The sequence below is a fragment of the Microbacterium galbinum genome, assembly GCF_023091225.1.
Lineage (GTDB): Bacteria > Actinomycetota > Actinomycetes > Actinomycetales > Microbacteriaceae > Microbacterium > Microbacterium galbinum.
The window spans coordinates 679,246-1,132,882 of the sequence record NZ_JAHWXM010000001.1; the positions used below are offsets into that span (position 1 = coordinate 679,246).

The following is a 453,637-nucleotide window of genomic DNA, read 5'->3' on the forward strand; positions in this document are numbered from 1 at the left end:
GAGGAGCGGGATGAGCACCGGGACGGCGATGAGGAACACCGAGCCCCAGCTGAAGTGCTCGAGCAGGAACCCGCCGACGATCGGTCCGAGCGCGGAGCCCGCGGAGAACGCGGAGGCCCACACGGCGATCGCGAGCCGACGCTGATCGCGGTTCACGAAGATCGACCGCAGCAGCGAGAGGGTCGAGGGCATCAGCATCGCGCCGAAGAATCCCAGCAGCGCACGGGCGGCGATGAGCAGACCGGCGGTCGGGGCGAAGGCTGCGAGCACCGACACGGCGGCGAATCCGCTCGCGCCGATCAACAGCATCCTGCGGCGGCCGAACCGGTCGCCCAGCATTCCCATCGTCACGAGGAGTCCCGCGAGCACGAGCGGGTAGACGTCGATGATCCACAACTGCTCGGCACCGGAGGGCGCGAGCGCGATGGAGATCTCGGGCAGCGCGAAACTGAGCACCGTATTGTCGACCGAAACCAGCAGCACCGGCAGCATCAGCACGATGAGCGCGGCCCATCCGCGGGCTCCGACGCGGGGGGCATCCGTTCCTGCCGTCGGGATCGACGCGGTCCGGGTCATGTCACACCTCTCACTTTCTGCGGCGGCATTACTAAACCGTCCGGCTGGTATAGTAACAGAATCCGCCCTGATCGACGACTGAGCAGAGGACCCGATGCCCCGACCACCCCTCGCCCGCGAGCGCGTGCTCGACGCCTTCGAAGAGCTCGTCCTCACCGAGGGCGAGCGGGCCGCCACCATCGAGGCGACAGCCAAGGCCGCCGGTGTCTCGAAGGGCGGTCTGCTCTACCATTTCGGATCGAAGGACGAGCTCGTCGCCGGGCTCCTGCAGCGCCTGGAGGAGTTGACGACCGCCGACCTCGCACGCATGAACGCCGCCGACGAAGGCCCCGTGTCGTACTACGTGCGGACCTCCGTCATGGAGGACGACGCACTCGACCGTGCGCTGGTCACCGCCTCACGGCTCGCCCAGGGCGGCTCGGTCGCCGCTGCGGACGCCCTTCGGGACTCGCGCAGGCGCTGGGAGGACACCATCCGTCCGCACGTGCGCGACCAGGCGGGGCTCGACCTCGTCATGCTGCTCAGCGACGGCCTCTACTTCAACAACTCCCTCGACGTGAACGGCTCCGAGCATCTCGTCCCCCGGCCCGACGAACTCTCCGCACTGATCGCGCTCGTCCTCCGCACGACGGCTCCGTGATCGGCATCCCGTCGACGACGAAGGGCGAGGCGCTCGCGCGCCCCGCCCTCGAATCCCCCGTCGTGATCAGATGTCGGTGATCTCGATCTGACGGAACAGGTCGGCGTCGATCGCATCGCGCACGTCGTCGAGCAGTTCGTCGGAGACCGGCGAGTCCAGCGTGAGAACACTCAGCGCCTGGGCACCGGCGGCCTCGCGTGCGATCTGCATGCCGGCGATGTTGATGCCGGCCTCGCCGAACTTCTGCCCGTAGACCGCGACGATTCCGGGACGGTCGGTGTAGAGCATGACGACGTGGTGCTTCTCGATCGGGAGCTCGAGTGCGTGGTCGTTGATGCCGACCAGCTTCTCGGCCTGCTTCGGGCCGGTGAGCGTGCCCGACACCGAGAGCTGCGAACCATCGGAGAGGGCACCGGTGAGGGTGATGACGTTGCGGTACTCGGCGCTGACATCGTCCTTGAGCAGACGCACCGCGATGCCGCGCTGCTCGGCGAGCAGCGGAGCGTTGACGTACGACACCGTCTCGCTCACGATGTTCGTGAAGACGCCCTTGAGAGCCGCGAGCTTGAGGACGCTCACGTCGTAGTCGTTCAGCTCGCCGTGCACCTCGACGTCGAGGCTCGTGAGCGGCGACGTCGCGAGAGCGGCGAAGATCTGGCCGAGCTTCTCGACGAGCGAGATGCCGGGGCGCACGTACGGGTCGATGACACCACCGGCGACGTTCACCGCGTCGGGCACCAGGTCGCCACCGAGGGCGAGGCGCACCGAGCGGGCGACCGAGACACCGGCCTTCTCCTGCGCCTCCTCGGTGCTGGCACCGAGGTGCGGGGTGACGACGACGTTCGGGAGGTCGAGGAGCGCGTGGGCGCTCCCGCCCTCGACCGGAGGCTCGGACGTGAAGACGTCGAGGCCGGCGCCGGCGATCTCGCCCGCGACGAGCGCCTCGCGCAGAGCCTCCTCGTCGATGAGCCCCCCACGCGCGACGTTCACGACGAAGGCGGTCGGCTTCATGGCCTTGAACTGCTCCGCACCGATCATCCCCGTGGTCTCGGGCGTCTTCGGCATGTGGATCGTGAGAAAGTCCGACTCGGCGACGAGCTCGTCGAGCGAGAGGAGCTGCACACCGAGCTGCTGCGCACGCGCCGAGGTGACGTAGGGGTCGTAGGCGACGACGCGCATGTCGAACGCGGCCAGACGCGCGGCGACCAGCGCGCCGATGCGGCCGAGGCCGACGATGCCGACGGTCTTCTCAAAGAGCTCCGCTCCGGTGAAGGAGCTGCGCTTCCAGGCCCCGGCCGACAGCGAGGCGTGCGCGGCGGGGATGCGGCGCGCGAGGCTGAGGATGTGACCGACGGTGAGTTCGGCGGCCGAGACGATGTTGGAGGTCGGGGCATTGACGACCATGACGCCGGCCGCGGTGGCCGCCTTGATGTCGACGTTGTCGAGTCCGACGCCGGCGCGGGCGACGACCTTCAGCTTCGGCGCGTGCGTCAGCGCCTCTTCATCGATCTGCGTCGCCGAGCGCACGAGCACGGCATCGGCCTCCGACAACGCCGAGAACAGCGCCTCGCGATCGGTGCCGTCGACATTGCGGACATCGAAGTCCGGGCCCAGGGCCTCGATCGTGGCAGGAGAGAGAACTTCGGCGATGAGCACTACGGGCTTCGGCACAGTGGATCCTTCGGGGCAACACAATAGGGGCCGATGCGCCGCACGCCTTCGGGGGCGCGATCTCCTCCACTGTACCCGAGGGGATCGCTCGGCTTTACCGTGTGACGCCCGTCAGGCGGCGATGAGCCCGAGGCTCAACGACAGCACGCAGAGCCAGAAGACCGCCACGATCCCGAGGCCGGCGAGCAGCGCCAGAGCGAGTTCACCCGCGCGACGGCGACGTCCGATCGCGGAGGCGAACACGAAGACGATCGCGGGGAACACGACGCCGAACAGCAGCGTGATCCACCCCCCAGCGGTCAGCCCTCCCTGCGCCATCTGGATCAGGTGCGCGACGGCGTTCCACACCGCATAGGCGTAGAACAGCCCGGCCAGCCCCAGGACGAGGCCGGTGATCCAGCGGGGCGAGGTGCGCGTGCTGTCGATGCTCTGCTCGGCGCTCATGCTCCGATCACCCCCACGGTCACGAACGGCCACGGCACGAGGAGCACGACACCGAGCAGGAGAAGGGATGCCCGCACCCACGACGCCCGCCCGCGGGTGAGCACCCACGTGGCCAGGAACCACAGCGCGGGTGCGGCGACCGCCAGCACGAACCACGGGACGAACATCTCGTCGGCGACGAAGAAGTTGGCGAGCGGCTTGAGCCTCAGACCACCGACCACCCAGCCGATCGAGTACAGGAGGTACACACCACCGACGACACCCGTGATGAGCAGCATCGCCGTGCTCAGGGGTGCACGCTCGTCTTCCTCTTCCGCTCGGTCGTCCCCGAGGGGCGCGGCGTGCTGCGACGGACCCTCGACGCGATCGGCGACGACGGGGGCAGGCGTTTCGGCGGCGATCTTCTCGCGCCTCACCGGAGCCGGACGCGCGAGCGACGCGTCGTCATCCCCGTCCCAGTTCAGGGCGTCATCGGAATCGGAGGTCATGTCTCCAGCGTAGGACACCTCGTCCACTAGGCTCGGCGTCACGACCGAGGAGGGGGCCATCGTGGCTGAGCAGCGCACAACGAATGCAGAGGGTGTCGAACCGCCCGCGAACTGGAAGCCGACCCCCGAAGCGAAGGCGAAGGCCACACGCTTCCGCTGGATCGCCGGAGCGCTGTGGCTCCTCGCGATCGTCGGTGAGGCCGTCGGCATCTTCTGGTTGCTCCGTCAGCGCGTGTTCGTCGGCGAGGACGGCACGTTCGTCCGCGACCCCGACACCGGTCTGCTCGAGGAGCAGGGCGTCACGGCGCAGTTCCCGCAGTGGGCGTTCATCGCGCTGCTCGTGCTGCTCGTCGTCATCGCCGCACTCTCGATCACCGGGTCGGTGCTCTGGAAGAAGGCCAATCGCCTGGACCCCGCGCGGAGATCCGACACCGTGCGCTTCTTCGTGCAGAATCAGCTCGGCGCGATCATCGCCGTCGTGGCGTTCCTCCCCCTGATCATCCTGGTCTTCCTCAACAAGGACATGGACAAGGGCCAGAAGACGACGGCGGGCATCGTCGGCATCGTGCTCGCGGCGATCGCGGTGTTCATCGGCGTCGACTTCGACCCGCCCTCCGTCGAGCAGTACACGGCCGATCAGTCCGCGGTGATCCAGCTGCTGGGCAAGGACGAGGTCGTGTGGGTCGACGGCGGCGCCGTCTATCACGTGTGCGACGAGGTGTCGGCGATCCAGACCGGCAGCGAGATCCGCACCGGCACCACCGCCGAAGCGGTCGAGGCCGGCAAGATCCGCCTGACCCTCCAGTTCGGCTCCGAGCTGCGCGCCTGCGGCCTCCCGGTCCCCGAGAACGACGAGGAGATCACCGAGGCTCTCCGCGCGATCCAGGCCGGACAGGTCGACACCGTGCTGCCCGCACCGGTGTGGGCGGACCCGGCGGAGGCCCCGCTCGTCGTCGAAGAGGCCCCGGCGAGCTGATCGCCGGATTCGTCGCTCAGTCCGCGCCGAGAGCGTCGACGAGACGCTCCTGCGCCGACGAGAGGTGGATGCCGAGAACGGCGGTGGCCCGCTCTGCTTCACCGGCCGCCAAAGCGTCGAGGATCTCGGCATGCTGGGCGGCGATGACGCCGGCCTCGAGCAGACGACGGCCCTGCACCTGCGCCATGCACATCCGCGCCTCGTCGAGCACACTGCGGTACATCCGGCCCGTTCGAGCGCTGCCGAGGGCATCGATCAGCGCCGTGTGGAAGCGCAGATCGGGATCGACGGTGGCGGGATCGGGCCCCGCGGGCATCGCCTGGATCTCGGCGTTCGCCGCGATCGCCGCGGCCGGTACCGTGCGCGTGCTGGCGAGCTCTCGCAACGCCGCGCTCTCGAGTCGCGTCCGGGTGCGATAGACGTCGCGCACGGTCTCCGGGTCGATCGCCACGACACGGGCACTGCGGTGCGCGGTGCGCTCGAGGAGGCCCGCGGCGACGAGCTGCTCGATCGCGGCCTTCGCGCTCGGCCGAGCGACCGCGTACTCCTCCGACACGAATGCTTCGGTGAGCGCCGAGCCTGAGCGGAGGTCCCCGCTCAGGATGCGATCCCGCAGCCGTGACGTGACGGCATCGACGACGCCGACGACCGCGAGCGGGGCATCCGTGGGACTGTTCACCCACTCAGGTTAGCGAGATCCTCGTCATCGGTACACTTGTCTGACAATCTTCCATCAGCGCCGAGGAGCCTCCCGTGTCGATCACTCTCGCCGAACCACTCGACCCGACGATCCTCGGACCGTCGACCGAGGTGCACGCCCGCTCGATCGACCGGTTCGCCCGGGCGCACGACGCCTCGCACTACCTGCTCGTGCCGGATGCCGTGCTCTCCCCCACCGACGCCGCGGGAGTGGCCCGGGTGTTCGAGGCCGTGCGCGCAGCGGGGCGCACGCTCACGTTCCGCTCCGGGGGCACGAGCCTCTCGGGACAGGGCGTCAGCGGCGACATCCTCGTCGACACGCGCAGCGGGTTCCGCGACATCCGCGTCGAGGACGACGGCGCCTCGGTGCGGGTCGGCCCCGGCGCCACCGTGCGCCAGGTGAACACGCGTCTGGTGCGCCACGGTCGCAAGCTCGGCCCCGACCCCGCCAGCGAGATCGCCTGCACGATCGGGGGTGTCGTCGCCAACAACTCCAGCGGCATGGCCTGCGGCATCGTCGAGAACTCCTACCGGACCGTGGAGTCTCTGCTCCTCGTCCTGCCGAGCGGCACCGTCCTCGACACCGCACTTCCCGACGCCGATGAGCGCCTGCGCGACTCCGACCCCGACCTCGCCGCGGGGCTCCTCGCCCTCCGCGCACAGCTGCTGTCCTCCCCCGAGAACGTCGCCTTCGTGCGCCGCCAGTTCTCGATGAAGAACACGATGGGCTACGGCATCAACGCCCTCCTCGACTTCGACACCCCGGTGCGCATCCTCGAGCACCTCGTGATCGGCTCGGAGGGCACACTCGCCTTCGTCGCCGAGGCGCGCTTCCGCACCATCCCGATCCGTCCCGCGATCGCCACCGGCCTGCTCGTGTTCACCACGCTCTCCGATGCGATGGCCGCCCTCCCCGGGCTCGGCGACCTCGGGCTCGCCACGATCGAGCTCCTCGATGCCGCCTCACTCCGCGTCGCGCAGGGGCTCGGCGATGTGCCCGCCGCGATCGCCGACATCGATGTCGATCAGCACGCGGCACTCCTCGTCGAGGTCCATGCCGGCAGCACCGAGGAGTTGGCGATCGACAGTGCGACCGCGCTCGCACACTTCGCCGACCTCCCCCTCGCGATCGAGGCGGCGCTGACCACCGACGCCTCGGAGCGCGCGGCGCTGTGGCACGTGCGCAAGGGCCTCTACACCGCTGTCGCCGGAGCACGTCCGTCCGGCACCACCGCGCTGCTCGAAGACATCGTCGTGCCGGTCGACCGTCTGCTGGTGACCTGCGAGCGCCTGATCGAGCTGTTCGCCGCGCACGACTACGAGGGGTCGGTGATCTTCGGTCACGCCAAGGACGGCAACGTGCACTTCCTGCTCAACGAACGCTTCGACGATCCCGACAGCGTCGCGCGCTACCGGCGCTTCACCGACGACCTCGTCGAGCTCGTGCTCGGCCAGGGCGGCTCGCTGAAGGCGGAGCACGGGACGGGGCGCATCATGGCGCCGTTCGTCCGCCGTCAGTACGGCGATGAGCTGACCGACATGATGTGGTCGATCAAGCGTCTCTTCGATCCCGCCGGCATCCTCAATCCGGGCGTCGTGCTCTCCGACGACCCGGACTCGTACCTCCGCGACCTCAAGCGCGTGCCGACGGTCGAGAAGGAGGTCGACCGGTGCGTCGAATGCGGCTACTGCGAGCCGACGTGCCCGAGCAAGAGCATCACCCTCACCCCGCGCCAGCGCATCGTACTGCGGCGCGACATGGCCTGGGCCGAGGAGCAGGGAGACACCGCGCTTCTCGAGGACCTGCGCGCCGACTACGACTACGACGGAGTGCAGACCTGTGCGGTCGACGGCATGTGCGCAGTCGCGTGCCCCGTCGACATCAACACCGGCGATCTCGTCCGTCGCCTGCGCGCCGAGGAAGCGTCGAAGATCGAGGACGGCCTCTGGGATGCCGCGGCGAAGGGCTGGGGCGCCGTGACGCGCGTCGGCGGTACGGCGCTGACCTTCGCCTCCGCCCTGCCCGCCCCGATCGTGACCGGTGCGACCCGGGTCGGACGAGCGATCCTGGGATCCGATACCGTCCCTCTCTACGACGGCGGACTCCCGCGCGGCGGTACGAAGGCGCCGTCCGCCCAGAACCCGTCCGACGCCCGTGCCGTGTTCTTCGGGGCGTGCATCGGCACGATGTTCGGCGCGGAGGGGCACGGAGAGGGGTCGAGGGACGCGGTCCGCGCGCTTCTCGATCGGGCCGGGATCGCCGTGGTGATCCCGGAGGATGCCGGCGGAATGTGCTGCGGCACGCCCTGGAAGTCGAAGGGGCACCTCGCCGGCTACGACCGCATGACGAAGCGCGTGCTGTCGAGCCTCTGGGAGGCGAGCCGATTCGGCGAGCTCCCGGTCGTGTGCGATGCCGCCTCCTGCACCGAGGGGCTCCACACGATGCTCGCGAAGTCCGTCTCCGAGTATCCGGAGTACGCAGGCCTCGTCATCGAGGACGCGACGACCTACATCGCTCGGGAGGTGCTGCCCCGCGTGACCGTTCAGGCGAAGCTCGACAGTGTGGCGGTGCATCCGACCTGCTCGACGACCGCGCTCGGAGCGACCGGCGCGCTGACCGAGATCGCCGCGGCCGTCGCCACGGAAGTGTTCGTTCCCGACGGCTGGGGATGCTGCGCCTTCGCCGGAGATCGGGGCATGCTGCACCCCGAGCTCACTGCCAGCGCGACCGCGGTCGAATCGGAGGAGGTACGTGCGGCCGATGCCGATCGGGGCGGCTTCGACGCCTTCGTCTCCGCGAACCGCACGTGCGAGATCGGGATGACCCGCGCCACGGGACAGCCGTACCGTCACGTCGTCGAGGTGCTCGAGGAGCTCACCCGCCCCTGACCACCACCGGACGCGAAAGAGCGGGCGCCCCTTCCGGGACGCCCGCTCTCGTTTATCGGTCGATCAGCGCGCAGCGCTGCCGTCGATGTAGTCCTCGTCCTGCTGCTTCCATGCGAAGAGCGAACGCAGCTCCTTACCGGTGACCTCGATCGGGTGCTGCTCCTCCTTGGCGCGCAGCGCCAGGAACTCCTCGGCTCCGTTGTCCTGGTCGTCGATGAAGCGCTTCGCGAACGCACCCGACTGGATGTCGGCGAGCACGCCCTTCATGCTCTCCTTGACGCGCTCGTCGATGACGCGCGGGCCCGAGACGTAGTCGCCGAACTCGGCGGTGTCGGAGATCGACCAGCGCTGCTTGGCGATGCCGCCCTCCCACATGAGGTCGACGATGAGCTTGAGCTCGTGGAGCACCTCGAAGTACGCGATCTGCGGCTGGTAGCCCGCCTCGGTCAGCGTCTCGAAACCGGCCTGCACGAGGTGGCTGACGCCACCGCAGAGCACGGCCTGCTCGCCGAACAGGTCGGTCTCGGTCTCCTCGGTGAAGGTCGTCTTGATGACGCCGGCGCGGGTACCGCCGATCGCCTTCGCGTACGAGAGTGCGAGGTCCCAGGCCTTGCCCGAGGCGTCGCGCTCGACGGCGATGATGTCGGGGATGCCGCGACCGGCGACGAACTCGCGACGGACGGTGTGGCCCGGCGCCTTCGGGGCGACGAGGATCACGTCGACGCCCTCGGGAGCATCGATGTAGCCGAAGCGGATGTTGAAGCCGTGCGCGAAGGCGAGGGTCTTGCCCGCGGTCAGGTTGGGGGCGATCGACTCGCTGTAGATCGTGCGCTGGTGCTGGTCCGGCGCGAGGATCATGATGACGTCGGCCCAGGCGGTGGCGTCGGCGACGGTCTTGACCGCGAAGCCGGCCTCTTCGGCCTTCGGAGCCGACTTGGAGCCCTCCTTGAGGGCGATCGCGACCTCGACGCCCGAGTCGCGCAGGTTCTGCGCGTGGGCGTGGCCCTGCGAGCCGTAACCGACGATGGCGACCTTCTTGCCCTGGATCAGGGACAGGTCGGCGTCGGCGTCGTAGAAGATCTCGGTGCTCACTGTGTGTTTCTCCTTGTTCGTGGCGGTTCTTCTCGCTCCGTGCCGGACGGCGGTGGAGCGGATGGATGGGGTGGTCTGGGTCAGCCGCGCAGGACGCGTTCGGTGATGCTCTTGCCGCCGCGGCCGATGGCGAGGAGGCCCGACTGCGCGATCTCCTTGATGCCGAAGGGCTCGAGCGCGCGGAGCATCGCGTCGACCTTGCCCTTGTCGCCCGTGACCTCGATCACGAGCGCGTCGGCGGCGTAGTCGACCACCGAGGCGCGGAAGAGGTTCACGACCTCGATCACGTTCGAGCGGGTGGCGTTGTCGGTGCGCACCTTCACGAGCATGTGCTCGCGCTGCACCGAGGTGGCGAAGTCGAGCTCGACGATCTTGATCACGTTGATCAGCTTGTTGAGCTGCTTGGTGACCTGCTCGAGCGGCAACTCGTCGACATCGACGACGACGGTGATGCGCGAGATGCCGGGCACCTCGGTCACGCCGACGGCGAGCGAGTGGATGTTGAATCCGCGCCGGGCGAAGAGCCCTGCGACGCGGGTGAGGAGGCCGGGAGTGTCCTCGACCAGGAGGCTCAGCACGTGGGTCGACATGGTCAGTCCTCCTCGTCGAATGCGGGCGCGTGCTCGCGGGCGTACTGGACGTAGCTGTTGCTGACGCCCTGGGGCACCATCGGCCACACCATGGAATCGGCGCTGACGACGAAGTCGATCACGACGGGGCGATCGTTCGTCTCGAGGGCGAGCTGGATCGCCGCATCGACCTCGTCCTCCTTCTCGACGCGGATCGCGAGGCATCCGTAGGCCTCGGCGAGCTTCACGAAGTCGGGGATGCGGACCGTGCCGTGCCCGGTGTTCAGGTCGGTGTTGGAGTGGCGCCCGTCGTAGAACAGGGTCTGCCACTGGCGCACCATGCCCAGCGAGGAGTTGTTGATGATCGCGACCTTGATCGGGATGTTGTTGATCGCGCAGGTCGCGAGCTCCTGATTGGTCATCTGGAAGCATCCGTCGCCGTCGATCGCCCACACCACGCGGTCGGGTTCGGCGACCTTGGCACCCATGGCCGCGGGCACGGAGTACCCCATGGTCCCGGCGCCGCCGGAGTTGAGCCAGGCGTTCGGGCGCTCGTACTTGATGAACTGAGCCGCCCACATCTGGTGCTGTCCGACGCCGGCCGCATAGATGCCCTCGGGGCCCGTCAGCTCGCCGATGCGCTGGATCACGTGCTGAGGCGCGAGCAGGCCGTCGGTCGGAGGCGTGTAGCCGAGCGGGAACTCGTTGCGGAGTCCGTCGAGGTACGACCACCACTCCTCGGTGTCGGGCTTCGCGCTGCCGATCGCGCCGCGGTAGGCGGCTTCGAGGTCGACGAGCACGTCGCGCACGTCGCCGACGATCGGCACGTCCGCGATGCGGATCTTCGAGATCTCGGCGGGATCGATGTCGACGTGCACGACCTTGGCGTTCGGCGCGAAGAGCGCAGCCTTACCGGTCACACGGTCGTCGAAGCGGGCGCCGAGCGAGATCAGCAGATCGGCCTCCTGCAGCGCGAGCACGGCCGGGACCGTGCCGTGCATGCCCGGCATGCCCAGGTGCTGCGGGTGTGAGTCGGGGAATGCACCGCGGGCCATGAGCGTGGTCACGACGGGCGCACCGGTCGACTCGGCGAGTTCGAGCAGTTCGGCGGACGCGCGTCCGCGGATCACGCCGCCGCCGACGTAGAGCACGGGCTTCTTGGCCTCGGCGAGCAGGGCGGCTGCGGCCTGGATCTGCTTGCCGTGCGCCTTGGTGACGGGGCGGTAACCGGGCAGATCGACCTTGGGCGGCCAGACGAACGGTGCGATCGCCTGCTGCGCGTCCTTCGTGATGTCGACCAGCACGGGACCGGGACGGCCGGTCGATGCCACCTCGTATGCGGCGGCGATCGCGCCGGGGATGTCGGCGGCGTCCTTCACCAGGAAGGAGTGCTTCGTGATCGGCATCGTGATTCCCACGATGTCGGCCTCCTGGAAGGCATCCGTTCCCATCAGCGTCGAGAACACCTGTCCGGTGATCGCCAGCAGGGGCACCGAGTCCATGTAGGCGTCGGCGATCGCGGTGACGAGGTTCGTGGCTCCGGGTCCGGACGTCGCGATGCAGACGCCCACCTTGCCGGAGGCGGATGCATAGCCCTCGGCAGCGTGGCCGGCACCCTGCTCGTGCCGCACGAGGATGTGACGCAGGTCGGAGGCGTCCATGAGCGGGTCGTACACGGGCAGGATCGCGCCGCCGGGAAGCCCGAAGACGTCGGTGATCCCGAGCAGCTCGAGCGAACGGACGACGGCCTCGGCGCCGGTGATCTCGGGGGCGTTGGATTGACGGGCGGGCGGCCTCGGCACAGCCGAGACGGAGTCAGCAGTCATGACTTTCCTTCTGGTGATCTGTAGGGCATCGGATGCCGGAGACGACGATGCTGCGTGCCGAACGAGTCGGGATCAGCCCGTCGTCGCGCCTTCGGCGGCGGACCGCACGAGGCGTGAGTACTTGGCAAGAACGCCACGGGTATAGCGCGGGGGAAGCGGCTCCCAGCCAGAGCGGCGGGAGGCGAGCTCCGCCTCGTCGACGAGTAGGTCGAGAGAGCGAGCTGCGATATCGACCCGTATCAGATCACCATCGCGCACGAAGGCGATAGGACCTGCGTCCACCGCTTCGGGTGCTATGTGGCCGATGCACAGGCCGGTTGTGCCGCCTGAGAATCGTCCGTCCGTCAAGAGTAGTACATCTTTTCCGAGTCCCGCGCCCTTGATGGCCGCGGTGATCGCGAGCATCTCGCGCATGCCCGGCCCGCCCTTCGGGCCCTCGTAGCGGATCACCACGACGTCGCCGGCGTTGATCTCGCCGTTCGCCAGAGCATCCATCGCTCCGCGCTCGCGCTCGAACACGCGCGCCGGGCCCTCGAACACGTCGGCGTCGAAGCCTGCGGACTTCACGACCGCTCCCTCCGGGGCGAACGAGCCGTGCAGGATCGTGATGCCGCCGGACGCGTGGATGGGGTTGTCGAACGTGTGGATGACGTCGCCGTCGACGGGATCGGGGTTGAGGTCACGCAGGTTCTCGGCGACCGTCTTGCCGGTGACCGTGAGCGCGTCGCCGTGGATCAGGCCCTCGTCGAGCATCGCCTTCATGATCACGGGGATGCCGCCGTGGCGGTCGACGTCGTTCATCACGTACTTGCCGAAGGGCTTCATGTCGGCGACGTGCGGCGTCTTGCTGCCGATGCGGTTGAAGTCGTGCAGGCTCAGGTCGATCTCGGCCTCGCGAGCGATCGCCAGCAGGTGCAGCACGACGTTGGTCGAACCACCGAGCGCCATAGCGAGGGCGATCGCGTTCTCGAACGACTCCTTCGTCAGGATGTCCTTCGTGGTGATCCCCTGGCGCAGCAGGTTGACGACGGCCTCGCCGGAGCGGTGGGCGAAGTAGTCACGGCGGCGGTCGGCCGAGGGCGGCGCCGCGGAGCCGGGAAGGCTGAGCCCCAGGGCCTCGGCCACCGAGGCCATCGTGTTGGCGGTGTACATGCCGCCGCAGGCACCCTCTCCGGGAGCGAAGGCGCACTCGATGCGCTTCAGGTCCTCCTCCGTCATGCGACCCGCACGACAGGCGCCGACGCCCTCGAAGGAGTCGATGATCGTGATGTCCTTCTCGGTGCCGTCGGAGAGCTTCACCCATCCCGGCGCGATCGAGCCGGCGTAGAGGAACACGCTCGACAGCCCCAGGCGCGCACTCGCCATGAGCATGCCGGGGATGGACTTGTCGCAGCCCGCGAGCAGCACGGTTCCGTCGAGGCGCTCGGCCATGATGACCGTCTCGACCGAGTCGGCGATGACCTCGCGCGAGACGAGCGAGAAGTGCATGCCCTCGTGGCCCATCGAGATGCCGTCGGAGACGGAGATCGTGCCGAACTGCAGCGGGTAGCCACCGCCCGAGTGCACGCCCTCCTTCGCACCCTGCGCGAGCCGGTCGAGACTCAGGTTGCAGGGCGTGATCTCGTTCCAGCTCGAGGCGATGCCGATCTGGGGCTTCTCCCAGTCCTCGTCGCCCATGCCGACGGCACGCAGCATGCCTCGTGAGGTCGTGGCTTCGATGCCGTCGGTGACGACACGACTGCGGGGCTTGATGTCGATGGACGCGCTGGCAGGATCGTGCGGAGACATGCAGGCAGTCTATTCCCGCCCGGCGGCCCGCTCGTCCGCCAGCGCGCCGAGAAGGCGAGCGACATCGACGGGTCCGTCGACGCGCAGCGCCGCGGCGCTCTCCCCCGGGCCGACACGCACGCCGAGATCGCCCGGCTGCAGCACGCGCATGGCGTCTTCATCGGTGACGTCGTCGCCGGCGAAGAGGATGCCGGTGGCGTGGAAGCGCTCGCGGAGCACTCCGATCGCGGCGTCCTTGCCCTCCGTCCGCGACGAGAACTCGAGCACGCGATGGCCCGCGCGGCGGCGCCAGTGCGGGAACCGCTCGGCGGCGAGCGCGTCGATCTCGGCGAAGAGCTTCTCCTCGGTCTCCCGATCCGCCCGACGCGTGTGCACGCCCATGCCGAAGGTCTTCGGCTCGAACTCGGCGCCTTCGTAGCGGTCGATGATCGGACGAGCGGCCGCCCAGAGTTCCTCTCGGGCACCCTCCTCGGTGGCGTCGCCGGTCGGTGCGGCCTCGCCCTCGCCGGGGAACCAGTACTGCGCGCCGTGCGATCCCGCGAGGGCGACCGGCGAGTCGTCCTCGTGCTCGGTGATGATGCGGAGGTCGTGCAGGCTGCGCCCGGAGACGAACGAGACGATCGTGTCGGGCAGGGTCGTCAGACGACGGATCTGTTCCACGGTCTCCGGCAGCGCGCGGGCCGCCATGGGATCGGGCACGAGCGGCGAGGCGACGCCGTCGAAGTCGAGGGCGACGACGAGGCGCTCGGTACGCGCGAGCGCGCTCAGTTCGGGCGAGGGGGTTCCGGGGTTCCAGGGGCTGGTCATGGGTGTCTCCAGTCGTGGGGGTGGGAAGATGCGGGGCGGCTCAACGGCGTGCGTCGTCGAGCGCGGAGAGGAACGACGACGACCAGGCGTCCACGTCGTTCTCGAGCACACGGCGACGGAGCGAGCGCATGCGCTTGCCCTGTTCGGCCGGTGTCATCTCGACCGCGGTCATGATCGCTGCCTTGACGCCCTCGATGTCGTGCGGGTTGACGCGCACCGCCTGGCGGAGTTCGTCGGCGGCTCCCGTGAACTCGCTGAGGACGAGCACTCCCCGGTTGTCGACGCGCGTGGCGACGTACTCCTTCGCGACCAGGTTCATGCCGTCGCGCAGAGCGGTGACGAGCATGACATCGGCCGCGAGGTACAGCGCGACCATCTCCTCGCGGGGATATCCCTGGTGCAGGTAGCGGATCGCGGTGTGCCCCATCGTGTCGTTGTCTCCGTTGATGCGCCCGACGGCCAGCTCGATCTCGTCGCGCAGGTGCACGTAGGCGTCGACGCGCTCGCGGCTGGGGCTCGCGACCTGCACGAGCGTCACGTCGTCGACGCTCAGACGCCCCTCGGCGAGGAGCTCGCCGTAGGCCTTGATCCGGTGACGGATGCCCTTGGTGTAGTCGAGGCGATCGACGCCCAGCAGGATGCGCTTCGGGTTGCCGAGGCTCGCACGGATCTCCGCGGCTCTGGCCTGGACGGCGGGGTTCGCAGCGAGATCCAGGTAGGGAGCGGTGTCGATCGAGATCGGGAAGGCGCGGGCGACGGCCGTCCGGATCGAGCCGTCGTCCTGCGGGACGGCGATGTTCGCGCCCTTGACCTCGTAACGCAGGCGGCGCCGCACGGCGGTGAGGAAGTAGGTGGCGTCCTGCGCGCGCTGGAACCCGATCACGTCGGCTCCGAGAAGGCCCTGCAGCACCTGGTCGCGCCAGGGCAGCTGCGCGTAGAGGCCGTGCGCGGGGAAGGGGATGTGGTGGAAGTACCCGATCGTGACGTCCGGGCGGAGCTCACGCACCATCTGCGGAACGAGCTGCAGCTGGTAGTCGTGCACCCACACCGTGCCGTCTTCCGCGACCGCGGCGGCCGCCGCCTCGGCGAAGCGCCGGTTGACGGTGACATAGGCGTCCCACCACTCGCGGTGGAACTGCGGGGGCGCGATGACGTCGTGGTACAGCGGCCAGATGGTGTCGTTGGCGAAGCCCTCGTAGTACTCCGCGACCTCCTGCGCGCTCAAGGACACCGGGATGAGGTGGATGCCGTCGGCCTCGAAGGGGTCGCGCTCGACGTCGGGCTGGCCGACCCAGCCGACCCACGCGCCGTGCGTGCTGCGCATCATCGGCTCGAGAGCCGCGACGAGTCCGCCGGGCGACGTGCGCCAGGTCTCCTCCCCGTCGGGGCCCTCGACCCGATCGACGGGAAGACGGTTGGCGACGACGACGAACTCTGCAGCGGCCAAGATGGCTCCTCACACCAGGGGGTACCCCCAGGCTATCGAGGTTCGCGGCCCCGGTTCACCGCGTCACGCCGCGACGGCCACGTTCCGCGCACGCGTGCGGCTGAGCACCCAGTTGACGAGACCCGCTGCGAACGCGACCCCGGCCGCGACGATCGGCAGCACGAGCGCCGCCGAGGTGCCGACGTTCTCGGCGAGCTCACCGGCGACGGCCGCACCGATCGACTGGCCGACGACGATCCCCGAGCCGAGCATCGTCATGACCGTCGCCGAGCGTCCGAGCGGGCTGCGCGCGGCGCCGAAGCTGTACTGCGTCACGAGCGTCGGGCCGATGCCGACCCCCATGATGCCGAGAGCGAGCATCATCATCGCGGGAGAATCCACGACGCCCAGCAGGAGCGAGCCCGCGAAGAGGATGCCCGAGAAGACCAGCCACCGGGCGCGGAGCGAGAAGCGGACCGGAAGCCACGCGACGCCGAGCGCCAGAACGGCCGAGCCGACGCCCATCACACCGTAGAGCAGACCCGCCTGTTCGGAGGCGCCCCGGTCCGCCATGAACGACGTCAGCGAGGTGAGCATGGTGCCGAAGAACATGCCGACGCCGAGGATGCCGATCACGACGATGACGAGCTGCGGGCGGAAGAGTTCCGACACCGCCGAGGGCGCTGCCCCGTCTGCCCCGCGCACGGCGGCGACGTGTCGACCGCTCGGGTGGAGGGCGAACGCACCGACGAAGACGATCGTCAGGACCGCCGCGCCCACGAGAGGAGCCCACGGCGCGATCAGCGACGCGAGGATGCCGACGATGAACGGTCCGAAGACGAACACCGTCTCGTCGGCGGCGGACTCGTAGGCCATGGTGCCCGAGACCGTGCGGGCCCGGCGGGCCTCCGGCATCCGCTCGCTGATCATCGTGACCAGCCGCGCACGCGACAGCGGCGAGACCTGCGGGGCCGTCGCTCCGATGCCGGCTGCGGCCAGGAGAACGAGGCCGTCGACCGCGTCGCCGTAGACGACGAGGGTGAACACGACCATCATCGTGCCGTTCGCGATGGCGAGCAGCAGCAGCACGGTCCGCTGGCCGTAGCGATCCGCGGCGGCACCGAGAAGCGGGCCGAAGCACGCGGTGCCGAGGCCGACCGCGGCGGACGTGAGCCCGCCGAGCGACAGCGATCCGCGCGCCGAGACGACGACGGTCAGCACGCCGACGACCATCATCGCGAAGGGCAGTCTCGCGATGAAGGCGATGAGGAAGTAGGGGAAGCCGGCGAGACGGAAGAGGCTCGACTCGGTGGAGGTGTGTGTCTGGGTCATGGCTCTCGCGCGCCCGCGGACGCGGTGGTCGGGTGCCGCCGCTGTCCGTCGGAGTGCCGACGGCCGGTAGATACACGGTTCTACGATCGCGGACGAGCCGCGACTGACTCCCATGATAGCGAGTGCCGATCCGAAGGGGCTATATGCCCGGCATCCGGCGTTCGTGTCAATCCCCCGCCCCGACCGGGAGTCGGGCGGTAGCGTAGGGGCATGCGCTATCTGTTCAGCACGGGCCTGTTCGGAGCGATCACCACCGGTGTCTCGCTCCTCCGCGGCACCCGCGAGTCCCCGGTCACCTGGCGCGCCGCGCTCGCCTGGATCAGCTGGGCCATCACCTTCGCCCTCGCGATCGGCGCCGTGCGCGACACCCGCCGCTTCGACCGCGGTCTCGAGGTCGCCCTGGATTCGCCCCTCGCCCCCGCGCAGGCGAAGCGCGCGAACCGCGACGAGAAGCAGGCGCAGAAGGCGGCGGCGCAGAAGCGCACGCGCCGCCGCTCCTCCTGAGTCCGCGTGTCACCGGGTGAGGATCAGCGCCTCTCCTTGACCGCCACCGCCGCAGAGGCCGACGGCCGCCGTGCCGGAGCCGCGACGCGCCAGCTCGTGCGCCAGGTGCACGACGAGGCGATTACCCGATGCGCCGATCGGATGCCCGATCGCGATCCCTCCCCCGTGGATGTTGACGAGCGCGGGATCCAGGCCGAGTTCCACCTGCGAACGCGCGACCACGGCGCCGAACGCCTCGTTGATCTCGACCAGATCGAGATCGGACGGCGAGATCCCCTGCTTCTCGCACGCGCGTTCGATCGCGCGCGCCGGCTGCGCCTGCAGGGAGTTGTCCGGCCCGGCGGTCTGGCCGCTCGCGCCGACCGTCACCAGGACGGGCCATCCCTTCTCCGCGGCGAGCGCGCGCGTCGTGACGACGACGGCGGAGGCTCCGTCGGAGATCTGCGAGGAGTTTCCCGCCGTGATCGTGCCCCCTTCCGCGAAGGCGGCACGGAGTCCTGCGAGCGACTCCACCGTCGTGTCGGGGCGGATTCCCTCATCGGCGGTGACGAGCAGGGGTTCCCCGCGGCGCTGAGGCACCGAGACCGTGACGATCTCGTCGTCGAACACGCCCGCAGCCTGGGCGGCCGCCGCACGCTGATGCGAGAACGCGGCGACGGTGTCCTGAGCCTCGCGCGTGAGTTCGTATCGGGCGTTGTGGCGTTCGGTGGACGCGCCCATGCTCTCCCGGTCATAGGCGTCGGTGAGCCCGTCGTAGGCCATGTGGTCGAGCACCTCGACACTGCCGTAGGTCCATCCGTCGCGTGACCCCATGAGCAGGTGCGGGGCGCGGGTCATCGACTCCATGCCGGCCGCGACGACCACCTCGGCATCTCCCGTGCGGATCATGCGGGCGGCGTCGATGATCGCGGTGAGGCCCGAGAGGCACACCTTGTTGACGGTGTGCGCGGGCACGTCCCAGCCGATGCCCGCCCCGATGGCCGCCTGACGTGCGGCGTTCTGCCCGGATCCCGCCGAGAGGACCTGCCCGACGATGACGGCGTCGATGTCCTCCGGGGGGATGGATGCCTGCTCGAGCGCACCGCGGATCGCGAAGGCGCCCAGCTGCGGGGCCGTGAAGGCGGCGAGCTGACCCTTGAGACGACCCTGCGGGGTGCGGGCGGCGGAGACGATGACGATATCGGTGTCGTGCATGTCCTTCAGCCTCTCAGACCGGCGAGCGCGGGCGACAGGGTCAACGGGGGCTCGGTGGCGGCGATGACCTCATCGGCGGTGACTCCGGGGGCCGTCTCGACGAGCACGAGGCCGGCCTCGGTCACATCGATCACGGCGAGGTCGGTGATGATGCGGTCGACCACCCCCCGACCGGTGAGCGGCAGGGAGCAGCGATCGACGATCTTGGCGGATCCGTCCTTCGCGACGTGCTCCATGAGCACGATGACGCGCGCGGCGCCGTGCACGAGGTCCATCGCCCCACCAGGACCCTTGACCATCTTCCCGGGGATCATCCAGTTCGCCAGGTCTCCGGTAGCCGACACCTGCATGGCGCCGAGGATCGCGGCGTCGATCTTCCCTCCGCGGATCATGCCGAAACTCGTCGCCGAGTCGAAGAACGCCGATCCCGCGAGCACGGTGACCGTCTCCTTGCCCGCGTTGATGAGATCGGGGTCGACGGCATCCTCCGTCGGGTACGGGCCGACGCCGAGAATGCCGTTCTCGGACTGCAGCACCACGGTGACGCCCGTCGGTACGAAGTTCGGGACGAGGGTGGGAAGCCCGATGCCGAGGTTCACGTACGAGCCGTCCTCGAGCTCGACGGCGGCGCGGGCGGCCATCTGGTCTCGGGTGAGCGCCATGTCAGACTCCTTCCGTGGCGACGGTGCGTCGCTCGATGCGCTTGGGGATGTCGGCTCCGACCTCGACGACGCGGTGCACGTACACGCCGGGCAGGTGCACCCTGTCCGGGTCGAGTTCGCCCGGTTCGACGAGGTGTTCGACCTGCGCGATGCAGATCCGGCCCGCCATCGCGGCGAGCGGGTTGAAGTTGCGTGCGGCCTTGGTGAAGACGAGATTGCCGTGGCGGTCTCCGACGGCAGCGTGCACGAGGGCGAAGTCGGTGGTGATCGCCTCCTCCAGCACGTATTCGCGGGCGTCGTCCCCCTCGCCGAAGGTGCGCACGTCCTTGGCGGGCGAGGCGACGGCGATCGTGCCGTCGGGAGCGTACTTTCGCGGCAGACCCCCTTCGGCGACCTGCGTGCCGACGCCCGTCTGCGTGAAGAAGGCGGCGATCCCCGACCCGCCGGCGCGCAGCTTCTCTGCGAGGGTTCCCTGCGGGGTGAGCTCGAGCTCAAGTTCGCCAGTGAGGAACTGACGCTCGAATTCCTTGTTCTCGCCCACGTACGACGACGTCATCTTGCGGATGCGGTGCGCTGCGAGCAGGATGCCGAGACCCCAGTCGTCCACGCCGCAGTTGTTGCTGACGACGCTCAGGTCCGTCGTCCCCTGGGCGAGCAGAGCTTCGATGAGGGCGATGGGGTTCCCGGAGAGGCCGAACCCGCCGACGGCGAGGGACGCTCCGTCGGGGATGTCGGCGACCGCCTCCGCGGCAGAGGGCCACTGCTTGTCGATCACGCGTACTCCTTCGAACGGGCGTTCGTTCCAGCTTGACGGTCGCACGGTGGGAGCGACAGCGGATGCTTGCGATGTGGACGTTTCGCCGAGTAGCGTCCACATTATGGAACGAGCGTCGACGAGCGTGCCGGGAGCCCAGGCCATCGCACGGGCGGCCGGACTCCTCCGGCTCGTCTCGGGCGGGCACCCCGAAGGGATGGCGCTCCAGGAGCTCGCCCACGCCGCCGACCTGTCGAGGTCGACGACGCATCGCCTGCTCAGCGCGCTCCGCGCCGAGGGACTCGTCGATCGGGACGACACGACCGCCCGCTGGATGCCCGGACCCGAGCTGTACCTCATGGGCAACGCCGCAGCCGCGCGCTACGACGTCACCGCTCTCGCGCGCGACATCGTGCGGTCGCTCGCCGTCAAGACCGAGGAGAGCGCCTTTTTCTCGGTACGACGAGCCGATGAGACCGTATGCCTCCTCCGTGAGGAAGGCGCCTTCCCGATCCGCTCATTCGTGCTCAGCGAGGGCGTGCGCTTCCCCCTCGGCGTGGCGAGCGCGGGCCTCGCGATCCTGGCGTTCCTTCCCGACCACGATGTGGATGCGTATCTCGGTCGGCATCCGGAGCTCGCGTCGACGTGGGGCCGCCCGCATGCGCAGAAGCCGCTGCGTGCACGCCTCGCCGAGACGAAGGAACGCGGCTTCGCGGTCAATCCCGGCCTCATCGTGGAAGGCAGCTGGGGCATCGGCGCGGCCGTGTTCGATCGCCACGGCCGTCCGGAGTGGGCTCTGAGCCTGACGGGCGTGGAGTTCCGCTTCGGCCCCGATCGCCTCGCGCACCTCGGCCGCACGCTGCTCGCTCACGCCCACGAACTCTCGGCGAGGATCGCGGGCGCTCGCCACTGACACTCATTACATACCATCAGGTATATACTCGTTGGTATGCAACGTGCGGAAGTGATCCCCTCCATCGTGCTCTCGGCGTATGCGCTCGGCCGCATCGCCGCGCAGGATGCCGGCAACGAGGCACCCGCCGCCCAGTGGCGGGTGCTCAGCCTGCTCGGCCGACAGGGCGCCTCGAGAGTCGGCGAACTCGCCGCAGCCGCTCGCACCACGCAACCGGGAATGACCCGCCTGATCGGCGCGCTCGAGCGCGACGGACTGGTGCGCCGCTCCCCCGACCCCGCCGACTCCCGCGCGGTGGTCGTCGAGGCGACGGACGCCGGAGCCCGTGCTCTCGCCGCCTGGCGCGATGAGTTCCGCGACACGCTCGCGCCGCGGTTCCACGCGCTCGACGACGCCGACTGGGCGACCCTGACCCGTGCGGCCGAGATCCTCGCCGCGCACACCGACCCCACCGACCGAAAGGACTCCTCGCAGTGAACACGACCGCCACCCCCTCCGTCTGGAAGCAACCCGCGCAGGTGTGGGCCGTCGCCTTCGCCTGCGTCGTCGCGTTCATGGGCATCGGACTGGTCGACCCCATCCTCCCGGCGATCGCGGAGTCCCTGCAGGCCTCGCCCGTCGAGACCGAACTCCTCTTCACGAGCTATCTGCTCGTCACGGGCCTCGCGATGCTCGTCACGAGCTGGATCTCGAGCCGGATCGGCGCGAAGGCGACTCTCCTCATCGGACTCGCGCTCATCGTCGCGTTCGCCCTGCTCTGCGCCCTCAGCGGCAGTGTCGACGCCGTCATCGGCTTCCGCGCCGGGTGGGGCCTCGGTAACGCGCTCTTCATCTCCACCGCTCTCGCCACGATCGTCGGCGCGGCGTCCGGCGGCAGCAGTGCAGCGATCATCCTCTACGAGGCGGCACTGGGTCTCGGCATCGCGATCGGTCCGCTCCTGGGCGGGCTCCTCGGCGAGATGAGCTGGCGCGGACCCTTCTTCGGCGTCGTCGCCCTCATGGCGATCGCGTTCGTCGCGGTCCTCGTGCTGCTGCGCGGCCCCGCCGAGAAGCGCACTCCGGTGCCGTTCTCCGCCCCCTTCACCGCGCTCCGCCGCCCGGCGCTCGCGATCCTCGCCGTCGCCGCGCTGTTCTACAACATCGGCTTCTTCGTGCTCCTCGCCTTCTCGCCCTTCCCCCTCGGCTTCGGCGCACTCGGCATCGGCTTCACGTTCTTCGGCTGGGGCGTCGCGCTCGCGATCACGAGCGTCTGGGTCGCTCCGCTCCTCATGCGCCGGATGCCGCGGACCCGCATCATCGTGACCGTGCTGCCCCTGCTGGCGGTCGATCTCGTCGCGGCCGGCTTCCTCGCCGGCGACCCTGCGGCCCTCGTCGTGTGCATCATCATCGGCGGCCTCCTGCTCGGCATCATGAACACCGTGCTCACCGAGGCGGTCATGGAGGCCACCGACCTCCCCCGTTCGGTCGCCTCGTCGTCGTACTCGGCGGTGCGCTTCCTCGGCGGGGCGATGGCCCCTCCCCTCGCCGCACTGCTGTGGCACTCGTTCAACGTGACGGTCCCGTACCTGTTCGCCGCGGCATCCGTCCTGATCGCCGCTCTCACGGTCTTCCTGGGACGGCGTGCTCTCGCCCACATCGACTCGCACGGTGCGGTTCCCGCCGCCGAAGACGCCCAGGCGATCCTCGTCGGAGACGCCGCCTGATCATCCGCCCGGGAGCGTCGCGCCACCTCGATCGCTGCGACACTCCCGGGGGTGCGGGCTCGATTTCGCACCGCGTCGATCCCCTGGTAATGTAATTCCTCGGTCGGGGTCATCCCGGGCCACGCACCTCTAGCTCAATCGGCAGAGCAACTGACTCTTAATCAGTGGGTTCTGGGTTCAAGTCCCAGGGGGTGCACGGAATAAGCCTCAGAGATCTCGCCATCTCCGGGGCTTTTTCTTTGTCTGGGTGACCTACCCGAACATACGAACAGCGCGAAAACAGCGCGCGCTTCACGCCTCGGGTGACGCCTCGTCGATGCTCAGCGCCACTTGGAGGGCCAACCGGCCGACGATGTCGCTGAACACGTCGGCGTCTGCGCTGATCTCTTCGGCGAAGTAGACGTAGGCCTCGACTAGCGAGATGTCTAGATGAGCGTCAGCCTCCAGATACTCCAAGAGCTTGCCGAACGCCTCTTTGCGGAACTGCTTGTTCGCCTCAAAGTCGGCGGCAACGCCTTGCGCCGAGGCGAGAGAGTTTGAGAGATCGAGAGTGGGCTCGTCGCTGTTGTTAGTCGTACGGCGAGCGTAGCGGGACTGTGACGGACTCTTCCGGCAGGATGGTGCAATGACGTGGCGCCCTCGCTCTGTTGCCCTTGACGCATGGGATGCGTTGCACCCCGGCGTCCCGACTTGGCTCGAAGCACCGTTGTTCGACTGGGCGAACTTTGCGCTGTTGTCACTCGCCATAACCGCCCCGACAGCCGTTTACAGGCCCATGCTCTTGGAGCGCCCCAACAAAGTTGCACGGGTGCTGCAGGAGTTTGATCTGGCAACACGTCGTGCCTTGCCGCTACAAGTGAGCGTGGACCGCGACGGGCTACGTGGAATCCGAGGCGACCTGACCGACGACGAGTGGCTGGACTTCATCGACTTCCTCGTCTACCACATCGACGCTGAGTGGCTTGGAGATCAGCGGATCGACGAACTATCTGTACTGCTGGCACGCGCTGGGTCTGAATGGTCGGTTGGCGAGCACGACGGGCATCGCGGGTTGGTCCAGCGCGTTCCTGAGGGAGTCGCGGTCGCAGCGAAAGCAATCATCGCAAACGGGTCTTCAGCTGGGGCGTTACTCGGCGAAGCCTGGCACGCGGTCTACGGTCGAAACCCCGATCCCGAGGAGGCCTACGAAAAGGCCATCAAGGCCGTTGAGGAAGCGGGCTGGGACAAGGTCTCACCGAAGAACGAACGAACCTCGCTTGGCACGATGGTTCGAGACATGAAAGCCCAGCCGGGCTGGGCAATTGATCTGCCGACGCCTGATGCCGATGTTCCAATCAAAATGGCCGACGCGCTTTGGGTGGGCCAAGAGAGTCGCCACGGAGGCAACGGCTACCGCAAGCCCACAGCGGCGGAGGCTGAGGTGGCCGTCCTGCTCGCCATCCCGCTCGTGCAGTGGTTCAGTTCAGGTGCTCTTGCGCGGCGACCATAACCCGCGTGGCCCGTCCGTCGGGAGGCGCGGCTTGAGTGAGACTGTAGACATGGCTGAGCAGAACAATGATCCATGGGCTGACTGGACTCCGTTAGGCGAGGACGCCGAGAGTTACCACGCTCGCCGCGAAGGCATTCCGCAGTACATGAAGGGTGCGCTGCGCGACTGGTTCAGGACGGAGTTCGACAGCTTCGGCCATCAAGGCCCCAAGGCAATAGCTCGAATGCGGAAGTACGATCTTCGTTCGAGACGGCAAGCACATGCCGACAACCTGTCCCACGGACCAGATTCAGTGTTTCAGCTCCTTGACGAGGATGAAATCCTCCGAATCATGGACTGGGTCATTCTCGACAACCTTCTCTCAGAGGAGTACGACAGCTCCGATTTGGAAGAGGTACTGGACGCTGGCGGCTCCGTGTGGAAGGTCGGTGTACGAAGCGGTTTCGCCGGGCTTGAACGACGCGTACCACAAGGCGTCCAAGACGCTGCAGACAGTGCGATGGCGACGCCCGGCGACGCGGGGCGGTTGCTGTCGGAGGCGTGGCATGCGGTCTACGGCATCAATCAGCAACCTGATCTAGGCTACCGTAAGTCCATCGAAGCTGTCGAAGCGGTTGTCCTTCCGGCCGTCGCGCCCGGAGACGATACAGCGACGCTCGGCAAGGCGATGGGACAGATGCGGGCACACGGCGACTGGAAGCTGCCGTTCGTGAAAGAGCACAAACAGAATCCGAGCCAAGCGGTGATCCTCGGGATGATGCAGGCTCTGTGGTCAGGGCACAGCGACCGCCATCCGGGTACGCCGAACTACGTCCTGTCGACACAGGCGGCTGCGGAAGCCGCTGTATCAATTGCCGTCACGCTCGTGAATTTGTTCTCCACCGGGGCTGTGACCCGTCGCCCCTAGATAGTCCCGGCGAAACGCGGCGCGACCGCCTCTTGGCTCTGCTCAGCTAAGCGGACCTTGGTGCGCTACGGCAGTATGAGCATATGCACATGGATGTAAACGACGCGGTCGTCGCGGTTTCGATCGCAGATGTCTGGATTCAAGCCACCATTGCGCTCGTGACCCTCGGCGGTATCATCGCGTCCATCTGGATCGCACGCAGCGGGCAGAAGAATGACCTCAAGCTAGCTAAGAGTGAAGCAGACAGGGCCGAGCGAGCCGACACTGCTAGCCAAGCCGCATCCGAGCGCTCTGAGGCGGCCAGCCGACTCAGTATCGACACGATGACGCGGATTGCGGATGCTCTGGACAAGCTCGCGACTGACGGGATCAACCTGGGCGATCTTCATCTACTACCCGGCGCGCCTGCGCCGACGAAAGTCAGCTGGTCCCTGACTCACTTCCAGGGCGATACGTATCTGCTCGAAAACGTTGGCGAGGCGAGCGCCCTCGATGTCCAGCTATCCGCCGATGAGACGCTACTCCAGCGCGGCGAATGGCAGCGTTCCGGGGAGTTGAAGCCCGGCGAGGCGATCCAGTTCATGGCTGTGCGGACGATGGGCACTCGTGATTCGACGATCACTGTGCAGTGGCGCAATGCTGGTGACGGCGAAGAGCAAACATGGCGCTATCCGTTGCCGCCTCGACCACCCCGGCGCTAGACAACTCGTCTAAGCGGAAGGATGGCGCCCGAATCCCCTGCAGCCACGGCCATAATGACGTCCAGTACGTCTACGTTCGGCTTGGCTTCTAGAAGACGGCCATAGACGTCGACCTGGTCTGATAGCTCGCGTGTGCCCATCCAGCGGCTGACCTCGTAGAGCGTGCACTGGGCACCGTTACCGATCATGGAGATCATGACCGTGGCGTAGTAGTGGCGGAGATCGTGCCAGCGGGCGCCGACGAGCCAAAGCTCCGCGAGCGAGGGCTTGAAGCGATGAGGTCGCGCGCGACCAAACGCTAGATGTTGCTCCGCGCAGATAGGGGCTTCCTGTGGAACGCAAGTATCAGGTGTTCGTGAGCTCGACCTATGTTGACCTCGTCGCCGAGCGCCAAGAGGTTATGCAGGCGCTGCTAGAAATGGACTGCCTGCCCGCGGGCATGGAAATGTTTCCGGCGGCTGATGAAGACCAGTGGACACTCATTAAAGAGGTCATCGATGAATGCGACTACTACGTCGTCATCGTCGGAGGGCGCTACGGTTCGGTGTCTGCCGATGGGATCAGCTACACCGAGATGGAGTACGACTACGCTGTCTCCGCTGGACTACCAGTGCTCGGATTCGTTCATGCTAATCCCGACGATATTCCGCGTGGTAAGTCGGAGTTGGGAGAAGAGGCACGGGCGCGGCTCGAGGCGTTCCGAACCAAAGTCATGTCCCGCATGGTCAAGAAGTACGCGTCCCCCGCCGAACTCGGCTCCGTTGTTTCTCGTGGGCTGAACCGGGCAATCAGGCGAAATCCGCAACCAGGCTGGGTCCGCGGCGACCAGGCAATGACGCCTGAAGTGCGCACACAGATCGCAGAGCTAAAAGCCGCGCTTGCTGAAGCGAAACGGGAGAAAGCGGAAGAGCAAGCGGCTTCACGGACGAAGCCGACCAAGTTGAACGCGAGCTATGAGCACGGAGAGGATGAGATAACCTTCGAGTTCCGATTGAAGGGGTTCGACTACACCGGTCGCTATGACTCGACGGCGGAGTTGACCTACACATGGGACGAAGTGATCGAGACCCTTGGCCCGTTCATGATTGACGAGGCACCAGAGCCGGAACTGCGGTCCCGGTGGGACTCGCACATGTTCAATGACACTCAACGGCTCGATGAGTGGCCAGAACTGAGTCGGGGATCAGCAGAAATCACCGACAGCACATGGGGCGCGATCATCGTTCAGCTTCGAGCGCTGGGCGCGATCATGATCGGTGAGAAGAAACGTCCTCCCTCCGACAAGTCGATCTACTGGAAGCTGACTCCGGCAGGCGACGAGTATCTAGTCGGACTCCGCGCCAAGCGTCGCACCGAAGCCGCGGGAAGAACTGGCGCACCGCCTCTTGAAGCCGACGAAACTTCGGACACGGCCCCATCCGTCACCTGAGTTCGTCGGCGATGCACCTGAGCCGCAAGGCCCGAACCCCCGGATTCCCTGGGGGCGGGGAGGGTCCGGGCATTCTCGCGTGGCAGATGGGCGCTCGCAGGCGGACGGCTCCGGGAGGGCGGATCAGCGCGAAAATAGCGCCGCCGCTACTTCCGAACGTTCCCGGACATCCCCGGTCGGTGTCCGGCGATCCGCGTGTTTCGGGGCTTTCCGGGGACGCCGGGCGATGACGGGGACTCAGCCCCAAGCACTCATAATCAGTGGGTTCTCGGTTCAAGTCCCAGGGGGTGCACGGATCAGCCTCGTCGACTCTCGCCAGTCTTCGGGGCTTTTCTGCTTCTCGGGCACATCTTCTCGGCCGCGTCACCGCACGGTCATGCCCGATCGAGACCCTCGGAACGGGCGACTACGCTGGTGGCGTGACCGCCATTCCCCGCGCATCCGACTTCCGCAGCGATCTCGAACTCGCCCTGCGTCTGGCCGACGCGGCCGATGCGCAGTCGCTCCCCCGGTTCGACGCCGCCGATCTGCAGATCTCGACCAAGGCCGACAACTCCCACGTCACCGATGCCGACCTCGCGACCGAACGCGCGATCCGTGACATCCTCGCGACCGAGCGCCCGGAGGACGGCATCTTCGGCGAGGAGTTCGGCGCCGAAGGCGACACTCACCGCCAGTGGATCATCGATCCGATCGACGGCACCGCCAACTTCCTGCGCGGTGTGCCGCTCTGGGGCACGATGATCGCCCTCGCGGTCGACGGCGTTCCGCAGGTCGGCGTCGTCAGCATGCCCGCGCTCGGCCGACGCTGGTGGGCCTCCCCCGAGGAGGGTGCCTGGACGGCGACGGAGAACGAGCCGCGCCGACTGCACGTCTCCTCCGTCTCGTCGCTCGACGACGCCAGTGTCAGCTTCCAGAGCATCGCGCAGTGGGCGGATGCCGGACGCATCGACACTCTCATCGCGCTCGCGGACCGGGTGTGGCGCGACCGCGCCTACGGTGACGTCTTCTCGTACATGCTCCTGGCCGAGGGACGCCTCGACATGGTCGCCGAGTTCGACGTCAAGGAGTACGACATCGCGGCCGCAGTGCCGATCGTCCGCGAGGCGGGCGGCACGATGACCGACTACGCGGGGGCCGAGACGATCTCGACGCGCTCGACACTCGCCACCAACGGCATCCTCCACGACGCCTTCCTCACCTTCCTGCATCCCTGATCTCCCGAGGCCCGCGATGATCCCTCCCCGCATCGTTTCCATCACAGCTGGAGCAGCATTCCTCGTCGCCGCTCTGACGGCGTGCTCCGCCCCTGGCGAGACCGACCCGACCCCGACGACCGATCCCGCGACGCCGGCGCCGCAGGCGAGCGTCGAGCCGGCCGCGACGCCGAACCCTGAACCCACCTCCGCAGCGCTCACGTGCGAGTCGATGATCTCGTCCGGCACGGTCGCGGCCCTGACCGAGGCGGGGTGGACGGCCGAGACCAAGGACTTCGTCATCGGCGACACCACCATCCCGGAGGACGAGGGGCTGCTGTGCTTCTGGGGCGACTACGCCGTCGCCTCCGATCACGGCCAGCTGTACGGTTGGGCCGAGCTGAGCGCGGGCGCGGCGAGCGATGCGCAGACATCGCTCCTGGCCGCGGGGTGGCATCGCGAAGACGGTCCCGAGGGCGTGTACATCACCGAGGATCCGCAGTACGCGATGGGCACCGATGACGACGGGTACGGCATGACCTACCTGTTCGGCGATGGGTGGGTGAAGCTCGCCGACACCAAGCAGGGCCTCCTCCTCATCGAAGGCGCCGGTTGAGGGGACTCCATTGCGGATGCCGGGCAGCCGGGAGACAATCGGCCCATGAGCGAACGCAACGACGAAGCGAACACCGCCGCGATGCTCGACCGGATCGCCACCCGATTCCCCGACGTTCCGCGGGAGAGCATCGAGCACATCGCCCACGAGGAGCACGAACGCCTCAGCGGCGGGCGCATCCAGGATTACGTGCCGGTTCTCGTCGAGAAGGAGACCGTCGAGCGTCTGCGGACCGGAGCCATCCCCGTGCAGACGCCGATCCCCGAGGACTCCTGAGCGCGTCGACGCTCACGCCATCGGAACACGGACGTCGCCGCCCGCCTCCTCGGTGAGACGCGCTCCCATCTGCACGAACGTCGGCTCGGCGATGAAACCGCCGGCGAACAGCGCCTGACCCTGCGCGAAGGTCTGCGCACGACGGATGGCGTGCTCCGAGGCGAACCCGAACACTTCGGCGAGTTCGGCGAGATCGCGTGGAGCGTTGACGCGCATCAGCCCGAGGTTGTCGCACTGCGACAGCACGTTCGGGTGGATCTTCGTGGGGCGCTGTGTCGACAGGAAGAGCCACAGCCCGAACTTCCGCCCCTCAGCGGCGATCTGCACGAGGCGTGCCGTCAACTCCCGTTCCACAGCCGTCGTCGGCTCCGGAACGCAGAGGTTATGAGCTTCGTCGATCACGATCAGCAGCGGTCGGCGCTCTTCCCGACGCGCCCAGAGATCCTCCAGAACGGCCAGGGCGGCGACGCCGGGTTCGGCCGGATGATCGAAGCCTCCGAGGTCGAGGACCGTCACCCTCGGGCGCTCGCTGATCACGTCGACGACGGATGCCGCACCACGCGACCACAGCTCCCACTCGAGCACTTGGAGGTTCTCCATGCGATTCGCGAGTCGCACCTTCACCGCCTCCCCGCTCTCGCGGAGGCCGCGGATCATCTCCGCCGAATCGAACTGCCCGGACGACACCTGCGTGTGCAGCAGCGCGTTGTACTCCTCGGCATCCGCGATCGGATCGATGCGCAGCACAGCGGCCTTGGCCGCCGGCGAGAGGTCCACGTAGCGCACCCGTAGGCGCTCGCCCTCCGCACGGCCGGAGCGGAACACACGGACATCGAGATCGCCCAGTCGGCGCGCCGCTGCGTCATCGGTGCCGGGGCGGATCTCACGCAACCGCACGAAATCCGCGTTGGGATCGAAGACGAGCACGGGGAGCTCCGTGTGCAGGAGCAACTGCTCGAGCACCACGCCCAGCGCGTACGTCTTGCCGCTGCCGCTCTGGCCGCACCAGAAGGTGTGCCGATTGAATCGTCGCGGGTCGAGTTGCACCGGCTCGGCGCCCTCGATCGTCGCTCCGATGACGAACTCTCCCATGACTGCCCCTCTCGGTCGCTCCCAGAGTGCACCATGGACCCCTCGTGCGGAAGGCCTGCACGGCATCACATCCGCGTGAAAAGGGCAAGGGAGCAGACATAGATGGCTGTGCGTGGTTCGCTCAGGACCAGCGACGCAGACCGCGCCGCGGAAGGAGCGCACATGTCCGACCCGTTCTCCACTCCGCTCGCACCGGGCGAGCAGCCCACCAGGCCCGAGCCGCTCGATCCCACACCGGGCGAGCCTCTCGCCCCCGTTCCGGACGAACCGCTCGCGCCGAACCCGGAGGAGCCGTTGGCGCCGAACCCGCAGGAACCGACGATCCCGCTCTAGAGCGCCGCATCACTCCCCCATCCGACCGAGAAAGAAGGTGACGCCATGAACGCAGACAGCGATCGCAACGACATCAGCACGGAACAGTCCCCGGGACCCGAGGAGAACGACAACCTCGGCGCAGAAGATGCCAAGGGCGAGCCGCCCACGGTACCGCCGACGCACGGTGACGACGTGTCGGCGGAGAAGTAACCGCCGTCGCCCCCACGAAGAAGGCCCTCGGGTTCCCACACATGGTGGGAACCCGAGGGCCTTCTCCTTCGCGACAGCGACCTGGTGGAGCTGGGGGGAATCGAACCCCCGTCCAACGCTGAGTCTCCACGCCTTCTCCGGGCGCAGTCTGTGAAGACGTTCTGCTCGGCTCCGACCTTTGTCACAGACACCTAAGTCGACGAGCCCAGCCTGGGAAGAGTCCCACGTGGCGTCCAGACGCCACCACGCAGCAAGATTCCTAGATGACGCCAGGATCCGTATCGGAATCACATACGGCCTGACGGACTATCGGGCTCGCTTATGCAGCGAGGGCGAAGTCGTTGCGCTTGGTTTCGGCAACTATTGTTTTGCAGAGAGCGTTTACGAGATAACTCTGCATCCTCGGCCCGCTTCTCGTGGATTCACAGGCGCTGTCGAAACCGATCAGCCCCGTGGTCCTTCTCTCGAAGGAGCCGCTGTCGCACTGTGGAGTTTTCATCCGGATGCCGTGGCACCCAGCTTCACAGGATACAACGGATCCTGGGCACCTGCCATTCCCGGCGCTAAGCAGTCGCCGTCATCCGCGCGTCGGGTGCCTGGCGTAGAGTCGGCCACATGAGCGATGTCACCGTCACCGTCCGCGGCGAGCACGAGGCGCGTGTCGCGCCGGAGCGCGCCACCATCCGCGTCACCGTCCGCTCCGAGGGCCCCGAGCGGGCGGCGGTCGTCGACACAGTCATGCGTCTCGCCGAGCCGCTGCGGGTGAGCATCACCGAGCGCAGCGACGCTCAGACAGTCGTCGACTGGTCGAGCAAGCGCCTCTCGGTGCGCGCCGAGAGGCCGTGGAACAACGAGGGCAAGCGACTCGCTCCGGTGTACTACGCGAGCATCGACTTCACAGCGACGTTCACCGAAGCATCCGAGTTGTCGATCTGGGTGTCCGACATCTCCGCCTGGGACGGCGTCGAGGTCGGCTGGGTGAACTGGCACCTCACGCCGGAGACGCGGGCTCGCATCGAGCGCGAGGTCGCCGCCGCGGCCGTCGGTGTCGCCGTCACCCGCGCCGAGGCCTACGCCGGCGCCCTCGGACGCGATTCGGTCACGCCCGTCGAGATCGCCGATGTCGGACTCATCTCGAATCGCGAGGCGCAGCCCGCGGCACCCATGCTGAAGGCGCGCGGGGCGGCTTTCGCGATGGCAGACGCCTCACCCGGAATGGAGTACGAACCGGAGGAGATCGTCGTCTCCGCCACGGTCGAGGGGCGGTTCATCGCCTCCTGACCGCTGCGGTCGGCCTCAGCTCGCGTAGGGCGCGAGATCGGCGGCGAGCCGCTCCGACACCCGAGCGTGCACCGCGGTGCCCTCTTCGCGATGGTCGACGGCCAACAGCATCCCGGTCTCGTGGATCGCGGCGACCAGGTCGCCCCGATCGTACGGGACCACGGCGTGCACCTCGACGGCCGGCTTCGGGAGAGCCTCCTCGATCGCGGCACGAAGCTCGGCGATGCCCTCCCCCGAGCGCGACGACACGAAATGCGCCTTCGGCTCGAGACCGCGCAGCACGAGTCGCTCGTCGTCATCGATCAGGTCGGCCTTGTTGAACACGACGAGCTCGGGCATGTCGCGCACCCCGACGTCGCCCATCACATCGCGAACGGTCTGCAACTGTCCGGCCGGATCGGGGTGGGAGCCGTCGACGACGTGGAGCACGACGTCGGCGTCACCGACCTCCTCGAGCGTCGAGCGGAAAGCCTCGACGAGCTGATGCGGCAGGTTGCGGACGAACCCGACCGTGTCGGTCAGCGTGAACACGCGTCCGTCAGCGGTCTCGGAGCGGCGGACGGTCGCATCCAGCGTCGCGAACAGCGCGTTCTCGACGAGCACGCCAGCGCTCGTCAGAGCGTTGAGCAAGCTCGACTTGCCGGCGTTCGTGTACCCGGCGATCGCCACGGAGGGGATCGTGTTGCGCTTGCGCTCCGCGCGCTTCGCCTCGCGAGCCGGACCGAAGTCGCGGATCTGACGACGCAGAAGCGCCATCTTCGTGCGAATGCGTCGGCGATCGAGCTCGATCTTCGTCTCACCCGGGCCGCGCGAGCCCATTCCGGCGCCACCGGCACCGACCTGTCCACCCGCCTGGCGGCTCATCGAGTCACCCCAGCCGCGCAGACGCGGCAGGAGGTACTCGAGCTGGGCGAGTTCGACCTGCGCCTTGCCCTCACGACTCTTGGCGTGCTGGCTGAAGATGTCGAGGATCACGGTCGTGCGATCGATGACCTTGACCTTCACGACGTCCTCGAGCGCACGGCGCTGGCTCGGCGCCAGCTCCGTGTCGGCGATGACCGTGTCCGCGCCGACAGCGGCCACGATGTCCTTGAGTTCCTGGGCCTTTCCGCGACCGAGGTAGGTGGCGGCGTCAGGGTGGGGCCGACGCTGCAGAACACCATCGAGCACGACGGCGCCCGCGGTCTCGGCAAGGGCCGCGAGTTCGCGGAGGGAGTTCTCGGCGTCGGTCTGCGCACCCTGCGGGTAGACCCCGACGAGCACGACGTTCTCGAGTCGGAGCTGCCGGTACTCGACCTCGGTGACGTCTTCGAGTTCGGTCGAGAGGCCGCCGACGCGACGAAGCGCATGACGATCCTCCAGGTCCCACTGGTCACCGTCCGATGCGGCGTGCGCCGCCGTCGACCGGTCCTGCAGCGCCTGTGCTGCTCCGAACACGCGGACTTCCGAGCGACTCTCGGCGTGAGCGAGCACACGATCGAGTGCATCGCCGTCTTCGTGCTGTGTGGTGGTTTCCGTCATCCGTCCCTGATCTCTTGCTTTCGTTTCGAGCCTTAACCTTAGCCCGCGCTCTCCGGTACGCTCACCGTATGGGGTCCGATCACTACTTCACTGCGGCCCCGGCCAGTCCTGAGAACCTGCGAACGATCCGCGTGACGCTCGCAGGCCGCGAGCTCGAACTCACCACCGCCGGCGGTGTCTTCAGCCCGGATCGCCTGGACGCCGGTACGTCAGTGCTTCTCGCCAACATGCCTCCCGTTCCTCCGGGGGGCAATCTTCTCGACCTCGGCAGCGGCTGGGGTCCCATCACGCTGTCGATGGCACTCGCCGCGCCCCACGCGAAGGTCTGGGCCGTGGATGTGAATGAGCGTGCCCTCGATCTCGTCCGCCGCAATGCGGCGTCTCTCGGGCTCACCAATGTCAACGCGTCGTTGCCCGAGGATGTTCCCGCCGATGTGACCTTCCGGACGATCCGCTCGAACCCGCCGATCCGCGTGGGCAAGAACGTTCTGCACGATCTGCTCGAGAAGTGGATTCCGCGCCTCGACGAGCGCAGTGACGCCTGGCTGGTCGTGCAGCGAAACCTCGGCGCCGACTCCCTCCAGCGCTGGATCGGTTCGACGTTCCACCCCGGCTTCACGGTCTATCGCACCGCGACCAGCAAGGGCTACCGGGTGCTCAAGGTGCGCAAGCACGGGACTCCCCCGACCGAGCCCATCACGATCGCCTGAGGCGTCAGCGACCGCTCGCCGGCCCGCGGGCGGGGCGCTGTGCTCAGGCGAGCTCGATCTCGCCGTGGAAGGCGAGTTGGGCGGGACCGGCGAGAGCGACGTGCTCTCCGTCCTCGGCGGCGAACATCCGCACTCCGAGCGTCCCGCCGGGAACCTCGACGCGCCAGTTGTCGGGCGCCTGCTCCCCCGCCCAGTGACGAACGGCGAGAGCCGTGGCGGCCACGCCCGTTCCACAGCTGAGAGTCTCGCCCACCCCGCGCTCGAACACCCGCATGCGCACATGGCCGATGCCGTCGCGCACCAGGGGTTCGCCCGGCACGACGAACTCCACGTTGGCACCGGCGGGCGGGAGCGGATCGAGGAGCGGAGGTCGGTGGAGGTCGAGAGAAGCCAGTTCCGCCTCGCTCGCGACGGCCACGACGACGTGCGGATTTCCCACGTCGATTCCCAGACCGGGTCGGGTGACCGCGAGCCCGCTGGCGGTCACCAGCGGATCGTCGCCGTCGAGACGCCAGCGGCCGAGGTCGACCTGGTACCCGTTCTCGCTGCGGGTGACGTCGCGCACCCCGGCGCGGGTTCCGATCGGGAGCGTCGACCCCGACTCGATGACGGCGAGGCCCGCCCACAGGAGGTAGTGCGCGAAGACACGGATGCCGTTGCCGCACATCTCGGCGATCGAACCGTCGGCGTTGCGGTAGTCCATGAACCACTCGGCATCCGGCTCCTCGGCCAGCGCTGCAGCACCGTCGGCGATCGCGGCGGAGCGGACGACTCGCAGCACACCGTCGGCGCCGATACCGAAGTTACGGTCGCAGAGTGCCGCGACCTGATCGGCGGTGAGGTCGAGAGCACCGTCGGGGTCGGCGATGATGACGAAATCGTTGCCCGTGCCGTGACCCTTGGTGAATGCGACCATGCTCCCAGTCTAGGGATCTCGGCTATGCGTCGGCGATGAGCCGCTTGCCGGTGTTCGCCACCGCGAACCGCTCGTATCCGAGCGCATCGTAGAAGCCCAGCACCGCTTCGTTGCCCTCGCGGACCATGAGCTGCACCTTCGGGCATCCGAGAGCCAGCAGCAGCCGTTCCGCCTCGGCGACCAGTTCACGCGCGATGCCGTGGCCGCGATGGGAAGCCGCTGTGGCGAGGTAGTAGAGCCATCCGCGATGGCCGTCGTACCCGGCCATGACCGAACCGAGGACCGTCACGCCTTCCGGGTCCGTCGCGACGAGGAACAGCTCGGGTTGCACTCGCAGCTTGCGCTCGATGTCGAGGCGGGGATCGTTCCAGGGCCGGGTGAGTCCGGCCTCGGTCCACAGCTCGATGACCGCATCGGTGTCGGCCTGTTCGAATGCCCGCACGTTCCACGCCATGGTGCTCCTGTTCATCGACGCCTCCCGGATCGCGCCGAAGAATGAGCCTATCCGGGGCGGGCGCTACCCGACGACGCGGTAGTGACCGCAGAGGAAACCGCGGTTACGAGCCACGTCGAGCAGCTCGAACTCCAGGGCGCGGGGAAACAGGGGCGCCCCAGCCCCGAGCGTCACCGGGGCGAACTGGATCCACACCTCGTCGAGCAGACCGGCGTCGGCGAACTGGCCGGCGAGGTCGCCACCACCGACGACCCAGATGTCATCGCCGCCGGCTGCGAGCCGCATCGCCGCGTGCGCGTCGCTGACCTCTCCCTGGACGAAACGCACGTCGGCACCGGAGGGAACAGCGAGCTCTCGATGCGTGAACACCCAGGTGGGCTGCGTATAGGGCCAGGGTTCCTCGCCCTGCGCGCGCAACAGCCACTCGTAGGTCGATGCGCCCATCGCGAGAGCACCGATCCCCTCGACGAACGCCGGGTAGGCCATGGGACCGTCCTGGTCGAAGTCCTGGCTCAGCAGCCACTCGAGGGAGTGATCCGCCGTCGCGATGAAACCGTCGAGGCTCGAGGCCGTGTAGAAATGGGTCGCCATGTGGTCATGATCCCAGCGGCCACCGACATCGGTCAGTCGGCGATCAGCGCCGCGACATCGATCGGATGCTCGACCCATTCGATCGCGGGGTACCTCTTGAACCACGACACCTGTCGCCGCGCGTAACGGCGGGTGAGCGCCTGGGTTTCGGCGATGGCTTCGGCTTGATCGAGACGACCGTCCAGTTGACCCAGCGCCTGCGCATAACCGATCGCGCGGCTGGCAGTGACGCCTCGTTCGAGTCCCTGAGAGCGGAGCCGCTCCACCTCTCCGAGAAGCCCCTCGGCCCACATCCGCTCCACGCGGGCATCGAGCCGTTCGACGAGTGCGGAGCGTTCGACGTGCACACCGATCACGCGCGTGCTCCGCTGCCAGAGCGTCGGCGTGGTCGGCAGAGCGGCGCCGTGTGTGGTGGCTCCCTGTTCGAGCACTTCCAGCGCACGCACGATGCGGCGAGAGTTCTTCGGATCGATACGCGCCGCCGTCGCAGGGTCTGCTACCTTCAGCCGAGAGAGCAGGGCGTCCGCTCCGTGTTCGGCGAGTTCCGCTTCGAGGCGCACGCGGACGGACTCGTCACGAGGCGGGAACCGGAAGTCGAAGACGACGCTCGAGACGTAGAGTCCCGAGCCGCCGACGAGGATCGCGTCACCACCGCGGCTCTGCACGTCGAGGACCGCGGCCCTCGCCTCGGGCTGGTACCAGGCGACCGCCGCCTCCTCGTCGACCTCGCGGACGTCGAAGAGATGGTGCGGGATTCCGCGTCGTTCATCGAGAGGAAGTTTGGCGGTGCCGATGTCCATACCGCGATACAGCTGCATCGCGTCGACGTTGATGATCTCAGCCGGATTCCCGCGTGATCTCAGCCCCTCGGCGATGTTCAGTGCGAGTTCGCTCTTGCCCGTACCGGTGGCGCCGACCACCGCCCAGAGACGCGGCGCCGCCTCGGGCGCAGTATCGGCGGAGTCGTTCACACTCCGACACGCAGGGTGGGGAGCCCGAGGGACACGGCCCGCGGACCGCCGTCGCCCACCGGAGCGGGGACGGCGCACGACTCGGACTGCGCGCGATCCCAGGCGTCGCCTCCACGCGTGCGGCGGATCTGCAACGGCGCACCGGTCGGGTCATCAGCGAGGAGATGGAACGGCGCCGCGTGGGTGATCGTCACGGTGACGAAATCGCCCGGACGGGGGAGGTCGGAGCCCGGTGTGACCTCGAAGTGCACGAGACGGTTGTCCTGAGCGCGTCCGGTGAGCCGATGCGTCTCGGCGTCCTTCTTCCCCTCGCCCGTCGAGACGAGAACCTCGACGGACCGACCGACCTGCTTCTGGTTCTCCTCGAGCGAGATCCGCTCCTGCAGCGCGAGCAGGCGATCGTAGCGCTCCTGCACGACGGCCTTGGGAACCTGATCCTCCATCGTCGCGGCAGGGGTGCCCTCCCGGATCGAGTACTGGAACGTGAAAGCGCTGGAGAACCGGGAGAGCTCGACGACGCGCATCGTGTCTTCGAAGTCCTCGTCGGTCTCGCCGGGGAAACCGACGATGATGTCGGTCGTGATGGCCGCGTCGGGCATCCGATCGCGCACCCGATCGAGGATGCCGAGGAACTTCTCACTGCGGTAGGAGCGGCGCATGGCTTTGAGGATGCGGTCGCTGCCGGACTGCAACGGCATGTGCAGCTGCGGCATTACGTTGGGCGTCTCGGCCATCGCATCGATCACATCGTCGGTGAACGCGGCGGGATGCGGGCTGGTGAAGCGGATGCGCTCGAGCCCTTCGATCTCGCCGGCGGCACGCAGCAGCTTGCTGAACGCCTGACGATCACCGAACTCGACCCCGTAGGAGTTGACGTTCTGTCCGAGGAGGGTGACCTCGATCGCTCCGTCCTCGACGAGCAGTCGGATCTCGTTGAGGATGTCGCCGGGACGCCGGTCCTTCTCCTTGCCGCGCAGGCTCGGCACGATGCAGAAGGTGCAGGTGTTGTTGCAGCCCACCGAGATCGACACCCAGCCGCTGTGCGCGGCGTCGCGCTTGGTGGGGAGCGTGGAGGGGAACACTTCGAGCGACTCGAGGATCTCGAGTTCGGCATCGCCGTTGTGGCGTGCGCGCTCGAGGAGACGCGGCAGCGAACCCATGTTGTGCGTGCCGAAGACGACATCGACCCACGGAGCCTTGTCGAGCACGGTCTGCTTGTCCATCTGCGCGAGACATCCGCCGACCGCGATCTGCATTCCGTCCTTGCGGCGCTTGACGCCTGCGAGCTGGCCGAGTGTTCCGTAGAGCTTCCCCGCCGCGTTGTCGCGCACCGCGCAGGTGTTGATGATGACGACATCGGCTTCGTCACCGGCCGCGGCGCGAACGTAGCCTGCACTCTCCAGTGAGCCGGAGAGACGCTCGGAATCGTGCACGTTCATCTGGCAGCCGAACGTGCGTACTTCGTAGGATCTCTGACGACCGTCGGCGTCGACGGCTGCCGACGACGAGGTGATGATCGTCGGTTCACTGCGCGGAGTAGTCATGATCTCTCCATTGTACGAGCGGGAGACGGCTCCTCCGGGCTGACGCGTCAGTCCGACTCGACGAAGCGCACGCCAGAGCTCTTCGTCCCGAACGATGCCTCGTTCAACGCCGTCTTCGCCGCGTTCGTCGCGACGGATCCGCCGTACCCACGACGAGCGAGCTGTCCGAGCAGACGCCGGAGAGCGGTGTCGTGGTCGAGGCGGCTGAGCGAGCGGGCCTTGGTGCGAGCGAACTCCAGCGCGCGCTCCGCGTCGTCGTCCGGCAGTTCGTCGAGCGCTGCGGCGATCACGTCGCGCGGGATCCCGCGCTGCGAGAGCGAGCGGGAGATGGCGACGCGACCCTGGCCCTTGCGATCGACCCCCGCGGCCACGAGCATCTGCGCGAGCTCGTGATCGTCGAGGTACCGGCGCCGGAGGAAGTCGTCGATGACGTCGTCGATCTGTGTGCCATCGAGCCCGTGAGTCCTCAAGACCTGCCGGGCCTCGGAGACCGACAGCGATCGAGTACGGAGCTTGCGCACCAGACTCTCTGCGGCCGCTTTTCGAACCTCGACCGGGTCCAGCGCATCGTCGCCGGGAATTCGGTCGTCGACGAACGACACGAGTGAGACGGAAGCGGATACTGGAGCGGGTGGCTCCACCGCTGTATCGGGAGTCTTCGCGGTCGCGGTCGGCGGGGTGACGCCCCGCGCTCCGAAAAGAGGGATGACGGGGGCGACCCGCCCGATGTCCTGATGCGGACCGCCCCCGTTCTCACCGTTCATGATCAGGCCGGGCGACGCTCGGCGAGCTCATCTGCCGGAGCCGCGGGAGCAGCCGCGCCACCAATGCCGAGCTTCTGCAGGATCTGCGTCTCAATGGCGAGTGCCACGTCGGTGTTGTTCAGCAGGAACGTACGGGCGTTCTCCTTGCCCTGGCCGAGCTGGTCACCGTCGTAGGTGTACCACGACCCCGACTTCTTGACGATTCCGTGCTCGACGCCGAAGTCGATCAGGCTACCCTCGCGCGAGATGCCCACTCCGTAGAGGATGTCGAACTCCGCCTGCTTGAAGGGCGGGGCCATCTTGTTCTTGACGACCTTCACGCGGGTACGGTTACCCACCGCGTCGGTGCCGTCCTTCAGGGTCTCGATACGACGGATATCGAGGCGAACCGATGCATAGAACTTGAGCGCCTTACCACCGGCGGTCGTTTCGGGAGAGCCGAAGAACACACCGATCTTCTCGCGCAGCTGGTTGATGAAGATCATCGTGGTGTTGGTCTGGTTAAGACCACCGGTGAGCTTGCGAAGCGCCTGCGACATCAGTCGCGCCTGCAGACCCACGTGCGAGTCGCCCATCTCACCTTCGATCTCGGCGCGGGGCACGAGCGCTGCCACGGAGTCGATGACGATCAGATCGATGGCACCGGAGCGCACGAGCATGTCGGCGATCTCGAGCGCCTGCTCACCCGTGTCGGGCTGCGAGACGAGCAGTGCGTCGATGTCGACGCCGAGCTTGGCGGCGTAATCGGGGTCGAGCGCGTGCTCGGCATCGATGAACGCCGCGATACCACCGGCGCGCTGGGCGTTGGCGATCGCGTGCAGCGTGAGCGTGGTCTTACCCGAGGACTCCGGGCCGTAGATCTCGACGATGCGGCCACGCGGGAGGCCTCCGACGCCGAGAGCGACGTCGAGGGCGATGGAGCCGGTGGGGATGACTGCGACGGGTGCGCGCTCGTCGCTGCCCAGCCGCATGACCGAGCCCTTTCCGAACTGGCGGTCGATCTGGGCGAGTGCGGTCTCGAGGGACTTCTCGCGGTCGGCGGGAGATGGCATGTCGTGCTCCTTCTGCTTCGCGTGGTGCCGCCTGTAGGCTGTCGCGGCGCTTCCGGCTGGAAGCAACTCTCCGACAAGGCGTATGGCTCGGTGGCCATGTCTTCACCGTACGAGGAGCCTCCGACATTGCGTCGTCGAGTCACACGAACAGTGGAAAACACGAACGTCTGAACCACTGTGCAGAAGACTACGCCCGCTTCGAACGAATATTCGACGACACGCCGCATCCCGGCATCCGATCTCGACATTGATCGAACGCATGCGCGAATTCAGCGCCGACGCGGCTCCAGCCGGCCGGCACCGTGCCGTCGGTTCTCGGGCACTTCCATCTCGTCGCAGAGCGCGAACCAGATCTCTCGCGGGGGCATCCCCGCAGCCAGAGCCTCTTTCGCCGTGCGACCGGCGAGCGGGGTCAGCACCAGATCGTTCAACACCGACGACGTGCGGCCGGGGAACTCGTCCTCGACGGCACGCAGGAACTCACTTCGACGCATCGCGCAACGACGGGGTGCGTGGGATCAGTGGAGCGAGAGCTCGGGCTCGATCGAGGCGACCAGATCGTCGGGAACGACGTCGGGGAACACCTGGATGCCCTCGAGCACGGAGATGCGATCTCCGACCTCGCGCATGATGGTGGAGATGGGGACGTCGAGCGCATCGGCGACGGAGGCGAGGATCTCGCTCGACGCTTCCTTCTGACCGCGCTCCACTTCGCTCAGATAGCCGAGCGCTACGGAAGCCTTGCTCGCGACCTGCCGAAGGGTGCGCCCCTTCTGCAGACGGAAGTCCCTCAGCACATCGCCGATTTCCTGTCGTACAAGAATCATCGGAACCTCCTCCCCAATCGGTTTCTCGGAGTCTCCCCCGAAGTGATGGCCAGTATAACCTCGCCGACCTTCATAAAATCTACAACTGCACTCTGTGGTTTGAGTGTGAGCACGAAATCAGTAACCTCGTCGCGACGGCGACTATTCCCGGGATAGCTCTCGGAGCATCTCGAGGGCGGCTCGAACGGACGCCGACCGGATCCGATTCCGGTCACCGGGGAAGAGGAACGATCGCGCCTCGATGCGCTCCGGCGTGGCGACGGCGATGTGCACGGTTCCGACCGATTGCCCGTCGGGCGAGACGGGGCCGGCGATTCCCGTCGTCGCGACGCCGACCGCCGCGTCGATGCCGTCCACACTCACGGCGTGCCGGACGCCCCGCGCCATCTGGCGTGCGACCTCCGGATGCACGGGGCCCTCTCGGTCGAGGAGCGACTCGTCCACCCCGAGCAGCGTGTGCTTGACCGGCGTCGCATACGCCACCACTCCTCCGAGGACCACGGAGGACGCACCCGGCACGCCGACGAGTTCGGCGATCACCGCCCCGCCCGTGAGCGATTCCGCCACGCCGAGTGTCCAGCCGCGACGCCCGAGCGTCTCGATCACGGATGCCGCGAGGTCGGTCATCGACTCCGACGCGCCCCGCGCACCTGGGCGACGACGTAGTCGATCCCGCTCCAGATGGTCAGCACCAGCACCACGAGCATGAGCACGAAGGTGATGAGGGTCCAGGCGGGAAGGCCGATCACCACGTGCAGAGGCATCAGCGCCCAGGCCAGAGCGACACCCTGCACAGCGGTCTTCACCTTGCCCATCCACGCCGCCGCGACGACGTGCTCGTTGACGATCATCAGGCGATGGATCGTGATGCCCCACTCGCGAACGAGGATGATCGCGACGATCCACCAGGACACCTCGCCGAGGATCGCGAGTCCGATGAAACCCGCGCCCGTCAACAGCTTGTCGGCGATCGGATCCCAGAGCTTGCCGAAATCGCTGACGATCTCGTAGCGGCGGGCGAGGTAGCCGTCGACCCAGTCGGTCGAGATGGCGAAGATGAACAGGATGGCGGCAGTCCAGCGCAGCGCGAGATCGGGAACCCCGTAGGTACCTCCGAGCAGGAGCAGTACGAAGAACACCACCGCGAGCGGGATGCGCGCGATGGTGATCGCGTTGGGCAGCTGCCGAGGAATCGCCATCAGTCGCGTCCCGTCAGGCCCCAGGCGTCTTCATCGCCCTCGGCCTCGACGACGGGAAGACCCTCGAACTGCGCGTCGAGAGGATCGGAGGCCATCGCCGCCGCCGGTGCCGGGGCGGGAGCCGCCGGCCCCGCGTTGGGCGTCGCGGGAACATCCTCACCGCGCAGCTTCGCCATCACTCCCCCGAGCTGCTCCGCCGTGACGAGCACGTCACGAGCCTTGGAACCCTCGGACGGGCCGACGATCTCGCGCGACTCGAGCAGATCCATCAGGCGTCCGGCCTTGGCGAAGCCGACGCGGAGCTTGCGCTGCAGCATCGAGGTCGAACCGAACTGCGAGGAGACGACCAGCTCGGCGGCGGCCAACAGCAGCTCGAGGTCGTCGCCGATGTCTTCGTCGACCTCCTTCTTGCGCGGCTCCAGCGCCTCCTGGACGTCGTTGCGGTACTCGGGCCGGGCCTGTCGCGTCACGTGCTTGACGACCGCGTCGATCTCCTTCTCGTCGACCCACGCACCCTGCAGACGGAACGGCTTCGAGGAACCCATCGGCGAGAACAGTGCGTCACCCTGTCCGATGAGCTTGTCGGCGCCGGGGCTGTCGAGGATCACGCGGCTGTCGGTGACGCTCGTCACCGCGAACGCGAGACGGGATGGCACGTTGGCCTTGATCAGGCCGGTCACCACGTCGACGCTCGGGCGCTGGGTCGCGAGCACCAGGTGGATGCCGGACGCACGGGCGAGCTGGGTGATGCGCACGATCGAGTCCTCGACGTCGCGCGGGGCGACCATCATGAGGTCGGCGAGCTCATCGACCACGACGAGGAGGTACGGATACGGCTTGAGCACGCGCTCGCTGCCGACGGGTACCTCGACCTCGCCGGCGCGCACCGCGCGGTTGAAGTCGTCGATGTGACGGAATCCGAACGACGCGAGGTCGTCGTACCGCATGTCCATCTCCTTGACGACCCACTGCAGCGCCTCGGCCGCCTTCTTCGGGTTGGTGATGATCGGAGTGATCAGGTGCGGCACACCCGCGTAGCTGGTGAGCTCGACGCGCTTCGGGTCGATCAGCACCATGCGTACGTCCGCCGGGCGCGCACGCATCAGCAGGCTCGTGATCATCGAGTTCACGAAGCTGGACTTTCCGGAACCGGTGGAACCGGCGACCAGGAGGTGGGGCATCTTCGCCAGGTTCGCGATGACGATGTTGCCGCCGACGTCCTTGCCCACGCCGATCGTCATCGGGTGCGTGCTCTTCTGCGCGGCCGGTGAGCGGAGCACGTCGCCGAGCGCGACCATCTCCTTGTCGGCGTTCGGGATCTCGATACCGATCGCGCTCTTACCGGGGATCGGCGAGAGGATGCGCACGTCGTTCGAGGCGACGGCGTAGGCGAAGTTGTTGCTCAGCTGCAGGATCTTCTCGACCTTGACGCCGTGGCCCACCTCGACCTCGTACTGCGTCACCGTCGGTCCGCGCGAGAAGCCGGTGACCTTCGCGTCGACCTTGAACTGCGTGAGCACGCTGGTGATCTGTTCGATCACCTTGTCGGTTGCCTCGGAGCGCATGACCGGGGGCGGTCCCTCGACCAGGAGGCCGGGCGACGGGAGGATGTACGGCGCGACCGGCGCCTGGGGGCCGCGGTCTCCCGGGCCCTCGGTCCCGAAGCCGTCGAGGCCCGGGAGCTCGGGCACCTCGCCGGTGTCGGAATCGTCGTCGAGAAGGGCCGTCGTCTGCTGCTCGGCGAGGGAATCGGCGACGGAGCGCACGTCGGACAGAACCTCGGTGGCGGAGTCGTACGGGTTCTCGACGACGACGGCCTGGTCGTATGCCGGGGTCGGCTCCGCCGTCGAGAGGAGCGCAGTGATGTCGTCGGAGCCGAGGGTGCCCTCGTCGGGGTCCTCCTCGCGGCCGCTCTTGTTGCGGCGCCACCAGGGCAGGACGTTCTCGTCGTCGGTCTTGTCGGCATCGTCGATCTCGGGCGTCTCCGCCTTCGGCTCCGGGCGCTCGGCGTCGAACATCCAGGCGTAGAGGTCGCCGAGGCGTCGCCCGATGCGGTTGGGCGGCGTCTTGGTGAGGATGAGGATGCTCAGCACGATGATGAGCCCGAGCACGACGTACGCCACGGCGGGATGCACCAGCGCGAGCGGCTCACCGACGAGCCAGCCACCGAGGCCTCCGCCTTCACTGACAGCCGTCGGTCCCTGACTCGGCTGCGGTCGTGTGACCCCGCCCGCGCCGCTCGGAGCACCGGCGGCGACATGGCTGATGCCCGCGAGGGCGAGCACGAAGAGACCGAAACCGATTCCGATGCGTCCGTTGTCGTGCACCGAGGAAGGATGGCGGAAGAGCCAACCGGCGAGCAGGAGCAGGAGCACCGGCATGAAGAAGGCGATCCGCCCGACGAGCATCCCCACCGAGTACGCACTGATGTTGGCGGCGACCTCGTTGCCGATGAAGAACCACTCGTTCACCGCACCGAGGATCGCCAGCAGCACCAGCAGGAACGGGAAGCCGTCACGACGGTCGTCCTTCTCCAGCGTCTCCGGGCCGAAGGCGCGGAAGAGCCCACCCACACCGTGTGCGAGCCCCGTCCACGCCCGGACCGCCACCGGCGGCTTGTCGAGCTCGTCGATGTACTTCTTCGGGACGGGCTTCTTCGCTGCCGGCTTCTTTGGCGCAGGCGAGGCTTGGGGAGCCGCCCGCCGCGAGGGGCGGGACGGCGCGCTCCCGGACGCGCGCTCGGACTTGGTCGTACTCCTGGCCATGCCCTCACGTTACGGCCCACGGCCGACATTCCCGCGTATCGACGCGGCTTTCAGCCGATCCCGCTGATCACGCCTCGATCACGAGGGGGACGATCATCGGACGGCGACGCAGACGCTGGTTGACCCACCGGCCGATCGTGCGACGCACGACCTGAGAGAGCGCATGGGTGTCGCGCACACCGTTGCCGGAGGCCTCCTTGAGCGCGGCGACGATCTTCGGCGTCACGTCGTCGAAGACCGAGTCGTCCTCGGCGACACCGCGCGCGTGGATCTCCGGCCCGGAGATGATGCGTCCGGTCGCGGCATCCACCACCACGATGACCGAGATGAAGCCCTCCTCGCCCAGGATCCGACGGTCCTTGAGATCGGCATCCGTGATCTCGCCGACCGTCGAGCCGTCGACGTACACGAAGCCGAGGTCGAGCTGTCCGACGACCGACGCCACGCCGTCGCGCAGGTCGATGACGGTGCCGTTGGAGGCGATGATCGTGCGCTCCTCGGCGATCCCCGTGTCCTGCGCCAGCTTGGCGTTCGCGATGAGGTGACGGTACTCGCCGTGCACCGGCAGCACGTTCTTGGGCTTGAGGATGTTGTAGCAGTAGAGCAGCTCCCCCGCCGCGGCGTGTCCCGAGACGTGCACGCGGGCGTTCGCCTTGTGCACGACGTTCGCACCGAGCTTGGTGAGGCCGTCGATCACGCGGTAGACGGCGTTCTCGTTGCCCGGGATGAGGCTCGAGGCGAGGATGACGGTGTCGCCCTCGCTGACCTCGATCGCGTGATCCATGTTCGCCATGCGGCTGAGCACCGCCATCGGCTCGCCCTGCGAACCGGTCGACATGTAGACGATCTGCTCGTCGGGGAGGTCGCGCGCCTTCTTGAAGTCGATGAGCACGCCGGCCGGCACCTTCAGGTACCCGAGCTGCTCGGCGATGGTCATGTTGCGCACCATGCTGCGGCCGAGGAACGCCACGCGCCGCCCGTGGGCGTGGGCCGCGTCGATGACCTGCTGCACGCGATGCACGTGGCTCGAGAAGCTCGCGACGATCACACGGCGCGGCGCTTTGCCGATCACCTGGTCGAGCACCGGGCCGATCGACCGCTCGGTCGGGGTGAAGCCCGGCACATCCGCATTGGTCGAGTCCACCAGGAAGAGGTCGACTCCCTCCTCTCCCAGGCGCGAGAACGCGCGGAGATCTGTGATGCGTCCGTCGAGCGGCAGCTGGTCCATCTTGAAGTCACCGGTGGCGAGCACCATGCCCGCCGGCGTGCGGATGGCGACGGCCAGAGCGTCGGGGATGGAGTGGTTCACGGCCACGAACTCGAGATCGAAGGGGCCGACCTTCTCCTGCTGGCCTTCCTTGACCGTCAGCGTGAACGCCTTGATGCGGTGTTCCTTCAGCTTCGCCTCGACGAGCGCCAGGGTCAGACCCGACCCGATCAGGGGGATGTCGCCCTTGAGACGCAGGAGGTACGGAACGGCGCCGATGTGATCTTCGTGCCCGTGCGTGAGCACGACGCCGACGATGTCGTCGAGGCGGTCGCGGATCGGTTCGAAGTCCGGAAGGATCAGATCGACGCCGGGCTGGTGCTCCTCGGGGAAGAGCACACCGCAGTCGACGATCAGGATCTTGCCGTCGTACTCGAACATCGTCATGTTCCGACCGATCTCGCCGAGACCGCCGATCGGGATGACCCGCAGCGTTCCTTCGTCGAGAGCGGACGGTTCGGCCAGGGGAATGGACATGCTGTCTCCTCAGTCGGACACTCGGCGCGTCCGTTCGTTCATGGCGACGCGACTCAGCGCGTCGTGCCGTGCACCTTGGGCAGGGCACCACCGGCGGCCGCGTTGCGGTCGGGGCGGAAGTTCGAGAAATCGGCGCCCGGGACGCCGGCGACGAGATCGAGCTCGTCTTCGATGAGTGCGGCCTCCCACTCCTCCGGCCCGACGAGCGGAAGACGCACGCGCGGGCTGGAGATCCGGCCGAGGCCGTGGAGGATGTACTTGGCGGCGACCGTTCCGGGAACGTGGGTCATCACGGCGCGCACGAGGGGCTCAAGACGCTTGTGCTCGGCGGTCGCGGTGGCGAGATCGCCCCGATTCACGGCGTCGACGATCGTGCGGTACGGAGTCGCGGTGATGTTCGCGGTCACACCGATCAGGCCCGTCGCGCCGATGGCGAGGTGCGGGAGCACGTTCGCGTCATCACCCGAGAAGTACATGAGATCGGTCTGGTTGAGCACTCGGCTCACCTCGGAGAAGTCGCCCTTGGCGTCCTTCACCGCGAGGATGTTCGGGTGCTTCGCCAGGCGCAGGATGGTCTCGTACTTGATCGGCACACCGGTGCGCCCGGGGATGTCGTACAGGATCACCGGCAGGTCGGTGGCATCGGCCACCAGACGGAAGTGCGTGAGGATGCCGGCCTGAGTCGGCTTGTTGTAGTACGGCGTGACGATCATGATGCCGTCGGCGCCGGCCTTCTCGCTCGCCTTGTACAGCTCGATCGCGTGGGCGGTCTCGTTCGACCCGCCCCCCGTGATGATCTTGGCGCGACCGGCGGAGACGGACTTGCCGATCTCGACGAGCTTCAGCTTCTCGGGGTCCGTGAGGGTCGAGGTCTCGCCGGTCGTTCCCGTCACGACGACACCGTCAGCACCGGCGGTGATGACGTCATCGATGTGCTTCTCGACGGCGGGCCAGTCGACTTCGCCGTCGGCCGTCATCGGAGTGACGAGCGCGACGAGAACCTGTCCGAAAGGGTTGCCCGAGTGCGTCATGCAACCAGAGTATCGTCTCGGCCCGACCTCACGAGGACGCGGCCGCGAACTAGGCTCGTGGCATGGCATGGGTCACTCACGAGTCCGACACCGTCTACGCCAACCGCTGGATCGAGGTACGCGAGGACAAGGTCACCGGCCCCGGCGGGGACGACGGCATCTACGGGGTCGTGCGGATGCAGCATCCCGCCGTCTTCGTGGTCGCGCTCGACGACGAGGAGCGCGTCTGTCTCGTCACCCTCGAGCGCTACACGACGGGGATCTCCGTCGAGGTGCCCGCCGGCGGCAGCGACGGCGAGGATCCGCTCGTCGCCGCGCGACGCGAACTCCTCGAGGAGACCGGGTTCACGGCATCCGAATGGCACGAGCTCGGCATCATGAACGCGCTCAACGGCGTCGCGGATGCTCCGGAGCACGTCTTCCTGGCCCGTGGACTGACCGCGTCCGACCCCGCGACGGCCGCGGAGAGTCAGCGCGAGGAGGGCATCGACCAGGTCTCCTGGGTGCCGTTCGCCGATGCGCTCGCGATGATCGCCGAGGGACGCATCAGGGACGGCGAGACGATCGGTGCCCTCGCCCTCGCCGGTATCCGCCTGGGACGATTCCGCTGAGCCGGATCGTCAGACCCGTCCGCGCCGAGCTATCCCTGCCGTGACCGACCGCGGAAGCAGACCCGCCACGGCCACGATCACCTTGTACCGCAGCGACGGCACCGACACGGACTTCCCGCGCGCGGCGTCTCGCAGTCCCTCGCGCACCACGTCGCGCGCGTCGAGCCACATGATCGCCGGAACGCCCTCGCGCCCCGGAGCCAGGCCCATCCGCTCGTGGAAGCTCGTGTGGGTGAACCCGGGGCACAGCGCGGTCACGCTGACCCCGTCCCGTGCGTATTCGGCGTTGGCCCACCGGCTGAACTGGATCAGCCACGCCTTGCAGGCGGAATAGGTCGAACGCGAGATGAATCCGGCCACCGAGGCCACGTTGATGATGCGCCCTCCCCGACCGCGCATGGTCTGCAGCGCGGCGTGCATGAGGCGCATCGAGGCTTCGACGTGCACCCGCAGGTGACGCACCTCGTCGGCGATGTCGTTGTCGGCGAACTGCAGGGGCAAACCGAACCCGGCGTTGTTGACGAGCAGGTCGATCGGGTCATCCGCGCGCTCGAGTCGCTGCTCGACCCGCTCGACGCCCTCCTCGATCGCGAGATCGGCCGGAAGCACCTCGACGGCGACACCGAACTCGCTGCGCAGCTCGGCCGCGAACGACGACAGGGCCTCCTCCGACCGCGCGACCAGCACGAGGTCGGCGCGGCGCCGCGCGAGCTGACGTGCGAACTCGGCCCCGAGTCCGGCGCTCGCTCCGGTGATCAGCGCGGTGGGCATCAGCGCTCGTATCCGAGGAAGCGGTAGCGCACGCCGGTGCGGGAGGTGAGCCACTCCCCTTCGTCGACCAGGCGCCATCCGGTCTTCGCGGGAGCGTACGCGTCGCCGTCGACCTCGAGGTCCAGCTCGGTGACCTCGAGCCGATCGGCGTCACCGATCACCTGCCGGAAGATCTCGGCTCCCCCGATGATCCAGACCCGATCCTGGCCGCGCACCGCCTCGGCGACGGTCGCCGCTCGGCGTGCACCCTCGGCGCTCCAGTCCTGCTGGCGGGTGATGACGATGTTCTCTCGGCCGGCCAACGGGCGGAACCGCTCGGGCAGCGAGTCCCACGTCTTGCGCCCCATCACGACGGGGGCACCCAGCGTGACCTCCTTGAAGTGCGCCAGGTCCTCGGGAACGTGCCACGGCATGCCGCCTTCGGCGCCGATGACGTCACCGGCCGCCTCCGCCCAGATCAGGCCGACCCAGGTCATACCGCGACCGCCGCGCGGATCGGAGCGTGGTGCTGGTAGTCCTCGACGACGAAGTCCTCGAAGGTGTAGTCGAAGATCGATTCGGGCGTACGCGCGAAGCGCAGCGTCGGGTACGGGTAGGGGTCGCGGGTGAGCTGCTCGGTGACCTGCTCGATGTGATTGTCGTAGATGTGGCAGTCGCCGCCCGTCCACACGAAGTCGCCGGGCTCGAGACCGACCTGCTGGGCGATCATCAGGGTGAGGAGCGCGTAGGACGCGATGTTGAACGGGACGCCGAGGAACATGTCGGCACTGCGCTGGTAGAGCTGGCACGACAACTTGCCGTCGGCGACGTAGAACTGGAAGAGCGCGTGGCAGGGCGCGAGGGCCATGTCGGGGATGTCGGCGGGGTTCCAGGCCGACACGATCAGGCGACGGGAATCCGGCGAGCGGCGGATCTGCTCGATGACCTCCGCCAGCTGATCGATGCTCTCCCCCGCCGGTGTCGGCCACGAACGCCACTGCACGCCGTAGACGGGTCCGAGTTCCCCGGCGTCGTCCGCCCACTCGTCCCAGATCGTCACGCCGTTCTCCTGCAGCCATCGCACGTTCGACTCGCCGCGCAGGAACCACAGCAGCTCGTAGGCGATCGACTTGAAGTGCACACGCTTGGTGGTGATCAGCGGGAAACCCTGCGACAGGTCGAAGCGGATCTGCCGTCCGAACACGCTCGTCGTCCCGGTACCGGTGCGATCGGACTTGTGCGTTCCGTTCTCGAGGACGTCGCGGAGGAGGTCTTCGTACGGCGTCGGGACGGCTGCGCTCATGAGAGCCAGAATACCTTCCCGCATCACGACACGGGCGGAGGTGCATCCGCTCGCTGCCGTCATCGTCGGACACATCGACCCCTCCACCCGCACCCGCGCCGTACCCTCGATGCATGTCTCCCGTCGTCGCCCTCGCGATCCTCGCCGCGCTCGTGGCGTTCGCGGTCGTGATCGGCGCAGTCGCGAAGCGTCGGGACGGACGCCGCAGGGCGGGCGGAGCGCTGCGATTCGATGCACAGGATGCCGTTCCCGCCGAGCTCGGATCGAAAGCCACGCTCGTGCAGTTCAGCACCGAGATGTGCGCCCGCTGCCCGCAGGTCCGCCGGATGCTGCGCTCCTATGCCGAGGAGGGCGACGGCCTCCGTCACGTCGAGGTCGACCTCACCCACCGCCCCGACCTCTCCTCGCGCTATCACGTGCTCCAGACGCCGACCACGTTCCTCGTGGACGAATCCGGCGCCGTGCGTTCCCGATTCCACGGCGTGCCGCAGCGACGCGCCCTCACCGAAGCCCTCGCCTCCCTCTGAGACGACGTCAGGAGCATCCATGTCCTCTCCCGCCGGCATCGATCCCCGCGGTCCGCGTTTCGCCGCGACCATCACGGCCGTCCTGCTGCTGATCGCGACGTTTCTCGGACTCACCGGACTCGCGACGGCTCGGGGCGTGGCGACCTTCGGGTGGTTCGCCTACCACCCTCGCTCCGACTCGACGTTCACGTCCGGCAGCCAATGGGTGATCGCGGATGCACCGGTCTCGGATCGCGCACTCGATCCCGCCTTCCTTCTCACCGTGGTGATCGCGCTGCTCTTCCTCTGGAGCATCCTCTCCCCCGCGACCGCCCCGTGGGGAGTGCTCTTCCGCCGCGCGATCCGTCCGCGTCTCGCGCCCCCGACCGAGCTCGAAGACCCCCGTCCGCCGCGTTTCGCGCAGGGAGTCGGTCTGTTCGTCGTGACCATCGGCCTCGTCCTCCAGCTGGCAGGCGTGCCCTGGGCTCTCCCGATCGCCACCGCCACCGCGTTCATCGCCGCGTTCCTGAACGCCGCGATCGGCCTGTGCCTCGGCTGCCAGCTGTACCTGCTGCTCCAGCGCGCGGGACTCCTCGGACGCACGCGCACGGCCTGACACGTTCCCCCGGAGAGCGCCGCTCGCTAGGCTGGCGACGACGCGACGCTGCGCATCCGCAGTGCGAGAACCGGAGGAATCATGCCCGTAACCAGCGAAGCGACCACCACCTGGACCGGATCACTGGCGAAGGGCTCCGGCACCGTCGCGTTCTCGTCGTCGAAGCTCGGCACCTTCCCCATCGATTGGAAGGCACGCAGTGAGGGCAGCGACACCACCACGACGCCGGAGGAGCTCATCGCCGCCGCGCACGCGTCGTGCTTCAGCATGGCTCTGGCTCACGCGCTGAGCGAGAACGGCACCCCGCCGGAGCGCGTGAACGCGAGCGCATCCGTCACCTTCAAGCCGGGCGTCGGCATCACCGGCAGCCACCTCAACGTCAACGCGGTGGTGCCCGGGCTCTCCCCCGAGGCATTCCAGGAGATCGCCGAAGAGGCGAAGTCCGGATGCCCGGTCTCTCAGGCGCTCGCGGGCATCGACATCACCCTCGAAGCCACTCTGGCCTGAGTCGCCGGCGATCAGCCGCGCGAGAGCCTGATCGCCTCGCGGATGCTCGCGCGGGCGTCCTTGCGCCGCCCCGCGGCATCCTGCACCACACCCAGCCGGAATCGCGCGCGCCACTCCTCCGGTGCGGCCTCCGCCGCGGCGGTGTATCGCTCGATCATCGGGTCGGCATCCGCCCGGGCGATGCGTCCGCTCGGGGTCAGCTCCGTCTCCGCCTCCGGCATCCCGCCTTCGGCATCGAGCGTGCGCCCGAGCCGGTCCGCGGCGAAGCCGAACTGCATCTCGCGGATCAGCGCCCAGGCGCCGATCAACGGCATGACGAGCAGCGCGACGCCGATCGCGATCGCGATCGGCTCGCCGGTGCCGAGCATCAGCACGGCGCGATAGCCCACCACGACGATGTAGAGCGCGAGGCACAGGGCCATCACTCCGACGCCGATGCGGGAGATCATGAGCGGATGCCGATGTCGATCATGTTCTCGAGACCGACGACGACTCCCGTCGCGTCCCGAGCGAACGGAACCGCGAGGCGGATGCCGGGGGCATAGGCGAGGGCGGGCTCGACGGTGTCGTGCGTGAACGTCAGCGACTCGCCGGGGCCCGCGAGCACCACCTCCTGCTTCGCGATGACGCCGGGACGACGGAGCGAGTGGATCGGGACGCTGCCGACCTGCTGACCTCGGGCCCGCTGATCGGCGTGCGGGGCGCTCACCGGCCCCTGCTCGGAACGCGCGGCCGCGATGAGTTCGGCGGTGCGCACGGCAGTGCCGCTGGGCGAATCGATCTTCGTCTCGCGATGCGCCTCGACGATCTCGGCGGAGTCGAAGAACGGTGCCGCCGCAGCGGCGAGAGCGGAACCGAGCACCGAACCGAGCGAGAAGTTGGGGATGAACACCGCGGCGGTTCCTGCGGCTTCGACCAGAGGTCGCACGAGCGCGATGCGCTCGGCCGACCAGCCCGATGTCGCGACGAGTACGTTCTGCCCGTGCTCGACCGCCGAGCGCACGACGTCGATGCTCACCTGGGGCGTCGACGCGTCGATCACCAGGTCGGCACCCACGAGCTCCGACAGGTCGCTCGACGAGGACAGGATGCGGCTCACCTCGAACCCGTCCAGGTCGTCGATGACGGCGTGGATGATCGCCCCGAGCTTGCCGGTCCCGCCGACGATTGCTACCTGCGTGGTCATGGGTACCAGTCTATTTCGGGCACTGCGCGCCACGGCCGGGGGCGCGCGGTAACCGCCGCCGACTCAGACCGGGATCGCGTCCGGAATACCCGTGCGGAGCTCCATGGGCAGATGGCCGGTGTCGTTGTGGTTCAGCAGCGTCCACGGACGGCCCTGCTTCTGCGCGATGACGGTGAGACCGCAATGGGCCTGATTCAACGTCATCCACCGCCACTCCGGTGCCCCGAGCACCTCGCGCACGAACCACGAGATCACGAAGTTGTGGGTGATGAGCACCTCGTGCACCTCGCCGGTCTTGCGCACGAGGAATTCATTGACGGCGTCGTACATCTGCGCGCCGCCGGCCTCGATCTCGGCGTCGGTGATCGATCCGAAGAACGGCTCGAACGCGGCCGGAGTCTCCTCGGTCATTCCGGTCGGGACGCAGTCGAACAGCAACGAGGTCGGCTTGGGATCGACGGAGGGCAGGCGGGCCGCGATCGCCCGTGCCGTCTCGTTCGCCCGCAGCAGTGGAGAGTGCCAGACGGCATCGAGCGGGAGTCCGCCCAGGCGGTCGGCGATCAATTCGGCTTGGCGCTGTCCACGCGGGGAAAGGGGTCCGTCGGCCAGGCCGTGCTCGGCATCCTGATGTTCACCGTGTCTGACCAGATAGATATAGTGCGTCACTACTCGCTCGCTTCATCGCCAGCATCTGCCGGGCTCTCACTCCACCCTATGCCACGCATATGACAGTCGTGTGAAGCCGCTCAGGTGCCTGCTCGCGCGAGGTCGGCGAGCTGCGCGCGCGACAGGGCGACGCCCGCCCCCTGCATGAGCTCGTCGACGTGCTCGGCGGCGAAGGTGTTGACGATCGGTGCCACGATCGACCTCTGGGCGAGCAACCAGGCGATCGAGACGGCGGCGACCGGCACGCTCAGCTCCTCCGCGATCTGATCGAGCGCGCGGAGGATGCGGATGCCGCGACGGTTGAGGTTGCCTCGCAGTTGCTCGCCCCGCACTCCGCGGGAGGCGACGGACTTGTTCCGGTGGCGGCCCGAGAGGAATCCGTGCTCGAGCGCGTGCGACGGGGTCACCGCGAGGTTCTGCGCACCGGCGACGAGGCGGAGATCACCTTCGAACGACTGGCGGCGGATCAGGTTGTACGGGGCGTCGACGACCTCGATGCGCGGATAGCCCGCCGACGCGAGGATGCGCGCCTCGACCAGACGCTCCGGTGCGAATCCGAACGCGCCGACGGCCGCCACCTTGCCGGCGTCGACCAGCCACTCCACGGTCGCGAGGGTGTCTTCGAGATTCGTCGTGGCGTCGAGAGTGGCATCGAGGTAGAGCACGTCGATGCGTTCGGTACCCAACCGTGTCAGCGACCCCTCGACCGCGCGCACGAGGTTGACCGACCCGAGCCCCGGGTTGTCCGCGTGCGCGCCGATGCGCGCGCTCAGCACGACCTCGTCGCGCAGCCCGCGGGACCGCAACCATTGACCGATGATGTGCTCGCTGCGACCGCCCGAGAACCCGTCGGCGGTGTGCACGGCGTTGCCGCCGAACTCGATGTAGCGATCGAGGATGCCGTGGCTCGTCTCGAGATCGACGTTCCACCCGAACTCGGCGGCGCCGAGCATGAGCGGGAATGTCTCGAGCCCGGTCTCACCGAGCGGGACGCGGATGGTCTCGCCGACCCCCGGACCCACGATCGGGATCGGGGCGGAAGGATGCTCCGCACCCTGCGCGAGCGCGCGATCATCCGGGGCCCCTGCGCCTACGCCGAACAATCGCATACTCTCACCCCCACGTCGATCGGTGCGATCCGATCTTCGTACCTGCATTCATGCACCCCCCGGTGCGTACTTCGAGGGTATGCGAAACCGGCGAACTCGCCGACCAATCCGCGGAACGGCGGGCAAACTTCCCATAACAGTTCGATCACGAGAACGACGAGGCCCGATGCCCTCCCCTGCGGGAAGGCACCGGGCCTCGTCGTACGGAGCCGATTACTTGGCCGCGGCCTCCTCGGCCGGAGCGGCGTCGGCCGCGGGGGCCTCGTCGATCACGGGCTCGAGCGAGAGCTTGCCGCGGTCGTCGATCTTCGTGATCTTCACGAGGATCTTCTGACCGACCGAGAGCACGTCGTCGACGTTCTCGACGCGCTTGCCACCGGCGAGCTTGCGCACCTCGGTGACGTGCAGCAGGCCGTCCTTGCCGGGCAGCAGCGAGACGAACGCACCGAAAGTGGCGATCTTCACGACGGTGCCGAGGAACTGCTCACCGACCTCCGGGTTGGTCGGGTTGGCGATCGCGTTGACCTGAGCGCGGGCGGCCTCGGCCGAGGGGCCGTCGGTCGCGCCGATGTAGACGGTGCCGTCCTCCTCGATGGAGATCTGCGCGCCGGTCTCGTCCTGGATCGCGTTGATCGTCTTGCCCTTCGGGCCGATCAGCTCGCCGATCTTGTCGACCGGGATCTGGACGCTGATGACGCGCGGCGCGGTCGGCGCCATCTCGTCGGGCGCGTCGATCGCGGCGTTGAGGACGTTGAGGATCGTCAGACGCGCGTCGCGCGCCTGGGTCAGCGCGCCCGCGAGCACCGACGACGGGATGCCGTCGAGCTTCGTGTCGAGCTGGATCGCCGTGACGAACTCGCTGGTACCGGCGACCTTGAAGTCCATGTCGCCGAGCGCGTCCTCCGCACCGAGGATGTCGGTGAGGGCGGCGTAGCGGGTCTCACCGTCGACCTCGTCGGAGACGAGACCCATCGCGATACCGGCGACGGGGGCGCGCAGCGGCACACCCGCGTTCAGCAGCGAGAGGGTCGACGCGCAGACGGAGCCCATCGACGTCGAACCGTTGGAGCTGAGCGCCTCCGAGACCTGACGGATCGCGTAGGGGAACTCCTCGCGGCTCGGCAGCACCGGCACGAGTGCGCGCTCGGCGAGGAAGCCGTGCCCGATCTCGCGACGCTTCGGCGAACCCACGCGGCCGGTCTCACCGGTCGAGTAGGGCGGGAAGTTGTAGTGGTGCATGTAGCGCTTGCTCGTCGTGGGCGACAGCGAGTCGATCTGCTGCTCCATCTTGAGCATGTTCAGCGTGGTGACGCCCATGATCTGGGTCTCGCCGCGCTGGAAGATCGCGGAGCCGTGCACGCGCGGGATGACCTGCACCTCGGCGTCGAGCGGACGGATGTCGGCCAGGCCGCGACCGTCGATGCGGACGCTCTCGGTGAGGATGCGACCGCGGACGATCTTCTTCGTGACCGACTTGTACGCACCCGAGAACTCGAGGGGTGCGCCAGCGGGCAGCTCACCAGCCTCAGTCGCCGCGATGAGCTCCGCCTTGACGCGGTCCTTGATTGCGTCGTCGGCGTTCTGGCGCTCGGTCTTGTCGGCGATCTGGTAGACGTTCACCAGCTCGTCGTACGCACGACCCGCGACGAAGTCGTAGACCTCGCTCGAGTACGGCGGGAAGACCGGGTACACGCCCGGCTCCTTGGACGCGGTGGCGGCGAGCTCGGCCTGAGCCTTGACGAGCTGCGCGATGAACGGCTTCGAGGCCTCGAGGCCCTGGGCGACGACGGCCTCGTCGGGCTTGGTGGCGCCCGCCTTGATGAGGTTCCAGCTGCCCTCGGTAGCCTCGGCCTCGACCATCATGATCGCGACGTCTTCGGTGCCGTCGGCCTTGGTGACCACGCGACCGGCGACGATGAGGTCGAACACGGCCTCACTGACCTGCTCGGCCGTCGGGAACGCGACCCACTGGTCGGCGTGCTCGCCCTGGCCGGGGATGAACGCCAGGCGCACACCGGCGACGGGGCCGGAGAACGGGAGACCCGAGATCTGCGTCGACGCGGATGCCGCGTTGATCGCGAGAGCGTCGTAGAACTCTCCCGGAGCGATCGAGAGGACGGTGATGACGATCTGGACCTCGTTGCGCAGGCCGTCGACGAACGACGGACGCAGCGGACGGTCGATCAGACGGCAGACCAGGATCGCCTCGGTGGAGGGACGACCCTCGCGACGGAAGAACGAGCCGGGGATCTTGCCGGCGGCGTAGGAGCGCTCCTCGACGTCGACCGTCAGCGGGAAGAAGTCGAAGCCCTCACGCGGGTGCTTGCCGGCGCTGGTGGCCGAGAGGAGCATGGTCTCGCCGTCGAGGTACGCGGCGACTGCGCCCTGAGCCTGCTGCGCGAGGCGGCCGGTCTCGAAGCGGATCGTACGGGTGCCGAAGCGGCCGTTGTCGAGAACGGCCTCGGTGGCGGTGATTTCAGGACCTTCCAAGAGGTCTCTCCTTCTTTGTTTAGACTCGCGAATCCGTGTGACGCGCGAGCGTGTTCATGAAGGAGCGGAACGGCAGGATAAGGGCGCGCGAGCACTCTCGCGAATGTCGCCTGCGCTGGCCACCAGTAGAAAGCCACCCGACATGACGTCTGCCGAGGAACCCACCACAGGGGACCAGCTCCTCCGCCGATCGCTCCATGAGTCGATGTGAAGTTGTCCGGCCGACACAGGTCAGCCTCCCCAACCCTACCAGGGACGCCCAATTTCACCCCCGCCCCGCCGGTACGCCGCGCTGCGCCGTCGAGCGCCCCAGGTAGACGTAGTCGTCGTGCTTCGCGACACGGCCGTCGCCGGCTGCACGCCCGTGCAGCCGCCGCCACACCCAGGGCAGGGCATGGCGGGACCACCACAGTCCGGTACCGATGTCGATCTGCTCGTGCAGTGAGGCGTCGAGGGCGCCGAGGGCCTCGGCGTGCGGAACCCCGAGGATCTCGCCCGCGCGATACGCCAGGAAGCGGTGACCACTGCTGCTGAGGTGGACGAGGTCCTCCCCCCAGTGCTCGCGCTCGCGCAGCGCCGGGTGCAGGTCGGTGTCGATCAGCACCGAGCCCGTACGCGCGGCGATGCCGCCGAGCGCCGTGGCGAACGCCGCGAACCGGGCCGTGTAGATCGCCGCCGCACGCCGACCCGGCAGGAACGGCGTCACGAGGACGACCGTGGCTCCCGTCGCCCGCAGACGCACGATCGCACGCTCGAGCTCCGCGGCGAGCGCGGGGATGTCGACGCGGTGCTTCACCAGGTCGTTGGCACCGATGAGCACGGAGACCAGGTCGGGACGGAGTTGCAGGGCGCGGTCCAGCTGAGGGCCGCACACATCGGCGACCCGCTTGGAGCGGATGGCGAGATTGGCGTAGTGGAGCCCTCCCCGCGAGGCCAGCAGGAGGGCGAGGCGGTCGGCCCATCCGCGCAGCGCGCCGTCGGGGGCGGGATCGCACAGCCCCTCGGTGAGGGAGTCGCCGAGGGCGATGTACCTCTGCCACCGTGCGGGGACGACGGGCAGGGGCGTCTCGGGTCGGATGCTGCGGCGAGCGCGGAGCGAGGTGTCGACCCGCTTCAACGTGCGGGCCTCGTCGAAGTGCTCGAGGAGGCGTCCGCACACGCTGTCCCAGGAACGCTCCTGCACCGCGTCGTGGCCGGATTCACCGAACGCCCGGCGTTTGCGGGCGTCGCCCGCCAGGTCGGCCACCCGCATCCGCAGGTCGTCGAGGTCTCCCGGGCGGTAGAGCCATCCGTCGATCCCCATCCGGACGAGGTCGAGGGGCCCGCCGCGACCGGTGGCCACCACGGGCACACCGCTCGCGTGCGCTTCCTGCAACGTCTGTCCGAAGGTCTCGCTCTCCCCTGGATGCACGAAGACATCGAACGAGGCGACGGCGGTGGCGAGCGCATCGCCGTCGAGGTGACCGAGGAAGACGGCATCCGGCAGCATCGCCTGCAGGCGCGCTCTGCTCGGTCCGTCTCCGACGATGACGAGGCGCGCGCCGGGGAGGGAACGCAGCGCGACGAGGTCCTCGACCTGCTTCTCCGGGGCGAGGCGGCCCACGTACCCGATGACGACCTCCCCACCCCACCGGGCGCGCAGATTCTCATCACGGCGCGCCGGCTGGAAGCGTTCCGCGTCGACGCCTCTCCCCCACCGGCGGATCCGGTCGACGCCGAGGTGCTCGAGTTGCCGGGCGGAATCCGACGAGGGGGCGAGGGTCAGCGTCGCGCGCCGATGGAGCCGGGCGATGTGCGTCTGTGCGATCCCCGTCGTCGCGGCGACGCGATAGCGCTCGGTGTAGGCCGCGACGTCGGTCTGGTAGGCCGCGACCGACGCCACCTCGAGCCGTTCTGCGGCGAGCACGCCCCGCCATCCCAGCGCGAACGGTGACGCCAGGTGCACGACGTCCGGGCGGAAGCGCCGGAGGGAGACCGCCAGGCGCGAGGCCGGCGAGGTGCCGACGCGGACGTTGCGGTACCCCGGGAGTGCGAGGCTCGGGATCGCCTCGATCGGGGCACCGTGCAGGTCCTGCGGCATGCCGTTCGCGGCGGGGGCGATGACGTGGGCATCGTGCCCGTGTCGTTCGAGGTGGCGCAGGATCTGCAGGACGGATCCGGTCACACCGTTCATGTGCGGAAGGAAGGACTCTGTCACGATCGCGACTCTCACACCCCCAGGATGGAGGCAGCGATCGGCGGTCGAGGCCGATTCGCGGGGCGCGCACCAGATGTTCACCGGATGCACGAAAGCCCGTCACCGGCTATCCGGATTTCAGTTGCCGTTCACCGCCGGAGGGCACCGTTGAGGACGTGCCCACCGATCTCCTCGCCGATGTCCTCGCCGGCCCCTGGGCGCTCGCGGTCATGTGCCTCCTCGTGTTCGGTGACGCCTTCCTGGTGGTGATCCCCGGAGAGGTCGCGGTGACGGCTCTGGGCGCGGCTTCCGTCTCGACGGGCGCTCCCCCGCTCTGGGCCGTCATCGCCTGCGCCGCAGCCGCGGCGGCTCTCGGCGACATCGCGTGCTACCTGATCGGGCGCTTCGTCGGAACCGAACGCTGGGGGTGGATGCGCGCGCCGCGCGTCCGACGGGCGCTCGACTGGGCCCGCCGCAGACTGGACGGCGGGATGGCCACGGTTCTCTTTACCGCACGGTTCGTTCCGTTCGCCCGTCTCGCGATCAACCTCGTCGCCGGAGCGTCCCGCGTGCATCCTCCGCGCTATCTCGCCCTGGTCACCGTGGCAGCACTCGGATGGGCCGTGTACCAGGCATCGGTCGGCGCAGCCGTCGCCGCAGTCCTCCCCGGCGGACCGATCGTGGCGGTCCCCGTGTCTGTCGCGGTGGCGATCGGTCTCGGTCTGCTCATCGATCTGATCACGCGCCGCAGCAGGCGAGACCTCCCGGACGAGACGCCGGTGGCCTAGGCTGGCGGACATGAGCACCGAAGAAGGCGCCACCTCCTCCTCCGAGGAGATGAAGCGCAAGTTCAAGGAAGCGCTCGAGAAGAAGAACGCGCAGCACCGCCAGGGCGAGTCCCACCTGGATGGCGATTCCGCCGTCCACGGCGGTGCGGCCCCGCAGACGCGGCGCGAGTTCCGACGCAAGAGCGGTTGACCACCGATGCGGGAGCCGACATGTCCGTCGGCTCCCGCGTCCTTCATCCGGTGTTCGAGTCAGCTCTGCAGCGCACGCCGACGCGCGCGCTCCTCCTTCGCCGACATCTCGTCGAGCGCGGACTCCTTGAGCTCGTGCACGTCAGCAGCCTCGCTGCCGTCGGACATCCCGTGGTCGTCGACCCCGTCCAGCAGTGATTCGTCGAACGGCAGGTCGCCCCTGAGCACCCGACCGACCCGATCGCGATCGATCTGCTTCGTCCACGTGCCGATCAGGAGCGTCGCGACCGCGTTGCCGGTGAAGTTGGTGAGAGCGCGTCCCTCGGACATGAACCGGTCGATGCCGACGATCACGCCCACGCCGTCGACGAGATCGGGACGGTAGGCCTGCAGTCCCCCGGCTAGCGTCGCGAGTCCCGCGCCGGTGACCCCGGCCGCTCCCTTGCTCGCGATGATCATGAAGACCAGCAGACCGATCTGCTCGCCGATCGACATCGGCTGCCCCATGCCGGTCGCGATGAACAGCGAGGCCATGGTGAGGTAGATGGCCGTTCCGTCGAGGTTGAACGAGTAACCGGTGGGAACGGTGATGCCGACGACGGGCTTCGACACCCCGACGTGCTCCATCTTCGCGATCAGCCGCGGAAGGGCCGACTCCGACGACGACGTGCCGACGATCAGCAGGTACTCCCGGCCCAGGTACTTCATCAACCGGAAGATGTTGACCCGCGTCACGGCGTAGAGCAGAACGCCCAGGATCACGACGATGAACAGGATGCACGTGATGTAGAACGCCACCATCAGGATGCCGAGGCTCCAGATCGCCGAGATGCCCGTCTTGCCGACGACCGCGGCGATCGCTCCGAACGCGCCGAGCGGTGCGAGCCAGAGGATCATCCCGAGAATGCGGAAAACGACCTTCTGGAGGTTCTTGACCGCGTCCATGATCGGTGCGCCGCGGTCGCCCAACCCCTGCAGCGCGAAGCCCGTGAGCAGCGCGATGAAGAGCACCTGCAGCACGCTCTCTCCGGTGAACGCCGAGAAGAACGTCGCCGGGATGATCCCGAGGATGAAGTCCTGGGTGCTCTTCGCCTCCGCCGTGTCGGCATCGTACGTCGCTCCGGCCATATCGAGGCCCGATCCCGGGTGGATGAGGTTGCCGACGACCAGCCCGATGGCCAGGGCGAAGGTCGACATCACCATGAAGTACAGCAGCGCGAGTCCGCCGATCTTCCCGACCGTCGCGGCCTTGGCGATCGACCCGACCCCGACGACGATCGTGCAGAAGATGATCGGGGCGATCATCATCTTGATCAGCGCCACGAATCCCTTGCCGAGCGGCTCGAAGCTCTGCCCGACCTCGGGCCAGATCAGCCCGACGAGTGCGCCCAGCACGACCGCGATGATCACCGACACGTAGAGCCAGGTGTGACGGTCCCAGGACTGCTTGCCGCGCCTCCAGTGGAAGCCGGGCAACGTGAATCCGGTGGTGATGGCCATTGTTCCTCCTCGGAGATGAACGTCGTCGTTCGGGACCGGCGTCGTCGCCGGCGGTGTGCCCACGTTCGCCGACTTCCCGCGACGGCACCATTTGTGGTCGTATTGGTCACATTCGCCACCGCAGACGAAGGGAGACGCGATGTCGCACGCCCGCACCGACCGGAGCGCGGCCTCGCGCGTGTTCCTCGTCCTGCTGGTGTCCGCCGGCGTCATCGGCGCCCTGGTGGCGCTGTTCCTGGTCGTCGAGGCGCAGCGCGCCACGCGTGCGGAGGCCGAGCGGGTGACCGCGTCCACCGCCGTCGCGCTCGCCGCGTCACCGCTCGTCTCGTCGTCGCTCGCGGACGCGGACCGGGAACGCGCGACGCGCACGCTCGAACCGTACGCCCTGGAGGTCATCGACGCCGCGGGGCTCGACTTCATCACGATCATGACGACCACCGGCATCCGGGTGACCCATCCCGATCTCGACGAGATCGGGAAGCCCTATCTCGGCACCATCCCCGATCGTCCGGCGCCTCTCACCGAGGAGTTCACCGGCACACTGGGCCCCTCGGTCCGCACCATCGTCCCGGTGACGGGTGCGGACGGGAGTCTCCTCGGCTGGGTGGCCGCGGGCGTCACCACAGAAACCATCAGCGAAACGCTGCTGCGACGCCTTCCCCTCTCCCTCGGCATCACCGCCGCCCTCGTGGCGGCCGGGGCACTCGGCGCCTGGGCGGCACGGCGGATCACTCGACGGATCGCCGGGGATCTGCCTCCGGGTCAGGTGAGAGACGCCGTATCGTCCTACGAGTCGATCCGTACGCTCGGCGACGCGCTGCGCGCTCAGACACATGAGCACGGCAACCGCATGCATACCGCTGTCGCGCTTCTCGAACTGGGGCGCATCGACGAGGCCATCGAGATCCTCACCGAGACCTCGCGGCAGAGCCAGTCGCTGGTGGACCAGGTCACCGCCCGCCGGCACGGCGACCCCACCGTCGGAGCACTGCTGCTCGGCAAGGCCTCCCAGGCGAAGGAGCGCGGAATCGACTGGCGCATGACCATCGCGCCCGACACTCCGCCGACGCCGCTGTCGCCCGTCGACAGCGTGTCGGTCCTGGGCAATCTGATCGACAACGCGATGGATGCCGTGACGGATTCCGACGACAGGTGGGTGTCGGTCACACTGCGTCGCTCGCCGAGCGACGGGATCGAGCTCGACGTGGCCGACAGCGGCCCCGGTGTCCCCCCATCGCTGCGCGACGAGATCTTCGCCTCCGGATTCTCGACGAAGGAGGCGGGCGTCGCAGGGCGAGGGGTCGGGTTGACGCTCGTGCGCGCTCTCGTGCTCGATGCCGGTGGCCGGATCGAGGTCCGCGACGATCCGACCACCTTCCACGTGACCCTTCCGGCTGCGCGCGGGCGGGGCAGGCGATGATCCGCGTGCTGCTCGTCGATGACGACGCCCTCACGCTCGAGCTGCATCGGAACTACATCGAGCGGCTCGACGGGTTCGTCGTCGCCGGGGAGTGCACCGGAGCACGCGCCGCGGTGCAGGCGATCCTGGACCGCGCGAACGGCGACGGATTCGACCTCGTGCTCCTCGACGTGACGATGCCCGACGGCTCCGGACTCGATGTGCTGCGCACACTCCGCGCCCGCTCCGCCGCCGTCGACGTGATCGCGATCACCGCGGTGCGAGACGCCGAGACGGTCCGTCAGATGGCGGCGCTCGGTGTCTTCCAGTACCTCGTCAAACCGTTCTCGTTCTCCGTCTTCCAGGAGCGACTGGCGCAGTACCGCGCGCATCGCACGCAGGCGCGGGCGACGGACGGAGAAGCGACCCAGGCCGAGATCGATGCGCTGCTGGGGAGGTCGACCGGGAGCATTCCCCTGCCGAAGGGCCTCTCACCCTCCTCTCTGGATCGGGTGACGGCCGCGCTGCGGCGCAGCGGACCGCTCTCGGCGAGCGAGGCTGCGGCCGAGCTGGGGATGTCGCGCGTCGCCGCTCGGAGGTACCTCGAACACCTCGCCGCTGAGGGCCTCGCCGACCGCGGGGCACGCTATGGCGCCCGCGGTCGCCCGGAGACCGAGTACACGTGGCGACGAGGCGACGGAACCTGAGCCCACGCCTGCACCGGCTGCCGTGCATGCGGGGCGCTCAGCGCGGAAGACGTCCGTGGTGGAGGAGGCCATCCGGGTCGACCCGCTCCCGCACCGCACGCAGGCGTGCGAGCGCCTCGCCGGTCGCCGCCCCGGCGAGCGTCTGCCCGGGCGTGAGGAAGGTGGGAACCGTGCGCTCGGCGGATGCCGGTGCGACGATCTCGCGGAAACGCGCAAGGCTCGCATCACCGGGCTGAACCGGAGCGCCCGGGAACAGCGGAGCGAGCGCGTACACGAGCCATCCGGCCGATTCGAGACCGGCGAATCCCGCGCGCCGCGGTGTTGCCAGCGCCCCTCCGAGCATGCGGAACTCGATTCCGATCACCGGCCACTGGTCGTCGTGCCGATGGAACGAGAGGAGCGCATCGATCGTGTCGTCGTCGAGACTGGCCAGCGCCGCCGAGGCACCACGGCTCGGCGTGGGCTCGGTCGGTTCCCCCGATTGTGCAGCGATGGTGACGGGAGAGGTCTCCCCCACCGCCTCTCGCTGCACGGGCGCGACGCTCCGTAGGCGCTCGAGCAGATCATCGGCCGGGCCCGCGGTCGAGATGAGCTGCACCGTCACGAAGCTCTTGCCGCGAATCGCTTCGGGCAGCTGCGGCGCGTCGGGCATGCGGGTCGACGTGACCGACGCGTTCAGCGTCGGCGGTGCGACCGGGGCCAGGTCGCGCACACCGCGGAGGACCGCCTCGGCATCCGCGACGTCGAAGACCAGCGTCGCGCCCCAGACGGCGGGGGCGGGCACCAGATCGATCTCGAGCGCCGTGACGACGCCGACGACCCCGCCCGCGCCGCGCAGTGCCCACATGAGATCGGGGTCGCTCCCGTCGTCGACGCGCTCGTGGCGCCCGTCGGTGCGCAGCACCCACGCCGCACGCAGGTTGTCGGACCCGAGACCCGCCGTGCGGCTGAACAGGGAGTGACCGCCGCCGAGCGTGTAACCGGCCACGGTGACGACCGGGCTGCTCCCCGCCGGAGCGACCCATCCCGAGCCCTCGAGCGCCTCGATAACGCGCCCCCACCGCACCCCGGCACCGACGACGGCGGTCCCCGCAGCCGTGTCGATGTCGAGCATGTCGAAGTCAGCCATGCGCACCAGGATCGCCCCGGTCACATCGCTCCCCGCCCCGTGACCGCCGGGCTGCACCGCGAGGGGCATCCCGGTCTCGCGTGCCGCGACGAGCAGCGCCCGGAGATCGCCGACGTCTCGAGGATTCGCCACCAGCGCGGGGTGCTGATCGATCGAGAGGTTCCACGGCGCCCGTGCGGCGTCGAAACCGGCATCGTCGGGCAGCAGCATCCGCCCCGCGAACGAACGACGGAGGGCGGCGATTGCTTCGGAGGCTGACATGACGCCACCGTACGATGCCCCACGGACATTGTCGATGGCGTCATGCCCCGCGCTCACTCGCCGGCGAGGCCTCCGAGCATGTGCCCGAACGAGCGTCCCTCGCCGAGGTAGGTCGCGGGGTCGAACGGATCAGTCGCGACCGCCGCCTCCCGGCGAGCGATGACGTCGGCCAGCTCGCGCGCACCCTTCTCGACGCGCTTGGCGAGCGGGGCGACGTCGTCACCCGCGCCGCCCCAGTCGCTCGAGGCCGCGAAGACGCCGGTCGAGACCGCGTCGGCGTGGAGGTAGGCGAAGAGCGGCCGGATGGCGTAGTCGATCGCGAGCGAGTGACGGGCCGTGCCCGCATTCGCACCGATGAGCACCGGCTTTCCCGTGAGCGCGTCGGGGTCGAGCACGTCGATGAACGACTTGAAGAGTCCCGAGTAGCTCGTCGAGAAGATCGGCGTCACCGCGATGAGGGCGTCCGCCGAGACGACCGTGTTGATCGCGGTCTCGAGGGCGGGAGGAGCGAACCCCGTGAGCAGGTTGTTCGTGATGTCGTGCGCGTAGTCGCGCAGTTCGATCACGTCGACCGTCGCATCGATCTCGCGAGCGGCGAGTTCTCTCACGGTCTCGGCGGCGAGACGATCCGCGAGCATCCGTGTGGACGACGGGTTCGAGAGTCCGGCCGAGACGACGGCGATCCGACGCGTGGTCATCTCACGCCTCCTTGCGGCCGAGGCCGAACGACGCACCGGCGGGGGCCGGCGTGTCCTGGTAGGGGCTGTCGCCGGTGAGGTTGTCTCCGCGGTTCGCACCCGGGCGGGCCTGGCGGGTGGGTCCGTCGCCGAACTCCGCCTTCACTCGCGCGGCGTGCGTCGGAGCATCCGGCACCGATTCCGGGCGGTTCTCCGCCAGCTCCTTGCGCAGGACGGGCACGACCTCGCCACCCAGGATGTCGAGCTGCTCGAGGACGGTCTTGAGCGGGAGACCCGCGTGGTCCATCAGGAACAGCTGACGCTGGTAGTCGCCGTAGTGGTCGCGCATGCCCGCGTAGCGGTCGATGACCTGCTGCGGCGATCCGACCGTGAGCGGCGTCATCTCGGTGAAGTCCTCCATGCTCGGACCGTGACCGTAGACCGGTGCATTGTCGAAGTAGGGGCGGAACTGGTTCACCGCGTCCTGCGACTTGGCCGCCATGAAGACCTGTCCGCCGAGACCGACGATCGCCTGCTCGGGCGTGCCGTGGCCGTAGTGGGCGTAGCGCTGGCGGTACAGCTCGATCAGGCGCTGGTAGTGCTCCTTGGGCCAGAAGATGTTGTTCGCGAAGAAGCCGTCGCCGTAGTACGCGGCCTGCTCGGCGATCTCCGGCGTGCGGATCGATCCGTGCCACACGAACGGCGCGATGCCGTCGAGCGGGCGCGGGGTGGAGGTGAAGCCCTGCAGCGGCGTGCGGAACTTGCCCTCCCAGTCGACGACGTCCTCGCGCCACAGCTTGTGCAGCAGCGCGTAGTTCTCGATCGCGAGGGGCAGACCCTGGCGGATGTCCTGGCCGAACCAGGGGTAGACGGGGCCGGTGTTACCGCGCCCGAGCATGAGGTCCATCCGACCGTCGGACACGTGCTGGAGCATCGCGTACTCCTCGGCGATGCGCACGGGGTCATTGGTCGTGATGAGCGTCGTCGAGGTGGAGACGATGAGACGCTCGGTCTGCGCCGCGAGGGCGGCGAGGAAGGTGGTGGGGCTGGACGACCAGAACGGAGGGTTGTGGTGCTCGCCGACGGCGAAGACGTCGAGGCCGACCTCTTCGGCGTGCTTCGCGATCGCCAGCGTCGCCTTGATGCGCTCCTGCTCGCTCGGCGTCACTCCGGTGGTGGGGTCGCGCGTGATGTCGCTCACCGACATGATGCCGAACTGCATCGCGGGTGCCCCTGACTGCTCGCTCATGATTTCTCTCCAACTTCTCCGAACCCGATGATTGCACCCGGTTCTATTCACTTGAATGTATATGAGTCAACGCGATCGCACCAACTTTATTCCCGGCGGTAGCCTCGGAGCATGAGCACCACCGGAGCGGACTCCACACCGCCGGCGACAGGAACCACTCCGCGCCCCCGACGCCGCGTCCCGTTCTGGGACAACGCACGCTACGCCTGCATCGTGCTGGTGGTGCTGGGCCACGCGATCCAGCGTCTCATCTACGACTCCGACATCGCGTTCGCCTTCTACCTCGCCCTCTACGCCTTCCACATGCCGGCGTTCGCGATCATCTCGGGATACTTCTCGAAGTCGGGCTCGCCGACCAAGACGCAGATGGCTCGAGTGATCACCGACATCCTCCTGCCGTACATCATCTTCGAGACGCTCTGGACGCTCACGAAGTGGCTCGTCGAGGGCCAGGCGAACCCCAACCCGACGCAGCCGTCCTGGACGCTCTGGTTCCTCCTCGCTCTCGGGATCTTCCGCCTCGTCCTCCCCTACCTCGCGCTGCTGCGCTGGCCGCTGCTCTGGACCGTCGCGATCTCGATCGGCGTGGGCTACCTCCCCAACATCGACAGCACCTTCTCGCTCTCGCGCACGCTCGGCCTTCTGCCCTTCTTCACCCTCGGCTGGTGGCTGCGCGAACGGGACGTCGTGGCCCGACTGCGCCTGCTCGACTTCCGCCCGTGGTGGATCCGGGTCGTCGCGGTCGCCGTGCTCGCGGGCACCGGGTGGGCGGCCTGGAACTGGCTCCCGTTCTGGCAGGAGTTCGATCTGCGCCACTGGCTCTTCTACGAGGACTCCTACGCCGACCTCGGGCTCGGCGGCGAGCAGTGGTGGGCCGGCGGTGTGCGCATCGCGCTGATGCTGCTCGCGGTGCTGCTGTGCGCGGCGTTCTTCGCGCTGATCCCCCGCGGCACGTACTGGTGGACCACGTTCGGCCAGTACACGATGTACGTCTTCCTCCTGCACTCCTTCGTCCTCTACCCGTTCCGCGAGTCCGGCATCCTGCGCGACCTCGAACCCACCTGGATCTGGCTGCCGCTCGTCACACTGCTCTCGGTCGTCGTCGCGCTCGCGCTGGCCACGAAGCCCGTCCGGCGGGTGTTCCGCCCCCTCGTCGAACCGCGACCGAAGTGGCTCTTCCGCGACCCCGAGCTGACCTCCCGCGAGGGACGGCGCAACGACCCGACCGGCTCGCGACGGCCGCGATAGCCTGGACGACGTGACCCGAGCCTCGACCCTCCGCGACCGCATCGTCGATGAGATCGAGACCGACGGGTTCGGCGCCCTCGGTCTGCACGTCCTCATCGGCGACGAGACCGCCGAGCATCGTTGGGCGCCCGACGAGCGGATCGACATCCAGTCGGTCGCCAAGGGCGTGTGCGTGCTCGCCGCAGGCATCGCCGCCGACGAAGGGTTGATCTCCGTCGACGAACCCGTGGCGGCCTCCCTTCCCGGATGGGAGCTCGGCGCCGGGGTCGAGGAGGTCACGCTGCGCGACCTGCTCACCATGTCGAGCGGAATCGATCTCCCGTGGTCGGAGACGATGATGACGGACTGGCCCGACCTCGCGGCGGAGTTCCTCCGCCGACCGACGCCCGGACGCACCTTCCAGTACTCGAACGCGAGCACGTACACGGCGATGCGCGTGCTCGCCGAGCACGTGGGCGACGTGCACGCCTACCTCGAACCGCGCCTGTTCGCGCCGCTCGGCATCATCGACACGGAGTGGGAGCGCTGCCCGAACGGCCGAATCGTCGCGGGTGGCGGACTCTTCCTGCGCACCGAGGAGATGGCCCGGATCGGACGCCTCATCCGAGATCGTGGAGAGTGGCAGGGGCACCGCCTGATCGACGCGCACTGGATCGACCGGATGCATTCCGAGTGGCTCGCGTGCGGCCAGAACCCCGGCTACGAGAGGTACGCGCTGGCCGGGTGGGACGGGCCGGGCGCGGGATGGCGCCTGCACGGCGCCTACGGGCAGCTGGTGATCTTCGCCGGCGACGCCGTCGTCACGATCACCGCCCAGGACCATTTCGGGGCGGATGCCGCCACCGCCGCGATCATGCGCATGATCGCGGAGTGACCCGCTCCGCCGCCCGCGCCCGGCGGCGGATCAGGCGAAGAGTTCCGCCCCGATGTACGACCCCGCGGTCGCCCCGCGTGGGATCGCCCAGACCCCCGAGCCGACGTGGCGCAGGTACTCGTTCATGAGGTCGGTCGACAGCCGGCGCTGCAGCGTGATGAACTGCGCGGGGTCGCGCTGGTACGACAGGAAGAAGAGCCCGGCGTCCAGCCGCCCGAGGTCGTTGTTCCCGTCGACGTAGTTGTACCCGCGCCGCAGGATACGGATGCCGTCGTTCTGGTCGGGGTGGGCGAGCCGCACGTGCGCGCTGGCGTCGATCGCGGATCCGGAGAAGTCGGGCTCGGTGAGTTCGGTGCCCCCGGAGAGCGGCGCACCCTCCCCCTTGTCCCGTCCGATGATCGTGTCCTGCTCCGACAGCCGCACGCGATCCCAGGTCTCGATGAGCATCGCGATCTTGCGGGCGACGAGGTAGGACCCGCCCGCCATCCAGGCCGGTTCGTCGGAGTCCGCGACCCAGACGTGGGCGTCGAGCGCGGCGGTGTCGTCGGCGAGGATGTTCGCGGTGCCGTCCTTGAACCCGAAGAGATTGCGCGGAGTGGCTTGCGCCGCGGTGGTGCGCGAGGTCTTGCCGAAGCCCAGTTGCGACCAGCGCAGACGCGCGCGGCCGAAGGCGATGCGGCTGAGGTTGCGGATGGCGTGCACGGCCACCTGGGGATCGTCGGCGCAGGCCTGGATGCAGAGGTCTCCGTGCGAGGCCTGCGGGTCGAGGTCGTCGCCGAGGAAGGCGGGAAGCCGCACGAGAGCGGCGGGACGGGACGCGGCGATCCCGTACCGGTCGCCGTCTTCGTTCTCGAACAGACCGGGACCGAAGCCGATCGTGATCGTGAGCCCGGAAGCAGGGAGGCCCTGCGCCTCGCCGGTATCGTCCGGCGGCTCTTCCGCCGACCCGCCGACCGCTCCCGTCGCGCTGACGTCGAGGCCCTGGGTCATGCGCGATGCCGCGTACGTCCAGTCCTGCAGGAGTGAGACGAGATCGTCGCGATCCGTGCGCGGCATCATGTCGAACGACGCGAAATGCAGGTGATCCTGCACAGGCGTCGTGATCCCCGCCTGATGCTCCCCGAAGAAGTCATAGGCGGCGAGGGCGTCCTCGGCGGCCCGTGCGCGCCCGAGGGCGACGCCGCCGGACAGCCCGGCGCCCGCACCGACGGCCAGGCCCGCGACTCCCCCGCCGATCGCCAGGCCGAGCAGGCCCCGGCGGCTGAGGCCGGTCGGAGCGGATGCCGCGGCCACCGCCTCGCCGGAGGACGAGTCGGCCGCGGCATCCGCTCCTGTGTCGTTCACGTGCGTGATCGTACCCTTCCGTCGATCCCGGTGCTCAGTCGAGAACCGTGCCGGTGAGCTGCGAGAGCGGCTCGGCGAGCGCGTTGATGAGGTCGGTGAATTCGCGCTTGTCGGCATCCGTGAGTTCGGAGTACCCGACGAAGCCGTCGGTCAGCGAGCCGTGCGCCGCGAGCGATTCCTCGAGCGCCGCGTAGCCGGACTCGATCTCCGCGACGAGCGCGGCCCCGTCGTCGCCCTGCGCCTCGGCGAAGTCCTGCACCAGCGAGAACGCCATCTTCGATCCCTCGACGTTCGCGGCGAAGTCGTAGAGGTCGGTGCCCGACCACCAGTCCTCCTCGCCGGAGATCTTGCCCGTCGCGACCTCGTCGAGCAGCGCGATGGCGCCGTTGGAGATTCCGCCGATCCCCTGATCGTCGAGCGTCTCGGTGAAGTCGTCGGAGTGCACGTAGTCGTACAGCTCCTGCACGTCGGCGAGCAGCAGGTCGCCGAAGTCGGCGCGCTCCTCGGTCGTCGACGGCGCCCAATCCTGCCAGGCCGGCGTCTCGCCGTCCGCGTTCAACGCGTCCTGCGCGGGAACCCAGAGGTCCTTCTCGATGCGGTGGAAGCCCGTCCAGTCGAGCCCCTCGGCCACGGCGTCGACTTCGCGGTAGTCGATGCGCGGGTCGAGGTCGCCCAGCGCCTCGGCGACCGGCTCGATGCGCTCGTAGAAGGCGCGCGTGAGGGGGAAAAGGCTCCGAGCGGTGTCGTCATCGCCCGCCTCGTATGCTGCGACGAGGTCCTCGACCGCAGGAACGAGCTGGCCGACCTGGTCCTTCACGAAGGCGGCGTAGAGGTCGACGGCCTGCTGCTTCTGCTCGGCGTCGGGACCGTCGACCGTGACGCGCTCACCGGTGACGGTGAACGGCGACTTGCCGACGCCCTCGCCGATCATCCCCGGCTTGCAGAGCGTGAAGTAGTCGCCCGGCTGAGCCACGACGGTCAGGGTGCGCGAGGCGGAGGGCGCGATGTTCTCGACCTCGCCGACGATTCGCAGCCCGTCGTCGGCGAGCAGATAGAACTCCGAGACCTGACCGCTGTCGTTGGTGACCTCGAACGTCAGGGTGCCGCTCTCGGCCGAGGTGCCCGATACCGAGCATGCGCTGTCGGTCGATGAGACGTCGAAGGCCGCGCCGGCGGTGACATCGCTCTTCGCGACGCAGCCGCTGAGCACGAGCGCGGCCGCGCCCGTCGCGGCGACGGCGCCGAGGATCCGGTGGGAGGTGGTCATGCTGCTCCTTGCTGTGTGGGTGAGGAAACCGATGCGTCCGCGGCGTTCGACGAGACGAGCGGAGCGGATGCCGAGGGACGACGCGAGCGGAGACCGCGCACGAAGAGGAAGCCGACGACCGCGATGTAGACGGCCCAGGCGGTCACCTGCAGCCAGGTCATCCGCGGCATGAAGCCGACGGTGGCCTGCAGGATGGCGGCCCACGCGCTGTCGGGAGCGATCGCCGACGTCACGTCGAACGCCCACCCGAACGGGAACGCCTGCCAGCCGACGGCCACGGCACCGGTCACCGCGTCGATGGGGGCGGCGGCCGTGAACGGTCCGGGGAGTGCCCCGGCCTCCTGCAGATCCATGAACGCGTAGGCGAGCACGCCTCCGGCGACGATCACCAGGAAGCCGCCGGTCCAGGCGAAGAAGCGCCGCAGGTCGAGGCGCACGGCACCGCGCGCGATCAGGGCACCGATCACCACCGCGGCGGCGAGTCCGAGGAGTGCTCCGAGCAGAGCGGAGGGCGCGTCGCCGAACGACTGCACCATCGACCACAGCAGCAGGGTGGTCTCGATCCCCTCGCGGGCGACCGAGACGAAGCCGATCGCGACGAGGGCCCACAGCCCGCCCTGCGTGAGCGCACGGTCGATGCCGCCCTCGAGCGTGGCCTTCATCGTGCGCCCGGCCTTCTGCATCCAGAAGATCATCCACGTCACCATGGCGACCGCGAGCAGCGAGAGCAGCCCGCCGATCAGCTCCTGCGCCACGAAGGTGAGCTCGTACGCCCCGAAGGTCAGGACGGCGCCGATGCCGAGCGCGAGGGCGACCGCGAGGCCGACGCCGGCCCACAGCCGCGGCAGCACGTCACGCCGGCCGAGTCGTCCGAGGTAGGCGACGAGGATGCCGACGACGAGGGCGGCTTCCAGGCCTTCACGGAGGCCGATGAGGAAAGTGGCGAGCACGGAGGGATCTCTCTGCAGAATATTACTGAGGTAAGGCATCCCTTACCTACGAGACTTTAGCACCGCGGTAATCCTCCGCAACACACGCCCGTCCCGGCGCGGCGGCGACGTACTCTCGTGCCATGGCTGAACTCTCGCTCCCGATCCTCGACCTCTCCCAGCTCGACGAGGGACCCGCGGCCGCCGCGCGCTTCCGCGAGGACCTGCGCGCCGCCACGCACGATGTCGGGTTCTTCTACCTCACCGGCACGGGCATCTCCCCCGCTCTCGAGGCACGCCTGCACCGGGCCGCGCTGGACTTCTTCGCACTGCCCGAGGCCGACAAGTTGGCGATCGAGAACGTCAACAGCCCGCACTTCCGCGGGTACACGCGCATCGGTGGCGAGCGGACGCAGGGCAAGGTCGACTGGCGCGAGCAGATCGACATCGGCCCCGAGCGCGACGCGATCGACGGCGGCCCGGCGTTCAACCGCCTCATCGGACCGAACCTCTGGCCCGCCGCGCAGCCCGAGTTGCAGGAGATCGTCGCCGAGTGGCACGCGACCCTCTCGGAGGTCGCGCGCAAGCTCCTGCGCGCGTGGGCCGAGACCCTCGGTGCGGACTCGTCGTACTTCGACGAGCACTTCGGCGAACCCTCCACCCTGATCAAGATCGTCCGCTACCCGGGCACGCATGAGCCGGAACCCCAGCAGGGCGTCGGTGCGCACAAGGACTCCGGTGTGCTCACGCTGCTGTGGGTCGAGCCCGGCAAGGGCGGATTGCAGGTCGAGCGCGACGGCGAGTGGCTCGACGCTCCCCCGGTGCCCGGAGCCTTCGTCGTGAACATCGGCGAGCTCCTCGAGTACGCGACCGGCGGCTATCTCAAGGCCACCAACCACCGCGTCGTCTCTCCGCAGGCGCCGAACGAGCGCATCTCGATCCCGTTCTTCTTCAACCCCGCGCTCGACAAGCGGTTGCCGCTGATCGAGCTCCCCGCCGATCTCGCCGCCGAGGCCACGGGGGTGACCGAGGATCCGAGCAACCCGATCCACGCTCTCTACGGCGAGAACGCGCTCAAGTCGCGTCTGCGCGCACACCCCGACGTCGCGGCGATCCATCATGCCGACCTCGTGGGCGCCGACGCCTGACCCTCACAGCGACGCGCCGCCACCGAGTGCGACGATCTCCCGCAACGCCTGGAGATGACCGGCGAAGGCTTCCCGCCCTTCGCCGGTCGAGCGCACCCACGTTCGCTGCCTGCTCCCCAGACTCGCCTTGCGCACCGTGACGTAACCTGCGGCGTGCAGGTGGCTGATCGACTTGCTCAGCGGCGAATCGGCGCACTGCAGGATCTCGCGCAGCGTCGCGAAGTCGAGTTCGATTCCCTTACTCAGCGTCGCCAACAGCGAGAACCGGAGCGGCGACGCGAAGTTGTCATCGAGTCGCGTGCGCGGATGGGCGGACCGGTCAGCCACGCACACCACGCCCCGGCACGAACGTCAATCCGACGAAGAGCAGCACGACGCCGCATCCGGCGATCACACCCGCCGTCGCTCCACCCTCCGCGCGCCCGACGTCGAAGACCGTCAGCCCGACCAGAAGGGCGAAGCCGATCGCGAGACCCACCTCGTGCGGCCACCGCCAGAGCGCTCCGATGGCGGGAAGACCGAGATCGGTCGCACCGGCGCAGAACCAGGCGAGCACGCACAGGGCGAGCAGCAGCAGCAGGAGCACGCTCGCGAGGACGCCCGCCGGGGCGACGGAGAGCATCAGGAGCGCTCCGAGAACGACACCGACGCCGAGCGTGCCGACACGGGTGAAACGCCACTGCAGTCCGCTGCGCTGAGCGGACCCGCTGAAGATCTGACCGTAGACGAGGAAGGCGAACAGAAGGGCCTGCGCTCCGCCGTCCGCCGACCGGCGAAGTGCGATCACGCTGGCCACGAGGAAGGCGGCCGTGACCACCGCACTGACGATCTGCAACCACGCGAGCGCCCGCCGATCGACGGCGCGCTGCCGACGACCGGTCACCGCTTCTTACTTTCCTCCGGGAAAGCGGGAGCGAGATCAACCCCTCCGGGAAATGACGAAGGCCGCCCCACACCTGGGGCGGCCTTCTCAAGAATGTTCTGCGCGATTGTACGCTGGCGTGCTCTGCCTTATCGGCGAAGACCCAGGCGAGCGATCAGCGAGCGGTAACGCTCGATGTCGACGCTCTGGAGGTAGCCGAGGAGACGACGGCGCTGACCGACGAGCAGGAACAGGCCACGACGCGAGTGGTGGTCGTGCTTGTGCTCCTTCAGGTGCTCGGTGAGGTCCTTGATGCGCTGCGTCAGCATTGCGGCCTGCACCTCGGGGGATCCGGTGTCACCGGGGTGCGTCGCGTACTCTTCGATGATCGCCTTCTTGACGTCTGCTTCGAGTGCCATAGATTCGATCCCCTTTCAGCTTGTTGCGCGGCGCCCGACGCCTGATGCGAGGGCTCTCTTTATCCGCGGCCGATCAAACGGCAACCTGAAGAGTCTACCAGCCCCAGCCCCCTGCCGACGACCGCGATCCGCGCCCACCCGTTCCCCCTCGGATACGCTCGAGAGGTGCAGCACGGCCAGGCATCGCGATGAGCGGATCACGCGGACATCTCATCGACCTCTCCCCTCTGAAGGCGAGCCCCGCGTTCGCTCGGATGTGGATCGGATCGGCCCTCGCCGGCATCGGCGGGCAGCTGACACTCGTCACCGTGATGCTGCACGTGTTCAGCCTCACCGGCAGCACCTTCGCGGTCTCGATGATCGCGGTCGCAGGGCTCGTCCCGATGATCCTCGCCGGACTCTACGGCGGCATGCTCGCCGACGCGTTCGACCGACGACGCGTCGCACTCATCGCCGCGACGGTCACCTTCGCGTCCACAGCGCTGCTCGCCGCGCTGACCTGGACCGGCTCGGAGACGATCTGGTGGCTCTACGCCCTGAGCATGATCACCGCGGCCGCGAACTCGGTCGGCATGGCGACCCGCACCGCCATCGTTCCGCGCCTGATCCCGCGCGACCTGCTCGCGCCGGCATCCGCTCTGAACGGGATCTCGATGGGTCTCACCGTCATGGCGGGCCCGGCCCTCGCCGGGATCCTGGTCGCCCTGACCGGGTACGGATGGACCTACACGATCGACGTCGTCCTCATGCTGTCGATGTTCCTCGGACTCTGGACCCTGCCCGCACTCCGCCCCGAAGGCGACATCGTGCGCCCCGGACTGGCCTCCCTCGTCGATGGCTGGCGATTCCTCCGACGGGCCGGCAACATCCGCATGCAGTACATCGTCGACATCATCGCGATGACCTTCGGCCAGCCGCTCGTGCTCTTTCCCGCCCTCGGCACGATCCTGCTGGGCGGTGGCGCGGTGACGACGGGCCTCCTCACCGCCGCCGTCGCACTGGGCACCTTCGCCTCGAGCCTGTTCTCCGGCCGCGTGGTGCAGTACCGCTGGCACGGACGCGGCATCGCCCGTGCCGTCCAGGCGTACGGCGCGTCAATCCTGGCGTTCGGGATCGTCCTACTCACGGGCGTCTTCCTCCCGCCGGCTTCCGAGGCCGCACCGAACATCGCCCTCATCGTCGTGGCGTGCATCGCACTCGCGTTCTCCGGAGCGGCCGACAACGTGAGCTCGATCTACCGCAACACCATGATGCAGGCGGCGGTGCCCGATGCCATGCGCGGCCGCCTCCAGGGCGTCTTCATCGTCGTCGTGGCGGGTGGGCCCCGGGTCGGCGCGCTGTACGCAGGCACCCTCTCGACGTTCACAGCGCTCTGGTTCCCGCCCGTGCTGGGCGGGGTGATCGTGATCGCGCTGGTCGCCGTCCTCATGCGGCGCAGCGCGCGCTTCCGCGACTACGATGCAGAAAACCCCGAGCCGTGAACGGCCCGGGGTCCTCATCGCACGCGGATCAGTCCTGCTGCAGTGCAGCCTGCAGGTCGAGGTTGATCGTGACGTCCTTGCCGACGAGCACGCCGCCGGTCTCGAGGGCGGCGTTCCACGTCAAGCCGAAGTCCTCGCGGTTGATGACGGCCTTGGCCGATGCGCCGGCCTTGTAGTTGCCCCACGGGTCGGAACCGAAGCCTCCGAAGTCGACCTCGAAGCTGACGGGCTTGGTGATGCCGCGGATGGTGAGGTCACCGTCGACGTACAGCTCGCCGTTCTCGGCACGGGCACCGGTGGAGACGAAGTCCATGGTCGGGAAGTTCTCGGTGTCGAAGAAGTCGCCCGAACGCAGGTGCTGGTCGCGACCCTCGTCCTTCGTGTCGACGGACGAGACGTCGACGCTCGCCTCGACCTTGGTCTCGAGCGGGTTCTCGGGAGCGATCAGCGTCGCGCTCTTCACGCCGAAGGTGCCGCGCACCTTCGAGATCATCATGTGACGGACGCTGAAGGTGACCTCGCTGTGGGAGGGGTCGAGGACGTAGGTGCCGGGGCGGTAGCCGGGGATGTCGATGCTGGTCATGGGATCTCCTTGGGACGTGGGGGCCGCTCGAATGGCGACAGGAAAGGGAACCGTGCTCTCGAAAGATATATTCCCATGAATAAGAATCTCCTGAGTGCAACGGAAGACGCCCCGCCCGCGAACGGGACGAGGCGTCTTCGTGAACGCCGTGGGATCAGCCGACGGCGACGAGGTCGATGATGAAGATCAGCGACTTGCCGGAGAGGAAGTGTCCTCCCCCGGCCGGTCCGTAGGCGAGGTGCGGCGGGATGGTGAGCTCGCGACGGCCGCCGACCTTCATGCCGGGGATGCCGTCCTGCCAGCCCTGGATCAGGCCGCGCAGGGGGAACTGGATGGTCTCACCGCGGCCCCACGAGGAGTCGAACTCCTCGCCGGACTCGAACTCGACACCGGCGTAGTGCACGGTGACGGTGTCGCCGGGCTTGGCCTCGGTGCCGTCACCCTCGATGATGTCGCGGATGACCAGCTCTGCGGGGGCAGGACCGGTGGGGGCGTCGAACTCGGGCTTCGTACGATCAGTCATGACTCCATCCAACCCGAGTGGACGCCGACCGGTCAACGCGACCGCACCTGCTCACAGCGAACACCCGACGAAGTCGCCCTTGACACTCCCGGGAGGCGGGTGCACCCTGGTTTCAAGCCAACTCAGCGCCCGGGAGACATGCAGGCATCGCCGCAGCACCGGGCGCTGAGTCTGTTCGGGGCGGGGTCCCACCCCGGGTCGCTCAGTACGCGAGCAGCGCGGCGCGCGTCGCACGGGTGCGGATGAGGAGCGCGCGCTCGTCGTCCGACGCGAGCGGATCCCGTCCGGTGATCGCCCGCTGGCGGACGGATGCCAGCGTCGTCGCGTCCTTGATGAACTCGCGCATCAGGGGTCGACGATCTCCGCGCAACCGCGCCGCCCAGGCCATTCCGACCTTGCGCCCCGCCGGTGTCGCGAGCATCGTGACCTCCTCGGGAGTGAACCACCCCGCTGCCGCGTAGTCGCTCAGACGCGCCTTCGTCAGTCGCGCCTCCTCCCGGCGCAGCGCGACGATGCCGATGATGAAGCCGGCGAACAGCGGGACCTGCAGCGTGAAATACAGCAGGAAGAAGTCGGCGTAGGTCGCGGATCCGTTCCACAGCGCGTGCAGCAGGATCGCGCCCAGCAGGCCGAGGAGCCCCGCGCCGAGGGCCGCCCATGCCGAGGAGTGGCGGCGTGCTGCGAGTCCGATCGCGAGTCCCGTCAGTGACGTGAACATCGCATGGGCGAACGGAGAGAGGAGCGCGCGTACGACGAAGGTCACCGAGAGCTGCTCTCCCCCGCCCTCGATCAGGCTGATCGCGAAGTACTGGATGTTCTCGGTGAACGCGAACCCCGCGCCGACGAGCGCGCCGTAGACGACGCCGTCGATCGGACCGTCGAACGCGCGACGTGCCACGAGGAAGATGAGGAAGACGCCGAATCCCTTCCAGAACTCCTCGACGATGGGCGCCTGCACGACCGCGGCCAGCTCCTCCGAGCGGAAACCGAAGGCGAAGGTGAGCGCGAGATCGACCAGCAGTGTGAGGCCGACCGCAGCGACGGCACCCCACGCGATCGCGAAGATCACGAGACTCTTAGGCTCGGGCTCCCATCGATCGATCAGTCTCACGCCGAGGAACACGATCGCGAGCGGGATGAGCGCGAGCACCAGCCCGATGACGGATGCCGAGGGCCCGAGTGCCACGACGAAGTACCCGATCAGCGCCAGGAGGAGGAGCCCGAGGAATCCGAAGAGCCAGATCGATACGCTGCGCCCCTTGCGCGTCGGCACGGGGAGCGCCGGCAGCCCCTCGGCGGGAGAGGGCGCGGCCGGAGCGGGCGGCGTGTACGGCGTCGGCTGCGCGAGAGCGGAGGCATAGGCCGGCTGCTGCGAGAACTGCCGAGGCATGTACGCCGACTGCGCGTACTGCTGCTGCGAGAACTGGGGGGCGGGCGCCTGCTGCGGGGCGGGAGGCTGCTGCACGGCTGGAGGCTGCTGCGGAGCGGGAGGCTGCTGCGGAGCGGGAGGCTGCTGCGGAGCGGGAGGCTGCTGCGGGGCCGGCGGCGGGGTGTACGGCGAGGGCTGCTGCGGCTGGGACGGTCCTCCGAAACTCATAGCCACGAGCATAGGGGCCACAGCGGTGCCGGTAGCGGTATACCGGACGCCTCCGCGGACAGGGCGCAGCCACCGGGTAGCGTAGAGGCATGCGGTTCGCTCATCTGCGCCGTCCGGATTCCCTCTCTGCGGTTCTCGCCGTGGTGGAAGACGCCGACGCCATCCTCGTCTCCGACCTCCTCACCGACGCTCCGGCGACGCTGCAGCAGCTCATCGAACGCGGGGACACCGCACTCGACCTGCTCCGCTCCGCCCTCGCCGACGGCGCCGCGCCCCGGCATCCGCTCGCCGATTGGTCGTTCGCCTCGGCGGTTCTGGCGCCCCCGGCCGTGCTGGCCGTGGGACTGAACTACGCGGCCCACTCGAGCGAGCTGGGTCTCAAGACCGACGCCGCACCGACCGTCTTCACCCTGTGGCCGAACTCGCTGACGGGTCACCAGCAGACGACCTCCTGGCCCCGCGCCCTCAGCGAAGCGGTCGACTACGAGGCGGAGCTCGGTGTTCTGATCGGCACCCCGGCGAAGAACGTCGCGGCGAGCGATGCACTCTCCCACGTCTGGGGCTATACGGTCGTCAACGACATCACCGCGCGGAACATCCAGTTCGCGGAGGCGCAGTGGTCGCGTTGCAAGTCCTTCGACGGCTTCACTCCGACGGGTCCCTTCGCGGTGACCGCCGACGAGATCGCCGACCCGCAGGATCTGCACATCTGGACCGTCGTCGACGGTCACACCGTGCAGGACGCGACGACCGGCCAGATGGTGCGCTCGGTCGCGACGCTCATCGCGCACCTCTCGCAGTCGCTCACGCTGCTGCCCGGCACGCTCATCTCCACCGGCAGCCCGGGCGGTGCCGGCTACTCCCGCGATCCGCAGATCTTCCTCCGCGACCGTTCGACCGTCACCGTCGGCATCGACGGCATCGGCGAACTCACGACGCACTGCCGCATCCTCGACTGATCGTCGTCGGTGCGCGGAATCGCAGAAGGGCGGATGCCGAAGCATCCGCCCTTCTGCCGTCTCCGCTCAGATCTCGATGAGATCGTCGGTCGGGATGATCGGGATCGCGGCCGTGACGGCCTCGAGTCCGGACAGACGCGCGGGCGACAGCTGCTTGGTGACCTCTTCCCGCGACATGAGGCCGGCCTCGACGACCAGGTCGGCGACGCTCCGGTTGGTGAGCAGAGCGGTCTTCGCGAGCGCTGCCGCGGCCGCGTACCCGATGAAGGGGGTGAGCGCCGTGATCACGCCGACCGAGGCACCCACCATGGTCCCGAGGCGGTCGCGGTTGGCCGTGATGCCGTCGACGCAGTTCACCCGGAGGGTCCACATCGCCTGGCGCATCCAGGTGATCGACTGGAAGATCGAGTGCGCGATCACCGGCTCGAAGGCATTGAGCTGGAGCTGCCCGCCCTCGACCGCCATCGTCACCGTCATGTCCGCGCCCACGACGGCGAAGGCGACCTGGTTGACGACCTCGGGGATCACGGGGTTGACCTTGCCCGGCATGATGCTCGAGCCCGCCTGGCGGGCGGGGAGGTTGATCTCGCCGAAACCGGCCTGCGGTCCCGACGAGAGCAGGCGCAGGTCGTTGCAGATCTTCGAGAGCTTGATGGCGTTGCGCTTGAGCGACGACGAGAACGACATGAACGCACCGGTGTCGCTCGTCGACTCGACGAGGTCGGTGGCGGTCTCGAGGTCGAGGCCGGTGATCTCACGCAGGTGCTTGAGGACGGCGGGCGCGTAGTCGGAGTGGGTCGTGATGCCGGTGCCGATCGCCGTCGCGCCCATGTTGATCTCGAACATGAGCGAGGCGTTCTCGGTGAGCCGGCTGTGATCCTCGCCGAGGGTCGTCGCGAAACCGTGGAACTCCTGGCCGAGCGTCATCGGCACGGCGTCCTGCAACTGCGTGCGTCCGACCTTCAGTACGTCGTGGAACTCCCCTGACTTCGCCAGGAACGATCGGCGCAGCAGGTCGAGCTCCTCGAGCAGCGCCCGCAGGGTCAGCGACAGGCCGATCTTCACGGCGGTCGGGTACACGTCGTTGGTGGACTGGCTGCGGTTGGTGTGGTCGATCGGCGAGAGGAACGCGTAGTCGCCCTTCTCGTGTCCCGCCATCTCGAGCGCGATGTTGGTGATGACCTCGTTCGCGTTCATGTTCGTCGAGGTGCCGGCACCGCCCTGGATCACCCCGACCGTGAACTGGTCGTGGAACTCGCCGTCGATGACGCGCTGGGCCGCGCGGTCGATCAGATCCGCCCGCTCCGGGTCGAGCACTCCGATCTCGCGATTCGCGCGGGCACTGGCCTGCTTGACCATCGCGAGGGCGCGAACGAGATCCGGGTAGACCGAGATCGGGCGCTTCGTGATCGGGAAGTTCTCGTCGGCGCGGGCGGTGTGGATGCCCCAGTACGCGTCGGCGGGAATCTCCATGCTCCCGAGGGAGTCGGTCTCAGTACGGGTCAGGGTCGGCGCGGCAGATGCCATGTCACATCCTTGTGGGTCGTGGCGAATGAGTGGAGTGGGGGATGACTCCAGTCTACGCCCGCGCCTTCGCCGCGCTCGGGGCACCGCATCAGCGCGTCGGCTTCCGCGAGAACGCCTCCAGACGCGCCTCGGGATCCAGCGCCGCCATCTTCTCGAGCCACGCCTCCGAGAAGTACTCGCCGGTGGGCGCCGTCGTCACCGGCACGACGGTATGCGTGATGGTGTCGGGGTACACGTGCACGAGGTTGAACGCTTGCGCGGCATCCATCCCGTTGACCTCGGCCGCCGGACGCGCGACGTTCATGGTGTAGCAGGTGGCGGAGGCGACGCTCACGGGCACCCCGGCGAACACCCCGGTCGACGAGTAGTGGAGGTGGCCGGCGAGGATACCGCGTACATCACTCCCCCGGATCACGGCCTCGAGCTTCTCCTGATGGCGCAGTTCGAGGATGTCGAACAGCGGGAGGTGGCTCGGCAGGGGCGGGTGGTGCATGGCCAGCAGCGTGCCCTGCGGAGCCGGGGTCCGCAGAACGTCGGCGAGCCAGGCGAGCTGGCCGTCGTCGAGGTCGCCGTGGTGCCAGCCGGGCACCGAGGTGTCGAGCGCGATGATGCGCAGGCCGTCGATCTCCCAGACACCCGTGACGGGCTCCTCCGTCGCGGGCGCGTCCAGCAGTCCCTCCCGCAGCGCGGGTCGCTCGTCGTGGTTGCCCGCGACCCAGATCACCCGCGTCCCGAGTTCCCGGGCGACCGGCTCGACCGCGGCACGCAGGCGACGATAGGCGTCGGGCTCCCCCAGATCGGTCAGGTCACCGGTGAGGACGATCGCTGCCGGAGAGGGGTGAACCGCTCGGATGGCGACCAGCGTGCGCGCGAACGTGTCGTCGACGTTGTAGCGCCCGCCCAAGCGCGCGCCTCCGGCGAGGAAGTGCGGGTCGCTGACATGGATGATCGTGTGCGACGCCGGCTGATGCCGACCGAAGACGTAGGGCCCTGGCATGGCACCAGCCTACGACGGGGGTGGGACGCCGGAGCGCCCTGGGCCGTCAGTGGCCGACGACGATGATGATGATGCCGGCGACGACCGCGAGCGCGCAGAGGGCGAAGCATCCGTACGCACCGACGAGCGACAGGCGCTTCTGCCCGTCGGTGAGCGGACTCTTGCGCGCCGCCTTGGCGGCCTGCTTCTCGGCTCGCCGGAGGTCCTTCTCGGTGATGACCGTGATCGCGTCCGTGAACTCCGCGGGGCTCACGACGGGAGCGTGCCCGCTGCGCACCAGCAGGCGCAGACCCAAGGCGTAGAAGGTGACGATCGCGACGGCGCCGATCAGCGCCGCGACGAACACCTGGAAGAAGGCGAGCCAATCGATGGAGACGCTCATTCGCCCGTTCCCTTCTCGGTGCCGGCCTCGTCGCGGACCGCGGTCGTGCTCGTCGTGCGCGTGCCGTTCTTGCCCTGCGCACGCGCATCCGCCTTCGCCTGCTTGCGGGCCTTGGCTTCGGCCTTGGCCTGCTCGATCCGCTGCTGGCGGCGCGTGGGCGGCGGGGCATCCGGCAGATCGATCGCGAGGCCGGACTCGGCCACATCGCTCATCGCGTTCGCGGGCGTGACCGCGTCACGCCGCGAGCGCAGGAAGAGCCCGATGATGACGGCGAGGGCGAGGACCGCGTCGATCGCGATTCCCCAGCCTCCGAGCCAGAGGGCGATGAGCGCGGCCAGCGCGCCGACCGCGCCGGCGGCCGGAAGCGTGAGGAGCCATCCGATCGCGATGCGACCGGCCGTCCGCCAGCGCACCGTCGACCCGCGGCGGCCCAGACCGGAACCGATCACCGAGCCGGAGGCGACCTGCGTCGTCGAGAGCGCGAAGCCGAATGCGCTCGAGGCGAGGATCGTCGCCGCCGTCGCGCTCTCGGCCGAGAAGCCCTGCGCCGGCTTCACGTCGGTGAGGCCCTTGCCGAGGGTGCGGATGATCCGCCATCCGCCGAGGTACGTGCCGAGAGCGATCGTCACCGCACAGGCGATGATCACCCAGAGGTACGGGTCGGCCTGATCGGCGTTCTGCCATCCCACGGTGATGAGGGCCAGGGTGATGACACCCATCGTCTTCTGCGCGTCATTGGTTCCGTGCGCGAGTGCGACGAGCGAGGACGTGAAGATCTGCCCCCAGCGGAAACCGTCACGGCCGTCGGGCTTGCCGTCGTAGCGACGGGTGATCGAGTACGCCGCCTTGGTGGCGACGAAGGCGATGATCCCGGCGGTGACCGGCGCGATCAGAGCGGGAAGGATAATCTTCGACAGCACCATCCCGAAGTCGATGCCCTGCACGCCCACGCCCACCAGCGTGGCGCCGATGAGACCGCCGAACAGCGCGTGCGACGAGCTCGAGGGCAGCCCGAGCAGCCACGTGAGCATGTTCCAGGTGATCGCGCCGATGAGCCCGGCGAAGATCATCGGCAGGAAGACGGCGGCTTGGATGCCGTCCTCGTGGATGATCCCGTGCGAGACGGTCTTGGAGACCTCGGTCGACAGGAAGGCGCCGACGAGGTTCAGCACCGCGGCGAGGAGCACGGCGGTCTTGGGCTTGAGGGCACCGGTGGCGATGGGCGTGGCCATCGCGTTCGCGGTGTCGTGGAAGCCGTTGGTGAAGTCGAAGAAGAGTGCCAGCAGGATCACCAGCACGACGAGGAGGGCTGCGGTTTCCACCGTTCGCTTTCGGTCGTTGAGGAAGAGGGAGATGTCGACGAGATCGACGTGACGAACGAAGAGTTCACCGTGGGTTTGACTTCCGTTAACCGGCCCCGTTGAATCCTCCCACCGTCCCCGGTGCCGGTCAACTCGACCTGGGATAGCGTGGAGCGGTGACCAACGCCCCGATCGCAGACCGACGCTCGACCCTCCGCACCCACCACGGCGACACGTTCGACGACCCGTACGAATGGTTGCGCGAGAAGGAGTCCCCCGAGGTCGTCGCGCACCTCGAGGCCGAGAACGCGCACACGGATGCCGAGACCGCGCACCTCGCCGGACTCCGCGAGACGCTGTTCGAGGAGATCAAGGGCCGCGTGCAGGAGACCGATCTCTCGGTGCCGACCCGCCGCGGCGACTGGTGGTACTACAGCCGCACGGTCGAGGGGGCGCAGTACCCGATCCACTGCCGTGCGGCGGCCGACGCCGACGACTGGACTCCCCCGCAGCTGACGCCGAACGTCGCCGTTCCCGGCGAGGTCGTGCTCCTCGACGGGAACGTCGAGGCCGAGGGTCACGAGTTCTTCTCCCTCGGAGCGTTCGACACCTCCGACGACGCGACGAAGCTGCTCTGGTCGACCGACTTCGAGGGCGACGAGGTCTACACGATCCGTGTGCGCGACCTCACCACCGGCGAGACCCTGGCCGACGAGATCCCGAACACCGCCGGCGCGTTCTTCACGCCCGACGGCTCGGCCATCCTCTACACGACGCGCGACGACGCCTGGCGTCCCGACACTCTCTGGCTGCACGCGCTCGGAACCCCGGTGTCCGAGGACGTCCAGCTGTTCCACGAACCCGACGAGAAGTTCTGGCTCGGCGCGGGCATCACCCGCAGCCGGAAGTACCTGGTCATCGGCGTCGGCTCGAGCATCACGAGCGAGGAGTACCTGGTCGATCTCGCCGGGCCTCTCACGGCGGCGCCGCGGATCGTCTGGCCGCGCGCCGAAGGCGTCGAGTACTCGGTCGAGCACGCGGTCGTCGATGGTGAGGACCGGCTGCTCATCCTCCACAACGACGATGCCCTCGACTTCGAACTGGTCTCGGTCGCGGCCGAGGCACCCCAGGGTGCGCGACGCATCATCCTGCCGCACGAGCCCGGTCGGCGGCTGCTCGGCGTCGATGCGTTCCGCGACTTCGCGACGGTCGAGTACCGGGCGGAAGGCCTGGAGCGGGTGGGTCTGCTCGACTACACGACGGATGCCGTCGCGGACATCCCCTTCGACGAACCGCTGTACTCGGCCGGAGTGAGCGGCAACCCGGAGTGGCACTCCCCCTTCCTCCGCATCGGGTACACGTCGTTCGTCACTCCGGGCACCGTGTACGACCTCGACCTCGCGACGAAGGAGCTGCTGCTCCGCAAGCGCGTCACCGTACTCGGCGGCTACGACCCGACCGAGTACGGGCAGCGGCGGGACTGGGCGACGGCCGACGACGGCACCCGAGTGCCGATCTCGCTGGTGTGGAAGAAGGAGTTCGGAGCCCCGGGCGAAACTCCGCGCCCTCTGCACCTCTACGGCTACGGCTCCTACGAGCACTCGATCGATCCCGGGTTCTCGGTGGCCCGCCTGTCGGAGCTCGATCGCGGCGTCGTCTTCGCCGTGGCGCACGTCCGCGGCGGCGGCGAGATGGGCCGCCAGTGGTACGAGGACGGCAAGCTGCTGCACAAGCGCAACACCTTCACGGACTTCGTCGCGAGCGCGCGTCACCTCGTCGACACCGGGGTGACCGCTCCCGACCGCCTCGTCGCCGAGGGCGGCAGCGCCGGCGGACTCCTGATGGGCGCCGTCACCAACCTCGCTCCCGAACTGTTCACCGGCGTGCTCGCCGCCGTCCCGTTCGTGGACGCCCTCACGACCATCCTCGATCCGTCGCTCCCCCTCACCGTCATCGAGTGGGACGAGTGGGGCGATCCACTCCACGACGCCGACGTCTACGCGTACATGAAGTCCTACTCGCCGTACGAGAACGTCCGCGACGGCGTGCAGTACCCGCGCATCCTCGCGGTGACGTCGCTCAACGACACGCGCGTCCTCTACGTCGAGCCGGCGAAGTGGGTCGCCCGTCTGCGGGAGGCCGGAGCATCCGACGTCCTGCTCAAATGCGAGATGGTCGCCGGGCACGGCGGGGTCAGCGGGCGCTACAACTCCTGGCGAGAGCGTGCGTTCGAGCTCGCCTGGCTGCTCGACACGCTCGGTCTCGCCGACTGACCGCGCGAAGAGAAGGCGATCGCGCCGCATGAGTCCGTTCCGTCGAGGAGCGGCCCGATGCGGCGCGATCGCCTGATTCGAGCTGACGCGCTCAGCCGAAGAGGGCTGCGGCCTCGTCGTACCGGCTGCGGGGAACCGTGTTCAGCTCGCCCAGCGCCTCGGCGAACGGCACCTCGACGATGTCGGTGCCGCGCAGCGAGACCATGCGGCCCCAGGACTCGGCGACGAGCGAATCCGCCGCGTGCAGGCCGAGGCGTGTCGCGAGGACCCGGTCGAATCCGGAGGGCGACCCTCCGCGCTGGATGTGTCCGAGCACCGTCGAACGCGTCTCGATACCGGTGATGCGCTCGATCTCGGGGGCGAGCACCTCGCTGATACCACCGAGCCGGGGACGGTTGAACGCGTCGAGCCCCTTGTCGCTGTACGCGGTGTCCATCCCGGTGAGCGTGAATCCCTCGGAGACGACGACGAGCGGCGCACGACCGCGGTCGTGCGCGCTCGAGACGAGAGCGGTGATCTCGTCGATCGACATCGGCACCTCGGGGATGCAGATGACGTGCGCGCCGGCGGCCATACCCGCGTGCAGTGCGATCCACCCGACGTGGCGGCCCATGACCTCGGCCACCATGCAGCGCTGATGCGAATCGCCGGTGGTGCGCAGGCGGTCCATGGCATCGGTGGCGATGTTCACCGCGGTGTCGAAGCCGAACGAGTAGTCGGTCGCTCGCAGATCGTTGTCGATCGTCTTCGGCACACCGATCACGTTGATGCCGTCGTTCGCGAGACGGTTGGCGGCCGCGAGCGTGCCCTCTCCGCCGATCGCCAGGATGCCGTCGATGTTGTGCGCCGCGAGCGTCTTCGCGATGTTCTCGGCGCCGCCCCGCGGCCCCTCGTACGGGTTCGTCCGGCTGGTGCCGAGGATCGTTCCGCCGACCTTCGAGAGGCCCTTGACCTCGTGACGCGTGAGCGGGAAGAAGTCGCCGTCGACGACCCCTCGCCAGCCGTCGCGGATGCCGACGAACTCGATGTCGTAAGTGGTCGTGCCCTTGAGCACGACGCCGCGGATCACCGCGTTGAGTCCGGGGCAGTCGCCACCGCTCGTCAGGATTCCGATCTTCATGCTGTTGCCTCAGACGCTCGGGAGAAGGAAAGGGGAAAGGCGACGCTGCCTGCGATCGACACTAGTGCCATGCGCCCGTCGAGCGCCATTCGAGCACGTCGAAAACCGGAGATCTTGCCGACGAAAAAGGACCATCCGGCACAACTTCTCCGAATGGCCCTTCTCGGCCCTCGAATCGCGATCAAGAATCGTGATTCTTAACGACTTTTCACGCGCTGCGCAGCGTCTCCCGCAGCAGATGCATGAGCGCCCCGAGCTGCACGGGCTCGGCTGCCGCATCGTCGACGGCCTCGCCGTCGAGCGCACGAGCGGCCAGGCCCTGCTTCTGATCGATGAGCTCGGCGATCTTCGTGTCGATCGTGTGCGCGGCGATGATGCGCCACGCGGTGACCGGCTCGTCCTGACCGATGCGGTGCACGCGGTCGATGGCCTGCGTCTGCTCGGCCGCCGTCCACGACAGCTCGGCGAGCACGACGTTCGACGCCGCCTGCAGGTTGAGACCGACGCCCGCTGCGGTGAGGGAGCAGACCGCGATGCCGACCTCGGGGTCGCCGTTGAAGTCGTCGATCGCCTGCTGACGGACCGTCGTCGTCTGGTCGCCACGGATCGAGACCGAGCGGATGCCCGCGGCGGCGAAGTGCGCCTCCGCCTGATCCATCACGTCGATGTGCTTCGCGAAGAACACGACCTTGCCCACCGAGCGCTGCAGCTGCGCGGCGTAGTCGGCGGCGAGCGACGCCTTGGCCTGGCCGATACGCCGGACCATGGTGAAGACGTTGTCGCCCCCGGTTCCGGCGGCCTTCGACTCCTCGAGCTCGTTCTGGGCGACGAGACGCACGATGTCGTCGTCGATCTCGCCCGGCGCGAGGCCGCGATCGCCACGGGCCTCGATGATCCGACGGTAGCGGGCGGCGAGACGCTCCCCCAGCTCGCGCTCGGCCTGGCGGATGCTCCGCCCGAACTCGTCGTCGAGCTGCACGGGGAGATCGGCGATCAGCTTGTCGGGCAGGTCGGCTGCGACGTCCTTCTTCTTGCGGCGGACGATCCCCATCGAGATGACGGCGTCGCGCGCCTCGGGGTAGAACGCCTTGTCCGCCGGAGTGAATCCGGTCGCGTCGAGCTTCTCCATGAGCTCCGGACCGGGCTTCTCCCCCGTGGTCCAGCCGAGGAACCGCCAGATCGCGTCGAAGTCCTCGACGTCGTTGATCAGCGGCGTACCGGTCAGGGCCAGCATGAGCGGCTTCCCGCCGGGCGTGCGCTCGCGCACACGAGAGGCCAACGACAGCACGTTCTGCGAGCGCTGCGACGACAGGTTCTTGATGAAGTGCGCCTCGTCGACGACCATGCCGCGCAGTCCGATCGACGACAGCCACGAGAGATGCCGATCGAGGATCTCGTAGTTGACGATGAAGATGTCGGCGAAGGCGTCGATGTCGTCGCCGTCGCCCTGGATCACGGTCGCACGCCGCTGCGGCGTCCACCGCTCGACCTCGCGCGCCCAGTTCATCTTGACGACGTTCGGGACCACGACCAGGAGCGGGTAGGCGCCCGCGACCGAGGCGGCGAGAACCGACTGGGCGGTCTTGCCGAGGCCGGGCTCATCGGCCAGGAGGAAGCTGCGATGCCCGTCGCGAACCGCCTCGAGGAAGCGGGACTGATGCACCATCACCTCGAGACCCTTCGGCGAGATGTGGTCGTACTCGGGGGCCGGAGGCAGCTCCATGCTGGCGGCCGAGCCGCCCGCACCGGTCTCGAACGCCTTGTACAGCGGGCCCATCAGCTCCCAGCCGTCGAGGCGACGGCGCGGGGTGGTGGTCACGCGCGGCGTGAGATCGGGGGCGAGGAACGGGTTCGCGAGCTGGCGGGCCTCGACCGACGGCGGGGTCACCTGACGCTCGGCGATCGCCGCAGGAACGACGGAGATCTGAACCGGCGCGGCATCGGCGATGATCAACTCTTCCGGAGCGAGCTCCGCACCGGACTCGAGCAGCCAGTCGCGGCGCATGCGCTTGGCGACCGGCGAGGTCGCCTGGTCCGCTTCGAGCAGCTGGATGAGCGACGTGTCGCGCGCCGCCGTCTTGGCGAGGATGGTCGCGACGCCGTCGAGCCGCTTGAGCAGCTCGGCGCGTGCGGCATCACCGATGTCGGCATCCGCTTTGACCCTGGCGCGCTCTTCGCGTACCAGGAACGCGATCACCTGGAACTTGACGCGGTTGGTCGGTCCCAGCTTTCCGCGCTGGGACTTGGCCTCGATCTCGCGCACCTTGCGCGCGAGGATCGGGATGAGGGGCGCCTCGTCATCGCGACGAGACGACTTCTTGCGCCGTGTGGCGGCGGTTGCCGTGGTCGGCATGCTCCTCCTGAGCGTGAAGGCCGGAACGCCCCAGGGGCTCCGGCGCTCTGTTGTCCGCGTGTGGCGTGAGCCAGGACCGTGCGGATGTAGATCGATCATCTCGCCGATGCGCGCAGGACGCGGAAGATTCGACGATGACTGCGACCACTCTACGCCATCCCGGGCGGGGAACCCCCGTGGCGACGCGCGCGGCGGACCGATCAGGCGGTGTGCTCGCGCAGCACGCGCTCCGCATCGCTCACGTCGGCGGCGATCTGCGCCGTGAGCTTCTCGATGCCCTCGAAGGCGACCATGCCGCGCAGGCGCTCGGTGAACTCGACGGTGACGTCGTGCCCGTAGAGGTCGAGACCGGTCTCGCCGAGCACGTGCGCCTCGACCTGACGCTCGAGCACGTCGTCGAAGGTCGGGTTCGTCCCGACGGAGATCGCGGCGGGGTGACGGATGCTCGTGTCGTGGTCGATCAACCATCCGGCGTACACGCCGTCGGCCGGGACGAACGCATCGACGACGGCCGACAGGTTCGCGGTCGGGTACCCCAACTCCCGTCCCCGCTTGAGGCCGTGGACGACGACGCCGCGCACATCGGGCGAGCGTCCGAGCACCCGTGCGGCGCCGGTCACATCGCCGGCGATGAGGAGCTCGCGGATCCACGTCGACGACACCCGTCGTGCGGAGCCGGGAAGGTAGACGTCATCGACCACCTCGACGGTGAACCCGTGGCTGGGCCCCATCTCGCGCAGCAGCTCGGGGGTGCCCGCACCGCGGTTCCCGAAGCGGAAGTCCTCGCCCACGAGGACGGTCGAGACCCCGAGAGCCGCGACCAGGATCTCGGTCACGAAGTCCTCGGCGCTGAGCGAGGCCATCTCCTCGTCGAAGGTGAGCAGCAGCGTGGCGTCCAGACCGAGCTCGCCGAGGAGCTCGAGTTTGCGCTCCACCGTCACGACGTTCTCGGGGCAGCGGTCGGGCCGCAGGATCGCCAGCGGGTTGCGGTCGAAGGTGACGGCGACGGAACGCGCGCCCGTCTCGGCCGCTCGTTCCTCGAGCCGTCGGATCACGGCACGATGGCCGGCGTGCACCCCGTCGAACTTGCCGATCGCCACGATGCTGGGGCCGAAGCCCTCCGGGACCTCGGCGAGATCGCGGAAGACGATCACGCGTCGACCTCGACGGTCGTCCGTGCGACGTCCGGCCGGTTGGTCCGCAGCCACCAGATGCCGAACACCGGGAGCACCAGCGGGATGAAGAGGTACCCGCGTCCGAACAGCGACCACACGGTCTCGTGCTGGAACTGCTCGGGGATCAGGATGCTGAGCAGACCCACGACCAGGACACCCGTGAGCTCGAAGACGATCGCCACCCAGGCCACCGTGTACCAGCCGCGCCGCCTCGCGAGCACGAGCGCCAGGGTCGCGAGGATGTAGACGACGGCGGCGACGGCCGAGAGCGAGTACGCGAGAGGAGCCTCGTCGAACCGTCGGAAGATCTGCACGAAGCTCCGGCCGGTGGCCGCGAGCGCCATGACGGCGTAGACGATCACGAGGACGCGACCGATTCCGGTCATCCTGGTGGTGGGGGCGGTGGTGCTCATAGCGCATTCCATCCTAGATGCGCCAGAGGGGACCGACGTCCGTGTGCGGCTCCGGGTTACGCGATCTGCACGGTCCAGATGACGTGCATGCGCCACACCATGATCGCAATGGCCAGGGCGGCGACTCCGAGGATGACGGTGCTCCAGCGGCTGCGCTCCATCAACGCCCAGAGCACGGCCCCGACCGGCAGGAGCACGGCGGAGACGAGATAGACCCAGAACTCGAGGAGATCCCCCGTGGGCGGGTTCCCCACGAGCGGAGCGATGATCGCGGTGACCACCTGGGCGACCAGCAGGGCCTCGACGAGGGCGACGGCGCCGACGGACCAGTCGCTCGGGCGACGGCCGGCGAGTCCCGCCACGACGCAGAACGCTCCGGCGACGACCGCCACCACGATCTGGGCGAGGGTGAACCACAGGATCATCGGGCACTCTCCGGCATGTTCATGGCGCTCTTGAGGTCGCCTCCGCGTTTCTCGACGACACCGACGAGAACGCCCTCGTCGTCGATGGCCGCGACCAGCGGTGCATCGATCCGGCCGGCTTGGCCGGCGAGTCTCTTCCCGTGGCGCAGATCCCGCGCTTCCTCGGCGGAGACGGACAGCACGGGCAGGATGAGCTCCGCGGCCTGCGCAGGGGTGAGGACCGGAGCCCCCTCGAGGGAATCGATGTCGACGGCATCCGCGACGTCGAACGACCCCACCCGGGTGCGCCGCAGCGCGGTGAGGTGCCCGCCGACGCCCAGCGCGGCACCGAGGTCGCGGGCCAGCGACCGGATGTACGTACCGGACGAGCAGTCCACGATCACGTCGAGATCGCGGATGCCGTCACCCGCTCTGTCGCCGACGACATCGAAGCGCGAGACGACGACGTTCCGCGCGGCGAGGACGACCTCCTCCCCCGCACGGACGCGATCGTATGCGCGGCGACCGTCGACCTTGATCGCGGACACCGCGCTGGGAACCTGCGAGATCTCACCGGTCAGGGCCGAGATCTCCGCGGCGATGCGCGCATCGGAGACGTCCGCCCAGGCGGCGGGATCCGCGTACGCGGTGATCTCTCCGTCGGCGTCGTCGGTGCCCGTGGCCTGTCCGAGACGGATGGTCGCCTCGTAGGTCTTGCCGGCGCCCACGATGTAGGTGAGGAGCCGGGTGGCACCCTCGATGCCGATCACGAGCAGTCCGGTCGCCATCGGGTCGAGCGTTCCGGCGTGCCCGACCTTGCGGGTGCCGAACGCACGACGCGTGCGCGCGACGACGTCGTGGCTGGTCAGCCCTGCGGGCTTGTCGACGAGGAGGATGCCCGGCAGAACCATCCCTCCAGCCTACGGTGCCCGGCCGCACGGGCGAACACGCGGTCGCGGCTCGAATAGGCTTGTCGGATGCCGGAGACGCCCGAGAACCGCGACCGGGAGATCGCCGCCCCGGTCATCGACTGGTACCGTTCCGCGGCTCGCGATCTGCCCTGGCGTCGGCCGGAGTTCCACGAGCGTTTCGGCGCCTGGGGCGTGCTCGTGAGCGAGTTCATGCTGCAGCAGACGCCCGTCGCCCGCGTGATCCCCCGTCTCGATGCGTGGCTGGAGCGCTGGCCGTCACCGGCGGACATGGCCACGGCCTCCCCCGCCGAGGTCGTGCAGCAATGGGCGAACCTCGGCTATCCTCGCCGCGCGCTCTGGCTCCACCGTGCGGCGACGGAGGTCGTCCGCGAGCACGACGGAACGGTGCCCCGAGACGTCCCCGCGCTGCTCGCGCTCACCGGGATCGGCGACTACACCGCCCGCGCGGTGGCCGTCTTCTCCTACGGCGACCGGCATCCGGTGGTCGACACCAACACGCGCCGGGTGCTCGCGCGCGCCGTCGACGGCATCGCGCACCCGGGCCCTCCCTCACGGCGCGACCTCGCCCTGATGGAGGCGCAGATGCCGGTGGACGACTCCGCCGCCGCGGTGTTCAACGCCGCCGTCATGGAGCTCGGTGCCACCGTGTGCACCGCACGCGCGCCGATCTGCGAAGAGTGCCCGATCGCCGACCGGTGCGCGTGGATCGCCGCGGGGAGTCCCGCGACGGTGGACACGCGCCGAAAGCAGGCGGCCTACGAAGGCTCGGATCGGCAGGCGCGCGGCGCGGTGCTGCGCGTGCTCAGGGAGATCGCCCCCGCAGGGATCGCCCTGGAGGATCTGCTGCCGGACTGGCCGGATCCGTTGCAACGGGATCGCGCGATCGACTCGCTCGTCGCGGACGGGCTCGCCGAGGCCGGGAACGGCGAGATCGCGCTACCGCGCTGACTCCTCACAGCAGCTGATTGGTCCGGTGAGCCAGCACGGTGAGCTCGACCCGCGAGCGCACGCCGAGCTTCGCGAACGCCCGTCCGATGTGCACCTCGACCGTGCGCACGGAGACCACCAGCGCTTCCGAGATCTCCCGGTTGCTCGCGCCGGCCGCCGCCCGCATCGCGACCTCGAGCTCGCGCGCGGTGAGCTGTTGCGACCATGCTGCCCGGCACGCCGCCAGTGGATCGATCGCCGAAGATGCGTCATCGGCGTCGAGGGTCGCGATCCGGCGTACGACCGATCGCGCCCAGGCGTGAGCCCCCGAGAGCTCGAACAGGCTGAGCGCCGTGCGCAGGTGCTCGCGAGCGACGACCGCCTCCCCGCGGATCGCCGCACGGGTACCGAGCATCGCCTCGATGCGAGCGCGCGCGAACGGCGACCGCAGAGTGCGCGCCGCGCGCAGGACCTCGTCGCGCTCGGAGTGCCAGCGCACATCGGGAGCGGTGGCGACGCGTGTACGCAGCGACCGGGCGAGTCTGACCTCCGGGGGCTCGATGAGACGCACGACCGGTTCCTCGTCACCGCCCGGGCGGATCTCCTCGAGCCCGGGAACGGCGAACGACGTCTGCGGTGCCCCGAGCTCGCGCCACAGCCGGACGAATCCGGCGGCTCCGTCGAAGTCTCCGTCGAGGAACGCCTCGATGCCCTGATCGACCAGCAGATCGATCCGCTGAGCCGACGGCAGCGCACAGGTCAGCGCACGAGCGAACGGTCCCAGTTCTCCGAGCACGGCGAGGTCGAGCCTGCGGGCGAGAACGACACCGAGTCCGGCGAACGGCATGCTCACCGGGAGCGTCATGGATGCCGTGAGCAGATGCTCGCGTGCCTCAGCCATGTCACCGCGCCAGACCAGGAGCAGGGCGTGCGCGACCGCGCGGTACGCATCGACGAGCGGACTCCGCTCGAATCCCTCCACGAGCGGATCCACACCCGACGCGAGCGCGTCCTCATGCGCGAGCAGACGCAGCCCGACGTCGATCCGTCCGTCGAGAGCGGAGGTCAGCGCGCGCATCAGGCCTCCCGTCACCGGGCCCGTGCCCTCGGCATCGTCTTCTTCGGACTCGCCCACGAGCAGCCACGCGAGGGCGACTGCGGGGTCTCGGAGCTTCGACTCGACACCGACCCGGGCAGAGGCGTGCCGCAGCGACTCCCGCCAGGCGCGCATGCCCCGTCGGTCACCGCGCTCCGCGCACAGGGGCACGGCCAGCGCCGCTCCCCGAGCGATCGAGTACCAGTCCTCCGGTGCATCCGAGGCCGGGCGCAGCGCCTCCAGGTCGATCTCGGGAACCGACCCCTGCAGGTGAGCCTGTGCGATGAGCAGGCCGGCGAGGCCCTGCAACCGATAGCGCTCCGTTCCGTGCGGGAACAGGGTGCCCAGCCAGGCGGCAGCCTCAAGCGCGTATCCGCCCCCGATCGCGGCCGCGCCGGCGACCATCCGGGCTTCGTCGAGATCCCGCCCCGCGGCGTGCGCGGCCGCCTCGCGCGCGATCATCAGGGCGCGATCGGCGTGCCCCGCTTCCGACAGCCCTCTCGCGATCCGCGTGAGTTCGCGGGCGGATCCGGGGTCCATCTCCAGCGACGCGCGCGCTCGATGCCAGTCCGCCTCGATCGTGCGCCGCTGCCGCGCGAAAACCTCGTGCAGACGCGCGTGCACCCGGGCGGCCTCGCCCGACCCCATGCCGTCGGATATCCAGATCGCGAGTCGCCGGTCCTGGAGACGGATGCGGCCGGCGTGCAGGTCGAGATGCCCGCCGATCGCGGACGCCGCGAGATCCTCGGCCGTGCGTCCGTCGAAGGCGAGCAGCGGCTCCAGCTCGTCGGTCAGCGTCACGGCCAGCGCGAAAAGAAGAGCACGATCACGCGCCGAGAGATCGAGCCCTCGGAAGGCCTCGACGACGGCGGGCACCATCGGGAGAGGAGACGGCAGTGGAAGCAGCCCCTGGCGCTGCCCGCGCGTCAACGCGGCCGCCACCTGACGGATCGTGGGCGCACTCGCGTGCAGATCGACCATGAGGCGCGACAGCACGTGCGGCGCGCACCCGATCTGTTCGTCGATCAGCTCGCCGAGCAACGGACCGACCGTCGCCCACGCGTGACTCGTTCCTCCGGACACCACTGCGCCGTCGATGATGCACCCCCTCGCACCGGATGAGACGCTTCTCATCCGGTGCGACGGTAGCAAGCAGAACCGCGACCGCGGCGGTCATCGACCGATATACCCAACGCGTCTCCGCGCAGGCGGGATCAGCGGTCGGAGTCCTCGTCCTCCGCGCGCACGTACGGGTCGGCGTCGCCGGCGTGCGAGGCGGAGGAGGCGAGCTTCGCCACCTCGGCGTCGCGCTCCTGAGCCTGACGCAGCAGCGCGGTGATGTGGTCGGCGTTCTCCGGGAGCGCATCGGGGATGAACTCCAGCGTGGGCACCAGACGGGTGCTGAGCTGTCGCCCCACCTCGCTGCGCAGCATCCCCGTGGCCGAGGTCAGCGCCGCGCCGCTGGCGATGCGCTCCTCCTCGGTGCCGAGGACGGTGTAGAACACCGACGCGTGCTGGAGGTCACCGCTCACGCGTACGTCGGTGATCGTCACGAAGCCGAGCCGCGGGTCGCGCAGCCCCTTCTCGAGGCGCTCGGCGAGGATCACGCGGATCCGGTCGGCGAGGCGAGCCTGTCGTTCTCCAGCCATGCTTGATTCTCTCTCTTCAACCGCCGAAGCGGCGTGAAACTGTTGCGGAGGCGATGGATGCCATCGGGATAGTCGGGGTCTTGGGGGTTCCCGTTATCCCGATGGCATCCATCGCCGGAGCGACTCAACGAGGATCAGCCGCGCGGCTTCTCCACGAGCTCGGTCGTCTCGATCTCGTCACCGATCTGGATGTCGTTGTACTTGCCGAGGCCGATACCGGCTTCGTAGTCCGTACGCACCTCGGTGACGTCGTCCTTGAAGCGACGCAGCGATTCGATCGCCAGGCCATCCGCGAGGACGACTCCGTCGCGGATGACGCGGGCCTTGGCGTTTCGCGTGATCGTTCCCGATCGCACGATGACACCGGCGATGTTGCCGAACTTCGAGGAGCGGAACACCTCGCGGATCTCGGCGACACCCGACTGGACCTCTTCGTACTCCGGCTTGAGCATTCCCTTGAGGGAGTTCTCGATCTCGTCGATCGCGTTGTAGATGACCGAGTAGAACCGGATGTCCACGCCTTCGCGGGAGGCGCGCTCGCGCGCCTTCGTGTCGGGGCGGACGTTGAAGCCCACGATGATCGCGTTGTCGATCGTCGCGAGGTTGACGTCGGACTCGGTGATCGCACCCACACCGCGGTGGATGATGCGCAGCTGGACGGAGTCGTCGACCTCGATCTTGAGCAGCGATTCCTCGAGCGCCTCGACGGCACCCGAGACGTCACCCTTGATGATGAGGTTGAGCGACTCGACCTTGCCCTCTTCGAGCGCACGGGTGAAGTCCTCGAGCGAGATGCGCTTGCGGGCCTTGGCCAGCTGCGCATTGCGCTCGACCGCTTCACGCTTCTCGGCGATCTGGCGAGCCATGCGGTCCTCGTCGGTGACGATGAACACGTCACCGGCGCGGGGCACCGAGTTCAGACCCTGAACCTGGACCGGACGCGACGGGTAGGCCTCGAGGACCTGCTCGCCGTTCTCGTCGGCCATCGCACGCACACGTCCGTAGGCGGTGCCGGCGACGATCGCGTCTCCGACGCGGAGCGTTCCGGACTGGATGAGCACCGTCGCGACCGAACCGCGGCCCTTGTCGAGCTTCGCCTCGATGGCGACACCGCGAGCGGCCTTGTTCGGGTTGGCGGTGAGGTCGAGACCCGCGTCGGCCGTGAGCAGCACGGCGTCGAGGAGCTCCTGGATACCGGTGTTGGCGCGCGCCGAGACGTCGACGAACATGACGTCGCCACCGAACTCCTCGGCGACCAGCCCGTACTCGGTGAGCTGCTGGCGCACCTTCGACGGGTTGGCGTCGGGCTTGTCGACCTTGTTCACCGCGACCACGATCGGCACGTTCGCCGCCTGGGCGTGGTTGAGCGCCTCGACCGTCTGCGGCATGATGCCGTCGTCGGCCGCGACCACGAGGATCGCGAGGTCGGTGACCTGGGCACCACGGGCACGCATGGCCGTGAAGGCCTCGTGACCCGGCGTGTCGATGAAGGTGATGGCACGCTCGATGCCCTCGTGCTCCGTCCACACCTGGTAGGCACCGATGTGCTGGGTGATGCCGCCGGCTTCGCCCTCGATGACGTTGGTCTGACGGATCGCGTCGAGCAGTCGGGTCTTACCGTGATCGACGTGACCCATGACGGTGACGACCGGCGGACGGATCTCGAGGTCGTCGTCGCTCTCCTCCTCCAGCTCCTTCTCGAGGTCGAGACCGAAGCCCTCGAGGAGCTCCTTGTCCTCGTCCTCGGGCGAGACCATCTGGATCTTGTAGCCGAGCTCCTCGCCGAGGACCTCGAACGTGGCCTCGTCCAGGGATTCGGTGGCCGTGGCCATCTCACCCAGGTTGAAGAGGATCGTGACGAGGGTTCCGGGCTGGACCGTGTAACCGGTCAGCGTCTCGATCTTGTCGGCGAAGTCCGCGATCGACGCACCACGGCGCATGCGGATGATCTCCCCGTTTCCACGGGTGACGTTGACGCCGCCGACGACCGGGGCGCTCCGCATCTCGAACTCTTGCCGCTTCGCCCGCCGCGACTTGCGCTGCTTGCTCTTGCCGCCGCCCTTACCGAACGCACCGGCGGTACCACCGCCGGGACCACGGCCACGACCGCCGCCGCCACCGGGACGACCGGCGAAGCCACCACCGGGACGTGCGCCGGGACCGGCACCGGGTCCACCGGCGCCACCGGGACGACCGGGGCCGCCGGGACGCTGCTGGAACGGAGCACCGGGACGACCGCCCTGTCCACCGCGAGGGGCACCGGGACGGGGCGAGCCGGGACGCGGAGCACCCGGACGGGGTGCCCCGGGGCGAGGCGCCTGCGGGCGCGGGATGTTGCCCGGAGTCGGGCGCTGTCCCATGCCCTGCGCCGAAGCGAAGGGGTTGTTCCCCGGGCGAGGACCGGTGGGACGCTGTCCCATGCCCTGGGCCGAGGAGAACGGGTTGTTCCCCGGGCGCGGAGCGCCGGGCTTGGGCGCGCCGCTGTCACCGGCGGGCGCGGCGGGTGCCGGTACCTCCGGTGCAGAGGCCGCCGGGGCGGGCGCGGACGACTCCGCAACGGGAGCCTCCGCAGCGGGCGTCTCGACGACCGGTGCGGGTGCGGGCTTGGGACCGGGCTTGGGGCCCGGGGTCGGCGCCGACTTGCCGGCCGGCTTGGCCGCTGCCGGCTTGGCGGCTGCCTGCTTGGCGGCGGGGCTCGCAGCCGGAGCAGTCTCAGCGGATGCCTTGAGCGAGGGGTCGGCATCGATCGCCGCGCGCAGCTTGCGCGCCACCGGCGGTTCGATGGTCGATGAGGGACTCTTGACGAATTCGCCGAGTTCCTTCAGCTTTGCAAGTGCGACCTTGCTGTCGACGCCGAGTTCGGCGGCGATCTCGTGTACGCGTGGTTTACCAGCCACAATTCTCCTGTCTGGGGCAGTCTGCCCAGACAGGGCAGACCATTAGTCGCGGACGGGTCTCATTTCGAGCCGTTCACTTTGTTTCCATAGCCGTTCAGCCGTTTCTCGATGGTCTGCGTGTCCACAGGGGTGGACACACGGAGTGCTCGTCCGAAAGCGCGGCGCCGCAGTGCGGACGCCATGCATTCCTGCGTCGGATGCATCCACGCGCCTCGCCCCGGCAGGACGGCGCGCTCATCGATGATGAGGATTCCGTTCTGGGACACCACCCTGAGGAGGGCGGAGCGGGGAGCACGCATGCGACAGCCGACGCACGTTCGTACGGGTTCCATCTTACACCTGCGTTTCCTCTCGCTCGGCACGCGGGCGGCGCGTGCCGAGCGGACGGTGGGCGCTCAGTCCAGGACGCTGTCCGGCTGGATGTCGATCTTGGCGCCCGTGAGCTTCGCGGCGAGACGGGCGTTCTGCCCCTCCTTGCCGATCGCCAGCGAGAGCTGGTAATCGGGAACGAGGGCTCGAACGGCCTTGGTGGTGGCGTCGAGGATGAACGAGCTCGTCACCTTCGCCGGGGAGAGCGCGTTCGCGACGAAGGCCGCGAGCTCCGGGTCGTGGTCGACGATGTCGATCTTCTCCCCCGACAGCTCTTCGGTGACGGCGCGCACGCGGCGGCCGAGCTCGCCGATGCAGGCGCCCTTGGCGTTGATGGACGGGTCGTTGGCCTTGACCGCGATCTTCGAGCGGTGCCCCGCCTCGCGGGCCAGGGAGACGATCTCGACGAGGCCGGCCGCGATCTCGGGGACCTCGAGCGCGAACAGCTTGCGGACGAGACCGGGGTGCGTGCGCGAGACGGTGATCTGCGGGCCCTTCAGCCCCTTCGCCACACTCGTCACGTAGACGCGGATGCGCGATCCGTGCGTGTACTCCTCGCCGGGAACCTGCTCCTCGGGGGGCAGGATGGCCTCGACGGAACCGAGATCCACATGGATCATCCGCGGGTTCGGACCCTGCTGGATGACGCCCGCGACGATGTCGCCCTCCTTGCCGCGGAACTCGCCGAGTACGGCCTCGTCGGCGATGTCGCGGAGGCGCTGGCTGATGACCTGCTTGGCGGCGAAAGCGGCGATGCGGCCGAAGTCGCTCGGCGTGGCGTCCTCCTCGCCGATGATGGCGCCCTCGTCGTCGGAGACCGCCTGCAGAACGGCGACGTGACCGGTCTTGCGATCGAGGTCGACGCGCACGCCCTCGGGAAGGTCGCCCTCGGCCGAGACGTGCTTGGAGTAGGCGGTCAGGATCGCCTGCTCGATGATCGCGACGAGTTCGTCGAAGGGAATCCCCTTCTCCTTCTCGATTCCACGCAGCAGGCTCAGTTCGATATCCATGACGGCTCCCTATTCAGCTCTCGTCGCGCGGAATCACACACGCGACATCCGTACAACGATACCCCGCCCCCGCCACGGGTCGCCACGTCAGGCCGACGGCGACCTCTCCGGCAGCGCATCCGCGGAGGGCAGGGCGTTGATCGCGCCGATCAATCGGAACAGGTCGCCCACGCGTCGCTGATCGAGGCGGAGCGCCAGGCGAGGAAGGTCGACGGCATCGCCATCGGCGATCTCCACGGATCGCGGGGTGGCGCGCTCGATGCGGTCGGACGCCAACATCGACGCGAAGCGCTCGTTCAGGTCGGCGAGCTCGGCATCCGTCGGTTCCGCCCGGAGCCGCAGCACCAGCGTGTCCCCGAACCAGCGCAGCGAATCGTAGTTGCGCCAGAAACCCGTGATCTCCGCCCGCGCGGCGTCGACGGAGTCCGTGATCACCACTCGATCGAAATCGCCCTCCGAGATCACCCCCGCCGGCGCGAGGTGCTCGTCGACGAAACTGCGCAGCCCCTCCCAGAATCGCCCACCGGTCTCGTCGAGGAGCACGATCGGCATCGGCTCCGCCTTGCCCGTCTGCTGCAGGGTGAGGAGCTCGAACATCTCGTCGAGCGTGCCGAACCCGCCGGGCAGGCAGATGAACCCCTCCGACTCCTTGATGAGCATCAGTTTGCGGGTGAAGAAGTACTTCATCGCCACGACGTGGTCCTGACCGGACGACACGATCCCGTTGGGCTTCTCTTCGAAGGGTAGGCGGATCGAGACACCGAGCGAGAGTGCGGGCCCGGCTCCCTCCGCCGCGGCCTGCATGATCCCCGGCCCTGCACCCGTGACGACCATCCATCCATCGGTCGCCAGCGCCGCCGCGACGTCGCGGGCCTGCCGGTACAGCGGATCGTCGGTGCGCGTGCGAGCGGATCCGAAGACCGTGACCTTGGGCACACCGCGGTACGGCGCGAACAGTCGGAACGCGTCGCGCATCTCCGCGAGCGCCGCTGAAGCGATCTTGAGGTCGAGACGGTCGGTGCCGTCCTCCCCCAGCAGGATCGCGGTGCGCAGCATCCTCATCACGAGCCGACGGTCGGCATGCACTCCGGCATCGTCGAGCACGGCGTTGATCTCGGCACTCAGGGCATCGGGGAGCGGTTCGTCGATCATGCGTCCAGCGTGTCACGACCCGCTGAACGGGCGCGAGGTGCCACACCGAGAACGCGAACGCCGCGCCCCGACGGGACGCGGCGTTCGTTCGATCGTCAGCGGGAGAGTCGTTCGACGGCTTCGGCGATCGACACGGCCTCGCGGTCACCCGTGGCGCGATCCCACAGCTCGACCTGGCCCTCGGCCGCGCCGCGCCCGACGATCACGATCTTCGGCACGCCCACGAGCTCGGCATCGCCGAACTTCACACCGGGTGAGACCTTGGGGCGATCGTCGTAGAGCACGTCGAGCCCGATGCCCTCCAGAGCGGACGAGAGCTCCGCCGCGACGTCGAACGCGATCTGGTCGCGGCCGGCGGCGACGACCTGCACGTCGAAGGGCGCGACCGACGCGGGCCAGATGAGCCCCTTGTCGTCGTTGTTGAGCTCGGCGATGATCGCCAGGATGCGCGTGACGCCGATGCCGTACGAGCCCATCGTGACCGTGACGAGCTTGCCGTTGACGTCGAGCACCTTGAGACCGAGTGCCTCGGCGTACTTGCGCCCGAGCTGGAAGACGTGCCCGATCTCCATGCCGCGCGCGAGCTCCACGGGTCCGGAGCCGTCGGGGGCGGGGTCGCCGGCGCGCACGTTGGCGATCTCGACGATGCCATCGGCTGTGAAGTCGCGCCCGGCGACCACCGAGTGCGCGTGCTTCTGGTCGATGTTCGCCCCGGTGATCCAGCTGGTGCCCTCGCTGACCCGCGGGTCGACGAGATAGCGGATCCCCGTGGCGGACTCCTCGCCCAGCACCGCGCCCGTGCTCGACCACGGGCCGATGTAGCCCTTCACGAGCAGCGGATGCTTCGCGAAGTCCTCCGGGGTGGCGGTCTCGACCTCGGCCGGCGCGAAGGCCACCTCGGCGCGCTTCTCGTCGACCTCGCGGTCACCCGGGATGCCGACGACGACCAGCTCGCGCGTGCCGTCGAGGTGCGTGAGGGCGAGGACGACGTTCTTGAGCGTGTCCGCCGCCGAGTACTCCCCGTCGAGAACGGCGTTGGAATGCGCGACGAGCGTGTCGATCGTCGGGGTGTCCGGCGAGTCGAAGACGATCGGCGCGGCATCGGAGTCGAAGGCGACGGCGTCGGGCACGGCGGTGGTGAACGCCTCGACGTTCGCGGCGTATCCGCCGGCGCTGCGCACGAAGGTGTCCTCGCCGACCGGGGTCGGGTGCAGGAACTCCTCGCTGCGCGAGCCGCCCATCGCCCCGGCATCCGCCTGGACGATCACGTACTCGAGCCCCAGCCGCTGGAAGATGCGCTCGTACGCATCGCGCTGCGCCTGGTAGCTGGCCTCCAGCCCCTCGTCGGATGCATCGAAGGAGTAGGCGTCCTTCATCGTGAACTCGCGTCCGCGCAGCAGACCGGCACGCGGGCGGGCCTCATCGCGGTACTTGTCCTGGATCTGGTAGATCGTCAGCGGCAGGTCCTTGTACGACGAATAGAGATCCTTCACGAGCTGCGTGAAGGCCTCCTCATGGGTGGGCGCGAGCAGATAGTCGCCCCCCTTGCGGTCCTTCAGGCGGAAGAGCAGGTCGCCGTACTCGTCCCAGCGCCCCGTCGCCTCATAGGCCTCGCGCGGCATGAGCGCCGGGAAGTGAACCTCCTGCGCGCCGGCCGCGGCCATCTCCTCGCGCACGACGGTCTCGATCTTCGACTTGACCCGCAGTCCCAGTGGCAGCCACGCGAAGATGCCCGCCGCCTGCGGCCGGATGTAGCCGGCGCGGATCAGCAGCTTGTGACTCGCGACCTCTGCACCTGCAGGGTCTTCACGGAGAGTACGGAGGAAGAAGTTCGAAAGACGAGTGACCACGGGCCAAGTCTACTGACCCGTGGCCGTCGTCTTTCGGCCGATGACTCAGTTGAGCGCCGGGAGCCCCTCGGGCACGACGCCACCCTTGTAGAGGCTGGCGGCGAGCTCCTGCAGCGCCGTCAACGCGGCTCGCTGCGGGAGCGGGCCGTAGGAGATACGGGCGACGCCGAGCTTCTCGTACTGGGCGGCGCTGAGCGCGCCCGGCAAGCCGATCACGCTCACCTTCCGCTCGCCGATACCCTCGACCAGCTGGCGAGTGACGTGGGCGTCGAGGATGCCGGGTACGAACACCGACGTGGCGCCGGCATCGATGAACGCGCGACCGCGCTGGATCGCGTCGGCGACGCTCTGTTCGACCGGGCGCCCGCCGGCGCGGACGAACGCGTCGGTGCGTGCGTTGAGGGCGAACGGCACGCCCTCCGCCTCGGCCGCCCTGACGATGGCTTCCACCACGGCGACCGACTCGTCGAGGGGCTTGAGGCGATCCTCGACGTTCGCGCCGACGACACCGGCGGCGATGGCGAGACGCGTGGTCTCCCCCGCGTCGTCGTAACCGTCGTCGAGGTCGGCGGTGACCGGCACGTGGACGGATGCCGCGATCCGGCCGACCATGTCGAGCATGATGTCGCGCGGGATCGTGCCGTCGTCGTAGCCGAACGATGCGGCGATGCCGTGACCGGCCGTCGCGATCGCCCGGGTCTCGGGGAGCTTGGCGACCGCTCGCGCGGACACCACATCCCATACGTTCACGACGCGGAGGATCTCGGGGGCGTCATAGAGGTCGACGAGGGTCTGAGCCTTGGCTGAAGTGGTCATGTCCTCCACGCTAACGCGAACCCCCGACGATCGGGCCGCAGGGAATCGCCCCGTGACAATCCTCCGCGTGAGGATCCGCCTAGTGTGGACGCATGCCGCAGCGTCGTTCGCACGTCGACCCCTCCGCCGCGCAGACCGAGCTCGCCGTCGCGCTCTCGGCACTGCGTGCAGACCTCGATGCCCCGGTCGACTTTCCCGCCGAAGCGCTCGACGAAGCACTCTCCTCCCCGTCGCCGCCGCCCGAGCTCGACCTGCGCGATGTGCCGTTCGCGACGCTCGACCCGCCCGGCTCCCGCGATCTCGACCAGGCGTTCCATCTCGAGCGCGCCGGCCGCGGGTACACCGTGCGCTACGCGATCGCGGATGTCCCCGGCTTCGTCTCCCCCGGGGGCGCCGTCGATGTCGAGGCGCGGCGCCGCGGCCAGACGCTCTACGCCGCCGATGGATCGATCCCGCTGCATCCGCCCGTGCTGAGCGAGGACCGCGCCTCCTTGCTCCCCGACGTCGATCGCCCCGCTCTCGTATGGACCTTCGGTCTCGACGGTGACGGAACCGTCGTCGGCACCTCACTCGAACGAGCGCTGATCCGGTCGCGGGTGCAACTCGAGTACGCCAGCGCCCAGGATGCGGTCGACCGTGGCGAGGACGGACCCGTCTCCCTCCTGCCCGAGATCGGCCGGCTGCGCATCGCGCAGGAGCGAGCCCGGGGCGGCGCCAGCCTGAACCTGCCCGACGAAGAGGTCGTCCGGACCGACGCCGGCGGATACGCGATCCGACGGCGCAGCCCCCTCCCCGTCGAGGAGTGGAACGCGCAGTTGTCGCTCATGACGGGCATGGCGGCCGCCTCGCTCATGCTCGAGGCGGAGGTGGGGATCCTGCGCACGATGCCCCGCCCCGACGACGCGGCGTTCGACACGTTCCGTCGACAGGCGGCGGCGCTGGGACGGCCCTGGACCACCGGCGACTACGGCGACTTCCTCCGGAACCTGGACCGCAACGACCCGCTCACTCTCCCCGTGCTGCAGGCGGCCGCGACCCTGTTCCGAGGTGCCGGCTACGCGACCTTCGACGGCTCGACACCGACCGACACCGTGCAGGCCGCGATCGCCGCGCCCTACGCCCACGCGACGGCGCCGCTGCGCCGACTCGTCGACCGATGGACGCTGACGATCTGCCTCGCCGTGTCCCGCGGTGAAGCCGTGCCCTCGTGGGTGCGGGACTCGCTCGCCGACCTGCCCGGTCTGATGCAGGACTCGTCGCAGCGCGCCTCCCGGCTCGACGCCGCCACCGTGAACGCCGTCGAGGCCGCGCTCATCACCCCGCTGGTGGGTTCCCGGGTCGATGCGACGATCATCGAGCTCCACGGGGAGCGCGCGCGGATCCAACTGGCGGACCCCGCCGTCACGGCATCCGCACCCGTTCCGATCGATGCGCGCCCGGGAGACGTCGTCCGCCTGCGCGTCGCGCGTGCGGACATCGGTGCGGGCGAGATCGAGTTCTCCCTGGACTGACCGTGCGTCAGGCCGCGGGGACGACGGTCGTCGTCATCACGAGCAGCTGCGGATCACTCAGATCGAGCGACACCCGGATCGCTTCGAACGCCGCCAGCGAATCCACGTGCGTACCGCCGCAGAGGATCACCGCCTCCCCCTCGGGGAGCTCGCAGTGCCACCGGCGCCGGTCGACGATCGCCGGTCCCTCGGTGACGATCCGGCTGCCCGCGGCGGAGGACACCCACGCGGTCAACTGCGCGTTGATCGATGCCTCCCGCTCGGCGAGCGTCGCCGCGAACGTCTCGGTGTCGAAGCCGGCGCGCCGCAGGCTCTTGCCCAGGCGATACTCGTCGACGCTGCCGTCCTCGTGGATACGACTGGACTGATTCGCCCGCCCCTCGAAGTCGGGCGTACCGAGGGCATCGGTTCCCGGATCCTTGCGCCACAGGTCGGCGACGGCCAGATCGAGCGCCAGCGACGCGAGATGGCAGGCCGTATGACCACGGCTGAGTCCCGCTCGGTGCGGCTCGTCGACCACGAGCCGGGCCGCCGCGCCCTCCGTGAATCCCGCAGGCGCCGAGCCGTCGAGGCGATGGGCGACCAACCACGTCCACCCGTCGGCCCCGCGTCGCACCGGGATCGCCGCGCCGATCGCGAAGTCGCCCTCATCGCTGACGGCGGCCATGACCGCCTCCGCAACCGTGACGCTCTCCTCGCCCACGACGATCGTTCCCGTATCGCCCGGCTGATCGGGCCACGTGTGATCGACCGGGTGGAAGGGCGTCGCCTCGACGACGACGACGGCGCCGTCGTCGACCGGCTCGATACGGGTGATGACGCTCTCGCCCCGGATGGAACCGTCGGCGAACGACACGACTGTCGACGACATTGCTTCTCCCTGCCGGGTCAGACGGTGACGACCTGCGCGGTGCCGAGCGGGGCTTCGGGACCCATCTCGGCGGCGATCCGGTTCGCCTCCTCGATCAGCGTCGCGACGATGTCGGCTTCGGGCACGGTCTTGATGACCTCGCCCTTGACGAAGATCTGGCCCTTGCCGTTGCCCGACGCGACTCCGAGGTCTGCTTCGCGCGCCTCGCCCGGCCCGTTGACCACACAGCCCATGACGGCCACGCGCAGCGGCACCGTCATGTCCTTGAGGCCCTCGGTGACGTTCTCCGCGAGCGTGTAGACGTCGACCTGCGCACGGCCGCACGAGGGGCAGGAGACGATCTCGAGCTTGCGCTCGCGCAGGTTCAGCGACTGCAGGATCTGATGCCCGACCTTGACCTCTTCGGCCGGCGGGGCGGAGAGCGAGACGCGGATGGTGTCGCCGATCCCCTCGCCGAGGAGGATGCCGAACGCGGTGGCGCTCTTGATCGTGCCCTGGAACGCCGGTCCCGCCTCGGTGACGCCGAGGTGGAGGGGCCAGTCGCCGCGCTCGGCGAGCTGACGGTATGCCTTCACCATCACGATCGGGTCGTTGTGCTTGACGGAGATCTTGAAGTCGTGGAAGTCGTGCTCCTCGAACAGCGAGGCCTCCCAGACCGCGCTCTCGACGAGTGCTTCGGCGGTGGCCTTGCCGTATTTGGCGAGGATGCGCCGGTCGAGCGAACCGGCGTTCACGCCGATGCGCAGGGAGACGCCCGCGGCCTTCGCCGCCTCGGCGATCTTGCCGACGTTGCCGTCGAACTCGCGGATGTTGCCGGGGTTCACCCGCACGGCACCGCATCCGGCGTCGATCGCCGTGTAGATGTAGCGCGGCTGGAAGTGGATGTCGGCGATCACGGGGATCTGGCTCTTCATCGCGATGATCTTGAGCGCATCCGCGTCGTCCTGGTGGGGAACAGCCACGCGCACGATCTCGCAGCCGGACGCCGTGAGCTCGGCGATCTGCTGAAGCGTCCCGTTGATGTCGGTCGTCTTCGTCGTCGTCATCGACTGAACGGTGACGGGAGCATCCCCACCCACGAGCACCTTGCCCACCTTGATCTGGCGAGACTTGCGGCGCGGGGCGAGGACTTCGGGGATCTTCGGCATTCCGAGGTTCACTGCTGGCACTGCTCCAGACTACGCCGCCAGGATGGGCGCAGGCTGGAAGCGGAGCCGGGGGAACGGGCCGTCATCCGCCCGGCCGGCGCACCCCCGGTGTGGTAGTTTCGCCCCATGCTCGCGAACTTCACCTGGTGGCCCGCCTCCTAGGCGGTGTGTTCGCGTTCCCACGAATCCAGACCGCCTCCGGGGCGGTCTTTTCGTTGCGCCGAGCCGGAGCCCTGCACAGGAGACATCGATGACCCTCTCACGACTCGCCGCGCTCACGGCCGACCCGCGTTCGTCCTTCGTGCTGATCGCGCGCGATGGCGCCGACACCGTCGAGCTGCTCACCGGCGAGGTGGTCGACGTCGATCTGCTCGCCGACATCCCGCTGACCGTCGACGGAGCCGCCCGCGAGGTGTTCGCCCTCGTTCCGTATCGCCAGGTGCGCGAGCGCGGTTTCGTCTCGCAGGACGACGGTGCGCCGCTGCGCTGCATCGTCGTCGACGAGCATCTGCACCTCCCGACGCCCGACCTCCTCACCGCGCTGCCCGAAGCGCGGATCCCCCTGCACGACGACGGCTTCGACATCGCCGACGACGAGTACGCCGCGATCGTCGAACGCGTCATCGCCGACGAGATCGGCCGCGGCGAGGGCGCGAACTTCGTCATCCGGCGCGACTTCACCGCACGCATCGACGTCGACGAGCGCACCGCGGCCCTCACCTGGTTCCGCGCACTGCTCACGCACGAGCGCGGCGCCTACTGGACTTTCGCCGTCTTCACACCCGGTCACATCGCCGTCGGCGCCAGCCCCGAGGCGCACGTCGTCGCACGCGACGGAATCGTCACGATGAATCCGATCTCCGGCACGTTCCGCCACCCCGCGGGAGGAGCGACCAAGGAGACACTGGTCGACTTCCTGTCATCGACGAAGGAGACCGAGGAGCTCTTCATGGTCGTCGACGAAGAGCTCAAGATGATGAGCGCGGTCTGCTCCGACGGCGGTCGCATCACGGGACCGCACCTCAAGGAGATGTCCCGGCTCACGCACACCGAGTACATGCTGCGGGGCCGGAGCCGACTCGACCCGCGCGACATCCTCCGCGAGACGATGTTCGCCCCCACCGTCACCGGGTCTCCCATGCAGAACGCCTGCGCGGTGATCCACCGGCACGAACGCGAACCGCGTGGCTACTACTCCGGCGTCGCCGCGCTCTTCACCCCGAACGTCGACGGCGGTCATGACCTCGACGCCCCCATCCTCATCCGCACCGTGTACCTGAAGGACGGGGAGGTGCGGGTGCCCGTCGGGGCGACGCTCGTGCGCCACTCCGATCCGCACGGTGAGGTCAGCGAGACCCATGGGAAGGCTGCCGGTGTGCTCGGCGCCATCGGGGCGATCGATCGGGACCGTGTCGCCGAGGAGCGCAGCGATGCGGATGCCCCGGGCGCCCCGCTGACGCTCGCCGACGACCCCACGGTCGCGGCGCTGCTCTCCTCGCGGAACGCACGCCTGGCGGATTTCTGGCTGAACCCGCAGGGCGATGACGATTCGGGTCCGTTCGCCGGGCGCACCGCACTCGTCGTCGATGCGGAGGACCGCTTCACCACGATGCTGGCGCATCAGCTGCGGCACCTCGGTCTCGACGTGCGAATCGCCACGTGGAGCGATGTGCACGACGCCGATATCGACGCGGTCGACCTGGTCGTCGCGGGTCCCGGTCCGGGAGACCCGCGCGACACCGAGAGCCCGCGCATCTCGCGGATGCGCGACGTCGTCGCGCGCCGCCGCTCGGCGGGGGCACCGCTCCTCGCGGTCTGCCTCAGCCACCAGATCCTCGCCGATTCCCTCGGCATCGCGCTGACCCCGCTGGATGCTCCCCACCAGGGTCTGCAGAAGTCGGTCCCGGTCTTCGGCGAGGATGCGTCGATCGGCTTCTACAACACGTTCACCGCGCGGGTCTCCCCCGGTGCGACCGTCATCGGCGACGCCGAGGTCTCGGCCGATTCCACCAGCGGTGACGTCTACGCTCTGCGCGGGCCGCGCTTCTCATCGGTGCAGGGGCACCTCGAGTCGATCCTGTCGCGCGACGGCATCCGCACGCTGGAACGGCTCGTCGCTCACGCACTCCGCTGAGCGGGGACCCTACTGCAGGAAGTTCACCGGGTTGAACAGATCGGCGAGGAGCAGAAGTGCGCCCATCCCGATCAGCAGGACCGCGACCACGACGGTGAGCGGCACCAGCTTCGTGGCGTCGACCGGTGCGGGCGGCGGGCGGCGGAACAGGCGCGCCCATCCGCGCTTGATCCCCTCCCACAGCGCGACGACGATGTGACCGCCGTCGAGCGGCAGCAGCGGGATCAGGTTGAAGACGAAGAGAGCGATGTTCAACGAGCCGAGCAGGTTCAGCAGCACGGCGAAACGGTTGAGCACCGGCGCATCGGTCGCGGCGACCTCACCAGCGAGCCGCCCGACGCCGACGACGCTGAGCGGTCCGTTCGGATCACGCTCGCTCCCGGTGAACAGGGAGACGCCGACGTCCCAGAGGCGCACGGGCAGCGTCGCGATCAGATTCGCGACACGGCCCACGTTCTCGACGGCCATCTGGGGTCCGACCGAGAGCGGCTGCGGGACGTAGCCCATCTGCGCGAACATCCCGACGTAGCCGACCTCCTTCACCACCGGATCCCCGGCGTCGTCGAGGATCGGGCGGCCACTGGCGTCCGTCAGCGTGCGCTCGGCGACGATCGGTGTGATCTCGAGGTTCTGCTCGGTGCCGCCGCGCCGCACGACCACGTCGAGCGTCTCGCCCGGCGCCGCCTGCACGATCGCGGTGGCCTCCGCGAAGGTCGACACCGGGGTGCCGTCGATCGAGACGAGGATGTCGTTGGGCAGGATCCCGGCTTCGGCCGCCGGTGAGGCCGGGTCGTCGGCCGTGCACTCGGTCTGCGACGAACCGGCCGGCAGCACGCACTCCGTCACCGACGAGATCGTCGTGGTGCCCTGCTGCAGTCCGATCCCGGAAGCGAGAACCGTGAAGATGAGAAGCGCCAGAACGAGGTTCATGAACGGCCCGCCGAGCATGACGATCACGCGCTTCCAGACCGGGAGCTTGTAGAAGACGCGGTCCTCCTCGCCCGCCGCGATCGTCTCGTCGTTCGCGGCGCGCGCGTCCTGGACGAGCGAACGGAAGATCCCTGTTGCTGCGCGGGAGTTCTTCGAGGCCGGGTACATGCCCGACATCGAGATGAACCCGCCGATCGGCAGCAGCTTGAACCCGTACTCCGTCTCGCCGATCCGGCGCGACCAGATGCGCGGCCCGAAGCCGATCATGTACTGGCCGACGCGCACGCCGAAGAGCTTCGCGGGCAGGAGGTGACCGATCTCGTGCAGTCCGATCGAGAGCGCGAGCCCGACCAGCATGAACAGGATGCCACCCACATAGAGCAGGGTTTCCACGCGCCAACGCTACTGCCTGGAGCCTAGGAATACGCCCGGCACGTGAGATCATGGAAGAGACATGTCGATTGAACAACAACCGAGCCTGCCTCCCGTGCTCCGCCCCGCGAACCCGCCCCGGCGTCAGCTGTCCGAACTCGCCTCCCGATTCGCTCGCGACACGCGCGGCGAGCTGCAGGGGGTGGCCGTCAGCGGCATCACCCTCGCGACCGCCGACCTCCGCGCGGGAGAGGCTTTCGTCGCGATCCGGGGCGTGAACCGCCACGGCGCCGAGTTCTCGGCCGCGGCCGCCGAGAAGGGCGCGGTCGCGATCATCACCGACGACGACGGCGCCGCGATCGCCGAGTCGGTCGGCCTCCCGATCCTGATCGTCGACGATCCGCGCGCGATCCTGGGCGACCTGAGCGCCTGGGTCTACGGCACCGGGGCCGACGATCCGCTCCCCCTGCTCTTCGCGACCACCGGGACCAACGGCAAGACGAGCGTCTCCCATCTGCTCGCCGGCATCCTCGACCAGATCGACGTCGTCACCGGGCTCTCCTCGACCGCCGAACGGCACATCGCGGGCGAGGTCATCGTCTCGCGACTGACGACGCCCGAAGCATCCGAGTTCCACGCCCTCCTCGCCCTCATGCGCGAGCGCGAGGTCGAGGCCGTGGCCGTGGAGGTGAGCGCCCAGGCGCTCTCGCGCCACCGCGTCGACGGCATCCACTTCGACGTGGCCGGCTTCACCAACCTCAGCCACGACCACCTCGACGACTACGCCGACATGGAGGAGTACTTCGAGGCCAAGCTGCCGCTCTTCCGCCCCGACCGGTCGAAGCGCGGCGTCATCTGCCTCGACTCCCCCTCCGGCGCGATCGTCGTCGAACGCGCCGAGATCCCGGTCGTGACGGTGGGCACCCCGCTGATCGCCGCCGACCCGAAGATCGCAGCGAAAGCGGACTGGGTCGTCACGATCGACGACGAGCGCGCCGCCGGCACCACCTTCACCCTCGCGGGCCCCGCGGGAACCCTCACGACGACGGTCCCGGTGATCGGCCCACACATGGCCGCGAATGCCGCACTGGCGATCGTGATGCTCCTCGAAGGCGGCTACGCCTGGGAGCGGATCGTCACGGCCCTCGAGCGCGACGGCGGCATCCGCGCGTATCTGCCCGGGCGCACGCAGCTCGTGTCGGGCGAGCGCGGCCCGGCCGTTTTCGTCGACTTCGGCCACTCCCCCGACGCGTTCGAGAAGACACTCGCCGCCGTGCGTCGCGTGACGCCGGGACGCGTCGTCATGCTGTTCGGCGCCGATGGCGACCGCGACGCGAGCAAGCGATTCGACATGGCCCGCACGGCCGTGCAGGGCAGCGACATCCTCGTCGTGACCGATCACCACCCCCGCTTCGAGGATCCCGAGTCGATCCGTGCGACGCTGGTGGCGGGCGCACGGAAAGCACGCCCGGATGCCGAGATCCACGAGTACTCGCCGCCGGAGACGGCCATCGTCGCCGCTGTCGAGCTCGTCGGGGACGGCGATGCGATCCTCTGGGCAGGACCCGGGCACCAGGACTACCGCGATATCCGTGGTGTGCGCACGCCGTACTCGGCCAGGGAACTCGCCCGCCGCGCTCTGCGCGCGGCCGGGTGGCCGGTGCCGGACTCGCGTTGGCCCGTGCCCTACCCCGACGAGGACTGAGGCTCAGGCGGCGGCGATCAGCCGGTCCGCCTTCTGCCGCGCCCAGAGCTCGGCCGCGGCGAGCGACTCCACCGTGAGCTGCTCGGGCGGTTCGTGCGCATCCACGACGCGGGCGATCGTGTCGACGATTCCCAGGAACGGAAGTCGTCCGTCGTGGAAGGCGTCGACCGCCTGCTCGTTCGCGGCGTTGTAGACGGCGGGGAACGTCGCTCCCGCACGTCCGACGGTCTTCGCGAGCGCGACGGAGGGGAAGGCCTCCTCGTCGAGAGGTTCGAACGTCCAGGAGGACGCCGTCCTCCAATCGAGGGGGCGCCCCACCCCACCGACGCGGTTCGGCCAGTCGAGTCCCAGCGAGATCGGCAGGCGCATGTCGGGCGGCGATGCCTGGGCGATGGTCGAGCCGTCGATGAATTCGACCATCGAGTGCACGATCGACTGCGGGTGCACCACGACGTCGATGTCGTCGTAGGCGATGTCGAAGAGCAGGTGCGCCTCGATGACCTCGAGGCCCTTGTTGACGAGGGTGGCGGAGTTGGTGGTGACCATGCGCCCCATATCCCAGGTCGGGTGGGCCAGGGCTTCGGCCGGCGTGACCTCGGCGAGCTCCTGCCGGGTGCGCCCGCGGAAGGGACCGCCGGAGGCCGTGACGACGAGCCGACGCACCTCGGCGTGCGTTCCGCTGCGGAGCGCCTGCGCGATCGCGGAGTGCTCGGAGTCGACGGGCACGATCTGCCCGGGCCGTGCCGCGGCGAGCACCAGCTCGCCGCCCACGATGAGGGACTCCTTGTTCGCCAGGGCGAGCGTGCGTCCGGCTTTCAGAGCGGCGAGTGTCGAGCCGAGGCCGATCGATCCCGTGATCGCGTTCAGCACCACGTCGGCGTCGACGTCGCGCACGAGCTGCTCGGCCTCGACCGCCCCCAGAGCGGTGCTCTCGACACGGAAGCTCTCGGCCTGCTCGCCCAGCATCTCTGCGTTCGAGCCTGCAGCGAGACCGACCAGTTCGAAACGGCGGGGGTTGGCACGGATGACGTCGAGCGCCTGCGTTCCGATGGAGCCGGTGGAGCCGAGGACGATGATGCGCTGCATGTCGTCAGCCTATGACACGCCCTCGGCTCCGTCGCTTACTGCTGGACCTGCTCCGGCGGGGTGGTCGCGAGGATGTCCACGACGAACACGAGGCTCTCGTTCTGGAGCTCGTTGCCCTCGCTCGCACCGTACGCCTCGGACGGCGGCATCGTCACGATGACCTGCGATCCGACCTTCTGGCCTTCGAGCGCCTTCTTGAAGCCGGTCACGACACCCGTCGTGGGGAACTGCGCCGGGGCCGCTCCGCGGCTCCAGCTGGAGTCGAACTCTTCCCCGTCCGACCACTTGATGCCGCGGTACTGAACAGTGACGAGATCACCCTCGGCGACCGTCGCGCCGTCGCCCTGCTTCAGGACCGCGACCTTCGTCTCGGCCGGAGCGTCGCCGTCCGGGAGAGTGATGGTGGGGGCGCCGTCCGCGTCGAGCTCGACGGTGGGCATCCCCGCTTCGGGCTCGACGTCGGTACCCGATGCGATGGTCGGGAGCTTCTCGATCGTCTGGACGTAGAGCACGCTCGGGTTCAGGCCCTCCTGCGAGGCGGGGAGGGTGAGCACGACGCTCGACCCGACGGGGAGGCACTCCGCCGCGACCGTGAACACGGTCGACTGCGTGGGGTCGGAGATCTGCTGCTGCTGCGAGGCGAGCAACGCCGAGAGGATGCCGTCCGGGCCGCGCTCGGAGCTGCTCAGCACCTCGTTGGTCGTCGCGTCGACGAGCTGGTAACGCAGCGAGACGAGGTCGCCGGGAAGCACCTCATCGCCGTCGCCCTCGGTGATCACCGAACGCTCGGGCTCGGTGATCTCGGTGCCTGCGGGGACCGTCACCTTCGCGTCGCCGTCCGTTCCCTCGACCGTGACGGCGTCGGACCCGGCACCGGATGCGAGGTCGGCGAGGCACGACGTCGCTCCCGCGGTCTCCTCCGGCGTGGCCGAGCTCTCCGGCTCAGCGCTGCCGGAGCAGCCGGCCAGCAGAAGGGTCGCCGCGGCGACGGTGGACAGGAGGAGGAGCGGACGCTTGCGCACAGTTGAGCCTTCGAGATCGCGGGCGGGACGCTTCATCCTCTCGCATTTCGCTTGGCCCGCGCTGGGAGACGCGACACAACCGCTTCATTCCAGTGCCGGCATGGATCTCGGAGTAGCCTTCTCTGATGACCTCTGAGCCGTCCGTGGACCCGGAATCGTCCCCCGCAGAGACCGCAGAGACCTCGAAGTCAGCGGAGCCTCGTCACGCCGGATTCGCCTACGCGCTGGGGCGCAGCATCATCAGCCCGCTCGCCCGGCTGATCTATCGTCCGCGCGTCGAGGGCAAGGAGAACGTCCCGCGCACCGGGGCCGTGATCTTCGCCAGCAACCACCTGTCCTTCATCGATTCCATCGCGATCCCGGTTGCAGCCCCCCGTCCGGTGCATTTCCTCGCGAAATCCAGTTACTTCGAGGGCACGGGCGCCAAGGGCTGGCTCAGCAAGACCTTCTTCGAATCCATCGGAGCCATACCGGTACGCCGCGGTGCCGGACAGGCTGCTCTGGACGCACTCGACCTGCAGCGCCAGCTGCTCGATGAGGGACTCGCCGTAGCGCTCTACCCGGAGGGCACCCGTTCCACCGACGGTCGGCTCTACAAGGGCCGCACGGGCGTCGCTTTCCTGGCTCTGCAGACCGGAGCGCCCGTCGTCCCCGTCGGGCTCATCGGGACCGACAAGGTGATGCCGGTCGGCGCGAAGATCCCCACGACGAAGGAGCGCATCACGGTGCGTTTCGGCAAACCCCTCGATCTCGCCCCACACGGCCCCGCGACGAGCGGTCGAGCGCGTCGTCTCGCGACCGACGAGATCATGGCCGCGATCCACGCGCTCTCGGGCCAGGAGCTCGCCGGGGCATACAACGAAGCTCCCGCGCAGGGAGCGATCGAGAAGATCAAGCAGGCACTGCCGCACGAGCGCCGCTGACGGTCGTCGAGCGCTCAGCCGAGCGCTGTCACCGTGGCCTCGTGCCGCACGGGGAAGTTCATCGAGTTCGCGATGAAGCACCACTCGTTGGCCTGCACGTGCGCGCGCTCCGCGGCCTCGATCATGGATGCGTCGGCGACGACGACCTGCGGGTGCAGCGTGACCTCGGAGAACGCTCCGCCGCCCGCGCCGTCTTCGCGCATCGTGCCGGTCGCGTCGTCGCGGTAGGAGAGGACGACCACGCCCGCGGTGACGCACGCGTGCAGGTACGAGAGCAGGTGGCATTCCGACAGCGATGCGACGAGGAGGTCCTCGGGGTTCCATCGCGCGGGGTCGCCGCGGAAAGGCTTGTCGGCGGATGCGAGGAGCATCGGCTTTCCCTCGACGGAGATCTCGACGTCGCGCCGATAGTCGCGGTAGCCGCTCGTGCCGGTCCCGGTGTTGCCGGTCCAGATGCTCGTGAGCGCATAACGGTGCTCTCCGAGGATGCGCGTTGCGTGTTCTGCCATGCTCCCCAGTGTGCCACCGGTCGCCGACACTCCCGGCGCCGCACTCGCTTCGGCGACTCGTCGGGCGGCGGGGATAGTCTGGACGGGTGCTGGAGACTCTCACCGTTCAGGATTCCGTCGAACTCGCCGTCGTAGAGCGGAGCGGCTTCGTCGAGTCGCGACACGCGGGAGCGGCGGTGGTGCTCTCCTCCGAGGGAGAGGTGGTCGCCCGTCTCGGCAACGCCGATGCGCTCATCCTGCCGCGCTCCAGCATGAAGCCCCTGCAGGCGGTCGCCTGCATCACGGCGGGAGCCGCGCTCGAGGGCGAGCACCTCGCTCTGTCGACGGCGAGTCACATCGGGACCGATCGGCATGCCGCCGCGGTGCGGGAGATGCTGACGGCCGGCGGTCTGAACGAAGACGCGCTCGCCTGCCCGCCGGCCTGGCCGAGCGATCAGGCGACCCGCGACGAGATGGTGCGGGAGCACGGCCAGCAGGCGAGCGTGCGGATGAACTGCTCGGGCAAGCACGCCGCGATGCTGCGGGCCTGCATCGCCACCGGCTGGCCCACGGAGGGGTATCTGGAGGAGGGCCACCCTCTGCAGGCGCACATCCGCGAGGTGATCGAGCGTCTCACCGGCGAGAAGATCTCCCACACGTCGATCGACGGCTGCGGCGCACCGGTCTACGCGATGACGCTGACGGGCCTCGCCCGCGCGATCCACCGGATCGGCACGGCATCGGATCGCTCGCCGTTCGCCCTTCACCGCGTCGCCGGTTCCCTGGTGCGCGCGGTGCGCGAGCACCCCTGGACCATCGAGGGTCCCGGGCGGCCCGACACCGTCGCCATCGAGAAGCTCGGAGTCTTCGCCAAGGGAGGCGCCGAGGGCGTCATGGTCATGGTGGCCCCCAACGGCACGACCGTCGCCCTGAAGATGCTCGACGGCGGAGCACGCGCATCGACCATCGTGGCTGCGACGCTGCTCGCGCGAGCCGGGGCACTCACGGATCGTGATGTCGCCGACCTGGCCGACGCGCTCTCGCTCGACGTGCTCGGCGGCGGAAAGCCGGTCGGTCGGGTTCTCGTCTCCCCCGGTATCTGACGCCTCATCCCCGACGTTCTCGCAGGCTCCGCCGTGTGCGGGGCTGGTCCGCTGGCGGCTGCGCACCGACGCTCGCTGCCGTCACGGGCGCGGGCTCACGTCTCCAGGTTTCCCGCTCACCGAGGAGCGCGGGAACCACGAGTCGCCGCGGTGCCTCGGCTCCGCGCACCGCCCACACCCGTCCGGCGTGAAGCCGCGCGAACGGCGGCAGTTCCCGGTGCCCGACCAACTGCCGGAGATCCGAAGGCCGCTCCGCGCGGATGAGCACCTCGCCTTCCGTGCGGACGCGCTGCCAGAGCGACCACTCGCGCTGCCAGGCATCGGTGTCGCCGAGAAGGACGACCGGCTCGTGTTCTCCGCCCGGGGTCTGCGTGAAGCCCTCACCCGCACCGATGACGGCCCCCGACCCGATCACGCTCACCCGCGCGGAGGGGTACGCCTGCTGAACCGCGGAGACGAGCGACGCGGCCCCGGCCGTGACGATGGCATGGAGCCCCGCTCCCGGCTCCCAGCGCTCCGGCCCCTCGCCGCCGATCGCGCGCCCGTCACTCGCCGCTCCGTCGGGCTTCCAGAAGAACTGCGTCTCGTGGCCGTCGAGGCGAGCACGGCCGGGTGGACGACGCTCGTCGAACGTCGCGCTCTCGCCGCCGGCCGCGACGTGATCGACCCTGCTCGCGGCGCGCAGCAGGGCTCGGCGCGGCAGCGCGTCGAGCACGCGCCCGATGGCTCCGCTCGATCGCGTCGCCGTGATCACGACGCTGCTCCCGGTCGCACCGCGCAGGATCTGCTCCCACCGCTGCACCAGAGTCTGCGCATACTCGGGCGGCAGCTCCGCGGCACGGGCATCGAGGTCGTCGCAAAGGACGAGCGCGGGCATCCGTGTCCGTCCCTCGACCAGCGACTGCACGACGTCCCACATCCGCTCCGTGTCGGCGGGGATCCACAGCGCCTCCGGGACCTGTGCGGCGAGCACGCGGAGAGCGGTGGTGCGCCCCGACCCGGGAGCGCCGATCACGGCGATCCCGCGATCCTGGCCCGCCCGGATGACGAGCCACGGCTGCTCCTGCGACTCCGGGACGTCGGCGACTCCCCAGAGGATCTCCGAGCTCCCCGGCCTCGTCGCATCCTCCGGCAGCGGGATCATCTCGGCGAGCGGAAGCAGCCAGGGACTCACAGGCCTGGGCAGGTGCGCCCAGCGCTTCGCCACCCCGCTCAGGTCGTCTTCACGGGTCAACGCGACGCGAAGAGGTTCGGGATCATCGTCCTGCGGGCGGCGCACGAGGCAGAGGCCTCGAGCACTCACTCCCCCGGGGATCTCCGCCGCGGCCGCCGTCCCGATCATCGCGCGGCTGTCGGACGGATCGCTGACCCGAAGGCTGAGCCGCAACGGGCAGTTCGCGGCGAGGGAGTCCCTCACCACCCCGGAGGCGCGTTGGGTGCCGAGGATCAGATGCATCCCCAGCGCGCGGCCTCGCGCGGCGATGTCGGTGAACACGGCGCCGAGATCCGGATGGTCCTGCAGGAGGGCCGCGAACTCGTCCACGACGATCAGGAGTCGCGGAATCTCCACGTCGGCGATATCGCGCACACCGGCTGCGGCGAGAGCGCCCTCCCGACGGCGCAGTTCGGCGCGCAGGCTCTCCACGCCGCGTCGCGCTCCCGCCTCGTCGAGATCCGTCATGACCGCGGTCACCTGGGCCAGCGCCCGGAGCGGTTCGAACGCCGTTCCGCCCTTGAAGTCGGCCAGGACGAAGTTCACTCTCTCAGGGCCGTACGACGCGGCTATCGCGGTGACCCAGGTCACCAGGAGCTCGCTCTTGCCGGTACCCGTGGTGCCGGTGACGATGGCGTGCGGACCGTCTTCGACGATGTCGACCTCTCCGTCCGCACCGGCTCCTCGACCGATGACCGCCCGCAGCCCTGATTCGGCCGGTGTCTGCACGAGCTGAGCGAACTCCACCGCCTCCGGCACGGCATCCGCCTCGTCGTCGGAGGCGAGTCGGCGGGCGGCGATCGTCTCGAATTGCTGGCGGGAGACCCCTTCGGCGGCGATCGTGACGACGCCCTCCGGGGTTCGGAGCGTGGCCTCCCGCGGTTCCTGCAGATCCAGGACGGTGAGGATGCCGTCGGGTACTTCTTCGCCGGACCGCGCCAGCCAGATCGTCGCGTCCGCTTCGACCTCCCGGATCGACGCGGGTCCGACACCGAGGCGGAATCCTCGCCGGAGGGACGACGAGTGCGGAAGCCCGGCGTAGTCCCCGTCGGGGAACCCCTCGCCGACGAGCTTCAGCTGTCCCGGCGCGAACCGCAGAGAGAGCTGCAGCACCAGCGCACGCGCCACGGCGACGGTGAGAGGCTGCGGGCCCCGCACGCAGATTCCCGCGCCCAGGGGAACGATGATCGGTGCGGACTCGAGCACACGCGCACGTTCCTGGAGTTCACGTGCCCGCTCACCGTCACCACCGGTCGTACGGATGATGCTGGCGACAGCACCGGAACCGACCACGACGGGCGTCCTCGCCTCGGGCGGCTCCGTGCCGCGCAGCGGCGGTTCCTGCGTGCAGGTGGCCGCGTCGGGGTGCTGGCCCCAGCGGCGGTGTCTCTCCTCCCCGTGCAGCGAGGAGAGCTGTTCCTCCGCCACCGCCCATGACCGCTCATCCTCCTCGAGGATGCGTCGCTGCTCCCGACGACGACCGCGTCCCGAATCGACGAGCGAGGCCACCATCATCACGGGGCCGAGCGCGGCGAAGCAGAGGGAGAAGAGCGAGCCGGTGACCAGCCAGAGAACGACGCCGGCGACGACGGGCATACCGGCGGCGAGGAACGGCAAAGGGGCGCGTCGAGGCGGGACCTGCGCGGCCGGCAGCACGATCGGGAGGGGATCCATGCCCTCCATTCGACGGCATGGGGATCGGCGGAGGGTCTCCGCTCACAGGCGATCGGGGCTATTCGCCGTTCTCGTCCGGTGTGGAGGAGGAGTCCGCAGGATCGGTCACCTGCACGATGATGACGGTGACATTGTCTCGACCGCCGTTCTCGAGGGCCGCGGCGAGCATCGCGTCGACGGCCGGCCCCGGTTCGGGGTTCTCCCGCAGGAAGTGCTGGATGCCGTAGTCGGTGAGCTCCTTGGTGAGACCGTCCGAACAGATCACGAACCGATCGCCGGCGCGGACCTCGATCGTCAGGTAGTCCGGCGGCGTCAGCTCGCTCGCCCCGACCGCCCGTGTGATCACGTTGCTGTAGGGATGCCCTTCCGCTTCCTCCGGGCTCAGCTTCCCCGCCGTGATGAGTTCCTGGACGACCGAGTGATCGGTGGTCACCTGCACGAGGCGATCGTCGCGCAGGAGGTACACGCGTGAGTCGCCGATGTTCAGCGACACCCAGTGCGGCTCCCCGTCCTGAAGCTCCAGGAACACGCCGGTCAGCGTGGTCCCGGTTCCCTCGTCGGTGGTCTCGGGGTGATCCGCGATGTCCGCCACCGCGAGTTCGAGCGCCTTCTCGATCGCCGCCCGCTCCACGGATCCGTCATCGACCAGTGCCTGCAGCCGCTGAACCGTGCTGCGGCTGGCGATCTCGCCTCCTGCGTGTCCACCCATTCCATCGGCGACGATGAACAGCGGATACTCCGCGAGGAATGCATCCTGATTCGTGTCGCGACGGCGCCCCTGATCAGTCGTGCCCGCCCAGGAGAGCAGCAGCGGGCGCTGCGCGACCGTGACGCTACGCGTCGTCGTTGTCGTCTCAGCCACGTGCTGCCTCCGATGGTCCCACGGCGGATCGGACGGCCGCGAGGTACTCACACATCGTAGTCGAATCGCTGATTGCGCTCACACCTGCGCCCCCGGGTCCTGAGGCAGGGGGAAGAGCGCATCGATGACGGCGAGCTCCTCGGCGTCGGGTCGCCATGCATCGCCGGCGCGCGCATTCGACTCCACCTGCGCCGCCGACGTCGCGCCCGCGATGACACTGGAGACCGCGGGACGGGACAGCAACCAGCCGAACGTCGCCTCGACCATCGTGATCCCGCGTTCCTCGCAGAACACGCGATACGCCTCCAACGCCTCCCACGGCGCGTTCTCCCATACGTGACGCCGAGACGACATGATCCGGCTGCTCGCGGGTCCACCCTCGCGGGTGAACTTGCCCGTGAGGAGCCCGTTGTGGAGGGGGAAGAACGGGAAGAAGCCCAGCCCGTACCGTTCGACCGCGGGGAGGACCTCCCTCTCGGCGGCACGGGCGAGCAGCGAGTAGTGGTTCTGCGCCGAGACGAAGCGACCGCTCGAGCGAGCGGTCGAGGTGAACTCGGCCTCGGCGATCTGCCAACCGGTGAAGTTCGAGTGACCGTAATAGCGGACCTTGCCCTCACGGACCAGCTCGTCGAGAGCATCGGTGGTCTCGGCGATCGGCGTCTCGGGATCGGGCAGGTGCAACTGATACAGATCGATCCAGTCCGTCTGCAGACGACGCAGGGACTCCTCGACCGCGCGACGGACGTAGCGCCGAGATCCTCGGGCTGCGGGGAAGGCGTAGCCCATGTCGCGTTCGTGACCGAACTTCGTCGCGAGCACGACGCTGTCGCGTCGCCCCTGGAGGGCCTCCCCCATGAGCGTCTCACTCGTTCCGGCCACGGCGCCGTACATGTCCGCCGTGTCGAACAGGGTGATGCCGTTGGCGATCGCCGCGGAGATCACCTCGCGCGTGCCCTCGATCGTCTCGGTGTCGGTGCCGGCCCGCCCGAAGTTGTTGCATCCGAGGCCGGTGGCGGAGACGAGGAGTCCGGACGCACCGACGCGGCGCTGTGACATGACCATGCCCTCACGCTATCCCAGCGGCGCGCCGGTTTTCGGCGACGGGCCGAAGCGCCGTGAAGACGGGAAGAGCCCCCGACCGTGAGGTCGAGGGCTCTTCGCACGGGACGATCAGGCCGGAGGCTGCGTGGGGTCCGTCGGCGGTGCCGGCGGAGCAGCGGGCGGTGCCGGCGGAGCGGCGGGCGGTGCCGGCGGAGTCGCGGGCGGCGCGGCCGGAGCAGGCGGCGCGGGCGGGGTCGCGGGTGCACTCGCCGGGGGCGCCGCGGGGGTGCCGTATCCGGGCTGTGCGGGAGGTGCGTATCCGGGCTGAGCCGGCGGGGCGTAGCCCTTCGGAGCGGGAGGTGCGTACCCCTGCGGGGCCGCGCCGTAACCGGGAGCGCCGTATCCGGCCTGCGGGGCGGCGGCAGAAGGCTGGACGGGGATGCCCGCCCAAACGGTGCGGTCAGCGAAGAATCCGTTTCCGGCCCACGGAGCGGGCTGGATGTTCGGGTTCCATCGCGACTTGTCGAACGCGTTGATGCCGAGCCAGACGATGGAGAGGAAGATCCACAGGACCACCCACACCGCATCCTTCTGGAGCTTGAGTCCGACGCGCCACGCGATGACGGCGAAGAGCGCTGCCGCCGCGAGTCCGGTGAGGAAGTTCAGGTACGGGATGAACGAAAGACCGATCACGATCAGCACCGGCCAGGGCGACATGTCGCCCAGCTTCGCGAAGACCATGTAGTTGTACACGGGCACCCACGCGCGCCACTTGCCCTCGACACCGGCCTTCTCGAAGATCTTCATGAAGAAGAGGGAGACGAGCACGTAGGCGGCGAGGCCGATGATGACGCTGAAGATGATGACGCCACCGAGGAATGCCCAGTAGCTCGAGTCGTAGTAAGGATTCATGATCCCCTCCGGATCCGAATTGGTGGCGCAATCCACGCCGCGAGACCCACCATAGCGGTGCAGATAACGACGCGGCAACGACACGCACGGGGACATCTCCCCATGCGCGGACGGGCGTCACTCCGTGACGACCAGCTCGAGCACCCGGTCGTCTTCGGTGCGCCGAAGGACGATGTCGTGTTTCGATGCCCAGGTGAGGAGCGATCGCAACGAGCCGATCCGCGGCCGGCTCTCCGCAAGAGCGCGGACGAGCTGACCCTTCGACTTCTTGTTGAAATGGTTGAGAGCCCGCGCTCCCCCGTCGCCGTCGTCGGTGACGACTCGGACGTAGGCCGACGGCACGGAAGTGGGAATCGGTCCCAGTGCGACGTAGGCTTCGCTCCGCAGATCCAGGACGAACGCGGGTTCCGTTTCGGCGAGGGCGGCGCTGGTGGCATCGGCCCAGTGCCGGCGCATCGCCACCAGTCCCGGGAGGGCGGTGCCCGCCGCGAGGCGGTAGGGAGGAATGCCGTCGAGCGCTCCGACCGGCCCGAACGGTGCCGAGTGGATCCACACGTGCTCCCCCAGCCAGCGGCGTGACGCCGCAGAGAGTGTGCGCGCGTCGAGCGCATCGAAGAGCACTCCGGTGTAGCGGTCGATCGCGGGCATCGTCGGTGCGCTCCGCAGCATCCGATTGTGGGCGATGTCGCCCACCTGGCGTTCGCTCAGCTTCAGCACCCGTCGAGCCTGCTCCTCATCGGCCGCGAGATCGACGAGAGCGTCGATCACCGCCGTGCGATGCTCGTGCAGAACCGGCAGCGCCAGTGCGGCGGGATCGAGTGGATCACCGGTACCGCCGGGATGCTTGGTCTCGGACGGAGGGAGAAGGATCTTCATGAGTCCTCGGGGAATGCAGATGCGTCCGCCTCGGAACCCGGAGATCGGGTCCGAGGCGGACGCATGTAGTCGACTGCTAGGCGATGAGCGCCGCGTTGCCGGCGACGATCGTCAGGACGTTGCCCTCCATCGAGAGGAACCCGTCCTGCGCGTTCGCGAGCACCTTGGTGCCATCGGTCTGGGTGATCCGGACCTGGCCCTCGGCGAGGATGGCCAGCACCGGCTCGTGACCGGACATGAAGCCGATCTCACCCTCGACGGTCTTGGCGATCACGAGGCTCGCTTCCCCCGTCCAGACCTCCGCGTCGGCGGAGACGAGGCTGACGTTGAGCGCCATGGTCAGGCGTTCTCCTTCTGGATCTGCGCCCAGCGCTCTTCGACGTCGCCGATACCACCGACGTTGAAGAAGGCCTGCTCGGCCACGTGGTCGAAGTCACCGCGGGTGATCGCATCGAAGGACTCGATGGTCTCCTTGAGCGGGACGGTCGAACCCTCGACACCCGTGAACTTCTTGGCCATGTAGGTGTTCTGCGAGAGGAACTGCTGGATGCGACGCGCACGCGACACGACGATCTTGTCCTCCTCGGAGAGCTCATCGACACCGAGGATGGCGATGATCTCCTGCAGCTCCTTGTTCTTCTGGAGGATCTGCTTGACCGTCGTGGCGACGCGGTAGTGGTCCTCGCCCAGGTAGCGGGGGTCCATGATGCGCGACGTCGAGGTCAGCGGGTCGATGGCCGGGTACAGACCCTTCGAAGCGATCTCACGAGAGAGCTCGGTCGTCGCGTCGAGGTGGGCGAAGGTGGTCGCCGGAGCCGGGTCGGTGTAGTCATCGGCCGGCACGTAGATCGCCTGCAGCGAGGTGATCGAGTGACCACGCGTAGAGGTGATGCGCTCCTGGAGCACACCCATCTCGTCGGCGAGGTTCGGCTGGTAACCCACCGCGGACGGCATACGGCCGAGAAGCGTGGAGACCTCGGAACCGGCCTGCGTGAAGCGGAAGATGTTGTCGATGAAGAGCAGCACGTCCTGCTTCTGCACGTCGCGGAAGTACTCCGCCATCGTCAGGGCCGACAGTGCGACGCGAAGACGCGTCCCCGGCGGCTCGTCCATCTGGCCGAACACGAGCGCGGTCTTGTCGAAGACGCCCGCCTCTTCCATCTCGTGGATCAGGTCGTTGCCCTCACGGGTGCGCTCACCGACACCGGCGAACACCGAGACGCCACCGTGGTCCTGCGCGACACGCTGGATCATCTCCTGGATGAGGACGGTCTTACCGACACCGGCTCCACCGAACAGACCGATCTTTCCACCCTGGACGTACGGGGTGAGGAGGTCGATGGACTTGATGCCCGTCTCGAACATCGTGGTCTTCGACTCGAGCTGGTCGAAGTTGGGCGCCTTGCGGTGGATCGGCCAGCGCTCCGTGACCTCGAGGGTCTCACCGGGCTCGCCGTTGAGGACCTCGCCGATCACGTTGAAGACCTTGCCCTTGGTGATGTCGCCGACCGGGACCGAGATGGCCTCTCCGGTGTCGCGAACCTCCTGGCCGCGGACGATGCCGTCGGTCGGCTTCAGGGCGATGGCGCGGACGAGCTCGTCACCGAGGTGCTGAGCGACCTCGAGGGTGATCTCGGTCGACTCCTCGCCGATGGTGATCGTCGTCTTCAGCGCGTTGTAGATGCCGGGGATCGAGTCGTGCGGGAACTCGATATCGACAACCGGACCGTTGACGCGTGCGACGCGCCCGACGACCGCGGTCGCGGGCTGGTCAGCCGTAGCGGTGGTGGTCATTTCTTCGTCTCTTTCCTGATGGTCTATTTGCCAGACGAGAGGGCGTCGGCGCCGCCGACGATCTCCGCGATCTGCTGCGTGATCTCCGCCTGGCGCGCGTTGTTGCGCAGACGGGTGTAGTCGGTGATGAGCTTGTCGGCGTTGTCGCTGGCGGACTTCATCGCCTTCTGCGTCGCAGCCTGCTTGGCGGCAGACGACTGCAGAAGGGCGTTGAAGACGCGGCTCTGGATGTACACCGGCAGGATCGCGTCGAGCACGGTCTCGGCGTCGGGCTCGAATTCGTAGAGCGGGTAGACAGCGCTGCCCGCCTCCGACTCGTCGGCCTCCGCGATCTCCAGCGGAAGCAGGCGCACGGACTCCGGCGACTGCGTCATCATGCTGACGAAGCGGTTGTACACGAGGTGGATCTCGTCGACACCGCCGCCCGCACCGCCGCGCGAGAACGCGTCGAGCAGAGTCGACGAGATCTCTTCGGCCGTGTGGAACGACGGGGTGTCGGTGTCTCCGGTCCACTCCGCTGCCGCCGCGATGCGACGGAACTGGAAGTAGCCGACGGCCTTGCGACCGACGAGGTAGAACACCGGCTCCTTGCCCTGACCGCGCAGCAGCTCCGCCACCTCGAGACCCTCACGGAGGATCTGCGAGTTGAAGGCACCGGCGAGACCGCGGTCCGACGAGAAGATCACGACCGCGGAGCGGCTGATGTTCTCGGGCTCACGGGTGAGCGGGTGGTCGACGTTCGAGTGCGTCGCGACGGCGGACACGGCCCTCGTCACGGCTCGCGCGAAGGGGGTGGACGCCTTGACGCGTGCCATCGCCTTCTGGATGCGCGAAGCCGCGATGAGTTCCATCGCCTTCGTGATCTTCTTGGTCGTCTGAGCAGAACTGATCTTCTGCTTGTAGACCCTGAGTTGAGCGCCCATGAAATCAGTACCTCACGCGATTACGCGCGACGACCCTTGACGATCTTCTCCTGGTTGACGTCGTCTGCCTCCGCAGCGGCGTGCTCCTCGTGGCCCGGGGCGCCGATGGCGTGTCCCTTGCCACCCTGGAACTCCAGGACGAAGGCATCCGTGTGCTTCTCGAGCTCCGCGACCGTGTCGTCGCTGAGGACGTTGGTCTCACGCAGGGTGTCGAGCACCGAGGTGTTGCGACGCAGGTAGTCGAGCAGTTCGCGCTCGAAGCGCAGGACGTCCTCGACCTCGATCGTGTCGAGCTTGCCGTTGGTTCCGGCCCAGATCGAGACGACCTGCTCCTCGACCGGGTACGGCGAGTACTGCGGCTGCTTGAGCAGCTCGGTCAGACGTGCACCGCGCGACAGCTGACGACGCGAGGCGGCGTCGAGGTCGGAGGCGAACATCGCGAACGCCTCGAGCGAGCGGTACTGCGCGAGCTCGAGCTTCAGCGTTCCGGAAACCTTCTTGATCGACTTGACCTGAGCGTCACCACCGACTCGCGACACCGAGATACCCACGTCGACCGCCGGACGCTGGTTGGCGTTGAAGAGGTCGGACTGCAGGAAGATCTGGCCGTCGGTGATCGAGATCACGTTGGTCGGGATGTACGCCGAGACGTCGTTCGCCTTGGTCTCGATGATCGGGAGGCCCGTCATGGAACCGGCGCCGAGCTCGTCGGACAGCTTCGCGCAACGCTCGAGCAGACGCGAGTGCAGGTAGAAGACGTCACCCGGGTAAGCCTCGCGGCCCGGCGGGCGGCGCAGCAGAAGGGAGACGGCGCGGTAGGCCTCGGCCTGCTTCGACAGGTCGTCGAAGATGATGAGGACGTGCTTGCCGCCGTACATCCAGTGCTGACCGATGGCCGAACCGGTGTAGGGGGCGAGGTACTTGAAGCCCGCGGGGTCGGATGCCGGAGCGGCCACGATCGTGGTGTACTCCAGAGCACCGGCCTCTTCGAGCGCGCCCTTCACCGAAGCGATGGTCGAGCCCTTCTGGCCGATGGCGACGTAGATGCAGCGAACCTGCTTGTTGACGTCGCCCGACTCCCAGTTGGCCTTCTGGTTGATGATCGTGTCGATCGCGATGGCCGTCTTACCGGTCTGGCGGTCACCGATGATCAGCTGACGCTGGCCGCGGCCGACGGGGATCATCGCGTCGATGGCCTTGATGCCGGTCTGCATCGGCTCGTGCACCGACTTGCGCTGCATGACGCCGGGCGCCTGCAGCTCGAGCTCGCGGACGGCCTCGGTGGCGATCGCGCCGAGGCCGTCGATCGGGTTTCCGAGCGGGTCTACGACGCGGCCGAGGTAGCCGTCGCCGACGGGGACGGAGAGGACCTCACCCGTGCGGGTGACTTCCTGACCGGCCTCGATGCCGGCGAAGTCGCCGAGGACCACGACGCCGATCTCGTGCTCGTCGAGGCTCTGGGCGAGGCCCTTGGTGCCGTCGGCGAAGATCACGAGCTCGTTCGCCATGACACCGGGCAGTCCTTCGACGTGCGCGATGCCATCAGCGGCGTCGATGACCGTGCCGACCTCGGTCGCCGCGGCCCCGGTGGGCTCGTAAGCGGCGGCGAAGTCCTTCAGCGCGTCACGGATGACGTCGGGGCTGATCGATAGTTCTGCCATTGTCTTCCCTTTGTATCTGGGTGCGCGGTTCCCCGCGCGAAGTCGTGTTAGCCCGCGAGCTTCTGGCGAAGGTCGGCGAGTCGTGCGGAGATGCTGCCGTCGATCACGTCGTCGGCGATCTGCACGCGCAGACCACCGATGATCGTCGGGTCGATGACGACGTTGAGCGCCACCTGACCGTCGTAGCGTCGCGAGAGCGCTTCGCCGAGGCGGGCGCGCTGCGCGTCGTTCAGCTCGCTCGCGCTGTAGACCGTCGCGACGACGCGGTCACGCTGGTCGGAGACGATCCGCATGGCGCGGTTGAGGAGCTGACGGATCCGCCGCCCGCGCGGCTGACGCACGAGGGAGGAGACGATCAGGGCCGCGGGGGCGCTGGTCGCTCCGGAGAGCAGACGCTCGACGAGAGCCGACTTCGCGTCCTGACCGCCGAGACGGCTTCCCAGTGCGAGCTCGAGCTCGGGGTTCGCGGCGACGACGCGGGAGAAGCCGAACAGCTCCCCCTCGATGTCGGCGCCTGCCTCGGCGATCGCCGAGGCACGGATCGCGAGCTCGTCGATGCCGTCGACGAGCTCGTCGGCGTTGGACCAGCGTTCCGAGACGACCGTTTTGAGCACGGCCTGCGTGTTCGCCGACAGCCCGCCGAACACCGCGGTCACGACGTTCTGCCGTGCCGCTGCGGGGGCCGCCGGGTCAGCCAGCGCGCCGCTCAGCTGAGACGAATCGCCCACGGCGTGCGCGGCGGCGAAGAGCTCCCGCGCGGTGTCGAGGGTGACGTCCTTCGCTGCGGCAAGCGTCTGGATGGATGCCGCGAGTGCCTGAGTGGTCGCGCTGCCCATTACTGAGCCGCCTTCTCGGATGCTTCGAGGTCGGCGAGGAAGCGGTCGACGACCGCCGTCGCGCGGGCATCGTCGGAGAGCGTCTCACCGACGACGCCACCGGCGAGGTCGATGGCCAGCGTGCCTACCTCGCTGCGCAGCGAGACGAGAGCGGTCTGACGCTCGGCCTCGATCTGCGTGTGCGCGGTCGCCGTGATGCGAGCTGCTTCGGACGAAGCGGCATCCTTGGCCTCGGCGACGATCTTCTTGCCGTCCTCGCGGGCGGCCTCTCGGATCTCACCGGCCTCGGTGCGCGCCTCGGCGAGCTGACGGGTGTACTCCTCGAGAGCCGCCTCGGCCTGCTTCTGGGCCTCGTCGGCCTTGGCGATGTTGCCCTCGATCGCGTTGGAGCGAGCGTCGAGGAGGGTGTAGAGCTTGGGCAGCGCCACCTTCCAGACGACGACCAGGATCACGACGAAGCAGACCGCCGACCAGATGATGTCGTACCAGGCGGGGATGAGCGGATTGTGGTCCGCCTCCTCCGCCGCGTACGTGACAAGAGCGTTCAGCATCCTGTCTCCTTATCGCAGAGGGTGTCTGTCAGGACTGGAAGATGAAGTAGGTCGCGATGCCGATGAAGGCGAGCGCCTCGGTGAAGGCGATACCGATCCACATGAGGACCTGGAGGCGACCGGCCAGCTCGGGCTGACGGGCGACGCCCTCGATCGTCTTGCCGACGACGATACCCACGCCGATGGCCGGTCCGATAGCCGCGAGGCCGTAGCCGACGGTGCCGATGTTGCCGGAGATTTCAGCGAGAACCGTAGTTGCGTCCACGGGTTTTTCCTTTCGTTGGGTGGGAAGGCGGTTGTTGCCGACCCGCTCAGTGCTCTTCTGCGACCGCGAGCTGGATGTAGACCGCGGTGAGGATGGTGAAGACGTAGGCCTGCAGGAACGCCACCAGGATCTCGAACAGGGTGAACGCGAAGCCGAACGCGAGCGTGCCCGCGCCGAGTGCTGTCCACCACCCTCCGAGAGTGATGACGAAGAACTGCGTTGCGGAGAAGAACAGGACGAGCATCAGGTGCCCGACGATCATGTTCATCAGCAGTCGGAGGGTCAGCGTGACGGGCCGGATGATGAACGTCGAGAGGAACTCGAGCGGCGTCACGATGATGTAGAGGAACGGGGGGACGCCCGACGGGAACAGCGAATTCTTGAAGAAGCCCTTGGGGCTCTTCTTGATGCCGGCGTAGATGAAGGTGACGTAGCTGACGACGGCCAGCAGCAGCGGGACCGCGATGATGCTCGTACCCGCGATGTTCAGGAACGGGATGATTCCCGTGATGTTCATGAACAGCACCATGAAGAAGATGGTGGCGAGGATCGGCAGGAAGCGACGGCCGTCCTTGCGCCCGAGCAGGTCCTCGGCGACGTTCACTCGCACGAAGTCGAGGCCCATCTCGACGAGGCTCTGGAAGCGCCCGGGGACGACGCGCATGTTGCGCGTTCCGAGCCAGAGGATCAGCACGACCGCGATCGTGGCCAGGAACTGGATCAGGTGGATGCGGTGGATGACCAGGTCGCCGATCTGGAACACCGCATCGGGGAAGAACTCCGCGATGGACGGAGCGTGGAACTCGTCATCGGTGGCAAGTCGTGGCGTCAGGGTCGCAGCAAGATTAAACAGCGCGGGCTCCAGCTTCGGGGCACCGGTCAGAACCGGGGCGACGATGGTCGGTGTGCTTCACAGCGCAAGCGCTCGCGGGCGAGCGGCGGGCACGTTTCAACACTATCAGAGTATGAGGCGGCCCTAAGACCTCTGAGGGTCCTCGTCGGCGGTCGGGGCCCCCGGAGCGACGTCCTCCGGGGCGACCGAGGGAAGCGATGCATCGCTGACATTCGGCAGGCGCATCGTCATGAGGACGACGGCGTCGACGATCAGCGACATCAGCACGCCGGCGACGATCGCGACGAAGAAGATCACGGGGTCGAGCCAGGGCTGGTCCTTGAGGACGATGACGCCGAGGAAGAACACGATCAGCTTGAGCAACCACCCGCCGAGCACGATCGCGAAGAAGAACTGGACGTAGAGCGGCTCGCCGAACCACCGGTTCGCGATCAGGATGCTCGCACCGGTGATCCCGAGGAACACGGCGGCGATGAGCACACCGAGCAGGCCGCTGATCAGTCCGTTCTCCTGCCCGACGAGGTAGCCCACGACCGCCGCGGCGATCGCGAGGACCACGGTGGCGACTCCCGACCAGATGAGAGTGCGTCGCAGGATCGGCGTGCTGGAAACGGGGTTCGGACTCATGAGGGCTCCACGGGGGTCGGGTCGGAGTCGGGGGTTGCGGCGATCGCACGTCGCGAGGGCTTCAGGGTGAGAACCAGGCAGGCCGCGATCCCGACCACGCCGAATCCCACACCGGGAAGGTACTGGCCCGGCCAGTCCTCGCGGGCTCCGACGTACATGAGGAGGACGGCGAGTGAGATCACCGCCGTCCAGGCGTAGAAGATGAGGACGGCATCACGGTCGCGGTGACCGAGGTCGAGCATGCGGTGGTGCAGGTGCTTGCGGTCCGGCGAGAACGGCGACTTGCCGGCGTGCATGCGGCGCAGCACCGCCAGGCCGAAATCGAGCAACGGCAGCAGCACCACCATCAGCGGCAGCAGGATCGGGATGAACGCACCGAGCAGCTGGGACCGCCCGAGACGCTCGGGGTCGAGCGCGGACGGATCCATCTGCCCGGTGAGGGAGATCGCGGAGACGGCCATCAGCAGGCCGAGCACGAGTGCACCCGAGTCGCCCATGAACAGCTTCGCCGGACTCCAGTTCCAGGGCAGGAAACCGATGCAGGCGCCGATGAGGACGGCGGCGATGAAGGTCGAGAGGTTGAAGTAGCTCGAGGCGCCGGAGTCGCGCGTGAAGATGTAGGAGTAGGCGAAGAAGACGCCGTTGGCGATGAGGCAGACCCCGGCGACGAGGCCGTCGAGGCCGTCGATGAAGTTGACGGCGTTCATGACCACGACGATCGCGAACATCGTGATCGTGATGCTCAGCCAGCTCGAGAAGACGATGAGATCGCCGAACGGGAGGGAGAGGATCTGCAGCCCTCCCCCGATCGTGAGGATCCCGGCCGCGAGGAACTGCGCGCCGAGCTTGATCATCCAGTCGAGGTCCCACAGGTCGTCGACGACTCCGATCACGGCGATCAGCAGTGCGGCTCCGAGGATGGACCACATCGTCTGCGGCGGCATCCAGATGCTCTGGAAGAAGGGGTTCGCTGCCGAGATCCCCATCGCGGCGGCGATGCCGAGGAAGATCGCGACCCCGCCGAGCCGCGGAGTGGGACGCGTGTGCACATCGCGATCGCGGATCTCGGGGTACAGCTTGAACCGCAGGCTCACCCGCAGGACCGCCCAGGTCAGCACGAAGGTGATCGCGGCGGTCAGGATGATCGTGAAGAGGTACTGCTTCACGAATCCCCGTCCTGTCGAGGCGCGGGCGCCGCGGAATCCGGCTCCGGGGCGGGCTCGAGCAGATCGCCGAGCACCTCCTCCAGCTGCTCCCGGCTGATCGCCCCGTCACGCAGGATGCGCACGCGTCCGGCATCCGAATCCGCCGGCGGACGCACGAGCGAGGTGGCATCGACGATCGTCGAGGCCACACCGTCGCGGCTCATTCCGTCTGCGAGGTAGACGGCGACGCTGTCGCCGAGCATCTTCTCGGCGTCGAAGGCCGAGATCGCTGCGGCCTGACCCGTGAGGTTCGCGCTCGAGACCGCGAGCGGTCCGGTCTCGGCCAGCAGCTCCAGCGCCACGCGCCCCTCGGGCATCCGCACGGCGACGGTTCCCCGGGTCTCGCCGAGATCCCAGACGAGCGAGGGCTGAGCAGGGAGCACGATGGTCAACCCGCCGGGCCAGAAGGCGTCGACGAGGCGTTGAACCGGCTCGGGGACCGACTCCGCCAGAGCCGTCAGCGTCTCCTTGGTGCCGATGAGGACGGGCGGCGGCTGATCGCGCCCCCGTCCCTTCGCATCGAGCAGCCGCTGCACGGCAGCGGGCGAGAAGGCGTCGGCGGCCACGCCGTAGACGGTATCGGTGGGCATGACGATGAGTTCACCGCGGCCGATCGCCTGGCGTGCATGGCGCATACCGGCGAGCAGCTGCGCCTCGTCGCCGCAGTCGAAGATGGAGGACATGTCGTTCCGATTCTACGGGAGGCCGCCGAGAGAGCGGATCAGGGACGGATGGCCGTGGTGGCGCGGTCACGCAGGGTGAGGTCGCGGTGCGTCGCCGCGGCACGCCAGTCGTCGCGCTCGAGGATGCCGCGGATCTCGGCCCCTTGGAGTTCACCGTGCTCGATCACCAGCAGCCCGCCGGGACGGAGGAGCCGCAGAGCATTGGTGCTGAGCGCGCGCACGAGATCGAGACCGTCCTCGCCGCCGTACAGCGCCATCGCCGGGTCGAAGAGGCGCACCTCGGGGTCGCGCGGGATCGCCGAGTCCGGCACGTACGGCGGGTTCGAGATGACGACGCTGGCGGCACCGGCGAGGTCGGGGAAGGCATCCGCCATGTCGGCGAGCACCAGCGTGAGGTTCTCGGCATCGGCGGTGTTGCGGCTCGCCCACGCGTGCGCCTCGGGCGAGAGCTCCGCGGCGTAGATCCGCGCGTGCGGCACCTCGGTCGCCATCGCGAGTGCGATCGCCCCGCTCCCCGTGCCGAGATCGATGCCGATCGGCTGCGGATCGGGTGCGTGCAGGAGCGCGTCGATCGCGTGCTGCACCACCATCTCCGTCTCGGGTCGGGGGACGAACACCCCGGGGCCCACGGCCAGTTCGAGATGCCGGAACGGCGCGGTGCCGGTGATGTGCTGCAGGGGTTCCCGCGACTCCCGGCGCGTCACGAGAGCATCGAGCCGCTCGGCATCCGCGTCGCTCATCACGTCGCCTCGGACGATGGCCGCCTGCACCTCGCCGCGACGCAGACCCCGCACGTGACCGACCAGGAGCTCCGCGTCGACGAGCGGATCGGTCACACCGGCATCGGCGAGGCGCTGAGCGGCCGCACGGACGAGTGCGGCGAAAGACGTGTCGGGCATGATCTCCAGCGTAGAGCGCCCCCCGGGTGTCACATTGCCCTCTCCCCCGCACCCCTCCCATAGGCTGAGAGCGAAGCGACCCGCACAGGAAGGCTCCTCCATGCCCGGTATCCACTCCGACATCACGACCGCGTTCGGCAACACGCCGCTGGTCCGTCTGAACCGCGTGACCGAAGGCCTCGGCGCCACCGTCCTCGCGAAGCTCGAGTACTACAACCCCGCCTCCAGCGTGAAGGACCGCATCGGCATCGCGATGATCAACGCCGCCGAAGCATCCGGTGAGCTGCAGCCGGGCGGCACGATCGTGGAGTCGACCAGCGGCAACACCGGCATCGCCCTGGCGATGGTCGGGGCAGCGCGCGGCTATAAGGTGATCCTCACCATGCCCGCGTCCATGTCGAAGGAGCGCCGTGTGCTGCTCAAGGCTTTCGGCGCAGAGATCGTCCTCACCGACCCGACCAAGGGCATGAGCGGTGCGATCGAGATCACGAAGCAGATCGTCGCCGACACCCCGGGCGCGGTTTGGGTGCGGCAGTTCGAGAACGCCGCGAACCCGCAGATCCACCGTGAGACCACCGCACAGGAGATCCTCCGCGACACGGACGGCGAGGTCGACATCTTCGTCGCCGGCGTTGGCACCGGTGGCACCGTCACCGGCACCGGACAGGCGCTCAAGGCCGCCAAGCCCGGTGTACAGGTCATCGCCGTCGAGCCCAAGGACTCCCCCATGCTCAGCGAGGGCCACCCCGGCCCGCACAAGATCCAGGGCATCGGGCCGAATTTCGTCCCCGCGATCCTCGACCGTGAGGTGATCGACGAGGTGATCCCCGTCGAGTTCGACGACGCCATCCGGGTGGCTCGGGAGCTGGCCGCCCGCGAGGGTCTCCTCGTCGGCATGTCGTGCGGCGCAGCGACGTGGGCAGCCCTGCAGGTCGCTTCCCGCCCCGAGAACGCGGGGAAGAACATCGTCGTCGTCCTTCCCGACACCGGGGAGCGCTACCTGTCGACCGCGCTGTTCGCGGACCTGCGCGAGGACTGACGACCACCGCATGATCGGTCGAATGCGCGAGGACATCGCCGCTGCCCGGCTCCGCGATCCTGCTGCCCGCAGCGCCGCGGAGGTCGCACTGCTGTACCCGGGACTCCATGCCATCTGGGCGCACCGCGTCTCGCATGCGCTGTGGCGCCGGCGGCTGCGCTTCCTCGCACGCGCCAACTCGCAGCTCGCCCGCTGGTTCACGGGCATCGAGATCCATCCAGGGGCCCGGATCGGCCGCCGCTTCTTCATCGACCACGGCATGGGCGTCGTGATCGGCGAGACCTCGCAGATCGGCGACGACGTGATGCTGTACCACGGGGTCACGCTCGGCGGGCGCTCGCGCTCCACCGGCAAACGCCACCCCACACTCGGCGACGGTGTCGCCGTGGGAGCCGGAGCGAAGATCCTCGGACCCGTGACGATCGGGGCGCACTCCTTCGTCGGAGCGAACGCCGTCGTCACCCGGGATGCGCCCGCGGACAGCGTGCTCGTCGGCGTTCCGGCCAAGCCGCGTCAGCGCGCGGGCGGCGAAGACACGCGCGCGCTGCTCACCGTGCCGGACTACTCGATCTGAGTCCGGTCAGCGTGCGTGACGATCGCGCTTCTCGCGCGCGTCACCGACTCGGCGCTTGAGGAAGATCAGCGGCAGCAGCACCGTGCCCAGCGCCGTGATGAGCCAGACGATCACCGCGCCGAGCAACCAGCCGGTGACATCGACGATGCGCAGACCGCCGATGGGCAGCAGCACGACGATGATCAACGCCACCAGGGTCGAGAAGATGCCGATTCCACCGAGCAGCACCGGCGCGTAGCGGTCGGCGATCTTGCTGATCCACGGCGAGAGGATGCTCTGCAGCAGCGCGAAGATCAGAATGCAGAGCACGAAGCCCCACCACTTCGACCACTCGATCTGGAATCCGTCGAGCAGGAGATCGGCGACGATCAGCCCGAGCCCCGCGGACACGATGTAGATGAGGGTGCGGAAGAGGAATGTGATCACGCGCCGAGCCTAGCGCTCCGGGGGCGTGCGGATCAGGACTCGGTGCCGACGGCGGCGAGCCGGGCCTCTTCGTCGGTCGTGATCGCCGATTCGATGATCGGTCCGAGCGCGCCGTCCATCACCTGATCGAGGTTGTAGGCCTTGAATCCCGTGCGGTGATCCGCGATGCGGTTCTCGGGGAAGTTGTAGGTGCGGATCCGCTCGGACCGGTCCATGCCGCGGATCTGCGACCGGCGAGCATCGGATGCCGCCGCATCGAGCTCCTCCTGCTGCTTCGCGAGCAGCCGCGCACGGAGCACGCGCATTCCCGCCTCGCGGTTCTGCAGCTGCGACTTCTCGTTCTGCATGGAGACGACGATGCCCGTCGGAACGTGCGTGATGCGCACCGCGGAGTCGGTCGTGTTGACCGACTGCCCGCCCGGCCCCGAAGAGCGGAAGACATCGATCTTGAGATCGTTCTGGTTGATCTCGATCTCGTCGGGCTCGTCGACCTCCGGGAAGACGAGCACACCGGTGGTCGAGGTGTGGATACGTCCCTGCGACTCGGTCGCCGGCACGCGCTGCACGCGGTGCACACCACCCTCGTACTTGAGGTGCGCCCAGACGCCCTGCGCCGGGTCGGTCGAGGATCCCTTGATCGCGACCTGGACGTCCTTGTAGCCACCGAGATCGGACTCGTTGCGCTCGAGCAGCTCGGTCTTCCATCCCATCGACGCCGCGTACTGCACGTACATGCGCAGCAGATCGGCCGCGAAGAGCGCGCTCTCGGCGCCGCCCTCCCCCGCCTTGATCTCCATGATCACATCACGGGCGTCATCCGGGTCACGCGGGATGAGGAGTCGCCGGAGCTTCTCCTGCGCGGCCTGCAGCCCGGCCTCGAGTCCGGGGACCTCCGCCGCGAAGGCCTCGTCCTCACGAGCGAGCTCGCGCGCGGCATCCAGGTCGTCGGATGCCGCGACCCATGCCTCGTACGCGGCGACGATGCGCGACAGCTCGGCATAGCGGCGGTTCACACGCTTGGCACGCGCGGCGTCGGCGTGCACCGCCGGGTCGGAGAGTTCCTCCTGGACCCGGCGGTGCTCGTCGATCAGAGCCTGGACGGACTCGAACACGGACTCTCCGCTCAGCGGATGTTGTTGTCGTGCGAACCTGCGGGCAGGGTCGGGATCGACTTCTGCATCTGCACGAGGAACTCGACGTTCGACTGCGTCTCCTTGAGCTTTCCGAGCACGACCTCGAGGGCCTGCTGGGTGTCGAGGCCGGCGAGGGCGCGACGGAGCTTCCAGGTGATCTTGACCTCGTCGGAGGAGAGCAGCATCTCTTCACGGCGGGTGCTCGACGCGTTCACGTCGACGGCCGGGAAGATGCGCTTGTCGGCGAGCGAACGCGACAGGCGCAGTTCGCTGTTGCCGGTGCCCTTGAACTCCTCGAAGATGACCTCGTCCATCTTGGAGCCGGTCTCGACGAGAGCCGTGGCGAGGATCGTGAGGGATCCGCCGTTCTCGATGTTGCGCGCGGCGCCGAAGAAGCGCTTGGGCGGGTAGAGCGCCGACGCGTCGACGCCACCGGTGAGCACGCGGCCGGAAGCCGGAGCCGCCAGGTTGTACGCGCGGCCGAGACGGGTGATCGAGTCGAGCAGCACGACCACGTCGCGACCGAGCTCGACCAGGCGCTTCGCACGCTCGATGGCGAGCTCGGCGACCGTGGTGTGGTCCTCGGCCGGACGGTCGAACGTCGAGGCGATGACCTCGCCCTTGACCGTGCGCTCCATGTCGGTGACCTCTTCGGGGCGCTCGTCGACGAGCACGACCATGAGGTGGACCTCGGGGTTGTTCTGCGCGATCGCATTGGCGATCTGCTGCAGGACGATCGTCTTACCGGCCTTCGGCGGCGCGACGATGAGGCCGCGCTGGCCCTTGCCGATCGGCGCGACCAGGTCGATGATGCGCTGCGTGAGCTTCTCGGGCGCGGTCTCGAGGCGCAGGCGCTCCTGCGGGTAGAGCGGCGTGAGCTTGCCGAACTCGACGCGCGTGGCGGCATCGTCGATCGACAGCCCGTTGATCGAGTCGACCTTGACCAGGGCGTTGTACTTCTGGCGCCCCTGCTGCTCGCCCTCGCGGGGCTGCTTGATCGAGCCGACGACCGCGTCGCCCTTGCGCAGGTTGTACTTCTTGACCTGCCCGAGCGAGACGTAGACGTCGCTGGGGCCGGCGAGGTAACCGGTCGTGCGGACGAAGGCGTAGTTGTCGAGCACGTCGAGGATGCCGGCGACCGGGATCAGGACGTCGTCCTCACCGATCTCGGTGTCGAACTCGTCGGTCTGCGCGTTGCCGCGGCGCTTGTTGCGCTGACGGTTGCGGCCGTTGCCGCCCTGCTCGTCGTCGCCGGCGGGCTGCGCCTGCTGCTCCTGCGCGGCACCGGTGCCGTTCTGGCCGCGTCCGCGGTTGCGGCTGCGGTTGCGGCTGCGGCCGCGACCGCTCTGCTCGTCTCCGCCGTCGCCACCCTCACCGGCGTTGTCCGCGGCGGGAGCGTTGTCGGAGGCAGCGGAATCGGCGGCAGGGGCGTCGGCGGCCGAAGCGTCGGACTCCGCCGTCTTCTTCGGGGCGCGGCGACCGCGTCCCGTGGTCTTGGGGGCCTGCTCGGCGGAAGCATCCGCAGCACCGGCGTCAGCGGGCTTCTCCGTCGACTTCTCGTCGGAGGCCTGGGCGGGAGCCGCCTTCTCGGCAGCCTTCTCCGCAGCGGGCGTCTCGCCCGCGGACTCCGCGGCGGGGGCCTCGGCATCCGCCTTCTTGGCGCGGCTGCGGCGCGGCGCCTTGGCCTTCGGAGCGGCCTCGGCGCTGTCGCCTGCGGCATCTGCCTTGGCCGGTGCCGCGTCGGCGGCCGGCGCGGCCTCTGCCGCCTTCTCGGCCTTCGCGGCGGCGGTCGCCGTCGTCGCACGTCGCGGTGCGCGCTTGCGGGCGGGTGCCGCCTCAGCGGATGCGTCGGTGCCGGCTGCTGCCGGGGCATCGACGACCGGGGCGGCCTGGTCGTTCTGGGTCTCGGAGAAGTTCTCCACGAGTACTCCCTCTATTTCTCGGGGGTAGTGAGCGGTCCACACGCGCAACGGGTGCTGCGCGCGTTCGCACGGGCTGACGCTCGGCGCCAGCCGGCCTGGGCACTTGTGCCATGAGGTTGGACGTGCGGGTCTTGCAAGAGTTGCAATGGGGCCAGATTCACGAAGACGTTACGTGGAGCCCTCCGCTCGATCCCCCACTGTACCACCACGCACATCGACGGCGAGCAGGAGGGATTCCCACGGAGTGTCGGTCACTCGCCCGGCCAGTTCGACCGCGTCCTGGCGGCTTCCCGGCCCGTCGGCGAGCACCAGCACACTGGGGCCGGCACCGGAGACCACGGCGGCGAAACCGGCGGCACGCAGGGCTTGCACCAGCCGCTGCGTCTCGGGCATCGCCTCGGCGCGGTAATCCTGGTGCAGCCGATCGGCGGTCGCGTCGAGGAGGAGCTCGGGGCTCTGCGTCAGCGCCGCGATCAACAGCGCCGAACGCGACACGTTGAACACGGCATCCGCAGTGGACACCTGCGGCGGCTGCAGAGAGCGCGCCTGCGACGTCGACATCGTGTACGCCGGCACGAGCACGAGGGGCGAGACGCCCCGGTGCACGAGGAGCTTCTTGTGCTGCGCGCCGCGCTCGCTCATCCAGGCGATCGTCAGGCCGCCGAAGAGGGCGGGCGCGACGTTGTCGGGGTGCCCCTCGAGCTCGGTCGCGAGTCGCAGCAGATCGGAGTCGCCGATCTCGACGTCTCCGGCGAGGAGGCCCTTCGCGATCAGGACCCCGGCGACCACGGCCGCGCCGGAGGATCCCAGGCCGCGGCCGTGCGGCACGCCGTTCTCGGCCACGATCCGCAGACCCGGCATCGGCCGGCCGGCATCGGCGTAGACGTGCTCGACCGTGCGGACGATCAGGTTCGACGCGTCGCGCGGGATCTCCTCGGCGCCCGAACCCGACACCTCGATGTCGAGTTCACCCGCCGGGAGCTCGGTGACGACGAGGGAGTCGTAGACGCTGAGTGCGAGGCCGAGGGTGTCGAATCCCGGCCCGAGGTTCGCGCTCGTGGCGGGAACGCGGACCTCGATCGTGCGCCCTTCCGCCACCGTCACTCGCCTTCCACGCGCAGCACCGACACGACGCGCTCGACGACCGAGCTGTCGGCGAGTCCCGCGACCGCGGCGCTGAGCGACTGCTCGGCTGCCCGGTGCGTGCCGATGATGAGTCGCGCGGTGGGCTCCTCCTCGCCCTCGACCGTCTGGACGATCGTGGCGACCGAGACGCCCCCGTCGCTCAGGATGCCGGCGACCGTGGCGAGCACACCCGGAGCGTCCGCGACCTCGAGGGTGACCTGGTATCGGGTCGTGACGTGCCCGATGGGCACGACCGGCAGGTTCGCCCGCGTCGACTCGCCGACGCCCACGCCGCCGGCGATGTGGCGGCGAGCGGCGGAGACGACGTCACCGAGCACGGCCGACGCGGTCTGCACTCCACCGGCGCCCGCGCCGTAGAACATCAGGGAACCGGCGGCCTCGGCCTCGACGAACACCGCGTTGTTGGCGCCGTGCACCGACGCCAGCGGGTGCGAGTGCGGTACCAGTGCCGGGTACACGCGTACCGAGATCGATTCGGTTCCGTCGACGTCGAGGCGCTCGCACACGGCGAGGAGCTTGATCACGAAGCCCGCGGCACGGGCCTCCTCGATCATCGAGGCGGTGACGGTGGTGATGCCCTCGCGGTAGACCGCGTCGAGCGGCACGGCGGTGTGGAAAGCCAGGCTCGCGAGGATCGCGGCCTTCTGCGCCGCGTCGTAGCCTTCGACGTCGGCCGTGGGGTCGGCCTCCGCGTATCCGAGACGCTGCGCGTCGGCGAGCACGTCGGCGAAGTCGGCGCCCTCGGTGTCCATGCGGTCGAGGATGTAGTTCGTCGTGCCGTTCACGATGCCCATGATGCGAACGATGCGGTCGCCGGCGAGTGAATCGCGCAGCGGGCGGATGATCGGGATGGCGCCGGCCGCAGCGGCCTCGTAGTGCACCGAGGCACCGACCCGGTCGGCGGCTACGAAGAGCTCCGGACCGTGCGTGGCGAGGAGCGCCTTGTTGGCCGTGACCACATCGGCGCCGGAGCCGATCGCCTGCAGGATGCTCGTGCGTGCGGGCTCGATACCGCCCATGAGCTCGATCACGATGTCGGATCCGAGGATCAGCGACTCGGCATCCGTGGTGAAGAGCTCGCGCGGAAGGTCGACGTCGCGCGGAGCATCGACGTCGCGCACGGCGATGCCGGCGAGCTCCAGCGAGGCGCCCGCACGGTCGGCGAGCTCGTCGCCGTGGCGCAGCAGGAGGTCGGCGACCTGGGATCCGACCGCTCCGGCGCCGAGAAGCGCCACTCGAAGTCGTCGGTACTCAGCCATTGTTGCTCCTTCGGAGGTGGGTCATTTCTCTCCCTCGGGGGCGTTCGCCCCGTCGATGCCCGCGTCACGGGAGAGGAGATCGTCGATGGTCTCACCGCGGACGATGACCCTCGAGCGACCGTCGCGCACGGCGACGACCGGCGGACGCGGAACATGGTTGTAGTTGCTCGACAGCGAGACGCAGTACGCGCCCGTCGTCGGCACGGCGAGCAGGTCGCCCGGTACCAGATCGGAGGGCAGGTACTCGTGATCGACGACGATGTCGCCGGATTCGCAGTGCTTGCCGACCACGCGACTCAGCTGCGGGGCGCCGATCCCCACGCGCGAGGCGATGCGCGCGGAGTACTGCGCCCCGTAGAGCGCCGGACGAGCGTTGTCGCTCATCCCGCCGTCCACGCTGATGTAGCGCCGGACGGCACCGGAGTCGATGGTGACGTCCTTGGTCGTGCCGACCTCGTAGAGCGTGACGCCCGCCGTTCCGACGATCGCGCGACCGGGCTCGAACGAGAGCGCGGGCACGGCGATGCCGCGCGCGGCGCAGCCCTCGGCGACGGCGGACACGATCTCACCGGCGAGGACGTCGATCGGAGTGGGGTCGTCGCTGCGGACGTAGGCGATGCCGAAGCCGCCTCCCAGGTTCATCTGCGGGACCGCACCGCCCTCGAGCAGCGCCGCGTGCAGCTCGAGCACGCGCGAGGCGGACTCGCGGAACCCGGCGACGCCGAAGATCTGCGACCCGATGTGGCAGTGCAGACCCACGAAGTCGAGCCCGGGGATCTCTCGGATGCGAGCAACGGCGACCTCGGCATCCTCGAGCGGGAATCCGAACTTCTGGTCTTCGTGCGCGGTGGCGAGGAAGTCGTGGGTCTCGGCGTGCACGCCGCTGATCACGCGCACGAGCACACGCTGCACCGCGTCCACGCGGGCGGTGATCGCCGCGAGTCGTTCGATCTCGATCGCGCTGTCGACGATGATGCTGCCCACGCCGACCTCGACCGCTCGTTCGAGCTCGCGCGTCGACTTGTTGTTGCCGTGGAAGCCGATGGATGCCGGGGCGACTCCCGCGGCCAGCGCCACCTCGAGCTCTCCCCCGGTGCACACGTCGACGCGGAGTCCCTCGTCGACCACCCAGCGTGCGACGGTGGCGCTGAGGAACGCCTTGCCGGCGTAGTACACCTGCGCGATCGTGCCGTGCTCCGACGCCGCCTGGTCGAAGGCCCGGCGGAACTCCCGTGCGCGCTGACGCACCTCGTCCTCGTCGAGCACCAGAAGGGGGGTGCCGTAGGTGCGGGCGAGGGTCGCGGCATCCACCCCGGCGAGGGTCAGGACGCCGTCGGCGTCTCGGGCGGCGCGCGCGGGCCAGACACCGGCCGCGAGATCATTCGCGTCATCGGGAACGGCGAGCCACTCGGGCGCGAGCGAATCGGCAGCGGGAAGCAAGGAACACCAATCGTGGAGCGGGACTCGGGCGGGAAGCGCACGACGAGACTGACCCCGATTCTAGGGCACGGCGCATGCCGCCCTAGCCATGGTGACGCCCGTCCCGCAACCCCTGTGACGGCGGCCGGCGCTCACTCGTAGGGTGAGAACGTGGAAGCCCCGTCGACGACCGAAGCCCCTGCCCGCCCCGGGCCGATTCCGCGTGCCATCGCAGCCGTGACGCGCTGGGCGCTCCAGCGCAAGCCCGTGCGGGCCTTCCTCCTCTACAGCGAGCGCCGCGGCCCGATGCTCGCCGACAGCGTCACCTACCGCGCCCTGTTCAGCGTGTTCGCCGGTGTGCTCCTGGGATTCTCCATCGCCGCACTGTGGCTCGCCGGGAACCCGCAGGCCTGGAACGCGATCATCGACGCCGTGCAATCCGTCGTGCCCGGCCTGATCGGCGAGGACGGAGTCATCGATCCGGCCGATCTCCGCGAACCGATCTCGTTCTCGCTGGCGGGCGCGGTGTCGGCGATCGCCCTGATCGGCGCCGCCCTGGGTGCCGTGGGGTCGCTCCGCACCGCCGTTCGTGTGATCTCGGGCACCGCGCAGAGCGACGTCCTGTTCATCTGGGTGATCCTGCGCAACCTCGCCCTGGCGATCGGCATCGGGGCGGCGTTCATCGCGGCGGCATTCCTCTCCATCGTCGGACGGATCGGCGTCGGTTGGGTGAGCGATCTGCTCGGGATCCCCACCGACTCCGCGCTGGCGACCTGGGGCGTGCGGATCCTCTCGCTGATGATCGTCTTCGCACTGAACACCGCTCTGCTCATCGCCGTGTTCCTCGTGCTCTCCGGGGTCCGCCCGTCGGCGCGGTCCCTCTGGAGCGGTGCCCTTCTCGGCGCCGTCGGCCTCCTGGTGCTCCAGGAGCTCTCCTCGCTCTTCGTCGGCGGCGCGACCAGCAATCCTCTGCTCGCCTCGTTCGCGTCGTTGCTCGCCCTCCTGATCTGGCTCAACCTGTCGGCGCAGGTCATGCTCATCTCGTGCGCCTACATCGTCACGGGCGAGGAGGAGCGGCAGAACCGGGTGCGCGCTCGTTTCGGCGCGACCACTTTCCCGCAGCGTCGCGTGCAGCGGGCGGAGATCGATCTGAAGATCGCGACCGACGAACTGCGCGCCGCTCAGGAAGCCGCCCGCGACGCCTGACTCATCCGGCCGGGCAGGTGCCCTTCTCGAGCAGGCTCTCGTCGGTGACGATGGCTCCGTCGACGTCGATGTCGATCACGGCCACGGATCCGTCGATCTCCAGCCCGGTGAGCGTGAGGCCCGCCGGGAGCTGATCGGCGATGCAGATCCGCTGCGGCTGGGTGAGATCCGCGCCGATGGACCCCAGGTTCGACCCGACCTGCGAGGCGTCGATCTCGATTCCGCCGACGCTCAACGACACCGGCGTGAGTTCGAGGTCGCCCTCGAACGCTCCGGGCGTGAGGGTGAGCGAGATCGGGACGGCGAGGCCCAGAACGGTGATCGACCCGCTGACGGTGGCGTTCGGTTCGTCGAGAGCGACCGTGTCGACCGGCAGGTCGGTGGTCGCCAGCAGCGAGGTGAACTGATCCTCGTCGATGCGGATCGTGCCCGATGCGCCCGCGAGATCGCCGCCGCGCAGCGGCACCCCCGTCGCGGTCACGTCGACCGCACCGGTGATCCCCTCGAGGGTGACCGCGTCGGTCGACAAGTGCAGGCTGCCGAGACGTCCGCCGATCAGCTGCGGCAGCAGGAGGCCGTCGGCGTCGACGTCGAGCTGCTGATCGGCGGGGAGGTCGAGCTGGTCGATGACGAGCGAGCGCACGACTCCCGGAAGGATCGCCCGCGCGACGAACTCCGCCGCGACCACGAGCCCCGCGAGCACGACGACGACGATGAGCACCACCCACGGCCAGCGTCGGCGACGACGCTGCGGAGCGCTCGCGACACCGTCGTCGGTCCCGGTCCCGGCGCCCGGGAGGACGAGCGTCGGATGCTCGGCATCCGGCTCCGGGTACGGCAGCGTGCGGTTGTCTTCGCTCATGGGGTCATCCTGCCCTACCTCGGTCGTGCGGACGGGGGTTACATGCGCTCCGGTGCGGAGACGCCCAGGAGGTCGAGCCCGTTGCGGAAGACCTGTCCGGCGGCGTCGTTGAGCCACAGACGCGTGCGGTGCACGCTCTCGATCGGGTCGTCGCCCTGCGGGATCACGCGGCAGTTGTCGTACCAGCGGTGATAGAGGCCCGCGAGCTCCTCGAGGTAGCGGGCGACGCGGTGCGGCTCGCGCACCTCGGCGGCGAACGCCACGATGCGCGGGAACTCCTGGAGTGCGCCGAGCAGCGCCGCCTCGGACTCGTGCGTCAGCGTCTCGGGGGCGAACTCGGAGCGGTCGACGCCCGAATCGTTCGCGTTGCGGCTGACATTGTGCGTGCGGGCGTGCGCGTACTGCACGTAGAAGACGGGGTTGTCGTTCGTGCGCTTCTGCAGCAGCTCGGGGTCGAGATCGAGCGGCGAGTCCGCGGGCGAGCGCTCGAGCGAATACCGCAGGGCGTCGGCGCCGAGCCACTCGAGCAGGTCGTCCATCTCGATGATGTTGCCGGCGCGCTTGCTGAGGCGGGCGCCGTTGATCGACACCATCTGCCCGATGAGCACCTGTACGTTGCGCTCCGGATCCTCGCCCGCCGCACCGGCGACCGCCTTGAGGCGGTGCACGTACCCGTGGTGGTCGGCGCCGAGGAGGTAGATCTTGTTCTCGAATCCGCGGTCGCCCTTGTTGAGGTAGTACGCGGCATCCGCGGCGAAGTAGGTGTATTCGCCGTTCGAGCGGCGGATCACCCGATCCTTGTCGTCGCCGAAGTCGGTGGTGCGCACCCAGACGGCGCCGTCCTCGTCGAAGACGTGGCCCTGCTCGCGCAGGCGCTCGACCGCCTGGTCGATCAGGCTCGTGCCCGACGCGTCCTTGGCGTGCAGGGTGCGCTCCGAGAACCACACGTCGAACGGCACGTTGAAGCGGTCGAGCGAGCTCTTGATCTCGGCGAGCTGGTACTCGTATCCGAGGTCGCCGGCGACCGCGAGCTGCTCCTCGTCGGAGAGGTCGAGCAGATCCGGGCGCGCCTCGAGGATGCGACCGGCGAGCGCCGTGATGTACTCCCCCGGGTATCCGCCCTCGGGGGTCGGCTCGCCCTTCGCGGCGGCGACCAGCGACGATGCGAAGCGGTCCATCTGCGCGCCGGCGTCATTGATGTAGTACTCCCGCACGGCGTGCGCGCCGCTGGCGAGGAGCAGCCGGACGATCGCATCACCGAGCGCCGCCCAGCGCGTGTGGGCGATGTGCAACGGTCCGGTCGGGTTCGCCGAGACGAACTCGACGTTCACGCTCACGCCCTGCTGCGAGGTGTTCGTGCCGTAGGCGACGCCCGCGTCGACGATCGTCTTCGCCAGCGCGCCCGCTGCAGCGGCCTCGAGACGGATGTTGATGAATCCGGGGCCCGCGACCTCGGCGGTGGCGATACCGTCGACCGCGACCAGACCGTCGGCGATCTGCTGCGCGAGTTCGCGCGGGTTCGTGCCGAACGGCTTGGCGAGGCGCATCGCGATGTTCGAGGCCCAGTCGCCGTGGTCGCGGTTGCGCGGACGCTCCAGGACGATGTCGGATGCCGAGAGCCCGAGGGGCTCGCCGGGGCGTCGCTCGTCCGCGATCGGAGCGAGGACTGCGAGGAGGGCTTCGGCGAGCGTTTCAGGATTCATAGACCACCAAGTTTACGGCTCGGGACGGTGTCGAATTTGCGCAGACCGATCTGTGACTTACCCTCATGCCATGACCGTCGCTCCCGCACGCCGCCGACTGCGTTTCGCCGGCGTCGCCGCCGTGCTCGCCGTCGCCGTCGTCGCGGGCGTCCTCGGCGTCTGGCGCCCCTGGGCACCGCTCGCCTCGACCGCCCCCGTCGGCGCCGCGGAAGGCGAGCCCGCCGCCGCGATCGCACCGGCTCCGCTCGTCCTGCCGGAGCACCCGACCGTGCTCGTCTTCGGCGACTCCTGGACGTACGGCTCGGCCGCCACCGTCCCGACCGAGGGATACGCGTATCTCCTCGCCGATCTGCTCGACGGCGAGACGATCGTGAAGGGTGTGCGCGGCAGCGGCTATCTCAAGCCCGGACTCGACGGCCCCGCCTTCGGCGAGCGCATCGCGGCGCTCGATCCCGCGCTGTCTCCCGACCTCGTGATCCTGCAGGGCTCGATCAACGACCGCGAGCAGGGCGCGGCCGGATACCGCGAGGCAGTGAACGCGGCCTGGGATGCGATGGCGGCGAAGTACCCCGAGGCGACGATCGTGATCCTCGGGCCCGCCCCGCACGAGCTCCCCGTCGGTGCCGGCACCGCGCGCATCGACGCCGATCTCGCGGATCTCGCCGCCGCCCGCGGCTGGTGGTACGTCTCCCCCGTCGCCGAGGACTGGATCACCGATCAGAACTACCTCGAGGTCATCGACGTCGAGGTGGGGCGCAAGCATCCGTCCTCCGCCGGGCACCGCTACCTCGCCGAACGTGTCGCCGCCGCGCTCGATGCGCTCAGCGGCGCGCCGGTCACGATCGCCGGCGAGTCGGAGACCACCCCCGAGCAGTGATATCGTCGTTCGGTACGCCTCCGTAGCTCAGTGGATAGAGCGCCGGTTTCCGGTACCGTAGGTCGCAGGTTCGACTCCTGTCGGGGGCACGTATACGCGAAGAAGGACCGTCCGTGAGGGCGGTCCTTCTTCCGTTTCCGGGCGATGCGGTCAGCGGGGCACGGATGCCGTCCGCCGGGCGGCCCGCACCCCGTTGAGGATGACGACGACTTCGGCGATCTCGTGCACGAGCACGACGCCGGCCAGGCCGAGCACTCCGAACAAGGCCAACGGGAACAGCACCACGATGATCGCCAGGGCGAGGCCGATGTTGACGGTCATGATTCGGCGCCCGCGGCGCGCGTGGGCGAGGGCTGCGGGCAGGAGGCGGAGGTCGTGGCCGGTGAACGCGATGTCGGCGGATTCGACGGCCGCCGCCGAACCGCCCGCTCCCATGGCGATGCCGACGGTCGCAGTCGCGAGTGCCGGAGCGTCGTTGATGCCATCACCGACCATCGCCGTCGGCCCCTCGGCGAGGAGGGCGGTGACGGCGGCCGCCTTGTCTGCGGGGAGCTGCTCCGCACGGACGTCGCTCACTCCCGCGCGGGCGGCGAGCGCGCGGGCGGTGCGCTCGTTGTCGCCCGTGAGCATGATGACGCGAACACCCTGCTCCTCGAGCAAAGAGATGGTCTCCGCCGCCTCGGGGCGCAGCTCATCGCGTACACCGACGGCCCCCGCGATCCGTGCATCGACTTCGACCGCGACCACGGTCATCCCGTCGTCCGCCATCCCTTCGGCGGCGCCCTCGAGGTCGCCCAGTTCGGGGAGCCACCGCACACTTCCGACGCGGACGCGAGTGGCCCCGACCCGACCCGTCACACCGTGGCCCGCATCCTCGACGACCTCGGTCGCCGCGGGAGCGTCCGCCGCCGCGCGTGCGATCGCGGCGGCGAGCGGGTGCGTGCTCGTCCTCTCGAGCGCGGCGGCGAGGGCGAGGACCTCCTCGCGCGTGCGGCCGGGGGCCGCGGCGACGGCGACCACCTCGGGCTCGTTGCGGGTGAGCGTGCCGGTCTTGTCGAATGCGATCGTGCGGATGATTCCGAACCGCTCGAACGCCTCGCCCGAGGTGATGACGACGCCGAACTTCGATGCCGAGCCGATGGCGCTGATGACGGTCACGGGAACGGCGATGGCGAGAGCACAGGGGGATGCGGCCACGAGAACGACGAGGGCGCGCTCGACCCACAGACCGGGATCCCCGACAACGAACCCGAACACGACGATCAGGGCGGCGACGATGAGCACCACCGGCACGAGCGGGCGGGCGATCCGGTCGGCCAGGCGCGCACGTTCGCCTTTGCGGGCGTGCGCCTGCTCGACGAGCTCGACGATCCGGGTGAGGGAGTTGTCCCGCCCGTCGGCCGTCGCCTCGATGCGGAGCGTCGCCGATCCGTTCACCGAACCCGCCGGCACGGCCTCCCCCGGACCGACCGCGACCGGGATCGACTCGCCCGTCACGGCGGACGTGTCGATGCTCGAGCGTCCGTCCACGACCACGCCATCTGTCGCGATCCGCTCTCCCGCCCCGACGACGAGGACGTCGAGCTCTCGCACCTCCGTGGCAGGGATGCTCGCGTCGCCGCTCAGCCTCGACACGCGCACCGTCTCGGGGATGAGCGAGAGAAGAGCGCGGAGGCCCTCCTTCGCTCGGTCCATCGCGCGATCCTCCAGCGCCTCGGCGAGGGAGAACAGGAAAGCCAATGCCGCTGCCTCTCCCACGTGACCGAGAGCCACCGCTCCGATCGCCGCGATGGTCATCAGCAGCCCGACGCCGAGGCGCCCCCGCGCCAGGCGGCGAAGCGCTCCGGGCACGAAGGTGTAGGCGCCGGCGAGGAGGGCGACCCCCTGCAGCACGAGGGCCGGGATGGGGAACCCGCTCCACTCGAGCACGTAGCCGGCGAGCAGCACCACGCCGGCGATGACGGACGGGAGCAGCGCGGTATCACGCCAGAGCGGCGGACGAACCTCATGCTCGGCATCCGTGTGCCCGACCGCCCCTGCCGCTGCGATCACCGGACCGCAGCACGCATCACAGGTCGACATCGGCGGGTGAACAGCACAGCGGCACGTCGCAGTTCTCGTCGGTGCACGGTTCGCCGTCGTCTACCGCGAGCACGGTGTTCACCAGAAGGGTGATCGCCTTCGTCACGTGGGGGTCGGCGATCTCGTAGCGGGTCTGCCGCCCCTCCGGCGTCGCGACCACGATCCCGCATCCCCGCAGGCACGACAGATGATTCGAGACGTTCGTGCGCGAGAGGGCGAGCGTCTCCGAGAGGCGCGCAGGGTACGCGGGGCCGTCGAGAAGTTGCAGGAGGATCCGCGAACGCGTGGGATCGGCCATGGCGCGGCCGAGACGGTTCATCACATCGATCCGGGAGGCAATGGTCAGCATACGCTGACCATACAGTGAAGGATGAACTATTGCATCCCGAATCGATGCCTTCGCTTCTCCGCGGACAAACCCTGTTCAGGACGCGGGGAGCGCCTTCTCGAGCAGCGGCGTCAGGTTCTCCACCGTGTACAGCGCGGCCTGGGGCGAGCCCAACGAGTAGGCAGCGGAGATGTCGCCGTCGATGACGATCGAACGACCGTCCGCCACTGCGGGGAGGCCCTTCCACTGCGCGTCGTCGGTGATCTCGGCGGTGTCGATGTAGATCGGGAAGGCGACGATGAGGTCCGCGTCGATCAGATCGAGCTCCTCGCTCGAGATCGAGACCGAGAACCCGCCGGAGTTCGTGGGGATCTCGGCGATCGTGGGGTTCTGCACGAAACCGAAGCGCTCGAGCGTCTGAACGCGGTTACTGCCCTCGATGTACGCTCCCCAGCCCTCGCTCGTGCGGGTGGCGGCGGTCACGGTCTTCCCGGCCCACTCGGGGTGCGCATCGGCGGCCGCCCGGTAGGCGTCATCGATCTCGGCGAGCAGCTCCTCACCCTTCTCCGGCATGCCGAGCGCAGTCGAGATCATCTCGACCTGCTGCTGTTGCGTGGTGAGGTAGCTCTCGCCACCCTCGGGAACGCCGATGGTCGGGGCGATCTCGGAGAGCCGATCGTATCGATCCTGATCGCCGCTTCCCCGGACGTCGAGGATGAGGTCGGGATCGAGCGCGGCGATCGCCTCGTAGGACGGCTCCAGTGTGGCGATGATCTCGGGCGACTCGTCGTAGAGCCCCTCGGCCCAGGGGCCCACGCCGTCGCCACCGAACTCGAGCCAGTCGGAGGCGCCGACGGGCTGGTATCCGAGCGCGAGCGCGGTCTCGGCATCCGCCCACCCCAGCGCGACGATCCGCTGTGGGGCGCTGTCGACCGTCACCTCGCCGAACGCGGTCTCGACCGTCTGCGGGAAAGTGCCGGTCGTGGGTGCCGATCCCCCGCTCGACGGCCCCGAATCCGCCGGGGTGCTCGAGCATCCGGCGAGAGTCAGGGCGAGCAGCGCGACGGCCGCCGAGATCTTGAGGGTCGTTTTCATGGCGATGGCCTTTCGATTCGTTCCGGGGCGCACCCGAACGGGCGCGCGCGACACCTCTGGAGGGTGCGCGGGATCGACCTTAGGTTACCCTAAGCTTGATTGGTGACCTCTCCGATCTCCTGCTCGACAGCCGTTCCCGGCGCGTCAGCGGAGCGGGGGACTTTCAGAGTTCGCCGCGCCATCGGCTTCCTCGTCATCGCCCTTGTCCTGGGAGCGACCGTGATGCTCAGCTTGTCGATCGGCGCGCGCGACGTCGCGATCCCGGTCGTATGGGACGCCATCCGTGGAGCGGGGTCGGACGCCGATGCCGCATCGGTGCTCGCGCTCCGCATCCCCCGCACCGCCCTCGGTCTCCTCGTCGGTGCCGCGCTCGGCGTCGCCGGAGCACTGATCCAGGCCGTCACCCGCAATCCGCTCGCCGACCCGGGCATCCTGGGCGTGAACTCTGGTGCCGCCTTCGCGGTGGCGATCGCCGTCGGCGTCTTCGGCCTCACCTCACCGCCCGCGTTCCTGTGGTTCGCGTTCGGTGGCGCGCTGGTCACGACGATCATCGTCTACCTCATCGGTTCCGCAGGACGAGGGTCCGTGAGCCCCGCCCGCATCACGCTGGCCGGAGTCGCCATCGGCGCTGTGCTGTCGGGTATCACCGCAGGGATGCTGCTGGCGAACCCGAAGGGATTCAACGCCATGCGCGCCTGGGAAGCCGGCGCCATCGCGGACCGCGGTTGGGAGGTCATCGTGGTCGCCGGGCCCTATCTCGCCGCAGGACTCGTGCTCGCCCTGATGCTCGGACGCCCGCTCAACGCCGTGGCCCTCGGCGACGACCTCGCGCGGTCACTGGGCTCGAGCGTCCTGCGCACACGTGTCCTCTCGATCATCGCGATCACCCTGCTGTGCGGCACCGCGACGGCCATGGCGGGTCCCATCGCCTTCGTCGGCCTGATGATCCCGCACGTCGCACGATGGATCGTCGGTCCGGATCAGCGGTGGATCATCGCCTACTCCGTTCTCCTCGCACCGATCCTGCTCCTGGCATCCGACGTGGTGGGCCGTGTCGTCCTGCGCCCCGGCGAACTGCCCGTCGGTATCGTCACCGCCTTCATCGGCGCCCCGGTTCTCATCCTGCTGGTCCGACGGCAGAGGGCGAGCGCGCTGTGACCTTGCTCGACCGCTCCGCGACCGAACGTCGCGTGCCCGACGGCCATCTCGCCCTCCCCGTGCCCGGCGGGTTCGTTCCGGTGCATCGGCGGGGTCTCCTCGTCGGGGGCGTGACCGCGCTCGGGATCCTCGTGCTCGCGCTGCTCGCGCTGTGCCTCGGCGACTACCCGCTCTCCCTCCCGGAAGTGACTGCCGCGCTCTTCTCCGACCAGGGCTTCGCGAGCAGGATCGTGGTGGAGTGGCGCCTCCCGCGCATCGTCGCCGCCATCGTCTTCGGGGCCGCGCTCGGAGCATCCGGCGCACTGTTCCAGACTCTCACCCGCAACCCGCTGGGCTCCCCCGACGTCATCGGATTCTCGACCGGCGCCTACACCGGCGCGATCCTCGTGATCACGCTCGCCGGGGGCAGCGTCATCACCGTCTCGATCGGCGCACTCGCCGGCGGTCTCATGACAGCCCTCGTGGTCTACATGCTCGCCTGGCGGAACGGCGTGCAGGGCTTCCGGCTGATCATCGTCGGCATCGCCGTGACCGCCATCCTCAGCAGCCTAAACACCTACCTGCTGCTGCGGGCGCAGACCGAGGTCGCGATGACCGCGTCGATCTGGGGCGCCGGGTCGCTCTCCCTCGTGGGCTGGGACGACGTCGGTGTCGCAATCGGCCCGCTCGCGGTGCTCCTCGTCCTCACCCTTCTCGTCAGCGGCCCTCTCCGTCAGCTCGAACTCGGAGACGATGCCGCCCGGGCGCACGGGGTGCGCACCGAACGTACGCGCCTTCTGGTGATGGTCGTCGGTGTGGCGCTCATCGCGATCGTGACCGCCGTCTCCGGGCCGATCGCCTTCATCGCCCTCGCCGCTCCGCAGATCGCCCGCCGCCTCACCTCCGGCGCCGGCATCCCGATCGGCACCTCCGCGATGGTCGCTGCGTTCCTTCTCCTCGCCGCCGATGCGATCGCGCAGCACGTCGTTCCCGGGTCCGTTCCGGTCGGCATCGTCACCGTCGTGATCGGCGGCGTCTATCTGGTCACCCTCCTCGTCCACGAAGCCCGAAAGCAGCTCTAGCCATGCCCGCATCCGATGCCCGCCTGGTCGCCGAATCCGCGACGCTCGCCTACGATCGGCGCGTGATCTCGGAGAGTCTCTCCCTGAGCATTCCCGACGGCTCGTTCACCGTGATCGTCGGTCCCAACGCGTGCGGCAAATCGACCCTCCTGCGCGCACTCGCACGCCTGCTGATCCCGGCCGAGGGGGCGATCACGCTCGACGGCAAGTCCATCAGCCGGTACCGGGCGAAAGAGGCGGCCCGCATCATCGGTCTGCTCCCGCAGAGTTCGATCGCTCCCGACGGCATCACCGTGATCGACCTCGTCGCCCGTGGCCGCTACCCGCATCAAGGACTCATCCGCCAGTGGAGCAGCGAGGACCAGGAGGCGGTGGAGAAGGCGATGCGCGCGACGAACGTCGACGAGCTCCGCGGACGACAGGTCGACGAACTCTCGGGCGGTCAGCGTCAGCGCGTGTGGGCGGCGATGGCACTCGCGCAGCAGACGCCGATCCTGCTCCTGGACGAGCCGACCACCTTCCTCGACATCGCCCACCAGATCGAACTCCTCGATCTGTTCGCCGATCTCCACGCCGACGGGAACACGCTCGTCGCCGTGCTGCACGATCTGAACCACGCCGCGCGATACGCGACCCACCTCATCGCGATGCGCGACGGACGAGTCGTCGCCGAGGGTGAGCCGCGCGACGTGGTGACCTCCGCGCTCGTTCGCGAGGTCTTCGGACTCGAAGCCCGCGTGATCGAAGACCCCGCAACGGGCACGCCGCTGGTCGTGCCCGAGGCTCGGGCGACACGCGACGCACGAGCACACTGAGCGCACGGAGAGCCCGGAGCGGCAGAGAACCCGAACCCCGACCTCTGGACACGCCCCCGCGGCGAGCGCATGCTGATTCCATGACCGCTTTCCAGATCACGCATCCGTTCAGCGGGTTCAGCGTCGACTCGATCGACGCCGCCCGCGCCTTCTACGGCGACACCCTCGGCCTGGACGTCACGACCAACGCGATGGGGTTCCTCGACATCCGGTTGCCCGACGGAGGGTCGATCCTCGTGTACGCCAAACCCGATCACACACCGGCCAGCTTCACGATCCTCAATTTCCCCGTCGACGACGTCGAGGCCGCGGTCGACGATCTGAACGCCCGGGGCGTGGTCACGAAGATCTACGACGACGAGATCGGCACCGACGCCAAGGGGATCATGCGCGGCGGGCCCGATCGCGGGCCGGACATCGCCTGGTTCAGAGATCCGGCTGGCAACGTGCTCTCGGTACTCTCGGCATCCTGATCCACCGGAGCAGACCCACCGAACCGCGTCGTCAGACCACGTCGGCGAGCGCGGCGAGCGGGATCGCGATCCACGCGGGGCGGTTGCGCTTCTCGTACACGGCCTCGTACACGGCCTTGTCGGCGACGTATGCGTCGAGCAGCGCGCGGTTGTCGGCGAGGATCTGCTCCTCCTCCCCCGGCGCCGCAGCATCCGCCCCGACCGACTCGGTACGGCAGAGCGCGCCGACGTAGGCGTCGAGGAAATGCCCCCGCGCCCGACGCGCCCACTCACGAGCGAGATCGGCGCGCAGATCGTCTTCGGCATCCGGATCGGCCCCCTCCTCCGTCGCCTGCGTGAGGGCCACCGTGCCGGGCACGTAGTCGAAGGAGCGCAGCATCCCGGCGACATCGCGCCAGGGTGAATCGGGGAGCGAGCGCTCCGCGAACCGGCGCCCCGGCTCACCCTCGAAGTCGACGATGCGCCACCCGTGCGCGGTGCGCAGGGTCTGCCCCAGGTGAAGGTCGCCGTGCACGCGCTGCACGTCGAGCCGGCCGAGCGCGGCCACCGTCGCGTACATCGCCCGAAGGCGCTCGGCGTACGGTGCGAGTTCCGGCACGACACCGAGTGCGTGGTCGAGGCGATCCTCCAGCGCACGCGCCAGGGCCTGCGCGGCGGCCGCATCACGCGTCTCCGACGGGAACCGTCCGCGCAACGCCGCGTGCACCTCGGCGACCGCAGTTCCGAGGCGCGCGGCCTCGCCGGCGAAGTCCGCTCCCGACTCCTCGACGCTCTGCGACGGGTTGGCGAGCAGGGATCGCACGCTCCCGGTCGCCAGTTCGAACCCGTCGGAAGCGGTGCGCAGGAACTCCTGCATCATCGCCAGCTGCACGGTCTCGCCGTCGACATCGGCCTCGACCCAGCCGTAGAGCGCGGCGACGTGCTCCGAGTGCTGCCGGGTGAGTTCCCGATGGATCTCGATGTCGGGATTCGCGCCGGGGGTCACCTTGCGGAACACCTTCATGATCGCGACGTCGTCGAACCGGATCGACGAGTTGGACTGCTCGCCGCTCAGCGGGGATGCCCGCAGCCCCGGGTCGAGCGGATCGGTTCCCGGCACGCGATGGAAACGGAGTCCTCCCCGGTCGAACGTCGCGCTGTGCTCCGCCGCCACGAGCCCGTCGAGCCAGAGCGCCATGGCGTAACGATCGTGCACGGCGTCGTAGACGTGCCGGATGCGCCCCTCATCCTCCGCCGCCCCGATGAACGCGTGGGCGATCGCCTCCTGCGGCTCGTCGTAGATCGACAGGGGTACCTGATAGGTCTCGTGACCCGCCTCGCCGTCGGAGTAGTCGACGGTCACGAGGAAGACCGCCACCCGCACGCCCTGGTCCGGGCCCTCGAGGTCAGCGATCCGCCGCACCCGCGAGACGTGGAACGGTCGGCTCTTGCCGGCGAACCAGCGGGTGCGCACGAGGTAGTCCTCCAGGACTCCCGGAGCGACGACGTTCACAGCATCCCCCGTTCATCGGCATCGTCGGCGGGTTCCTGCAGCTGGAACCAGAAGAACCCGTGTCCGCCGAGCGTCAGCAGATACGGCAGCTCGCCGACGCGGGGGAAGGGCACGCCGCCGACCAGCTCGACCGGCACCATCCCCTCGAAGCGACGGAGGTCGAGTTCGACCGGCTGCGGGAACTGCGACAGGTTGTTGACGCAGAGGATGACGTCGACGGTGCCGTCGTCATTGGTGTGCTCGCGCGTGTACGACAGCACGGCGGGGTTCGATCCCCCGAGGTCGTTGAAGCTGCCGAGCCCGAAGGCCGGGTGCTTCTTGCGGGCGTGGATCATCAGCCGCGTCCAGTGCAGCAGCGATGACCGGTCCTCCTGCTGCGCTTCGACGTTCACCGCGAGGTACCCGTACACGGGGTCCTGCACGATCGGACGGGAGAGCCGTCCGGGGTTGGCGGTCGAGAAACCCGCGTTGCGATCCGAGGTCCACTGCATCGGAGTGCGCACGCCGTCGCGATCGCCGAGCCAGATGTTGTCCCCCATCCCGATCTCGTCGCCGTAGTACAGCACCGGCGATCCGGGCAGCGACAGCAGGAGTCCCGTGAACAGCTCGATGCGATCGATGTCGTTGTCGAGGAGCGGCGCGAGGCGACGGCGGATGCCGATGTTGGCCTTCATCCGGGGATCCTGCGCGTATTCGCTCCACATGTAGTCCCGGTCCTCGTCGGTGACCATCTCGAGCGTGAGCTCGTCGTGGTTGCGGAGGAAGATCCCCCACTGGCATCCGGAGGGGATCGAGGGCGTCTCGGCGAGGATCTCGCTGATCGGGTACCGGGACTCCCGTCGGACCGCCATGAAGATCCGCGGCATCACCGGGAAGTGGAAGCACATGTGGCACTCGTCGCCGCCGACCTCGGGGTCGCCGAAGTAGTCGACGACGTCGGCCGGCCACTGGTTCGCCTCGGCGAGCAGCACCCGACCGGGGTACTCGTCGTCGACGATCCGCCGCACTTTCTTGAGGAAATCATGGGTCTCGGGCAGGTTCTCGCCGTTGGTGCCCGGGCGCTCGTAGAGGTACGGGACGGCGTCGAGGCGGAATCCGTCGAGCCCCATGTCGAGCCAGAACCGCATGGCGTCGATCATCGCCTCGTGCACCTTCGGGTTGTCGAAGTTGAGGTCGGGCTGGTGGGAGAAGAAGCGGTGCCAGAAGTACTGCTGGCGCACCGGGTCCCAGGTCCAGTTGCTGGGTTCGGTGTCGACGAAGATGATCCGCGCGTCCTCGTAGAGATCGTCCGTGTCGCTCCACACGTAGAAGTCTCCGAAGGGCCCGTCGGGATCGTTCCGGCTCGCCTGGAACCACGGATGCTCGTCACTGGTGTGGTTCATGACGAAGTCGATGATCACCCGCATGTCGCGCGCATGGGCCGCGTCGAGGAACTCCTGGAAGTCGGCCGTGGTGCCGAGGTCGGATTGGATGCCCGTGTAGTCGGCGACGTCGTACCCGCCGTCTCTCAGCGGGGAGGGGAAGAACGGCGGGATCCAGAGGCAGTCCACCCCGAGCCACTGCAGGTAGTCGAGCTTGTCGATCAGCCCGCGGAAGTCACCCGACCCGTCGCCGTCGCCGTCCTTGAACGAGCGGACGAGGACCTCGTAGAACACCGCGGTCTTGAACCACTCGGGCGCGGGACTGCCCGGGGTGTCGGGGAACGGCTCCTGGGTCAGGATGGGGATGGATGCCGTGGGCGGTGCCGGATCGGCCGCAGTGCTCATGCGTTTCTCCCGTCTCGCAACATGCGCCCAACCTGTCACATCCGACCCCGGGAACGTCACCCCTTGCGGGTCCGGACGACGAAGGTGTACCGACGCGATGTCGGAGGGTGCGCCTAGCCTTTCGACATGACCCGACCCACGTCCCTCCCCGGGCCCTGCCACCTGTGCGGCGGGGTCGACGGCGAGCGTCGTGATGACCGATGGATCTGCGCGATCTGCGGCTGGCGGTACGGGGATGTGCCCGATGACGACCTGCCGCGTCATCGGGTCGACGTCGTCTACTACCTCCGATACGACAGACGGGTGAAGATCGGCACGAGCGCGCACCCCCGGCAGAGGGTCGCTCGCATCCACCACGACGAGCTGCTCGCGTTCGAGCGCGGCGACCGCGCACTCGAGCAGCAGCGACATCGGGAGTTCGCCGAGTGGCGCGAGGGCGGCGAGTGGTTCGAGTTCAGCTCGGCGCTCGAAGCGCACACCCGGCTCCTGCGACGCGCAGGGCCGCCGTGGAACCAGTACGCACGGTGGGTGAGCGAGGCGCTGCGGGGGTGAGCGCCACGGTGGATGCGTCGCATCCGCGGTGCCATACTGGCGGCGTGTCCAGCCACGACGAGAACGTTGGTGACGGTCGGCGCAAGCCGAGTGAGGGCGTCATCGGCTATTGCGGTGTGCTCGTGCTCCTCGTGGTGTCGTACGCACTTTCGACCGCCCAGAAGTCGACGAACCCGAGCCCACTCGCTTTCCTGCTGATCCTCGCGACCGTCGCGGTCGTCTTCCGTGTCACCGGCGCGAACGCTGCACTGCAGCGCACCAGCTGGGTGATCCTCTCGGTCGCCGGAGCAGCGGCGGTCGTGGCCGTGTTCTTGGGCACGGAGCAGAAACTGCTCGACATCGGGCTCTCGTCGGCGACACTCGTGGCGCTGCTCATCGCGCCGGTCGCGATCATCGCCCACCAGATCCGTCGTCGAGGGCTCAACCTCGAAGCGCTCCTCGCGGCGATCACGGCATACGTGCTCGTGGGGATCGCCTTCGCCTTCGCGTACAACCTGCTCGGCCTGCTCTCCCCGCAACCGGTGTTCGCGGATGCGCACGAGGACTCGCTGGCCCATCAGCTCTTCTTCTCGTTCACGACGCTGACGACCACCGGCTACGGCAATCTCGTCCCGGAAGGAACCATCGGGCAGACGATCGCGGTCGTCGAGGCCATCACCGGCCAGCTCTTCCTCCTCACCGCGTTCGCTCGCATCCTGCGCGGCGCCACCTCTCCGCGTGAGGACGTACAGCCCGACAGTTGAATTGTGCACAACTGAATTGCGTGCAATACTCGTGTCATGGCCGTGACCGATGAGATGGTGTGCTTCTCGCTGTACTCCGCCGCGCGCGCGACGACGCAGGCGTATCGCGCTCTCCTCGCGCCGTGGGGCCTCACCTACCCGCAGTACCTCGTGCTCGCGATCCTCTGGCACGAGGGCGAGCAGACCATCGGATCGCTCGGCGAGGCAATGCAGCTCGACTCCGGCACGCTCTCCCCGCTCGTGCGGCGGCTCGAGCAGTCGGGGCTCGTGCGCAAGCAGCGCAGCTCCGCCGACGAGCGGGTCGTGACCGTGCAGCTCACGGCGGAGGGTCAGGAGCTCCGCGGCGACCTGGCGAAGATCCCGGCCGAGGTCGCCGGGTTCTCCGGCATCCACGACGACGCGCACCGACTGCGTCTGATCGGCGAGCTCCACGAGTTGACGCGCCTCCTCCAGGCATCCACCCCGACTCCCGCCGGCGCCGCACGCGCCCGCGGCTCCGAATGACCACCCTCCCGGAAGGAAACACACCCATGGAAGCTCTGTACACCGCCGAAGCACTCGCCACCGGCGCCGGCCGCAACGGACACGTCGCCACCGACGACCGTCGCGTCGAGTTCGATCTCGCCATTCCGAAGGCGATGGGCGGCAGCGGCGACGGGGCGAACCCCGAGCAGTTGTTCGCCGCCGGCTACGCGGCCTGCTTCCACTCCGCGCTGCAGTCCGTCGCCCGGGCGCAGAAAGTCCAGATCGAGGACTCCTCGGTCGGCGCGCGCGTGCACATCGGTTCGAACGGCCAGGGCGGCTTCGGCCTCGCCGTCGAACTCGAGGTCGTGATCCCCACGCTCCCCCACGAGCAGGCGCAGGCCCTCGCGGATGCCGCGCACCAGGTGTGCCCGTATTCGAATGCGACCCGCGGCAACATCGACGTCACGATCACCGTCTCCGACGACTGAGACCGAAGGAGCAACTCCATGCACGCACTCATCCACCACACCTTCGGAGAAGCCGAAGACGTCCTCGCCCTCGAGGAGCGACCCGTTCCCCAGCCGGGGCCCGGCCAGGTCCGTCTGCGCGTCGCCCTCTCCCCCATCCACAACCATGATCTGTGGACGGTGCGCGGCACCTACGGGTTCAAGCCCGAGCTGCCCGCCGCCTCCGGCACCGAGGCGCTCGGCGTCGTCGATGCCCTCGGCGACGGCGTCGAGCATCTCGTCGTCGGCCAGCGTGTCGCGACGGGTGGCACCTTCGGTGCCTGGGCCGAGTACATCGTCGCGAACGCCGCAGGGCTCATCCCCGTGCCCGACGGCCTCTCCGATGAGAGCGCCGCGCAGCTGGTCTCGATGCCCTTCAGCACGATCAGCCTGCTGCAGTTCCTCGATGTGAACGAGGGCGACTGGATCGTCCAGAACGCGGCGAACGGCGCCGTCGGGCGAATGCTCGCCCAGCTCGGCGCCGCACGCGGCGTGAACGTGCTCGGCCTCGTGCGGCGCTCGGCCGGCGTCGACGAGCTGCGCGCGCAGGGCATCGAGAACGTCATCGCGACCGACCAGACGGATTGGCGCGAGCAGGCCGCCGCGCTGACCGGCGGTGCCGCGATCGTCGCCGGGGTCGACTCGGTCGGCGGATCGTCGGCGGGCGACGTGCTGTCGCTGATCGGCGAGGGCGGCACGCTCGTGGCCTTCGGCGCGATGAACTCCCCCGTCATGGAGATCGCCTCGTCCGATGTGATCTTCAAGCAGGCGACGGTGAAGGGCTTCTGGGGCAGCAAGGTCATCCAGACGATGGATGCGTCCACCCGCGGAGCACTGTTCACCGAGCTGATCCAGCGCGTCACCGACGGCACGCTCACCCTCCCGGTCGCCGGCACCTTCGACGCCGCCGACATCGCGGATGCCGTGCGCCTGAGCAAGACCCCCGGTCGTGTCGGCAAGGTGCTGCTGCGCTTCTGACGCCCTCCGTCCGGTATGGGCCGGGTCGCCGATGTCGGCGACCCGGCCCATACTGCGTTCATGGACATCTCACTGATCAGACCGGCAGGGCTCGTCGTGAGTCCCGCGTTCAGCCACGTCGCCGTCGTCCCGCCGGGAGCGACGACGATCCACGTCGGCGGCCAGAACGGCGTCGACGAGTCCGGGAAGATCGTCTCCGACGACGCCGCAGAGCAGTCGATCCGCGCGGTCGAGAATGCGGCGATCGCTCTTGCGGCGGTCGAGGCGACGCTCGACGACGTGATCAGCTGGACGGTGCTGATCCATCAGGATGCGGATCTTCGCGCCGCCTACGGCGCGGTAGCCTCACGGCTCGCGCGAGACGGCGAGCCTCCGCTGGTGACCGCCGCGATCGTCTCCGCGCTCGGCGTTCCCGGCGCGCTGATCGAGATCAGCGCCGTCGCCGCCGTCGTGCGCGCCTGACGGGCGTCCGGCGATCCGGTGCCGCGATCAGACGAGCGATGCACCGATCGCGGTGACGACGACCGCGAGGAGCGGCAGGGTGCCCTGCATCGCCGCAGCACGCGCCTTCGTCCGGTCCGCGAGCACGAGCACGAGAGCGGCGGCCAGCATCATCCCGGTGCCGGCGAAGACCAGGGTCAGCCCGATCGTGGCGAACCCGAACATCGTGAACCCGATGCCGAAGAGGGTCGTGAGCGCCAGGAACAGATTGTAGAAGCCCTGGTTGAAGGCGAGCTGCTTCATCGTGACGGCATCCGCCTCGCTGGCGACGCCGAAGATCTTGCGGGTCTCGGGCTCGGTCCACTTCAGCGACTCGAGCGCGAAGATGAAGACGTGGAACGCGGCAGCAGCCGCGGCGAGGACGAGTCCGGCGATGAGCATCCTCCGATTGTCGCAGACTCGCGCCTTCGCGCGCGGCCTCAGACGAGGAAGATCGGCAGCAGTCCGGGATTGTGCGCGTGCACCAGGACGGCGAAGACGACGGCGTCGAACAGCAGGTGCACCGTGACCACGTAGGCGAGCGAATGGGTGCGCAAGAAGATGAACCCCTGCAGCAGTGCGAACGGGATCGTCAGGAGAGGGCCCCACTCCCGGTAGCCGAGTTCCCAGAGGAACGAGACGAAAACGATCGACTGCAGCACGTTCGCCACCGCGTCCGGGAAGTGCCGGCGCAGCAGGGCGAACACGGTGCAGATGAAGAACAGCTCGTCCCAGATGCCGACCGCGCCGACACCGACGAAGAGGCGCGCGATCAGATCGGGGGTGTCGACGACGGGCCAGTTGGCGTAGACGCCGCTCGTGATGAAGTAGAACGGCAGGATCAGCCAGCCGAGCACGAGGACGGCGACGAGCCAGCCCCACTGCAACCGGCCCCACCGGCGGTGCGCCCGCCACGGGAAAGAGATCGCCCGGTCGCGATAGACGAAGCGCGACACGAGATAGGGCAGAGCGACCGCGCCGCCGAGCGCGAGGGTGAAGCGCAGCATCGCGAGGTTGTCGAGTTCGGCGGCCAGCGGGATCACACTCACGACGAGCAGGCCGAGGGCGATGAGCGAGAGGTCGCGCGTGAGCGAGGGGGCGGATGCCGTGACCCGTCCGCGTTCGATCGCCCAGGAGACGCCGATCCCGATCGCCAGCAGCACCCATCCGAGCCAGGCGATCTCCGCCACGAAGAACGCGGGCGCAGCGGCGCAGACGAGCACCGCCGGGACGATGCCCCGGGTGCGCACGTCGCTCCGCACGTCGGTCACGGGCGCGGGCGACGTCGGTAGACGAGGTCGCGGATATCGCGCCCCTTCGCGATGCCCTTGCGCTCGAAGGCCGTCATGACGCGTCCGTCGAAGCGGTCGGCCCACTCCCCCTCGAAGGCGCGCTCGAAGAGCGGCTCGGCATCCAGCACCTCGCGCATCTGCAGCGCGTAGTCCTCCCAGTCCGTCGCGAGACGGAGCAGGCCGCCGTCGACGAGCGCCCTGGCCGCGTTGTCGGCGAATCCCGGACGCACGAGGCGACGCTTCGTGTGCTTCTTCTTGTGCCACGGATCGGGGAAGAAGATCCAGGTCTCCGCGGCGGCGGCCTCCGGCAGGTACGACGAGAGCACCTCGGGCGCGTTCGCCTCGATGACCCGCAGGTTCTTCGCGCCCTCCCGGTCGGCATCGAGCATGGTGCGGGCGAGTCCCGCGCGGAACACCTCGACGGCGAGGAAGTCGTCATCGGGCCGCGACGCCGCAGCGGCGACGATCGCGTGCCCCTGCCCCGAGCCGATCTCGACGATCAGCGCGGCGTCGCGACCGTATTCGGCGGCCACGTCGAGGCGGGCCTCCGGGTGCACCGAGGTCCACGCGACGGCCCGCGGCACGTCGAGCAGGTAGTGCGGGGCGAGGTCGGTGAAGGCGCGGTCCTGCGCCTCGGACATCCGCCCGCTCCGGCGCACGAAGGACACCGGCTCGTCACGGAAGGTTCGGGGTTCGGGCATGCTTCCAGGGTAGCCGGGTGCGTCCCCTCGACCGGTGCGCGGGTCAGCTCGCGGGTTCCGTCACGAAGTCGATGAGTTCTTCCACCCGGCCGAGCAGCGCCGGCTCGAGTTCCCGGTAGCTGTGCACCTTGCTCAGGATGTGCTGCCACGCACGCGCGGTGTCGGCCTGGGTCTCGTGCGGCCATCCGAAGGCGCGGCAGATCCCGGTCTTCCAATCCGTGCCCCGCGGGATCTCGGGCCAGCGCGTGATACCGAGTGCCCGCGGGGTGACGCACTGCCACACGTCGACGAACGGATGCCCGACGATGCGCACGTGGCGCCCGTGCGGCCCCCGGGCGACGGCATCCGCGATCCTCGACTCCTTCGAGCCCGGCACGAGGTGATCGACGAGCACGCCGTAACGCCGCTTCGCGGACGGAGGCTCGTCGGCGAGCAACTCGTCGAGGAGGTCCACGCCCTGCAGGTACTCGACCACGACGCCCTCGACGCGGAGATCGGCACCCCACACCTTCTCGACGAGCTCCGCGTCGTGCTTGCCCTCGACGAGGATGCGGCTCGGCAACGCGATGCGCGCGCGCTGGTCTCCGACGGCGAAGGATCCGGATGCCGTGCGCTGCGGTGCCTGCGTCTTCGGCACCGGGGGTGCCAGCCGCACAGGCCTGCCCTCGATGAGGAAGCCGCCGCCGAGCGGGAACAGACGCTTGCGGCCCTTCCAGTCCTCGAGTTCGACGTTTCCGCCCTGCACGCGGGTGACCGCTCCGCAGTACCCGTCGTCGGCGACCTCGACGACGAGATCGAGCTCGGCGGGGACCGTCGGCACCTGCTTCGCGCCGCGCTCGCGCCAACCCGATGCGAGCACATCCGCTCCGTACCTGTCGTCCATGCCTTCCAGCGTATGCGTCTCCGCTGAGGGCGAACGGCGATCCGCTCTCGGATGCTGTCGCGTGTCGGGCTGTGTGAATAGACTCGGGACATGGGGCTCGCCTGCCGGTCGGAGGGAAAACGATGAAGACACGGTGGCTGGCGCTGAGCGCCGTGGTCGTCGCCGTCGCGGCGGGTCTTGTCACTTCCGGGGCAGCCTCCGCGACCGACCCCCTCACGCTCGACTCGGGGTACGTGACCGATGCCGCGGGTGTCCTCAGCACGAGTGAGAAGGACGCCGTCGAAACGCGGCTCCAGGAGCTCACCGAGAACTCGTCCGCCGATCTCTTCGTCGTCTTCGTCGACGAGTTCACCTCGCCGAGCGACCGCGTCGAATGGGCGGACACGACGGCGACGCGCAGCAACCTCGGTCCCGATCAGTATCTGCTCGCGATCGCGACCGATCAGCGCAGCTACTACATCTCCGCGGCCGAGGGCGGGCCGTTGAGCAACTCCCGCCTCGACGACATCGAACAGGAGATCCAGCCCCTGCTCGCACAGGACGACTGGGACGGAGCGATACTCCTCGCCGCCGACGAGATCCAGGGCGATGGCGGCGCGGGCGCCCTGCAGGCGTTCCTCGTCGTGGCCGGGCTCATCGCTCTCGCTCTCGTGGCGTGGCTGGTCATCGCTCTCGTCCGGCGGAGCCGCCGGGCGGCCGCGATCCGCAAGCGCGGGGCGATGCCGGAGCATCCGGATCCCGCCGACCCCTTCTCGACGCTGACCGATGAGCAGGTGCAGACGCAGGCGGGTTCCGCTCTCGTGCAGGCCGACGACGCCATCACCTCGAGCCGCGAGGAGCTGGGGTTCGCGATCGCGCAGTTCGGTGAGAGCGCGACGGCCGAGTTCACGACCGCCGTCGATCAGGCGAAGGCAAAGCTGTCGGAGGCCTTCGACCTCAAGCAGAAGCTCGATGACGAGATCGAGGACACGGTGCACGAGCAGCGCGCCTGGAACATCCGGATCATCCGGATCGCCGACGAGATCGACGACCTCCTCGACGCGAACACCGAAGCCTTCGACTCCCTCCGCAAGCTCGAGCAGAACGCCCCGCAGGAACTCGAACGCGTGCGTCGCGAGCGCGCCGCACTCGCGCCCGTACTCGGCGGAGCGGCGCCGGCCCTGGCGACGCTCTCGGCGACCTACGCGGCCGAAGCGCTGAGCACCGTCGCCGACAACCCCGCCCAGGCTCAGGAGCGTGTGGGCCTCGCCGACCACGCGATCGAGGCGGCGGGCCAGGCGATCGCGGCCGGCCGCACGGGCGAAGCAGCGTTCGCCATCCGCACGGCCGAGCAATCCGTCGCCCAGGCGACACAACTCGTGCAGGCGATCACGGCGCTCGGCTCGGATCTCGCCGCCGTCGAGACACAGGCGCAGGCGCTCGTGGCCGAGCTGCAGGCCGATGTCGCCGCCGCGCAGCAGCTCCCCGACACCGGCGGAGCACTCTCCGCAGCCGCGTCCACGACCCTGCAGTACCTGCAGGCCGCGCAGGCCGATCTCAGCGGCACCGCGCGCAATCCGCAGCGCGCTTTCGATGCCCTGTCTGCCGCGAACGCCCAGATCGATGCCGCGATCGCGCAGGGGCGCGAGGCGCTCGAGCGCACTCGGCGCGCGGAGCAGATGCTCGAGCAGACCCTGACCCAGGCGGGCTCCGAGATCCGCACCGCCCGGGAGTTCATCGAGACCCGACGCGGAACGGTCGGGTCCACCGCCCGCACCCGCCTCTCGCAGGCCGATGCGAGCCTCACGCAGGCGGTCGCCCTCCGCACCACCTCGCCCGACGCCGCGCTCACCGAGGCCACCCGCGCCCTCGATCTCGCACGACAGGCGATCTCCTCCGCGTCCGCCGACGTGTCCGCCTACGACTCCCGTGGATACGACGGCTGGGGCAGCGGACCGTTCGGAAACTCCGGGGGCTCCGGCTCGTCCGGTGGTTCCGGCCTCGGTGGCGACATCCTCGGCGGCATCATCGGCGGCCTCCTCGCGGGCGGAGGTGGTGGCAGTCGATCCTCCTCCCGGAGCAGCGGCTGGCGCTCGAGCGGAGGCGGTGGATTCCGCAGCTCGGGCTTCGGCGGCGGCCGCTCCAGCGGCGGGCGCAGCGGCCGCTCGGGAGGTGGGCGCTTCTGAACCTCATAGGCCACTCGACAAGACTTCGATTCCGACCCTCTGAAAGGAACCTCGCATGACCAAGCAGTCCATCTTCGGACGAATCTCGACCCTCGTCCGCGCGAACATCAACTCGCTCCTCGACTCTGCCGAAGACCCGCAGAAGATGATCGATCAGCTCGTGCGCGACTACACGAACAGCATCGCCGATGCCGAGTCCGCGATCGCCGAGACGATCGGCAACCTGCGCCTGCTCGAGCGCGACCACGAAGAAGACGTGCAGTCGGCCACCGAGTGGGGCAACAAGGCCCTCGCCGCCAGCCGCAAGGCCGATGAGATGCGCGGCTCCGGCGACACCGCCGACGCCGACAAGTTCGACAACCTCGCGAAGATCGCGCTGCAGCGTCAGATCAGCGCCGAGCGCGAGGCCCGCGGTGCAGAGCCGCAGATCGCCGCTCAGACCGAGATCGTCGACAAGCTCAAGAGCGGCCTGAACGGCATGAAGGACAAGCTCGGCGAGCTCAAGAACAAGCGCAGCGAGCTTCTCGCACGCGCCAAGGTCGCCGAGGCGCAGACCAAGGTGCAGGACGCCGTCGGATCGATCAACGTGCTCGATCCCACGAGCGAGCTGGGCCGCTTCGAAGACAAGGTCCGCCGTCAGGAGGCCATCGCGCAGGGCAAGATCGAGCTCGCGGCATCGAGCCTCGACGCCCAGTTCGAGAGCCTCGAGGACCTCGGCGAGCTCACCGAGGTCGAGGCGCGCCTCGCCGAGCTGAAGGCCGGCGGCACCGCTCCCCGTCAGGCCCTCGAAGGCAACTGATCCACCCCGCGGATGCCCCGGACTCACCGTCCGGGGCATCCGCACTTCCTCTTTCCCGGGAGGCACCCATGGTGCGATTCCTCGTCGTCCCGCAATGGCAGGGATCACCGGCCGCACGCGCGATGCTCCTCGTCGACGGCGCATCGGCCATCGCAGGCGACCTGCCGCGCGCCCGCACGACCACCCTCGACGTGCCGGTCGAAGCCGGCGAGTCGCTGGGGACCGGTGTGCGGCGGCTCAGCGCTCTGCTGCGCACCCGCGAACTGATCCGCGAGCACCTCACCGACGAGTACAGCGTGCTGATCGGTGGAGACTGCAGCATCACCGTCGCCGCCCTCGACGCTCTGCCCGGCGGCACCGACGACCTGGCCGTGGTGTGGTGCGACGCTCACGCCGACCTGAATACGCCGGAGACCTCTCCGTCCGGGGCGTTCTCCGGCATGGCGCTCCGCGCGATCCTGGGCGAGGGAGAGCCGCAACTCGCGCTCACCGCTGCCCTCCCCCGTGAGCGCATCGTCACGGTCGGAATGCGTGCCCTCGATGATGCCGAGGTCGACGAGATCTCTTCGTTCGCCCACCTGCAGGTCGCCGACCTCGACGACACGGACGCGCTGCTCGATGCCGTCCGCGCGACCGGCGCCTCACGGGTCTGGGTTCACATCGACGTCGATGTGCTCGATCCCGCCGAGATCACCGGAGTCTCCGATCCCGCGCCGTTCGGCACGACCCCGGCGGCGCTCGCCTCGGCCATCCGCCGACTCCGCGAAGACATCCCGCTCGCGGGTGCCACGATCTCGGGCTTCGCCCCGCGCACGCCCGCCGACGCGGTGGACGACCTCGGTGCGATCCTGCGTCTGATCGGTGCCGTCGCATGACGACGGACTGGAGACCCGCGGCCGAGGAGGCACTGGCCCGCGGCCGACGCTTCGACCGTCGCATCCCCTCCTTCCTCCTCCGCTCCCCCGTGAGCCGGATCGGCTACGCCTGGGGTACGGCCGTGGGATGGCTCTGGGGGTCGCTGTGGAGCACCGGTCCCGTCGAACGCCGCGGCGGGCTCTGGATCTTCCGGGGAATGCCCCCGTGGACCTTCAACCGCGGCGGCGTGTGCGTCGGAGGATGCTTCCTCACCGGTGACGTGCGTCCGACCGACGCCGTCCTGCGTCACGAGGCGGTCCACAAGGCTCAGTGGCTGCGGTACGGCTTCCTCATGCCGGTGCTGTACTTCGTCGCCGGGCGCGACCCGCTGCGCAACCGCTTCGAGATCGAAGCCGGGCTGGAGGACGGCAACTACGTGCGCCGCTCCCGCTGACGGTCAGCGATCGACCGGAACGTTCAGCGATCGATCGGGAGCAGACCGAAGCTCTCGGGAGCGTGGATCGACGTCGCCTCGACCGCGAGGCTCGTCGTGAGGTGATCGACGATGTCGGCGGTGCCGAGGTAACCGCCGAGAAGCGTGACCTGGGTGGAGACCTCGTCATCGCAGAGCATCTCGTCGGCCCACGCGCACGTGGCGCGCGCGAGTGCCTGACCCGGGGCGCAGGAACGACCGGAACCCGGAGCACCCGAGCGGTCTGCGCGTGCCAGCCAGGTCACGGTCATGCGTGCCGGCGCGTCGATGACCTGGATATTGGCAGCGGTCGGAACTTCGATGAAGATCCGACCCGATGCGCACAGCGGGAGCGTGGAGAGGAACATCTCGAGGTCGACGAGCGACTTCTCATCGGCCGTCACGAGGTGGTGCGAGCGCTGACGAGCGGCACGGCGCGCTGCGCGTGTGCTGCGGATGTCGAACGAGGTGTCCATGGTTCCTCCATCGTAACACCGATGAAGGCATGCCTAACCTTGCTCCGCGATTCGCCTCACCCGACGGGCTCGACGAGTGCCGCGGTCAGCGCCGCGAGCTCGGCATCCGTCATCCCCTGCGCCCGCAGATAGTCGGCCGCCGACCCCCAGCGCTCGTCGACCATCTCGAGAAGACGGCGCATCACCGGAGCCGGGGACTGCGTCGCGAGAGCGACGGCGTTGACGGCTTCAGGGTGGAGCTCGGTCAGGTATGCGGCGATCCGACGGTTCCGCTCGGGTGGGAGTTGCGACTCGGTCAGCGCATAGTCCTCGATCACCGCCTCGCGATCGGCACCCACGGCCGACAGTGCCAGTGCGACCGTCACCCCTGTGCGGTCCTTGCCGACCGTGCAGTGGACGAGCGTCGGCTCCCCCGCCGCGATGATGCGGATGGCCTCGACGAGCCTCCCACCGCTCTCCTCGAGGAGATGCAGGTAGAGGTCTTCGAGACTCGTGTCGGTCTCGAAGAACGAGCGCACGGACCCCAGGAACAGCGGGAGGTGGGTGGTATCCGGACCGACGATCTCGCTGGGCTCCGCCGCCACCTCCTCGCCGTCGCGCAGATCGACGATGTGCGCGACACGGCCGCGGAGCTCCTCGGCCCCCTTCGCCGTCGCTCCGGAGAGCTGACCGGAGCGCAACAGGATGCCCTGACGGATGCGACCGCCGGCCGCCGGCATCCCGCCGACGTCGCGGACGTTGTTGACGCCGCCGACGTCGAGCACGCTCATGGTCGGGCCTGCGGCGAACGGGCCGGTACGGGGTATCGCCCGGCGACCACGACGCGGTTGAAAGCGTTGATCGACACGCACGCCCAGCTCAGGGCTGCGTACTCCTTCTCGGTGAACACGCTGCCGACGCGGTTGTACACCTCGTCGGACACGCCCTCCTCCGAGATGAACGTGAACGCCTCGGCGAGTTCGAGCGCCGCGCGTTCGCGCTCGCTGAACACGCCGCTCTCGCGCCAGGTCGCGATCTGCATCATGGTGTCGGCGTCGATACCGGCAGCCTCGGCACGGTCGACGTGGATGCGTGTGCAGTAGGCGCAGCCGTTCAGCTGCGAGCAGTGGATCATGACGAGCTCCTTGAGACGATCGTCGATGCCATTGGCGGCGCAGATCTCTCCGACGGTGCGGGAGAACGCATCGAGGGCCTGGTAGGCGGTCGGCTCGGTCTTGGAGAGGTGCACTCGCGTCTCGCTCATGACTCCATGATATTCGGCTGTCGGTGTCGGACGGCCGACGCATTCCGTCATCAAGAAATGCACGAAGCCAACCCCGCAGGCTGTTTTCTGAACTTTTAGACAAGCGATTGAGCGTCCTAGATGCTCACTTTGATCCGCCATTTCGCGATGCTTGCTCGAGGGGCGCAGAATATGGGCGTGGCGATCGACATCAGCGAGTTCAGCTATCTTCCCGCGCAGGCCGAGGCGCTCGGCCTCCCCGTTCCTCCGGTCGAACGGCTCACCCTCCCCCTGCCGGATGGCCGCACGGTCAGCGCGCTGCGCTTCGGGACGGAACCCGCCCGTATGACGCTGCTGCACGGTGCCGGTCTGAACGCGCACACCTGGGACACCACAGCGCTCGCCCTCGGCACCCCGCTCCTCGCGATCGACCTCGCCGGGCACGGAGACTCGTCCTGGCGCGACGACCTCGACTACACGCCGCGCACCCTCGCCGTCGACGTGGCCGCGGCGCTCGATGCATGGACCGACGTACCGCAGATCGTCGTCGGACAGTCCCTGGGCGGCCTGACCGGCGCGGCGCTGGCGGCGAGCCGCCCCGATCTCGTCGCCGAGCTCATCGTCGTCGACATCACCCCCGGCATCGACACCTCCGCCGGTCCCGCGGCCCTCCGCGAGTTCTATGCCGGGCCCGTGGACTTCGCGACCCGCGATGAACTCGTCGACAAGGCGATCGCGCTCGGGTTCGGCGGTACACGCCCCGAGACCGAGCGAGGTGTGTTCCTGAACACCCGCGTGCGACCGGACGGACGCATCGAGTGGAAGCACCATTTCGCGCACCTCGCCGCGCAGGCTCTCGCATCCCACGCCCCGGGCACCCCGGCGGCACCGTCCGTCCTGCACGAGACGGGATGGGACGACCTCGCCGCCGTCCGCGCTCCCCTGACCGTGATCCGGGCGACGCGGGGATTCGTCAGCGAAGCGGATGCCGCTGACCTGCAGCGCCGCATCCCGACCGCACGCGTCGTGGTGTTCGATGCCACCCACAACGTTCAGGAGACCGCTCCCGTCGAACTCGCCGAGTTCGTCGCCGCAGCCTCCGCGTCGGTGTGAAACGGAATGTGACGTCGCGTTCCACACCGCACCCTTCGATTTCTCGCTCATCCCTAGGCTCGTTCAACCGGCACACAGCACCTGCCGCACCGAGAGGAAACCATCATGTTCCGACGCTCCCGACGCGTAGCGCTCATCTCCGCGCTCGCCGCCACCGCTGTCATCCTCAGCGCGTGCTCCGGCAGTCCGCAGCCCGCCGCCACCTCGACCGGTGAGGTCGACCCCGACGCGACCCTCCACGTGGGTCTCGTGCTCGAGCCGACCAACCTCGACATCCGGCACACCAGTGGCGCGGCACTCGAGCAGATCCTCATCGACAACATCTACGAGGGCCTGGTCACCCGCACCCAGGACAACGAGATCGAGGCGCGCATCGCCTCGGACTACTCGGTCTCCGACGACGGCCTGACCTACTCGTTCACGCTCAACGACGGAGTGGTCTTCCACGACGGCTCGCCCCTGACGTCGGCCGATGTCGTCGCCTCGTACGAGCAGGTGCGCACCGACGAGACCATCCAGGGCAACGCGGAGTTCGCCTCGGTCTCCTCGATCACCGCGCCCGACGAGAAGACCGTCGAGATCGTGCTCTCCGAGCCGAACCAGAACTTCCTCTTCGCCCTGACCGGTCCCGCCGGCCTGGTGTTCAAGAGCGGCGACACCACCGACCTGCAGACGGCGGAGAACGGCACCGGACCCTTCACCCTCACCCGCTGGAACAAGGGCAGCACGATCACGTTCGCGCGCAGCGACGCCTACTGGGGCGAGCCCGCCGGCGTCGCGTCGGTCGAGTTCCAGTACATCCCCGACTTCACCGCGGGTGTGAACGCCGCGATCGCGGGCGACGTCGACGTGCTGACCGCCGTCGACCCGAACCTCGCGTCGCAGCTCGAGGACTCGGGCGACTTCACCCTCACCACGGGTCGTACGACCGACAAGGCCACGCTCGCGTTCAACAACGCGAAGGCGCCGCTCGACGACGTTCGCGTGCGCGAGGCGCTGCGCCTGGCGATCGACCACGACGCGCTCATCGAGGCGGCCGGCGCGGGCACCCCGCTCTACGGACCGATCCCCGAGCTCGACCCGGGCTACGAAGACCTCTCCGATGTCGTCTCCTACGACCCCGAGCGCGCGAAGGAACTCCTGGCGGAGGCCGGGCAGGAGGATCTCGAGCTGACCCTCACGATCCCCTCGTTCTACGGCACCACCGTGCCGAAGGTGCTCATCTCGGACTTCGCGAAGGTGGGCGTCACCCTCGACGTCGACTCGGTCGAGTTCGCCACCTGGCTCGAAGACGTCTACACGAACCACGACTACGACCTCAGCTACGTGCTGCACGTCGAGCCGCGTGACTTCGGCAACTTCGCGAACCCGGACTACTACTTCGGGTACGACAACGCCGAGGTGCAGAGCCTCTACGCCGAGGCCCTCGCCGAGGTCGACCCCGACAAGTCCGCCGATCTCCTCGCCCAGGCGGCGCGGATCGTCTCGGAGGACCACGCGGCCGACTGGCTGTACAACGGCCAGACGATCACGGCGGTCGCGCCGATCGTCACCGGCTTCCCCGAGGACTCGATCAACTCGCGCATCAACCTGGCCGGCGTGACGGTCTCGTCCGCCGAGTAGGCGGCGGTCTCGTCCTCCGTGATCCGTTACGCGCTCGTTCGAGGAGCCCTGCTCATCGCAGGGCTCCTCGTCGCGAGCGCCCTCATCTTCCTCACCCTGCGCGTCTTCCCGGGTGATGTCGCCCAGCTCATCGCCGGCACCCAGGCATCGCCGGCCGAGGTCGAAGCGCTGCGCGAATCGCTCGGCCTGAACCGGCCGCTCCTGTCGCAGTACATCGACTGGATCGGAGGCATCTTCCGCGGAGACCTCGGCACGTCACTGCTCTCCGGCGCCTCGGTCGGCGATGAGCTCCTGCTCAAGGCGCAGGTCACGGTGCCGCTCGGGCTGATGTCGCTCCTCATCGCCGTCGTGATCGCGATCCCCTTCGGCATCCTCGCCGCGCTGGCTCGCGGACGGCGCGCAGGCACCGCGCTGAGTGTCGGCGCGCAGACCCTCGCCGCCGTCCCCGTCGTCTGGGCCGGCATGATGCTCATCGTCGTCTTCTCGGTCTGGCTCGGGTGGTTGCCCCCGCAGGGCTTCCCCCGCACCGGGTGGAGCACGCCCGGCGAGGCCATCGAGGCGCTCCTCCTGCCGGCTCTCACGATCGGGATCGTGGAGGGTGCCATGCTCATGCGCTTCGTGCGCAGTGCGACCCTGCAGGCGGCCGGCCAGGACTTCGTCCGCACGGCGGCGGCCAAGGGACTCACGCGTACGCAGGCGCTGATCCGACACGGCATCCCCGCCGTCGGGCTGTCGATCATCACGGTGCTCGGCCTGCAAGTCGCCGGCATCATCGTGGGCTCCGTCGTGATCGAGCAGCTGTTCACCCTCCCGGGCATCGGACGGATGCTGGTGGCGGACGTCGGCACCCGCGACCTCATCAAGGTGCAGAGCGAACTCCTCGTGCTCACCGGCTTCGTGCTCGTGATCGGATTCCTGGTCGACCTGCTCCACCGCACGATCGACCCGCGCCAGAGGGAGGCATGATGGCTCCGCTGTGGCTCCGCCGCCTGTGGGCGACCCCGACGGGCGCCTTCGGCCTGATCGTCGTCGCCCTCATCGGCCTGACAGCCCTCGTCGCGCTGTTCTGGACGCCGTTCGACCCGCAATCCTCGACCATCAGCGACCGGTGGCTCGGTCCGAGCTGGCCGCACCTCCTGGGCACCGACGACACCGGGCGCGACATCCTGAGCCTGATCATGGCGGGGGCGCGCACGACGGTGTTCGTCAGCATCGGTGCCGGAGTCGTCGCCACCGTCGTCGGCATCGCCCTCGCCGCGCTCGGCGCCCTCACCGCCCGGTGGCTGCGCGAGACGATCGCGGTTCTGGTCGACATCCTGATCGCCTTCCCGGTGCTCCTGATCGCGATGATGATCTCCTCGGTCTGGGGCGGCTCCCTCTGGGTCGTGATCTGGGCCGTGGGCATCGGCTTCGGCGTGAACATCGCGCGCGTCACCCGCCCCGAGCTGCGGAGGGTGCAGCAGAGCGACTTCATCCTCGCGGCGAAGGCATCCGGCCTCACTCCCGCGCAGAGCCTGCTGCGCCACCTCCTCCCCAACGTCGCTCCGGTGTTCATCGTGCAGCTGTCGTGGTCGATGGCCGTCGCCGTGCTGGCCGAAGCCGGACTGTCGTACCTCGGCTTCGGCGCGTCGGTCGTCGAGCCCAGCTGGGGCCTGCTGCTCGCCGACCTGCAGCGCTACATCGGCGTGCACCCGCTCTCGGTGATCTGGCCGGGTCTCACGATCACCCTCACCGTCCTCGCCCTGAATCTCCTCGGCGACGCCCTGCGCGAAGCGACCGACCCCACGCTGCGCCACCGCCGCGCCGAGACGCACACCCCCGGAGTGGTCGCATGAGCCTCGTCGTCGAAGACCTGACCGTCGAGATCGACGGGCGTCGCGTCGTCGACGGCGTCTCGTTCGAGGTCGCGGACGGCGCCCGTCTGGGCCTGATCGGCGAGTCCGGGTCGGGCAAATCGCTCACCGCTCTCGCGATCCTCGGGCTCCTGCCCGACGGCGCGACGGCGGCGGGCAGCATCCGCTGGAACGGCACGGAACTGGTCGGGATGCCGGACCGCGAGCTCGCCCGACTGCGCGGTGACGAGATCGGCATCGTGTTCCAGGAGCCGCGCACCGCCCTCAATCCGATCCGCACGGTCGGTCGGCAGATCGCCGAGGCGATCCGCATCCACGAGGGCATCGGGCGACGCGAAGCGCGCGCACGCGCGGTTCAGGAAGCCGCCCGCGTGCGGCTCCCCGATCCGGAGTCGATCGTCGATCGCTACCCGCACCAGCTCTCCGGCGGCCAGCGCCAGCGCGTCGCGATCGCGATGGCACTCGCCTGCCGCCCGCGGGTGCTCATCGCCGACGAGCCGACCACGGCGCTCGACGTCACGATCCAGTCCGAGATCCTGGCGCTCCTGCTGCACCTCGTCGAGGACGAGGGCATGTCGCTCGTCTTCATCACCCACGACCTCGCCGTCCTCGCACAGGTCGCCACCGAAGGCGTGGTTCTCGAACACGGGCGCGTCGTCGAGTCCGCTCCGGTCTCGACGCTGCTCACCGCACCGAGCTCGCCGATCACGCAGGGGCTGCTCCGCGATGCGACGGCGACGCTGTGGCGCCCGGACGGAGGCATCGCATGAGTCTCGCCGAAGCGCGTGGGCTGACCCGCGAGTTCATCGTCCCGAAGCGCTCGCCCCTCGAGCGCACACGTCGGCAGACGGCCCTCGAGCCGACCGACCTCGATATCATCGAGGGCTCGTCCGTCGGGATCATCGGCGAGTCCGGTTCGGGGAAATCGACACTGGTGCGCCTGCTGCTGGGCCTCGACAGACCGACATCGGGGACGGTGACCGTCGGCGGACGGCGCGTGGACGCGTCGGCATCCGCGACGTCCCTCCGGTGGCTGCGCCGACAGACGGGACTCGTCTTCCAGGACCCCTACGCCTCCCTCGACCCGCGCATGACCGCCGGGCAGATCGTTCGTGAGCCGCTGTGGGCCCTCGGCATCGACGGCGATCATCGGGCGCGTGTGCGCGAGGTGCTCGCCCGAGTCGGGCTGGAGCCCGATGCCGGCGACAGATATCCGCACGAGTTCTCCGGCGGGCAGCGACAGCGCATCGCGTTGGCTCGTGCGATCGTGCACGGCCCCCGCATCCTCATCGGCGACGAGCCGCTCTCGGCCCTCGATGTGACGGTACGGGCGCAGATCCTCGAGCTCCTCGTCGATCTGCGACGGACGACCGACCTCACCCTCGTACTCGTGTCGCACGACATCGGTGTGGTGCAGAACCTCAGCGACACCGTGGTGGTGATGAAGGACGGCCGGATCGTCGAGCGCGGCACGACCGGCGACGTGCTCCTGCGCCCGCAGCACGACTACACGAAGGCTCTGCTGGCCGCGATCCCGGTCATCCCGAGCGATCAGTGACCGCGACCGGAGGCCAGGAACCGACGGCGGCGCGCGACCGGTCTCAGCGCGCGCTTCATGTACACGGTGCCGAGCTCGCGACCGAACTTGTGGCCGACCCGGGCCATGCGCCCCGCCTCCACGAAACCGAGGCGAGCGTGCAGACGGATCGACGCCTCGGCACCGCTGTCGCTGATGACCGCGACCATCTCGCGGATGCCGAACTGCTCGCAGGCGTCGATCAGCGCCTGGAGCAGCGCGCCACCGAGGCCCTTTCCGCCGGCACCAGGGCCGAGGTAGATCGAGTCCTCGACCGTGTAGCGATAGGCGTTCTTGCCCGCCCAGGGCTGCGCGAGCGCATAGCCGATGACCACCCCGGAAGGTGACACCGCGACGAGGAACGGGAGCCCGAGCCGATCCAGCAGGGCGAACTTGTCGCGCCAGTACGGGATGCTGCTGCTCTTCTCGTCGAGCGTGACGGCGGAGTTGCTCACGAAGTGGTTGTAGATCTCGCGCACGGAGGGCAGATCACCGGGCCGGGCGGGACGGATCGTGTACGAGAAGATCTCGGGGGCCGCCGCAGGACGCAGGTGGCGCGGCAGGATGCGACGTCGGTCCCCCGGTTCGAACTGCATGCGCTCAGCTTAGGGATCCGGGGCGTTCGCCCTCTACCCGCCAGTCGATCGGCGCCGCTCCCAGGCCCTCGAGCAGCTCGTTCGCGCGGGAGAACGGGCGAGACCCGAAGAAACCGCGACGCGCCGACAGCGGCGAGGGGTGGGCCGACGCGATGACCGGCGTCGCCCCCAGGAGCGGACGCAGGTTCTCGGCGTCCTTGCCCCACAGGATCGCGACGAGCGGGCGGTCGCGCGCGACGAGCGCCCGGATCGCGGCTTCGGTGACCTTCTCCCACCCCCACCGCCGGTGCGAGCCCGCCACGCCCGGCTGCACGGTCAGCACCCGGTTGAGCAGCAGCACCCCCTGATCGCTCCACGCCGAGAGGTCGCCGTGCGGCGCGGGCGGGATGCCGAGATCGCTCTCCCGCTCGCGGTAGATGTTGGCGAGGCTGCGCGGCAGCGGCCGCACGTCGCGGTCGACCGCGAACGAGAGTCCGATCGGATGACCGGGGGTCGGATAGGGATCCTGACCGGTGATGAGAACCCGCACATCGGCGAGCGGTCGCCGGAACGCCCGGAGCACGTTCGCGCCGTCCGGAAGGTATCCACGCCCCGCCTGCACCTCGCCGCGCAGACGCTCGCCCAGGGCGGTGATGTCGTGCTGCACGGGCGCGAGCGCCTCCGCCCATCCCGGGTCGATCTCGCCATCCGCGGCGAGCTCGGCGAGGGTGCGGGGCATCGTCATTCGGCGGAGCGCACGCGCAGCGGTCCGCGCGCCAGCAGGTGCTGAGCCGACTGCGCGACCGGACGCATCGTGACGAGGTCGAGGTTCACATGCCCCGGCGCATCGAGCGCGTAGGCGATGACGTCGGCGACGTCTCCGGCCACGAGCGGAGCCTCGACTCCCGCGTAGACGGCTTCGGCTGCGACGGAGTCCCCGCCGAGACGGTTGAGGGTGAACTCCTCGGTGTGCACCATTCCCGGTGCGACCTCGACCACGCGGATCGGCTCGCCGTTCAGCTCCTGACGGAGCACCCGGACGAGCATCGCCTCGGCGGCCTTCGCCGCGTTGTACCCCGCTCCGCCCGCATACGCGGTCTGGGCCGCCGTCGACGTCACGAACACCGTGTCGGCGTGGCCGTCGGCTGCTGCGGCGCGGCGCAACAGCGGAAGCAGGCCCTTCACGAGCCGCTGCGTCGAGAGCACGTTCGCGTCGAACATCCACTGCCAGTCCTCGACCGAGGCATCCTCGATGCGGTCGGTCCCGCGCGCTCCCCCGGCCACCTGCACGAGCGCGTGCACGGGGCCGCTGGCCTCCAGCTCGGCGATGAGGGCATCGACGGCGGCGGAGTCGGTCAGGTCGCAGGCGATGGCGGATGCCCCGGTCTCGGCCACGAGGGTGGTGAGACGATCCTCCCGCCGGGCGACGCCCACGACGTCCCATCCGCGCGAGCGGAGCTCCCGCACCGTCGCCGCCCCGATCCCCGAGCTCGCTCCCGTCACAACTGCACGTCTGTTCACCATGCCTCCACCGTACGATGTTCCGCGGTTTTTCGCCGATCGGGACTGTTACGTCACATTTCCCACTCATTGTTGACAGGAGGGAATATTCCGTACTCTCGCTGAAACGGCATCCGCCATCCGCTCATCGATCGTTCCAGGGGGAACAACATGTCCGCACCCGAGACCTGGCGTTTCGAGACCAAGCAGATCCACTCCGGTGCTGCGCCCGACCCGGTGACGAAGGCACGTGCCACGCCGATCTACCAGACCACGTCGTACGTGTTCGACAGCGCCGACCACGCGGCGAACCTCTTCGCCCTGGCCGAGTTCGGCAACATCTACACCCGCATCCAGAACCCGACGCAGGACGTCCTCGAGCAGCGCCTCGCGGCCCTCGAGGGAGGCACGGGAGCACTGGTGCTCTCGAGCGGTCAGGCGGCATCGACCTTCGCGATCCTGAACATCGCCGAGGCCGGCGACCACTTCGTCGCCTCGAGCTCGATCTACGGCGGCACCTACAACCTCTTCAAGTACACGCTCGCCAAGCTCGGCATCGAGGTCACGTTCGTCGAGAACCAGGACGACCCCGAGGAGTGGCGCCGGGCGGTCCGCCCGAACACCAAGCTGTTCTTCGCCGAGACGATCGGCAACCCGCAGATCAACGTCCTCGACATCCGCGCCGTCGCCGACGTCGCCCACGCCAGCGGTGTGCCGCTCATCGTCGACAACACGATCGCCACCCCGTACCTGATCCGTCCGTTCGAGCACGGCGCCGACATCGTGATCCACTCGGTCACCAAGTTCCTCGGCGGCCACGGGACGACGATCGGCGGCGTGATCATCGACGGCGGTTCGTTCGAGTGGTCGAAGAACGTCGAGAAGTTCCCGGGGCTCACCGTTCCGGACCCCTCGTACCACGGGGCCAGCTACACGACCGCGGTCGGCGACCCGCTCGCGTACATCATCAAGGCCCGCGTGCAGCTGCTCCGCGACCTCGGATCCGCGATCGCCCCGCAGAGCGCGTGGAACCTGATCCAGGGCGTCGAGACGCTGTCGCTGCGCATCGAGCGCCACGTGCAGAACGCGCAGGAGATCGCCGAGTGGCTCGACGGACGCGATGACGTCGCGACCGTCAACTACTCGGGGCTGCCGTCCTCCCCCTGGTACGCCAAGGCCAACGAGTACGCGCCCAAGGGCGTCGGAGCGGTGCTGTCGTTCGAGCTGAAGGGCGGTGTCGAGGCGGGTCGCGAGTTCGTGAACAGCCTCTCGCTGTTCAGCCACCTGGCGAACATCGGCGACGTGCGCTCGCTCGTCATCCACCCGGCATCGACCACTCACGCGCAGCTCAGCCCCGAGCAGCAGCTCACGGCGGGCGTCACGCCCGGCCTCGTGCGCCTCTCGGTCGGCATCGAGAACGTCGACGACCTCAAGGCCGACCTCGACCAGGCCCTGGCCGCTGCCCGTCGCGTCTCGGAGGCCGCTCGCGCCTGACGATTCGCCCACCACGGATGCCTCGGACTCCCGGAGTCCGGGGCATCCGTGTCTTCCGGCGGCGTAACGTTCGCCGCTCGACCCGCAGGTCACGCGAGAATGGAAGCATGGACTGGCAGACGACCTCTGAAGACACAGTGCCCTCGGCGCTCGTGACGGAGGCCGACGTCCGGCTCCTCCGCGCGCGACCTCCGGCGACCGGCGCCTGGCGCGACGGCGACCCCGTGGGCGGACGCCGCTTCGCGCGGTCCGGCGCATTCCGGACCGAGAGCGGGGCCGAGCTCCCCAGCATCCGCATCGCCTACGAGTCGTGGGGCGAGCTGAACGCCGCGGGCGACAACGCGGTGCTCGTGCTGCACGCCCTCACCGGCGACAGCCACGTGCGCGGCGAGGCCGGTGCAGGGCATCCGACCGCCGGATGGTGGGAAGAGCTCACCGGTCCCGGCGCACCCCTCGACACCGACCGCTGGTTCGTCGTCGCCCCCAACATGCTCGGCGGCTGCCAGGGCTCGACCGGACCCGCGAGCGTCGCCCCCGACGGCTACGAATGGGCCTCGCGCTTCCCGTACCTGACGATCCGCGATCAGGTCGCCGCTCAGGTGCGCCTCGCCGATGCCCTGGGAATCGACACGTGGGCCGCGGTCATCGGCGGCTCGATGGGCGGTATGCACGCGCTCGAGTGGGCGGTGACGCATCCGGAACGGGTCGAACGGCTCGCCGTGCTCTCGTCGCCTCCCGTGACCACCGCCGACCAGATCGCGCTCAACACCGTGCAGCTCGAGACGATCCGCATGGATCCACGGTTCCAGGGCGGCGAGTACTACGACCTCGGCGACGGCGACGGCCCGCACCGGGGTCTGGCCCTCGCCCGACGGATGGCTCTGCTGAACTACCGCAGCCCGATCGAGCTCAATCAGCGGTTCCAGCGCTCCTGGCAGTCGGGGGTCTCACCGCTCGGGCACGGCGGGCGCTTCGCCGTCGAGTCGTACCTCGACTTCCACGGCAACAAGTTCACGCGCCGCTTCGACGCGAACAGCTACATCACGCTCGTCGAGGCCATGAACTCGCACGACGTCGGGCGCGACCGCGGCGGCGTGGAGGAGGCTCTGCGCACCGTGACCGCGACGACGCTCGTGCTGGGGATCGACAGCGACCGCCTCTTCCCGGTCGATGGCCAGCACCGCATCGCCCGGAGCATCCCGAACACCCTCGACGGCCACGACGCGGTCGTGCTGAACAGCGACTTCGGGCACGACGGGTTCCTCATCGAGAACGAGGCCGTGGGCGCTCACCTGCGGCGACTGCTCGACAGCTGACACCCCGACGGCTCACTCGCCGGCTCACTCCTCGACGAACCGCCACGGGAGTCCACCGGTCAGCAGACGACCCTGCTCCCAGGCGAAGTCGTGCCCGGTATCCGTCGGGATCACGCGCGTTCGGAACAGGGCCGGTGTCGACGGCGCGGCGAGCGCGGAAGCGGCGTCGGTGACCGCGATCAAACCGTGGAGTGTCATCCACGTCGGCGGGAACAGAGACCACTCCCCCGTCGCGTGCCGTTCGAGCGCCTGTGCCGGGGTCGTCCAGGCGTACTCGACGACCTCGTCGGGCGACGGGACGGGCGTGGCAGCCGGTGCCGCAGCGAGGAAGAACCACGTCCGGATCCGCGTGGGCGCCTCGGCGGGCGGATGCCACTGCGACAACGCCGACAGACCGGCGATCTCGAGGCCGACCTCCTCCTGCGTCTCTCGGATGGCGGCGCGTCGCGCGTCGTCGATCTCCCCGGAGCCGTGTCGCCGATCGTGTTCCTCCACTTTGCCGCCCGGGAAGACCCACGCGTCCGCGAAGGAACCCCGCTCGGGCCGACGGATCATCAGCACCTCGACGCCGCCGGTCGAGTCACGCACCAGCACGGCCGTTCCGGCCACCGGAAGAGCATCGGGGGTGAGCATCCCCTCACCCTACGACGATGCGCCCACCAGGGCAGCGGAGCGACGAGCCTCGACGCGGTACGAGAGCAGAGCGATCAGCAGACCGGCGATCGCGAGCACGGCACCGGTCCACGCGGGAGCCGTGAAGCCCCAGCCGACGGCGATCACGACGCCACCCAGGAACGCCCCGAGGCTGTTGCCGATGTTCAGCGCGGAGTGGTTCATGGCCGCGGCGATCGACTGATTGTCTTCGGCGACGTCCATGAGACGGGTCTGGATCGTCGGGCTCAGCACCGACGACACGAAGCCGACGATGAGCACCAAGAGGCTCAGCGAGATGATCCAGAACGAGAACACGGCGAGCAGGGCGAAGACGACCGCCATCGCCGCGAGTCCGAACAGCAGCGTGCGCCGCAGATCGATGTCGGCGAGATGACCGCCCACGAGGTTTCCGACCGTCATGCCGATGCCCATGAGCACCAGAACGATCGGCACCACCCACTCCGGTGACCCGGCCACCTCGGTCACCAACGGGGCGATGTAGCTGTACACGGCGAAGAACCCGCCGAAGCCGATCGCGCCGATGCCCAGAGTGAACCAGACCTGCCGGATGCGGAAGACGCCCAGTTCCTGACGCATCGTCCGGCCGGGGGAACCCGGGTGCTCGGGCACGAAGAACACGATGCAGATCGTCGCGAGGGCGAAGACGAGGGCGACGACGCCGAACGCGGCGCGCCATCCCCAGGCCTGGCCGAGGAAGGTGCCGAGCGGAACCCCGACGACGTTCGCGACCGTGAGGCCGGTGAGGATGAAGGCGACGCCCTTGGCGCGGTTGCCCGGCCCCATGACGTCGGCCGCGACGAGAGCGCCGATGCCGAAGTAGGCCCCGTGCGGGAGGCCGGCGAGGAAGCGCGACGCCCCGACCAGCTCGAACGTCGGCAGCACCACGGTGAGGGCGTTGAAGACCGTGAGCGCGATCGCCAGGACGATCATGACGCGGTGCCGCGGGAAGCGCGCGACGAAACCGGCGATGGTCGGCGCGCCCACCACGACGCCGAGCGCATACAGCGAGATGAGCCATCCGGCCTGGCTCAGCGCATCCTCCTGGCTCGAGGCCCAGAGGGAGGGAAGCAGGTCGGAGGCGATGTTCGGGAGCAGGCCCATGACGACGAACTCGGTCATGCCGATGCCGAAACTGCCGATGGCGAGAGAGAGGAGCGCCCTCTTCGCCGCACCCCTCGATTCAGTCGAGGGATTCACCGGTCCAGCCTACCGGCCCGCCGACGGCCCGAAGGCACCGGGGGTCGTCCCGAGCACGCGCCGGAAGTGTCGCGTGAGATGGGCCTGATCGTGGAACCCGGCCTGCGCCGCGGCGTCGGACGGTCGGATGCCGTCGACCAGGAGCCTTCGCGCGAGATCGATGCGTCGGCTCAGCACGTACTGATGCGGCGCGATGCCGTACGTGCGCGTGAAGGAACGCGTCAGATGGCTCGGATGCGCTCCCCATGCGGTGGCGATCTCGGAGAGGGTGAAGGACTCCGTGAAACGATCCTCGATGAGCGCCCGGAGGCGGCGAGCGAGCGGCGTGTCGCGAGAGGCAACGGTCGATGACCCGAGATGGGCGAGGATGCGCCCTCTCAGCGCGAGCGTCCACTGCTCGGCGGCGAGCAGGTCACCGGGCAGGGCGAGTGCGGCGTGGATGCGTCGCGCCGCCGCCGTCGCTCGCGGGTCGCGCACCGTCGGGTGGACGACCGACCTGCCCACCGCCTCGGCGGGGAGCCACGCCGGATCGAAGTACACGACACGTTTGCGATAGATGCGACCGTCCACGGTCGAACGCCCGTCGTGCGGGACGCCCGGGGGCAGCAGCGTCACCGCACCCGGCGCGGCGATGTGCGACGAACGATCGAGACCGTAGGCGACCGCTCCCTCGTCCACGAGCATCGCCGTCCAGACGTCGTGGGCGTGAAGCGGGTACGCGTGCTCGAAGGAGGCGTGATACACCTCCCGCACCGCGGGCACCGCGGGATGCCAGGCGTGCACGCGATCGACCATGCAAGAAACGTACAAGACGCCGCGGGCTTCCGGCGCGATCGTGGATACATGACCACCGCACTGCCGACGAGCACCCCCGCTGAACAGACCGCCCGCTTCGACACGAAGGTCGTCGTCCTCCTCGGCGACGACCTCGCCGCCTGGCAGGAGCTCAACGTGACCGCTTTCCTGATCTCCGGCATCACCGTGAGTGCACCCGATCTCACCGGCGGACCCTACCGCGACCGCGACGGCACGACTTATCTGCCGATGCTGCGTCAGCCCGTGCTCGTCATGACCGGGAACTCCGATCTCCTGCGCTCGGTTCGCGATCGTGCCTCCTCCCGAGACGATGTCGCGCTCGCGGTCTACACCCGCGAGCTCTTCGCGACAGGGCACGACGATGCCAATCGCGCCGCCGTCGCGGCCGTCGCAACGGCCGACCTCGATCTCGTGGGGCTCGCGCTCCGGGGTCCGCGCAACGCCGTCGACCGCATGCTCAAGGGCGCCCGCATGCACGCCTGAACGACGTGTGCGTTCTACTCGGCCTCGTCGATCGCACGCTCGAGACGCTCGATCTTGCCGTCGAGCTCGCCGGTGAAGCCGGGGCGGATATCGGCCTTGAGCACCAAGGACACGCGCGAGCCGAAGGGCATGACCGCCTCGGTGGCGCGTTTGACGACGTCCATCACGGTGTCCCAGTCGGGGCCCTCGATCTCAGTGAACATACTCGTCGTCCGGTGCGGCAGCCCGGACTCGCGGACGACGCGCACGGCGGCGGCCACGGCGACGTGGACGGAGCCGTCTTCGCGGCCGGTGCCGGAGGGAGCGACGGAGAAGGCGATCAGCATGGGGAACCTCGTGTCTCTTCGATGGCGGTGTGCGGGTCTCAGCGGGTCGCCGTCGCCCAGGGATCGATGACCCGACGGAAGGCCGCCGGCTGCTCGACCCACGGGTAGTGCCCGGCATCGGAGATCATCGCGAGTCGTGCGCCGAGCTGCTCGGCGTAGGCGCGGACGGGCGCGACGCCGGTGAGGATGTCGAGCGCACCGCCGGCGATGAGGGTCGGCGGCAGCGGCGCGCGGAGGATCCTCTCCCGGGCATCGGCGGGGATGCCGTCGAACCACGCCGTGGAGGCGGCGAGCGACATCCCGCCCACCGGCGCGTGGGACCTCTCGCGCTCGGTCCAGTGCCCATAGCCCGCCGGTTGCTCGCGCTCCCACGCTCGCTGGAACGCCTCTTCATCGGTGGGGTCCGGGCCGAGCATCGAGGCGAAGGCCTGCGCGACCTCGGGCTCTTCGCGATCCGCGACGAGCCCGGCGCCGTCGTATTCGACGCCGCTCAGCCACGTGGACGGCGGGGTGATCAGCGCGAGCGAACGAACGCGTTCGGGGTGCTGAGTCGCGAGCGACAGCGCCAGCCGCGTACCCGCGGAGTGCGCCAGCACGTCGGCGCTGTCGAGTCCGAGTCGGTCGAGTGCGGCGACGGCATCCGCTGCGTCGTTCCACCAGCCCCACGACGTCCCCCCGGTTTTCGACGTGCCGCGGACGTGCAGGATCGCCAACGGCCGGATATCCGCGAGCCCGGCGAGATCCCCGAGGTACTCGGGGTCCCGGCACGGGCCTCCGGGGAGGACGACGAGGGGAAGCCCGTCCGAGTCACCGAGAAGGGTGATCCGGATCTCTCGTCCGTCCGCCGCCTGCGCGACCACTGCTTCTGCCACACGATGCATCATAGGCTCCGGCGTCGGTCCCTACCGTCGGCGGGCGTGCGCGCGACGGCGCGGATGCCGATCACGAGGAGGACGACGAGCAGGAGGTTGCGCACCGACAGCACCACGATCGGCAGTACCTGTCCCTGCAGCAGCGCGTCGTAGCCGAGCGGATAGACGAGGCAGGTGAGGACGCAGAGCGCGAGCACCACGACCGCGGGCAGGACCGCCCTCGCCCGGTCGAACACGAGCCAGAGGATCACGGGCGCGATCAGCCAGACCTGGAACTGCGGGGAGCCGACCTTGTTGGTCACGATGAGCGCCGCCACGAGCGAGAGCGCGAGCGGTGGGAGCAGCCGGGCGAACGCGGCCCCGCGCATCGCCTTCCAACCCGCGAGCGCGAGGATGCCGGCGACCACCGCGACCATGACTCCGGAGAGCGCCGCGGCGACGACGTCGGCACCCGGGGCGGCGACCTGGAACGTGAGGATGTCGAAGCTGTACTCGATGCCCGCGGATCCGCCGGGGACCGCCCACAGGAAAGGCGTCGCCGCGACCGCCTCGATCTGCAGACCGCGTCCGCCCTGCTCGGTGAGGAAGCCGAAGAGATGCTCGTGCGCTCCGAGCAGCAGCAGACCGGCGATGACGGCCGTCGTCACCACCAGAGCCGCGACGATCATGCGCAGCCGACGGCGCCCGGCGATCAGTGCCGCGAGCAGCACCGCTCCGGGCCAGATCTTGATCCATGCGCCGATCGTCAGGAGGGCTGCGGCGAGCGCGGGGCGCGAGACGAGCCAGAGACCGGCGATCACGACGATCGGCAGGGTGACGGCATCCAGCCGGTATAGCGCGATCGGCCCCAGCAGCAGCAGGGCGGCGCTCCAGAACCATGCGGCGGTGCGACGCGGTGCCGACGGCGAGCGCCCGAGCAGCACGGCGAAGGCGAGCGCGTCGAGAGCGGTCACGAGGATCGCCCAGGCGACGAGGTATGCCCCGGAGACACCGAGGAGTCCGACGAACGGCACCGCCATCGCCTTCACCAGGAGGATCGGCGCGAGGGCGAGCTGCGGGTACACCCAGGTCTCGGTGATCCCGACGATCGGTCCGCCGCTCACCGCCGCCGTCGCCCAGGGTTCGTAGACGAGCACCACATCGCCCATCGGCTGGCTCGGGTAGACCCACCCCAGCCACGCGGTCAGGGCATGGATCGCGACGAAGACGACCCAGAGCGCGATGAGTCGTTCCGCGCCCTGCTTCACGCCAGCACGTCCGCGATCGCGCGCGGCAGGGCCTGCGCGACGTCCGACGCGACGATCGGATGCCCCGCCTCACCGTTCGCGCTCCCGGAGGCGATCCGTGCGGCGTAGCCGTGCAGCCACGCTCCCGCGGCGGCCGCCTCTTCCAGCGGAGCACCGGGGTTCGCGGCGAGCACCGCACCGAGCACTCCGCCCAGCACATCGCCCGTGCCCGCCGTGGCGAGCCAGCCGGTCCCCGCCGCGACGGCGATCGCTCCGCCGTCGGGCGTCGCGATCAGTGTGCGTGCGCCCTTCAGCAGCACGGTGACGCCGAGCGCACGAGCGACCTCGGCGGCGCCGCCGGCGCGATCTTCCTCGGCAGAGGCCAGACGCAGGCGCGCACGCAGTTTCGAGAACTCCCCCGCGTGGGGCGTCAGCAGCACAGGAGCGGTCGGGCGGTCGACGAGGTCGAGTGCTCCGGCGTCGACCACGACTCGGGTGCTCCCGGTCAGCAGGTCGCGCAGCGCCGCTTCTTCGTCGGCGCTGCGATGCGCGGCATCCGTCCCCGACCCGATCACCCAGGCGTCCACCCGCGTGCGCCCGACATCGCTCCCCGTCACCGTTTCGGGACGACGAGCGAGCACGGCGTCCGACACCCGGCCGTCGCCGACGAAGCGCACGAACCCTGCGCCGGCGCGCCACGCGGCCTCGACGCCCAGCACCGCCGCGCCGGGGTACGCCGCAGAGCCGGTGCGCAGTGCCACGACACCGCGCGAGTACTTGTCGTCGTCGGCTGACGGCACCCGGAACAACCGCGCCGTATCGCTGCGGGACCACTCGCGAACCTCGACCATGACTCCACGTTAGTGCGACGGCCCTCGGGCCGTGCGAGCGGCGGTAGCGTCGAACGGTGAGCATTCTCTTCTCTCCCCTGAGCATCCGTTCCGTCGAGTTCCCCAACCGTCTCTGGGTGTCACCGATGTGCATGTACAGCGCGATCGACGGTGTGGTGCAGGAGTGGCATCACACGCATCTGGCGCAGTTCGCCTCCGGCGGCGCCGGTCTGATCGTCGCGGAGGCGACCGCCGTGGTTCCCGAGGGCCGCATCTCACCGCGCGACGTCGGACTCTGGAACGACGAGCAGCGCGATGCGTGGGTGCCGATCGTCCGGGCGATCCACGAGCGCGGCTCGCTCGCGGGCATCCAGCTCGCCCACGCCGGCCGCAAGGCTTCGACCTGGTGGCCCTGGGCGGAGCTGCGCGGATCTGTTCCGGTCGCCGACGGCGGCTGGACGACGACCGCGCCGTCCGCCCTCGCGTTCGAGGGATTCGCCGAGCCCGAGGCCCTCGATGCCGAGGGAATCGAACGCGTCGTCTCCGGCTTCGCCGATGCGGCCCGTCGCGCGCTCGACGCCGGGTTCGACGTGCTCGAGATCCACGGTGCCCACGGCTATCTCGTGCACCAGTTCCTCTCGCCGCTGTCGAACCGGCGTGATGACGACTACGGCGGCTCGCTCGAGAACCGCGCCCGCCTCCTGCTGCGCATCCTCGATGCGGTGCGCGACGTCGCGGGTCCCGGAGTTCCCGTGTTCGTGCGCATCTCGGCCACCGATCACGCCGAGGGCGGATTCACCGCCGACGAGGCGACGCAGGTCGGGGAATGGGCGACCACGCACGGCGCGGACCTCATCGACGTCTCCAGCGGGGGTCTCGTCGCCCACCAGCAGATCAGCGTGTTCCCGGGTTACCAGGTGCCGCTGGCCGAGACCGTCCGCCAGGGCGGTCGCATCCCGGTCTCGGCGGTCGGTCTGATCACCGCCGCCGAGCAGGCGGAGCGGGTGCTCTCCGACGGCGCCGCCGATGCGATCTTCGCGGGACGCGAGTGGCTGCGCGACCCGCACTTCGGCCTGCGCGCCGCGCACGATCTCGGTGTCGACGTCGCCTGGCCCCCGCAGTACGACCGCGCGCGCTGGCGCTGAAGCCCCGCGGCCGATCCGCGCACGACGAAGGCCGCCGACCCGTGATCGGGTCGGCGGCCTTCGTGTGCATGATCAGTGCCCGCGGACGCGACGCGTCGCGTCCTGCACCTCTCCGACCAGCTCCTCGAGGATGTCCTCCAGGAAGAGCACGGCCGTGGTCTCGCCCCGGGCATCGCGCACCTTGGCCAGGTGACGGCCGGCGCGGCGCATGACCGCGAGGGCGTCCTCGAGGTCGGTGTCCTCCTGCACCGGCACCATGTGGTGGATGCGCTTGGCGGGAAGCGGCTCGACCATCTTCACCTCGGCATCCGGGCCATCCGAGGCTCGGAGGATGTCCTTGAGGTGCACGTAGCCGATCGGCGCGCCCTCGGTGTCGACGATCACGTAGCGGGAGAACCCGTACCGTGCGACCGCCTTCTCGATGTCGTCGGGGGTCGTCGTGGCCGGCAGCGTGACGAGGTCGCCCAGCGGGACCGCGACATCGCGCGCCTTCTTGTCGGTGAACTCGACCGCGGCGGCGACGGTCCCCGCGGTGTCGGTGAGCACCCCTTCGCGGCGCGACTGGTCGACGATCGTCGCGACCTCCTCGAGCGTGAACGTCGAAGCCGCCTCGTTCTTGGGCTCGACGCGGAAGAGGCGCAGCACACCGTTGGCGGCCGCGTTGAGCAGCCAGATCACCGGCATGAACACCTTCGACACCCACACGAGCGGGGTCGCGAGGATCAGCACGGCGCGGTCCGGCACCGAGAAAGCGAGGTTCTTGGGAACCATCTCGCCGAACACCACGTGCAGGAACGACACGATCAGCAGGGCGATGGTGAACGAGACCGCATCGACGGCGCCGTCGGGCCACCCGAGCGCGTGCAGCGGCACGGCCAGCAGATGGTGGATCGCGGGTTCCGAGACGTTCAGGATCAGGAGCGAGCAGATGGTGATGCCCAGCTGCGAGGTCGCGAGCATGAGCGTCGCGTGCTCCATGGCGTACAACGCCGTCTTCGCGGCGCGCGATCCCTGTTCGGCACGCGGCTCGATCTGCGAGCGGCGTGCCGAGATCACCGCGAACTCCGCGCCGACGAAGAAAGCGTTCGCGACCAGCAGCACGACGAGCCAGGCGAGTCCTCCCCAATCGCTCATCGGGTCACCTCCTCATCCGCATCGACGGGTCTCGGAACGAAGCGGATGCGGTCCACCCGGCGGCCGTCCATGCGGACCACCTGCAGCATGCCGCTGTCGAGCGACACCTCGTCGCCGACCGCGGGGACGCGCTCGAGGACGCTCATCACGTAGCCGCCGACCGTGTCGTACACATCGCCCTCCGGGACGTCGATCCCGGCGCGGCTGCGCAGCTCGTCCGGGCGCAGTTCGCCCGGGAAGGTGAGGCCGTCGCGCCCGCGGATCACGCCGGCGCGCGTGCGATCGTGCTCATCCGACACCTCGCCGACGATCTCCTCGACGAGATCCTCGAGGGTGACGAGACCGGCGGTCCCGCCGTACTCGTCGACGACGACCGCGAGTTGGTAGCCCCGGGCACGGAGCTCGGAGATGAGACCGTCGATGTGCACGGTCTCGGGAACGCGCAGGGGGTCGGTCGCGAGCGCGCCGACCGGCACTTCGGTGCGACGGTCGCGCGGCACCGAGATCGCCGCCTTCAGGTGCACGACCCCCATGATGTCGTCGAGATCGTCGTCGTACACGGGGAACCGGCTGTGCCCCGTGCGACGGGCGAGCTGGATGACGTCGTCCGCCGAATCCCCGGCCGCGATCGCGTGCATGCTCGGGCGTGCGGTCATGACGTCCGCCGCCGTGAGGCGCGAGAACGTCAGGGTGCGGTCGAGCAGGGTCGCGGTGTCGGCTTCGAGCACACCGGCGCTCGCCGATCGGCGCACGAGCGAGGAGAGCTCCTCGGCGCTGCGCGCCCCGGAGAGTTCTTCCTTCGGCTCGATGCCCATGCTGCGCAGGACGCCGTTGGCGCTGCCGTTGAGCACGACGACCGCGGGCTTGAAAACGGTGGTGAAAGCGACCTGGAACGGAACCACGAGCTTGGCGGTGGCGCGCGGCAGCGCGAGCGCGAAGTTCTTGGGCACGAGTTCGCCCAGGATCATCGACAGCACCGTGGCGACGAACATCGCGACGACGGTGGCGATGGGCGCGACGGCAGGCTCCGGAATGTGCCAGGCGACGAGCGTCGGCCGCAGCAGGTTCGACAGCGCCGGCTCCATCGTGTAACCGGTCAGCAGCGTCGTGAGCGTGATGCCGAGCTGGGCTGACGAGAGATGCGTCGAGGTGTGCTTGAGAGCACCGATCGTGAGGGCGAGTCGGGATTCACCACGCGCCTGTCGCGCTTCGAGATCCGCGCGGTCGAGATTGACCAGTGCGAACTCGCTCGCGACGAACAGACCGGTGCCGATCGTGAGCAGGAGCCCCACGCCCAACATGACGTAGTCCATCAGAGGTTCCTCTCCGGTGGGAGAGGGGGACGGTGGGGCGATCTACTGCAACTGGGAGGGTCGTCCATAGTGTGGACGATTCTACCGAATGCGCTCGCGCGCGGTCGCGTCACCCGCGCGCGATTCCGCTACCAGCTCACCGGCAGCGCCTTGCCCTCTTCGTAACCCGCGGCCGACTGCAGACCCACGAGCGCGCGATCGTGGAACTCCGGGACGGAGGATGCTCCGGCGTAGGTGAACGACGAGCGCACGCCCGAGGTGATCATGTCGAGCAGGTCCTCGACGCCCGGCCGCAGCGGATCGAGGTAGATCTTCGACGAAGAGATGCCCTCGGCGAAGAGTTCCTTGCGCGCCCGCTCGTAGGCGTCGAGCCTGCCGAAGCGGGCCTGCACCGCTTTGGTCGACGCCATCCCCCAGGACTCCTTGAAGATGCGCCCCTCGGCGTCGCGCTGCAACTCGCCCGGAGCCTCGATCGTCCCGGCGAACCAGGAGCCGATCATCACGGATGCCGCGCCCGCGGCGAGCGCCAGGGCGACGTCGCGCGGGTACCGGACCCCTCCGTCCGCCCAGACGTGCGCACCGAGTTCGCGGGCCGCCTGAGCCGTCTCGAGCACCGCCGAGAACTGGGGGCGGCCGACCGCGGTCATCATGCGGGTCGTGCACATCGCGCCCGGGCCGACGCCGACCTTGAGGATCGAGGCACCGGCATCCACGAGATCGTGCACGCCGTCGGAGGTCACGATGTTCCCGGCGACGAGGGGAAGCCCGAGGTTCAGATCAGACACGGTGCGCAGGGCGCGCAGCATCCCGTCCTGATGGCCGTGCGCCGTGTCGAGCACGAGCACGTCGACCCCGGCACCCGCGAGCGCGGTCGCCTTCGCGGCGACGTCGCCGTTGATCCCCACCGCCGCGGCGACGGTGAGCCGCCCGTCGGCATCGAGCGCGGGGCGGTAGAGGATGGAGCGCAGGGCGCTGCGCGCGCTCAGAGTCCCGACGAGATGCCCGTGATGCACGACCGTGACCATCTCGGCACCGGCCTCGGTGATCACGTCGAAGGCGTGCCGTTCGGATCCGATGTCGTCGGCGTCGATCGACGGCGTCCCCCGATGCACGAGGTCGCCCAGTTGCGCGTCCGGCAGAGCGGTCGCGAGCCGATTCGCGGGAAGGATGCCGAGGATGTCCTCGACGCCGATCGGCGCGGCACCGTGCGCGACCACGATCCCGTGCCCCGGCGCGGCGGGAAGGAGCCGGAGGGCGTCGGCGACCGATGCGTGGGGCGGCAGGACGAGAGCCGTGTCCCACAGCACCGGCTGCGCCTTCACATCGCGGATCGCCGCGTCGAGATCCTGGAGGGGCATGTCCTGCGGCAGTACCCCGAGACCTCCGCGTCGCGCCATCACCGCGGCCAGGCGCGGCCCGGTCACGGAGTTCATGTTCGACGCCACGAGAGGCAGGGTCGCGGGCGTGCCGTCCTGCGGCGCCAGGTCGACCTGGAGCCGGCTGGTGACCGACGATCGTCGCGGCACGAGGAACACGTCGGAATAGGTCAGATCGACGGTCGGCTGCGCACCTGAGAACTCCATGACTCCACGGTATCGAGATCGAGCACTCCCTGGGCATGGCGTCGAAGATTCGCACCGGGAAACACGTTAGGCTTGTCGATCGAGAGTGTGCGGACCTGGGCGCATCCTGCGTCCCGCGAGCACTGTGAATCTTCAGCGATGAAAGAGGGCGATCGAGCGTGTCGAACCAGGTGACCGGCGTCGGGGGCGACGGGGGGTTCGGAGCCAATTCCTGGCTCGTCGAAGAGCTCTACGAGCAGTTCAAGGTGAACCGCGATTCCGTCGACAAGGAATGGTGGCCGATCCTCGAGAAGTACCACTCCGAGAACGCCGGTGCGACGGCCCCCGCCAGCAGCCCGGCGGCCGAGCAGCCCGCCCACCCGGTGACGGCTCCGATCCCCGTGATCGGATCGCAGCCCGTGGCGCGCACGACGGCGAAGCCGGCAGCGGCGGCTCCGATCCCGGCGCAGGCGCCCAAGCCCGCCGCCAAGGACCCGTCCCCGGCCCCCGCGGACGAGGCCGAGGAAGACAAGGTCACCGTCCTCCGAGGCATGCCCAAGACCCTCGCGGCCAACATGGACGAGTCGCTCACCGTCCCCACCGCGACGAGCGTCCGCACCATCCCCGCCAAGCTGATGATCGACAACCGCATCGTCATCAACAACCACATGGCGCGCACCCGAGGCGGAAAGATCAGCTTCACCCACCTCATCGGCTGGGCGCTCATCCGCACGCTCGACGAGTTCCGCAGCCAGAACGTGTTCTACGCCGAGGTCGACGGCAAGCCCTCCGTCGTCGCCCCCGCGCACGTCAACCTCGGCATCGCGATCGATCTGCCGAAGCCCGACGGCACGCGCGCCCTCATGGTGCCGAGCATCAAGCGCGCCGACACCATGACCTTCACCGAGTACCTCTCGGCCTACGAAGACCTGGTCACCCGCGCGCGCAACAACAAGCTCACTGCCGGCGACTTCCAGGGCACGACGGTCTCGCTCACGAACCCGGGCGGCATCGGCACGGTGCACTCCGTCCCGCGTCTGATGAAGGGCCAGGGCTGCATCATCGGCGCCGGGGCCCTCGAGTACCCGGCCGAGTTCCAGGGCGCGAGCGAGAAGACGCTCAACGAGCTGGCGATCGGCAAGACGATCACGCTCACCAGCACCTACGACCACCGCGTCATCCAGGGCGCGGGATCGGGCGAGTTCCTCAAGAAGGTGCACGAGCTCCTCATCGGGCAGCGCGGCTTCTACGACGACATCTTCGCGGCGCTGCGCATCCCGTACGCGCCGATCCACTGGAACCCCGACATCGCCGTCGACCTCGCCGAGCGCGTCGACAAGCAGTCCCGCGTGCAGGAGCTCATCAACTCCTTCCGCGTCCGCGGCCACCTCATGGCCGACATCGATCCCCTCGAGTACCGCCAGCGCTCGCACCCCGACCTCGAGATCGAGAGCCACGGGCTCACCTTCTGGGACCTCGACCGCGAGTTCGTCACCGGCGGCTTCGGCGGACGTCGCGTCGCGAAGCTGCGTGACATCCTCGGAGTCCTGCGCGACTCGTACTGCCGCACGCTCGGCATCGAGTACATGCACATCCAGGACCCGGAGCAGCGCCGCTGGTTCCAGGAGAAGGTCGAGGTCAAGTACCAGAAGCCCGGCCACGACGAGCAGCTGCGGGTCCTCCGCAAGCTCAACGAGGCCGAGGCGTTCGAGACCTTCCTGCAGACGAAGTTCGTCGGCCAGAAGCGCTTCTCGCTCGAGGGCGGCGAGTCGCTCGTCCCGCTGCTCGACGAGATCCTCCAGGGTGCCGCGACCGCCGGCCTCGAGGGCGCCGCCATCGGTATGGCGCACCGCGGCCGCCTCAACGTGCTCACGAACATCGCCGGCAAGACCTACGGCCAGGTGTTCCAGGAGTTCGAGGGCACCCAGACCCCGGGCAACCAGCGCGGCTCCGGTGACGTGAAGTACCACCTCGGCACCGAGGGCACCTTCGTGGCCGACGACGGATCGGAGCTCCCGGTCTACCTCGCCGCCAACCCCTCGCACCTCGAGACCGTCGACGGCGTGCTCGAGGGCATCGTCCGCGCGAAGCAGGACCGCAAGCCGATCGGCACGTTCGCCTGGCTGCCGATCCTCGTGCACGGCGACGCGGCCTTCGCCGGTCAGGGCGTCGTCGTCGAGACCCTGCAGATGTCGCAGCTGCGCGGTTACCGCACCGGTGGCACGATCCACGTCGTGGTGAACAACCAGGTGGGCTTCACCACGACCCCGAACGACGGCCGCACCTCGGTGTACGCCACGGATGTCGCGAAGACCATCCAGGCGCCGGTCTTCCACGTGAACGGCGACGACCCCGAAGCCGTGATCCACGTCGCGCAGCTCGCCTTCGAGTACCGCGAGCGCTTCCACCGCGATGTCGTGATCGACCTCGTCTGCTACCGCCGTCGCGGTCACAACGAGGGCGACGACCCCTCGATGACGCAGCCTCTGATGACCGACCTGATCCAGGCCAAGCGTTCCGTGCGCCGTCTGTACACCGAGTCGCTCGTCGGTCGCGGTGACATCACCGAGCAGGAGTACGACGAGGCCAAGGCCGACTTCCAGAACCGGCTCGAGATCGCGTTCGCCGAGACGCATGCCGCCGAGACCGGGGCCACCCCGATCGCGCCCGAGCTGCCGCCGGTCGACGGCCAGGTCGGCGCACCGGATGTCACCGGTGTCGCGGGTGAGGTCATCCAGCTCATCGGCGATGCGTTCGTGAACAAGCCCGAGGGCTTCACCGTGCACCCGAAGATCCAGCAGCTGCTCGAGAAGCGCCTCGACATGAGCCGCAACGGCGGCATCGACTGGGGCTTCGGCGAGCTGCTCGCGTTCGGATCGCTCCTCGTCGAAGGCACCCCGGTGCGTCTCGCGGGTCAGGATGCGCGCCGCGGAACGTTCGTCCAGCGCCACGCCACCCTCCACGACCGTGCGAACGGCCAGGAGTGGCTGCCGCTCTCCAACCTCTCCGACGCCCAGGGCCGCTTCTTCGTCTACGACTCCCTGCTCAGCGAGTACGCGGCGCTCGGATTCGAGTACGGCTACTCGGTCGAGGCCCCCGAGGCCCTCGTCCTCTGGGAGGCGCAGTTCGGCGACTTCGTCAACGGCGCCCAGTCCGTGATCGACGAGTACATCTCGGCCGCCGAGCAGAAGTGGGGCCAGCAGTCCAGCGTCACGCTGCTGCTCCCCCACGGCTACGAGGGCCAGGGGCCCGACCACTCGTCGGCACGCATCGAACGGTTCCTGCAGCTCTGCGCCCAGGAGAACATGATCGTCGCACGTCCGTCGACGCCGGCCTCGTACTTCCACCTGCTGCGCCGTCAGGCCTACGCCCGTCCGCGCAAGCCACTGATCGTCTTCACACCGAAGGCCATGCTGCGTCTGCGCGGCGCGACCAGCCCCGTCGAGGCGTTCACGCAGGGGCGCTTCGAGCCGGTGATCGACGACGACCGCGCTCTCGACCGCAACGCCGTCAAGCGCGTGCTCGTGCACTCGGGCAAGGTCCACTGGGATCTGCGCGCCGAGCTCGAGAAGAACCCGAACCCCGAGGTGGCGCTCGTGCGTCTCGAGCAGCTCTACCCGACGCCGATCGACGAGCTCAAGGCCATCACCGACTCGTACCCGAACGCCGAGCTCGTGTGGGTGCAGGAGGAGCCGGAGAACCAGGGCGCCTGGCCGTTCCTGGCACTCGCGTTCGCGGACGTTCCCGGGGACCGCGCATTCCGACCCGTCGCTCGCGCCGCGTCGGCATCGCCCGCGACCGGGTCGTCGAAGGTGCACGCCGCCGAGCAGGCCACGCTCCTGCGCGAGGCGCTGACCACGGCCTGACGTTCACTCGTACGCAGAAGGGCCCCCGACTCCGGTCGGGGGCCCTTCTGCGTACGCTCCGCGCGATCAGTACCAGATGTCGAGCGAGGGCGCGGGAGACGTGAAGAAGGCACGGTCGAGGAGGTCGACGACGGATGCCTCGGCATCGATGAGGCCCGCTCCGGCGAGCGCGGTCGCGCGCACCGCCCCCGCGTACAGCGACGACAGAGCGGCGACGCCGAGGACGGCATCCGGTGCGGCGGATTCCGCCGCTTCGACGGTCGCCACGCCCGAGACGTCGACGTGGAGTCGCCAGTCCCCCGCAGCGAAGCCGAGGGGGTCGTGGATGCGGAGCACCAGATCGACCGGAACCGAATACTTCCGCGCGCTCAGTGCTCGAGCGACATCCAGCACTCGCAGCCAGCCGTGGTCGTGCACCTCCTGCGTGACGCCACGCTGATCGGCCACCAGCCACGGCAGCGGGTCATCCGCCGTCTGCAGGTCGGCCGTGACCTCGTCGACGAGGTCGTGCTGCAGGGCGAACCGCCACAGCGCTGCACGGGCATCCGCGGTCTCGGCCACCAGCATCCGCACGTTCAGGCCGAATCGGAAGCTGCCGCTGCGATCGGTCACCGTGTATACGAGCACACCGCGGGTCTCGCCGTCGGCATCGACGTGGCGCACACCGCGCACCTTGTCGCGATCGGTCTCGCCCGGGGCGGTACCGGCGAACTGCTCCCATCGCCCCGCCCACCCGGCGATGCGGCCGGCGCGCGTGCGACGGGCCCGTTCGTGGACCGTCGCGAGATCGTCGACGAGCTGCGCGCGCTCGCGGTACTCCAGGCGTCCGGACGGTTCGTGCCCGCCCCATCCCGCCCGCCGGGTGTCGACGGTGAAGCGCACGGCCGGCAACGCCGACCCGAAGCCGTAGCGGCCGTAGATGGTGGCCTCCGACACCGTGAGCCCGGCGATCGCGATCCCCGCGCCGTGGGCGGCGCGCAGCTCGCCCTCGAGGAGGGAACGCGCGATGCCCCGACGCCGATGCGTGGCGGCGACGGTCACTCCACTGATCGCCCACATCCCGATCTCCGCTCCCCCGGGCACCGTCAAGGGCGTCACCCACGAGTCGATGGTCGCGACCGGGAGGTCGCCGGAGGCCGCGTCGGTCTCGAAGACCCCGGTCGTCCGACGCTGCGAAACGGTCTGCCGGCTGTGGGCGAGCGCCTCGGGGGTCGACTCCTCACCGAGGAATCCGCGGCCGACCGCGCGGAGGAAGGGCGTCGCGGCCGCGTCGTCACTCAGATCGACCACGCGATAATCGAGACCCGAACCGTTCAGTCGGTCGCGGGAAGTCGCGTCGGCGGGAATGTCGCGGGCGTCGATGAGCGTCATGCCTCCACCCTACGGGTGGCTGACGACATCGGAGCCCGAGATGTCAGTGCTGCGCGGCCTGCGCCTCACGCAGGCGGGCGAACACCTGATCACGCAGCTCCTCGGGAGCGGTCTCCTTGCAGGCGCGCGCGATGACCTCGGTGAGCGTCTTCGCCACGAGGACCTCATCGCGGCACGACGGGCAGTTCTCGAGGTGCTCTCGGATCTCGGTGTGCTCGGTCTTGCACACCTCGTTGCGGAGGTACTCCTCCAGATCCTGACGCGCTTTGTCGCAACCGCAGTCGCTCATTTCCCGCTCCTCTTCTCAGCCGCGGCGATGCCCCGCTCCGCGGCGTAATCTGCCAGCAGCTCCCGCAGCATCCGTCTGCCACGGTGCAGACGGCTCATCACGGTGCCGATGGGGGTCTTCATGATGTCGGCGATCTCCTGGTAGGCGAAGCCCTCGACATCCGCGAGGTACACCGCCAACCGGAAGTCCTCGGGGACCGCCTGCAGGGCGTCCTTCACGACGGACGCCGGCATGTGATCGATCGCCTCGGCCTCCGCAGACCTGCTGTGCGACGCGGTCGTCGATTCCGCGCCGCCCAGCTGCCAGTCCTCGAGCTCGTCGATCGTGCCCTGGAACGGCTCGCGCTGCTTCTTGCGGTAGATGTTGATGTACGTGTTCGTGAGGATCCGGTACAACCACGCTTTGAGGTTCGTCCCCTGCGAGAAGGTCGCCCACGAGCCGTACGCTTTCACGAACGTCTCCTGCACGAGGTCGGCGGCGTCAGCGGGATTGCGCGTCATGCGCATGGCGGCGGCGTACAGCTGATCCATGAACGGGATCGCCTGTTCCTCGAACTCACGCTGAGAGTCGCTCGAGGTCGCTGCGGTTGCGGTGTCATCCATCACGGGCCAGTCTAGGCCGCTGATGTCCACCGACCCACGCTCCAAGGTCGCCAGCATCCTGCTCTCCTCCTCGGCGGGTACGCCGCCGTTCACTAAGGTGGAAACCGATGAGCGCCAACAGGTATTCCCCTCCCCCCGTCACGGGCGCCTACACCGCGCCGGTTTTCGACGATCCGATCCACGCGACGCTGACGATCCCCGGCTCGAAGTCCCTCACGAACCGTGAGCTCATCATCGCCGCGATCGCCGACGGCCCCGGTCGTCTGATCAGTCCACTGCACTCCGACGACTCCCGCCGGATGGTCGACGCGCTGCGTGCGCTCGGCGTCGGCATCGAGGAGGTGGATGCCGGGGGCGAGTTCGGACCCGACCTCGTCGTCACCCCTGCGAAGCTCTCCGGGGGCACCACGGTCGACTGCGGCCAGGCCGGCACGGTCATGCGGTTCATCGCGCCCCTCGCGGGCCTCGCGGCCCACGACGTGCACCTCACCGCGCACGAGACTGCCCTGCACCGCCCCATGGGCGGCCTGATCAGCGCCCTGCGCGACCTCGGGGTCGACATCGACGACGAGGGCACCTGGGCGCTGCCGTTCACCATCCGCGGGCACGGACGCATCCGCGGTGGACGCGTCGAGATCGACGCCTCCGCCTCGAGCCAGTTCGTCTCGGGTCTGCTGCTCGCCGCTCCGCGCTTCGACGTCGGCCTGCACCTCGTGCACACCGGAGAGCACCTGCCGAGCCTCCCGCACATCGACATGACGATCGAGGCCCTCAGCCGTCGCGGCATCCGCATCGAACGTCCGGCGACCGGGGAATGGCTCGTCGAAGCCGGCGTTCCGCGCGCCAAGGAGATCGCCATCGAACCGGATCTCTCCAACGCCGCCCCGTTCCTCGCGGCGGCGATGGTGACCGGAGGGGCGGTGTCGATCACCGGCTGGCCGGCGCACTCCACCCAGCCCGGAGCGCTGCTGCCCGAGATCCTCCAGGCGATGGGCGCCCACGCCAGCCGGCACGGCGGAGCTCTGACCGTCCGTTCCGGCGGCGTCATCCGCGGCCTCGACCTCGACCTGTCGGCGGCGAGCGAACTCACCCCGACCCTCGTCGGCCTCGCGGCCTTCGCCGACGGCCCCACGACGATCCGCGGGATCGGTCACATCCGCCTGCATGAGACCGATCGGATCGCCGCTCTCATCAACAACCTCCGCTCGCTCGGCGGCGAGGCGGAGGAACTCCCCGACGGTCTGCGGATCATCCCCCGCCCGCTGCACGGCGGCACCTGGGCCGCTCACCACGACCACCGGATGGCGACCACCGGCGCGCTGATCGGGCTCCGGGTGCCCGGAGTGGAGATCGACGACATCGGCACCACCGCGAAGACGCTGCCCGAGTTCACGCTGCTGTGGGAGCGGATGCTGCGAGGCGCGGCCGCGTGAGCTGGCTCGACGGCGACGACGACCTCGAGGACGACTTCGAGGACTACGACGAGAGCGCGATCCGCTCTCGCCCCAATCCGAAGGCGAACAGGCCCCGGACCAAGCGTCGGCCTGCGCACGAGGATGCCGAGATCGGTCGTGTGCTCGGCGTGGATCGCGGCCGATACTCCGTGCTGCTCGACGAGGACTCCCCGACCGAGCGCACGATCACCGCTGCCCGCGCCCGGGAACTGCGCCGGAACCCCATCGTCACGGGTGACCGGGCACGCGTCGTCGGCGACCTCTCCGGGGAGGACGGCACGCTCGGCCGCATCGTCGGGATCGTCGATCGCACGTCGCTCCTGCGCCGCAGCGCCGACGACACCGATCAGGTCGAACGGGTGATCGTCGCGAACGCCGATCAGATGCTCATCGTCGTCGCGGCCGCCGATCCGGAACCCCGCGAACGCCTCGTCGACCGCTATCTCGTCGCCGCCCTCGATGCCGGCATCCGCCCGCTCCTCGTCGTGACCAAGACCGATCTGGCCGACCCCGCGCACTTCCTGTCGCACTTCGATGGACTCGATCTGACCGTCTTCACCAGCGCCCAGGACGTCATGCCGATCGACGAGATCGGGTCCGCGCTGGTCGGGCACTCCACGGTGTTCGTCGGTCACTCGGGTGTCGGCAAGTCGACGCTCGTGAACGCGCTCGTCCCCACCGCCGGTCGGGCGACCGGGCATGTGAACCAGGTGACGGGACGCGGTCGGCACACGTCGTCGTCGACGGTCTCTCTGCGCTACCAGGGGCCGACCGGCAACGGATGGGTCATCGACACCCCGGGTGTGCGATCGTTCGGCCTCGGGCATGTGAAGCCCGAGAACATCCTCGCGGCCTTCACCGAACTCGCCGAGATCGCGGAGAACTGCCCGCGCGGATGCACGCACCTCGCGGATGCCCCGGACTGCGCCCTCATCGAGGCGGCCGAGCGCGGTGAACTCAGCGAGACGGGCCTCGCCCGCCTGGACTCTCTGCAACGCCTGCTGCAGACGTTCGCCGACAAGGCGGAGCAGGCGACCGGCCGATAGGCTGGACGGGTGACTCAGCGCCTCGAAGCCGGAACGCCCGCCCCCGATTTCACCCTTCTCGACCAGGACGGTACGAGCGTCTCGCTCTCCGATCTGCGCGGCGAGAAGACGGTGCTCTACTTCTATCCGGCCGCGATGACCCCCGGCTGCACCACGCAGGCGTGCGACTTCCGCGACAGCATCTCCTCGCTCCAGGGCGCCGGCTACCGCGTGATCGGCATCTCGCGCGACGAGCCGAAGAAGCTCGCGACCTTCCGCGAGCGCGACGGCCTGACCTTCACGCTTCTGAGCGACCCCGACCACGCCGTGCACAGCGCCTACGGCGCCTGGGGCGAGAAGGTCAACTACGGCAAGGTCATCGAGGGCGTCATCCGTTCCACGTTCGTCATCGACGAGGACGGCGCGATCGCGCACGCCCTCTACAACGTGAAGGCGACCGGACACGTGGCCCGGCTGCGGAAGCTGCTCGGCATCGACGCCTGAGGCGCGTCAGTCGCCCGCGGGCCCGTCGTTCTCGTGCAGCTCGGCCTCGCGCCGCGTGCTCGCGATGAGGAGCACGAACCCGAGCAGTCCCGGCAGACCCGCCCCGAGCACGAACGCCCACGGGATCGGCTGCAGGGTCAGTGACGCGAGAGCGATCACGACCGCGAGGATCTGGAACACCACGCCCCCGGATCGCGCCCACGAGCGCCCCGCGCGTGCGCCCCAGGAGAAGGCGAAGAGCGCCGCCGCACCGATCAGGGTGAGCACCATCAGCGCGACAGCCGTGGGCACGGATGCCGCGTCGCCGGCACCGATCCCCATCAGCTCGATCAGGGCGAAGACCACGAGAGCGGCCCCCTCGGCGGCGAGCACCGCCGCGGCGGCGAGGGCGAGTCCGGGTGCGCGCACGGAGTCTCCTGGGAATCGAGAGTGAATGGCAAAAAGCCTTGATTTCGAAGGTTTCCTGTAACACAATAGAAACAGTCATGTGCTCCCACAGCGGCGTGGGGCGGGCTCTCTGCCCGCATCACACTTCGCGGGCAACCGTCCGCATCTCACACAGGGTAACGGATCCCGAGCCGTCACCCGAATCGAGACATCGCATCGCGATTCTGAAATCCACACCGAGGAGCCCCCATGGACTGGCGCGACAAAGCCGCCTGCCTGACCGTCGATCCCGAGCTGTTCTTCCCGGTCGGCAACACCGGCCCGGCCGTCGACCAGATCGAGAAGGCGAAGACCGTCTGCGCCACCTGCACGGTCACCGAGATCTGCCTGCAGTACGCGCTCGAGTCCAGCCAGGACTCGGGTGTCTGGGGCGGCCTCTCCGAAGACGAGCGTCGCGCCCTCAAGCGCCGCGCCGCACGCGCCCGCCGCGCCTCCTGACGCATCACGAAAGCCCCGCCGTCGAGAACTCCTCGTCCGGCGGGGCTTTCGCGTGCCCTCAGCTCCCCCGAGGGCTCACTTCTGCAGCCACCGCAGCGGGATGTCGATGACCACGGACGTCCCCTCGCCCTCGCTGCCGCGCCACTCGATCGTGCCGCCGAGTTCGCCCTGGATGAGCGTGCGGATGATCTGCGTGCCGAGGCCCTGACCGATCCGCCCCTCCGGCAGCCCGTGTCCGGTGTCGTGCACCGTGACCCGGAGGTTCTCCTCGGTGCGTGCCGCGTCGATCGTGACGAGGCCTTCCTGGCCCGCGAGCCCGTGCTCGACGGCGTTGGTGACGACCTCGGTCAGCGCCAGTGCTAGCGGGGTCGCGTACTCGCTCGGCAGCACGCCGAACCGACCGGTCGACTGCGTCTGCGCCCGTGTGTTCGGAGCGGAGGCGACCTCGGCGACCAGCTTGAGGACGCGATGGAAGACCTCGTCGAAATCGACCTTCTGGGTCAGTCCCTGGGCGAGCGTGTCATGGACGACCGCGATCGCGTCGACGCGTCGCATCGCCTGGGTGAGCGCGTCCCTGGCCTCGTCGGAGTGCGTCCTGCGCGCCTGGATGCGCAGCAGGGAGGCCACCGTCTGCAGGTTGTTCTTGACGCGGTGATGGATCTCGCGGATCGTCGCGTCCTTGGTGATGAGTTCCTGCTCCTGATGACGCAGTTCCGAGACGTCGCGGCAGAGCAGGATCGCGCCGATCCGCGTGCCGTGATCCTTCAACGGAATCGCTCGGAGGGAGACCGTCACCCCACGCGCCTCGATGTCGGTGCGCCATGGCGCCCGTCCGGTCACGACGACGGGGAGCGACTCGTCGACCTGCCGGGAGGGCGGGACGAGACGTGTGGTCACCTCGGCGAGGGACTCGCCCTCGAGCTCGTCGTCGAATCCCATGCGGTTGAACGCGGACAAGGCGTTCGGGCTCGCGAACGTGGTGATGCCGTCGACGTCGATGCGGATCAGACCGTCCGAGGCACGGGGAGCGCCGCGGCGCGGCGAGGTCGGAGCCGCGAGATCCGGGAAGCTGCCGTCGGCGATCATCCGGAACAGATCGTTGGCGCAGTCGTCGAACGTGATCTGCTGACGGGAGGGCGTGCGCGCCTCACCGAGGTTCGTGTGCCGGGTGACGACACCGATGACGGACGGTGGCACGTCGCCCGAGCGCCGCGCGTTCACGATCGGCACGGCGCGCACCCGCGTGGGCGTCTCCTCGAACCAATCCGGTGAGGACGAGTCCACGATCTCCGCGGTGTCGAACGCCCCCTGCACCTGGGTACGCCACTGCGGACGCACGCGCTCCCCGACGATGTCCCGATAGAAGAGAGTCGCCGCGCCGCTCGGGCGGGCATGGGCCACCGCGATGAAGGAGCCGTCGTCGGTCTGCACCCAGACGACGATGTCGGCCGATGAGAGATCGGCGAGCAGCTGACCGTCCCCGGCCAGGCGATGCAGCCACTCGACATCGCCGTCGTTCAGACGGCCCTGGGCATGGGCGAGATCAGTGAGGGTCGACACCCCACCAGCCTACGGTCCTTCGCTCTAGAGGATCGCCAGCGACGTCGCGCGCCAGCGCCGATCCAGCCCCTCCAGGCGCACGGCGACGGCGCGCGTGCGTCCGGGCCCTGCCACGATGACGACCGCTTCGATCACGCTGTCGACGGGAGCGGAGATGCGCAGGGAACGGATCTCGAAGCTGGGGCGGGCCGGCACCACTCCCCGTGCGCTGCGCGCCCGTGCCGAGAGGTTCGATCGCGTGACCAGGCTGCGGTAGGCGTCTTCACTGAACCATCGAGCGAGCTGATCGACCTCCCGCACACCGGCGAGCACCTCGAGCACACCCTGGGTGAGGCTGCGCAGCAGCGGGGCCGGATCGGGCAGCTCGACGGTCGGGGTCGGCTGCCGCGCGAAGTACTCATGAAGCGTCATCGTCACACTCTCAGTCGGGGAACGCGAGCCAGTAGAGCACGCGGAAGCCCGCGCGCAGGGCCCTTCGACAGAGGTATGTGGATAACTCGTATGTCGCCCTTCGCCCTCCCCTACGCTCGATCCGATGAACTGGGACAGGCTGTTTGAGGACCTCGAGGGTCAGCTCGCGTCGGAGTGGGAGGCGGAGCGCGTCGCTCTCGATGCGGAGTCGGAGCGTGTGCGCATCTCACAGCTCGCGCTGCGAACGCGCCTGCGTGCGATGAGCGCACGGCGTGCGTCGATCGTGATCGAGCTCGCGAACGGGCGACGGATGCCGGTGATCCTGCGCACCGTGGGCGCCGACTGGCTCGCGGCCGAGATCTCCACCGCGCTCGGTGCTCTCGCCTCCCGGTCGATGCTCGTCGTCCCCCTGCGCGCGATCCAGAGCCTCGGCAGCGATCACGGAATGCTGTTGAGCAGTCTCGAGGAGGACACCGATCCCCCCAGCATCCTGCGCGAGAGGATGACCCTCGGGTTCGTGCTCCGCGACCTGGCGCGCCGACGCGTCGCGCTCCACCTCAGCACCACGAGGGGCGACGACGTGCACGGGACCATCGATCGTGCGGGCGCCGATCACCTCGATCTCGCTGTGCACGATGCGGGCACCGCGAGACTGGCGAGTGCGGTGCAGAGCTTCCGGATCGTGCCCTTCGAGGCCCTGGTCGCCATCCGGCTCGCCGGCGATCAGCGTCTGTGAGCGGTGGAGGCTCCCCAGATCTCGGGGAAGCTCGCCTCCTGTGACTGACGCCAGAGCGCCATCCGACGGGAATCCTCCGACTGCGCGGCCAGATACCCCTCGATACTCGATTCCTCGATGCGCCATCGTGCGGGGACACCGAGCTGAGCGCCACGCAGACGCCCGGCCAGGACGAGCTCGATCACCTCGTCGACCTCGACGCTCAACAACTCCGCCACCTGCGCGGGGGCGAGGTAGCGCGGAGCGACGCGAGACGGATCGGGCATGCACCCATTCTGCCCCGCACGGCATCCGCACCGCGTCCGGGCGTCGCCGTTGTGGATAACTCTCGGACCGTTTCGCGGATATCTGTGAGCATGGGTCGCCATGAGCACTTTCTCTCGGCCGCGTCGCGCCTTCTGGGGCGACCTCCGCTTCCTCATCGGCATCGCCCTCGTCGGGGTCTCCATCACCGGGGTCTGGCTGATCATGTCCTCCGCGGACTCCGCGACGCCGATCCTGCAGGCCGACCGCACGATCATCCAGGGCGAGGCGATCACCGCCGCGGACTTCCGCGTCGTCGACGTCTCCCTGGGAGCGCTGACCGACGACTACCTGCAGCCCCAGGATCTCGAATCCGGCCAGGTCGCCGCTCGGACCATCGCGGAGGGCGAGCTCGTCCCGCACACGGCATCCGGGAAGGCTGACGACAGTCGGAGCACGACGCTCGTGATCGAGAGCAGCATCAGCATCCCCGAGGGCGTCGACGCAGGCACGGTCGTCGAGCTCTGGCAAGCGCCGCTGCTCGAGGACGGCCGCACGTACGACGCGCCGCGCATCCTCGTCGCCGATGCGATCGTGGCGGAGGTGCTCGATTCCGAGGGGATGCTCTCCGCTTCGCGCAGCGCCGTCGAGATCGTGGTCGACCGCGCCGCTGTCGCCGACGTGCTCGCAGCGATCTCGGGCGGCGCAGCCCTCTCGGTCGTGCCGGTCGGTGCGGGGTCATGATGGGATTGATCCTCGCCGTCGAGGAGCCGCGCGCGAGCGCTCTCGCCCGCGAGCTCGAACTCGAGGGCGAGCACATCATCGCGATCGTCTCGGCGACCTCGGCGACGACGCTCCTCTCCGGCGCCCAGGCGCTCGTGATGCCCGCGAGCCGAGAAACCCTCACGCCCGAGCTGGTGTCGGCCTGCGACCGGGCGGGCGTACGGATCCTCGCCCTGGGCGTTGCGGAGAGTCGCCTGCTCCAGAAGTTCGGCATCGGGCCCGGGTTGCCCGTCGATGCCACCGGCTGGCAGATCTCACGCGCGCTCCGGACACCCGCAACGATCCAGGACCGCGCGCGCGGCGACCTCCCGCATCGTCTGATCGCCGTGTGGGGGCCGCACGGCTCCCCCGGACGCTCGACCGTTGCGATGCTGCTGGCCGTCGAACTCGCGCGTCTCGGTCGACGCACCGCCCTCGTCGACGCCGACACCGTCGCGCCCTCCCTCGCGCTGCTCCTGGGTCTCGGCGATGACGCTCCCGGGATCGCCGCCGCCTGCCGCCGTGCCGAGCTCGGCGGGCTCGACAGCGCGGAACTCACCCGCCTCGCCACCGTGGTGCCGACGAGCGCCGGAGACCTCGATGTGCTCCCCGGCATCAATCGCCCCAGCCGATGGCCGGAACTCTCGGCCTCCCGCCTCACCCGTGCCCTGCAGACCTGCCGGGAATGGACCGAGGAGACCGTCATCGATGTGGCGGGTTCGTTCGATGCGGACGAAGAAGCCACGTACGACGTTCTCGGCCCCCGCCGGCACGCCGCGACGACGGCCGCCCTGAACGAGGCGGATGCGATCATCGCCGTCGCGTCGGCGGACCCCCTCGGCGTCAGCCGATTCCTCCGCGACTACGCCGAGCTGCGCAACCTGACGACGCCGACGCCGGTCACCGTCGTCGTCAATCAGGTTCGCCCGGGGCCCCTGGGCCTGGATGCCCGCGGGCAGATCCGGAACACGCTCGATCGGTTCGCCGGCATCACCGATCCGCTGTTCCTTCCGCACGACCAGCGCGCTGCGGACGCCGCTCTCCTGCACGCCCGACCGATGTCGGATCTGACCCCGCGATCAGCACTCGTCGCCGGCGCGCGGCGCCTGGCGGCCGTGCTGGCCCCGGGCGCCGCGCCGACGATTAGTTCTGCCGATAGCTCGCGAGGAAGTTCCCGAGCCGCTCGACTGCTTCGCTCAGCACGCGCGGCTCGGGGAGCGTGACGATGCGGAGGTGATCGGGAGTCGGCCAGTTGAACCCGGTGCCCTGCACGAGGAGGATCTGCTCGGAGACCAGCAGGTCGTACACCAGTCGCGCGTCGTCACGGATCTCGTGCACGTTCGGATCGAGTCGCGGGAACGCGTAGAGCGCACCCTCGGGCTTGACGCACGATACGCCGGGGATCGACTCGAGACCCTGCCAGGCCACATCGCGCTGCTCGTGCAGCCGCCCGCTCGGCGCGATCAGCGCGTCGATGGACTGCACTCCCGCCAACGCCGCCTGCACCGCATGCTGCGAGGGCACATTCGGGCACAGACGGGTGGAGGCGAGGAGGGTGATGCCCTCGAGGAAGCCCTTCGCGTGCTGCTGCGGCCCGGTGATGACGAGCCAACCCGAGCGATACCCGGCCACACGGTAGGTCTTGGACAGACCGTTGAAGGTCAGGCAGAGCAGGTCGGGCGCAAGCGTCGCGGTCGGGATGTGCACCGCGCCGTCGAAAAGGATGCGGTCGTAGATCTCGTCCGAGAGCAGCAGCAGCTGGTTCTCCCGCGCGATCTGCACGAGCCCCTCGAGGACCTCGCGGGAGTAGACGACACCCGTGGGGTTGTTCGGGTTGATGATCACGAGCGCCTTGGTGCGCGGCGTGATCTTCGAGCGGATGTCCTCGAGGTCCGGCTGCCAGCCGTTGTCCTCGTCGCAGAGGTAGTGGGTCGGCGTCCCTCCGGCCAGGCTCGTCATCGCGGTCCAGAGCGGATAGTCCGGCGCCGGGATCAGCACCTCATCGCCCTCGTCGAGAAGCGCCTGCATGGTCATCGTGATGAGCTCGGAGACGCCGTTCCCGAGGAAGACGTCCTCCGGACCGAAGCGCGGAAAGTCCTCGATCTCCTCGTAGCGGCTGACGACCGCGCGGCGTGCCGAGACGATGCCCTTGCTGTCGCTGTACCCGTGTGCGGTCGGCAGTGCGGCGAGCATGTCCTGGACGATCTGCTGCGGCGCATCGAAGCCGAAGATCGCAGGATTTCCGGTGTTCAGCTTGAGGATCTTGTGACCCTCTGCTTCCAATCGCGCCGCCTCGACGAGGGCGTTTCCGCGAATCTCGTACAGGACGTTCTTGAGCTTCGACGACTGGTCGAAGTGGCGCGTTGGTGTCATCGCCCAAGCCTACAGGGACGAAAAGAGGGCCAATCCACATGGACTGGCCCTCTTCTCCGGGTGAGATCTACTTCTTCTTCTTGCCCTGCGCCCGACGCTGCTCGCGGTTGCCGGCAGCCGGAGCCGGAGCATCCGTGCGCTGGCCGAATGCTCCGCGCGGGGCCTCCTCGGGCTCGGCCTGCGGTGCCTGCGTGCGCGCGGCGGCCTGTCGCAGGCGGTCGGTCGCCGCCTGCTGGACCTGACCGCGATCGTTGCGGACCTCGACCTCGCCGGCGTCGTTGGCGGCCGAGTACTCCAGACGCTGTTCGGTGGCTCCCTCGGCGAGACCCTTCGCCTCGACCTCGGTCACCTGCGAGTCGCCCGCACGGCGCACCTCGACCTCGAGGTTGTAGAGGTAGCCGACGGACTCCTCCTTGATCTGTCCCATCATCGACTGGAACATCGCGTACCCCTCGCGCTGGTACTCGATGAGCGGGTCGCGCTGAGCCATCGCCCGCAGTCCGATGCCGTCCTTGAGGTAGTCCATCTCGTAGAGGTGGTCGCGCCAGCGACGGTCGAGAACCTGCAGCACCACGCGTCGCTCGAGCTCGCGCGTCGCCGCCTCGCCGAGCGTCTCCTCGCGGGCCTCGTACGCGATCTTCGCGTCGGAGAGCAGTTCACGGGTCAGTCCGTCCGCGGTGATGCCGCCCTTGCGACCGGCCGCTTCGGAGACGACCTCGTCGATCGTGACGCTCACGGGGTACAGGGTCTTGAGCTCGGTCCACAGAGCGTCGAAGTCCCAGCTCTCGTTGTGGCCCTCGCCCGTGTGATCGCGGACGACGCCGCTGATGGCATCCTCGATGAAGTGCTGCACCCGACCGGCGATGTCATCGCCCTGGAGGATGTGCCGGCGATCGGCGTAGATGGCCTCGCGCTGACGGTTGAGGACGTCGTCGTACTTCAGGACGTTCTTGCGCATCTCGGCGTTGCGCGCTTCGACCTGCGACTGCGCGCTGCGGATGGCACGCGAGACGAGACCCGATTCGATCGGCACGTCGTCGGGGAAGTTCGTGCGCGAGAGGATCGCTTCGGCGGCGCCCGACTGGAAGAGGCGCATGAGGTCGTCGGTGAGGCTGAGGTAGAACCGGCTCTCGCCCGGGTCGCCCTGACGGCCGGAACGACCGCGCAGCTGGTTGTCGATTCGACGCGACTCGTGCCGTTCGGTTCCGAGGACGTAGAGACCGCCGGCTTCGGTGACCTTCTCGCCCTCCTCTGCGACGATGCCCTTCATCGACTCATAGGTCTCGTCCCAGGCCGCTTCGTACTCCTCGGGCGTCTCGACAGGGTCGAGGCCCTTCGACTTGAGTTCCTGGACCGCGAGGAACTCGGCGTTTCCACCGAGCATGATGTCGGTACCGCGACCGGCCATGTTCGTCGCGACCGTGACCGCTCCCAGACGTCCGGCGCGGGCGACGATCTCGGCCTCGCGCGCGTGGTTCTTCGCGTTGAGCACCTCGTGCTTCACGCCCTTCTTCGCGAGCAGACGCGAGAGGTACTCGCTCTTCTCGACGCTCGTCGTACCGACCAGGACCGGCTGACCCGCGGCGTGGCGCTCGGCGATGTCCTCGACGACCTGAGCGAACTTCGCGGTCTCGTTCTTGTAGACCAGATCGGGCTGATCCTTGCGGATCATCGGCCGGTTCGTCGGGATCGGGATCACGCCGAGCTTGTAGGTCGACATGAACTCCGCGGCCTCGGTCTCAGCCGTACCGGTCATACCGGCGAGCTTCTCGTAGAGACGGAAGTAGTTCTGCAGGGTCACGGTCGCGAGCGTCTGGTTCTCGGCTTTGACCGGCACCGCTTCCTTCGCCTCGATCGCCTGGTGGATGCCCTCGTTGTAGCGGCGTCCGACGAGGATTCGGCCGGTGTGCTCGTCGACGATCATGACCTCGTCGTTCATCACGACGTAGTCGGTGTCTTTCTTGAACAGCGCGAGCGCCTTGATCGAGTTGTTCAGGAAGGAGATGAGCGGGGTGTTCGCCGACTCGTAGAGGTTGTCGATGCCGAGGTAGTCCTCGACCTTCTCGATGCCGGGTTCGAGCACTCCCACGGTGCGCTTCTTCTCGTCGACCTCGTAGTCGACGCCCACCTCGAGGGTACGGGCGATCTTCGCGAACTCGGCGAACCAGCGGTTGGCCTCGCCGGAGGACGGACCGGAGATGATGAGCGGGGTGCGGGACTCGTCGATGAGGATCGAGTCGACCTCGTCGACGACGGCGAAGAAGTGCTCGCGCTGGACGAGGTCCTCCTTGCGCCATGCCATGTTGTCGCGCAGGTAGTCGAAGCCGAACTCGTTGTTCGTACCGTAGGTGATGTCTGCGGCGTACTGCTCGCGGCGCACGGCCGGGGTCTGGCCCGAGACGATGATGCCCGTGGTCATGCCGAGGGCGCGGTACACGCGTCCCATCAGCTCGGCCTGGTAGCTCGCGAGGAAGTCGTTGACCGTGATGACGTGGACGCCCTTGCCGGCGATCGCGTTGAGATAGGCGGGGAACGTCGCGACGAGCGTCTTTCCCTCACCCGTCTTCATCTCGGCGATGTTGCCGAGGTGGAGCGCGGCGCCACCCATGATCTGCACGTCGTAGGCGCGCATGCCGAGCGTGCGCTTGGCCGCCTCGCGGACGGCGGCGAACGCCTCGGGCATCAGCTGGTCGAGCGTCTCGCCCTTCTCGAAACGTGCACGCAGTTCGGCGGTCTCGTTGCGCAGCTCGTCGTCGGTGAGCTTGGAGATGTCCTCTTCCAGCGCTCCCACGGCTTTGACCACCTGGTTCAGGCGGCGGATGACCCGCCCCTCGCCGGCGCGCAGCAGCTTCTCAAGAGGATTGGCCACGGATGTCATCTCCCTGTTGGTGGGTAAAGTGCCGGCGCACGACGGAGCGTGCCCCAGGCATATGTTGTCATGTTACCGGGCCGTGACCTCCACGTCGCCTGCATGGCCGCGCTCCCACGGTTTTCCAGGTATGCATATGCTGGGAAAACACTTCAGGAGGTGACGATGTCCGTTCGGCAGAGTCTGCTCGCGATCCTCGACCAGGGGCCGTGCTACGGCTACCAGCTGCGGCACGAGTTCGATCGACGCACGGGGGCGCGCTGGCCGCTCAACGTCGGTCAGATCTACAACACGCTCGAACGGCTCGAGCGGGACGGGCTCGTCACGAGACTCGATGCGGATGCCCAGGGGCACATCTACTGGCAGATCACCGCCGACGGATCGGCCGAGGTCGCCCGATGGCTCTCCTCCCCCGTCGTCCGCACGACCGCCGTCCGCGACGAGGTCGCGATCAAGCTGGCCGTGGCGGCCACGCTGCCCGGCGTCGACGCGCGTGCGGCCATCCGGGCGCAGCGCGCCGAGACGCGGGGGCACCTGGTCCGCCTGCGCGCGGAGGCGACGACCATCGGGGATGCGGACGACGCCGAGCAGCTCGCCCGTTCTCTCGTCACGGACTCCCTGATCTTCGCGGCGGAGGCGGAGGATCGCTGGCTCACCCATCTCGAGGAGCGGCTCGCGGCACACCCCCGGCACGCCCTCTCCCTCGGCCTCACGCAGGAGCGCCCCAAGCGCGGTCGCCCGTCGAAGAGCACCGGCGACGCGGTGCCGATCTGAGGCATTGCCGCGAAACCCGCGTTCGCCTGGAGCGGATGCACAGGCATCCGCTCGTCCGTGGAAAGTAGGATCGGGTCATGGCAGGTATCTGGGGCAGACGCAAACGCGAACAGGAAGCCCTCGCGGTCCAGGACGCAGATCTCGCACGCCGGGCGGAGCAGGCACTCGTCTCCGCCGATGAACGGATCCGATCGACATCCGACGAGCTGGCATTCGCCGAAGCCGAGCTCGGGGAGTCGCTGACCGGAGATCTGAAGAAGGCGCTCACCGCCGTCCGCACCCACCTGCGCGAAGCGTTCCAGTTGCACCAGCTCAACCACGACGAGATCCCCGACACCCCGGAGGAGTTGCGCACGCGCAACGCGCGCATCATCCAACTGTGCGACTGGGCGCAGGATCTCCTCGACGAGAAGACCACCGTCCTCGCCGAGTCGGTCGCGAAGGTGCGGCGGGCGCCCGAGGTGATCGCCAAGGTGCGGGCGGATGCCGAGACTCTCAGCGCGCGCATCCCGGCGACGACCGCCACGATCGAGCGTCTTTCCTCCCGCTACGCCCCCTCGGCGATGACGCAGATCACCGCGAGCGCGCGCGAGGCCGAGCAGCTCATCGCCTTCGCTGTGCACGGGGCATCGGTCTCGGAGCGTCGCCGCGCCGCCAAGCAGAACGAGGAGGCGAATCTCGCGCTCGAGACCGCCACCGAGGCGACCCGACGCGCCGCCACCCTGCTCGACGCCGTCGAGGATTTCGAGATCGAAGCGCTGCGCGCGGAGTCCACTCTGGCCGAGGTCATCGCCGACTCACGCGGTGACCTGATCGCCGCGCGCAACGCACCGCAGGTTCCCGCGGTCGCCGCCGCCGTCTCCGCCCTCCAGGAAGCGCTGAGCGCTCTCACCCCCTCGGGAACTCCGAACGATCCGTTCGCCGAACTCTCTCGCCTGCGCGACGCGAACACCGGCCTCGACGAGGCGATCGCGACCGCCGAGCACCGTGCCGCCAACCCGCTCCCCTCTGTCGCCCAGGTGCAGCACGCCATCGATGACGCCGACCGCCAGCTCGGAGTCGCCCGCGGCCTCATCTCCGGCCACCGCGGGTGGATCGGCGCCGACGCCCGCACGCGCCTTGCCGAATCCGAGCGGCTGCGGGTGGATCTGAACGACCTCCTGCCCGCCGAAGAAACGCGCGAGCAGGCGCTCCTCGTCGCGCGACGCGTGGCGCACCTCGCGTCCGAGGCGCTCCAGCTCGCTCAGCGCGATATCGACTCCTCCCGCCCGCAGGATCAGGGCTGGGGCGGCGACGGCGGATGGGGCGGCGGCGGTTGGGGCGGCGGCGGCCGACGCGGAGGGGGCGGCGACATCGCCTCCGGCATCCTCGGCGGCCTCGTCATCGGCAGTCTCCTCGACGGCATCTTCGACTGACGCTCGGCATACGAGAAAAGCGGCCCGGTCCCCTCTCGGGGCCGGGCCGCTTCCGTGCTATCAGGAGGCGAGAGCCTCAGCGGGCGGGGCCTGCGCGCTCAACGCGATGACACCGTAGTCCCAGCCCTTGCGGCGGTAGACCACGCTCGGGTGATCGGTACGAGCGTCGACGAACAGGAAGAAGTCGTGTCCGACCAGTTCCATCCGGTCGACGGCCTCTTCGACCGTCATCCACTCGGCATCGAAGTTCTTCGTGCGGATGACGACGGGCGAGTAGGTCTCCTCCTCGTCGTTCTGCACCGGGATGTTGCCGGTGGCCACGGCCCGCAGGACGTCGACGGATGCCGGCTCGACATCGATCCCCTCGAGGGCGCCGCTGCCCTTCTCGAAGTGCGCGCCGCGAGGGTGCTGCCGCCCGTCGACTCGCTTCTCCTTGGCACGGCGCAACTGCTCGGCCATCTTGTCGACCGCGAGGTCGAGTGCGACGAACTTGTCGCCGTCGGTCGCCTCGGCACGGACGACCGGGCCCTTGCTCACCAGCGTGAGCTCAACGGTCTCCTCCGGCACCTGACCGTTGCGGTAGACCCGGTGGGTGACCTTCACATCCAGTCGTTGCGCGCGAGCCGCGAATGTCTGGATCCTGGCGATCTTCTCTTCGACAACGGTTCGGAAGCGATCGGTGATACCCACTCCGACGCCAACGATGCTCGTTTCCATTGCTGCCTCCTTGTCCCGGTCCTCCCGGCCAAGGGCGGACCGTGGTCGCCTTGTGACCCCCCACGCTAGTCCGCTTGGGAGCGGATGTCACGGGTCACTTCCTCCGTGTCGTGGAAGAGTCTCCGATGAGTCTCCCGTGACGCGGCGTGGCGGCGAGCGCGACGGCACCGACGACCTTATAGCCGGCCTCGGTGAGCGCTCGCGCGGCCTCGTCGAGCGTCGCCCCGGTGGTCACGACATCGTCCACCACCAGCACGGGAGCACCGCCGCCACGCCGACGGGCGGTCATGCTGCGCCGGACGTTCGCGGCTCGCGCCCGGGCATCGAGGCCGCGCTGATCCGCCCGACGTGCGACTGCCCGCAGCAACGAGGCCGGAGCAGCACCGGCTCTGCGCAGCAGCAGCTCCGGCACCCGATAGCCCCGTCTCCGGAAGGCCGACCCCGACGTGGGCACCGGCACGACATGACGCACGTCCGCCACCAGCGGCGCCAGCACCCCGGCGAGCGCGGCGCCGAGCGGGGCCGCGAGCAGAGTCTCGCCCTCGCCTTTCAGCCGCCGGATGCACCGTGCGGCGACACCCGTGAAATCCAGAGCCGCCCGCACCTCGAGTCCGCCCGGGGTGCGCACCGTCCGGGGCGCGGGGCGCAGCTCGGCACGGCACCCTGCGCAGAGCACCGTCCTCCCTGCACTGCAGCCCGCACACGATGCGGCGAGGAGGAAGGCGAGCAGTTCATCCCCGAGGGATGCGAGGTTCGAGATCGCAGGCATCCGTCGATCTTCACGCGCCTACGGCGGATCGTCCTCCCGGACGCCCACGTTTCGGAACAGGACAGGGCTGTCCCACGCCGGTGCAGGAAGAGAGGGGCGTCACTGCCCCGCGCGCGTGGCCAGCACGCGTACGCCGGTCGCGACCTCTCGCCACGCCGATCCTGCGTGCGCGAGGAGGGCGCCGTCTGTCGACAGCACCCGCACGCCCGATACGGTCCTGGCGCCGGAGAGCGCGGTCGCGCCTGTCGGGGCGGATTCGACCGTCGCGGTCCCGCCGACCACCTGGGTGAGCAGGTCGGGACTCGGCGAGTCCGCCAGCACCGCCAGGCGGTAGTCGCCGACCCAGACCAGTCCCTGCACGTCGCCGTCGACACGGGTCTGCTGCTTCATCGGTCCCAGCTCGGTCGGAAGACCGCTCTCATCACGCACGACCGCGGCGACGACGACCCAGCGCTGACTGCCCACCTCGATCACCGCGGCGATCCTCGAGCCGTCCGCCGATACCCGCATCTGCAGCACGGCCGAGGCGTCGGGCCACGCGTTCGCCACGGGATGCGACATCCGGTCGCTGCCCCAGACGAGCACGTCGGTGGGACTCGCCGTCGGCACCGTCCAGGTGTAGCCGTACGGATCGAGCGACGGAGCGATGAGACCGCCCCGCACATCGGGTTCATCGAGTCGGCCGTCGCCGACCAGATACGCGCGTCCATCGACGAGCTGGACCGCCGCCATCCCGTCGTCCGCCGCGACGTCGATCGCGGCGATCGGCTCCGGGATGCTCAGGATCTCGTCGCTGAGTCCGTCGATCGGGGAGACCTCGTCTCCCACGATGGTGCCGAATGCGCTGTCGGTGAGCACGAGCGGCCCGGATTCCTGCGGGGGCACGACGACGTTCACGACCCCCGCGTCGAGCGTGCGACCGTCGACCGTGAACCGCACCTGCGACACGTGCACCCCCGATGCGCGCAGGGTCTCCTGCAGTTGCGTGCGCATCCGGGCGAGCGTCTGCGTCTCGAGAGCCGCGGCCGGGCGGGTCAGGGCGACCTCCGCCACCTGATTGGCGTTGATCGGCACGGCATCCTGCGCGAGCTGCACATCGGCGGGGAAGGCCGTCTGCACGGCGGGCTCGAGCCACGAACTCGGCGACCCGCTGATCAGAGCCTGCACCACGGTCGTCGCGATGCTCGTGCGACGCGGGAACCAGCGCACATCCGGCACGAGTCGCGACCAGGTGCGGTCGAAGTACTGGAGGGGATACCCCTCGAACACCGTCGAGAAGCGCTCTTCATCGATGACGATGCCATCGGGCGCCTGCGAGATGCGCCACTCCCCCGCATCGGTGCGCTCCAGGGCGAACGCGAGGTTCGCCGGCCCCGCCGCCGAGGAGTACTCCCCGGAGGAGTCGACGCTCGCCACCTGGTCGAGCTGCACCTGCACGTCTGCGGCATCCGCGTCGTCGACGTCCTCGTCGAGCACCGAGGAGGATACGGCCCGGTCCGTGGCGGAGGCGTCGACGGCCACACCCGTGCTGGGGCGCCAGGACCGCTGCATGTCGGGAGTGAGGAACCGGCGGGCGATCTCCCAGTTCTCGGCCGGTGTGATCGCCGCCTCCATGAAGCCCTCGACGATCTCCCGGGGGCCCGCGCCCGGCGCGGGGCCCGAGGCGAGAGGGAGGAAGTCCGCGTCGTCGGGCGACTCGCCCAGCTCCAGGCCCACGTTCACGTCACCGGAAGTCGGCAGACCGGTGCACGCGGTGAGCAGCACCAGGCTCGCTGCGGCGAGCGCGATGCCCCGCAGGAGGTTCCTCATCCGTGCAGTACTCACGGGGCCTCACCCCCGTCGAGCATCTCGCGTCGCACGTCCGTGAGCGAGAGAGGCTGCGTGGCATCGCCGAGTTCGGCGAGGGAGTCCTGGGGTTCGACGGAAACAGGGCTCGGCCCGTCGAGCGTCGTGCCGTGGCGAGGAAGGGTGAGCACGAAGTTGGTGCCGGCGCCGAGCTCCGACCACACCGACAGGGTGCCCCCGTGGAGCGTGGCATCGCCGAGCGCGATCGACAGCCCGAGTCCGGTGCCCCCGATGGTGCGCTGACGCGACGGATCGGCGCGCCAGAACCGGTCGAACACGCGTTCGGCATCGGTCGGGTCCATCCCCAACCCGAAGTCGCGCACCCCGGCGGCGACCGCGTGCTGGTTGCTGTCGACGGTGACGACGATAGGACGCCCCTCGCCGTGTTCGATCGCGTTGCCGATGAGGTTGCGGAGCACGCGGCGCACCCGACGCGGATCCATGTCGACCGGGGAATATCCCCCCGGAGCGACGAGCCGCAGCTCCGTGCCGTGACCGTCGGCGAGAGGACGCATCTGCTCGATGACGTCCTCGGCGACGTGCGCGAGACTCGTCGCCTCCAGCTCGAGCTGCACCGACCCTGCGTCGTATCGGCTGATCTCGAGGAGGTCCGACAGCAATGTCTCGAAGCGCTGCACCTGGGCGTGCATGAGCTCGGCCGCCCGCGCCGTGACCGGGTCGAAGTCCGCACGCTGGTCGTTGAGCATGTCGGCGGCGAGACGGATCGTCGTTAGCGGCGTGCGAAGCTCGTGCGAGACGTCGGACACGAACCGCTGCTGCACCATCGACAGCTCCCCGAGCTCCTTGATCTGCGCCTCGATGCTGTCGGCCATGGCATTGAACGAGCGGCCCAGCGTCGCGAGTTCGTCCTCACCGTGCACTTCCAGGCGCACGGCCAGATCGCCCGAGGCGAGTCGCGCACTCGTCTCCGCCGCCTGGATGATCGGCGTCGAGACCGTGCGCAGGACGATCCACGAGATGGCCGCGACGATCGCGACCAGACCGATCCCCGCGATCCAGAGCGTCCGCTGCACGAACACGAGGGTCTGATCGGCATCCGAGAGGTCGTATGCGAAATAGATCTCGAAGGGGCCCGCCTCGGGTACGACGACCTGCTGCCCGACGATGATGCCCGGCACCTCTCCCCCGCCTTCGACGGGGAGGGCGACCGACTGCCAGGCCTGGCGGTCGTCGAATTCCACGACGCGTGCGCGGAGGCCGTCGCTGAGCAGGCTCGCGCTGAGTCCGGCCGTGAAGCCGTTGAGGCGGACGCCGTTCGCATCGGCGTCGATCCGGATGCCGGTGAGCTGATCGGCGTTCGAGTTCTGCGCGAATCCGGCCTGGATCGTGTTCCACAGGTCGGCGAGGGCTGCCGGGTCGTCTCCGACCTCGGCGACGTCGAGCGTGCTCTGGGCGACGTCGACCGCGCGTCGGGCGTCTTCGAGCGCTTGGTTCTTGCGCGAGACGAAGAGGTCGTTCTGGATCACGAGCGCCATGGTGACGCAGGTGATGAGGATCGCGAGGGAGGTCGCGAGCAGGGTCACCGCAAGGGTGCGGAACCGCAGCGATCTGCGCCACAGGGATCCCAGAACCGTCGGCCAGCCGCGCCAATCGCGCAGGACGGCGACCGCCGTGGTGGTGGCTGTCGTCACGGCCATGGGCGTGTCAGACAGCGCTCCCGGCGCGATAGCCGACTCCGCGGACCGTCATCACGATCCGCGGGTTGTCGGGATCGAGTTCGACCTTCGCGCGCAGTCGCTGCACGTGCACGTTCACGAGACGCGTGTCGGCCTTGTAGTGGTAGCCCCAGACCTGCTCGAGCAGCATCTCGCGGGAGAACACCTGCTGCGGCTTGGAGGCGAGAGCGACGAGCAGCTGGAACTCGAGAGGGGTGAGGGCGATCGGGTCCGTGCCGCGGCGCACCTCGTGCGCATCGACGTCGACGGTCAGATCGCCGACGCGGAGCTGCTCGCTGGTCGTCTGCGGCACGGGACGGAGCCGCGTGCGGATGCGGGCGACCAATTCCTTCGGGTTGAACGGCTTGACCATGTAGTCGTCTGCGCCCACCTCGAGACCCCGAACGACGTCAGCGGTGTCCGTGCGAGCCGTGAGCATGATGACGGGCACACCGGACTCGGCGCGGATGCGCGTGCAGATCTCGATCCCATCCATGCCGGGGAGCATCAGATCGAGGAGGACGAGGTCCGGGCGCTGTGCGCGCCACTCCTCGACGGCACGTGCTCCGTCGGCGCAGAACACGGGCTCGAATCCTTCGGTGCGCAGCACGATGCCGATCATCTCGGCGAGCGCGGTGTCGTCATCGACCACAAGGATGCGTGAGGTCATAACTGTTACCTTATGGCACTCGGTCTCACGTTCCCCAGGTCTGCGCGCCAACACCGGGGATATGGCACGATGGAGGCGCACGACGGAGGGAAGTGCTGTGAGCGCCCAGACCTGGACCCCTGCCCGGAAGAAGGGCATCATCCCCCTGCATCCGATGACGTTCGGAATGCTGCTCGGGAAGGCGTTCGCCGCGCTGCGGCACAACCCCAAGGTTCTGTTCGGCTTCGCCGTCATCCTCCAGCTCGCCGTCCTCATCCTCGCGGCGCTCGCGATTGGGCTCGTCCTCTTCACGACCTTCTCCCGACTCGAGACCGTGTCGACCGCGAGCCCTGACTTCGAGGCGATCGCTGCCGGAACCATCGCGATCAACATCATCGCCGGCATCCTGGTCGGTCTCGCTTCGGTCGCCGTCACCGCGATCATGCAGGGCGTGATCGCCGCCGACGTCAGCTACGCCACGATCGGCAAGAAGGCCACGCTGCGAATGCTGTGGCGCCGGATGACTCCGGCCTTCTGGCGTCTCGTCGCATACTCCGCGCTCGTCGTCGTCGCCGTATTCGGCCTCATCATCGTGGTCGCGCTCATCCTGTTCGGGATCATCGCCGGTGGCATCGCGGGCGGGATGGGAGCCTCCCCCGAGACGGTCGGCCTCATCGTGCTGGTCGTGGTCGTCTTCTTCCTCGCCTGCATCCCCCTCTACGTCTGGCTCAGCACCAAGCTGATGCTCGTGCCCTCGATCCTGGTGTTCGAGCGCGCGCGGCTCAAGGACGCGATCGTGCGCTCGTGGCGGCTGATCCGCGGCCGTTTCTGGGTCGCCTTCGGTGTGAGCTTCCTCATCAGTTTCATCATGGGCATCGCGATGAACGTGGTGGCCGTGCCCGCGCAGCTGTTCGCCCAGATGTTCGGCACGGTGCTCGTGCCCACCGGCGACCCCGAGCCCAGCGCGATCATCGGCATGATCCTCCTGCTCCTCGCACCGCAGATCCTCACCCTCGTGCTCCAGGCGATCACTCTGGTCGTGCAGAGCACGAGCGCGGCTCTCATCTACCTCGACTCCCGTATGCGGTACGAGGGGCTCGACCAGACTCTCGTCTCCTACGTGGAGCGCAGCGACATGGGGTGGACGGAGGAGCAGCTCGGGGACCCCTACGCGGTCGACCCGGCGCGGGCCGTCTCGAGCGCACCCCCGCCCAAGGCCGTCCCCGACTACGTCCTCCTCTCGCAGTCGTACGCCTACCCGGCACCCACGGGTGCGCCGCAACAGCCCGGGTATCCCGGACCGTACGGATACGCGCAGCAGCCGCCGGGCCAGCCCTCCTCCCCGCCGCAGCCCCCGCAGTACGGGTACGCGCCCGCACCGCAGGCCTACGGCGCCCCGCCCACTCCCCCCGTGTACACCGCACCGCCCGCACCCCCGGCGTACAGCGCACCGCCCGCTCCCGCGACACCACCCGCGGCGGCACCGCCCGCACCGGCACCGCCCGCAGCGGCACCGTGGACCGCTCCGGGCGACGGTGACCCCCGGGCATGATCCGACCGTTCGACGACCTGTTCGTCCCGGACGGCGACGACGCACGCCGCTGGGCCGAAGAAGAGTTGAGCAATCCGCGCTACGCCGATGCCGAGCCCTCGTGGTTCGACTACCTCGCGCGGGACATCGGCCGATTCATCGACAACCTCTTCAGCTCCGACAACGGCGCAGCCGTCGGTCCCTCCGCCCTCGTCATCGTCTGCATCCTGATCGGTGCCGCGCTGATCGTCGCTCTGATCGTCTGGGGGCGCCCGCGACGCTCCCGCTCCGTCGCCCGGGCCCGCACCGACCTCCTCGGTGTCGATGACGACCGCTCGGCGGCCCAGTTGCGCGCCGAGGCGGAACGCAGCGCCCGTGCCGAGGACTGGGATGCCGCCACCGTCCTGAGGTTCCGCGCGATCGCCCGTGACCTCCTCGAGCGCGACATCATCGACCCTGCCCCGGGCGCCACCGCCCAGGCCATCGCCCGAGAGGTCAGCGCGGTCTTCCCCGACGAGTCGGCACCGATGCGCAGCGCCGCGACAGCGTTCGACGACGTCCGCTATCTGCGCCACCCCGCGACGCCCGAGTCCTACGCCGCCCTGGCCGCCACCGACGAGCGCCTGCGGTCCCGCAGGCCGGCAGTGGTGACCGCATGACCGTCACCGAGGAGCGGATCACCCCTCCCACCACCGCGGAACCGACGAGACGCCTGCGCTCGATCATCGGTTGGGTGATCGTCGCCGCGCTCGTCGTCGGCGTGGCGTGGGTGGGGCTCCAGATCGCCGCGACCGCCCCGAGCGAGCGCCGTTCACTCGACCCCGAGGGCCGTGGAGATGCGGGCGCGCTGGCGCTCGCCGAGATCCTGCGGGACCAGGGGGTCGAGGTCGACGTGTATCGCTCGCACGTCGAGGCGCGTGACGCTCTGGACGAGAGCACGACGCTCGTCATGACCAATCCGTACACACTCAGCGATGATGGCCTCGCCGAGCTGATGGGGCCGGCCGACCGTGTCGTCTTCCTCTCGGTGGGAGCTCACCTGCTCGACGAACTCGATCTCGGTGCCTACTCCTCGGCGCCGCTCGCCGAGGTCGACGCGCAGTGCACCGCCGGGGAGTTCGCCGAGGTCGGCATGATCGAACCCGATCGACTGATGACTCCTCACTCCGGCGTGGAGTGGTGCTTCGGCGACGAAGAGGGCGCGGCCGTGCTCATCGACGACAGTGATGGTCGACGCACCTCGATCGTCGACGGCTCCCGCTTGTTCAGCAACGCCTATCTAGCCGAGAACGGCAACGCCGCGCTCGCGCTCGCCCTGCTCGGCCAGACCGATCGCGTGGTCTGGTACGTCCCCTCGCTCGGCGATTCCGACCTCGAGGCGACGTCTCCCGACACTCTGGGCACTCTGACGCCACCGTGGGTCACCCCGGCGATCATCCTGCTGATGCTGTCCGGGGCTGCGGCCGCCCTGTGGCGCGGCAGACGGTTCGGTCCGCTGGTCGCCGAGACGCTGCCGGTCACGGTCCGCGCTTCCGAGACGATGCACGGTCGCGCACGTCTGACGGCGAAGGCGGCGGATGCCCCGCACGCAGCGCTCGCGATCCGCGACGGCGCGCAGCGGCGCCTGGCCCGGCGACTCGGGCTGACGGCACGCGCGACATCCGACGAGGTCGCCGATGCGGCATCCGATCGTCTGCGCATTCCCCGGGGCACGCTCCAGGCGCTCCTCGCCGGCCCGCTGCCCACCGACGACGCCGCACTCGTCGAGCTCGCTCGGCGCCTCGCCGACCTCGAAGAGGCCGTCGAGAAGACGCATCGAACCGCCCGCGCGACGGACGCACCATCCGCACACACTCCATCCACGACGGAAGCCGAGGACACCCGTGACCGCTGAGTACAATCCCGCCGATGACACGGCCCTGCGCGGGGCGATGCACCGCGTGCGCAGCGAGGTCGACAAGGCCGTGGTCGGACAGGCCGGCACGGTGACCGGCCTGCTGGTCTCTCTGCTCGCCCGGGGACACGTGCTGCTCGAGGGCGTCCCGGGCGTCGCGAAGACCCTGGTCGTGCGCTCGTTCGCCCGGGCCCTCGGCCTCGACACCAAGCGCGTGCAGTTCACTCCCGACCTCATGCCCGGCGACGTGACCGGATCGCTCGTGTACGACGCGCGGACGGGAGAGTTCGACTTCCGCGCCGGCCCGGTGTTCACGAACATCCTGCTGGCCGACGAGATCAACCGCACGCCCCCGAAGACGCAGGCGGCGCTCCTCGAGGCGATGGAGGAGCGCCAGGTGTCGGCCGACGGCACGAGCCGCGCCCTCCCCGACCCGTTCCTCGTCGCGGCGACCCAGAACCCCATCGAGCACGAGGGCACGTACTCGCTTCCCGAGGCTCAACTCGACCGCTTCCTCATGAAGCTCGTGGTCGGGATGCCCGAGCGCGACGCCGAGGTGGCCGTGCTGCGCAAGCACGCCTCCGGCTTCTCGCCACGCGAGCTCACCGGCGTCGAAGCCGTCGTCACCGCCGACGAGATCCGCGCAGCGCAGGCCGCCGCGGGACGCGTCGAGGTGACGGACGACGTCCTCGCCTACGTCGTCGACCTCGCCCGCGCCACGCGGCAGTCCCCATCGGTCGAGCTCGGGGCCAGCCCGCGCGCCTCGACGGGCCTCCTCGCGGCGGCGAAGGCCTGGGCCTGGCTCAACGGCTCGACGGCGGTCACGCCCGATCACGTGCAGACGATGCTCGTACCGGTCTGGCGCCACCGTCTGCAGTTGCGCCCGGACGCGCAGATGGAGGGCGTCTCGGCGGATGCCGTGCTGACCTCCGTGGTGCAGCAGACCCGGGTACCGATCTAAGTGTTCGTCACGGGTCGCCTCGCGCTCGCCGTGGCTGCGGGCGTCGTGCCGCTGGTCATCGCCGGGCTCGCGGGTTTTCCGCCGTACGCGGTGCTCGGCGCGTGGCTGGGCCTCTGCGTGGTGCTGGTCGTCATCGACGTCGTCTTCAGCGCGAGTCCGCGGTCGGTGACCGTGACCCGGCGCGTGCCCGCTCGTGCACGGCTGGGCGAGGCGGTGCCGGTCAGCGTCGCCGTGCACAATCACGGGTCCCGCGAACTGCACGCGCTTCTCCGCGACGCCTGGCAACCGACGGCGGGCGCGGGAACCGCACGGCAGACCCTCGACATCCCGAGCGGTGAGCGCCGTCGGGTCGACATCCCGCTCCTCCCCCGTCGCCGCGGCGAACTGGTGAGCGAGTTCGTCGTGATCCGCTCGCGCGGCCCCCTCGGTCTCGCCGGACGGCAAGCCGTCCACCGCGTGCGGGGAGCGATCCGAGTGCTCCCCGCCTTCTCGTCCCGCAAGCACCTCCCCTCGCGTCTCGCCCGGCTGCGCGAGCTCGACGGCAACACGAGCATCCAGGTGCGCGGTCAGGGCACCGAGTTCGACTCGCTGCGCGAGTACGTGCGCGGCGACGACGTGCGATCGATCGACTGGCGGGCGACTGCCCGCGCCGGGACCACCATGCTGCGCACCTGGCGGCCGGAGCGCGATCGGCACGTCGTCATCATCATCGACACCGGACGCACCGCGGCCGCCCGCGTGGGCGACGGAACACGAGCGGATGCCGCGCTCGAGGCCGCCCTCCTGCTCGCGGCTCTCGCGGCGCGCGCGGGCGACCACGTGCACCTGCTGATGTACGACCGTGTCGTCCGGGCACGGGTGACCGGTGTCGAGGGCAATGCTCTCCTGCCCGCGCTGACCGACGCCATGGCCCCGGTGCACGCGCGCCTCGTCGACACCGACTGGCACGGCGCGTTCGCAGCCGTGCGCACGCTGACGACTCGCCCCTCGCTGATCGTCGTACTCACCGCGCAGGACGCCGCGGAATCGGCGCGAGGCTTCCTCGGCGCTTTTCCGGATGCCTCGCGGGCGACGTCGATCCTCGTGGGCTCCGTCACCGACGAGTCGATCGTCGAGCTGGCGCAGCAGCGCGGTTCGCGCGAGGAGGTCTACCTCGCCGCGGCCGCCGAGCGCACTCTGCGCGACGCCGAGAACGTGGCGGACGCGATCCGCCGAGCGGGCGGCGAAGCGATCTCCGCTGACCCCGAGGATCTCCCGCCGCGGATCGCCGACCGCTATCTCGAGCTCAAGGCTGCAGGCCGGCTCTGAGCGCTCCGGTCACCCCGCGAGAAGTCGTGGGGTGCCCGCCTCGTACTCGACGAGATCACCCGTCTCGCCGCGGCGATAGGCGCGTCCGCCGACGACGAGCATGTAGATCAGGAACACGGCCAGCGCCGCCGCGCCGATGCCGATCTTGAGCGGCCAGGGCAGAGCCCACCCGGTCACGAAGCCCTCGACGAGGCCGGCGAGGAACATCGCGAAAACGAGGCCGAGCGAAACCGTTGCGAGAGCTCTGCCCTCCTGCGCGAGCGATTCCGAGCGTGATCGGTGCCCCGGTGCCACCCACGACCAAAACAGTCGTAGCCCGCCGGCAGCCGCGACGAACAGGCACGTCATCTCCAGCATCCCGTGCGGCAGGACGTACAGCACCATGATGTCGGCCTTGTCGTAGGCGGCCATGATCGCGCCGGCTTTTCCGATCGCCATAGCGTTCGTGACGATCATGTACACGGGGTAGATGCCGGTCACCCCGAAGATGACGCAGAGCATTGCCAGCCACGCGTTGTTCGACCACACCATGCCCATGAACACCGCGGCGGGATTCTCTGTGTAGTAGCCGGTGAAGCTCTCGTCTGCGTACTGCTCGAGAGCAGCGGGTGGGCCGAGCGTCGCCACGAGCGCCGGGTCACTCGCGATCCAGGCGGCGGTTCCGATCGCGATCGCGAGGAACACGACGGCGATCGCCAATGTGAGCCACCGCAGACGGTAGAGCGCCGCGGGGAACTGCCGAGCGAAGAATCGCGCAGCCTGCGTCAGGACGCTGTCCGAAGCACCCGTGAGTCGCATGCGAGCGCGAACGAGGATCGTCGAAAGGTAGTTACCCTGCGGCGAGTCGCCGACCGACGTCTTGAGCTCGGCGAGATCCGCTGACGCGGCGCGATAGCGCACGATGAGTTCGTCGACTGCCGCCCCGTCCAGCGAGGCGCGGCTGAGCTCATCCAGCCGCGCCCACTCGGCGCGGCGTGCATCGGTCAACGCATCGGCATCCACCTGATTTACTGTACTCATGTCCGTGCCGATCGATACGACCGACGAGATGCTGTCCGGGGAAGCCGTCGCCATCGACGTCCAGCCGGTCGGGTTCCTCATGCGTTCTCTCGGTGCGCTCATCGACATGCTGCTCGGCTACGGGGTCTTCATCCTGTGGCTGTTCCTCCGCGTCTGGCTGCTCGATGCCGGTGTTCTCACCGAGGCGACCGATCGGATCGCGACCATCGCTTCTCTCGCGGTGAGCTTCCTCATGCTCCCCCTGAGCATGGAGATGCTGACGAAGGGCCGCAGCCTCGGCAAGCTGGCCGTCGGCGGGCGCATCGTCCGGATCGACGGCGGCGCGACGGGATTCCGTCACGCCTTCATCCGCGCGCTTCTCGGCGTGCTCGAGATCTACATGACCTTCGGCGGCCTCGCCGTCCTCTCAGGCGCCCTCACCGCACGGTCCCAGCGCCTGGGAGATCTCGTGGCGGGCACCTACAGCCAGCGCGTGCGCACGCCAAAGCTTGCCCAGAGCGTTCCGGTGATGCCCGGTGAGCTCCTCGGCTGGTCGCAGATCGCCGACGTCGCGCGTCTGCCCGACCGTCTCGCGCGGCGCATCTCGCACTTCCTCGCCTCGGCGCACCAGCTCGTTCCCGGGGCACGCGCGCGCGTCGCGAACGAGCTGCTCGCCGAGGCATCCGCCTTCGTCTCCCCCCTGCCGCAGGCTTCGCCGGAGCGTGCCCTGGTCGCGATCACGGTGATCCGTCGCGAGCGGGAGCGACGCGCACTCATCGCCTCGGATGCCCGCGCCGAGCGGCTCTCGGGGCGCCGCGTCGGGGTCTGACGCTCAGGCGCGCAGCGCCTCGTGGCGCACGACGATCCACCCTGCGGGCACCGACAACCGGTCGGCGTGCTGGGCGCACAGGTCGTGAGCGTGCGGGTGACGCTCGAGTCCGAGCGGACCGAGCGCGGCCATCTGGTCGCCGTAGTCGTACGTGAGTGTGGCCACCGCTTCGCGCGCGCAGCCCACCTTCGAGCAGAGTCGTCCGTCCATCCGTGCCAGGCTACGGTCCGGTGCGCGTCCAGGACGGATGCCGCGCCGTCCGATGCCGCACACGGCCTAGACTTTCGTCATGCCCCGTCGACGCGCCACCCGCACCCCCGAGACGCCCCGGCGAGGCGCGCGGCACGGACGCCACGGCCGTCTCGGCCGCAGCGAGGTCGTGCGGCCTCCCCTGGCTCCGCTGGACGGACGCCTCGACCGGTTCGACCTCTCGGTGGGAACCGCCGTCGAGTTCCTCCGCGGCACGTGGCCGGAGCTGCAGGACGTGCGATTCGAGATCGGTGCGATGCCCGGATTCGAGGCGGGTGACGAGGTGCCGCGCTGGTACCTCGATCGCGAGCACGCACGCATCGTGCTCTTCCGCCTGCCCATCGAGCGTCTTCTCCCTCCCGGCCACGACGACAACGCGCACCGACGGATGGCGATCGAGAGCGCCGTCTTCCGGGCAGCGGCGGAGTACGTCGGCCGCGAGCCGTGGGATCTCGGCCACGACCACTGACCGGAGCGCATCGTCCCCGTGTCTAGGGGTAGACCGTGATGCTCTTCTCCGCGCCCGCGCTCGGCTGCAGAGGCCACGTCGCGAGCGCTCCGGCACCGGACATGCTCATCGCCGCGCGCACGGCGTCAGAGGTGCTGAGCCGATAGACCGTATCGCCGTTGAGTGTCGCCGCCACCGAACTGCCGGCGGGCACGACGACCTCGCGGGAGTTCCCGCTGCTGAGGTTCTCGAGGGTGACGGTCGCATCGGCACCGTCTTCGTTGATGAGGTAAAGCGCCGGCTGGGGTCCGTTCGGCACCGCGAAGAGGGCGTCCGTGCCGATCTCCGGCGCCGGTGTCATCCACGAGAAGTCCGCGCCCTTGCCGAATCCGTTCTGCTGACGGACACCCGCGACCACCGGGGCGTCGGCGTCGATCGACACCGAGTACGACCCAGGCGCGAGGGCGCTGAGCGACGCCTCCGCCGGGGTGTCGGCCGCGAGATCCACCGTGAACTCCTCGACGACCTCGGGTGAACCGACCGCGCGCACCGTGACGACGGCTCGCCCGTCCGCACCGGCCGAAAGCAGCCGGAGCACCGTCATGTCGGCGTTGTCCCCGTCGCCGTCGAACGACTGCACGCCGACGATCACCGGATGCCGCTGCGGCCCGGCAACCGCTTCCTGCAGGTCGATGCCGGCCGGGTCGAGCGTGCGCACGAAGGAGGACTGCAGAACCGCCCTCACAGGAGCCCCCTCGGCCGTGACCTCGACCACGGGTGTCGTGTTGCCCGCCGCGATCGAGCTGAGCGGAAGGGCGACCTGCGTCATCGCCGGGACGATCACGGTGCGGTTGCTCCGCGAATCCCCGTACGTCGAGAGGGTCACGGTGGACGTCACCGCCGCCGCGTTGGTGAGGGTCACGATGTCCTTGGTCCCGGTGGCGACGCTTCCGCCGACCAGCCAGGATTCCAACCTGCTCTCCCCGCAGGGCAGGGCGGCGAAGCCCGCCAGATCCGTCGCCGAGACCGAGATCGACTCGGTCGCGGCGATGAGGGGCGCGCTCCGGTCGACGACCTCTCCGGTGAATCGGTCGACCTCGCCGCCACCGATGAGATCGGGCGCGGCGATCGGGGCCGAGGCCGGAGCTCCACCGGTGCCGTCCACGGTCACCGATGGGGACCCCGCCGAGCGCATGCTCAACGGATCGGAGGAGTCTCGACCGATCGCGCGGAAGTCGCCGTTGCACACGAGCATCGGCGCTCCGGGAAGCGGCGTGACCTCCACCTGCGCGGGGTCATGTGCGACCTCGGGCCACGGCGCGTGGATCGCGGTGACGACGCCGGCGACGCAGGCGATCGCGACGGCGGCTCCGACGGTGACGCGCGCACCGGTGGCGACCACTCGGAAGACTCGCGTACGGCTCATCGCTGCTTCTCCTCGGTCTCGGGGTCTCCGGAGGAATCGGCGGCGTCATCGTCGACGGCAGCATCTCCTGTCGGCGCGTCAACGGCCTCTCCGCGTGATTCCACGTCGTTCCTCGAGGTCTCGCCGTCCGGTGCGACGGCCTCCTCGAGTGCATCCGCGGGCGTCTCGCCGACGATCGCGGCCTCGGCGAGTTCGTCCACTCCGCCCGGTTCGACGATCGAGGCTTCCGCGAGCTCCTCGCGATGCCGTGGGAGGACGAGTGGCTCCTCGGGCGCACGCCCGACGATGCGGGATTGCGCACGCGCCGCGCGTCGCGACGTACGGGTGGGCAGAGCGAGGAGCAGAGCGGCGAACAGGAAGATCAACTGCAGAGTGACGACGAGTCGCGCCTGATGCTCCTGCTCGTTCGTGAGAGTCGCCGGTGCGGCGATATCGGTGTCGACCCTCCAGAGAACGCCGCGATCCGTGGTGCCGGCGTGCACGAACCCGGCGCGCTGATCGATCGCGGTGATCGCCGACGTCCGCATCGAACGAGCCTGGTCGGCCTCATCGCCCGGCACCTGCGCGACGAGCACGTAGCTGATCCCGTGGGCGGCGAGCTCCCCCGGCGCATCGAAATCGCGCGCCGAGAGCAGGTCGACCGAGAGGGCGGCGATGTCGGTCCCTCGCGGCTGCTCCGCTGTCGAGAGGATCGTGGTCTGCGCACCCAGGGTCTCACTCGCGCCCCAGACCACCTCGGCGGCGAGTCCGCCGTCGTTCTGCGGCGTGAGGACGAGCGTGCTGATCGGCTGATCCCCGGAGGCCTGCGCAGCGACGTACGCGGGAAGCGTCGAATCGGGCCCGTTGCGCAGAGCGGATGCGTCGAGATGGAGAGCCGTGAGGGCCGGCACCGCTCCGACCACCAGAGCAATCGCGGCTATGCCGGTGACGGCCGTGCGCAGTTGCGGCAACGTGACAGCGGTGTCGAGGGTGACGACCGCGCCACCGACGATGCCGATCCACGCGAGCGAGAGCCCGGCACCCGGCCAGATGGCGACCGGCGTGCCCTGCGCGAAACTGACCGTGACGCCCACGGCCAGGAACGCCGTCGCGAAGCCGGCGAGCGAGACGACGAGCAGGGTGATACCCGTACGCCAGCGCGGCGCGACGGCCGCACCGAGCGCGAGCAGGGCGAGAGGCGCGCTGAACACGGCCGCCCAGGCGCCGAGCGGCGCGATCTGGAAAGCCGCCCACCCTGCGGCATCCGCGGTGGGATATCCCGTCGCGAGGGCGAGGCGCCCTGCGGCATCCGCCGCCGCCTGCGGGCCGGCCCAGATCGCCCCGGGATCGGCCAGGAGTGCGACGAGCGATCCGTCGACGAGGTGCGCGTACGCGAGCGGCGCGAAGAGCACGAGAGCCGGGATCGGGGTCCAGAGCAGGCGAACGGCGCCACGGAACTGGGCCGTACCCAGAGTGATCCCGAGCCCGACGACCCAGAGCACGAGAAGTGCGGGGACGAGTGACGGCGAGCATGCGGCCACGGCGGCGAACACCAGCGATGCCGCCCCCGCCGCTCCCCACGATCGATGGGCGACGACCGCCGCATGGAACAGCCAGGGCAGGAGGAGATGCACGAGAACGCCGGTTGGGCGGCCGTCGACGAGCGCGGTGAGGAACGTCGGCGCCAGAGCCCATCCGACTCCCGCGAAGATGCGGAGCCCCGCGCGATCCGTCACCCGCGTCGCGGCGAACCAACCGCCGAGGACGGCGAGCGGCAGCGCGAGCACCCACAGGAGCACGAGGGCGAAGGACGGCGATCCCGGCCAGAGCGAGCCGAGGACGGCGACCACACCGGCGAAGGGATCGGCCGGACCGACGACGTCGAGGCCGAGCCCCCGGACTCCCCACGCCGCGTCCTGCCAGAGTCCCGCGACGGTCTGCCGGAGCGGCAGGAGAGCTCCGCCGCCGAGCGAGGGCCAGGCGAGAAGAGAGGTGAACGACGCGACGCTCACGGCGAGGGCGGCCAGCACGGCCCACGCGCCACCGCCGCCGAAGAAGTGCAGTTCGCTGACGGCGCCGCCTTCGCTGCCGTGGCCGTCGTCGAGACGACGGCGGAGCTGCGAGCCCGTGACGCGCAGGGGCGAGATGCTGGCCCACGACGAGGTGCGGAAGGATCGGATGGCGGCACGCGAACGGGCGAGCGCTCCGAATCGGAGCATCGCCACCACGGCGGCACCGAACTCGGGGAAGACTTCCTCGGGGCGCTTGCCGACGAGGTGCGCGATCGAGCGCCACAGCGCGAGGGGCAGGAGCGCGATCCAGTGCAGCGGCACGGCGATCGCCGGCGCATAGGCGAGGCGGCGATGCAGCTGGGCGAGGCGGGTCACATAGGCACGCCGGGAGCGGCCGCGAGGGAGCGATGCCGGGCCGTCGGGCGAGACCGAGATCCGCGCGGTCGGGGCGAGGACGACGCGTCCGCCGCCGAGACGAGCGCGCACGCCCAGATCGAGGCCCTCATCGGCTCCGGCGAGCGCCGGGTCCGGGCGGAGCGCATCGCGCACCTCGCTGCGGATCAGCATGCCGCGGATGTCGGCCGCGAGCGCCTCATCGAGACCGTCGTGCTGCCCCTGGTCGAGCTCACCCGCCGAGAGCTCGACCGAACGGCCGAGGCTCGTCATGCTGACGCCGAGGGAGACGATCTCACGATCGTTGTCGGTGGCGACCAGCTTCGGTGCCGCGATCGCGGCCGACGGCGAACGCTCGAGCATCCCGACGAGGCGCTCCAGGGCCCGAGGGTGCGGCGCGGTGTCGTGTGCGAGGAGCCATACGGCGCTGTTCTCGGCGACCCGGGGACGCGCGAGTTCGACGGCCTCGGCGAACGAGGTGGAGTGCCGGGCCTCGACGATCCCCTCGACCGTCTGCGCGACGGCCTCGCTGGTACGAGCCGATGCGGCGTTGCCGCAGACCACGAGGGTGACCGCTTCCACCGGTGCGGTCTGCGATCTCAGCGCCTCGAGGGTGCGGAGCAGTTGCGCGCGGGCTGAGGAACCGGGGCGCGCGACGATGATGGCGTGAACTCGGGCTGGCATGACATCGTCAGCCTAAGCGCGGTGCGACGCGGGAGAAGGCAGCCGGTGCGGCGCGCCCGCGAAGGTCCCGGTCGGATTCCATCCGGGAGACCGGCGGGTGCGTCGCCGTTCAGCTGGCGCGGCGCTTGAGCTTGCGACGCTCGCGCTCGGAGAGACCGCCCCAGATACCGAACCGCTCGTCGTTGTTGAGCGCGTACTCGAGGCACTCCCCGCGCACGTCGCACGAGGTGCAGATGCGCTTGGCGTCTCGCGTCGAGCCGCCCTTCTCCGGGAAGAACGCCTCGGGATCGGTCTGAGAGCACAGGGCGTCGGTCTGCCAGGCGAGAGCGTTGTCGTCGTCTGCCTCGACCTTTCGAACCCCGGGTACACCGAGGTTGACCGGGTCGACGAACCAGTTCTCCGGAACGTCGGATCGGTATCCCGTCATCTCGACCTCCAACCCCTCATATCTCGCCCCCCGCCGGGCCGTGCACCACTAATTACACCCGTGTCATTCGCTCGGGTCAAGTCGCGGATCGTAAACCCTCAATCATGTATTGAAGGTTCTTGACGGCATATCGGCGTGTCGCGCGACCGAAGGTGGACTCGGGCGCAGACGTCGCGCGTCAGTGTCCCGGAGACGCGATGAAGACCTCGCCGAGGCCGGACAGACGCAGCTCGGTCTCGTCGTCGGACGCATAGGCGACGGCCCCGACGGGCAGATCGATCGCGGCATCCGCGCCTTCGATGCGAACCGTGCCGTCCGTGGCGAGCACCATGGTCCTGCCGTCGACGGGCACGCTCGTCGGCGAGCCGTCGAGCACGATGCGGCGCAACGCGAAGTCCGGAACCGGCACGTCGTACGTCGTGATCGCGCCCTCCTCGGCAGGGCGCAGCACCGGGACGAGCCCGGGGGCGGTGTCGACGAGCGACAGGAGTTCCGGCACGTCGATCCGCTTGGGCGTGAGTCCCCCGCGGAGCACGTTGTCGCTGGCGGCCATGATCTCCACGCCGAGGCCCGAGAGGTAGGCGTGCAGGAGACCGGCGCGCAGGAAGACGCCCTCGCCCCGGCGGAGCACGAGGTGGTTCATCAGCAGCGCGACCACGACCCCCGGGTCACCGGGGTAGGTGTCGGCGATCCGCGCGATCGCGCGCAGAGTGTCGCTCCACTCCCCCGCGTCCCTGCGGGAGGCGGTGAGGACCGCGTCGATAACGCCGTCGACGGCCTCGCCCGCCGACCCGTCGAGCAGCCACTCGAGGGTGTCGCGCAGGACGTCACCTTCGGCGGAGAGACGCTCGCGGAGCGCGACGACCGCGGCGGTGGGTGCGAGGGCATCGATGAGCTGCAACGTCTGTGCCACCGGGCGCAGGCCGCTGAGCGACTCGAAGCGCTCGCTCAGCGCGACCAGCAGCTCGGGCTTGTGGTTCGCGTCGCGATAGTTGCGCTGCGGATCGTCGAGCGCGAGGCCGCTCTCGCGCTCCCAGCCCTCCTTCGCCTGCGCCAGGGTCGGGTGCACCTGGATCGACAGCGGCTGAGCGGCCGCGAGCAGCTTCAGCAGGTACGGAAGCGTTCCGCCGGTGACCGCATCGAGCGTGCCGCCGCCCACCACATCCGCGGGGTCCCCCGGGTGATCCCCGAACCAGACCTCCGCCTCGGGGGCGCCGCTCGGCGCACGCCCTTCGAGCTCGGCGAGAAGGGTCTCCGATCCCCAGGCGTAGTCGCGGGGTGCATTGGTGAGGTGCAGCAGCATGTTCCCAGCGTAGAGCGCGCCACGCCGCTCACAGACGCACGTGACCGCCTCGCGGTACCCTGATCGCGATGGCCCAGTACACCCAGCATCCGGTGAGCGCCCCGCCGACCGCCCCCGAGCGGGAATCGACGGGGCATCTGCTGTTGCGCGGCTACGTGATCCTCACGCTCTTCGTCACGTTCGCGCACACCGCCGTCTACAACCTCCTCGGTATGCTCGGCGCCGCCGTCGTGCTCGTCGTGTTCACGCTGGCCACCGTCGCGATCGGCGTCCCGATGCTGGCGCGCAACCGCCCGCAGGCGTTCCGCTGGCGGCGCCTGCCGTGGACGGCTCTCGCCTACACGACCCTCGCGCTCGTCTCGGTCGCGTGGTCTCAGTGGCGGGGGCCGACGTTGCTCACCTGGCTGCTCCTCGCCGCGGTGACCGTCAACGGACTGTTCGTGGCGCACGTGCTGACGTGGCACGAGATCGTGCGTGCTCTCTCATCGACGTTCAAGTGGATCCTCGGCCTCTCGATCGCGCTCGAGCTATGGGTGTCGCTGGTGATCCACGGCCCGCTGCTTCCGAACTTCGCCGTCATCCCCGAGGACGGGATCGACCCGCAGCTGTACTGGGTGCGCGACAACCTGTTCGACGGCGGTCGACTCCAGGGCATCGTGGCGAACGCGAACATCCTCGCGATCATCTCCCTGTTCGCGATCCTCACCTTCGGAGTGCTCTTCGCCGCCCGCGCGCGCTGGCGGACCACGCTCGCGCTGTGGATGCTGCTCGCCGCGTTCTTCCTCGTGCGCACCGCCTCGACCACCGCCCTCATCTGCGCCGCCGCCGTGGGCGTCGCGCTGGCCGTCGCCCTCGTCATGCGTCGCGCGCGCACGCCCGGGGACCGCACGCGCATCTACGTGATCGCGATCGGCGGCTCCGCCGTGCTCGCCGCCGCCGTGTGGCTGTTCCGGGAGCCGCTGCTCGGCCTGGCGGGGCGCAGCGCCGACCTGACGGGGCGCTCCGACAAGATCTGGACCGCGGTGCTCGAGCGCGCTGCCCAGCATCCGTTGTTCGGCAACGGCTTCTCGAGTCCGTGGATTCCCGACGATCCCGCCTTCGACGGCTGGATCGTCGACCACGGCCTCACCGTCTTCCACGCGCACAACATGTGGCTCGACGTGCTCATGCAGCTCGGCATCCTCGGCGTGATCCTGATGGGCATCTCGTATCTGAGCCTGCTCTGGCGGTCGTGGTTCTTCGCCGTCGACCGCCCCCGATGGGATCTCAATTCCTCGCGCAACTTCTCGCCGATCACGCTCCTGCCGAGCATGTTCACGATCGTGCTGCTGGTGCAGGGACTCTCCGAGTCCACCCCGATCATGCTCTGGGGATGGATGCTGCTGGTGATGTTCACGTTCAAGCTCAAGTCGGTGCCCCTGATCGGCGTCGGCGAGCGGGAGCAGTTGTTCGACCGCGGCGCGCGCGCCCGGCGGATCCCGTGACGTCGACCACCCGTGCGGTCCGACTCCTCGGGTCGGTCGAGATGGCCAGGGCATTCACGCTCGCGGTGATCACCGCCGTGTTCGGATCGTTCGCGATCGAGCGACTGACCTCGCGTGTGACGCTCGCGACGATCATCGCCGTGCTCTGCCTGCTCGGAGCGGCGATCCTGTGGGCCCGGCGCGAGGAGCTCTCCGCACTGCGCCTGGCACCGTTCTCGCTCTATGCCTTCCTCGGATGGGCGCTGGTGAGCCTGGTGTGGACGACCGACCGCGGCGAGACGCTGCTGGGGTGGTCGTCGCTGTTCGGCTACGCGTTCCTCGCCCTCACCGTCGGGCATATCCGCGACACCCTGCAGACCGTCCGCGCTCTCGGCGACGCGCTGCGCGGACTCCTCGTCGTCTCCCTCGCGCTCGAGACCCTCTCCGGCATCCTGCTCGACGTGCCGTTCGTCGCGCTCGGGATCCAGGGGAACCTCGCGGCCGGCGGCCCCGTCCAGGGCATCTTCGGCAGCCGGAACATGCTCGGCTTCGTCGCCGTGATCGCCCTCATCACCTTCGTGATCGAGTGGCGTACCCAGTCCGTGAGCCGAGCGATCGCCATCCCGTCCATCGCTCTCGCGGTACTCCTCGCCGCCTTCTCGTCCTCCCCGACCGTGCTCGTCCTCGCCGCCGCGGTGGGGATCGTGACCGCGGCGCTGACCCTGGTGCGGCACTCGCCCCCGGCCCGACGCAGCATCGTGCAATGGTCGCTCAGCGTGCTCGTCACCGCTGCCCTGGCGGTGGCCTTCGCCTTCCGGCACCAGATCATCGCGCTGCTCGACGCGGGTTCGGACTTCTCGATCCGCGCCACCCTGTGGAACACCATCCTCGACTTCGTCGCCCTCAAGCCGATCGAGGGCTGGGGCTGGTTCGGGGCATGGACGCGGGGCGAATACCCCTTCACGTACATCAACTTCCTGCTCGACGATCGTCATCAAAGCGCACTGAACGCCTTCTTCGACGTCGTGCTCCAGCTCGGCACCGCCGGACTCGTGCTGTTCCTCCTGCTCGGAGGCGTCGCGCTCGTTCGTTCCTGGTTGGTGGCGAGCGTGCGCCGTTCCGTCGTCTACGCGTGGACGCCCATCACTCTGATCACGCTCGCCGTCGACTCGGTCTTCGAGAGCTTCACCCTGGTGGGAGCCGGGTGGTTCCTGCTCGTGCTCTGCGCGCTGCGCGCCGGCCAGTCGCGCTCGTGGCGCGAAAACATCGACGCCGCGCACACGGGTGTGATCCCGACGCTGCGCGCGCAGGGCTGAGCGAACGCTCGATCAGAGCGCGTCGGAGGCGGCGCGCACGGCGGGCAGCTTCTCCGCCCAGTCGAGGGCATCGCGCACGCCGTCGTCGGTCGATCGCTCCGCGCGCCAACCGAGCAGATCGTGCGCTCGATCGACGATCGCGAAGGCTCCGGCCTGGTCCCCTGCGCGACGCGGCGCATCGACGACGGGGAGGGGCTCCCCCGTCACCCGTTCGAAGGCGGCGACGAGTTCGCGCACGGTGACGCCGTCGCCGGTGCCCAGATTGATCACCCGGTAGGGATCCGGCGTCGTCACGATGTCGTCGAAGCGCTGCACGGCGGCGACATGGGCGAGGGCGAGGTCCCACACATGGATGTAATCGCGCAGGCCGGAACCGTCGCGCGTGGGCCAGTCGGTGCCGGTGATCGTGAACGGCACACCCTCGGCCTTCGCCTGCATGATCTTGCCGAGCGCATGGGTCGGTCGCGGGTTCTGGAGCCCGGTGCGCAGGCGGGGGTCGGCACCGATCGGATTGAAGTAGCGCAGAGCGATCGCGCGGAAGTCGCCGGCCACCGCCGCATCGCGGAGGATCTGCTCGACCATGGCCTTCGTCGAGGCGTACGGACTCGACGGCGCGAGCGCCCCGGACTCGTCGACCCCGCCGCCGGTCTCGGCCGCGTAGACCGCGGCGGAGGAGCTGAACACGATCCGATCGATTCCGGCCGCGCGCAGGCGTGCGAGGAGCAGCACCGTCTTGCCCACGTTCGTGTCGTAGTAGCCCAGGGGATCGTCGACGGACTCGGGCACCACGATCCGCGCGGCGCAGTGCACCACGGCGTCGATGTCGGGGTGGTCGGCCAGCACCCGGTCGAGGACCTCGGCATCCGCGATGTCGCCGACGTAGAGGCCCCGCCCCTCGCCGAACGCGCGCAGCCCGGTCGACAGATCGTCGATCAGCACCGTCTCGATCCCGGCCTCCAGGCACGCCGTCGCGACAGTCGATCCGATGTATCCCGCACCGCCGGTGATCAATACCTTCATCGCCCGCCATCCTATCCCGCGCCCTCGACACCGCCGGGGACCCGCCGACTCTCCGCGGATCCCGAGGTGGCGGAGGGTAGGCTACTCACTGCTCGCAGAGTCCACTGCTCCGCCCGTCCGGCGGCAGTCGGCGCAAACCCCTCCGGAGAACTCCCCCGTGGCCCACGTCCTGCAGAACGTCGTCTTCCCGCTCGATCGCGACCCCGACCTCCTCCCGCTGTACGCCGACCCCGAGACGTGGTCGGTCATCGAGAACGAGCCGGTGCGCGTCTCGAACCGTGCGCATCTCGGCAACATCCTCGGCCGCCACCGCGCCCGCATCGTCGCTGGCCGACGAGTGTCGCTCGGCACGTACTTCAACGCGTTCCCCGCCTCGTACTGGCAGCACTGGACGAGCATCCGCCAGGTGCAGCTGACCGTCCGCACCAGCGGATCCGCCACCATCCTCGTGTACCGCTCGAACGGCTCCGGTGTGCGTCAGCGCGTCGCCACGAGCGAGGTCACCGGCGAATCGTCGACGACGTTCGACCTCGAACTCACCCAGTACAGCGACGGCGGATGGCTCTGGTTCGACGTCGTCGCCGACGAGAGCAACGTCATTCTCGAGGGCGCCGAGTGGACCACCGAGCAGGAGCCGGCCCGCACGGGCAAGGCCTCGCTGGGAATCACGACCTACAACAAGCCCGACTACTGCGTCGAGACCCTGCAGGCCCTCGCCGCATCGCCCGATGCTCTCGAGTTCGTCGACCGCATCTTCCTCGTCGACCAGGGCACCCAGCTCGTCGCCGATCAGGACGGACTCACGGAGGTCGCGGCAGAGCTCGGCGAGACCCTCCAGGTGATTCGGCAGGCGAACCTCGGCGGCTCCGGCGGCTTCGCCCGGGCGATGCACGAAACCCTGCAGCGCCCGGAGAGCGACTTCGTACAGCTCCTCGACGACGACGTGCGCATCGAGCCGGAGTCGCTGCGCCGTTCCGTCGTCTTCGGGCGGTACGCCACGAACCCGGTGCTCGTGGGTGGCCACATGTTCGATCTCCTCGACCGGCCCAAGCTGCACGGCTGGGCCGAGGTCGTCGACGAAGCGCCGTTCATGTGGCGCAACCTCTATCAGGAGGAGATGCCGCACGACTTCGGCGCCTCGAACCTGCGCCAGTCGCCGCTTCTGCACATGCGCATGGATTCCGCCTACAACGGCTGGTGGATGTGCCTCATCCCCCTCGACGCGATCCGCAAGGTCGGCCTCTCGCTCCCCGCCTTCATCAAGTGGGACGATGCCGAGTTCTGTCTGCGCGCTGGCGAGGCCGGATTCCCGACGGTGTCGATGCCGGGCGTCGCCCTGTGGCACGTCTCGTGGCTCAATAAGGACGACTCGATCGACTGGCAGGCGTACTTCCATGCCCGCAACCGCATCGTGGCGGGGCTCCTCCACTCGAACGCCCCGAAGGGCGGGCACCTGATCCGACACAGCCGCCGCGTCGACCTCAAGCACCTCATGATGATGCAGTACTACCCGGTGGCCCTCCGTGCGCGCGCCCTGCGTGACGTGCTCTCCGGCCCGGACCACATGCGACGCACGCTCGCGACCGCGATGCCGGCCGCCCGAGCGCTGTCGTCGGAGTACCCCGAGACCGTGATCCATAAAGACCCGACGGCCGTGCTCCACTCGCGTCGTGGACGCCAGGTCTTCCAGCGACAGCGCTCACGGCACGAGTACGACAGCCCGAGCGGCCTGGCGCTGCGCAAGTTCACCCTGACGACGCTGATCGCGCACTGGCTTCACAAGCCGAATCCCGCCAACGTGGCCCAGCCCGAGGTGGAGTTCGGTAAGGACGATGCGCACTGGTGGCGCCTTCCGGTCTTCGACAGCGCACTCGTCAGCACGGCCGACGGGTCGGGAAAGAACATCTACACGCGCGACCGCGCGAAGTACCGCCGGATGCTGCGCGAGAGCGTGCGCCTCCACGCAGAACTGCAGCGCAGGTGGCCGGAGCTGCAGAAGCAGTACCGCGATGCGCTGCCCGGACTCGTCTCACCAGAATCCTGGGAGCAGATCTTCGAGGAGCAGGCATGACCGCGGCATCCGTCGCCTTCGACCCGGCCACGGCGACGATCGTCATCGTCACCTACAACCGCTCGCACCTGCTCACCGGGTTGCTGGAGAGCATCACGACGATGGACCCGAAGCCGGGCCACGTCGTGATCATCGACAACGCGTCCGCCGATGACACGACCGAGGTCGTGGAGTCGTTCCGGGCGGGCATCGGCACCGAGATCGTCTACCGCCGCCTCGAGACGAACACCGGCGGATCCGGTGGGTTCAGCGAAGGCATGCGCACGGCGTACGAGCTGGGTTCCGAATGGATCTGGATGATGGATGACGACGTCGAGGTCATCCCCGACGGTCTCGCAAAGATGGGCAAGTGGTCCTCGCGGTTCAAGAGCATCCAGGGACGCCGCTACGACTACGACGGCAGCGAGTTCTACTGGCAGTACCGGATCGCCGAGCGCATGGGGATCCCGATCCCCTTCGCGCCGTCCGGCTTCGACGCCTCCGGGTTCAAGGAGATGAACAGCGGATGCTTCGAGGGGATGTTCATCCACCGCTCGATCGTGAAGCGGATCGGCCTCCCCGATCATCGATTCTTCATCTACTGGGACGACCAGATGTACGGCTGGCTGGCATCGCGCCTCACGACCGCCGTGATCGTCGATGAGTTCGTGCTGCGCCGTACCCGCGAGATCAAGCAGTGGGACATGGGCATCCGCCACATGAACGCGTCGAGCAACGCCTATCGCTTCTACATCATGCGCAACCGTGCCCACATCAAGCACTACTACCGCATCCACGACAACTACAACCCGGTGCTCTTCGGCCTGGGCACGGCGATGACCTTCGCCAAGGAGCTGATCCGCCTGGTCTTCGTCGAGCGCACCGTGCGCGGAACCAGCAATCTGTTCCGCGGTCTCAAGGAGGGGCGGAAGATCTCCCGGGATCGCTCCTGGCAGCCGATGTCGCCCCTGGAGGCGTGATGTCCAACGCCCCTCAGCCGGAACTGCGCTGGGCCCCCATCCCGCCCAAACCGAAGAATCGTGCGCGCATCTGGATCATCATCGGCTCGGTGATCCTTGCCCTCGCGATCGTGGCCGCGCTCCTGTGGTTCTTCCTGCTCCGCGGCGAGACCCCGGGCGGCGCCCCGACGCCGTCTCCCTCGTCATCCGAGTCCGCGAGCCCAACGCCGTCGGACGAACCCGATCCGGGAGCATCCGAGAACCCCTCCGAGGAGCCGGGCACTCCCCCGGTCGCGCCCGCGCCGGACCTCTCCGCTTTCGTGGCACAGGTCCAGCCGCGCCTCGATGACGGTCTGCGCGGCCTCGACATGCTGGCTCAGCTCAGCGGGCAGGACGCCGTCGGAGTCGTCGATCAACTGCAGCAGGACGCCCAGCGGCTGGCGGAGACGACACCGCCCACGTCGATCTCGGACTCCTGGTTCACAGCCGTCTCGGAGTACTCCGCGGCGCTGACCGAGGTCCGCTCCGCCGCCGAGAGCGGCGGGAGCACGACGGACTCCGTGACGACGGCCCGTGAGCGACTCCAGACGCTCCGAGGACTCCTCGGGATCTGATGCGGCTTCGGCCCGAGAAGCGACCAGTAAACTGCACTTTTGCGCATGAAGCGCCCCACGCGCTTCGATCGGACGAAGGATACGGACATGTCTGAGCGGAAGACCACCGGAGAGGACGCATGACGAAACGGCTCGCGCTCGTCGCACACTACGACCCCCGTGGCGAGGCGGCCCCGCACGTCCTCCGCCAGCTCGACGAACTCGGATCCCAGTTCGACGAGGTCGTGCTCGCGACGACCGTCGATCTCTCCCCAGCGGCCGCATCGGCGATCTCGTCGCGAGCGACGCTGATCCGCCGAGCCAACTACGGCCACGACTTCGGTTCGTGGCGGGACTGCCTCGAACGCTACGACTGGGCGCAGTCCTACGACGAGGTCCTCCTGACGAACGACTCCTATGTCGGATTCTTCCGCCCGCTGGGCGAGATCATGCAGACGATGAGCGCGAGACCGGTCGAGTTGTGGGGAATGACACGGACGAATCGCGTCGCTCCCCATGTGCAGAGCTACTTCCTGCACTTCACCCAGCCGGCGCTCCGCTCGCAGGCGTTCCGTCGCTTCTGGGTGGATGCGAAGCCTGCACCCGATCGTATGAGTGCCATTCTCCAGCAGGAGGTCGGTATCAGTCGCGCCATGACAGATGCCGGATTCGCGATCGGCTCCTACTTCGAACCGACGACCGCAGAGCGTCTCCGCGCCAATCGGCGCGGGGCCCACTGGCTGCATCGTCGCCAGCAGGTGTTCCACGCACGATTCGACCGCGCGCGCGACGGGTACTTCGACAGCAGGCGGCGACGAGATCCTCGGCAGGCGGACAACCTCAATTGGTCGAGCGCCTTCGCCGACTCCACACTGGACCGTGGTCGCCTTCCGATCATCAAGATCGACGTTCTGCGCAACGACCCCTACTGGCTCGACTCGCGATCCCTGCTCGCCGATCTCGAGAAGAAGTACCCCGTCCAGATGGAGGGGGTCTCCGAGTTCTTGCGCGGGACACGCAGCTCCTACGGAAACCGCCCGTTCGAGAACCACGCTCCTGCCCGGCTGACACCGCTCCAGAAAGTCACGGTCGGCTACCGCCCGCCTCACATCAAGGAATCGAAGGGGACGCAACATGTCTTCGATGCGTGATCTCTCACGCCTGGCACGGCGCGTGCCCGTCGTCCGAACGGCTCTGGAAGCGAGCGACCCGCGCCGTCGAACAGAGCGTCTGATCCGGCTGGGCATCATCGACACCGCGCTGTATGCCGCCCAGCTCGGGGTCTCCGAGATCGACGAGAACGCGGCCGCGGCGCACTACGTCGCGCTGGGTCACGATCTCGGGTACACGCTCAATGTCCTGATCGACCCGTTCGTCGCGGAGCGAGATCTGCCCCGGACCGGTCGCCCATCGATCTACGACTACTTCAACGGCACGTCCTGGCAGACGAAGACGAGTGACGTGTGGAGCTCGGTCGACTACGCGACGCAGCACCCCGACTCCCTGTCGCATCCCGCCGGCCCCATCGGCCATCTCTGGGACCGGGTGCGGGAAGACCCGGCGACGACTCTGACGGTGAACGTGGATGGTGGGCGCACGACGACGTGGGCTGAGATCTATCCCGTGCTCTTCGCCGCGACGACGGAGTGGGCGACGATCCAGCGCAGACGGGAGGCGCGCGGGATGCGCCCACGTCTGCCGCATCCCGAATCGCTCGCCGCTGCGGCCGGCGTCACGCGCGGTGCGCGGGTCAGCATCATCATGCCCGTCTGGAATCGAGGAGGCGGTCTGCGGCGCGCCGTCGAGTCCGTGCTCGCGCAGGCCTGGGAAGACTGGGAGCTCCTGATCGTCGATGACGGTTCGTGGGACGACACTCTCGCCGTCGCTGAGCTTCTCGTCGAACGGGACGACCGCATTCATCTGATCAGACGGGATCACAGCGGCGTCTGCGCAGCTCGCAACGCGGGGATCGCCGAAGCGACCGGTGAGTACATCGCGTTCCTGGACAGCGATAACACCTGGCTCCCCACGTTCCTCCGAGACATGGTGACGAGCATGACCGGCGACGGCCTCAAGGCGGCGTACGCCAGTATCGAGGTCGATGACGGTGAGAGCATCCGTTACCGCTACGGCGACCAGGACCGCGAGAGCCTGCTGCTCGGCAACTCGATCGATCTGAACACGCTCATCGTGCGGCGTGACCTCGTGGAGAGCGTGGGAGCCTTCGATCTGAGCCTCCGCCGCGCTGTCGATTACGACCTGATCCTGAAGATCGCCGAGGTCTCCACCATCGTGCATGTGCCGACCTTGGGTGCGCGTTACGACAACTCGGACGAGTCCACCGATCGGATCTCGACCAGCGAGGCGCGCGGATGGAACACCGCTGTGCGGATGCGCCATGCCGTTTCGGAGCCTTCGAATCTCTCAACCGAAGCCACGGTCGTCGCGCTCATCCAGGCCCAGGACCCGACACTCGGCGCGAAACTCGAAGCGCTCTCCGAGCTCTGCGCCGTCGAGAGGGAGATCGTGATCGTCGGCGTCGGGATGAAGCCCGACGAATGGCGACGTGTGCGCGCATTCACTCATTTCCATCCGGAGGTCGCCGCACGGATCCATCAGGATGGAGAGGCGTTCGCGTACGTCGTGAACCTCGAGCTCCGAAGGAGTCGAAGCTCGGTTCTCGCCGTCATCGACCCGAGGTCCGTGTTCGATGTCTCCTCCGTGACGGCACTCATCGAGGAGGTGCACTCCGCTCGATCCGATGCCGCGATACCGGTCACGCTCTCCACCGATGGCACCGTGGAGAGCGCGGGGACCGCATTCATCGGTCGGCAGAGGCGACCGGCCCCCCTCCTCGTGAATCACCCGGCCGAGGACATCCACCGTCTGGAGGGACGAGTCGCGATCGACGGTCTCTCGGGCCGCACGTTCGCGATGGATCGAGCGACGTTGCAAGACATCGGTGGGCTCGACCCGCTGCTGTTCAACGAGCACGAGCTCGCCGGACTCAGCGGCTCCCTCGCTGAGAAGAAGCTCGCCGTGCGCACTGACATCATCTTCACCCAGGTGACCAGCGCTCGGGCATTCACCGCGACAGACCCCGGCGGCACCGCGGCGACGCTGAGGGCGAAACAGCCACCGCTAGCCGACGCCGGTGCGGACTCCGTCTATGGACCGTTGGGAATGCGCGTCATGCACTGGCGTCAGACCGACGAGAACCTGAGCGAGGACTTCCCTCGCACGGATCCAGCGGAGTCGATGAAGCTCCAGCCCATCGTCACGCGCGATCGCAGGGATGTCTCGATCGGCGGACGCGCTCTGCCGCGCCTGCGTTGGGCGATCAAGACCGCTTCTCCGGCAGGTCCTGCCGGAGAGACCTGGGGCGATACCCATTTCGGCAGATCGCTCGCCGCAGCGCTCGAGTCGCTCGGCCAAGAGGCATCCGTCGATGCCCGCGAGGCACAACGCCGCGAGACCGACTATCTCGACGACGTCGTGATCCATCTTCGCGGCCTCGACGAGTTCGTTCCGTCCGCTTCAGCGCTGTCATATCTTTGGGTCATCAGCCATCCCGATATGGTCACCAGGGCCGAGGCACAGCGCTTCGATCGGATCTTCGCCGCCTCCCTCAGCTGGTCGGCCCAACAGTCCGAGCGTTGGGGGCTTCCCGTCGAGGCTCTCCTGCAATGCACGGATCCCGAGCGCTTCCACCCCGGTGATGCGGAGACCCCCTCCCCGAAGCGCGGCCCGCTCTTCGTCGGCAACAGTCGGGGAATCCCGCGTCCGACCGTCATGGAGTCGGTACGCGCAGGACTCCCTCTCGAGCTATATGGTGGCGATTGGGAACGCTTCGTGCCTGCGGCCGCCATCAGCGGCGAGCGCGTGGACAACACCGAGCTCGGCCATCTCTACTCGTCGGCCTCGGTCGTGCTCAACGATCATTGGGCCGACATGCAGCGCGAAGGATTCATCTCGAATCGTCTGTTCGACGTCGTCGCGGCTGGCGGTCGCGCATTCAGCGACAACGTGCCCGGCATCGACCAGATCTTCGACGGCGCCGTGCAGACCTACGACACCGTCTCCGAGATCGTCCCCTTCCTCGAGAGCGACCTCGACGAGCGCTTCCCCGACGCCGATGCTCTCGCCGGTGTCAGCCGGCGTATCCGTGAGGAGCACTCCTTCGCGGCGCGCGCACGCATCCTCCTCGATCACGCGATCGCCGATCTCGCCGCACAGGGTCGACGGTGAGCGCAGTCGACGCGCCACTGACGCGCCGTCGCCTGCGCCGCCCGGACCTCGTCGGGTGGGCGTTGCTCTCCATCGTGGTCGTCGGGGCGATCGTCCGCTTCGGCGGCATCGGGTGGGGACTCCCCCTCCAGCTCCACGCGGACGAATGGGTGGTCGTCGAGGGTGCCATCGATATGGCCCAGCGGAACTCCTTCGCCCCTCCGTTCTTCTTCCGTCCCGATCACCTCGAGACGCAGCTGAGCTACATCATCTACCAGGCGTGGTCGTACCTCTTCGGTGGCGGATCACCCGAAGCGCTCTTCGCGGTCGACCAGGCCCCCTTCTACGCCCTCGCCCGGGCGACGACGGCGACGCTCGGCACGGCATCCATCGTCGTCGCCTACTTCATCGGCAGCTCGTACGCCCGCACGGCAGGACTGTGGTCGGCCTTCGCCATCGCGTTCTTCCCCCCGCTCGTCGAGCACTCCCGGTATGCGACGCCCGATGTCCCCCTCGTCTTCGCCGTACTCCTGACGATCCTCGGCGCCGTGCGGTACATCCAGCGCGAGAGTTGGCCGTGGCTCGTCCTGGCATCCGCCGGGGTGGCGATCGGCATCACCGCGAAGTATCCGGCCGTCGCCGCCACCTCGACGATCGCGGTCGCGGTGATCGTCGCCTCGATCCGGTCGCGACAGTACTGGCGTATCCCGGTCCGCGGGGCTGCGGCGATCGTCATGGTCCTCGGGTTCACCTTTGCGCTCTCGCCGACGCTCTTCATCAACTTCTCCGAGGTCCGCGCCCAGCTGTTCCAGCAGAACTCTACGGGGCATCTCGGGGCCGATGGTCTGGACTGGTCGGGGAACGCGCTCTTCTACGCGTCCTCATTCCTGAGCAGCGGCGGCATCATCGTCGTGCTCTTCGCGGCGGCAGGGCTCATCGCCGCCGTCGTCGGGCGGCGATGGGACATGACTCCCCTCCTCACCGGAGTGGTGTTCTGGGTGGCCATCTCCGTGCTCACCCTGCACTGGGACCGCTGGGGCCTGCCGATGTTCATCACGCCGCTCCTCCTCGCGGCGGTGGGTCTCGATGCCGCGTGGCGCTGGTCGTCCCTGCGTGGCCGCACACCGAGGGTCGTCGTCGGCGTTCTCGCGGCGGTATCCGGGCTCTCGCTCCTCCTGGCATCCTTCGCTCAGCTCGCGGTCGCGCTGGCGCCCGACACGCGAGAGACGGCGGCCGCCGGCCTCGCTGCTCGGGGAATCGAAGCCGACGACACCTTCTACGACGGCTACACCCCCTTCAACACCGACGGTCCCCGCAACCTCGCTGCAGAGCTCGCGATCGTCGACGGAGTCGTCGGTCCGCGCGAGGGGATCGACCCTCTGCCTTATATCCTCACGTCCTCCTCGATGGTCGACCGTTACCTCCTGGCCGAGAACAAGCCCGAGGAACAGGCCGTGTACGCGGCGATCCAGCAGCTCCCGATCGACACGGAGTGGGACAGCGTCGGCATCGTCCCCGCGTCGCCGTGGGAGCCCGTGCGCATCTGGAAGAGCATCGACTTCCTCGCGCAGATCGCCGGCGGGGCGAACGGCGGGCCTCAGCTCATCCTGCACCGCACGCCGGGGACGCCGTCGGAGTGAGTCCGCACTCGGATCGGGTGCCCGATCAGGCCGGGGCGCTGTCGGAGTTGTACCGGTCGAGCACGTCGCCGATCGGCCCGTCGAGCACGAGCGCTCCCTTGTCGAGATAGAGACCGCGCTCGCAGAACCGACGCAGATCTCGCTCGTTGTGGCTCACGAAGAAGAGCGTGCGACCCTCGGCGAGCAGCTCGTCGATGCGGCGATAGCACTTCTCGCGGAAGGCCTTGTCCCCCACCGCGAGCACCTCGTCGACGAGAAGGATCGGCTCTTCGAGCTGCGAGACGACGGAGAAGGCGAGACGCACCTTCATGCCGTTCGACAGATGCTTGTAGGGGGTGTCGAGGAAGTCCTGCAGCTCGGCGAACGCGATGATGCCGTCGAACCGACGGGAGATCTCCGCGCGGCTCATCCCGTGCAATCCCGCGGTGAGACGCACGTTCTCGCGCACCGTGAGATCGCCGACGAACCCGCCGGTGAGCTCGATCAATGGGGCGACGCCCTGGTGCACGTCAACGCGCCCCTCGTCGGGCAGAAGCACCCCGGCGACGAGCTTCAGCAGGGTCGACTTGCCCTGACCGTTACGGCCGACGACGCCGATGGATTCACCGGGCTGCACCATGAACGAGACGTTCCGGAGGGCCCAGAACTCGCCGGGACGCTTGCCGCGGCCCTTGCCTCCGAAGAGATCCTTGAAACTCCGGCGCCCCCGCCGATTGCGACGGAAGCGGACACCCAGATCGACGACCTCGATCGCGCTCATCACAGCTCCTTCAGGACAGCGGGCTCGAGGCGCCGGAAGACGAGGATGCCGAGAACCAGAATGAGGGCGCTCACCAGCACCGCGCCCAGGATCTCGGTGGGGTTCCACTGATCGGGGAAGAACGCGACCCGGTAGAGGCTGAAGATGCCGAACAGCGGGTTGGCCGCCGCGAACTCGCCGAAAGCCCCCGGGAGGTCGGAGCCGGCGTAGATGATCGGTGAGGCGTAGAACAGCACGCGCAGGATCAGGCGGGTGGTGCGCTCGAGGTCGGCGTACAGCGCGCACAGCGGAGCCACCAGGAGTCCGAGGCCCACCAGCAGAACCGCCTGCAGGAGCACCGCGACAGGGAACCACAGCAGCTGCCACGACACCGTCGCACCCGCGAAGATCGCGAAGGCCGCGAGCACGGGCAGCGAGCAGAGGAACTCGATGCCCTTGCTCAGCACGATCCGGTTGACCCAGATCGATCGCGGGATCGCGGTGGAGCGCACGAGCTTGGAGTCACGGCTGAAGGCGCGGGTGAAGTCGGTCACCGCCGAGTTGAACCACACCCACGGCAGGAGCGCCGAGATGAGGAAGACGATGTACGGCTGCTCGCCGACCGTGCGCGAGAAGACCTGGGTGAAGACGAACCAGTAGATCAGGCTCATCAGAAGCGGGTCGAGCACCGACCACAGATATCCCAGCCAGCTCGTGGCGTAGCGCACGCGGAGATCGCGGGCCGACAGGAGCCAGAGGGAGTGCAGGTAGCGCCGCGCCGAACCCGGCGCGCCGATCGAGGTCTCGCTCATCCCGGTGTGAGGAACATCGTCCGGTCGCCGATCAGGCGAGCGTGTTGTTCCACATCGACAGCGCCGAGCCGATGGCCATGTGCATGTCGAGGTACTGGTAGGTGCCGAGGCGTCCGCCGAAGTGCACGTCCTTCTCCCCCGCCATCAGCTCGCGGTAGGCGAGGAGGCGCTCACGGTCGGTCGCGGTGTTCACCGGGTAGTAGGGCTCGTCGTCGCGACCCGCGAACCGCGAGAACTCGCGCATGATGACCGTGCGGTCCTTCGGGTACCGATCCGCGCGCTCGGGGTGGAAATGGCGGAACTCGTGGATACGGGTGAAGGGCACGTCGGCGTCCGGGTAGTTCATGACGCTGGTGCCCTGGAAGTCGCCGATGTCGAGGACCTCTTCCTCGAGGTCGATGGTCCGCCAGCTCAGCTCGCCCTCGGTGTAGTCGAAGTAGCGATCGACGGGACCGGTGTAGACGATGGGTACCTGCCCGACGACCGCCGCCTTGTTGAGGGGCTGCGCCTCGTCGAAGAAATCGGTCGAGAGACGCACGTCGATGTTGGGGTGATCGGCCATGCGCTCGAGCCAGGCGGTGTACCCGTCGGTCGGCAGCCCTTCCCAGGTGTCGTTGAAGTATCGGTTGTCGTACGTGTACCGCACCGGGAGGCGGCTGATGATCGAGGCCGGGAGGTCCTTGGCCTCGGTCTGCCACTGCTTGGCGGTGTAGTCGCGGATGAATGCCTCGAACAACGGGCGTCCGATGAGGCCGATGCCCCGCTCCTCGAGGTTGGTCGCCGACGCCGGGTCGAACTCGCCCGCCTGCTCCTGGATGAGCGCCCGCGCCTCGGCGGGGCTGTACGCAGCCTGGAAGAACTGGTTGATCGTGCCGAGGTTGATCGGCAGCGGGTAGACCACGCCCTTGTGAGCGGAGTACACCCGGTGGACGTAGTTCGTGAAGGTGGTGAAGCGATTGACGTACTCCCACACCGTCGCGTTCGACGTGTGGAAGAGGTGCGCCCCGTAGCGGTGGACCTCGATCCCTGTGGTGGCCTCGGCCTCGCTGTACGCGTTGCCACCGATGTGGTGGCGTCGTTCGAGGATGGTCACCTTGCGTCCGGCCGCGGCTGCCCGCTCGGCGATGGTGAGCCCGAAGAGACCGGAGCCGACGATGAGGAGGTCCATGGATACTTCTTTCCTGTCTGGATCCCCGTCGAGGGACCCGTCGCGACCGGACCCGTCGGTGGGCGGCCGTTAGCGTACCCATGCTACCTGCGACGACGCCGCTGCCCGCTCAGGGTCGACGGGGCGCCATGCGGTAGTCTCGATGGGCACCGGCAGGGCGGTGGTGAGCGAAAGCGCAGGTCAGGTGGGCGAGCCGATGAGCACTGGTCGAAACGACAGCGAATCGAGCGTCACAGCCTCCGGCACCACTGAGGGAGAGCCGACCACCGACGAGGATCGCTCGGTCGCCGGGATGCGCGGGCCGGACGGCCCCCTCCTTCGTCTGTTCCGGGATCGTCGCATCGCCTTCCTCTTCGTCGGCGGTATCAACACCGTCGTGGGATTCGGGTGGTTCGCTCTCTTCGACATCACCGTCGGCCAGCTCTGGGGCTACATGGTGACGCTGCTGTTCGCCCACGTCGCCAGCGTCCTGTGCGCCTTCGTCCTCTACCGCCGCCTCGTCTTCCGGGTCCGCGGTCACGTCTGGACCGATCTGATGCGGTTCGAGCTGGTGTACCTGACCTCGCTCGGCATCAATGCCGTGCTCCTGCCGCTCCTCGTGGAGTTCGCACATCTCGAACCGATCGTCGCCCAGGCGCTCATCGTCTTCGTCACGACGATGGTGAGCTATTTCGGGCACAGCCTCTTCTCGTTCCGACGCAAGGAGCCCACCGCGTGACGACGCCCACCCTCAGCGTGGTGATCCCCGCCTACAACAACGCCGGCACCCTCGCGGAGACCATCGACTCGGTGCTCGATCAAGAGGGCATCGACTTCGAGCTGATCGTCGCAGACCACTCGTCCACCGACGGCTCCGACGCGGTGCTCGACCGCTACCGCGACGACCCGCGCGTCACGATCCTCACCACCGCGAGCGGCGGCGGGGCCGAGCGCAACTGGAATCGGGTGACGGCGGAAGCCCAGGGGGACTACATCAAGCTCGTCTGCGGCGACGACGTGCTGCGGCCGGGCGTCCTCGCCCGGCAGGTGGAGTTGCTCCGGACGAGCGGAGCCGTGCTCACCGCTTGCCGGCGCGACGTGACGGATGCCGAGGGCACGGTGTTGATGCCCGATTGGGGCCTCCGCGGCCTCGACGGACCGATGGATGGTGCACGCGCCGCAGCGAAGGCGGTGCGGGCGGGGTCGAATCTGTTCGGCGAGCCGGCATCCGTGACGATGCGGCGCGATGCGCTCGAGCGGGCTGGTGGATGGGACGCCACTTTCCCGTACCTGATCGATCAGGCGACCTACTCGCGCGTCCTCCTCGACGGAACGTTCGTCCCCGACACCGAGACCGGAGCGACATTCCGTCTCTCCGACTCCCAGTGGAGCGCCGTGCTGATCGCATCGCAGGCCGACCAGGCCCGCCGGTTCCACCGCTGGTTCCGCGCGGAGCATCCGTCCGTCGTCTCGGCCTGGGACCTGCGGATCGGCAACATCCGCGCGAGCGTGATGGCCCGGCTGCGACGACTCTCCTACACCGTTCTCAGATGGAGGAACCGATGAGCGATCCCTACATCCATCGCATCAGCATCGTCACTCCCGTCTACCAGGGCGAGCGCACGCTCGACGCTCTGGTCGAGAGCATCGAGCCCTGGACGCACGAGTTCACGACGCCGGCGGGCCATCGCGCGGTCGTCACCGAGGTCATCCTCAGCTACGACCGCGGCCCCGACGACTCCGGGGCGGTCATCCGTCGGCTCGCGGCATCGAAGCCCTGGATCCGACCGGTCTGGCTCAGCCGCAACTACGGTCAGCACGCGGCGACCCTCGCCGGCATCGCGAGCTCGGGCGGCGACTGGATCGTGACACTCGACGAAGACGGCCAGCACGATCCCGTCTTCATCGGCAGCATGATCGACACGGCGCTGCGCGAGCAGGCGGATCTGGTGTACGCCGCGCCGAGCAATCGTCCACCCCACGGATTCGTGCGGAACACGGCCTCGAAGAGCTCGAAGAAGCTGCTCGAGTCGTTCCTGGGCGGCGGTCGCGCCTCGCAGTTCAACAGCTACCGGCTGATCCTCGGCGAGATCGCGCGCAGTGTCGCCGCCTATGCCGGCACGGGTGTCTACCTCGATGTGGCGCTCAGCTGGGTATCGGCGCGCACGGTGACATCGCCCGTGCTGCTCCGCGAGGAGGGCGACCGGGATTCCGGCTACTCGTACCGCCGTCTCTTCGCGCACTTCTGGCGAATGGTGCTGACGTCCGGCACGCGAGGCCTCCGTTTCGTCACCGGAGTCGGTGCGCTGTTCTTCATCGGTGGGATCCTCTTCGCGCTCTATCTGGTGATCATGCGGGCGTTCGCGGTCGACATCCCGGCGGGCTGGACATCGCAGATGGTCCTCACCGCGGTCGGGATCGGGGCCATCCTGATGGCTCTCGGAATCGTGGCCGAATATCTGGGCGTCGCCGTCAGCTCCGCCCTCGGCCGCCCGACGTATCTCATCGTGCGTGATCCGCTCTCCGGTCCGTTGGGGCACCGCGAGCCTGTGTCGAAGGACCCGGGTGGCGAGCGCGGCGCGTAGGTGGATCATCGGGCGCGGGCTCCTCGGCGAGGCGGTCGCGCGCGCCCGGTCGGACGCCCCGTTCTCCGTACCCATCGATTGGAGGGACGCAGAGCGCGCGAAACAGACGCTGTCCTCCGCCGTGAGCGACTTCCTCGCCCCCACGGGCGTCCACGAGATCTACTGGTGCGCCGGGAAGGGAGTGACGTCGACACCCCGCGAACGCCTGCAGGAGGAGGTCGAGGTCTTCGAATCCTTCCTCACCGCACTCGGGCGAGCCTGCGCGGCGTCGGATGCCGTGGTGGTGCTGTTCCTCAGCTCGTCGGTGGGCGGCGCCTATGGCGGCGCGACCGGAGGCCCCTTCACCGAGAGCAGCCCGACAGCGCCGGCATCCGCTTACGGTGAAGCCAAGCTCGACATGGAGCGGCTCGCGAGCGCATACGGCGAGGCCCACGGCTGGCGCACGGTGATCGGACGCCTCACCAACCTCTACGGTCCGGGGCAGGACCTCTCGAAGGGCCAGGGGCTGATCTCGACCCTGGTCAACAGCGCGATCACCCTGCAGCCGGCGACGATCTACGTCTCGCTCGACACGCTGCGCGACTACATCTACGAGGACGACGCCGCAGATGTGATCAGCGCTTCCGCAGCCCGAGCGCGCGTGCTGGGCGCCGGTGACACCGTGACCAAGATCATCGGCACCGGCCGTGCGGTGTCGGTCGGGGCGATCATCGGCGAGCTGCGGAGGCTCAGACGTCGCTCCGGTTTCTCGCTCGTCGGGCAGGGCGCCGCGGTCGGACAGGCCCTGGATCTGCGCGTGAGGTCGGAGGTCTGGCCCGACCTCGACGGCCTCATCGGCACGAACCTCCCGGAAGGTCTCGACCGCGTGATGCGCGCGCGTCTGGACCTCCTCACGCGCGGCTGAGCCGGCGACGGCGGGGCACTTCGTATGCTGGAAGCACGATGACCATCGATATCATGCTGCCCTTCTGGGGCGACCCCCTGCTCCTGCGGCAGACGGTCGAATCCGTGCTCGGGCAGACCGATCCCGAGTGGCGGCTGACGGTGATCGACGACGCGTATCCCGATCCCTCCGTGTCCGAGTACTTCGCGCAGATGGACGACCCGCGCGTCCGGTACGTGCGCAACGACGTGAACGTCGGGATCATCGAGAACTTCCGCGCCAGCGTGAGGCTCGCGACGGCTGATCACCTCGTGGTGCTGGGCAGCGACGATCTGCTCCTGCCGGGCTACGTCGCCGCCCTGCGCGACGCCGTGCGACGGCATCCGGACGCCGCCGTCTTCCAACCTGGCGTGCGGGTCATCGACGAGAACGGCGCACCATCGCTGCCTCTCGTCGATCGCGTGAAGCAGCGGATGCTCCGCCCCGACACGCGAACGGGCGACGCCGTGCTGTCGAACGAGCGGCTCGCGACCAGCCTCACGCGCGGGAACTGGCTGTACTGGCCCTCGCTGCTCTTCCGCACCGAGGCGATCCGGGCCCACGAGTTCCGCGACGACCTGCCCATCGTGCTCGACCTCGCGATCCTGCTCGACATCGCGTTCGCGGGCGGATCGCTCGTCGTGATCGACGACGAGGTGTTCGCCTACCGCCGTCATACCGAGAGCGCCTCGCAGAAGGCGATCCTCGACGGATCCCGCTTCACCGACGACCGTCGATTCTTCCTCGAGACCGCGCGACGAGCGGATGCGCGCGGATGGCGATCGACGGCCCGAGCGGCCCGAGCCCGTCTGTTCGCGCGGCTCCACGCTCTCACGACGGTGCCGACGGTGCTCCGTCGTGGCGATGCCGCCGGACGCCGCGCCCTCTGGCGGCACATCCTCCGCTGATCAGCGGCGGCGGGCGCTCCCCCACGCGCGCAGCAGCATCACGCGTGCGCGGAGCACCGCTCCGATGCCGCGCGGACGGGACGGAGAGGCGTTCGCGTCGTGGATGCGTCGCCGGATCGTCGCCGTCTCGATGTGCGCCATGGTGCGGTGGGCGTTGCCGAAGAGCGCGATCCAGAGGTCGTGGCTCTCGTCGAGGTAGTCCGGAAACGGAAGGATCCGATCTACGACGTCGCGGCGGATCGCCATCGCGCATCCGTAGTACGGCGCCATGCCCGCGAAGATCCGCAGCGCGTTACGGGTGCTCTGCCGGGACCACGCGGCGTGCAGCCGCCACGGGCGACGGGTGAGTGGGTTCGGCAGCGGTTCGTCCGAACCGAGCAGCACCAGGTTGGATGCCGCGACGGCGGAGTCCTCGAGCGCCGCCACGAACAGCGCGCGACGCCCCGGCACCCAGACGTCGTCCTGATCGGAGAGCATCAGGATGTCTCCGGTCGCCCGTCCCAGAGCCTCTTCGAACGTCTTGACGTACCCGCGGTTCTCCTGGCGTGCGTGCACGCGGATGCGCGGATCGCCGAAAGCCTCCAGCGCGGCGACGGTTCCGTCCTTCGAGGCGTCGTCGACGACGACGAGCTCGTCCTGGGGTTCGAGCTCCCGCAGGATCGACTCGATCTGCGGGCCGAGGAACCGCTCGCCGTTGTACGTCGCCATGCACACGCTCACCCGCATCGCGCTCATGACGCCACCTCCGTGACCGGCTTGCGCAGCTCCCGCCGCAGAACGAGAACCTGGTAGCCGCCGACGCAGAGCTCGGACGCCGCCACGGCCCAGGCCACGAGCGGAACGGATCCGGCTGCGGCGAAGGCGAGGATCAGGGGTGCTCCGACGATCGCGCCGATGAGCGTCGACACGGCGAGCGCGCGCACGCGCCCGACGACGACCAGGCACGCATAGCCGACGATGGCGGCCGTGGCGATCCCCACGAAGGCGACGCCGAGGGGCAGCGACACCTGCCACGGCACGCTGATCTTACCCGCGGAGAGGATCGTCGAAGCCCAGGGGCTCAGCAGAGCGATGCACGCACCGCCGACGACACCGACGAGCACGCCGGCGAGAGTCGCGATGCGCGCACGATGACGGAAATCCGCCTCGGGGTCGGGCACCCAGCTCTGGAAGTACTGCTGGATGGGGAGCAGCGCGATCGACGCGTACTTGAAGAGGCGGTCAGCGACGGCGTACATCGGCTGCAGCGCGGGGAGGAACGCCTGCACGGCCACCATCGGCAGAGTGACGTACAGACCGCTGACGAGTGTCGCCGACACGGCGTGGCGCTGCCCGCTCAGTGCGGTGCGCAGAGGAACCGGAGTGTGCGCGGCGCCGAATGAGCCTCGCAGCACGACGACGGCATCGAGCACGACAGCACCGATGAAGCCGAGTCCCTGCGCGACGAGGTAGACCCAGAGCTCCCCCGTGACGACGGCGCCGATCACGCCGGCGATGCCTCCCGCGACCGTCGGGAGGGTGTCGCAGAGCAGGAGCCGCATCGGCTTCCCCTCACCCGTGAAGTACCAGATCGCACCGAGGTGCGGCAGCAGGTACACCGCGGCTCCGAGCACTGAGATCAGCACATCGCCGCGTGTGAGGAGAGTCAGGATCACGGCGATGACCGGCAGCACGAGCACGTAGAGCAACGCGCGGGCGCGCAGCGACGTGCGATAGAAGGCCTGGCGTTGCCCGATGGGGATGCCGGCGACGGTCGCCGCACCCGTCGCTCCCCAGCCGAAGGCCACGAGGATGCCGCCGAATTGCGAGACGGTCTGCACGAGTGCGAGGGTGCCCCAGGTGGCTTCACCGAGGGCGAGGTTCAGGAGCGGCATCGACACGATCCCGATCAGCGTCACGATGCCGACGGAGATCGTGAATCCGCTGAGACGGCCGACCGCAGTCCGGATGGGCCCGCTCACTTGTCCCCCTCCGCGACCACGGGGGCGTCCCACCGGATCTCGGCCGCGATCGGCATCAGCGCGTCCGGCATCCGCCCCATCCGACCGCGCACGGCGGCGACGAGAGCGGCCCGGTACACACGCGCCAGCGCGCGGCGCGGCTTCGCGACCCACCAGGCGTTCGCGAAGTGGATGCCGTCGAGCAGCGTTTCCCGGATTATCTGCCCCGGTGCGGAGAGGAAGTACTCGCGGTTGAGGATCAGGCGGTTCCGCACACGGTAGAAGTAACGGAATGGCGTGCTCAGGCTGAATTCCGCGGGGATCCCCGGGAGCGCGACCGTGCGGCCGAGCAACTCGCGCCGGTACCGGGTGCCGAGCGTGTGCTCCATCCGCACCCCTCCCGCGGCGAGTACCCGCCAACCGCGGGCGCGGACCCGCAGCCCGAACTCCATGTCGACGAGGTCGATGAAGAAGTCCTCCCGCAGGGGTCCCACCTCGGCGATCACGGCCGCGGGGATGAGCATCCCCGACTGGATGACGTTCGCGGCGTCACCGAAGGTCGCCTCAGGCCCCGTCTGCTGACGCACGCCGGCGAAGTACTCCGGCACGACGAGGCCGACGTGGATACCGGCACGGGTCGCGACGTCATGGGCGGAGACGAGGTTCCGGACGAACCCCTCCGCCACCCGGGAATCCTGGTCGAAGGTGATCACGAAGGCGGCACCGGCGTCGAGCGCGCGTGCGATCCCGTCATTGAGCGCCGCCGCGATCCCGTCGTTGTCGGGCCTGCGGACGACGATCGCCCCCGCGCTCTCGAGCCTGTCGAGTGCCGCCTCGGCGATGGGCCCCGAGCCGTCGTCGACGACGATCACTCCCTCGACCTGTTCGGCGACGGAGGAGACGGCGTCCAGAGCGGCGTCACCGGGACGGAACGTCGAGAACACCGCCCACACGGGGGAAGCACTCATCCGAGACGCACCGGACGACGGACGGAGAAGGGAATCACGAGCATGGCGCATTTAGACTAGCTTCATTCGCTGTTCAATCCCCGCAGACTCGGAAGGCCGCCTGTGTCGACACATCCCTTCGGCACGATCGTGCTCGCCGCCTACTCCCCCGACCCGGAGCTCTTCCGCCGGCAGCTGACCTCCCTGCAGGAGCAGACGGTCCGCGAGTGGGAGTGCGTGATCTCGGTCGACGGCGATCCCGAGCCGATCGCCGCGCTGGTAGCGGAGATCACCGAGGGAGACGCCCGATTCCGCATCGTCGGCGACGGCACACGGCTCGGTTTCTACCTGAACTTCGAACGCGGCCTCCTCGCCGTCGACGAGCGGAGCGAGTGGATCGCCCTCTGCGACCAGGACGACCGCTGGGACGCGGACAAGATCGAGAAGCTCCTCCCGCACCTCGACGAGGTCTCTCTCGTCTCGGCCCAGGCGCGGCTCGTCTCGTACCCCTCCGAAGTGGAGACGGGCCGTACGACGCGTCACGATCACGGCGCGATCTTCACGATCCTCTCCAACGAGTTCACCGGCTCGCTCTGCGTGTTCCACCCCGAAGTGTTGCCGACCGCACTGCCGTTCCCCCGAGCTTCGACTCGGGCGGCCGCGCACGATCACTGGCTCGCCGTCGTCGCGTCGGCGCACCGGGGCACCCGCATCATCGACGACGTCGTCCAGGACTACGTCCAGCACGATGCGAACGTGTTCGGCGACCCGAGCAGGCTGGGCAGCGGAAGCATCCGCAGTTCCATCACCAACGTGCTCGCGCAGTCCCAGCGCTTCGAGGGTTCACGCAGCCCGCGGTCGATCTTCCGGATGACGTTCTGGGCCTACGTGGGCTGGCGCCAACTGATGGTCGACACCCTCGCCGCGCGTCGCACCGACGACGCGACCGATTCCCGTCAGGAGCTGGCCTTCGGTCGCTCCCGCAGGCTGCGCACCGCGCTGTCACTGCTCCGTGCGGGACGCGCACGGGAGATCGTCCCCGAGCGCTTCACCTGGGAGTACCGGGCGAGCTGGATCGGCGGAGCACTCAGCGGTGGCCGGCGCGCCGTCGCCCGAGCGGTCACCGCGCCTCGGCGCTGACGCCCCGTCAGGAGGGTTCGCCGTCCGACCCCGTCCGGGGAGCCTCGAGCTTCGCGAGCCGGCCCTCGACGCTCTCCAGCTGCGTGCGGAGGATGGCGGCTTCCTCCGCGAGTCGCCGCGTCTCCTCCTCGACCTGGCTGAGCTCCCACGAGAGGTGCAGGGCGACGCCGAGGAGCAGGAGGATCGCGGTCGCGAAGAGCAGGTTCGAGGGGACCTGCACACCGAGCAACGCCGTGAGCCCGCCCAGCAGGCCGGGGAACAGCCCGACGATGAGCACCGAGACAGCGATCACCAGCCAGAGGACCGCGTACTTCTCGCGCAGTTTGCGCGTGAGGAGCATCCACAGCACGATCACGAGGATCAGGACGGCGAGAACGATCCCGACGAAGACGATCATGCGCGTTCCTCCTGCCGCCGTGAGCCCGTACGTCGCATCGCGGCGAGCAGCAGCGCGAACACCGACCTCAGCAGGTAGACGGTGGAACCGAGCGGCCCCTGGCTGGGATTGCCATGCGCACGCGGGCGCATCGCGACGCCGACCTGCGTGACCGTCAGCCCGGCATGCAGCGCGGCGACGAGTGAGTCGAGGGTGTCACCGAGATACTCGGCCGGGTAATAGTGCACGTATTGGGCGATCGCGCGGGTGTTCGCCGCGCGGAAACCGCTCGTCACATCGGTCAACCGCGTCTTGGCGATGCGCGAGACCACCGAGGCGAGGAAGATCATGGCCCAGCGCCGGGGGCCGCGCACCGAGTAGTCGCCGACGTCGGAGAAGCGCGCGCCGATCGAGATGTCGGCGTGCTCCAGGCCGGCGAGCACCCGATCGATGTCGACGGGGTCGTGCTGCCCATCGGCATCCACCTGGATCGCGGCTCCGTAGCCCTCGCGCGCCGCATAGGTGAACCCGGTGCGCATCGCACCGCCCACCCCCAGGTTGAAGGGCAGGGAGAGCACGGCCGCGCCGGCGGCTCGGGCCACCTCGGCCGTGTCATCGGTCGACCCGTCGTCGATCACGACGACGTCGTACCGCGACGAGGCCGCACGGATCTCGCGCACGGTGTCGCCGACACTGCGCTCCTCGTTCCACGCGGGGACGAGGACCAGGACGCGATCGATGCGCGTGGTGTCGCTCATGAGGGAAGTCTCTCCGTGTTCAGCCGAGACCGCAGGCGGTCACTTCGTACAGTCTGGCATCGCCCTGGCTGTCGACCAGGCGCACCGCTCCCGATTCCTCGAGATCCTCGAGGCCTGCGAGCGGATGCGATCCGCCGTGCACCTCCCGATCCCCGAAATCGAGGACGAACCGGACGTCGAGCGCCTTGGCCGCATCGCACACGGCGGGCATCGACTCGGCGTCGGCGAGGTGGTCGTTGATGGTCGCCGCATCGTCGGAGACGTCCACCAGGATGTGCGGCATGAGCACTTGGCGCCCCCCGATCGCGTATGCGAGCGCGGTGCCCGTGTACGGGTTGCCGGCGACCACGGAGCCTGCGGGGACGTGCTCGGGGAGGCGTTCGAGCAGGGCCATCTCGTCCGAGCTGACGAGGGAAGAACCCTCGTCCAGCACGAAGCGGATCTGCGCCTGCGCGACAGCGGCCGGGATGGCGGGAAGCGGCAGGACCACGAAGCCGATCGCGGCGGCGACGACGCCGGCGATCACGCGCAGGAGACGTCCGTCGGGCTGGGCCCGCGACCAGAGCCGCCCGATCGCCTCGACCGTGCGCGCGATCCCCAGGGTCGCGAGCGGGACCAGCGCGATCCCGAACACCGCGGCCAGACGCGGCCAGTTGTTGTACCAGCTCCCCGTCAGCGCATCCCGGATGGGACCGATGGGCAGCGAGATGACGACGATGAAGAGGAGTGCACCGATCGCCCAGAGAGCCGCACCGACCACGAGCGCCTCACTGCGCTCCTTCAGAACCCAGAAGAGGCCGAGGAGCACGGCGATCGCGACACCGATCGCGATCGTGCCGTAGAACATCGACACCTGGGCGACTTCGAGCGCCGCCTGTCCGGGAGTGAGGGCCGTCGGCCACCCGCGGGTCGGGAGCGGCGGGCGCAGCACCATGAGCAGGAGAACACCGACGCCGAAGTAAGCGAGGACGCCGGCGGCGAGTGCCGCGCGAACCCGACCGGATCGATGCGCGCGCCACAGGCGCACCACGAAGACGAGAACGATCGGCACCGAGAACGCGAGCCAGGCGACGAATCCGCCCGGGTGCGCGAGGGCGACGCCGGGGATCGCGCCGAGCGCGACGAAACCCCACCAGCCCGGCGCGAGGTCCTTCGCCGATGTTCCGATTCCGAAGGCGGATGCCGTCGCCGCCACCGTGACGGGGACCACGGCGAGAGCGAGCTGGAACGGGTAAAGGACGCCGTAGTCCATCGGCAGGATCGGGAACATCGGGATGGCGCAGCTCACGATCGCAGCGGTGACGGTGACGGTCGCCGACTTCCCCATGAGCGTCCGCGCCAGGAGCATGGCGCTCACCGGCCAGATGACCGCGGCGATCACGAGCGTCTGCGCGTTCACGACGGCGGGGATGCCGACCCCGCTCAGCTGCGCCACGATGGCCGCGGTCGCGTGCCAGGCCGACGGATAGAACGGAACTCCGCCGTTCGGGCTCGTCATCTGCCCGAGTTCGAGGGGCGAGGCGGCACCGGTGTCCATGATGTAGCGAATGGCGTTGAGGTGGAACACGTTGTCGAAGGTCTGCGAGATCGCCGACGGCTGACCGATCACGGCGAAGATCTGCAGTCCGATGACCACCGCTGCGGCGACAGCGGCGCCGATGGTCCACCACCTCGACGTCGACGGCGAGGAGGTCACACCACGCCGTCCGCGGCGGCGCACGAGGTGGATCCCCACGCCGATCACCGCAGCCAGGACGAGGCACGGCACGATCGACCAGCCGATCCCGGCGAAGCCGGCGAGCAGACTCGCACCCCCCACCACGGTCATGGCGAACGCCGGTGCGGCGGCCACGGCCCAGAGCCCGCGCAGTCCGATCAGCCAGGCCAACGTTCCGCCCAAAACGGCGTACAGCGCGAGAAGCACGGCGGCAGGCCAGAGCAGTTCGAGCATTTCCATGTGTTCCAGACCCTCTCACCGACAACCGACCCAGGATATCCCGGCGGGGCTGCGATCTCGGTGAGCGCACCCCGGGGCGTCCCTGACACGGGCGATCCAGGCTCGGTATGACAACATAGAGGCGTGAAAGGCATTATTCTCGCCGGCGGGTCCGGCACGCGTCTGCACCCGATCACGCTGGGCGTCTCCAAGCAGCTGATCCCGGTCTACGACAAGCCGATGGTCTACTACCCGCTCTCGACGCTGATGCTGGCGGGGATCAAGGACATCCTCGTAATCACGACGCCGCACGACGCTGCGCACTTCGAGCGCCTCCTCGGCGACGGATCGCAGTTCGGTGTGAACCTGACGTTCGCTCAGCAGCCCTCTCCGGACGGACTCGCGCAGGCGTTCACGATCGGCGCAGACTTCATCGGCGACGACTCGGTCGCCCTGGTCCTGGGCGACAATCTGCTCTACGGCCCGGGCCTCGGCAGCCGCCTGCAGCGATTCGAGAACATCGACGGCGGAGCGGTCTTCGCCTACTGGGTCGCGGAGCCCGAGGCCTACGGTGTCGTCGAGTTCGACGCCGAAGGACGCGCGGTCTCGCTCGAGGAGAAGCCCGCCTCCCCCAAGAGCAACTACGCCGTTCCCGGCCTCTACTTCTACGACAACGACGTGATCGAGATCGCTCGCAACCTGGCGCCCAGCGCCCGCGGCGAGTACGAGATCACCGACATCAACCGCGAGTACCTCGAGCGCGGCAAGCTCCAGGTCGAGGTCCTCCCGCGCGGCACCGCCTGGCTCGACACGGGAACGTTCGACCAGATGACCGACGCCGCCGAGTACGTGCGCACGATGGAGCGCCGTACGGGCATGAAGATCGGGATGCCGGAGGAGGTCGCCTGGCGCCAGGGCTTCCTCACCGACGACGAACTGCGCGAACGCGCCGAGAAGCTCGTCAAGTCCGGCTACGGCGCCTATCTGCTCGACATCCTCAAGAGAGGCCACGCATGACCCGTCTGCTCGTCACCGGAGGAGCCGGTTTCATCGGCTCCAACTTCGTCCACCACGTGATCGAGAACACCGAGCATCACGTGACGGTTCTCGACGCCCTCACCTACGCCGGGAACCGACGCTCGCTCGAGGGACTCCCCGAGGATCGGCTCACGTTCGTCCACGGCGACATCACGGATGCCGGCCTGGTCGACGGGCTCTTCGCCGAGACGGATGCCGTGGTGCACTACGCCGCGGAGTCGCACAACGACAATTCGCTGAACGACCCCCGGCCGTTCCTCGACACCAACATCATCGGCACGTACACGCTGCTCGAGGCGGCACGACGCCACGACGTGCGCCTGCACCACATCTCGACCGACGAGGTCTACGGGGACCTCGAGCTCGATGATCCCGAGCGGTTCACCGAGTCGACTCCCTACAACCCCTCGTCGCCGTACTCCTCCACCAAGGCGGGCAGCGATCTGCTCGTGCGCGCGTGGGTGCGGTCGTTCGGCGTCCAGGCGACGATCTCGAACTGCTCGAACAACTACGGCCCGTACCAGCACGTCGAGAAGTTCATCCCGCGTCAGATCACGAACGTGATCCGCGGCATCCGCCCGAAGCTCTACGGGGCCGGGCAGAACGTCCGCGACTGGATCCACGCCGACGACCACTCCTCGGCCGTGCTGACGATCCTCGAGAAGGGCGCGATCGGCGAGACGTACCTCATCGGCGCCGACGGCGAGAAGGACAACAAGTCCGTCGTCGAGCTGATCCTCACCGAGATGGGCCAGCCCGCGGACGCGTACGACCACGTCACCGACCGCGCGGGCCACGACCTCCGCTACGCGATCGACTCGAGCAAGCTGCGCGACGAGCTCGGCTGGGCTCCGCAGTTCTCGGACTTCGAGACCGGACTCGCCTCGACGATCCAGTGGTACCGCGACAATGAAGCCTGGTGGGCGCCGTCCAAGGACGCCGTCGAGGCGTTCTACGCGGGCAAGGGCCAGTGAGCACCGCGTTCGGGAAGCAGCTCGAACGGATCGAGACGCCCATCCCGGGCCTCGTCGTGTTCGAACTGCCCGTCCACGGGGACTCGCGCGGATGGTTCAAGGAGAACTGGCAGCGCGAGAAGATGCTGGCGCTCGGGCTCGAGGACTTCGGCCCGGTGCAGAACAACATCTCGTTCAACGACGCCGTCGGCACGACGCGTGGCATCCACGCGGAGCCGTGGGACAAGTGGGTCTCGGTGGCGACCGGGCGCATCTTCGGCGCGTGGGTCGACCTGCGCGAAGGACCGACCTTCGGCACCGTGTTCACCACGGAGATCGACCCGTCTCGGGCGATCTACGTGCCCCGAGGCGTGGGCAACTCGTACCAGACGCTCGAGGCTGACACGGCGTACACCTATCTCGTCAACGACCACTGGTCCCCCGATGCGTCGTACTCCTTCCTGAACCTCGCGGACGAGACGGCCGCGGTGGCGTGGCCCATCCCGCTCGCCGACGTCGAGATCTCGGAGAAGGACAAGGCGCACCCTCGGCTCGCCGACGTCACCCCGATCCCGCCGAAGCGCATCCTCGTCCTCGGGGCGTCCGGCCAGTTGGGACTCGCGTTGCGCGCTCGTTTCGGAGATGCCGCCCACATCGAGTACGCCACACGCGACGACATCGATGTGACCGCTTCGGACCTTTCGTCCGCTCGGCGCTGGCGCGACTACGGTCTGATCGTCAACGCCGCCGCGTACACCGCGGTCGACCTTGCCGAGACTCCGGAGGGCCGAGAGCAGGCGTGGGCGGCGAACGCGACCGCAGTCGCCGCGCTCGCCCGTGTCGCCGACGATCACGGCATCACCCTGGTGCACGTGTCGAGCGACTACGTCTTCGACGGAACGTTCGACGGCGCCTACGACGAGAACGCCCCGTTGCGCCCGCTCGGTGTCTACGGCCAGACCAAGGCGGCCGGCGACCTCGCCGCATCCACGGCCTCGCGGCACTACGTCGTGCGCACCTCCTGGGTGATCGGCGACGGAGGCAACTTCGTCCGCACGATGCACTCGCTCGCGGAGCGCGGAATCGACCCGCGGGTCGTGGGCGACCAGTTCGGGCGCCTCACCTTCACCGCGGACATCGCGGACGCGATCGCGCACCTCTACGCATCGGATGCCGCCTACGGCGTCTACAACGTGACCGGATCGGGCGATGCCCGGTCCTGGGCCGAGATCGCTCGCGAGGTCTTCCGTCTCGGCGGCCACGACCCCGAGCGCGTCACGGCCGTCAGCACGGAGGACTACTTCGCCTCGGCCACCGCGCCGGTGGCACCGCGTCCGCGGAACAGCCGTCTGGACCTGACCAAGATCATCGCATCGGGCTTCACGCCCGCTCCGGCAGAAGAATCCCTGCGCGCGTACGTCGCAGGCCTGAAGGGTTGAGGGAATGAAGCTCAGCGTCATCGGTTGCGGATACCTCGGGGCCGTTCACGCGACCGCGATGGCCTCCCTCGGCCACGAGGTGGTCGGGATCGACGTCGACGAGAACCGGATCGCGATGCTCGCATCGGGGAAGGCTCCGTTCTTCGAGCCCGGTCTCGACGATCTCCTCACGAAAGCGCGTGACCGGGGAACGCTGACGTTCTCGACGGACTTCGCCGCCGCGTCCGACGCGACGGTGCATTTCGTCGCCGTCGGGACCCCGCAGCGCGCCGACGGTGACGGGGCGGATCTGCGCTACGTCGACAGCGCGATCGCGTCGCTGACGGCGGTGCTCTCCCCCGGCGACCTCGTGGTCGGTAAGTCCACCGTCCCAGTGGGTACCGCCCGGCGGCTCGCGGACGCGATCCGACCGACCGGCGCACGGTTGGTCTGGAATCCGGAGTTCCTCCGCGAGGGCTTCGCCATCCAGGACACCCTCGAGCCCGACCGCCTCGTCTACGGCGTCGAGAGCGACGACCTCTCGTCCGCTGACGTCGCCGTACTCGACGAGATCTATCGGCCGGCGATCGACGCAGGCACCCCCCGCGTCGTCACCGACTACGCCACAGCAGAGCTCGTCAAGGTCTCGGCGAACGCCTTCCTGGCCACCAAGATCTCCTTCATCAACGCGATGGCCGAGATCGCCGAGGTCACGGGTGCGGATGTCACCCAGCTCGCCGATGCGATCGGCTTCGATGCCCGCATCGGCCGTCGATTCCTGAACGCCGGTATCGGATTCGGCGGCGGATGCCTGCCCAAGGACATCCGCGCCTTCGCCGCGCGCGCCGAGGAGCTCGGCGTCGGTGAGTCGGTCCGTTTCCTCCACGAGGTCGACGCCATCAACCTGCGCCGTCGTCAGCACGTGGCGGATCTCGTTCTCGGCGCGCTCGATGGCCCCGCGGACGGTCGGCGAGTCGCGGTTCTCGGGCTTGCGTTCAAGCCCGACTCCGACGACACGCGCGATTCGCCGGCGCTCGACGTCGCCCGTCGTCTGCATGCGGCAGGCATCGAGGTGCGGGCGTTCGACCCCGCCGCCAATGAGACCGCGCGTCGAGTGGCCCCCGACCTCGCCTATGCCGATTCCGCGCTCGCTGCGATCGCCGATGCGGAGGTCGTCGTCGTGGCGACGGAGTGGCGCGAGTTCCGCGATCTCGACCCCGAGGCGGTGTCGTCCGCGACGTCCGCCAGGATCATCGTCGATGCGCGCAATTGCCTCGACCCCGAGGCCTGGCGTGCGGCCGGATGGACCTATCACGGCATGGGCCGGCCGTGAGCGCCCCGCGCGTCAGCATCGTCGTCCGGACGAAGGATCGACCCGACTTCCTCGCGCGCGCCCTCTCGAGCATCACGGGGCAGTCCTTCGAGGGTTGGGAGGCGATCGTCGTCAACGACGGCGGGAACCCCGAGAAGGTCGCCGCTCTCGTCGCCGGGCTGCCGCGTGCGGCCGATCGCGACCGCATCCGCGTCATCGACCACGACGAGTCCCGTGGACGTTGGGTCTCGGCGAACGCCGGAGTCCTCGCGGCCGCAGGCGAGTTCCTCGTCCTGCACGACGACGACGACTCCTGGCACCGAGACTTCCTGACACGGGCGGTGGAGTACCTGGATGCCCGTCCCGATCGCCAGGGTGTCGTCTCCCGCATCGAGATCGTCTGGGAGCGCGAGGAGAACGGGCACTTCGTCGTGGACGAGCGTGAAGAGTTCCAGGCGCAGCTCACCGCGCCCCTGCTCACGGACACCCTCCTCTTCAACCGCTTCGTTCCGATCGGTTTTCTCTACCGACGCTCCCTGCACGCGGAGCTCGGCCTGTACGACGAAAAGCTTCCCGTCGTCGGGGACTGGGACTTCAATCTCAAGGTGCTCTCCCGCGGTCCTCTGGAGTACCTCGGCGACCAGCCGCTGGCATACTGGCATCAGCGTCGGGGGGCGACGGGCAACGCGGCGAACAGTGTCGCCGGTGCCCGCAGCGATCACGCGAAGTACGACGCGAGCATCCGCGACGACGCCCTCCGGAGCTGGGTCGAGAGCAACGGCACGGGGCTCGTGCTGTATCTGACCAAGTTCATCGACCAGCGCTTCGTGGACGTCGAGAACGGGATCCGCGCAGAGATCGTCGCCTCGTCGTTCTGGCGCCGCGCCCTGCGTCGCGTGCGTCGCCGCTGACGGCGACTCAGGCCTTCAGGAAGTCCACGGCCTCGTCGATCGGTCCGTCGAAGACCTTCTTGCCCTTCGCGATCACGATCCCGCGAGAACACAGCTGCTTCACCATGTTGCTGTCGTGACTCACGACGAGCATCGTCACGCCCCGGCCGGTGAGCTCCTGGATCTTCTTCGCGCACTTGGCGCGGAACGGCGCATCACCGACGCTCAGCACCTCGTCGACGAGGAGCGTGTCGAGCTTCACGTGGATGGCCACGGAGAACGCCAGGCGCATGAACATGCCGGAGGAGTAGTGCTTGACCTCCTGATCGATGAAGTCGCCGATCTCCGAGAACGCGACGATGTCGTCGAACTTCTCGTCGGTCTCCTTGCGCGACATCCCGAGGATCGCCGCGTTCAGGTACACGTTCTCGCGTCCGGAGAGATCCGGATGGAATCCTGCGCCGACCTCGATGAGTCCGGCGACGCGACCACGGGTGAGGACCCGCCCCGAGTCCGGCTCGAGAACGCCGGACACCAGCTTGAGCGTGGTGGATTTGCCCGAACCGTTCATACCCAGGATCGCGACGGACTCGCCCTCGCCCACCTGGAAGCTGATGTCGTCGAGCGCGACGAAGTGGTCGGTGCCGACCTTCTTGCGCTGGATCCAGCCGATGAACGCCTCTTTGAAGGAGTGCGAATTGCGACGGAGGAAGAACTTCGATGCGCTCTCGACGATGATCGTGGGCGGCGTCGAGGTCTCGACAGTGATCAGATCTTGCATGTGCTCACAGGTCCTGGGCGAAGCTGCGCTCGAAGCGCCGGAAGACGGTCTGACCGACGACGAGCATGATCAGGCTGATCAGGCACGCCGCCAGCGCGTAAATCATGAAGTGCGGCGGGAGTCCGGGCGTCGACGACGCGGTCGGCGCCCAGAATCCCAGATGGAAGAACTCGACAGCCACGGTGAGCGGGTTCGACATGTAGATGTGGAACAGCCAGGGCGGCATCTTGTCGATCACGAGCGTCCACATGTAGAGAACCGGTGACGTCCACGTCGAGAACATGCGGATGATCTCCACCAGGTTCTGAGCGTCTCGGAAACGCACATTGATACCGCTGAAGAACAGTCCCAGGCCCGTCGCGAACACCAGGACCAGCAAGACCCCTCCGAGTACCGCTGCGATCCCGATCAGGGATGGCGTCCACCCCAGGAAGAGGCAGATCACCAGAAGCACGGCCACCTGAGGGAGGAAATGCACGAACGACACGATGATCGCCGCCACGGGGAAGAGTTCGCGCGGCAGATAGATCTTGCGCACCAGCGCCCCGTTGTCGACGATCGAGTTCGTCGCGTTGCCGAAGCCCTCGTTGAAGAGGTTGATGATGACGATCCCCGAGAACAGGTAGATCGCGAAGTTGTCCACATCCCGATGCGCGTTGAGGATGATCCCCATCACGAAGTAATAGACGGCGAACTGCGACAGCGGCTTGACGTACGACCAGGTCCATCCGAGTACCGAATTGCGGTAACGCGTAGCCGTCGCCTTGCGCACCAGCAGCCGGAGAAGATAGCTACGCCGGAAGACGTCGATGACTCCGCGGCCACGTCCGGGGGACTGATACAAGTTCGCGTCGACCGTGCTCACCTGACTACCACCACGCCTCCTCGTCGCACGACCGGGCAGGCGTGCATAGCGCCTTCTATCGTAGACGGTCCGGCTGTGAGGAACCGGCACAACGGCGCTCCTCCACGCTGTGCCGCGCGCGAGAGACCTCAGCGAAGAGGAAGCGTCGCGCAGTTGTCCGCGGAGAGAACCATGGGGGTGAGTCCCGTGGGATCGCCGACTCTGGTGAACACCCCCGCCTTCGCGGAGTAGACCACGCTGTTGCAGCTGACCACGTTGCTGACCGTGCCCGCACGCGGTATCGACGCCGCGACAGCATCGGAGATCGTCACCGCGGCGCGCGGGAGTCCGAGATCATCCGCCGTCGTCCAGGAGCTCAGATAGATCAGTCGCCCGGCATCTGCCAGGTAGACCCGCCCGTCACCGGCAGTGGTCACGAGTCCGATATCGGTCCGGATGGGAGCACCCTTCGGGAGCGTCGCGAGGTCGGCGGGGGCCAGGGACACGAGGCGCGTCGGACCGGTGCCCCTCAAAGCCGCCAGAGTGCTCTGGTTCGCGACGTGGCGGAAAGTTCCCCCGTCCGCGACGTACACCGCCGTGTCATTCGTCGCGCGGACGAAGAGCGGGCCTGCGGCATCGTCGCCGACCTTCAGCAGGGCGCACGTGCGACTGTCCGGAGTCACCGAGACGAAGCCACCGGACGAGGGTGTGCGGTACAGCATCCCCCCTGCGGTGAAGTAGGTCGCCGAATTGCACTCGACATAACGACCGAGGTTGGCGCGACCGGGGTACTGGGCGATCCACGGAGTCGGAACCGACTTGAGCACATTCGTCGACAGCCCCAGGCTCGTCACATTGCCGAAGACCGGGACGTAGATCAACTGGCCGTCCGAAGACGGCAGGAAAACACGGTCTGAGCCCGCCACGGTGATGAGCTGTCCGGGCACGAAGCGCGTCGGCCGTACCGAGAACTTCGCAAGATGAGTCGCCGGCATGGTCGCAGCGTAGAGCGAGGCGTTCTGTCCCCACGACGACATCGCAGCGGCGTTCTGATACGGCACGAGGTCATTGCCTTCGATCGCGAAGATGCGGGTATCGCCCCTCACGTTCGCCCGCGTCGTCATCTCGGGGCCGCTTCCAGGCCGCGTGAAGTCGTCGGAATCGAAGGTCGTGAGCGAGGCGCAGCTCCCCTTCCATTTCGCGACCAGATCACAGCTCGCGAAGCGATGGGTCTTTCCCCCGTTGAGATAGGCGACAGTGCCCGACGATCGGTCGCGGAGGAACAGTGAGGCGGCCCCCCCCTGACCGAGTGACGCGATATGGGCGTTCACCGTGGCCTCGGGATTGCCGTAGGCGGCCTTGTACTCCGGCCAGACATCGGCGGTGATGTGATACGCCGTGCCGTTGGAGATCGCGTAGATGTCCTTACCGACGTTGACGATGGGGCCGTCCGGGTACTTGATGCCCTGCGTCGACCCGAACCAGTCGGTGAAGTAGTTGTAGAAGTTGCGATTGCCGTAGGCGGAGCATCCGTCGCCGGTGCCGTATCCGGCACGGAGCGCAGCCGCGTTCGGCTGGTAGGGCGTGTAGTAGTAGAGCGCCGACGTCGCCTTGTTCGCGACGTACACCGGAGAGGATCCGCAGTTGGCGTTGGGGTTGTAGAGGATGTTCCAGGTCTTGCCCGGGGCGTACCACTGGAACCAGCGCCCCTCCATGTAGATCTGCATCTGACGCGCGGCGCCGTAGATCTGGTGGAAGAAGCCGATGTAGTTGGGGTCGCACGGAGCGGTGTCGGGGCAGCCCTGGCCCAGCGCGATGTTGTATCGCCATGCGCTCGGCCACGTGTGGGTGATGAGGCCCTGCTCCTTCTGGAGCATGACGATCAGAACCTGCGGGTTGATGTTGCACGCCTGCGAGACGCGATAGATGATCCGCGCCGCCGACTCGTTCGCAGCTCCCGAGTACCCGCTGCAGTACTGATCAGCCGGGCGCGTGACCGACGTGATCTTGAAGTCCTTGAGGCACACGATCGGCTTGCCGTTCTCGTCGGTGCCGCCCAGGCATCTCGACACCTTGCTGTTGAAGAACGCCTGGATCTGCGCCTCGGTCATCGTGCTCTTATTGGTGAACACGGCGTCGCTGATGATGTTTCCCGGATTGAAGCCCACGAGCGTGGACTTGACGATGCCGGATGCCGCAGGGTCTCCCACGATCTGTGAGACGGCGTTCGACACCGTCGTCGCCGCGGGGGCCGCGACAGGGGCAGCCGCGGATGCCGCACCGGCCGGGAGCACGGTTCCGGCGACAACAACGGTGACAGCGAGGAAACAAGTGAGGAGACGGGTGATCTTCCGGTTGTTTCGCGAGCGTGGGGCACGTCGAGACATGTGACCAGTGTGACGGAAGTCACGTGATGATGCCACTGTTACGGAATATCGGCTACCGCGTGTCGGCGTGTCCCTCCGATCCGAAGGCACCTCCCAGGCGCGGCCCCACCGTCACAGATCCGCGTGCAGACCCCACACGCGCTCGGCCGATCCGGCCCACGAGAACGCCCGCGAGCGGTCCGCCGCGAGCACCGAGAGTCGCGCTCCTTCGCCCCCGGTCGCGGTCTCGACCGCTTCGGCCAGGTCACCCGGGTCGACGAGCAGCCCGCCGTCGGCGAGCACGTCCCGGTGCGTTCCCGAGTCGACGCCCACCACCGGTACACCGAGACGCATCGCCTCCACCGCACGCCAGGGCCAGGCGGCGGTCGGACTGCTCGCGACGTAGGCAGCGGCTCCGGCGAGCACGGCGGCGCGGTCGGACGTGTCGAGGGCACCCCGGACGTGCACGCGCGACTCGGCCAGTCCCGCGGAGGACGCGATGTCGGAGTAGCGGGGCTCCGTCCCCTCCGCCGCATCCAGCACCACGGCGTGCGCCCCGGCCGCCAGCGCGCCGCGGAATCCGTCGGAGACCGAGTCCCAGGTGCCGTGCACGACGACGTAACGTTCGGGCAGGGAGAGCCCGCCGCGCCGCTCGGCGGCGTCGAACGGCGGAACGAAGCCTTCGGGCGCCGCCCCCGCGATCACGCGCACACGATCTCCGACACGGGCGATCTCCTGGATCCGTTGCGCGATCGTGTGCGTCGGCACGACGACCGCATCCGCATGTTTCGCGGCTCGGCGCAGCATCGCCTTCTGCCACGCGACCGCGGCGCGGGACAGGCTGTCCGGCGCGTCCCACGCCTCGAGACCCCAGACCGTCACGGTCGTCTGATCGTTGTCGTGGGTGCGGTCGTGCCGCACCAGCGGTGCCATCAGCGTCGGCGAATGGATCAGTCCTCCACCGGCGCCGGCGGCGATCCCGAGCTGCCACGACGCCGCCAGTTCCCGGCGGGCCAGTCCGAGGGTCCGCACCTCGGTGATGCCGGGGAGCGTCACCTCGCTGCCCGCGGCGACGATCGCTTCGACGTCGCACCCCGAGGGGGCTGTCGCGACGAGTCCGCGTGTGAGTTCGATCGCGGCGGCAGCGTGATCCGGGTCGACCACCTGCACGAGCTGATCCAGAACCACACGCAGTCGAGCACCCATGCGCTCAGAGTATCTCCGTCGACCGCTTCCGGCCCGGAGGACGCCGACGCGTCGCACGGACTGACAGCGTTCGCTCAGCATCCTCGCCCGCACCCCGCGTTCATGCTTGAATGCTCACGTGAGCGACGGGCGACTTCCACGACGGCGCCGATGGGTGGGGTGGACCGTCGGCATCGTCCTGACGCTCCTCGTCCTCGCCCTCGGCTGGGTGACGATTCGAGGGATCGGGGCGGTCGACAACCTGACGCACGTCGCCGAGCAGTCCTCGGATCTGAAAGCGGCGATCGCGGAGGGTGACCTCGACAGGGCCGCGGACGTGTCCGGCAGCATCGCCCGGCACGCGGCATCCGCGAACGACCTCACCTCCGACTTCGTGTGGCAGGGTTTCGCGGCCGTGCCGTTCGTCGGCCCCAACTTCCGCGCGGTGAGCGACATCGCCGCCATCGCCGACAGCGTAGGGACGGACGCGCTCACACCGCTGCTCGACGTCGCCGCCGAAGTCGATCTGGCGAGCCTCGGTCTCTCCGGAGGCGCGATCGACCTGGCCCCGTTCGCCACGATCCGAGAGCCGCTCGCGGAGGCCTCGAGCGTGCTCGAGGAGGCGCTCGCACGAGCGGAGGGCATCGATGCCGATGCCACGCTCCCTCCACTGGCGGATGCCGTGCGAGAAGTGCGTACCAACGTCACCGAGGCCGCGACCGTGGTCGGCACACTGAACGGCGCCGCGATCCTGCTCCCCACGATGCTCGGCGGCGAAGGCCCCCGCACCTACGTCCTCGCGATGCAGAACAACGCCGAACTCCGCTCGTCCGGCGGCATCATCGGGTCGATCGCCCTGTTGCGGGCCGAGAACGGCAGGATCTCCCTGGAGCGGCAAGCGTCCACTCTGGACTTCCCGCCGCTGACGGATCCGCTCCCCCTGAGCGACAGTACGATCGCCCTCTTCGAGGACGGCCCCGGCCGCTATCTGCAGAATCTGACGAGCATCCCGGACTTCGCCGAGGCCGGCCCCGCCATCGCCGCCCGCTGGGAGGGCGTGTTCGGTGGCCCGGTCGACGGGGTGATCGCGGTCGACACGGTCGTCGCGAAGCACCTGGTCGACGCGATCGGCGAGCTGAGCTTCGGTCCGTTCACCGCGACCTCGGAGAACGTGGTGAGCATTCTGCTCTCGGAGATCTACGCCGCGATCCCCGACCCGGTCGTCCAGGACCAGGTGTTCGCCCAGGCCGCGACCGGTCTCTTCGGCGCGGCACTCGCGGGCGGCGATCCCCGAGCGCTTCTGGGAGCGCTCGCGACATCGGCGGACGAGGGACGGGTCCGCATCTGGAGCGCGCACGAAGACGAGCAGAGCGTCCTCGCCGCCTCGACGGTCGGAGGCACGCTCCCGGTCGACACGGATGCCGGGACGCACGTCGGCGTCCTGATCAACGACACCACCGGCGGAAAGATGGACTTCTACGCGCACGCCACGGTCTCCACGGCGATCGGCAGCTGCGCGGGCACGCCGACGACGCAGGTGAGCGTGACGTGGACGAACGAGGCGCCGGCGGATGCCGCGACCGCTCTTCCCCCGTACGTCACGGGCGGTGGGAACTTCGGCGTCGACCCGGGCAGCACCCGCACTCTGCTCGCGATCTACGGCCCGGAGGGGGCGACGCTGTCGCGCGCCGATCGCGACGGCGAGGAGGAGCCCGTGCAGACCGCGCTCCTCGGGACGCGCTCGGTCGTGCAGCACGACGTCCTCCTGGCGCCGGGCGAGTCCACCACCGTCACCGTGCAATTCCAGGGAGACGGTGCAGGAGAGCGCATCGACTCGGTCGTGCAGACGCCCACGATCGATGCGCCGACGGCGACACGCGAAGAACTGCGCTGCACCTCGTGACTTTCTCCCCGGGATGGGGTACCGTCATCTCACTGGGGAATATCTGGGCTCTAAGAACCTGCCGTGGGGGCAGGGAGGGTCCACACAGTCGGATGCAGGGGTGTATCCGGGTGTGATTCCGCGTGAAATTCTGGGGAAACATCATGCTGAAGAAACTGGCTGCTATCAGCCTTGCCGCTGGCGTCATCATTCTCGCCGCGCCGACCGCCGCCTCCGCGGCGCCGTCCGACTCCTATGCCGACAAGCCGAGTGTGACGGTCAACGACCCGATCATCGACATCTGCGACGTCTCGACGATCGTCTTCGGGGCCGGATCGTTCCAGCCCTCCGAGGTCGTCGGCGTCTCCGTCTCCGGCCTCCGCGCCGAAGAGTCCGAGATCTCGGGCAACACCGCCGCTGCCGACGGTAGCCTCACGGTCTCGTTCCGCCCGCCGTCCGGCGGCTCCGGCGCGTATGCGATCACGTTCACGGGCGCGGGTGCCAATGCCGCGGCTCGAGCGGCATCGGTCGCCGGCATCGGCCAGTACACCGCCGTCATCACGGTCAGCGGCACGTCGAGCTGTGCCCACGACCCGAGCATCGCGGCTGCAGGCACCGAACTGCCGCTCTCGGGTGACGGTTCCATCGAACTCGCGCTCACCGGTGGAAGCATCTCGCCCTGGGTGATCGGCGGCGGTGCTGCGGCACTCGCGGTCGGCGGTGGCCTCGTGGTCATCGGAGCCGCCCGCCGCAAGCGCGCCTAGATCTGATCGCCGCCTCGTGCGGCGGTCGACTGGACGACGGTGATCCCTCCCCCTCCGATCACCGTCGTCTGGCGAATCCGGTGATACACCGGAAGCCCACGGCCTCCTCCACACTCTCCCGAGGAGGCCGTGGGCACATTCATGCCCGGGGCCGAACTTCCGCCGTCACCCTCCGCGTCAGGGAGCGGGAGTCGGCGTCGGCGTCGGCGGGTGAAGCGCCTGCTGGATCATCTCGTGGATGTAGGCGTAGTCCGGCTGGAACTCGTCGACACCCTGCTCCGGGGTGAGCTCGATCGTGTTCACCGGAAGCTCCTTGGCCTTCATCATCAGGTCGAAGAACTCCGGCAGCTTGTCCTGCGGAAGGTCCGTGCTGATCAGCGCCGTACCGGCCGCCGCCACCTCATTGAACCGGGTCAAGACGGTCTGTGGGGTGAACTGCGCGAGGATCGCCGCCTGCAGCTCACGCTGTCGCTTCATACGATCCCAGTCGCTGGTCGTGTACCGGGACCGCGCGTACCACTGCGCCGTGTCGCCGTCCATGTGCTGCGCGCCGGGCTCGATCCAGCCGATCGCCCACTCGTTCACGTCCGTCCCGTGCCACCCCTCGGGCGGTCCGCCCTTCGGCAGACGCTCCGTCACGGTGATGTCGACACCGCCGAGTGCGTCGACCAGATCGGCGAAGCCGTGCATGTCGACGAAGACGTAATAGGGGATCTTGATCCCCAGCACACCCTCCGCGGCATCCTTCGTCGCTTCGATGCCGGGCTCGGATCCCTGAGCCTGCGCATTCGGGTACAGACCCGTGCCGTTGTCATCGCGGCACACCTCGGCGGCGTTGCGGACGTGGTTCATCCATCCGTTCCACCCGCAGCTGGACGAACCGTGACCCTCGAATCCGTTCGGGTAGAGCTCCTGCATCGGGCTGCCCTCGCTGAACGGTGCATTCGGCAGCTCGCGCGGGATTCCGGTGATCGTCACCGCTCCGGTGTCGGCATTGACCGAGACCACCGAGATGCTGTCGAAGCGCATGGAGTCGCGGCCGTCACCGCTGTCGGCGCCGAGCAGCAGGATGTTGTAGTAGCCGTCGTCGGGCGGGAGGCTCGGTCCGCTCTGCCCGAAGATCGAGCTGATCGTGTTGCGGGTCGATCCCACGACCGTTGCCGCATAGGCCGCTCCCCCGCCGACGAGCCCCAGCAGGATCAGTGCGACGACCGGGATCGCGAACCGGGATGCCGTCGGCACCTTCACCAATCGCACCATGCGGAGCACGTCGAAGGTGAGCACGGCCCAGAGCACCACGTACACGACGAGGAGGATCTGCACGAGCGTGAGAATGAGAGCGGAGAACCATCCCGCGCCCACGGTCAGCCACAGCAGCACGGGGCGCGCGAAGAGCGCCAAACCCGCCGCGACGATCACGAGGAGCCAGGCGAGCAGGGTCGCCCGCAGACCGATGCGTCCCAGTCGACGGTTGCCCGCGACGATCTGAGCGGAACCGGGGATCAGCACGTTCAGCGCGACCAGCCACCAGCCGCGCTTCGCCATCGCCCCCTCGTCGGTGGAGTCCGGGTGCCGCATGGGCCGGGTCTCGATCAGCGGCCGCCCACCCGCCCGCGGTGGCGCGAGGGTCACAGGGAGTCCTTCAGCCGTTCGTTCTTGGCCTCGACCTGGGCCTCGAGCTCGCGGGCGTAGTCCTCGACGCGGTCGGCGAGAGCCTCATAAGCGGTCCCGAGGATCCGAGCGGCGAGCAGACCGGCGTTGCGCGCTCCCCCGATCGATACCGTGGCGACGGGGATGCCTGCGGGCATCTGCACGATCGACAGCAGCGAATCCATTCCGTCGAGGTAGGCGAGCGGCACGGGCACACCGACCACGGGCAACGGCGTCATCGAGGCGAGCATGCCCGGCAGATGGGCCGCGCCGCCGGCGCCGGCGATGATGACACGGATGCCACGGGCACGAGCCTCGCGGGCGTAGCTCATCAGCTTGTCCGGCGTGCGGTGCGCCGACACCACCTCGACCTCGTGCGCGATGCCGAAGTCGGTGAGCGCCTGGGACGCGTCGCTCATGACGCGCCAATCGGAGTCGGATCCCATGACGACGCCGACCAGGGGCGCGGCGGAGGAGTGCAGTGGCTCGGTCACCAGAACAGGCTACGGTCTGGTGCTGGAGATTGCCCCCACGGCACGCGGCCGAGCGGCACCCTCGTCCGGCGAATCAGGCGAAATGCGCGGCCGCGGCGCGCGCGACGTAGACCGCGTCGTCGAGATCGCTCGACGACACGTTCACGTGGCCGACCTTGCGCCCGGGCCGCGGATCCTTGCCATAGGTGTGGATCTTCGCCTCGGGGTGGGCGACCATCGCGCTCGCGAAGCGCTCCCCGAGCCCTCCCTCGGCGGGACCGCCGAGGATGTTCACCATGACCGACCACGGTGCGCGCGGGGCGGTGCTGCCGAGGGGGAGGTCGGCCACGGCGCGCAGATGCTGCTCGAACTGTCCGGTGACGGCGCCGTCCTGGCTCCAATGACCGCTGTTGTGGGGGCGCATGGCCAGCTCGTTCACGAGGATGCGCTCGTCGTCGGTCTCGAACAGCTCGACCGCGAGCATCCCCGTCACACCGAGGCCCTCGGCGATGCGGACGCCGATGCTCTCGGCCACCTCGACGAGGCGCTCGGCGGCCGCCGGTGCCGGCGCGATCACCTCGGCGCAGACGCCATCGCGCTGCACGGTCTCGACGACCGGATAGGCCGCGATCTCACCGCTCGGGCGGCGCGCCACCTGCTGCGCGAGTTCGCGCACGAAGGGCACCAGCTCCTCGACCAGCAGAGCTTCGCCCGCGGGCACGGCGGCGAACCAGTCGCGGGCGTCGCTCGCGGCACGGACGACGCGCACACCCTTGCCGTCGTACCCGCCGCGCGGCGTCTTGACGACGCCCTGGCCGTCGTGGGCGTCGAGGAAGGACTGCAGCTCCTGCTCGGAGGCGACCGCGGCCCAGTCGGGCTGGGGCACTCCGAGGTCCGCCAGGCGCGCGCGCATGACCAGCTTGTCCTGGGCGAACTGGAGGGCGTCGGGGCCCGGGTGCACGGCCACTCCATCGGCGACGAGGGCGCGCAGGATGTCCTGCGGCACGTGCTCGTGGTCGAAGGTGACGACGTCGACGTCGGCGACGAAGGCGCGCACGGTCTCGAGATCGTGATAATCGCCGACGGCGGTCGCGGCGAGCTGGGCCGACATCCCCTCGCCCTCGGCGAGCACTCGGAGATCGAGCCCCAGTTCGACCGCTGGAGCGATCATCATCCGAGCCAGCTGTCCGCCGCCGATCACGCCCACACGCAAAGCCATGTGCCGTCTCCCTTTCGTCTCGACCATTCTCGCGCATCGTCATCGATGCGGATGACATCTCGAGACCTCGGGCGCACGGTAGTGCGGGCGCGCGTCACGCGGATGCGAAGCCCTCGGTGCCGGTCTGGGCGTCGCGGTGGGCGAGGATCTGACTGACCTCGATCTGATCGGCCAGGGTCTCGTGCACGAGAGTGACGTTCGGCACGTTGACCAATCGCAGCGGAGCGTCGACACCGTTGGAGAGCGTGATCGTCCCCGTGCCCCACATCCGCTGCAGCGGTCCGCGGCGCACTCCGATCGTGTACCCGCGGGCGTGCGACATCTCGCGGCGGTTGCGCGCGCCCACACCGCCGTGGACGATCACCCGCCGGGTCGTCACCGTCGTCGAACGTGCGAGCCACACCGTGAACGGAATCACGACGAGCAGCAGCACCACGCCGCCGGCGGCGGACAGCAGCATCCAGTTCTCGAACGGCGCCGGAAGGTTGTCGTAGAAGTAGGCGGTCGCCCCGAAGGTGGCCACCAGCACGAGCGCGGACCAGAAGAGGCGACGGGCGTGACCGCGGAAGCGTGCGATCAGACGCTCCTCAGACGGCGCACCGGGCGGCGGCATCATCGGCCGACCGCTGAGCGTCACAGGCTGCGTCACCCCACCATTGTGCCCGTGATCTCCGACATCGACGCGCGGGCGGGCGGCGTGTCAGTCCGCGAGAGGGCGCACGTGCACGACGTCACCGGCGGAGATCGGATGATCCACCCCGCCGTGACGCACCACGAGACGCCCCTCGTCGTCGAGCTCGCGCGCGATGCCGTCGAGCGTCCGCTCCCCCGGCAACGACACCCGCACGGTGCGACCGAGGGTCGTGATGCGCTCCGTCGCCACATCGTGCAGGCCGCTGGAGACCGCGTCGTCGGCCTCGGCGAGAGCCGCGAGGTGCGCGTCGAATCCCCGGAGGTAGTCGGCGAGCAGCCGATCCTCATCGGCGGCGGCCCCCTCCACGGCGAACGATGTCGCGGTGGGCACGGGCAGCTGTTCCGCCGTCATGGCCGTGTTGACGCCGGCGCCGACGATGATCGCATCCGACGTCGCCTCGGCGAGGATGCCGCAGATCTTCCGCTCGTCGACGAGCACGTCGTTCGGCCATTTCACGCCCACCGCACGCGCGGGCAGCTGTGCGGCGACGGCATCCGCCATCGCGATCCCCGCGATCAGAGGGATCCAACCGCGGAGCGCCGGTTCCACCGAGACGCGCACGACGACCGAGATCGCCAGCGCCGCCCCGTCGGGAGCCGTCCAGACGCGATCCAGCCGTCCGCGACCGGCGGTCTGGTTCCGTGTGATCAGGGTCGACAGGTGCGGCCAGCCGAGCGGATCCTCGGCGAGCAACCGCAGATCGGCGTTCGTGGATGCCGACGCCGGCACGTACTCGATCCGGGGGGCGACGTCTCGCGCGAGCGGGAGATCCATGGTCAGATCTCCTCCTCGTCGCCCTCTTCGTCATCGTCGTCGAGATCCGGCCGCACGGCACCCATCTCGTGCGCCTCCCAGTCGTCCCACTTGGCCATGAGCTGTTCGATGCCCGCGTGGAACTTGGCCGTCGCGGCGCCCGGAGTCGTGTCACCGAAGTAGTGCTGCACCCACATGCGCAGACGCGCGATCGCCGCATCGTCGGCGCGGACCCGCTCGACCTCCGACACGATGTCGGCGGCGGCATCCGCGGTCAGCCACTCGCAGTCCGAGAGGTAGCCCGTGGTGTCGATCGAGGCGCGCTCGTCGACCGGACGCGTGATCATCAGGGGCTTGCCCGAGGCCAGACGGTCGTAGACCATCGCAGAGATGTCGACGACCGCGACATCGGCGGCCGACAGCTGCCACCCGAGCTCGGGGCCGTCGTCGTACACGTGCTGAGCGCGCGGGTCGGTGGCGTTCGCCGCGGCGATCGCGGCGATGATCCGACGGTGCGCCGCCCCGTACTCGTGGTCGACGACACCGCTGCGCGGGTGCGGCCGGTAGATGACGCGGTGCGATCCGGTCGCCAGGAGTGCCGACACCAGCCGCTCTCCGTGCGTGGCGATCGACCCGTAGTGCGCGCTCGGTCGGTCGCCCTCCCAGGTCGGCGCATAGAGCACCACGGTGCGGTCGTCCGGCGTGAAGGGGAGCTCACCCGAATAGTGATCGGCCTGCGGACGGCCGATCTCGATGGTGCGCCGATCGACGTCGTAGGCCCAGAGAGTGCGCGAGAGACGGTCACGCGCCGCCTGACCCGCCACCATCGCGTAGTCGTACGCCTTGTACTGGTTGGTGGTCATGTACATCTTGTCGGACTCGCCGTGGTTGATGAACACGTGCCACCGGCGTCCGTACCGGAACATCTGGAAGTTGCGGGTGTTCTGGTTGACGTACAGCACGATGCGGATGTCGTGCTGCGCGACGAACTTCTCGAGATTGCGCACGGTCGGCACGAACGCGACCGGAGGGGCGTCCTCGGCGAGCAGCTTCTCGGCGCCCGTCGCCTGCCGCGCGAGCACGACGACCGGCCAGCGCTTCGACAGCTCGGCGAGCGGCCGGTACCACTGCCGCATCTGGTACATGTTCACCGCACCGTCGGCGAAGTAGACGGCGATCTTGAAGTGCCCTTCGGGGAACTGCTCACTGACCGCGAGGCTGCGGCGCACGCGCTGCACGGCCGTCCTCGACGCGACCGCCCGCTTCAGCAGACGGTACGCCTTCTTCGCGTCGGAGATCGCACCCATCCCTCCAGGATACCGAGCCGGGAGCGGGGCCGAGATCTCGATCAGCGAACGTCCGACGCCCCATGACATGATCGACGGATGCAGCATGACGATTCGCACGCGCCGCCCGTCGGGGTCTCCTTCGTCATGCCCGTGCTGAACGAACGCGGGTATCTGGAGCACGCTGTGCAGTCCGTCCTCGCCCAGGATCTCGACGTTCCCGTCGAGCTGATCCTCGCCCTCGGGCCCTCGACCGACGGAACGACCGAGATCGCGAACCGACTGGCCGCCGACGACGAGCGCATCCGCCTCGTCGACAACCCCGCCGCGCACATCCCGGTGGGCCTGAACGCGGCGATCCGCGCGGGCCGGTACTCGACCGTGATCCGCGTCGACGCGCACTCGGAGCTCTCCCCCGGCTACGCCGCTCGTGCCATGCAGACCCTCGAGCGCACGGGCGCGTCCAACGTCGGCGGCGTGATGCACGCCGAGGGCCGCGCACCGTTCCAGAAGGCCGTCGCACGCCTCTACAACTCCCCCGTCGGCCTCGGAGGCGGCGCCTACCACGGCGGCGCGCACGAGGGGGAAGCAGAATCCGCGTACCTCGGCGTGATGCGCCGCGAGGTCCTCGACGAGGTCGGTCTCTTCGACGAGACGATCCGACGCGGCGAGGACTGGGAGCTCAACCTCCGCATCCGCCAGGCCGGTCATCGAGTGTGGTTCGACCCCACCCTCGCCGTCACGTACTGGCCCCGCGAGAGCTGGGTGCGCCTGGCGCGCCAGTTCCGCGCGACCGGCGCCTGGCGCGGAGAGCTCGTGCGGCGATTCGGGCGGCGCAACGGCATCCGCTTCTTCGCCCCGCCGGTTCTGGTGCTGCTCACGATCGTCGCGGTGATCGTCGGCATCCTGCAGCTCACCGGGGTGCTCAGCGGCCTCGCCTCACTCATCGCCTCGATCGTCTACGCCCCGCTCGCGGCCTACGCGCTGCTCGTCGTCGCCGTCGCCGCCGCACCGGGCGGTGGCGGCATCCGACAGCGGTTGTGGACGTTGCTCGTGCTGCCGACCATGCACCTGGCCTGGGGCTGGGGTTTCCTGGGCGGCGTTCTGCGTGGAGCCGGCGACACCGTCGATGCCTCCCGCCTGGGCACCCGCAACACTCCGCTGCCCTGACCTGCCCCGGCCATGGCGGGCCGAGGACCTGCGGCCGCGGGTCAGGCCGTCAGGAAGCCCTGGTCGAGGATGCGGTCGACGACGCGCTCGGCCGCTCGCCCGTCATCGCGAGCGTTGAACTGACGCCGCCATGCGTCGTAGCGCTCGGCGTACACCTGCTCGTGGTCGGGCGCGGCGAGCGCGCGCACGAGCTCGTCCTGACTCCCCACGAGCGGCCCGGGAGCCCGGGCGCCGAGATCGAAGTAGAACCCGCGCAGGGTTCCGCGGTAGTGCTCGATGTCGGGCACGAGGAAGTACATCGGCTTGCCGGTGACACTGAAATCGAACATCACCGAGGAGTAGTCGGTGATGAGGGCGTCAGCCGCCAGCAGCAGCTGGGCCGTCTCGGGATAGCCGGTCACATCGATCACGCGCGCGCCGGCGTGGTCGCGTCCGGAATCCAGCGTGCGGGAGTGCCCGCGCACGAGCACGACCGCATCGGTCTGCTCGGCCAACCGCTCGGCGTCGACGAAGTCGACCATCTCGGTGCGGTCGTCGCGCCACGTCGGCGCGTACAGCAGCACGCGCTCCTCGGCTCCGATGCCGAGCGCTGCGCGGATCACGGCCGGATCGGTGGTCGTGAGCGCGTCGTTGCGAGGGTATCCCTCGACCCAGATCGGACGCCCGAAGAACGCATACGCCTTCTTGAGGATGCGCTCGGCGTAGGTGTTCTGCGCGAGCAGCACGTCCCAGCGCCGTGATTCCTTGACGACGGCCGCCATCCGTCGCGGGTCGAATCCCGGACGATGCAGCGCGAGCCGCTTGAGCGGAGTCCCGTGCCAGGTCTGCAGCACCTTCTGGCCGGGCTTGCGGGCGAATCTCCGGCGCAGCCAGTCGTTCACGACGAGCAGGCGCGCCGCTCCCCGAGCGTGCCACCACTCGGGGCTTCCCTCGACCACGGCGATCGCCCCCTCCGGCACGGGGACCGAGAAGTCCACCACGCTCCAGTAGCGACGGACGTCGGGGGCGCGCTTCGCGATCTCGCGGTCGATCGCCTGCGGATTGCACCCGACGCTCCGGCCGTAGAAGCTCTCGAAGAACACCGCATTCTCCGTGCCGCCCGCCTGGGCGACGTAGCGCTCCTCGAGCGTCGCCTGCCCCTCGGCGGTCTCGTAGATGGGATCGATCGGCGCCGCGATGCGCACGGTGTCGCCGGTGACCTCGACGCGGAGCCCGGGCAGCAGCACCGGAGCGACGTCGATGTCGTCGAACGCGGTGTCGGCAACCGTCAAGCGATACTCGCCGGCGGGAAGCGGGAGTGCGGGGCCACCCCACCGGGCGGCCTGCAGCGCGAACACCGCCTTCCAGCTCTTCCCCCCACCCGACAGCCGGGCGTCGACCCGCGCACGCGGGCCGACCAGCTCGGCGTGCGCCGGGCGCGGTCCGGTTCCTGCGATGACCAGCGTCTGCGCCGACTCATCGATCCGGGCCGTTGTCATACTGCTCCCTTCGGTGCGCGGATTCCCCGCGCGCGGATCGCACCATAGACCCGCTCGGTGTTTCGGCCGTCGCGGAAGGCGTGCATCTCCGCGCTGAGCGTAGCGGAACGGGCGGCCCGCTCGGTGAACGCCGCCTCGTCGGACAGCAGCCCCTCGAGCTGCTCCAGCACATCCGGCCAGGAGGACGCGGCATCCGCACCCGCGACGTCGCGGAAGCGACCGTAGAAGCCGCGTGAGTGCGCGTACTCCTCCGCGTCGGGCGCGAGGAAGAGGACGGGCATCGCCAGGAGTCCGACGTCGTAGGCGAGAGACGAATAGTCGGTGATCAGCACGTCGACGGCAGGCAGCACCGGGGTCACGTCCGCGAGCACGGAGGAGCCGAGCATCCGCACCCGACGGCTCGGCAGAGGCGGGACGTACCCTCCTTCGCCGAGCGGATGCGATCGGATGATCAGGGTCGCATCGCGCTCTTCGAGCACTCGGACGATCCGCACCCAGTCGTCGGCCGAGGGGACGGCGGGGTCGGCCGCACCGTCGCGCCAGGTGGGCGCGTACAGCACCACGCGAGACGCTTCGGCCAGGCCTTCGAGCGCCGTGCGCAGTCGGGCGGATGCTCGTGCGCGACGCTCCTCCGGCGATCCCTCCGAGAGCACATCCACACGCGGCTCCCCGGTGACGACGACGCGGTCGCTCGGCAGCCCGAACGCCGACTCCAGGCGCCCGCGCGAGCGATCGGAGGCGGCCGGGAGCACGCGGATCCTCTGCGCGGCGGCCCGGTACAGGATCGCGATGGCCCGCCGCAGGATCGCGGACCCCGGGACGTTCGGAACCTGGGTCGTCGCCGGCGAGTCGAGTCCGATGCGCTTGAGGGGGATGCCGTGCCAGAGCTGGACGATGAACCCGCCCCCGTCGGCGTACCGGTTGATGTCGCCGAGACCGTGCGTGACGACGAGGACCCCGGCGCGTGCGGTCGCCCACCAGCCACGGATGCTCGATCGTCGGAGCGTGCGGATGCCGAGCGTCGCCGCCTCGTCGTCCTCCCGCTGCGATCGGGTCAGCCAGACCGCCTCGTGGCCCTGCGCGGTCGCGTAACGGTGGAGGGCGAGCGCGCCGTCACCGATCCCGGCACCGCATCCGAACACCCAACGATCGCCGCGCGGTACGACGAGCGTGCCGAGGCGCCCTGCGAGGGAGAGCGGGATCCTCAGCAGCTTGGCCGCATTGCCGGACCCGAAAGAGAAGGACGCCACCCCGCGAGCCTATCGCGGAGGTGGCGTCCTTCTCGGGGCGGTGGGATCAGCCGGCGAGTTCGCCGAGCGTCACCTCGATCTGGTACTCCTTGCCGCCGCGGATGTAGGTCACTTTCGCGTCGCTGCCCCCGGCAGCGGCGCGCACCTGGGCCGTGAGGTCGCTGGCGCTGGTGATCGGCACGCCGTTGAAGGCGGTGACGATGTCGTCGGCCTTGAGGCCGCCGGCCGCCGCCGCTCCTCCACTGGTCACGTCGGCGATGTACGCCCCTGCGACATCCGCGCCCTGCACGGAGGCCGCATCCTGCACCGACGCCCCGAGCAGGCCGTGCGTGGCCGCACCGTCGGCGATGATCTCTTCGGAGACGCGCTGGGCGATGTTCGACGGGATCGAGAAGCCGAGGCCGATCGACCCGGATTCCTCCGACGATCCGGAGCTGGCGATCGCGACGTTGATGCCGATCAGTTCGCCCTTGCTGTTGACGAGGGCACCGCCGGAGTTTCCGTGGTTGATCGCGGCGTCGGTCTGGATCACGGCGATCGAGATCGACTCCGACGTCTGCTGCTGGCCGTTGCCGGGCAGATCGAACTGGAACGGACCCTGCTGGCCGTCCTGCTGACCGTCCTCGGGCGCCTGTTCCTGCGGGGCGTCCTCGCTCGACGAATCCGGCAGAGCGGAGGACGCGATCTGGATGCTGCGGTTCAGCGCGCTGACGATGCCGGTGGTGACCGAGTTCGACAGTCCGAGCGGCGCGCCGAGTGCCACGGCCGTGTCGCCGACGTTCAGCTCGGACGAGTCCGCGAACTCGATGGGCGTGAGATCGGTGGCATCGGTGAGCTTGATGACCGCGAGGTCGTAGATGGGGTCGGTGCCCACGACGGTCGCCGAGTAGATGCGACCGTCGGAGGTCGTCACACGGATCGTGGGGTCGGCGACGGCACCGCCGAGCGTCACCACATGCGTGTTAGTGAGCACGTAGCCGTCGTCGCTGATGATGACTCCGGAGCCGCTGCCGGCCTCGCTGGTGCCGGCGACCTCGATCGTGACCACCGACGGCAGCGCCTTCGTGGCGACGGCCGTGGTCTCGTTCACGGAGCCGGGGTTGTTGACGGTGACCGTCTGCGGCCCCTCCGCGACACCGCTCGAGGGCGTGGTGCCGACGGCGTTCCAGATCGCGCCGCCGCCGAAGCCCGCGACGCCTCCGACGAGTGCGGCGGCGACCACGATGGCCGCGAGGCGCACGCCGCCGCGCGGCTTGGCCTCCTTGGTCTTCACGTGCGGATCGGCCGGTGCGTCACCGAGGCCGAGCGGCGCGGTTCCGCCCAGGGGAACCGTGGGCTGGGTGTGGGCGGCGCCGGAGTGGAGACCGAACGCGGCTCCCGGCGACGTGGCCGTCGAGCCAGCGAACTGCTGCGCGGTGGCCGGAGCGATCACGGGCGCGGGGGCGGCGGGAGCGGGCGACGCGAACGTCGAGGGCACCTGGTGTCCCGCGGCCGGCTGCGGCGCGGGAGCGGACTCTGCGGCCACGGGGGCGGCGGGCTCCGCGGCCGGCGCGGCGGGGATGTCAGCGGCGGCCTGCGGCGCCGAACGGTCGGCGACCTCTGCTGCCTCGGTGGACGGCACGTCGGGTGCCGAGTGGTCGGGGGTGTTGTCTTCGTTCATGGTGTGTACTCCTTCAACAACGCCCCTTCAGAGTGCTCTCCGAGTCTGTGCGTTTCATATGGCGAAGGTGAGTTTCCCTTATGGCCATAGCCTGTTCTTCATGAGTGTCATCACCGGTGCATGGCGGCGCACAGCGGCGGGCGCGGGCCTGCTCTCGCCCGACGGGGCCGTCGCGCCCACCATCTTCGCAGAGATGTCGGCCCTCGCGGCCTCGACGGGAGCGATCAATCTCGGGCAGGGATTCCCCGACGAGGACGGCCCGGCGGAGGTTCTCGAAGCCGCCAGGCGGGCGATCGCCGATGGGGTGAACCAGTACCCGCCCGGTCGGGGCACCGCCGATCTCCGACTCGCCATCGCCGAGCACCAGAAGCGGTTCTACGGCCTCGACGTCGATCCGGACACCGAGGTGCTCGTCACGGTCGGAGCGACCGAGGCTCTCACGGCGACGCTCCTCGCCCTGATCGACGGTCCGGAGGACGAGGTCGTCGTCTTCGAGCCGTACTACGACTCCTACGCGGCCGCGGTCTCTCTCGCCGGAGGCACGCTGCGCACCGTGCCGCTGCGCGTGCCGGACTTCCAGCCGGACCTCGACCGGTTGGCGGATGCCGTCACCGACCGTACGCGGATCATCCTCGTGAACGATCCGCACAACCCGACCGGCACGGTGTTCGGCGCCGACGTGCTCACCGAGATCGTTCGCCTCGCCGAGCGGCATGACGCGCTCATCGTGACGGACGAGGTCTACGAGCACCTGGCGTTCCGCGCCCGGCACATCCCGGTCGCAACACTGCCCGGCGCTGCGGAGCGCACGCTGACGATCTCCTCGGCGGGCAAGACCTTCTCGGCCACCGGGTGGAAGGTCGGCTGGATCCACGGTCCCGCCGCACTGATCACCGCCGTGCTCACCGTGAAGCAGTTCCTCACCTACGTCGGGGCCGCCCCCTTCCAGCCCGCCGTCGCGGTCGGGCTCCGCCTGGGAGACGCCTTCTTCGCGGATGCCGCGGCGACGCTCGCCCACAAGCACGACGTGCTCGGTGCCGGACTGCAGGCCGCGGGTTTCACCGTCTTCGCCCCGCAGGGCGGGTACTTCACCCTCGCCGACGCCACGGCGGTCGGCGGCGCCGATGGTGCGGAGTTCTGCCGCACCCTGCCCGAGCGCTTCGGCGTCGGGGCGATTCCGCTGGCTGCTTTCCTGCCGCCGGCGCACCGCGCCGACCCGGAGTACGCGGGCATCGTGCGCTTCGCCGCCTGCAAGAAGGTGTCGGTCATCGACGAGGCCGTCTCGCGCCTGGCCCGTCTCAGGGGCTGACTCGCTCCCCAGCCTCCCGCGGGAACTGCGCTTTCAGCGCGGAACGACGGCGTACCGGCGCACCCGCAGCGACGGGTTCGTCTCGCGGACGCGGTCGACGACCGCCCGTTCGACGGGCGCCACCGCGATGCCCTCGGCGCTGCCGACACCGGCGAGCACCACTCCCTGCGGATCGACGATCTGCGAGTGGCCGACGCCGATCGGCGCGGGGTGGTCGGCGGAGACGACGTAGACCGTGTTCTCGATCGCCCGGGCGGCGAGCAGGGTGGTCCAGTGATGCTCCTTGAGCGGACCTCGCACCCACTCGGCGGGCACCACCAGCACGTCCGCCTCCGCGTCGACGAGGGTGCGGGCCACCTCGGGGAAGCGGAGGTCGTAGCAGGTCATCAGGCCGAAGCGCAGGCCTGCCAGGTCGAACGTCGCCGCCTCGCCCACCTCTCCCGGCTCGACCCAGTCCGACTCGGTCTGCCCGAACGCGTCGTAGAGGTGCTGCTTGCGGTAGACGGCCAGGATGCCGTCGCCCCGAACGGCGACCACCGTGTTCCGGACGCGACGGGTGTCGTCCGACTTCTCGACGAGTCCGGCGACGATCACGACGGCGTACTCCCCCGCCAGAGCGATCAGCGTCTGCACGAAGTCGCCCTCCAGCGTCTCCGCGTGTGCGGCGAGGGTCTCGTCCATCGGATTCACGAAGTAGCTCGAGTACTCGGGCAGAACGATCAGACGTGCGCCCCGCGCCGCGGCATCCGCCACGAATTCTGCGATGCGCTCGCGATTGCCCTCGCGGGAATCGGTGGGCGCGAACTGGCAGACGGCGACGGGGACGGCGGGGCTCACGGACATGCCCTCATCCTCCCGCATCGCCGCGGACTGCGCCTCGATTCGCGCACTCCCGATTCCCGTGTTAGGCTATTCCTTGTGCCGCGGGGTGGAGCAGTTCGGTAGCTCGCCGGGCTCATAACCCGGAGGTCGCAGGTTCAAATCCTGTCCCCGCAACGAGAATGCGACACAAGAAAGGCCCCTGATCAGGAGAAATCCCGGTCAGGGGCCTTTCGCTGTGCCCGGTGGATGCGTGGACCGACACGATCGCCGACAGCCGGGAACGACGAATGCCGCACCCCGAGGGATGCGGCATTCGTCAGTGCGGTCCGAGGATCACTCCCCCGAGGTGGACTCCATGTCGAGGAGCTTCTGCACGGCCTCGGTGAGACGCTTGTCGGCCTCGCCGAACTTCTCGAGGTCACCGGCCTTCAGAGCGGTGTCGCGGTCGAGAAGCGCCTGACGCGCGTCGGCCAGGGCTGCAGCCTGTTCGTCGGTCGGCGTCGTGGGCTCGGTCGGCTCGGTGGTCGGCACCTCACCCGTGTCGGGGTCGACCTCGGAAGGATCGACCGGTTCGACCTCGTCATCTCCTCCGGTGGCACCGGAATCACCGCCGAAGAGGGAATCGAGCGCCTCGGTCAGGGTGTTCTCGAACGCGACCCTGTCGCCGAAGGCGACGAGCACCTTCTGCAGACGCGGGAGCTGCGTGCCCTCGGACGACTGCACGTACACGGGCTGCACGTAGAGAAGACCGCCACCCACGGGGAGCGTCAGCAGGTTGCCGTAGATGACCTCCGACTCTCCCTGCTGCAGCAGGTTGAGCTGCGGGACGACCGCCGTGTCGGAGTTGTAGGTGTTCTGCACCTGACCGGGACCCGGCACCGTCGTGTCGTCGTTGATCTCGAGCATGCGCAGTTGGCCGTAGCCCTCCGCCTTCACACCCGCCTCGGCACCGGCATCCGAATCGACGGCCAGATAACCCATCAGCACGTCTCGGCTGCTGCCGGCACCCTGCGACGCCGGGATGAACGTCGAGAACATCGAGAACCGCGCGCTGTCCTGCCCCGGCATCTGCATGGTCAGGTAGTACGGCGGCTGCAGCATCGCGTCGCTGCGCGGGTCGTTCGGCGTCTGCCAGCGGTTGTCCTGCTGGGCGAAGGACCCGGCGGTGTCGATGTGGTAGATCCCGAGGATGTCGCGCTGCACCTTGAACAGATCGGTCGGGTAGCGGACGTGGCTCATGAGCTCGCCCGACATGTCGCTGATCGGCTTCACGGTCGACGGGTAGACCTTCTGCCAGGTCTTGAGGATCGGGTCCTCGGCGTCCCACGCGTAGAGCGTGACGGTGCCGTCGTAGGCATCGACGGTCGCCTTGACCGAGTTGCGGATGTAGTTGATCTCGTCGATCGCGAGGCTCGGTGCCCGCGTGTTCGAGTCGGTGATCGCGTCGGAGAGGCTCACGCTCGTCGCGTAGGGGTACGTCGAGCTCGTCGTGTAACCGTCGACGATCCAGACGATGCGGCCGTCGACCACGCTGGGGTACGGGTCGCTGTCGAGCTCGAGGTACGGAGCGACCTTGCCCACACGGGTCTTCGGGTCGCGGTCGTAGAGAATCTGCGAGTCCTCGTTCACCAGATTCGAGAAGAGGATCTGCTCGGACTGGAACTTGAGCGCGTAGAGGAGCTTCGTGAACGTGTCGCCGATGGCGGGGCCGCCCTCGCCGTTGAACGTCGTCTTCGTCTCGCTCGCGCCGTCCTTGCCGCGCGGGTAGTCGATCTCGACCGGGTCGGAGCCCTCCGGGGCTCCCACGATCGAGTACTCGGGCGAGTTCTCACCGAAGTAGACGCGGGGCTCGAAGTTCTCGCGGTCGGTCAGGAAGCCCGACGACGGGATGCCGCGCTCGAGGAAGACGGGCTCGCCGTCGCTCGTGCGCTGGTTGCCCGCGGCCGCAACGAGGCCGTAACCGTGCGTGTAGACGGCGACACGGTTGTTCCAGTTGTCGCCCTCGCCGAGCTTGGTGATGTCGAGGTCGCGGACGGCCACGACCGTGTCCTGCATCTCGCCGTCGATCTCGTAGCGGTCGACGTCGAGCGTCTCCTCGAACTGGTAGTACGCGCGGTACTGCTCGAGCTGCCGCACGGTGGGGCTGATGACCTTCGGGTCCATGATGCGGATCGAGGCCGTGGTGTCGGCATCCGCACGCAGCTGACCGGCTTCAGCATCCGTCTCGGCCTCGAAGGTGGTCGTCTCGAGGTTCGCGACCCCGTACGCCTCCTTCGTGCCGTCGATGTTCCGCTGGTAGTACTCGGCCTGGTAGGCATTCTGGTTCGGCTTCACCTGGAAGGTCGTGACGACCCACGGGTATCCGACACCCACGACCAGCGAGGCGACGATCAGCAGCGCCGTGGCGGCGAGCGGGAAGCGCCAGCGGCCGATCACGGCCGTGACGAAGAAGAGGATCGCGACGAGTGCGGCGATGATCGCCAGGATCGCGAGACCGGGGATCGTGGCATTGACGCCCGTGTACGCGGCACCGGTGATGCGGTCGTCGGGGGTGACCAGCGTCTTGTAGCGGTCGAGCCACAGGCTGACCGCCTGCACGAGGATGTAGAGACCGGCGATGACGGCGAGCTGGATGCGCGCCGCCTTCGAGATGCGCAGCTCTCCCTGACCGATGCGCACCGAGCCGTAGAGGTACGACACGAGCGCCGTGACCAGGAGCGAGAGCAGCAGCACGGCAGAGACGAACGCGAGCGCGATCGAGTAGAACGGCATCGCGAACATGTAGAAGCCGGTGTCGATGCCGAACTGCGGGTCGACGTCGCTCGTCGCGACGCCGTTGGCCCAGAGCCACACCGTCTTCCACTGCCCGGCGGCCGAGAAGCCGGCGAACAGACCGAAGAAGATCGGCATACCCCACATGGCGAGACGACGCAGGGGCTCGATGACCTCCTGGTAGCGGTCGAGCTGGGAGCTCAGGCGCACGTAGACCGGGCGCAGGCGGTAGGCCAGCTGGATCACGACGAACAGCGGCACCGCCATCCCGAGGAAGCCGATGACGAACATCACCACGGTGGCGACCCACTGGGTCGTGAGCACACCGGTGAAGCCCACCTGATCGAACCAGAGGAATTCGGTGTAGAGCGACGCGAAGACGAAGAACACCGCGATCAATGCGGCGATGATCACCAGCGAGATGCCGAATATGCGTCGGGAGGTTCGAGGAGTGGCCGGGTTCGGAGCTGAGGTCGAGGTCACACCCCCATCCTAGGCACGCGTTACTGGGCTGCGGCTGTCATCCCGGTCACGGCGAGGTCACGACGCGGTGCAGGCGGGCAGCGCCGAGACGTCTCCGCCGTCGGCGATGACCTCGAGAGCATCGAGCGATTCCTCGAGCGTCGCGGTGCGGACGACCTGCAACCCGTCGGGCACGTGGCCCACGACCTCGTCGCAGTTCGATGCCGGAGCGAGGAAGAACTCGGCCCCCGCATCACGCGCGCCGTAGAGCTTCTGACGGATGCCGCCGATCGGGCCGACCGTGCCGTCGGCCTCGATCGTGCCGGTGCCGGCGACGTTCTCGCCACCGTTGAGCTCGCCCGGGGTGAGCTGGTCGATGATCCCGAGGGCGAACATCATCCCCGCGCTGGGGCCGCCGACGTTGTCGAGCTGGATCGTCACGTCGATCGGGAAGTCGTAGTCGGTGCGAAGGGTGATGCCGATCAGCCACATGGTCGTGTCGCCCTCGGTGTACTCCTGCGGAGTGATCGTGACGTCCTGCTCCTGGCCGTCTCGCAGGACCGTGAGGTCGATCTCCGCTCCCCCGATGTCCTGGATGCGCGAGCGCAGCTGCTTCGCCGACACCACGGGGTCGCCGTCGATCGCGGTGATCACGTCGTCGGGTTCGAGGATGCCCTCGGCCGGGGAATCCTCGACAGCCTCGACGACGACGACCTCGGCCCCTGTGTCGTAGCCGAGCTCTCCCAGCGCCGCGGCGGTCGCCTCGTGCTGCGAGTCGACCATCAGGGTCGCGTTGCGCTCATCGCGCTGCTCGGTGGTCACGCCCTCCGGGAACACGGAGTCGAGCGGTACGACGGCGCGGGAGGAGTCGGTCCACGCCAGCGCGAGTTCGAACCAGCTGGGGGTGCGCTCGCGGTTGCCGACGACCTGGACGGTGGTCAGATCGAGCGTGCCGCCGGTGTCGAACGTCTCGGCGCCCTCGATGCTGATGAGCGGCACCTTCTCCCCGTCCGCACCCGCGGCCGTGCCGAGGGTGTCGTAGACGGGGCCCGGCCGCTGGATGACGTAGGGGGTGGGGAGGAAGGTGAGGACGACCAGTGCCACGAGTGCGACGATCAACGCCCAGACGCCGAGTCCGAGCTTCACAGGCCGCGTTCGTTCCACAGCATCCTCCGTCGTTCGCGAGCGGCGTACAGGGATCTGCCCGCATCGGGTTCGCTCGCATGAACCTGTGACTAGCGTAGATGGCACGGCTATAGGCGTGCTGAGAGGGCGATCGACATGGCAGACAACGACCCGACACCCGAGGACTTCCAGGAGTTCCTGCGGCGGATGCTCGCAGGCCAGGGAGGCGACATCGACCCCGAGGCGCTGCGTGGTGCTTTCGAGGGCATGGACGGGCTGGCGCTCGACCCCGCGATGATGCAGACGATCATGTCGCAGTTGCAGGGCGCGTTCGGCGGCGACGCCTGGGAGAACGCGCTGCGCCAGGCGCTGCACATCGCGAACCGCGACGGACAGGGCATCACCGACGGCTCGCGCACCTCGCTCGTGGATGCGTTCGCCCTGGCGGGGCTCTGGCTCGGCGAGGCGACCACGATCTCCGACCTCGCCCAGGCGCCGGTCGCGATGACCCGCGGCGAATGGGTCGAGAAGACCCTCCCCGTGTGGAAGGAGATCGCCGGCCCCGTCTCGACCAGCATCGCCGATGCGCTCACCAGCGCACTCGACACGCAGGTCCCCGAGGAGATGCGCGACGTCGTGCAGGGCGCGGGCAGGCTCATGCGCGGGCTCGGCGGTTCGGTGTTCGCCGCGCAGTTCGGCCAGGTGCTCGGCAACCTCTCGCTCGAGGTGGTCTCGGGCGGAGACGTCGGCATCCCGGTGCTCCCCGCCGGCACCGCCGCGATCATCCCGCAGAACCTCTCCGCCTTCGGCGAGGGACTCGAGATCCCCGACGACCAGATCGCCCTCTACCTCGCGGCGCGCGAGCTCGCGTACGCCCGCCTGTACCGGCACGCCAAGTGGCTGCACCTGCACGTGATGGCCCAGATCACCGACTTCGCGCGCGGGGTGACGGTCGATGTGGATGCACTCGAAGACGTGGCGAGCCGACTCGATCCGTCCAATCCCGAGGAGCTGCGGGCCGCGATCGAGGGCGGTGCCCTGCTGCCGACGCAGACCGAGGCGCAGCGCGAGGCACTGACGCGGCTCGAGAACCTCATCGCGACGATCGACGGCTGGGTCGACGTCGTCACCACCCAGGCGACCTCGCGCCTCCCCGACGGTGCACGGCTCGCGGAGGCGGCACGTCGTCGGCGCGCGGTCGGCGGTCCCGCCGAGGACGCGCTCGGGGCTCTCGTCGGTCTGAAGCTGCGCCCGCGCCGCATGCGCGAGGCCGCCGCGATGTGGCAGCAGGTCACGGATGCCGTCGGTATCGCCGCCCGCGACGCGCTCTGGGACTACCCCGATCTGATGCCGACCGCCGACGACATCGACGACCCGACGGCCCTCGTCGCCCGCCTCCAGGCGACGGCGCGGGGCGAGCAGCCGGTCGCCGACGAGTTCGACGAGGCGCTGGCCCGCCTGCTCGACGGTGACGACTTCTCGGGCGACGCCGACGGAAAGCCGGACGGAGATTCGTCGGGCGGAGACGAGTCGGAAGACCGCCCCGAGGGCGACCGACCGGTCTGAGCCGCGACTGCTCCTCCCCATCGGAGAGGAGCAGTCGCGTTGTCCACGGATGTCTCTGCGGCATCCCATGGACGCCGTGGAATGTCCAGAATCGGTGGATGCCTCCGCTCACGCCGACGACACTCACCCGCCTCTCCCCCGCCCTTCCGCTGCTCTGGCGCGACGAGCGCACGCTGCAGCTCGGACTCGACGGCGATCTGCACATCGACGCCGAAGCGGCATGGGTGGAGCTGCTGCTGTCACGGATGGGTTCCGGCTTCCGCCGAGCCTCCTTCGACGTGATCGCGCACGGACTCGGGGCGCCGCGCGAGGAGGCGCGAGCGCTGCTCGCGCGGCTGGAACACCTCCTCATCGACGACCCGCCCGTGCCGCGCGCCGCCTGGGTCGAGCGACTCGGCGTGACCGATGCCCGCACCGAGCATCGCTTGCGGGAGAGCCTCGCCGACGAGGGCGTTCCGATCGGAGAGCACGGTTCTCGGTCCGGCGCGGCCGTGGTGCTCGTCGCCGGCAGCGCTGCGGCGATGCAACTGGCGACGTACCTCCGCGACGATGTGACGCACCTGCCCGTCGCCGTCGGTCGCGATCAGGTGACGATCGGCCCGATGGTCGTCCCCGGCATCACGCCGTGCCTCACGTGCCGCGATCTCCATGCTCGCGATCTCGACCCCGCCTGGCCCCGACTGCACACGCAGCTCGTCGCTCGCGACCCCGGGCGCGTTCGCGCCGTGCTCATCGCGGGCGCCGGAGCGATCGCCGCGCGCCTTCTCGCCGCCGCGCCCTCGGCGGAGAGCGAGATCATCCGGCTCAGCGCGGACGGGTCCCGCGACTCGCGAGCGGTGAGGTTTCACGGAGAATGCCTGTGCCGCGTCCCGTCGTCCCGATCTCTGCCAGGAACCGCGAGGGAGCCCGTTCGCCTCGTCCCGCCGAGCGCGACCACGACAGAGACAGAGTTCGCGCGGCTCGCGTGACGCCGACGTACGCGAGACGGCGCTCCTCGTCGATCGATTCGAAGCTCGTCGCATAGGAGATCGGCAATGCCCCCTCCGCCCATCCGGCGAGGTGGACGTGCAACCACTCCAGGCCTTTCGCGGCGTGCAGGGTCGAGAGCGTGACGGTGCGCATGGTCGGCTCGTGCTGATCCTTCGCCCGGGCCATGAGCGCATCGCCGAAGGAGCGCAAGGTGGCTTCGGGCCCGGCCTCCTCGGCGAGGCGGAGGATCGCGCGTCGCGCCTCCCAGCCGTCACGCTGGGCTCCGCCCGCCGCCGGCGGTTCATCGGTGAGTCCGAGCTCGCGCAGCACGCGCTGCACCGCAGGGACGAACCCCTGCTCCACCGGGGCGACGGCCGCAGCACGGATCGCGAGGATCGCCTGACGCACCTCGGGCATCGAGAAGAAACGGGTGCCGCCCAGCACCGTGGTCGGGATGCCCTCCGCGGCGAGCGCCTGCTGCAGCGCGGCCGATTGGGCATGGGCCCGGTAGAGCACCGCGATGTCTGCGGGAGAGATGCCCTCGGCGATCTGCGCCGAGATGGACGCGGCGATTCCCTCCGCCTCGTCGCGCTCGCTGTCGTACGCGGTGACGGTGGGCGGCTCGGTCGCGAACTGCTCGCGCGCGGGGGTGAGCTCCAGGGCGCCGGGGCGCCCCTTCATGAGCGCGTTCGCGGCGGAGAGGATGGGAGCCTGCGAGCGGTAGTTCGTCTCGAGCCGCACGACGGTCGCATCGGGATGGCGGCGCTCGAACTCGAGGAGGAAACGCTGCTCGGCGCCGGCGAAGGAGTAGATCGTCTGGCTGGCGTCGCCGACCACGCAGATGTCGTGCCTGTCACCGATCCAGAGCTCGAGCAGTCGGTTCTGCAGAGGCGAGACGTCCTGGAACTCGTCGACCGTGAAGTGGCGGTACTGCTCGTGCACCGATGCGGCGACTCGCGGTTCGGCCTCGAGCATCCCGGCGCACGCCAGGAGAACGTCTTCGAAATCGAGCTGGTTCCGCTCGTCCTTGAGCGCCTCGTATCCGCGCTGCAGTTCGGCGAGTTGCGTCGCATCGACGCCGGATACCGACCGTCCCAGGGTCGCGTGCTGCTCGATCGAGAGCATGGAGACCTTGCGCCATTCGATCTCCGACGCGATGTCCCGCAGGGTCGCGGTGCTGGGACGCAGGCGGATGGCGTCGGCGACCTGTCCCAGCATCCGCACCTTGTTGTCGATGATCGACGGGGCGGGCTGTCCGGCGAGCGTCGGCCAGAAGAAGTTGAGCTGCGCGAGAGCGGCGGCGTGGAACGTGCGGGCGGCGACGCCCTCGACCCCGAGCGCACGCAGGCGCCCACGCAGCTCCCCCGCGGCCTTCGCCGTGAACGTCACGGCCATCACCCGCGCGGGCGAGTACGCGCCGGTGTCGACTCCGTGCGCGATCCGGTGGGTGATCACGCGCGTCTTGCCGGTACCGGCCCCCGCCAGCACCGCGACGGGTCCGCGGAGGACCGATGCCGCCTGCCGCTGGCGCTCGTCGAGTGCGTCGAGAGCGCTCACGCGCCCGCCTCGAGCCAGTCCACGATGAGTGCGCGCGCGATCGATGCGTGTCCGGGCAGCCCGACGGGCCCCTCTCCCGCCAGGGACGACGTGATCTCCGCGCGGGTGAACCAGCGCACGTCGACGATCTCCTCGCCGTCGGCGCGGGCATCCGCCTCGTCGTCGACGACCGCGCGGAAGCCGACCATCAGAGAGCGCGGGAACGGCCAAGCCTGCGAAGACACGTAGCGCAGCGCGGAGAGACGCACCCCCGATTCCTCGGCGAGCTCACGATGAACGGTCGATTCGAGCGACTCGCCCGCCTCGACGAACCCCGCGAAGCACGAGTACATCCGACCGCCCCAGTTCGCGTTCGCGCCGAGGAGCAGTCGCTCGCCGTCGCGGCTCTCGACCGCCACGATCACGGCAGGGTCGGTTCGCGGGAAGTGATCGCGCCCGCAGACCAGACAGCGACGCGACCATCCCGCCTGACGGATCTCGGTGCCTCCGCCGCAGGTCGGGCAGAACGGCGCATCGCGCAGCCAGGCGGCGAGCGCCAGCGCCTCGATGAGGATCTCGCTCTCCTGCGCCGGGAGCCGCGCTCCGAGATCACGCAGCCCGAGCCACGTCTCGTCGGGAGCCGCGTCGATCGATGCGCTCTTGGCCGGAAGCGCGGCCAACAACAGCGGAGTTCCGGACTCGTCGCGCCCGAGGAGCGCCCATGTGGCATCGACGGGTTCGGTCGGCGCGACGCGGACCAGCAGATCATCGGTCACGCGCACTCGACCGTCGCGGACGGCGATCACGCGTGTCGACGTCTCTCCGCGCAGACGATCGATGACGCCGGATTCCTCGCGGAGCTCGGCCGCGCGGTCGAGGGTTGGGCGGTGCATGGGTGATCGACTCCCTCTCTCACGGGCGTGGCGGAGGCGGGACCGCCCCTGAGCCGACCTACCCTTAGGGCATGGGACGCTCACCTTTCACTCTAGCCGCGGCCGTGACGGCGGCACTGCCCGGCGCGGAGGTCACGGGTACTCGCACGCTGAGCGCAGACGGTGACGCACGTTTCGACTCCGCCGTCGCCTCGCTGGCCGACGGGCGCGAGCTCGCGATCCGCGTCGCGGACGACGACGAGACGGCCCGGGAGCTCGCCGCCGAGTCCCTCGCGCTGCGCGCCCTGACGGCCGGCGCGCGGGCGATCCTCCCGTTCCGCGCACCCGAGTACGTGGGCGAGACCCGCGTCGGCGATGGTCGCGCCCTCGTCACCGAACTCCTCCCCGGCTTCCAGGTCGAGGCCGCCCACGTACCGGCCGGACGCGGCACGGCGGAGTCGATGGGGGCAGCGATCGCCGCCGTGCACGGCCTGCCCGTCTCGATCGTCCGGAGCGCGGGTCTCGTCTCACGCTCGGCCGAGGAGAGCCGAGAGGACATCCGGCGGCTGGTCGACGACGCGGCCTCCACCGGCCGCGTTCCCGCCCGGCTGACGGCGCGCTGGCGGGATGCCGTCGCCGACGACGAGTTGTGGCGCTTCGAGTCGACCGTGACCCTGAACGGCGTGCAGTCGACCTCCTTCCTGCTCGAGGACGACGATGAGCGCGGTCCCCAGGTCACCGGACTGCTGAACTGGCACGGCCTCTCGGTCGGCGACCCGGCCGTCGACCTCGCCTGGCTCTCGGCCGCGCCCGACGCGGCACCCGACGTGCAGGCCGCCTACGCCCGGTCGTCGGAGCGTTCACCGGACGGTGCGATCGAGGTGCGCGCACGGATGCTCGCCGAACTCGAGTTCGCGCGCTGGCTGGTGCACGGGGACTCGCTGCACCGCCCCGACATCGTCGACGATGCGGCTGCCCTTCTCGAGGCGCTCGCCGAGGGTCTCCGCGCGGACGACCTCGCCGTCGTCGCCGCGCGGAACGAGGGGGTCGACTCGGCCCTCGACGCGCTCGACCGCGTTCCCGCGGAAGCCGCAGCACTGATCGACACCTCGATGCAGACCGACGCCTACAATCCCGACGAACTCTGGGCGCAGGAATCGGAGGAGGGATCGTCGTCGACCGACACCTCCGAAGCGGCGCGTCGCGCCGCGATGGTCGACGTCGAAACCGAGGACCTCACCGGCGTCGGCGATATCTTCACGGCCCCGGCGGACGCCGGCGACGACGCGGATGACGACGAACGCGATGACGACGAGGCTCAGCGCGCGGCGCGCGCGGCGCTCCAGCGCTGGAAGAGCTCGGACTCGGAGTAGACCCGGTCTCCGCGGATGACGAGGTCGTCGGCGACGTAGTAGAGCGCGACGTCGATCTCGTCGAGCGGCACCCCGAATCGGCGGTGGTAGGCGAGACCGTACAGTGCGAGCTGCAGCATCCGCTCGTCCCGCTCGGCCTCGCCCTTCGGCGGCTTTCCCGTCTTCCAGTCGACGATCTCGATCCGGCCTCCACGATCGTCGCGGCGGTACACGGCATCGAGCTTGCAGATCACGATGTGCGCGTCGGACTCGCCGGCCCGGTCAGCGGGGGCATCCGCGAGCCCGGCGCCGAGCGCGAAGTCGATCTCGATCTCGACGGCGATCGGCTGGAGGGAACCCCACTCGCTGCGCTCGAACGTCGCCTGGAGGATGGCGAGGTCGGCCGCATCCGCCGCTTCGCCGGTTCCCTCTCCCGGCGCCGGACCGATCTCGCCGCCCACCTCGTCCTCGTCGATCTCCCAGAGCGCCTCGTCGACGCGGGCACCGACGCCCACGAGCGATGACCGGTGCTCGACCCAGGCGTGGAAGAGCGTGCCGAGTCGGGTCTGCCGGTACGGACGCTCCGGCATCGGGCGGATGATCGCCGAGACCGTGCCGCCGTAGTCCGTGACGTAGTCCTTGAAACGGGAGGCGGGCACGCGGGTCGGCGCCGCTGCGTCGATGCCACGCAGACGCGCGGCGCGCTCGGCGAGGAGCCGCTCGAGCTCTTCCGAGGGAATCAGCGTCTCGGGTCGCGCGAGGGCCCCGGCTACCATCTCCGCCGCCGACTCGACGAGCGGACGGCGGGCACCGAGCGGATCCAGTGGCCACGAGACCGTCGCTCCCGGCCCGTCGTAGGGGTTCTCGTCGGGATTGACCGGTTCGATGGGCTCGTGCTCGCGCACGTCGATCGCCTCGAGCAGGAAAGGACTCGGCGTGCGGGGAGCCTTCTGCCCCGCCCAGTGCGCACCGCTGAGAAGCAGGTCGGTGCGCGCGCGTGTGACCGCCACGTAGGCGAGCCGGCGTTCCTCCTGCTGCTGATAGGCGCGGTACGCGTCCTTGAAGCGCTTGATCGCGCCGCCCTGGGGATTGGCCTTGGTCGCCCCGCCCGACAGTGACGCCTGCGCCAGCGCCTGGCGTTTCTTCGGGTCGAGCTCACCGTCGACCGCACCCTCGGGGTCCCATTCGAATCGCGGCAGCGCGTCGCGGTCGCCGCGGAGCGCGAACGGCACGACCCCGAAGCCGAACCAGCCCGAGGTGTCGGAGACCCGGCTGGGGAGTTCGTCGGCGACGAGACGGACGACTGCGACGGCATCCCACTCCAGCCCCTTCGATCCGTGGATCGTCAGCAGCTGCACCACGCCCGGCTCGGGGGGCTCCGGGCGCGGCATGAGCTCGTCGGTGCTCTCCGCCTTGTCGAGCCAGGCGAGGAGGCTGCCGATCGTGCCGCGGTCGTCGGCCGAGAGAAAGGCACGCACCTCATCGGAGAACGCGCGGAGCTGCGTCGAGGCGACCCGTGCCGGCCCCCGGGTCTCGTTCGCCGCGAGTTCGATGTCGAGGCGCAGCTCGAGTTCGATCAGACGCAGCAGCTCGGTCAGCGGCTGCGACGAGGCACGCCGAAGCCGCTCGAGCATCTCCCCCGCTGCGCGGATGCGCGATCGCCCGTCAGGGGTGAATCCCTCCAGCAGGCGATAGTCGTCGCGCACCGCTCGCACCACGTCGACGGCATCGACGATCGACACCGCCTCATCGGCGCCGCGCGACGAGCGCAGTCGCACGCGCACCTCTTCGGGAAGCGGCATCATCGAGGTGTCGCGTTCGGCGAGGGTTCGGCCGAGATCGTAGAGAGCGGCCATATCGGCCACCCCGACGCCGAACCGCGGACCCGTGAGCAGACGGATGAGTGCCGAACCCGCGGTCGGGTCGTGGACCACGCGCAGGGTGGAGACGACGTCGACCACTTCGGGGGTCGCCAACAGTCCGCCGAGCCCGAGGATGCGGTGCGGTACGCCCTCCGCGGCGAGCGCGGCCGCGAAGGTCTGCATGTGACGTTTCGAACGGAACAGCAGCGCGCCGGTGTGCGGGCGCCCGGCGGCGGATGCGTCGTGCGCGGCTCGTCGCTCGACGAACCAGCGAGCGACATCGGCGGCCTCGTCGTCGACCGTGAAAGCGAATCGCAGATCGACGCTTCCGGAGCCCGCACCGGGACGGGGTTCGAGTGGGGGCACGTCGAGCCCCGGCCGCTGCAGCGGCTCGAGCACGCGATTGGCGATGTCGAGGATGCCGCGGTCGTTGCGCCAGCTGGTCATGAGGCTGTACGTCTGCGCCTCCTGCTCGCGCGCGAAGGCGCTCGAGAACGCGTACAGATTGTCGGCGCTCGCGCCGCGCCAGCCGTAGATCGACTGGTGCGGGTCTCCCACGGCCATCACCGCGCTGTCGTGGAACAGCTCGGCGAGGAAACGGGTCTGGATGACCGAGGTGTCCTGATACTCGTCGAGCAGGACGACGCGGTGCTGCTCGCGCAGCTCGGCGCGCACGTCGGGAGCGGCCTCGACGATGTCGTAGGCGCCACCGACCTGATCGGCGAAGTCGAGCACGCCGCGTCGCCCCTTCTCGGCGATGTACTCGCGCACGAGCGCGGCGAGCGTCGGCAGGCTGAGAAGGTTCGCCGCCGCCTTCTCGACGTCGCCGTTGCCGCGGTACGGCTCGAACGACAGCGCCGTCTCGCGCGCGAGACGCTCGGCCTCGTCGAGATCGACCCGATGGTCGAGAGCCTCCCCCGCGAGGCGCTGCACCGCGTCGATGACCGTGCCGAGCGCGTAGTCGATCCCCTCGAGTTCCGGGAGGTCGGCGCGCAGCACGACCTCTCGCGCGAGCATCCACGACGCGGCCTGGCTCAGCATCGCCACGTCGGCGTCCCGTCCGATCCGAGCGGCGTGCTCGCGCACGATGCCGTCGGCGAAGGCGTTGTAGGTCGACACCCGTGGGCGGATCATCAGCTCCTCGGCCGCACGCGGAGCGGTCGGGTCCCAGCCCGTGCCGTAACGGCCGGCGAGCTCGTCGAGCACGTGCGTCCGCACGACGTCGCGCTGACGACCCGCGGCCGCCTCTTCCACCCGGCGCAGGGCGTGCGTCGCCACGATCTCCGGCACGTGCGGCAGCAGACCGCGGCGACCGAACTCGTCGATCACGGCGAGGCGGTGCCCGATGCGCTCGGCGAGCTCGCCCGCAGCCTTTCGGGTGAAGGTGAGTCCGAGGATCTCGTCGCGTCGTACATGACCGTTGGCGACGAGCCACACCACGCGACCCGACATCGTCTCGGTCTTCCCGCTGCCCGCTCCGGCGACGACGAGGGCGGGCGACGGCGGCGCCTCGATCACCTGCTGCTGCGCGGGGGTGGGTGAGGGCTGGCCGAGAGCCGCCGCGACATCGGTCGCCGACAACCCGAGTCCGCCGCCCCAGCCGGTCACGCGCTCACCGCCGGGACAGTGTGGATCCGACAGGGGTGGATGCGGCGCTGCGTGTCGGCGCAGTGCGACTCGACCTGCGCGGTGAAACTCGAGGCCGACATCCCGCGGGCGGCATCGGCCACACGGCGCAGGAACGCCTCGCGCGCGGTGTCGTCGAGCGTGTGCTGGTGGGCGATGCGGTAGTCGCTCTTGGCGAGGGTCTTCGAGACGATCACGAGACGCGCCCCGGCGAGGGCATCGGCGGGGGCACCCTCGATCAGGCCCTGCTGGACCGCCACCTGGTACGCCGCCAGTTGGGCGTGCTCACGGACTCCCGCGTCCGCCTCCGGATCGGTGCGTCCGGTCTTGAGGTCGACGACCACCGCGCGCTCGCCCTCGCGGTCCGCGGTCATCTCGGTCCACCCGCGCCCCCGCGCCGGGGGATGCTCCCCCGCCCCCGGAGGATAGGCCTCGATACGGTCGATGTAGCCGCTCACGATCGCGCGCGCTCCTCTGTCGTCACCGACGTCGTGCACGACCGGGAGGCCGTCGTCATCGGGCAGGGAGACGGCGAAGTCGAACCGCGTCTCGCTGCCGACGACCCGCCCTCCGTCGCGTCGGACGTCGCCGAGGTACGTGTGCAGCCGGTCGACGTAGAGGTCGGCTCGACGCCGCTCCTTGCGTCCGATCCACTCGGTCTCGAAGTCCAGCTCGGGCCAGTGCTCCGCGACGATCGCCCGCATCTGCTCGAGGTCGCCGTCCGGTACCTTCTCCATGGCCTCGTGGATGATCGTGCCGATCCCCGCCGTCGGCGGCATCACGGTGTCGCCCCCCCAGGGCGGAGACGACCCAGTTCAGGCCGCACTCCTCGTAGGACTCCATCTTCGAAGGCGACACCCGCGCACCGTCGGCGGCGAGGTCCCGCAGGGGACGATCGGTGCTCGGTGGCGTGACGCCGTACCAGTCCCGCGGATCCGCGCCGGCGACACCCTCGGCCGCGAGGATCGCGAGCTGCTCCGCGGCGAGACGACGTGCCGGGTCGGAGGTCGCCGTCGTGAGGGTGCGTCGGTGGCGCGCGACGAGTCCGCGGAGGGTGAGCGGATGCTCGGCCGATGCGTGTGCCTCCGGGGCGTCGGGCGTCGGCAGGAACGCGAAGAACGGGCTCGGGCTTTGGTCGTCGTCGTCGACCGCCGTCACGAGGATCCGGTCCCGCGCGCGCGAAATGGCCCGGACGAAGAGGCGGAGCTCGTCGTGCAGCGCTCCTCTTCGCCGATCCAGGATGCCCGGCGTCTCGAGGGGGACGCCGGTACGCATCGACGTCACGGCGTCGGGAAGACGCCAGGTCTGCAGCATCCCGCCCCGGAGCCGGAGGTTCGGCCAGACGCCGTCTTGAAGACCGGCCACGACGACCGCGTCGAACTCGGTGCCGAGCGCGGTCGCCGGGGTGAGCAGAGTGACCCGCCCCGGCCGATCGGGTGTCGAGAGCGAGTCCTCGGGCACCTCGCTGTCGAGGATGTCGCGAACGAACGTCTCCGGGCGCTCGTTCGGCGTGCGCTCGACGAAGCGCTTGGCCGCGTCGAACAGCGAGACGAGGGCATCCAGCGATCGCGCGGTCTCGGCGCCGCCGGGCTGCGCCGACACCTCTCGCCACGCGATGTGCAGGCGGCGGCCGTCGATCGCCCGCGACTGCTCCCAGATCCGCCAGAGCAGGTCGTGGATCGTCTCGCCGGCTCGCGCGGCGGCCGAGACCGCCTCGATCGTCTCGGCGAACCGCCGGGCCGTGCGGGACTCCGGGGCATCGATGAGCGTGAAGTGCTCGGGGTCGGCCATCGCCTGGCGCAGCAGCTCGCGAGCGGGTGTGGCTCCCCCGTGTTCCAGCTCGAGGTGTCGCAGCCGCGCGCGCAGACGACGCAGGGCGATCGCGTCCATCCCCCCGAACGGCGTGCGCAGGGCTTCTTCGAGTTCCGCGGACGTGCGCTCCGCTGCCGGAGTGAGTGCGAGGCGCACGATGCCGACGATGTCGCGCACGACGCCCTCGCTGCCGAGCGGACGCTGCACGCCGGCGGCCCGTGTCGGGATCTCCCGCGCGGCGAGCTCGGTCTCGAGCAGTGTCACCTGACGCGTGTCGTGGGCGATGACGGCCATGCGATCCCAGGCGACGCCCTGCATGAGGTGCCATTCGCGCATGACACCGGCGATGCGGTCGAACTCCTCGTGCGGCGACGGGGCGAGGAACGACGTGACGGCGGCATCCGCTCCCTCGATCGGGCCGGCCTGCGGTGCGCGCCGGTGCTCGACCCTTCCCGAGACCCCGATCGCCTGCGTCACGGTGCGGGTGAGCGCGGTGAGCGCCGGGTGCTGGCGGTGCGCGCCGTCGAGCACGTGCACCGCTCCGAGCGCCGACACGAGGTCGGCGAACAGCTCGGGGCTCGCTCCCCGGAACGCACCGGAGGAGATATCGGGATCGCCGAACGCGAGCACCGAGACCCCTCGGGCACGCAGCGCCTGGACGACGGCGACGCCCCCGCGGGTCAGCTCCTGCGCGTCATCGATGAGCACCACGCGCAGGGGCGCCAGGGGGCCGAGCGTGCCCGGGGACGCGTCACGGAGGATCGTGCTCGCCTCGCCGAGCAGGTCTGCGGCGTCGCGATGCGCCGAGCGCAACGCGTCGAGCACCGAGCGGTACTCGAGAATGAAATCGGCGGCGGCCGCCCAGATCGGGTCGCCCGATGCCTTCAGCTCGTCCGGGAGCACACCCAGCTCGGTGCACTCGGCGATGAGCGCACGCAGCTCGGAACGGAACCCCTTCGACCCGCGCACCGATGCGCTGAGCGCGTCGGGCCAGCGGATGCCGCCGTCTTCGGCGTCGCCCGCGAGGAGCTCGGCGATGATCCGGTCCTGATCGGCGCCCGTGAGCAACGCCGGCGGCTCGGAACCCGCGTGCACCATCGCTCCGCGAACGATCTGGAAGGCGAAGGATCCGAGCGACCGCGCGAGCGGACCCGGCGTCGCCTGGCGGACGCGCACGCCGATGCGGTCGCGGAGCGCCGTCGCCGCCTGCCTGCTCGGAGTGAGGGCCAGCACCTCCTCGGGGCGCAGCCCCTCGTGATCGAGCAGCCTGCCGATGCGCTCGATCAACGTGCGCGTCTTGCCCGTTCCCGGTGCGCCGATGATGACTCCGGATGCGGTCGCCGCGGCGTCGATCACGGCTCGCTGCGCGGCATCCCCTGTCATGCACTCCACGCTAGCGGCGTGCGCCGACATCGCCTCCCGCGGTGGGTCGGGCGCGTGTGCGCTCACGGCGAAACCGCTCCCCTGCGCCGATCCGGCGACGCACCTGCGGGGTAGAGTTGGCGCAGACCTCGGACGACGACATCGTCCTGACACTCCAAGGAGTACGCGTGGAAATCCGCATCGGAATCATCAACACCGGCCGCGAGCTGAGCTTCGAGACCGCCACCGCAGCAGAAGAGATCCGCACCCAGGTCGCGGCAGCGCTCGACCAGAGCACCGCGCACCTGAGCTTCACCGACATCAAGGGCAACTCCTACATCGTCCCCACCGCGAACCTCGCCTACATCGAGCTGGGCACCGAGGAATCGCGCCGGGTCGGGTTCGTCGCCTGATCGCGATGTACATCCTTCTCGCCCTCGTCGCCGCCTGCGCTCTGGGCATCGCCGCGCATTTCCTCATCGACGGCCGCGAACTCCGCGGCGCCGCACTGACCCCGGGCATCGCGACGGTCGTCACCGCCGCGCTCTACACGGGCCTGCAGTGGGCCGGTCTCGGCGAGGACAACGTGTGGCTCTGGCTCGCGAGCATCCTCGGCGGTGTCCTGGTCGCCGTCGTCGCGACTCTCGCTCTGGTCGCCGCGCGTCGTCGCTCGGATGCGGCGAAGACCGCGGCCCTCGGCATCTAGGTCCGCACGTCCAGATAGGTCCGCAGGTCTGGATAGGTTCGCACGTCTAGGACGCGAGCCCCATCGCATCCATGCGACGCGCGTGCGCGCCCATCAGCTCGGTGTACACAGGTTCGATGCGCTCGTCGTCCGGTGCCACGAAGACCTCGGGCTTCAGCGCCGAGCGGCAGACGAGGATCGTGTCACCCACCAGGCGTCGCGCCCACATCGACAGCAGTGAGCGCCACTCCTCGTCGCTCTCGATCGTCTCCTGGATGATCGAGACGATCTCGTGGCGGGCGTCGTCCTCGCGCAGGATCTCGGCGATCCGCCGCCCGGTCTCGCCGTAGCTGGAGGCGAGGGCGAGATAGAAGTCGTCGAGCATCCCGGCCGTGATGTACACGGCGAGGAGCGTCTCGCGCGGTCGCGCACCGATCGTCTTGCGGCGGAACGCATCGAGGTTCTCGCGGAACGGGAGCATCAGCTGCGTGGGGTCGTCGCCGCGCTCGGCGATCACCTCGACGATGCCGCGATGCTTCGTGAGAGCGGCCCCGGCCGCACGGGAGAGCGCTTCCTTCTCGGCGAGCTCCGGCGTCGCGCGGATGAGACGCGTGAGGGTCTCGAAGTACCCCAGCTGCAGATAGGCGGCCTGGCCCAGGAAGCGGGGCAGCTCGGGTGCGAGGTCGGCGAAGTCCACGCGGGTCGCGTCGCCCTGGTCGCCCCGGCTGCGCAGGGCGAGAGTGCGTCGCGGCGCATCGTCGCGCTGCCAGAACCACTTAACCACGAGGTCTCCCTACCGAGTTCGCCACGACGATCACAATACCCGGGGCGGAGGTCCTCCTCGGGCGTTCGGCCGCCCTCCGGTAGGCTGGGCGTGTCCCCGCCGTCGGAGCGGGGCCCGCGCCTGTGGCACAAGAGACGGCGTGGATCGTTAACGTGGCGGTCTCAGCACGACCGCCGGACAGGCAATCTGAATACAGTGACTACTTTCTCCGATCTCGGGATCGATCAGGACATCGTCGATGCGCTCGCTGCGAAGGGCATCGTCGACGCGTTCCCCATCCAGGAGCAGACCATCCCCCTCGGCCTTCCGGGCCAGGACATCATCGGCCAGGCGAAGACCGGAACCGGAAAGACCTTCGGCTTCGGCATCCCCGTCGTCCAGCGTCTCGGCCTCGACCCCGAGCACGGGGTGAAGGCGCTCATCGTCGTGCCGACCCGCGAGCTCGCGGTGCAGGTCTACGAGGACATCGACCTGCTCACCAGCAACCGCTCGACCAGCGTCGTCGCCATCTACGGCGGCAAGGCGTACGAAGGCCAGATCGACCAGCTCAAGGCCGGCGCGCAGATCGTCGTCGGCACGCCCGGTCGCCTGATCGACCTCGCCGGCCAGCGTCTGCTCGACCTGTCGAACGCGACCGAGGTCGTGCTCGACGAGGCCGACAAGATGCTCGACCTCGGCTTCCTCGCCGACATCGAGAAGATCTTCCAGAAGGTGCCGGCCGTGCGCCACACCCAGCTGTTCTCGGCGACGATGCCCGGCCCGATCGTGGCGCTGGCCCGTCGCTTCATGACGAACCCGATCCACATCCGCGCCAACGACCCCGACGAGGGCCTCACGCAGGCGAACATCAAGCACCTCGTCTACCGCGCGCACTCGCTCGACAAGGACGAGGTCATCGCCCGCATCCTGCAGGCCGAGGGCCGCGGCAAGACCGTGATCTTCACCCGCACCAAGCGTGCGGCCCAGCGACTGGTCGACGAGCTCGGCGACCGCGGTTTCAACGTCGGCGGAGTGCACGGCGACATGGGCCAAGACCAGCGCGAGCGCTCGATGGCGGCGTTCAAGGCCGGCAAGAAGGACGTCCTGGTCGCGACCGACGTCGCCGCCCGCGGCATCGACGTCGACGACGTCACGCACGTGATCAACCACACGATCCCGGACGAGGATAAGACGTACCTGCACCGCGCGGGCCGCACGGGCCGCGCGGGCAAGACCGGTATCGCGGTCACGTTCGTCGACTGGGAGGACCTGCACAAGTGGGCCCTGATCAACCGCGCCCTCGAGTTCGGTCAGCCCGAGCCCGTCGAGACCTACTCCTCGAGCCCGCACCTGTACGAGGACCTCGACATCCCCGCCGGCACGAAGGGCCGTCTCGTCTCGGCGCCCAAGGCGGAGTCGACCCGTCCCCCGCGCACCCCGCGCCCCGAGCGCGCAGCGGATGCCGCTGCCGAGGGCACCGACGAGGGCGGCACGCGCCGCCGTCGTCGCCGTCGCGGCGGGGCGAACCCGGTCGGTTCGACGTTCGCCGAGGGCGCCGCACCTGCGGCCTCGGGTGACGGCGACGGTGCCCCCGCCGCCGATCGCAGCGCCGAGGGCGCCGGCACGCACGACGGTGCGGGCAAGGAGCACCACGACGGAAAGCCCGCCCCGGCTCGCCGTCGCCGCCGTCGTCGCGGAGGTTCCGGCGGAGCGAGCGCGGCACCGGTCGCGGGCGCCTGAGACGGTTTCGACAGAGGGGCGGATGCTGCGGCATCCGCCCCTCTTTCATGTCCCGGCTCGGGCCTGCGCCGGGGCCTTCGGCGGGTACACCCACGTCACGAGCACGACCGAGATGATCATGAGCAGGAACCACGACACGAGCTTGCTCGGAGAGACGGGTTGCCACCCGTCGGCCTGATCCGGGTACGCCCAGGCACCGGCCAGCGTGCCGATGTTCTCGGCGAAGTAGATGAACACCGCGACGCCGGCGAACGCCAGCAGGAGCGGGATGCGCAGCGTCCGCCGCCAGACCCGCGCGTGCATGACCGTCGGCAGCCAGAGCACGAGCACGACGATCAGCAGAACCCAGCGCGCATCCCACCAGTAGTGGTGCGCGAAGAAGTTCGCGTAGATCGCCAGGGCGACGAGTGCGGTGAGCCATCGGCGCGGGTACCGCGTGAACCCGAGGTCGAACAGGCGGTAGACGCGCACCATGTAGGAGCCGACCGCGGCGTACATGAAACCGCTGAACAGCGGCACTCCGCCGATGCGGAGGATGCCGTCGGCGGCATACGCCCACGACCCCACGTCGGTCTTGAACAACTCCATGACCGTGCCGGTGACGTGGAAGAGCAGGATCACCCACAGCTCGCGTCCGCTCTCGAGCCGGAACACCAGCATCGCGACCTGGATGAGCACGGCGGCGATCGTGAGGGCATCGTTCCGGGCGAGGGCCACGTCATCGGGATACCAGAGCCGCGTGGCGACGATCACGACGAGGAGCGCCGCGCCGAAGATGCAGGCCCAGGCCTGCTTGAGCACGAAGACGGCGAACTCGACGAGGAACGCGCGGATGCCGTTCGCCGGGGCATCGCGGAGCAGACGGTGAGCGGCCGCGTCGATCCGGCGCTCGAGCGAGGTGGCGCGTTGCATCGGGCGAGCGTATCGACGACGACGGCGAGAGCGCCGGGAGTCGACCGCCAGTATGCCGGGAAGCCCCGTCAGGGGTAGCGCGGTGTGGTACCGGAGGCGCGCGCGATCAGGCGCTCGACCATCTCGTCGCTCGTGGTGTTCTCCCCGGGCCGGTTGGGCTTGCCGCTGCCGTGGTAGTCGCTGGAGCCGGTGACGATGAGATCGCGTCGAGCGGCGAGTTCGCGCAGCAGGGCCTTCCCTGCCTCGGTGTTCTCCCGATGGTCGATCTCGAAGCCGCCGAGCCCCGCGTCGATCAGCTGCTCCAGGAACGACATCGGCATCATACGGTCGCGACCGGAGGTCACCGGGTGGGCGATGATCGCCACTCCCCCGGCGTCCGTGATGAGCCGGACGGCGGTGAGCGGATCCGGCGCGTAGTGCGGCTCGTAATACCCCTCGCGCGGATGCAGGATGCCGTCGAACGCCTCGGTGCGATCGCGGACGATTCCTCGTGCGACGAGCGCATCCGCGATGTGCGGGCGACCGACCGTCGCGTCCGGCGTGGTCTGGGCGAGCACGTCGTCCCAGTGCAGGTCGTAATCGCGGCCGATGCTGCGGACGATCCGCTCGGCCCGGCCGATGCGGTCGCCGCGGATGCGATCCGTCTCCGCCCGCAGGGCCGCGTCGTCGGGGTCGAACAGGTAGCCCAGCACGTGGACGCTGCGCCAGTCGTGCTTCGCCGACAGTTCCATCCCCGGCAGGAAGGTCATTCCCAGCGCCGCCGTCGCCTCCGCCGCCTCGCCCCAACCGGTCGTGCGGTCGTGGTCGGTGAGCGCGATCGTGCGCAGTCCGTGCGCGTGCGCCTGGCGCACGACCTCGGCCGGCGCCTCGGTTCCGTCGGAGTGATTCGAGTGCAGATGCAGGTCGGCGGGACCGACGAATCGACGGGGGTGCTCAGGGGCCATCCTCCGAGCGTACCGAGCGGTGCGGAGGGCGGGCGCACGGGAGCGCAGTCCCGCCTGTCGCGGCAGGGACTTCACAGGCGGCGCTCCTAGGCTGGAGGGGATGTTTCGCCTCCTCGGAATCCTGATCACCGTGCTGTTCGCCGCCGCCACGGCCGTCGTGGTGTGGCCGCAGTTCTTCCGGCTGGAGCAGACCTATCCCTTCGCGCAGGTCGTCGCGGCGCGCGGTGTGGTGCTGGGCATCTTCGTGGTGATCGCGCTCCTGGCGCTGCTGCTGCTACTCGCCCGCCCGCTGCGCGGCTTCGCCGCCTCGATCCTCATCGTCGCGCTGCTCGGAGCCGGAGCGACCGGAATCATCGGAGCGACCCGCGGATTCGGCACGTCGGCCCTCCCCGACAAGACGGAGACGAGCGTCCGTGTTCTGACCTGGAACACCGCCGGCGAGGCGGTGTCGGCCGACCAGATCGCCCAGGAGATCCTCGACCAGGGAGCCGATATCGTCGCGCTCCCCGAGACGACCGAGGCCGTGGGCGAGCGCATCGCGCTCATGCTGCGCGAGCAGGGGCATCCGATGTGGGTGCACCACGTGCAGTTCCGCCCCGACGTGCCCGACGGCCCGCAGTCCTGGCAGACGACCGTCCTGGTCTCCCCCGACCTCGGGGAGTACTCGGTCATCGAATCGTCGCAGGACGGCACGAGCAACACCGGCTCGGTGCCCAGCGTCGTGCTGATGCCGGTCGACGGGAGCGGGCCCACGGTCGTGGCGGTGCACGCCGTGGCCCCCCGCGTGGAGGAGATGCAGCAGTGGCAGTCCGATCTCCAGTGGATCGCCGACCAGTGCCCCGCGGGCGATTTCATCCTCGCGGGCGACTTCAACGCGACGATCGACCACATGGCCGGTCTCGGCGTCGAGGGCGGTGACATCGGGTACTGCCGCGATGTCGCTTCGCGCACCGGGAACGGAGTCGTCGGAACCTGGCCCAGCTCGCTGCCCCCGTTGGCGGGCGCGCCGATCGATCATGTGATGGCCTCGCAGAACTGGACGCCCACCGGTTCGGTCGTGCTCGACGACGCCGGCGGCAGCGATCACCGTGCCCTCGTGGTGCAGCTCGAGCCCGCCGGCTGAGAGGCGGCGTGCATCCCCGAGTGAGAGACTTGAGGGATGAGCACCGCAGCAGAACGCGACACGATCGCCGAACCCGACGTCGAGAACAGCAACACGAATCGCAAGCAGCCGTTCCCGCAGGGCTTCCTCGACACCATCTCGACCGGGTGGGCCGAGCGTCCCGAGACGCTTCCCGGCGCGCGCGAGCAGGCACCCTACGCCGCCGTGCGCCGCGCCGCGCTCTCGGCCGCGTTCCCCGGTAAGCGCCTCGTCATCCCGGCGGGCTCCCTCAAGCAGCGCAGCAACGACACCGACTACGTGTTCCGTGCGCACTCCGCCTTCGCGCACCTCACCGGCTGGGCATCCGACACCGAGCCCGACTCGGTGCTCGTCTTCGACCCGACCGACGACGGTCACGACGTGACCCTGTACTTCCGCGAGCGTGCCGACCGCACCACGACCGAGTTCTACGCCGACGCCACCGTCGGAGAGTTCTGGATCGGACCACGCCCCTCGCTGGCCGGTGTCGCCGCCGACCTCGCCCTCACCACCGCGCACCTGGCCGAGTTCGCGCCGGCCGAGGGAGAGCTGGTGCTCGATGAGGACGAGACGCTGACCCGTACGGTCTCCGAGCTGCGCCTCATCAAGGACGACTTCGAGATCGCCGAGATGCGACGTGCGGTCGAGATCACCGCCGCGGGCTTCGACGACATCATCCGCGAGCTCCCCTCCGCCGTGGCGCACGCGCGCGGCGAGCGCGTCGTCGAGGGCGTGTTCCACCGCCGGGCACGCGAGGACGGCAACGGAGAGGGATACGACACCATCGCCGCCTCCGGGCCCCACGCCTGCTACCTGCACTGGACCCGCAACGACGGCGCCGTGGTGCCCGGCGATCTGATCCTCGTCGACGCCGGTGTCGAGGCCGACAGCCTCTACACCGCCGACATCACCCGCACGCTGCCCGTCTCCGGCACGTTCACCGATGTGCAGCGCCGTGTCTACGAAGCCGTGCGCGAAGCGGCCGACGTCGCCTTCGCCGCCGCGAAGGTCGGGGTGCGCTTCCGCGACATCCACGCTGCGGCCATGACCGTGATCGCCGCTCGCGTCGCGGAGTGGGGTCTGCTCCCCGTCACGGCCGAGGAGGCCCTCGACGCCGACGCCGGCGGCCAGCACCGCCGCTACATGGTGCACGGCACCTCGCACCACCTCGGCATCGACGTGCACGACTGCGCCCAGGCTCGCCGCGAGATGTACTACGACGGCATCGTCGCCCCGGGCATGGTGTTCACGATCGAGCCCGGCCTGTACTTCCAGATCGACGATCTCACCGTCCCCGCCGAACTCCGCGGGATCGGCGTGCGCATCGAGGACGACATCCTCATGACCGAGGACGGTCCCGTCAACCTCTCGGCCGGCATCCCCCGCACGGCCGACGAGATCGAGGCCTGGATCGCCCGCGTCCAGAGCTGATCCCTCGGGAGTCAGATCCGGGCGGCGAAGTCCACGAGGAGGGGCGCGAGCCCGGCACCGATATCGGATGCCGGACGCTTGCGCCCCTTCACCTCGAAGCTGTGACCTCCGCCGTCGATCCAGGCGACGCGCGCATCCCGGCAGGTCTCGAAGACCTCCTCGAACTGCGTGAGCGGCTGGATGAACGGGTCGTTCGAGCCCTCGATGAACAGCTGGGGCACGGCGATCGCCGGCAGATGCTCGGCGCGCAGCTTCTCGGGGGCGCCCGGCGAGTGCAACGGATAGCCGAGATAGACGAGAGCGTCGACGTCGAGTCCCTCGGCCACGGCCATCGAGGCCATCCGGCCGCCGTACGACTTGCCGGCCGCGATGATCCGCGCCGTCGGGTCGAGCTCCCGCTCCGCGGCGACGGCGGCGCGCCACGTCGCGATCGCGTGCGCGGCGGGGCCCGGCATCCGTCGCCCCTGCTCCACGTAGGGGAAGTTGAACCGAGCGGTCGAGAACCCGGCCTCCGTCAACGCCGCGGCGAGCCCGGTGAGGAACGGGTGGTCCATTCCGGCGCCCGCACCGTGCGCGATCAGGATCGTCGTACGCCCCTCGCCCGGGGTGCGCTCGACCGAGACCTGCGTTCCACCTGCGGGCAGGGCGACCTCGAACGACGAGCGTCCGGATGCGAGCATCAGGCGGGCTCGGGCGTACCTGCAGCGGGAGCGTCGCCCTCGCCCGGCTTCGCGGGCTTACCCTTGTCGTCGGCCTCGGGCGCGGTCGGCGCGTCCGCTCCGGGAGCGACCGGTGCGGCGGGCCGCGGCGGGATCACCGGTTCGCCGGAGGGCACGGGCGCCTGGCCCTGGCTCCCCGGCGTGATCCGCTCGCCGTAGCGCGGGGGCTCGTCGAGATCGACGGGCGGGCGCACGGGCGCCTGGCGGGCGGTCCCCAGCGCCTGACGAGCCTTCGCCAGCGACGCCGGCAGCACCGTGACCTCGTAGTGGTCGGCCGCCAGCTGCGTCACACTCGCGAAGTCGCGACGTCGGCGGACGATCGCGAAGGTCACGAGGCTGAGGATCATGCCGATCGCCACGCCGATGAGCACGAAGCCCAGGAACAGCTGGATCGGGACCTCGGGGTTGCCGATCACGAGGATCGCCGAGAGGAAGAGACCGATGAGCACGCCGTTCACCGCGCCGGAACGCGCGGCCGTCGCGTAGCCGAGGCGACCGGTGATGCGCTCGACCGTGCGGACGCCCTGGCCCACGATCGCGATGTCACGGGCGGGGATCTCGGCGGCGATCAGCGTCGACACGGTCTTCTGCGCGGTGGCGTAGTCACGGGTGGACGCCACCATCTCGCCGGTGTCGGCGCTGTTCACGGGACGGTTGAGCATGCTCATCCGCCCATTGTCCCACGCCTCGATGCGCGCGTCCTCGGAGCGTCGATCCGGGGGACGCCCCGGGGCCGCGCGGACTACGCTGGGTGGGTGAGCACACAACGGGTATTCGCCGCGCGCCTGGCCGGTTGCGCCGTCTTCGACCCCGTGGGCGACCGGCTCGGCAAGGTCCGAGACGTCGTCATCGTGTACCGAAGTACCGCGGCCCCCCGCGTGATCGGCCTCGTCGTCGAGATCCCGGGCCGTCGCCACGTCTTCCTGTCGATCGGTCGGGTCACCTCGATCCGCTCCGGTCAGGTCATCAGCACCGGGCTCATCAACGTGCGCCGCTTCTCGCCGCGCGCCGGCGAGGTGCGCGTCCTCGCCGAGATGCTGGGGCGCCGCGTCAGCTTCGCCGACGGCAGCGGCACGGCCGTGATCGAAGACGTCGCCATCGAGCCGAATCGACTCGGCGAGTGGGCCGTCAGCCAGCTGTTCCTCCGGAAGCCGAAGACCAGTGCCTCGCCGTTCGCGAAGGGCTCGACGACCTTCGCCGCCTGGAGCGAGGTCACCGAGGAGCGCGCGCCCGGTGAGTCGCAGTCCGCCGAACAGCTCGTGGCGTCGTACTCCGAGCTGCACGCGGCCGACCTCGCCAACACGCTCCTCGATCTGCCGCAGCAGCGCATGATCGAGGTCGCCGAGGAGCTGTCCGACGACCGCCTCGCCGACGCCATGGAGGAGATGCCCGAGGACGAGCAGGTGCACATCCTCGACCGCCTCGGCGACGAGCGCGCCGCCGACATCCTCGACCAGATGGAACCGGACGACGCGGCCGACCTGCTCGCCCAGCTCCCGCCGAACCGCCTGGAGCACCTCCTCGAGCTCATGGAGCCGGAGGAGGCCGAAGACGTGCGCATGCTGCTGCGCTACGGCCCCGACACCGCCGGCGGGCTCATGACGCCCGAGCCGATCGTGCTCTCGGCCGACGCGACGGTCGCCGAGGCGCTCGCGCTGATCCGCCGCCACGAGCTGCACCCCGCCCTCGCGGCCGCGGTCTTCGTCACCCTTCCCCCGTTCGAGACCCCGACGGGCCGCCTCCTCGGCGTCGTGCACTTCCAACGGATGCTGCGCTACCCGCCGCACGAGCGCCTCGGCGCGATCGTCGACGACAGTCTCGAACCGGTGTCCGCCACGGCCTCCGCGGCCGAGGTCGCCCGTCTGCTGGCCAGCTACGACCTCGTCTCGCTCCCCGTCGTCGATGCCGCGCACCGGCTCGTCGGTGCGATCAGCGTCGACGATGTGCTCGACTACCTGCTGCCCGACGACTGGCGCACGCACGATGTCGATGAGGTGTCGGACGACACGACCACGGAGGTGCGCTGATGGCCCGCTCCCCCCGCCTCGACGCCCCGCTCGGGCGCGGCACGACCCGTCAGCGTCCGACCTCGCGCGACCGCTTCGGACGGTTCACCGAGTGGGTCGCCCGCGCGATGGGCACACCGGCGTTCCTGCTGATCCTCAGCCTGTTCTGCATCCTGTGGATCGTGTGGAACACGATGTCGCCCACGAGCCTGCGGTTCGACGACGCCGCCCTCGGATTCACCGCTCTGACCCTCGTGCTCTCGTTGCAGGCCTCCTACGCCGCGCCGCTGATCCTGCTCGCGCAGAACCGGCAGGACGACCGTGACCGGGTGCAGATCGAGCAGGACCGTCAGCGCGCCGAGCGGAACCTCGCCGACACCGAGTACCTCGCCCGCGAGATCGTCGCGCTGCGCATGGCGCTCGAGGAGCGCAACTCGCACGTCGTCACGCGCGACGTGCTGCGACAGGAGCTCAAGGCGCTGCTCGCCGACCTCGGTGACCACGACGCGGACCCCGAGGCCCCCGCGGCCTCCCCCGCGCCGACCACGGGGCCGGTGGCGACGCGGCCTCCGCGTCGTCCGCGCGCATGACGTCCGCCGATGACGTCCGACGCGCGGTCGCCGCGGTATCCGATCCGGAACTCCGACGTCCGATCGGCGACCTCGACATGGTGCGCGACATCGTCGTGGAGGGCGGCAGCGCCACCGTCGGGATCGTCCTGACGATCGTCGGATGCCCGGCCGCGACGAAGATCGAGTCCGATGTGCGCCGTGCCGCGGCATCCGTTCCCGGCATAGACGCCGTCGAGGTCGAGGTCGGGGTGATGACGCCCGAGGAGCGCAAGCGCCTGACCGAGAAGCTGCGCGACGGCAGGGCACCCCGCCAGATGCCCTTCGGCCCGGACTCGCTGACCCGCGTGATCCTCGTCTCCAGCGGCAAGGGCGGCGTCGGCAAGTCGACCGTCACCGCGAATCTCGCCGTCGCCCTCGCCGACCTCGGCCTCGCGGTCGGCCTCGTCGACGCGGATGTGCACGGCTTCTCCATCCCCGGGTTGCTGGGCATCCCCGCCGGCACGCAGCCGACGCGCATCGACGACCTCATGCTGCCGCCGGTCGCGCACGGGGTGAAGACCATATCGATCGGGATGTTCCTGCGCGAAGGCGAGGGCGTGGTCGCCTGGCGCGGCCCCATGCTGCACCGCACCGTGTCGCAGTTCCTCACGGACGTGCACTTCGGCGACCTCGACATCCTGCTGATCGACATGCCGCCGGGCACCGGCGACATCGCCATCTCGATCGGACAGCTGCTGCCGCACGCCGAGGTGCTCGTGGTGACGACCCCGCAGGCGGCCGCCGCCGAGGTCGCCATCCGCAGCGGACTCGTCGCCCGCCAGACCGGCCAGCGCGTGATCGGGGTGGTCGAGAACATGGCGGGGCTCACCCTTCCCGACGGGACCGTGGTCGATCTGTTCGGTGCGGGCGGTGGAGCCGCGGTCGCGGAGGCGCTGTCGTCCGACGGAGCCGACGTCCCCCTGCTGGCCTCGATCCCCCTGAGCCCCGCGCTGCGCGCCGGCGGGGATGCGGGTGCTCCGGTCGTGCTGGATGCCGAGACGGATGCCGCGGCCACGACCATCCGCGCCCTCGCACGTTCCCTGGCCGGGCGCGGGCGCGGACTCGCCGGTCGCCCGTTGCCGATGTCGCTCGGCTGAGGTCGCGACCGCCGTAGATCGCCGATGCGATCAGGTGGCTTCGAGATCGAAGGGCGGAAGCTCGCCGGGAGTGAACCTCTGCGGCGGGGTGCGCGGCTCGGGCTCCGCGATGGCGGCGGCCGCCGCCATCGGATGCGTCGGAGGGGTCGGCTCCTCGAGGAGGGCGTCCCGGATGATGCGACGGGGGTCGTACTGGCGGGGATCGAGCTTGCGCCAGTCGACGTCGTCGAGCTCGGGGCCCATCTCGTCGCGCACGCGGGTGCGCGTGTCGCGGAGGTACTCCCCGGCGCGGCGCACGACCTTGGCGAAGCCCTCGGCCATGCGCGGAAGGCGTTCGGGGCCCACGATGAGCACCGCGATGAGACCGATCAGCAGAAGCTTCTCGAAGGTCAACCCGAACTGCATCTGTCCAGGCTACCGCCGCGCCTGCGCTCCGCGTGCGCACCGAGCCAATACGCTGGGAGGAGTCACAGCGTGGACGGGAGGATCAGGTCATGAGCGAACACGACGCGAACGCACGTTTCATCCGAGAGTCCCTCACGGAACCGGATGCGATCGCGCGCGCTCGGGCGCACGGCGTCGAGCTCGGAGCGGCGCCGATCAGCATCGCCGTCGGCTCGCAGATCGCCGTGCTCGCCGCCGCGACCGCCGCCCGTTCGATCGTCGAGATCGGCACCGGCGCCGGAGTATCCGGACTCTGGCTGCTGCGCGGCGCGCCGCAGGCCGTGCTCACCTCGATCGACAACGAGCCCGAGCACCTCGCCGCGGCCCGCCAGTCGTTCTCCGACGCGAAGGTCCCGGCCACCCGCGCCCGCTTCATCACGGGCCGCGCCGCCGATGTGCTCCCCCGCATGAACGAGGACGCCTACGACATCGTGCTCGTCGACGCCGATCCCGAGAACGTCATCGACTACGTGGAGCACGGACTGCGCCTCGTCCGCCGCGGCGGTATCGTGCTCGTCCCCCGCGTTCTCGCGGGAGGCCGCGTGGCCGACCCCGTGCAGCGCGATGAGATCACGGCGGGCTACCGCTCCCTGATCCAGGAGACCCAGGAGTCGTCGGCCGTGCTCGCGACCGTGTCTCCCGCGGGCGAGGGCCTGCTGCAGTTGATCAGCGTCGCCGAGCGCGACTGACGCTCCCCACGACAGACGAAGGAGGCGACGGATCCGATGATCCGCCGCCTCCTTCGGTTGATCCGTGAGACGGATCGGGGTGACTCAGGCCGGCGCCACGACGGCTGCCAGCACGTCGTGAAGCTCCTTGGCCTCGGCGTCGTTCACGGAGACGACCAAACGGCCTCCTCCTTCGAGCGGAACGCGCACGATGATGAGTCGTCCTTCTTTCACGGCCTCCATGGGGCCGTCCCCGGTCCTCGGCTTCATCGCTGCCATCGCGGCTTCCTTTCCTCGGTGGTATGGGAAGAGTTTATCGGTGTCGTCGCGACCTGAGCGTCACCTGTGAAGAAATGCATCGATTCTTCATGTTCACGGCACCTGCCAGAAGGTGTTCCCGAGCGCGTAGACGAAGTAGATCCACACGCCCTGACCCACGAGGCACAGCGCCAGAACGCTCAGCCGCCAGAGCCGCGAGCGCGGCACCGCCACCGCTCCCCAGAGCGGACTGATCGGCAGGAGCAGCCGGAAGGTGCTCGACTGCGGGAAGAACACCGCCAGCAGGTACAGCAGGTAGCTCGCGCTCCAGAGCCGGAGGTCGAGACCGAGCGCTCGAACCTGCGGCGAGCGCAGGAGCGCGAGTCCGGTGGCGACGACTATGACCACGAGTCCGATCGGGCCGCACCACGCGGGGATACCCCACTGCGCGAACCAGAACTGCGACGCCTGGATCCAGCCCTCGAAGGGTACGAACCCGGCCACTCCCCCGCTGATCCAGTGCTGACGCCACGCCAGCTCGGTGGCGAGGTACGCGCCCATGTCGCCCGTGACGAGACCGGCGATTACCTGCCACGAGAAACCGGCGACGGTCGCGAGCGCCGCCGTCGCGACGATGTGAACGATCTCGACGGCGGTCAGCGGTTCGCGGCGACGATTCACCCAGCGGGCGATGCCGTGGAGGCCGAGCAGCAGCGCGAACGCCAGGATGCCCGGGCGGGTGAACGCCAGGATCGGGAGCAGGAGGTACAGCCAGGCGTACCGGCGGCGGATCACCGCGTCCAGTGCCAGGAAGAGCAGGAGCAGGAACAGCGTTTCGGCGTATCCCACCTGGAACATCGCCGCGAGCGGCCCCGCGGCGAAGAACACCACCGCCCACAGCGCCGCGGACGATCCGATCCGGTCACGCAGCAGCCGATGCAGAGCGAGGCAGGCGAGATAGCCGGCCACGAACGAGAGCAGGAACGCCCCCACTCCCCAGGAACCGAAGAGGAACCCGATCGCCTTCGCCGCGTAGGCGAAGACGGGCATGAACGCCCACTGGTTCTCGACGACGGTGCCCGCGTCGGTCAGCTCGAGCGTCGAGGGATATCCGCTCTCCGCGACCAGCCAGTACCACTGCGCATCCCAGCCGAGCACGAAGTCGGCCAGTCCGGCATCCGCTCCGAAGCGCGACAGCGACGTCGAGGCGGATGCCGCGAAGAGGAGGAAGCCCGTCGTGACGAGCCGGGCGATCAGGTAGATGACGGCGATGCGCAGCGGCAGCGGCATCTGCGCCCACCGACGCGCGGCGCTCAGTGCGAGCTGAGCCACGCCCGCAGTCCCCGCTCGACGGCATCGATCTGCGCGACGGGGACGCGCTCCTCGTCGTGGTGGGCGAGGTGGGGATCGCCGGGCCCGTAGTTCACCGCCGGGATGCCGAGCGCAGAGAAACGGGCGACATCGGTCCAGCCGTACTTGGGGCGCGGTTCCGCGCCGACGGCGGCCACGAACTGCTGGGCGATCGGTGCGTCGAGGCCGGGACGTGCACCCTCCGCCGAGTCCGTGACCTCGAGGTCGAAGCCCGCGAGCACACTGCGCAGGTGAGCCTCGGCATCCGCCGCCGACTTGCTCGGAGCGAACCGGTAGTTGATCTCGACCTCGCAGGCATCGGGGATGACGTTGCCCGCGACACCGCCGCTGATGCGCACGGCGCTGAGGCTCTCGCGGTACAGAAGACCCTCGACCAGCACCTCGCGCGCCCGGTACTCGCCCAGGCGGGCGAGGATGGGGGCCGCGCGGTGGATGGCGTTCTCGCCGATCCAGGCGCGTGCGCTGTGCGCGCGGACACCGCTCGTGCGCACGATCGCGCGCATGGTGCCGTTGCATCCGCCCTCGACCTCGCCGTCGGACGGCTCTCCGAGGATCGCGAAGTCGGCGACGAAGAGATCGGGACGCACGGCGGCGAGCAGACCGAGTCCGTTCTTCGACGCCTCGACCTCCTCGTTGTCGTACCACATCCACGTGATGTCGACGACGGGATCGGTCAGCTCGGCGGCGAGCTTCAGCTGCACCGCCGTGCCCGCTTTCATGTCGACCGTGCCGCGGCCCCAGAGGTACGCCTCGCCGTCGACGTCGATCAGGCGCGTGGGCAGGTTGTCGTTGATGGGGACGGTGTCGATGTGACCGGCGATGGCCACCCGCTGGGCGCGACCGAGGTCGGTACGGGCGACGATCGTGTTGCCGTGCCGGATGACCTCGAGGTGGTCGAGCGGCACGAGCGCCTGCTCGATCGCGTCGGCCAGGGTCTTCTCGTCTCCGGAGACGCTCGCGATGTCGCAGATCGCGCGCGTGAGGTCGAGAGAGGATGCGGTCAGATCGAGCACCATGACCCCAGCCTATGACCTCGGCGCGCGGTCATCGGACGCCGGTCACATGGGCCGGGCGTGATCGCGGGAGCCGGTACCGTGGAGGCATGACTGATGCGCGCACCGTGTGGGGAATCGGACTCTCGACCATCGCCGGCGACGGCACGGTTCTCGACGCCTGGTACGCCGCCCTCGGCACCGGCGCCCTGCCCTCGGATGCCGCGGCAGATCTCGACGGACTCACGGGTCCCGACGCACGGCGCAACGTCACCGTCGAGCCCGTGCGGCTCGAGATCGACCTCGATGCCGCCCCGGCCTCGACCGCCGACGCCTATCTGCGTCTGCACGCGCTCTCGCACCTGCTCGTGCGCCCGAACGAGCTGAACCTCGACGGGATCTTCGGTCACCTCCCGAACGTCGCCTGGACGAACGCCGGCCCCGTGCTCCCCGCCGATGCCGCCCGCCTGCGTCCGCAGCTCCAGCGTGCGGGAATCCAGGTGCAGGGGCTCGACAAGTTCCCCCGCCTGACCGACTACCTGCAGCCGCAGGGCGTGCGCATCGCCGACGCCTCGCGCGTGCGCCTCGGCGCCCACCTCGCGCCGGGGACCACCGTGATGCACGAGGGATTCGTCAACTTCAACGCGGGCACCCTCGGGGCCTCGATGGTCGAGGGCCGCATCTCGCAGGGCGTCGTCGTGGGCGACGGCAGCGACATCGGTGGCGGCGCATCGATCATGGGAACCCTCTCGGGCGGGGGCTCGCACCGCGTCTCGATCGGGTCGCGCACGCTCCTGGGCGCGAACGCCGGTATCGGCATCTCGCTGGGCGACGACTGCGTGGTCGAGGCGGGCCTCTACGTCACCGCCGGCACCAAGATCGTGCTCGTCGACGGCCCCGTGACGGCCGAGGGCACCCGCACCAGCGTGAAGGGCGCAGAGCTGTCGGGGCAGAACGGACTGCTGTTCCGCCGCAACTCGATCAGCGGCGCGGTCGAGGCCGTGCGTCGCGCGGGCGTCGGTGTCACGCTCAACGAGGCGCTGCACGCCTGACGCGCGGTCATCCGCACCTGCGGCCGCCTCGGAGCGGGCGCTGATAGACTGTGGCTGTTGCCCGAGCACGAGCTCGCCAACGTCGTCGTCGTCACGGGGTCTCTGAGGACCGAAGCGAGTCACCCGGCTCCCATCACCAGCGCTCTGCTGGCCTTTCGCACGGCGAACCGATGCGCACGCCCCCTGCGAGCGCCGTCGCCCACCTCAGCCCACTATCGTGCGTGTCTTCTCGCGTACGGACGGAGTCATCCATGCCTACTTTCCTCGAACTCGGCGTTCCCGCCGAACTCGCCGCCGTTCTCGCCGATTCCGGCAAGACCGAAGCCTTCGCGATCCAGCGCGACACCCTCCCCGACTCGCTCGCCGGCCGCGACCTGCTCGGTCGCGGTCGCACCGGCAGTGGCAAGACCATCGCCTTCGCTCTCCCCCTCGTCGCGCGCCTCGCCGCGTCCGGCAAGCAGCGCCGTGCGGGCCTCCCCCGCGGTCTGGTACTCGCCCCGACCCGTGAGCTCGCGACGCAGATCGCCGCAACGATCTCGCCCCTCGCCGAGGCCGCCGGCCTGCGCGTGACCACCGTCTTCGGCGGTGTCAGCCAGCGCCCGCAGGAGCAGGCGCTCCGTGGCGGCGTCGACATCGTCGTCGCGTGCCCCGGCCGCCTCGAAGACCTCATGAAGCAGCAGATCGTGCGGCTCAGCGCGGTCGAGGTCGCCGTACTCGACGAGGCCGACCACATGGCCGACCTCGGCTTCCTGCCCGGCGTCACGCGCATCCTCACCGCGACGCCGGCCGGCGGACAGCGCCTGCTCTTCAGCGCGACGCTCGACCGCGGCATCGATTCGCTCGCCCGCCGCTTCCTCTCGAACCCCGTCAGCCACGAGGTCGACGAGGAGAGCGTCCCCGTGGGCGAGATGACGCACCGCGTGCTCGTCGTCGATTCCACCGAGAACAAGACGACCCTCGTGCGCGACCTCGCGTCGGGCACCGGTCGCCGCATCCTGTTCACCCGCACCAAGCACCAGGCGAAGAAGCTCGCCAAGCAGCTCACCGCTGCGGGCATCCCCGCCGTCGACCTGCACGGCAACCTCTCGCAGAACGCCCGCGAGCGCAACCTCGGCGCGTTCTCGTCGGACCCCGCCGACGGCGGCGTGCGCGTGCTGGTCGCGACCGACGTCGCGGCCCGCGGCGTGCACGTCGACAACGTCGACCTGGTCGTTCACGTCGACCCGCCCATGGAGCACAAGGCGTACCTGCACCGCTCGGGCCGCACCGCCCGCGCCGGTGCCGCCGGTACCGTCGTCACGGTCGTGCTCCCCGAGCAGCGCCGCGACGTCAAGGACCTGCTGCGCAAGGCCGCGATCGTCGCCCCGCTCGAAGACGTCACCGCCGGCGCCGTGACCGAGCTCGTCCCGGAGCGCGCACCGCACGTGCGTCCCGCCCCGGTGCAGGCTCCGCAGCGTCAGGCTCCGAAGCAGCGCCCGGCCGGTGGCGAGCGCAGCGGCGCGGCGAACCCGCCCGCACGCCGTCGTCGCCCCCGCTCCGGTGGCGGTCAGGGCCAGAGCCAGGGCGGCGGTTTCGCGCGCCAGGGCGGCCAGGGTCGTCAGGGCGGCCAGGGTGGACAGTCCCGCCAGGGCGGCCGCGGTTCGCAGGGACGCTGACCCGCAGCATCCGCTCATCCACGAAGCTGAATGACGAAAGGCCCGGCACCCCCTCTGGGGATGCCGGGCCTTGTCGTTTCCGCGTGTCAGCGGTTCGGGTACGAACGCTCCGGAGACCCGGTGTACAGCTGCTGCGGGCGACCGATCTTGGTCTGCGGGTCGAGCTGCAGCTCGCGCCACTGCGCAAGCCAGCCGGGCAGACGGCCGATGGCGAACAGCACCGTGAACATGCGCGTGGGGAACCCCATCGCCTTGTAGATCACGCCGGTGTAGAAATCGACGTTCGGATACAGACGACGCTCGCGGAAGTAGTCGTCGGCGAGAGCGATCTCCTCGAGCTCCTTCGCGAGGTCGAGGAGCGGGTCGGTGACGCCGAGGGAGGCGAGGACCTCGTCGGCGGCGTCCTTGACGAGCTTGGCGCGCGGGTCGTAGTTCTTGTAGACCCGGTGCCCGAAGCCCATCAGCTTCACGCCCTCTTCCTTGTTCTTCACCCGCTCGACGAAGCGCGAGACGCTCTGACCCGAGTCGCGGATCTGGCCGAGCATCGTGAGAACGGCCTCGTTGGCCCCGCCGTGCAGCGGCCCCGAGAGGGCCTGGATGCCGGCGGACACCGACGCGAACTGGTTCGCCCCGGTCGATCCGACCAGTCGCACGGTCGAGGTCGACGCGTTCTGCTCGTGGTCCTCGTGCAGGATCAGCAGGAGCTCGAGCGCCTTCGACATGACCGGGTTGATCTCGTAGGGCTCGGAGTTGACGCCGAAGTTGAGCTTGAGGAAGTTCTCGACGAAGCCGAGCGAGTTGTCGGGGTAGAGGAAGGCCTGACCGACGCTCTTCTTGTGCGCGTAGGCCGCGATCACCGGGAGCTTCGCGAGCATGCGGATCGTGTTGATCTCGACGTGCTCGGGGTTGTGCGGGTCGGTCTGGCCCTCGTAGTAGGTCGAGAGCGCGGCGACGGCCGAGGACAGCACCGACATCGGGTGCGCCGTGTGCGGCAGTGCCGAGAAGAAGTGCTTGAGGTCTTCGTGCAGCAGCGTGTGGCGACGGATCTTCTCGTCGAACTCGGCCAGCTCGGACTCCGAGGGGAGCTCGCCGTAGATGAGCAGCCAGGCGACCTCGAGGTAGCTGGTGCGACCGGCGAGCTGCTCGATCGGGTACCCGCGGTAGCGCAGGATGCCCTTGTCGCCGTCGATGAAGGTGATGTCGGACTTCGTCGACGCCGTATTGACGAACCCGTAGTCGAGCCCGGTGTAGCCGGTCTGGCGGGTCAGCGTCGAGAAGTCGATGCTGTTGTGGCCCGCCGTGCCCTGCAGCACGGGGAACTCGGCGGTCGTGTCACCGATCGTCAGCTTCGCCGTGGCCTGCTGGTCTGCCGCTGCACTCACGCGGACCTCCTTGGGGTTTCTGCCCGTAGTCTGTCTCGTCTCGCCCCGAGCAGATCGGTCATCCTTGGAACCTGATCTCATCGGAGCGGGCGATCGCACGGCGCACAGCGCCAGGTCGGTCACGACCGAATCGCCTTTACAGCCTAGTAGGCCCGCACGCCTACTGTCGCATCCGCCAAACGGATCGGTGCTGGGAGGGGGAAACCTACAGATTCTCTACGAAGCGGCGGCGTGCAGGCGTCGAGCGGCCTCCGCGACGCGCTCCGTCGGCGCCGTCAGCGCGAGACGCACGTGCGAGGCGGCGGCTGCTCCGTAGAACGGACCCGGACCCGCCAGGATGCCGAGATCGGCGAGGCGAGCCATCGACTCCCATGCGTCACGCCCCTCGGTCACCCAGAGGTAGAGACCGGCTTCGGAGCCGTCGAGACGGAACCCGGCGGCCTCCACGGCGGGACGCAGCAGCTCCCGCCGTTCGCGGTAGAGCTCCTTCTGGGCGGCGACGTGCTCGTCGTCGCCGAGCGCCACCGCCATGGCGTGCTGCACGGGTTCGGGCGGCATGAGGCCGAGGTGCTTGCGGGCGGTGAGCAGGTCGGCGACGATGCGCGCGCAGCCGGCGACGAAGGCGGCGCGGTAGCCCGCGAGGTTCGACTGCTTGCTCAGCGAGTAGACGCTGAGCAGGTTGGCCCGCGACCCCCCGGTCACCCGCGGATCGAGGATCGACGGGATCGCCTCGGTCGCCCAGGCGCCGTCCCAGCCGAGCTCCGCGTAGCACTCGTCGCTCGCGATGACGGCATCCAGCTCGCGCGCACGGCGCACCGCGGCGGCGAGCTCCGAGACCGTCCAGGTGCGACCGTCGGGATTGCCCGGAGTGTTGATCCAGATCAGCTTGGTGCCCTCGGGCCAGTCCGCCGGGTCATCGGCGGGAAGCGGCGTCGCTCCGACCACGCGTGCTCCGACGTCATAGGTGGGGTAGGCGATCTCGGGGTGCACGACGATGTCGCCCTCTCCCAGCCCGAGGAGGGTCGGGAGGAGCGCCACGAACTCCTTCGAGCCGATCGTGGGCAGCACGTTCGCGACGGTGAGGTCATCGACCCCGCGGCGACGCGCGTACCAGGAGACGATCGCCTCGCGCAGTGCCGGTGTACCGACGGTCTGCGGGTAGGCGTGCGCGTCCGTCGCCTCGGCGAGAGCGCGCCGGATGATCTCGGGCGTGGGATCGACGGGCGACCCGACGGAGAGGTCGACGAGTCCGCCGGCGTGCGCGGACGCCCGCTCGCGGAAGGGGACGACGGCGTCCCAGGGGTAGTCGGCGAGGTCGCGGACGCTCACGGGCGCCGGCCTACTCGCCCTGGGGCGGCAGGGCCGCGATGATCGGGTGGTCGTGCGCGATGACGCCGACCTTGGCCGCGCCTCCGGGCGAGCCGACCTCGTCGAAGAACTCGACGTTCGCCTTGTAGTAGTCCTGCCACTCATCGGGCAGGTCGTCCTCGTAGTAGATCGCCTCGACGGGGCACACCGGCTCGCAGGCGCCGCAGTCGACGCACTCGTCCGGATGGATGTAGAGGGAGCGCTCGCCTTCGTAGATGCAGTCGACGGGGCATTCGTCGATGCAGGCTCGGTCCTTCACATCGACACACGGGAGGGCGATCACATACGTCACCGCTCCAGTCTACTTCTCCGCCTCCGTGGCGACGGGCACCGACCGGAACGACGGCCACGCGATGACGACGAGAACGATCGCGGCGATCAGGTACGTCCAGATCTGTCCCGCGAGCGTGTTCTCGACGACGACGGATCCGCCGGGGCCCCGGCCGGAGATCAAGAGCAGCATGCCCACCATCCCGAGGCCGGCCGCGACGGCGGCGCCGCGGTCGTGGGTGAGCACGCGGATGGCGACGAGGATCGCCGCGCACGCGATCGCTCCGACGATCATGCCGGTCGGGATCGGACCCCAGGTCTGGCTGTGCGCGATCGTTCCGGCGACACCGTAGACGCCACCGACCAGGGCCGAGGCCACCCACGACAGAACTCTCGACAACCGACTCACGCCCACCCTCCGATCCTACGCGCGGTCAGGCCGCGAGTCCGAACAGACGCAGGAGGGCAGCGGTGAGCGCCGCCGCGAACACCACGACGAGGAAGGACTGCCGCAGCCACAGCAGACCCGCCGCGACGAGCAGAGCGGGCACGCGCGCATCGACGACGATCGCCTGACCGTCGCCCAGCGTCTGCACCGCGACGAGCGCCGCGAGCAGGGCGACGGTCAGCAGGTCGGAGATACGCGCGGGTCGGGGCGCCTCGAGCACCTTCGGCGGCACGAGGTATCCGACGGCCTTCAGCGACAGGCAGACGAGAGCCGCCAGCAGGATCGCACTCCACAGTGTCATGACTCCCCCTTCTCATCGGCATCCGCTGCGCGGCCGTCGGATGCCGGGCGCCCCAGCCAGTTGAACCACCCGACGATCACGGCTACGAGGGCCGCGACGAGCACCGGCAGACCGGGGAGGAGGAAGGGCGTGAGCGCCGCGGCGACGACGGCGGCGGCGATCCCGACCGCGATCGCCTGGCGTTGCTGCAGGCGCGGCCACAGCAGCGCCAGGAAGGCGGCCGCCGCGGCGGCATCCAGCCCCCAGTCCTTCGGATCGCCGAGCACGTTGCCGACGAGGGCGCCGATGAGGGTGGTGATGTTCCAGCCGACGAAGATCCCGATGCCGGTGACCCAGAATCCGACCCGGCGCAGGCGCGGATCGCTCTGGGCGATCGCCACCGCCGTCGATTCGTCGATCGTGAAGTGGGCGGCCAGCGCACGGGTCGCGGGCCCTCCCCCGATGACCGGCGACATGCGCATGCCGTAGGCGACGTTGCGCACGCCGAGGAGGACGGCCGAGGCGATCGCCGAGGGGAGCGCCGTGACACCGCCGGCCGCGAAGACCCCGACGAAGGCGAACTGCGATCCTCCCGTGAACATGAGCAGGCTCAGCACGCAGGTCTGCCAGACGTCGAGCCCGGCGGCGACGGCGAGGGCACCGAACGAGATGCCGTACGCGCTCGTCGCCAGTACGACGCCGAGGGCCTCGCGCCAGACCTCGCGCTCGGCGGTCACGGGGCGATCCCCTCGCGCACCGTTCGCTGCAATGAACACATGACCATCATTCTGAACATTCAGGGACGACTAGTCAAGCGAACGATCGTTTGACATGATGAACACATGGAGGATCTCCGCGCCCGCATCGCCCGCACGCTGCGCCGGGAGCGTGAAGCCGCAGCCCTCTCGGTCTCGGAACTCGCTCGGCGCGCCGGCGTCTCGAAGGCCACCGTGTCGCAGCTCGAGAGCGGAGCCGGAAACCCGAGCGTCGAGACCCTCTGGGCGCTCGGCGTCGCACTCGACGTGCCGTTCGCCGTCTTCGTCGACCCGCCCCAGAGCGGGCCCACGCTCATCCGCCGGGAGGATCTCAGCGGCGTCCCGTCCTCGGCCGCCGCGTACAGCGCCACCCTGCTGGCCGCTTCCCCGCCCGGCGCACGGCGCGACCTGTACCTGATCTCCGCCGAACCGGGCCAGGCCCGACGCTCCGATCCGCACCACCCCGGGACCATCGAGCACGTGGTGCTGATCTCGGGGCAGGCGAAGGTCGGCCCCGCCGAGGCCGCCGCACTGCTGAACCCGGGCGACTACCTCACCTACCCGGGCGACGCCCCGCACGTGTTCGAGGCCACGGCCCCGAGCACGAGCGCCGTGCTGATCTCCGAGCTGCGCTGAGGATCAGTCCGACGCGGCCACGGGCGACGGATCCGGGATCTCCTCCGGCTTGTAGCGCGGCAGTCGGGAGGCCGGGAGGATCGCCAGGGCGCTGATCCCGGCGAGCACGAGCAGCCCGAGCCGCAGCGTCGACAGACGGGACTCCTCGTTGACGGCCACGGCGGCGTCGACCTGGGCGGGCGTCGCGTCGGTGCGCTCGAGCACCACGCGCAGGTCGTCGTTGCTCACGAAGTTCACGCTGTCGAGATCGACCTGCGCGACGAGCGCCGGCGGCAGCTCCGGATGCTCCACGACCGCGCGCCCGACGCTCAGCCCCAGCAGAGAGACGAGCAGCGCACCCGCGACCGCCGTGCCCACCGCCGACGCGAGGTTCTGGGTCGTGCCCCGCAGCGATCCCACGTCACCCGCGAGCGACGACGGCGCCGCGGTGACGAGCACGTTGAAGACGAGGGTCACGAGCGCCCCCTGCCCGATCCCGAACACCACCAGACCGAGGATCGTCGGCAGCGTCTCCCAGTTGTTGTTCACGACGAACGAGAGCCACACAAGGGCGCCGGTCGTGAGAAGGAATCCGAAGACGCCGATCACACGCGGCGGGTAGCGCTTGTAGAACCGCACGACGAGGGTCGCGGTGATGAACACGGTGAGGTTGAACGGCATCATCGCGATCGAGGTGTCGAAGGGAGTCCTCCCCTGCACGATCTGGATGTAGAGCGGGATCGTGAAGTTCACGCACGCCTCGAGTGCGACCACGATGAACATGGCGTATACCGCCGCGCGCTCCTTCGAGGAACGCAGGATGCTGAGGTCGATCAGCGGCACACGTCCCTCGGCGATCCGCCGACGCGTCCACAGGAAGAACCCCTGCCCCAGCACGACGCCGGCCACGATGAAGAGCGGTGCCGGGGAGAGCCCCAGGATGTCGAACGGGGCCGCCTCCGTCGCCTCGATCGCTCCCCAGCCGTTGAGATTGTTGAAGCCGAGGGTGAGGAGCACGATCGCCGCGCCGATGAGGAGCGAGGCGACGAGATCGATGCGGATGCCGGGGTCGCCGCGGTCTCCGCGCAGCGTGAAGCTGAAGGCGAAGACGAGCACGGCGATGCCGAGGACGATGAAGAACATCGGACGCCACCCGACGAGAGTGCCGAGAGTGCCGCCGATGAGGAACGCGGTGACGCCGGAGATCGCCCGCGCCGAACCGATCGCGCCGATCGCCGTCGCCTGCTGGGCGCCGCGGTAGTTCTCGGCGATGAGCGCGACGATCGAGGGCACGATGATCGCCGCCGCGGCACCGGCCACCGCCTGACCCGCGATCGCCCATCCGATGCTCGGGGCGATCAGCATGAGCACCGACGATGCCGCGAACAGCGCGATCACGACGCGGAAGATCAGCACCCATCCGACGCGCTGACCGAGCTTCGCACCGGTCATCACGAGCGCCGCGACGGCCAACCCGTACATGACGATCGTGGTGCTCGCGACCGTCGGCGGCACGCCGAACTCGCTCACCATCCCACCCAGCGAGATGGGGAGCGCGGCGACGTTGAACGACATCAGCACCTGCGCCATGAACAGGCTGATCATGGGAAGCCAGGACGACTTCACGGCGACGGATGCGGTCTGCGGCGCGGACTCGGTCATCGGGACTCCTCGGGGGCGGGTGGAGCGGCGGGTGCGGACGCGAACAGGTTGAGCCCGAGAGCCCGGGAGAGGTAGCCGATCGCGCGCTGCGAGCGCACGGAGTTGCCGGCATCGTCGAGACGCGGCGAGAAGCCCGCGACGGCGCCCTTGCCGGGGGCGACCGCGACGATGCCCCCGGAGACACCGGACTTGGCCGGGAGTCCGATCTCGAACAGCCATTCACCCGAGCGCTCGTACAGGCCGCTGGCGGCGACGACGGCGAGCGTGTCACGGCATACCTCGGCCGACACCACGCGCTGTCCGGTGAGGGGATTGACGCCGCCGTCGGCCAGGGTGGCCCCCATGACCGCCAGATCGTGCGCGCTCACCGTGAGAGCGCACTGGCGGGTGTAGACGTCGACGACCTCGTCGGAGTCTCCCTCGAGGCGTCCATAGCTGGTGAGCAGGCGCCCGAGCGCTCGGTTGCGGTCGTTCGTACGCGCCTCGGAGGCGTAGACGACGCCGTCGAGTCCGAGAGCGCGGCCTGCGAACGCCGACAGACCCTCACGGACGCGCTCCCACTGCTCGGCGGACGTCTCCCCCGGCATGAGCGCGGTGGTGGCGATCGCGCCGGCGTTGACCATGGGGTTCATGGGATGCCCGGCGTTCAGCTCGAGCGCCATCACCGAGTTGAAGGGAAGCCCTGTGTTGTTGACCCCGACGATCTCGCGGACGCGCTCGTGCCCGTGTTCCTGGATGGCGAGGGCGTAGACGAACATCTTCGAGATCGATTGGATCGAGAACGGATGCTGCGCGTCGCCCGCGTCGTGCACTCCCCCGCCGACCTCGATGACGGCGAGCCCGAAGAGCTCGGGGTCGACCTCGGCGAGCACGGGGATGTAGTCGGCGACGATGCCGTCGGAATCCCGGGCGAAGCGCGCGTGCGCGTCACCGACCAGCCGCTCGACGTCTCGCCACCCGGGCAATGCCCCGGTCGAGACCTGCTGCGGGACGTGGTCCCATCCGGCGGTGTCCACGGGCTCTCCTCGCGTTCGACGACGCCCCAGCCGTCATTCGCCACGATAGCGCTCGAACGCCCCCGGTAGAAGGTGTCTACCGGGGGCGTTCGCGGGTGCCTGCGGGCTCAGTACCAGTTCATCGCCTGCGAGTGCCCCCACGCGCTGCACGGGGTGCCGTACACGGACGAGATGTATCCCAGACCCCAGGCGATCTGGGTCGCGGCATTGGTCTGCCAGTCGCTGCCCGCCGAGGCCATCTTGCTGCCGGGGAGCGCCTGCGGGATGCCGGTCGCGCCGCTCGGGTTGTAGGCCTGGTAGTTCCAGCTCGACTCCTTCTGCCACAGCGAACTCAGGCAGGAGAACTGGTCCTCTCCCCAGCCGTACTGGTCGGCCGCCATGACACGTGCGGTCGCCTTGGCCCCCTCGGGGGTGTTCGACGAGGCGAGCGCTGCAGCTGCCGCCTCGGCCTCTGCCTGCGCCTGCGCGGCGGCCGCGGCGGCCGCGTCGTCCGCCGCCTTCTTCTCCTGCGCCGTGGTGAACGCCGACTGGAGCGCTGCGGTCTGCTCGATCACCTTCTCGGTGTGCTGCTGGGCGATGACCGTGGTGAGAGTGAGCTCGATGGCCGGAACGGCCTTCCGACCGTCGAGGGTGTCGACATTGCTCTGCAACTGCGCGGTCTCGACGGCGGGGACGACTCCGCTCAGGTCGAAGCCTGCGGCGTCGATCTGGGCGGACAGCTGATCGGCGGCATCGATGGCATCAGTCGCGGCGGTCGCGGTCGCCGCGACGTCGTCCGACGCCTCGACGGTCGTGGTGGTGCCGGTGGTCGCCGAGGGCGATGCGTCATCGGTCACGGTGGCGCCGGAGGCCGGGCCCGCGACGAGTCCGGCGGTCAGCGTGATGCCGAGCATCGCACCGACGGCGGTGCCGAGGAGCAGCAACGGCCGACGTGAGCGGACGGCGGAGTGGGCGGTGGCGGCCTCGAGGGCGCGCCGGGAAGCACGGGTGTTCTGAAGGTGAAGCAAAGAATCGACTTTCGGGTCGTCGAGCGCCCGGACCTGCGGACAGGGCGGCTCATCGGGAGCCGACTCATCGGACGCAAGTCATCGATTCTGTGTCATGTTTCTGAACGAACCCTCCGCAGAGCCTGGACGGAATATAGGTCCCACCTGGGCTTTTCATGAGAAAAGGGCCTCGCTGCCGCATTTCTGCGGAGCGAGGCCCTCTTATAGATCCTGTTCGGACTCAGGCGTTGGCATCCTGACGCTTGAGGCGAGCGGTCTCGCGCGCACGCGTGTTGGCGTCGAGGTTCACCTTGCGGATGCGCACGGCCTCCGGCGTGACCTCGACGCATTCGTCGTCACGCGCGAACTCGAGGCTCTCCTCGAGCGTCAACTGACGCGGGGGCGTCATCGACTCGAACGAGTCGGAGCTCGCCGCACGCATGTTGGTGAGCTTCTTCTCCTTGGTGATGTTCACGTCCATGTCGTCGGCGCGCGAGTTCTCGCCGATGACCATGCCCTCGTAGACCTCGGCGGTCGGCTGCACGAAGAACGACATGCGCTCCTGCAGGGCGATCATGGCGAACGGGGTGACGACACCCTGACGGTCGGCGACGATCGAGCCGTTCTGGCGGGTCGTGATGGATCCGGCCCAGGGCTCGTAGCCGTGCGAGATCGCGTTCGCGATGCCGGTGCCGCGAGTCGTGGTGAGGAACTCGCTGCGGAAGCCGATGAGGCCGCGCGACGGGACGATGAACTCCATGCGCACCCAACCGGTGCCGTGGTTGGTCATGTTCTCCATGCGACCCTTGCGGTTCGCGAGGAGCTGGGTGATCGCGCCGAGGTGCTCCTCCGGCGTGTCGATCGTGAGGTGCTCGAAGGGCTCGTAGGTCTTGCCGTCGATCTTCTTCGTGACCACCTGCGGCTTTCCGACCGTGAGCTCGAAGCCTTCGCGACGCATGTTCTCGACGAGGATCGCGAGGGCGAGCTCACCGCGGCCCTGGACCTCCCAGGCATCCGGGCGTCCGATGTCGACGACCTTGAGCGAGACGTTACCGATGAGCTCCTTGTCGAGACGGTCCTTGACCATGCGCGCCGTGAGCTTGTGGCCCTTGACCTTGCCCATCAGCGGCGAGGTGTTGGTGCCGATCGTCATCGAGATGGCGGGGTCGTCGACCGTGATCGCCGGGAGCGGGCGCACGTCCTCGGGGTCGGCGATCGTCTCGCCGATGGTGATGTTCTCGAAGCCCGCGATCGCGACGATGTCGCCCGGGCCCGCGGACTCGGCCGGGTAGCGCTCGAGCGCTCGGGTCATCAGCAGCTCGGTGATGCGGGCGTTGCTGGTGGTGCCGTCGGAGCGTACCCAGGCGACGGTCTGGCCCTTCTTCAGCGTGCCGTTGAAGACGCGCAGCAGCGCGAGGCGACCGAGGAAGGGGCTGGAGTCGAGGTTCGTGACCCACGCCTGCAGGGGCGCCTCGTCGTCGTAGGACGGAGCCGGGACGTGCTCGAGGATCGCCTCGAAGAGCGGCTCGAGGTCGTCGTTGTCGGGCAGCGAGCCGTCGGCGGGACGGTTCTGCGACGCCGCACCGGCACGACCGGATGCGTAGACGACCGGCACGTCGAGCAGTGCGTCGACGTCGAGGTCGGGCACGTCGTCGACGAGGTCGGACGCCAGACCCAGCAGCAGGTCGTGGGCCTCCTCCTCGACCTCCGCGATGCGGGCGTCGGGGCGGTCGGTCTTGTTGACCAGCAGGATGACGGGGAGCTTGGCCTCGAGCGCCTTGCGCAGCACGAAGCGGGTCTGCGGGAGCGGGCCCTCGCTCGCGTCGACGAGCAGCACGACGCCGTCGACCATCGACAGGCCGCGCTCGACCTCACCACCGAAGTCGGCGTGACCCGGGGTGTCGATCACGTTGATCGTGATCTCCTTGCCGCCGGCGTGCTTGCCCTTGTAGGTGATCGCCGTGTTCTTGGCGAGGATCGTGATGCCCTTCTCGCGCTCGAGGTCGTTCGAGTCCATCGCGCGCTCTTCGACGTGCGAGTGCTCACCGAACGAGCCGGTCTGGCGGAGCATCGCGTCGACAAGAGTGGTCTTGCCGTGGTCGACGTGAGCGACGATGGCGACGTTGCGGAGGTCAGAGCGGAGGGCGTGAGCCATGCAGGAATCCTAAGAAGAGGAGTGGGAGGAGTCGGGAAACCGACGTTCCAGGATAACGCACGCGCAGGACCCCCGGCTGAACGGAGGCCGTACCATCGGAAAAGTGAGGCACGAAGACGCAGACCGACCGCTCCCTGACCCGGCCTCCGAGCCCTCGGCGCGGCGGCTGTGGTGGGAGATCGCGATCGTGCTCGCGCTCGGTCTCGGCCAGTCGGCGATCTACGCGATCGTCCAGCTCGCCTACCGGCTCACGGACGACACCCCGCTCGCCGATCAGACCGCGACGCTGAATCCCTCACGCAGCGACCGCGAGGTCTTCGACCTGATCTACCAGGTGCTGTCGATCGGCTTCTCGCTCGTACCGGTGCTGCTCGTCTGCTTCCTGCTCTGGCAGCACCGTCGACCGCACCTCGCCCGCCTCGGCCTCGACGGCACACGCGTCGGCGTCGACATCGGCCGGGGCGCGCTCCTCGTGCTGGCCATCGGCATCCCGGGCCTCGGCCTGTACGTCGTCGGCCGGGCACTGGGTCTGTTCGTCGCGGTGAACCCGGGCGGACTCGACACCCACTGGTGGACGATCCCGATCCTGCTGCTGGCCGCCGCGCGAGCGTCGTTGCAGGAGGAGTTCGTCGTGCTCGGGTATCTCTTCGCCCGGCTCAAGCAGCTCGGATGGTCGCCCTGGACCATCATCATCGCGACCTCGGTGCTCCGGGCGACGTACCACCTCTATCAGGGACCCGGGGCCTTCATCGGCAACCTCGCGATGGGGCTGCTGTTCGGCTGGCTGTTCCTGCGCACCGGACGCCTGCTGCCGTTCCTCGTCGCGCACTTCCTGATCGACGCGACGGTGTTCGTCGGCTACCCGTGGGCGGCGGCGACGTGGCCGGCGCTCTTCGGCCTCCCGGGCTGATCGCCCGAGAAGCCCCGGCGATCCGCGCCCGCGTTCAGCCGGCGTTCGTGATCAGCACGGCGCCGATCGCCCACAGCACGATGATGCCGAGGGCGAGAAGCGCGCGGGAGTCCCACTCGCGGCGGATCGGGGCGTCCGCCCCGGTCGCCGCATCCCACCGGTCGCGGATCTCGGTGAGATCGCGGATGCCGGCCGGGGCCTTGGATGCTTCGCCCTCTGCCGCATCACGACGCGAGGGACGCGCGCGGGCGGGTCCGCCGTAGGCGCTGACGCGCGAGTCGTCGTCGAGGGAGAACTCCAGCTGCCAGCGGAAGTCCACGTCGCGGACGCGGGCCCAGCCGAACGAGGTGCGCCGGAGCATGTTCTGCACGACCACACCGGCGTCGTCGACCCGCACCATGGATACGAAGCTCAGCTCGTACACGACCCACATGCCCAGCAGCACCCACGGCGCCACCAGGAACATCTGCGTCCAGCTGCCCCGCACGACCGTGTCGCCGAGCAGGAAGAGCGCGAGCGCGCCGGAGATCACGAGCACGGCCGTGCCCGAGGACGCGCGGAAGATCCGCACGTCCTCGGACTTGTCGGCAGCGGTCACGCGCCGCTTCCGCCGAGCGGAATGGACGCGCCGGGGATCGCCTGGAGCAGGCGATCCGTGTACTCCTGCTGCGGGTTGGCGAAGATCTCGTCGACGGTACCCTGCTCGACGATCCGACCCTTCTCCATGACGCACACCAGGTCGCTCGACACGCGCACGACCGCGAGGTCGTGGGTGATGAACAGGTAGGTCAGGCCGAGCTCCGACTGCAGTTCGGCCAGGAGCTGCAGCACCTGGTCCTGCACGAGCACGTCGAGAGCCGAGACGGCCTCGTCGAGCACGATGATGTCGGGCTTGAGCGCGAGGGCACGGGCGATCGCCACGCGCTGCCGCTGACCGCCGGAGAGCTCGTTCGGGTAGCGCGTCGCCAGCGCCCGCGGAAGGGCGACCTGGTCGAGCAGCTCCTCCACACGCTCACGGTGCGAGGCACGATCGCCGACGCCGTGGATCTGCAGCGGCTCGGCGATGGTGTTGCCGATGTTGCGCAGCGGGTCGAGCGAGCCGTACGGGTCCTGGAACACGGGCTGCATGCGGCGGCGCAGACCGAACGCCTGCGCGTTCGACAGCTTCGACACGTCCTGCCCGTCGATCTCGATGGTTCCCGCGGTGGGCTCCTCGAGCTTGAGCACCATCTTCGCGACGGTGGACTTGCCCGAGCCGGACTCCCCGACCAGAGCCAGCGTCTTGCCCTTGGGGATCTCGAACGACACGTCGTCGACCGCGCGGAAGGCCTCGCTGCGGAAGCCGCCCTGACGGATCTTGTAGTCCTTCGTGAGCCCGGCCACGCGCACCGTCGGCGGGATGTCGGCGAGGTCGTCGAGGGTCTCGATGCCCCGATCCTCCACGACCGCCTGGATGCGCTGCGAGGCGACGCTGGGCGCCGCCGCGACGAGCCGCTTGGTGTACGGGTGCTGCGGATCCTCGAGGATCTGCCGGCTGGGGCCCGCCTCGACGATGTTGCCGCCGTTCATCACGATGATCTTGTCGGCGCGCTCGGCCGCGAGGCCGAGGTCGTGCGTGATGAGGAGCACCGAGGTGCCCTTGTCACGCGTCAGCGAGGCCATGTGATCGAGGATCACGCGCTGCACCGTCACGTCGAGGGCAGAGGTCGGCTCGTCGGCGATCAGGAGCTTCGGATCGGCCGCGAGGCCGATGCCGATCAGCGCGCGCTGGCGCATGCCACCCGAGAACTGGTGCGGGAACTGGTGCAGACGGCGTTCAGCGTCGGCGAGACCCGCCTGCTGCAGCACCTCGATCGCGCGGGCCTTTACGGCCTGGCGACCCTGGGCGATGCCGTTGGCGCGGATCGCCTCCTTCACCTGGAAGCCGATGCTCCACACCGGGTTGAGGTTCGACATCGGGTCCTGCGGCACGAATCCGATGTCGCGGCCGCGCACGCCCTCGATGGCCGTGCGGCTCAGAGTGGTGAGCTCGCGACCCTCGAGGGTGATCGATCCGCCGGTGACCGTGCCGGTGCCGGGCAGCAGGTTGACGATCGCGGTGGCGGTCGTGGACTTGCCGGAACCCGACTCCCCCACGATCGCGACGGTCTCGCCCGGGAACACGTCGAAGCTGATGCCGTGGAGCACTTCGCGCAGACCCTCCTGGGTGCGGAAGGCGACCTTGAGGTCGCGGATGCTCAGCAGGGGCGCCTGATCGGTGATGCGCTCGCTCATCGGCGTGCCCTCGCCTTCGGGTCGAGGGCGTCTCGGATGAGCTCACCCAGGGTCACGAACGCGAGCACCGCGAGGGTCAGCGCGATCGACGGATAGATGAGCGCCATCGGGGCGACACGGAGCGATGCCTGGGCATCACTGATGTCGTTACCCCACGACATCACGTCGCTGCCCAGACCGACACCGAGGAACGACAGCGTGGCCTCGGCCACGATCGCCGCCGCGAGGCCGAGCGTCGAGACGACGAGCAGCGGCGCGATCGCGTTCGGGATGACGTGGTTGAGCAGAATCTTGAACTTCGACTGGCCGAGAGCCTGCGACGCCACGACGAAGTCCGCCTGACGCACGCGCAGCACTTCTGCTCGTACGACACGGGCCGTGGAGGCCCAGGCGAACCCGCCGATCGCGAGCGCCAGCGTCCACACCGAACGCGAGTCGCGGAACACCGTCATGACGACGACGGCCGCGAGGATGTACGGGATCGCGAAGAAGATGTCACCGATGCGCGACAGCAGACCGTCGAGCCACCCGCCGTAGAAACCGGCGAGTGCGCCCATGATCAGGCCGAGGAACGACGAGATCACGGTGGCGATGAGGCCGACCGCGAGAGACGTCTGCGCACCCCAGGCGATGCGGGCGTAGATGTCGCAGCCCTGGAACGTGTAGCCGAGCGGGTGCCCGGCAGCCGGGCCGCCGTTGCTGTTCGCCAGATCGCAGGAGTCCGGTGCGGTGGCGGTGAACAGCGTCGGCCACACCGCCATCAGCAGGAACACGAGTCCGAGGACGACGGAGAACCAGAACAGCGGACGACGGCGCAGGTCGCTCCAGGCGTCGCGCCACAGGTTGCTGGGCTTCTCGGAGATGCGGACGGCATCTACCGCGATCGACTCGGTTTCGACCGGGGCGACGTAGTGCTTCTGGGTCGTGGGGTCAGGCATAGCGGATCCTCGGGTCGAGCAGACCGTAGAGCAGGTCGATGAGCAGGTTCACCAGGACGTACAGGATGACGAACACGGTGACGAACGAGACCACGGTCGGTCCCTCACCGCGCTGGATGGCCTGGAACAGGGTGTTTCCGACGCCGGGCACGTTGAAGATGCCCTCGGTGACGGTCGCGCCGACGAGCAGCACGCCGAAGTTGGTGGCGGAGTTCGTGATCACGGGGATCAGCGAGTTGCGCAGCACGTGCACGGGGATCACGCGACCGCGCGAGAGGCCCTTGCTGTAGGCGGTGCGCACCCAGTCCTGATTGAGGGTGTCGATGACGGAGCTTCTCATCAGGCGCATGCTCACGGCGTACAGGCTGAAGCCGAGCACGATGGCGGGGAGCCAGAGACCGCCCCAGTCGTTGTCGGCGCCGACCGTCGGTTTGAACCACCCGAGCTTGATCGCGAGGAAGTACTGCGCGAGGAAAGCGACGACGAAGATCGGGATCGCGATCGCGACGAGCGCGACCATGAGTGACACGTTGTCGAAGATCTTGCCCTTGCGCAGCGCCGAGACCGTTCCGATGATGATCGCGAGCGTGAACTCGATTCCGATCGCCATGACCGCGAGGCGACCGGTGACCGGGAGCGTCGCGGCGAGCACGGCGGAGACCGGACGGCCCGAGAACGTGTTGCCGAGGTCACCCTGGAACACACCGGTGATGTAGTACCAGTACTGCACGATGAACGGGTCGTTCAGGTGGTACTGCTCGCGCAGCTGCTCGACGACCGCCGGGTTGGGGGTCTTGTCGCCGAACAGGGCGAGGATCGGGTCGCCGGGCATGGCGAACACGAGGAAGTAGATGAGCAGGGTGGCACCGAAGAAGACCGGGATCACCTGCAGGAGACGTCTCAGGATGTAACCGAGCATCCGCTGTCCCTTCTGAAGGGGGGGGGAGTAAGAAGACCGTGCGAACACAAGCCTGTGAGGCGGTGACGAAAATCGTCACCGCCTCACAGGTGAAGTGCCGTTAGATCTTACTCGCCGGCCTTCGTGATCTCGTAGTACAGCGGGACGGAGTTCCAGCCGAACGTGACGTTGTCGACGTTCTCGCTGAATCCACCGGTCACGTTGGAGTACCACAGCGGGATGGCGGGCAGGTCCTGGAAGAGGACCTCCTGAGCCTTGGTGAAGTCCTCGATCTGCGCGTCGGAGTCGGGGTTGCTGATGCCGGCCGAGATGAGCTCGTCGAACGCGGGGTTCGAGTAGTCACCGTCGTTGGAACCGGCGCCCGTGGCGTAGAGCGGTCCGAGGAAGTTGTACAGACCCGGGTAGTCCGCCTGCCAGCCCGAACGCGCAGCCGTGGTGATGGTGCGGTCGTTGATCTTCGTGCGAAGGTCCTGGAAGGTGGGGTACGGGTCGCCCGAGGCGCTGATGCCGAGGTTGTTCTTGATCTGGTTGCTCACCGCGTCGACCCAGGCGTCGTGCCCGCCGTCGGCGTTGTACGCGATCTTGAAGTCACCCTCCCACGGCGAGATGGCGTCGGCCTCGGCCCACAGCTCCTTCGCCTTCTCCGGGTTGAAGTCGAGAACCTCGCTACCGGGGACCGAGTCCGACCAGCCGGCGATGACCGGCGAGGTGAAGTCGGCGGCCGGGGTGCGCGAGCCCGAGAAGATGGTCTCGGTGATCTCTTCGCGGTTGATCGCCATCGAGAGCGCCTGACGACGCAGCTTGCCCTCTTCGCCCGAGAAGTGCGGGAGGAACTGGCCGATGGTGAACGACTGGAACACGGCCGAGGGCTGGTTCACGGCGCGGTCGCCGAGCTCGTCGGTGAAGACGGCCAGCGAGTTCGTCGGGATCGCGTCGATGACGTCGACCTCGTTCGAGAGCAGGTCGGCGTAGGCCGCTTCCTGCGTCGCGTAGAACTTGATCGTCAGACCGCCGTTGGCTGCCTTGCGGCCGCCTTCGTAGTCGTCGTTGCGGACGAGGTCGATCTGCACGTCGTGCTGCCACGCGTCGTCGCCGTCGATCTTGTACGGGCCGTTGCCGATCGGGTTCTGACCGAACGCGTCCATGTCCTCGAAGGCCACGTCCGGGAGCGGGTAGAACGCCGAGTAGCCGAGACGCAGAGCGAAGTCGGAGGCCGGCTTGTTCAGCGCGATCGTGAAGGTGTAGTCGTCGACCTGCTCCAGGCCCGTGAGCTCGGAGTCCTCGTCGTAGCTGAAGCCCTCGATGTCCTCGAAGAAGTAGCTCGACAGGTGGCCGTTGGAGAGCTTCGCGCCCTCGTTCCACGCCTTGATGAAGTTGTCGGCGGTGACCTCTTCACCGTCGGTGAAGGTGAGGCCTTCCTTGATCTTGACCGTGAGGTGCTGCGGGTCCTCGGTCGTGATCTCCTCGGCGACGTCGTTGACGGGCTCGCCGTCGGCGTCGTAGTAGATGAGCCCTGCGAAGATCTCGTCGAGGATCTTTCCGCCGCCGACCTCGTTGGTGTTGGTCGGGATCAGCGGGTTCTCCGGCTCCGAGCCGTTCGTGGTGATGATGGCGTCCGGGTTCGCCTCGCCCGCGGCGCTGCCGCCGTCGGAGTCGTTTCCACCACCGCTCGCGCAGCCCGCGAGCGCCAGGGCGCCGATCGCGAACAGCGCGGTGCCCGCAAGGGCGATCTTGTTGCGCTTCACTATGTGTCCTCCTAGGACGTGTACTTCTGACTGCGCGCTCATCGTCGAGCACGTAGGGATATTTCAGAGTATCCCGGCATCTGGCGCCCGACGCGCCCGGCTAATCAACCGTTACTGAGTGGTGACCATCTGAAACATCGCCGAAACACACGGCAACACGCCGTAAAACTTCCGACGGCACCGCCTCCGGGAGGAAACGGTGCCGTCGGCGTGTTATCGGATCAGGCGAACGCCTCGATCGGCGGGCAGGCGCACACGAGGTTGCGGTCGCCGTACGCCTGGTCGATGCGCCGCACCGGAGGCCAGTACTTGCCGGCGATCAACGCGTGCACCGGATAGGCGGCCTCCTCGCGGGTGTACGCGTGCGTCCACTCCCCCGCGATCAGCGACACGGCCGTGTGCGGTGCGTGCACGAGCGGGTTGTCGTCGGCCGGCCAGCGACCCGCCGCCACGGCATCCGCCTCGGCCTTGATCTGGATCATCGCCTCGATGAACCGCTCGATCTCGCCCAGGTCCTCCGACTCGGTCGGCTCGACCATCAGGGTTCCCGCGACCGGGAACGACATGGTCGGCGCGTGGAAGCCGTAGTCGATCAGGCGCTTCGCGACGTCGTCGACGGTGATGCCCGTCGCCTCCTTCAGCGGGCGCAGGTCGAGGATGCACTCGTGCGCGACCCGACCGTTCTCGCCCGTGTAGAGCACCGGGTAGTGCTCGCCCAGGCGAGCGGCGATGTAGTTCGCCGACAGCACGGCCGCAGCGGTCGCGCGCCGCAGGCCCGCACCGCCCATCATCCGCACGTACGCCCACGAGATCGGGAGCACGCCCGCCGAGCCGTAGGGGGCGCCCGAGACGGCCCCACCGGCGAAGACGTGGCCTCCCGCGTGCTCCGCGCGCTGCGCGAGCGGGTGCGAGGGCAGGTAGGGCGCGAGATGCGCCTTGGCCGCGACCGGTCCGACACCCGGTCCGCCGCCGCCGTGCGGGATCGCGAAGGTCTTGTGCAGGTTGAGGTGCGAGACGTCGCCGCCGAGGTCGCCGAAGCGGGCGTAGCCGAGCAGCGCGTTCAGGTTCGCACCGTCGACGTACACCTGACCTCCCGCATCGTGCACGGCGGAGGTGATCTCGACCACGTCGTGCTCGTACACGCCGTGGGTCGACGGGTAGGTGATCATCAGCGCCGAGAGCTCCTCGGCGTGCACCTGGATCTTCGCCCGCAGATCGTCGAGGTCGACGTTGCCGAGCTCGTCGCACGCGACGACGACGACCTTCATCCCGGCGAGCACGGCCGACGCGGCGTTCGTTCCGTGCGCCGACGACGGGATCAGGCACACCGTGCGCTGCTCGTCGCCGTTCGCGAGGTGGTAGCCGCGGATCGCCAGGAGCCCTGCGAGTTCGCCCTGCGAGCCGGCGTTGGGCTGCAGCGACACCGCGTCGTATCCGGTGACCTCGGCCAGCCAGGCCTCGAGCTGATCGATCAGCTCGAGGTAGCCGGCGACGTCGGATGCCGGGGCGAACGGGTGGATGCCCGCGAACTCGGGCCACGTGATCGCCGCCATCTCTGTGGCCGCGTTGAGCTTCATCGTGCACGAGCCCAGCGGGATCATGCCGCGGTCGAGCGCGTAGTCGCGGTCGGCGAGGCTCTTGAGATAGCGCATCATCGCCGTCTCGCTGCGGTGTGCGTGGAAGACGGGGTGCGTGAGGAACTCCTCCCGGCGGAGCAGCCCCTCGGGCAGGGCGTTCGCGTCATCGACGAAGGCGAACGCTCGCTCGGCGCGGCCCCCGAAGACGCGGGCGACCTGCAGCAGTTCGTCGACGGTCGTGGTCTCGTCGACCGAGATGCCCACGGTGTCGGCATCCGCCGCATGCAGCAGGATGCCGTAGCCGTGGTGCGCCTGCTCGACGTACTCGGCCGCGCGCCCGGGGACGCGCACCTGCAGCGTGTCGAAGAACGCGTCGTGCACGACGTCGGCGCCGTCCTCGACGAGCCAGGAGCGCAGCAGCCCCGCCTTGCCGGCGACGCTCCGGGCGATCGCCGTCAGGCCGTCGGGTCCGTGATAGACCGCGTACATCGACGCCATGACCGCGAGCAGCACCTGCGCGGTGCAGATGTTCGAGGTCGCCTTCTCGCGCCGGATGTGCTGCTCGCGCGTCTGCAGCGAGAGGCGGTACGCGGGCTTGCCGTCGGCATCGACCGACACACCGACGAGGCGGCCGGGGAGCTGACGCTCGAGACCGGCGCGCACCGCCATGTACCCGGCGTGCGGGCCGCCGAAGCCCATCGGCACGCCGAAGCGCTGGGTCGTGCCAACGGCGACGTCGGCACCGAGGGCTCCCGGCGAGGTGAGAAGGGTCAGCGCGAGCAGGTCGGCCGCGACGACCGCCAGGCCACCGGCGAGATGCGCCGCATCGATCACGGCGGACGGATCCCACACGCGACCGGAGGCACCGGGGTACTGCACGAAGACGCCGAACAGGTCGGCCGGCAGCTGCTCGCCCGCGGCGAAGTCCACCGTGACGAGACGGATGCCGACGGCATCCGCCCGGTTCTCGAGGAGCGCGCGCGTCTGCGGGAGCGCGTCGGCGTCGACCGCGAACACGTCGGTCTTGGCCTTCGACGCACGGCGTGCGAGGAGCATGCCCTCGGCGACGGCCGTGGACTCGTCGAGCATCGACGCGTTGGCGGTGGAGAGCCCGGTGAGGTCGGCGACCATCGTCTGGAAGTTGATGAGCGCCTCGAGTCGGCCCTGCGAGATCTCGGGCTGGTACGGCGTGTAGGCCGTGTACCACGACGGGTTCTCGAGCACGTTGCGCTGGATCACCTGCGGGGTGATCGTTCCGTAGTAACCGAGACCGATCATCGGCCGGTTCACCGTGTTGCGCGCGGCGAGGGAGCGCAGTTCCGCGAGCGCCTCGGTCTCGCTGGCGGCGGCGGGGATGCTGCTGTCCGCGAGCGCGGACTCCGACGGCGCGGCCGTGAAGATCGACGACGGCACCGCCTCGGTCATCAGCGCTTCGAGCGGCCCCTCGGGGTCGACGTCGGGCCCGATGCCGAGCGCATCGAGCATCCGACGCTGGGCGTCGGCCGTGGGTCCGATATGACGATCGGCGAAAGAGACCACGTGCGGATCAGCCCTCCGTGAGTGCGACGTAGGCGTCGCGGTCGAGCAGTCCGTCGGGCGCTCCGCCCGCGACGGAGACCTTGATGAGCCATCCGCCCGCGAAGGGCTCGGCGTTAACGAGCGAGGGATCGTCGACGACCGCGTCGTTGACCTCGACGACGGTGCCGGTCACGGGCGCGTACAGCTCGCCCACCGACTTGGTCGACTCGATCTCGCCGACGACGGTGCCCGCGGCGACCTCGGTGCCCACGGCGGGCAGTTCGACGAAGACCACGTCACCGAGCTTGTCGGCGGCGTAGTCGGTGATGCCGACGGTGAGGGTGTCGCCCTCCACGGCGATCCACTCGTGCTCCTCGGTGTAGTGCAGGGTGCTGAGATCGGTCATTTCGTCCTCCGGTAGAAAGGCAGAGCGGTCACGGTCGCGGGGATCCTCGTCCCCCGCACATCCAGGAATACTGCGGTTCCCTCTTCCGCGGAAGAAGGGGTCACGTAGGCCATCGCGATCGGATGGCCGAGAGTGGGGCTGAGCGCACCGCTGGTGATCTCACCGAGCGGGGTGCCGTCGGCGTCGACGACGCCGTAGCCGGCCCGGCCGGCGCGCTTGCCCTCGGCGACGAGCCCCACGAGCACGGGGGCGTCGGCCGCGGCATCCACCGCGTCCTTGCCGATGAAGCTCGACTTGTCGGCGGCGACGACCCGGCCGAGCCCCGCCTGCGCGGGCTTGGTCTCGGTCGTCAGCTCGTGCCCGTAGAGCGGCATCCCCGCTTCGAGGCGGAGGGTGTCTCGGGCGGCGAGCCCGGCCGGCACGAGACCGTGCGGCTCACCGGCGACGAGGAGCGCGTCCCACAGCACCGCGGCATCGTCGGCACGCACGAGGAGTTCGAAGCCGTCCTCGCCCGTGTACCCGGTGCGGGCGATGAGCAGGGGCTCGTCGCTGAACGTGGCCTGGGCCCAGGCGTAGTACTTCTGCTCGCCCCACGGCACGCTGAGCGCGTCGATCCCCTCCGTGTCGGCCAGGATCGCCTGCGCCGCCGGGCCCTGCACCGCGATCAGGGCGAAGGAATCGGAGACGTCCTCGACGTCGACGCCCCGGTCGCCCAGGAAACCGGCGAAGCTGCGCTCCTCGCCCTCCGCGCGCTCCTGCTGCCGCTCGATGATCGACGGGAACGAACGCACGCGCGAGGCGAAGGCGGAGTCGACGAATCCGCGGTTGCCGGCGTTCGCGATCACCAGGAACCGGTCGTCGGCGAGGCGGTAGGCGATGACGTCGTCGATGATCCCCCCGTCGGCGGCCAGCACGAGCGAGTACTTCGCCTTGCCGACGGGCATCGCCGAGATGCGACCGGCGAGCGCGTAGTCGAGGAACTCGCCCGCATACGGTCCGGTGACGAGGAACTCCGCCATGTGCGAGATGTCGAAGAGACCGGCCGACTGCCGCACCGCGTGGTGCTCGGCGAGGTCGGACGTGTAGCGCACCGGCATCTGCCAGCCGCCGAAGTCGGTGAACGATGCGCCGAGTGCCTCATGGCGCTCGCGGAGCGGGGTGTAACGGGGATCGGACATGGAGTTCTCCCGGATGCAGACGGGCGGAACGACGGCAGCGACGTTCCTCGGAACTCCCCCTCTGTCATGGGCCTGAGAGTTTCGCCCGCGCTGACGCAGGGCTTTCACCGTCGGCGGATCCCCCGACGGGCGGGATCGCTTTTCAGAGTGGCCGGAACCGCGCGGTACGCGTACCTGAGAGATTGGCGGGGAGGCTTGCTCCTTCGGTGCCCGGCTGCGTTCGCCGGGGCTCTCCCGCGGGGGTCATTCGGCCCGTGTTCGATTGTGCGCCCAGTCTAGCGGGTCTCCGCCGCGAGCTCCCGCCTGACCTCGTCGCGCAGGCGACCGAGGTTCTCGGGCTCCGGCGCGGCACCCAGCAACGTCTTCGTGTAGGCGTGCTGCGGGTTCAGGATGACCTCGTCGGCCGGGCCGCGCTCGACCACATCGCCCTTGTAGAGCACCATGATCTCGTCGGAGAAATGCCGGGCGGTGGCGAGATCGTGGGTGATGTAGAGCACGCCGAGGTCGTCTTCGCGTTGCAGATCCGCGAGCAGGTTGAGCACCCCGAGTCGGATCGACACGTCGAGCATCGAGACCGGCTCATCGGCGACGATGAACCGCGCGCCCGGGGCGAGCGCACGCGCGATCGCGACACGCTGACGTTGCCCGCCCGAGAGCTCGTGGGGCTTGCGCTCGGCGAAGCTCTTCGCCGGCGACAACCGCACGCGGTCCAGCAGCTCCAGGGCACGCTCGTGCACCTGCGCGCCGCTCCACTCGGGGTGGTGGATGCGCAGCGGCCGCTCGAGGTGGTGGACGATCGAGTGGAACGGGTTCAGTGAGGCGAACGGGTCCTGGAACACCATCTGCACGTCGGAGCGATAGCGGGCGAGCGACTGCCCCCGCGTGCCGGTCTCGGTTTCGTCGAGCAGGATCTGCCCGCTCGTCGGCGTCTCGAGCTTCATGAGCATGCGCGCGATCGTGGACTTGCCCGACCCGGACTCCCCGACCAGCGCGATCGTCCTGCCCGCCTCGAGCGTGAAGGAGACGTCCTTCACCGCGTGCAGGATGCTGGTCTTGAAGCCCGACCGCAGGTGGAAGTCCTTCGTGAGGTGCCGCGCCTCGAGCGTGCGCGCGGCGGCACCGCCATCCGTGTGAGCGCTCATCGCACCTGCTCCTGACTCTCGTGCATTCCGGTGCGGACGAAGTCCCCGCGCTCTCCGCGCAGACTGGGGAAGCTCGACAGCAGCCGCTTCGTGTACTCGTGCCGAGGAGATCGGTAGATCTCCTCGGCGGTTCCCTGCTCGACGATCTCGCCCTGCAGCATCACGGCGATGCGGTCGGAGATCTCGATCAGCATCGGCAGGTCGTGGGTGATGAAGATCACCGCGAAGCCGAGCTTCTCGCGCAGCCGCATGATCTCGCGGATGATCCCGCGCTGCACGACCACGTCGAGCGCCGTCGTGGGCTCGTCCATGATCATGACCTGCGGGTCGAGGGCCAGAGCCATCGCGATCATCATGCGCTGACGCATGCCGCCCGAGAGCTCGTGCGGGAAACTCGTCAGTCGCGCGGGGTCGACGCCCACCAGTGTCAGCAGCTCCTCGGCGCGCTCCTTCTTCGCCGCGCGCGTCATACCCGGGCGATGCGTGTCGAAGATGTCGTAGATCTGGGCCCGGACGTCGATCACGGGATTGAGCGAGTTCATCGCGCCCTGGAACACCATCGAGATCTTGTCCCAGCGGAAGGCCCGCAGACCGTCGTCGCGCAGGCCGACGATGTCGATGTCGTCGCCGTCGCGGTCGTGGAAGACGATCTCCCCGCTCGTCATGAGGGCCGGAGCCTTGAGCAGCCGATTCATGCCGTAGGCGAGCGTGGTCTTGCCGCACCCCGACTCCCCCGCGAGACCGAGGATCTCGCCGCGGTGGAGGGTCAGCGAGACGTTGCGGACGGCCTTGACCGGCGGATCGACCTCGTACTCGATCGAGACGCCGCGGGCGGTGAGGACGGCGTCGCTCATGCCGCGACCCCCTTCGTCTTGGCTGCCCGGCGCACGCGTCGTGCGGCATCCGGCGCGTTGCGCAGCTTCGGGTTGATGATCTCGTCGATGGCGAAGTTGATCAGCGCGAGCCCCGCGCCGAGGAGCGCGATCATGACGCCCGGCGGCACGAACCACCACCACGCTCCGCGTCCGAGTGCCTGCCCGGACTGCGCGTCGTTGAGGATCGTGCCCCACGTGATCGAGGAGTTCGGGCCGAGCCCCAGGTACGACAGGCCCGCCTCGCCGAGGATCGCGAAGATGATCGCGAAGAGGAACTGCGCGGTCAGCAAGGGCAGGAGGTTCGGCATGATCTCGACGAGGATCACCCGGAACGATCGCTCACCGGCCACCTTCGCGGCCGACACGTAGTCGCGGGTACGGAGCGAGCGCGTCTGCAGCCGCAGCACGTACGCGGCACCCGCCCACGACGTGATGCCGAGCACGAACGCCACCAGCTGCCAACTGCGCTGCGGCACGAACGACGCGATCACCATCACGAGCGGCAGGCCGGGGATGACGATCATCACGTTGGTGATGAGGGCGAGTCCGTCTTCGCGCCACCCGCCGAGGTATCCGGCGAGCACGCCGAAGAGCAGCGACAGCACGATCGCGATGCCGCCGGCGGTGACGCCGACGAGCAGTGAACCCTGCGCGCCGATCGCGAGCTGGGCGAGCATGTCGTTGCCGAGCTTGGTCGTGCCCAGCCAGTGCTCGGCGGAGGGCGGCTGCAGGGCTGCGTTGTCGGTGCTCCGCGGGTTCTGCGTGAAGAACGGCGCGATGATCGCGAACAGCGTGATCGCGAGCACGAGCACGAGGCCGGTCACGAACTTCACCGAGCGGGTGGGCATCAGTCCGCGTCCCCGCCTCGATCGGCCGGTCGCGGTGGCGAGCGTCATGGTCGTGGCAGGCGTGTCGGTCGGCTGCTCCTTGACGATCTGCATCGGGGTGAGCTTGGTGTCAGACATTCTGGCGAGCCCTCGGGTCGATGAATCCGTAGATGAGATCCATGAAGAAGTTGGCGGCGAGCACGGTGATCGTGATGACGAGGAAGAGTCCCTGCATCAGCGCGTAATCGTTGTTGGTGACGGCCTGGAACATCAGCTTGCCGATGCCCGGGTAGGTGAAGACCTGCTCCATGACGATGGACCCGGCGACCACGAACCCGAGGGTGATCGAGAAGCCCGCGATCGATGGGATGGCCGCGTTGCGCGCGGCGTAGGTGGTGAGGATGCGCCGGGGACGCAGCCCCTTGGCCTCGGCGGTGAGAACGTAGTCCTCGGCGAGGGTCGAGACCATCATGTTGCGCATGCCGAACAGCCATCCGCCCACCGAGCTGATCACGATCGTGACCGCGGGGAGGATCGCGTGCGAGACGGCGTTCGTGAAGAACGCCCAGGTCGGCTCCGGGCCGTCCGGGAAGTCGAAGACGTCGTAGCCCCCGAAGATCGGGAACCAGCCGAGGCCGACCGCGAACACGGCGACGAGGATGAGCGCCATCCAGAAGTACGGGATCGACTGCAGCACGGTCGTGGCGGGGATCAGGTGATCGACCCACGTGCCGCGCTTCCACCCCGCCCAGGCGCCGAGCACGACGCCGAGGATGAACGAGATCACGGTCGCGGTGCCGACGAGGATCAGCGTCCACGGCAGCGCCTGCCCGATGAGCTCGGTGACCGGGGTCGGGAACTTCGTCACCGAGACGCCCAGGTCGCCCTGGAACATCCGCCCCCAGTAGGAGAGGTACTGCTCCCACAGCGAGGAGTCGTCGCCCCCGAGGAGGAGCTTGATGTTGCGGATGGTCGTCTCCGAGACGTCACCGCCCGCGCGTTGCATCTTGGCGATCATGATGTCGGCGGGATTGCCCGGCATCATGCGGGGAAGCAGGAAGTTGATGGAGATCGCGGCCCACAGCGTGAAGGCGTAGAACCCGATCCGTCGTGCATAGAACTTCATGTGCGTCTTCCTTGACTTCCTGCTTCCCCGTTGGCGGTGCTTACTCGACCGGCTGCAGATGCGTCAGGACGTAGCCCGCCGCGATCGCGCCCCAGGACGGCGGGAACGCGTACAGGTCGTCCTCCGTCGGCCAGCCCGTGTAGTCCTTCGTGTTGTAGAAGGTCTGGGTGGCGTTGATCACCAGCGGGATGTAGGGGAGGTCGCGCACGATCTCGGTCTGGATCGTCGCGTACAGCTCCTTCTTCGTCGCCTCGTCGTTCGTGCTGATCGCGGACTGGATCGCGGCGTCGACGGTCGGGTTGTCGTAGCGGCTGAAGTTCCAGCGCCCGGTGGGGATCTCCTCGCCGACGGGGCCGGTCGAGGCGACGGCGGTGCCGCCGAACCAGTCGCGGTAGATCTGGAACGGATCGGCGACCGAGGTGCCGATCATGCCGCCGACGATGAGCTGGTACTCCCCGCTCTGACGGGTGTCGGAGAACTCCTGCCACTGCACGGTCGAGGCGTTGATCTTGATCCCCGCGGCCTCGGCCTGCTCGGCGATGAGCTTCGCGGCGTCGTTGTAGTCGGTCCATCCGTCGACCGAGGTCAGGCTGAGCTCGACGGGCACGCCGTCCTTCTCGTAGATGCCGTCGGAGCCCTTCGTGTAGCCGGCGGCCTCGAGGATCGATCCGGCCTCGGCCGCGTCGGCCTCCTGCGGGCTGAGCTCATTCGCGGGGTCGGCGACCCACTTCTCGTCGCGCGGCAGCAGGGCGTAGGTGGGCGAGATCTCGGCGGTCAGGTCGACGAACGCCTTCTCCTTGATGGTGCCGCGATCGATCGCGGCGTTGAGCGCCTGGCGCACGGCGACGTCGGTCTGCGGACCGGTGCAGCCGAGGTCGGCGTTGGAGCAGGTGTAGAGCACCGTCGGGTCCTGCGGCGTGTTGATCCAGTCGATCGCGCCGTTCGCGGTGACGTCATCCGGGTTCGGGATGAACATGCCGGTCCAGTCGAGCTTTCCGGCCGCGAGCAGGTCCTGCGCGGTCTGGTTGTTGTCGACCGCGATGTACTGCACCTTCTTGACGCCGAGGTCGGCGGCGTCGCGGAAGTTCTCGTTCGCGACCAGGGTGTACGACTCGCTCGTGGTCTTGTCGACGACGTAGGCGCCGGATCCGACCGGGTCCTCGTTGGCGAAGTTGGCGTAGTCGTCGACGTCCTTCCAGATGTGCTCGGGGAGGATGTACGTCGAGCCGAGCCGCTGGAACTCGGTGGTGTACTGCGCGCTGTCGTAGGTGAGCACGACGGTGGTGTCGTCGGTGGCCTCGGCCGACACCAGCCCGTTGGCGTCGGGACTGTTGGCCTCGTATCCGAACGAGAACGCGACGTCGGCCGCGGTGAGGGGCTCGCCGTCGCTCCACTTGAGGTCGGGCTTGATGGTGACGGTGATCACCGTGCCGTCCTCGTTGTACTCGTAGGTGTCGCCGATGAGGCCGACGGGCTCGGTGTCCGCGGTCTTGTTGAAGAAGAACAGCGGCTCGTAGATGGGGCCGAGCGCACCGTGGAGCACGGTGGGCGCGAAGGGGTTGTAGTTGGCCGTGATCGGGGTCTGGCTGCCCGCCCAGACGCGGAGGGCGCGGTCGCCGTTCGCGTCGGAGTCGCCGCTGCCGCCCGAACCGCAGGCGGTCAGGCCCAGAGCGAGGACGGATGCCCCCGCTACCGCGGTGAGCGCGATCTTGCGCTTGCCATTACGGATCATTCTTGATTCCTCTCGGTGCTGCACTGCAGGAGGGGTGCTCCGGGTGTGGAGCCGATCCTCGGGGGTGGGGATCGTGGCCGTCGTCGGCTGCTCTGCCGAGCGACGGGGTTTGTTAGGACAGTAACCTAACAAACCCCGTCCGGGGGGACAAGAGTTCTCTCCGCCGTCACATAACGTTTCGGACTCGACGCCGCGGAGCGTCATCCACTCGCACTAAGTGTCTCGATGACACTAAGATCGAGACGGAGGTTAAGGTAACTATGACTCGAACTGACGGCATCCGCGTCGCGGGATCCACCGTGATCCTGACGCTGCGCCCGTCGGCGCTGGGCACTCCCGCGCTCGCGCTGCCCCTCGTGCGACGCACGCGCGAACCCTTCGCCGACCGCTGGGCACTGCCCGGCGGGTGGATCGCCCCCGACGAATCCCCGATCGACACCGCCGCGCGCACGCTCGCCGAGACCACGGGCCTCACCCCGTCGTATCTCGAGCAGCTGTACGCCTTCGGCGCCGTCGACCGCTCCCCCACGCGCGTGATCTCGATCGTGTACTGGGCGCTCCTGCGTCAGGACGAGGTTCTCGCGCAGAGCGCCGCGCACCGGGCATCCGGGCGCGCGCCCGAGAACGTCGAATGGTTCGACGTCGATGCGCTCCCCGAACTCGCCTTCGATCACGCCGACATCATCGAGTACGCCCTGTGGCGCCTGCGCAGCAAGGTCGGCTACAGCCGCGTGGCGCACGGCTTCCTCCCCTCCGAGTTCACGCTCGCCGACCTGCGCGAGGCCTACGAGGCGATCCTCGGCCGGCAACTCGATCCCGCCAACTTCCGGCGCCAGGTCGAGGCGACCGGCAACCTCATCCCCACCGACCGCTTCCGCACCGGCAGCCACCGTCCCGCCCGCCTGTACCGCGACAACACCGACGTCGAACTGGCCGCCCGCGGCCCCCTCGGTCCCGAAGAAACGAGCATCCGATGAGCATCACCTTCGTCCCCGCACCCGCCGTCCCGCCGCGAGACGGCTCGGTCGATCACGCGATCCAGGCGATCGTCACCGGCGCGTCCGTCGACGAGACCTGTACCACCGACCTCGCCGTCGGCCCCTGGGACTTCGACACCCGCCCCGGGTACGGACCCGGGTCGTCGATGGGCGACGTGATCCCCACCGGAGCTCCGCGTCAGGGAGAGCTCCCCGTCGCCTACCGCGAGGCGGACGAGGCCGAGCTCGATGAACGCATCCGCGCCGCCAAGCAGACGCTCGGCGACCGCGTGGTCGTGCTGGGACACTTCTACCAGCGCGAGGAGGTCGTGCGCCACGCCGACTACGTGGGTGACTCCTTCCAGCTCGCCACGGCGGCCAAGGGCCGACCGGATGCCGAGGCGATCGTGTTCTGCGGCGTGCACTTCATGGCCGAGACCGCCGACCTGCTCTCGGGCCCCGACCAGGCCGTGATCCTTCCGAACCTCGCGGCCGGCTGCTCGATGGCCGATATGGCCGACATCGATCAGGTCGAGGAGTGCTGGGAGCAGCTCGAAGACGTGCTCGGCGATCTCGACGCGATCGACGAGGACGGACGCGTGCCGGTCATCCCGGTCACCTACATGAACTCCTCCGCTGCGATCAAGGGATTCGTGGGTCGCCACGGCGGCATCGTCTGCACGTCGTCCAATGCGCAGACCGTGCTCGAGTGGGCGTTCGAGCGCGGACGCCGTGTGCTGTTCTTCCCCGACCAGCACCTCGGCCGCAACACCGCCAAGGCGATGGGAGTGCCGCTCGAGCAGATGCCGATGTGGAACCCGCGCAAGCCCCTCGGCGGGTCGAGCGCCGAGGTCCTCGAGGACTCCCGGGTGATCCTGTGGCACGGCTTCTGCTCGGTGCACCGCCGGTTCACGGTCGGGCAGATCGAGCAGGCGCGCGCCGAGCACCCGGGCGTGCGGGTGATCGTGCATCCGGAGTGCCCGATGGAGGTCGTGGATGCGGCCGACGAGGCGGGATCGACCGACTACATCCGACGCGCGATCGATGCGGCGACCGAACCCACGACGTTCGCTATCGGCACCGAGATCAACCTCGTCAAGCGACTGGCCGCGCAGTACCCGCAGCACGAGATCTTCTGCCTCGACCCGGTCGTGTGCCCGTGCTCGACGATGTACCGCATCCACCCCGGCTACCTCGCCTGGGTGCTCGAGGAGCTCGTCGCGGGCCGCACTCCGAACCGGATCACCGTCACGTCCGACGTCGCCGACCCCGCGCGCGTCTCCTTGGAGCGGATGCTCGCCGCGAAGCCGCCGGTGGTTGCGAGCGCGCGATGAACGTCATCGTGGTGGGCTCGGGCGTCGCGGGCCTCACCGCGGCCCTGCACGCGCACGAGGCGGGTCACACCGTCACGGTGGTGACGAAGGGCACGCTCGGCGACGGATGCACGGGGTACGCGCAGGGCGGAGTCGCGGGTGTCTACGGGGCGGACGACTCGGCTGCCCTGCACGCCGCCGACACGATGACCGCGGGAGCCGGTCTGTCGGACGAGGCGGCGGTCGGGGTGCTCGTCGCGGACGGCGCCGCTCGGATCGCCGAACTGATCGCCCGCGGAGCAGCCTTCGACCGCTCCCCCGACGGCGCGCTCCTGCTCGCTCGCGAAGCCGCGCACAGCCACGCGCGCATCGTGCACGCGGGCGGCGACGCCACCGGCGCCGAGATCGCCCGTGCCCTCACCGCCGCCGTGCGCGGAACCGGGATGGCGGTCGTCGAGCACGCGTTCCTCGTCGACCTGATCGTCGACGGGGCTGCCGTGCGCGGCATCCGTCTGCTGCGCGACGGGCAGTCGGACGAGTTCGACGCGGATGCCGTCGTGCTCGCGACCGGAGGCGCCGGGCACCTCTACGCGCACACCACGAATCCCGACGGCACGACCGGTGACGGCATCGCCGCCGCCCTGCGCGCGGGCGTGGCGGTCGCCGACCTCGAGTTCGTGCAGTTCCACCCGACGATCCTCGACGCGCAGCCCGCCTTCCTGATCTCCGAGGCCGTCCGGGGCGAGGGTGCGACACTGATCGACGACACGGGTCGCCGCTTCACGTTCGACAGCCACCCCGACGGTGAACTCGCACCGCGCGATGTCGTGTCGCGGGCCATCGCGCGTCAGGCCGCCCGGCAGGGTTCGCCCGTTCGTCTCGACGCCACGATGCTCGGCGCCCCGACCCTGGCTCGGCGCTTCCCGACGATCGACCGCGTCACCCGCGAGCGCGGCTTCGATTGGTCGCGCGAGCCGATCCCCGTGACGCCGGCGGCGCACTACCTGATGGGCGGGATCGCGACCGATCTCGACGGCCGTACGACCGTGCCCGGTCTCTTCGCCGTGGGCGAGGCCGCGCGCACCGGCGTGCACGGCGCGAACCGCCTCGCCTCGAACTCGCTGCTCGAGGGCGCAGTCTTCGGGGCCCGTGCCGCTGCGGCGATCGGAGCGCCCTGGCCTCTGCCGCAGGCGCCGGAGCCGCACGCGATCGCCGAAAACGCGGCGACGCCGATCTCCTCGCCGTTCTCGCGCGACGCCCTCCAGCGACTGATGTGGGACGAGGTGGGGCTGCTGCGCACCGACGACGGACTGCGACTCGCGCTGGCGACCATCCGCGCCTGGCGCGCCGCACTCCCCACCCCGGTCGACGTCGCCGCGCACGAGAACGCGAATCTGCTGGTGCTCGCCGAGGCGACGGCATCCGCTGCTCTCCTGCGCACCGCGTCGGTCGGCGCCCACTTCCGCGAACCCGCCCTGATCGGAGTCTGATGCTCACCGCCGCCACCCTCACCCGTGTCGTCGCCGCCGCCCTCGAGGAGGACGCTCCGTGGGGCGACCTGACGAGTGAAGCGCTGATCCCCGCCGATGCGACCGCCACCGCGGATCTCGTCGCGCGCGAGCCCGGCGCCTTCAGCGGCGGCACCGTCTTCACCGCCGCCTTCGCCCTCACCGACCCCGACGTGACCGTCGACCTGCACGTCGGTGACGGCGATGCGTTCGAGAACGGCGACGTGCTCGCCTCCGTATCGGGCTCGGCGCGCAGCATCCTCACCGCCGAGCGCGTCGCACTGAACTTCACCCAGCGCATGAGCGGCATCGCGACGGTCACCGCAGAGTACGTCCGAGCGGTCGCGCAGACGCCCGTTCGGATCGCCGACACCCGCAAGACGACACCCGGCCTGCGCGCCTTCGAGCGCCACGCCGTCGCCTGCGGCGGCGGCAGCAACCACCGGTACTCCCTGTCGGATGCCGTGATGGCGAAGGACAACCATCTCGCCGTCCTCACCCGCTCCGGCGTCGATACCGCCACGGCGCTGCGCGCCGCGATCGCGCGCCTTCCGCACACCGCGCACGTCGTGGTCGAGGTGGATCGCCTCGACCAGATCCCCGCCGTGCTCGAGGGAGGGGCGCACACCGTGCTGCTCGACAACTTCACCCTCGACGACCTCCGCGCGGGCGTCGCCATGATCGACAGGCGCGCCACGGTCGAGGCATCCGGAGGCGTGAATCTCGACACGGTCGCCGCGATCGCCGCGACCGGAGTCGACGTCATCTCGGTCGGTGCGCTCACGCACTCCGCTCGCGCACTCGACCTCGGCCTGGATCTGCGGATCGGCTGACGCGGGTGCTCTACCTCGATCACGCCGCGACCTCGCCGGTGCGCCCGGAGGTCCTCGAGGCGATGCGGCCGTATCTCACGGACGTCTTCGGCAACCCCTCGAGCCACCACACCGTGGGCGAAGCCGCGGCGAGCGCACTCGACGACGCGCGACGTCGTGTCGCCCGGGCGCTCGGCATGCGTACCGGTGACGTGGTGTTCACCTCGGGCGGCACCGAGGCGAACAACCTGGCGGTCAAGGGCATCACGCTCGGCGCCCTCGCGAAAGGCAAGCGCCATCTGATCGTCTCGCCGATCGAACACGAGTCGATCCTCGAGTCCGCGGACTTCCTGCGCCGTTTCCACGGCATCGAGGTGTCGCTCCTGCCCGTCGACGGATGCGGAAGGATCGCGGCATCCGACCTGCAGGCACTCCTGCGCGACGACACGGCGCTCGTGAGCGTCGGCCATGCGAACAACGAGATCGGCACGGTGCAGGATGCCGCGTCACTCGCCGATCTCGCCCGGGATGCCGGGGTGCCCCTGCATCTCGACGCCGTGCAGTCCGCCGGGTGGCTGCCCCTCGACGGACTGGGTGCGGATGCCGTCTCGATCGCCGGGCACAAGCTCGGTGCCCCGAAGGGAACCGGCGCTCTCGCCGTGCGCGGGCGCGTTCCGCTCGAACCCCTGCTGCACGGCGGCGGGCAGGAGCGCGGGCGTCGGTCGGGAACCGAGAACGTCGCGGGAGCGGTGGCGCTGGCCACGGCTCTCGACCTGGCCGAGGCCGAACGGGTGGATGTCGCCACGCGGGTCGGGCGGGCGACGGCTCGTTTCATCTCCGCGGTCCTGACGGCGGTGCCACAGGCGGCGCTCACGGGAGACCCTGCGCAGCGGCTCCCCGGAACCGCGAGCTTCACGTTCGCCGGCACGAGCGGGGAATCGGTGCTGCTCGAACTCGAGCGACGCGGGATGGTCTCGTCGAGCGGCTCGGCGTGCGCGGCGGGCAGCGACGAGCCCTCCCCCGTCTTGCTGGCGTGCGGAATCGACCCCGCGATCGCGCAGACCTCGGTGCGCTTCACCTTCGGTCGCGGAGCGCTCCCCGACGACGCCCCCGAGCACCTCGCCCGGCTCGTCGCGGAGTCGGTGCGCGCCGTCCTCGCCTGACCCCGCGGCCATAGAATCGGGGGGTGAGCGCACCCGACCCGATCGTGACGATGATCGTCCCCGGGCGGGACATCGCCGCCTTCGCCCCCGCCGCGATCGACTCGCTGCGCGCGCAGACCGAGCCGCGCTGGCGGGCGATCCTCGTCGACGACGGTTCGACCGACGCCACCGATGATGTGTTCCGGGCGGCCGCGGCCGACGATCCGCGCTTCCGCCTGCTCCGCCGCGACGAGACTCACGGTCTCGGTGCCGCGCGGAACGCCGGACTCGAGCTCGTCGACACGCCCCTCCTCGGATTCCTCGATGCCGATGACGAACTCACCCCGACCGCGCTCGCCCGCCTCACCGGCACCCTCGCCGAGAGCGGCAGCGACTTCGTGGCGGGAGCGTACGTGCGCACGCGCGCGCAGGGTGACTCCTACGTGGCCGGCCGCGTGCAGCCCTGGGTAGCCACGGCCACGGACCCGCAGCGCCTCGGCACGACGATCCTCGACCACCCGGCCGCGTCGGCGAACATCGTGGCCTGGTCGAAGATCAGCCGCACCGACTTCTGGGGAGACCTGCGCTTCCCCGAAGGAGTCGCCTACGAGGATCAGGTCGTGGCGCAGCTGATGTACACCCGGGCGACCGCCTTCGACGTGATCCCCGATGTGGTCGCGCACTGGCGGGTCCGCGCCGACGGCACCTCGATCACGCAGGGCAAGGCTCGGCTCCCCGTGCTGCTGGACTACCTCGCGGCGTTGCGCGGCGGCATCCGCGTGCTGCAGGATGCCGGAGCGCACGACGCCGTCGCCGCCCGTCTCTCGCTCATCGTCGCGATGGATCTGCCCCCGCTCCACGAGATCGCCCGCACGCACCTCGACCCCGCCTACGCAGCGGCGGTCTCGGAGTTCGTCACCGAGATCGAGGCGCTTCCCGAGTTCGCCCACGCCTCCCCCGACCACTCGCTCACCGCCGCCCTCAGCTGGTGACGCACCCGGAGACCCCATGACCTACCTCGACAGCCTCTTCTCGCTCACCGGACGCACGGCGATCGTCACGGGCGGCAGTTCCGGGATCGGGCGCGGGATAGCGACCGCCCTCGCCGGAGCGGGTGCGTCCACCGTGATCGTCGCCCGCGGCTCCGAGCGCATCGCCGAGACCGTTCACGCGCTGCGCGATGCCGGCGGGACCGCGGAGGGAGTGGTCGGGGACCTCAGCTCCCGCGACGGCATCCGCGCCGCCGCCGAAGACGCGGCACGACCGTTCGGTGAGCCCGACATCGTCGTGCACTCCGCCGGGATCAACATCCGCCCGCCCTTCGCCGAGATCACGGAGGACGACTGGGACGCGACCATGACCGTCAACGCGCTCGCGCCCTTCCTGCTCGGACAGCGCTTCGCGCCCGGAATGGCGGAGCGCGGCTATGGGCGCCTCATCCACATCAGCTCACAGCAGGCGCACCGCGCCTTCGCCACGAGCGGCATCTACGGAGCATCCAAGGGTGCCGTGGAGTCCCTCATGCGCTCCGAGGCCGAGGCCTGGGGCGGCACCGGGGTGACGAGCAACACGCTCGTTCCCGGCTTCGTCCTGACACCGCTCAACGCCCGGCTGCAGCAGGATCCGCAGGCTGTCGCGAGTCTCGCCGCGCGCACGATGATCGGGCGGAACGGACTGCCCGAGGACTTCGCGGGTGCTGCGGTCTTCCTCGCCGGCGCAGGCTCGGCCTACGTGACCGGGCACTCGCTCTTCGTCGACGGCGGTCTCTCGGCGCACTGATCACGATCCGGTCGCGGCCGTTCACTCCTGCGGCGGATAGACCCGATCGTCCGTCGCGGCATCCAGGAGCGGCACGGCGGCCGTCAGCGGGACGGATGCCGTCAGCGTCTCGACCGCGTCGGCCGACACGGGGTCTTCCGGAGCGCGATCGGCCCGGCGATCGCGCAGTGCGCCGGCCACTCCGCCCGAAACGGTCATCTCGACGGCCGCCTCGGTCGCGAGCACACGGGACGCGGCCACCTGCTGGGCGGCGAGCTCGGCGTAGAGCCCGTCGTGCGCGAGCAGCTCGGCGTGGGTACCGGACTCGACGATGCGCCCCGCCTCGAGCACGTGGATCACGTCGGCGCCCATCACGGTCGAGAGTCGATGTGCGATCGAGATCGTCGTCCGGCCCTTCGCGGCCTCGTCGAGCGCCTCCTGCACGACGCGCTCCGACACCGTGTCGAGGGCCGACGTCGCCTCGTCGAGCAGCAGGACGGGAGGGTCTTTCAGCAGCACGCGCGCAATGGCGATGCGTTGCTTCTCGCCGCCGGACAGACGGTATCCGCGCTCGCCCACCACGGTGTCGTAGCCGTTCTCGAACCCCGAGATGATGTGATGGATGTTCGCCGCCGTGGCCGCCTCGACCAGCTCCTCCTCGCTCGCGTCGGGCTTGGCGTACAGCAGGTTCTCGCGGATGGTCGCGTGGAAGAGGTAGGTCTCCTGCGACACGATGCCCACGTCGTCGATGATCGATTCCTGCGTGAGCGTGCGCACGTCGGCGCCGGCGAAGAGTACGGCTCCGCCGCGGGCCTCGTACAGGCGCGGAGCGAGGTAGAGCACCGTGGTCTTTCCCGCTCCGGACGGACCGACGAACGCCACGTGCTGGCCGGGCTCGGCGACGAACGAGACCCCGTCGAGGGTGGGCCGGGCGTCATCGGTCGCGTCGGGATAACGGAACACGACCTCGCGGAACTCGACGCGCCCTCGCGGCCCCGGAGCATCCGCCACCGGGAGCGCATCGGGGGCGTCCTCGATCTCGGGCACCAGGTCGAGATACTCGAAGATGCGCGCGAACAGGGCTGAAGAGGTCTGCAGATCGAGCGAGACGCGCATCAGGCCCATGAGCGGCTGCAGGAGTCGCGCCTGCACCGTGGTGAAGGCGACGACGGTGCCGGCGGTGATCGCGCCGGTCCCTCCCGCGATGAGGTAGCCCGAGACCAGGTAGATGATCGCCGGCACGCTCGCCATGATGACCTGCACCACCGCGAAGAAGCCCTGGCCGCTCATCGCCCGACGCACCTGCAGGTGCACCTGGTTGCGGTTCTCGGCCTGGTAGCGCTGCGATTCCGCGCGCTGCCGGTTGAACGCCTTCGACAGCAGCATGCCCGAGACGCTCAGGGTCTCCTGCGTGATCGAGGTGAGCTCCGACAGGGACTCCTGGGTCTCGCCCGCGATCCGCGCACGCACCTGCCCGACCCGGCGTTGCACGATGATCAGGAACGGCATGAGGATGATCGCGATGAGGGTCAGACGCCAGTCGATCAGGATCATCGCCACGAGCGAGGCGATCACGGTGACCGCATTGCCGAGGATGCTCGTGACGGTGTTCGTCAGCACACCGGAGACACCGCCGACATCGTTCTGCAGGCGCGACTGGATCACGCCGGTCTTGGTGCGGGTGAAGAACCCCAGCTCCATCGCCTGGAGGTGCTCGAACAGGCGCACCCGCAGATCTCCTGTGACGCTGTTGCCGACGGTCGAGGTGAGCCACGTCTGCGCCACGCCGAGCGCCGCGGACCCGAGGAAGAGCCCCATCATGGCGACCACGAGCCAGACCAGGAGCTCGAGGTGCGGACCGCCGCCGTCGACGGGGAAGAGCGCATCGTCGAACACGCGCTGCACGATCAGCGGCGGGATCACGGCGATGCCCGCGCCCAGCACGACGAGGATGCCGGTCACGACGATCCGCCACTTGTAGGGGCGGAAGAGCGTCACCACTCGGGCTCCGAGGCCGCTGATGCGCGGAGCCTCGGCGTTCAGCCGGCGCTGCGCATCTTCGTCGACACCGCGGAAGCCCCCGGGATGCCTCCCACCCATTCCGCCGCCCATGCTCATGAGGTCAGCGTAGCCAGCGGTGGGGACATCGGGGTCGCGGCGTCCGCCCTCAGCAGATATATCGCCCGCTCGGAATGAAATGTCCGATCCTGTGGTTACGCTGAATGATCCTGGCGCACTCGCGCACCGTTCTCTCTCTTTCCTGTGCCCTGGAGGCCGTATGTCTGCCGTCGACACCGGGTCGATCCCGACCACCGCTCCCGCCGACGGGACGATCGCGCGTTCCGACATGCGGGTGATCTGGCTGCTCCTGGTCGCCGCGTTCGTGGCGATCCTCAACGAGACCACTATGGGGATCGCGATCCCCCACCTCAACACCGACCTCGGCATCCCGCCCGAGCTCGGTCAGTGGCTCACCAGCGCCTTCATGCTCACCATGGCCGTCGTGATCCCGACGACCGGGTTCATCCTTCAGCGCTTCACGACGCGTCAGGTGTTCATCGCCGCGATGATCTCGTTCTCGCTCGGCACCCTGGTGTCGCTGATCGCCCCCGGTTTCGCCGTGCTGCTCGTCGGCCGCGTGATCCAGGCCGTCGGCACGGGAATCATGATGCCGCTGCTCATGACGACGATCATGAACGTCGTGCCCCCGCAGTCGCGCGGGCGCATGATGGGTCGCGTCGGCATGGTGATCTCCCTCGCTCCCGCGACGGGCCCCGTGCTCGCGGGCGCCGTGCTCGAGGTGTTCAACTGGCGCGCGCTGTTCGCGATCATCCTTCCGATCGCCCTGATCGCCCTCGCCATGGGCATCCGCTGGATGACGAACCTCGGCGAGACGCGCCGTATGCCCCTCGACGTTGTCTCCATCCCGCTCGCCGCTCTCGGCTTCGGTGGAATCGTGTTCGGCATCAGCCAGCTCGGCGGCGAGGGCGCCGGAGCCGGTGCGACAACGGGCGTCATCGCGCTCGTCGTGGGCGTCGTCTCGCTCGGGCTGTTCGTCTGGCGTCAGCTCGTGCTCCAGCGCGTCGACGACGCGCTGCTCGACCTGCGCGTCTTCCGTTCGACGAACTTCACCTTCTCGGTGATCATCATGTCGATCCTCGCGCTGTCGATGTTCGGAACGCTCACGCTGCTCCCGCAGTACCTGCAGAACGTCGTCGGACTCGAGTCCTTCTCCGCGGGCCTCATCCTGCTCCCCGGTTCGGTGCTGATGGGTCTGCTCGGCCCGATCATGGGTCGCGTGTACGACGCGCGCGGCACGCGCCCGCTGCTGATCCCCGGCACGATCCTGGTCTCTGCCGCGCTGTTCTTCTACTCGACCGTCAGCGAGCACACCGAGTGGTGGGTGCTGGTGATCGTGCAGGCCGTGATGTCGGTCGGCCTCGCGATGTCGTTCACGCCTCTGTTCTCGGCATCGCTCGGTTCACTGCAGCGTTCGCTCTACTCGCATGGCTCGGCCGTGCTCAACACCATGCAGCAGGTGGCGGGGGCGGCCGGTGTCGCGGTGTTGCTCGTCACCTACTCGGCGATCCTGCACTCGGGCGAGGAGCAGGGTCTCTCGACCGCACTGGCCGGTGCACCGGGCGCGCGCATGGCGTTCCTGATCGCGGCCATCATCTCGCTCGCGGCCGTGGCGTTGAGCCCGTTCGTCCGGAAGCCGGCCGACGACGCCGGCGGAGAGTTCCACGGCGGACACTGACGCCGCATGGCGGCGTCTGGCGCTTATCCCGTCTTCTTCGGAGCGGGGAAGTGGCAGACGCCGCCGCTGCAGAGGCCCGCGGCTTCCCCGTCGAGAAGGTTGAGGGTTCCGGGCAGAGGTGCCAGCCCGAGGGCGGCGTCCTGCTCGGTGGTGTCTCCCTGCTGATCGGTCATCCCTCGATCGTACGCCTGTCCTGAGGCAGCGGCGTCGATCCGGGTGTTGCGTCGCGCCCGCGCGGCGTAACGTTCGCTGTGGACACGAGAGTCGAGGCGAAGGAGCAGCGATGATCATCACTCCCCCGGATGCGGCATCCGTCGCGGGGCACGCCGCCGAGATGTACGCCGACGACATAGCCGAAGACGGATTCGTCTACGTCCACACCCAGGCGATGGCGATCAATCCCGAGGCGCACGCCGCCTTCGAAGAGCTGATACGGGCCGTCGTGCCGTCGATCGGCGTGCGGGTCTACGAGGCTGCGACCCTCGGCGCCGCACGCGCGATCGGTTCGACGCACTGTCTGCTGGCGCACGGTCGACGCGCTCTCGCCGTCGGGGTGCTCGACGAGGCCGGCCTGGCGGCGTTCACGGCTCACGACGATCGCGGATTCGGCCCGGCCGAGCAGGCGGTCGTGCGCTACTCGGCCCGCCTGTCGACCACACCCCGGGCGATGACGGATGCCGATTCCCAGGAGCTGCGCGATCTCGGGTTCACCGATCGGCAGATCGTCGACATCACGCTCGCGGCGTCACTCCGCAACTATTTCAGCCGCGCACTGCAGGCCCTCGCGGTGCCCGTCGACGCCGTGCCGGGGCTTCCCCCGGGTACGGCGGCCGCTCTCATCCGCCTCGCCGGCGACTCCGAGGCATCCTCGTCGCCAGCGGACGGATAGCCGCTCCCCCTACGGTGGAGAGATGATCACGCGTTCGATAGCCCGTCTCTTCTGGGCCCTCAGCCGTTGGACGCTCGTCGGGCGCGACGCCGTCCCCACGCGGCCCACGATCCTCATCGGAGCACCGCACACCTCGAACTGGGACTTCGTCCTCATGCTCGCGATCGCCTGGCGGCTCGGGATCGATGTGCACTGGCTCGGCAAGAAGAGCCTCTTCCGCGGCTGGAAAGGCCCGATCATGCGACGACTCGGCGGTGTCCCCGTCGATCGCGAGAACCCGGGGCGGGTCGTGTCCGACGTCGTCGGCCAGGTGCATGCGGGCGAGGTCTTCGGTCTCGTCATCACGCCGGACGGCACGCGCGGGGGCAACGACTTCTGGAAGTCGGGTTTCTACCGCATCGCGACCGAGACCGGGATGCCGCTGACGCTCGGTTTCGTCGACCGAACGACCATGACGACGGGGCTCGGCCCGACGATCGAAGTCACCGGCGACGTGCGCTCCGACATGGACCGAATCCGCGCCTTCTACGCCGACAAGGCGGGCGTGCGCCCGGAACGCCGCACCGAACCGCGCCTGCGCGAGGAGCAGCCGACCGATACGCCCATCGGCTGAGGAATCACTCCTCGGATGCCTCGACCTCGGCGCGCGCATAGTCGAGGTCGTCGTCCGACAGCGTCTCCTGCATGCCGACCACCGCACCGGTGATCTCGCGGATCTCCTCGCGCACGGCGTCGGTGAGGTGAGGGAGGTCACCGTCGAGCAGGGTGCGTCGCGCGTCGATGGAGAGCTGCGGCCACCAGTCGCGGATCGGTGGAAGAGTCATGCGGTCATTCTCCCCTTCGGGTCGCGCGTCTGGACAGGCATCCGACCCAATCGACAGACTGAGTCCATGAGTGCTGCGTCCGAGTTCGACGACCGTGCGGATGGTCGCGACGAGACCCCCAACGAGCGGGCTGATCGCAACTGGGACGAGTTGCTGCAGGAACTGCGGGTGATGCAGACCGGCACGCAGATCCTCACGGGATTCCTGCTCGCCGTCGCCTTCCAGCCGCGCTTCACCGACATGGACGAGCTGCAGCGCGATCTGTACGTCGTGCTGGTGGCGCTGGCCGCGATCGCCACGATCCTCGCCCTCGCGCCTGTGGGGATGCACCGCGCTTTCTTCGGCCGACGGCGCAAACCCGAACTCGTGCACATCGCCGCGCGCATCGTGAAGATCGATCTCCTCGTCATTGGAGCGCTGACGATCGGGGTGACCACTCTCATCGTCGACTTCACCGTGAATCGCACCGCGGGTCTCATCGCCCTCGTCGCCGCGGTCGTCGCGGTCGGTGCCCTGTGGGTCGTTCTCCCGCGCATCATCCGCAACTCGGTGCGGCCGGGCGACAGCCCGAAGGACTGACCCGACCGCACCCCGACGCGCCGCTCCCCTGACGCGCGGCCGTGCGGATCGCTCCCTTCAGCGCCCCGCAGGCTCTCGGTTCTCCGCACTCACCATCCAGGCGAACTGCTCGAGGCGTTCGATGATGGCGTGGAGAAGATCTGCGGAGGTCGGGTCCTCGTCGTCGACGGCATCGTGCACATCGCGCAGTGTGCCGACCGTGGCCTCGAGGCGCTCGGTGATGAGGTCGACCGTCTCGGTGGTCGACACCTCTCCCGCCGGGAACTCCGGGAGAGAGGTCGCTGCGGCGATCGTGGCGCTCCGGCCGTCCGGCACGGCGTGCAGTGCACGCATGCGCTCGGCGATCGTGTCGCTGAATGCTCGCGCGTCGTCGATGATCTCGTCGAGCTGGCGGTGCATGTCGCGGAAGTTCCGACCGACGACGTTCCAGTGCGCCTGCTTCCCCTGCAGGGAGAGTTCGAGCAGATCGACGAGCACGGCCTGCAGATTCGCCGCCAGCGTCGACGAGGCGGTGAAGCCCTTCTCCGCGTTCTGGGTGCGCGTCGTCTTCGCGCCGCGCTTACTCGTGCCGGTCTTCTTCGCGGCCGACGTGGACGTGGTCTTGCTTGCCATTTTCTGACCTCCTGAAGGCGAACGTATCGTTCACCATCCGCCTTTCCGAGGGGGTTGACACCCCGGCACGGCAACACCGAACGTAGGCAGGTGACCGCACGAGAAAAGACATCGCAGAATCATCCGCACGAGGGCGCGACCCTCGAGATCTCCCCTCTTCGGGAGGAGGACGCCGGTGAAGTGCTCACGATTCAGCGCGCCGCGTTCGTCTCGGAGGCGCAGATCTACGGCAGCGCCGACATGCCGCCGCTGACGCAGACCCTCGACGAAATGCGCGCGGAACTCGCCGCGGGCGAGGGTTTCGCCGCCCGTCTCGACGGTCGGGTGGTCGGTGCGATCCGCTTCCGAGACGGCACCGACCTCCTCCTGATCGGACGGATCGCGATCGCCCCCGATATGCAGGGGGAAGGAATCGGACGGGCGCTCCTGGAAGCAGCCGAGCAGGCATCGGCGGCCCCGGAGGCCGAACTGTTCACCGGCAGCCTGAGCGAGGCGAACATCCGCCTGTACGAGGCGTGCGGCTACGTGGAGAGCGAGAGGATCCCCGACGGGGACGGGACCGAGCAGGTGTTCCTGCGAAAGCTGTTGCCCAGGTGAGAGGTTCCTCCGAACCGGCGCGTCGAGGTTGAAAGCGCGTCCCCGTTTCGGCATCGTGGCCCGGACACGTCGCGACCGCGGCGTGCCCCAACCGGAAGGAGAGTCTCGTGCTCACCCTCACCGATAACGCCTCCGCCATCGTCACCACCCTCGTGAGCCGCCAGAGCGAAGCTCCGGATGCCGGCCTCCGCATCCACTCCACCGAGGCCCAGGGCCCCAGCGGCGAGTCCCGCCTGGCCGTGCTGGTGACGACCGATCCCGAGCCGCAGGACCAGGTGGTCGAGATCTCGGGAACGCGTCTGTTCCTCGATGAGACCGCCGCCGTCGCCCTCGACGACAAGATCCTCGACGCGGGCGTCGACGACGAGGGGGCCGTGTCGTTCGCGGTCCTGCCCCAGGTCGCCTGACCCACAGACTTCGGATGCCGCGGCTCACCAGAGCCGCGGCATCCGCTGTGTCCGGCCGATCCCGTAGGTTGGGAGCAGAGCCGCGATCGCCGCGGACCCGAAGGCACCACCATGAAGATCGCCCTCCTGCGCCGCTACGTCGTCCTCGCCGAGACGCTCCACTTCCCGCGTGCCGCGGAGTCGCTCGGCATCCCCCTCGCCTCGCTCTACACGTCGCTCGACAAACTCGAGGAAGAGGTCGGGCACGCGCTGATCAATCGTGAGGGCACGCCGCGACTCACGCACGTCGGCGAGCTCTTCCTCGTCGAGGCGCAGGCCGCCGTCGCTGCTGCGCCCCCGCCCGCCCCAAAGAACGTCGCCCCGGCGGGCGGCAAGGCCAAGGCATCGAAGGGCAAAGGCAGGGCCCCGATCGTGAAGGGCCAGCCCAAGCCGTACAAGAAGCGTCAGGGGCGCTGACGCTCAGAGTTCGGCGACGTTCCCGTCGGTGACGTTCCAGCGCCGGTTCGTCTCGACGGCGTCGAGCATCCGCCGATCGTGCGTGACGAGCAGCAGCGTGCCCGTGTACGACTCGAGGGCCTGTTCCAGCTGCTCGATCGCCGGCAGATCCAGGTGGTTCGTCGGCTCGTCGAGCACGAGCAGGTTCACACCGCGTGCCTGCAGCAACGCGAGCGCCGCGCGGGTGCGCTCCCCCGGAGACAGGCCATCGACCGGCCGCGTGACGTGGTCGGCCTTGAGTCCGAACTTGGCCAGCAGCGTGCGCACGTCGGCCGACGCCATCTCGGGCACGAGCAGTTCGAAGGCATCCGCGAGCGCCGCGTCGCCGACGAGGAGGGAGCGCGCCTGGTCGATCTCGCCGATCTGCACGCTGCTGCCGAGGCTCGCGCTCCCCTCGTCGGGGCTGCGCGTGCCGAGAAGGGTTCGCAGAAGCGTCGACTTTCCTGCACCGTTCGGACCCGTGATCCCGATGCGGTCGCCCGCATCGACCTGGAGCGTCACCGGTCCGAGCGTGAAGGTCCCCTGTCGGACGACCACCCCGTTCAGCGTCGACACGACGGTGCTGGAGCGCGGTGCGGACCCGATCGTGAACTCGAGCTTCCACTCCTTACGGGGCTCCTCGACCTCGTCGAGGCGCGCGATGCGGCTCTCCATCTGGCGCACCTTCTGAGCCTGCTTCTCGCTCGACTCCATCGACGCCTTGCGCTTGATCTTGTCGTTGTCGGGAGACTTCTTCATGGCGTTGCGCACGCCCTGGCTCGACCACTCGCGCTGCGTCCGCGCCCGGGCGACCAGATCGGCCTTCTTCTCGGCGAACTCGTCGTACTGCTCGCGCAGATGTCGCTTGACCGTCGCGCGCTCCTGGATGAACGCGTCGTACCCGCCGCCGTAGAGGCGGTTGGTCCCCTGCGCGAGGTCGAGCTCGAGCACCTTCGTCACGCTGCGCGCCAAGAACTCGCGGTCGTGGCTGACCAGCACCACGCCGCCGCGAAGACCTCGCACGAACGCCTCCAACCGATCCAGGCCGTCGAGATCGAGGTCGTTCGTGGGCTCGTCGAGCAGCACGACGTCGAACCTCGAGAGCAGCAGCGCCGCCAGACCGACCCGCGCCGCCTGGCCGCCCGAGAGCGCCGTCATCATCGATTCGGGGGTCAGCGCGCCGCCGCTCGACGACCCGAGATCGGCCAGCACCGCCGGCAGACGTTCGTCGAGGTCGGCCGCCCCGCTCGCGAGCCAGCGGTCGAGAGCGGTCGAATAGGCATCGGCCGGGTCGACACCGGGTGCCGCGAGCGAGGGATCGCCGAGAGCCTCGGCCGCGGCATCCATCTGTCTCGTCGCTTCGGCACAGCCCGTGCGACGCGCGATGTAGTCCGCGACGCTCTCGCCCGCGACGCGCTCGTGCTCCTGCGGCAGCCACCCGACGAAGGCGTCGGCCGGTGCGAGCGCGACGCTCCCCTCGATCGGAGCATCCGCCCCCGCGAGCAGGCGCAGGAGGGTGGACTTGCCGGCGCCGTTCGCGCCCACCACGCCGATGACGTCGCCGGGAGCGACCGTCAGGTCGACACCCTCGAAGAGGACGCGGTGGCCGTACCCACCGGAAAGGTTCTGGGCGACGAGGGTGGCGGTCATCAGACCATCCTCTCAGCCCGAGAGGTCAGTCCCAGTCGAGGTAGTCCTCGATCGCCCAGGAGGTCGCCCCCATGTGGGTGAACGGGAAGAGGTATCCGCCGCCGTCGACGCCCACGACGCTCACGCGGTCGGGGGCTGCGGCCTGCAGCTTCTCGCCGTTGACGACCGGGGCGATCGGGTCGTCGGTGCCCTGCACCACGAGCACCGGGAGCCCCTCGGCGAGCGGAGCGGGGGTCTCCCACGCGGCGGCCTGCAGTGCGTCGACCTCGGCGTCGCGGGCCGGGGCGGGGATCGCGGCGAGCGCCTCGGCCGAAGGGCCGGTCTCGTCCACGCCGAGCAGGAGCACGCCGTTGACACGATCGTGGTGGTCGAGAGCGACGACGCGTGCCACCGCACCGCCGAAGGCGTGACCTCCGACCCAGGCATCCGAGATCGAGAGGTGCGACATGACGTCGACGACGTCCTGCGCGAGGTCGTGCATCGTGACCGCGGCATCCGAGGGGCGACGCGAGCCGATGCTCACGACCCGGAAGTCCTCCTCCGACACGGAGTGCGACAGCAGCTCGAGGTAAGTGACGTTCAGACCGTGCCCGGCGATCAGGATCAGTGCGGGGCCCTCACCCTCTGCGGTGAAGGGGATCGCGCGTCCTGCGGGTTCGAAGATCTGAATGTCAGCCATAGTGCGGCAGTCTCCTTTTGTGAGGTGGGCCTTACCCAGCGTACCGGGCGGTCGCGGAAGTCACGAAGCCGGGTGCCGCACATGCGGCCCCGCCGCACAGGCCAGGGGCGTACTGTCGGAGAAGGAACTGACCCTGGTTCTCCGATGATGGGAATCACGTTGTCCGACGCCGCACCCCGCTCCACTGCCGCTCTGCTCTCACTCGGTCTCCTCGCCGGCTCCTCGATGGAGAACGAGCGACGACTGCCGATCCACCCCCACCATTTCGACCGCATCGACCCGGACCTCCGGGCGCGCATGGTCGTCGAGCGCGGATACGGCGCCGACTTCCGGCTCTCCCCCGGCTACATCGAGTCGCGCGTCGGACGAGTCGCCGACCGCGCCGAGGTGCTCGCCTCCGCCGATGTGCTGCTGCTGCCCAAGCCGCAGGCGGCCGATGTGGCCGCCATCCCCGCGGGGCGCACGCTGTGGGGCTGGCCGCACTGCGTGCAGGATGCCGCGATCACCCAGACCGCGATCGACAACCGCCTCACGCTGATCGCGTTCGAGGCGATGAACCACTGGACGCCGCAGGGAGACATGAGCCTGCACGTGTTCCATAAGAACAACGAGCTCGCGGGCTACTGCTCGGTGCAGCACGCGTTGAGCCTGGTCGGCTCGACCGGCGACTACGGTCCACGCCTCAGCGCGGTCGTGATCGGCTTCGGAGCGACGGCGCGCGGCGCGGTCACCGCGCTCAACGCGCACGGCATCCACGACATCCAGGTGCTCACGCAACGCGGAGTGGCGGCCGTCGGCTCTCCCATCCACAATGCGCACATGACGCAGCTGAACACCGATGGCAGCGGGGCCACCCACCTCAGCACGGTCGTCACGGATGCCGGTGACGTGCTGTTGCCGGACTTCCTGGCGTCGCACGACATCGTCGTCAACTGCACACTGCAGGACGTCGCGGCGCCGATGACCTATCTGCGCACGGAGGACCTGCAGGGATTCACGTCGGGAAGTCTCATCATCGATGTCTCCTGCGACGAGGGCATGGGATTCGAGTGGGCGACACCCACGACCTTCGACGAACCGATGTTCACCGTCGGCGAAGGCGTCGATTACTACGCCGTCGACCACAGCCCCTCGTACCTCTGGAACTCGGCGACCTGGGAGATCAGCGAGGCGACGCTGCCCTTCCTCCGCTCGGTGATGGAGGGAGAGGCCTCCTGGGACGCGAGCAGCACGCTCGCCCGCGCGATCGAGATCCGCGACGGCGTGGTCCAGAATCCGAGCATTCTCAGCTTCCAGGACCGCGACCCGGCATACCCGCATCCGCAGATCGAGCGACGTCCGTCGGCGGCGTGATGACCGTGCGCCCGCGCCCGTCGATCTAGGCTGGGGAGATGCTCGCCGCTCTCATCCGCCCCGTCGAATCGCACACCGTCGAGGTCGCCGGCGCGTCCCTCGACGACGTGTACGCGCAGATCTCGAGCCATGCACCGGACGGGTTCGACCTCGTCTCGGCCCCGGTACGGATGCTCAAGGGCACGGCGGGCATCCAGGCGACGGCCCGGTTCGATCGCCGAGACGGCGTCCGCGAGATCTCGGCCGACGACATGGGCGCGCTCGAGGCGCAGGTTCCCGAGGGCTGGCAGATGCTCTCGGTGTGGACGCTCTAGCGGCTGACTCGGCTAGATCTCCCGCTTCAGTCCGACATGGGCGGTCTGGTACCCGTGTCGGGTGTAGAAGGCGCGAGTCCGCTCCCGCGCATCGTCGGTGGTGACCTGCGACAGCCGGGCCCCGCGCACTCGCCCGAATTCGTGCGCCCACTCGAGCATCGCCGCGCCCAGCCCTTGTGACCGCGTCCCTGCAGCGACGCGCAGTCCCTCGATCTGGAGCCGCGTCGACCCACCGCGGGAGAGGCCCGGGATGACGGTCAGCTGCATCGTGGCGACCGCGTGATCGTCGCTGTCGCGGACGACCCCCAGGTAGTTGGATCCGTCGCGCGCGACCGCGCTGAAGGCCGCCTCGTAGCGCTCGAGCTCGACGCTCTCCCGATCCCGGCCGAACTGATCGTCGAGAAGCAGCGCGGCGATGGCCCCGATGTCGTCTCGATTCGCCCGTTCGAGCCGAAACTCTCGGCCCGCCACCTGCAGGCGTCCCCGCACGGACGACCGCGCATCCGCCTGCAGCCGGGCGACGAGGAGGTCGAGCCATCCGCCGACGTTCGCGCGAGCCTCCGCCGTGTCGGGGTAGCGGCATCTCAGGTGCAGGCCCGACTCATCCAGGATGAACCACAGCATGACCCCGTCCGTGTCGGTCGCCGCGCTGACGTATTGGGCGTCGAGGCCGACGGAGTCGATGCGCACGGGAAGCCTGCGCAGGTCGAGCCACGAGATCGCGAACATCCCGGGGGCGACGGGCATGCCGCCCCACGGCGCGAGGACGTCCGCGAGCGGCCAGGCGCCGAGTTGCACCGCCTCTTTGACTGCGGCCGCCGCCGCGAGCGGTTCTGCGACGTCCGACTCGAGGACGGAGTTGGTGATGAACCATCCGACCGAGTCGTGCCAGGTGTCCTCGAATCGGCTGTGCACGGGGAACACGGCGCGAAGCGGGGCATCCGCCAGTTCTCGGGTCACCGCGGTCATCGCGACGACGGCGCGCGCGAGGGTCGAGACGCCGTCGTCGCGCGCCTGTGCGGCGAAGGCCGCGGCATCGTCGACATCGAACACATCGCGCACCTCCACGCGCTCACGATGCGGCTCGGGAGTACCCAGCGACAACGGGAACTGCGGCATCACGCCACCGCTGCCGTCGATGATGTCCTCCCACCGCCGACGCACGTGGTCGGGTGCCGCATCCCGATCCAACAGAGTCTGCGTGTGTTCGACGAATGCCGGTGCCGGCCGCGACGTCGGCTGCGCACCGACGCGCCCGGCGTCGAGCGCGGACAGCAGGTCGCGCGCGATCACCAGCATCGACCACATGTCGACGTGCGCATGGTCCGCAGCGATCACGACCGTGAGACCGGCAGCGGTCTCCAACACGCAGAGGCGGTGCGACGGATGCCGGTACGGCGAGCACGCCTCATCGAGGACATCCCGCAATGCGTCGTTGACGGCCTGCCCCGAGCCGACCTGATGTTCGACCCAACTACCGGGACCGATCTCGATCTCGTGGAGCTCCGGCTCGCCGTCTGCACCGGCGACGAACGCCGTCCGCAGGGTGCCATGTCGAGCGATCACCTCCAGCCAGGCGTCGGCGATCGACGCGCGAGGAATCGGTGCAGGCAGCCGGAAGGAGAGCGCCATCCACGAGCCGGGTCGATCGCCCGCCCCGACATGGAGGCGCTGGTCGAACGACACGGGGAGGCGCCGTCCGGGCGCGGACGCGGTGACGTCGTATCCCCAGAGGCGTCCGAACGGGAGACGGAGGTGCGTCACATTGGTCAGGCGCATGGGTAGCACCATATATCCCCCAGATAACCTGGAGATCACACCGACCACCGAACCAATACGGTCATCACCGAGCGAGGAGCCTGATGCCCACATTCGAGGTGCCCGGAGCCGAGCTGGCCGTCGCCATGAGCGATGAAGGCGGACACCCGGTCGTCCAGCTGCACGGCCTCACCGCGAGCCGGGCGCGCGATCGAGGACTCGAGCTCGACCTCGGCCGAGGACTCAGCGGAACGCGACTGCTGCGCTACGACGCGCGCGGCCACGGCCGGTCAACCGGACGGAAGGTCCCCGAGGACTATCGCTGGCAGACCCTCGCCGACGACCTCCTGCGACTGCTCGACCACTGGTTCCCGGGCGAGCGCGTTCACGGCGTCGGCCCCTCCATGGGCACCGCGACACTGCTGCACGCTGCGACGATCGCGCCGGAACGCTTCACCGGACTCACGCTCATGGCGCCGCCCACGGCGTGGGATACCCGACCCGCTCAGGCCGCGAACTACCGAGCCGCGGCCGATCTCATCGACGCCGAGGGTATGGAGGCGTACCTCGCGAGCACGCGCGGCCCCGCACCCTCGCCAGAGGCCGAGGCCGTGCCCGATCCGGGGCCCGACGTCACCGAGACGCTTCTGCCGTCGGTCCTGCGAGGGGCGGCACTCAGCGATCTGCCCACGCCAGAGGCCGTCGCCCGCATCGAGGTGCCGACATCGATCCTGGCGTGGACCGACGACCCGGGGCATCCGCTGTCGACGGCGGAGGCACTCGTCGAGATCCTCCCGCACGCGACCCTGACGGTTGCGCGCGCGCCCGAGGACATCGAAGTCTGGCCCGAGGTGCTGAGGCAGGATCTCGGCCGTCACGGAGCGGTCAGCTGATCGCGCCGACCCCGCTCAGTTGTTGAAGCGGAACTCCACGACGTCGCCGTCCTTCATGACGTAGTCCTTGCCCTCGAGGCGGGCCTTGCCCTTGGCGCGGGCTTCGACGACCGATCCGGTCTCGACGAGGTCCTCGAACGAGACGATCTCCGCCTTGATGAAGCCCTTCTCGAAGTCGGTGTGGATGACACCGGCCGCCTGCGGAGCCTTGGCACCCTGCGGGATCGTCCAGGCGCGCGCTTCCTTCGGACCGGCGGTGAGGTACGTCTGCAGTCCGAGCGTGGCGAAGCCGATGCGGGCGAGCTGGTCGAGGCCGGACTCGTCCTGGCCGGTCGCCGCGAGCAGCTCGGCGGCGTCCTCGGGATCGAGGTCGATGAGTTCCGACTCGATCTTGGCGTCGAGGAAGATCGCCTGAGCCGGAGCGACGAGCGCGGCGAGCTCTGCCTTGCGTGCGTCGTCGGTGAGGACTGCCTCGTCGACGTTGAAGACGAAGATGACGGGCTTCACGGTGAGGAGCCCGAGTTCGCGGATGGGCTCGAGGTCGAGGCCGCTGACCGAGAGCAGCTGACCGCGCTCGAGAGCGTCCTTCGCCGCGATCGCCGCATCGAGGACCGACGGGTCGATCTTCTTGCCGCGGACTTCCTTCTCGTACCGGGTGATCGCCTTCTCGACGGTCTGGAGGTCGGCGAGCATCAGCTCGGCGTTGATCGTCTCCATGTCGGATGCCGGGTTCACCGCACCGTCGACGTGCACCACGTCGTCGTCGGCGAAACCACGCACGACCTGAGCGATCGCGTCGGCCTCGCGGATGTTCGCGAGGAACTGGTTGCCCAGCCCCTCCCCCTCGCTGGCGCCGCGCACGATGCCGGCGATGTCGACGAACGACACCGCAGCGGGCAGGATGCGCTCGCTGCCGAAGATCTCCGCGAGCTTGTCGAGCCGCGGGTCCGGCAGGTTCACCACGCCGACGTTGGGCTCGATCGTCGCGAACGGATAGTTCGCTGCGAGCACGTCGTTCTTGGTGAGTGCGTTGAAGAGGGTGGACTTGCCGACGTTGGGCAGGCCGACGATTCCGATAGTGAGAGCCACGGGGAACGAGTCTACCTGTCGCGGGATGGCCCGCCGGTTGACCGTTGCGCCCACGGGTGGCGTTGCCGCGCGAACGCCGTAACGATCGCACAACGCACGTACCCGCGGATCGCCCGCGTCACTAACCTCACACACATGCGAAAGCTCAGAGCCGTGGCATCCGCTTTCACCGCTGCGACCGCACTCGCGGCGCTCGTCGGCTGCACCGCCGTGCACCCGTCAGCCGTTCGCGTGAACTTCGATGGCTCGATCGACTACGTGACCTGCGTCGCCGATTCCTCGGACTGGTACGCGAGGTCGTTCGCGTCGGAGCGTGCGACCGGCGACGGCATCGACATCGTGCCCCTCTCCGACCTGAGGCCGTCCGCCGAGGGAGAGGTCGTGCATTTCTCCCGCCCGTCCGGTGCGTGGAAGACGTTATCGATCGGAGCATCCATTCATTCGACGATGACAGTTCACTCCGACGCGGTACCCCTGGGCGAGTGGCAGTGGCAGAACGACGACACCTGCGCGATAGCCGAGTAAGCGGAGCACTCGCCGCCCGCGATCACCCGGGGCAGGTGCTCGTCGGAGTTCCCTATTCGAGTCCGAAGGAGCGGCGGATGCCGTCGGCGACGATCAGCGCGATCACCACGCCCACGACGATGAGGGCTGTGACGGTGCGGCTGTGTCTGCGCGCCCATCCGATACGGGCTCTCGCGCCTGCAGGGTCGACCGCGCGCTCGACCATGCCTACCCGCGACGGGCGCGGAACGCCTTCGTCACGTATGGCAGATCGATGACTCCGTCGGTGAACTCGAGGTCGTCGAAGAGGGCGTCCATCTCCCGATGGATGCGCTCCCTTTCCTCGGGTGTCGCGGTGATCACCGCGCTGCGCGACGAGGCCATGCGGTGGAGCTGTTCGCGTGTCATCGGCCGCGACCATTCCCAGCTCTCGCTCTCGAGCGTGTCGAAGGGGGCGGCGATCACAGGATCACCCGCGGCCAGAGCCTCCTCCGCCGCGCTTCGGTGCATGATGCGACTGAGGTCGCGCACCCACTCGACACGCTCGTCGCGAATGTTCCAGATCAGCCCGAGCGCTCCGTCCGCGCGCACCGCACGTCCGATCTCGGCGGAGGCTCGGACCGGGTCGACCCAGTGCCAGGCCTGGCCGAGCACGACGGCGTCGAGGCTGTCGTCCGGCAGCGGAAGGGATTCGGCGGTGCCGAGGAACGTGGGCACGCCCGGCACGTTCTCGCGCAGGGCGGCGAGCATGGCCGGGTCAGGATCGATCGCGACGATCTGAGCCCCCGGAGCGTGCGCGATGGCTCGGGTGAGCTTGCCCGTTCCGGCCCCGACGTCCGCGACGCGCTGCGCACCGGCGGGCAAAATCTCGAGCATCCATGCCACCGCGTCGAAGGGGTACTCGGGTCGCCCCGCCTCGTAGTCCTGCGCCTGCGCGCCGAACGACGTCGCTCTGCTGTCCGCCATGTCGTCAGCATACGGCGCGCCGCCCGCCGCGAACTGGACGCTAGGGCGAGAGTGGATTCGTGCCCCTGGACTTCACAGCGATCGACTTCGAGACGGCGAACTCCAGCCCCGCCTCCGCCTGTTCCGTCGGCCTCGTGCGCGTGCGCGGCGGCGAGGTCGTGGCGCAGGCCGGGTGGCTGATCCAGCCCCCGCCCGGGCACGACGAGTTCCAGGAGTGGAACGTCCGCATCCACGGCATCCAGCCCGAAGACGTTCTCACGGCCGCCACGTGGACCGAGCAGTTCGACCGCCTGTGCGATTTCGCCGGGTCCGATGTGCTCGTCGCGCACAACGCCGGCTTCGACCTCAACGTGCTCCGCCGCGCATCCGAGGCAACCGGCGGCGTATGCCCTCCGTATCGCTCGCTCTGCAGCCTGCAGGTCGCGCGCAAGACCTACCAGCTCGACTCCTATCGCCTCCCGAAGGCGGCGGCAGCGGCCGGGTTCGCCGAGTTCTCGCATCACGATGCGCTGGCGGATGCTCGGGCCTGCGCGCAGATCGTGATCGATGCCGCGCGCCGCGCCGCGGCCTCGGACGTCGAGATGCTCGCCGAGATCTTGGGAGTGCGACTCGGTGGCGCGCCGGTCGTCCGCGAGGAGCGCGCCGTCGCCTGACCGGGACGCCTCCCGGCAATGTCGGTGGCCAGGGGCATCATGAGCACATGGATGCTCCCCTGATCGTTCTCCTCGTCATCGCCGCTCTGTGCGCCGGGGCGGCGCTCGGCTGGTTCCTGCGCGCCGGCCGAGGTGCCGCCGAGTTCGCTCGCGTACAGGCCGAGCTCGCCGCGGCCCGCGACGATCGCGATCGCCAGTACGACCTCTACCGCGATGCCGTCGAGCACGCGCGCGTCGAGCAACGAGCGGAGGCGCAGCGGGTGCAGCAGCAGAACGCCGTGCTCACCGCGCTCGCCCCGGTGCGTGAGAGCCTGCAGCAGATGCAGCAGAAGGTCGCGACGATCGAGCAGGAGCGCCACGCCCAGTTCGGCTCACTCGCCGAGCAGTTGCGGCGAGCGCAGGAGTCCGATGAGGCGCTGCGCGCGACGACGGAGTCGCTCGCCGGAGCGCTGCGCTCGACCGCCACGCGCGGCGTCTGGGGCGAGACCCAGCTGCGGCGCGTGGTCGAGGCGGCGGGATTGACGCGGCACGTCGACTTCGACCTGCAGACCACGATCTCGTCGGACCGCGGGCAGGGCCGACCCGACATGGTGATCCGTCTCGCCGGCGGCGCCTCGATCGCCGTCGATGCCAAGGTGCCGCTCGACGCGTACCTCGAGGCGTCGGCGCTGCCCTCGGGCGATGCTCACGAGGCCCAGCGCCGCGTACACATGCAGAAGCACGTCAAGGCGGTGCGCGCACACGTCGATGCACTCGCGAAGAAGGCGTACTGGGCCGGGCTCGATTCCAGTCCCGAGTTCGTGATCTGCTTCCTCCCCAGCGAATCCCTGCTCGCCGCCGCGATCGACGAGGACCCGACCCTCCTCGACTACGCGTTCGGTCGACGCGTGGCTCTCGCCTCCCCGGTCAATCTCTGGGCCGTCCTGAAGACCGTTGCGTACACGTGGACGCAGCAGGAGGTGTCGACCGAGGCCCGCACGCTCCTGAACCTCGGCACGCAGCTGTACGACCGTCTCGGGACCCTCGCAGGTCATGCCGACGACCTCCGCCGCGCGCTGGAGCGCACGGTCGACAGCTACAACCGCTTCGCCGGGTCGCTCGAGACCCGCGTCCTCGTGACCGCACGCCAGTTCCCCGGCATCGACGCGACCACGCTCGATGCCCAGCCAGCGCGCATCACCGCGAGCGCGCGCCGATTCACGGCATCAGAACTGGTCGAGGAACCGGTCCGCGAAGAGACCGTTCAGGCAGAGATCGGTGCGGTGCGTGACAGGATCGACGCTCCGATCACACCGGAACGCCACTGAGCAGGATGATGACGAGTCCGCTGGTCGCGAGGAAGGCCCCGATCATCCACCAGGCGCTCATCTCCTGCCCCTCGGCACGGCGCTTGCGGAAGAGCACATCGGCGCGACGAGCCGGATCGACGACCGGCTGAGCGGCAGGCACAGCAGGCGTGGCCGCCGCGATGCTGCCCTCGGCATCCGCCGCGCTCACGCGGAGAATGCGTCCGGTGTTGGTGGTGACGATCTTCGTCGGCGCGGCCTTCGAGCTGCGTGTCTGCGGCGTGGTCATGTGTTCGCCCTCCTGTGCCTGCGGTGCCAGATGGCTCCGTCCTCGGCGACAAACCCAGGCTCAAGTCTGACACGACCCACGAAGAATCGCAGGATCGGGCGCGCAGGAGGGATACCGGGTCGGTAACGATGCCGAGGCCCCCGACACGCGCCGGAAGCCTCGATGCCTCATCCCGCGAGGATCACAACCACTTCGAGACGAGGTGCTCCGAGGCGATCCGTCGCAGCGTTCCCGACGCCCCGCGCAGTACGACGCTCTCGGTGTACACGTACCCGCGCTCGCGGCGCACGCCGGCGACGAGCTGGCCGTCCGTGACACCGGTCGCGACGAAGATCGTGTTGTTGCCCTGCACCAGATCATCCGCCTCGTACACGCGATCCATCTCGAGTCCCGCGTCGATCCCGCGCTGGCGCTCGTCATCGTCGCGCGGCCAGAGGCGTCCCTGGATGTGTCCACCAAGTGCCTTGATCGCGCAGGCGGTGACGATGCCCTCCGGGCTGCCGCCGACGCCGACGCACATGTCGGTGCGCGCGTCATGGCGTGCCGCGTTGATCCCACCGGCGACGTCACCGTCGCTCATCAGACGCGTACCCGCGCCCGCATCACGGATCTCCTGGATGAGCTGCTCGTGACGGGGCCGGTTGAGCACCGACACGACGATCTCGTCGACGGGCTTCTCGAGTGCGCCGGCGAGGCGGCGGATGTTCTCGCCGATCGGGAGGCGGATGTCGACGACACCGACGCCTGCGGGCCCCGTGACGAGCTTGTCCATGTAGAAGACGGTCGACGCATCGAGCATCGATCCGCGGTCCGAGACCGCGATGACCGAGAGCGCGTTCTGCCGTCCCGCAGCCGTGAGCGAGGTGCCGTCGATCGGGTCGACGGCGATGTCGCACTCGGGACCGCGTCCCGTTCCGACGACCTCGCCGTTGAACAGCATCGGAGCGTTGTCCTTCTCGCCCTCGCCGATCACCACACGCCCCTGGAAGTCGACCGTGCCGAGGAAGGCGCGCATCGCGTCGACGGCCGCACCGTCGGCGGCCTCCTTCGCTCCCCGCCCGATGAACGGCACGGCGCGGATCGCGGCCGCCTCCGTCGCCCTCACCAGCTCCATCGCGAGGTTGCGGTCGGGTCGAAGCGGGCTCAGATCAGCAGTAAGACTCACCATGGGGTCAGCCTAGCCAGCGGGCAGGGGCGAAATGCCCTGTTTTCCCCGTCGAGACCGTGAAGGATTTGCGTTTCTTAACAGAACAGCAGGAGACACGCACCGGCATCGCGCACCGGCCCCCGGCATCCGTCCACGCTCCCGGCTAGAGTGACTGCTGTCCCAGGCTTCATCTACCGCAGGAGTTCTCATGCCCGTCGCCACCCCGGATCAGTACGCCGAAATGCTCGACCGCGCGAAGGCCGGCGGCTTCGCGTACCCCGCGTTCAACGTCTCGAGCTCGCAGACGATCAACTCCGTCCTCCAGGGGCTGACCGAGGCCGGCTCCGACGGCATCATCCAGGTCACGACCGGTGGCGCGGACTACTTCGCCGGCCACACCGTCAAGGGCCGCGCGACCGGCGCCCTCGCCTTCGCCCGCTTCGCGACCGAGGTCGCCAAGAACTACCCGATCACGGTCGCCCTCCACACCGATCACTGCCCGAAGGACGCCCTCGCCGGCTTCGTCGAGCCGCTGATCTCCGCCTCCGAAGAAGAGGTGAAGGCCGGCCGCAACCCGATCTTCCAGTCGCACATGTGGGACGGCTCGGCCGTGCCGCTCGCCGAGAACATCGAGATCGCGAAGGACCTCCTCCCCCGCATGAAGGCGATCAACGCGATCCTCGAGGTCGAGATCGGCGTCGTCGGCGGCGAAGAGGACGGCGTCCAGCACGAGGGCTCGAACGATGCCCTGTACACGACCTTCTCCGACGTCGACCAGGCCGTCCAGGCACTCGGTCTCGGCGAGCAGGGCCGCTACATCGCCGCCCTCACCTTCGGCAACGTGCACGGCGTCTACAAGCCGGGTGGCGTGAAGCTGCGCCCCGAGCTGCTCGGCGACATCCAGGCCGAGGTCGCCGCCAAGTACGGCACGGGCCCCAAGCCCCTCGACCTCGTCTTCCACGGCGGCTCGGGCTCGACCGACGAGGAGATCGCCACCGCGGTCGCGAACGGTGTCATCAAGATGAACATCGACACCGACACGCAGTACGCCTACACGCGTGCGATCGCCGACTACATGTTCAAGAACTACGACGGCGTGCTGAAGGTCGACGGCGAGGTCGGCAACAAGAAGCAGTACGACCCGCGCGCCTGGGGCAAGATCGCCGAGACCGCGATGGCCGCCCGCGTCATCGAGTCCACTCGCCAGCTGGGCTCGTACGGTCAGTCGAAGAGCTGACCCACCGCACGAGAAGAACGGGTGCCCTGCCGCGAGGCGGGGCACCCGTTCTTCTTCTTCTGCGTAGCGGCAGGGCGCGATCGATCAGGAGCCGGTGCCGCCCTGCATGTAGGCGACGAACGCGGGGTCTCCCATCATCGGGATCGCGATGCAGATCGCCGCGATGCCCAGCGTCACCACGGCACCGACCAGGGGCAGCCACCAGGTGAGCTTCCCGCGGCGCAGGCGACGGATCGAGAGAGTCGCCGTCAGCGCCCACCCGGTGATGAGCACCACGGAGGCGATCGTCCCCCAGAGTCTGCCCTGTGCGAAATTGGTGAACTCGCCGGAGGCGCCCAGCACCGACAACACCTGGTTCATCACGTTGGGAAGGTCGAGGTACTGCAGACCGGTGACCACGACGTTCACCAGCCCGTAGGCGAGAAGTCCGATCGTCACGAAGCGGTCCACCGGGTGCGCGCGCCGGGGTGCATCCGTAGCGGCGTCCGCGGCCGGCAGCGCGACAGCCGGCTCGACCGGCGGCAGTTCGGAGAGAGGCGGGAGACCGGCGGCACGCCGCTGCTCCTCGGGAGTGGCGATCTCGCCGTACTGGGGCCGCTGTTCGCTCATCCCGCCATGCTAACGGCCGCGCCTGTCCCGGGCTCCCAGCGGAAGGTCCTCCGATAATGGTGGCGGCCCCGGAGAAGTGGGGACTTCTCGGGGCCGCGGACGAGGAGCGCTGGGGACGCATCCTCATCCCAGTCAGTTGCGAGGGACTGGGGATCCTGCTCGCAACCCGTAGTGCCGTGATGCACAGACGCCTACGCCTACAAGGATAGGCAACGGCGGAATCCTCTGCCACTGAGGTTTTTCAGATAGTGAACTCCGGCCCGGGATCGCCCCCGCCGAGCGCATCCGCCCCGAGCTGGATCGACAGCCGCCGGGCCGCCCTCTGCAGCTTCGCCACCAGCTCGCGGTCGACGATCGCCTGATCCGACGGCAGCGAGATCGCGAGTGAGGCGGTGACGTTGGGCGCGATGACGGGCACCGCCACGCAGGTCGCGCCGATGACGTACTCCTCCTGGTCGAGGGTCCACCCCGGGGAATGCTCGAGCTGCGTCAGCAGCGTGCGCCGATCGCTGATGGTCCGAGGAGTGAGTTCCTCGAGACGATGACGCGAGAGGTAGTCGAGACGGTCGTCATCGGGAAGCTCCGCCAGGATCTGCTTGCCCAGCGCCGTCGCGTGCCCGCTCGACTGCAGTCCGACCCACAGCTCGACACGCGGGTTCTGCTCGGCGTCGACGATGTCGATGAGGTGCATCTCCCCGTCGTCGTAACGTGAGAGGTACGCCGTGGCCCCGACCTCGTCGGTGACCGACCGCAGCGCCGCCCGTACGCGGGCGAGGAAGACTCCGCGGGTGTCGATCTCGCGCTGGAAGGTCGGAAATCGCGCCCCGAGCACGAGCCCGTCGGGTTCGGCCGACAGGTACCCCTCGTGGATGAGCGTGCGCACGAGGTTGTAGGTGGTGCCGGGCGTGAGCCCGGTGATCGCCGCCAGCATCTTGGTCGGCAACGGACGGGGAGAGTTGGCGACGATGTCGACCAGGCGAAGAGCCCGCTGCACCGATCCGATGAGCGTGGGTTCCGCCTCGGCGGCGCTCAACGCTATGCGCCTCCTCCGGTCGCGCGTCCGCCCAGGGCCCGATCGTCGCGCTTGCCCGAAGCATCCTGACGCAGTTCTTTCGGCAGCGAGAACATGAGGTCCTCCTCGGCCGTCTTCACCTCTTCGACGTCGCGGTAGCCGGCGTCGCCGATCGCGTCGAGCACCTCGCGCACGAGGACCTCGGGAACGGATGCCCCGCTCGTCACGCCGACCGTCTCGACGCCGTCGAGCCACTCCTGCTGGATCTCCTCGGCGTAGTCGATGCGGTACGCGGCCTTGGCCCCGTACTCGAGCGCGACCTCGACCAGGCGCACGCTGTTCGAGGAGTTCGCGGAGCCGACCACGATGACGAGATCCGCACCGACAGCGACCTTCTTGATCGCGACCTGACGGTTCTGCGTCGCGTAGCAGATGTCGTCGGACGGCGGGTTGTGCAGTTCGGGGAAGCGCGTGCGCAGGCGGTTGACGGTCTCCATCGTCTCGTCGACGGAGAGCGTGGTCTGCGACAGCCACACGACCTTGTTCGGGTCCTTCACGACGACCGTGTCGGCCTCGTCCGGCGAGTTGACGATCGTCACGTGATCCGGAGCCTCACCCGCGGTGCCCTCGACCTCTTCGTGCCCGTCGTGACCGATGAGCAGGATCTCGAAGTCGTCACGGGCGAAGCGCACGGCCTCGCGATGCACCTTGGTGACCAGGGGGCAGGTCGCGTCGATCGCGTGCAGGCCGCGGTCGGATGCCGCGTTCACGACGGCCGGCGAGACGCCGTGCGCACTGAAGACCACGTGCGCCCCGGCCGGAACCTCGTCGACCTCCTCGACGAAGATCGCCCCCTTGGCCTCGAGCTCGCTCACCACGTGGATATTGTGGACGATCTGCTTGCGCACGTAGACCGGAGCGCCGTAGCGTTCGAGAGCCTTCTCGACGGCGACGACGGCGCGATCGACACCCGCGCAGTATCCGCGCGGCGCGGCGAGCAGCACGCGCTTGCGTCCGGCCACCGCGTTATCCTGAAGCCTCCCGGCCGCCGCACGCACGCGTGGGAGGCGAGGGATGGGGAGATGAACGGCAGTCGAGGTCACCCCTCGATTCTACCGGCGTCCACCCTGAGAAAGCCGGGAATCCTCCCCCGCACGACAACCCCCAGGGACGAGAGCAGATGACGGTCTTCGAAGCAGCCACCGGCCCCGGCGAGAACCCGCCGGCGGATGCCGTCTCGCCCCGCGATTCGACGGCGGATGCCCCGACCTCCGTCGCCCGGCTGAACGCCACCATCCGGGACTTCGTCGCGCGCTGGAACACGGTGTGGGTCGAGGGCGAGATCACCTCCTGGAACGTGCGCGGCGGCAACGTCTTCGCGCGCCTGAAGGACGTGCAGTCCGATGCGCAGATCTCGATCCGCGTGTGGTCGAGCGTTCGAGGGCGCATTCCCGCCGACCTCGGGATCGGGGATCACGTCGTCGCCGCCGTCAAGGCCGACTACTTCGTGAAGGCCGGCGACTTCAGCTTCACCGTCTCCTCGATGAAGCACGTGGGGCTGGGTGACCAGCTCGAGCGGCTCGAGAAGCTGCGCGCGCAGCTGCGTCAGGAAGGCCTCTTCGACCCCTCGCGCAAGAAGCGGCTGCCGTTCCTCCCGCACGTGATCGGACTCATCACGGGCGAGAGGTCCGACGCCGAGAAGGACGTGCACCGCAACGCCGAGCTGCGCTGGCCGCAGGTGCGCTTCCGCACCGAGTACGCGGCGGTGCAGGGCGAGCGCTGCGTTCCCGACACGCTGGCGGCCCTCGCCCGTCTCGACGCGGATCCCGACGTCGACGTCATCATCATCGCCCGGGGCGGCGGCGATCCGCAGACCCTCCTCGGCTTCAGCGACGAGCGCCTGGTGCGCGCCGTCGCCGCCGCCTCGACGCCGGTCGTGAGTGCGATCGGGCACGAGAACGACCACCCGCTGCTCGACGACGTCGCCGATCTGCGCGCGTCGACCCCGACGGATGCCGCGAAGCGGGTCGTGCCGGATGTCGGCGAGCAGCGCGCCCTGATCGGACAGCTGCGCTCCCGGGCGACCTCGCGGCTCACCCAGCGCCTGTCGCACGACATCGCGCAGCTCGAACAGCTGCGCTCGCGCCCCGTGCTCCGCTCCCCCGCCCCGATCATCGACTCCCGCGCGCAGGAGGTGTGGCTGCTGCTCTCGCGGGGTCGCGACACCCTCACCCGCGACCTCGATGCCGCCGGTCGCCGCACGAGCGAACTGCGGGCATCCCTGCGTGCGCTGTCACCGGCGGCGACGCTCGCGCGCGGCTACGCGATCGCGCATCTCGAGGGCGGTGTGATCCTGCGCGATGCGGCGGATGCCCCGGCCGGAAGCGCCCTGACCATCACGGTCGATCGGGGTTCGGTGGCCGCGCGGTCGGAGGGCGAGATCGCCGAGGCATCCTGATCGAGCGCGGCCCACGCCCGCTCACCGATCGCAACGGCACGCCGTAGGATGGAGGAGTGAGCGCGCTGAACGATACCCCTGTCGAGACGCTGACGTTCGAGGCCGCTCGTGACGAGCTGGTCACCGTGGTCGCCGAACTCGAACAGGGCGCGCCGACCCTCGAGCAGTCGCTGGCGCTCTGGGAGCGCGGTGAGGCCCTGGCGGCCCGCTGCGAGGAATGGCTCCTCGGCGCCAAGCGCCGACTCGACGCCGCCCGCGCCGCTGCCGACGACGGGGACGAGCGATGAACAAGCCCGCTCCCATCGTCGCGGAACTCGGACGCCCCGAGACCCCGGAGGAGACGGCCGCCCGCAAGGCCGCGTCGAGCAAGGCCTACCGGTCGAGCCAGACCGTGCGCAGTCTCATCGCCGCACTGCTGGCGACGCTCGCCGTGCTGGCCGTGATCATCTTCGCCGTCCCGCGCGGTGAGCCGGCATCCGCGCCGTCCGTCGATCTCACCGGCATCGCCGCCGACGTCGAGAACACGATGGACAGCGCGGTGATCGTGCCCGAACTCGGCGACTTCTGGCGGGTGAACGCGGCCGAGCTGCAGAGCGGTGCCACCGTCGTGTGGGACATCACGCTCGCCCCTGCCGCCCAGGACGAGCGCGGGTTCATCAAGGTCGCCCAGGCCTTCGACGCCGATTCCCGCTGGGCACCGCAGCGCCTCGAGGGGACGGCGCCCACCGACACCGTCACGATCGACGGCATCGAGTGGGACGTCTTCACCCCCGGCGACTCGGCCTCGAACATCTCCTACGCCCTCGGCACGCAGGCCGGTGACGACTACGTGCTGCTCTACGGCTCGCGGTCGGCCGATTCCACCGCCGAGCTGGCCGCCTCGCTCACCCCCCAGATCCGCACCCTCTCGGAGGCCTCATGACGCACGACCTGACCCCGGCCGCAGCCTGGAAGCAGATGCGCGACGGCAATCGCCGTTTCGTGAACGAGGAGCCGCGGCATCCGAATCAGGACGTCGCCCGCCGCAAGGGACTCGCCGAGGCCCAGAACCCGGTCGCCACCCTGTTCGGATGCTCGGACTCGCGTCTCGCCGCCGAGATCATCTTCGACCTCGGACTCGGCGACCTGTTCGTCGTGCGCAACGCCGGCCAGGTGATCGGCGAATCGATCGTCGCGAGCCTCGAGTACGCGGTGGCGGTGCTGAACGTGCCGCTCATCGTGGTTCTCGCCCACGACTCCTGCGGTGCCGTGCGCGCCGCGATCGACGGCACCGCGATCGACGCGGCACCCGTGCCCCCGCACATCTGGAAGCTGATCGCCCCGATCGTCCCGGCCGCGCGCAAGGTGCTCGCCGAGAGCGGCGGCACGACGGTCGCCGAGATCGATGCCGAACTCGTCGGCCAGGAGCACCTGCGCAACACCGTCGCCGACCTGCTGCAGTCGTCCGAGATCATCAGCAGCGCCGTCACCGAGGGCCGCCTGGGCATCGTCGGCGCCAACTACCGTCTGGCCGAGGGCACGGCCGTGCCCGTCATCACCGTGGGGATCGACCCCGAAACGCAGGAGGGTTCGGAATGACCGATACCGAGTACCGCATCGAGCACGACACCATGGGTGAAGTGCGGGTGCCCGTGAACGCGCTCTACGGGGCGCAGACGCAGCGCGCCGTCGAGAACTTCCCGATCTCGGGCAAGGGGCTGGAGTCGACGCAGATCGCAGCCCTCGCCCGCATCAAGAAGGCCGCCGCGCTCGCCAACAAGGAGCTCGGCACGCTCGACGGCGCCATCGCCGACGCCATCGCGCAGGCCGCCGACCAGGTCGCCGCCGGCTCCCACGACGGCGAGTTCCCGGTCGACACCTACCAGACCGGCTCGGGCACGTCGTCGAACATGAACATGAACGAGGTGCTCGCGACGCTGGCGACGCGCATCCTCGGCGCGGACGTTCACCCCAACGACCACGTCAACGCCTCGCAGTCGTCGAACGACGTCTTCCCGACCTCGGTGCACATCGCGGTGACCCAGGCGCTCATCGACACGCTCATCCCGTCGCTCGACCACCTCGCCGTGGCACTCGAGGCCAAGGCCGAGCTGTGGAAGGACGCGGTGAAGTCTGGTCGTACCCACCTCATGGATGCGACCCCGGTCACCCTCGGCCAGGAGTTCGGCGGCTACGCCCGTCAGGTGCGTCTCGGCATCGAGCGCGTGCAGTCGGCGCTCCCCCGCGTCGCGGAGGTCCCGCTCGGCGGCACCGCCACCGGCACCGGGATCAACACCCCGCTCGGCTTCCCGCAGAAGGTCATCGCACTGCTCGCGGCCGAGACCGAACTGCCGATCACCGAGGCGAAGGACCACTTCGAGGCCCAGGCCAACCGCGACGGTCTCGTCGAGGCATCCGGTGCCCTGCGCACGATCGCCGTCTCGCTGACCAAGATCAACAACGATCTGCGCTGGATGGGCTCCGGCCCGAACACGGGTCTCGGCGAGCTGCACATCCCCGATCTGCAGCCCGGTTCGTCGATCATGCCCGGCAAGGTCAACCCGGTCGTCCCGGAGGCCGTGCTGATGGTGTGCGCGCGCGTGATCGGCAACGACGCGACCGTCGCCTGGGCCGGAGCATCCGGTTCGTTCGAACTGAACGTCGCCATCCCCGTCATGGGTACGGCGCTCCTCGAGTCGATCCGTCTGCTCTCCAACGCCTCGCGCGTGCTGGCCGACAAGACGATCGACGGCCTGCAGGCGAACCTCGACCGCGCGGCCGCGTTCGCCGGTATGAGCCCGTCGATCGTGACGCCCTTGAACAAGCTGATCGGCTACGAGGCCGCCGCCAAGATCGCCAAGCACGCGGTCGCCCAGGGCATCACGGTGCGCGACGCCGTGATCGATCTCGGCTACGTCGAGCGCGGCGACCTGACCCTCGCGCAGCTCGACGAGAAGCTCGATCTGCTGTCGATGACGCACCCGGGCTGATCCGTCCGACCACGCAAGAACGCCGGTCCCTTTCGGGGCCGGCGTTCTTTGCCTTCTCGGATGAGACGGACCGTTAGCTCAGCTCACCGCCCTCGAGGAGTTCGGTGACCAGGGCCGCGATCGCGGAGCGCTCGGAGCGCATGAGCGTGACGTGCGCGAACAGGTCGTGTCCCTTCAGCGTTTCGATCACGCTGGCGATGCCGTCGTGGCGTCCGACGCGGAGGTTGTCGCGCTGACCGACGTCGTGCGTGAGGATGACCCGCGAGTTCTGACCCATGCGGCTGAGCACGGTGAGGAGCACATTGCGCTCGAGGGACTGGGCCTCGTCGACGATCACGAAGGCGTCGTGCAGCGAACGGCCACGGATGTGCGTGAGCGGCAGGACCTCGAGGATGCCGCGTTCGACGACTTCCTCCATCACATTGCCCGAGACCACCGAGCCGAGCGTGTCGAAGACCGCCTGACCCCAGGGCCCCATCTTCTCGCCCTGGTCGCCCGGGAGGTATCCGAGCTCCTGCCCGCCGACCGCGAACAGCGGACGGAAGACGATGATCTTCTTCTGCTGCTGCCGTTCCAGCACGGCCTCCAGCCCGGCGCAGAGCGCCAAGGCCGACTTGCCGGTACCCGCACGACCACCCAGCGAGACGATGCCGACGTCGGGGTCGGTGAGCAGGTCGATGGCGATCCGCTGCTCGGCCGAGCGCCCGTGCATCCCGAAGATGTCACGGTCGCCACGAACCAGCTTGTACTCGCCCTCCCCGGTCACCCGTCCGAGGGCGGAACCCCGCTCCGAGTGGATGATGAGGCCGGTGTTCACCGGAAGACCGCGGGCCTCCTCGCTGATGCCGACCTCGCTCTCGTACAGGTCGCTGATGTCGTCGCCCGAGAGGTTCAGGGTCGAGATGCCGGTCCAGCCGGAGTCGATCGCCTGCTCGGCGAGGTATTCCTCGGCTCGGAGCCCGAGCGACGCCGCCTTCACCCGCATCGGCAGGTCCTTCGAGACGATCGTGACGTCCTGGCCGTCCTGGGCGAGATGCATCGCGACCGACAGGATGCGGGTGTCGTTGTCGCTCAGGCGGATGCCCGCGGGGAGCACCGAGGAGTCGGTGTTGGCGAGCTCCACCCGGAGCGTGCCGCCCTCGCCGACCTCGACCGGGAAGTCGAGACGCCCGTGCTCGATGCGAAGGTCGTCGAGGTGCCGGAGCGCCTGTCGGGCGAAGTATCCGATCTCGGGGTCGTGGCGCTTGCCCTCGAGCTCGGTGATCACGACCACCGGGAGGACGACGGAGTGCTCGGCGAATCGGAAGAACGCCTGCGGATCGCTCAGCAGAACCGAGGTGTCGAGGACGTAGGTGCGGAGATCCTGATCCGGATCCGATGACGACGCCCGTCGATTCGACTGACGGGTGGACTGCTGCGCGGTGCTGGTGGACTGCTGCGCTGAACGTGTGGTCACGACCCACTCCCGACCCGGGGAATCCCGGCTATTCGAACGAGTCGACCAGGGGGTCACGAGTCGCTTGCCTGTGGCCGACCCGATCGGGCACCATGCCCGATGCCTTGAAGGTACGACCAGCCGCCGACTTTTCCTCGGCTCGACACGCCAGCGAAGTGTTACGCGATGGTGAACGTCTCGTTGCCGAATCCGGCGAGCGCGTCGTCGAGCATCCGGATGGTCTCGTCGTCGGTGCCGGCATGCGGGGCCACCCGTACCGCCGAACCACGAGCGGTCACCACGACACCGGCGTTGGCGAGTGCGGCCGCGAGGCGGGCAGGCTCCTCCGGCGCGAGGGCGACGATCCCCGCGCGCCGCTCACGCTCGCGCGGAGAGACGACCGTGATGCCGTGCCGGTCGGCGATCTCGATGACCGCGTCGACGCGGCCAGCGAGATGCTCCTCGATCGCCGCGATCCCGGCATCGCGCACGGTGCGCGCGCCGACGGCCAGGCGACCCGCCGCGAGCGTGTCGGGACCGCTGGTCGTGAAGGCGCGAGCGGATGCCGCGGGCGCAGGGCGCTCGTCGACCGCGAGCCCCTCCCCCTCGGTGCCGGTGATCCCGCTGAGCACCGGGGCGAGGCGCTCGCGCGCCAGATCCGAGAACCAGGCGAAGCCGGTCCCGCGCGCGGCGCGCAGCCACTTGTAACCGTGCCCCACGACGACGTCGGCGACGCGGAAGTCGGTGTCGACGATGCCGAAGGACTGCACGGCGTCGACGATGAGCAATCGGTCCGGGCCGATCACCTCCCGCAGCGCCGCGAGGTCGGCACGGTAGCCCGTGCGGAAGTCGACGTGGCTCACGGCGAGGGCGGTGACATCGTCGTCGAGCGCCTCCGCGACGGCATCCGGGGTCACACGGCCGTCGGCCGGGTCGATCCATCGCGGCACGACCGTGCCCTGCGAGAAGGCGGCCGCGCGATCGAGCGTCAGGCTGACGCTGGGGAACTCGGCGGTCGAGGCGATCACCGTGCCCCGTGCGCCGTAGAGCGCCTGGGCGAGTCCCTGGGTCGACGACGGCTGCACCGTCACGTCCTCGGCATCCGCCTGCAGGATGTCGGCGACGACCTCGCGCGCCTGGGTGACGCGCTCCGCGACGAGCGCGAGCGAGGCGGGGCGTCCGCTGCCGAGGAGGTCGGCGTCGGCGAAGACCTCCTCGCGCACCGATGGCGACAACGGTCCGAATGCGGCCCAGTTGAGATAACCGGGTTCGACGTCGAACGTGGCCAAGTAGTCGTGGATGGTGCTCACCGAGTAAGTCTGGCACGATGCCGGCACGGTGACGACTCCCTCTCGGGCGTCCCGTCACCGCCCGAAACGACGGTCCCGATCCGCGAAGTCGCGCATCGCCCGGAGGAAGTCGACCTCGCGCAGGTCCGGTCCGAGAGCCTCGACGAAGTAGAACTCGCTATGGGCGCTCTGCCACAGGAGGAAGTCGCTGAGGCGCTGCTCGCCGCTCGTGCGGATCACGAGGTCGGGATCCGGCTGTCCTCCGGTGTAGAGGTGCTCCCCGATCATCTCCGGCGTGAGTTGCGCCGCGAGGTCCTCCATCGTGCCGCCGGACGCCTCGTGCGTCACCAGGATGCTGCGCACGGCGTCGACGATCTCGTTCCGGCCGCCGTAGCCGACGGCCAGGTTGACGTGGAGTCCCGTGTGGTCCTTCGTGCGCTCCTCGGCATCGGCGAGGACCCGGGCGAGATCCGTCGGAAGGATGTCGGAGCGCCCGACGTGCTTGACGCGCCAGTTGCCCTCCCACGACAGGCCCTCGGCGAGATCGGCGATGATCTCGATCAGATCCGCCAGCTCGGCCGAGTCGCGCTTGAGGAGGTTGTCGCTCGAGAGCAGGTACAGCGAGACCACGCGGACGCCGAGTTCATCGCACCAACCGAGGAACTCGCGCATCTTGATCGCACCGGCACGGTGTCCGTGAGCGGCCGTGGCGTAGCCGAGCTGTCGTGCCCACCGACGGTTGCCGTCGATCATCATCGCGATGTGGTGCGGAACGGACGCCGGATCGAGGCGGCGGCGCAGCCGGTTGCTGTAGAGCCGGTACAGCGGCCCACGCCCCTGGTTATCCCCTGACATCACCTTCCTACGCTACAGCGTCCTCCCCCTCGCCGCCGGTGCGGATGCTGTGGACATGTACGGCCGGCGGAATGCCACCGCGCATAGAGTGTGCACGTGAGCACTCCCGAAGACTCCGGCCCCGACCTCCCTCAGCTGCCCCTCATGGAGGCTGCCGCAGCCGATGCCGTGATCGAGGTCAAGCCCTCGTGGCGCGGATGGGTCCACGCCGGTACCTTCCCCGTGGCGATCGCCGCGGGCGTCGTGCTCATCGTGCTCTCGGAGGGAGCGCCCGCCAAGTGGGCCGCCGCGGTGTTCATGGCGTCATCGTTGCTGCTCTTCGGCAACTCCGCCCTGTACCACCGCTTCAACTGGGGCCCGCGCACGAAGATCGTGCTCAAGCGCATCGATCACGCGAACATCCTGCTGCTGATCGCCGGCACCTACACGCCGCTCGCGACGCTCGCCCTCCCGCCGGAGAAGGGCACGCTGCTGCTCTTCCTGGTCTGGGGCGGCGCCCTGCTGGGGATCCTGTTCCGGGTGTTCTGGATCCACGCCCCACGATGGCTGTACGTCGCGCTCTACCTGCTGCTGGGCTGGGCCGCCGTGATGTACATCGTCGACCTGCTCAACGCGAACGTCGCCATGATGGTGCTCGTCATCGTGGGCGGACTGCTCTACACGGGCGGGGCGATCGTCTACGCGCTCAAGAAGCCGAACCCGTGGCCCGGGCACTTCGGCTTCCACGAGATCTTCCACGTGTGCACGGTGCTCGCATTCCTCTGCCACTGGACGGCGTGCCTGCTGATCGCCCTCGCACCGCTGTCGCCCTCGCTCGGCGTACCCGCCTGATCGGTCAGGCCGGGCGCGGACCGTCGTCTGCAGGATCGTCGTCGCCCTCGCGCACGATCGGCAGGTCGGCATCCGTCTCGGTCGCCTCGTCGGCGGCGCGGGCGGCCTCCTCGGCGTCGAGCTCGTCGCGCACCTCCTCGCGGTAGCGCACGCGGCGGATACGGCGGTTCATGTCCCAGATCAGCAGGATGACGGCGATCAGGACCACGACGATCGCCGCGAACCCGACGAAGCCGGGGGTGACGGACTCCGGGTCGACGGTCATCGTGGGCGTCGGCATCGGGGTCTCGGACAGAGCGAGCATGAATCGGCCTTTCGTACGCAGGTCGCATAACCTGTAATCACCAGCCTAACGATCGGGAGACCTGCAGCGTGACGACCCCAGAGCAGCTCGACGAACGGTACGGACGCACCCGCAGGCGCCGCGCCCCCTGGATCATCGCCGGAATCGTCGCGATCCTGCTCGTCGGCGGCTACGGGTGGGGCATCGTGGCGCAGTCGATGAACCAGGTCGATGCCGACGACCTGGGATACACGCTGGTCGACGAGCACAGCGTCGACGTGCGGTTCCAGATCACCGGCGTGCAGGGCAAGGACGTGGTCTGCATCGTCGAGGCCCTCGACGAGGAGTTCGGCGTGGTCGGGTGGAAGGTCGTCGAGATCCCCGCCGGCGACAGCCACGCGCAGGCCCTCGCCGCCACCATCCCGACCGTGGCCGAGGCCACGACAGGTTTGGTGAACACCTGCTGGGTCGCTTAGACTCGACGCAGAACGACGACGCCCTGGCAAGTGCCGGGGCGTCTTGGCATATCCCCCGCCGCGAGCGGGAGCGATACCGAAAGAAGGAGCTTCGTCATGTCCACGGACGCTCAGGTTCCCTTCCTCACGCAGGAAGCCTACGACCGGCTCGTCGCCGAGCTCGAGAACCTCTCCACCACGGGCCGCGACGAGATCGCGAAGCGCATCGAGGCCGCCCGCGAAGAGGGCGATCTCAAGGAGAACGGCGGCTACCACGCCGCGAAGGACGAGCAGGGCAAGCAGGAGGCGCGCATCCGCACGCTCGAGAACCTGCTCAAGACCGCCAAGGTCGGCGAGGCACCGGCCAGCCGCGGCGTCGTCGAGCCCGGCACGGTCGTCACGGCGCTCGTCGCCGGCGGCGAAGAGGTCTTCCTCCTCGGCAGCCGCGAGATCGCGGTCGGTAGCGACCTCGACGTGTACAGCGAGGCCAGCCCGCTCGGACAGGCCATCCTCGGCCTGAAGGTCGGCGAGAAGTCGTCGTACGAGGCTCCCAATGGGCGCTCGATCTCGGTCGAGATCGTCAACGTCGAGACGTACACCGGCTGACACCCCCTCACGCAGAACGCCCCTCGGCCCGCAGGCACGAGGGGCGTTCTGCGTTCGGCGTCAGTCCGGAACGACGATGGGCTCGAAACCCTCGCGGCGGAGCGTGTCGAGCGTGTGCTCGGAGTGCTCGGGTCCGCGGGTCTCGACGCTGAGTTCGAGGATCACGTCGCTGATCTGCAGACCGTGCCCGTGACGGGTGTGCATCGCCTCGATGACGTTCGCTCCCGCTTCCGCGATCAGCTCCGAGACGCGCGCGAGCTGGCCGGGACGATCCGGAAGGGGGATGCGGATGGTCAGGTAGCGGCCGGAGGCGGCGAGACCGTGCGAGACGACGCGCTGCAGCAGGAGCGGATCGATGTTCCCTCCCGACAGCACCGCCATCGTCGTGCCCGTCGCCTCGATCTTCCCCGACAGGATCGCGGCGACACCCGCCGCGCCCGCGGGCTCGACGACGACCTTCGCCTGCTCGAGGAGGATGAGGATCGCCCGGGCCAGATCGTCGTCGGAGACGGTCACGACCTCGTCGACGAGGTCCTTGATGATGTCGAACGGGATCGCCCCGGGACGGGCGACGAGGATGCCGTCGGCGATGGTCGGACGCGTCTCGATGTCGACCGGGTGGCCGGCTGCGAGCGACGGCGGCACGGCCGCGGCGTTCTCGGCCTGCACACCGATGATGCGCACCTCGCGGCCCAGTTCGGCGGCGCGCGCCTTGACCGCCGCGGCCACGCCGGCGATGAGCCCTCCCCCGCCGATGCCGAGCACGATCGTGTCGACCTCGGGGGCGTCGGCGAGCAGCTCGAGGCCGAGCGTGCCCTGGCCGATCACCACGTCGCGGTGGTCGAACGGCGGGATGAGCACGGCTCCGGTCCGCTCGGCGAACTCCGCTGCCAGTCGCAACGAGGTGGCGACGGTCTCGCCCTCGAGCACGACCTCGGCGCCGTAGCCGCGCGTGGCGAGCAGCTTGGGCACCGGCACGCCCAGCGGCATGAAGATCGTCGCCGGGATGCCCAGCGCTTGGGCGGCGAGCGCGACGCCCTGCGCGTGGTTGCCCGCGGACGCCGCGACCACGCCGCGAGAGCGCTCTTCGGCGCTCAGCCGCGACAGCCGGTAGGCCGCGCCGCGGATCTTGAAGGAGCCGGTGCGCTGCAGGTTCTCCATCTTCAGCAGCACCGGTGCGCCGAGGATGTCGGAAAGTGCGCGGGAGGGCAGCGTGGGCGTGTGCGAGATCACCTCAGCCAGACTCTGAGCTGCGTGCTCGAACTCGGTCAGGCTGGGGACTGCGCTCATCGATTTCTCCGTCTCCGCTGTCGCGGTACTGTGCTCCAGATCAGATCTGCATCTGGTTGGTCTCCGGTGCGCCACGACCCGGTGCTGACGGTCACGGCTGCCACGTTCACGAATGCGGCCAGCGGCACGGCGAACAGCGCGCCGGGGATGCCGCCGATCATGGATCCTCCGGCCACCACCAGCACGACCGCCAGGGGGTGCACCTTCACGGCGGACCCCATCAGGATCGGCTGCAGGACATGGCCCTCGAGCTGCTGGACCCCGAGCACGACGATGAGCATCGCGAGGGCGATCCACGGGCCGTTGTAGACGAGGGCGAGCAGCACCGCGATCGCGCCGGTCACGACGGCACCGACGATCGGGATGAAAGATCCGAGGAAGACGAGCACCGCGACGGGGAGGGCGAGGGGAACACCGAGAAGGGCCGCTCCGGTGCCGATGCCGACCGCGTCGATCGCGGCGACGAGCAGCTGCGTGCGTGCGTAGTTGACGATCGTCGACCAGCCGTTGTGGGCCGCGCTGTCGGCGGCGGGACGCGCCTTGCGCGGGAAGAGCCGGAGCGTCCACCGCCAGATCCCCGCTCCGTCGGCCAGCAGGCAGATGAGGATGAACAGCGACAGGACGGCGCCGGTCACGACGTGGGCGGCCGTGGTTCCGACGGCGAGAGCCCCGTTGAGGAGGAGCTGGGCCTGCTCGTTGACGAGTTCGAACGCCTGATCGATGTAGCCCTGGATCTGCTTCTCGGTCAGGTGCAGCGGACCGTCGAGGAGGAACTGCCGGAACTGCTCGACCGCGGCCCCCGTGCGCGCCTGCACGTCCGGGAGCTGGGCGCGGATCTGCCAGATCACGAGCCAGAGCAGGGTCGAGACGATCGCGATCGTGCCGAGGATCGAGATCGCGACGGCGAGCCACCGGGGGAACCGGTGCCGCAGCATCCACTCGAACGCGGGCCACAGCAGAGCGGTGATGAGGATGCCGACCATCAGCGGGATCACGAGCAGCTTGAGCTGGATGACGATCCAGATGAACCCCGCGACGACTGCGGCGATCAGGAGCAGACGCCACGCGTAGCCCGCCGTGATGCGCAACGGGAGGGGCACGGCCTCCTCCGCCTCGGTCGTCACCGTCCGGTCGGTCGAGACCGGGCGCGGACGCAGGAGATCCCTCAACCGCGGTCGCTGCTCGTCGCTCATCGCCCAAGTCTACGGCGATGCCGTATGCCGTCAGACGCATCCTTCGGCGGCCGGTCACGAGCCCGCGATGTCGGCGGCCGGGGCTACGCTTTCCGACGTGACCGAAACCCTCAGCCCCGCTCATGCGCGACGCATCGCCCTCGCCGCTCAGGGGTTCACACGTGCGCGCCCGAAAGGCGTCTCCTCGCGACACGTGCACCGGGCGATGGAGCGACTCGGTGTGCTGCAGATCGACTCCGTCAACGTCTTCGCCCGGTCGCACTACATGCCCCTGTTCTCCCGTTTGGGCGCCTACGAGCCGGCCCTCCTCGACCGCGTGTTCCTCTCACGCACCACTCACTACGTCGAGTACCTCGCCCACGAGGCGACGTTCATCCCGATCGAGGACTGGCCGCTCTGGCAGTTCCGGATGAACGACTTCCGCCGACGCTGGGCGGGCGACGAGTCCTGGATGAGCCAGAACGCGCGCACCCTGACCTGGGTGCAGGATGAATTGCGCGCCCGCGGCCCGCTGCGGCCGGTGGACCTGCGCGAAGATGCACCGCGCGAGCGAGGGACGTGGTGGGACTGGGACGACGTCAAACTCGCCCTCGAGCACCTCTGGCGCACGGGCGACGTGGCGATCAGCGGTCGCAAGGGATTCGAGCGCACCTACGCGCTTGCCGAGCACGTGATCCCCGCCGATGTGCGCGCCCGGACGATTCCCCGCTCCGATGCGATCCGCGAGCTCGTGCGCCGCGCCGCACGTTCGTCCGGCGTCGCGACGCAGTCCGATCTCGCCGACTACTACCGCATCCGCGACCGCGCTGCGGTCTCCCAGGCGATCGCCGATCTCTCGGATGCCGGGGAGCTCCTCCCCGTACGGGTTCGCGGATGGGAGCGCGGCGGGCGCCCCCTCCCCGCCTGGCGGCATCGGGACAGCGTCCTGCCCCGCGCCCTCGGGAGCGCCGCTCTGCTCACCCCGTTCGATCCCGTCGTGTGGTTCCGCGATCGAGCGCTGCGCACCTTCGACCTCGACTACCGCATCGAGATCTACGTCCCGGCCGAGAAACGTCGCTACGGCTACTACTCGTTGCCCGTGCTCGTCGGCGACCGCATCGTGGCCCGCGTCGATCTCAAGGCCGACCGTTCCACGTCCACGCTGCAGGTGCAGTCGGCCTGGTGGGAGCCGCAGGCTCGACCCGAAGACGCCGAACCGATCGCCCGCGAACTCGCTCTCGCCGCCGCCTGGCAGCGGCTCGAGCACGTATCGGTGTCGGGCTGGGGCGACGCGTCCGACGCGATCCACGGAGCGCTGCACGCCCTCGGCGGCGACGTTCGCCGGCACGTTCACGCTCGGGAGGCTGACGGATGACCGAGCGCAGTACGACGGATCCGCACCCGAGCCCACGACGCAGGAGCACTCGGCCCTGGGTATGGCTCGTCGCCGCGATCGTCGCCGTGCTCCTCGTCGGTGCGGGCATCGTGATCTGGCAGGCGCAGTCGCGGGCGGGCTCGGCCGACGAGGCCGCGCACGCGTATCTCCGGGCGCTCGAGTCCGGCGACGCCGCGGCGGTGCAGGCCACCGGGATCGACGTCTCGGACGAGGCGCTCCAGGCGTTCGACGGCGCGCATTCGCTCGTCTCCGAGGCCACCGTGGTCTCGGTGGAGGAGATGGGATCAAGCGCGGTGGCGCACGTGTCGTTCGTGCTGGGTGATGCCGAGCACGACGCCGACCTCGCTCTCACCCGTTCCGACGGTCGGTGGGTCCCGGACGGATCGGGTCTCGCCGAGGTGACGGTCTCGACCTCGGCGGGTACGGCCGTTGCGATCGAAGGCACGGTGCTCGATGCCTCCGAGGCGCTCTTCCTCGTCCCCGCCGTCTACACGATCGCGGCCGCGCCGACCGCGTACCTGTCGGGGTCGACCGACGTCGTGGCGCTTCCGGGCGCGGCCGACGACGTCGAGGTCGAGACGTCGCTGCGGCCCGAGGCGACGGAAGCGGCGCAGCAGCGACTCGACGAGCTCCTCGAGGCATGCGCGGCGGAAACGGCCCTCCCAGCCGACGGCTGCGGCATCCGCATCCCCTGGGGCACCGAGTTCCGCACGGTCGACGACGTCGCATTCCGCATCGACACGATGCCGACCGTGATGCTCGCCGACGACGGCGCGAGCTTCACCGCGAGCGGGGGGGAGCTCGTGGCGACCCTCACCGGCACCGCCCGCGACGGCGGTTCGCGCACGACCACCTATCGCAGCGAGGACTGGGCGGTGCGGGGAGACGTGACGTTCGCCGGAAACGAGATGACCCTCACCGTGTGGTGAGGGTCATTCACGAAAGCGGGATGCGGAACGCGATCAGAACTGGACGCGCGGCGGCTCGGAGATCGCTCCGCTGTCAGCGACCTCGAAGAACTCGCGCTCGGTGAATCCCAGGCCCTTGGCGAAGAGGTTGTTCGGGAAAACCTTGATCTTGGTGTTGAGCTCGCGCACACCGCCGTTGTAGAACCGGCGCGCAGCCTGGATCTTGTCTTCGGTGTCGACGAGAGCCTGCTGCACCTGGAGGAAGTTCGTGCTGGCCTGCAGCTGCGGGTACGCCTCGGCGACGGCGAACAGGCTGCGCAATGCCTGCTGCAGGTGGCCCTCGGCGATGCCGGCCGCACCGGGCCCGCTCGCGGAGAGCGTCTCGGCGCGCGCACGGGTCACGTTCTCGAAGACGGCCTTCTCGTGCGAGGCATAGCCCTTGACGGTCTCGATGAGGTTGGGGATGAGGTCGGCTCGACGCTTGAGCTGGACGGTGATGCCGCTCCATGCCTCATCGACGCGGACGTTCAACTGAACCAGCGAGTTGTACGTGGCCCACAGATAGATGCCGACCAGCAGAATCACGCCGACGATGATCAGTACCGGCACGAGCCATTCCATCAGAGGCCCACCCTTCCTCGTGTTTCTCTCATCCTATCCACCGCGCCTGCACGTGGACTGGGCATGACGCGTCTCGGACCTGTGAATGCGTTCAGGCTCCGAGAACGCGATCGAGATACCGATTGCGGAAGAGCCGATCGGGGTCGAGCCGGTCGCGCAGCGCGACGAAATCGTCGAATCGGGGATACCGCTCACGCAGCTGATCGGCGTTCAGTGTGTGCAGCTTCCCCCAGTGCGGCCGCCCGCCGTGCTCGTGCATGATCTGCTCGACCGCCTCGAAGTACTCCGTGGGGTCGGCCCGCCAGTAGCGGTGCACGGCGATGTAGGCGCTGGCTCTCCCGTAGGCCGTCGACAACCAGCGGTCGTCCTCCGCCGCGAACCGCACCTCGAGCGGAAACTCGATGCGCCATCCGCGCTGGGCGATCAGCGCCTGCACGGCGCGGAACACCGGAACGATCCGCTCCGCCGGCACGGCGTACTCCATCTCGCGGAAGCGCACGTTGCGCGACTGCGTGAGCACCCGGTGCGAGCGGTCGGTGTACTCCCGATCGCCCGTGAGCTTGACGGCGAGGCGGCTGAACGGGGGCGTGACCGCGGGCACCACCTGGCCCGCGGCGCACACCGCGCGGTAGACGCCGTTCGAGAGCAGCGACTCGTCGACCCACTTGCCGAAGAGAGGGAGCGGCTTGCGCACTGCCGACTCGTCGAGACGGGTCTGCCGCTTCGTGAGCGCGACGTCGGTGTGCGGGAACCAGTAGAACTCGAAGTGATCCGATGCCGCCGCGCGATCGTGGAGCGTCGCGAGCACATCTGCGAGCGGGGCGGGCGCATCGACGGCGTGCAGTACGAAGGCGGGAACGCACTGCAGCGTCACCTCGACGAGGATCCCGAGGGCTCCGAGTCCGAGAGCGACGGCCGGAAGCAGACCGCTGTTCTGCTCGTCGTCGACCCGGAGGAACTCGCCCGCGGCGGTCACCAGTGTGACGCCGACGACCTGCGTTGCGAGTCCCCCGAAACCGGTACCCGTGCCGTGCGTTCCCGTGGAGATAGCCCCGGAGATCGACTGCCGGTCGATGTCGCCCAGGTTCTCCATCGCGAGGCCGAACGGGGCGAGCAGACCGGGGATGCGGTGCAGACGAGTGCCGGCGAGCAGGGTCACGCGGCCGGTCGTGGCGTCCGCCGACACCAGGCCCTGCAGATCGTCGAGCTCGAGCAGCACGCCCGGGGCGACCGCGATCCCGGTGAAACTGTGCCCGGCGCCGACGGCCTTGATCGTCAGCCCCTGCGAGGCGGCGGCCACGACGGCGCGCTGCACCCCTTCGGGCGTGCGCGGGCGCTCGACACGGACGGGCTTGACGGATGCCGACCGCCCCCAGTTCTGCCAGGTGCCGCCGATTCTCGTCACAGGAACGCCCTTCCTTCGCCGCGATAGGTGGGCAGCTCGTCGACGATCTCGTCGCCCGAGACGAGCTGATAGCGATCGATGCGCTCCGCCGGTTCGCCGCTCTTCGCGTGCCGGAACCAGACGCGGTCGCCGACACCGAGCAAGGCGGCAGCCGGGCCCTGCAACGGCGTCTGCACCTCGCCCGCGGCTTCGCGCGGCAGGGTGCGCAGACCCTCCGGCCACACCGGTCGGGGCTGACGGGAGGCGACGGGCGGACCCGACGCGATCCATCCCCCGCCGAGAACGGTGGCGATGTCGGCGGCGGGGCGTCGCACGACGTCGAACGCGAACGCGGATGCCGGAGCGGGTCGGAACGAGCGGTACCCGTCGAAGAGGTGGCCTCCGAGAAGACCGCTCCCGGCGCTCGCCTCGGTGAGCGATTCGTCACTCGCCGTGAACTCGAGCGAACCCGTGCCGCCGCCGTTGAGGAAGTCGAGATGGGCGACCTCGGCGACCGCCGAGACGATGGCGGCCCGCCGCTCCCGCAGCTCGGCCCGGGAACGCGCCTGGACGAGACGGATGAGCGGAGCATCCGACCCTGCGTCGTCGCCCTGCCCAGCGATCTGGGCGTCGTACATCTGCAAACCGACCAGCCGGAACCCGGGGCGTGCCGCCACTTCGCGGGCGAACGCCGCGACCTCACCCGCACTGAAGAGGGCCGAGCGGCGAACCCCGATGTGACCGAGCAGGGCCGAGCGCCACGACGCATCGACGTCGATCGCGACGCGGACCTCCGGCCGACGACCGGGACCGGCGACGCTGTCGATGAAATCGAGGTGCGCAGGGTCATCGACCATCAGGGTGACGCGCCGGGCCGCCTGCTCGTCGGCGAAGAGTCGCGCGAGTGCGACCCGGTCGACCGTGGGATAGCCGATGACGATGTCGTCGTGCGTCTCGGCCAGCCACAGCGCCTCGGCGAGCGTGAAGGCGAGGATGCCCCGGTAGCCCGGAAGAGCCAGCACCGCGTCGAGCACGGCGCGCACGCGCACCGACTTCGACGCGACCCGGATCGGCAGACCCCCCGCGCGGACGAGCATGTCCATCGCGTTGTAGCGGAGCGCGTCGCGATCGATCACGGCCACGGGGGCCGGCAGATGCGCGGTCGCGGCCGACAGGCGCGGCCAGTACCTCGCGGGGTCCTCCCACTCGGGAGACACCCCGGTGCGGTGCGGATCGGGGCTCAGTTCGGCTGTGAGGTCGAGCACTCCCCCACCCTACGGCTTCTCGGACTCAGGGTCACGGATCGCGGGACCGGATCGCACGCGAAGGCTTCGATAGGCTGGCCACGACGAGGCCCCCGTAGCCCAATGGCAGAGGCAGGCGACTTAAAATCGCTTCAGTCTGGGTTCGAGTCCCAGCGGGGGCACTCCTCGTGGTCGCGGATCACCGCCCGAAGAGATCGCGGATGTCGGGAAGCCCGAGCTCCCCGAGCTCGTCGCCCCAGCCGCTCGCCGTCTCGCCCAGCCCGCTGACCGCCTCGCCGGCCGAACCGACGACGCCCTCGGCCGCGCCCGCGAAGCCTTCGACGTCGATGCCCGCTGCGATCGCCTCGAGGTCGACGCCCTCGGCGAGAGCCGTGAAGTCGACGCCCAGGCTCGCCGCCTGGTCGAGCAGCGGGCCGGCGACGGTGCTGAGCACCGCCCCGCCCGCGACCGCCCCGAGCACACCGACCGCTGCGCCACCGACGGCACCCGCCGCGCCGAGCCCGCGTCCGCCGCCGCGCACGCGCGAGAGCAGCCCCCGCATCCGTCCGGGCTTCGCCGCCTCGGCGCGGCCGGCCGCCCGGGCGAGGTTGTCGGCCGACGCGGACGCCGGGCGCTCGTGCGGAGGGAGCTCCGCGCGCATGCGGTCCTCGATCTGCGCACGCTGCGCCGGCGTGAGGCGCTCGAACGCCTCACGGTGCATCTGCTCGATGCGCTGCGGGTCGGCGGTCTGCATCAGGTAGTCGTAGCGCGCGATCGCCGCACGGTCGGCATCGGAGGCCGCGGCGCCGGCGCGCGGAGCGGCGGCATACGCTCCCGGCGCGGGCGGCGGCGAGTAGGGGTCGTGGCCGCGCGCCGGCTGTCGCGGAGCCGCGGTCTGCGGCGCGGCCTGATCCCGGCGGCGATCACCGGAGTCGAGGTCGAGCGCCTGCGTGGCCATTCCGATGAGGCGGGAGAGCTTTCCCATGATGCGATTCCTTCGGGTCGTGTGCGGACGACCACGGGAACCACGACGGGAGGAGACGAGGGATCCACGGCTGTCCGCGACGGCGGACGCCAGGTCTCCTCCACCCCGGACGGGGCCGGTGGGCCGGGACACATCGACATGTCCGTAATGACGACACCACCGCAGACGGGAGTACTCCCCTTGCATGCCCGAGAGTAGCGATCGCACCTATGAGCCCCGTGCGAATACTGGCTGACGCACGAACGCCCCGACTCCGGGCGGGAGTCGGGGCGTTCGATGACGCGGATTACTTCGCTGCGGCGGGCTCGGCGGCCTTCTCGGCAGCCGGCTTCTTCGCGGCGGGCTTCTTGGCCGGAGCCTTCTTCGCCGGAGCCTTGTCGGCCGGAGCCTTGTCAGCCGGAGCCTTCTCGCCCTTCTCGGCTGCGGCATCCGTCTTGGCCGGAGCCGTCTCGGCGGCGGGCGCTGCGGCCGGAGCGGCCGGACGCGGACGAGCGGCGAACTCTTCGAAGACATAGCGCGGGTTCTGCACGGTCTGCAGGTTCACGATGTCGCGGCCGAGCCACAGGTTGTTCCACCAGCCCCACAGCACGCGCCACTTGCGCTCCCACGTCGGCATCGCGAGCCCGTGGTAGCCACGGTGCGCGACCCAGGCGACGAAGCCCTTGAGCGCGATCTTCCCGGACTGGAACACACCGTTGTAGAGGCCGAGACCGGCGACGGCACCCAGGTTCTTGTGGAAGTACTCCTTGGGGTCCTCACCACGGAGGACGGCCACGAGGTTCTTCGCGAGCAGCTTGGCCTGACGCACGGCGTGCTGCGCGTTCGGCACGCAGAAGCCGCCGACGCCACCGCCCGAGAGGTCGGGGACGGCCGAGACGTCACCGGCGGCCCAGGCGCCCTCGACGAAGGCCTCCGGGGTTCCGACGCGCAGGTCAGCGCGGGTCTGGATGCGGCCGCGCTCCTCGACGGGCAGGTCGCCGCCGCGCACGACGGTCGGGTTCGCCATGACACCGGCGGTCCAGACGATCACGTCGGTCGGAATGACCTCACCGGTCGACAGCTCGACGTTGCCGTCGACCGCGCTCGTGAGCTGCGTGTCGAGGTGCACGTTGGCGCCGCGCTTGGCGAGGTCCTTGAGCACCCACTCGCTGGTCGGCAGCGAGACCTCGGGCATGATGCGGCCCATCGCCTCGATGAGGTGGAAGTGGGTGTCCTCGAAGCTCAGCTGCGGGTACTTGCCGACGAGGGACGAGGCGAGCGAGCGCAGCTCGGCGAACACCTCGATGCCGGCGAACCCGCCACCGACGACGACGACGGTCAGCAGGCGGTCGCGCTCGGGGCCGGCGGGCAGCGACGCGGCCTTGTCGAAGTTCGACATGACGCGGTCGCGGATCGCGACGGCCTCTTCGATCGTCTTGAGGCCGATCGCGTTGTCGGCGATGCCCGGGATCGGGAACGTGCGCGACACGGCCCCGGCGGTGACGACGATCTGGTCGTAGGCGAACTCGTACGGCTCACCCGACGGCGGCGTGATCGTGGCGACCTTCTCGGCGTGGTTGATGTTCGTCACCTTGGCGGTGATCACGTTCGTGCGCTTGAGGTGGCGACGGTGCGCGACGACCGAGTGACGCGCCTCGATCGAACCTGCAGCGACCTCGGGCAGGAACGGCTGGTACGTCATGTACGGCAGCGGGTCGACCATGGTGACGTCGGCTTCGCCCTTGCGCAGGTGCTTCTCGAGCTTCCATGCGCTGTAGAAGCCTGCGTAGCCTCCACCGACGATCAGAATCTTGGGCACAGTGCTGTTCTGAGGCACAGGGGGACAACTCCTCGGAGTCAGGAATGTGGCGTACGTCGAACGCGCGCCGATCGGATGCGCCGGGCAGCTGCGGTGACGCCAAGCCCCACCAGGATACCAGGGACTGTGAGTGCGACGAGCGGCAGGGTACCGTAGCGCAGTGAATCCGCGCTGGGAAGGAGCGGGGAACCCGGTTCGGTCGGTGCGTCGGCGGCGGGGAGCGGGGGAACCTCCACCGGCGTCGCCTCGGGTTCCGGCTCGGGGTCGGCCGCCGCGGCCCGGCGATAGAGCCGCACCCACTCGGCGAGATCTCCCATCGGGTTCTTGTCGACCGAGGGGAGATCGGCCGAGATCGCCGCCGCGGCATCCACGAGTCCGTATCCGTAGAGCGGATCGGGGACCTCGGTGACACCGGGCACCGGGATCGCGGTCTTGATGATGCGGTTGATCACGTCGATGGCCTGGATGTCGGGGTGGGCCGACCGGATCAGCGCGGCGATGCCCGCCACGATCGGTGCCGCGCCGCTGGTGCCGTTCCAGGAGGCGAGCTTGCCGTCGGCCGAGATGCCCAGCAGCCCCTCGCTCGGCGCCGAGATGCCGATCGTGATGCCCTGCGTCGACGCCTCGACGCTGGCCGTGCCGGTCTGGTCGACGCCGCCGACCGTGAGCACGCCCGGGATGGTCGCGGGAGCGCCGATGATGCTCGTGCCGCTCCCCCGGTTGCCGGCGGCGACCACCACCACGACATCGTGGTCGAAGGCGTAGAGGAACGCGTCGTCCCAGCTCTCGTCCCAGTCGAGCGTGTTCGTGGTGAAGGAGAGGTTGATCACGTCGGCGCCGTGATCGACCGCCCAGCGCATCGCCTCGGCGACCTGCTCGCTGAAGGGCACGGCGGCCGCGGCCCCGAAGCCGACCGATATCGACAGGAGATTCGCTTCGGGGGCGACCCCGATCATGCCCGTGCCGTCGGCGGCACCTCGGGCGGCCGCGAGCGACGCGACCCAGGAGCCGTGGTTGCCGTCGACCGCGCCCAACGCGGTGCGGCCGTCGGGCGATCCGGTTCCCGACACGTCGGTGCCGCCGATGACCGCGTCGCCGAAGGCCTCGGGCACCTTGCCGATGCCGGTGTCGATCACCGCGATCGTGACGCCTTCTCCACGCGTCGTCTGCCAGGCTTCGCGAATCCGTGCGCCGTCGAGCCAGTACTCCTGCGCCCGCACCGGATCGGAGGGATCGTCGGGCACGGGACCGGTGCCCGGCCCCGGAGTCGGAGTGGGGGTCGCCGTCGCGCCCAGGAGCAAGACGGACACCGCCACCAGCGCCGCCGCGGCGGTGGTGCGCAGCGTCCGCCGGACCGTCACGCCGACGGATCCGTCTCGTCGCGGAGCGCCGCTCCGGGCGCATCGCAGCGGCACACCTCGGGCGACCAGCTCGAGCGGGCGAGGGCGAGATCGCCGATCGGGTTGACTCCCGGGCCTGCCGCGAGCGCGTGCCCGGCCAGTGCGTGCAGGCACTTCACGCGCGTCGGCATTCCCCCGGCGGAGATCCCGTCGATCTCGGCGACCTCGCCGAACTGCGCACGGTCGGCGAGATACGCCCGGTGCGCGGCGAGGTAGCCGGCGGCCACGTCGTCATCGGTCTCGAGGAGCGCGGCGAGCTCGGGCATCACCTGCGTGGCCTCGAGCGTCGACATCGCGGCCGTCGCCGCCGGATGCGTCAGGTAGTAGAAAGTCGGGAACGGGGTTCCGTCGGGCAGGCGGGGCGTCGTGGAGACGACCGTCGGGTTGCCGCAGGCGCAGCGCGCGGCGATGCCGACGACTCCGCGGACGGGGCGCCCGAGCTGGGCCGTCACGACGGCGAGCTCGGCGGCGGTGGGCGCGGGGAAAGGCGGCGTGGTCACCCCACCAGCGTAGGGGAGGCTGCCGAGAGGATGCTCGGAGCGCCGGTCACTGCGCGACGGCGGCGGTGTCGCTCAGACCGCTCGACACCAGGGTGCGCAGGAGTTGCGGCATCCAGTCGGCCGGCTTCTCCTCGAGCGTGTCGCTCACCGGCTCCTGCTCGCGCGGGAGGTCGGTGGCGTCGAGGTCGTTGTCGATGAGGAAGACGACCTCGCCGGGCTTGACGTAGTAGAGGCGCTCACGCGCCTGCGTCGTGATGTACGCCGGGTCGTCCCAGCGTTCGCGCTCCTGCTCGAGTTCGGCGATCTGCTCCTCGCTGACCTGCACCGAAGCCTCGAGGGCAGCGATCTTCTGCCGCTGGTCGATGAACGTGCCGAGCGTCGGCACGAGCACCCAGGCACCCAGCACCACGAGCGACAGCATGATGACCGAGAACGCCGAGAGACGGATGCCGGCGGCCCACTCCCGCACGTCGACCTTCGCCTCGGCCCCGCGACGACGGCGCGACGCGGGCGTGGTCACGGAAGCCTTTCCGGATGCCGTCGCGGACTGCCCCGGAGACGCCGAAGGAGGAGCCGGTCGTCGTACCACGGCTCCTCCTTCGTCAATGTCTCAGCTGCGATCAGCCCTGGTAGCGCGGGAACGCCGAGCGGCCGGCGAAGACCGCCGCATCGCCCAGTTCCTCTTCGATGCGCAGAAGCTGATTGTACTTCGCGACGCGCTCGCTGCGAGCAGGCGCACCCGCCTTGATCTGACCCGCGTTCGTCGCGACGACCAGGTCGGCGATCGTGGTGTCCTCGGTCTCGCCCGAACGGTGCGAGAGCATCGCCGTGTAGCCCGAGCGCTGCGCGAGGCTGACCGCGTCGAACGTCTCGGTGAGCGTTCCGATCTGGTTGACCTTGACCAGCAGCGAGTTGGCGACACCGCGCTTGATGCCGTCGGCGAGACGGGCAGGGTTCGTCACGAACAGGTCATCGCCGACGAGCTGCACCTTCGAGCCGAGCGCCTCGGTGAGGTGCTTCCAGTTGTCCCAGTCGTCCTCGGCGAGGGCGTCCTCGATCGTGACGATCGGGAAGTCGTTGACGAGGCCGACGTAGTACTCGGTGAGCGCCTCGGCGTCCCAGTCCTTGTTGTCGAGGCGGTAGACGCCGTCGGTGAAGAACTCGGTCGCGGCGACGTCGAGGCCGAGCGCGATGTCGCGGCCCGGCGTGAAGCCGGCCTTCTCGATCGCCTTGACGAGGAAGTCGAGGCCCTCGCGGTTGCTGGGCAGGTCGGGGGCGAAGCCGCCCTCGTCGCCGAGGCCCGTCGCGTAGCCGGCGGCCTTCAGCTCGCTGCGCAGCACGTGGTAGGTCTCGACGCCCCAGCGCAGGGACTCCGAGTAAGTCTCGGCACCGATCGGCGCGAGGAAGAACTCCTGCATGTCGATGCCGTTGTCGGCGTGCTCGCCACCGTTGATGACGTTGAACAGCGGGACGGGCAGGACATGAGCGTTCGGTCCGCCGAGGTAGCGGAACAGCGGCAGGTCGGCCGAGTCGGCGGCGGCCTTCGCCACGGCGAGACTGACGCCGAGGATGGCGTTCGCGCCGACGCGCTTCTTGTTCTCGGTGCCGTCGACCTCGATGAGGATCTCGTCGACGATGCGCTGCTCGCTCGCCTCGACACCCTCGAGGGCCGGGCCGAGCTCGTCGATGATGGCCTCGACGGCCTTCAGCACGCCCTTGCCGCCGTAGCGGCTCTTGTCTCCGTCGCGCAGCTCGTACGCCTCGAACGCACCCGTGGAGGCACCGGAGGGAACGGCGGCACGCTGGACGATGCCGTCGTCGAGGAGCACCTCCACCTCGACGGTCGGGTTTCCGCGCGAGTCGAGAATCTCACGTGCGCCTACAGCCTCGATCAGTGCCACTGATGTGCTCCTTGTTCAGGGGGAAGAGTGATGTGGAGCGTCTTCGATCCGTCGCCCAGTCTAGCCCGCCCCCTCCGACGCCTCGAAGCCCTCCCGGGGCGAACAGCAGCCGAACGTCAGACGACCAGGGCGACCGCCACGCCGTCCCAACCCTTGATGCCGACGGTCTGCAGCGCGGTCGCGTCGAATCGCGGATCGGTTCCGAGCATCCGCAGTCCGTCGCGCGTGCCGATCACCTTCGGATCGGTCGAGTCCGCGCGCACGATCTCGCCCTCGCGGCCGATGTTGTCGAGCACGATCACGGTGCCGGGATGACCGAGCTTCGCCGCCCAGTCGAGGTAGATCGTGTTCGACTCCTTGTCGGCGTCGATGAAGACGAGGTCGAACCCGCCGACGAGGGTCGGCAGGACGTCCGCGCCGCGGCCGATCCGGATGTCGACCTGCTCCCCCACCCCGGCGGCGTCGATGCTCGCCCGCGCGACGGCCGCATTCGCCGCCTCGGCCTCGACGGTCACGACGCGCCCCTCGGGACCGACCGCTCGTGCCAACCAGATCGTCGAATACCCGCCGAGCGTGCCGATCTCGAGCACCCGGCGCGCACCGCTGATGCGGGCGAGGAGATGCAGGAGCTTGCCGCCGACCGGCGCGACCTCGATCTCGGGGAGGCCCGCCGCGCGCTGCGCGGCGAGCGCGGCCTCCAGGGCATCGTCGTGCCCGACGAGGGTGTCGGCGAGGTAGACGTCGGCGTCCGACCAGGTCTGCGGTGTGGATTCCATGGCCTCAGCCAACCCGCCGAGCCCGACACCGTCAAGAGGGTGGGTTCACCGCCCCCTCGCGCGGTACCGAGAGCAGCCGGCCGTGCCCGTCGGCGAGCTCGGGCTGATGGCGGAACTGGCCGGTCACGACGAGCACCAGCACCACGACGGCGATCACGATCCAGGCCGCGACCCCCAGGGGGCCGGCCAGCGCCATGTCGGGTGCGGAAGCGGCGACGACCAGCACGAGCCCGGCGGCGGCGTTGAGCGCTCCGTGCGCCAGGACCGCGGGCCAGAGCGATGCCGACCGCAGGCGCAGCCACCCGAGCAGGATGCCCCACGCGATGCATCCGGCGACCATGAGCAGCACACCCGAGAAGTCGATCCGGCCGAAGTTGTACCCGAGCAGGATGACCGGGCTGTGCCACAGCCCCCAGATCGCTCCGCTGAGGAGGAGCGCCGGCCACGTGCCCAGCGGTCGCAGGGCCGGGAGGAGCCATCCGCGCCACCCGAGCTCCTCGCCGAACGCGAGGACGCTGTTGAGAAGCGCGCCGGCGGGGATCATCGCGAACTGCGCGACGACCAGCAGCTCGATGGGCGGCATCGGGGTGCCGGGCGGGAGAGCGGCGGCGATCTGGGCGGCGAATCCGCCGAAGGCGAGGTCGATCTGCACGAACCCGAGTGCGGCGGCGACGAGGATCGTGAGCGCCACGAGCACGGGCGGAACGAGCCACCCCGCCACCATCAGCCAGACGACGCGCTTCGCCGGGCGGAGCGGCCAGAGTCCGAGGAACCGGGCGCGACCGCCCGGGGCGGGGACCCTGAGCGCGAAGGTCACGATGAGCGCGGCGACCGCCGGCGTGAACATCATCACCGGCAGCAGCACCGGGGTGAGCGGCGAGGCGAGCCCCGCGCCGAGCCACAGCGGCAGCGCCACGAGCCACGCGAGGCCGCAGGCGAGCGCAACGAACACGATCACCGCGCTCCACGGAACGCGTCGGGGAAGGGAGGAGCGTGCAGCGGTCATCAGGAGGCCTCTCGTTCGCTGTCGGATGCATGGCGCTCGGCGTAGGCCTGGAGGAGCGCGGCGGCTTCTTCGGCGCCGTCGATCGTGACGATGAAGGGCTTGCGGTCACGGCGTGCGATCTCGATCGCGGCGCCCCGATGCATCACGATCCCCGTACGGCCGTCGACCGCGATCCGCCATCCCCAGCCCCCGAAGTCCCCGAACGGAGAGATGTCGACGGCGCGCGCCGAGACGATCCGATCGATCGGGATCACCGCCCGCGGCCAGCCGAGCAGAGACCGCGCGGCGAACCCCGACGGCGTGATGCGCACGCGGAACGCGGAGGTGACGGCGAGCGCACCTCCCACCACGATCACGCTGATCGTGGTGACCCACCCGCCCGCGGCACCCGCCGCGAGCATGTACGCCGCGAGCACGGCGAGGAGGAGCGTGACCCCCGCCATCGACAGCAGCGCCGCGCGCGGCATCGTTGTCGTGCCGAGCCAGACCACCCGTTCGCCGTCGGCCACCCGCACCGCGAGCCGGGGTTCGAGGACGCCCCCCGCCTCGTCGATGACGCGCGGCTGCACGGCCCACCCCGCGACCGTTCCCGCGGCCAGCACGACGAACGCGAGCAGGAGGACGAGCCCGACGTCGGGGGTGTCGGCCGCGTCGGCCAGTCCGCGCTGCAGCGCGAGCGACCCGAGGCACAGCGTGAGCGCGAACGCCGAGAGTCCGGCGGCGAAGCCGCCCATCAGTCGCGTGGTCGTTCCCCACCTGCCGCGCGATGCTCCGAAGGAGGTGAGCGCGAGCGCGAGCGGCAGCACGAGACCGACCGCGAGGAGCAACCAGAAGTATGCGGTCGGCGCGGCGAACCCGTCGGCGCCGGCGGTTCCCCAGTGGATGACGACGGGGTCGGGCAGAGTGGGCAGCCACGCGGCGATCACGGCGGAGCCGATCGCCACGAGCGCGACGGGAAGGGCGACACCGACGGCGAGGAACGCCGCGCGGGCGCGACGGCTCTCGGATGCCTGCGCGGATGGGTGCGTGGTCATGGGGCGACCTCCTCGGGGCCTGCGGTGCCGGGCGTACCGGCGCGGTGGGAGCGGATCAGTGCGGCGAGCGTGTCGGAGGAGACGCCGAGCCGGGCGGCGCGCTGCACCAGCTCGGCGACATCGCTCGCGAGTTCGGCGAGCGGGGCGGCGGAGGCGGCGACGACGGCGCCCCTCCCCCGACGCAGATCGAGGAGCCCCTCGTCGCGGAGCCCCTGATACGCGTGCAGCACGGTGTGCTGGTTGATGTCGAGGGCCGCTGCGACCTCCTTCGCGGAGGGCAGCCGGTCACCGGGGCGAAGGGTTCCCGAGAGGATGTCGGCCCGCACGGAGGCGGCGACCTGGTCGTACAGCGGCCGCGTGCTGTCGATGTCGACCCTGATGAGCATCTCGCCTCCTCGTTTCTCTAGTAATTATAGGTGAACTATAACAACTGTCGCAATCCTCTAGCGAACTTCGTCCGGCGGACACGCTCGGCCACACTGGCGCCATGCGCATCACTCCCCGCCGCCTCTCGATCGGCATGAGCCTGTGGGCCCCGAACCTGTTCAGCGGCATCCGCGTCCGTCGCTTCAGCGACGACTGGACCCACGCGACCGTCGAGCTGCACGTCAACGTCTTCACCCGCAACTACGTCAAGACGGCGTTCGGCGGATCGATGTCGGCGATGACCGACCCGTACTTCTTCATGCTCGTGATGCACCAGCTCGGCCGGGACTACGTCGTGTGGGACACCCGTGGCGAGATCGATCTGATCAAGCCGGGACGCGGAGTGCTGACCGCGGAGTTCGCGGTGTCGAAGGCGCGCGCCGAAGACATCCGGCGCAAGGCGCACGGCGGTGGGAAGGTGCTCGAGTGGTTCGAGACCGTGATCACCGATCGCGACGGGGATGTCGTGGCCCGCGTGCGGCGCGAGGTCTACATCCGCGAGAAGAAGCGGGTCACCGAGGCCCGCCGCTGACGCGGGTCACCCGCCGTTCACCGATCGATGCGACGATGACGGGATGCCCCTCGCCCGCCGACTGAGACTCGCCGATGCCGTCTTCATCGGTCTCGGCTCGATGATCGGAGCGGGGGTCTTCTCGGTCTGGGCGCCCGCGATCGGCGTCGCCGGCGCCGGGCTGCCCGTCGCCCTGGCGATCGCCGCGATCGTCGCCTACGCGAACGCCACCGCCTCCGCTCAGCTCGCCGCCTCCCACCCCGTCGCGGGAGGGACCTACGCGTACGCCCGCGCCGAGATCGGTCCCTGGTGGGGGTTCGTCGCCGGGTGGAGCTTCGTGATCGGCAAGATCGCGAGCTGCGCGGCCATGGCGATGACCTTCGCCGCCTACGCCGCCCCCACGGGGTGGGAGACGCTCGTCGCGGCGGTGGCCGTCGCCGCCCTCGTCGCGGTGAACTGCTTCGGCGTGACGCGCACGGCACTGGTCACGCGCATCCTGGTGGTGCTCTCGCTGATCGGGCTGACGATCGTCGTCGCTGCGGGGTTCGGCGCATCGCCCGCCATCCCTGCCCCTGCGCTCCCCGATGCGACGGCATATGGCGTGCTGCAGGGTGCCGGGCTGCTCTTCTTCGCGTTCGCCGGGTACGCCCGCATCGCGACGATGGGCGAGGAGGTCGTGGATCCCGCGCGCACGATCCCCCGCGCGATCCTGCTCGCGCTCGGCGGCGCGGTCGTCGTCTACGGCGCGGTCGCGGCCGTCGTGATGCTCACGCTGGGAGCGGATGCCGCGACCAGCCCCGCCCCGCTGGTCGATGTGCTCACGGCGACCGGCACGGAGTGGCTCGCGCCCGTGGTGCGCGTCGCGGCGGCGACCGCATCGCTCGGGGCGCTGCTGGCGCTGCTCACGGGCATCGGGCGCACGACCCTCGCGATGGCGCGCGAACACGACCTTCCCGCGGTGCTCGCGAAGGTCGATCCCCGCTGGCAGGTGCCCCGCCGCGCCGAGATCACGATCGGCGTGGTCGTGATCGGCATCGTCCTGATGGCCGATCTGCGCGACGCGATCGGATTCTCGTCGTTCGGAGTGCTGCTCTACTACCTGATCGCGAACGCCGCGGCGTTCCGGCAGGAGGGCGCGGCCCGCCGCTTCCCCCGCGCACTGCAGGTCGTGGGCGCGCTCGGGTGCCTGATGCTCGTGAACACGCTCCCCGCGCTGGCGTCTCTCGTCGGCACCGCCGTCGTGATCGTCGGCGTGGGCGGACGAGCGATCCTGCTGCGTGCCCGGCGCAGGAGCGGACCTCGCGCTCAGCCCCCGGCATCCGACCGGTAGGGCCGCCTCGTTCAGCGCGACGCCGAGTGAGGACGCGTCCTGACCGACCGCTGCGCTCCTCGGCAGACCGCCGGCAGCAGGGCCTCGGCCGTCCGGCGGTAGCCGAGGGCGCTGGGGTGGAATCGGTCGAGGCTGAACATCTGCTCCGGCTCGTCGAAGAACATCGGACCGACCGATCGGCGCAGGTCGACGGGCTCGGCGCCGGCGAGGCGCGCGGCATCCGTCTGCGCGACCGCGAGCCGCCGCGACAGGCTCGACACGATCCGACGCAGCGGCTGCGGCACCGGTCGCAGCGACCCCAGATCGGGACAGGTGCCCACCACCACCTCCGCGCCCAGCGCCCGCAGCCGCCGGACAGCCGCATCGAGATGCCGCACCGATGTCGCGACCGGAAGACGATGCGTCACGTCGTTTCCCCCCACCACGATCACCGCGACATCGGGCCGGTACCCCGCCGCGAGACCGTCGAGCTGCGCGTCGAGATCCGGCGACTCCGAGCCGACGACCGCAGCGGTGCGCAACCGCACCGGGCGGTGCAGACGAACGGCCAGGCCCTTGGCGATGCGTCCGCCGAGGGTCTCCTTGCGCCGCGCCGCACCGAGGCCCGCGGCGAGCGAGTCGCCGAGCACGAGGAGTTCGATCGGCTCACCGTCGAGCGAGCGTCGCCAGATGCGGTCCGCATCCAGCGAGTCCTCGCCCAGCGGCTTGCCGATCCGGCGCCGAGCGATCGCCGCCTGGCGCGTGAGGAGAACCCGCCCGCCGACCGCGAAGCCCGCGGTCAGGGCGGTGGCGCCGAGGAGGATGGGGAGGCGTGTTCGTCCCATGCCCCGATTCGACCTCGGTGACGTGAACGCCGCGTGAACGCGGGCGCGGAGCCGACCGTCAGGCGAGCGGCTTGCGCTCCAGCGAGGCCGCCCCGGCCGACACCGTCGCGAACGAGGTGAAGCCGTCGGCGGACGCCCGCTCGAGCAGCGCCTTGAGGTTCTTCGGGCGACGCTCGAGACGCACGCGCGCGCCCTCGGCGATCAGTGCGGTCTTGTGCGCGAGAAGTTCGGCGACCGGGACGTCGGCGTCGTGCACCAGCACGATCGCCTCCTCACGGTCGTCGCCGCCAGCCGTCACGAGGTCGACGAGGCGCTCGAACCCGAGCGAGAAGCCCACCGCCGGCACCTGCTGCCCGAGGAAGCGACCGATCATGCCGTCGTAGCGACCGCCACCGCCCAGCGAATAGCTGACGGAGGGGTGTGCGAGCTCGAAGATCGTGCCGGTGTAATAGCCCATGCCGCGCACGAGGAACGGATCGAACACGAGCGGGATGCCGGCGGCATCCGTCGCCTCGGACGCGCGGCCGACCGCGACGGCCTCGCCGATGCTCACCAGGTGATCGACGATCTCGTCGGGGGCGTCCGCGGGCAGCGCCTTGCGGATCTGGGCCTCCCCGTAGGGCAGGTACTCGCGGGTCTGCGGGCGACGCAGGAATGCCTCGAACGCGTCGACGGCGCCCGGGGTCGCGGCCCGCTCGCGCAGTTCGGCGGCGACGCCGTCGGGTCCGATCTTGTCGAGCTTGTCGATCGTGATGAGCACGCCGGGACGCTCGTCCGCGGCGAAACCGAAGCTCTCGAGCATCCAGTCGAGCACGCGACGGTCGTTGATGCGCACCGTCGCGCCGTCCAGTCCCAGAGCGTCGACGGCATCGAGCGAGGCGACCATGAGCTCGGCCTCGGCACGCGAGGAGTCGTCGCCCATGATGTCGATGTCGCACTGCACGAACTGGCGGTAGCGCCCCTTCTGGGGACGCTCGGCCCGCCAGACCGCGCCGATCTGGATCGAGCGGAAGACCGCGGGGAGCTGCGCCCGGTTGCTCGCGTAGAAGCGCGCGAGCGGCACGGTCAGGTCGTAGCGCAGCCCGAGGTCGGACAGCGCGGCGGGGTCGTCGGCGGCCGCGCGGATGGCATCGGCGTCGAGTCCGCGGCGCAGCACGTTGTAGGCGAGCTTCTCGTTGTCGCCGCCGATGCCGGCGTGCAGACGCGCGTACTCCTCGACGACGGGCGTCTCGATCTCGTCGAATCCGTGCGCCCGGTAGCGCTCGCGGATGACGGAGAGCACGCGCTCACGGCGGGCCTTGTCGGCGGGGAGGATGTCGCGCATGCCGCGCGGCGGGTTCACAGTAGCCACGACTCCATCTTTCCAGGTCTGCTGCGAGGCCTGGGACGCGTCGACGGGCTCAGCGACCCCGGGGCGACTCAGCGACCCCGGAGCGGCTCAGCGACCCAGCGCCGCTCAGCCCTCGGCGGACCGTACGTCCTGCTGGAGGACGCGGAGCCGTTCGCGCAGCGCCCGCTCGGCGTCCCACCCCTCGGCGCGTGCGCGCCCCACGAGGGCGAGGAGAGCCTCTCCGAGTTCGGCCTCGCTCGACGGACCGTCGGCCACCGGCGCATCGATGCCCGCGCCGGCCGCGCGACCGGCGAGCTTCTGCGCGAGCGCCAGCGCCGGCATCCCCCGGGGCACCCCGTCGAGCACGCTCGTGCGCGTGCGCTTCTCGGCCGCCTTCGCGGCGTTCCAGTGCACGAGCACCTCTTCGGGGGTGGTCGCGGTCTCGCCCGCGAAGACGTGCGGATGCCGCCGCACCATCTTCTCGGTGAGGGTGTCGGCCACGTCGTCGATGTCGAAGGGGTCGTCGGGGTCCTGCGCCGCGATCGCGGCGTGGAAGAGCACCTGCCACAGCAGGTCTCCGAGCTCCTCGCGCAGGTCGTCGCGCGTGCCTCTCTCGACCGCGTCGATCACCTCGTGGGACTCCTCGATGAGGTACGGCACGAGGTCGTGGTGTGTGATCCGCTGCGACCACACGCAGCGCTCGCGCACGGCGCGCATGGTGTCTGCCGCCGCGCGGAGGGAATCGCGGGGAGATCCGTCGCCGTGGTCCGAGGCCTGCGCGGTCATGGATTCTCCTTCACTCGGTGCGGCCTCTCGGGTGTCAGGACGACGCCGCTGCGATCCGACGATAGTGCCGCGCTCGCGCCGACACGACCACCCCCGAGAAGAGGAGCGAAAGGAGGGACCCCACCAGGACGCCGAGGATCGCCTGGTCGCGGATGCCGTCGTCGGAAGCGAACGCGAGGTTCGCGAGCAACAGCGAGACCGTGAAGCCGATGCCGCCGAGGGCGCCGGCGGCCAGGATGTCGGGCAGTACCAGCGCGGGCGCCGTCCCGCGCGGCCGGATGCGCATCGCGAGCCACCCGAACAGACCGATGCCGACGAGTTTGCCGATCGGCAGGGCGACCACGATCGCCCAGAATGCCGGGGACAGCTGCGTCGGGGAGACGGCGGGGATCACCACGAACGCGGCGACGAACGCGAACAGCGGGAGGATCGCGCCGTTGACCGTGGGCTCGAGCGCATGACGAGAACGTCCGGCGGGGGTCGGCGCCATCACCAGGCCCAGCATCACCCCGGCGATCGTGGCGTGGATGCCGGAGGCCGCGACCAGGCCCCAGCAGAGGATGCCGATCAGCACCATGAGCACGGCGATGCCCGCGTGCCCGGTCGCACCGAGCCACCTGCTCAGCACCCAGAAGACCGCGACCGCGACGACCGCCGCGGCGAGCAGCACCCACTGCACGTCGTGGGCGAACAGCACCGCGATGAAGACGATGCCGATGATGTCGTCGAGGATCGCGAGGGCGAGCAGGAACACCCGCACGGTCGACGGCAGGCCCCGTCCGAACATCGCCAGCACTCCGAGCGCGAACGCGATGTCGGTGGCCGTGGGGATCGGCCAGCCGGATGCCGTCGCTCCGTCACCCGCGATCAGCAGGTAGATCGCGATCGGCACGAGCACTCCGCCCGTCGCCGCGATGGCGGGCTGGAGGGCCTTGCGGGGCGAGTCGAGCTCGCCATGGGTGAGCTCGTGCCGCAGCTCGATCGCTACCACGAAGAAGAAGACGGCGAGCAGACCGTCCGACACCCAGTGCGCGAGGGAGAGGTCGAGGCTCGTGCCCGGCACCGCGAGATGCACGTCGAGCGCCGCGGCGATCGGATCGTGCGTCGGCAGATTCGCGAGAAGGAGGCCGAGCCCCGCTGCCACCAGCAGGAGGACGGCCGGGAACTGCTGCCCGCGGAGGGGGTTCACCGAGATGCGCATCCCCCTCATGCTAGGCGGCGCACCGGTGTCGCACGCCGTCATGCGTGCGGAGCACCCCCGTCGACCGGGATACGCTCGACGGGTGACCCCCGAACACGTCTTCACCGAGCCCACCAACACCGAAGCCATCCGCGTCATCGGGCGCTTCGAGGCAGGCCAGGGCATACCCGACGCGATGCGCTCCGACGTGCGCATGCTGGGTGGGCTCCTCGGACAGGTGCTGCGCGAGGCGGGCGGCGACGACCTGTTCGACGACGTCGAGCGACTGCGTCTGGCGACCATCCAGGCGTACGAGGACTCGACCTCGGATGCCTTCGAGCGGGCCTCGGCGATCGCCGAGTCGTTCACGATCGCCCGCGCCGACGAGGTCGCCCGCGCCTTCACCTGCTACTTCCACCTCGTGAACCTCGCCGAGGAGCACCAGCGCGTGCGCGTGCTGCGCGAACGCGCTGGTCAGCCCGGCCGCGAGGATGCCGCCGACACCGTCGCGACCGCCTACGCGCGTCTGCGCACCGAGGTCGGCGACGAGGAGGCGCGCCGTCGCCTGGCGGGTCTCCGCTTCCACCCCGTCTTCACGGCCCACCCGACCGAGGCTCGCCGCCGCGCCGTCTCGTCGAGCATCCGCCGTCTCTCCGACCTGCTGACGCAGCACGATGCGGCGAGCGCGGGCGGGGCCGAGCAGCACCGCGCCCGTCGCCGCATGCTCGAGGAGATCGACACCCTGTGGCGCACCGCGCCGCTGCGTTCGCAGAAGCCGTCTCCGACCGACGAGGTGCGCACGGTCATGGGTGTCTTCGACGAGACCCTCTTCACGACGGTCCCCCACGTCTACCGTCGCATCGACGACGCCCTCCGCGGCGAGGAGTCCGGCGCCAGCGCACCGGTCGTCCCGGCGTTCGTGCGCATCGGGTCGTGGGTCGGCGGTGACCGCGACGGCAACCCGTTCGTGACGGCATCCGTCACCCGCGAGGCATCGCAGATCGCTTCGGACCACGTGCTCCGCGGCCTCGAGCGCGCTCTCGAGCGCATCGGCCGCACGCTCACGCTCGATGCCGAGACCACGCCGCCCAGCGCCGAGGTCACCGCCCTGTGGAACGACTTCGCCGGAGCCGATGCCGATGCCGCGGCGGCCCTGGCCACCCGCTCCCCCGACGAACCGCACCGGCGCGTACTGCTGCTGCTCGCGCACCGGGTCGCGGCGACGCGCCGGGGCGATGGCGCTCAGCGCTATGCGACGCCCGAGGAACTGCTCGCCGATCTGCGCGCGGTGCAGGCCTCGCTGGTCGCCTCCGGCGCGCGCCGCCACGCCTTCGGCGGGGTGCAGCACCTCATCTGGCAGGTCGAGACCTACGGCTTCCACCTCACCGAGCTCGAGGTGCGCCAGCACTCCCAGGTCCACGCCAAGGCCCTCGCCGAGCTGGAGTCGGACGAACCGATCAGCGCCCAGACCGAGGAGGTGCTCGAGGTCTTCCGCGCGATCGCCGAGATCCAGCGCGACCGCGGTCTGCGCGCCGCCGGCCGCTACGTCGTCTCGTTCACCCAGGCGGCCTCCGACCTCGCGAACGTGCACCGTCTCGCCCGCCACGCGCTCGGCGACGACGCCCCGGTGCTCGACGTCGTGCCGCTGTTCGAGACCTTCGCCGACCTGCAGGCGGCCCCCGGCATCCTCGCCGAGGCCGTGACCTTCCCCGAGTTCCGGGCGCGCATGGCCGAGACGGGCAACCGCCTCGAGGTCATGCTCGGGTACTCCGACTCGTCGAAGGACGTCGGCCCGGTCGCCGCGAACCTCGCGCTCTACGAGGCGCAGGAGAAGATCGCGCAGTGGGCGCAGGACTCCGACATCGAGCTGACGCTGTTCCACGGCCGCGGCGGTGCCCTCGGGCGCGGCGGCGGACCCGCGAACTCGGCGATCCTCGCCCAGCCGCCGCACTCGGTCGACGGCCGCTTCAAGCTCACCGAGCAGGGCGAGGTCATCTTCGCCCGCTACGGCGAGCCGGCCATCGCGATGCGCCACATCGACCAGGTGGCCGCGGCGACTCTGCTCGCCTCCTCCCCCTCGGTCGAGCAGCGCACGAGCGGTGCCGCCGCCCGGTACGCCGAGGTGGCCGCGGTGATGGACCGCTCCTCGCGCGATCGCTTCTTCTCGCTCGTGAAGGCCGAGGGCTTCGCACCTTGGTTCGCGACCGTGACCCCGATGGAGGAGATCGGTCTGCTCGCGCTGGGTTCGCGCCCCGCGCGCCGCGGCCTGTCGGTGGAGTCGCTCGAAGACCTGCGCGCCATCCCGTGGGTGTTCGCCTGGACCCAGGCCCGCATCAACCTCGCCGGCTGGTTCGGTCTCGGCACCGCGCTCGAGGCCGTGGGCGACGAGGCGCTTCTCACCGAGGCCTACCGCGAGTGGCCGCTGCTGCGCACGATGATCGACAACGTCGCGATGAGCCTCGCCAAGACCGACGAGCGCATCGCCCGCGAGTACCTCGCGCTCGGCGATCGTGACGACCTGGCCGCTCTCGTGCTCGACGAACTCGCTCTCACGCGCCAGTGGGTCATCCGCCTCACCGGCGGAGAGGGACTGCTCGAGAACAAGCCCGTGCTGCAGCGCGCGGTGCAGCTGCGCAGCCCGTACGTCGACGCGCTCTCGCTGCTCCAGCTGCGCGCACTGCGTGCGTTGCGCGCGCCGGCGGATGCCGAGGCGACGGGTTCCGGAGCCGACGCCGAGCAGCAGCGACTGCTGCTGCTGTCGGTCAGCGGCGTCGCGGCGGGCCTGCAGAACACCGGGTGACCCGCGCGTCTTCGTGGGTGGCGGTGCCGGGCGGGAGGGCGCGCGGAGGACGCGCGATAGAGTGAAAACTCGCGCCTGATCCGGCGAAGCCTCACGCGACACGATCGCCTGCACCACCCTCCCCCACCCCAGAAAGTCTTTCGCGTGACCGCACTCTCCCCTGCCGCCTTCCACCCGCTCGAAGCCGCCGTGCAGCCCGTGTTCGACACGGTGCTCACCCGCAGCCCGCACGAACCCGAGTTCCACCAGGCGGTGCACGAGGTGCTGCAGTCGATCGCACCGGTGCTCGCCGCGCACCCGGAGTACGTCGACGGCGGCATCCTCGAGCGTCTCGTCGAGCCGGAGCGGCAGATCCTCTTCCGCGTGCCGTGGGTCGACGACTCGGGCAAGCTGCAGGTCAACCGCGGCTACCGCATCCAGTTCTCGTCGGTGCTCGGGCCGTACAAGGGTGGACTGCGTTTCCACCCCTCGGTGAATCTCTCGATCATCAAGTTCCTCGGCTTCGAGCAGATCTTCAAGAACGCGCTCACCGGCCAGGGCATCGGCGGCGGCAAGGGCGGCTCGGACTTCGACCCGCACGGCCGCTCGAACGCCGAGGTCATGCGCTTCTGCCAGTCGTTCATGAACGAGCTCTACCGTCACCTCGGCGAGCACACCGACGTGCCCGCGGGCGACATCGGAGTGGGCGGCCGCGAGATCGGCTACCTCTTCGGCCAGTACCGCAAGGTCACCAACCGTCACGAGTCGGGCATGTTCACCGGCAAGGGAACGGGCTGGGGCGGTGCCGAGGTGCGCACCGAGGCCACCGGTTACGGCGCCGTCTTCTTCGCGCAGGAGATGCTCGCCGTGAAGGGCGACTCCTTCGAGGGCAAGCGCGTCGGCATCTCGGGCTCGGGCAACGTGGCGATCTACGCGATCCAGAAGGCCACCCAGCTCGGTGCCGTGCCGGTGACGGCATCCGATTCCTCCGGTTACGTGGTCGACGACGCCGGGATCGACGTCGATCTGCTGCGCCAGATCAAGGAGGTCGAACGGGCCCGCATCGTCGAGTACGCGAACCGTCGCCCCGGTGCCCGTTTCGTCGAGGGCGGCAGCGTCTGGGAGGTGCCGGTCGACATCGCCGTGCCCTCGGCGACGCAGAACGAGGTCTCCCTCGCCGACGCTCGGGCCCTCATCGCGAACGGCGTGCGCGCGGTCTCCGAGGGCGCGAACATGCCGTGCGTTCCCGAAGCGGTCGAGGCGTTCCAGAAGGCGGGCGTGCTCTTCGCCCCCGGCAAGGCGGCGAACGCCGGCGGCGTGGCCACTTCGGCCCTCGAGATGAGCCAGAACGCCTCCCGTCAGCGCTGGACCTTCGGCGACAGCGAGAACAAGCTGCGCGAGATCATGGGCGACATCCACCGGGCGTCCTTCGAGGCGGCCGCGCGCTACGGCGTCGAGGGTGATTACGTAGCCGGCGCGAACATCGCCGGTTTCGAGCGCGTCGCTGCGGCGATGCTCGCGCAGGGCGTCATCTGACCCCTGCGGAAGGGCCGTCTCCCACGACCCTCGGGAGACGGCCCTTCGTGCGCGCGGGCGCAGTCAGCTCTCGTCGACCGGCACCTTCACGACCTTGTTGAACCCGGTCACCGCCTGGTTCTCGTCGAAGGGCGCGACCTTCCGGCGGAAGCCGCGCGTGATCACGAGCAGGTAGACGAACCCGATCGCCGTCCAGGTGAGGCCGCCGATGAGGGCGTCCTGGTGCAGGTTGACCCAGAGCAACCCGGTGAGCAGCATGCCGATGGTCGGCATCACGATGAAGTTGAAGATGTCGGCCGGCGTCTTACGGCGTCCCTTGCGGATCGCGAACCAGGCGATCACCGAGATGTTCACGAAGGTGAAGGCGATCAGCGCACCGTAGTTGATCCACGCGGCGATGAGCTCGAGGGTGAAGGGGATCGCGAGCAGCGAGATCGCCCCGACGAGCACGATGTTGAACGTGGGCGTGTGGGTGCGCGGGTTGATGTAGCCGAAGGCCTTCTGCGGCAGCACGTTGTTGCGGCCCATCACGAGCAGCATGCGCGAGACCGAGGCGTGCGAGGCGAGGCCCGAGGCGAGCGTCGCGCAGAAACCGGCGGCGGTCAGCACCGCCATGAAGACGTTGCCGCCGACGAGGTCGCCGATGATCGGGAGCGTCGAGTCCTCGACGAACTGCATGTCGCCGCCGGGGGCGAATTCGTTCCAGTCCGGGAACCGCAGCTGCGACACGTAGGAGGAGACGAGGAAGATGCCGCCGCCGATGAGGACGGTGAGCAGGATCGCCTTCGGCATGACCTTCGGGTCCTTCGCCTCCTCGGCGTACATCGTGACCGCGTCGAATCCGATGAACGAGAAGCAGACGATGGTCGCACCGGTCAGCACGGCGGTGAAGGTGACGTCGTCGTGCAGGAACGCGCCGACCGAGAGGATGGTCGCCGCCCCGTCGCCGCGCATCAGCTGCGCGACCACGAGCACCACGAACACGACCATGACGATGATCGAGAAGATCAGCAGGATCACGTTCAGGTTCGAGGTGCCGCGCATGGTCATGTAGATGATGCTGGTGACGAGGATGCAGTACAGCACCACCCAGATCCACGCCGGGATGTCGGGGAACATCGCCTCGAGGTAGCTCTTGACGATGAGGCAGTTGACCATGGGCAGCAGCACGTAGTCGATCAACGACGTCCACCCGACCATGAATCCGAGATTCGGGTGGATCGATTCGCGCACGTAGGTGTACGCCGATCCCGCGCTCGGGATGGCGCCGGCGATCTTGCCGTAGCTGATGGCCGTGAACACCATGACCACGAGGGCGACGAGATACGCGGCGGGGACCACGTTGTTCGTGTCGCGCGCGACCATGCCGAACGTGTCGAACACCACGGTGGGAGTCATGTATCCGAGGCCCAGACCGACGATGGCCCACAGGCCGAGATTCCGTCTGAGCGTTCCGCCGCCCTGGGCGAGCGGCTTCGTCTTCAGTGCCATGGGTACTCCTCGTTGGAACAGCGCCAGGGGCCGGACTCGGGTCGTCCGGCGGTTGAGGATCAGTATGGAGCACAGGTATTCATCACCGCGACCCCTAATTTCGATTCGAAATGCGCATTTAACATGACGAAAATGCGCGCGATTCGAAGATCTTGGGATCACCAGCCCTCGCGCAGCACCCGCCCCAGCATCGCGACGACATGGTCGGCGCTCTGCGCCGTCAGACACAGCGGCGGCTTGATCTTCAGCACGTTCGATCGTTCCGAGGTCGTCAGCACCACGACCCCGAGTTCGCGCATCCGTTCGCAGATCGCGGCGGCCTCGGCATCCGCGGGCTCCATCGTCGTGCGATCGCGCACGAGCTCGACGCCCAGATACAGCCCGGCTCCGTGCACGACGGCCACCATCGGATGCTCGTCGCCGAGCGCCCGCAGCCCGTCGGCGAGCCGCGCGCCGAGGTTCTCGGCGTTGCGCTGGAGGTCGTCCTCGACCATCGCGTCGAGCACGGCGAGCCCGACGCGGCAGCTCAGGGTGCTGCCCCCGGCCGAGGAGAAGAACTGCCCCTGCGTGGCGAGGGCGTCGGCGATGCGCTTCGAGGTGATCACTCCGCCGATCGGGAAGCCGTTGCCCATGGGCTTGGCGATCGTGACGATGTCGGGCGCGACGCCCGCCCGCTCGAAGCCCCAGAACGTCGATCCCAGGCGGCCGAAGCCCACCTGCACCTCGTCGGCGATGCACAGACCGCCCGCGTCCCGGACGCGTTCGTAGGCGCCCGCGAGGTACCCCTCGGGTAGGAGCACTCCCCCGGCGTTGCCGAGCACGGATTCGCACAGGAAGGCGGCCGCATCACGGCCGTCACGATCGAGGGCCGCGAGATCGGCCGAGAGGTCGTCGAGATAGCGCCCCGCGGTGTCGTCGCCGCGATACGTGCCGCGGTACCGGTTGGGCACGTCGGCGACGTGCACCCAGTCGGGTCGCGTCTCGAGGGCGAACGGGTTGTCGTAGGCGCTCGTGGTCACCGCATCGCTGGCCATCGTCCAGCCGTGATACGCCTCGCGCAGCGCCACGATCGTGCGCCGCCCGGTCGCCGCCTGCGCGAGCCGGATCGCGAGGTCGACCGCCTCCGAGCCGCTGTTGACGAGCAGCACCGTGTCGAGGCCGCTCCCCTGCGGCATCAGCGCGAGAAGTCGCTCGCTGTACTCCGCGAGATCGCGGAACAGGAACCGCGAGTTGGTGCCGAGTGTGCGCAGCTGGCGGGCCGCCGCATCGGCGACCCTCGGGTGTCCGTGTCCGAGGCCGGCGACGTTGTTGACCATGTCGATGTAGGCGCGGCCGGTCGTATCGACCAGGTGGTGCCGCCAGCCGCGCTCGATCTGCGGCGGATGCGCGTAGTACCGCTCCTGGGCGGCGGCGAAGATCCGCTCCCGGCGTGCGAGCTCGTCGGCGGACTCGTCGTGCTGCGCGCGCGACGGCACACCCAGCAACGGCGCGGGATCGGCCGTGAGACGGCGCCAGGCCGGCACCCGCTCGGGCTCGACCAGGGCGGCGCCGGGAGTGCGCGGAGGTCGTTCGGGGGCATCCGACCGTCGGAGGCCGAGGGTGAGCACGCGATCCGTGTCGGACGCCGGGAGCCACCCCACCATGTCACCCGCCGACACGTGCAGCGCCGCCCGGTCGTCGATCTCGACCCCGCGCAGATCGAGGATCCAGCCGTCCCCGAGCACGATGCGCGGCTCTTCGCGGCTCGCCCGCAGCGCTCCGTCGACGGGACTCGTCACGCGGAGGCGAGGGCCGGCGCCGAGATGGATCTCGGTGTGCACGGGCCAGGTGGGGGCGGCATCCGCGACGTCCACGCGCGTGCGCGTCAGCCGGAACACCCCGTAGGGCATGAGCGCCGCTCCGGCTCCCCCCGCCAGGGCCGACGCGACCAGGGCCGCCTCGGCATCCGCTCGCTGCCAGCGTCCGGCGTCGAGAGCGTCGGACTCGACGCCCGGATCGACCGCCTCGACGGTGCCGGTGAAGTCGGGCAGCACGGCGGTGAGCGGCGCCCCCTCGACCCGACCGGAGAACTGCGGAGCCTCGACCCCGACTCGTGCGAGCACCTGCTCGCAGACCTCCGCGAGCGGCAGGAGTGTCGCCGCGTCGAAGATCGCCTGCTCCCCCGCGATCCGCTCGCGGGCGTAGTCGTTGTCACCGTCGATCTCGAGCTGCCGCCACCCGCTGGCGACGAGGAGCGCGGCGCGCAGCACCACGAGAGGCCAGACCGCGCGGGCCTCCGCGTCGCTCAACGGCGCATCGGCGTGGAAGGCGGCGACCGTGTCGAGCACCCGCAGCGGGCGATCCGGTTCGTGGTGCAGCATCGACGACACGCACACCGCGAGCTCGGCCACACGCCACCCGAGAGCCAGGTCGCCGAGGTCGAGCACGGTGTGCGGGTGCAGGCGGGAGTCGGCCCCTCGCCGCCCCATGACGTTGTCGTCCGTGAGATCGCCGTGGATCGGTTGGACGGGCAGATCGCTCTCGACCGCCGCGAGCGCCTTCCGAGCTTCCTCGGACGCCGCGAGCACGCGCCCGCGCAGCGCGTCGTCGGTGATCGAGCCTGCGAGCTTCGCCGTCTCGTCGAAGGCCACGCGCATGTCCCACATGTGCGGGCGATCGAGTCCCGGATGCCGGAGGGGCGCCAGTGCGTTCACCGACGCCGCCGCGAGCGCTCCGAACTCGGCGAGCACGACCGGCGCGAGATAACCGGCGTCGACGAGCTCCTCCCCAACGGCGAACTCGCTGCGGCGCACGGCGAATCCGCGCCAGCGCTGGGTCAGCGCACCGTCGAGTCCCGGAAGCACGGCGGGCACGGCCACGCCCGCTGCCCGGTAGGCATCGAGGGCCGCGTGCTGGGCGTCGCGCGCATCGTCGCCGAACACCGGGTTGTCGATACGGAGGACGCTGCGCGAGCCGTCGACCTCCGTGAGCAGGAAGTTGCGGTCCTGGTTGCTGCCGAGCTCGCGTGCGACGACGTCGGCTCCGTAGAGATCGCGGGCGATCCGGGCGGCGTCTTCCTCGTCGACGTCCGGCCGGACGAGTCCCGCGCCCGCCTCAGCCACGGGCGTCGCCGAGCGGGAGGTCGTCGGCGTGACGCGCCAGCGAAGAGCCGTAGCGCTCGGTGAGCTGCACCATCAGATCCGGGGTGTCGCGGTCGACGCCGAACACGTGCCCCGGGAAGTCGAGATCGGGCTGCGCCGCGGCGATCTCGGCATCCCGATCCGGCGAGAACAGCTGGAGCGGATCGCCCACCGCCACCCAGCCGATCGGCACGACCGTGCCCTCGGGAACGCGCGCACGCCTCTGAACGATCGCGTTGACGCGCACCTCGCTGCGCGCACCCACGATCGCGCCGTTGAAGATCCGCGCACCCGAGGCGAGGAACACCTCCTCGCCCACCGTCGCGCCGGCGATGCTCGCCAGCGTACCTACGAGGGTGTGATCACCGATGCGCACGGCGTTCGCGGCGGTCGCCCGCACGAGGGCGTTCTCCATCACGATCACGTGCGCGCCGAGCGTGATCGGCCCGCCCTCGGCCGTGATCACGGCGCCGTGCAGCACCTGGCAGCCCGCGCCGATCTCGACGTCGCCGGAGACGACGGCGGTGGGAGCGATGACGGCGGTGTCGTGGATCCGGGGCCGAGCCCCGAGGTGCTCGTACAACATGCTCACAGCGTAGTGGCGCGGGAGCGCGCGGCGGGAGGTCTGCTCCGCGGTCACTCCTTGGTCGCTGCGGTGCGGCGGAGCATGCCGATGACGAGGGTCGCCAGGAACAGCACGATGCCGAGGACGGCGAGCCAGAGGAGGCCCTTGACCACGAAGCCGAAGACGGCGAGGCCGGCCCACACGATGAGCAGGATGATCAGAAGTGTCCACATGGCTTCAGCCTCCGCCGCCCTGCGCCGGTGCCACACCCCGTTGACGCGCGGTCGTGGCTGGTCTAGTGGGCTACGCGGTCTCGCGGGCTACGCGGTCTCGGCCTTCACGGGCTCCGGGAAGATGGCGGTGAACAACTGCCCCACCCACTCGAGCAGCTCGGCATCCGGGAGCGGTTCGAGCCCGACGCCGACCGCGGCCGGCACCGTGGGCATGGGCACGACCAGCGCCTCGCCGCCGGAGACGAGCTTCGCCTTCGGGTAGAGCCGCTGCAGGCGCACCTTGATCGAATCCTCGAGACGAGCCGGAGCGATGCGCAGGTTCGAGCCCATCACGACGACATCGGCGAGGCCCGCGCGTGCGGCCCGGCGGCGCAGACGGGCGATCGCGATGAGCCCTTCGACCTCGGCCGGGGGCGTGCCGTAACGGTCGGTGAGCTCGTCGATGACGAGGTCGATCGCGTCGTCCTTCGCCGTCGCGATCGAGGCCGCCGACAGCTTCTGATAGGCCTCGAGCCGCAGGCGTTCGCTGTCGATGTAGTACTCGGGGATTCGCGCGTCGAGCGGCAACTCGAGACGCAGCTCCTGACCGGACTCGACCTCCTCGCCGCGGAACGTCGACACCGCCTCGCCGATCATGCGCAGATACAGGTCGAAGCCGACGCCGGCGATGTGACCGGCCTGCTCGCCGCCGAGCAGGTTGCCCGCGCCGCGCAGCTCGAGGTCCTTCAGGGCGACCTGCATGCCCGAACCGAGGTCGTTGTTCACGGCGATCGTCTGCAGTCGGTCGGCCGCCGTCTCGCTGAGCGGCTTCATCTCGTCGTACAGGAAGTACGCGTAGGCGCGCTCGCGACCGCGGCCCACGCGTCCGCGGAGCTGGTGCAGCTGGCTGAGGCCGTAGCGGTCGGCGCGATCGATGATGATCGTGTTCGCGTTCGAGATGTCGAGCCCGGTCTCGATGATCGTCGTCGAGACGAGCACGTCGAACTTGCGCTCCCAGAAGTCGTCGACGACCTGCTCGAGCGCGTGCTCGCCCATCTGCCCGTGGGCGACCGCGATGCGCGCCTCGGGCACGAGCTCGGCGAGCTGGGCGGCGACGCGCTGGATGGACTGCACCCGGTTGTGCACGAAGAACACCTGACCCTCGCGCAGGATCTCGCGGCGGATCGCGGCGGCCATCTGCTTGTCGCTGCGCGGACCGACGAACGACAGGATCGGATGCCGGTCCTCCGGCGGGGTGGCCAGCGTCGACATCTCGCGGATGCCGGTGACCGCCATCTCGAGCGTGCGCGGGATCGGGGTGGCGCTCATGGCGAGGATGTCGACGTTCGTCTTCATCTTCTTGAGAGCGTCCTTGTGCTCGACGCCGAACCGCTGCTCCTCGTCGATGATCATCAGGCCGAGGTCCTTGAACATCACCTGGTCGGTGAGGATGCGGTGCGTGCCGATGACCATGTCGACCGTGCCGTCGAGCAGACCCTGCAGCGTGAGGCGGGCCTCCTTGTCGGTCTGGAATCGCGAGAGCGGGCGCACCTTCACCGGGAATCCGGCGAAGCGCTCGGTGAACGTCTCGAGGTGCTGCTTCACCAGCAGCGTCGTCGGCACGAGCATCGCGACCTGCTTGCCGTCTTGAATGGCCTTGAACGCCGCGCGCACGGCCACCTCGGTCTTGCCGAAGCCCACATCGCCCGAGAGCAGGCGGTCCATCGGGATCGGCCGCTCCATGTCGGCCTTGATCTCGTCGATCGTCTGCAGCTGGTCGGCCGTCTCGGCGAAGGGGAACGCCTCCTCCAGCTCGCGCTGCCAGGGGGTGTCGGGCCCGAAGGCGTAGCCCTTGGCGCTCATGCGCGCCGAATAGAGCTTGACGAGCTCGACGGCGATGTCGCGCACGGCCTTGCGTGCCTTGCCCTTGGCCTGCGACCAGTCGCTGCCGCCCATCTTCGACAGGGTCGGCCCCTCACCGCCCACGTACTTCGAGAGCAGGTCGAGCTGGTCGGTGGGCACGTAGAGCTTGTCGCCCGGGTAGCCGCGCTTCGAGGGCGCGTACTCGAGCACGAGGTAGTCGCGCACCGACTTCGTGGCGTTGCGTCCACCGGTCGAGACCTCGCGCTGCGTCATCTCGACGAAGCGTCCGATGCCGTGGGTGTTGTGCACCACGAAGTCGCCCGGCTTGAGCTGCAGCGGGTCGACGACGTTCTTGCGGCGGGAGGCGAGCTTCTTGACCACCCGCTGGTCTCCGCCGATCGTACGACCGTAGAACTCGTTGTCGGTGAGGACGGCGAGCTTCGCCTCCGGCACCTGGAATCCGGCCTCGACCGAGCCGGTGAGCAGGGTCGCGACGCCGGGCTCGGGCGCATCGTTCAACTCGGGAAGGATGCGAGCGGCGATGCCGCGATCGGCGAGCACGTCGCGGGCGCGATCGACGAGACCCGAACCGGTGGCGATGACCACGACGCGCCAGCCCTCGGAGATGCGCCCGGCGACGAAGGAGATCGCCCCGTCGACGTTTCCGTGGAACGACGGGATCACGGTGGCGTCGAGGTTCGCCGCCTCGGCCTCGTCTTCACCGAGACCCGCGCCGAAGGGGCTGAGCCGCCACCACACACCGCCGCGGTCGCGGACGACCTCGCGCAGCTGGGCGATCGTGAGGAAGTCGCCCGCGCCGAGGTCGATGGGTGCGGAGGCACCCGAGGTCGCGGCGCTCCAGGCCGCGTCGAGGAACTCGCGATTGGTGTCGCCGAGGGTGATGGCCCGGGCGCTCGAACGCTCGGGGTCGACCACGGCGGTCGCGGCCCCCGCGGGAAGGTACTCGGCGAGCGACGAGAGGGGACCGGCGACCGCGGGCAGGAGCGACTCCATGCCCTCGACCGGGATGCCCTCGGCCATCTTCTCGAGCATGCCCGCGATCGCCGGGAAGCCGCCGATCAGCGCACGCGCGCGATCGCGCACGTCGTCGGTGAGCAGCAGCTCGCGGCTGGGCGGCAGGTCGACGGAGCCGATGTCGCCGGGGAGGGAGCGCTGGTCGGCGACCGAGAACGCGCGGATCTGATCGATCTCGTCGCCGAAGAACTCGACGCGGTACGGATGCTCGGAGATCGCCGGGAACACGTCGAGGATGCCGCCGCGCACCGCGAACTCACCGCGACGCGAGACCATGTCGACGCGCGAGTAGGCGCGCTCGACGAGACGGGCGGCCACGGTGTCGAGTTCGAGGCCGCGGCTGCCGACCGCGAGCTCGAGCGGCTCGATCTCGCCGAGGTTGCCGGCGATCGGCTGCAGGGCCGCACGCACCGAGGCGACGACGACGAGCGGATGATCGCCCGCCCACTCGCGGATGCGGCGCAGCGTCTGCAGTCGGAGACCCACCGTGTCGGGACTCGGGCTGAGGCGCTCGTGCGGCAGGGTCTCCCATGCCGGGAACGTGAGCACCTCGGCGTCGGGGATGTAGGAGCCGAGCGCCTGCGCCAGGCTCTCGGCGCGGCGGCCCGTGGGCACGACGGCGAGCAACGCCTGCGGATGCCCCGCGGCGGCGCGCTTGGCGAGGAGTCCCGCGAGGGCCGGAGCATCGAGCCCGTCGACGAGGCCGAGGTCGGCATCGGTCTGAGCCCAGCCGAGCGCTTCACGGTACAGAGACGCCTCTTCCAAGGCGCGCAGAATCCCTGGAACAGTCACCGGACAAGACTAGCCGCCGCCTCCGACATCGGCTCCGGCATCTCCCCGGGCCGCCCGCGGCGGGCGATACCGTAGTCCGATGGAAGCTGTGCGACTGGAGACCGAGCGCCTCGTGCTGGCGGCGCCGACCGACGCCGAGATCGACGCGATCACGGCCGCGTGCCAGGACCCGGAGATCCCGCGCTGGACCACCGTGCCCTCGCCCTACTCGCGCGACGACGCCGCCGATTACGTGCGTCTGACCGGCGAGTGGTGGGCCGACGGGTCGCAGGCGGTGTGGAGCGTGCACGCGGGTGAGGAGCTCGTGGGCTCGATCGGGCTGCACCGCATCACCCCGCACGACGCGGGCGGGCATGCCGAACTCGGCTACTGGGTCGCGGCATCCGCCCGTGGTCGGGGGTATCTCGTCGAGGCGGCCCGCTCCGTCATCGACTGGGGCTTCGACGAGCTGGGTCTCGCACGCCTCACCTGGCGCGCCGTGGTCGGGAACGTCCCCTCGGCTCGCGCCGCCCGCGCGCTCGGCTTCCGCTACGAGGGTCTTCAGCGGCAACTGCTCACCGGACCGCGCGGCCGCGACGACGGCTGGGTCGCGGGGCTCCTCCCCACCGACGACCGCGCCCCGGTGGCCTGGCCCGTCCTCTGACCCGTCCCTCGCGCCCGGAGCCGGGGGTGACGATGTCGGATGCCGGTGGCAGGATGCTCGCATGCCCGAGATGCCGGAGGTGCAGGGGCTCGTCGACTTCCTGGGCGAGCGCGTCGTGGGGCGCACGATCACGCGCACGAGCGTGGCGGCGATCGCCGCGCTGAAGACCTACGACCCGCCCAACACCGCGCTGCACGGCGCCGTGATCAGCGGCGCCTCGCGGCGGGGCAAGTTCATCGTGCTCTCGTGCGGAGACGATCTTCACCTCGTCTTCCACCTCGCGAAGGCGGGCTGGCTGCGATGGTACGAGACCCTGCCCACGACGATCATCAAGCCCGGCAAGACGCCGATCGCCCTGCGCGTCGCGCTCGACGACGGCAGCGGGTTCGACCTCACCGAGGCGGGCACGAAGAAGTCCCTCGCGGTCTACGTCGTGCGCGACCCGGCGGAGGTGCCGGGCATCGCCCGTCTCGGCCCGGACCCCCTCGACGACGCCTTCACCCGCGATGTGTTCGCCGGTCTCCTGGACGGCAAGCGCACGCAGATCAAGGGCCTGCTGCGTGATCAGGCGGTGATCGCCGGCATCGGCAACGCGTACTCCGACGAGATCCTGCACGCCGCGCGCATGTCGCCGTACGCGATCGCCGCGACGCTCGACGACGCGGCGATCGACTCGCTGTTCGCGGCGATGCAGGCGACTCTGCGCGAGGCGCTCGCCGAGGCATCCGGCAAGCCCCCGGCCGAGCTGAAAGACGCGAAGCGCCGGGGGATGCAGGTGCACGCCCGCCGCGGCGAGACCTGCCCGGTCTGCGGCGACACCGTGCGCAGCGTCTTCTTCGCCGACCGCTCTCTCGAGTACTGCCCGACCTGCCAGACGGGCGGAAAGGTGCTCGCCGACCGACGTCTGTCGCGCCTGCTGAAATGAGCCGAGACGTCGCCGGATGACGGGGAATGAATTCAGCGCGGGCGCGTTGAGTACACTCAGAACATCAACGTGCTCCGGGGTCGGTGGGAATCCGAACCGGCGGTGACAGTCCGCGAGCGTCTCGGTTTCGACCGAGGTGCCGATCCGGTGGAAATCCGGGACCGACGGTGATGCGGGAGAGATCCCGCTAGTCCGGAAGGGAGGCAGCACGATGCGCCGCCGTGCGCGCCGTCCGCCTCCCCCGGAGCCTTCAGAGAAGGACGACGGATGGCAGTGAACGAGACAGAGCGCGAGGCGATGAGCCGTGCTCTCGCGCTCGCGGCGCTCGGCCCTCGCGGCGTGAACCCGCAGGTCGGCGCGGTCATCCTCTCCCCCGACGGCACGATCCTCGCCGAGGGATGGCACCACGGCGCCGGCACCCCGCACGCCGAGGTCGACGCGCTGTCGAAGCTCGCCCCCGGCGCAGCCCGCGGCGCGACCGCGGTCGTGACCCTCGAACCCTGCAACCACACCGGACGCACCGGTCCCTGCGCGCTCGCCCTGATCGAGGCCGGCGTGAGCCGCGTCGTCTACGCGCTCGACGATCCCGGCGCCGTGTCGGGCGGAGGCGCCGAACGGCTGCGGGCCGCGGGCGTCAGCGTCGAGGCCGGCGAGCAGGCGGATGCCGCGCACGCCGTGATCGAGGGATGGCTCACCGCGCAGCGCCTCGGCCGCCCCCACGTCACCGTGAAGTGGGCGCAGAGCCTCGACGGACGCGCCGCGGCCGACGACGGATCGAGCCAGTGGATCACCGGTCCCGCTGCCCGTGCCGATGTGCACCGCCGCCGCGCGGCATCCGATGCCATCGTCGTCGGCACCGGCACCGTGCTGGCCGACGACCCCTCGCTCACCGCTCGCGACGGAGACGCGCTCCTCCCCGACCAGCCCGTCCCGGTGGTCATCGGCTCGCGCCCCACTCCGGCGGATGCGGCGGTGCGCCGGCATCCGCACACTCCCCTCTTCTTCGACGGACACGACCTGCACGCGGTGCTCGCCGACCTGCACGGCCGCGGCATCCAGAGCGTCTTCGTCGAGGGCGGGCCGACACTCGCGAGCGCGTTCGTGGCGGCGGGGCTGGCCGATCGCGTGCTCGCCTACGTCGCCCCCGTGCTGCTGGGCGGAAGCCGCCTCGCCCTCACCGACATCGGCGTCTCGTCCATCGGCGAGGCGCACCGCCTGACGATCGACGAGTGGCTGCCCCTCGGCGCCGATCTGCTCGCGATCGCCCATCCCGCTTCTCTCCCCACCGCGTCGACCGAAGGAGCCGTCTGATGTTCACCGGGATCATCGAGGAGATCGGCGAGATCACCGCCATCTCGCCGTCGGGCGACGGCTGGCGTCTGACCGTGCGCGCTCCGAAGGCCGCCGCCGACGCCGTGCACGGCGAGTCGATCGCCGTCTCGGGCGTGTGCCTGACCGTGGTCGCCTCGGATGCGGATTCCTTCGACGCCGACGTCATGAAGCAGACCCTCGACGTCGCGGCGCTCGGCGATGCCGCCGTCGGCACCCGCGTCAACATCGAGAAGGCGATGCCCGTCGGCGCGCGCCTGGGCGGGCACATCGTGCAGGGGCACGTCGACGGCGTCGGCACGGTTCTCGAGGTGCGGCCCGGAGCCCAGTGGAGCGTGCTGCGCATCGGCCTTCCCGCCGACCTCGCCCCGCTCGTCGTCGACAAGGGATCGATCTCGGTCGACGGCACCTCGCTCACCGTCAGCGCGGTCAGCGACCCTCCTTCGTCAGGCTCAGGACCCGACGAGCAGCAGTGGTTCGAGATCTCCCTGATCCCCGAGACGCTCGCCGCGACGACCCTCGGCACCCGCGCCGTCGGCGACCGCGTCAACCTCGAGACCGACATCCTCGCCCGGCACGTCGAGCGCCTGCTCGCGTTCCGGACCGCACCGGAAGGAGGCTCGCGATGAGCCTTTCCACGATCGCCGACGCCCTCGACGCCCTGCGCGCCGGGCGCCCCGTTCTCGTCGCCGACGACGAGAACCGTGAGAACGAGGGCGACGTCATCCTCTCGGCAGAGCTCGCCACCCCCGAGTGGGTCGCGTGGACCGTGCGCTGGTCGTCCGGGTTCATCTGCGCGCCGATGCCCGCCGACCGCGCCGACGACCTCAACCTGCAGCCGATGGTCGCCGCGAGCGAAGACGCGCGCGCCACCGCGTACACGGTGAGCGTCGATGCCGCCGAGGGCGTCACGACCGGTATCAGCGCGCATGACCGCGCGCACACGCTCAACGTGCTCGCGAACCCCGAATCGACCGCCACGAGCATCATCCGCCCGGGCCACGTGCTGCCGCTGCGCGCGGTCGACGGCGGGGTGCGCGAGCGCAGCGGCCACACCGAGGCCGCCGTCGATCTCATGCGCCTCGCGGGACTGCAGCCGGTGGGGGCGATCGCCGAGGTCGTCGCCGAGGACGGCAGCATGATGCGGATGCCGGGGCTCCTCGAGCTCGGCGCCCGCGACGGTGTGCCCGTCATCACGATCGAGCAGCTGATCGACCACCTCAACGAGATCGACCCGCAGGGCGACAACGGCCCGGTGCGCAACCGCCGCGTGAGCCTGCGCGCCGATGCGACCGTGCCGACCACGCACGGAACCTTCCGGTTCCTCGCTTACAAGGACCGCGTCACCGGCACCGACCACATCGCCGTCGTCTCGGGCGAACCGCAGGAGACCTCGCTCGTGCGCGTGCACTCCGAGTGCCTGACCGGCGAAGCCTTCGGTTCGCTCAAGTGCGAGTGCGGCCCCCAGCTCGACGCCGCGCTCGACGCGATCGAGCAGGACGGCGGCATCGTCATCTACATGCGCGGTCACGAGGGCCGCGGCATCGGGCTCATCAACAAGCTCCGGGCCTACAGCCTGCAGGAGGAGGGGCTCGACACCGTCGACGCGAACCTCGCTCTCGGGCTGCCGGCCGATGCCCGCGAATACGCGGCGGCCGCCGGCATCCTCGCCGATCTCGGCGTGTCGAAGGTGCGCCTGCTGACGAACAACATCGACAAGGTGAATCAGCTGCGCGAGCTCGGCCTCGACGTGGTCGAGCAGGTGCCGCTCATCGTCGGCGTCGGACCCAACAACCACCAGTATCTCGAGACCAAGCGTGACCGCATGGGTCACATCATCGGCGAGGACGAGCTCAAGGCCGCCCTCGCAGGACGGAAGGACGACGCATGAGCGGCGCAGGAGCACCCACGACCGGGAACATCGACGGACGCGGACTCGACGTCGTCATCATCGCCGGCACCTGGCACGACACGATCACGAACGGCCTCATCGCCGGGGCCGAGCGCGTGCTGAACGAGGCGCGGGCCACGCACCGCCTCGTGCGCGTGCCGGGATCCTTCGAACTCGCCGTCGCCGCACAGGCCGCCTTCGCCGGTGGTGCGGATGCGGTGGTCGCGCTCGGCGTGATCATCCGCGGCGGCACCCCGCACTTCGAGTACGTGTCGGCGGCGACGACCGATGGCCTCACCCGCGTCTCGCTCGACACCGGCAAGCCCGTCGGCTTCGGCGTGCTCACCCTCGACGACGAGCAGCAGGGTCTCGACCGTGCGGGTCTCGAGGGATCGAAGGAGGACAAGGGCGCCGAAGCAGCGGATGCCGCGCTGCGCACCGCCCTCGTCATCAAGGAGCTGCGGGGCTGAGAGCGCGCTGAGGCCAGCCTTCCCTTCGTAGCGGAGGGAAGGCGCGGACTCGTACGGTGAGGGTCATGGAGACCCTGCGCCACATCGTTCTCTTCGTCCACCTGATCGGCTTCGCCGTGCTCTTCGGAGCGTGGGCGGCGCAGGCCTTCGGCGGTAAGCGCGTCTTCACGCGGCTGATGAGCATCGGCATGGCGATCGCCGCGGTCGCCGGTCTCGCTCTCGCCGCCCCGTGGGGCATCTCGTACGACCTGAACTACGTCAAGATCGGCGTGAAGCTCGTGCTGCTGCTCGTCATCGGCGCACTGCTCGGCATCGGCACCGCGCGGCAGAAGCGCGGAGCATCCGTGCCCCCGGTGATGTTCTGGCTCGTCGGAATCCTCACCGCCGCGAACGCCGCCATCGCCGCGATCTGGCGCTGAGCCCACCCGCTTCGACGGTTCGTCGCCCGTCGTCCATCGCTCAGGGAGCGGGGCGCGGGGGTGCCGTGCTCTCGCGGACGACGAGTTCGGTGCCGACGAGGGGCGTCTGCGCGACCTCTCCCCCGTCGAGTTCGGCGAGCAGCGCGTCGACCGCGAGCGCGCCGACCCTCTCGGGGTGCTGCTGCACCGTCGTGAGCGGCGGCCAGATCTGCGCCGCATCGGGCAGTCCGTCGAAGCCGACCACGCTGACGTCGCTCGGGATGTCGCGGCCTGCCTCGCGGAACGCGCGCACCACACCGATCGCCATCTGGTCGTTGGCGGCGAACACGGCGGTGACGTCGTCGCGATCGCGCAGCTCGACACCGGCCCGGTACCCGGAGGCAGCGCTCCAGTCGCCCGGGATCATCTCGGGAACCCGGCGACCCCGCGCCTCCAACGTCGACCGCCAGGCCTCGCGGCGACGTTCGGCGGAGTACGACTCGGTCGGCCCCGACACGTGCCAGACGGTCTCGTGCCCGAGGTCGAGCAGATGCTCGGTGGCGAGCCGGGCGCCCTGCGCCTGGTCGGTGTCGACGAACGGATGCGTCGAGCCGCGGTTCGAGTCGACGAGCACGATCGGCAACCCGTCGGGGATCTCGACCTCCGCCTCATCGAGCTGGTGGGCCTCGACCACGATGATGATGCCGTCGACGGCATGTTCCTCGAGACGGCGGAACGCGCCCGCCACGGTCTCGCGGGCACTCGACTCGACCGGGATCAGGGTGAGCGCGTAGCCCATCTGCGAGGCGCGCACGGCGATCGCGTCGAGCGTGCGCTGGTTTCCGTAGGAGCTGAACGAGAACATGATCACGCCGATGGCGCGGAAGCGGCCCGATCGCAGAGCCCTGGCCGCACTGTTGGGCCGATAGCCGAGGTGCTGCATCGCCTGCTCGACGCGCTCCCTGGTTGCCGCACCGACGTAGCCGCGCGCGTTCACCACCCGGGAGACGGTCTGGCCGGAGACGCCGGCCTCGCGCGCCACGTCTTCCATCGAGGGGTCTCGCCGCCGCGGCGACTGCTCTGTCGAGGATTCCAGGGACACGATTGATCATCCATTCATGTGTTGACGTTGACACACTAGCAGCGCATCGCATATGTTGACGTTGACACACGGCGCAGTGAGCGCCTGGACTTGGAGAAGGTCTCGTCGATGACGACTGAAATCATTGCGGCCCCCGGAGCCGCCGGCATCCGCCGCCGCGAGAAGCGCGACTGGAAGGGATGGGCCTTCGTCGGCCCGTTCATGCTCGTGTTCGCGCTGGTGTTCCTCACCCCGCTCGCGTACGCCCTGTACCTCAGCTTCTTCCAGGAGAAGCTCATCGGCGGCAACGCGTTCGTCGGCGTCGACAACTACGTGCGCGCCCTCACCGACCCCCAGTTCTGGGAGGCGTTCGGCCGAGTGCTGATCTTCCTCGTCGTGCAGGTGCCGATCATGCTCGCCCTCGCCCTCGGCGCGGCCTTGGCCCTCGACAGCGCGCGCCTGCGCGGCGCCTCGTTCTTCCGCATCCTGATCTTCCTGCCGTACGCGGTTCCCGCCGTCGTCGCGGTGCTCATGTGGGGCTACATCTACGGCGACCAGTTCGGTCTGACGTCGAACTTCAACGATTTCCTCGGCAGCGACCTCATCACCCCGTTCGCCCGTGAGTGGATCCTCGTGTCGATCGGAAACATCGTGACGTGGCAGTTCGTCGGCTACAACATGCTGATCTTCTACTCCTCGCTCAAGACGATCCCCACCGAGATGTACGAGGCGGCCTCGCTCGACGGCGCCGGCGCCTGGCGCACGATCTTCTCCATCAAGATCCCCTCCGTGCGCGGCGCGCTCGTCATCGCCACGATCTTCTCGATCATCGGCAGCTTCCAGCTCTTCAACGAGCCCAACATCCTGCGCCCCCTCGCCCCGAACGTGATCACGACGTACTTCACCCCCAACATGTACGCGTACAACCTCTCGTTCGCGGGCCAGCAGTTCAACTACGCCGCGACGATCGCCATCATCATGGGCATCATCACGGCCGTGATCGCCTACGTCGTGCAACTGCGCGGCTCGAAGTCGGAGGTGCGCTGAGATGGCACTCCCCCTCGCCCGCTCCACACGCAAGCGCAACGACCCGATGAACCCGCGGTCGTCGAAGACGCTGCTGATCGTGATGGTCGTGTACGCGCTGTACACGCTCGTGCCGCTCGTCTGGCTGCTGTTCAGCTCGACCAAGACGCAGTCGGGCCTCTTCAGCTCGTTCGGCCTCTGGTTCGCCGACGACTTCGCGTTCATCGACAACCTGGTCGCGACGTTCTCGTTCCGCGACGGCATCTTCCTGCGCTGGCTGGGCAACACCCTGCTCTACGTCGTGGTCGGCGCGGGCGGCGCGACGCTGCTGGCGACCATGGCCGGCTACGGCTTGGCGAAGTACCGCTTCCCCGGCCGACGCGCCGTCTTCGCGATCGTGCTCGGTGCGGTCGCGGTGCCCGGCACGGCGCTCGCCGTGCCCACCTTCCTGCTCTTCAGCGAGCTGGGTCTGACGAACACCCCCTGGGCGGTCATCATCCCCTCGCTCATCAGCCCGTTCGGCCTCTACCTCATCTGGGTGTTCGCCTCGGAATCCGTGCCGACCGAACTGCTGGAAGCCGCTCGCATCGACGGCGCCGGGGAGTTCCGCACGTTCTTCACGATCTCGATGCGCCTGCTCGCACCCGGCATCGTGACCGTCGCCCTCTTCACGGTCGTCGCGACGTGGAACAACTACTTCCTGCCCTTGATCATGCTCTCCGACCCCGCCTGGTACCCGCTCACCGTGGGCCTGAACCAGTGGAGCTCGCAGGCGATCGGGGCCGGATCCCAGCCGATCTACAACCTGGTGATCATGGGCTCGCTGCTCACGATCATCCCGATCGTGATCGCCTTCCTGCTGCTGCAGCGGTTCTGGCAGTCAGGTCTCACCGCGGGAAGCGTCAAGCAGTAAGCACCCCTCTTCCCGCACCTCGCATCGCAGAAAACGTCGATCCGATGCTGGATCGCACCCCCGAAAGGACACAGCAATGAAGCACCTTCCTCACCCCGCTGCGCGCCGCACCCTGACGGTGCTCGCCGCCGGCACCGTCGCAGCTCTCGCCCTGGCCGGCTGCAGCACCGGAGGCACCGGCGGCGGCAGCGCCGCCGGTGACGGATCGTTCGACTCGGTCGAGGCCGCGCTCGAGAAGGGCGGCGAGATCACGTACTGGTCGTGGACCCCCTCCGCCGAGGCGCAGGCCGCGGCGTTCATGGAGGAGTACCCGAACGTCAAGGTCAACGTCGTCAACGCCGGCACCAACACCGACGAGTACACGAAGCTGCAGAACGCCATCAAGGCGGGCTCCGGTGCTCCCGACGTCGTGCAGGTCGAGTACTACGCCTTCCCGCAGTTCGCCCTCACGGATACCTTCGTCGACCTGTCTCAGTACGGCTTCGGCGACTTCGAGGACGACTACACCGCCTCGACCTGGAACTCGGTCACCGACGGTGACGCCATCTACGGCCTCCCCCAGGACTCGGGCCCCATGGCGCTGTTCTACAACAAGGCCGTCTTCGACGCCGCCGGCATCGCCGTGCCGACCACGTGGGACGAGTACTACGAGGCCGCGAAGGCGATCCACGCCGCGAACCCCGACGCGTACATCACCAACGACACCGGCGACGCGGGCTTCGCGACGTCGATGATCTGGCAGGCCGGCGGCCAGCCCTTCTCGACCGACGGCACCGACGTCACGATCGACCTTCAGGACGAGGGCTCGAAGAAGTGGACCGAGAACTGGAACCGTCTCGTCGAGGAAGACCTCGTCGCCCCGGTCAGCAGCTGGAGCGACGAGTGGTTCCGCGCCCTCGGCGACGGCAGCATCGCCACCCTCGTGATCGGCGCCTGGATGCCCGGCAACCTCATCTCGGGTGCGCCCGACGGCGCCGGTGACTGGCGCGTCGCTCCGATGCCGACCTACGACGGCACCCCCGCCAGCGCCGAGAACGGCGGCGGCGGCCAGGCCGTGACCACGCAGAGCGAGAACCCGGAGCTCGCGGCCGGATTCCTGTGGTGGCTCAACAACTCCGAGGACAGCATCTCGCTCTTCCTCGAGAGCGGCGGCTTCCCGTCGACCTCCGCCGAGCTGTCGAGCGAGGAGTTCCTCTCCGACGCCCCGGAGTACTTCGGCGGCCAGAAGATCAACGAGGTGCTCGCCGCAGCGGCCGAGGACGTGGTCCCCGACTGGAGCTACCTCCCCTACCAGGTCTACGGCATCAGCATCTTCGGTGACACCGTCGGCCAGGCCTACCAGAACGGCACCGACCTGAACGAGGGCCTCATCGCCTGGCAGGACGCGCTGGTCGAGTACGGCAACTCGCAGGGCTTCAGCGTCAACAAGTAACACGGTGGCCGGATCGGGCCCTTCGACAGGCTCAGGGAACGATCCTGGGCTCGGGACCCGATCCGGCCACTTCTCTACCGAAAGCACTTCACATCGTGACCTCCTTCACCATCGGCGACACCGACTTCCTCCGCGACGGACGGAAGCACCAGGTCATCGCCGGCGCCCTGCACTACTTCCGCATCCACCCGGACCAGTGGCAGGACCGCATCCGCAAGGCGCGCCTGATGGGTCTCAACACGATCGAGACCTACGTCGCCTGGAACGCGCACGAACCTCGGCGCGGCGAGTGGGACGCCACCGGATGGAACGACCTCGGCCGCTTCCTCGACCTCGTGCACGCGGAGGGGATGGACGCGATCGTGCGCCCCGGACCGTACATCTGCGCCGAGTGGCACAACGGCGGCCTGCCGACCTGGCTGACCGCCGGCGAGCGCGCTCTGCGCTCCTCCGATCCGGCGTTCCTCGCCGATATCAGCGCCTACCTGCGCCGCGTGTACGAGATCGTCGCCCCGCGGCAGATCGACCGCGGAGGTCCCGTCGTGCTCGTGCAGATCGAGAACGAGTACGGCGCCTACGGCTCCGACAAGGCCTACCTCGAAGCCCTCGTCGCCCTCACCCGCGAGGCCGGGATCACAGTGCCGCTCACGACCGTCGATCAGCCTACCGATCAGATGCTCGCCGATGGCAGCCTGCCCGAGCTCCACAAGACCGGCTCGTTCGGATCGCGCAGCACCGAGCGTCTCGCGACCCTGCGCGCGCACCAGCCCACCGGGCCCCTCATGTGCTCCGAGTTCTGGGACGGATGGTTCGACTGGTGGGGCGGGGTGCACCACACGACCGACGTGGATGCCGCGGCATCCGATCTCGACGCCCTGCTCGCCGCAGGAGCGTCGGTGAACATCTACATGTTCCACGGCGGCACGAACTTCGGCCTGACGAACGGCGCGAACCACAAGGGCCGCTACCTCCCGATCGTCACGTCGTACGACTACGACGCCCCGCTCGACGAGGCCGGCGATCCGACGGAGAAGTTCTTCGCCTTCCGCGACGTGATCGCGAAGTACGCACCCGTCCCCGACGAGCTGCCCGCGCCCCGGGCATCCGCCCCGGTCGCGAGCGTCGAACTCACGCCCGCCGGCGCATGGACGGATGCCGCGGCATCCGCTTCTCCTGCTCCACTCCCGGCCACCTTCGATGAATTGGGGCACCTCAGCGCCCTCGTGCGCTACGACCTGGCCCTTCCTCCGATGAGCGGCCCCGGGCTGCTCACGGTCGAGGAGGTGCGCGACCTCGCCTGGGTGAGCGTCGACGGCCTGCCCGTCGGCACCCTGTCGCGCACGCGGCACGACCAGGCGCTGCGGATCCCCGCCGGTCGCACCCTCAGCATCCTCGTCGAGGAGCAGGGTCGCGTGAACTACGACCATCGTCTCGGCGAGGAGAAGGGCCTGATCGGCGCTCCGATGCTCGATGGTGCGCCCCTCGGCGACTGGACCTCGACTCCGCTCGACGTGCAGGCCATCGCCGACGAGGTCGCGACCCGCACCGCCCCCCGATCGGGCGACGGCCCGCGCGCCTGGACGGGTGACCTCGTGCTGGATGCTCCGGCCGACCTCTTCCTCGACACCGGCGCGTGGAGCAAGGGATACGCGTTCGTGAACGGGTTCTTCCTCGGCCGCTACTGGCGCAACGGTCCGCAGCGCACGCTGTTCGTTCCCGCGCCGGCGACCCGCGCCGGGGAGAACCGCGTCGTCGTCCTCGAGCTCGAGGAACTGCTCTCGCCGCGTGCGGAGTTCGTGCGCGGACTGTGCCTGGGCGACACCGAGGAGTGACCGTACCCGGCGAAAGCCGAGGGCTCAGACGTCGCCGCGGTGCTGCTGCCAGATCGCTGCCGTGGGCGGCGTGACGCCCTCGGCACGGATGCGCTGCCAGTTGCGTCCGCCACGACCGAAGGCGGCCTGCACGGCACCGGGGACGACGCTCTCCTCGATCGGCTCGAGGATCCAGTCGCAGCGGCGCACGTGCACGAGGTCCGCGGCGAGCGCCTCCGCCATGGCGTCGTAGGTCCACGGGCCGGTGAGCCGCCCGAGGTAGCTCAGGCCGTCGATGTCGCGCGTCCAGACGTAGGCCCCGATCGGCGCCTTGGCGAAGCGCTCGATCCTCCACGCCAAACGGATGCCGCTCTGCTCGTCGGCGCGGGCGAGCGCGGACTCCAGAGTCGTCGGCGACGGCGACACCCGGCCGCCGATGCCGCAGATCCCGAGCGCGAGCGCCCGCTCGGCGCCGACACCCCGCGGCACGGCGTCATCGCGTGAACGCATCGGGGCCCGGTAGACGGGCATTTCGGTCGCCATGCAGATGTCCCCTCGTCGGCCCGACTCTACGCATCGCGTCACACAGAGCCTTCTGACCCCGCCCGGCGTACAGCGAACACTCAGGAAGGCGTAAACTCGCCCGAGTGCCTCGGTGTACCGAGGCACTTATTCCTAAGGAGCAGCATGAGTACGACCACAGCGCCGGCGAATCCCCGCTCGCGTGTCATCACCGCGAGCCTGGTCGGCACGACCATCGAGTTCTACGACTTCTACGCTTACGCCACGGCGGCCGTGCTCGTGTTCCCGGTCCTCTTCTTCCCGACCGGCAACGACACCACCTCCCTCCTCGCCTCGTTCGGTGTCTTCGGCGCGGCGATGGTCGCCCGCCCCATCGGCGCGGTGGTCTTCGGACACTTCGGCGACAAGTACGGCCGCAAGGCGACGCTCGTCGCCTCGCTGCTCACGATGGGTATCGCGACGTTCCTCATCGGGCTCCTGCCCACCTTCCAGCAGATCGGCTGGGTGGCCGCCCTCCTGCTGCTGATCATGCGTCTCGCGCAGGGCTTCGCGCTCGGCGGCGAGTGGTCGGGTGCGGCCCTGGTCGCCACCGAGAACGCCCCGAAGGGCAAGCGCGCCTGGTACGGCACCTTCCCGCAGCTCGGCGCCCCGCTCGGGTTCATCATCGCGAACCTGCTGTTCCTCAGCATCAACTGGCTGCTCCCCCACGCCGAGAACCCGGCGCTGAAGTCCGAGGCGTTCCTCTCGTGGGGCTGGCGCATCCCGTTCCTGTTCTCCGCCGTGATGGTCATCATCGGCCTCTGGGTGCGTCTGCGCCTCGTCGAGTCCGACACCTTCAAGAAGGCCGAGACCAAGGGCACGATCCGCAAGCTCCCGCTCGCGACCGTCTTCCGCCACCACTGGAAGCAGCTCATCCTCGGCACGTTCTTCATGCTGGCCACGTACGTGCTGTTCTACCTGATGACGAACTTCACGCTGTCGTACGGCACGAAGGCGGCCTCGCTCGAGACGGCATCCGCCGCCGCGCAGGCCGCCGCGGAGGCCGCCGGCAACGACTTCGACGCGTCGGCGTTCGCCGCCCAGTTCTACCCCGGTCTCGGCTTCGGCTACACGGACTTCGTGCTCATGCAGATCATCGGTGTCGTGTTCTTCGGAATCTTCACCCTGCTGTCGGGTCCGATCGCCGACAAGATCGGCCGCCGCAAGCTGCTGCTCTGGGTCACGGGCCTCATCATCATCTTCGGTCTGACGTTCAACGCATTCCTGCTGCCTGCCGTCGACCCGAAGTTCACCGGTGCTCTCGCCCAGGCGTTCCTCGTGTTCGGCTTCATGCTCATGGGCGCCACTTTCGGCCCGATGGGCGCCCTGCTGCCCGAGCTCTTCCCGACGAACGTGCGCTACTCGGGCTCGGCGATCTCGTACAACGTCTCGTCGATCCTCGGCGCGGCCGTCGCACCCCTCATCGCGGTGTGGCTGTGGCAGGCGGGCGGCGGCGCCCCGTGGCTCGTGGGTCTGTACCTCTCGTCGATGGGTGTTCTCACGTTCATCGCCCTGGTGCTCTCGAAGGAGACGAAGGACGTCGACTACGAGGACGACCTCGGCGTGGCGGCGACGCCGCAGCCGTAACGGCATCAGTCACCGCAGAACGCCTCTGGGCCCCTGGCACGAACTCAGGGATCCGGGGGCGTTCTCGCGTTCCCCCGACGGTCGCGAGTCAGTAGTCGGCGAAGATCCGGTGGGCGACGCCGTCGAGGGTCATCGTGCCGCCGTAGGGCACGATCCACTGCGGGCGGGTGTGTCCGAAGGGCGGGCCGACGCACACCACCGCCTCCGGGTTGTAGCGCGTGACGACGTCGATCACGACGTCGCGCTGGACCGCGCGCAGGGCGCGCGCCTCCTCGGCGGACGGCGAGAAGTCGAAGTCGCTCACCGGCGGTCGCGCGACCACCACCCCTGCGACAGCCGAGAGGATGCCGCGCTCCCCCAGCCCGCGCAGCCATCGGTGCACCCAACTCGCCGGCGGACGCTCCTCACTCGTCTCCAGCAACAGGATCGACCCGGCGAGATCATCGATCACCGGCAGGCGGTCGGCGAGGGCGAGGCTGTCGATGACCTCGAGGCATCCGCCCCAGGTCCGCCCCGAGACCGTGCGCGCAGGCCCCGCCCACGTCCACGCTTCCGTCGGGGTCCGATCGCCGAACTCGGTCAACGCACGCGGATCGGTCCAGCGGCGACCGATGTCCTCGGACTCCCCCGGTTCGGTGATCTCGACCGTGCCGCGGTCGAGGAGCGCCGCACGCAGCGACAGCAGGTGCACGTCGTCGACGGCGGCGCCCGGCCCCAGGTGAACAGCGGTCGAGCCGCCGTAGTACCCGCGGATGCCGAGCTCCCAGAGCCAGTTGAGGATGTTCGTGTTGTCGCTGTACCCGAGGAACGGCTTGGGATCGGCGAGCGCCAGCGCGGGATCGAGGTGCGGCACGACGAGGATCTGATCGTCGCCGCCGATGGTCGCCAGGATCGCTCGGATGCTCGGATCGGCGAACGCCGCATTGACGTCGGCGGCCCGTGCTTCCGGACTCGCGCCGAGGAGGCGCGTCGTCGGGTACTCGACGGGGACGAGTCCGGTGAGCTCGGCGAGCCGTCTCATCGCCTGCTCGTGGATCTCGGGTGCGGTGGCCGGAGCGGCGAAGGCGGGAGACAGCACGGCGATGTGGTCGCCGGGTCGGAGTGCGGGAGTGTCGAGCATCCGCCCAGTCTGCCAATCACGGGTTCGAATCGCTCACTTCGCCGTTTCGCCGGGTCGGAATCGACGAAGCGAGCAATTCGAAACGTCAATTCGGGTTGACGCCGGCTCAGGTGTCAACTAGCATTGACGCATGAGCATCCGCACTGCGATCGCGACCGACCCCGAGGGCGAGCCCCTCGCCGAGCTGAACCGGCTCACGGCACTCCGCCGCGAGATCTCGCGCGCCGAGGAGGCCCAGGTGCGCCGGGCGCGCAACGGCGGCTACTCCTGGCAGGCCATCGCCAGCGCCCTCGGCGTATCGAAGCAGGCCGCGCACCGCCGGTTCGGGCGATCCTGAGCGACCGCGGACGCCCTCCGCACGAAGTACGGTCGTAGTACCCCCTTTTTCCCAGAACGAGGTCTTCCATGTCCCGGACGGCGACACCGCGCCGACGCGGACGCGGCGCGCAGCAGGATGGTCCGCGCGCCACGTTCCGCCAGCTCCTCCCCTTCCTCTTCGAGCACAAGCGCACGCTCGTCGTCGTGGCCGTGCTCAGCGTCTTCGGCGCCGCGACCTCGCTGGTGCAACCGCTGCTCGTCGGGCAGGTCATCGAAGCCGTGCAGTCCGGCGGCACGCTCGGGATCCTGGTGTGGTTGCTGATCGGGTTCGTGATCGTGTCGTCGATCATCTCCGGCTTCCAGCACTACCTGCTGCAGCGCACCGGCACCGCGGTCGTGCTCTCCAGCCGCCGCAAGCTCATCGCCCGCATCCTGCACCTGCCGACCTCGGAGTTCGACGCGCGCCGCACCGGCGACCTCGTCTCGCGCGTCGGCACCGACACGACCCTGCTCTACGCCGTGCTCACGCAGGGACTGGCGGATGCCGTCGGCAGCGCCGTGCTCTTCGTGGGAGCCCTCGTGGCGATGCTCGTGATCGACCCGATCCTCCTGCTACTGATCGTGCTGGTGATCGGCGTCTCCGTCGTCGTCGTGGTGGCGCTCAGCGGCCGCATCCGCACGGCCTCGACCGCGCAGCAGCAGAAGGTCGGCGAGCTGGCCTCCGGGGTGGAGCGCGCGGTGGGGTCCATCCGCACGATCCGCGCTTCCGGCGCGACCGAGCGCGAGACCGCGACCGTGTCGCAGACGGCCGACGAGGCCTACGGCATCGGCGTGCGGATCGCGAAGATCTCCTCGCTCGTGGTTCCGGTCGCGGGCATCGCCCTCCAGCTCTCGTTGATCGTGGTGCTCGGCGTCGGCGGGTTCCGGGTCGCCGCCGGTGCACTCTCGATCGCCTCGCTGATCGCGTTCATCATGTTCCTGTTCCTGCTGGTCATGCCGCTCGCGACGACGTTCGGGGCGATCACCTCGGTCAACCAGGCGCTCGGCGCGCTCGGCCGCATCCAGGAGGTGCTCGAGCTGCCGACCGAGACGCAGGACGACGAACGGATCGCCGCCGACATCGTGCGCACCGCGACGGCACCGGATGCTGCCGCGATCGAGTTCCGCGACGTGCACTTCCGCTACCCCGACAACGTGGTCGCTGCGCGCGAGGCGGCGGCGAAGGCCGCCCGGACGCTGCTCGAAGACGCCCACGTCGAGAAGCCGGAGACGACCCTCGACACCGTTCCCGCAGCCGACGCCCTCGACCGCGAGGTGCTGCGCGGCGTCTCGTTCGCCGTTCCCCGCGGCGCCCGCGTCGCTCTCGTCGGGCCCAGCGGCGCCGGCAAGAGCACGATCCTCTCGCTCGTCGAGCGCTTCTACGACCCGACGGGCGGATCGATCCGCGTGCACGGGCACGACGCGCGCACCTACCCGCGCGACGAGCTGCGCGCGCACTTCGGCTACGTCGAGCAGGACGCTCCGACCCTCGCCGGCACGCTCGCCGACAACCTGCGGCTCGCCTCGCCCGCGGCGTCCGATGCGGACTGCGAACGGGTGCTGCGCGCGGTCAACCTGGGCGACGTGCTCGAGCGCAGCCCCCTGGGCCTTGCGGCACCGGTCGGCGAAGACGGCGTGATGCTCTCGGGCGGCGAGCGCCAGCGACTCGCGATCGCCCGCGCCCTGCTCACCGACGCTCCGATCCTGCTGCTCGACGAGTCGACCTCCTCGCTCGACGGCGTGAACGAGCAGCGCATGCGCGAGGCGATCGACGCCGTCTCGAACGACCGCACCCTCGTGGTGATCGCGCACCGCCTCTCGACGGTCGTCGACAGCGACCTCATCGTCGTGCTGCAGGACGGCGCGGTGGTCGGTCAGGGCACGCACGCGGAGCTCGTCGAGTCGACGCCGCTGTACCGCGACCTCGCCCGCCACCAGCTGCTCGCCTGATCCGAGCGCTGCCCTCGGCCACACGGCGCGACGCGCACGGAAAGACGCGACGGCGGGATACCGGAGACCACTCAGCCATGGGTTCGTCTCCGACATCCCGCCGTCGCGGGTCTGTGCGCGCGTCCTGCGATGAGGACCCGCAGAGGTGCCGGCTCCCCCTAACCGGCACCTGGCCCTGCGCTCCGGTTACGCCTTCTCGAGGCGGTACCGGAGCGACGCCAGTTCGGCACGCAGGGCGGCCGGAAGCCGGTCGCCGAACGTGTCGTAGAACTCCTCGGTGCGATCGGCCTCGATCCGCCACGCCGCGGGGTCGACCTCGAACAGCTCGTCGAGGTCGGCCTGCGGGATGTCGAGCCCCGTGAGGTTGAGGTCCTGGGTGCGCGGCAGGCGCCCGATCGGACTGTCGACGGCCGGCACCTCGCCGGCGATCCGGCGGATGATCCAGTCGACGACCCGCGAGTTGTCACCGAACCCGGGCCACAGGAAGCGGCCGTCGTCGCCGCGGCGGAACCAGTTGACCTGGAAGATGCGCGGCGCACGATCGAAGCGCAGACCGCGACCGACCTTCAACCAGTGGCCGAAGTAGTCGCCCATGTTGTAGCCGCAGAACGGGAGCATCGCGAAGGGATCGCGGCGCAGCTCGCCGAGGGTTCCCTCGGCCGCGGCGGTGCGCTCGGACGAGATGTTCGATCCGAGGAAGACGCCGTGGGTCCAGTCGGTCGCCTCGACGACGAGCGGGACGTTGCTGGCGCGACGCCCACCGAACAGGATGACGTCGAGCGGCACGGCCTCCTCCCAGTCCTCGGCGATCTGCGGGCACTGGGCCGCGGAGACGGTGAAGCGGGAGTTCGGGTGCGCGGCGGGACGGCCGGAGTCCGGCGTCCAGGCATTGCCCTCCCAGTCGGTGAGCTCGGCGGGAGCGGTGTCGGTCAGTCCCTCCCACCACACGTCGCCGTCGGGGCGCAGGGCGACGTTCGTGAAGATCGTGTTGCCCCACAGCGTCTCGACCGCCGTGACGTTGGTCGCCTCACCCGTGCCCGGAGCGACGCCGAAGAAACCGGCCTCGGGGTTGATCGCCCAGAGGCGCCCGTCCTCGCCCGGACGGATCCACGCGATGTCGTCGCCGAGCGTCTCGACCTTCCATCCGGGGATCGTGGGGCGCAGCATCGCGAGGTTCGTCTTGCCGCACGCCGAGGGGAACGCCGCAGCCACGTGGTAGGCCGTGCCCTGCGGGTCGATCACGCGGATCAGCAGCATGTGCTCGGCGAGCCAGCCCTCGTCGCGAGCGATCACCGAGGCGATGCGCAGCGCGAAGCACTTCTTGGCGAGGATCGCGTTACCGCCGTATCCCGAGCCGTAGGAGAACACCTCGAGGGTGTCGGGGAA

Annotated in this window: 427 protein-coding genes, 4 tRNA genes, 1 other RNA gene, 1 pseudogene and 3 riboswitches (2 of these 436 running past the window's edge); of the genes and pseudogenes, 174 read left to right on the forward strand and 259 right to left on the reverse strand. The window is 69.2% G+C overall.

Annotated elements, in window-relative coordinates; genetic code table 11:
* Positions 1-576, reverse strand: the 5' end (the start) of a protein-coding gene (locus tag KZC52_RS03415; RefSeq protein WP_247622658.1) for an MFS transporter. 960 nt of this gene lie to the left of the window's left edge; the window shows 576 of its 1,536 coding nt (coding positions 1-576); the start codon lies at positions 574-576; the stop codon falls past the left edge of the window.
* 94 nt (positions 577-670) lie between these two features.
* Between KZC52_RS03415 and KZC52_RS03420 the strand changes: the two genes are divergently transcribed.
* Positions 671-1,216: a TetR/AcrR family transcriptional regulator gene (locus KZC52_RS03420; RefSeq protein ID WP_247622659.1), complete on the forward strand. Its 546-nt coding sequence runs from the start codon at positions 671-673 to the stop codon at positions 1,214-1,216.
* Positions 1,217-1,282: 66 nt separating this feature from the next.
* Here KZC52_RS03420 and serA read toward each other — a convergent pair whose 3' ends face one another.
* From serA to KZC52_RS03435, 3 genes are all read right to left on the reverse strand, one after another.
* Positions 1,283-2,887, reverse strand: a complete 1,605-nt coding sequence (serA, locus tag KZC52_RS03425; protein ID WP_247622660.1) for a phosphoglycerate dehydrogenase — start codon at positions 2,885-2,887, stop codon at positions 1,283-1,285.
* 111 nt (positions 2,888-2,998) lie between these two features.
* Complete coding sequence (locus KZC52_RS03430; protein WP_247622661.1) at positions 2,999-3,331, reverse strand: hypothetical protein; 333 nt, start codon at positions 3,329-3,331, stop codon at positions 2,999-3,001.
* A complete protein-coding gene (locus KZC52_RS03435; RefSeq protein WP_247622662.1) occupies positions 3,328-3,819 on the reverse strand; it encodes a hypothetical protein in 492 nt (163 codons plus the stop codon). The genes KZC52_RS03430 and KZC52_RS03435 overlap by 4 nt, the downstream gene beginning before the upstream one ends.
* A gap of 61 nt (positions 3,820-3,880) precedes the next feature.
* On the opposite strand from KZC52_RS03435, the gene KZC52_RS03440 reads away from it, so the two are divergent.
* Positions 3,881-4,795, forward strand: a complete 915-nt coding sequence (locus KZC52_RS03440; protein ID WP_247622663.1) for a hypothetical protein — start codon at positions 3,881-3,883, stop codon at positions 4,793-4,795.
* Between the two features lie 16 nt (positions 4,796-4,811).
* Here the strand turns inward: KZC52_RS03440 and KZC52_RS03445 are convergent, their stop codons facing one another.
* A complete protein-coding gene (locus tag KZC52_RS03445) occupies positions 4,812-5,474 on the reverse strand; it encodes a GntR family transcriptional regulator (RefSeq protein WP_247622664.1) in 663 nt (220 codons plus the stop codon).
* Between the two features lie 74 nt (positions 5,475-5,548).
* Between KZC52_RS03445 and KZC52_RS03450 the strand changes: the two genes are divergently transcribed.
* Entirely contained in the window at positions 5,549-8,383 is a 2,835-nt protein-coding gene (locus KZC52_RS03450) for an FAD-binding and (Fe-S)-binding domain-containing protein (RefSeq protein ID WP_247622665.1), read from the forward strand.
* A 63-nt stretch (positions 8,384-8,446) separates the two neighbouring features.
* Here the strand turns inward: KZC52_RS03450 and ilvC are convergent, their stop codons facing one another.
* The 7 genes from ilvC to KZC52_RS03485 form a co-directional block, all read right to left on the reverse strand.
* Positions 8,447-9,475: a ketol-acid reductoisomerase gene (gene ilvC, locus KZC52_RS03455; protein WP_247622666.1), complete on the reverse strand. Its 1,029-nt coding sequence runs from the start codon at positions 9,473-9,475 to the stop codon at positions 8,447-8,449.
* Positions 9,476-9,555: 80 nt separating this feature from the next.
* On the reverse strand, positions 9,556-10,065 hold the full coding sequence (ilvN, locus tag KZC52_RS03460; protein ID WP_247622667.1) for an acetolactate synthase small subunit: 510 nt from the start codon (positions 10,063-10,065) through the stop codon (positions 9,556-9,558).
* 2 nt (positions 10,066-10,067) lie between these two features.
* Complete coding sequence (locus KZC52_RS03465; RefSeq protein WP_247622668.1) at positions 10,068-11,870, reverse strand: acetolactate synthase large subunit; 1,803 nt, start codon at positions 11,868-11,870, stop codon at positions 10,068-10,070.
* A gap of 72 nt (positions 11,871-11,942) precedes the next feature.
* Positions 11,943-13,658, reverse strand: coding sequence for a dihydroxy-acid dehydratase (ilvD, locus tag KZC52_RS03470; RefSeq protein WP_247622669.1), 1,716 nt, complete (start codon positions 13,656-13,658; stop codon positions 11,943-11,945).
* Positions 13,659-13,667: 9 nt separating this feature from the next.
* Positions 13,668-14,465 carry a trehalose-phosphatase gene (otsB, locus tag KZC52_RS03475; protein ID WP_247622670.1) on the reverse strand — a complete coding sequence of 266 codons (798 nt, stop codon included), beginning with the start codon at positions 14,463-14,465 and terminating at the stop codon, positions 13,668-13,670.
* A gap of 40 nt (positions 14,466-14,505) precedes the next feature.
* The gene (locus KZC52_RS03480) at positions 14,506-15,912 is read right to left on the reverse strand and encodes an alpha,alpha-trehalose-phosphate synthase (UDP-forming) (protein ID WP_247622671.1); all 1,407 of its coding nucleotides are present in this window, start codon (positions 15,910-15,912) and stop codon (positions 14,506-14,508) included.
* 63 nt (positions 15,913-15,975) lie between these two features.
* Entirely contained in the window at positions 15,976-17,223 is a 1,248-nt protein-coding gene (locus tag KZC52_RS03485) for an MFS transporter (RefSeq protein WP_247622672.1), read from the reverse strand.
* Between the two features lie 210 nt (positions 17,224-17,433).
* Between KZC52_RS03485 and KZC52_RS03490 the strand changes: the two genes are divergently transcribed.
* On the forward strand, positions 17,434-17,727 hold the full coding sequence (locus KZC52_RS03490) for a hypothetical protein (RefSeq protein ID WP_247622673.1): 294 nt from the start codon (positions 17,434-17,436) through the stop codon (positions 17,725-17,727).
* Between the two features lie 9 nt (positions 17,728-17,736).
* On the opposite strand, the gene KZC52_RS03495 is transcribed toward KZC52_RS03490, so the two are convergent.
* From KZC52_RS03495 to KZC52_RS03505, 3 genes are read right to left on the reverse strand one after another with little or no spacing between them, the layout of a single operon-like run.
* Positions 17,737-18,921, reverse strand: a complete 1,185-nt coding sequence (locus tag KZC52_RS03495) for an acetyl-CoA C-acetyltransferase (protein WP_247622674.1) — start codon at positions 18,919-18,921, stop codon at positions 17,737-17,739.
* A gap of 5 nt (positions 18,922-18,926) precedes the next feature.
* Positions 18,927-19,583 carry a 3-oxoacid CoA-transferase subunit B gene (locus KZC52_RS03500; protein WP_247622675.1) on the reverse strand — a complete coding sequence of 219 codons (657 nt, stop codon included), beginning with the start codon at positions 19,581-19,583 and terminating at the stop codon, positions 18,927-18,929.
* Between the two features lies 1 nt (position 19,584).
* The gene (locus KZC52_RS03505; RefSeq protein WP_247622676.1) at positions 19,585-20,358 is read right to left on the reverse strand and encodes a CoA transferase subunit A; all 774 of its coding nucleotides are present in this window, start codon (positions 20,356-20,358) and stop codon (positions 19,585-19,587) included.
* A gap of 103 nt (positions 20,359-20,461) precedes the next feature.
* On the opposite strand from KZC52_RS03505, the gene KZC52_RS03510 reads away from it, so the two are divergent.
* From KZC52_RS03510 to KZC52_RS03525, 4 genes are all read left to right on the forward strand, one after another.
* Positions 20,462-21,250 carry an IclR family transcriptional regulator gene (locus tag KZC52_RS03510; protein WP_247622677.1) on the forward strand — a complete coding sequence of 263 codons (789 nt, stop codon included), beginning with the start codon at positions 20,462-20,464 and terminating at the stop codon, positions 21,248-21,250.
* 36 nt (positions 21,251-21,286) lie between these two features.
* Positions 21,287-21,727, forward strand: coding sequence for a MarR family winged helix-turn-helix transcriptional regulator (locus tag KZC52_RS03515; RefSeq protein ID WP_247622678.1), 441 nt, complete (start codon positions 21,287-21,289; stop codon positions 21,725-21,727).
* Entirely contained in the window at positions 21,724-22,953 is a 1,230-nt protein-coding gene (locus tag KZC52_RS03520) for an MFS transporter (RefSeq protein ID WP_247622679.1), read from the forward strand. Before KZC52_RS03515 ends, KZC52_RS03520 begins: the two co-directional genes overlap by 4 nt.
* A gap of 123 nt (positions 22,954-23,076) precedes the next feature.
* Positions 23,077-23,149, forward strand: a tRNA-Lys gene (locus tag KZC52_RS03525).
* A gap of 95 nt (positions 23,150-23,244) precedes the next feature.
* On the opposite strand, the gene KZC52_RS03530 is transcribed toward KZC52_RS03525, so the two are convergent.
* A complete protein-coding gene (locus KZC52_RS03530) occupies positions 23,245-23,700 on the reverse strand; it encodes a hypothetical protein (RefSeq protein WP_247622680.1) in 456 nt (151 codons plus the stop codon).
* A gap of 61 nt (positions 23,701-23,761) precedes the next feature.
* On the opposite strand from KZC52_RS03530, the gene KZC52_RS03535 reads away from it, so the two are divergent.
* From KZC52_RS03535 to KZC52_RS03565, 7 genes are all read left to right on the forward strand, one after another.
* Positions 23,762-24,442: a hypothetical protein gene (locus tag KZC52_RS03535; RefSeq protein WP_247622681.1), complete on the forward strand. Its 681-nt coding sequence runs from the start codon at positions 23,762-23,764 to the stop codon at positions 24,440-24,442.
* 49 nt (positions 24,443-24,491) lie between these two features.
* The gene (locus KZC52_RS03540; RefSeq protein ID WP_247622682.1) at positions 24,492-25,349 is read left to right on the forward strand and encodes a hypothetical protein; all 858 of its coding nucleotides are present in this window, start codon (positions 24,492-24,494) and stop codon (positions 25,347-25,349) included.
* Between the two features lie 89 nt (positions 25,350-25,438).
* On the forward strand, positions 25,439-26,050 hold the full coding sequence (locus KZC52_RS03545) for a hypothetical protein (protein ID WP_247622683.1): 612 nt from the start codon (positions 25,439-25,441) through the stop codon (positions 26,048-26,050).
* A gap of 331 nt (positions 26,051-26,381) precedes the next feature.
* Positions 26,382-27,479, forward strand: coding sequence for a DUF4062 domain-containing protein (locus KZC52_RS03550; RefSeq protein ID WP_247622684.1), 1,098 nt, complete (start codon positions 26,382-26,384; stop codon positions 27,477-27,479).
* A 419-nt stretch (positions 27,480-27,898) separates the two neighbouring features.
* A complete protein-coding gene (locus tag KZC52_RS03555; RefSeq protein WP_247622685.1) occupies positions 27,899-28,696 on the forward strand; it encodes an inositol monophosphatase family protein in 798 nt (265 codons plus the stop codon).
* Between the two features lie 16 nt (positions 28,697-28,712).
* The gene (locus KZC52_RS03560; RefSeq protein WP_247622686.1) at positions 28,713-29,291 is read left to right on the forward strand and encodes a hypothetical protein; all 579 of its coding nucleotides are present in this window, start codon (positions 28,713-28,715) and stop codon (positions 29,289-29,291) included.
* Positions 29,292-29,336: 45 nt separating this feature from the next.
* Entirely contained in the window at positions 29,337-29,567 is a 231-nt protein-coding gene (locus KZC52_RS03565; protein WP_247622687.1) for a three-helix bundle dimerization domain-containing protein, read from the forward strand.
* A gap of 12 nt (positions 29,568-29,579) precedes the next feature.
* Here the strand turns inward: KZC52_RS03565 and KZC52_RS03570 are convergent, their stop codons facing one another.
* A complete protein-coding gene (locus tag KZC52_RS03570) occupies positions 29,580-30,659 on the reverse strand; it encodes an ATP-binding protein (protein WP_247622688.1) in 1,080 nt (359 codons plus the stop codon).
* Between the two features lie 162 nt (positions 30,660-30,821).
* On the opposite strand from KZC52_RS03570, the gene KZC52_RS03575 reads away from it, so the two are divergent.
* Both KZC52_RS03575 and KZC52_RS03580 read left to right on the forward strand, forming a co-directional pair.
* Entirely contained in the window at positions 30,822-30,992 is a 171-nt protein-coding gene (locus KZC52_RS03575) for a hypothetical protein (RefSeq protein ID WP_247622689.1), read from the forward strand.
* A 45-nt stretch (positions 30,993-31,037) separates the two neighbouring features.
* Positions 31,038-31,184, forward strand: a complete 147-nt coding sequence (locus KZC52_RS03580; protein ID WP_247622690.1) for a hypothetical protein — start codon at positions 31,038-31,040, stop codon at positions 31,182-31,184.
* A gap of 82 nt (positions 31,185-31,266) precedes the next feature.
* On the opposite strand, the gene ssrA is transcribed toward KZC52_RS03580, so the two are convergent.
* Positions 31,267-31,636: a transfer-messenger RNA gene (ssrA, locus tag KZC52_RS03585) on the reverse strand.
* Positions 31,637-31,799: 163 nt separating this feature from the next.
* Here ssrA and KZC52_RS03590 point away from each other — a divergent pair.
* Positions 31,800-32,465 (forward strand): SIMPL domain-containing protein, encoded by a 666-nt coding sequence (locus tag KZC52_RS03590; protein WP_247622691.1) that lies wholly within the window; start codon positions 31,800-31,802, stop codon positions 32,463-32,465.
* A 15-nt stretch (positions 32,466-32,480) separates the two neighbouring features.
* On the opposite strand, the gene hflX is transcribed toward KZC52_RS03590, so the two are convergent.
* Complete coding sequence (gene hflX, locus KZC52_RS03595; RefSeq protein ID WP_247622692.1) at positions 32,481-33,986, reverse strand: GTPase HflX; 1,506 nt, start codon at positions 33,984-33,986, stop codon at positions 32,481-32,483.
* A 68-nt stretch (positions 33,987-34,054) separates the two neighbouring features.
* Here hflX and KZC52_RS03600 point away from each other — a divergent pair, with 68 nt between their 5' ends.
* Positions 34,055-34,696, forward strand: a complete 642-nt coding sequence (locus KZC52_RS03600; RefSeq protein WP_247622693.1) for a class I SAM-dependent methyltransferase — start codon at positions 34,055-34,057, stop codon at positions 34,694-34,696.
* Between the two features lie 43 nt (positions 34,697-34,739).
* Here KZC52_RS03600 and dapF read toward each other — a convergent pair whose 3' ends face one another.
* From dapF to dapA, 14 genes are all read right to left on the reverse strand, one after another.
* Complete coding sequence (gene dapF / locus KZC52_RS03605; RefSeq protein ID WP_247622694.1) at positions 34,740-35,612, reverse strand: diaminopimelate epimerase; 873 nt, start codon at positions 35,610-35,612, stop codon at positions 34,740-34,742.
* A gap of 22 nt (positions 35,613-35,634) precedes the next feature.
* On the reverse strand, positions 35,635-36,081 hold the full coding sequence (locus KZC52_RS03610; RefSeq protein WP_247622695.1) for a GNAT family acetyltransferase: 447 nt from the start codon (positions 36,079-36,081) through the stop codon (positions 35,635-35,637).
* A 48-nt stretch (positions 36,082-36,129) separates the two neighbouring features.
* Positions 36,130-36,657: a dihydrofolate reductase family protein gene (locus KZC52_RS03615; protein WP_247622696.1), complete on the reverse strand. Its 528-nt coding sequence runs from the start codon at positions 36,655-36,657 to the stop codon at positions 36,130-36,132.
* A 32-nt stretch (positions 36,658-36,689) separates the two neighbouring features.
* Positions 36,690-37,628, reverse strand: coding sequence for a tRNA (adenosine(37)-N6)-dimethylallyltransferase MiaA (miaA, locus tag KZC52_RS03620; protein ID WP_247622697.1), 939 nt, complete (start codon positions 37,626-37,628; stop codon positions 36,690-36,692).
* A complete protein-coding gene (miaB, locus tag KZC52_RS03625) occupies positions 37,625-39,172 on the reverse strand; it encodes a tRNA (N6-isopentenyl adenosine(37)-C2)-methylthiotransferase MiaB (RefSeq protein WP_247622698.1) in 1,548 nt (515 codons plus the stop codon). The genes miaA and miaB overlap by 4 nt, the downstream gene beginning before the upstream one ends.
* A 47-nt stretch (positions 39,173-39,219) precedes the next feature.
* Positions 39,220-39,774 (reverse strand): regulatory protein RecX, encoded by a 555-nt coding sequence (locus KZC52_RS03630; RefSeq protein WP_247622699.1) that lies wholly within the window; start codon positions 39,772-39,774, stop codon positions 39,220-39,222.
* A gap of 164 nt (positions 39,775-39,938) precedes the next feature.
* Positions 39,939-40,988, reverse strand: coding sequence for a recombinase RecA (gene recA / locus KZC52_RS03635; RefSeq protein ID WP_247622700.1), 1,050 nt, complete (start codon positions 40,986-40,988; stop codon positions 39,939-39,941).
* A gap of 269 nt (positions 40,989-41,257) precedes the next feature.
* Positions 41,258-41,482 carry a DUF3046 domain-containing protein gene (locus KZC52_RS03640; protein ID WP_247622701.1) on the reverse strand — a complete coding sequence of 75 codons (225 nt, stop codon included), beginning with the start codon at positions 41,480-41,482 and terminating at the stop codon, positions 41,258-41,260.
* Between the two features lie 24 nt (positions 41,483-41,506).
* On the reverse strand, positions 41,507-41,815 hold the full coding sequence (locus KZC52_RS03645) for a helix-turn-helix domain-containing protein (protein WP_060925763.1): 309 nt from the start codon (positions 41,813-41,815) through the stop codon (positions 41,507-41,509).
* Between the two features lie 141 nt (positions 41,816-41,956).
* Entirely contained in the window at positions 41,957-42,442 is a 486-nt protein-coding gene (locus KZC52_RS03650; protein ID WP_247622702.1) for a CinA family protein, read from the reverse strand.
* A complete protein-coding gene (pgsA, locus tag KZC52_RS03655; protein WP_247622703.1) occupies positions 42,439-43,014 on the reverse strand; it encodes a CDP-diacylglycerol--glycerol-3-phosphate 3-phosphatidyltransferase in 576 nt (191 codons plus the stop codon). The genes KZC52_RS03650 and pgsA overlap by 4 nt, the downstream gene beginning before the upstream one ends.
* The gene (locus KZC52_RS03660) at positions 43,014-45,779 is read right to left on the reverse strand and encodes a DNA translocase FtsK (RefSeq protein WP_247622704.1); all 2,766 of its coding nucleotides are present in this window, start codon (positions 45,777-45,779) and stop codon (positions 43,014-43,016) included. The genes pgsA and KZC52_RS03660 overlap by 1 nt, the downstream gene beginning before the upstream one ends.
* A gap of 67 nt (positions 45,780-45,846) precedes the next feature.
* Positions 45,847-47,523, reverse strand: coding sequence for a ribonuclease J (locus KZC52_RS03665; protein WP_247622705.1), 1,677 nt, complete (start codon positions 47,521-47,523; stop codon positions 45,847-45,849).
* Between the two features lie 53 nt (positions 47,524-47,576).
* Positions 47,577-48,554 (reverse strand): 4-hydroxy-tetrahydrodipicolinate synthase, encoded by a 978-nt coding sequence (gene dapA, locus KZC52_RS03670; protein WP_247622706.1) that lies wholly within the window; start codon positions 48,552-48,554, stop codon positions 47,577-47,579.
* A gap of 62 nt (positions 48,555-48,616) precedes the next feature.
* Between dapA and KZC52_RS03675 the strand changes: the two genes are divergently transcribed.
* Entirely contained in the window at positions 48,617-49,165 is a 549-nt protein-coding gene (locus KZC52_RS03675) for an NUDIX domain-containing protein (protein WP_247622707.1), read from the forward strand.
* A 9-nt stretch (positions 49,166-49,174) separates the two neighbouring features.
* Here KZC52_RS03675 and KZC52_RS03680 read toward each other — a convergent pair whose 3' ends face one another.
* Genes KZC52_RS03680 through KZC52_RS03690 form a run of 3 tightly spaced genes read right to left on the reverse strand, consistent with a single transcriptional unit; the run spans position 49,175 to position 51,218 of the window.
* Positions 49,175-49,936: an SDR family NAD(P)-dependent oxidoreductase gene (locus KZC52_RS03680; RefSeq protein WP_247622708.1), complete on the reverse strand. Its 762-nt coding sequence runs from the start codon at positions 49,934-49,936 to the stop codon at positions 49,175-49,177.
* Positions 49,936-50,412, reverse strand: coding sequence for a dihydrofolate reductase (locus KZC52_RS03685; RefSeq protein ID WP_247622709.1), 477 nt, complete (start codon positions 50,410-50,412; stop codon positions 49,936-49,938). The genes KZC52_RS03680 and KZC52_RS03685 overlap by 1 nt, the downstream gene beginning before the upstream one ends.
* Positions 50,409-51,218 (reverse strand): thymidylate synthase, encoded by an 810-nt coding sequence (locus KZC52_RS03690; protein WP_247622710.1) that lies wholly within the window; start codon positions 51,216-51,218, stop codon positions 50,409-50,411. The genes KZC52_RS03685 and KZC52_RS03690 overlap by 4 nt, the downstream gene beginning before the upstream one ends.
* Before the next feature lie 113 nt (positions 51,219-51,331).
* On the opposite strand from KZC52_RS03690, the gene KZC52_RS03695 reads away from it, so the two are divergent.
* From KZC52_RS03695 to KZC52_RS03705, 3 genes are all read left to right on the forward strand, one after another.
* Positions 51,332-51,745, forward strand: a complete 414-nt coding sequence (locus tag KZC52_RS03695) for a thioredoxin family protein (RefSeq protein WP_247622711.1) — start codon at positions 51,332-51,334, stop codon at positions 51,743-51,745.
* Between the two features lie 19 nt (positions 51,746-51,764).
* The gene (locus tag KZC52_RS03700; RefSeq protein ID WP_247622712.1) at positions 51,765-52,340 is read left to right on the forward strand and encodes a DUF4395 domain-containing protein; all 576 of its coding nucleotides are present in this window, start codon (positions 51,765-51,767) and stop codon (positions 52,338-52,340) included.
* A gap of 81 nt (positions 52,341-52,421) precedes the next feature.
* The gene (locus KZC52_RS03705; protein ID WP_247622713.1) at positions 52,422-52,847 is read left to right on the forward strand and encodes an OsmC family peroxiredoxin; all 426 of its coding nucleotides are present in this window, start codon (positions 52,422-52,424) and stop codon (positions 52,845-52,847) included.
* An 11-nt stretch (positions 52,848-52,858) separates the two neighbouring features.
* Here the strand turns inward: KZC52_RS03705 and KZC52_RS03710 are convergent, their stop codons facing one another.
* From KZC52_RS03710 to KZC52_RS03735, 6 genes are all read right to left on the reverse strand, one after another.
* Positions 52,859-53,296: a hypothetical protein gene (locus tag KZC52_RS03710; RefSeq protein WP_247622714.1), complete on the reverse strand. Its 438-nt coding sequence runs from the start codon at positions 53,294-53,296 to the stop codon at positions 52,859-52,861.
* Positions 53,293-54,033 carry a 4-hydroxy-tetrahydrodipicolinate reductase gene (dapB, locus tag KZC52_RS03715; RefSeq protein ID WP_247622715.1) on the reverse strand — a complete coding sequence of 247 codons (741 nt, stop codon included), beginning with the start codon at positions 54,031-54,033 and terminating at the stop codon, positions 53,293-53,295. Before dapB ends, KZC52_RS03710 begins: the two co-directional genes overlap by 4 nt.
* Before the next feature lie 63 nt (positions 54,034-54,096).
* Entirely contained in the window at positions 54,097-54,699 is a 603-nt protein-coding gene (locus tag KZC52_RS03720; RefSeq protein WP_247622716.1) for a histidine phosphatase family protein, read from the reverse strand.
* Between the two features lie 80 nt (positions 54,700-54,779).
* Positions 54,780-55,808, reverse strand: a complete 1,029-nt coding sequence (locus tag KZC52_RS03725) for an aldo/keto reductase (protein ID WP_247622717.1) — start codon at positions 55,806-55,808, stop codon at positions 54,780-54,782.
* Positions 55,809-56,021: 213 nt separating this feature from the next.
* Positions 56,022-58,298 carry a polyribonucleotide nucleotidyltransferase gene (locus KZC52_RS03730; RefSeq protein ID WP_247622718.1) on the reverse strand — a complete coding sequence of 759 codons (2,277 nt, stop codon included), beginning with the start codon at positions 58,296-58,298 and terminating at the stop codon, positions 56,022-56,024.
* Between the two features lie 265 nt (positions 58,299-58,563).
* Positions 58,564-60,495 (reverse strand): GDSL-type esterase/lipase family protein, encoded by a 1,932-nt coding sequence (locus KZC52_RS03735; RefSeq protein ID WP_247622719.1) that lies wholly within the window; start codon positions 60,493-60,495, stop codon positions 58,564-58,566.
* A gap of 155 nt (positions 60,496-60,650) precedes the next feature.
* Between KZC52_RS03735 and KZC52_RS03740 the strand changes: the two genes are divergently transcribed.
* Together KZC52_RS03740 and KZC52_RS03745 are read left to right on the forward strand one after the other, a co-directional pair.
* Positions 60,651-61,262, forward strand: a complete 612-nt coding sequence (locus KZC52_RS03740; RefSeq protein WP_247622720.1) for a DedA family protein — start codon at positions 60,651-60,653, stop codon at positions 61,260-61,262.
* A gap of 10 nt (positions 61,263-61,272) precedes the next feature.
* Positions 61,273-61,452, forward strand: coding sequence for a DUF5302 domain-containing protein (locus KZC52_RS03745; protein ID WP_247622721.1), 180 nt, complete (start codon positions 61,273-61,275; stop codon positions 61,450-61,452).
* A gap of 59 nt (positions 61,453-61,511) precedes the next feature.
* Here the strand turns inward: KZC52_RS03745 and KZC52_RS03750 are convergent, their stop codons facing one another.
* The gene (locus KZC52_RS03750) at positions 61,512-62,951 is read right to left on the reverse strand and encodes a cation:dicarboxylate symporter family transporter (RefSeq protein WP_247622722.1); all 1,440 of its coding nucleotides are present in this window, start codon (positions 62,949-62,951) and stop codon (positions 61,512-61,514) included.
* 139 nt (positions 62,952-63,090) lie between these two features.
* On the opposite strand from KZC52_RS03750, the gene KZC52_RS03755 reads away from it, so the two are divergent.
* Positions 63,091-64,371, forward strand: a complete 1,281-nt coding sequence (locus tag KZC52_RS03755) for a sensor histidine kinase (protein WP_247622723.1) — start codon at positions 63,091-63,093, stop codon at positions 64,369-64,371.
* Positions 64,368-65,057: a response regulator gene (locus tag KZC52_RS03760; protein WP_247622724.1), complete on the forward strand. Its 690-nt coding sequence runs from the start codon at positions 64,368-64,370 to the stop codon at positions 65,055-65,057. Before KZC52_RS03755 ends, KZC52_RS03760 begins: the two co-directional genes overlap by 4 nt.
* A 37-nt stretch (positions 65,058-65,094) precedes the next feature.
* Here the strand turns inward: KZC52_RS03760 and KZC52_RS03765 are convergent, their stop codons facing one another.
* The 3 genes from KZC52_RS03765 to KZC52_RS03775 are packed head-to-tail and all read right to left on the reverse strand — an operon-like array spanning position 65,095 to position 68,373.
* On the reverse strand, positions 65,095-66,447 hold the full coding sequence (locus KZC52_RS03765) for an FAD-binding oxidoreductase (RefSeq protein WP_247622725.1): 1,353 nt from the start codon (positions 66,445-66,447) through the stop codon (positions 65,095-65,097).
* 53 nt (positions 66,448-66,500) lie between these two features.
* A complete protein-coding gene (locus KZC52_RS03770) occupies positions 66,501-67,145 on the reverse strand; it encodes an FMN reductase (protein ID WP_247622726.1) in 645 nt (214 codons plus the stop codon).
* A 1-nt stretch (position 67,146) separates the two neighbouring features.
* Positions 67,147-68,373: an LLM class flavin-dependent oxidoreductase gene (locus tag KZC52_RS03775; RefSeq protein ID WP_247622727.1), complete on the reverse strand. Its 1,227-nt coding sequence runs from the start codon at positions 68,371-68,373 to the stop codon at positions 67,147-67,149.
* A gap of 111 nt (positions 68,374-68,484) precedes the next feature.
* Here KZC52_RS03775 and KZC52_RS03780 point away from each other — a divergent pair, with 111 nt between their 5' ends.
* Together KZC52_RS03780 and KZC52_RS03785 are read left to right on the forward strand one after the other, a co-directional pair.
* Positions 68,485-69,621 (forward strand): acyltransferase family protein, encoded by a 1,137-nt coding sequence (locus KZC52_RS03780; RefSeq protein ID WP_247622728.1) that lies wholly within the window; start codon positions 68,485-68,487, stop codon positions 69,619-69,621.
* Positions 69,622-69,631: 10 nt separating this feature from the next.
* Positions 69,632-70,495 carry a serine hydrolase domain-containing protein gene (locus KZC52_RS03785; RefSeq protein ID WP_247622729.1) on the forward strand — a complete coding sequence of 288 codons (864 nt, stop codon included), beginning with the start codon at positions 69,632-69,634 and terminating at the stop codon, positions 70,493-70,495.
* 30 nt (positions 70,496-70,525) lie between these two features.
* Here the strand turns inward: KZC52_RS03785 and efeB are convergent, their stop codons facing one another.
* The 3 genes from efeB to efeU are packed head-to-tail and all read right to left on the reverse strand — an operon-like array spanning position 70,526 to position 74,056.
* Positions 70,526-71,839 (reverse strand): iron uptake transporter deferrochelatase/peroxidase subunit, encoded by a 1,314-nt coding sequence (efeB, locus tag KZC52_RS03790; RefSeq protein ID WP_247622730.1) that lies wholly within the window; start codon positions 71,837-71,839, stop codon positions 70,526-70,528.
* A gap of 34 nt (positions 71,840-71,873) precedes the next feature.
* Entirely contained in the window at positions 71,874-73,106 is a 1,233-nt protein-coding gene (gene efeO, locus KZC52_RS03795; RefSeq protein WP_247622731.1) for an iron uptake system protein EfeO, read from the reverse strand.
* A complete protein-coding gene (gene efeU, locus KZC52_RS03800) occupies positions 73,103-74,056 on the reverse strand; it encodes an iron uptake transporter permease EfeU (RefSeq protein WP_247622732.1) in 954 nt (317 codons plus the stop codon). The genes efeO and efeU overlap by 4 nt, the downstream gene beginning before the upstream one ends.
* Before the next feature lie 122 nt (positions 74,057-74,178).
* Between efeU and KZC52_RS03805 the strand changes: the two genes are divergently transcribed.
* Positions 74,179-75,183: an isopenicillin N synthase family dioxygenase gene (locus KZC52_RS03805; protein ID WP_247622733.1), complete on the forward strand. Its 1,005-nt coding sequence runs from the start codon at positions 74,179-74,181 to the stop codon at positions 75,181-75,183.
* A gap of 3 nt (positions 75,184-75,186) precedes the next feature.
* On the opposite strand, the gene KZC52_RS03810 is transcribed toward KZC52_RS03805, so the two are convergent.
* The 3 genes from KZC52_RS03810 to rpsO all read right to left on the reverse strand — a co-directional run bounded on the left by KZC52_RS03810 (position 75,187) and on the right by rpsO (position 76,464).
* A complete protein-coding gene (locus KZC52_RS03810) occupies positions 75,187-75,510 on the reverse strand; it encodes a transcriptional regulator (protein ID WP_247622734.1) in 324 nt (107 codons plus the stop codon).
* Positions 75,503-76,066: a hypothetical protein gene (locus tag KZC52_RS03815; RefSeq protein WP_247622735.1), complete on the reverse strand. Its 564-nt coding sequence runs from the start codon at positions 76,064-76,066 to the stop codon at positions 75,503-75,505. Before KZC52_RS03815 ends, KZC52_RS03810 begins: the two co-directional genes overlap by 8 nt.
* A 128-nt stretch (positions 76,067-76,194) precedes the next feature.
* Positions 76,195-76,464, reverse strand: a complete 270-nt coding sequence (gene rpsO, locus KZC52_RS03820; RefSeq protein WP_017203073.1) for a 30S ribosomal protein S15 — start codon at positions 76,462-76,464, stop codon at positions 76,195-76,197.
* Between the two features lie 188 nt (positions 76,465-76,652).
* Here rpsO and KZC52_RS03825 point away from each other — a divergent pair, with 188 nt between their 5' ends.
* Complete coding sequence (locus KZC52_RS03825) at positions 76,653-77,945, forward strand: MFS transporter (RefSeq protein WP_247622736.1); 1,293 nt, start codon at positions 76,653-76,655, stop codon at positions 77,943-77,945.
* A gap of 28 nt (positions 77,946-77,973) precedes the next feature.
* Here KZC52_RS03825 and KZC52_RS03830 read toward each other — a convergent pair whose 3' ends face one another.
* The 3 genes from KZC52_RS03830 to KZC52_RS03840 all read right to left on the reverse strand — a co-directional run bounded on the left by KZC52_RS03830 (position 77,974) and on the right by KZC52_RS03840 (position 80,648).
* Positions 77,974-78,528, reverse strand: coding sequence for a YceI family protein (locus tag KZC52_RS03830; protein ID WP_247622737.1), 555 nt, complete (start codon positions 78,526-78,528; stop codon positions 77,974-77,976).
* A 154-nt stretch (positions 78,529-78,682) separates the two neighbouring features.
* Positions 78,683-79,051, reverse strand: a complete 369-nt coding sequence (locus tag KZC52_RS03835) for an FKBP-type peptidyl-prolyl cis-trans isomerase (RefSeq protein WP_247622738.1) — start codon at positions 79,049-79,051, stop codon at positions 78,683-78,685.
* Between the two features lie 202 nt (positions 79,052-79,253).
* Complete coding sequence (locus KZC52_RS03840; protein ID WP_247622739.1) at positions 79,254-80,648, reverse strand: PrsW family intramembrane metalloprotease; 1,395 nt, start codon at positions 80,646-80,648, stop codon at positions 79,254-79,256.
* Positions 80,649-80,737: 89 nt separating this feature from the next.
* Between KZC52_RS03840 and KZC52_RS03845 the strand changes: the two genes are divergently transcribed.
* Positions 80,738-81,607 carry a fumarylacetoacetate hydrolase family protein gene (locus KZC52_RS03845; protein WP_247622740.1) on the forward strand — a complete coding sequence of 290 codons (870 nt, stop codon included), beginning with the start codon at positions 80,738-80,740 and terminating at the stop codon, positions 81,605-81,607.
* A gap of 66 nt (positions 81,608-81,673) precedes the next feature.
* On the opposite strand, the gene KZC52_RS03850 is transcribed toward KZC52_RS03845, so the two are convergent.
* The 4 genes from KZC52_RS03850 to KZC52_RS03865 all read right to left on the reverse strand — a co-directional run bounded on the left by KZC52_RS03850 (position 81,674) and on the right by KZC52_RS03865 (position 85,835).
* Positions 81,674-83,134, reverse strand: a complete 1,461-nt coding sequence (locus KZC52_RS03850; RefSeq protein ID WP_247622741.1) for an aspartate ammonia-lyase — start codon at positions 83,132-83,134, stop codon at positions 81,674-81,676.
* An 88-nt stretch (positions 83,135-83,222) separates the two neighbouring features.
* Positions 83,223-84,131, reverse strand: coding sequence for a phosphodiesterase (locus KZC52_RS03855; RefSeq protein ID WP_247622742.1), 909 nt, complete (start codon positions 84,129-84,131; stop codon positions 83,223-83,225).
* Between the two features lie 46 nt (positions 84,132-84,177).
* Entirely contained in the window at positions 84,178-84,513 is a 336-nt protein-coding gene (locus KZC52_RS03860) for a peptidase (RefSeq protein ID WP_247622743.1), read from the reverse strand.
* Complete coding sequence (locus tag KZC52_RS03865; protein ID WP_247622744.1) at positions 84,510-85,835, reverse strand: inorganic phosphate transporter; 1,326 nt, start codon at positions 85,833-85,835, stop codon at positions 84,510-84,512. The genes KZC52_RS03860 and KZC52_RS03865 overlap by 4 nt, the downstream gene beginning before the upstream one ends.
* A gap of 155 nt (positions 85,836-85,990) precedes the next feature.
* Between KZC52_RS03865 and KZC52_RS03870 the strand changes: the two genes are divergently transcribed.
* Entirely contained in the window at positions 85,991-88,087 is a 2,097-nt protein-coding gene (locus tag KZC52_RS03870; RefSeq protein WP_247622745.1) for a S9 family peptidase, read from the forward strand.
* Positions 88,088-88,178: 91 nt separating this feature from the next.
* Here the strand turns inward: KZC52_RS03870 and KZC52_RS03875 are convergent, their stop codons facing one another.
* The 6 genes from KZC52_RS03875 to truB all read right to left on the reverse strand — a co-directional run bounded on the left by KZC52_RS03875 (position 88,179) and on the right by truB (position 94,463).
* Complete coding sequence (locus KZC52_RS03875) at positions 88,179-89,207, reverse strand: ATP-dependent 6-phosphofructokinase (protein ID WP_247622746.1); 1,029 nt, start codon at positions 89,205-89,207, stop codon at positions 88,179-88,181.
* A gap of 208 nt (positions 89,208-89,415) precedes the next feature.
* Positions 89,416-91,560 (reverse strand): DEAD/DEAH box helicase, encoded by a 2,145-nt coding sequence (locus KZC52_RS03880; RefSeq protein WP_247622747.1) that lies wholly within the window; start codon positions 91,558-91,560, stop codon positions 89,416-89,418.
* Between the two features lie 200 nt (positions 91,561-91,760).
* Positions 91,761-92,714, reverse strand: a complete 954-nt coding sequence (locus KZC52_RS03885) for a bifunctional riboflavin kinase/FAD synthetase (RefSeq protein WP_247622748.1) — start codon at positions 92,712-92,714, stop codon at positions 91,761-91,763.
* Positions 92,711-93,148: a hypothetical protein gene (locus KZC52_RS03890; protein WP_247622749.1), complete on the reverse strand. Its 438-nt coding sequence runs from the start codon at positions 93,146-93,148 to the stop codon at positions 92,711-92,713. Before KZC52_RS03890 ends, KZC52_RS03885 begins: the two co-directional genes overlap by 4 nt.
* Before the next feature lie 56 nt (positions 93,149-93,204).
* Positions 93,205-93,573 carry a hypothetical protein gene (locus KZC52_RS03895; protein ID WP_247622750.1) on the reverse strand — a complete coding sequence of 123 codons (369 nt, stop codon included), beginning with the start codon at positions 93,571-93,573 and terminating at the stop codon, positions 93,205-93,207.
* A complete protein-coding gene (gene truB / locus KZC52_RS03900) occupies positions 93,570-94,463 on the reverse strand; it encodes a tRNA pseudouridine(55) synthase TruB (protein ID WP_247622751.1) in 894 nt (297 codons plus the stop codon). The genes KZC52_RS03895 and truB overlap by 4 nt, the downstream gene beginning before the upstream one ends.
* Positions 94,464-94,529: 66 nt before the next feature.
* Between truB and KZC52_RS03905 the strand changes: the two genes are divergently transcribed.
* Positions 94,530-95,432 carry an iron-sulfur binding domain-containing protein gene (locus KZC52_RS03905; protein WP_247622752.1) on the forward strand — a complete coding sequence of 301 codons (903 nt, stop codon included), beginning with the start codon at positions 94,530-94,532 and terminating at the stop codon, positions 95,430-95,432.
* A gap of 4 nt (positions 95,433-95,436) precedes the next feature.
* On the opposite strand, the gene KZC52_RS17520 is transcribed toward KZC52_RS03905, so the two are convergent.
* The 8 genes from KZC52_RS17520 to KZC52_RS03945 form a co-directional block, all read right to left on the reverse strand.
* Positions 95,437-97,590, reverse strand: coding sequence for a LuxR C-terminal-related transcriptional regulator (locus KZC52_RS17520; protein ID WP_247622753.1), 2,154 nt, complete (start codon positions 97,588-97,590; stop codon positions 95,437-95,439).
* A gap of 131 nt (positions 97,591-97,721) precedes the next feature.
* Positions 97,722-98,156, reverse strand: coding sequence for a 30S ribosome-binding factor RbfA (gene rbfA, locus KZC52_RS03915; RefSeq protein WP_247622754.1), 435 nt, complete (start codon positions 98,154-98,156; stop codon positions 97,722-97,724).
* Between the two features lie 134 nt (positions 98,157-98,290).
* The gene (gene infB / locus KZC52_RS03920) at positions 98,291-101,053 is read right to left on the reverse strand and encodes a translation initiation factor IF-2 (protein ID WP_247622755.1); all 2,763 of its coding nucleotides are present in this window, start codon (positions 101,051-101,053) and stop codon (positions 98,291-98,293) included.
* Between the two features lie 59 nt (positions 101,054-101,112).
* Entirely contained in the window at positions 101,113-101,385 is a 273-nt protein-coding gene (locus tag KZC52_RS03925; RefSeq protein WP_281731225.1) for a YlxR family protein, read from the reverse strand.
* 63 nt (positions 101,386-101,448) lie between these two features.
* Entirely contained in the window at positions 101,449-102,432 is a 984-nt protein-coding gene (gene nusA / locus KZC52_RS03930) for a transcription termination factor NusA (protein ID WP_247622757.1), read from the reverse strand.
* A gap of 87 nt (positions 102,433-102,519) precedes the next feature.
* Complete coding sequence (locus KZC52_RS03935; RefSeq protein WP_247622758.1) at positions 102,520-103,584, reverse strand: LOG family protein; 1,065 nt, start codon at positions 103,582-103,584, stop codon at positions 102,520-102,522.
* A gap of 95 nt (positions 103,585-103,679) precedes the next feature.
* On the reverse strand, positions 103,680-105,434 hold the full coding sequence (locus KZC52_RS03940; RefSeq protein ID WP_247622759.1) for a proline--tRNA ligase: 1,755 nt from the start codon (positions 105,432-105,434) through the stop codon (positions 103,680-103,682).
* A 45-nt stretch (positions 105,435-105,479) separates the two neighbouring features.
* Positions 105,480-106,250: an isocitrate lyase/PEP mutase family protein gene (locus KZC52_RS03945; protein ID WP_247622760.1), complete on the reverse strand. Its 771-nt coding sequence runs from the start codon at positions 106,248-106,250 to the stop codon at positions 105,480-105,482.
* A 92-nt stretch (positions 106,251-106,342) separates the two neighbouring features.
* On the opposite strand from KZC52_RS03945, the gene KZC52_RS03950 reads away from it, so the two are divergent.
* Positions 106,343-107,761 carry an RNB domain-containing ribonuclease gene (locus tag KZC52_RS03950; protein WP_247622761.1) on the forward strand — a complete coding sequence of 473 codons (1,419 nt, stop codon included), beginning with the start codon at positions 106,343-106,345 and terminating at the stop codon, positions 107,759-107,761.
* 7 nt (positions 107,762-107,768) lie between these two features.
* Here KZC52_RS03950 and KZC52_RS03955 read toward each other — a convergent pair whose 3' ends face one another.
* Positions 107,769-108,632: an alanyl-tRNA editing protein gene (locus KZC52_RS03955; protein ID WP_247622762.1), complete on the reverse strand. Its 864-nt coding sequence runs from the start codon at positions 108,630-108,632 to the stop codon at positions 107,769-107,771.
* Positions 108,633-108,649: 17 nt separating this feature from the next.
* Positions 108,650-109,780, reverse strand: a complete 1,131-nt coding sequence (gene ispG / locus KZC52_RS03960; RefSeq protein WP_247624699.1) for a flavodoxin-dependent (E)-4-hydroxy-3-methylbut-2-enyl-diphosphate synthase — start codon at positions 109,778-109,780, stop codon at positions 108,650-108,652.
* 250 nt (positions 109,781-110,030) lie between these two features.
* Here ispG and KZC52_RS03965 point away from each other — a divergent pair, with 250 nt between their 5' ends.
* Entirely contained in the window at positions 110,031-111,914 is a 1,884-nt protein-coding gene (locus tag KZC52_RS03965; RefSeq protein ID WP_247622763.1) for a chorismate-binding protein, read from the forward strand.
* A 9-nt stretch (positions 111,915-111,923) separates the two neighbouring features.
* Here the strand turns inward: KZC52_RS03965 and KZC52_RS03970 are convergent, their stop codons facing one another.
* Positions 111,924-113,237, reverse strand: a complete 1,314-nt coding sequence (locus KZC52_RS03970) for a M50 family metallopeptidase (RefSeq protein ID WP_247622764.1) — start codon at positions 113,235-113,237, stop codon at positions 111,924-111,926.
* A gap of 61 nt (positions 113,238-113,298) precedes the next feature.
* Between KZC52_RS03970 and KZC52_RS03975 the strand changes: the two genes are divergently transcribed.
* The gene (locus KZC52_RS03975) at positions 113,299-114,921 is read left to right on the forward strand and encodes a Mur ligase family protein (protein ID WP_247622765.1); all 1,623 of its coding nucleotides are present in this window, start codon (positions 113,299-113,301) and stop codon (positions 114,919-114,921) included.
* 3 nt (positions 114,922-114,924) lie between these two features.
* Here KZC52_RS03975 and dxr read toward each other — a convergent pair whose 3' ends face one another.
* Entirely contained in the window at positions 114,925-116,007 is a 1,083-nt protein-coding gene (dxr, locus tag KZC52_RS03980; protein WP_247622766.1) for a 1-deoxy-D-xylulose-5-phosphate reductoisomerase, read from the reverse strand.
* Between the two features lie 35 nt (positions 116,008-116,042).
* Positions 116,043-117,065 carry an FKBP-type peptidyl-prolyl cis-trans isomerase gene (locus KZC52_RS03985; RefSeq protein WP_247622767.1) on the reverse strand — a complete coding sequence of 341 codons (1,023 nt, stop codon included), beginning with the start codon at positions 117,063-117,065 and terminating at the stop codon, positions 116,043-116,045.
* A gap of 89 nt (positions 117,066-117,154) precedes the next feature.
* Here KZC52_RS03985 and KZC52_RS03990 point away from each other — a divergent pair, with 89 nt between their 5' ends.
* Positions 117,155-117,952: a lysophospholipid acyltransferase family protein gene (locus KZC52_RS03990; RefSeq protein ID WP_247622768.1), complete on the forward strand. Its 798-nt coding sequence runs from the start codon at positions 117,155-117,157 to the stop codon at positions 117,950-117,952.
* Positions 117,953-117,966: 14 nt separating this feature from the next.
* Here the strand turns inward: KZC52_RS03990 and KZC52_RS03995 are convergent, their stop codons facing one another.
* A complete protein-coding gene (locus tag KZC52_RS03995; protein ID WP_247622769.1) occupies positions 117,967-118,461 on the reverse strand; it encodes an OsmC family protein in 495 nt (164 codons plus the stop codon).
* An 86-nt stretch (positions 118,462-118,547) separates the two neighbouring features.
* Between KZC52_RS03995 and KZC52_RS04000 the strand changes: the two genes are divergently transcribed.
* Positions 118,548-119,543 (forward strand): asparaginase, encoded by a 996-nt coding sequence (locus tag KZC52_RS04000; RefSeq protein WP_247622770.1) that lies wholly within the window; start codon positions 118,548-118,550, stop codon positions 119,541-119,543.
* 4 nt (positions 119,544-119,547) lie between these two features.
* Here KZC52_RS04000 and KZC52_RS04005 read toward each other — a convergent pair whose 3' ends face one another.
* The 17 genes from KZC52_RS04005 to prmC all read right to left on the reverse strand — a co-directional run bounded on the left by KZC52_RS04005 (position 119,548) and on the right by prmC (position 136,418).
* A complete protein-coding gene (locus KZC52_RS04005) occupies positions 119,548-122,430 on the reverse strand; it encodes an FtsK/SpoIIIE domain-containing protein (protein WP_247622771.1) in 2,883 nt (960 codons plus the stop codon).
* Positions 122,431-122,488: 58 nt separating this feature from the next.
* Positions 122,489-123,292 carry a PP2C family protein-serine/threonine phosphatase gene (locus KZC52_RS04010; protein ID WP_247622772.1) on the reverse strand — a complete coding sequence of 268 codons (804 nt, stop codon included), beginning with the start codon at positions 123,290-123,292 and terminating at the stop codon, positions 122,489-122,491.
* A gap of 78 nt (positions 123,293-123,370) precedes the next feature.
* On the reverse strand, positions 123,371-124,354 hold the full coding sequence (locus tag KZC52_RS04015; protein ID WP_247622773.1) for an aldo/keto reductase: 984 nt from the start codon (positions 124,352-124,354) through the stop codon (positions 123,371-123,373).
* Between the two features lie 108 nt (positions 124,355-124,462).
* On the reverse strand, positions 124,463-125,245 hold the full coding sequence (locus KZC52_RS17275; RefSeq protein ID WP_281731226.1) for a DUF5684 domain-containing protein: 783 nt from the start codon (positions 125,243-125,245) through the stop codon (positions 124,463-124,465).
* A 117-nt stretch (positions 125,246-125,362) separates the two neighbouring features.
* Complete coding sequence (locus KZC52_RS04025) at positions 125,363-126,121, reverse strand: YaaA family protein (protein ID WP_247622774.1); 759 nt, start codon at positions 126,119-126,121, stop codon at positions 125,363-125,365.
* A 76-nt stretch (positions 126,122-126,197) separates the two neighbouring features.
* Positions 126,198-126,458, reverse strand: coding sequence for a F0F1 ATP synthase subunit epsilon (locus KZC52_RS04030; protein WP_247622775.1), 261 nt, complete (start codon positions 126,456-126,458; stop codon positions 126,198-126,200).
* Between the two features lie 2 nt (positions 126,459-126,460).
* Entirely contained in the window at positions 126,461-127,915 is a 1,455-nt protein-coding gene (gene atpD, locus KZC52_RS04035; protein WP_247622776.1) for a F0F1 ATP synthase subunit beta, read from the reverse strand.
* A 23-nt stretch (positions 127,916-127,938) separates the two neighbouring features.
* Positions 127,939-128,838 carry a F0F1 ATP synthase subunit gamma gene (locus tag KZC52_RS04040; RefSeq protein ID WP_247622777.1) on the reverse strand — a complete coding sequence of 300 codons (900 nt, stop codon included), beginning with the start codon at positions 128,836-128,838 and terminating at the stop codon, positions 127,939-127,941.
* A 20-nt stretch (positions 128,839-128,858) separates the two neighbouring features.
* Complete coding sequence (atpA, locus tag KZC52_RS04045; protein ID WP_247622778.1) at positions 128,859-130,499, reverse strand: F0F1 ATP synthase subunit alpha; 1,641 nt, start codon at positions 130,497-130,499, stop codon at positions 128,859-128,861.
* 47 nt (positions 130,500-130,546) lie between these two features.
* Positions 130,547-131,335 carry a F0F1 ATP synthase subunit delta gene (locus KZC52_RS04050; protein ID WP_247622779.1) on the reverse strand — a complete coding sequence of 263 codons (789 nt, stop codon included), beginning with the start codon at positions 131,333-131,335 and terminating at the stop codon, positions 130,547-130,549.
* Positions 131,335-131,886, reverse strand: coding sequence for a F0F1 ATP synthase subunit B (locus tag KZC52_RS04055; protein ID WP_247622780.1), 552 nt, complete (start codon positions 131,884-131,886; stop codon positions 131,335-131,337). The genes KZC52_RS04050 and KZC52_RS04055 overlap by 1 nt, the downstream gene beginning before the upstream one ends.
* Before the next feature lie 28 nt (positions 131,887-131,914).
* Complete coding sequence (gene atpE, locus KZC52_RS04060; protein ID WP_045258877.1) at positions 131,915-132,151, reverse strand: ATP synthase F0 subunit C; 237 nt, start codon at positions 132,149-132,151, stop codon at positions 131,915-131,917.
* 46 nt (positions 132,152-132,197) lie between these two features.
* Entirely contained in the window at positions 132,198-133,004 is an 807-nt protein-coding gene (atpB, locus tag KZC52_RS04065; RefSeq protein WP_372491578.1) for a F0F1 ATP synthase subunit A, read from the reverse strand.
* Between the two features lie 123 nt (positions 133,005-133,127).
* Positions 133,128-133,631 (reverse strand): Cg1360 family ATP-synthase-associated protein, encoded by a 504-nt coding sequence (locus KZC52_RS04070; RefSeq protein ID WP_247622782.1) that lies wholly within the window; start codon positions 133,629-133,631, stop codon positions 133,128-133,130.
* Positions 133,628-134,797, reverse strand: a complete 1,170-nt coding sequence (locus KZC52_RS04075) for a glycosyltransferase family 4 protein (RefSeq protein WP_247622783.1) — start codon at positions 134,795-134,797, stop codon at positions 133,628-133,630. Before KZC52_RS04075 ends, KZC52_RS04070 begins: the two co-directional genes overlap by 4 nt.
* On the reverse strand, positions 134,794-135,519 hold the full coding sequence (locus KZC52_RS04080; RefSeq protein ID WP_247622784.1) for an L-threonylcarbamoyladenylate synthase: 726 nt from the start codon (positions 135,517-135,519) through the stop codon (positions 134,794-134,796). The genes KZC52_RS04075 and KZC52_RS04080 overlap by 4 nt, the downstream gene beginning before the upstream one ends.
* 38 nt (positions 135,520-135,557) lie before the next feature.
* Complete coding sequence (gene prmC, locus KZC52_RS04085) at positions 135,558-136,418, reverse strand: peptide chain release factor N(5)-glutamine methyltransferase (protein ID WP_247622785.1); 861 nt, start codon at positions 136,416-136,418, stop codon at positions 135,558-135,560.
* Positions 136,419-136,518: 100 nt separating this feature from the next.
* Between prmC and cysK the strand changes: the two genes are divergently transcribed.
* Together cysK and epsC are read left to right on the forward strand one after the other, a co-directional pair.
* On the forward strand, positions 136,519-137,457 hold the full coding sequence (cysK, locus tag KZC52_RS04090) for a cysteine synthase A (protein WP_247622786.1): 939 nt from the start codon (positions 136,519-136,521) through the stop codon (positions 137,455-137,457).
* A 10-nt stretch (positions 137,458-137,467) separates the two neighbouring features.
* On the forward strand, positions 137,468-138,031 hold the full coding sequence (gene epsC / locus KZC52_RS04095; RefSeq protein ID WP_247622787.1) for a serine O-acetyltransferase EpsC: 564 nt from the start codon (positions 137,468-137,470) through the stop codon (positions 138,029-138,031).
* Between the two features lie 6 nt (positions 138,032-138,037).
* On the opposite strand, the gene KZC52_RS04100 is transcribed toward epsC, so the two are convergent.
* From KZC52_RS04100 to lysA, 6 genes are all read right to left on the reverse strand, one after another.
* Positions 138,038-138,457, reverse strand: a complete 420-nt coding sequence (locus tag KZC52_RS04100; protein ID WP_247622788.1) for a phage holin family protein — start codon at positions 138,455-138,457, stop codon at positions 138,038-138,040.
* 32 nt (positions 138,458-138,489) lie between these two features.
* The gene (gene prfA, locus KZC52_RS04105; RefSeq protein WP_247622789.1) at positions 138,490-139,569 is read right to left on the reverse strand and encodes a peptide chain release factor 1; all 1,080 of its coding nucleotides are present in this window, start codon (positions 139,567-139,569) and stop codon (positions 138,490-138,492) included.
* Positions 139,570-139,580: 11 nt separating this feature from the next.
* Complete coding sequence (gene rho, locus KZC52_RS04110; protein ID WP_247622790.1) at positions 139,581-141,512, reverse strand: transcription termination factor Rho; 1,932 nt, start codon at positions 141,510-141,512, stop codon at positions 139,581-139,583.
* A 168-nt stretch (positions 141,513-141,680) separates the two neighbouring features.
* The gene (thrB, locus tag KZC52_RS04115) at positions 141,681-142,616 is read right to left on the reverse strand and encodes a homoserine kinase (RefSeq protein WP_247622791.1); all 936 of its coding nucleotides are present in this window, start codon (positions 142,614-142,616) and stop codon (positions 141,681-141,683) included.
* Positions 142,613-143,917 (reverse strand): homoserine dehydrogenase, encoded by a 1,305-nt coding sequence (locus KZC52_RS04120; RefSeq protein ID WP_247622792.1) that lies wholly within the window; start codon positions 143,915-143,917, stop codon positions 142,613-142,615. Before KZC52_RS04120 ends, thrB begins: the two co-directional genes overlap by 4 nt.
* 21 nt (positions 143,918-143,938) lie before the next feature.
* Positions 143,939-145,357 carry a diaminopimelate decarboxylase gene (lysA, locus tag KZC52_RS04125; protein WP_247622793.1) on the reverse strand — a complete coding sequence of 473 codons (1,419 nt, stop codon included), beginning with the start codon at positions 145,355-145,357 and terminating at the stop codon, positions 143,939-143,941.
* A 150-nt stretch (positions 145,358-145,507) separates the two neighbouring features.
* Here lysA and KZC52_RS04130 point away from each other — a divergent pair, with 150 nt between their 5' ends.
* The gene (locus tag KZC52_RS04130) at positions 145,508-146,542 is read left to right on the forward strand and encodes a YhjD/YihY/BrkB family envelope integrity protein (protein ID WP_247622794.1); all 1,035 of its coding nucleotides are present in this window, start codon (positions 145,508-145,510) and stop codon (positions 146,540-146,542) included.
* Between the two features lies 1 nt (position 146,543).
* On the opposite strand, the gene KZC52_RS04135 is transcribed toward KZC52_RS04130, so the two are convergent.
* Positions 146,544-147,404, reverse strand: coding sequence for an LmeA family phospholipid-binding protein (locus KZC52_RS04135; RefSeq protein ID WP_247622795.1), 861 nt, complete (start codon positions 147,402-147,404; stop codon positions 146,544-146,546).
* A 38-nt stretch (positions 147,405-147,442) separates the two neighbouring features.
* Entirely contained in the window at positions 147,443-149,107 is a 1,665-nt protein-coding gene (gene argS, locus KZC52_RS04140; protein ID WP_247622796.1) for an arginine--tRNA ligase, read from the reverse strand.
* 70 nt (positions 149,108-149,177) lie between these two features.
* Between argS and KZC52_RS04145 the strand changes: the two genes are divergently transcribed.
* The gene (locus KZC52_RS04145; protein ID WP_247622797.1) at positions 149,178-149,984 is read left to right on the forward strand and encodes an SGNH/GDSL hydrolase family protein; all 807 of its coding nucleotides are present in this window, start codon (positions 149,178-149,180) and stop codon (positions 149,982-149,984) included.
* 16 nt (positions 149,985-150,000) lie between these two features.
* Positions 150,001-150,073 (forward strand) — tRNA-Arg (locus tag KZC52_RS04150).
* A gap of 61 nt (positions 150,074-150,134) precedes the next feature.
* Here KZC52_RS04150 and KZC52_RS04155 read toward each other — a convergent pair.
* The 3 genes from KZC52_RS04155 to KZC52_RS04165 form a co-directional block, all read right to left on the reverse strand.
* On the reverse strand, positions 150,135-152,066 hold the full coding sequence (locus KZC52_RS04155; protein ID WP_247622798.1) for a heavy metal translocating P-type ATPase: 1,932 nt from the start codon (positions 152,064-152,066) through the stop codon (positions 150,135-150,137).
* Entirely contained in the window at positions 152,053-152,415 is a 363-nt protein-coding gene (gene cmtR, locus KZC52_RS04160) for a Cd(II)/Pb(II)-sensing metalloregulatory transcriptional regulator CmtR (RefSeq protein ID WP_247622799.1), read from the reverse strand. Before cmtR ends, KZC52_RS04155 begins: the two co-directional genes overlap by 14 nt.
* Before the next feature lie 75 nt (positions 152,416-152,490).
* A complete protein-coding gene (locus tag KZC52_RS04165; RefSeq protein ID WP_247622800.1) occupies positions 152,491-153,489 on the reverse strand; it encodes an iron-siderophore ABC transporter substrate-binding protein in 999 nt (332 codons plus the stop codon).
* A gap of 102 nt (positions 153,490-153,591) precedes the next feature.
* On the opposite strand from KZC52_RS04165, the gene KZC52_RS04170 reads away from it, so the two are divergent.
* From KZC52_RS04170 to KZC52_RS04185, 4 genes are all read left to right on the forward strand, one after another.
* Positions 153,592-154,647 (forward strand): iron chelate uptake ABC transporter family permease subunit, encoded by a 1,056-nt coding sequence (locus tag KZC52_RS04170; protein ID WP_372491555.1) that lies wholly within the window; start codon positions 153,592-153,594, stop codon positions 154,645-154,647.
* A complete protein-coding gene (locus KZC52_RS04175; RefSeq protein WP_247622801.1) occupies positions 154,644-155,708 on the forward strand; it encodes a FecCD family ABC transporter permease in 1,065 nt (354 codons plus the stop codon). Before KZC52_RS04170 ends, KZC52_RS04175 begins: the two co-directional genes overlap by 4 nt.
* Before the next feature lie 2 nt (positions 155,709-155,710).
* Positions 155,711-156,523 (forward strand): ABC transporter ATP-binding protein, encoded by an 813-nt coding sequence (locus tag KZC52_RS04180; protein WP_247622802.1) that lies wholly within the window; start codon positions 155,711-155,713, stop codon positions 156,521-156,523.
* Positions 156,524-156,603: 80 nt separating this feature from the next.
* Complete coding sequence (locus KZC52_RS04185) at positions 156,604-156,996, forward strand: VOC family protein (RefSeq protein ID WP_247622803.1); 393 nt, start codon at positions 156,604-156,606, stop codon at positions 156,994-156,996.
* Positions 156,997-157,027: 31 nt separating this feature from the next.
* Here the strand turns inward: KZC52_RS04185 and KZC52_RS04190 are convergent, their stop codons facing one another.
* Positions 157,028-158,488, reverse strand: coding sequence for a maltokinase N-terminal cap-like domain-containing protein (locus tag KZC52_RS04190; protein ID WP_247622804.1), 1,461 nt, complete (start codon positions 158,486-158,488; stop codon positions 157,028-157,030).
* A complete protein-coding gene (treS, locus tag KZC52_RS04195; protein WP_247622805.1) occupies positions 158,485-160,254 on the reverse strand; it encodes a maltose alpha-D-glucosyltransferase in 1,770 nt (589 codons plus the stop codon). The genes KZC52_RS04190 and treS overlap by 4 nt, the downstream gene beginning before the upstream one ends.
* A gap of 126 nt (positions 160,255-160,380) precedes the next feature.
* Between treS and KZC52_RS04200 the strand changes: the two genes are divergently transcribed.
* Genes KZC52_RS04200 through KZC52_RS04225 form a run of 6 tightly spaced genes read left to right on the forward strand, consistent with a single transcriptional unit; the run spans position 160,381 to position 163,960 of the window.
* Positions 160,381-160,806, forward strand: a complete 426-nt coding sequence (locus tag KZC52_RS04200) for a GIY-YIG nuclease family protein (RefSeq protein WP_247622806.1) — start codon at positions 160,381-160,383, stop codon at positions 160,804-160,806.
* Positions 160,807-160,850: 44 nt separating this feature from the next.
* Positions 160,851-161,549, forward strand: coding sequence for an ion channel (locus tag KZC52_RS17525; RefSeq protein WP_247622807.1), 699 nt, complete (start codon positions 160,851-160,853; stop codon positions 161,547-161,549).
* Positions 161,550-161,585: 36 nt separating this feature from the next.
* The gene (locus KZC52_RS04210; protein ID WP_247622808.1) at positions 161,586-162,053 is read left to right on the forward strand and encodes a MarR family winged helix-turn-helix transcriptional regulator; all 468 of its coding nucleotides are present in this window, start codon (positions 161,586-161,588) and stop codon (positions 162,051-162,053) included.
* A 26-nt stretch (positions 162,054-162,079) separates the two neighbouring features.
* Positions 162,080-162,502 (forward strand): organic hydroperoxide resistance protein, encoded by a 423-nt coding sequence (locus KZC52_RS04215; protein WP_247622809.1) that lies wholly within the window; start codon positions 162,080-162,082, stop codon positions 162,500-162,502.
* Between the two features lie 18 nt (positions 162,503-162,520).
* Positions 162,521-163,498: a zinc-binding dehydrogenase gene (locus KZC52_RS04220; protein ID WP_247622810.1), complete on the forward strand. Its 978-nt coding sequence runs from the start codon at positions 162,521-162,523 to the stop codon at positions 163,496-163,498.
* A 60-nt stretch (positions 163,499-163,558) separates the two neighbouring features.
* Entirely contained in the window at positions 163,559-163,960 is a 402-nt protein-coding gene (locus tag KZC52_RS04225) for a RidA family protein (protein ID WP_247622811.1), read from the forward strand.
* Positions 163,961-163,987: 27 nt separating this feature from the next.
* Here the strand turns inward: KZC52_RS04225 and KZC52_RS04230 are convergent, their stop codons facing one another.
* Genes KZC52_RS04230 through KZC52_RS04245 form a run of 4 tightly spaced genes read right to left on the reverse strand, consistent with a single transcriptional unit; the run spans position 163,988 to position 166,854 of the window.
* Positions 163,988-164,380 carry a DUF1304 domain-containing protein gene (locus KZC52_RS04230; protein ID WP_247622812.1) on the reverse strand — a complete coding sequence of 131 codons (393 nt, stop codon included), beginning with the start codon at positions 164,378-164,380 and terminating at the stop codon, positions 163,988-163,990.
* Between the two features lie 38 nt (positions 164,381-164,418).
* The gene (locus KZC52_RS04235) at positions 164,419-165,240 is read right to left on the reverse strand and encodes a CPBP family intramembrane glutamic endopeptidase (RefSeq protein WP_372491579.1); all 822 of its coding nucleotides are present in this window, start codon (positions 165,238-165,240) and stop codon (positions 164,419-164,421) included.
* Positions 165,241-165,245: 5 nt separating this feature from the next.
* Complete coding sequence (trmB, locus tag KZC52_RS04240; RefSeq protein ID WP_247622814.1) at positions 165,246-165,971, reverse strand: tRNA (guanosine(46)-N7)-methyltransferase TrmB; 726 nt, start codon at positions 165,969-165,971, stop codon at positions 165,246-165,248.
* A gap of 43 nt (positions 165,972-166,014) precedes the next feature.
* Positions 166,015-166,854, reverse strand: coding sequence for a DUF3097 domain-containing protein (locus KZC52_RS04245; protein WP_247622815.1), 840 nt, complete (start codon positions 166,852-166,854; stop codon positions 166,015-166,017).
* Positions 166,855-166,976: 122 nt separating this feature from the next.
* Between KZC52_RS04245 and KZC52_RS04250 the strand changes: the two genes are divergently transcribed.
* The 4 genes from KZC52_RS04250 (at position 166,977) to KZC52_RS04265 (ending at position 171,127) form a co-directional block, all read left to right on the forward strand.
* Positions 166,977-169,019, forward strand: a complete 2,043-nt coding sequence (locus tag KZC52_RS04250; protein WP_247622816.1) for a TPM domain-containing protein — start codon at positions 166,977-166,979, stop codon at positions 169,017-169,019.
* Positions 169,020-169,074: 55 nt separating this feature from the next.
* Positions 169,075-169,818, forward strand: a complete 744-nt coding sequence (locus tag KZC52_RS04255; RefSeq protein ID WP_247622817.1) for a PspA/IM30 family protein — start codon at positions 169,075-169,077, stop codon at positions 169,816-169,818.
* Positions 169,819-169,886: 68 nt separating this feature from the next.
* On the forward strand, positions 169,887-170,693 hold the full coding sequence (locus tag KZC52_RS04260; protein ID WP_247622818.1) for an arginase family protein: 807 nt from the start codon (positions 169,887-169,889) through the stop codon (positions 170,691-170,693).
* On the forward strand, positions 170,690-171,127 hold the full coding sequence (locus KZC52_RS04265; RefSeq protein WP_247622819.1) for a Fe-S oxidoreductase: 438 nt from the start codon (positions 170,690-170,692) through the stop codon (positions 171,125-171,127). The genes KZC52_RS04260 and KZC52_RS04265 overlap by 4 nt, the downstream gene beginning before the upstream one ends.
* Positions 171,128-171,150: 23 nt before the next feature.
* On the opposite strand, the gene KZC52_RS04270 is transcribed toward KZC52_RS04265, so the two are convergent.
* The 3 genes from KZC52_RS04270 to KZC52_RS04280 are packed head-to-tail and all read right to left on the reverse strand — an operon-like array spanning position 171,151 to position 172,864.
* Positions 171,151-171,621, reverse strand: a complete 471-nt coding sequence (locus tag KZC52_RS04270; RefSeq protein ID WP_247622820.1) for an SIP domain-containing protein — start codon at positions 171,619-171,621, stop codon at positions 171,151-171,153.
* Between the two features lie 56 nt (positions 171,622-171,677).
* Positions 171,678-172,391 (reverse strand): tyrosine-protein phosphatase, encoded by a 714-nt coding sequence (locus KZC52_RS04275; RefSeq protein WP_247622821.1) that lies wholly within the window; start codon positions 172,389-172,391, stop codon positions 171,678-171,680.
* Complete coding sequence (locus tag KZC52_RS04280; protein WP_247622822.1) at positions 172,388-172,864, reverse strand: carboxymuconolactone decarboxylase family protein; 477 nt, start codon at positions 172,862-172,864, stop codon at positions 172,388-172,390. Before KZC52_RS04280 ends, KZC52_RS04275 begins: the two co-directional genes overlap by 4 nt.
* A gap of 171 nt (positions 172,865-173,035) precedes the next feature.
* On the opposite strand from KZC52_RS04280, the gene KZC52_RS04285 reads away from it, so the two are divergent.
* The 6 genes from KZC52_RS04285 to KZC52_RS04310 all read left to right on the forward strand — a co-directional run bounded on the left by KZC52_RS04285 (position 173,036) and on the right by KZC52_RS04310 (position 178,990).
* Entirely contained in the window at positions 173,036-173,956 is a 921-nt protein-coding gene (locus KZC52_RS04285; RefSeq protein WP_247622823.1) for an alpha/beta fold hydrolase, read from the forward strand.
* 105 nt (positions 173,957-174,061) lie between these two features.
* The gene (locus KZC52_RS04290) at positions 174,062-175,579 is read left to right on the forward strand and encodes an ABC transporter substrate-binding protein (RefSeq protein ID WP_247622824.1); all 1,518 of its coding nucleotides are present in this window, start codon (positions 174,062-174,064) and stop codon (positions 175,577-175,579) included.
* Between the two features lie 18 nt (positions 175,580-175,597).
* Positions 175,598-176,545 carry an ABC transporter permease gene (locus tag KZC52_RS04295; RefSeq protein WP_247622825.1) on the forward strand — a complete coding sequence of 316 codons (948 nt, stop codon included), beginning with the start codon at positions 175,598-175,600 and terminating at the stop codon, positions 176,543-176,545.
* On the forward strand, positions 176,542-177,414 hold the full coding sequence (locus KZC52_RS04300; RefSeq protein WP_372491556.1) for an ABC transporter permease: 873 nt from the start codon (positions 176,542-176,544) through the stop codon (positions 177,412-177,414). Before KZC52_RS04295 ends, KZC52_RS04300 begins: the two co-directional genes overlap by 4 nt.
* Positions 177,411-178,202 (forward strand): ABC transporter ATP-binding protein, encoded by a 792-nt coding sequence (locus tag KZC52_RS04305; protein WP_247622827.1) that lies wholly within the window; start codon positions 177,411-177,413, stop codon positions 178,200-178,202. The genes KZC52_RS04300 and KZC52_RS04305 overlap by 4 nt, the downstream gene beginning before the upstream one ends.
* The gene (locus KZC52_RS04310) at positions 178,199-178,990 is read left to right on the forward strand and encodes an ABC transporter ATP-binding protein (protein ID WP_247622828.1); all 792 of its coding nucleotides are present in this window, start codon (positions 178,199-178,201) and stop codon (positions 178,988-178,990) included. The genes KZC52_RS04305 and KZC52_RS04310 overlap by 4 nt, the downstream gene beginning before the upstream one ends.
* Here the strand turns inward: KZC52_RS04310 and KZC52_RS04315 are convergent.
* The 3 genes from KZC52_RS04315 to KZC52_RS04325 are packed head-to-tail and all read right to left on the reverse strand — an operon-like array spanning position 178,984 to position 181,107.
* Positions 178,984-179,604 (reverse strand): GNAT family N-acetyltransferase, encoded by a 621-nt coding sequence (locus tag KZC52_RS04315; RefSeq protein ID WP_247622829.1) that lies wholly within the window; start codon positions 179,602-179,604, stop codon positions 178,984-178,986. The genes KZC52_RS04310 and KZC52_RS04315 overlap by 7 nt on opposite strands.
* 4 nt (positions 179,605-179,608) lie before the next feature.
* Complete coding sequence (locus KZC52_RS04320) at positions 179,609-180,322, reverse strand: uracil-DNA glycosylase (protein WP_247624701.1); 714 nt, start codon at positions 180,320-180,322, stop codon at positions 179,609-179,611.
* A gap of 2 nt (positions 180,323-180,324) precedes the next feature.
* On the reverse strand, positions 180,325-181,107 hold the full coding sequence (locus KZC52_RS04325; RefSeq protein WP_247622830.1) for an SDR family oxidoreductase: 783 nt from the start codon (positions 181,105-181,107) through the stop codon (positions 180,325-180,327).
* 147 nt (positions 181,108-181,254) lie between these two features.
* Here KZC52_RS04325 and KZC52_RS04330 point away from each other — a divergent pair, with 147 nt between their 5' ends.
* The gene (locus KZC52_RS04330; RefSeq protein WP_247622831.1) at positions 181,255-182,577 is read left to right on the forward strand and encodes a bifunctional o-acetylhomoserine/o-acetylserine sulfhydrylase; all 1,323 of its coding nucleotides are present in this window, start codon (positions 181,255-181,257) and stop codon (positions 182,575-182,577) included.
* 107 nt (positions 182,578-182,684) lie between these two features.
* Positions 182,685-183,893 carry a homoserine O-acetyltransferase MetX gene (gene metX / locus KZC52_RS04335; RefSeq protein ID WP_247622832.1) on the forward strand — a complete coding sequence of 403 codons (1,209 nt, stop codon included), beginning with the start codon at positions 182,685-182,687 and terminating at the stop codon, positions 183,891-183,893.
* Between the two features lie 24 nt (positions 183,894-183,917).
* Here metX and KZC52_RS04340 read toward each other — a convergent pair whose 3' ends face one another.
* From KZC52_RS04340 to KZC52_RS04350, 3 genes are read right to left on the reverse strand one after another with little or no spacing between them, the layout of a single operon-like run.
* Complete coding sequence (locus KZC52_RS04340) at positions 183,918-184,526, reverse strand: NUDIX domain-containing protein (protein WP_247622833.1); 609 nt, start codon at positions 184,524-184,526, stop codon at positions 183,918-183,920.
* 9 nt (positions 184,527-184,535) lie between these two features.
* Positions 184,536-185,765: an MFS transporter gene (locus tag KZC52_RS04345; RefSeq protein WP_247622834.1), complete on the reverse strand. Its 1,230-nt coding sequence runs from the start codon at positions 185,763-185,765 to the stop codon at positions 184,536-184,538.
* Between the two features lie 9 nt (positions 185,766-185,774).
* Positions 185,775-186,560 carry a helix-turn-helix transcriptional regulator gene (locus KZC52_RS04350; protein ID WP_247622835.1) on the reverse strand — a complete coding sequence of 262 codons (786 nt, stop codon included), beginning with the start codon at positions 186,558-186,560 and terminating at the stop codon, positions 185,775-185,777.
* Between the two features lie 48 nt (positions 186,561-186,608).
* On the opposite strand from KZC52_RS04350, the gene KZC52_RS04355 reads away from it, so the two are divergent.
* Complete coding sequence (locus tag KZC52_RS04355) at positions 186,609-187,064, forward strand: DUF2000 family protein (RefSeq protein ID WP_247622836.1); 456 nt, start codon at positions 186,609-186,611, stop codon at positions 187,062-187,064.
* A 14-nt stretch (positions 187,065-187,078) separates the two neighbouring features.
* On the opposite strand, the gene KZC52_RS04360 is transcribed toward KZC52_RS04355, so the two are convergent.
* The 4 genes from KZC52_RS04360 to KZC52_RS04375 are packed head-to-tail and all read right to left on the reverse strand — an operon-like array spanning position 187,079 to position 190,339.
* A complete protein-coding gene (locus tag KZC52_RS04360) occupies positions 187,079-187,390 on the reverse strand; it encodes a thiamine-binding protein (RefSeq protein WP_247622837.1) in 312 nt (103 codons plus the stop codon).
* 38 nt (positions 187,391-187,428) lie between these two features.
* Entirely contained in the window at positions 187,429-188,262 is an 834-nt protein-coding gene (locus KZC52_RS04365) for an alpha/beta fold hydrolase (protein WP_247622838.1), read from the reverse strand.
* A gap of 8 nt (positions 188,263-188,270) precedes the next feature.
* Complete coding sequence (locus tag KZC52_RS04370; protein ID WP_247622839.1) at positions 188,271-189,509, reverse strand: glycosyltransferase family protein; 1,239 nt, start codon at positions 189,507-189,509, stop codon at positions 188,271-188,273.
* A complete protein-coding gene (locus KZC52_RS04375; protein WP_247622840.1) occupies positions 189,506-190,339 on the reverse strand; it encodes an ADP-dependent NAD(P)H-hydrate dehydratase in 834 nt (277 codons plus the stop codon). The genes KZC52_RS04370 and KZC52_RS04375 overlap by 4 nt, the downstream gene beginning before the upstream one ends.
* Before the next feature lie 56 nt (positions 190,340-190,395).
* On the opposite strand from KZC52_RS04375, the gene KZC52_RS04380 reads away from it, so the two are divergent.
* The gene (locus tag KZC52_RS04380) at positions 190,396-191,463 is read left to right on the forward strand and encodes an NADH:flavin oxidoreductase/NADH oxidase (RefSeq protein ID WP_247622841.1); all 1,068 of its coding nucleotides are present in this window, start codon (positions 190,396-190,398) and stop codon (positions 191,461-191,463) included.
* Positions 191,464-191,535: 72 nt separating this feature from the next.
* On the opposite strand, the gene KZC52_RS04385 is transcribed toward KZC52_RS04380, so the two are convergent.
* The 3 genes from KZC52_RS04385 to guaB1 all read right to left on the reverse strand — a co-directional run bounded on the left by KZC52_RS04385 (position 191,536) and on the right by guaB1 (position 195,493).
* Positions 191,536-192,597, reverse strand: a complete 1,062-nt coding sequence (locus KZC52_RS04385; RefSeq protein WP_247622842.1) for a hemolysin family protein — start codon at positions 192,595-192,597, stop codon at positions 191,536-191,538.
* Entirely contained in the window at positions 192,594-193,910 is a 1,317-nt protein-coding gene (locus KZC52_RS04390) for a hemolysin family protein (RefSeq protein WP_247622843.1), read from the reverse strand. Before KZC52_RS04390 ends, KZC52_RS04385 begins: the two co-directional genes overlap by 4 nt.
* A 128-nt stretch (positions 193,911-194,038) precedes the next feature.
* Positions 194,039-195,493: a GMP reductase gene (guaB1, locus tag KZC52_RS04395; protein WP_247622844.1), complete on the reverse strand. Its 1,455-nt coding sequence runs from the start codon at positions 195,491-195,493 to the stop codon at positions 194,039-194,041.
* Positions 195,494-195,651: 158 nt separating this feature from the next.
* Between guaB1 and KZC52_RS04400 the strand changes: the two genes are divergently transcribed.
* Complete coding sequence (locus KZC52_RS04400; protein WP_247622845.1) at positions 195,652-199,338, forward strand: multifunctional oxoglutarate decarboxylase/oxoglutarate dehydrogenase thiamine pyrophosphate-binding subunit/dihydrolipoyllysine-residue succinyltransferase subunit; 3,687 nt, start codon at positions 195,652-195,654, stop codon at positions 199,336-199,338.
* 66 nt (positions 199,339-199,404) lie between these two features.
* On the opposite strand, the gene KZC52_RS04405 is transcribed toward KZC52_RS04400, so the two are convergent.
* Genes KZC52_RS04405 through KZC52_RS04415 form a run of 3 tightly spaced genes read right to left on the reverse strand, consistent with a single transcriptional unit; the run spans position 199,405 to position 201,657 of the window.
* Positions 199,405-200,709, reverse strand: a complete 1,305-nt coding sequence (locus KZC52_RS04405) for a GNAT family N-acetyltransferase (protein ID WP_247622846.1) — start codon at positions 200,707-200,709, stop codon at positions 199,405-199,407.
* Between the two features lie 43 nt (positions 200,710-200,752).
* Positions 200,753-200,998 carry an anti-sigma factor family protein gene (locus KZC52_RS04410; protein WP_247622847.1) on the reverse strand — a complete coding sequence of 82 codons (246 nt, stop codon included), beginning with the start codon at positions 200,996-200,998 and terminating at the stop codon, positions 200,753-200,755.
* On the reverse strand, positions 200,995-201,657 hold the full coding sequence (locus tag KZC52_RS04415) for a sigma-70 family RNA polymerase sigma factor (RefSeq protein ID WP_281731228.1): 663 nt from the start codon (positions 201,655-201,657) through the stop codon (positions 200,995-200,997). The genes KZC52_RS04410 and KZC52_RS04415 overlap by 4 nt, the downstream gene beginning before the upstream one ends.
* A gap of 50 nt (positions 201,658-201,707) precedes the next feature.
* Here KZC52_RS04415 and aroA point away from each other — a divergent pair, with 50 nt between their 5' ends.
* Genes aroA through bcp form a run of 3 tightly spaced genes read left to right on the forward strand, consistent with a single transcriptional unit; the run spans position 201,708 to position 204,583 of the window.
* Positions 201,708-203,033 carry a 3-phosphoshikimate 1-carboxyvinyltransferase gene (gene aroA, locus KZC52_RS04420; RefSeq protein WP_247622849.1) on the forward strand — a complete coding sequence of 442 codons (1,326 nt, stop codon included), beginning with the start codon at positions 201,708-201,710 and terminating at the stop codon, positions 203,031-203,033.
* Complete coding sequence (rsgA, locus tag KZC52_RS04425) at positions 203,030-204,100, forward strand: ribosome small subunit-dependent GTPase A (RefSeq protein ID WP_247622850.1); 1,071 nt, start codon at positions 203,030-203,032, stop codon at positions 204,098-204,100. Before aroA ends, rsgA begins: the two co-directional genes overlap by 4 nt.
* Positions 204,101-204,109: 9 nt before the next feature.
* Positions 204,110-204,583: a thioredoxin-dependent thiol peroxidase gene (gene bcp / locus KZC52_RS04430; protein ID WP_247622851.1), complete on the forward strand. Its 474-nt coding sequence runs from the start codon at positions 204,110-204,112 to the stop codon at positions 204,581-204,583.
* A 6-nt stretch (positions 204,584-204,589) separates the two neighbouring features.
* Here the strand turns inward: bcp and KZC52_RS04435 are convergent, their stop codons facing one another.
* Positions 204,590-204,991, reverse strand: coding sequence for a hypothetical protein (locus tag KZC52_RS04435; protein ID WP_247622852.1), 402 nt, complete (start codon positions 204,989-204,991; stop codon positions 204,590-204,592).
* Between the two features lie 228 nt (positions 204,992-205,219).
* Here KZC52_RS04435 and KZC52_RS04440 point away from each other — a divergent pair, with 228 nt between their 5' ends.
* The gene (locus KZC52_RS04440) at positions 205,220-205,468 is read left to right on the forward strand and encodes a WhiB family transcriptional regulator (protein WP_028503730.1); all 249 of its coding nucleotides are present in this window, start codon (positions 205,220-205,222) and stop codon (positions 205,466-205,468) included.
* A gap of 75 nt (positions 205,469-205,543) precedes the next feature.
* Here the strand turns inward: KZC52_RS04440 and KZC52_RS04445 are convergent, their stop codons facing one another.
* A complete protein-coding gene (locus KZC52_RS04445) occupies positions 205,544-207,028 on the reverse strand; it encodes a sensor histidine kinase (RefSeq protein ID WP_247622853.1) in 1,485 nt (494 codons plus the stop codon).
* Positions 207,029-207,052: 24 nt separating this feature from the next.
* Positions 207,053-207,439 (reverse strand): Rv3235 family protein, encoded by a 387-nt coding sequence (locus KZC52_RS04450; RefSeq protein WP_247622854.1) that lies wholly within the window; start codon positions 207,437-207,439, stop codon positions 207,053-207,055.
* 124 nt (positions 207,440-207,563) lie between these two features.
* On the opposite strand from KZC52_RS04450, the gene KZC52_RS04455 reads away from it, so the two are divergent.
* The gene (locus KZC52_RS04455) at positions 207,564-208,175 is read left to right on the forward strand and encodes a hypothetical protein (protein ID WP_247622855.1); all 612 of its coding nucleotides are present in this window, start codon (positions 207,564-207,566) and stop codon (positions 208,173-208,175) included.
* On the opposite strand, the gene KZC52_RS04460 is transcribed toward KZC52_RS04455, so the two are convergent.
* Positions 208,163-208,441 carry a helix-turn-helix domain-containing protein gene (locus tag KZC52_RS04460; RefSeq protein ID WP_247622856.1) on the reverse strand — a complete coding sequence of 93 codons (279 nt, stop codon included), beginning with the start codon at positions 208,439-208,441 and terminating at the stop codon, positions 208,163-208,165. The two genes, KZC52_RS04455 and KZC52_RS04460, sit on opposite strands and share 13 nt — an antisense overlap.
* 100 nt (positions 208,442-208,541) lie before the next feature.
* Between KZC52_RS04460 and KZC52_RS04465 the strand changes: the two genes are divergently transcribed.
* Entirely contained in the window at positions 208,542-209,162 is a 621-nt protein-coding gene (locus KZC52_RS04465) for an SAF domain-containing protein (protein ID WP_247622857.1), read from the forward strand.
* On the forward strand, positions 209,159-210,403 hold the full coding sequence (locus KZC52_RS04470) for a CpaE/TadZ family protein (protein WP_247622858.1): 1,245 nt from the start codon (positions 209,159-209,161) through the stop codon (positions 210,401-210,403). The genes KZC52_RS04465 and KZC52_RS04470 overlap by 4 nt, the downstream gene beginning before the upstream one ends.
* Here KZC52_RS04470 and KZC52_RS04475 read toward each other — a convergent pair.
* Positions 210,324-211,553 (reverse strand): pyridoxal phosphate-dependent aminotransferase, encoded by a 1,230-nt coding sequence (locus tag KZC52_RS04475; protein ID WP_247622859.1) that lies wholly within the window; start codon positions 211,551-211,553, stop codon positions 210,324-210,326. The two genes, KZC52_RS04470 and KZC52_RS04475, sit on opposite strands and share 80 nt — an antisense overlap.
* A 67-nt stretch (positions 211,554-211,620) precedes the next feature.
* Entirely contained in the window at positions 211,621-214,422 is a 2,802-nt protein-coding gene (secA, locus tag KZC52_RS04480; protein WP_247622860.1) for a preprotein translocase subunit SecA, read from the reverse strand.
* 165 nt (positions 214,423-214,587) lie between these two features.
* Here secA and KZC52_RS04485 point away from each other — a divergent pair, with 165 nt between their 5' ends.
* Together KZC52_RS04485 and KZC52_RS04490 are read left to right on the forward strand one after the other, a co-directional pair.
* The gene (locus tag KZC52_RS04485) at positions 214,588-215,196 is read left to right on the forward strand and encodes a PadR family transcriptional regulator (protein ID WP_247624702.1); all 609 of its coding nucleotides are present in this window, start codon (positions 214,588-214,590) and stop codon (positions 215,194-215,196) included.
* Positions 215,197-215,273: 77 nt separating this feature from the next.
* A complete protein-coding gene (locus tag KZC52_RS04490; protein WP_247622861.1) occupies positions 215,274-216,611 on the forward strand; it encodes a coiled-coil domain-containing protein in 1,338 nt (445 codons plus the stop codon).
* A gap of 60 nt (positions 216,612-216,671) precedes the next feature.
* On the opposite strand, the gene hpf is transcribed toward KZC52_RS04490, so the two are convergent.
* The 5 genes from hpf to mtrA all read right to left on the reverse strand — a co-directional run bounded on the left by hpf (position 216,672) and on the right by mtrA (position 222,288).
* Entirely contained in the window at positions 216,672-217,328 is a 657-nt protein-coding gene (gene hpf, locus KZC52_RS04495) for a ribosome hibernation-promoting factor, HPF/YfiA family (protein WP_247622862.1), read from the reverse strand.
* Positions 217,329-217,422: 94 nt separating this feature from the next.
* The gene (locus KZC52_RS04500) at positions 217,423-218,097 is read right to left on the reverse strand and encodes a ComF family protein (RefSeq protein WP_247622863.1); all 675 of its coding nucleotides are present in this window, start codon (positions 218,095-218,097) and stop codon (positions 217,423-217,425) included.
* A 99-nt stretch (positions 218,098-218,196) separates the two neighbouring features.
* Positions 218,197-219,906 (reverse strand): LpqB family beta-propeller domain-containing protein, encoded by a 1,710-nt coding sequence (locus KZC52_RS04505; protein WP_247622864.1) that lies wholly within the window; start codon positions 219,904-219,906, stop codon positions 218,197-218,199.
* 11 nt (positions 219,907-219,917) lie between these two features.
* Entirely contained in the window at positions 219,918-221,600 is a 1,683-nt protein-coding gene (mtrB, locus tag KZC52_RS04510; RefSeq protein WP_247622865.1) for an MtrAB system histidine kinase MtrB, read from the reverse strand.
* Between the two features lie 7 nt (positions 221,601-221,607).
* Positions 221,608-222,288 carry an MtrAB system response regulator MtrA gene (gene mtrA / locus KZC52_RS04515; protein WP_247622866.1) on the reverse strand — a complete coding sequence of 227 codons (681 nt, stop codon included), beginning with the start codon at positions 222,286-222,288 and terminating at the stop codon, positions 221,608-221,610.
* Positions 222,289-222,385: 97 nt separating this feature from the next.
* Here mtrA and KZC52_RS04520 point away from each other — a divergent pair, with 97 nt between their 5' ends.
* The 5 genes from KZC52_RS04520 to KZC52_RS04540 are packed head-to-tail and all read left to right on the forward strand — an operon-like array spanning position 222,386 to position 227,961.
* Complete coding sequence (locus tag KZC52_RS04520; protein WP_247622867.1) at positions 222,386-223,819, forward strand: DUF7847 domain-containing protein; 1,434 nt, start codon at positions 222,386-222,388, stop codon at positions 223,817-223,819.
* On the forward strand, positions 223,816-224,457 hold the full coding sequence (locus KZC52_RS04525; protein ID WP_247622868.1) for a DUF4129 domain-containing protein: 642 nt from the start codon (positions 223,816-223,818) through the stop codon (positions 224,455-224,457). The genes KZC52_RS04520 and KZC52_RS04525 overlap by 4 nt, the downstream gene beginning before the upstream one ends.
* Entirely contained in the window at positions 224,454-225,692 is a 1,239-nt protein-coding gene (locus KZC52_RS04530) for a DUF4350 domain-containing protein (RefSeq protein WP_247622869.1), read from the forward strand. Before KZC52_RS04525 ends, KZC52_RS04530 begins: the two co-directional genes overlap by 4 nt.
* A gap of 37 nt (positions 225,693-225,729) precedes the next feature.
* A complete protein-coding gene (locus KZC52_RS04535; RefSeq protein WP_247624703.1) occupies positions 225,730-226,653 on the forward strand; it encodes an AAA family ATPase in 924 nt (307 codons plus the stop codon).
* Positions 226,654-227,961 (forward strand): DUF58 domain-containing protein, encoded by a 1,308-nt coding sequence (locus tag KZC52_RS04540; RefSeq protein ID WP_247622870.1) that lies wholly within the window; start codon positions 226,654-226,656, stop codon positions 227,959-227,961. It begins immediately after the preceding gene.
* Between the two features lie 9 nt (positions 227,962-227,970).
* On the opposite strand, the gene KZC52_RS04545 is transcribed toward KZC52_RS04540, so the two are convergent.
* A complete protein-coding gene (locus tag KZC52_RS04545) occupies positions 227,971-228,963 on the reverse strand; it encodes a stage II sporulation protein M (RefSeq protein WP_247624704.1) in 993 nt (330 codons plus the stop codon).
* 16 nt (positions 228,964-228,979) lie between these two features.
* Here KZC52_RS04545 and KZC52_RS04550 point away from each other — a divergent pair, with 16 nt between their 5' ends.
* On the forward strand, positions 228,980-229,789 hold the full coding sequence (locus KZC52_RS04550) for an RDD family protein (RefSeq protein ID WP_247622871.1): 810 nt from the start codon (positions 228,980-228,982) through the stop codon (positions 229,787-229,789).
* A gap of 3 nt (positions 229,790-229,792) precedes the next feature.
* Here KZC52_RS04550 and KZC52_RS04555 read toward each other — a convergent pair whose 3' ends face one another.
* Positions 229,793-229,999: a DUF3499 family protein gene (locus KZC52_RS04555; RefSeq protein WP_247622872.1), complete on the reverse strand. Its 207-nt coding sequence runs from the start codon at positions 229,997-229,999 to the stop codon at positions 229,793-229,795.
* A 79-nt stretch (positions 230,000-230,078) separates the two neighbouring features.
* Here KZC52_RS04555 and KZC52_RS04560 point away from each other — a divergent pair, with 79 nt between their 5' ends.
* Positions 230,079-230,507, forward strand: coding sequence for a hypothetical protein (locus KZC52_RS04560; protein ID WP_247622873.1), 429 nt, complete (start codon positions 230,079-230,081; stop codon positions 230,505-230,507).
* Positions 230,508-230,529: 22 nt separating this feature from the next.
* Here the strand turns inward: KZC52_RS04560 and KZC52_RS04565 are convergent, their stop codons facing one another.
* The 4 genes from KZC52_RS04565 to manA all read right to left on the reverse strand — a co-directional run bounded on the left by KZC52_RS04565 (position 230,530) and on the right by manA (position 236,710).
* The gene (locus KZC52_RS04565) at positions 230,530-231,912 is read right to left on the reverse strand and encodes a DUF5719 family protein (RefSeq protein WP_247622874.1); all 1,383 of its coding nucleotides are present in this window, start codon (positions 231,910-231,912) and stop codon (positions 230,530-230,532) included.
* The gene (locus KZC52_RS04570) at positions 231,909-234,980 is read right to left on the reverse strand and encodes a glycosyltransferase (protein ID WP_247622875.1); all 3,072 of its coding nucleotides are present in this window, start codon (positions 234,978-234,980) and stop codon (positions 231,909-231,911) included. Before KZC52_RS04570 ends, KZC52_RS04565 begins: the two co-directional genes overlap by 4 nt.
* 109 nt (positions 234,981-235,089) lie before the next feature.
* Positions 235,090-235,407 carry a WhiB family transcriptional regulator gene (locus KZC52_RS04575; protein WP_247622876.1) on the reverse strand — a complete coding sequence of 106 codons (318 nt, stop codon included), beginning with the start codon at positions 235,405-235,407 and terminating at the stop codon, positions 235,090-235,092.
* Between the two features lie 178 nt (positions 235,408-235,585).
* Entirely contained in the window at positions 235,586-236,710 is a 1,125-nt protein-coding gene (gene manA, locus KZC52_RS04580) for a mannose-6-phosphate isomerase, class I (protein WP_247622877.1), read from the reverse strand.
* 68 nt (positions 236,711-236,778) lie between these two features.
* On the opposite strand from manA, the gene KZC52_RS04585 reads away from it, so the two are divergent.
* Together KZC52_RS04585 and KZC52_RS04590 are read left to right on the forward strand one after the other, a co-directional pair.
* The gene (locus KZC52_RS04585) at positions 236,779-238,194 is read left to right on the forward strand and encodes an O-antigen ligase family protein (RefSeq protein ID WP_247622878.1); all 1,416 of its coding nucleotides are present in this window, start codon (positions 236,779-236,781) and stop codon (positions 238,192-238,194) included.
* Between the two features lie 41 nt (positions 238,195-238,235).
* Positions 238,236-239,489, forward strand: a complete 1,254-nt coding sequence (locus tag KZC52_RS04590; protein ID WP_247622879.1) for an O-antigen ligase family protein — start codon at positions 238,236-238,238, stop codon at positions 239,487-239,489.
* 12 nt (positions 239,490-239,501) lie between these two features.
* On the opposite strand, the gene galE is transcribed toward KZC52_RS04590, so the two are convergent.
* On the reverse strand, positions 239,502-240,509 hold the full coding sequence (galE, locus tag KZC52_RS04595; RefSeq protein ID WP_247622880.1) for a UDP-glucose 4-epimerase GalE: 1,008 nt from the start codon (positions 240,507-240,509) through the stop codon (positions 239,502-239,504).
* A 157-nt stretch (positions 240,510-240,666) separates the two neighbouring features.
* Here galE and KZC52_RS04600 point away from each other — a divergent pair, with 157 nt between their 5' ends.
* The 6 genes from KZC52_RS04600 to KZC52_RS04625 all read left to right on the forward strand — a co-directional run bounded on the left by KZC52_RS04600 (position 240,667) and on the right by KZC52_RS04625 (position 249,978).
* Positions 240,667-242,580 carry a glycosyltransferase gene (locus KZC52_RS04600; RefSeq protein WP_247622881.1) on the forward strand — a complete coding sequence of 638 codons (1,914 nt, stop codon included), beginning with the start codon at positions 240,667-240,669 and terminating at the stop codon, positions 242,578-242,580.
* Positions 242,577-243,539, forward strand: a complete 963-nt coding sequence (locus KZC52_RS04605) for a glycosyltransferase (RefSeq protein WP_247622882.1) — start codon at positions 242,577-242,579, stop codon at positions 243,537-243,539. The genes KZC52_RS04600 and KZC52_RS04605 overlap by 4 nt, the downstream gene beginning before the upstream one ends.
* Positions 243,539-244,132, forward strand: coding sequence for a hypothetical protein (locus KZC52_RS04610; protein ID WP_247622883.1), 594 nt, complete (start codon positions 243,539-243,541; stop codon positions 244,130-244,132). The genes KZC52_RS04605 and KZC52_RS04610 overlap by 1 nt, the downstream gene beginning before the upstream one ends.
* 119 nt (positions 244,133-244,251) lie before the next feature.
* Positions 244,252-245,262 (forward strand): rhamnan synthesis F family protein, encoded by a 1,011-nt coding sequence (locus tag KZC52_RS04615; protein ID WP_247622884.1) that lies wholly within the window; start codon positions 244,252-244,254, stop codon positions 245,260-245,262.
* Complete coding sequence (locus tag KZC52_RS04620) at positions 245,255-248,359, forward strand: glycosyltransferase (RefSeq protein WP_247622885.1); 3,105 nt, start codon at positions 245,255-245,257, stop codon at positions 248,357-248,359. Before KZC52_RS04615 ends, KZC52_RS04620 begins: the two co-directional genes overlap by 8 nt.
* On the forward strand, positions 248,356-249,978 hold the full coding sequence (locus KZC52_RS04625; protein WP_247622886.1) for an ArnT family glycosyltransferase: 1,623 nt from the start codon (positions 248,356-248,358) through the stop codon (positions 249,976-249,978). The genes KZC52_RS04620 and KZC52_RS04625 overlap by 4 nt, the downstream gene beginning before the upstream one ends.
* Before the next feature lie 25 nt (positions 249,979-250,003).
* Here the strand turns inward: KZC52_RS04625 and KZC52_RS04630 are convergent, their stop codons facing one another.
* Genes KZC52_RS04630 through glf form a run of 3 tightly spaced genes read right to left on the reverse strand, consistent with a single transcriptional unit; the run spans position 250,004 to position 252,697 of the window.
* The gene (locus tag KZC52_RS04630) at positions 250,004-250,738 is read right to left on the reverse strand and encodes an ABC transporter ATP-binding protein (protein WP_247622887.1); all 735 of its coding nucleotides are present in this window, start codon (positions 250,736-250,738) and stop codon (positions 250,004-250,006) included.
* Positions 250,738-251,529: an ABC transporter permease gene (locus KZC52_RS04635; protein WP_247622888.1), complete on the reverse strand. Its 792-nt coding sequence runs from the start codon at positions 251,527-251,529 to the stop codon at positions 250,738-250,740. The genes KZC52_RS04630 and KZC52_RS04635 overlap by 1 nt, the downstream gene beginning before the upstream one ends.
* Before the next feature lie 31 nt (positions 251,530-251,560).
* Positions 251,561-252,697, reverse strand: coding sequence for a UDP-galactopyranose mutase (gene glf / locus KZC52_RS04640; RefSeq protein WP_247622889.1), 1,137 nt, complete (start codon positions 252,695-252,697; stop codon positions 251,561-251,563).
* A gap of 196 nt (positions 252,698-252,893) precedes the next feature.
* On the opposite strand from glf, the gene KZC52_RS04645 reads away from it, so the two are divergent.
* Genes KZC52_RS04645 through KZC52_RS04665 form a run of 5 tightly spaced genes read left to right on the forward strand, consistent with a single transcriptional unit; the run spans position 252,894 to position 257,091 of the window.
* A complete protein-coding gene (locus KZC52_RS04645) occupies positions 252,894-253,415 on the forward strand; it encodes a GtrA family protein (RefSeq protein WP_247622890.1) in 522 nt (173 codons plus the stop codon).
* Positions 253,412-254,242 (forward strand): glycosyltransferase family 2 protein, encoded by an 831-nt coding sequence (locus tag KZC52_RS04650; protein WP_247622891.1) that lies wholly within the window; start codon positions 253,412-253,414, stop codon positions 254,240-254,242. Before KZC52_RS04645 ends, KZC52_RS04650 begins: the two co-directional genes overlap by 4 nt.
* Positions 254,239-255,261, forward strand: a complete 1,023-nt coding sequence (locus KZC52_RS04655) for a glycosyltransferase (protein WP_247622892.1) — start codon at positions 254,239-254,241, stop codon at positions 255,259-255,261. The genes KZC52_RS04650 and KZC52_RS04655 overlap by 4 nt, the downstream gene beginning before the upstream one ends.
* Positions 255,242-256,165, forward strand: coding sequence for an NAD-dependent epimerase/dehydratase family protein (locus KZC52_RS04660; RefSeq protein WP_308194246.1), 924 nt, complete (start codon positions 255,242-255,244; stop codon positions 256,163-256,165). Before KZC52_RS04655 ends, KZC52_RS04660 begins: the two co-directional genes overlap by 20 nt.
* A gap of 38 nt (positions 256,166-256,203) precedes the next feature.
* Positions 256,204-257,091, forward strand: coding sequence for a glycosyltransferase family 2 protein (locus tag KZC52_RS04665; protein ID WP_247622894.1), 888 nt, complete (start codon positions 256,204-256,206; stop codon positions 257,089-257,091).
* Here KZC52_RS04665 and KZC52_RS04670 read toward each other — a convergent pair whose 3' ends face one another.
* Genes KZC52_RS04670 through KZC52_RS04680 form a run of 3 tightly spaced genes read right to left on the reverse strand, consistent with a single transcriptional unit; the run spans position 257,092 to position 259,999 of the window.
* Positions 257,092-257,826, reverse strand: coding sequence for a glycosyltransferase (locus KZC52_RS04670; protein ID WP_247622895.1), 735 nt, complete (start codon positions 257,824-257,826; stop codon positions 257,092-257,094).
* Complete coding sequence (locus KZC52_RS04675) at positions 257,823-259,052, reverse strand: lipopolysaccharide biosynthesis protein (RefSeq protein ID WP_247622896.1); 1,230 nt, start codon at positions 259,050-259,052, stop codon at positions 257,823-257,825. Before KZC52_RS04675 ends, KZC52_RS04670 begins: the two co-directional genes overlap by 4 nt.
* The gene (locus KZC52_RS04680) at positions 259,049-259,999 is read right to left on the reverse strand and encodes a glycosyltransferase (RefSeq protein WP_247622897.1); all 951 of its coding nucleotides are present in this window, start codon (positions 259,997-259,999) and stop codon (positions 259,049-259,051) included. The genes KZC52_RS04675 and KZC52_RS04680 overlap by 4 nt, the downstream gene beginning before the upstream one ends.
* A gap of 102 nt (positions 260,000-260,101) precedes the next feature.
* Between KZC52_RS04680 and KZC52_RS04685 the strand changes: the two genes are divergently transcribed.
* Positions 260,102-261,118 (forward strand): glycosyltransferase, encoded by a 1,017-nt coding sequence (locus tag KZC52_RS04685; protein ID WP_247622898.1) that lies wholly within the window; start codon positions 260,102-260,104, stop codon positions 261,116-261,118.
* 7 nt (positions 261,119-261,125) lie between these two features.
* On the opposite strand, the gene KZC52_RS04690 is transcribed toward KZC52_RS04685, so the two are convergent.
* The 3 genes from KZC52_RS04690 to KZC52_RS04700 are packed head-to-tail and all read right to left on the reverse strand — an operon-like array spanning position 261,126 to position 264,209.
* A complete protein-coding gene (locus KZC52_RS04690; protein WP_247622899.1) occupies positions 261,126-261,515 on the reverse strand; it encodes a DUF2304 domain-containing protein in 390 nt (129 codons plus the stop codon).
* On the reverse strand, positions 261,512-262,252 hold the full coding sequence (locus tag KZC52_RS04695; protein ID WP_247622900.1) for a glycosyltransferase family 2 protein: 741 nt from the start codon (positions 262,250-262,252) through the stop codon (positions 261,512-261,514). Before KZC52_RS04695 ends, KZC52_RS04690 begins: the two co-directional genes overlap by 4 nt.
* Before the next feature lie 19 nt (positions 262,253-262,271).
* Positions 262,272-264,209, reverse strand: a complete 1,938-nt coding sequence (locus KZC52_RS04700; protein WP_247622901.1) for a DUF6541 family protein — start codon at positions 264,207-264,209, stop codon at positions 262,272-262,274.
* Between the two features lie 123 nt (positions 264,210-264,332).
* Here KZC52_RS04700 and rfbA point away from each other — a divergent pair, with 123 nt between their 5' ends.
* Genes rfbA through KZC52_RS04725 form a run of 5 tightly spaced genes read left to right on the forward strand, consistent with a single transcriptional unit; the run spans position 264,333 to position 269,820 of the window.
* Positions 264,333-265,205 carry a glucose-1-phosphate thymidylyltransferase RfbA gene (gene rfbA / locus KZC52_RS04705; protein WP_247622902.1) on the forward strand — a complete coding sequence of 291 codons (873 nt, stop codon included), beginning with the start codon at positions 264,333-264,335 and terminating at the stop codon, positions 265,203-265,205.
* Entirely contained in the window at positions 265,202-266,200 is a 999-nt protein-coding gene (rfbB, locus tag KZC52_RS04710) for a dTDP-glucose 4,6-dehydratase (RefSeq protein WP_247622903.1), read from the forward strand. The genes rfbA and rfbB overlap by 4 nt, the downstream gene beginning before the upstream one ends.
* Positions 266,197-267,618 (forward strand): sugar nucleotide-binding protein, encoded by a 1,422-nt coding sequence (locus tag KZC52_RS04715; RefSeq protein ID WP_247622904.1) that lies wholly within the window; start codon positions 266,197-266,199, stop codon positions 267,616-267,618. Before rfbB ends, KZC52_RS04715 begins: the two co-directional genes overlap by 4 nt.
* Before the next feature lie 4 nt (positions 267,619-267,622).
* Positions 267,623-268,930 carry a UDP-glucose dehydrogenase family protein gene (locus KZC52_RS04720; RefSeq protein WP_247622905.1) on the forward strand — a complete coding sequence of 436 codons (1,308 nt, stop codon included), beginning with the start codon at positions 267,623-267,625 and terminating at the stop codon, positions 268,928-268,930.
* Positions 268,927-269,820: a glycosyltransferase family 2 protein gene (locus KZC52_RS04725; protein WP_247622906.1), complete on the forward strand. Its 894-nt coding sequence runs from the start codon at positions 268,927-268,929 to the stop codon at positions 269,818-269,820. The genes KZC52_RS04720 and KZC52_RS04725 overlap by 4 nt, the downstream gene beginning before the upstream one ends.
* Before the next feature lie 7 nt (positions 269,821-269,827).
* Here KZC52_RS04725 and KZC52_RS04730 read toward each other — a convergent pair whose 3' ends face one another.
* From KZC52_RS04730 to KZC52_RS04745, 4 genes are all read right to left on the reverse strand, one after another.
* Positions 269,828-270,580 (reverse strand): ABC transporter ATP-binding protein, encoded by a 753-nt coding sequence (locus KZC52_RS04730; RefSeq protein ID WP_247622907.1) that lies wholly within the window; start codon positions 270,578-270,580, stop codon positions 269,828-269,830.
* A 4-nt stretch (positions 270,581-270,584) separates the two neighbouring features.
* On the reverse strand, positions 270,585-271,445 hold the full coding sequence (locus KZC52_RS04735) for an ABC transporter permease (RefSeq protein ID WP_247622908.1): 861 nt from the start codon (positions 271,443-271,445) through the stop codon (positions 270,585-270,587).
* Positions 271,446-271,573: 128 nt separating this feature from the next.
* Positions 271,574-273,811, reverse strand: coding sequence for a hypothetical protein (locus KZC52_RS04740; protein ID WP_247622909.1), 2,238 nt, complete (start codon positions 273,809-273,811; stop codon positions 271,574-271,576).
* 111 nt (positions 273,812-273,922) lie between these two features.
* Positions 273,923-274,996, reverse strand: a complete 1,074-nt coding sequence (locus tag KZC52_RS04745; protein WP_247622910.1) for a glycosyltransferase — start codon at positions 274,994-274,996, stop codon at positions 273,923-273,925.
* 118 nt (positions 274,997-275,114) lie between these two features.
* On the opposite strand from KZC52_RS04745, the gene KZC52_RS04750 reads away from it, so the two are divergent.
* Entirely contained in the window at positions 275,115-276,878 is a 1,764-nt protein-coding gene (locus KZC52_RS04750; RefSeq protein ID WP_247622911.1) for a DUF4012 domain-containing protein, read from the forward strand.
* 143 nt (positions 276,879-277,021) lie between these two features.
* Positions 277,022-277,621, forward strand: a complete 600-nt coding sequence (locus KZC52_RS04755; protein WP_247622912.1) for an LAVTG motif-containing sortase-dependent surface protein — start codon at positions 277,022-277,024, stop codon at positions 277,619-277,621.
* 177 nt (positions 277,622-277,798) lie between these two features.
* Here KZC52_RS04755 and KZC52_RS04760 read toward each other — a convergent pair whose 3' ends face one another.
* The 6 genes from KZC52_RS04760 to KZC52_RS04785 form a co-directional block, all read right to left on the reverse strand.
* Complete coding sequence (locus tag KZC52_RS04760) at positions 277,799-279,253, reverse strand: LCP family protein (RefSeq protein ID WP_247622913.1); 1,455 nt, start codon at positions 279,251-279,253, stop codon at positions 277,799-277,801.
* The gene (purE, locus tag KZC52_RS04765) at positions 279,250-279,717 is read right to left on the reverse strand and encodes a 5-(carboxyamino)imidazole ribonucleotide mutase (RefSeq protein WP_247624705.1); all 468 of its coding nucleotides are present in this window, start codon (positions 279,715-279,717) and stop codon (positions 279,250-279,252) included. The genes KZC52_RS04760 and purE overlap by 4 nt, the downstream gene beginning before the upstream one ends.
* A gap of 121 nt (positions 279,718-279,838) precedes the next feature.
* On the reverse strand, positions 279,839-280,990 hold the full coding sequence (locus KZC52_RS04770) for a 5-(carboxyamino)imidazole ribonucleotide synthase (RefSeq protein ID WP_308194247.1): 1,152 nt from the start codon (positions 280,988-280,990) through the stop codon (positions 279,839-279,841).
* A 67-nt stretch (positions 280,991-281,057) separates the two neighbouring features.
* Entirely contained in the window at positions 281,058-281,612 is a 555-nt protein-coding gene (locus KZC52_RS04775) for a PH domain-containing protein (protein WP_247622915.1), read from the reverse strand.
* A gap of 51 nt (positions 281,613-281,663) precedes the next feature.
* Entirely contained in the window at positions 281,664-282,431 is a 768-nt protein-coding gene (locus tag KZC52_RS04780; protein WP_247622916.1) for a biotin--[acetyl-CoA-carboxylase] ligase, read from the reverse strand.
* 2 nt (positions 282,432-282,433) lie between these two features.
* Positions 282,434-283,717 (reverse strand): CDP-glycerol glycerophosphotransferase family protein, encoded by a 1,284-nt coding sequence (locus KZC52_RS04785; protein WP_247622917.1) that lies wholly within the window; start codon positions 283,715-283,717, stop codon positions 282,434-282,436.
* A gap of 78 nt (positions 283,718-283,795) precedes the next feature.
* Between KZC52_RS04785 and KZC52_RS04790 the strand changes: the two genes are divergently transcribed.
* On the forward strand, positions 283,796-284,866 hold the full coding sequence (locus KZC52_RS04790; protein ID WP_247622918.1) for a glycosyltransferase family 2 protein: 1,071 nt from the start codon (positions 283,796-283,798) through the stop codon (positions 284,864-284,866).
* A gap of 41 nt (positions 284,867-284,907) precedes the next feature.
* Here the strand turns inward: KZC52_RS04790 and KZC52_RS04795 are convergent, their stop codons facing one another.
* The 3 genes from KZC52_RS04795 to KZC52_RS04805 are packed head-to-tail and all read right to left on the reverse strand — an operon-like array spanning position 284,908 to position 289,254.
* A complete protein-coding gene (locus KZC52_RS04795; protein WP_247622919.1) occupies positions 284,908-286,344 on the reverse strand; it encodes a CDP-glycerol glycerophosphotransferase family protein in 1,437 nt (478 codons plus the stop codon).
* Positions 286,341-287,594: a CDP-glycerol glycerophosphotransferase family protein gene (locus KZC52_RS04800; protein WP_247622920.1), complete on the reverse strand. Its 1,254-nt coding sequence runs from the start codon at positions 287,592-287,594 to the stop codon at positions 286,341-286,343. Before KZC52_RS04800 ends, KZC52_RS04795 begins: the two co-directional genes overlap by 4 nt.
* 46 nt (positions 287,595-287,640) lie before the next feature.
* Positions 287,641-289,254 carry a S1C family serine protease gene (locus KZC52_RS04805; protein WP_247622921.1) on the reverse strand — a complete coding sequence of 538 codons (1,614 nt, stop codon included), beginning with the start codon at positions 289,252-289,254 and terminating at the stop codon, positions 287,641-287,643.
* Positions 289,255-289,354: 100 nt separating this feature from the next.
* Between KZC52_RS04805 and KZC52_RS04810 the strand changes: the two genes are divergently transcribed.
* Positions 289,355-290,563: an aminotransferase class I/II-fold pyridoxal phosphate-dependent enzyme gene (locus KZC52_RS04810; protein ID WP_247622922.1), complete on the forward strand. Its 1,209-nt coding sequence runs from the start codon at positions 289,355-289,357 to the stop codon at positions 290,561-290,563.
* A gap of 33 nt (positions 290,564-290,596) precedes the next feature.
* On the opposite strand, the gene KZC52_RS04815 is transcribed toward KZC52_RS04810, so the two are convergent.
* Positions 290,597-291,406 carry a carbon-nitrogen hydrolase family protein gene (locus KZC52_RS04815; RefSeq protein ID WP_247622923.1) on the reverse strand — a complete coding sequence of 270 codons (810 nt, stop codon included), beginning with the start codon at positions 291,404-291,406 and terminating at the stop codon, positions 290,597-290,599.
* Positions 291,407-291,485: 79 nt separating this feature from the next.
* On the opposite strand from KZC52_RS04815, the gene KZC52_RS04820 reads away from it, so the two are divergent.
* Positions 291,486-291,559: transfer RNA gene (locus KZC52_RS04820), tRNA-Met, on the forward strand.
* A gap of 159 nt (positions 291,560-291,718) precedes the next feature.
* Here KZC52_RS04820 and KZC52_RS04825 read toward each other — a convergent pair.
* Together KZC52_RS04825 and KZC52_RS04830 are read right to left on the reverse strand one after the other, a co-directional pair.
* On the reverse strand, positions 291,719-294,640 hold the full coding sequence (locus KZC52_RS04825; RefSeq protein WP_247622924.1) for a UPF0182 family membrane protein: 2,922 nt from the start codon (positions 294,638-294,640) through the stop codon (positions 291,719-291,721).
* Positions 294,641-294,697: 57 nt separating this feature from the next.
* Positions 294,698-295,783: a YlbL family protein gene (locus tag KZC52_RS04830; RefSeq protein ID WP_247622925.1), complete on the reverse strand. Its 1,086-nt coding sequence runs from the start codon at positions 295,781-295,783 to the stop codon at positions 294,698-294,700.
* A 117-nt stretch (positions 295,784-295,900) separates the two neighbouring features.
* Between KZC52_RS04830 and KZC52_RS04835 the strand changes: the two genes are divergently transcribed.
* A complete protein-coding gene (locus tag KZC52_RS04835) occupies positions 295,901-297,310 on the forward strand; it encodes a zinc-dependent metalloprotease (RefSeq protein ID WP_247622926.1) in 1,410 nt (469 codons plus the stop codon).
* An 804-nt stretch (positions 297,311-298,114) separates the two neighbouring features.
* Here the strand turns inward: KZC52_RS04835 and KZC52_RS04840 are convergent.
* Positions 298,115-299,836 carry an ATP-dependent helicase gene (locus tag KZC52_RS04840; protein ID WP_247622927.1) on the reverse strand — a complete coding sequence of 574 codons (1,722 nt, stop codon included), beginning with the start codon at positions 299,834-299,836 and terminating at the stop codon, positions 298,115-298,117.
* A complete protein-coding gene (nudC, locus tag KZC52_RS04845) occupies positions 299,833-300,708 on the reverse strand; it encodes an NAD(+) diphosphatase (protein ID WP_247622928.1) in 876 nt (291 codons plus the stop codon). The genes KZC52_RS04840 and nudC overlap by 4 nt, the downstream gene beginning before the upstream one ends.
* Positions 300,709-300,779: 71 nt before the next feature.
* Here nudC and KZC52_RS04850 point away from each other — a divergent pair, with 71 nt between their 5' ends.
* Positions 300,780-302,060, forward strand: coding sequence for a phosphotransferase (locus KZC52_RS04850; RefSeq protein WP_247622929.1), 1,281 nt, complete (start codon positions 300,780-300,782; stop codon positions 302,058-302,060).
* Here KZC52_RS04850 and KZC52_RS04855 read toward each other — a convergent pair.
* The 3 genes and pseudogenes from KZC52_RS04855 to KZC52_RS04865 form a co-directional block, all read right to left on the reverse strand.
* Complete coding sequence (locus KZC52_RS04855) at positions 302,006-305,509, reverse strand: ATP-dependent helicase (protein ID WP_247622930.1); 3,504 nt, start codon at positions 305,507-305,509, stop codon at positions 302,006-302,008. The two genes, KZC52_RS04850 and KZC52_RS04855, sit on opposite strands and share 55 nt — an antisense overlap.
* Positions 305,506-306,306, reverse strand: coding sequence for a RecB family exonuclease (locus KZC52_RS04860; protein WP_308194248.1), 801 nt, complete (start codon positions 306,304-306,306; stop codon positions 305,506-305,508). Before KZC52_RS04860 ends, KZC52_RS04855 begins: the two co-directional genes overlap by 4 nt.
* A 382-nt stretch (positions 306,307-306,688) precedes the next feature.
* A pseudogene (locus tag KZC52_RS04865) lies at positions 306,689-308,752 on the reverse strand (ATP-dependent helicase); the annotation flags it as partial.
* Between the two features lie 137 nt (positions 308,753-308,889).
* Here KZC52_RS04865 and KZC52_RS04870 point away from each other — a divergent pair.
* Both KZC52_RS04870 and KZC52_RS04875 read left to right on the forward strand, forming a co-directional pair.
* Complete coding sequence (locus tag KZC52_RS04870; RefSeq protein WP_247622931.1) at positions 308,890-309,114, forward strand: DUF3107 domain-containing protein; 225 nt, start codon at positions 308,890-308,892, stop codon at positions 309,112-309,114.
* Positions 309,115-309,119: 5 nt separating this feature from the next.
* Positions 309,120-309,407: a hypothetical protein gene (locus KZC52_RS04875; protein WP_247622932.1), complete on the forward strand. Its 288-nt coding sequence runs from the start codon at positions 309,120-309,122 to the stop codon at positions 309,405-309,407.
* Positions 309,408-309,453: 46 nt separating this feature from the next.
* Here the strand turns inward: KZC52_RS04875 and KZC52_RS04880 are convergent, their stop codons facing one another.
* Positions 309,454-310,170, reverse strand: coding sequence for a ferritin-like fold-containing protein (locus tag KZC52_RS04880; protein ID WP_247622933.1), 717 nt, complete (start codon positions 310,168-310,170; stop codon positions 309,454-309,456).
* Between the two features lie 195 nt (positions 310,171-310,365).
* Here KZC52_RS04880 and KZC52_RS04885 point away from each other — a divergent pair, with 195 nt between their 5' ends.
* The gene (locus tag KZC52_RS04885; protein WP_247622934.1) at positions 310,366-311,889 is read left to right on the forward strand and encodes a DEAD/DEAH box helicase; all 1,524 of its coding nucleotides are present in this window, start codon (positions 310,366-310,368) and stop codon (positions 311,887-311,889) included.
* Positions 311,890-311,934: 45 nt separating this feature from the next.
* Here the strand turns inward: KZC52_RS04885 and KZC52_RS04890 are convergent, their stop codons facing one another.
* Positions 311,935-312,801, reverse strand: a complete 867-nt coding sequence (locus KZC52_RS04890; RefSeq protein ID WP_247622935.1) for a DUF817 domain-containing protein — start codon at positions 312,799-312,801, stop codon at positions 311,935-311,937.
* Positions 312,802-312,869: 68 nt separating this feature from the next.
* The gene (locus KZC52_RS04895; protein ID WP_247622936.1) at positions 312,870-313,745 is read right to left on the reverse strand and encodes a PHP domain-containing protein; all 876 of its coding nucleotides are present in this window, start codon (positions 313,743-313,745) and stop codon (positions 312,870-312,872) included.
* A gap of 100 nt (positions 313,746-313,845) precedes the next feature.
* Here KZC52_RS04895 and KZC52_RS04900 point away from each other — a divergent pair, with 100 nt between their 5' ends.
* Both KZC52_RS04900 and KZC52_RS04905 read left to right on the forward strand, forming a co-directional pair.
* The gene (locus KZC52_RS04900) at positions 313,846-314,868 is read left to right on the forward strand and encodes an endonuclease/exonuclease/phosphatase family protein (RefSeq protein WP_247622937.1); all 1,023 of its coding nucleotides are present in this window, start codon (positions 313,846-313,848) and stop codon (positions 314,866-314,868) included.
* Between the two features lie 36 nt (positions 314,869-314,904).
* Positions 314,905-316,317, forward strand: coding sequence for an aminopeptidase P family protein (locus KZC52_RS04905; protein ID WP_247622938.1), 1,413 nt, complete (start codon positions 314,905-314,907; stop codon positions 316,315-316,317).
* 11 nt (positions 316,318-316,328) lie between these two features.
* On the opposite strand, the gene KZC52_RS04910 is transcribed toward KZC52_RS04905, so the two are convergent.
* Positions 316,329-316,997, reverse strand: coding sequence for an alpha/beta hydrolase family protein (locus KZC52_RS04910; RefSeq protein WP_247622939.1), 669 nt, complete (start codon positions 316,995-316,997; stop codon positions 316,329-316,331).
* Positions 316,997-317,704, reverse strand: a complete 708-nt coding sequence (locus KZC52_RS04915; protein ID WP_247622940.1) for a YflT domain-containing protein — start codon at positions 317,702-317,704, stop codon at positions 316,997-316,999. Before KZC52_RS04915 ends, KZC52_RS04910 begins: the two co-directional genes overlap by 1 nt.
* An 87-nt stretch (positions 317,705-317,791) precedes the next feature.
* Here KZC52_RS04915 and KZC52_RS04920 point away from each other — a divergent pair, with 87 nt between their 5' ends.
* The 3 genes from KZC52_RS04920 to KZC52_RS04930 are packed head-to-tail and all read left to right on the forward strand — an operon-like array spanning position 317,792 to position 320,750.
* Positions 317,792-319,063: a magnesium transporter MgtE N-terminal domain-containing protein gene (locus tag KZC52_RS04920; protein ID WP_247622941.1), complete on the forward strand. Its 1,272-nt coding sequence runs from the start codon at positions 317,792-317,794 to the stop codon at positions 319,061-319,063.
* Positions 319,063-319,632 (forward strand): DUF1003 domain-containing protein, encoded by a 570-nt coding sequence (locus KZC52_RS04925; protein ID WP_247622942.1) that lies wholly within the window; start codon positions 319,063-319,065, stop codon positions 319,630-319,632. The genes KZC52_RS04920 and KZC52_RS04925 overlap by 1 nt, the downstream gene beginning before the upstream one ends.
* Entirely contained in the window at positions 319,629-320,750 is a 1,122-nt protein-coding gene (locus KZC52_RS04930; RefSeq protein ID WP_247622943.1) for an Mrp/NBP35 family ATP-binding protein, read from the forward strand. The genes KZC52_RS04925 and KZC52_RS04930 overlap by 4 nt, the downstream gene beginning before the upstream one ends.
* Before the next feature lie 30 nt (positions 320,751-320,780).
* Here the strand turns inward: KZC52_RS04930 and KZC52_RS04935 are convergent, their stop codons facing one another.
* Positions 320,781-321,155: a twin-arginine translocase TatA/TatE family subunit gene (locus KZC52_RS04935; protein ID WP_247622944.1), complete on the reverse strand. Its 375-nt coding sequence runs from the start codon at positions 321,153-321,155 to the stop codon at positions 320,781-320,783.
* An 89-nt stretch (positions 321,156-321,244) separates the two neighbouring features.
* Between KZC52_RS04935 and KZC52_RS04940 the strand changes: the two genes are divergently transcribed.
* Entirely contained in the window at positions 321,245-321,883 is a 639-nt protein-coding gene (locus KZC52_RS04940; RefSeq protein ID WP_247622945.1) for an O-methyltransferase, read from the forward strand.
* An 84-nt stretch (positions 321,884-321,967) separates the two neighbouring features.
* Here KZC52_RS04940 and KZC52_RS04945 read toward each other — a convergent pair whose 3' ends face one another.
* The 3 genes from KZC52_RS04945 to dapE form a co-directional block, all read right to left on the reverse strand.
* Complete coding sequence (locus KZC52_RS04945) at positions 321,968-322,141, reverse strand: DUF3117 domain-containing protein (RefSeq protein WP_017203323.1); 174 nt, start codon at positions 322,139-322,141, stop codon at positions 321,968-321,970.
* 93 nt (positions 322,142-322,234) lie between these two features.
* A complete protein-coding gene (locus KZC52_RS04950; protein WP_247622946.1) occupies positions 322,235-323,452 on the reverse strand; it encodes a putative hexosyltransferase in 1,218 nt (405 codons plus the stop codon).
* The gene (gene dapE / locus KZC52_RS04955) at positions 323,434-324,507 is read right to left on the reverse strand and encodes a succinyl-diaminopimelate desuccinylase (RefSeq protein ID WP_247622947.1); all 1,074 of its coding nucleotides are present in this window, start codon (positions 324,505-324,507) and stop codon (positions 323,434-323,436) included. The genes KZC52_RS04950 and dapE overlap by 19 nt, the downstream gene beginning before the upstream one ends.
* An 86-nt stretch (positions 324,508-324,593) precedes the next feature.
* Between dapE and dapD the strand changes: the two genes are divergently transcribed.
* Complete coding sequence (gene dapD, locus KZC52_RS04960) at positions 324,594-325,535, forward strand: 2,3,4,5-tetrahydropyridine-2,6-dicarboxylate N-succinyltransferase (RefSeq protein WP_247622948.1); 942 nt, start codon at positions 324,594-324,596, stop codon at positions 325,533-325,535.
* Positions 325,536-325,786: 251 nt separating this feature from the next.
* Complete coding sequence (locus KZC52_RS04965) at positions 325,787-327,190, forward strand: DEAD/DEAH box helicase (RefSeq protein ID WP_247622949.1); 1,404 nt, start codon at positions 325,787-325,789, stop codon at positions 327,188-327,190.
* Positions 327,191-327,276: 86 nt separating this feature from the next.
* On the opposite strand, the gene KZC52_RS04970 is transcribed toward KZC52_RS04965, so the two are convergent.
* The 6 genes from KZC52_RS04970 to KZC52_RS04995 form a co-directional block, all read right to left on the reverse strand.
* On the reverse strand, positions 327,277-328,572 hold the full coding sequence (locus tag KZC52_RS04970; protein ID WP_247622950.1) for a citrate synthase: 1,296 nt from the start codon (positions 328,570-328,572) through the stop codon (positions 327,277-327,279).
* Between the two features lie 216 nt (positions 328,573-328,788).
* On the reverse strand, positions 328,789-329,901 hold the full coding sequence (dapC, locus tag KZC52_RS04975; protein WP_247622951.1) for a succinyldiaminopimelate transaminase: 1,113 nt from the start codon (positions 329,899-329,901) through the stop codon (positions 328,789-328,791).
* 10 nt (positions 329,902-329,911) lie between these two features.
* Positions 329,912-330,232 carry a ferredoxin gene (gene fdxA / locus KZC52_RS04980; RefSeq protein WP_042542002.1) on the reverse strand — a complete coding sequence of 107 codons (321 nt, stop codon included), beginning with the start codon at positions 330,230-330,232 and terminating at the stop codon, positions 329,912-329,914.
* A gap of 9 nt (positions 330,233-330,241) precedes the next feature.
* On the reverse strand, positions 330,242-330,625 hold the full coding sequence (locus KZC52_RS04985) for a histidinol dehydrogenase (RefSeq protein WP_247622952.1): 384 nt from the start codon (positions 330,623-330,625) through the stop codon (positions 330,242-330,244).
* 19 nt (positions 330,626-330,644) lie between these two features.
* Positions 330,645-330,959, reverse strand: a complete 315-nt coding sequence (locus tag KZC52_RS04990; RefSeq protein WP_247622953.1) for an AzlD domain-containing protein — start codon at positions 330,957-330,959, stop codon at positions 330,645-330,647.
* Positions 330,956-331,675: an AzlC family ABC transporter permease gene (locus KZC52_RS04995; RefSeq protein WP_247622954.1), complete on the reverse strand. Its 720-nt coding sequence runs from the start codon at positions 331,673-331,675 to the stop codon at positions 330,956-330,958. Before KZC52_RS04995 ends, KZC52_RS04990 begins: the two co-directional genes overlap by 4 nt.
* Positions 331,676-331,780: 105 nt before the next feature.
* On the opposite strand from KZC52_RS04995, the gene KZC52_RS05000 reads away from it, so the two are divergent.
* Entirely contained in the window at positions 331,781-332,329 is a 549-nt protein-coding gene (locus KZC52_RS05000) for a helix-turn-helix domain-containing protein (RefSeq protein WP_247622955.1), read from the forward strand.
* Between the two features lie 3 nt (positions 332,330-332,332).
* Here the strand turns inward: KZC52_RS05000 and KZC52_RS05005 are convergent, their stop codons facing one another.
* From KZC52_RS05005 to typA, 4 genes are all read right to left on the reverse strand, one after another.
* On the reverse strand, positions 332,333-333,970 hold the full coding sequence (locus KZC52_RS05005) for an MFS transporter (RefSeq protein WP_247622956.1): 1,638 nt from the start codon (positions 333,968-333,970) through the stop codon (positions 332,333-332,335).
* Positions 333,967-334,986 (reverse strand): glutaminase A, encoded by a 1,020-nt coding sequence (gene glsA, locus KZC52_RS05010; RefSeq protein ID WP_247622957.1) that lies wholly within the window; start codon positions 334,984-334,986, stop codon positions 333,967-333,969. Before glsA ends, KZC52_RS05005 begins: the two co-directional genes overlap by 4 nt.
* 107 nt (positions 334,987-335,093) lie before the next feature.
* Positions 335,094-335,993, reverse strand: a complete 900-nt coding sequence (locus KZC52_RS05015) for an aggregation-promoting factor C-terminal-like domain-containing protein (protein WP_247622958.1) — start codon at positions 335,991-335,993, stop codon at positions 335,094-335,096.
* Between the two features lie 220 nt (positions 335,994-336,213).
* Complete coding sequence (gene typA / locus KZC52_RS05020; RefSeq protein WP_247622959.1) at positions 336,214-338,127, reverse strand: translational GTPase TypA; 1,914 nt, start codon at positions 338,125-338,127, stop codon at positions 336,214-336,216.
* 103 nt (positions 338,128-338,230) lie between these two features.
* Here typA and KZC52_RS05025 point away from each other — a divergent pair, with 103 nt between their 5' ends.
* The gene (locus KZC52_RS05025; protein ID WP_247622960.1) at positions 338,231-339,037 is read left to right on the forward strand and encodes a CPBP family intramembrane glutamic endopeptidase; all 807 of its coding nucleotides are present in this window, start codon (positions 338,231-338,233) and stop codon (positions 339,035-339,037) included.
* Positions 339,038-339,071: 34 nt separating this feature from the next.
* Here KZC52_RS05025 and KZC52_RS17530 read toward each other — a convergent pair whose 3' ends face one another.
* From KZC52_RS17530 to KZC52_RS05090, 13 genes are all read right to left on the reverse strand, one after another.
* Entirely contained in the window at positions 339,072-339,635 is a 564-nt protein-coding gene (locus KZC52_RS17530) for a PH domain-containing protein (protein ID WP_247622961.1), read from the reverse strand.
* On the reverse strand, positions 339,632-341,311 hold the full coding sequence (locus KZC52_RS05035) for a dipeptide ABC transporter ATP-binding protein (protein ID WP_247622962.1): 1,680 nt from the start codon (positions 341,309-341,311) through the stop codon (positions 339,632-339,634). The genes KZC52_RS17530 and KZC52_RS05035 overlap by 4 nt, the downstream gene beginning before the upstream one ends.
* On the reverse strand, positions 341,308-342,249 hold the full coding sequence (locus tag KZC52_RS05040) for an ABC transporter permease (RefSeq protein WP_247622963.1): 942 nt from the start codon (positions 342,247-342,249) through the stop codon (positions 341,308-341,310). The genes KZC52_RS05035 and KZC52_RS05040 overlap by 4 nt, the downstream gene beginning before the upstream one ends.
* Positions 342,242-343,168, reverse strand: a complete 927-nt coding sequence (locus tag KZC52_RS05045) for an ABC transporter permease (RefSeq protein WP_247622964.1) — start codon at positions 343,166-343,168, stop codon at positions 342,242-342,244. Before KZC52_RS05045 ends, KZC52_RS05040 begins: the two co-directional genes overlap by 8 nt.
* A gap of 107 nt (positions 343,169-343,275) precedes the next feature.
* A complete protein-coding gene (locus KZC52_RS05050; protein WP_247622965.1) occupies positions 343,276-344,913 on the reverse strand; it encodes a peptide ABC transporter substrate-binding protein in 1,638 nt (545 codons plus the stop codon).
* A 221-nt stretch (positions 344,914-345,134) separates the two neighbouring features.
* On the reverse strand, positions 345,135-347,975 hold the full coding sequence (gcvP, locus tag KZC52_RS05055; RefSeq protein ID WP_247624707.1) for an aminomethyl-transferring glycine dehydrogenase: 2,841 nt from the start codon (positions 347,973-347,975) through the stop codon (positions 345,135-345,137).
* Positions 347,976-348,036: 61 nt separating this feature from the next.
* Positions 348,037-348,414 carry a glycine cleavage system protein GcvH gene (gene gcvH / locus KZC52_RS05060; RefSeq protein ID WP_247622966.1) on the reverse strand — a complete coding sequence of 126 codons (378 nt, stop codon included), beginning with the start codon at positions 348,412-348,414 and terminating at the stop codon, positions 348,037-348,039.
* Positions 348,411-349,592, reverse strand: coding sequence for a glycine cleavage system aminomethyltransferase GcvT (locus tag KZC52_RS05065; protein ID WP_247622967.1), 1,182 nt, complete (start codon positions 349,590-349,592; stop codon positions 348,411-348,413). Before KZC52_RS05065 ends, gcvH begins: the two co-directional genes overlap by 4 nt.
* A 54-nt stretch (positions 349,593-349,646) precedes the next feature.
* A riboswitch (glycine riboswitch) is annotated at positions 349,647-349,743 on the reverse strand.
* A gap of 1 nt (position 349,744) precedes the next feature.
* Positions 349,745-349,839: riboswitch (glycine riboswitch) on the reverse strand.
* 28 nt (positions 349,840-349,867) lie between these two features.
* A complete protein-coding gene (locus KZC52_RS05070; protein ID WP_247622968.1) occupies positions 349,868-350,734 on the reverse strand; it encodes an ABC transporter ATP-binding protein in 867 nt (288 codons plus the stop codon).
* Positions 350,731-351,588, reverse strand: coding sequence for an ABC transporter ATP-binding protein (locus KZC52_RS05075; RefSeq protein WP_247622969.1), 858 nt, complete (start codon positions 351,586-351,588; stop codon positions 350,731-350,733). Before KZC52_RS05075 ends, KZC52_RS05070 begins: the two co-directional genes overlap by 4 nt.
* On the reverse strand, positions 351,585-352,574 hold the full coding sequence (locus KZC52_RS05080) for an ABC transporter permease (protein WP_247622970.1): 990 nt from the start codon (positions 352,572-352,574) through the stop codon (positions 351,585-351,587). The genes KZC52_RS05075 and KZC52_RS05080 overlap by 4 nt, the downstream gene beginning before the upstream one ends.
* Complete coding sequence (locus KZC52_RS05085) at positions 352,567-353,562, reverse strand: ABC transporter permease (protein ID WP_247622971.1); 996 nt, start codon at positions 353,560-353,562, stop codon at positions 352,567-352,569. The genes KZC52_RS05080 and KZC52_RS05085 overlap by 8 nt, the downstream gene beginning before the upstream one ends.
* A gap of 40 nt (positions 353,563-353,602) precedes the next feature.
* The gene (locus KZC52_RS05090) at positions 353,603-355,294 is read right to left on the reverse strand and encodes an ABC transporter substrate-binding protein (RefSeq protein ID WP_247622972.1); all 1,692 of its coding nucleotides are present in this window, start codon (positions 355,292-355,294) and stop codon (positions 353,603-353,605) included.
* A gap of 260 nt (positions 355,295-355,554) precedes the next feature.
* Here KZC52_RS05090 and KZC52_RS05095 point away from each other — a divergent pair, with 260 nt between their 5' ends.
* The 7 genes from KZC52_RS05095 to KZC52_RS05125 are packed head-to-tail and all read left to right on the forward strand — an operon-like array spanning position 355,555 to position 362,825.
* Positions 355,555-356,271 (forward strand): NUDIX hydrolase, encoded by a 717-nt coding sequence (locus tag KZC52_RS05095; protein WP_247622973.1) that lies wholly within the window; start codon positions 355,555-355,557, stop codon positions 356,269-356,271.
* On the forward strand, positions 356,268-357,605 hold the full coding sequence (gene nadA / locus KZC52_RS05100; RefSeq protein WP_247622974.1) for a quinolinate synthase NadA: 1,338 nt from the start codon (positions 356,268-356,270) through the stop codon (positions 357,603-357,605). The genes KZC52_RS05095 and nadA overlap by 4 nt, the downstream gene beginning before the upstream one ends.
* Positions 357,602-359,074, forward strand: a complete 1,473-nt coding sequence (nadB, locus tag KZC52_RS05105; RefSeq protein ID WP_247622975.1) for an L-aspartate oxidase — start codon at positions 357,602-357,604, stop codon at positions 359,072-359,074. Before nadA ends, nadB begins: the two co-directional genes overlap by 4 nt.
* The gene (gene nadC / locus KZC52_RS05110) at positions 359,074-359,925 is read left to right on the forward strand and encodes a carboxylating nicotinate-nucleotide diphosphorylase (protein ID WP_247622976.1); all 852 of its coding nucleotides are present in this window, start codon (positions 359,074-359,076) and stop codon (positions 359,923-359,925) included. Before nadB ends, nadC begins: the two co-directional genes overlap by 1 nt.
* Positions 359,926-359,930: 5 nt before the next feature.
* Positions 359,931-361,067, forward strand: a complete 1,137-nt coding sequence (locus KZC52_RS05115) for a cysteine desulfurase family protein (protein WP_247622977.1) — start codon at positions 359,931-359,933, stop codon at positions 361,065-361,067.
* A 23-nt stretch (positions 361,068-361,090) separates the two neighbouring features.
* Positions 361,091-362,038 carry a glycosyltransferase family 2 protein gene (locus KZC52_RS05120; protein WP_247622978.1) on the forward strand — a complete coding sequence of 316 codons (948 nt, stop codon included), beginning with the start codon at positions 361,091-361,093 and terminating at the stop codon, positions 362,036-362,038.
* Between the two features lie 16 nt (positions 362,039-362,054).
* Positions 362,055-362,825 (forward strand): SDR family NAD(P)-dependent oxidoreductase, encoded by a 771-nt coding sequence (locus KZC52_RS05125; protein ID WP_247622979.1) that lies wholly within the window; start codon positions 362,055-362,057, stop codon positions 362,823-362,825.
* A gap of 21 nt (positions 362,826-362,846) precedes the next feature.
* Here KZC52_RS05125 and KZC52_RS05130 read toward each other — a convergent pair whose 3' ends face one another.
* On the reverse strand, positions 362,847-364,916 hold the full coding sequence (locus KZC52_RS05130; protein WP_247624708.1) for an ABC transporter ATP-binding protein: 2,070 nt from the start codon (positions 364,914-364,916) through the stop codon (positions 362,847-362,849).
* A 166-nt stretch (positions 364,917-365,082) separates the two neighbouring features.
* On the opposite strand from KZC52_RS05130, the gene KZC52_RS05135 reads away from it, so the two are divergent.
* Positions 365,083-366,561 (forward strand): MDR family MFS transporter, encoded by a 1,479-nt coding sequence (locus KZC52_RS05135; RefSeq protein ID WP_247622980.1) that lies wholly within the window; start codon positions 365,083-365,085, stop codon positions 366,559-366,561.
* A 23-nt stretch (positions 366,562-366,584) separates the two neighbouring features.
* Here KZC52_RS05135 and KZC52_RS05140 read toward each other — a convergent pair whose 3' ends face one another.
* Positions 366,585-366,734 (reverse strand): hypothetical protein, encoded by a 150-nt coding sequence (locus tag KZC52_RS05140; protein WP_247622981.1) that lies wholly within the window; start codon positions 366,732-366,734, stop codon positions 366,585-366,587.
* A gap of 110 nt (positions 366,735-366,844) precedes the next feature.
* Here KZC52_RS05140 and KZC52_RS05145 point away from each other — a divergent pair, with 110 nt between their 5' ends.
* Together KZC52_RS05145 and KZC52_RS05150 are read left to right on the forward strand one after the other, a co-directional pair.
* Positions 366,845-367,450, forward strand: a complete 606-nt coding sequence (locus tag KZC52_RS05145; protein ID WP_247622982.1) for a carboxymuconolactone decarboxylase family protein — start codon at positions 366,845-366,847, stop codon at positions 367,448-367,450.
* Between the two features lie 22 nt (positions 367,451-367,472).
* Positions 367,473-368,063 carry a 1-acyl-sn-glycerol-3-phosphate acyltransferase gene (locus KZC52_RS05150; RefSeq protein WP_247622983.1) on the forward strand — a complete coding sequence of 197 codons (591 nt, stop codon included), beginning with the start codon at positions 367,473-367,475 and terminating at the stop codon, positions 368,061-368,063.
* Positions 368,064-368,067: 4 nt separating this feature from the next.
* Here KZC52_RS05150 and KZC52_RS05155 read toward each other — a convergent pair whose 3' ends face one another.
* Positions 368,068-368,274, reverse strand: coding sequence for a hypothetical protein (locus KZC52_RS05155; protein ID WP_247622984.1), 207 nt, complete (start codon positions 368,272-368,274; stop codon positions 368,068-368,070).
* Between the two features lie 66 nt (positions 368,275-368,340).
* Here KZC52_RS05155 and KZC52_RS05160 point away from each other — a divergent pair, with 66 nt between their 5' ends.
* Positions 368,341-368,853, forward strand: a complete 513-nt coding sequence (locus tag KZC52_RS05160) for a DUF6328 family protein (protein WP_247622985.1) — start codon at positions 368,341-368,343, stop codon at positions 368,851-368,853.
* A 57-nt stretch (positions 368,854-368,910) separates the two neighbouring features.
* Here the strand turns inward: KZC52_RS05160 and KZC52_RS05165 are convergent, their stop codons facing one another.
* Complete coding sequence (locus KZC52_RS05165) at positions 368,911-369,465, reverse strand: Dps family protein (protein WP_247622986.1); 555 nt, start codon at positions 369,463-369,465, stop codon at positions 368,911-368,913.
* Between the two features lie 90 nt (positions 369,466-369,555).
* Here KZC52_RS05165 and KZC52_RS05170 point away from each other — a divergent pair, with 90 nt between their 5' ends.
* The 3 genes from KZC52_RS05170 to KZC52_RS05180 all read left to right on the forward strand — a co-directional run bounded on the left by KZC52_RS05170 (position 369,556) and on the right by KZC52_RS05180 (position 370,925).
* Positions 369,556-370,062 (forward strand): GNAT family N-acetyltransferase, encoded by a 507-nt coding sequence (locus tag KZC52_RS05170; protein WP_247622987.1) that lies wholly within the window; start codon positions 369,556-369,558, stop codon positions 370,060-370,062.
* Between the two features lie 107 nt (positions 370,063-370,169).
* Entirely contained in the window at positions 370,170-370,469 is a 300-nt protein-coding gene (locus tag KZC52_RS05175; protein WP_247622988.1) for a Fe-S cluster assembly protein HesB, read from the forward strand.
* Positions 370,470-370,580: 111 nt separating this feature from the next.
* Positions 370,581-370,925 carry a LysR family transcriptional regulator gene (locus KZC52_RS05180; protein ID WP_247622989.1) on the forward strand — a complete coding sequence of 115 codons (345 nt, stop codon included), beginning with the start codon at positions 370,581-370,583 and terminating at the stop codon, positions 370,923-370,925.
* A gap of 3 nt (positions 370,926-370,928) precedes the next feature.
* Here KZC52_RS05180 and KZC52_RS05185 read toward each other — a convergent pair whose 3' ends face one another.
* The gene (locus KZC52_RS05185) at positions 370,929-372,593 is read right to left on the reverse strand and encodes an ABC-F family ATP-binding cassette domain-containing protein (RefSeq protein ID WP_247622990.1); all 1,665 of its coding nucleotides are present in this window, start codon (positions 372,591-372,593) and stop codon (positions 370,929-370,931) included.
* A gap of 25 nt (positions 372,594-372,618) precedes the next feature.
* Entirely contained in the window at positions 372,619-373,272 is a 654-nt protein-coding gene (locus KZC52_RS05190) for an alpha/beta fold hydrolase (protein WP_247622991.1), read from the reverse strand.
* Positions 373,273-373,416: 144 nt separating this feature from the next.
* Here KZC52_RS05190 and KZC52_RS05195 point away from each other — a divergent pair, with 144 nt between their 5' ends.
* Both KZC52_RS05195 and KZC52_RS05200 read left to right on the forward strand, forming a co-directional pair.
* Complete coding sequence (locus KZC52_RS05195; RefSeq protein WP_247622992.1) at positions 373,417-374,625, forward strand: N(5)-(carboxyethyl)ornithine synthase; 1,209 nt, start codon at positions 373,417-373,419, stop codon at positions 374,623-374,625.
* 38 nt (positions 374,626-374,663) lie between these two features.
* Positions 374,664-374,939, forward strand: coding sequence for a hypothetical protein (locus tag KZC52_RS05200; protein ID WP_247622993.1), 276 nt, complete (start codon positions 374,664-374,666; stop codon positions 374,937-374,939).
* 12 nt (positions 374,940-374,951) lie between these two features.
* On the opposite strand, the gene KZC52_RS05205 is transcribed toward KZC52_RS05200, so the two are convergent.
* Entirely contained in the window at positions 374,952-376,718 is a 1,767-nt protein-coding gene (locus KZC52_RS05205) for a GNAT family N-acetyltransferase (RefSeq protein ID WP_247622994.1), read from the reverse strand.
* An 83-nt stretch (positions 376,719-376,801) separates the two neighbouring features.
* On the opposite strand from KZC52_RS05205, the gene KZC52_RS05210 reads away from it, so the two are divergent.
* Positions 376,802-377,590, forward strand: coding sequence for an alpha/beta fold hydrolase (locus KZC52_RS05210; protein ID WP_247622995.1), 789 nt, complete (start codon positions 376,802-376,804; stop codon positions 377,588-377,590).
* A 15-nt stretch (positions 377,591-377,605) separates the two neighbouring features.
* On the opposite strand, the gene ychF is transcribed toward KZC52_RS05210, so the two are convergent.
* Positions 377,606-378,679 (reverse strand): redox-regulated ATPase YchF, encoded by a 1,074-nt coding sequence (gene ychF / locus KZC52_RS05215; RefSeq protein WP_247622996.1) that lies wholly within the window; start codon positions 378,677-378,679, stop codon positions 377,606-377,608.
* Between the two features lie 135 nt (positions 378,680-378,814).
* Here ychF and KZC52_RS05220 point away from each other — a divergent pair, with 135 nt between their 5' ends.
* Positions 378,815-379,204 (forward strand): hypothetical protein, encoded by a 390-nt coding sequence (locus tag KZC52_RS05220; protein ID WP_247622997.1) that lies wholly within the window; start codon positions 378,815-378,817, stop codon positions 379,202-379,204.
* A gap of 52 nt (positions 379,205-379,256) precedes the next feature.
* On the opposite strand, the gene KZC52_RS05225 is transcribed toward KZC52_RS05220, so the two are convergent.
* Together KZC52_RS05225 and KZC52_RS05230 are read right to left on the reverse strand one after the other, a co-directional pair.
* Entirely contained in the window at positions 379,257-379,409 is a 153-nt protein-coding gene (locus KZC52_RS05225; protein ID WP_247622998.1) for a hypothetical protein, read from the reverse strand.
* Positions 379,410-379,411: 2 nt separating this feature from the next.
* A complete protein-coding gene (locus KZC52_RS05230; protein WP_247622999.1) occupies positions 379,412-380,149 on the reverse strand; it encodes a class I SAM-dependent methyltransferase in 738 nt (245 codons plus the stop codon).
* 59 nt (positions 380,150-380,208) lie between these two features.
* Between KZC52_RS05230 and KZC52_RS05235 the strand changes: the two genes are divergently transcribed.
* Positions 380,209-380,802, forward strand: a complete 594-nt coding sequence (locus KZC52_RS05235) for a 3'-5' exonuclease (protein WP_247623000.1) — start codon at positions 380,209-380,211, stop codon at positions 380,800-380,802.
* Between the two features lie 47 nt (positions 380,803-380,849).
* Positions 380,850-382,109: a DNA recombination protein RmuC gene (locus KZC52_RS05240; protein WP_247623001.1), complete on the forward strand. Its 1,260-nt coding sequence runs from the start codon at positions 380,850-380,852 to the stop codon at positions 382,107-382,109.
* On the opposite strand, the gene KZC52_RS05245 is transcribed toward KZC52_RS05240, so the two are convergent.
* Together KZC52_RS05245 and glpX are read right to left on the reverse strand one after the other, a co-directional pair.
* On the reverse strand, positions 382,090-382,377 hold the full coding sequence (locus tag KZC52_RS05245; RefSeq protein WP_247623002.1) for a hypothetical protein: 288 nt from the start codon (positions 382,375-382,377) through the stop codon (positions 382,090-382,092). The two genes, KZC52_RS05240 and KZC52_RS05245, sit on opposite strands and share 20 nt — an antisense overlap.
* Before the next feature lie 181 nt (positions 382,378-382,558).
* Positions 382,559-383,545, reverse strand: coding sequence for a class II fructose-bisphosphatase (glpX, locus tag KZC52_RS05250; RefSeq protein ID WP_247623003.1), 987 nt, complete (start codon positions 383,543-383,545; stop codon positions 382,559-382,561).
* Between the two features lie 187 nt (positions 383,546-383,732).
* Here glpX and fbaA point away from each other — a divergent pair, with 187 nt between their 5' ends.
* Positions 383,733-384,761 (forward strand): class II fructose-bisphosphate aldolase, encoded by a 1,029-nt coding sequence (gene fbaA / locus KZC52_RS05255; protein WP_247623004.1) that lies wholly within the window; start codon positions 383,733-383,735, stop codon positions 384,759-384,761.
* 84 nt (positions 384,762-384,845) lie between these two features.
* Here the strand turns inward: fbaA and KZC52_RS05260 are convergent, their stop codons facing one another.
* The 3 genes from KZC52_RS05260 to KZC52_RS05270 all read right to left on the reverse strand — a co-directional run bounded on the left by KZC52_RS05260 (position 384,846) and on the right by KZC52_RS05270 (position 387,404).
* A complete protein-coding gene (locus KZC52_RS05260) occupies positions 384,846-385,370 on the reverse strand; it encodes a DUF6264 family protein (RefSeq protein ID WP_247623005.1) in 525 nt (174 codons plus the stop codon).
* 241 nt (positions 385,371-385,611) lie between these two features.
* Positions 385,612-386,403 (reverse strand): IclR family transcriptional regulator, encoded by a 792-nt coding sequence (locus KZC52_RS05265; RefSeq protein WP_247623006.1) that lies wholly within the window; start codon positions 386,401-386,403, stop codon positions 385,612-385,614.
* 2 nt (positions 386,404-386,405) lie between these two features.
* Entirely contained in the window at positions 386,406-387,404 is a 999-nt protein-coding gene (locus KZC52_RS05270; RefSeq protein WP_372491557.1) for a 4-hydroxy-3-methylbut-2-enyl diphosphate reductase, read from the reverse strand.
* Positions 387,405-387,562: 158 nt separating this feature from the next.
* On the opposite strand from KZC52_RS05270, the gene xseA reads away from it, so the two are divergent.
* From xseA to KZC52_RS05295, 5 genes are read left to right on the forward strand one after another with little or no spacing between them, the layout of a single operon-like run.
* Positions 387,563-388,840 carry an exodeoxyribonuclease VII large subunit gene (xseA, locus tag KZC52_RS05275; RefSeq protein ID WP_247623008.1) on the forward strand — a complete coding sequence of 426 codons (1,278 nt, stop codon included), beginning with the start codon at positions 387,563-387,565 and terminating at the stop codon, positions 388,838-388,840.
* Between the two features lie 56 nt (positions 388,841-388,896).
* Complete coding sequence (locus tag KZC52_RS05280) at positions 388,897-389,127, forward strand: exodeoxyribonuclease VII small subunit (protein ID WP_247623009.1); 231 nt, start codon at positions 388,897-388,899, stop codon at positions 389,125-389,127.
* Positions 389,124-389,762 (forward strand): DUF4245 family protein, encoded by a 639-nt coding sequence (locus KZC52_RS05285; protein ID WP_247623010.1) that lies wholly within the window; start codon positions 389,124-389,126, stop codon positions 389,760-389,762. The genes KZC52_RS05280 and KZC52_RS05285 overlap by 4 nt, the downstream gene beginning before the upstream one ends.
* Entirely contained in the window at positions 389,759-390,418 is a 660-nt protein-coding gene (locus tag KZC52_RS05290) for a carbonic anhydrase (protein WP_247623011.1), read from the forward strand. The genes KZC52_RS05285 and KZC52_RS05290 overlap by 4 nt, the downstream gene beginning before the upstream one ends.
* Positions 390,415-391,809, forward strand: coding sequence for a class II fumarate hydratase (locus KZC52_RS05295; RefSeq protein ID WP_247623012.1), 1,395 nt, complete (start codon positions 390,415-390,417; stop codon positions 391,807-391,809). Before KZC52_RS05290 ends, KZC52_RS05295 begins: the two co-directional genes overlap by 4 nt.
* Positions 391,810-391,882: 73 nt before the next feature.
* Here the strand turns inward: KZC52_RS05295 and phoH2 are convergent, their stop codons facing one another.
* The 3 genes from phoH2 to KZC52_RS05310 all read right to left on the reverse strand — a co-directional run bounded on the left by phoH2 (position 391,883) and on the right by KZC52_RS05310 (position 395,388).
* Entirely contained in the window at positions 391,883-393,265 is a 1,383-nt protein-coding gene (gene phoH2, locus KZC52_RS05300; RefSeq protein WP_282185340.1) for an RNA 5'-3' helicase PhoH2, read from the reverse strand.
* Between the two features lie 158 nt (positions 393,266-393,423).
* Positions 393,424-394,554: an aminotransferase class V-fold PLP-dependent enzyme gene (locus KZC52_RS05305; RefSeq protein ID WP_247623013.1), complete on the reverse strand. Its 1,131-nt coding sequence runs from the start codon at positions 394,552-394,554 to the stop codon at positions 393,424-393,426.
* Between the two features lie 54 nt (positions 394,555-394,608).
* Positions 394,609-395,388, reverse strand: coding sequence for an isoprenyl transferase (locus KZC52_RS05310; RefSeq protein WP_247623014.1), 780 nt, complete (start codon positions 395,386-395,388; stop codon positions 394,609-394,611).
* Positions 395,389-395,532: 144 nt separating this feature from the next.
* On the opposite strand from KZC52_RS05310, the gene trhA reads away from it, so the two are divergent.
* Complete coding sequence (gene trhA, locus KZC52_RS05315) at positions 395,533-396,219, forward strand: PAQR family membrane homeostasis protein TrhA (RefSeq protein WP_247624710.1); 687 nt, start codon at positions 395,533-395,535, stop codon at positions 396,217-396,219.
* A 4-nt stretch (positions 396,220-396,223) separates the two neighbouring features.
* Here the strand turns inward: trhA and KZC52_RS05320 are convergent, their stop codons facing one another.
* Complete coding sequence (locus KZC52_RS05320) at positions 396,224-396,523, reverse strand: hypothetical protein (protein ID WP_247623015.1); 300 nt, start codon at positions 396,521-396,523, stop codon at positions 396,224-396,226.
* Positions 396,524-396,591: 68 nt separating this feature from the next.
* Here KZC52_RS05320 and KZC52_RS05325 point away from each other — a divergent pair, with 68 nt between their 5' ends.
* On the forward strand, positions 396,592-396,978 hold the full coding sequence (locus KZC52_RS05325) for a DUF4307 domain-containing protein (RefSeq protein ID WP_247623016.1): 387 nt from the start codon (positions 396,592-396,594) through the stop codon (positions 396,976-396,978).
* Positions 396,979-397,074: 96 nt separating this feature from the next.
* Positions 397,075-397,563, forward strand: coding sequence for a transcription elongation factor GreA (gene greA, locus KZC52_RS05330; protein WP_247623017.1), 489 nt, complete (start codon positions 397,075-397,077; stop codon positions 397,561-397,563).
* 60 nt (positions 397,564-397,623) lie between these two features.
* On the opposite strand, the gene ilvA is transcribed toward greA, so the two are convergent.
* Complete coding sequence (gene ilvA, locus KZC52_RS05335) at positions 397,624-398,853, reverse strand: threonine ammonia-lyase (RefSeq protein WP_247623018.1); 1,230 nt, start codon at positions 398,851-398,853, stop codon at positions 397,624-397,626.
* Positions 398,850-400,046 (reverse strand): AI-2E family transporter, encoded by a 1,197-nt coding sequence (locus KZC52_RS05340; protein WP_247623019.1) that lies wholly within the window; start codon positions 400,044-400,046, stop codon positions 398,850-398,852. The genes ilvA and KZC52_RS05340 overlap by 4 nt, the downstream gene beginning before the upstream one ends.
* A gap of 97 nt (positions 400,047-400,143) precedes the next feature.
* Here KZC52_RS05340 and KZC52_RS05345 point away from each other — a divergent pair, with 97 nt between their 5' ends.
* Both KZC52_RS05345 and KZC52_RS05350 read left to right on the forward strand, forming a co-directional pair.
* Positions 400,144-401,400, forward strand: coding sequence for a winged helix-turn-helix domain-containing protein (locus KZC52_RS05345; RefSeq protein ID WP_247623020.1), 1,257 nt, complete (start codon positions 400,144-400,146; stop codon positions 401,398-401,400).
* Entirely contained in the window at positions 401,397-402,350 is a 954-nt protein-coding gene (locus KZC52_RS05350) for a hypothetical protein (RefSeq protein WP_247623021.1), read from the forward strand. Before KZC52_RS05345 ends, KZC52_RS05350 begins: the two co-directional genes overlap by 4 nt.
* Before the next feature lie 33 nt (positions 402,351-402,383).
* On the opposite strand, the gene KZC52_RS05355 is transcribed toward KZC52_RS05350, so the two are convergent.
* The 3 genes from KZC52_RS05355 to KZC52_RS05365 form a co-directional block, all read right to left on the reverse strand.
* Complete coding sequence (locus KZC52_RS05355; RefSeq protein WP_247623022.1) at positions 402,384-402,950, reverse strand: LemA family protein; 567 nt, start codon at positions 402,948-402,950, stop codon at positions 402,384-402,386.
* A gap of 91 nt (positions 402,951-403,041) precedes the next feature.
* A complete protein-coding gene (locus tag KZC52_RS05360) occupies positions 403,042-404,355 on the reverse strand; it encodes a D-arabinono-1,4-lactone oxidase (protein ID WP_247623023.1) in 1,314 nt (437 codons plus the stop codon).
* On the reverse strand, positions 404,352-405,599 hold the full coding sequence (locus tag KZC52_RS05365; protein ID WP_247623024.1) for an alanine racemase: 1,248 nt from the start codon (positions 405,597-405,599) through the stop codon (positions 404,352-404,354). The genes KZC52_RS05360 and KZC52_RS05365 overlap by 4 nt, the downstream gene beginning before the upstream one ends.
* Positions 405,600-405,687: 88 nt before the next feature.
* Between KZC52_RS05365 and KZC52_RS05370 the strand changes: the two genes are divergently transcribed.
* Positions 405,688-405,760, forward strand: a tRNA-Leu gene (locus tag KZC52_RS05370).
* 17 nt (positions 405,761-405,777) lie between these two features.
* Here KZC52_RS05370 and KZC52_RS05375 read toward each other — a convergent pair.
* From KZC52_RS05375 to KZC52_RS05420, 10 genes are all read right to left on the reverse strand, one after another.
* Positions 405,778-406,563 (reverse strand): cation-transporting ATPase, encoded by a 786-nt coding sequence (locus tag KZC52_RS05375; RefSeq protein WP_247623025.1) that lies wholly within the window; start codon positions 406,561-406,563, stop codon positions 405,778-405,780.
* Between the two features lie 286 nt (positions 406,564-406,849).
* Positions 406,850-408,361: an NAD(P)/FAD-dependent oxidoreductase gene (locus KZC52_RS05380; protein WP_247623026.1), complete on the reverse strand. Its 1,512-nt coding sequence runs from the start codon at positions 408,359-408,361 to the stop codon at positions 406,850-406,852.
* Between the two features lie 38 nt (positions 408,362-408,399).
* Positions 408,400-409,722: a S8 family serine peptidase gene (locus KZC52_RS05385; protein WP_247623027.1), complete on the reverse strand. Its 1,323-nt coding sequence runs from the start codon at positions 409,720-409,722 to the stop codon at positions 408,400-408,402.
* Positions 409,719-410,261 carry a DUF501 domain-containing protein gene (locus KZC52_RS05390; RefSeq protein WP_247623028.1) on the reverse strand — a complete coding sequence of 181 codons (543 nt, stop codon included), beginning with the start codon at positions 410,259-410,261 and terminating at the stop codon, positions 409,719-409,721. Before KZC52_RS05390 ends, KZC52_RS05385 begins: the two co-directional genes overlap by 4 nt.
* Before the next feature lie 46 nt (positions 410,262-410,307).
* Positions 410,308-410,781, reverse strand: coding sequence for an FtsB family cell division protein (locus KZC52_RS05395; protein ID WP_247623029.1), 474 nt, complete (start codon positions 410,779-410,781; stop codon positions 410,308-410,310).
* Positions 410,782-410,881: 100 nt separating this feature from the next.
* The gene (gene eno, locus KZC52_RS05400) at positions 410,882-412,162 is read right to left on the reverse strand and encodes a phosphopyruvate hydratase (protein WP_247623030.1); all 1,281 of its coding nucleotides are present in this window, start codon (positions 412,160-412,162) and stop codon (positions 410,882-410,884) included.
* 116 nt (positions 412,163-412,278) lie between these two features.
* Positions 412,279-412,938: an O-methyltransferase gene (locus KZC52_RS05405; protein WP_247623031.1), complete on the reverse strand. Its 660-nt coding sequence runs from the start codon at positions 412,936-412,938 to the stop codon at positions 412,279-412,281.
* Between the two features lie 31 nt (positions 412,939-412,969).
* Positions 412,970-413,944: a CPBP family intramembrane glutamic endopeptidase gene (locus KZC52_RS05410; protein ID WP_247623032.1), complete on the reverse strand. Its 975-nt coding sequence runs from the start codon at positions 413,942-413,944 to the stop codon at positions 412,970-412,972.
* Positions 413,944-414,978, reverse strand: coding sequence for a DUF1648 domain-containing protein (locus KZC52_RS05415; protein ID WP_247623033.1), 1,035 nt, complete (start codon positions 414,976-414,978; stop codon positions 413,944-413,946). The genes KZC52_RS05410 and KZC52_RS05415 overlap by 1 nt, the downstream gene beginning before the upstream one ends.
* A complete protein-coding gene (locus tag KZC52_RS05420; RefSeq protein WP_247623034.1) occupies positions 414,975-415,364 on the reverse strand; it encodes a GntR family transcriptional regulator in 390 nt (129 codons plus the stop codon). The genes KZC52_RS05415 and KZC52_RS05420 overlap by 4 nt, the downstream gene beginning before the upstream one ends.
* A 101-nt stretch (positions 415,365-415,465) precedes the next feature.
* On the opposite strand from KZC52_RS05420, the gene KZC52_RS05425 reads away from it, so the two are divergent.
* Positions 415,466-415,936: a PaaI family thioesterase gene (locus KZC52_RS05425; protein ID WP_247623035.1), complete on the forward strand. Its 471-nt coding sequence runs from the start codon at positions 415,466-415,468 to the stop codon at positions 415,934-415,936.
* Positions 415,937-415,979: 43 nt separating this feature from the next.
* The gene (locus tag KZC52_RS05430) at positions 415,980-417,245 is read left to right on the forward strand and encodes an APC family permease (RefSeq protein ID WP_247623036.1); all 1,266 of its coding nucleotides are present in this window, start codon (positions 415,980-415,982) and stop codon (positions 417,243-417,245) included.
* An 11-nt stretch (positions 417,246-417,256) separates the two neighbouring features.
* Here KZC52_RS05430 and KZC52_RS05435 read toward each other — a convergent pair whose 3' ends face one another.
* The 4 genes from KZC52_RS05435 to KZC52_RS05450 form a co-directional block, all read right to left on the reverse strand.
* Positions 417,257-418,069, reverse strand: coding sequence for an SGNH/GDSL hydrolase family protein (locus KZC52_RS05435; protein ID WP_247623037.1), 813 nt, complete (start codon positions 418,067-418,069; stop codon positions 417,257-417,259).
* Between the two features lie 58 nt (positions 418,070-418,127).
* Positions 418,128-419,393, reverse strand: coding sequence for a histidine--tRNA ligase (gene hisS, locus KZC52_RS05440; RefSeq protein WP_247624711.1), 1,266 nt, complete (start codon positions 419,391-419,393; stop codon positions 418,128-418,130).
* A 132-nt stretch (positions 419,394-419,525) separates the two neighbouring features.
* On the reverse strand, positions 419,526-420,185 hold the full coding sequence (locus tag KZC52_RS05445; protein WP_247623038.1) for a nucleoside triphosphate pyrophosphohydrolase: 660 nt from the start codon (positions 420,183-420,185) through the stop codon (positions 419,526-419,528).
* A gap of 34 nt (positions 420,186-420,219) precedes the next feature.
* Positions 420,220-421,386, reverse strand: a complete 1,167-nt coding sequence (locus KZC52_RS05450) for a Na+/H+ antiporter NhaA (protein ID WP_247623039.1) — start codon at positions 421,384-421,386, stop codon at positions 420,220-420,222.
* 82 nt (positions 421,387-421,468) lie between these two features.
* Here KZC52_RS05450 and KZC52_RS05455 point away from each other — a divergent pair, with 82 nt between their 5' ends.
* Both KZC52_RS05455 and gdhA read left to right on the forward strand, forming a co-directional pair.
* A complete protein-coding gene (locus KZC52_RS05455) occupies positions 421,469-424,165 on the forward strand; it encodes a phosphoenolpyruvate carboxylase (protein WP_247623040.1) in 2,697 nt (898 codons plus the stop codon).
* A gap of 144 nt (positions 424,166-424,309) precedes the next feature.
* On the forward strand, positions 424,310-425,680 hold the full coding sequence (gene gdhA, locus KZC52_RS05460) for an NADP-specific glutamate dehydrogenase (protein ID WP_247623041.1): 1,371 nt from the start codon (positions 424,310-424,312) through the stop codon (positions 425,678-425,680).
* Between the two features lie 63 nt (positions 425,681-425,743).
* Here gdhA and KZC52_RS05465 read toward each other — a convergent pair whose 3' ends face one another.
* The 5 genes from KZC52_RS05465 to mfd form a co-directional block, all read right to left on the reverse strand.
* Positions 425,744-427,171 carry an APC family permease gene (locus KZC52_RS05465; protein ID WP_247623042.1) on the reverse strand — a complete coding sequence of 476 codons (1,428 nt, stop codon included), beginning with the start codon at positions 427,169-427,171 and terminating at the stop codon, positions 425,744-425,746.
* A gap of 158 nt (positions 427,172-427,329) precedes the next feature.
* Positions 427,330-430,272, reverse strand: coding sequence for an aminotransferase (locus KZC52_RS05470; RefSeq protein ID WP_247623043.1), 2,943 nt, complete (start codon positions 430,270-430,272; stop codon positions 427,330-427,332).
* Positions 430,265-430,876 (reverse strand): gamma carbonic anhydrase family protein, encoded by a 612-nt coding sequence (locus tag KZC52_RS05475; protein ID WP_247623044.1) that lies wholly within the window; start codon positions 430,874-430,876, stop codon positions 430,265-430,267. The genes KZC52_RS05470 and KZC52_RS05475 overlap by 8 nt, the downstream gene beginning before the upstream one ends.
* A gap of 50 nt (positions 430,877-430,926) precedes the next feature.
* Complete coding sequence (locus KZC52_RS05480) at positions 430,927-431,088, reverse strand: hypothetical protein (protein WP_247623045.1); 162 nt, start codon at positions 431,086-431,088, stop codon at positions 430,927-430,929.
* Between the two features lie 87 nt (positions 431,089-431,175).
* A complete protein-coding gene (gene mfd / locus KZC52_RS05485; RefSeq protein ID WP_247623046.1) occupies positions 431,176-434,757 on the reverse strand; it encodes a transcription-repair coupling factor in 3,582 nt (1,193 codons plus the stop codon).
* A gap of 79 nt (positions 434,758-434,836) precedes the next feature.
* On the opposite strand from mfd, the gene KZC52_RS05490 reads away from it, so the two are divergent.
* From KZC52_RS05490 to KZC52_RS05520, 7 genes are all read left to right on the forward strand, one after another.
* Complete coding sequence (locus tag KZC52_RS05490) at positions 434,837-435,400, forward strand: GNAT family N-acetyltransferase (protein WP_247623047.1); 564 nt, start codon at positions 434,837-434,839, stop codon at positions 435,398-435,400.
* Between the two features lie 61 nt (positions 435,401-435,461).
* Positions 435,462-436,325, forward strand: a complete 864-nt coding sequence (locus KZC52_RS05495; RefSeq protein ID WP_247623048.1) for an Fpg/Nei family DNA glycosylase — start codon at positions 435,462-435,464, stop codon at positions 436,323-436,325.
* A gap of 66 nt (positions 436,326-436,391) precedes the next feature.
* Positions 436,392-436,538: riboswitch (FMN riboswitch) on the forward strand.
* Between the two features lie 54 nt (positions 436,539-436,592).
* Positions 436,593-437,636: a bifunctional diaminohydroxyphosphoribosylaminopyrimidine deaminase/5-amino-6-(5-phosphoribosylamino)uracil reductase RibD gene (ribD, locus tag KZC52_RS05500; protein WP_247623049.1), complete on the forward strand. Its 1,044-nt coding sequence runs from the start codon at positions 436,593-436,595 to the stop codon at positions 437,634-437,636.
* On the forward strand, positions 437,636-438,283 hold the full coding sequence (locus tag KZC52_RS05505) for a riboflavin synthase (RefSeq protein ID WP_247623050.1): 648 nt from the start codon (positions 437,636-437,638) through the stop codon (positions 438,281-438,283). The genes ribD and KZC52_RS05505 overlap by 1 nt, the downstream gene beginning before the upstream one ends.
* The gene (gene ribA / locus KZC52_RS05510; RefSeq protein WP_247623051.1) at positions 438,280-439,545 is read left to right on the forward strand and encodes a GTP cyclohydrolase II; all 1,266 of its coding nucleotides are present in this window, start codon (positions 438,280-438,282) and stop codon (positions 439,543-439,545) included. Before KZC52_RS05505 ends, ribA begins: the two co-directional genes overlap by 4 nt.
* On the forward strand, positions 439,542-440,015 hold the full coding sequence (ribH, locus tag KZC52_RS05515) for a 6,7-dimethyl-8-ribityllumazine synthase (protein WP_247623052.1): 474 nt from the start codon (positions 439,542-439,544) through the stop codon (positions 440,013-440,015). The genes ribA and ribH overlap by 4 nt, the downstream gene beginning before the upstream one ends.
* A 65-nt stretch (positions 440,016-440,080) precedes the next feature.
* Positions 440,081-440,434, forward strand: a complete 354-nt coding sequence (locus KZC52_RS05520; protein WP_247623053.1) for a Fe-S protein — start codon at positions 440,081-440,083, stop codon at positions 440,432-440,434.
* Positions 440,435-440,474: 40 nt separating this feature from the next.
* Here the strand turns inward: KZC52_RS05520 and KZC52_RS05525 are convergent, their stop codons facing one another.
* Positions 440,475-441,464 (reverse strand): LacI family DNA-binding transcriptional regulator, encoded by a 990-nt coding sequence (locus KZC52_RS05525; protein WP_247624712.1) that lies wholly within the window; start codon positions 441,462-441,464, stop codon positions 440,475-440,477.
* Positions 441,465-441,623: 159 nt separating this feature from the next.
* Here KZC52_RS05525 and KZC52_RS05530 point away from each other — a divergent pair, with 159 nt between their 5' ends.
* The 4 genes from KZC52_RS05530 (at position 441,624) to KZC52_RS05545 (ending at position 446,697) form a co-directional block, all read left to right on the forward strand.
* The gene (locus KZC52_RS05530) at positions 441,624-442,541 is read left to right on the forward strand and encodes a carbohydrate ABC transporter permease (protein WP_247623054.1); all 918 of its coding nucleotides are present in this window, start codon (positions 441,624-441,626) and stop codon (positions 442,539-442,541) included.
* A 46-nt stretch (positions 442,542-442,587) separates the two neighbouring features.
* Positions 442,588-443,433, forward strand: coding sequence for a carbohydrate ABC transporter permease (locus KZC52_RS05535; RefSeq protein ID WP_247624713.1), 846 nt, complete (start codon positions 442,588-442,590; stop codon positions 443,431-443,433).
* A 76-nt stretch (positions 443,434-443,509) separates the two neighbouring features.
* The gene (locus tag KZC52_RS05540) at positions 443,510-444,865 is read left to right on the forward strand and encodes an ABC transporter substrate-binding protein (protein WP_247623055.1); all 1,356 of its coding nucleotides are present in this window, start codon (positions 443,510-443,512) and stop codon (positions 444,863-444,865) included.
* A gap of 95 nt (positions 444,866-444,960) precedes the next feature.
* Positions 444,961-446,697 carry a glycoside hydrolase family 35 protein gene (locus KZC52_RS05545; RefSeq protein ID WP_247623056.1) on the forward strand — a complete coding sequence of 579 codons (1,737 nt, stop codon included), beginning with the start codon at positions 444,961-444,963 and terminating at the stop codon, positions 446,695-446,697.
* A gap of 24 nt (positions 446,698-446,721) precedes the next feature.
* On the opposite strand, the gene KZC52_RS05550 is transcribed toward KZC52_RS05545, so the two are convergent.
* Complete coding sequence (locus tag KZC52_RS05550; protein WP_247623057.1) at positions 446,722-447,219, reverse strand: GAF domain-containing protein; 498 nt, start codon at positions 447,217-447,219, stop codon at positions 446,722-446,724.
* A gap of 144 nt (positions 447,220-447,363) precedes the next feature.
* Between KZC52_RS05550 and KZC52_RS05555 the strand changes: the two genes are divergently transcribed.
* Positions 447,364-448,824 carry an MFS transporter gene (locus KZC52_RS05555; protein ID WP_247623058.1) on the forward strand — a complete coding sequence of 487 codons (1,461 nt, stop codon included), beginning with the start codon at positions 447,364-447,366 and terminating at the stop codon, positions 448,822-448,824.
* An 88-nt stretch (positions 448,825-448,912) separates the two neighbouring features.
* Here the strand turns inward: KZC52_RS05555 and KZC52_RS05560 are convergent, their stop codons facing one another.
* On the reverse strand, positions 448,913-449,944 hold the full coding sequence (locus tag KZC52_RS05560; RefSeq protein ID WP_247623059.1) for a S66 family peptidase: 1,032 nt from the start codon (positions 449,942-449,944) through the stop codon (positions 448,913-448,915).
* Between the two features lie 130 nt (positions 449,945-450,074).
* On the opposite strand from KZC52_RS05560, the gene KZC52_RS05565 reads away from it, so the two are divergent.
* Together KZC52_RS05565 and KZC52_RS05570 are read left to right on the forward strand one after the other, a co-directional pair.
* A complete protein-coding gene (locus KZC52_RS05565; protein WP_247623060.1) occupies positions 450,075-450,281 on the forward strand; it encodes an AsnC family protein in 207 nt (68 codons plus the stop codon).
* A 68-nt stretch (positions 450,282-450,349) separates the two neighbouring features.
* A complete protein-coding gene (locus tag KZC52_RS05570; protein WP_247623061.1) occupies positions 450,350-452,251 on the forward strand; it encodes an ABC transporter ATP-binding protein in 1,902 nt (633 codons plus the stop codon).
* A gap of 186 nt (positions 452,252-452,437) precedes the next feature.
* On the opposite strand, the gene KZC52_RS05575 is transcribed toward KZC52_RS05570, so the two are convergent.
* Positions 452,438-453,637, reverse strand: partial view of a phosphoenolpyruvate carboxykinase (GTP) gene (locus KZC52_RS05575; RefSeq protein ID WP_247623062.1) — the 3' portion only. 663 nt of this gene lie beyond the right edge of the window; 1,200 of the gene's 1,863 nt are visible here — the last part of the coding sequence; its start codon lies off the right edge, out of view — the gene reads right to left on this strand; the stop codon is at positions 452,438-452,440.

Bases quoted from the DNA above. Each gene is read 5' to 3' on its own strand.
- KZC52_RS03420 (WP_247622659.1), top strand. From the start codon at position 671: ATGCCCCGACCACCCCTCGCCCGCGAGCGCGTGCTCGACGCCTTCGAA.
- KZC52_RS03430 (WP_247622661.1), bottom strand. From the start codon at position 3,331: ATGAGCGCCGAGCAGAGCATCGACAGCACGCGCACCTCGCCCCGCTGG.
- KZC52_RS03435 (WP_247622662.1), bottom strand. From the start codon at position 3,819: ATGACCTCCGATTCCGATGACGCCCTGAACTGGGACGGGGATGACGAC.
- ilvN (WP_247622667.1), bottom strand. From the start codon at position 10,065: ATGTCGACCCACGTGCTGAGCCTCCTGGTCGAGGACACTCCCGGCCTC.
- KZC52_RS03465 (WP_247622668.1), bottom strand. From the start codon at position 11,870: ATGACTGCTGACTCCGTCTCGGCTGTGCCGAGGCCGCCCGCCCGTCAA.
- ilvD (WP_247622669.1), bottom strand. From the start codon at position 13,658: ATGTCTCCGCACGATCCTGCCAGCGCGTCCATCGACATCAAGCCCCGC.
- otsB (WP_247622670.1), bottom strand. From the start codon at position 14,465: ATGACCAGCCCCTGGAACCCCGGAACCCCCTCGCCCGAACTGAGCGCG.
- KZC52_RS03485 (WP_247622672.1), bottom strand. From the start codon at position 17,223: ATGACCCAGACACACACCTCCACCGAGTCGAGCCTCTTCCGTCTCGCC.
- KZC52_RS03490 (WP_247622673.1), top strand. From the start codon at position 17,434: ATGCGCTATCTGTTCAGCACGGGCCTGTTCGGAGCGATCACCACCGGT.
- KZC52_RS03495 (WP_247622674.1), bottom strand. From the start codon at position 18,921: ATGCACGACACCGATATCGTCATCGTCTCCGCCGCCCGCACCCCGCAG.
- KZC52_RS03500 (WP_247622675.1), bottom strand. From the start codon at position 19,583: ATGGCGCTCACCCGAGACCAGATGGCCGCCCGCGCCGCCGTCGAGCTC.
- KZC52_RS03510 (WP_247622677.1), top strand. From the start codon at position 20,462: ATGGAACGAGCGTCGACGAGCGTGCCGGGAGCCCAGGCCATCGCACGG.
- KZC52_RS03515 (WP_247622678.1), top strand. From the start codon at position 21,287: ATGCAACGTGCGGAAGTGATCCCCTCCATCGTGCTCTCGGCGTATGCG.
- KZC52_RS03530 (WP_247622680.1), bottom strand. From the start codon at position 23,700: ATGGCGAGTGACAACAGCGCAAAGTTCGCCCAGTCGAACAACGGTGCT.
- KZC52_RS03540 (WP_247622682.1), top strand. From the start codon at position 24,492: ATGGCTGAGCAGAACAATGATCCATGGGCTGACTGGACTCCGTTAGGC.
- KZC52_RS03545 (WP_247622683.1), top strand. From the start codon at position 25,439: ATGGATGTAAACGACGCGGTCGTCGCGGTTTCGATCGCAGATGTCTGG.
- KZC52_RS03560 (WP_247622686.1), top strand. From the start codon at position 28,713: ATGATCCCTCCCCGCATCGTTTCCATCACAGCTGGAGCAGCATTCCTC.
- KZC52_RS03565 (WP_247622687.1), top strand. From the start codon at position 29,337: ATGAGCGAACGCAACGACGAAGCGAACACCGCCGCGATGCTCGACCGG.
- KZC52_RS03570 (WP_247622688.1), bottom strand. From the start codon at position 30,659: ATGGGAGAGTTCGTCATCGGAGCGACGATCGAGGGCGCCGAGCCGGTG.
- KZC52_RS03575 (WP_247622689.1), top strand. From the start codon at position 30,822: ATGTCCGACCCGTTCTCCACTCCGCTCGCACCGGGCGAGCAGCCCACC.
- KZC52_RS03580 (WP_247622690.1), top strand. From the start codon at position 31,038: ATGAACGCAGACAGCGATCGCAACGACATCAGCACGGAACAGTCCCCG.
- KZC52_RS03590 (WP_247622691.1), top strand. From the start codon at position 31,800: ATGAGCGATGTCACCGTCACCGTCCGCGGCGAGCACGAGGCGCGTGTC.
- hflX (WP_247622692.1), bottom strand. From the start codon at position 33,986: ATGACGGAAACCACCACACAGCACGAAGACGGCGATGCACTCGATCGT.
- KZC52_RS03600 (WP_247622693.1), top strand. From the start codon at position 34,055: ATGGGGTCCGATCACTACTTCACTGCGGCCCCGGCCAGTCCTGAGAAC.
- dapF (WP_247622694.1), bottom strand. From the start codon at position 35,612: ATGGTCGCATTCACCAAGGGTCACGGCACGGGCAACGATTTCGTCATC.
- KZC52_RS03610 (WP_247622695.1), bottom strand. From the start codon at position 36,081: ATGAACAGGAGCACCATGGCGTGGAACGTGCGGGCATTCGAACAGGCC.
- KZC52_RS03615 (WP_247622696.1), bottom strand. From the start codon at position 36,657: ATGGCGACCCATTTCTACACGGCCTCGAGCCTCGACGGTTTCATCGCG.
- miaB (WP_247622698.1), bottom strand. From the start codon at position 39,172: ATGACTACTCCGCGCAGTGAACCGACGATCATCACCTCGTCGTCGGCA.
- recA (WP_247622700.1), bottom strand. From the start codon at position 40,988: ATGCCATCTCCCGCCGACCGCGAGAAGTCCCTCGAGACCGCACTCGCC.
- KZC52_RS03640 (WP_247622701.1), bottom strand. From the start codon at position 41,482: ATGCGTCGAAGTGAGTTCCTGCGTGCCGTCGAGGACGAGTTCCCCGGC.
- KZC52_RS03645 (WP_060925763.1), bottom strand. From the start codon at position 41,815: ATGATTCTTGTACGACAGGAAATCGGCGATGTGCTGAGGGACTTCCGT.
- KZC52_RS03650 (WP_247622702.1), bottom strand. From the start codon at position 42,442: ATGACCGACCTCGCGGCATCCGTGATCGAGACGCTCGGGCGTCGCGGC.
- pgsA (WP_247622703.1), bottom strand. From the start codon at position 43,014: ATGGCGATTCCTCGGCAGCTGCCCAACGCGATCACCATCGCGCGCATC.
- KZC52_RS03660 (WP_247622704.1), bottom strand. From the start codon at position 45,779: ATGGCCAGGAGTACGACCAAGTCCGAGCGCGCGTCCGGGAGCGCGCCG.
- KZC52_RS03665 (WP_247622705.1), bottom strand. From the start codon at position 47,523: ATGTCCATTCCCCTGGCCGAACCGTCCGCTCTCGACGAAGGAACGCTG.
- dapA (WP_247622706.1), bottom strand. From the start codon at position 48,554: ATGACGCACTCGGGCAACCCTTTCGGACAGGTTCTCGTCGCGCTCGTC.
- KZC52_RS03675 (WP_247622707.1), top strand. From the start codon at position 48,617: ATGGCATGGGTCACTCACGAGTCCGACACCGTCTACGCCAACCGCTGG.
- KZC52_RS03680 (WP_247622708.1), bottom strand. From the start codon at position 49,936: ATGCCCACCGCGCTGATCACCGGAGCGAGCGCCGGACTCGGGGCCGAG.
- KZC52_RS03685 (WP_247622709.1), bottom strand. From the start codon at position 50,412: ATGACCTGGGTCGGCCTGATCTGGGCGGAGGCGGCCGGTGACGTCATC.
- KZC52_RS03690 (WP_247622710.1), bottom strand. From the start codon at position 51,218: ATGAGCGCAGCCGTCCCGACGCCGTACGAAGACCTCCTCCGCGACGTC.
- KZC52_RS03695 (WP_247622711.1), top strand. From the start codon at position 51,332: ATGTCTCCCGTCGTCGCCCTCGCGATCCTCGCCGCGCTCGTGGCGTTC.
- KZC52_RS03700 (WP_247622712.1), top strand. From the start codon at position 51,765: ATGTCCTCTCCCGCCGGCATCGATCCCCGCGGTCCGCGTTTCGCCGCG.
- KZC52_RS03705 (WP_247622713.1), top strand. From the start codon at position 52,422: ATGCCCGTAACCAGCGAAGCGACCACCACCTGGACCGGATCACTGGCG.
- KZC52_RS03710 (WP_247622714.1), bottom strand. From the start codon at position 53,296: ATGATCTCCCGCATCGGCGTCGGAGTGATGGCCCTGTGCCTCGCGCTC.
- dapB (WP_247622715.1), bottom strand. From the start codon at position 54,033: ATGACCACGCAGGTAGCAATCGTCGGCGGGACCGGCAAGCTCGGGGCG.
- KZC52_RS03725 (WP_247622717.1), bottom strand. From the start codon at position 55,808: ATGCGATTGTTCGGCGTAGGCGCAGGGGCCCCGGATGATCGCGCGCTC.
- KZC52_RS03745 (WP_247622721.1), top strand. From the start codon at position 61,273: ATGAGCACCGAAGAAGGCGCCACCTCCTCCTCCGAGGAGATGAAGCGC.
- KZC52_RS03750 (WP_247622722.1), bottom strand. From the start codon at position 62,951: ATGGCCATCACCACCGGATTCACGTTGCCCGGCTTCCACTGGAGGCGC.
- KZC52_RS03755 (WP_247622723.1), top strand. From the start codon at position 63,091: ATGTCGCACGCCCGCACCGACCGGAGCGCGGCCTCGCGCGTGTTCCTC.
- KZC52_RS03760 (WP_247622724.1), top strand. From the start codon at position 64,368: ATGATCCGCGTGCTGCTCGTCGATGACGACGCCCTCACGCTCGAGCTG.
- KZC52_RS03765 (WP_247622725.1), bottom strand. From the start codon at position 66,447: ATGTCAGCCTCCGAAGCAATCGCCGCCCTCCGTCGTTCGTTCGCGGGG.
- KZC52_RS03770 (WP_247622726.1), bottom strand. From the start codon at position 67,145: ATGACCACGCGTCGGATCGCCGTCGTCTCGGCCGGACTCTCGAACCCG.
- KZC52_RS03775 (WP_247622727.1), bottom strand. From the start codon at position 68,373: ATGAGCGAGCAGTCAGGGGCACCCGCGATGCAGTTCGGCATCATGTCG.
- KZC52_RS03780 (WP_247622728.1), top strand. From the start codon at position 68,485: ATGAGCACCACCGGAGCGGACTCCACACCGCCGGCGACAGGAACCACT.
- efeO (WP_247622731.1), bottom strand. From the start codon at position 73,106: ATGACCACCTCCCACCGGATCCTCGGCGCCGTCGCCGCGACGGGCGCG.
- KZC52_RS03805 (WP_247622733.1), top strand. From the start codon at position 74,179: ATGGCTGAACTCTCGCTCCCGATCCTCGACCTCTCCCAGCTCGACGAG.
- rpsO (WP_017203073.1), bottom strand. From the start codon at position 76,464: ATGGCACTCGAAGCAGACGTCAAGAAGGCGATCATCGAAGAGTACGCG.
- KZC52_RS03825 (WP_247622736.1), top strand. From the start codon at position 76,653: ATGAGCGGATCACGCGGACATCTCATCGACCTCTCCCCTCTGAAGGCG.
- KZC52_RS03830 (WP_247622737.1), bottom strand. From the start codon at position 78,528: ATGACCAGCATCGACATCCCCGGCTACCGCCCCGGCACCTACGTCCTC.
- KZC52_RS03835 (WP_247622738.1), bottom strand. From the start codon at position 79,051: ATGACTGATCGTACGAAGCCCGAGTTCGACGCCCCCACCGGTCCTGCC.
- KZC52_RS03840 (WP_247622739.1), bottom strand. From the start codon at position 80,648: ATGAGTTTCGGAGGACCGTCCCAGCCGCAGCAGCCCTCGCCGTACACC.
- KZC52_RS03845 (WP_247622740.1), top strand. From the start codon at position 80,738: ATGCGGTTCGCTCATCTGCGCCGTCCGGATTCCCTCTCTGCGGTTCTC.
- KZC52_RS03850 (WP_247622741.1), bottom strand. From the start codon at position 83,134: ATGGCATCTGCCGCGCCGACCCTGACCCGTACTGAGACCGACTCCCTC.
- KZC52_RS03855 (WP_247622742.1), bottom strand. From the start codon at position 84,131: ATGCCAGGGCCCTACGTCTTCGGTCGGCATCAGCCGGCGTCGCACACG.
- KZC52_RS03860 (WP_247622743.1), bottom strand. From the start codon at position 84,513: ATGAGCGTCTCCATCGATTGGCTCGCCTTCTTCCAGGTGTTCGTCGCG.
- KZC52_RS03875 (WP_247622746.1), bottom strand. From the start codon at position 89,207: ATGAAGATCGGAATCCTGACGAGCGGTGGCGACTGCCCCGGACTCAAC.
- KZC52_RS03880 (WP_247622747.1), bottom strand. From the start codon at position 91,560: ATGCCGACCACGGCAACCGCCGCCACACGGCGCAAGAAGTCGTCTCGT.
- KZC52_RS03890 (WP_247622749.1), bottom strand. From the start codon at position 93,148: ATGAGCACCACCGCCCCCACCACCAGGATGACCGGAATCGGTCGCGTC.
- KZC52_RS03895 (WP_247622750.1), bottom strand. From the start codon at position 93,573: ATGATCCTGTGGTTCACCCTCGCCCAGATCGTGGTGGCGGTCGTCGCC.
- truB (WP_247622751.1), bottom strand. From the start codon at position 94,463: ATGGTTCTGCCGGGCATCCTCCTCGTCGACAAGCCCGCAGGGCTGACC.
- KZC52_RS03905 (WP_247622752.1), top strand. From the start codon at position 94,530: ATGCCGGAGACGCCCGAGAACCGCGACCGGGAGATCGCCGCCCCGGTC.
- rbfA (WP_247622754.1), bottom strand. From the start codon at position 98,156: ATGGCTGGAGAACGACAGGCTCGCCTCGCCGACCGGATCCGCGTGATC.
- KZC52_RS03925 (WP_281731225.1), bottom strand. From the start codon at position 101,385: ATGGAACCCGTACGAACGTGCGTCGGCTGTCGCATGCGTGCTCCCCGC.
- nusA (WP_247622757.1), bottom strand. From the start codon at position 102,432: ATGGATATCGAACTGAGCCTGCTGCGTGGAATCGAGAAGGAGAAGGGG.
- KZC52_RS03935 (WP_247622758.1), bottom strand. From the start codon at position 103,584: ATGATCGACGAACCGCTCCCCGATGCCCTGAGTGCCGAGATCAACGCC.
- KZC52_RS03945 (WP_247622760.1), bottom strand. From the start codon at position 106,250: ATGACCACTTCAGCCAAGGCTCAGACCCTCGTCGACCTCTATGACGCC.
- KZC52_RS03950 (WP_247622761.1), top strand. From the start codon at position 106,343: ATGCCGCAGCGTCGTTCGCACGTCGACCCCTCCGCCGCGCAGACCGAG.
- KZC52_RS03955 (WP_247622762.1), bottom strand. From the start codon at position 108,632: ATGTCGTCGACAGTCGTGTCGTTCGCCGACGGTTCCATCCGGGGCGAG.
- ispG (WP_247624699.1), bottom strand. From the start codon at position 109,780: ATGCCGAAGATCCCCGAAGTCCTCGCCCCGCGCCGCAAGTCTCGCCAG.
- KZC52_RS03965 (WP_247622763.1), top strand. From the start codon at position 110,031: ATGACCCTCTCACGACTCGCCGCGCTCACGGCCGACCCGCGTTCGTCC.
- KZC52_RS03975 (WP_247622765.1), top strand. From the start codon at position 113,299: ATGTCGATTGAACAACAACCGAGCCTGCCTCCCGTGCTCCGCCCCGCG.
- dxr (WP_247622766.1), bottom strand. From the start codon at position 116,007: ATGCAGCGCATCATCGTCCTCGGCTCCACCGGCTCCATCGGAACGCAG.
- KZC52_RS03985 (WP_247622767.1), bottom strand. From the start codon at position 117,065: ATGAAGCGTCCCGCCCGCGATCTCGAAGGCTCAACTGTGCGCAAGCGT.
- KZC52_RS03990 (WP_247622768.1), top strand. From the start codon at position 117,155: ATGACCTCTGAGCCGTCCGTGGACCCGGAATCGTCCCCCGCAGAGACC.
- KZC52_RS03995 (WP_247622769.1), bottom strand. From the start codon at position 118,461: ATGGCAGAACACGCAACGCGCATCCTCGGAGAGCACCGTTATGCGCTC.
- KZC52_RS04005 (WP_247622771.1), bottom strand. From the start codon at position 122,430: ATGGATCCCCTCCCGATCGTGCTGCCGGCCGCGCAGGTCCCGCCTCGA.
- KZC52_RS04015 (WP_247622773.1), bottom strand. From the start codon at position 124,354: ATGGTCATGTCACAGCGCCGCGTCGGTGCGTCCGGACTCCTCGTCTCC.
- KZC52_RS17275 (WP_281731226.1), bottom strand. From the start codon at position 125,245: ATGAATCCTTACTACGACTCGAGCTACTGGGCATTCCTCGGTGGCGTC.
- KZC52_RS04025 (WP_247622774.1), bottom strand. From the start codon at position 126,121: ATGAAGATCCTTCTCCCTCCGTCCGAGACCAAGCATCCCGGCGGTACC.
- KZC52_RS04030 (WP_247622775.1), bottom strand. From the start codon at position 126,458: ATGGCGCTCAACGTCAGCCTCGTCTCCGCCGACGCGGAGGTCTGGACG.
- atpD (WP_247622776.1), bottom strand. From the start codon at position 127,915: ATGACCACCACCGCTACGGCTGACCAGCCCGCGACCGCGGTCGTCGGG.
- KZC52_RS04040 (WP_247622777.1), bottom strand. From the start codon at position 128,838: ATGGGCGCTCAACTCAGGGTCTACAAGCAGAAGATCAGTTCTGCTCAG.
- atpA (WP_247622778.1), bottom strand. From the start codon at position 130,499: ATGGCAGAACTATCGATCAGCCCCGACGTCATCCGTGACGCGCTGAAG.
- KZC52_RS04050 (WP_247622779.1), bottom strand. From the start codon at position 131,335: ATGGGCAGCGCGACCACTCAGGCACTCGCGGCATCCATCCAGACGCTT.
- KZC52_RS04055 (WP_247622780.1), bottom strand. From the start codon at position 131,886: ATGCTGAACGCTCTTGTCACGTACGCGGCGGAGGAGGCGGACCACAAT.
- KZC52_RS04070 (WP_247622782.1), bottom strand. From the start codon at position 133,631: ATGAGTCCGAACCCCGTTTCCAGCACGCCGATCCTGCGACGCACTCTC.
- KZC52_RS04080 (WP_247622784.1), bottom strand. From the start codon at position 135,519: ATGTCCTCCATCTTCGACTGCGGCGACGAGGCGCAGCTGCTCGCCGGT.
- prmC (WP_247622785.1), bottom strand. From the start codon at position 136,418: ATGCCCGACACGTCTTTCGCCGCACTCGTCCGTGCGGCCGCTCAGCGC.
- cysK (WP_247622786.1), top strand. From the start codon at position 136,519: ATGCCCGGTATCCACTCCGACATCACGACCGCGTTCGGCAACACGCCG.
- epsC (WP_247622787.1), top strand. From the start codon at position 137,468: ATGATCGGTCGAATGCGCGAGGACATCGCCGCTGCCCGGCTCCGCGAT.
- KZC52_RS04120 (WP_247622792.1), bottom strand. From the start codon at position 143,917: ATGGCTGAGTACCGACGACTTCGAGTGGCGCTTCTCGGCGCCGGAGCG.
- KZC52_RS04135 (WP_247622795.1), bottom strand. From the start codon at position 147,404: ATGAGCGAAGACAACCGCACGCTGCCGTACCCGGAGCCGGATGCCGAG.
- argS (WP_247622796.1), bottom strand. From the start codon at position 149,107: ATGAATCCTGAAACGCTCGCCGAAGCCCTCCTCGCAGTCCTCGCTCCG.
- KZC52_RS04145 (WP_247622797.1), top strand. From the start codon at position 149,178: ATGACCGTCGCTCCCGCACGCCGCCGACTGCGTTTCGCCGGCGTCGCC.
- KZC52_RS04155 (WP_247622798.1), bottom strand. From the start codon at position 152,066: ATGTCGACCTGTGATGCGTGCTGCGGTCCGGTGATCGCAGCGGCAGGG.
- cmtR (WP_247622799.1), bottom strand. From the start codon at position 152,415: ATGCTGACCATTGCCTCCCGGATCGATGTGATGAACCGTCTCGGCCGC.
- KZC52_RS04165 (WP_247622800.1), bottom strand. From the start codon at position 153,489: ATGAAAACGACCCTCAAGATCTCGGCGGCCGTCGCGCTGCTCGCCCTG.
- KZC52_RS04180 (WP_247622802.1), top strand. From the start codon at position 155,711: ATGCCCGCATCCGATGCCCGCCTGGTCGCCGAATCCGCGACGCTCGCC.
- KZC52_RS04185 (WP_247622803.1), top strand. From the start codon at position 156,604: ATGACCGCTTTCCAGATCACGCATCCGTTCAGCGGGTTCAGCGTCGAC.
- treS (WP_247622805.1), bottom strand. From the start codon at position 160,254: ATGAGCACTGCGGCCGATCCGGCACCGCCCACGGCATCCATCCCCATC.
- KZC52_RS04200 (WP_247622806.1), top strand. From the start codon at position 160,381: ATGACCCGACCCACGTCCCTCCCCGGGCCCTGCCACCTGTGCGGCGGG.
- KZC52_RS04210 (WP_247622808.1), top strand. From the start codon at position 161,586: ATGGCCGTGACCGATGAGATGGTGTGCTTCTCGCTGTACTCCGCCGCG.
- KZC52_RS04215 (WP_247622809.1), top strand. From the start codon at position 162,080: ATGGAAGCTCTGTACACCGCCGAAGCACTCGCCACCGGCGCCGGCCGC.
- KZC52_RS04220 (WP_247622810.1), top strand. From the start codon at position 162,521: ATGCACGCACTCATCCACCACACCTTCGGAGAAGCCGAAGACGTCCTC.
- KZC52_RS04225 (WP_247622811.1), top strand. From the start codon at position 163,559: ATGGACATCTCACTGATCAGACCGGCAGGGCTCGTCGTGAGTCCCGCG.
- KZC52_RS04230 (WP_247622812.1), bottom strand. From the start codon at position 164,380: ATGCTCATCGCCGGACTCGTCCTCGCCGCGGCTGCTGCCGCGTTCCAC.
- trmB (WP_247622814.1), bottom strand. From the start codon at position 165,971: ATGCCCGAACCCCGAACCTTCCGTGACGAGCCGGTGTCCTTCGTGCGC.
- KZC52_RS04245 (WP_247622815.1), bottom strand. From the start codon at position 166,854: ATGGACGACAGGTACGGAGCGGATGTGCTCGCATCGGGTTGGCGCGAG.
- KZC52_RS04250 (WP_247622816.1), top strand. From the start codon at position 166,977: ATGAAGACACGGTGGCTGGCGCTGAGCGCCGTGGTCGTCGCCGTCGCG.
- KZC52_RS04255 (WP_247622817.1), top strand. From the start codon at position 169,075: ATGACCAAGCAGTCCATCTTCGGACGAATCTCGACCCTCGTCCGCGCG.
- KZC52_RS04260 (WP_247622818.1), top strand. From the start codon at position 169,887: ATGGTGCGATTCCTCGTCGTCCCGCAATGGCAGGGATCACCGGCCGCA.
- KZC52_RS04265 (WP_247622819.1), top strand. From the start codon at position 170,690: ATGACGACGGACTGGAGACCCGCGGCCGAGGAGGCACTGGCCCGCGGC.
- KZC52_RS04270 (WP_247622820.1), bottom strand. From the start codon at position 171,621: ATGGACACCTCGTTCGACATCCGCAGCACACGCGCAGCGCGCCGTGCC.
- KZC52_RS04275 (WP_247622821.1), bottom strand. From the start codon at position 172,391: ATGAGCGTGCTCGACGTCGGCGGCGTCAACAACGTCCGCGACGTCGGC.
- KZC52_RS04280 (WP_247622822.1), bottom strand. From the start codon at position 172,864: ATGAGCGAGACGCGAGTGCACCTCTCCAAGACCGAGCCGACCGCCTAC.
- KZC52_RS04285 (WP_247622823.1), top strand. From the start codon at position 173,036: ATGGGCGTGGCGATCGACATCAGCGAGTTCAGCTATCTTCCCGCGCAG.
- KZC52_RS04290 (WP_247622824.1), top strand. From the start codon at position 174,062: ATGTTCCGACGCTCCCGACGCGTAGCGCTCATCTCCGCGCTCGCCGCC.
- KZC52_RS04300 (WP_372491556.1), top strand. From the start codon at position 176,542: ATGATGGCTCCGCTGTGGCTCCGCCGCCTGTGGGCGACCCCGACGGGC.
- KZC52_RS04305 (WP_247622827.1), top strand. From the start codon at position 177,411: ATGAGCCTCGTCGTCGAAGACCTGACCGTCGAGATCGACGGGCGTCGC.
- KZC52_RS04310 (WP_247622828.1), top strand. From the start codon at position 178,199: ATGAGTCTCGCCGAAGCGCGTGGGCTGACCCGCGAGTTCATCGTCCCG.
- KZC52_RS04315 (WP_247622829.1), bottom strand. From the start codon at position 179,604: ATGCAGTTCGAACCGGGGGACCGACGTCGCATCCTGCCGCGCCACCTG.
- KZC52_RS04320 (WP_247624701.1), bottom strand. From the start codon at position 180,322: ATGCCCCGCACCCTCGCCGAGCTCGCCGCGGATGGCGAGATCGACCCG.
- KZC52_RS04325 (WP_247622830.1), bottom strand. From the start codon at position 181,107: ATGGTGAACAGACGTGCAGTTGTGACGGGAGCGAGCTCGGGGATCGGG.
- KZC52_RS04330 (WP_247622831.1), top strand. From the start codon at position 181,255: ATGTCCGCACCCGAGACCTGGCGTTTCGAGACCAAGCAGATCCACTCC.
- metX (WP_247622832.1), top strand. From the start codon at position 182,685: ATGGACTGGCAGACGACCTCTGAAGACACAGTGCCCTCGGCGCTCGTG.
- KZC52_RS04340 (WP_247622833.1), bottom strand. From the start codon at position 184,526: ATGCTCACCCCCGATGCTCTTCCGGTGGCCGGAACGGCCGTGCTGGTG.
- KZC52_RS04350 (WP_247622835.1), bottom strand. From the start codon at position 186,560: ATGGTCGATCGCGTGCACGCCTGGCATCCCGCGGTGCCCGCGGTGCGG.
- KZC52_RS04355 (WP_247622836.1), top strand. From the start codon at position 186,609: ATGACCACCGCACTGCCGACGAGCACCCCCGCTGAACAGACCGCCCGC.
- KZC52_RS04360 (WP_247622837.1), bottom strand. From the start codon at position 187,390: ATGCTGATCGCCTTCTCCGTCGCTCCCTCCGGCACCGGCCGCGAAGAC.
- KZC52_RS04375 (WP_247622840.1), bottom strand. From the start codon at position 190,339: ATGGTCGAGGTTCGCGAGTGGTCCCGCAGCGATACGGCGCGGTTGTTC.
- KZC52_RS04385 (WP_247622842.1), bottom strand. From the start codon at position 192,597: ATGAGCGATTGGGGAGGACTCGCCTGGCTCGTCGTGCTGCTGGTCGCG.
- KZC52_RS04390 (WP_247622843.1), bottom strand. From the start codon at position 193,910: ATGGACTACGTCATGTTGGGCGTGGGGCTCCTGCTCACGATCGGCACC.
- guaB1 (WP_247622844.1), bottom strand. From the start codon at position 195,493: ATGGAGTTCTCAGGTGCGCAGCCGACCGTCGATCTGACCTATTCCGAC.
- KZC52_RS04405 (WP_247622846.1), bottom strand. From the start codon at position 200,709: ATGACGCTCATCGACGCCCGCGACATTCCCGCCGACGCGACTTCCCGC.
- KZC52_RS04410 (WP_247622847.1), bottom strand. From the start codon at position 200,998: ATGAGCGACTGCGGTTGCGACAAAGCGCGTCAGGATCTGGAGGAGTAC.
- KZC52_RS04415 (WP_281731228.1), bottom strand. From the start codon at position 201,657: ATGCTGGCGACCTTGGAGCGTGGGTCGGTGGACATCAGCGGCCTAGAC.
- aroA (WP_247622849.1), top strand. From the start codon at position 201,708: ATGAGCGCCAACAGGTATTCCCCTCCCCCCGTCACGGGCGCCTACACC.
- KZC52_RS04440 (WP_028503730.1), top strand. From the start codon at position 205,220: ATGGACTGGCGCGACAAAGCCGCCTGCCTGACCGTCGATCCCGAGCTG.
- KZC52_RS04450 (WP_247622854.1), bottom strand. From the start codon at position 207,439: ATGACGCTTCATGAGTACTTCGCGCGGCAGCCGACCCCGACCGTCGAG.
- KZC52_RS04455 (WP_247622855.1), top strand. From the start codon at position 207,564: ATGAACTGGGACAGGCTGTTTGAGGACCTCGAGGGTCAGCTCGCGTCG.
- KZC52_RS04460 (WP_247622856.1), bottom strand. From the start codon at position 208,441: ATGCCCGATCCGTCTCGCGTCGCTCCGCGCTACCTCGCCCCCGCGCAG.
- KZC52_RS04465 (WP_247622857.1), top strand. From the start codon at position 208,542: ATGAGCACTTTCTCTCGGCCGCGTCGCGCCTTCTGGGGCGACCTCCGC.
- KZC52_RS04470 (WP_247622858.1), top strand. From the start codon at position 209,159: ATGATGGGATTGATCCTCGCCGTCGAGGAGCCGCGCGCGAGCGCTCTC.
- KZC52_RS04475 (WP_247622859.1), bottom strand. From the start codon at position 211,553: ATGACACCAACGCGCCACTTCGACCAGTCGTCGAAGCTCAAGAACGTC.
- KZC52_RS04485 (WP_247624702.1), top strand. From the start codon at position 214,588: ATGTCCGTTCGGCAGAGTCTGCTCGCGATCCTCGACCAGGGGCCGTGC.
- KZC52_RS04490 (WP_247622861.1), top strand. From the start codon at position 215,274: ATGGCAGGTATCTGGGGCAGACGCAAACGCGAACAGGAAGCCCTCGCG.
- hpf (WP_247622862.1), bottom strand. From the start codon at position 217,328: ATGGAAACGAGCATCGTTGGCGTCGGAGTGGGTATCACCGATCGCTTC.
- KZC52_RS04500 (WP_247622863.1), bottom strand. From the start codon at position 218,097: ATGCCTGCGATCTCGAACCTCGCATCCCTCGGGGATGAACTGCTCGCC.
- KZC52_RS04505 (WP_247622864.1), bottom strand. From the start codon at position 219,906: ATGAGGAACCTCCTGCGGGGCATCGCGCTCGCCGCAGCGAGCCTGGTG.
- mtrB (WP_247622865.1), bottom strand. From the start codon at position 221,600: ATGGCCGTGACGACAGCCACCACCACGGCGGTCGCCGTCCTGCGCGAT.
- mtrA (WP_247622866.1), bottom strand. From the start codon at position 222,288: ATGACCTCACGCATCCTTGTGGTCGATGACGACACCGCGCTCGCCGAG.
- KZC52_RS04525 (WP_247622868.1), top strand. From the start codon at position 223,816: ATGATCCGACCGTTCGACGACCTGTTCGTCCCGGACGGCGACGACGCA.
- KZC52_RS04530 (WP_247622869.1), top strand. From the start codon at position 224,454: ATGACCGTCACCGAGGAGCGGATCACCCCTCCCACCACCGCGGAACCG.
- KZC52_RS04535 (WP_247624703.1), top strand. From the start codon at position 225,730: ATGCACCGCGTGCGCAGCGAGGTCGACAAGGCCGTGGTCGGACAGGCC.
- KZC52_RS04550 (WP_247622871.1), top strand. From the start codon at position 228,980: ATGTCCGTGCCGATCGATACGACCGACGAGATGCTGTCCGGGGAAGCC.
- KZC52_RS04555 (WP_247622872.1), bottom strand. From the start codon at position 229,999: ATGGACGGACGACTCTGCTCGAAGGTGGGCTGCGCGCGCGAAGCGGTG.
- KZC52_RS04560 (WP_247622873.1), top strand. From the start codon at position 230,079: ATGCCCCGTCGACGCGCCACCCGCACCCCCGAGACGCCCCGGCGAGGC.
- KZC52_RS04565 (WP_247622874.1), bottom strand. From the start codon at position 231,912: ATGAGCCGTACGCGAGTCTTCCGAGTGGTCGCCACCGGTGCGCGCGTC.
- KZC52_RS04570 (WP_247622875.1), bottom strand. From the start codon at position 234,980: ATGCCAGCCCGAGTTCACGCCATCATCGTCGCGCGCCCCGGTTCCTCA.
- KZC52_RS04575 (WP_247622876.1), bottom strand. From the start codon at position 235,407: ATGACGGGATACCGATCCGACGTTCCGGAGAACTGGTTCGTCGACCCG.
- manA (WP_247622877.1), bottom strand. From the start codon at position 236,710: ATGCTGCTGCACCTCACCAATGCACCCCGCGACTACGCCTGGGGATCG.
- KZC52_RS04585 (WP_247622878.1), top strand. From the start codon at position 236,779: ATGGCCCAGTACACCCAGCATCCGGTGAGCGCCCCGCCGACCGCCCCC.
- KZC52_RS04590 (WP_247622879.1), top strand. From the start codon at position 238,236: ATGGCCAGGGCATTCACGCTCGCGGTGATCACCGCCGTGTTCGGATCG.
- galE (WP_247622880.1), bottom strand. From the start codon at position 240,509: ATGAAGGTATTGATCACCGGCGGTGCGGGATACATCGGATCGACTGTC.
- KZC52_RS04605 (WP_247622882.1), top strand. From the start codon at position 242,577: ATGACCGCGGCATCCGTCGCCTTCGACCCGGCCACGGCGACGATCGTC.
- KZC52_RS04610 (WP_247622883.1), top strand. From the start codon at position 243,539: ATGTCCAACGCCCCTCAGCCGGAACTGCGCTGGGCCCCCATCCCGCCC.
- KZC52_RS04615 (WP_247622884.1), top strand. From the start codon at position 244,252: ATGACGAAACGGCTCGCGCTCGTCGCACACTACGACCCCCGTGGCGAG.
- KZC52_RS04620 (WP_247622885.1), top strand. From the start codon at position 245,255: ATGCGTGATCTCTCACGCCTGGCACGGCGCGTGCCCGTCGTCCGAACG.
- KZC52_RS04630 (WP_247622887.1), bottom strand. From the start codon at position 250,738: ATGAGCGCGATCGAGGTCGTCGATCTGGGTGTCCGCTTCCGTCGCAAT.
- KZC52_RS04635 (WP_247622888.1), bottom strand. From the start codon at position 251,529: ATGAGCGAGACCTCGATCGGCGCGCCGGGTTCGGCGCGGCGCTACCTG.
- glf (WP_247622889.1), bottom strand. From the start codon at position 252,697: ATGGACCTCCTCATCGTCGGCTCCGGTCTCTTCGGGCTCACCATCGCC.
- KZC52_RS04645 (WP_247622890.1), top strand. From the start codon at position 252,894: ATGAGCACTGGTCGAAACGACAGCGAATCGAGCGTCACAGCCTCCGGC.
- KZC52_RS04655 (WP_247622892.1), top strand. From the start codon at position 254,239: ATGAGCGATCCCTACATCCATCGCATCAGCATCGTCACTCCCGTCTAC.
- KZC52_RS04665 (WP_247622894.1), top strand. From the start codon at position 256,204: ATGACCATCGATATCATGCTGCCCTTCTGGGGCGACCCCCTGCTCCTG.
- KZC52_RS04670 (WP_247622895.1), bottom strand. From the start codon at position 257,826: ATGAGCGCGATGCGGGTGAGCGTGTGCATGGCGACGTACAACGGCGAG.
- KZC52_RS04680 (WP_247622897.1), bottom strand. From the start codon at position 259,999: ATGAGTGCTTCCCCCGTGTGGGCGGTGTTCTCGACGTTCCGTCCCGGT.
- KZC52_RS04690 (WP_247622899.1), bottom strand. From the start codon at position 261,515: ATGATCGTCTTCGTCGGGATCGTTCTCGCCGTCCTGATCCTCGTGATC.
- KZC52_RS04695 (WP_247622900.1), bottom strand. From the start codon at position 262,252: ATGAGCGACACCACGCGCATCGATCGCGTCCTGGTCCTCGTCCCCGCG.
- KZC52_RS04700 (WP_247622901.1), bottom strand. From the start codon at position 264,209: ATGGAAATGCTCGAACTGCTCTGGCCTGCCGCCGTGCTTCTCGCGCTG.
- rfbB (WP_247622903.1), top strand. From the start codon at position 265,202: ATGACCCGTCTGCTCGTCACCGGAGGAGCCGGTTTCATCGGCTCCAAC.
- KZC52_RS04720 (WP_247622905.1), top strand. From the start codon at position 267,623: ATGAAGCTCAGCGTCATCGGTTGCGGATACCTCGGGGCCGTTCACGCG.
- KZC52_RS04730 (WP_247622907.1), bottom strand. From the start codon at position 270,580: ATGCAAGATCTGATCACTGTCGAGACCTCGACGCCGCCCACGATCATC.
- KZC52_RS04740 (WP_247622909.1), bottom strand. From the start codon at position 273,811: ATGTCTCGACGTGCCCCACGCTCGCGAAACAACCGGAAGATCACCCGT.
- KZC52_RS04745 (WP_247622910.1), bottom strand. From the start codon at position 274,996: ATGGGTGCTCGACTGCGTGTGGTTCTGGATCAGCTCGTGCAGGTGGTC.
- KZC52_RS04755 (WP_247622912.1), top strand. From the start codon at position 277,022: ATGCTGAAGAAACTGGCTGCTATCAGCCTTGCCGCTGGCGTCATCATT.
- purE (WP_247624705.1), bottom strand. From the start codon at position 279,717: ATGGGATCCGACTCCGATTGGCGCGTCATGAGCGACGCGTCCCAGGCG.
- KZC52_RS04770 (WP_308194247.1), bottom strand. From the start codon at position 280,990: ATGGTCGAGACGAAAGGGAGACGGCACATGGCTTTGCGTGTGGGCGTG.
- KZC52_RS04780 (WP_247622916.1), bottom strand. From the start codon at position 282,431: ATGGATCTCCCGCTCGCGCGAGACGTCGCCCCCCGGATCGAGTACGTG.
- KZC52_RS04785 (WP_247622917.1), bottom strand. From the start codon at position 283,717: ATGGGTGCGATCTCCGACGCGAAGAAGGCGTACCGTCTGCTGAAGCGG.
- KZC52_RS04790 (WP_247622918.1), top strand. From the start codon at position 283,796: ATGCAGCATGACGATTCGCACGCGCCGCCCGTCGGGGTCTCCTTCGTC.
- KZC52_RS04795 (WP_247622919.1), bottom strand. From the start codon at position 286,344: ATGACAACGGCCCGGATCGATGAGTCGGCGCAGACGCTGGTCATCGCA.
- KZC52_RS04805 (WP_247622921.1), bottom strand. From the start codon at position 289,254: ATGAACGAAGACAACACCCCCGACCACTCGGCACCCGACGTGCCGTCC.
- KZC52_RS04810 (WP_247622922.1), top strand. From the start codon at position 289,355: ATGAGTGTCATCACCGGTGCATGGCGGCGCACAGCGGCGGGCGCGGGC.
- KZC52_RS04815 (WP_247622923.1), bottom strand. From the start codon at position 291,406: ATGTCCGTGAGCCCCGCCGTCCCCGTCGCCGTCTGCCAGTTCGCGCCC.
- KZC52_RS04835 (WP_247622926.1), top strand. From the start codon at position 295,901: ATGGCAGACAACGACCCGACACCCGAGGACTTCCAGGAGTTCCTGCGG.
- nudC (WP_247622928.1), bottom strand. From the start codon at position 300,708: ATGCACCGCCCAACCCTCGACCGCGCGGCCGAGCTCCGCGAGGAATCC.
- KZC52_RS04850 (WP_247622929.1), top strand. From the start codon at position 300,780: ATGGGACGCTCACCTTTCACTCTAGCCGCGGCCGTGACGGCGGCACTG.
- KZC52_RS04860 (WP_308194248.1), bottom strand. From the start codon at position 306,306: ATGCCGCCGACGGCGGGGATCGGCACGATCATCCACGAGGCCATGGAG.
- KZC52_RS04875 (WP_247622932.1), top strand. From the start codon at position 309,120: ATGTACATCCTTCTCGCCCTCGTCGCCGCCTGCGCTCTGGGCATCGCC.
- KZC52_RS04890 (WP_247622935.1), bottom strand. From the start codon at position 312,801: ATGCAACGCGCCACCTCGCTCGAGCGCCGGATCGACGCGGCCGCTCAC.
- KZC52_RS04895 (WP_247622936.1), bottom strand. From the start codon at position 313,745: ATGGCCCCTGAGCACCCCCGTCGATTCGTCGGTCCCGCCGACCTGCAT.
- KZC52_RS04900 (WP_247622937.1), top strand. From the start codon at position 313,846: ATGTTTCGCCTCCTCGGAATCCTGATCACCGTGCTGTTCGCCGCCGCC.
- KZC52_RS04905 (WP_247622938.1), top strand. From the start codon at position 314,905: ATGAGCACCGCAGCAGAACGCGACACGATCGCCGAACCCGACGTCGAG.
- KZC52_RS04910 (WP_247622939.1), bottom strand. From the start codon at position 316,997: ATGCTCGCATCCGGACGCTCGTCGTTCGAGGTCGCCCTGCCCGCAGGT.
- KZC52_RS04915 (WP_247622940.1), bottom strand. From the start codon at position 317,704: ATGAGCATGCTCAACCGTCCCGTGAACAGCGCCGACACCGGCGAGATG.
- KZC52_RS04925 (WP_247622942.1), top strand. From the start codon at position 319,063: ATGGCCCGCTCCCCCCGCCTCGACGCCCCGCTCGGGCGCGGCACGACC.
- KZC52_RS04930 (WP_247622943.1), top strand. From the start codon at position 319,629: ATGACGTCCGCCGATGACGTCCGACGCGCGGTCGCCGCGGTATCCGAT.
- KZC52_RS04935 (WP_247622944.1), bottom strand. From the start codon at position 321,155: ATGCAGTTCGGGTTGACCTTCGAGAAGCTTCTGCTGATCGGTCTCATC.
- KZC52_RS04940 (WP_247622945.1), top strand. From the start codon at position 321,245: ATGAGCGAACACGACGCGAACGCACGTTTCATCCGAGAGTCCCTCACG.
- KZC52_RS04945 (WP_017203323.1), bottom strand. From the start codon at position 322,141: ATGGCAGCGATGAAGCCGAGGACCGGGGACGGCCCCATGGAGGCCGTG.
- dapE (WP_247622947.1), bottom strand. From the start codon at position 324,507: ATGGTGCTCGATCTGACCGCATCCTCTCTCGACCTCACGCGCGCGATC.
- dapD (WP_247622948.1), top strand. From the start codon at position 324,594: ATGACTGATGCGCGCACCGTGTGGGGAATCGGACTCTCGACCATCGCC.
- KZC52_RS04965 (WP_247622949.1), top strand. From the start codon at position 325,787: ATGCCTACTTTCCTCGAACTCGGCGTTCCCGCCGAACTCGCCGCCGTT.
- KZC52_RS04990 (WP_247622953.1), bottom strand. From the start codon at position 330,959: ATGACACTGTGGAGTGCGATCCTGCTGGCGGCTCTCGTCTGCCTGTCG.
- KZC52_RS05000 (WP_247622955.1), top strand. From the start codon at position 331,781: ATGGAGGATCTCCGCGCCCGCATCGCCCGCACGCTGCGCCGGGAGCGT.
- KZC52_RS05005 (WP_247622956.1), bottom strand. From the start codon at position 333,970: ATGACCGAGTCCGCGCCGCAGACCGCATCCGTCGCCGTGAAGTCGTCC.
- typA (WP_247622959.1), bottom strand. From the start codon at position 338,127: ATGGCTCACGCCCTCCGCTCTGACCTCCGCAACGTCGCCATCGTCGCT.
- KZC52_RS05035 (WP_247622962.1), bottom strand. From the start codon at position 341,311: ATGAGCGAGCGCATCACCGATCAGGCGCCCCTGCTGAGCATCCGCGAC.
- KZC52_RS05040 (WP_247622963.1), bottom strand. From the start codon at position 342,249: ATGCCTGACCCCACGACCCAGAAGCACTACGTCGCCCCGGTCGAAACC.
- KZC52_RS05045 (WP_247622964.1), bottom strand. From the start codon at position 343,168: ATGCTCGGTTACATCCTGAGACGTCTCCTGCAGGTGATCCCGGTCTTC.
- gcvP (WP_247624707.1), bottom strand. From the start codon at position 347,975: ATGCTCGATGCGCTCGGCATCGGGCCCGACGTCGACCCCGAGGGGCCG.
- gcvH (WP_247622966.1), bottom strand. From the start codon at position 348,414: ATGACCGATCTCAGCACCCTGCACTACACCGAGGAGCACGAGTGGATC.
- KZC52_RS05065 (WP_247622967.1), bottom strand. From the start codon at position 349,592: ATGTCCGATCCCCGTTACACCCCGCTCCGCGAGCGCCATGAGGCACTC.
- KZC52_RS05070 (WP_247622968.1), bottom strand. From the start codon at position 350,734: ATGAGCGCTCACACGGATGGCGGTGCCGCCGCGCGCACGCTCGAGGCG.
- KZC52_RS05075 (WP_247622969.1), bottom strand. From the start codon at position 351,588: ATGAGCGACGCCGTCCTCACCGCCCGCGGCGTCTCGATCGAGTACGAG.
- KZC52_RS05080 (WP_247622970.1), bottom strand. From the start codon at position 352,574: ATGTCTGACACCAAGCTCACCCCGATGCAGATCGTCAAGGAGCAGCCG.
- KZC52_RS05085 (WP_247622971.1), bottom strand. From the start codon at position 353,562: ATGAAGTTCTATGCACGACGGATCGGGTTCTACGCCTTCACGCTGTGG.
- KZC52_RS05090 (WP_247622972.1), bottom strand. From the start codon at position 355,294: ATGATCCGTAATGGCAAGCGCAAGATCGCGCTCACCGCGGTAGCGGGG.
- KZC52_RS05095 (WP_247622973.1), top strand. From the start codon at position 355,555: ATGACTCGAACTGACGGCATCCGCGTCGCGGGATCCACCGTGATCCTG.
- nadA (WP_247622974.1), top strand. From the start codon at position 356,268: ATGAGCATCACCTTCGTCCCCGCACCCGCCGTCCCGCCGCGAGACGGC.
- nadB (WP_247622975.1), top strand. From the start codon at position 357,602: ATGAACGTCATCGTGGTGGGCTCGGGCGTCGCGGGCCTCACCGCGGCC.
- nadC (WP_247622976.1), top strand. From the start codon at position 359,074: ATGCTCACCGCCGCCACCCTCACCCGTGTCGTCGCCGCCGCCCTCGAG.
- KZC52_RS05125 (WP_247622979.1), top strand. From the start codon at position 362,055: ATGACCTACCTCGACAGCCTCTTCTCGCTCACCGGACGCACGGCGATC.
- KZC52_RS05130 (WP_247624708.1), bottom strand. From the start codon at position 364,916: ATGGGCGGCGGAATGGGTGGGAGGCATCCCGGGGGCTTCCGCGGTGTC.
- KZC52_RS05135 (WP_247622980.1), top strand. From the start codon at position 365,083: ATGTCTGCCGTCGACACCGGGTCGATCCCGACCACCGCTCCCGCCGAC.
- KZC52_RS05140 (WP_247622981.1), bottom strand. From the start codon at position 366,734: ATGACCGATCAGCAGGGAGACACCACCGAGCAGGACGCCGCCCTCGGG.
- KZC52_RS05145 (WP_247622982.1), top strand. From the start codon at position 366,845: ATGATCATCACTCCCCCGGATGCGGCATCCGTCGCGGGGCACGCCGCC.
- KZC52_RS05150 (WP_247622983.1), top strand. From the start codon at position 367,473: ATGATCACGCGTTCGATAGCCCGTCTCTTCTGGGCCCTCAGCCGTTGG.
- KZC52_RS05155 (WP_247622984.1), bottom strand. From the start codon at position 368,274: ATGACTCTTCCACCGATCCGCGACTGGTGGCCGCAGCTCTCCATCGAC.
- KZC52_RS05160 (WP_247622985.1), top strand. From the start codon at position 368,341: ATGAGTGCTGCGTCCGAGTTCGACGACCGTGCGGATGGTCGCGACGAG.
- KZC52_RS05165 (WP_247622986.1), bottom strand. From the start codon at position 369,465: ATGGCAAGCAAGACCACGTCCACGTCGGCCGCGAAGAAGACCGGCACG.
- KZC52_RS05180 (WP_247622989.1), top strand. From the start codon at position 370,581: ATGAAGATCGCCCTCCTGCGCCGCTACGTCGTCCTCGCCGAGACGCTC.
- KZC52_RS05185 (WP_247622990.1), bottom strand. From the start codon at position 372,593: ATGACCGCCACCCTCGTCGCCCAGAACCTTTCCGGTGGGTACGGCCAC.
- KZC52_RS05190 (WP_247622991.1), bottom strand. From the start codon at position 373,272: ATGGCTGACATTCAGATCTTCGAACCCGCAGGACGCGCGATCCCCTTC.
- KZC52_RS05195 (WP_247622992.1), top strand. From the start codon at position 373,417: ATGATGGGAATCACGTTGTCCGACGCCGCACCCCGCTCCACTGCCGCT.
- KZC52_RS05200 (WP_247622993.1), top strand. From the start codon at position 374,664: ATGCTCGCCGCTCTCATCCGCCCCGTCGAATCGCACACCGTCGAGGTC.
- KZC52_RS05205 (WP_247622994.1), bottom strand. From the start codon at position 376,718: ATGCGCCTGACCAATGTGACGCACCTCCGTCTCCCGTTCGGACGCCTC.
- KZC52_RS05210 (WP_247622995.1), top strand. From the start codon at position 376,802: ATGCCCACATTCGAGGTGCCCGGAGCCGAGCTGGCCGTCGCCATGAGC.
- KZC52_RS05220 (WP_247622997.1), top strand. From the start codon at position 378,815: ATGCGAAAGCTCAGAGCCGTGGCATCCGCTTTCACCGCTGCGACCGCA.
- KZC52_RS05225 (WP_247622998.1), bottom strand. From the start codon at position 379,409: ATGGTCGAGCGCGCGGTCGACCCTGCAGGCGCGAGAGCCCGTATCGGA.
- KZC52_RS05230 (WP_247622999.1), bottom strand. From the start codon at position 380,149: ATGGCGGACAGCAGAGCGACGTCGTTCGGCGCGCAGGCGCAGGACTAC.
- KZC52_RS05240 (WP_247623001.1), top strand. From the start codon at position 380,850: ATGGATGCTCCCCTGATCGTTCTCCTCGTCATCGCCGCTCTGTGCGCC.
- KZC52_RS05245 (WP_247623002.1), bottom strand. From the start codon at position 382,377: ATGACCACGCCGCAGACACGCAGCTCGAAGGCCGCGCCGACGAAGATC.
- glpX (WP_247623003.1), bottom strand. From the start codon at position 383,545: ATGGTGAGTCTTACTGCTGATCTGAGCCCGCTTCGACCCGACCGCAAC.
- fbaA (WP_247623004.1), top strand. From the start codon at position 383,733: ATGCCCGTCGCCACCCCGGATCAGTACGCCGAAATGCTCGACCGCGCG.
- KZC52_RS05260 (WP_247623005.1), bottom strand. From the start codon at position 385,370: ATGAGCGAACAGCGGCCCCAGTACGGCGAGATCGCCACTCCCGAGGAG.
- xseA (WP_247623008.1), top strand. From the start codon at position 387,563: ATGACGGTCTTCGAAGCAGCCACCGGCCCCGGCGAGAACCCGCCGGCG.
- KZC52_RS05285 (WP_247623010.1), top strand. From the start codon at position 389,124: ATGAACAAGCCCGCTCCCATCGTCGCGGAACTCGGACGCCCCGAGACC.
- KZC52_RS05290 (WP_247623011.1), top strand. From the start codon at position 389,759: ATGACGCACGACCTGACCCCGGCCGCAGCCTGGAAGCAGATGCGCGAC.
- KZC52_RS05295 (WP_247623012.1), top strand. From the start codon at position 390,415: ATGACCGATACCGAGTACCGCATCGAGCACGACACCATGGGTGAAGTG.
- KZC52_RS05310 (WP_247623014.1), bottom strand. From the start codon at position 395,388: ATGTCAGGGGATAACCAGGGGCGTGGGCCGCTGTACCGGCTCTACAGC.
- trhA (WP_247624710.1), top strand. From the start codon at position 395,533: ATGGAGGCTGCCGCAGCCGATGCCGTGATCGAGGTCAAGCCCTCGTGG.
- KZC52_RS05320 (WP_247623015.1), bottom strand. From the start codon at position 396,523: ATGCTCGCTCTGTCCGAGACCCCGATGCCGACGCCCACGATGACCGTC.
- greA (WP_247623017.1), top strand. From the start codon at position 397,075: ATGTCCACGGACGCTCAGGTTCCCTTCCTCACGCAGGAAGCCTACGAC.
- ilvA (WP_247623018.1), bottom strand. From the start codon at position 398,853: ATGAGCGCAGTCCCCAGCCTGACCGAGTTCGAGCACGCAGCTCAGAGT.
- KZC52_RS05340 (WP_247623019.1), bottom strand. From the start codon at position 400,046: ATGAGCGACGAGCAGCGACCGCGGTTGAGGGATCTCCTGCGTCCGCGC.
- KZC52_RS05350 (WP_247623021.1), top strand. From the start codon at position 401,397: ATGACCGAGCGCAGTACGACGGATCCGCACCCGAGCCCACGACGCAGG.
- KZC52_RS05355 (WP_247623022.1), bottom strand. From the start codon at position 402,950: ATGGAATGGCTCGTGCCGGTACTGATCATCGTCGGCGTGATTCTGCTG.
- KZC52_RS05375 (WP_247623025.1), bottom strand. From the start codon at position 406,563: ATGGGAAAGCTCTCCCGCCTCATCGGAATGGCCACGCAGGCGCTCGAC.
- KZC52_RS05405 (WP_247623031.1), bottom strand. From the start codon at position 412,938: ATGGAATCCACACCGCAGACCTGGTCGGACGCCGACGTCTACCTCGCC.
- KZC52_RS05410 (WP_247623032.1), bottom strand. From the start codon at position 413,944: ATGACCGCTGCACGCTCCTCCCTTCCCCGACGCGTTCCGTGGAGCGCG.
- KZC52_RS05415 (WP_247623033.1), bottom strand. From the start codon at position 414,978: ATGACCACGCACCCATCCGCGCAGGCATCCGAGAGCCGTCGCGCCCGC.
- KZC52_RS05420 (WP_247623034.1), bottom strand. From the start codon at position 415,364: ATGCTCATCAGGGTCGACATCGACAGCACGCGGCCGCTGTACGACCAG.
- KZC52_RS05425 (WP_247623035.1), top strand. From the start codon at position 415,466: ATGCGCATCACTCCCCGCCGCCTCTCGATCGGCATGAGCCTGTGGGCC.
- KZC52_RS05430 (WP_247623036.1), top strand. From the start codon at position 415,980: ATGCCCCTCGCCCGCCGACTGAGACTCGCCGATGCCGTCTTCATCGGT.
- KZC52_RS05435 (WP_247623037.1), bottom strand. From the start codon at position 418,069: ATGGGACGAACACGCCTCCCCATCCTCCTCGGCGCCACCGCCCTGACC.
- hisS (WP_247624711.1), bottom strand. From the start codon at position 419,393: ATGCGCGACATCCTCCCCGCCGACAAGGCCCGCCGTGAGCGCGTGCTC.
- KZC52_RS05445 (WP_247623038.1), bottom strand. From the start codon at position 420,185: ATGACCGCGCAGGCCTCGGACCACGGCGACGGATCTCCCCGCGATTCC.
- KZC52_RS05450 (WP_247623039.1), bottom strand. From the start codon at position 421,386: ATGCGCATCTCGGTGAACCCCCTCCGCGGGCAGCAGTTCCCGGCCGTC.
- KZC52_RS05465 (WP_247623042.1), bottom strand. From the start codon at position 427,171: ATGGCACTGAAGACGAAGCCGCTCGCCCAGGGCGGCGGAACGCTCAGA.
- KZC52_RS05475 (WP_247623044.1), bottom strand. From the start codon at position 430,876: ATGTTGTACGAGCACCTCGGGGCTCGGCCCCGGATCCACGACACCGCC.
- KZC52_RS05480 (WP_247623045.1), bottom strand. From the start codon at position 431,088: ATGTGGACACTTCTGATCATCCTGCTCATCGTGTGGGCCGGCCTCGCC.
- KZC52_RS05490 (WP_247623047.1), top strand. From the start codon at position 434,837: ATGGAAGCTGTGCGACTGGAGACCGAGCGCCTCGTGCTGGCGGCGCCG.
- KZC52_RS05495 (WP_247623048.1), top strand. From the start codon at position 435,462: ATGCCCGAGATGCCGGAGGTGCAGGGGCTCGTCGACTTCCTGGGCGAG.
- ribD (WP_247623049.1), top strand. From the start codon at position 436,593: ATGGCAGTGAACGAGACAGAGCGCGAGGCGATGAGCCGTGCTCTCGCG.
- KZC52_RS05505 (WP_247623050.1), top strand. From the start codon at position 437,636: ATGTTCACCGGGATCATCGAGGAGATCGGCGAGATCACCGCCATCTCG.
- ribA (WP_247623051.1), top strand. From the start codon at position 438,280: ATGAGCCTTTCCACGATCGCCGACGCCCTCGACGCCCTGCGCGCCGGG.
- ribH (WP_247623052.1), top strand. From the start codon at position 439,542: ATGAGCGGCGCAGGAGCACCCACGACCGGGAACATCGACGGACGCGGA.
- KZC52_RS05520 (WP_247623053.1), top strand. From the start codon at position 440,081: ATGGAGACCCTGCGCCACATCGTTCTCTTCGTCCACCTGATCGGCTTC.
- KZC52_RS05525 (WP_247624712.1), bottom strand. From the start codon at position 441,464: ATGGAAGACGTGGCGCGCGAGGCCGGCGTCTCCGGCCAGACCGTCTCC.
- KZC52_RS05530 (WP_247623054.1), top strand. From the start codon at position 441,624: ATGACGACTGAAATCATTGCGGCCCCCGGAGCCGCCGGCATCCGCCGC.
- KZC52_RS05535 (WP_247624713.1), top strand. From the start codon at position 442,588: ATGAACCCGCGGTCGTCGAAGACGCTGCTGATCGTGATGGTCGTGTAC.
- KZC52_RS05540 (WP_247623055.1), top strand. From the start codon at position 443,510: ATGAAGCACCTTCCTCACCCCGCTGCGCGCCGCACCCTGACGGTGCTC.
- KZC52_RS05550 (WP_247623057.1), bottom strand. From the start codon at position 447,219: ATGGCGACCGAAATGCCCGTCTACCGGGCCCCGATGCGTTCACGCGAT.
- KZC52_RS05555 (WP_247623058.1), top strand. From the start codon at position 447,364: ATGAGTACGACCACAGCGCCGGCGAATCCCCGCTCGCGTGTCATCACC.
- KZC52_RS05560 (WP_247623059.1), bottom strand. From the start codon at position 449,944: ATGCTCGACACTCCCGCACTCCGACCCGGCGACCACATCGCCGTGCTG.
- KZC52_RS05565 (WP_247623060.1), top strand. From the start codon at position 450,075: ATGAGCATCCGCACTGCGATCGCGACCGACCCCGAGGGCGAGCCCCTC.
- KZC52_RS05570 (WP_247623061.1), top strand. From the start codon at position 450,350: ATGTCCCGGACGGCGACACCGCGCCGACGCGGACGCGGCGCGCAGCAG.